Raw genomic sequence first — 461,373 nt, 5'->3', positions numbered from 1 at the left:
GATGAAATGGGCAGTAAAAAAGGCAACGGCAACAAAGAGTGCGTGGCGCAGGGCATCGGCAACACGCTGTGCGGCTTCTTTGGCAGCTTTGCGGGCTGCGCGATGATTGGACAGTCGATCATCAACTTTACCTCCGGCGGGCGTGGACGCATCTCTAACCTGGTCGGCGCAGTATTGCTGATCCTGTTTGTGGTCAGCCTGTCGAAATATATCGCCCTGCTGCCGGTGGCGGCGCTGGCCGGTATTATGTTTGTGGTCTGTATTAATACCTTTGAGTGGAGCTCGCTGCGCCGTCTGAAACGTATGCCAAAGCCCGATGCGGTTATCATGATTGCGGTCACGGTGGTCACCATCTATACCGATCTGGCCATGGCGGTGATTTTTGGTGTGATCATCTCCGCGCTGGTTTTTGCCTGGCAACATGCCCGCATCAGCATTGTGGCACAGGAAGAGCGCGACGAGCAAAAGACCTATCGGCTGGAAGGGCCGCTGTTTTTTGCCTCTGCCGCCAGCTTCCAGGAACTGTTTACGCCAGCCAGGGATCCACAGGAAGTGGTGATCGACTTCGCCCGTACGCGGGTGATGGATTCCAGCGGCGTCGAGGCCATCGATAAATTGACCGCCCGCTATATAGCGGAAGGAAAAAGCGTCAGGCTGCGGCATCTTAGTGAAGATTGCATCAGTCTGTTAAAACAGGCAGGGCCTTTCTGTAGCCACGAGCTGGATGCGCCTGATTATAAAGTTGCGGCCGATAGCGACTAAAAGCGTAAAGCTAAGGCTGGCCCTGCCGATATATATAAAAATCGTTATATTGCCCAGTGGTTTAGATTAAATCACTGGTTTTTGACGATATGACGAATATAATCACTGGCAGGGCGTCCTGAGCTGGCTATAAAGCATGACTAATAATTACTGTTACGTTCCGATTCACTCTCTTAGCGGCGAGCTGATTGCGCTTGAGCTCACCGTTTTACCACACCAGACCGCGCCGCAAACCGGGGACGCCGAGAGCCGATTGTTGGATCAGCTGTTGACGGTAGAACGCTACGCGGACTATTTTCAGCTGCACGGGCTGCTGTGCTGCCTGACCATCGATTTTCCGCTGGCTTGCGCGGTAACCGAATCGCCTTTTATCCAGCAAATCCTCAGCCAGCTGCCTTTTTTGCGGCTGAAGCTTTCTGAAAATTTCCCCAACCTGCACGATGGGCCAAACAATCCTCTGCTGCGGGCGCTGACCGATCGGCTGAACATCTTATGGCTGGATGATTTAGGGGCAGGCGATGCCAATCTGAACGCGTTACAGTCGAAGATGTTTGAAGTGGTTAAGCTGGATCGGCAGTTTTATCTCGATAATATCAGCAAGCCGTTCTTTAACGTGCTGATCGCCCATATTCGCCGCTACACCAACCGCGTGCTGGTGGAGGGCGTAGAGAACGAGGGGCAGCTGGAGAAGCTGGCCGCCAACAAAGTCTGGGGCGTGCAGGGCTACTATGCGCAGACAATGGCGCTGGACGCGCTTGATGGCACGGATGGGGGTTAACGGTTAGCCAGAACCGGAAGCCAATAGCTGTCTGACGTAGGGTTCAATCTATTTTGGGGAAGAATATTCCGATCCCCTTCAGGCCTGGCTGAGAGTTTGAAACAATGGATAGCAGCTCTTTACCTGAACAGAAAAAGTTATTTATAAGCATCGAATAACGTTTCCTTATCTGAAATTAAATGGCTTCCACAGGGAAGTAAGGACAACTCATGGCAATTGAGCAGGTTATAGGAATTGACCTTGGAACCACTAATAGCGCGGTTTGCGTCTGGCAAAAGGGTCAAGCCGTTTTAGTCCCGAATAAATGGGGCGAGGTATTAACGCCCTCGGTTGTAGGCCTTGATGAGCAAGCTAATCTGATTATTGGACGTCCGGCGCGCGAACGGTTGCAAAGCCATCATGCGCTGACCCAGGCGAGTTTTAAGCGTTATATGGGCACGGAGGTTTCGCTGGCACTTGGTTCCAGGCAATTTCGTGCCGAAGAGTTGTCGGCATTATTACTGCGCCAGCTCAAAGAGGATGCGGAAAGCTGGCTTGGGCAAAAATTAACACAGGCCGTTATTACCGTACCCGCTTATTTTAATGACGTTCAGCGTCGGGCGGTGAAAAATGCTGCCCGGCTGGCTGGGCTGGACGCAATACGCTTGCTTAATGAGCCAACCGCCGCGTCACTTGCTTTTGGCCTGCTGGAAAATCGTGAGCAAAAATACCTTACTTTCGATCTTGGCGGCGGGACATTTGACGTATCCGTCATTGATATGTTCGAGGGCGTGGTGGAAGTTCGTGCCAGCAGCGGCGATATCCGGCTTGGCGGCGATGATTTCTCACAGGCGATTGTACAGTGGATGCTGAGCCAGCATCCCGAGCTGAAATCTGCGCAGGCCGGGCTGGCAGCGGCGCTGCTGGCAAAAGCGGAAAGCATGAAGCAAATGCTGAGCCACGCTACCGAGGCTAAGGCTTCGCTGGAATGGGCCGGTCGGCAGTGGAGCTGGACTTTTACGGAGGCTCAGCTGGCCGAGTGCAGCCAGCCGCTGCTGATGCGTTTACAGCGTCCGGTACAGCAGGCGCTGCACGATGCGCGTTTTTCTCTTCAGGATCTCGACCACATATTGCTGGTGGGTGGCGCAACCCGTATGCCGCTGGTTCGACAAACCGTTGCGCGGCTTTTTGGGCGTTTCCCTCGCCACGATCTCAATCCAGACGAAGCCGTTGCGCTTGGCGCAGGCATACAGGCCGGAATGGTGATGGCCGATGCTGCGGTCGAAGACATTATTCTTACCGACGTGATGCCGTTTTCCCTCGGCATTGAGGTGGTTAAGCGCCATGGTAATCAGATTGAACCCGGCTTTTTCCTGCCGCTTATTGAGCGCAATACCTTTTTGCCGGTAAGCAAAACCGAGACGCTGAATACAGTTAGCGACAATCAGACCTGCGTCCTGCTGAAAATATATCAGGGAGAAGGGCGCAGGGTTCAGGATAACGTTTTTCTCGGCGAAATGAGTATTGATGTTCCTCCTCGACCGGCAGGTGAACTGACCGTTGACGTGCGGTTCACCTACACGCTGGACGGCCTGCTGGAAGTGGAGTGTCGCTATGACGGCAGTCCGGTAATAGCACGGCTGGTGATAGAAAAGGTGCCGGGGCAGATGAGCGAAGAGCAAATTGCCGCCAGCCTGCAAAAGCTGGCCGATATTAAACAGCATCCTCGCGATCGACCGGAAAATCGTGAGCTGCTCGCTCGCTGTTCGCGCCTTTATGAACGCTTACTTGGCGATGAGCGAGCATGGATGGATCGGCTGACTACCGCGTTTGAACAGGCGCTGGAGGGTCAGGATCTTCGCCGTATTGCCTCATCAAGAGAAGATGCCGAACACTTTTTACAACAGTACAAAGAGGGCCTCCTGCCATGAGCATCTGGCAGACGCTGGAACTGTCACCCACGCGTGATGAAGGGGAAATCCGCCGTGCGTATGCCCGCCAGTTAAAAAAACATCGACCGGATAGCGATCCGGCAGGCTATCAGCAGCTGCGTGAAGCATTCGATGAGGCAAAGCGACGGGCGCAGGCTGACATTATCGTTGATCACGAGGACAACACTGCCGATATTTTACTGCCGATACAGGAGAAGCACGAACCTGAGCCTCTGATCCAACAGGGTGAAGTCGCCAACGGCTTTACCGTTGGAGAAACAGCCGTCCCTCCTGAAGCAGATTTGCTGTACAGCGAAAAGGAGCTGCATAAACTGGCGTATCAGCTGGTAAACACAGAAATGACAGGCATTATTATGATGAATCGCCTGTCAGAGAGCGTGTTCAAAGCGGGGAGCCTGCAGCAGCAACAGCTTTTCCATCGACAGCTTGCGGCTGCGCTGGCAGAGAGCCCCGGTTTGACCGAAGGCCTGCTTGAACGCGTCAGCGGCCTGTTGGGGTGGGGAATGGACGAGTACGACTACAGCCATATTATTCCGTATCACATTCAGGAGGCGCTGCATGAACAACTACGCGAAACTGAAGTGAACCGGGCATGGAAAGAGATGGAGGCAGAAGAGAAGCACGGCACGATGCTCAACAGGGCAGCGATTCGCCTGCTAAAGAGCGATAGCGAAAAGGTGCCTTTCTGGATACGCCTGATACCGGGTCTGCTCACGCTCCTTGCACAACAGGCAAACAGGTTGGGGTATTATTTTCCTGAAATTGTTCCACGGCTAAATCAGCCTGTGCTGCGGTTCCTGAGTCAACCTCGCGCGGCGCTCAGCTGGCAGGGGATTTTTTTGCTGGTGTTCTGGGCGTTGGTCTTTAATGCGGTTATCCCTCTGTCGGGCATCAATACGACCGTTAGCGCTATCGCTGTTCTGACAGTGATGTTTTACCTGTATATCAATGACGCCGTCATGCTGGGCCTTCAAAGCAGGCCGCAATGGGTGAAGTGGTTTCTCTTTACCGAATTTATTTTCTCGCTGATGGCGATCCAGCTATTTTTTGGCGGACTGTTTTTTGCCGCCATCGTTACTATGCCGGCTTCCGGTCATGGCGGCGTTGCGCTGGTTATGCTGCTTGCGATACTGGTGTTGTCGATGGTGTTTTGGGCGGCATGGCCACAAGGCATCCCTTTTATACGCCGCCCCGGCAAAGTAATGAGCCGAATCTTTGCCAGCCCCTGGAAGTTAATGGAATGGATGGATTTCTCATGGTTTTCGGTTATTTGGGCACTACTCTGCCTGGCCGTATTTGTTCTGACTGGCGTAGCGCTGCTTAAGCTCTTTGCTTAATCCAGACGGCTGGTTGAGCGCTTTTATCAGCAATCAGCCAGCCTTAATTGGCTTAACCTTTAAAACTGTGCAGCCGGTTCATCGCCTTTAGCCTGTCTTCCTTCAGCCACACCTCGGTGCAGCGCGCCGCTTCGTCAATGGCGTTGTCGATCAGCGTCTGTTCCGCCGCCTGCGGCTTGCCCAAGACAAAACCCACGACCTTGTTGCGATCGCCCGGATGGCCGATACCGATGCGCAGACGGTGGAAGTTCAGGTTATTGCCCAGCCTGCTGATAATATCTTTCAGGCCGTTATGGCCGCCGTGGCCGCCGCCCTGTTTGAATTTTGCCACGCCCGGTGGCAGATCCAGCTCGTCATGCGCTACCAGGATCTCTTCCGGCGCGATACGGTAGAAGGTGGCCATTGCCGCAACGGCCTTGCCGCTCAGGTTCATAAAGGTCGTCGGCACCAGCAGCCTGACGTCTTCGCCACCGATATTGAGCCGGGCCGTGTAGCCGTAAAACTTACTCTCTTCTTTTAACGACTGATTGTGTCGTTGAGCCAGTAAATCCACATACCAGGCGCCCGCGTTATGGCGCGTGGCGGCATATTCCGCACCGGGATTGGCAAGGCCGACAATCAGTTTAATGCTGCTCACTTGTCTGTTTTCCTAAAAGGCTGCATCAGGGAAGGGCGCTAGTGTACTAAGAGCGGCGACAGAACTCAAAAGTGCGCGCTATATCACAATAGTTGATCAGGGTGATAATGCGTTTTCTATAGAAAAATCAGCGAAGTGCGCGTAAAGTTTTGTCAAACTTTTAGCAACAAATGTGATCTGGCCCGCAACGCATCCGCCAGCCATTGCATAAACTTATGGCACTAACCGCACAGGAATGCACTGGCATCTGGAGGTGACAAATGAAACGCAGACACGCTAATTTAACCGGCAACGCCCTGATGGTGATCGGCCTGGCCGTCATGGTAACCGGCATAGGCTATGCCGTACTGAATCAACTGCCGCAGCTACAGCTGCCGCAAATGCTGGTTAACGGCTCTATTTTCGCCATCTTTATCGGCGCGCTGATGTGGTTGGTCGGCGCCCGCCTTAGCGGCCGCGAAAAAATCACCGATCATTACTACTGGGTGCGCCACTATGGCGACAAGCGCTGCCGTCGCGCTTCGGGACACGGCCATCACTGATAGCCGGCTACGCCATAAAAAAAGCGGGACAGATAATCTGTCCCGCTTTTCGTTTAGCCGCAGCTATCCGATTAGTGCTCAAACATCGCAGAGATAGACTCTTCGTTGCTGATACGGCGAATAGCCTCCGCCAGCATGCCGGAGAGCGTTAGCGTACGCACGTTCGGCAGGGCTTTGATCTCTTCCGGCAGCGGAATGGTGTCGCAAACCACCACTTCGTCAATTACGGAATGACGCAGGTTTTCAACGGCATTGCCGGAGAAAATAGGGTGAGTGGCGTAAGCGAAGACACGCTTCGCGCCACGCTCCTTCAGCGCCTCGGCGGCTTTACACAGCGTGCCGCCGGTATCAATCATGTCATCAACCAGCACGCAGTCGCGGCCTGCCACGTCACCGATGATGTGCATCACCTGCGAAACGTTGGCGCGCGGACGACGCTTATCGATGATAGCCATATCGGTATCGTTCAGCAGCTTGGCGATTGCGCGGGCGCGCACCACGCCGCCGATGTCCGGCGAAACCACAATAGGGTTTTCCAGACCGATCTGCAGCATGTCTTCCAGCAGGATTGGGCTGCCGAAAACGTTATCAACCGGGACGTCAAAGAAGCCCTGAATCTGTTCAGCATGCAGATCCACAGTCAGAACGCGGTCAACGCCGACGCTGGAAAGGAAATCCGCGACTACTTTAGCCGTGATAGGCACACGAGCAGAACGCACGCGACGGTCCTGACGGGCATAGCCAAAATAGGGGATAACAGCGGTAATACGACCAGCGGAAGCGCGGCGCAGGGCATCCACCATAACAACCAGTTCCATCAGGTTATCGTTGGTAGGTGCACAGGTGGACTGGATGATGAAAATATCACCACCGCGTACATTTTCATTGATTTGTACGCTCACTTCACCATCACTGAAACGACCGACGGCGGCGTCGCCCAGGCTAGTGTAAAGGCGGTTGGCAATACGTTGTGCTAGTTCCGGGGTGGCGTTACCAGCAAAAAGCTTCATATCAGGCACGAGAAGAACCTCAGGCTTTGCGTCCAGAGAATGAACATCTGCGTCAGCGGCACTGGGCGGTATACCGCTGACGGGTCCATACGGGTGTAATCGAGCGCCGCGCCGCTTCAGGAACAGGGTGAAGCGGTCGCCGCGGCTCTTATTGCTCGGAAAGGTAGCGGTGCAGCGGCGAGACGTTAACGCCTCGCGCAACAAAGCCCTGCCACTTTTTCAAAGCAAGCTCAGCCACCTGACGGGCAGCGGGCTCGGTGTCAAATTCAGCGAACACGCAAGCGCCGGTTCCGGTCAGGCGCGACGGCGCGTATTCTAGCAGCCAGGAAACAAGCTGTTCAACCTCGCGAAAACGTTTTCTTACTACTGGCTCACAATCATTGCGGTAATTATCCGCTAATAACTGGCTGATTTCCCTTACCGGCGTGTTGCGGATCAGTTCAGGATCGTTAAACACCACCGGCGTCGAGATGTGAACGCCAGGGTGGATCACCAGATACCATTTTTCTGCCGGGTTAACCGGCGTCAGCGTTTCGCCAACGCCTTCAGCAAAGGCGGCAAAGCCATGCACAAAGACCGGCACGTCCGCGCCCAGCCGCAGGCCCAGCGCCGCCAGCTCGGCAAAACTGAAGCCGGTTCGCCAGTAATGATTCAGCGCCACCAGCACGGTAGCGGCGTCCGAAGAGCCGCCGCCCAGTCCGCCGCCCATCGGCAGCCGTTTTTCTATAGCGATCGATGCGCCTGCGTTTTCCGGCAGGACGCCCTGCTGCCTGGCGCGCGTCTGCAACAGCCTGGCCGCGCGAACGATCAGGTTCTCTTCGTCCGGCACGCCGTCGACCGGCGTCAGCAGCGTAATCTGTCCGCTGCTGTCCGGCTGAATGCTTAACGTATCGCCATAATCCAGAAACTGGAACAGCGTTTGCAGCTCATGATAGCCGTCAGGACGACGGCCGGTAATGTAGAGGAATAAATTAAGTTTAGCGGGCGCGGGCCACTTAGCGACCGCCGACTTAGCGACTGCCATCATTTTACCGTCCAGCCATCCATTTTCAGCTTGATGCGCTGATCGCCTTCGCGCAGCTCCATATTGGCCGGCAGGGCAGGCTGCTGCTTGTTGTCATAGGCCTGATAGGTCACCGTCCACTGCTGGCCGTTACGGCTGTAGTTGACTTCACGCAGGCGATATTTATCGTCCAGCGTATAGTCGGTTGAGTCGCCCGGCAGGCCCATCATCCACTGACGCAGGCTGTTGAGCGGAATATCCATACCGGTCAGCTGCGAAATCATCTTCTCGGCGTCGTTGCTGGTATAGCGCTTGCCTTTATTGTCGACCAGCTGTACCACGCTGCCCTGTGCGTCCAGCTGGAGTTCGGTGCTGCCCAGCGGGTTGGTCAGCAGCAGACGATAGCGATCCGGCGCGGTTTGCTGCCAGTTGAAACGGGCGTAGACCTTTTGCTTGTCGGACAGATAGGCAAAAGCGCCGCGCGTCTGGTACTGGGTGATTTTTTCGACAGCCTGCTGATGCTGCTGCCACTGTGGCGAGGTGACGCTTTGTCCTGGCCCCTGGGGTTTATTAACGCTACAGGCAGCCAGCAGCACGCTGGCAAGCGGAAGAAGCCGCAGCAGGCGGCGATTCGACATAAACATGGGGACTCCTCAGACTCCGTTCAGGCGCTGACGCGCAAAGTAACCGTTCAAACTATCGACCGCCAGGGGCCGCGTCAATACTCAATTTGTCCTGTTTCGTGCTGAATAGCTATATCAATCGCAGCGAACGGCGAATGTGGCTTTTCTTGATCTCGCGCATCTTGTAGAATGCGCCTCACAAAACCCTATCAACAGTGGGATCTCCCAGACCTGACTCATGACGTTGCTGGCACTCGGAATAAATCATAAAACGGCTCCTGTGGCTCTGCGCGAACGCGTGACGTTCTCGCCGGATACGCTGGATCAGGCTCTCGACAGCCTGCTTGCTCAGCCGCTGGTACAGGGCGGCGTCGTGCTGTCTACCTGTAACAGGACCGAGTTATACCTTAGCGTTGAACAACAGGAAAACCTGCAGGAACAGCTGGTGAAATGGCTGTGCGACTATCATCAGCTCAGCGCCGATGAAGTGCGTAAAAGCCTGTACTGGCACCACGATAACGAAGCCGTCAGCCACCTGATGCGTGTCGCCAGCGGGCTGGATTCGCTGGTGCTTGGCGAGCCGCAGATCCTGGGCCAGGTGAAAAAAGCCTACGCCGATTCGCATCGCGGCCACACTATCTCCAGCGAGCTGGAGAGAATGTTCCAGAAATCCTTCTCTGTCGCCAAGCGCGTGCGCACGGAAACCGATATCGGCGCCAGCGCCGTTTCCGTGGCCTTTGCCGCCTGTACGCTGGCGCGGCAGATCTTTGAGTCGCTGTCCACCGTCAACGTGCTGCTGGTCGGCGCGGGCGAAACCATCGAGCTGGCCGCGCGCCATCTGCGCGAGCATAAAGTGCAGAAGCTGATTATCGCTAACCGCACCCGTGAACGCGCCCAGAAGCTGGCCGACGAGGTTGATGCCGAAGTCATCAGCCTGGCGGAGATCGACTCGCGTCTGGCAGAAGCCGACATTATCATCAGTTCTACCGCCAGCCCGCTGCCGATTATCGGTAAAGGAATGGTGGAGCGCGCGCTGAAACAGCGCCGCAATCAGCCGATGCTGCTGGTGGATATCGCCGTGCCGCGCGACGTCGAGCCGGAAGTGGGCAAGCTGCCTAACGCCTATCTCTACAGCGTGGACGATCTCCAGGCGATTATCGAAAGCAACATGGCGCAGCGTAAAGCGGCCGCCGTGCAGGCGGAAACTATCGTTGTGCAGGAAAGCGACGAGTTTATGTCGTGGCTGCGCGCGCAGAGCGCCAGCCAGACCATCCGCGAGTATCGCTCGCAGGCCGAGCAGGTGCGCGCCGAGCTGGAAGAGCGCGCCCTGGCGGCGCTGGCTCAGGGCGCAGATGCGCAGGCCGTGCTGCGTGAGCTGGCCCATAAGCTCACCAACAAATTGATCCACGCCCCAACCAAATCCCTTCAGCAGGCCGCCCGCGACGGCGATGACGAACGCCTGCAGATTTTACGCGACGGCCTGGGGCTGTAGCGTTTTTACCTCTTTATATACAGGGAATATTCATGAAGCCTTCTATTGTTGCCAAACTGGAAGCCTTGCAGGAACGCCACGAGGAAGTCGAGGCGATGCTGGGCGATGCTGGCGTGATTGCCGATCAGGAGCGATTTCGCGCGCTGTCGCGCGAGTATGCGCAGTTGACCGATGTCAGCCAGTGTTTCCGTCGTTGGCAGCAGAATCAGGAAGATATCGCCGCCGCCGAAGAGATGCTTAACGATGCGGAAATGCGCGATATGGCGCAGGAAGAGCTGAAAGAGGCGCGTGAGGCCAGCGAGCAGCTGGAGCAGGAGCTACAGGTGCTGCTGCTGCCGAAAGATCCGGACGACGAGCGCAACTGCTATCTGGAAGTGCGTGCCGGCACCGGCGGCGACGAAGCGGCCATTTTCGCTGGCGATCTCTTCCGCATGTACAGCCGCTATGCGGAATCGCGCCGCTGGAAAGTGGAAGTGATGAGCGCCAACGAGGGCGAGCACGGCGGTTATAAAGAAGTGATCGCCAAAATCGTCGGCGAAGGCGCCTACGGCCGCCTGAAGTTCGAGTCCGGCGGCCATCGCGTGCAGCGCGTGCCGGAAACGGAATCGCAGGGCCGTATCCACACTTCCGCCTGTACCGTTGCGGTGCTGCCGGAAGTGCCGGAAGCCGAGCTGCCGGATATCAACCCGAGCGATCTGAAAATCGATACCTTCCGCTCATCGGGCGCGGGTGGCCAGCACGTTAACACCACCGACTCCGCTATCCGTATTACCCACTTGCCGACCGGCATCGTGGTGGAGTGTCAGGACGAGCGTTCGCAGCACAAAAACAAAGCCAAGGCGCTGGCGGTGCTGGGTTCCCGCATTCGCGCGGCCGAAAGCGCCCGTCGTCAGCAGGAAGAAGCCTCAACGCGCCGCAACCTGCTGGGCAGCGGCGATCGCTCCGACCGCAACCGCACCTATAACTATCCGCAGGGTCGTATTACCGATCACCGCATTAACCTGACCATCTACCGTCTGGACGAAGCGATGCAGGGCAAGCTGGATATGCTGATTGAGCCTGTGGTGCAGGAGTATCAGGCAGACCAGCTGGCCGCCCTGTCCGAGCAGGAGTAATGGAGATTCGCCAGTGGCTGAAAGGAGCCATTACCGAGCTGGCGGGCAGTGAAAGCCCGAAAAGAGACGCGGAGATCCTGCTTGGCTTTGTTACCGGCCGCTCCCGCAGCTGGCTAATCGCCTTTGACGAGACGGCGCTGACCCAAAGCGAGCAGGATCGTCTGGCTGCGCTGCTGGCTCGCCGCGTCAATGGCGAGCCAATTGCTTACCTGATCGGCGAGCGTGAATTCTGGTCGCTGCCGCTCAGCGTTTCCCCCGATACGCTTATCCCCCGGCCGGACACCGAGCTGCTGGTGGAGCAGGCGCTGGCACATCTTCCTGCCGAACCGGCGGCGGTACTGGATCTGGGCACCGGTACCGGCGCGGTCGCGCTGGCTATCGCCAGTGAACGGCCCGACTGTCGCGTCACCGGCGTCGATCGCATCCAGGGCGCCGTTGAGCTGGCGCAGCGCAACGCGCAACGTCTTGGCATCCATAACGCCGCTTTTCGCCTCAGCAACTGGTTCAGCGCGCTGGCGGGCGAACGCTTTGCCGTTATCGTCAGCAATCCTCCCTATATTGATGAAGCCGACGAACATCTGCGGCAGGGCGACGTGCGTTTTGAGCCGCAAAGCGCGCTGGTGGCGGCGGATGGCGGCCTGGCTGATATCCGGATTATCGCCGCTCAGGCGGGAGAGGCGCTGCTGCCCGGCGGCTGGCTGCTGTTAGAGCATGGCTGGCAACAGGCGCAGGCCGTGCAGGCGATCCTGCGGGCGGCCGGTTTTGTTAACGTCGCCACCGCCCGGGATTATGGCGGCAATGACCGCGTAACTTATGCGCAAAAACCCTGAACGAGGGAAAATAAATGGCTGACTGGTACAGTGCTGTAAAAAATTTGCATCTGCTGACGGTAATCCTTACCGCCACGCTGTTTCTGCTGCGTTTCTTTTGGCTTCAGACCGGCTCAGGGATGCTGCAAAAGCGCTGGGTACGCATCGTGCCCCATCTTAACGACACGCTGCTGCTGCTTTCGGGCGCGATGCTGGTGGCGATAACGCACTTTTATCCCTTTACGCCTCAGGGCGCATGGCTGACTGAAAAGCTGTTTGGCGTTATTATCTATATCGCGCTTGGCTTTATTGCCCTTGGGCGCAAACCACGCGCGCAAAAAACGCGCTGGATAGCTTTTATCGTGGCGGCCGCGATGCTGGTAATGATTTACCATCTGGCCACCACAAAAATGCCATTGTTGGGGAATGTATGACGTCGATAGCAACTGAAGAAGACACAGCGACCCCGCTGTGCGAGGCGGTAATTGCGGCCACGCTGGCCATCCGTCCTGAGTTTCCTGCTGAAGACGTGAAGAAGCAGCTGGCGGAGCTGGTTAAAGAAGCGCGCGCCACCATTCCATTACAGCTGGAGCAGGATTTGCAGCTGGAGAAACTGATTGAGCTGTTCTGGCAGCGTTGGGGCTTCGGCGGCGCGAGCGGCGTTTACCGCCTGTCCGACACGCTGTGGCTGGATAACGTGCTGAAAACCCGCCAGGGCACCGCCGTCTCGCTGGGCGTGATCTTTTTGCATATCGCTCACGAACTCTCGCTGCCGCTGATGCCGGTGATTTTTCCCACGCAGCTTATTCTGCGGGCCGACTGGATTGACGAAGAGATGTGGCTGATCAATCCCTTTAACGGCGAAACGCTGGATGAGCACACGCTGGAAGTGTGGCTGAAGGGCAATATCGGCCCGGTCGCTGAACTGTACGACGACGATCTACAGGAGGCCGAGCCGCAGTTGGTGCTGAACAAGATGCTGGATACGCTGAAAGCCGCGCTGATGGAAGAAAAGCAGATGGAGCTGGCGCTGCAGGTCAGCCAGGTGCTGGTCAATATGGACCCGGACGATCCTTATGAAATCCGCGATCGCGGGCTGATTTTCGCGCAGCTGGACTGCGAGCATGTGGCGGTAAGCGATCTGACCTATTTTGTTGAACAGTGCCCGGAAGATCCGGTCAGCGAAATGATTAAATTACAGATCCATTCGATTGAACAGAAACAGATCACGCTGCACTAATCTGTTAAACAAAGAATAAGGCGAAGAGATGAAACAAAAAGTCGTTAGCATTGGTGATGTTAAGGTTGCAAACGATCTGCCGTTCGTGCTGTTTGGCGGTATGAACGTACTGGAATCGCGCGATCTCGCTATGCGTATCTGTGAGCACTACGTCACCGTGACCCAGAAGCTGGGCATCCCTTACGTGTTTAAGGCCTCGTTCGACAAGGCTAACCGTTCTTCGATTCGCTCCTATCGTGGGCCGGGTCTGGAAGAGGGCATGAAGATTTTTCAGGAGCTGAAGCAGACCTTCGGCGTGAAAATTATCACCGACGTGCACGAAGCCAGCCAGGCGCAGCCGGTGGCCGACGTGGTTGACGTGATCCAGCTGCCTGCTTTCCTGGCGCGTCAGACCGATCTGGTGGAAGCGATGGCGAAAACCGGCGCGGTCATCAACGTCAAGAAGCCGCAGTTCGTCAGCCCTGGTCAGATGGGCAACATCGTTGAGAAGTTCGCGGAAGGCGGCAACGAGAAGGTTATCCTGTGCGATCGCGGCGCGAACTTCGGCTACGATAACCTGGTGGTGGACATGCTGGGCTTTAACGTCATGAAGCAGGTTTCCAACGGTAGCCCGGTCATTTTCGACGTGACGCACGCGCTGCAGTGCCGCGACCCGTTTGGTGCCGCTTCCAGCGGTCGCCGTGGTCAGGTTACCGAGCTGGCGCGTGCCGGTATGGCGGTCGGCCTGGCGGGGCTGTTTATCGAAGCGCATCCGGATCCGGCCAATGCGAAATGCGACGGCCCGTCCGCGCTGCCGCTGGACAAGCTGGAGCCTTTCCTGATGCAGATTAAAGCGATTGACGATCTGGTGAAAAACTTCCCGGCGCTGGATACCAGCAGCTGATAAAAATCAGGCCGGCTGCCCCGAGGGCGCCGGCCTGAACAGCTAACCTGTTAATCAATTCGCCTCACATCCTGTCACCGCAGATCTGCGAGTCACGCCGTATCTCATACCTTAACCGCAGAGTCGTTATCCGCCTTTCCCTCAGGCCGCGATATCTTGCGCCGTAACGCCTACAGCATCACCGTCATCAGATAGCCGATAAACAGCGCCAGATGCGCCGCGCCGTTCAGCACGTTGGTTCTGCCGGTCGAAAAAGAGATCTGACACAGCAGCAGCGAGGCCAGCATAATCACCATGTGCGGCGGCTCCAGGCCGAAAATCAGTTCCTGGCCGGTGAGCGTGGCGATAATGGTTACCGTAGGCACGGTCAGCGAGATGGTAGCCAGCACCGAGCCGAAAAAGAGGTTCATCGCACGCTGCACCTGATTCGCCAGCACGGCTTTAATAGCGCCCAGGCCTTCCGGCGAGAGGATCAGCAGCGCCACCAGGAAACCGGTGAACTGCTCAGGCGCGTTCAGTTCGGTCAGCAGCGCGCCCAGCGTATTGGAATCCATTTTGGTGACGGCAATCACGGCCACCAGGTGCACCAGCAGCCAGCAGGTATGCCAGACGCTGGAGTGGGCGGACGGCTTGCCATGATGCGGGTCGTCGCCCTCGTCCTCATGCTCATAAACGAACAGGCTTTGGTGCGTTTTGGTCTGGATCAGCAGAAACACGCCGTACATCGCGGCAGAAATGGCGGAAATCAGCAGCGCCTGGCCAGCGCTGAAATTGCCTTCCGGCAGCGCGTTGGGGAAAACCAGCACCAGCACGGCCAGCGGGAAAATAGCGATCAGATACTGCTTTACGCCCGCCAGATTAACGTACTGGGTGGCAAACTTGCGCCCGCCCAGCAGCAGCGCGAAGCCCACCAGCCCGCCGGTTACGATCATCACGATAGAGTAAAGCGTATCGCGCATCAGCATCGGCGCCGCATCGCCCGTCGCCATCAGCGCGGAAATCAGACTGACTTCCAGGATCACTACGGAGAGGCTGAGGATCAGCGAACCGTAAGGCTCGCCGAGGCGGTGCGCAAGCACGTCCGCGTGTCGCACCACGCTGAACGCGCTGCTAAGGATAGCCACCAGCGCCAGCAAATTAATGCCGATGATGGCCGGTAAAGATTCTGAGGCGCCCCAAAACCACAGGATAACCAGGGCCGCGAGCGGCAGGACCAGGGATGATTCTTTATGACGTGTTCTGACGCTTTCTTGCGCGCTCATAGGCAATATTTCCTTTTCTGACCGTCCAACTGCGAAACAGACGCAACCATTGCTGTGTGCATTGATTATATAACAACCGCCCGCAGTGTAACGGCAGTAAGGTTAACTGATGGTAAACTTTACATGATTTTACCTGAATAACCTGATAATTATCCGGGCTGGGTTTAACTCGGGATTTCCCTGTAATTATATTGATTCAAATAGTATTTTTTATCCCTCTTTGCTTTTTATCATGACTGTTAAAGCGGAGATTCAGCAATTTTACCGAGATAAACGACTGTTACGTAATAGTTATTATATGACCTCACTGAAAAGAGATAAGTGGCATCCGCGGCGAATTTGTTCCAGGCTTAAAACGTCTGATAACAAGGAGATCGATAATGCCATACCGTTCAAGAGAATCCCTGCCTGACAGTGTCAAAAACGTGCTGCCCGCTCACGCGCAGGACATTTATCAGGAGGCGTTTAACAGCGCCTGGGATGAATACAAAGAGAAGAAAGATCGTCGGGGCGATGAGTCGCGCGAAGAAGTAGCGCACAAGGTGGCGTGGGCAGCCGTTAAAAACCAGTATGAAAAGGGCGACGATGATAAGTGGCATAAGAAGCATTGAATGCCGTCGGGCTGCTCGTCGCGGGCAGCCTCGTCTGTCCTCGCCGTCACCCCTGATTTTTCTCCGCCGTCACCCTGAAGTTCCCCGTTATGCCGCCGATGATAAACCTAAGGTAAATTTATTCTTTTGTGACGCGCTTCAAACTTGATCGGCACGCCTGAAATGACTTAAGGTCAGGTAAGCGTAACGACACATTTATGTCACAACAAATGCAGCAGGGAACGGGCAGTAGCGGAGAGGGCGAATGTTAACAAGAGACTTCCTGGCCAAAGCAGATTGTAAAACGGCCTTTGGCGCCATTGAGGAATCGCTGCTGTGGACCTGCGAGCAGCGAGCAGCCTCGCTGGCGGCTACCCTGGCCTGCCGTCCCGATCACAGTCCGGTGTGGATTTTTGGCTACGGTTCGTTGATGTGGAACCCGGTATTCGAGTCCGATGAGGTAGCGGAAGGCACGCTAAACGGCTGGCATCGCGCGTTTTGCCTGCGGCTTACCGCCGGACGCGGCACCGCCCAGCAGCCGGGGCGGATGCTGGCGTTGAAAGAGGGCGGCAGCACCACCGGGCTGGCCTTCCGCCTGCCGGAAGCGAAGCTGGCCGAGGAGCTGGAGCTGCTGTGGAAACGCGAGATGGTTACCGGCTGCTACCTGCCGACCTGGTGCGAGCTGAAGCTGGCCGACGGTCGCAGCGTGACGGCACTGGCCTTTGTTATGGATCCGCGTCACGCGCTGTATGAGGCCGACTCCTGCCCGCAGACTATCGCGCCGCTGATTGCTCAGGCCAGCGGGCCGCTGGGCACCAACGCGCAATATCTTTTTTCGCTGGAGCAGGAGCTGAAAAGGCGCGGGCTTTATGATGACTGCCTGACCGATCTGGTTCAGCGCGTCCGCGATCTTCAGGTCTACCACAACGACCTGGCCGGCTGAGCCGCGTCCTCAGGAGCCGGGATTGATCAGCCAGGTGCCCGGTTTATCAATATCCAGCTGCTGAGTATGCACGGCAGAATCGGCAGCGTGGACCTCAATAGTATAATGTCCCGCAGACAGATTAAGCGCGGCGTAACCGCTGGTATTCGGCTTCGCCTCGACAGGTTTGCCGTTCAGCATTACCGTTTCGCCGCTGGTCAGCTTGAGATAGACCGTGGCGATGGTCGGCTTGTCCGCAGGCGTGACGGCGGTCGATGGCGTCGCGCCTCCGGCATTATCGGCCGCAGCAGACTGTTCCGGCGCGGAAGCGTCATCGCCATGGTTAAGCGCGACGACCAGCCCGATCAGCGCCAGTAGCGCGACGCCAGCGGCAATCATCAGCGGTTTCGCCAGTTTGTGGTGGCGTAGCGAGGCATACTCCGCACTGGCCGAGGCGGGCGCCACGGTAATAGCTGGCGGTTCCGGCTGCACTTCTGGCGTCACGATTGGCGTCACGATCTCTTCAGGCACCCTGGTCACGCTGGTCACCAGCTCTTCTACCGTACTTACCGGCAGCGCAATCAGCGCGGCAAACTCATCGACAGTCTGCGGACGATCCTGCGGTTTCATCGCCAGCGCGCGGTCAATCGCATTCAGCAAAGGCAGCGAAAATCCTTCAGGACGCAGCTGGGTCAGCGGCTGGTAGCGATCCTCGATACAGCGAACCACGCTGACCGGCGGCGGATTGCCGGTCACCAGCGTGTGCAGCACCGCGCCCAGCGCATAAATATCCGTCCACGGCCCCTGATCGCTGTCGCTCTCTTCGCTGTACTGCTCGATAGGCGCATAGCCTGGCTTAAGCATGATTTCCGTCTGGTCGGAAAGGTTGCCGATGGTCTTGCGGGCGGAGCCGAAGTCCAGCAGCACAGGCAGCTGGTTATCCTGGATCTGAATATTGTCCAGCGAGATATCGCGATGCAGATAGCCCGCCTGATGGATGGTGTCGATAGCGCCGAACAGCGGCGGCAGCAGCTGGCGGATCCAGGCATCGGTCAGCGTTTCAGGGCTGCCCAGCTGCCACTCCTTTAGCGTCATGCCGCTGTAGTACAGCGTGCCCATATAGGCGGTGCCGTTTTCTTCCCAGAAGCGCAGCACGTGCAGCAGGCCGGGATGGTTAAACCGGGCCAGCAGGCGGGCTTCCTGGATAAAGCTGTTCAGCCCGGCGGTAAACAGTTTCTGATAGCGTTCGCCGCGCAGCGCGATAGTCAGGTTCTCATCGCGCGAAACCAGCGATACCGGCAGATACTCTTTAATAGCGATGGTGCGTTCCAGCAGATGATCCCAGGCGCGATAAACAATGCCGAAGCCGCCGCCGCCGATAACCTCTTTGATTTCAAATTCGTTAAAACGGTGCCCGGCCGGAAGGGCATTGGGCACGTTTTTCTTATCGTTTGCCGACATAGTAAACACTCTCTAAGCGTTAGCGACTTTTCACCCTGCGGGAAAATGCAGTCAGTTAACGGTGCGCCAGGCGCCAATAGCCGGATCGGCCAGATCTGCATGCAGGTCGTTCACCAGCAGCACATTTATTTTCACTTGCGGATTGGTCAACGCGCCCCACGTTTTGCGCAGCGCCTCAACGCGATTTTTCAGCAGCGCGGCATCGTTCGCCTGGCTTTTGCTCATTTTCACCAGCAGCGCGCCTTCAAAAGACCAGACGTGCAGCTGCGGATTAAACGTCAGCAGCAGCCAGCTGTCCGGCGCGCTCTTTTTGGCCACGACCAGGCGCTGGTTATTCGCGGCGACGATAGTCAGCTCGCCCGGCGACGGGTGCAGGTTACGTAAAGGGAAGCCCTGATAAAACTGTACGGGGATCGCCTGAGTCTTGCCGTTGCTGGCCAGCGTCAGTTCGCTTTTGCCTTCCAGCCAGCCTTCCGTGGAGCAGCTCAGATGGCGGGCATCCGGAATAAACAGCGACTGGCCTCGTTCGTCCCACCAGGTGCGGAAGTGGCAGCCGCCCGGCAGATCGAAATGCTGCAGCGGCGCGCTGTTGGCAGGCTGCGACAAATCCAGCGGTTCCGCGTTGCTGGCGGTGGCCGCAGCGGTGCCGTCGGCAATAACGATCGGCCGCCAGTTTTGCACTTTTGCGGCGGTGCCGGAAGCGAGCACCGAGCCCGCCTCGTTGGTCATCTGCCACGGCAGCTCGCTCAGCTTGCCGCATTGGTTATTCAGCAGCTTGCCTACGCGCGGCAAAAAAGTGTTGAGCACGTTCGACTCTTTGCTTTTGCCCGAGACGATGCGCAGAGGGATATTCTCCTGACACCAGTCCTTCGGCGCATTACTTTCCACGTTATCGATAAAGACTTCCAGCGCCAGGCTGGGAGAATAGACCACGCGGTAGTCTTCCGCCTGAGCGGTAGTTGCAAACAACAGTGTGACAGCCGGCAACCAGAATTTCATAGCGTTCCTTGGTTAATCACGCGACGGAAGAAAGCGAGCGGAATCCGCCATCGATTGTAACAGGGTGGTATCCTGCGGCGAGCCAACCCAGACAGCTACCGCGCTTAAATTATCTTTTTTCTCGCTGCGATTGATCGCTTTATGCATCAGCGCCAGCCATTCATGGGGCGAGCTGACCATGCGCAAAGCCTGCTCCATCTCGCCGGGCTGCAAATTGCACCAGAAGCCGTCGGTGCAGACCAGAAAGACGTCGCCATCCTCCAGCGGCATCACTTCACTGTAGCTGACGGGCTGTGTCCCTTCTGCGCCAAGAGCATTATAAAGTAAGTTACTGTTAATACCGGTATTATCTACACCAGCATCCTTTAGCTGCTGGGCCAGGCTATGGTCGCGCGTCACAGAATGGATAAACCCGCGGCGGAAGTGGTAAACCCGGCTGTCGCCCGCGTGCGCCCACCAGGCCAGCTGCCGATCGCGGTCGATAAACAGGGCCGCCAGCGTGGTGCTCATCCGCTCAAAATTCAGATTTTTCCTCTGCGCTAGGCGGATCGCTTCTTCCGCATCCTCCACCCATGCTTTGCTGTCGCAGGCGGTAAAAGGACGATCGTCAGCGTGCGTCAGCAATACGTCGCGGGCGATGCGGGCAGCCTGTTCGCCGCCAGCCGTGCCGGCAACGCCGTCGCAGACCAGAAAACACGCTGAGTGCTCGCCTACGCGCACGCCGGTTTCATCCTGATTACTCTCACGCGCGCCCGTTTGCGACGTGGAGGCATGATTTATTTTCATTCTTGTTCCGGTCTGATTTGCGAATCTTTGTACTGATTCACTTCCATATCATAGGCCTGTAGGAAAGCGTCGCCAAAAAGGGTATGAAAATCATCCTCAATTTCGCCAGAGGTATTTTGATAGTGACGCAAAAAATAGTCCCACAGGGCGGCTTTTTTTATGGCGCTGAGGCCAATGCGCGGCAGATTGCCGTCGCGGCGGGCATGATCCTCCAGCCGCTGCGGATTAAACGATTGCAGCATGGCGGCGATAATCGCCCGGATCCCGGCAATCATGCCCAGCTGGTGCGCCTGCAAATCGACCAGCGCATCGCGTACCGCCTGTTCAGGCGGCATAAAACCCGGCATCTGGCTCTGATAGATCTGCATCAGCACCGTTTTGCCCGACGGCAGGATCTTGAACGGGTTATTGGCCTCGTTCAGGATCATGGTCATTTCCGCCTTCACGCCGCGCTTAAGGATCGAGCGGGAAGAGAGCAGGGCGACGGTGCCTTGCGAAAACAGGCTCAGCATTCTGCCCGTAGTACGCATCTGTTCTTCGGTAAAAGGCGGTTTTCCCGGCCCGCTTTCCAGCCCCATCCCTTCCATCAGCGCGGCCAGCAGACGCTGCTCGTTGCTTGCGCCGGCGGCGCGTTCGGCCTGGGCAGGCTCGTGAGCGACAGGATCGATACCCAAACGGGCATCGCCGGGACGGTGCTGCTGCCGCACGGGCGAAGGCTCGCGCTCCACCGGGACGACAATCGGCACCTGTTCGTTCAGGATCCCCAGGGGATCTTCCGGCAGCGCCCGATCCTCGGTAAACAGCGTCAGCGGGTCAACGTCGCTGAAGGGCTTTTCTTCAATGCGGGTAGGATCGCTCACCGCAATCTGATAGTCACCGATCCCCAGCAGATCGCCGTGCTGCAGCAGGATCTGCTTACCGCGCGCCAGCGGGACATGGTTATGTAAAATCGCAATCACGCTGCCATGATTGGTCAGCCTGCACTCGCCGTTCCCGGCAACGTGCACCACGGCCTGAAGACGTGAAATCGCGCGTTCGCTGTCTGGCAAAACCAAATCGTTATCTACGCTTCGGCCTATTGTGCCGCCGGGCGGAGCAAAATCACAGACGTTAACGGGCGCCTCGGTTTTGCTCTCAACAAGGGTAAATCGCATGCGCTTTTCCTGAAACCTGGGTCATTCGGTCACCCTATTCAAACATCGGTGGATAGAGTCCATGACGACCCGGCTGCGCTACGGCGGCCGGGTCAAAAAGTTGTGTAAAGAGCCGGGCGGTAAGATTACCGCTGTGTTTATGGCTGGCTAACGGATAGCCGTCGCTTTGGTTAGTCCACCAGTAACTGGTATAGCGCATAGGGTCAAAACGGTTGGCTACCTCATGCCAGGCCAGCGTGCAGGGAAGATCCTGATAGCCGATCACGTCCATAATATCGGAGCGGCTGGTATCGGGCAGCGACAGCGGCGGCAGGCTCAACAGCGCCTGCTCAAGCTGGGCCGGCGTACAGGTTTGCGAAACCGCGTGATGAAGCGCTTCGCCCAGCGCCCGAAACCAGTCGCCGGAAACGGCAAGCTGCGCCGGATGCCAGTGGCTGACCGGCACGCTCTGTAGCGCCAGCAGGGGCCAGCTGCGGCCAACGCGATCGCGCGAAGGTAACAGGCAGCCAATCTGTACCCGCTGTACGCCAAGCGTGGCGGGCAGGGCGAAATTCCAGACGGGCGCGCGGCTAAAGAGTTCGCCTACGGCTTCGCCATGCTGATACCAGTGCGATAAGCCGAGCTGGAACCAGTTTGACCAGCTGGCCACGATGGGTTCAGGCAGACGACGCTGTAAAAAATCGCCGGTGCCCGGCAGCTTGCCGTACCAACCCAGCTCGCTTTTTTCCGTCATGGTTATCCCCTTTCCCGCTAAGGGTTCGTGGCCTGAACCGACGAACCAGAGGTTGCCGCGGTGCCGGCGTCCTGCTTGCCCGCGCTGTCAATACTCACGGCCAGCTTGCGCATAATCAGCGCGTTGTCTCTGACAAACGGCGAGGTCTGGATCTGGCGATCCAACAGCTGGCTTAAATGCCAGTCCAGCTGCTGAAGCTGCCGGGTCGTTACGCTGGCGGGTAGCGTTCGCTGCAAATTCTGCATCACCCAGCCGCGTAAGAACTCGCCATCGTAGCTGCGCGGCTGATAAAGCATCTGGTAAGCGCGCAGGGCGTTGCGGCTGAAATCGCTGTCGTCGCCCTTATCATTACGCAGCGCCTCGGTAATATTCTGCGCCACTCGCGGCAGCAACAGCGTCTTTAGCGCATTTTGATAAAAGCCCAGCGCGGCCGTGCCGATCTGGTCACCACGGTAAAGCCCCGCCCGCATACTCAACGGCGGATCGTCCAGCGAGAAGCTGTCGCTTTGCGGCAGGGCAACCAGGCTATTTAAGAAGGGTAGCAGATCCAGGATATCGCCGGTGTTATTGTTCACCAGCCGCTGCGCCTGCTTATCAACCGGCTCAAGGCGGGCCTCCACCTGCTGCAGATAGCGCTGATTTTTATAATAACTGGTGGTCCAGAACAGCGTAGCGATCAGCAGCGCCAGCGCCAGCGAGGCGTAGCTGGCCCAGTGCAGCAGCCGATTACGGTGTTCCCAGGTGCGATCGCTGCCGGCAAGGCCGCTCTCCTGGAAAATCAGATCCCTGAGCAGGGAATGGATAAAATAGCTTTGCCCTTTATTAGCCGGGATCGGCGCGTTGCGGTGCACCGTATCCCAACTGGCGATAGAGTGGCTGGTGGCCTGCGGCAGCTGTAGCTTGCGCGTCAGCTCGCCCATAATGCGGTCGAAAGGCAGACCCTCCTGCGTGCCGCTGGTGAAAAACAGGCCGCGCGGCGCCCAGGGCAGGCCCTCTTTTTCCGGCGCAAAGACGATCTCCAGATACTCCGCCAGCAGGGGCCGCAGCGAGGCAAACTCCTGCGGAAACAAAAAGCAGTCCGCGCGCTGGGTCAAATCGCTCTCTTTTGCCATCTTTCCGGCCAAATCGGCCTGAAGGCGTGCCGTCAGCTCGCGGAACTGCCGGTCAAACTGGGCGCCAATGGTCGGTTCGCTGAGGCGATCGGGCTCCCACGGGAAGGTAAAGCCCCAGATCCCGTCGCGCTGGCTTTTATCCAGAGAGCCGTTGTAGCTCATAAATCCTTTCAGCAGATCGGTTTTGGTCACCATGACATACACCGGAAAGTGAATGCCGGTCTGCTGGTGCAGCTCTTTCATGCGGCTGCGCAGCGCGGTTGCCTGCACGTAGCGCGCGTCGGCCGAATCGCTAAGCAGATCGGCCACGCTGATGGTCATGATCACGCCGTTAATAGGCTGGCGGGCGCGGTAGCGCTTCAGCAGCGAGATAAAGGTTTGCCATTCGCTGGCGTCTCTGGCGCGCTGACTCTCCTGTAGCGTATAGCGTCCGGCGGTATCCAGCAGCACGGCTTCTTCGGTAAACCACCAGTCGCAGTGGCGGGTGCCGCCTACGCCGCGCAGCGCGCTTCTGCCCAGCGTGTCGCCCAGCGGGAACTCCAGTCCGGAATTCAGCAGCGCCGTGGTCTTACCCGCGCCCGGCGCGCCGACGATGATGTACCAGGGCAGCTGATAGAGATACTGCGCGCTAAACCGTTGCAGCCAGCCGCGATGACGATTGCGGCCGGGAAAATGCTTTTTCTTCAGCAGAGTCGCCGCCTCGCTGAACAGCGCGCTGAGCAGCTCTTCCGCCGCCGCCTGCTCGGCGTGGTCAAGGTTATATTTTTGCAGATTGTTCAGCAGCTTGCTGTTAAACCAGGCGCGATAAAGCTGGGGGATCAGCTGGAAAAGGATCCACAAAAAATAGCACAGGCCAATGGCTATCTGGCGGTTAATGCTGCTTTCCAGCCAGTGAATATCGTTCAGCGACAGCAGCGGCCCGGTCATCCAGATCAGCGCGCAAAGCGCCGTAATGCCGAAAAAGCCCCACAGCAAGCGGCTGGAAAAAAGAGAAAAGAGAAGGGAAGGCATCAGTATTTCTCCGCCTGACTGGATTGGACTTCAGGTGCCGGTAACAGCACGATTTCTACCCGACGATTGCGCGCCCGGTTTTCGCTGCTGTCGTTGGGCAGCAGCGGATTGCTGTCGCCACGGCCTTCGCTGCGGATAAGATGATTCGGCTCCAGCATCTGCTGACGCATCAGCGCGCTGACGGTATGGGCCTGCGCAAGCGAATATTCATAGTTAGAGGCGAAATGGGCAGAGCGCACGGGCTGATTATCGGTATAGACGCTGACCAGCACGGTGCCTTTGATATTGTCCATGGCGGCCGAAACGCGAGTGATCAGCGCGCGGCCTTCAGGCAGCAGATCGCTGCCCGCTGGGCGGAAAAGCTTATCAGAGGCGATAATGACCTTGCTGCCGTTAGTGCCGTCGGCCACGTCGAGCTGCCGTGCCGCAATCAGGTCGTCCAGCCGTTGCCGCAGATCCAGCAGCGCCTGAGCCGAACTGCTACGGGCAATTTCGTTACTGGGCAGCGGCGTTTCCCAAATGGCACGCAGCAGCGGTTCAGCGGCATTGCCCAGCCGCCAGTTAAGCCCCGAGTAGATCAGACCGGCGAGAAAAGCGGCCAGCGCCACGCTGGCCCAAAGCGGAACCGGCGGACGCCACAGCGTATTTTGCCCGACGGGTTGCTGCGGCTGCGGCTGCATGGGCGGCGGCAGCGCGCCGCGCGTGTCGGTAATCAGCTGGGCCAGACGGGTGCGGATAGCGTCGCGCTGCAACCGGCCTTGCTCTACCGCGCGGTAGCGGCCTTCATAGCCCAGCAGCAGGCAATAGTGGATGGTTTCAAGCAGCCACAGGTGCTGCGCCGGCGTCTGCGAGATGCGGGACAGCAGCTGAAACACTTTTTCGCCGCCCCAGCTTTCATTATGAAACGTCACCAGCAGGCCGTTGCCCGACCAGACGCCGCGCGTGCCCCAGGGCGTCTGGGCCGCGGCCTCGTCCAGCGCGCTGCACAGGCAGTAACGGGCGCCGATAATCATATCGAACGGCAGGCCAGCCTGTTTACAGCGCGTCTCAAACTGGCGGATCTCATCCACCAGCTGTTGGCGCAGGCCAGCGGGATCGTCATGGGTTGCCGCCAGGCGGATCTGCACAATTGCGTTCAGCAAAGGCGCGGCGGCGGCGAGTAGCGGGTTTTCCTGGCTGACGGTGGCAGGCGCGTCAGCATGGTGTTCCGGGGTCATCAGGCTTTACTTTCTCATCCAGGTGGCGGGCAAGGCGCCTTTTGCTTTCTCTGAGTGGGCGATCCCTGCGGACCGCGCCTATTCCAGGATCCAGGTGGCCGTGTCGTTATTGCGACAGGCTTTGCTTTGTCCGCCGACGTCAACGCACACTTTTTTGGTTTTGCGCGGGCGTGGCCGATCGCTACGCAGCGTGGCGTCATAAAGTTCGCTTTTCACGCCGGCTTTGAAAGGTACGTAGCCGATCAGCTCCTGTTGGTCCGGTTCGGCGATAGCCAGCCAGTGGTTTTCCACCTCGCCCAGCACGGTGAAAGGCTTGCCGTTTTCCAGGTAGCGAACCAGGCTGCCGCCGAAATCAGGACGGTTCATAACGGAAGCGTTGTACAGCGCCCGATAGGTTTCATTGACTGGCGTAAAGGATTGAGGAGCCTGGATCGCATGACGATGCGTCAGGGTCACGCCGTCGACGCTGGAAGTGACCAGCGTATCGTCCGTGACGGCAGGAGCAGGAGCCTTACAGGCCGACAGGGCGAGCGCTGCCAGCAGAGTTAACGCGATGCTTATTTTCACATTGATCCTCGTGAATATCGTCAGTGGTTACGGCTACAATCCACTCTTCACGGACGGCAGGGCCGCCACGTGAAAATCATTCTGTTTTACAGAAAGATAAATTTGTATTTAGTCTACATGACGCTTTTGAGAATGGGAACAATTGCGAACGGGGGCGTAACATGTTATTGACAGCCGCCCGGCGATATTGGCCCGTTTAGCGGAATAAAGTGCCCGGATATTGCCTGTTCCTCTTTTTCAAACAGGCGAATCGAACGCGCATTAGCGGTGCCTTTATTCCTCTCTCATCGGGCTAAATCCTTCCTGCCTGGTTACCGATCCGCAGGCTATAAGTGACGCTGTCACTTTTGGTCGCCATGGCACAACGGTGGCTGACCATGCCGGCACGCCTGGCGCATCATACTAACCGCGCCGGGGTGCCTGGCTCGTAATGGCAATCCTTACGGGATAAAGCATACCGGAGCGTATGCGCTCAACGCTCCCGGTTAACCGTTGCCGAAACGTCCAATCAGGCCAGCGGCGCCCAGCGTATGGCCCTTCAGTCGGCCAAACAGCGCCTCGCGCGTTAAGCCCTGCTCCAGTCCATTTGCCGGTAAATCGGTGGCGATCAGCGTGAAGTTATAATGATGCTCGCCGCTGCCGACCGGCGGGCACGGGCCGTGATAGCGCAGAGTGCCCGGCGAATTTTTCCCGCCCGTATAGCCTTTGCCGCTGGTCAGCTCGCCCTGGGCAAAGCTGGTGCGCTGAAAAGGAATGTTGTAGGCCACCAGATGATCGACGCCCAGCCCCTTAGCGCCTACAGGATCGGTCACCACCAGCGCAAAGCTTTTGGTGCCTTCAGGCGGGTTATTCCAGCTCAGCGCCGGCGAAATGTTTTCTCCCGTACAGCTGGCGTTGCCTTTGGCGGCGCCGGCGAATTTTTTCGCCATCAGCGCGTTATCGTTAAAGTCGGGGGAGCTGAGCGTAAAAACCGGGGCGGCAGACGCGGACGCGGCCGTCAGCAGCAGCGCTGCGAGCAGACTTTTTTTCATCAGAGGTTTCCGGGTTAAGAGGTTAGCGCAAAGTCTGGTTGATAATTCGCCGCTCTGCCAGCAGGCACGGCGGGTGCCGCTGACAAAATAAAAGTGTTAAGCTAGTTTTTTGTGATCTACATCCAGGTTTCTTATTCAGAAAAAGGCTTAACGACCGCTGATAACGTGATGAAAAAAATAACTGCCTTTCCCATTCCCGCCAGAGCGCTGGTTTCAGCCGGGCTGCTGGCCCTGTCGCCGCTTGCTCAGGCGCTGATGACGGAGACCCGCGTCGCCGACGCGCCTTTTGCCGATCCTGCCCGCTTCGCCCGTGAGCTGCCCGATCTCGGTAGCAGCAGCAGCGGTTCGGATCAGGCGCTGGAAAAGCGTATCGCGCAGGCGATGAAAAGCATCGGCGAAGCCAGTATGAACAGCGATGAAGATAAATCGCTGAGCAGCGAGGCGGGCGCCTGGGCCTTTAATCATTTCCGCGACGAGGCGGCAAAGCGCGTTGAAAACGAAGGGCAACAGCTTCTTTCTCCCTACGGTCAGGCCAACTTATCGCTGCTGGTGGACAGCAACGGCAATTTCGACGGCTCGTCCGCGCAGCTGCTTACGCCGTGGCAGGATAACTATCAGTATCTGACGTTCAGCCAGCTGGGCGTTGAGCAGACGGATGACGGGCTGGTCGGCAACGCGGGGCTTGGCCAGCGCTGGCTGACCGGTAGCTGGCGGCTGGGCTATAACGCCTTTGTCGACGAGCTGTTTACCGAAAACCAGCGGCGCGGATCGCTGGGCGCAGAGGCCTGGAGCCACTATCTGCGCTTTTCCGCCAACTACTATCAGCCGCTTTCCGGCTGGCGGCAGCGTTCGACAACGCAGGAGATGCGGATGGCGCGCGGCTACGACATCACCACGCAGGGCTATTTGCCTTTCTATCAGCAGCTCGGCGTCTCGCTCAGCTACGAACGCTATCTGGGCGACAATGTCGATCTGTTCAACAGCGGCACGCAGAGCAGCAACCCTGCCGCAATTAAAGTGGGCGTTAGCTATACGCCGGTGCCGCTGTTTACGCTGACCGCCTCGCATAAGACGGCGGACAGCGGCGAAACGCAGGATCAGCTCGGGCTAAAAATGAACTATCAGATCGGTGTGGCGCTGAGCAAGCAGCTGTCGGCGGATAACGTGGCCGCCGCGCGTTCGCTCAGCGGCAGCCGCTACGACGCGGTAACGCGCAGTAATCTGCCGGTGATGGAGTTCCGCCAGCGGAAAACGCTGTCGGTGTTTCTGGCAACGCCGCCGTGGCAGGTGCAGCCGGGCGAAACGCTGCCCCTGAAGCTACAGATTCGCCAGGCGAATCCGCTGAAGGCGATTAGCTGGCAGGGCGACACCCAGGCGCTGAGCCTGACGCCGCCTGCCAACAACGTCAGCCCGGACGGCTGGAGCATCATTGTTCCGGCCTGGGACAGCTCGCCGGAAGCGACCAACGAATACCATCTGTCGGTGACCGTCGAGGACAGCAGGCAGCAGCGGGTGACCTCGAACTGGATCACCCTGAAGCTGACGCCGCCGGTAACCTTACAGTCTTCCGGCGCGGACTCGTTCAATTTGATGGCGCCCTGACCAGCGCCTGATGTGACAGTTATCACAGAAATAGCTGGGCAGAGCGGCCGGAATTTGCCACTCTTTCTAAAAAAATTACGGCTGCTTATTATGATCGTCCGTCCTCATCGCCACTGGTTTGTTCGCCTTTTTTCCTGGCACGGCTCCGTGCTGCCCGGCATCCTGTTCCGGCTTGGCCTGAATCTGCTGATGTCGATTATCGCCATTTTCTGCCTGGACTGGTACGAAACCCTGGGCGTAAAGCTGACGCTGGCGCCTTTCAGCCTGCTCGGCGTCTCCATCGCTATCTTTCTGGGTTTTCGCAACAGCGTCTGCTATGCGCGCTTTTCCGAGGCGCGGCAGCTCTGGGGCAGCCTGCTGATTACCTGCCGCGATATTCAGCGCCAGGTGCTGGCGATCTCGCCGGCCGATGCGCCGCGTATCGCCGCTTTGCTGATGGCCTTTTGCTATAGCCTCAAGCACCAGCTCAGGCGCACCGATGCGCGGGAGGATCTCAACCGTTTTCTGGGCGACGAAGCCGAAGACATCCTGCGGCGGCGCGCGCGTACCAATGCGATTGAACTGAAAATATCCCAGTGGCTGGCCGACCAGCGCCGCAGCGGAGCGATCTCGGATATCGTTTACGCGCAGCTGGATAACAGCATCCATCAGCTTTCGCTGGTGCTGGGCGGCTGCGAGCGGCTGGCCAGCGTGCCGGTACCGTTCGCCTATGGCCTGCTGCTGCACCGCACCGTTTACCTGTTCTGTACGCTGCTGCCTTTCGCGCTGGTGCCGGATCTGCACTATATGACGCCGTTGGTGTCGGTTTTTATCGCCTATAGCTTTCTTTCGCTGGATACGCTGGCGGAGGAGCTGGAAATGCCTTTCGGCTACGCCAACAACCATCTGCCAATGGATGCGATGTGCACCAATATAGAAATCAATCTACTGGAGATGAACAACCAGCGCGAACTCCCCGAAGCGCCGGTTCCCGATCGGTATTATCGCCTGACATAGGCACCTGACCCACGCTGTTTTCTGATGCGTGCTGCATGTTTGCTATAGGCACCAGGCCCACGCTATTTTTTGTTACCTGACGCAGGCGTCCAGCCGCGCTATTTTCTGTTACCTGACGCAGGCGTTCAGCCGCGCTGTTTTCTGGTGCGTACTGCACGCCCGAGGTGCGCGCTTTGTGCCGGGCGATTGATAATTGACGTTCGCGATCACAAAAACATTATTTACTGGTTCAGTTGCATAACCGTGCTGTTTTACCGTCTCGCCAGCCCGCACCGCCTGAGCGTTATTCACTTTATATGCAATTAAAGTGAATAGCGACATATCCTATCTCTTTGATTTTTCTTTTTATCACTTTTTTTATTCATTTTTGTACTGGCTGGCATAAAGCCTGCAACATACAGTGTGGTACACCAAATTAACATTATTGAAACTTTTAATTTACCTGCCGCGCGCGAGGAGCGTTATCATGATGGTCATCCGTCCCGTAGAGCACGACGACCTGGCGCAGTTAATGACGCTGGCCGGTAAAACCGGCGGCGGACTGACGTCGCTGCCTGCCGACAGCGCCACGCTGAGCGCAAGGATTGAGCGCTCAATACAAACCTGGCGCGGCCAGCTGCCGCAGGCCGATCAGGGCTATGTCTTTGTGCTGGAAGAGCTGGCGACGCGCCGCGTAATCGGGATTTGCGCCATCGAGGTGGCGGTTGGTATGCAGGATCCCTGGTATAACTTTCGCGTCGGCACGCAGGTGCACGCCTCGCGCGAACTGAACGTCTACAAAGTGCTGCCTACGCTGTCGCTCAGTAACGATCACACCGGCAGCAGCGAACTCTGCACGCTGTTTCTCGATCCCGATTACCGCAGCGGTAAAAACGGCTATCTGCTCTCGAAATCCCGCTTTCTGTTTATGGCCGCCTTCCGCCACCGCTTTATGCAAAAAGTTGTGGCGGAGATGCGCGGCGTCAGCGATGAAAACGGGCATTCGCCTTTCTGGGAGAGCGTAGGCAGCCGCTTTTTTTCCATCTCTTTTACCACCGCCGACTACCTGAGCGGCACCGGCAAAAAAACCTTTATTGCCGAGCTGATGCCCAAGCATCCGCTTTATATCGACTATCTCTCTGCCGAAGCGCAGGCCACCATCGGGCAGACCCATCCGCAAACCGCACCGGCGCGCGCGGTGCTGGAGGCGGAAGGGTTTCGCTATCAAAACTATGTGGACATTTTTGACGGCGGCCCAACGCTGGAATGCGATATCGATCGCGTGCGGGCGATCCGCAAAAGTCGGCAGCTGCGCGCGGCGATCGGGCCGGCAGGGAGCGACAGGCTGCCGCTTTGCCTGGTGGGCAACGAGCGCTACGAAGATTTTCGCGTCGTGTTGCTCAACGCCGACCCGCATGCGGACACGCTGGCGCTGACGCCGGAACAGGCGGCTGTTTTACGTTGCGGGCAGGGCGACAGCCTGCGCGTGGTCACTCTGGGCTGCGAGGAGAAAAAAGCATGACCCATTTTATTAACGGAGCGTGGTTGACCGGCGACGGCGAAGCGCTCAGCAAGCAGGATCCGATCGACGCGCGGCCGCTGTGGCAGGGCCGGGCCGCCAGTCCGGCACAAATAACGACGGCGGTCGAGGCGGCCCGCGCCGCCTTTCCCGGCTGGGCGAAACGTCCCTTTGCGGAACGCGTCGCGCTGGCGGAACGCTTTGCCACGCTGCTTTTGCAACATCAGGCAGAGCTGGCCGCCACTATCGCCCGGGAAACCGGCAAGCCGCGCTGGGAAGCCGCCACAGAAGTGCAGGCGATGATCAATAAAATCGCCATCTCCGTCAGCGCTTATCACGCCCGCACCGGAGAAGCGCAGCAGGGCGACAGCGAGCTGCGGCACCGGCCGCACGGCGTGCTGGCGGTTTTAGGCCCGTATAACTTCCCCGGCCATCTGCCGAACGGGCATATCGTGCCCGCGCTGCTGGCCGGAAATACGCTGGTGTTTAAACCCAGCGAGCTGACGCCGATGACCGCCGAGCAGACGGTCAGGCTTTGGCAGCAGGCGGGGCTGCCGGACGGCGTGCTGAATCTGCTGCAGGGCGGCGGCGACTGTGGCAGGACGCTGACGCAGTCCTCGCTGGACGGCGTGCTTTTTACCGGCAGCGCGGCGACCGGCTATCAGCTGCACAGGCAGTTCGCCGGCCAGCCGGAAAAAATGCTGGCGCTGGAGATGGGCGGCAACAACGCGCTGATCGTCGAGGATCCGCAGTCGATCGACGCCGCTGTTCATCTTACTATTCAGTCGGCCTTTATCACGGCGGGACAGCGCTGCACCTGCGCGCGTCGGCTGTTGGTGAAGCGTGGCGCGCAGGGCGATGCGTTTCTTGCCCGCCTGGCGGCGGTTGCGGCAAAAATCGAGCCGGGACGCTGGGACGCCGATCCGCAGCCTTTTATGGGCAGCGTGATTTCGCCGCAGGCGGCAGAGCACATTTACGGGGAATGGCAATCGCGTGTGGCGGCGGGCGGCGAAGTGCTACTGCCGATGCGCTGGCCGTCGAAAACGAGCGCTATCCTGACGCCGGGCATCATCGACGTGACGGCGCTGACGCTGCCGGACGAAGAAGTGTTCGGGCCGCTGCTGGCGGTGATCCGCTATGACGACTTCAGCCAGGCGATCCGCATTGCCAACGCCACCCGCTACGGTCTTTCCTGCGGGCTGATTTCGCCCCATCGCGAGCTGTTTGATCGGCTGCTAATCGAGGCGCGAGCCGGGATCGTCAACTGGAACAAACCGCTGACCGGCGCGGCCAGCACCGCACCTTTCGGCGGCATCGGCGCGTCCGGCAACCATCGTCCCGGTGCGTTTTACGCGGCGGACTACTGTGCGTGGCCGCTGGCTTCGCTGGCCTCGGCCGATCTTTCGCTGCCCGCCGCGCTGTCGCCCGGCCTGGATTTCAGCCCCACAGGAGAAGCATCATGAGCGCCCGCGAAGTCAATTTTGACGGCCTGCCCGGTTTAACCCACCACTATGCCGGGCTGTCGTTTGGCAACGAGGCCTCCTCCCGGCATCAGCATCAGCTCTCTGACCCCAAACTGGCGGCAAAGCAGGGCCTGTTGAAAATGAAGGCGCTGGCCGACAGGGGCTTTGCGCAGGGCGTGATCCCACCGCACGAAAGGCCGAACATGGCGGCACTGCGCCAGCTGGGCTTCAGCGGCACCGAGCCGCAGGTGCTGGCGAAAGCGGCCGCGCAGGCCCCGATGCTGCTGTCGGCAGTCAGTTCCGCTTCGGCAATGTGGGTCGCTAACGCCGCTACCGTCTCGCCTTCCGCCGACAGCGCCGACAGCCGCGTGCATTTGACCGTGGCGAACCTGAACAACAAATTTCACCGCTCGCTGGAAGCGCCCACCACGGGCGCGATACTGCGCGCGATGTTCCGCGACGTGCGCCACTTCTGCGTCCATGACGCCTTGCCGCAGGTTGCGATGTTTGGCGATGAAGGCGCGGCCAACCATAATCGTTTCAGCGCGGGCTACGGCGAGCCGGGCGTACAGCTGTTCGTTTATGGACGCGAAGAGGGCGGCGGCGGCCTAATCCCGGCACGCTATCCGGCGCGGCAAACGCTGGAGGCAAGCCAGGCGGTGGCGCGGCTGCATCAGCTTGATCCGAACCGGACGCTGTTTGCGCAGCAGAATCCGGCGGTGATTGACCAGGGCGTATTCCACAACGATGTGATCGCCGTCAGCAATCAGCAGGTGCTGTTCTGTCACGAGCTGGCTTTTCTGGAGCAGCAGGCGCTGTTCGATCGGCTGCGTGAAAGGCTGCCGGGCTTTACGCCGGTGGTGGTGCCGGATGCGCGGGTCAGCGTCAGCGACGCCGTCGCCACCTATCTGTTTAACAGCCAGCTGTTAAGCAAGCCGGACGGCAAAATGCTGCTGGCGCTGCCGGAAGAGGCGCGTCGGCACGACGGCGTCTGGCGCTGGCTGAACGAACTCACGGAAGGCGGCGCGATCGACGAGCTGCACGTCTTCGACCTGCGGGAAAGCATGGGCAACGGCGGTGGGCCAGCCTGCCTGCGGCTGCGCGTGGTGATGAACGAGGCGGAGCTGGCGGCGGTCAATCCGGCGGTGATGCTGACCGATACGCTGTTTACCTTGCTCAATGCGTGGGTGGATCGCCACTACCGCGACAGGCTTTGCCAGGCGGATCTGGCTGACCCGCAGCTGCTCACGGAAAACCGCGAAGCGCTGGATGAGCTGACTAAGATGCTAGACTTAGGAAGTATCTACTCTTTCCAACGCTAATCAGGGAGGAACAGGGCGCGTCGGGCTGACCCCGGGCGCGCGCTGGCAGTCGCAGGGAGAACTATAATAAGGAGAACCTATGCAGGACTTTCTTCAGCAGACGTTAAGCACAGAGCCGCCTGCACAAGTTTCCGGCCGCAACGACCAGCTAAGCTGGCAGTGGCTGGACCATGGCATTCTTGAACTTAATCCGCATCAGCCCTGTACGCAGGCGCTGGTGATCTCCGCCGGGATCCACGGCAATGAAACCGCGCCCATTGAAATCCTGAACCAGCTGGTCGGCGAGCTGCTGGCGGGCAAGCGGCCGCTCAAGGCGCGCGTGCTGGTTATTCTGGGCAACCCGGAAGCGATCGCCAGCGGCAAACGCTATCGCCATTGCGATCTCAACCGGCTGTTCGGCGGCCGCTGGCAGCAGTACGATGACCATCCCGAAGCGCGGCGCGCCTGGCGTCTGGAGCAGGCGCTGGAGACGTTCTGGCAGGTGAGCTGCACCGAGGAGAGCCGCTGGCATCTGGATTTGCATACCGCCATTCGCGGCTCCTGGCACAGCCGCTTCGGCGTCATGCCGCTGCGTGAAACGCCCTGGCCGGACGCCTTCCTGCACTGGCTGAGCGCGGCCGGACTTGAGGCGCTGGTGTTCCATCGCTCGCCGGGCGGCACCTTTACGCATTACAGTTCGCAGCACTTTAACGCCGCCAGCTGCACGCTGGAGTTAGGTAAAGCGCTGCCTTTTGGCCGCAACGATTTAACGCTTTTTAGCGCCGCGCGCGACGCGCTGGCCGCTTTGCTCTCCGGTGAACCTTTACCGCCCGTGGGCGAGCCGCCGCAGCGCTATCGGGTTTCGCAGCAGATCACCCGTTTTACCGAGGCTTTCGTGCTGCATATGGGCGCGGAAACGCTGAACTTTACCGCTTTCCCGCAGGGCACGCTGCTGGCGGAGGATGGTGACAAACGCTGCTACGTGCAGCAGGCGCGGGAATATGTTCTTTTCCCCAATCCCGACGTGGCGAAAGGGCAGCGCGCCGGATTGATGCTGGTGGAAGATAACGCCCATAATGAAACCAGCGGCAGCAGCTGATAACGCAACGACGCCGACCGGGACGCTTCATGCCAGCCCGTCGGCGGTCGTCCCGCCTTACTTTTTCCTTTCTCGTTCCTGTCGGCTGTATTACACTCCTCCACAATTTCTGCATTAAACGCGCTAAATACATATCCTTTTGCAATTTCTCACCATAATCTTCGCATTCTCTCCATGATTGCCGCTTTTTTATCTTTTATGCTTTCAAGGCTTTACCCACGTTCTGACTACTTGACGTTCAGCGCAATAAACTGAATCCCGACATTACGACAACGCTGTCGTCACAGAAATGCAAAAGGAAAATAGTATGCGTAAATTAACTTCTCTGGTTGTAGCTATGACACTGGCAATGGGCGCGGCGAATATTGTTCATGCCGCAGCAGATAACATCACGCCAGCACCGGCTGGCGCAGATAAACCAATGATGCACAAGCCGCCTCGCCACGGTGGGCCGCACGAGATGTTCAAAGGCCTCAACCTGACGGACGCGCAGAAAGAGCAGATGCGCAGCATCATGAAAGAGGCGCATAAAGAGATGCCGCGTCCTTCCCTGGAAGAGCGCCGCACGCTGCACAGCATCATCGCGGCTGACAGCTTCGACAAGGCCAAAGCGGAAGCGCAGGCGGAGAAAATGTCGGCTAACGGCAAAGCCCGTGCGCTTTCCATGCTGGAAACACAGAACAAAATGTATAACGTGCTGACGCCGGAGCAGAAAAAACAGTTCAATGCGAACTTCGAAAAACGTCTGACCGAGAAGCCGCACCACGGCGAGCCTGCGCCAGCCGCACCGGCCGCTGAATAAGCCTTAGCCGCCGGGTGCGATCGCCCGGCAGGCCACGCCTGAGACCGCCGACGTTGTTTCCTGAACCAGGGAGCAGCGTCGGCGGTTTCGTTTATCTGGCTGTCGGCGCTGACGTGGCGTCAGCCAAGCGGAACGATCGGGAACTTGCCGCTGACGATGGGCTTGCAGAGGATTTTATAGCCGTCGCTGTCGAAACCCTGTGGCGTGGAGGTCAGCTTGCCCGCCTCGCTGATATCATCCACCGAGCCGAGGTAAAACCAGTTATTGATCACGTGGATCTGCGTTTTCAGCGGGCCTTCCTCCACCACGCCGACCGCGCCCTCCCAGGGCCAGCACTGCACGCGCACGCGTTCCAGCGCGGCCAGCAGCCTCTCGTGATGGGCTTCCGGCGTCTCTTTACCGCAGCAGGCGCCCGCACAGCGGCCCAGGCTGGCGCGAAAACAGGCGCGGCCTTTGCTGACGTTCTCCAGCCCCAGCAGGCCCAGGCAAAGCCGCTGTTCGTCGGCGATTTTCTGTAGCGTTTCCAGCGCCGATCGGCGGCTGGAGTAAAGGCCAAACAGATCGGAAGTATGGGAAAAATCGACTTCTTTGGCGTAAACCACGCTGGGCTTCAGATCGCTTATCAGCAGCGAGCAAAGCTGGCGGTTTTTGCGCAGGCGCTTATTGAACAAAGGCTGCTGCACCTTGATCATCTGCGCTTCCAGTAACAGCGCGCCCAGTTCGCCAGCCGTGGTGATATAGCTGACGTAACGCGCCTGGCGCAGCATTTTCGCCTCGTCCGGCGTACGAAAATGGGACATTACCCGGCTGCGCAAATTGACGCTTTTACCGATATAGAGCGGCAGGGATTCGCTGTCGCCATGAAAGGTATACACGCCGGGCAGGGAAGGCAGACCTTCCAGCGAAGGCCGCAGGTGTTCGGGATACTGATAAATTGCCGCCGGTTCAAAAGACAGGCGATGGCTGGCTTGACGTCTGACCACATTGCACTCCGCTTACTGTTTGCTTATACAGTGTATCAGGCGTTTGCTGGATAAAAAAGAGTCGGATCGCGCTGGTAATCAACACGCCGCTGACGGCAAGCGACGAAAAGAGGGAAAATAACGTAAAAAAGCGGGCGACCGGAAAGCCGCCCGGCGGGTTTATTTTTTCCAGAAGTCATCAAATACGGTAATCGGCGGACGGCGTTTGTGCTCGGTTTTCAGATACCAGCCCTCAATGATCTTCGCCGCGTCGTCGGCAATCTTCTTGCCTTCCAGATACTGGTCGATCATCTCATAGGTCACGCCCAGCGCCACTTCATCCTGCAAACCGGGACGATCGTCCTCCAGATCGGCGGTCGGCTGTTTAAGGTAGAGGTGCTCCGGGCAGCCCAGCGCTTTCAGCAGCTGTTTGCCCTGGCCTTTGTTCAGGCGGAACAGCGGGTTGATATCCGTGCCGCCGTCGCCGTATTTGGTAAAGAAGCCCGTCACCGCTTCCGCGGCGTGATCCGTTCCCACCACTACGCCGGAAGTCATACCGGCGATGCTGTACTGCGCCTTCATCCTTTCACGCGCTTTTTCATTGCCGCGCACGAAATCAGAGAGGTTGATACCCGTATCGCGCAGCGCTTTTTCGCTGGCCAGCACCGCTTCTTTGATGTTAACCGTCAGCACGCGATCGGCCTGAATAAACTGCAGCGCGTCCTGGCAGTCCTGTTCGTCTGTCTGATTGCCATAGGGCAGACGCACGGCGATAAACTGATAGTCCTGATTGCCGGTCTCTTCACGCAGCTCGCTGATGGCGAGCTGACTGAGCTTGCCGGCCAGCGTGGAGTCCTGACCGCCGCTGATACCCAGTACCAGCGACTTAATAAACGGGTAAGCCTTCAGGTACGCTTTCAGAAAGTCGACGCTGGTGCGAATTTCCTGCTGTGCATCAATAGTGGGTTTAACCCCCAGCGCTTCGATAATTTCCTGTTGCAGAGCCATTTACCTCTCCTCAGATTTAGTGTCAGGGCAGTTGCCGAAAACCTCTGTCTTAAAATTAACGTGCCAGGCGCGAAACAACAAGGTTGAACCCGCTATTTACGCGCCTTTTATTGATTAATCAGGCTTTTTCGGTTTTTGCGCCACTAAAACGAACATGGCGATGGCCAGCATATAGCAGCCGAAGATGGTGGCGGTCATGGTCAACACCGAGGTGCCGCCGATACCCGTCACCGGCACGGCGATGCCGCCCAGGGTAAACATCACCACGCCCAGCACGGCGGAAGCGCTGCCGGCGCGATGGCCCTGACTCTGCATCGCCAGCGAGGCGGCAGCCACGCCGACCGCGCCGTTGCTCGCCACGCTGAAGAACAGGGCGACCAGCACGAAAGGCAGCGCCGCGCCGCTCAGACCGGCGAGCAGCAGGCTGGCGGAGGAGACGAAGGCCAGCACCAGCGCGCCTTTCACCACGCGATATTCACCCCACAGCGGGCTGAGGCGCGCGCTGGTTTGCGAAGCGATAATCAGGCCGATACCGTTGGCGGCGAAGCAGAAGCTGAACGCCTGCGGCGAGAGGCCATAAATCTGCTGTAAAACAAAAGGCGAAGCGCCGATATAGGCAAACATCCCGGCCATCATAAAGCCCTGGGTCAGGCAAAAACCCATAAAGGGACGGTGGATAACCACCTGACCCAGCGCGGCCCACGCGGAAAACAGGCTGCCCTGGCTGCGGCGTTCCGGCGTTAAGGTTTCGCGCAGTTTTACGCGCGCCAGAATAAACAGCAGCAGCGCGATAACGGCAATCACCATAAACAGGCCGCGCCAGCTCAGCAGCGTCATCAGCGCGCCGCCCAGCACCGGCGCGGCGACGGGCGCCAGGCCGTTGACCAGCATCAGCAAAGCAAAGAAACGCGTCAGGTCGTGGCCGCTGTACATATCTCTGGCGATAGCGCGGGAAAGCACCGCGCCGCCTGCGCCGGAAAGCCCTTCAAACAGGCGCGCCAGCAGCAGCTGGTGGATAGTCTGTGCCATCGCGCAGCCGACGGAGGCGATCAGCAGCAGCGCCAGCGACAGCAGCAGCGGCTTGATGCGGCCATATTTATCGCTCATCGGGCCGAATATCAGCTGGCCGGCGCCGAGGCCAATCAGGCCGGCGGTCAGACTAAGCTGGGCGGTGGCGGTAGGCGCGGCCAGGTCGCGGGCAAGCGCGGGCAGGGCAGGTAAATACAGGTCGATACAAAGCGGCCCGAGCGCTGCCAGCAGGCCGAGCGTAATGGCATAGCCAAACCGGTTGGGGTGTGCAGATATCATGGATCCTCTGTGGTGAAAAGTAGTGCGTTGATGTGTTGGTAAAGCTGGTAAAGGCGCTCCGCCGACGCTTTCTGCGGCGTCAGGCGTCGCCAGGCCGTGCCTTCCGTCAGGACGGCCATGACCTCTACGCAGGCGCGCACCTGTTCATCGCTCATAGCGGGATGGTCGCGCTTTACGTTAAGGCAGGCCTGGGTAAACATGCGGTGGTCGGCCTCCGCCATCATGCGGGCCACGACCGGATTGCGGGTCGCTTCCGCTGCAACTTCCTTCATCAGCGCCTCGTCGTCTTCGTTAAGCGCGTGACGCCAGGCAAGCAGGCGAGGCAGATCGGCGGTAGCGGTCTCTTTGATATGTTGCAGGCGGGCATCGATAATGCGCCTGACCATCTCCTCGATAATCGCGTCTTTGCTGGCAAAATAGCGATAGATCTGACCTACGCTAAGCCGCGCCTCGGCGGCCAGCTGCGCCATGCTGGCCCCGTGAAAGCCGGACTGGCGGAAGCAGCGACGACCGGCAGCGATAATTTCGTCCTGACGCTGCCGATGGCGGGCGTCGCGGGTTGGATTGGGTTGGCTCATACTCCCTCGCGCTGGGCAATGACAAAAGGCGCAGGCGCCGTTTGAGAATGAACGTTCATTCTCGGGGGCGGCATTATAAGCGTCTTTATCCGGCCGGGGTAAGCGTTTTTTTCTGCCATAAAGTTGATAACTCTGCATTTATGTTCCAGGCTTAAAGCGACATGGACAATAAATGAGGAATAAAAAACATGAACAAGGTAACAGGACTTATCGGTGCGGCAGTGGCGCTTGCTGTATTATCCGGCTGTTCAGCTTATGACCGCGCGGAAAGCTATGTCACTAAGCCTGTGGTACAGGACGTGAAAAAAGGCATGACCCGCCAGCAGGTTCGCGATATCGCCGGTCCGCCTTCAACTGAAATCACCATGGTTCACGCTCGCGGCACCTGCCAGACCTATGTGCTGGGCCAGCGTGACGGCAAGCAGCAGACCTACTTTGTCAGCTACAGCGACACAGGCCGCGTAATGAACTACGGCTTCCAGAGCTGCAAAGAGTACGATACCGATCCGCAGGTTAATCAGTAATCGCCTGACGGAGTAAAGAAAAAACCGGCCTTAGCCGGTTTTTTTATGCCTGTTGCCTACAGGCCTGGCGGTCGCGGCACTTCCAGATAGCGTCCGTCAATATCGCGGCGATAGTAGTGGCCTTCCTGCACGTAGAAGCGTTCGCCGTTGTAATCAAGCGCGCGCATATCGCTGCTGAAGCGCTCTACCGGCGGTTGCACCACTACATAGGTGTTATCGTGCTGGCGCTGGTAGTAGTTGCCGTTGAGCGCGTAATAGGTCAGACCGCCGATAATCACCGCCGCTGCCGCTCCCGGTAAAAAAGAGAGCCTGCCCGGCCCACGGCCGCGATCCCAACCGTGGCCGCGATCCCAGCCGTGACCGCGATCCCAACTCGGACCGCGATCCCAGCCTGGCCCCGGTCCCCAGCCGCCAGGATGCGCTGCCACCAGCGTTGGCGACAACAGCGTTAAGGCGAACAGAGCGCTTATCACCTTTTTCATACAGTTTCTCCTGGTCCTCACTGCCGCTAACATTACTCCGGGCCAGTGAAAACGCAAGCGGCGGCTGCGGCTATTGCGGGTTGCTTACATTGCTTAACGTATTCTTAACTCCGCCTCCATGTTGGCTGCCAGATCGGGACTGACAGGGGGCGTTGCCGTCAGCTTTTTCTCCGGTTGCAACAGCGTCATCGCCAGCATGCTGCCGAAGGCAATGGCCGCCGTCGCGCTGAACATGGCGTTGTAGCCGAAATGCTCCGCCAGCCAGCCGCTCAGCATTGGCGACAGGATCGACGCCAGGTTAGCGATGGCCAGCGTCATCCCGCTATAGGTGCCGACCGTGGATTTCGGCGTGACGTCAATCACCACCGACCAGTAAACGTTATTTACCAGCGCGTTCAGGGCGTTGCCCAGCGTCATCAGCAGGATAATCCCGGCGGCGGAAGCCATCCACGGGATCGCCATAAAGCAGAGTCCGGTGCAAAGCAGCCCGACGGCAGCAAAGAGATTGCGCGCCAGCCGCAGATTACCGGAGCGCTTCAGCAGCGTGTCGGCAATCTTTCCGCCGAGTAGCACGGTAATACAGGCGCCGCTCCACGGGATCATCGCCACATACCAGAGCGAGTGCAGATCGTAGTGAAAGCTGTCCTGCAAATATTTCGGGCCCCAGGTGACCAGGGTAAAGGTGACATACAGGAAAGAAAAATAGCCCAGCGCGTTGCAGACCAGCGTGCGGCTGGTGAAAAAGCGCCACCACGGCAGGCGCGGTCCGGCGGCGCTTTGCTGCTGGCCCTGCATAATCAGCTCGCGCTCCGCCTGGCTCGCGCGCGGCTGCTGCATCGGACTGTCGGTGAAAATCCGCGCGAAAATCACCATAGCGATCAGCGAGAAAACGCCGAGCAGGATAAACATCAGCCGCCAGTCGTTGGTCAACAGCAGCAGGCCCACGGCGATCGGTGCCGTCAGCAGCGCGCCTACCTGGGTGCTGAGTAAGCCGATGCCCAGCGCCATGCCGCGCTCGTTATCGGGCGCCCAGTGCGCGATAGCTTTGTTCATCAGCGCATAGGCCGGGCCTTCGGCAAAGCCGAACAGGATGCGCATTACGGCAAAGCCCATAATGGCCGAGCCGCCAAACAGCGCCACGCCCAGCTCTCCCGCCCAGGCGGTAGCGATCTCCAACAGCGACCAGAGCACGCCCGCCAGCAGCCAGACTTTTTTTGTGCCCAGCCGATCGGCCAGAAACCCGCCGCAGAGCGAGCCGAACAGATAGCCAAAGCCGAAATAGCTCAGCACCACGCCCAGCTCCGTTTTGCTGAAATGAAATTCCGCAGAAATGGCGTTTGCCGCGAAGGAGAGGGCGCCGCGATCGATATAGTTGATCAGCGCGATAAAAAACAGCATGGCGAAAATGCGGTAGCGATAGCGGGTGTCGACTCTCATGGATCTTCTCCTGAACAACGAGTGGTATCAGGAAGAAGCAAGTTCAGTGCCACAGTGTAGAGATCGGATAAGGCGCGGGCGAAAGGCGCTTTATGCGCGCTAATCGGCAGGAGATGCCAAATAAAAAGGCGCAGCCGCTACCGGCTGCACCTTCAGTGAACAAACGAACGGCGGATTAAGCCGGAACGCTTAGCGCCTTCTGGCTGCGCGACCAGACGCGGTGCGCGGCCATCGCGGCCAGGAACTCGCTCATCAGCACGCCTTCGGCTTTATCATCTTCGATGACGCCTTCCTCACGCTCGCTGTCGCCCAGACCGAACTGCGATTTGAAGCGGCGGGCGTCGCCGCTCAGGCCAATCACCTTCAGATGCTTGTAGGCTTCCAGCAGGAAGTAACGGGCGTCGCCGCTGAGCAGCAGCGCGTCGATGTTGCCGTCCGGCACGATCACCGCATCAAAGGTCAGCGACGGCAGGCCGCTAAAAGTAGCGTCGATCGGCAGATTAGAACCGTCGTCGGCACGAACCTGGCCCATATGGCGCGCCAGCAGCTTGGCGTGCACGCCCTGCGCCTTCAGCTCCTGCAAAATTGCCAGCACGTCTGCCGCTACCACGCCGTCGCTGATCAGCAGCGCCACCTGACGGCCTTTGATCGAGCCGCTTGGCACGGCATAAAGGCTCAGGCTGGCATCTTTTTTCAGGCCGTTAACGTCTTTCGGCGGCGCGGTATGCATCTTCTCATCGGACAGCGCGATGCCCAGGTTTTCCGCCACGCCGTTAGCCAGCGACACGTCGATACGCACCAGATGATCCACGACGCGCTCGCGGATATAGGCACGAGCCACCTTGCTCAGCTCAAAAGAGAAGGCGTCAATAATGTGCTGCTGCTCAACAGGCGTCTGGCTGTTCCAGAACAGGCGCGGCTGCGAGTAGTATTCGCCGAAGGAAGGGCTGCGCTCGCGCACCTTATGGCCTTCAATACGCTCCTGATAGCTTTCAAATCCACCGCGATGCGGAGCCGGCGGCGTTTCGCGCGGCCAGTTATCGTTGATGGAATTCGGCTCGTAGTTGGCCGGGTTGGTATCGATATCCGTACGGTGCATCCCCTGACGCTGGAAATTATGGTAAGGGCAGGTCGGACGGTTAATCGGAATTTCATGGAAGTTAGGCCCGCCAAGACGGCTGATCTGCGTATCGGTATAGGAGAACAGACGGCCCTGTAACAGCGGATCGTTGGTGAAATCCAGGCCGGGAACGATGTGGCCGGGATGGAAAGCAACCTGCTCGGTTTCGGCAAAGAAGTTGTCCGGATTGCGGTTCAGCACCATCTTACCGACCAGCTGCACCGGCACCAGCTCTTCCGGGATCAGCTTGGTGGCATCCAGCAGGTCAAAATCGAATTTGAATTCATCTTCTTCCGGGATCAGCTGTACGCCCAGCTCATATTCCGGATAGTCGCCCGCCTCAATGGCTTCCCACAGATCGCGGCGATGGAAATCGGGATCGCGGCCGGTGAGTTTTTGTGATTCGTCCCACAGCAGCGAAGCTTTGCCCGCGACCGGTTTCCAGTGGAAGCGCACAAAGGTCGCTTTGCCCTCGGCGTTAATAAAGCGGAAGGTGTGAATGCCGAAGCCTTCCATCGTGCGGTAGCTGCGCGGAATGCCGCGATCGGACATTGCCCAAATCACGTTATGCAGCGTTTCCGGCTGTAGCGAGACGTAATCCCAGAAGGTATCGTGCGCGCTCTGGCCCTGTGGAATTTCATTGTGCGGCTCGGGTTTTACCGCATGCACGAAGTCCGGGAATTTATGCGCGTCCTGAATAAAGAACACCGGCGTATTGTTGCCGACTAAATCGAAAACGCCCTCATCGGTATAGAACTTGGTGGCCCAGCCGCGAATATCGCGTACGGTATCCGCCGAGCCTGCGCCGCCCTGAACGGTAGAGAAACGCACGAAAACCGGCGTCTGCTTTTCAGGATCGCGCAGGAAATCCGCCTTGGTGATATCGCTCATATCGCGATAGGGCTGGAAATAGCCGTGCGCCGCTGAACCACGGGCATGGACGATACGTTCAGGAATACGCTCGTGGTCAAAATGGGTGATCTTTTCGCGCAGGATAAAATCTTCCAGCAGCGTTGGGCCACGAGTACCGGCGCGCAGCGAGTTCTGGTCGTCAGCGATGCGCGTACCCTGATTGGTCGTCAGCGGGAAGTTCTCGCCGCCTTTACGGAAGGTTTCCAGCGCGTCCAGCTTGGCGTTACTGGTCTCGGGCGCTTTCAGGCTGCCGGGCGCAGTAGGCTGCTTGCCGGGCGGCGTTGGCTCAGAAAGCGGCTTATGCGAGCCATCGGCGGGTGCCAGCGAATCCATTCCCGGCTTTGCGGAATCAGGCCCGGTTAACGGGGCATTATGGGTGATTTCCTTGTTATCGGTTTCTTTCGACATGCTCACTTGCTCCTGTGATGTGTGTTTCTAACCATTAACTATAGAACAGTGCGCGAGGTACGCCCGGAAACCGAAGGGTTATGTTTAGCAGACAATAAAAAGGGCCGCTGAGCGGCCCCTGAACAGGTTGCATAAACAACGTTTTGCTTAACGATGCGCCAGTTCGGCTTCTTTGTCCGCTTCCGCGTCCAGCAGAGATTTATCGGTTTGCTTCAGCCACTGGCTGGTCAGCATTCCTGCCGTCATCGAACCGTTAACGTTAAGCGCGGTGCGGCCCATATCGATCAGCGGTTCGATCGAAATCAGCAGCGCCACCAGCGTGACCGGCAGGCCCAGCGTTGGCAGAACGATCAGCGCGGCAAAGGTCGCGCCGCCGCCCACGCCCGCTACGCCGGCAGAGCTTAGCGTAACGATGCCAACCAGCGTGGCGATCCAGACCGGATCGAACGGGTTAATGCCTACCGTTGGCGCAACCATCACCGCCAGCATGGTGGGGTACAGCCCGGCACAGCCGTTCTGGCCGATAGTGGCGCCGAAAGAGGCTGAGAAGCTGGCGATCGATTCCGGAATGCCAAGGCGGCGGGTTTGCGCTTCCACGCTCAGCGGAATGGTCGCCGCGCTGGAGCGGCTGGTAAAAGCAAAAGTGATAACCGGCCAGACCTTGCGGAAGAAACGCCTGGGATTGACGCCGTTAACGGAAAGCAGCAGCGCGTGCACCGCAAACATAATCGTCAGGCCCAGATAAGATGCAATGACAAAACTGCCCAGCTTAACGATATCCGCCAGGTTAGAGCTGGCGACCACTTTGGTCATCAGCGCCATTACGCCGTAAGGCGTCAGCTTCATAATCAGACGCACCAGCTTCATCACCCATGCCTGAAGCACGTCGATGGCGGCCAGCACACGCTCGCCTTTCGGTTTGTCGTCACGCAGTAAATGCAGGGCGGCGACGCCCAGGAAAGCGGCAAAAATCACCACGCTGATAATAGAGGTCGGATTGGCCCCGGTCAGATCGGCGAAAGGATTTTTCGGCACGAAAGAGAGCAGCAGCTGCGGCGCGGAAAGGTCGGCCACTTTACCGATATAGTTAGACTGTAGCGCAGACAGGCGCGCGGTTTCCTGCACGCCCTGCACCAGGCCGCTGGCGTTGAGCCCAAACAGCCAGGTAACAAAAACGCCCACCAGCGCGGAAATCGCCGTAGTGAACAGCAGCACGCCGATAGTCAGCACGCTGATTTTGCCCAGCGACGACGCGTTATGCAGACGGGCGACGGCGCTGAGAATCGAAGCGAACACCAGCGGCATGACGATCATCTGCAACAGCTGTACGTAGCCGTTGCCGACAACGTTGAACCAGCTAATGGATTCTTTCAACACCGGGTTATCGGCACCGTAAATAGTGTGCAGGATTAGCCCAAACAGCACGCCTACAACCAGGCCTAGCAGCACTTTTTTCGCCAGGCTCCAGCTGGCGTTGCCGCTTTTAGCCAGTAGCCCCAGCAGCAGAATAAACGCCGCCAGGTTTGCAATTAATGGAAAATTCATCCCCAGATCTCCTTTTTTGACGAGGCATCAGCGGCCTCGTCAGTGAGCTATTTTTATTGCGCATCGGATACGCGTTGGGGGCGATGGTAGCAGCTCGCGGAGAGACGCCCATATAATCAAAAGGAATAGTTTATAATTTATTGAACGATATCGGTGACTTATTGCGCTACCTGGTGATTTATAAAACGCGTAACGCTGTTTTGCACCTGATCGATCATCTGCAGGGGCCAGCTTGCCGCACCAAAAGAGGGCGACCCGGTCGGGAACCATAGCGCCAGCGCAACCAGCGTCAGGCAGAGCATTCGCTCCATCTGGTTGCCGTTGCGGCTGTGCAGCAGCGGCAGGCGAAAACGCCAGCGGCAGGGCCACAGCAGCGGCACGCCGGCAGGGGTAAGCATATCGGCGACAATATGGCTGAGGTAGCCCAGCACCATGCCCTGAAAGACATCGGCAGGCAGCACCCATTCCTGCGGCAGTTTTAGCTGAAGCAGCGCCACGCCACCGATTACGGCCAGCAGGCTGTGGGTAAAGCCCCGATGCCCAAAGGCGCGCGCAATGGGCTGCGACAGCCAGCGAAAACGCTGACCAAGGGTAGAGCGCGGGTGATCGATATCCGGCAGCAGGCAGGTAAGCAGCGTGGCGGGAATAACGTGCCACCAGTCGCCATCACCAAGAACGGGCGTCAGGTCGGCGCGCTTGGCAAAAATCGCGCTGGCGATAGCAAAAATAACGTGGCCTTCGGCCGTCATGGAAAACGCTCGGTAACTGAACTGTCAATGCATCCAGTATAGGGGATATATACAGTAGAATAAATATGTGACGCTGTAACGAAAGGTTAATATTTCCTTTACGTCTGCGCGTTGAGCATGGATAAGAAAACGTAGCGGTTCCAGTTAGTATAAGCGGTTAAGCGCCGTAATGGCATCAATACTCTTGATTAAGGGGCTGGACGCGCAAAGGTCTTCCACCGATTACAGATTTCATTGCCGGGTAGAAAATAGCGAAAGGCTGTATCTGCCTGTTAACATTCAGCTGACGGGAAGCAGCAGGGTCAGCATTTCATTCTGCTTAAAGAAGCCGTACCGCCCGGCCAGTTTACGGCAGGGCGGAAAGCGGACACTGATGTTACTTGCCAAGCAGATGCCTGCTGCCCAGCTCGGTGAGCGAGGCCAGTTTGACGTCGGCCAGCGCCCAGCGCGCATCGTCGGCATAAACGGCCGCAGGCACCACGATTGAGCGCATCCTTGCGGCTTTGGTCGCAATCATACCGTTAACGGAGTCTTCCAGCGTAACGCAGTTAAGCGGATCGATGCCGAGACGGGTGGCCGCGTCCAGATAGACCTGCGGATGCGGTTTGCTGTACGGCAGCGATTCTGCCGAGGCCAGCACTTCAAAATAGTGACGCAGGCCGAACATCGCCAGCACCTTTTCCTGCATAAAAAGCGGCGAGGCGGAAGCCAGCCCAATTTTCAGCCCTTCCGCCTGGCACAGTTTCAGCGCCAGCTCCACGCCGGGCAGCAGCGGCCGCGTCTCCTCGATTAACGTCAGCGCGCGGGTAAGAATACGCTGCGTGACTTCCTCCTGCGATGGCCCGATCCAGGGCAGCGTTTCATACCACATGCGCACAACCTGATCGATGCGCAGGCCTACCGTATCCGGCATCTCGCTTCTGCGGGAAAGATCGACATCCAGCGTAGCGAAAACGTCCAGCTCCGCGCGTTCCCATAGCGGCTCGGAATCAATTAGTAATCCATCCATATCAAAAATTGCGGCTAGCACTGGACGTGAATAAGACATAATGCGGCTCCGTTAGCAGTTTTCTGACACCTTAACATGAAGTTAACAGCCAGAGCATTGCGCGCGTTAATTTGCCTTTTCGCTTACGGGCACACTTTTTTCAGGCACATTTTGCCGGGCAAGGGTAAACTTACAGCCCTCACAGCATAAGGACAGGAGAAAGCATGACTTATCAACAGGCTGGAAGAGTCGCGATACTAAAGCGGATCGCCGGCTGGATTATCTTTATTCCGGCGCTGATTTCCACGCTGGTTTCACTGATGCGTTTTTTGGAAGTGAGTCGTGAAAAGCGCGAAGGGATCAATGCGGTAATGCAGGATTTTTCTCACGTGATGATCGATATGATCCGCTTTAATACCGGCTTTTTAAACGCCTTTTGGCATAATTCACCGGTGCCGGATTTTAACCAGGGCGGCAACTGGCTGTTCTGGCTAATCTATATACTGATTTTCGTCGGGCTGGCGCTACAGGCCTCCGGCGCCAGAATGTGGCGACAGTCCCGGCATCTGCGTGAAGGCATTGAGGATCAGATGATCCTGGAAAAAGCGAAAGGTGAAGAAGGGCGCAGCCGCCAGCAGCTGGAAGAAAAAATCGTGGTGCCGCGCCACACCATTTTTCTGCAGTTTTTTCCGCTGTACGTGTTGCCCATCCTGATAGCCGTTGCGGGCTATTTTGTGCTTAAGCTGGCAGGCTTTATCAGCTGACGGCCCTAAGCCGGACGGGCAAATTGTTTGCCCGCCTCCGCCTGGTCCAGCAGGGCGCCGACCGCCCGCTGGGCTTCCTTCAGCGATTCGCCGCCGAAGACGTTTGCCCGATTAAGCAGATAGTAGAGCTGATAAACCGGCTGGCGCTGCTGGTAATCGCGAGGCAGCGGCCATACCGACTCATAGCCTTCCATAATCTCCTGCGGCAGCGCCGGAAACCAGGGAAGCATCGCCAGATCGCACTCTCTGTCCCCCCAGTAACAGGCCGGATCGAACACGCAGGGCCCTTCAGCCGCCGTCGCGCAGTTTGCCGGCCAGAGATCGCCGTGCAGCAGCGAAGGCTGAGGGTGATGCGAGTCGAGCAGCTCCCTGGCGCAGCGCACAATCAGATCGATATCGCCATACTGCACGCCTTTTTCCGCCGCGAGCTGAAGCTGCCAGCCGATACGCTGCTCGGCAAAAAAGACCGACCAGCGCTTGAGCCAGCTGTTAGGCTGCGGCGATGTTTTGATATTGTTATCGAAATCCAGGCCGAACTGCGGCTGATCGCTCCACTGGTGAAGGCGCGCCAGCTGTTGGCCAAGCTGATGGGCGCTTTGCGCATGGAGCGGCGAAAGGGGAAGATACTCCAGCAGTAAAAAGCTGACGTCCCGATCGTAACCTACGCCGTAGACATCCGGCACGCGGATGGTGCCGGTGCGCTTCAAAAGCTGCAGCTGATCGGCTTCCCAGGTAAAAAGATCGAGCATTTCACGGCCGTTACATTTAACAAAAACGTCGCGATCGCCGTAGCGGAGGCGCCACGCCGGATGCACATCGCCTCCTGGCAACGCTGTACGCTGGCTGATTTCAGCATCACCTGACTGCTCACTCAACAGACGACCAATGGCTGACCACATAGCGGTTTCCTCTTTTTCGCTGTGACTTGCTGCGGGACATGCTGATACTAACGCTTAAATAATAGACAAAACCAGTGTTTACGTAATGAACAACACATTTTTACAAAACGTCAGTTTTCGCTTTTCTGCTGAAATGCTTGCCAGCGCTCCACCTTCACCTCCGGCTTTTCGCCCAGCACGATTTCACCCAGGTTGATTGCCTGTTCGCGTATCTGCTCTGCGCTCAGCGCGCTGACGATACCGAAACTGTTTGTGCCCAGCTCGTGCGGGTGGCCTTCCTTGTCGTGCAGCGAGGTGGTAAATCCGCCGTTGGTCAGGGCACTGTTCAGCTCAAGGACATCGCTAAGCCCTTCATCTTTAAAACGGAAAGTGACGACATATTGCTCAATATCAGACGAAACCATGATGAACTCCTTTGTTTACCTTCTTCTTTTTTAGCATAGTTCATCATCGCCTTTTATCAGCCAGCTATCGGGCTTAACGCCTGTGGAAGCCGTTTTAGCGAGGAGGCAAAGCTTCAGGCGGTCGAAAAATCCCGACAGAATTTTATATTCAGAAGTAAATCAGTGAAGTTACATTATTACGTAACAGGCAATGCTTTGACATATTTATGTCTGCCGAAAGCCAGATTGCCGAAGAACATACGAGGAAAAGCAGGCTGCGCCGGGTCGCGCTGATAAGAATAGTCCCATTTAGAGTAGGGTGAGTCTGATTCATAAGCATCCGGAAGCATTTAACAAAATGTTACTATTCTTTCAATAAAAGAGATTGAACGCCCGGTAAAACTCTTCAGACTCACCTCTTTTCAATTCTCAGTGGTATGGATCTTATTTAATGAAAGCGCTTAACAAGTTGTCGGCAGTTCTTTTACTTTCCGGCGGAGTTTTTTGTCACCAGGCACTGGCGGACAATAATGTCTTTACCGTCATGGACGATCCCTCTACGGCCAAAAAGAACTTTGAAGGCAATGCGGCGGCGGGTTACCTGGCTCAGACCGGCAACACCACCAGCTCCTCGCTGACGGCCAGCACCAACATGACCTGGTATCAGAACCAGATGGCCTACAGCCTGTGGGGCAACGCCAGCAACACTTCTTCCAACGATGAGCGTTCTTCTGAAACCTATCAGGTTGGCGGCCGTTCACGTTATAACCTGAACCCTTCCGATTACCTGTTTGGTCAGGCCAGCTGGTTAAGCGATCGTTTCAACGGCTACGACGGCCGCTCTATTCTGGCTGCCGGTTACGGTCGCCAGATCCTGAACGGTCCGGTGCACTCGCTGCGTCTGGAAGCCGGTCCTGGCGTACGCTATGACGATTACCACGATGGCGGTCATGAGACGCAGGCGCTGGCTTACGGCGCGGCCAGCTATCAGTGGCAGCTGACCGACACCACTAAATTTGTCCAGGGCGTTTCCGTGCTGGGTAGCGATGACACCACGGTGAACTCCGAAACCGGTTTACAGGTGGCGATTAACGCCCACTTCTCGCTGAAGATGGCCTATAACGTGACCTGGAACCAGAACCCACCGTCATCCGCGCCGGATAAAACCGATACCAAAACCACTATTCAGCTTTCTTACGCCATGTAAAAAGCCTGCCGGGCCACGTTTCTGTGGCCCGCCTGGTTGTTCCGTCCAGCGCTTCATGCTTGCTTTTCACCATTTTTAAAGCCGCCCCGGCACGATACTCTCGCCACAAGCTTATGGCGCTCCTCAGCGGCGCTGTGGCTATAGGGGAAAACCACCTTACAGCTTGCGGTCAGATATCCCGTTTAACGTAAAGCCATCGGCAGCGGATTTTGCGGCGCGGATTCCTGATTCTGCATCCCGCCGTGCATTTCGGCGCTATGACGTGTAAGATATTACTCCTTCAAAGGTTTTTGCCGACGGCAGGCTTTTGACTCTGTGTATCAGGCGCTGTTCCAAATTGACAACTGTGAGTTGATTTTAAGAGACACCAGCCTGATATATATACTAAACCTGAATTTTGTATGTAGCCTTGCGTATGGGTTACCACTGCAGCTAAGGATGTATCATGCCCGTAATTACACTTCCTGATGGAAGTCAGCGTACCTTCGATCACGCCGTTAGCGTGATGGAGATTGCCCAGGACATCGGTCCGGGCCTGGCGAAAGCCTGTATCGCAGGCCGCGTAAACGGCGAGCTGGTGGATGCGGTCGATCCGATCGCGGAAGACGCGAACGTCGCCATCATTACCGCTAAAGATGAAGCCGGACTGGAAATTATTCGCCACTCCTGCGCGCACCTGTTGGGACACGCGATCAAGCAGCTGTGGCCAGATACCAAAATGGCAATCGGCCCGGTTATCGACAACGGTTTTTACTACGATGTCGATATGGATCATACCCTGACCCAGGAAGATATCGAGCTGCTGGAAAAGCGTATGCACCAGCTGGCCGAAACGAATTATGACGTCGTCAAGAAAAAGGTAAGCTGGCAGGAGGCGCGTGACGCTTTTGCTGCCCGTGGCGAAACCTATAAAATGACTATTCTTGACGAAAATATCAGTCACGACGACCGTCCGGGCCTCTATCATCACGAAGAGTACGTGGATATGTGCCGTGGCCCGCACGTGCCTAACATGCGCTTCTGCCATCACTTTAAGCTGCAGAAAATTTCCGGCGCTTACTGGCGCGGCGACAGCAACAACAAAATGCTGCAGCGTATCTACGGTACCGCCTGGGCGGATAAAAAGCAGCTGTCTGCCTATCTGCAACGCCTGGAAGAAGCGGCCAAGCGTGACCACCGTAAAATCGGTAAACAGCTTGACCTGTATCATATGCAGGAAGAAGCGCCGGGCATGGTGTTCTGGCACAATGACGGCTGGACAATTTTCCGCGAGCTGGAAGTTTTTGTCCGCAGCAAACTAACTGAGTATGACTATCAGGAAGTGAAAGGTCCGCTGATGATGGACCGCGTGCTGTGGGAGAAAACCGGCCACTGGGAAAACTATAAAGAAGCGATGTTCACGACCTCTTCGGAGAACCGTGAATACTGCATCAAGCCAATGAATTGCCCTGGTCACGTGCAAATTTTCAATCAGGGTCTAAAATCTTACCGCGACCTGCCGCTACGTATGGCGGAATTTGGTAGCTGCCATCGCAACGAGCCGTCTGGCGCGCTGCATGGCCTGATGCGCGTACGCGGCTTCACTCAGGACGACGCCCATATCTTCTGTACGGAAGAGCAGGTGCGCGCTGAAGTGAATAGCTGCATCCGTATGGTGTACGACATGTACAGCACCTTCGGTTTTGAAAAAATCGTGGTGAAACTGTCAACCCGTCCGGTTAAGCGCATCGGTAGTGACGAACAGTGGGATCGTGCAGAGGCCGATCTGGCTGCCGCGCTGAAAGAGAACGCTATTCCGTTCGAGTATCAGCCGGGCGAGGGCGCATTTTACGGCCCTAAAATTGAGTTCACCCTGCATGACTGTCTGGATCGCGCATGGCAGTGTGGCACTGTTCAGCTGGACTTCTCGCTGCCGGGCCGCCTGAGCGCCTCCTACGTGGGTGAAAATAATGAACGTCAGGTGCCGGTGATGATCCACCGCGCTATCCTGGGTTCTGTGGAGCGCTTTATCGGTATTTTGACCGAAGAGTACGCCGGTTTCTTCCCGACCTGGCTGGCTCCTGTACAAGTAGTGGTGATGAATATCACCGATGGCCAGTCCGAATATGTTGCAGAATTGACCCAAAAACTTCAGAATGCGGGCATTCGTGTAAAAGCGGACTTGAGAAACGAGAAGATTGGCTTTAAAATCCGCGAGCACACGTTACGTCGTGTCCCCTATATGTTGGTCTGTGGTGATAAAGAGGTGGAAGCAGGCAAGGTTGCCGTTCGCACCCGCCGTGGTAAAGACCTGGGCAGCATGGACGTAAACGAAGCGATCGCGAAGCTGCAGGATGAAATCCGCAGTCGCAATCTTCATCAACTGGAGGAATAAGGTATTAAAGGCGGAAAACGAGTTCAACCGGCGCGTCCTAATCGCATTAACAAAGAAATCCGCGCCACCGAGGTTCGTCTGACTGGCGTCGATGGCGAGCAGATTGGTATTGTCAGTCTGAATGAGGCTTTAGAAAAAGCAGAGGAAGCAGGCGTTGATTTAGTAGAAATCAGCCCTAACGCCGAGCCGCCCGTTTGCCGTATCATGGATTACGGCAAATTCCTTTACGAGAAAAGCAAATCTTCTAAAGAACAGAAGAAAAAGCAAAAGATTATCCAGGTTAAGGAAATTAAATTCCGTCCTGGTACCGATGATGGCGACTATCAGGTAAAACTACGCAACCTGATTCGCTTTCTGGAAGAGGGTGATAAAGCTAAAATCACGCTGCGTTTCCGCGGTCGTGAGATGGCGCACCAGCAGATCGGTATGGAAATGCTTAACCGCGTCCGTAAAGATCTGTGTGAAGACATGGATCTGGCGATTGTCGAATCCTTCCCTTCGAAGATCGAAGGTCGTCAGATGATCATGGTGCTCGCTCCTAAGAAGAAACAGTAGGCCATAAAGTAGCAGCGGTTCGGCGGTTCGCCGCCGATCGCTGTTCGCCTGCCTGTTTTATTTTATTAACAATGCGAAGTGGATGTTTTTAAATGCCAAAGATTAAAACTGTACGTGGCGCGGCTAAGCGCTTCAAGAAGACCGCCTCTGGCGGCTTCAAGCGTAAGCACGCAAACCTGCGTCATATTCTGACCAAAAAATCTACTAAGCGTAAGCGTCACCTGCGTCCGAAAGGCCTGGTGTCTAAAGGCGATCTGGGTCTGGTTATTGCCTGCCTGCCGTACGCATAAGTCTATTTTTTTTAATTCAGAATATTAAACAGGAGAGCTAAATGGCTCGTGTAAAACGTGGTGTAGTTGCTCGCGCACGTCACAAAAAAATCTTAAAACAAGCTAAAGGCTACTACGGTGCACGTTCACGTGTTTACCGCGTTGCTTTCCAGGCTGTTATCAAAGCTGGTCAGTATGCTTACCGTGACCGTCGTCAGCGTAAGCGTCAGTTCCGTCAGCTGTGGATCGCGCGTATCAACGCAGCGGCACGCACTAACGGTATTTCTTACAGCCGTTTCATCAATGGCCTGAAAAAGGCTTCGATTGAAATCGACCGTAAGATCCTGGCTGACATCGCCGTATTCGACAAAGTGGCATTTACTGCCCTGGTCGAAAAAGCGAAATCAGCTCTGGCGTAAGTCATGTGAAAGAGGGAGCTTGCTCCCTCTTTTATTTTGTAACCGCAGCAAAAGATTGACATTTTTGTCCATGCGTTTTTCAATAGAGCCTCTTTTGACGACCAGGCAACGCATTATGACCGCGAATTTCCGTTTCTTTTTTTACTTTAGCACCTGAACATCGGGGGCTTGTGCGCAAAGAAAAGAAACGAAAAATCGCGCTGAAAGCCTCCCTCGTGGAGGCTTTTTTGTTTCTGGCGCGGCAGATCCAGGGCGCCTTGTCGTCCCCATAAAAAAACAGACCGGCCACGGCGGCTGGAAGAAGAGGAAAGCATGTCACATCTCGCAGAACTGGTGGCGAACGCGCAAGCGGCCATTAAGAATGCACACGATGTTGCCGCGTTAGATACGGTACGCGTTGAATATCTGGGCAAAAAAGGGCAGCTGACGCTGCAGATGACCACGCTGCGCGACCTGCCTGCCGAAGATCGTCCGGCAGCGGGCGCGGTGATCAACGAGGCCAAACAGCAGGTGCAGGAAGCGCTGACCGCGCGTAAAAACGAGCTGGAGTCGGCAGAGCTGAACGCTCGCCTGGCGCAGGAAACCATTGATGTTTCGCTACCGGGACGCCGCATCGAAAACGGCGGTCTGCATCCGGTGACCCGCACGATCGATCGTATCGAGACATTCTTTGGCGAGCTGGGTTTTGCCGTGGAAACCGGCCCGGAGATCGAAGATGATTACCATAACTTTGACGCGCTGAATATTCCGGGACACCACCCGGCGCGCGCCGATCACGATACCTTCTGGTTCGACGCCACGCGCCTGCTGCGTACCCAGACTTCCGGCGTGCAGATCCGCACCATGAAAAACCAGCAGCCACCGATCCGCGTTATCGCACCGGGCCGCGTCTACCGTAACGATTACGATCAGACCCATACGCCGATGTTCCACCAGATGGAAGGCCTGATCGTGGATAAAAACATCAGCTTTACCAACCTGAAAGGCACGCTGCACGATTTCCTGCGCAACTTCTTTGAAGAAGATCTCCAGATCCGCTTCCGTCCTTCCTACTTCCCGTTTACCGAGCCTTCTGCGGAAGTGGACGTGATGGGCAAAAACGGCAAGTGGCTGGAAGTGCTGGGCTGCGGCATGGTGCATCCGAACGTATTGCGCAACGTTGGCATCGATCCGGAAATCTATTCCGGCTTCGCCTTCGGGATGGGTATGGAGCGTCTGACCATGTTGCGCTATGGCGTAACCGATCTGCGTGCCTTCTTCGAAAATGATTTACGTTTCCTCAAACAGTTTAAATAAGAGCGGGTAAAACCTATGAAATTCAGCGAACTCTGGTTACGTGAGTGGGTTAACCCAGCCATCGACAGCGCAGCGCTCAGCGAACAGATCACCATGGCCGGTCTGGAAGTGGACGGCGTGGAAGCGGTAGCCGGTGCTTTTCACGGCGTGGTGGTGGGCGAAGTAGTAGAGTGCGGACAGCACCCGAACGCCGACAAACTGCGCGTTACCAAAATTAACGTGGGCGGCGACCGCCTGCTGGATATCGTCTGCGGCGCGCCAAACTGCCGTCAGGGTCTGAAGGTGGCTGTGGCAACGGTGGGCGCGGTGCTGCCGGGCGATTTTAAAATCAAAGCGGCCAAACTGCGCGGCGAGCCGTCGGAAGGGATGCTCTGCTCTTATTCCGAACTGGGAATTTCCGACGATCACAACGGCATTATCGAACTGCCGCTGGACGCGACCGTCGGCACCGATATTCGTGACTACCTCAAGCTTGACGACAACACCATTGAAATCAGCGTGACGCCAAACCGTGCGGACTGCCTGGGCATTATCGGCATTGCGCGCGACGTTGCCGTGCTGAACAAGCTGCCGTTAAACGAGCCAGCTATTGAGCCGGTTGCCGCTACGATTGCAGAAACCTTCCCGATCCGCGTGGATGCGGTTGACGCCTGTCCGCGCTATCTGGGACGCGTGATCAAGGGCATCAACGTCAAAGCCGCCACGCCGCTATGGATGAAAGAAAAGCTGCGTCGCTGCGGCATTCGCTCTATCGATCCGGTGGTGGATATCACCAACTATGTGCTGCTTGAGCTGGGCCAGCCGATGCACGCTTTCGATCTTGACCGCGTGGACGGCGGGATTGTGGTGCGCATGGCGGAAGAGGGCGAAGCGCTGACGCTGCTGGACGGCGCGGAAGTGAAGCTAAGCGCGGATACGTTAGTTATTGCCGATCACCACAAAGCGCTGGCGATGGGCGGTATCTTTGGCGGCGAACACTCCGGCGTGAACGAAGAAACCACTAACGTTCTGTTCGAGTGCGCCTTCTTCAGCCCGCTTTCTGTCACCGGCCGTGCGCGTCGTCATGGACTGCACACCGATGCTTCCCATCGCTACGAGCGCGGCGTCGATCCGCAGCTGCAATATAAAGCGCTGGAGCGCGCAACGCGTCTGCTGCTCGATATTTGCGGCGGCGAGGCCGGGCCGGTTATCGATCAAACCAACGAGGCGACGCTGCCTGCGCGCGCGACTATCACGCTGCGCCGTGAAAAGCTGGATCGCCTGATTGGTCACGTGATTGCCGACAACGAGGTCAGCGATATTCTGCGTCGTTTAGGCTGTGACGTCACGGAAGGCGAAGGCGTCTGGCAGGCCGTGGCGCCGGGCTGGCGTTTCGATATGCAGATTGAGGAAGATCTGGTCGAAGAAGTGGCGCGCGTTTACGGCTACAACAATATTCCTGACGTGCCGGTGCAGGCGGGTCTGGTAATGACCTCGCACCGTGAAGCGAACCTGTCGCTGAAGCGGGTAAAAGCGATGCTGGTGGATAAAGGCTATCAGGAAGCGATTACCTACAGCTTTGTCGATCCTAAAGTGCAGGCGTTGCTGCATCCGGGCGAGGAAAACCTGGTACTGCCAAGCCCGATTTCAGTTGAGATGTCGGCAATGCGGCTCTCGCTGTGGACGGGCTTGCTCTCTGCCGTGGTCTACAACCAGAATCGCCAGCAGAGCCGCGTACGCCTGTTTGAAAGCGGCCTGCGCTTTGTGCCTGATACACAGGCAAACCTGGGGATCCGGCAGGACGTTATGCTGGCGGGCGTTATCAGCGGCGCGCGTTATGAAGAACACTGGGATCTGGCGCGTCAGGCAGTTGACTTCTATGATTTAAAAGGTGATTTGGAGTCCGTCCTCGATTTGACCGGTAAACTGGCCGACATCCAGTTCCGGGCCGAAGCGCATCCGGCCCTGCACCCGGGACAGAGCGCCGGCATTTATTTGCAGGAACAGCGCATCGGTTATCTGGGCGTGGTTCATCCGGAACTTGAGCGGAAACTGGATCTTAACGGCCGTACCGTGGTCTTCGAACTGGAGTGGGATAAGGTGTCAGACCGCGTCCTGCCTGAGGCGAGCGAGATTTCACGTTTCCCGGCAAACCGTCGTGATATCGCCGTTCTGGTGGCGGAAAACGTGCCCGCAGCAGATATTATCGCCGAATGTAAGAAAGTTGGCGTAAATCAGGTAGTTGGCGTAAACTTGTTTGATGTGTACCGCGGTAAGGGTGTTAATGAAGGTTTTAAGAGCCTTGCTATCAGCCTGATTTTGCAAGATACCGGCCGGACACTCGAAGAAGAGGAGATCGCTGCAACCGTCGCCAAATGTGTTGCGGCGTTAAAAGAGCGATTCCAGGCAACCTTGAGGGATTGAACCTATGGCGCTTACAAAAGCTGAGATGTCTGAATACCTGTTTGAAAAGCTGGGGCTTAGCAAACGGGATGCCAAAGAGCTGGTAGAGCTGTTTTTTGAAGAGGTACGTCGCGCTTTAGAAAACGGCGAGCAGGTAAAACTGTCAGGATTTGGTAACTTCGACCTTCGCGACAAAAATCAACGTCCGGGACGTAATCCTAAAACGGGCGAGGATATTCCGATTACGGCGCGTCGCGTGGTGACTTTCCGGCCGGGGCAGAAGCTCAAAAGCCGGGTTGAGAACGCTACGCCGAAAGAAGACTGACCAGTGCTCTGCAAAAGGCCGCTTACGCGGCCTTTTTTATCGCTGAATTTCCGCTAACCCTGCCCGTTTCCATTAGCCAGGCCTGGATTTATGACTCTGCTTTCTCAACGGATCGCGCTGGCCCGTCGGCATCAGCGACGCTGGCTCTGCATCCTGAGCATTTTCTGCGTGTTGGTTTTTCTGCTTAGCCTCTGCGCCGGCGACCGCTGGCTTTTTCCGCAAAGCTGGTTCAGCGGTGAAAACCGACTGTTTGTCTGGCAGCTGCGGCTGCCGCGTTCGCTGGCGGTGCTGCTGGTCGGCGCGGCGCTGGCCGTGTCCGGCGCGGTGATGCAGGCGCTGTTTGAAAATCCGCTGGCGGAGCCGGGCCTGCTTGGCGTCGCCAACGGCTCAGGCCTTGGGCTGGTGCTGGGGATTTTTAGCGGCGTAACCGGGCTGTGGCCGCTAAGCTTTTTCGCCATTGCAGGCGCGCTGTTGATTACCTTTATCCTGCTGCGTTTTTCCCGCCGCTCGCTTTCCACCAGCCGCCTGTTGCTGGCGGGCGTGGCCTTAGGCATTATCTGTAGCGCGGGCATGACGTGGCTGGTCTATTTCAGCGCCAGCCTGGATCTGCGCCAGCTAATGTACTGGATGATGGGCGGCTTTAGCGGCGTGGACTGGCGCTACGGCGGGCTGATGCTGGCGCTGCTGCCGGTGCTGCTGTGGCTATGCCGCCAGTGGCGCGTGCTGAATTTGCTGGCGCTGGGCGAGGTTTCCGCCCGCCAGCTCGGCCTGCCGCTGCTGCTGTGGCGCAATTTGCTGGTGCTGGCGACAGGCTGGCTGATTGGCGTCAGCGTGGCGCTGGCCGGGGCGATCGGCTTTGTCGGCCTGGTCATTCCGCATATTTTGCGGCTGAACAACCTGAGCGATCATCGTATGCTGTTGCCGGCCTGCGCGCTGGCGGGCGGCGGCATACTGCTGGCGGCCGATATCCTGGCCCGTATCGCCATCGCTTCGGCGGAGCTGCCGATCGGCGTGGTGACGGCCACGCTGGGCGCGCCGGTTTTTATCTGGCTGTTGTTACGTAACCGGGCCTGACCTGCGGCCCGCTTTTTTCTCTACTGAAACAGGAAAAACCAATGAGTATTTACGATACAGAACTGGTGACGCTGGATGGCGAACCGACGACGCTGGCGCAGTGGCAGGGCAACGTACTGCTGATCGTTAATGTCGCCTCTAAGTGCGGCCTGACGCCGCAGTATGAGCAGTTGGAAAATATTCACAAAGCCTGGCAGGATCGGGGTTTTGCCGTGCTTGGCTTCCCCTGCAACGCGTTTCTGGAGCAGGAGCCGGGCAGCAACGAAGAGATTAAAACGTTTTGCAGCACCACCTATGGCGTAACCTTCCCGATGTTCAGTAAAATCGAGGTCAACGGCCCGCATCGGCATCCGCTCTATCGCCAGCTGATTGCGGCAAGACCGGAAGCGGTAGCGCCGGAAAATAGCGGTTTCCTGGCGCGTATGAGCAGTAAAGGACGCGCGCCAAAAGAGCCGGGCGACATTTTATGGAACTTCGAAAAGTTCCTGGTTGGTCGCGACGGCACGGTGGTACAGCGCTTCTCGCCGGATATGACGCCGGAAGATCCTATTGTGATGGAAAGTATCAAAGCGGCGCTGGCAAAATAGATGCTGTTGCAGTGTGAGGACGTTGCGGTCGCGCAGCGCCTCGCGCCCTTTACCGCCAGCGTTGATAAGGGCGAGCTGATCCATCTGCTTGGCCCTAACGGGGCAGGTAAAAGCTCCTTACTGGCGGCGCTGGCGGGATTGTTGCCGGCGGAAGGGCGTATCGTTTTCAACGGCACGTCGCTGTCGGCCTGGAACGGCTATGCGCTGGCCCGCCATCGCGCTTATCTGGCCCAGCAGCAGCGACCACCTGGCAGTATGCCGGTCTGGCATTACCTTAAGCAGCATCAGCTGGTGGACGAGGGCGATCGGATACTGATAACCCTTTGCGAAACTTTTCAGCTGGCGGATAAACTGGCTCGCTCGCTTAACCGCCTCTCCGGCGGGGAATGGCAGCGGGTGCGTCTGGTGGCGGTGCTCTGTCAGACTGCGCAGCCGGAAGGGCAGCTGCTGCTGCTGGATGAGCCGTTAACCGGTTTGGATCTGGCACAGCAGGCCGCGTTCGATCGCTGTGTGGCCGCCAGGGTCGCAGAAGGCCTGACGATTATCATGAGCGGACACGACATCAATCATTCATTGCATCACGCCCGGCGCATCTGGCTGCTGCAAGAGGGGGTTTTAGTGAGGCAGGGCGCCACGGAAGAGGTGTTACGGCCGGAAACGCTGTCGGCGGTGTATCACGTGCCTTTCAGAAAAATAGATGTAGAAGGACAATCGCTGTTGACCACGCTGTTTTAAACCAGCGGCAAAGAATAAAGGGAATCTGTTATGCGCTACCTGGTCTTATTACTGGCTATCCTGCTGGCGGGCTGTAGCAGCCATGCGCCGCCGCCGAACGGCCATCTTTCCGATTCCATTATGGTTATCGCCCGGCTAAACGAACAGCTCAGCGAGTGGCGCGGCACGCCCTATCGCTACGGCGGCATGGGACGCAGAGGCGTTGACTGCTCCGGGTTCGTTTATCTGACCTTTCGCGATCGCTTTGATTTGCAGCTGCCGCGTACGACGCTTGCGCAAACGAAAACGGGAACGCGCATCGGTAAAAAGGATCTGTTGCCTGGCGATTTACTGTTTTTTAAAACCGGCGCGGGAGAAAACGGTTTGCACGTCGGCATTTATGATACTGACGACCAGTTTATCCATGCTTCTACCAGCCAGGGCGTAATCCGATCGTCGCTGAATAACGTGTACTGGAAAAAAGTTTTCTGGCAGGCGAGGCGTATTTAATTAATATAGCCTGCTAACGAATTTCAGAAAAGGCTTATCTATCCGCCGGTTAACTTTTGTGGCTATAATAAACCCGGCGGGCCGGTTTAGCAGCTTATTGCATCAGGCTTTAACCAGCCCGTTAAAAGTGATTTCCCGTGTCGGATTTTGTAAAGATAGTTTAAAGAAATGCGCCACGGGGATATCTCAGCACGAAACTATGCTTTAATAGTAAAGCATTTTTTCTTGCTGAATATGTGATAGCTTAACCCGCTATGGGTTTTTATCCTGGTCGGTGTACAACAGGCGTATTAATGCGCCGTACGGCGGCTGCATCATGGCTGAATAAAAATGAATATCCATCTGGAAGCGGATTATAAAAGTCACACAGCTTTTAACCCGATCTACCGTTTCGGCGGGCAGCTTATCGCCGTCGAATTGCTCACGCATTTTTCCCACAGTACCGCTAACGTCGCCATCCCTCAGGAACTTTTACTACCACAACTCAATACAGATCAGCGTATTCTTTTATTACAGAATCAGATCAACTGCATTGAACGACACGCCGATTTTTTTAGTCAGGAAAGAGTGAAGGTCACGCTGAAAATAGACGAACTGCTGGCACAAACCATTCTTGATAGCGAGTTTCTGAGCCGCAAGCTGGACGCGCTGGCGTGGCTGGAGCTGGAAATTAGCGAAAGTTTCACCGACTTAAAGTTGGGGAAAGATCACCCCGGCCTGATGGCGCTCAGTGAAAGGTTTGATTTAAGCCTGGCGAATTACGGCGCAGGAAAAGCGCCGTCAAAAGCAGTATACGACAATCTCTTTTCCCGTATTAAGCTCGATAAAGGCTTTATTCAGCATAATATTAACCGGATCTCTTTTCAGCCGTTTATCAGTACGCTGCTGGAGCATATTAAGCCCCATTGCCAGCAGGTTATTGTCCAGGGCGTGGACGATATTACCGGCCTGGAAAAAGTCAGCCGCTATCAGTTCGACGGTATTCAAAGCGCGCTGTTTTCTCCGGTAACGGGAGAGTCGCTCTCTTCTCTGATTGTGCCGCCGAAAGAGCTGACAGGCGAAGCGATGTAATATCCCTTTACTCTCTCCGTGTTTACCGCAGCGTATGAGGTTTACACTTAAAGCCGGTACCGAAAGCGCATCAGGGCGTCGGTAAACAGTAAGGGGAGCGTATGCATTTTAACAATAGCTGGCATGACGAGCTGGCGGGATTTTATACCGCCCTCAATCCTACGCCGCTGAAAAACCCACGTCTGCTTTATCATAGCGCGCCGCTTGCGCGGGAGCTGGGGCTGGACGAAAGCTGGTTCACCGCCGATAAAACCGCTATCTGGAGCGGCGCGCAGCTGCTACCGGGCATGCAGCCGCTGGCGCAGGTGTATAGCGGACATCAGTTTGGCGTCTGGGCGGGACAGCTGGGCGACGGGCGCGGCATCCTGCTGGGCGAACAGCAGCTGGACGACGGCCGTAAAATGGACTGGCACCTGAAAGGCGCGGGCCTGACGCCCTATTCACGTATGGGCGACGGACGCGCCGTGCTGCGCTCTTCACTGCGCGAATTTCTTGCCTCGGAAGCGATGCATCACCTTGGTATCCCCACATCCCGCGCGCTGACGGTCGTTACCAGCGACGAGCCTGTGCAGCGGGAAACCACCGAGCGCGGCGCCATGCTGCTGCGCGTTGCGGAAAGCCACGCCCGTTTCGGCCACTTCGAGCATTTCTTTTACGCGCAGCAGCCGGAAAAAGTCCGCCAGCTGGCTGACTATCTAATCCGTCATCACTGGCCGCATTTGCAGGAGGAGCAGGATCGCTATCTGCTCTGGTTCCGTGATGTGGTCAGGCGCACGGCCAGGCTAATCGCCCAGTGGCAGAGCGTCGGTTTTGCGCATGGCGTAATGAATACCGATAACATGTCGGTATTAGGGATAACGCTGGATTACGGCCCGTACGGTTTCCTGGACGACTACAAACCGGATTTTATCTGCAATCATTCTGACTATCAGGGGCGCTACAGCTTCGATAATCAACCGGTGGTGGGGCTATGGAACCTGAACAGGCTGGCGCACGCGCTTTCCGGGCTGCTGGATACCGCCCAGCTGAAGCAGGCGCTGGCGGAATACGAGCCGGAGCTGATGCAGTGTTGGGGCGACAGGATGCGCGCGAAGCTGGGGCTGCTGACGCAGGATAAAGACGATAACAACATTCTGACCGGGCTGCTGTCGCTGATGACTAAAGAGGGCAGCGACTATACGCTGACTTTCCGCATGCTGTGCGATACCGAGCAGCAGCAGTTGCGTTCGCCGCTGCGGGATGAGTTTATCGATCGTGAAGCCTTTGACAGCTGGTACAACATTTACCGTCAGCGGTTACTGCAGGAAGAGAGCGACGACGCTACGCGTCAGCAAAAGATGAAGCAGGTCAATCCGGCCGTGGTGTTAAGAAACTATCTGGCACAGCAGGCGATTGAACAGGCCGGGCAGGATGACGTCAGCGTGCTGGCCAGGCTACACCAGGCGCTAATCAGGCCTTTTGATGACGCGCCGGAGTTTGCCGATTTGATGCGGCGTCCGCCAGACTGGGGTAAAAAGCTGGAGGTCAGCTGTTCGAGCTAAAGCGGGCGCGATGCAGGCTTGAACGAGGGTGATTAAACGGACGTGATGCAGGCTTGAACAAGGGTGATTAAACGGACGTGATGCAGGCTTGAACGAGGGTGATTAAACGGGCGTGATGCAGGCTTTAACGAGGGTAATTAAACGGACGTGATGCAGGCTTCAACAAAGATGATAAAGCGGCAGGCAGGGTACGCCAGCGCGTCCATGCGCACGGTGTCCTGCCTGCTTTCAGGCCTGTCTTAGCGCCTCGCTTTAATCGCCTCGGCCAGCTGCGCTAACACCTCTTCGCTGTCACTCCAGCCCAGGCAGGGGTCGGTAATCGACTGGCCGTATACCAGCGGCGTACCGGCCTGCACTTTCTGGGTGCCTTCCTTCAGGAAACTTTCAATCATTACGCCGGCAATCGACGACGAACCGTCGCGGATCTGCTGCGCTACGGACGCGGCGACCTCTTTTTGCAGGCGGTGCTGTTTCAGACAGTTGCCGTGGCTGAAATCAATAACCAGCCTTTCCGGCAGCCTGTGTTCGCGCAGGCTGGCGGCAGCGGCGGCGACGTCTTCCGCATGGTAGTTTGGCCGCTTGCCGCCGCGCATAATGATGTGGCCAGACGGGTTGCCGCTGGTCTGATAAATGGTCATCTGTCCATGCTTGTCCGGCGACAGGAACATGTGGCTGGCGCGGGCAGCGCGTATCGCATCGACCGCAATCTGAATATTACCGTCCGTGCCGTTTTTAAAGCCAACGGGACAGGAAAGCGCGGAAGCCATTTCGCGGTGGATTTGGCTTTCTGTGGTACGGGCGCCGATGGCTCCCCAGCTGATGAGATCTGCCAGGAACTGACCCACCACCATATCCAGGAATTCGGTGGCCGTAGGCATGCCCAACCGGTTGATCTCCAGCAGCAGCTCGCGCGCTACGGCCAGGCCGTGATTCACCCGGAAACTGCCGTCAAGATCGGGATCGGAAATCAGGCCTTTCCAGCCCACCACGGTGCGCGGTTTCTCAAAATAGGCGCGCATCACGATTTCCAGCTCGGCGGCGTGGTGCTGGCGCAGCGCGTTAAGCTTCGCCGCATAGGCCAGCGCGGCGTCGGGATCGTGGAGCGAGCAGGGGCCGATCACCACCAGCAGGCGGCGATCTTCGCCGGACAAAATCCGGGCAATACGCTGGCGGGAAGCGGTCACGTTCGCGGCGATATCAGGCGTGATCGGGAAACGCTGCGCCAGTTCGTCAGGCGTAATCAGGCTCTCGATGCGCGCGGTCCGCAGTTCATCTGTCTTGTTCATAGTTGTCCAAAAATTTTTTTCTTCGCAGCGGCGGAAATACCGGGAAGTGATGGCGATCACAATAAACCCGACACGGCGTGGATTTCAACCCGAAACGCCGGACAGAACGGCGCAACGGGATAAATATCACTTTTTCTGGCGCGGAATCAAAAAACGGCTGCGCCTCAGTACATTCGACGCGTCAGGCCCATGATATCTAAAATTTTCGTGGCGATTTCCTCAACGGAGTAATTGGTACTGTTGAGGTAACGGATCTGATGGGTACGAAACAGGGCTTCCACCTCGCCGACTTCCAGCCGACATTGCCGCATGGACGCGTAGCGGGTATTTTCCGCCCGCTCCTGACGGATCGCGGCCAGCCGCTCGGGATCGATAGTTAAGCCAAACAGCTTGTTCTGGAAAGGCCGCAGCGCGGGCGGCAGCTTCAGGTTATCCATATCGTCGGCGATAAAAGGATAATTGGCGGCGCGAATGCCAAACTGCATGGCCAGATAGAGGCTGGTCGGCGTCTTGCCGCAGCGCGAAACGCCCAGCAGGATCACCTGCGCCTCCTCCAGCCCGCGCAGCGAGATACCGTCGTCGTGTGCCAGGGTGTAGTCGATGGCGGCGATGCGCGCATCGTACTTGCCCAGGTTGTTGGCCGTCAGACCGTGCGTGCGGTTGGCGACCGGTGCGGGCGCTATGCCCAGCTCCTGCTGAAGCGGCGCCACCAGCGACTGGACGATGTCCTGACAGAAGCCTTCGCTTTGCAGAATAATTTCCCGGATTTCCGGCGTGACCACAGAAATAAACACCAGCGGGCGCAGGCCGCTTTTCTGCCAGATAGCGTTAATCTGCGCTTTGACCGCCTGCGCCCGCTGCACGTTTTCCACAAAGGGCAGCGTCACGCTGTTAATGTTGACAGGAAACTGCGAAAGCACCGCGTGGCCGAGCACTTCAGCGGTAATGGCCGTTCCGTCAGAAATATAAAATACGCTGCGTTCGTTGCTGTCCATTTTTCGATCCCTAAGAAACTGAGTGGCAGAGTAAATTAAACTACAGTCTTATAGCAATTAGCGCCAGCTGACGAAATTAAATTAAAATTTCACTTCTCATTGTAATGAACTTTTTGTTTTTATAAAAAGAAAGGCGTGGCTGAAAAAGAGGATTAATGAAATAACGTTCCTGTTTGTCATGCGTAAAAAGCGCTATTTTCCGGAAAAGCATGCTAAAAGGGAATCAAAATAGCTCGCCACATCTCTTCCTTTTTTTAATAGCCCTTTTAATTAAAATAATCTTATATATCATAATCTTAAATATATTTTTATCGCCCGAAATAAGATTGCTGTTCGCGGAATAGTCTTAAAGTTTTCCTTTTAGTCAGCTTGAACGATTCAACAGTTTCTTTCCATACACGGAATGTGCCAGGCTCAAAAACGCACGATGCTATTTCCATTAATTCATTCATAAAAGGATTGCTTCAATGTCCAATCAAGGCGCACTGCCGTTTGTGCTCTGGTATAACCAGCTTGGCATGAACGATGTTGATCGGGTGGGCGGCAAAAATGCCTCTCTGGGTGAAATGATCACTAATTTGTCATCGCTTGGCGTTTCCGTTCCCAACGGTTTTGCCACTACGGCCGATGCATTCAATCAGTTCCTCGATCAGAGCGGCGTCAGTGAACGCATCCATACGCTGTTGGACAAAACCGATATTGATGACGTGGACGAACTGGCAAAAGCGGGTAAACAGATCCGCGAGTGGATTGTAGAGACGCCTTTTCAGCCAGAGCTGGAACAGGCTATCCGTGAAGCCTACCAGCAGCTTTCCGCTGACGACGCCGAGGCTTCGTTCGCCGTGCGCTCGTCCGCTACGGCCGAAGATATGCCGGATGCCTCTTTCGCCGGCCAGCAGGAAACTTTCCTGAACGTACAGGGCTTCGACGCCGTGCTGGTGGCGGTGAAGCATGTTTACGCCTCGCTGTTTAACGACAGGGCGATCTCTTATCGCGTGCATCAGGGCTACGATCATCGCGGCGTCGCCCTGTCGGCTGGCGTACAGCGGATGGTACGCTCCGATGCCGGCGCCGCTGGCGTAATGTTTACCATTGATACCGAATCGGGCTTCGATCAGGTGGTGTTTATTACCTCTGCTTATGGTTTGGGCGAGATGGTGGTTCAGGGCGCGGTTAACCCGGACGAATTTTATGTGCATAAGCCGACGCTGGCGGCGGGTCGTCCCGCTATCGTGCGTCGCAACATGGGCTCGAAAAAAATCCGTATGGTCTACGCCGATTCGCAGGCGCACGGCGAGCAGGTCAAAATCGAAGACGTGCCGGAAGCGGAGCGTGATCGTTTCAGCCTCAGCAGCGAAGAAGTGGAAGCGCTGGCGGCACAGGCAGTGCAGATTGAAAAACATTATCAGCGGCCAATGGATATTGAATGGGCGAAGGATGGCCATACCGGCAAGCTGTTTATCGTGCAGGCGCGTCCGGAAACCGTGCGCTCCAATGGCCAGGTGATGGAGCGTTATACGCTACAGGGGAAAGGTGCCGTAGTGGTGGAGGGGCGCGCTATCGGCCATCGTATCGGTGCGGGCGAGGTCAAAGTGATCCACGATATCAGCGAGATGAACCGCATCGAAAAAGGCGACGTGCTGGTCACTGATATGACCGATCCCGACTGGGAGCCGATTATGAAGAAGGCGTCGGCAATCGTTACCAACCGTGGCGGGCGTACCTGTCATGCCGCCATTATCGCCCGCGAGCTGGGTATTCCTGCCGTGGTCGGCTGCGGTAACGCTACCGAGCTTCTGAAGGATGGCCATAAGGTCACCGTCTCCTGCGCAGAAGGCGATACCGGCTATGTTTACGACGATCTGCTCGACTTTGAGGTAAAAAGCTCACAGGTTGATGAAATGCCCGCGCTGCCGCTGAAAATCATGATGAACGTCGGCAATCCCGATCGCGCCTTCGACTTCGCCTGCCTGCCTAATGAGGGCGTGGGGCTGGCGAGACTGGAATTTATCATTAACCGCATGATCGGCGTGCATCCTAAGGCGCTGCTTGAATTCGACCGTCAGACGCCGGAATTGCAGCAGCAGATCCGCAGCATGATGAAAGGCTTTGACGATCCGGTAGAGTTCTATATTGCCCGCCTGACGGAAGGCATCGCCACGCTGGGCGCCGCTTTCTCGCCGAAAAGGGTGATTGTGCGGCTGTCGGATTTTAAAACCAATGAGTACGCTAACCTGGTCGGCGGCGAGCACTATGAGCCGGAAGAGGAAAACCCGATGCTGGGCTTCCGTGGCGCTGGCCGCTACGTGGCCGACAGCTTCCGCGACTGCTTTGCGCTTGAGTGCGAGGCCGTCAAGCGCGTTCGCAACGAAATGGGGCTGACCAACGTCGAAGTGATGGTGCCGTTCGTGCGTACTGTCGCGCAGGCGAAAGCGGTGGTGGAAGAGCTGGGGCGTCAGGGCCTGAAGCGTGGCGAGAACGGATTAAAAATCATTATGATGTGCGAAATCCCTTCTAACGCGCTGCTGGCGGATGAGTTCCTGCAATACTTCGACGGGTTTTCCATCGGCTCAAATGATATGACGCAGCTGACGCTGGGGCTGGACAGGGATTCCGGCGTGGTATCAGAACTGTTCGATGAGCGTAACGATGCGGTGAAGGCGCTGCTGTCGATGGCGATCCGTTCGGCGAAAAAAGCCGGAAAATACGTGGGCATTTGCGGCCAGGGGCCATCCGATCACGAAGATTTTGCCGCATGGCTGATGGCAGAGGGCATCGACAGCCTGTCGCTCAATCCGGACACGGTAGTTCAGACCTGGTTAAGCCTGGCAGAACTGCCTAAAGCGTAGCGATTCATTACCAGATGCAGTGAAAGGCCGACTTGTTCGGCCTTTTTGCTTTGCTATGGATAAAAAAAAGCCCATCACATGGGATGGGCAAAGACTACACACAGCAATTCTTTAGGGTGTTTGGGGAAAAAGGTTGTTTATAAATCAGCGCGTTGCTGCTAAACATAACCGATATACTATTCCCCCCGCTGAAGTGAGTCTTTAAGAATCCTCTTATTAGTTTAAAGACGATAATATTTAATCACTGAAATTGCAGGCGTAAGGGGCGATATGTGTACTTATATTAATCAATTGCCGGTAAGTGAGACGGGAAGGGCGAAAAACCGGCGGATAATGGTAAAAGTTGCTTAACAAATGCGCCTTTTAAAGTAATAGGTGGTTTTAAAGCATTAAGGCGGTCAGGCATGCTAACCGCCTTAAAGTTATTGCTTAACTGAATTTTCCTGTTCTATTTCAGCAAGTTCTTCAACGACCTCTTCAGGATCGTCTCTGGGCGCGGGTTCTTCATGCATCCAGACCGATACCAGTCGATAAGAGACTGCCAGCACTACCGGGCCAATAAAGAGGCCGATCATGCCGAACGCCACCAGCCCGCCGATCACGCCGGAAAGGATCAAAATCATCGGCAAATCGGCACCCATTCTGATAAGCACTGGCCGCAGCACGTTATCCAGCGTGCCCACCACGCAGCTCCAGATCAGCAGGACGGTGCCCCAGGTGGTGTCGCCGCTCCAGTAGAGCCAGATGATAGCGGGGATCAGCACGACCAACGGCCCCAGCTGCACCAGGCAGGAGAGGATCATCACTACCGTCAGTACCGTAGCGTAAGGAATGCCGGAAATGGCCAGGCCGATACCGCCTAATACGCCCTGCACCAGCGCGGTAACCACCACGCCAAGCGCCACGGCGCGGATGGCCTGACCGGCAAGCAGCACCGCCGCGTCGCCGCGACGATGGGCCAGCCGATAGGCAAAGTGGCGAATGCCGTTACCCACCTGCTCACCGCGCCAGTAAAGCAGCACGCTGAACAGCAGCATCAGTCCCAGATGCAGCATAAAGCGACCAAAGTGTCCGGCCTGCGCGAATAAAAAGATGCTGGTGCGCCCGATATAGGGCTGAACGCTGGCCACCATCGCCGTGCCGCCGCCCGCCACCAGATGACGCCAGGCGGAATAGAGCTTTTTGCCCACCAGCGGAATGTCGTGTAGCCACAGCATCTGCGGCAGCATCACATGCCCCGAGGTCGCCCAGGCGATTACCGGCCCGCTGTTCTCAATCAGGCTGTTAACCAGCAGCGCGACGGGGATAACAAACAGCAGCACCAGCAGCAGCGTCATGGCGATCACCGCCAGTGAACGGCGCCCCCACAGCCAGCCCTGGATTTTCAGCATCAAAGGCCAGGTGGCGATCACCACCATGCTCGCCCAGGCGAATCCGAGCACAAAGGGCTGAACCACCCACAGACAGGCGACGATCAGCAGCGTAATAAACAGGATGGAGAAGATGATTTGCAGCATATCCCATCCGTTTTGCGTGTTCTTCATGTATGACCATTAACCTCAAGTAATAAAGTCGTCAGAAAGGCCGGAAAGCGGGAGCGGACATTCCGCTCCTGATGTATTAAACGCATTTTCCACACAAACGGCACGTTATTCTTTTCGCTGGGGTTTTGAAAGGGCGACAGGTCATAAAAAAATGTGATAAAACCATAAGAAAGAGCAAACGTTACACCTCAAACACAACCTGGTCACACGATAATGATCCCACAGATTTCTCAGGCGCCGGGCCTCGTTCAACTGGTGCTGAATTTTTTGCAGGCGTTAGAGCAGCAGGGTTTTACCGGTGATACCGCTACCAGCTATGCCGACCGTCTTACCCTGTCCACCGATAACAGCATCTATCAGCTGTTGCCCGATGCGGCGCTGTTCCCCCGATCCACAGCTGATGTTGCGCTGATTGCTCGTCTGGCGGGCGAAGAGCGCTATCGAAGCCTGGTCTTTACGCCGCGCGGCGGCGGCACCGGCACCAACGGCCAGGCGCTGAATCAGGGCATTGTGGTCGATATGTCCCGCTACATGAACCGCATTCTGGACATTAATGTGGAGCAGGGATGGGTAAAAGTAGAGGCGGGGGTGATCAAAGACCAGCTCAACGCCGCCCTGAAACCGCTGGGCTACTTCTTCTCGCCGGAACTCTCCACCAGCAACCGCGCCACGCTCGGCGGCATGATTAATACCGATGCGTCAGGGCAAGGCTCGCTGGTTTATGGCAAAACCTCCGATCACGTTTTAGGGCTGCGCGCGGTGCTGCTGGGCGGCGACTTGCTGGATACGCGGGCGATCCCGACAGGCGTGGCGGAGCAGCTGGCGGCGGAGCAAACGCGCGAGGGCGAAATCTATCGCACGGTACTGGAATGCTGCCGCGATCGCCGTGACCTTATTGTTGAGAAGTTTCCAAAGCTCAACCGCTTTTTGACCGGCTACGATCTGCGCCACGCCATCAGCGACGATTTGCAGCAGGTGGATTTAACCCGTCTGCTGTGCGGCGCAGAAGGCACGCTGGCTTTTATTACCGAAGCCCGCCTGAACATCATGCCGATCCCCAAAGTGCGACGGCTGGTCAATATCAAATATGATTCCTTCGACTCGGCGCTGCGCAGCGCACCTTTTATGGTGGAGGCGCAGGCGCTGTCGGTTGAAACGGTTGATTCAAAGGTGCTGAACCTGGCACGGGAAGATATCGTCTGGCATTCGGTCAGCGAGCTGATCGCCGACGTGCCGGACCAGGAAATGCTGGGGCTGAATATTGTTGAGTTCGCCGGAGACGATAAGGCGCTGATCGACGGTCAGGTCGCCTCACTTTGCCAGCGGCTGGAAAGCCTGATGGCGGCTGGCGAGGCGGGCATTATCGGCTATCAGCTGTGCAACGATATTGGCGGTATTGAGCGCATTTACGCCATGCGTAAAAAAGCGGTCGGGCTGCTCGGCAACGCCAAAGGCCGCGCCAAACCGATCCCTTTCGTCGAAGATACCTGCGTGCCGCCGCAGCATCTGGCGGACTATATCGTCGAGTTCCGCCAGCTGCTGGACAGCCACAACCTGAGCTACGGCATGTTTGGCCATGTCGATGCGGGCGTGCTGCACGTGCGCCCCGCGCTGGATATGTGCGATCCACAGCAGGAAATGCTGATGAAGCAGATCTCTGACGAGGTGGTGGCGCTGACGGCACGCTACGGCGGCCTGCTGTGGGGTGAACACGGTAAAGGCTTTCGCGCCGAATACAGCCCGGCGTTTTTTGGCGAAGCGTTATATAACGATCTGCGCCGCATCAAGGCGGCCTTCGATGCCGATAACCGGCTTAATCCAGGTAAAATTTGCGCGCCCCTGGGCGTTGACGAGCCGATGATGAAAGTGGATGCGGTAAAGCGCGGTACCTTCGATCGTCAAATTCCGGTCAACGTGCGCAGCGACTGGCGCGGCGCGATGGAGTGCAACGGCAACGGTCTGTGTTTTAATTTTGACGTGCGCAGCCCGATGTGTCCGTCGATGAAAATCACCGGCAATCGTATTCACTCGCCGAAAGGCCGCGCCACGCTGACCCGCGAATGGCTGCGGCTGCTGGCGGAGCAGGGCGTCGATCCGCTGGCGCTGGAACGCTCGCTGCCCCAGGCGAAAGTCAGCCTGCGCGGCATGATCGAGCGCACCCGTAACAGCTGGCACGCGAAGCGCGGCGAATATGATTTCTCGCACGAGGTGAAAGAGGCGATGTCGGGCTGTCTGGCCTGTAAAGCCTGTTCCACCCAGTGTCCGATAAAAATCGACGTGCCCGGCTTCCGTTCCCGTTTCCTGCAGCTTTACCACACCCGCTATCTGCGTCCGGTCAGCGATCACCTGGTCGCCGGCGTGGAAAGCTACGCGCCGCTGATGGCAAAAGCGCCCACGTTCTTTAACTTCTTTTTACGCCAGCCGCTGGTGCGCAAGCTGAGTAAGGATCATATCGGCATGGTCGATCTGCCGCTGCTTTCCTCGCCCAATCTGAAGCAGCAGCTGGCCGGGCAGCGGGCGGTGACCACCACCCTGGAGCAGCTTGAGGCAATGAGCGAAACGCAGCGCGCGCAGCATGTGCTGATCGTGCAGGATCCGTTTACCAGCTATTACGAAGCCAGGCTGGTCAGCGATTTTGTGACGCTGGTGGAGAAGCTTGGCTATCGGCCGGTGGTGCTGCCTTTCTCGCCCAACGGCAAGGCGCAACATATCAAAGGCTTTTTACAGCGCTTCGCCAGAACCGCGCAGAAAACGGCGGATTTTCTTAATCGCGTGGCGAAACTCCAGCTGCCGATGGTCGGCGTCGATCCGGCGCTGGTGCTTTGCTACCGCGACGAATACAAAGAGATCCTTGGCGAAAAACGCGGCGACTTCCACGTGCAGCTGGTGCATGAATGGCTGCAAAATGCGCTGCCGGCGCGCCAGCCCGTCCCGCAAAGCGGCGAAGCCTGGTATCTGTTCGGCCACTGTACGGAAGTCACTGCGCTACCCGCATCCAGCCAGCAGTGGGCAGGGATATTCGCGCGCTTTGGCGCAAAACTGGAAAACGTCAGCGTAGGCTGCTGCGGTATGGCGGGCACGTACGGGCATGAAACAAAAAATCTGGCTAACTCGCTGGGTATTTATGAGCTGTCATGGCATCAGGCGCTGCAAAAACTGCCGCGCCAGCGCTGCCTGGCGACCGGCTATTCATGCCGCAGCCAGGTGAAACGCCTTGAGGGTAACGGCATGCGGCATCCTTTACAGGCGCTGCTGGAGCTGCTGTAAGCAGCGTTCGGTGATGCCAGAGCAGATATCTTCACGCCGCCAGGGTATAATGGTCTGTTCTGGCGGCGAGCTACATAATTCGCGAGGCTTTGCGCACAAACTCATTTTGCAGCGCGGTCGCCTTATCCCATTCGCCGCTCAGCGCGAGCTGATGGCACAGACGGGTAAGCGAGTGGCGCGCCAGCTGCCAGGCTTGCATACGGAAGAGGCGTTCCCGCTCGGGATTGCCCAATTCCTGCAACAGACGTTGATGCAGCCTGCCGAGCGCGTGCAGATAGCTCTGGTCATCGCCGTTTAGCTGGCAGAGTTCGGCCATATCAAGACAGGTATCGTTAAACTTACGCAGCTGTTCCAGGGTGCATTCAGGCCGATTCACTTTGGCCTGCGCCATAGTGTAATCAACGGTGATATCCCGGATGGAAAACTTGTATTCATCAATTTTATGTTGCAGCCAGGCACTCATCGTCAGATTCATTCCGGGACCCATTCACGCTAATGATAATCATTATCATATTATAACTGGCGCATTATTCAACGCTGGCGCAAAAAATTTTTATCGATTTATGCTGCCTCTCAGATAAATTGGTAATAACAATACGCGTTAAGGATGAAAGGGGTAAAATAACCATTATTCCTGCTTAGCGCAGCGCGGCTGATATTTACTGGCTGCTTTTCAATGTGTTACCATTTCGTTAAATCACTGCGTGACACACATCGCAAACCTCTTCACAGGGTCTAAACTGAATAAAGAGGCCCAAAAAAGCCCGGTTGGCCTTAATCCCTGCAAAACAAGAGGTTGAAGAGACAATCATTATCACTAACATAGGGGTATCAGCCCGCAGGGCTACCGACTCGCGAGGTAATGTTATGCCATCAGCAACGACCGCTTCTTTTTCGCCGGACGATTTCGTCTGGAAAGGACTGACGCTTACCGACAGCGCCGCACAGCAAATCATCGCGCTGTCCGCCAGCGACCCGCACGTTAAGGGTTTAAAGCTGGGCGTTAAGACGTCCGGCTGCGCCGGATTCGGCTACACCATGGATTTAATTAAAGAGCCTGCGTCAGATGATTTAGTGTTTACCCATAACGGCGCGAATCTTTATGTGCCGCTGCAGGCTATGCCTTTTATCGACGGAACCGAAGTCGATTTCGTTCGTGAAGGCCTGAACCAGATTTTCAAATTTAATAATCCTAAAGCTCAACACGCCTGTGGCTGTGGTGAGAGCTTTGGCGTTGAGTAAATTTTATGTCCCGAAATACTGATACATCAGACGACGTGCAGGTCTGGGAAGGAAGCCGCCAGAAGTACAAGGAAGGATTCTTCACTCAGCTGCAAACCGAGGAGTTCGCCAACGGCATCAACGAGGATGTGGTACGTGCGATCTCTGCTAAACGCAATGAGCCGGAGTGGATGCTTGATTTCCGCCTGAAAGCCTACGCGGCCTGGCTGGAGATGGAAGAGCCACACTGGCTGAAAGCTAACTATAAGTCACTGAACTATCAGGATTACAGCTACTATTCCGCACCGTCCTGCGGCAGCTGCGATGACAGCTGCGCCTCAGAGCCTGGCGCACAGCAGACTTCCGGCGCCGCGGCGCCGAACTACCTGACGGAAGAAGTGGAAAACGCCTTTAAACAGCTGGGCGTGCCGGTACGCGAAGGGCAGGAAGTGGCCGTAGACGCCATTTTCGACTCCGTGTCGGTGTCAACCACCTATCGCGGCAAGCTGGCGGAGCAGGGCATTATTTTCTGTTCCTTTGGCGAAGCGATCCACGATCACCCTGAGCTGGTAAAACAGTATCTGGGCACCGTGGTGCCGGCCAACGATAACTTCTTCGCGGCGCTGAACTCGGCGGTAGCGTCAGACGGCACCTTCGTTTACATCCCGAAAGGGGTACGCTGCCCAATGGAGCTGTCCACCTATTTCCGCATCAACGCGGCGAAAACCGGCCAGTTCGAGCGCACCATTCTGATTGCCGATGAAGGCAGCTACGTCAGCTATATCGAAGGCTGCTCCGCGCCGGTGCGCGACAGCTATCAGCTGCACGCGGCGGTGGTGGAAGTCATCATCCATAAAGATGCGGAAGTAAAATATTCTACCGTGCAGAACTGGTTCGCCGGCGGCGAAGCGGAAGGCGGCATCCTGAACTTCGTGACCAAGCGCGCGCTGTGCGAAGGCGAAAACAGCAAGATGTCCTGGACGCAGTCGGAAACCGGCTCGGCGATCACCTGGAAATATCCAAGCGTGATCCTGCGCGGCGATAACTCCGTGGGCGAGTTCTTCTCGGTGGCGCTGACCAGCGGACATCAGCAGGCCGATACCGGCACCAAGATGATCCATATCGGCAAAAACACCAAATCCACCATTATCTCCAAGGGGATTTCGGCGGGTAAAAGCCAGAACACCTATCGTGGCCTGGTAAAAATAATGCCGACGGCGACCAATGCCCGTAACTTTACGCAGTGCGACTCCATGCTGATTGGCGCAGAGTGCGGTGCGCACACCTTCCCATATGTGGAAGCGCGCAACAACACCGCGCAGCTGGAACACGAGGCGACGACCTCGCGCATTGGCGAAGATCAGCTGTTCTACTGCCTGCAGCGCGGCATCAGCGAAGACGATGCGATCTCCATGATCGTCAACGGCTTCTGCAAGGACGTTTTCTCCGAGCTGCCGCTGGAATTTGCGGTGGAAGCGCAAAAACTGCTGGCGATCAGCCTCGAACACAGCGTGGGCTGATCCCCGCTGCTTATTCATTTTGCGCAATGCCGAGAGGTATTGCCCAGGAAAGATTATGTTAAGCATTAAAGATTTACAGGTAAGTATCGAAGACAAAGAGATCCTGCGCGGCCTGAACCTTGAGGTGAAGCCGGGCGAAGTCCACGCGATTATGGGGCCGAACGGCTCAGGGAAAAGTACGCTTTCCGCGACGCTGGCGGGCCGCGAAGAGTATGAAATCACCGGCGGCTCTATTGAGTTCAAAGGCAAAGATCTGCTGGAGCTGTCGCCGGAAGAACGCGCGGGCGAAGGCATCTTTATGGCTTTCCAGTACCCTGTGGAAATCCCTGGCGTCAGCAACCAGTTTTTCCTGCAAACGGCAGTCAACGCCGTGCGTAAATATCGCGACCAGGAATCGCTGGATCGTTTCGACTTCCAGGACTTTATCGAAGACAAAATTCACCTGCTGAAAATGCCGGAAGATCTGCTGACCCGTTCAGTCAACGTCGGCTTCTCCGGCGGCGAGAAAAAACGCAACGACATTCTGCAAATGGCGGCGCTGGAGCCGGAGCTTTGCATCCTTGACGAAACCGACTCCGGTCTGGATATCGATGCGCTGAAAATCGTTTCAAACGGCGTGAACACGCTGCGTGACGGCAAGCGCGCTTTTATTATCGTCACGCACTACCAGCGTATCCTGGACTACATCAAGCCTGACTTTGTGCACGTGCTCTATCAGGGAAAAATCGTGAAATCAGGCGATTTCTCGCTGGTGAAACAACTGGAGGAGCAAGGCTATGGCTGGCTTACCGAACAGGAATAGTGAAAACGCCCTGCAGCAGTGGCATCACCTGTTCGAGACCCAGGGCGAGCAGCGTTCTTTGCAGGCTCAACAGCACTGGCAGCAGGTGCTGCGTTTAGGGCTGCCGACGCGCAAGCATGAGAACTGGAAATATACGCCGCTGGATGGCCTGCTGGCGCACAACTTCGTGCTGCCGACGGCCGCCGAGCTGAGCGCAGCGGACGTTGCCGCGCTGGCGCTGAATATTGACGCGATTAAACTGGTTTTCGTCGATGGCCGGTTCAACGCGCAGCTGAGCGACAGCAGCTGGGATCAGTTTGATATTCAGATTGCCGCAGGCCGCCGCGAGTTGAGCGCACCGATCCAGCCTGAAGTTTTCCTGCATCTGACGGAAAGCCTGGCGGAAGAGGTGACCACTATCCATCTGCCGCGCGGCAAATCGGCAGAACGTGCCGTTTACCTGCTGCATATCAGCAGCGGCAGCGCGCAGGACGAGATGAACACCTCGCACTATCGTCACCATCTGCAGCTGGACGACGGCGCAGAGGCGACGATTATCGAGCATTACGTCAGCCTGAATGAAAGCACGCACTTTACCGGCGCTCGCTTTACCGCGACCGTAGGCAATAATGCGCGACTGACGCACTACAAGCTGGCTTTCGAGCACGCAAGCAGCAACCATTTTGCGCATAACGATCTGCTGATCGAACGTGATGCGCGCGTGCAGAGCCACAGCTTCCTGCTGGGCAGCGGGCTGGCCCGTCACAATACCAGCACGCAGCTGAACGGCGAGGGCACCGAGCTGTCGATCAACAGTCTGATGCTGCCGGTAGAGAAAGAAGTGTGCGACAGCCGAACCTATCTGGAGCACAACAAAGGCTACTGCCAGAGCCGTCAGCTGCATAAAACCATCGTGCGTGACAAAGCCCGTGCGGTGTTCAACGGCAAGATCGAAGTGGCGAAGCACGCGCTGAAAACCGATGGCCAGATGACCAACAACAACCTGCTGTTGGGACGCCTGGCGGAAGTGGACACCAAGCCGCAGCTGGAAATCTATGCTGACGACGTGAAGTGCAGCCACGGCGCGACCATTGGCCGTATCGACGACGAACAGATGTTCTATCTGCGCGCTCGCGGCATCAGCGAAGAATCTGCTCAGCGCATGATTATCTACGCCTTTGCCGCCGAGCTTACCGAAGCCATCACGGACGAGATACTCAAGGAGGCGGTGATGCAGCGTATCGCACAGCGCTTCCCCGGAGGCATCAAATGAGTTTTGACCTGACACGCGTCAGGGCCGATTTTCCTGTTCTGGCGCGAGAAGTGAATGGCCAGCCGCTGGCCTACCTTGACAGCGCCGCCAGCGCGCAGAAACCGCAGGCGGTGATCGATGCGGAAAGCCATTTCTACGAGCACGGCTATGCGGCGGTGCATCGGGGTATTCACACCCTGAGCGCCGAAGCGACCACGGAGATGGAAGAGGTTCGCGCGCACGCCGCGCGTTTCCTTAACGCCGCTTCGCCAGAGGAAATCGTGTTTGTTAAGGGCACGACCGAGGGGATTAACCTCGTTGCCAGCAGCTGGGGCGGCAGCCAGCTGCAGCCCGGCGACAACATCATCATTACCGAGATGGAACACCACGCCAATATCGTGCCGTGGCAGATGGTGGCCGAGCGCACCGGCGCGGAAGTGCGCTTTATCCCTCTGACGGCCGACGGCGAGCTGGATTTGGCCGCGCTGCCAAATCTGATGGATAGCCGCACCCGTATGCTGGCCGTCACGCACGTTTCCAACGTGCTGGGCACCATTAATCCGGTCAAAGAACTGGTGGCGCAGGCGAAAGCCGCAGGCGTCGCTACGCTGATTGACGGCGCACAGGCCGTGATGCATGCAAAAGTCGACGTGCAGGATCTGGACTGCGACTTTTATCTGTTCTCCGGCCATAAAATATACGGGCCTTCCGGCATCGGCATCCTGTACGGGCGTAAAGCCATGCTGGATCAAATGCCGCCGTGGGAAGGGGGCGGATCGATGATCGCCACCGTCAGCCTGACCGCCGGCACCACCTACGCCGCCGCGCCGTGGCGCTTTGAGGCAGGCTCGCCGAATACCGGCGGCATCATGGGCCTTGGCGCGGCGCTGAAATGGGTGGAAGCGCTGGGGCTGGATAACATTGCGCAGCGCGAGCAGGCGCTGATGCGCTACGCGATGGACAAGCTGGCCTCCGTGCCGGATCTGGTCATTTACGGCCCGCAGTATCGCGCAGGCGTGATCGCCTTTAATCTGGGCAAGCATCACGCCTATGACGTGGGCAGCTTCCTGGATCGCTACGGTATCGCCATTCGTACCGGTCACCACTGCGCCATGCCGCTGATGCATCACTACGACGTCCCGGCGATGTGTCGTGCTTCCTTTGTTTTGTATAATAGCGAGGAAGAGGTCGACCGCCTGGCGGCAGGCCTGACACGTATACATATGCTGCTGGGCGGTTAAACCGCCCAGGCAAAGGAGAACTGCATGGCAACACTGCCCGATAAAGAGAGACTGGTTCGCAACTTTTCCCGCTGCGCCAACTGGGAAGAGAAGTATCTCTATGTGATTGAACTGGGCGCGAAACTGCCTGCGCTGCCGGACTCGCTGCACCAGCCGGAGAATACCATTTCCGGCTGCCAGAGCCAGGTCTGGATCGTGATGGAACTGGACGAGCAGGGCCGCGTGCTGCTGCAGGGCGACAGCGACGCCGCTATCGTTAAAGGGTTGATTGCCCTGGTGTTTGTGCTTTACCAGCAGATGACCCCGGCGGAAATTCTCGATTTTGACGTGCGGCCGTGGTTCAGCGAGCTGGCGCTTACCCAGCACCTGACGCCGTCGCGCTCGCAGGGTCTGGAAGCGATGATCCGTGCTATTCGCCAGAAAGCGCAGGACAGTATCAGCCGCTAAGTTGCTACACTTCTCGACAGGCTTCCCGTCATGATGACGGGAAGTGTTGTTTACCTGGCGAGAAATAAAAATGAAAACTCTACTCCTCTCTTCGTTATTTTTTTTCCTCTCTCTGGCGCGTGCGGCCGATTATCCGCTTCCCGCCGCCGACAGCCGTTTAATTGGCGAAAACCAGCTTTATACCGTGCCGGATGACGGGCGCTCGCTGGAAAGCATTGCCGCGCACTTTCAGACGGGCCTGTTAGGGATGCTGGAAGCCAACCCCGGCACCGATCCCTGGCTGCCGAAAGCGGGATCGAAACTGGTTATCCCTACGCAGATGCTGCTGCCCGATACCAAAAGGGAAGGGATCGTGGTCAACGTGGCCGAGCTACGGCTCTACTATTATCCAAAAGATGAAAATAAGGTGGTCGTTTACCCGATAGGCATTGGCCAGCTTGGCGCCAACACGCCTGCGATGGTGACGCGCATCAGTCAGAAGATCCCTAACCCCAGCTGGACGCCCACACCGAATATCCGCAAGCGCTACGCGGCGGAAGGCAAAACCTTGCCAACGACCATACCCGCCGGGCCGGATAACCCAATGGGGCTGTATGCGCTGCGCCTGGCTTACGGCAAAGGCCACTATCTGATCCACGGCACCAACGCGGATTTCGGCATTGGGATGCGGGTCAGCTCCGGCTGTATCCGCCTGCGGCCTGACGATATCGAAAACCTGTTTAACAGCGTGCCTGAAGGCACCCGCGTGCAGATTATCAATCAGCCCGTTAAGTACGCCACAGAGCCGGACGGCAAGCGCTATATCGAAGTCCATCAGCCGCTGTCCCACAGCGAGAAGGACGATCCACAAACGATGCCGATTGCGCTGACCGCGCAAACCAAAAAATTTGTAGGCAGCGCGCTGAGCGATAGTCAGGTTATTAAGGAAGCATTAAAAAGACGTGCGGGATTGCCGGTGCTGGTGAATAAGGGCGAAACGTCGGCGTCTGAGAGCGTCCCAGAAGCGCTTTAAGCGATTATCTTTGTGAAGCGAGGGCGGAAGTGGGCAGAAAGCCATAAAAGGGCTGGAACGCTTTCTGAAGCCTTCGCGCTTTCAGCGCTAACGCAAAGCGATGGCCAGAGCTGGGGGCAGGGCCCGTAACGCACTCTGCAGCCGCAAAGCGGGGCTGGAATGGGGGGCAGTTAAAAATGGGCGGGAACGTGTTCTGCAGCCGCGAAGCGAGGCTGGACGGGGAACAGTTATAAACGGCCCGGAACGCTTTCTGCAGCCGTGAAGGCGACAGGCAAAAAAAATGGCGCACAATGTGCGCCATTTTTAAACCAGAACTCTTACTTACGGTAAGAGTGAGCCTGGTTGTCCAGACGCTGGTTAGCGCGTGCTGCGTCGTCTTTAGCAGCCTGAACGTCAGAACGGATTGCGTTCACGTCGTTGCTCAGCTGGTCAACTTTAGCGTTCAGAGTCTGAACGTCGGTAGACAGCTGGTCGATTTTAGCGTTGCTTGAGCAACCGGCCAGCAGAGTAGAACCCAGGATTACCGCGCCCAGTACCAGTTTAGTACGATTCATTATTTATACCCTCTAGATTGAGTTAATCTCCATGTAGCGTTACAAGTATTACACAAAGTTTTTTCCAATGAGAATAAATTTTTGGTTAGAACGTGCTTAAATTTGATCGTTCGCTCAAAGAAGCACCGTCTTTACGAAAAAGCCCAAAAAATTTAGCGAAAACAGACGATTTCAATCGGACTTATCTCGCCTTACAGCGCAATTGAATAGTTAATCTCGATTGGAATTTTTAGAAAAACCTTTGAGCTAAGCTGTAAAAAAAGCGCCACTCAGGGCGCTTTTTCACTACAAGGCGTAATCTTTGATTACAGAACGTGCACAGACGCGGTATTCGTGGTTCCGCTTGGCACCAGTGCGCCAGAAACCATCACCACGACATCGCCTTTACGACCGTAGCCGCTGGCGATAGCCGCTTCTTTACCGATACGGTAAAAATCATCGGTAGAAGCGATTTCTTTTACCACGGACGCCACAATGCCTTTGCTCAGGATCAGCTGACGCGCGGTCTGTTCGTTGGTGGTTAACGCCAGGATAGTCGCGTTCGGGAAATATTTGCGTACGGACTTGGCTGACTTACCGCCTTCGGTTGCCACCACAATCAGCGGCGCTTCCAGCTTCTCGGCAGTTTCTACTGCGCCACGGCACACGGCTTCCGTGATGCGCATTTTGCGGCTGTCATGCTGAGAGTCGATACGGCTTTTCATCACGCGATCGGTACGTTCGCAGATGGTAGCCATAATGGTGACGGATTCCAGCGGGTATTTACCCTTGGCGCTTTCGCCAGAGAGCATAACCGCATCGGTGCCGTCCAGGATGGCGTTAGCCACGTCGCCCGCTTCTGCACGGGTAGGGCGTGGGTTTTTGATCATCGAGTCCAGCATCTGCGTAGCGGTAATTACCACTTTGCGTGCGCGGTTACATTTCTTGATCATCATCTTCTGCGCGAAAATCACCTCTTCAACCGGGATTTCCACACCCAGGTCGCCGCGCGCCACCATGATGCCGTCGGAAGCGTCCAGGATCTCATCAAAATTGTTCAGGCCTTCCTGATTTTCAATTTTAGAGATGATCTGAATATGCTCGCCGCCGTTCTGCTTCAGGTGCTCGCGAATTTCCAGCACGTCAGAACGCTTGCGGATAAAGGAGGCGGCAACAAAATCCACGCCCTGTTCGCAACCAAAAATCAGGTCACGCTTGTCTTTTTCGGCCAGCGCTGGCAGCTGGATAGAAACGCCAGGCAGGTTAACGCCTTTGTTTTCGCCCAGATCGCCGTTGTTCAGTACCTTACAAACCACGTGGTTTTCGGTCACTTCGGTGACTTCCATGCCGATCAGGCCATCGTCCACCAGGACGGTGTTGCCGATAGAGAGATCGGAAGTGAAGCCAGAATAGGTCACCGCCACGCGCTCGCTGTTGCCGATAACGGACTGGTCGGTGGTGAAGGTAAAGGTCTGACCGGCTTTCAACGACACGTCCGCGCCGCCTTCCAGCTTCATGGTACGAATTTCTGGCCCTTTGGTGTCCAGCAGAATAGCGGCCTGCTTGCCGGTTTTGCTCATCACCGCGCGCAGGTTAGCGATACGCTTACCGTGCTCATCGTAATCGCCGTGAGAGAAATTCAGACGCATAACGTTCATGCCCGCGTCCAGCAGGTTGGTCAACATTTCTTCCGATTCGGTTTTTGGACCGATAGTACAAACAATCTTGGTCTTTTTCATGACGAGTCATCTGTTAAGTTGTGATGGATGAAATAAAGCGTAATCCCGGTGATTGGGGGTGCGACCGCCCGAGCGGCGAACTGCGATACAGCTTAAGGATAGGTGACAGAAAAAAAGCGTGCAGAGGAAGTTTAAACGCGGTTTTGGCGCAGGCGCAAAGATCGGTTGCGCAACCAGCTATCGTTTTTGCTAAAGGGCCAACCATACGCTGAAACCATTCAAGTGAAACAACGTTTCGTATTATAGCTACTCAGCCCATTGAAAACCAATTAAAAAGTAGGCCGGAACGGGGGAAAGCTTGCACCAGATCAGATTGTTGCGCAAAAAAAGGCGGTGGCCGGGCGCAGAAAGAGCCATTCGGGCGCGAGAAAGGGCAGCGCGGTGAAGCAAAGCGTTACGGGAAAAAGCAGCAGACCGAAGCGAAAGATTATGGGAGATAAATAGCGCGTTGAAACAAGTGATTACACAAAACAGCGGCGTGGAAAGACGTGACGGGAGAAAGCAGAAGATGGTGCGTTCTAGAGGACTCGAACCTCCGACCCCCACCATGTCAAGGTGGTGCTCTAACCAACTGAGCTAAGAACGCAAGATGGTGCGTCCGAGTGGACTCGAACCACCGACCCCCACCATGTCAAGGTGGTGCTCTAACCAACTGAGCTACGGACGCACTGTGGTGCGTTCTAGAGGACTCGAACCTCCGACCCCCACCATGTCAAGGTGGTGCTCTAACCAACTGAGCTAAGAACGCATCATGCTGTCTGAGTGACAGCGGGGACGAATATTAACGACAGCCCTGGCGGCTTGCAAGCAGAAATCGCTATTTTCGGTGCGACTGCTGCGCAACTGTGCGAAGCGCAGCATTTTTAAACATCCGGTTTAAATGAAGATGTTAGCGGGCCGCGCGTGCCAGCAGCTGCGCTTCAGGCTGCCGCTGCAACCGCAGAATACGCCAGACCATCATAATCGCGCTGGAGGTCAGGCCAATAATAAAGCCTGTCCAGAAGCCCGCCGGGCCCATCGGCGCCACCACCCAGTCCGTTAATGCCAGAATGTAACCGCTGGGCAGGCCCAGCACCCAGTAAGCGATAAAAGTGATAAAAAAGATGGCGCGCGTATCTTTATAGCCGCGCAGAATGCCGCTGCCGATAACCTGAATCGAATCGGAAAACTGATAAATTGCGGCCAGCAGCATCAGCTGAGCCGCCAGCGCCACCACGGCCGGATTCTGATTATAAAGCAGCGCGATTTGCTCGCGAAACACCACCGTGAACAGCGCCGTCAGCAGCGACAGCGACATGCCCACGCCCTGCGCCGTCCATGCCGCTACGCGAGCGCCTTCGGTCGAGCCCTGACCAAGCCGGAAACCCACGCGGATAGTGGTGGCTGCGCCAAGAGAAAGCGGCAGTACAAACATCAGCGAGCTGAAGTTCAGCGCTATCTGGTGACCCGCCACCTCGACGATGCCCATCGGCGACACCAGCAGCGCGACGACGGCGAACAGCGTCACCTCAAAGAACAGCGCCAGCGCGACGGGAAGGCCGAGTTTAAAGAGGCGGGAAAGCGCCTTCGCATCGGGCGGACTGAACCGATCCGCCAGGCGGATATCGCGCATGGAAGAGGCACGCGAAACCCATATTTTCATCGCGATAAACATTACCCAGTACACGGACGCCGTCGCCACGCCGCAGCCGACGCCGCCAAGCGCGGGCATCCCGAAATGGCCGTAGATAAAAATATAGTTAACCGGAATATTCACCAGCAGCCCGAGAAAGCCCATCACCATGCCCGGCTTGGTTTTGGCGAGGCCTTCGCACTGGTTGCGCGCGGTCTGGAAAAACAGATAACCCGGCGCTCCCCACAGCAGCGCATGAAGATAGCCTACGGCTTTATCCGCCATCACGGGATCGATATTTTGCATAGAACGGATAACATAGCCGGCGTTATACAGCACAACCATAACCAGCAGGGAAGCGAAGGCGGCCAGCCAGTACCCCTGACGAACCTGGAAAGCGATACGATCGCGGCGGCCCGAGCCGTTGTACTGCGCCACAACCGGCGTGAGCGAAAGCAGCAAACCGTGGCCGAACAGAATGGCGGGCAGCCAGATAGATGTGCCGACCGCAACGGCAGCCATATCCGTTGCGCTGACGTCGCCGGCCATCACCGTATCCACAAAGCCCATAGCGGTTTGCGCAACCTGCGCAAAAATTACCGGAATTGCCAGCGCCAGCAATTGACGCGCCTCGGTCAGATACTTCTGCACATATACACCTGTTTTTTAACTGAAGGGAGAAAGACTATTTGGTATAGTTTTAAGATCAGACAAGAATAGCGAAAAATCCACCGAGGTCATAATTATGTTTACCGGTATTGTGCAGGGCACCGCAGAGGTGTTGGCAATTGAAGAGAAACCGAATTTTCGCACGCATATTGTCCGCCTGCCGGACGAGCTGCTGCCGGGACTGGAGCTGGGCGCTTCCGTATCTCACAATGGCTGTTGCCTGACGGTGACCGGGGTTGACGGCAACCGCGTCAGTTTTGACCTGGTAAAAGAGACGCTGCGTATTACCAACCTGGGGGATTTAAAGCCCGGTGATATTGTTAACGTAGAGCGCGCGGCGAAATTCAGCGATGAAATCGGCGGCCATTTAATGTCCGGTCATATTATGACTACCGCCGAAATCTGCAAAATCCTGACGTCTGAAAATAACCGCGAAATATGGTTTAAGCCGCAGGACAGCGAGCAGATGAAATATATTCTGCATAAAGGCTTTATTGGGATTGACGGCATCAGCCTGACGGTTGGCGAAGTCACCAAAAGCAAATTCTGCGTGCATCTGATCCCGGAAACGCTGGCAAGAACCACGCTGGGCGGCAAGCGGCTGGGCGACAGGGTGAATATTGAAATCGATCCGCACACCCAGGCGATTGTGGAAACCGTTGAGCGCGTGCTGGCGCAGCGTGAAGCAGCGCTGCTGGCGGCGGCCGCTGCGGAAATTCAGCCGGAAGAGTAATAAACAAGGTCGGCTTAGTGGCCGACCTTGTCCGCTAGTGCGGTACGCGCAATCCGCCCTCTTTACCGTGGGTAAAGACCACCTGCCAGAGCTGAATATCCCGCGCGCGGAAAGCGCCCGCACAGGCGTTAAGATAGTAGCTGAACATGCGCTTAAAGCGTTCGCCATATTTATCCGCCAGCTGCGGCCACGCCGCTAAAAAGCGCTGGTGCCAGGCCATCAGCGTCAGATCGTAATCCGCCCCAAAGTTGTGCCAGTCTTCCATCACAAAATGCGGTTCGTGCGCCTCGGCAATATGGCGTACGGAAGGCAGGCAGCCGTTAGGGAAAATATATTTATCGATCCACGGATCGACATTATCGTCCGTTTTGTTCGCACCAATGGTATGCAGCAAAAAGATGCCGTCCGGCTTCAGATTGCGATCGACCACGTTAAAATAAGTGGCGTAATTTTTTGGCCCGACGTGCTCAAACATACCAACGGAAACGATGCGGTCAAACTGCTGATCGAGGTCACGGTAATCCTGTAGCAGGATGGTGACGTCCAGCCCTTCACCACGTTGCTGCGCCAGCTTCTGCTGCTCGGCGGAGATCGTCACGCCTGTCACCTTGACGTTGTAATGCCGCGCCGCATAAGCCGCCAGCCCGCCCCAGCCGCAGCCGATATCAAGCAGCGACATCCCGGGTTCCAGCTGAAGTTTCTCGCAGATCATTTTTAATTTAGCCTGCTGCGCCTGCTCCAGCGTTTCCGCCTCTTTCCAGTAGCCGCAGGAGTATTGCATGTAGGGGTCAAGCATCAGCGTAAAAAGGTCATTACCAAGGTCATAATGCTCTTTGCCGACAATCCAGGCGCGCTTGCGGGATTGCAGATTAGTGAGGCGCGCGGCGGCGATGCGCAGCGTATCTTTAAAATGGCGAGGAAGCTGCTGATCCAGCTTAGCCAGCAGCACGCGGTGAAAAAACATATCCAGCTGCTCGCACTCCCACCAGCCGTCCATATAGCTTTCGCCCAGGCCCAGCGATCCTTCCTGCATCACGCGTTTAAAAAAATCGGGATGGGTCACCTGAATATCCCAGGGACGGGTGCCGTTAATTTCGATATCCGCGTTGCGTAACATTTCCTGGGCGATTCGATACCACTGATTTTCTTCCAGGCTCACTTCTTCTATACACGATGAACTCATAGCTTCTCCATCACCCTTCGTGATTGAAACCTGAGAAAAAGAATCATCAATTTCCACAGGGTTTGAGAAAACGCACGCTTAGCCGTGCGCCTGATATCCGGCGTTACAGAGGATTGAACTGAAACCTACAGAATGAGGGTGACGCCTGCCACAAAAGAGAACACCCGGACAACCCTGTCAGGAATCAAAAAAATGATACAAAGTTGTTATGAATTATTGCCTGAAATTGAGTATATGCTCACCTCAGGCAATATTCAACGCCTTATCGTTAGGACGCTAACTAAATAGATTCAGCCAGTTAACGACGGCTCTGAGCGTGGGTCAGGGGAGCGTTGGCTAACGTCGTCCTTTGTAAAATATAGCCAATAATTGTCAAAAACACAGTACTGAGCATGACCAGCGACGTGGTGGCGAGCGGGTTAGCAATAAAACCGGAAACAATCATGCTGGCGACGAAGCAGAGACCAAGCTGCAGCGTGTTTTGCAGCGCGGCTGCTTTACCGCTGGCCTGCGGAAAAGGCAGCAGCGCATTCGCCACCACAATCGGATAGATAGCGCCGTTGGCCAGCGCCATACCGCAAAACGGCAGCAGCAGCGCCCAGGTCGAAGGCGTTTCCACCTGTGCGGCGATGAAAAACGCGCCCACGCTGAGGGCATACAGCGTCAGCAGCCAGGGCAGCAGCGAAGCGCCTTCGGTCTGCTTCAGCAGTGCCCGACAGCCGTAGCCGCCGGCGAGAAAGGCCAGCGTCTGCGGCACGTAGCTAAGGCCGATATCGCCCGGCGACATGCCCAGTTCGGCCAGAATAAATGGCGAACCGGTCAGCCAGGCGAAAAAGCTGGCGGAGCAGGCGGCGTAAATCAGCACGTTGCCGCTCCAGATCGGCGACTTCAGCAGCGTGAAGAAACCCACTTTCGCCTCTTCCTTATGCTCTTTTGGAGCAGGCGTCGACAGAAAAAGCGTGGCGACCAGCAGGATCAGGGCCAGCAGCAGCAGCGCCAGGAAAATCGACCGCCAGGCAAAGTGGTTCAGCAGCCAGGCACCCAGCAGCGGGGCCAGCGCCGGCGACAGCGCCACCAGCGGCATAATAGTGGCAAACACGCGGTTGGCCTGCGCGCCGGAATAGCGATCGATCACCAGCGCCTGCCAGCTGACGGCGGCGGCGCAAATGCCTACCGCCTGTAAAAAGCGCAGCGTCAGCAGCATGGTGGTGGATTCCGCCCACCACATTGCGCCGCAGCTGACGGCAAACAGCCCCAGCCCCATCAACAGCACCGGCTTGCGGCCAATGCGGTCGGAAAGCGGCCCCCAGAACAGCTGCGCGCTGGCAAACCCGGCCAGGAACAGGCTGAGGCTGGCGCTGATGACGCCCGCTTCGGTTTGCAAATCCTGCTGCATCGCCGTAAAGGCGGGCAGATACATATCGGTGGCAAGAAAACCCGCAACGCTGAGCAGCGCGAGGTAAAGTAAAAATCCTTTCGACGGCATGAGATTTTGCTCTTTTTTATCAGGTGAATAGCGGACGGCAGTGTAAAAGAGTGCGATAGCGGTTGTGAAACGGTAATATTTGCGTCTTGCGTTCAAAAATTTTGCAGGAAGAATATGTGGTCAGAACACTCGCTTGAGGTGATTGATGCGGTCGCCCGAACCGGCAGCTTTACCGCCGCAGCGGCGGAGCTGCATCGCGTTCCGTCCGCCATCAGCTATACCGTGCGCCAGCTGGAAGAGTGGCTGGCGGTGCCGCTGTTCGAGCGGCGTCACCGGGACGTGGTCTTAACGGCGGCGGGCGAGGTCTTTATTCAGGAAGGGCGGAGTGTTATCAAAAAAATGCTTGCCACGCGACGCCAGTGTCAGCAGGTCGCCAACGGCTGGCGCGGCCAGCTGAATATTGCCGTCGATCGCATTGTTAAAACCGCGCGTACGCGCCAGCTGGTGGTGGATTTTTACCGACATTTTCCCGATATGGAACTGCATCTTTCACCGGAGGTATTCAACGGCGTATGGGATGCGCTGGCCGACGGCCGGGTTGACGTGGCGATAGGCGCGACGCAGGCCATTCCGGTCGGCGGACGCTTCGCCTTTCGCAATATGGGAATGCTCAACTGGCGCTGCGTGGTGAAGGCGGATCATCCGCTTGCGCAACACCGGGAGAAGGTTAGCGAGGAGGCGATCCGGGAGTGGCCTTCGCTGGTGCTGGAAGATACCTCGCGCGCGCTGCCGAAAAGAACCACCTGGACGCTGGATAATCAGCGACGGCTGGTCGCGCCGGACTGGGAGAGCGCGTTTGATTGCCTGCTGGCCGGGCTGTGTGTCGGCATGGTGCCGGGGCATCTTGCGCAACCGCTGCTGCAAAACGGCTCGCTGTGCGAACTGAGGCTGGATCCGCCTTTTCCGGATAGCCCCTGCTGCGTCAGCTGGTCGGAACAGCAGGCGTCGCCAGCGCTGCGCTGGCTGCTGGATTATTTAGGCGAAACGGAAACGCTGAACAGCGAATGGCTGCGGGAGGCGTAAAAGACGGGCGGCGGATGGCCGCCCGTGCGCTTAGCGACGGTAGTCGAGGAAAGGGCCGTCCGCTACGGAGCGACGTTCAATCAGCGTCGGATGCACTTCAATCGTCTGCGGCTCTTCGCGTTTGCTGGTAATACGATCGAGCAGCATATTGAAGGCCGTTGCGCCCAGACGCTCTTTCGGCTGGTGGACGGTGGTCAGCGCGGGGGTAAAGTAGCGCGAGTTGCGCACGTTATCATACCCGATCACCGAAATATCCTGCGGTACGCGCAGGCCCATCTCGTCTGCGGCGCAAATCGCGCCCATCGCCATCACGTCGCCGCCGCAGAATACCGCGGTAGGACGCTGTTTTTGCGCCAGCAGCTGCTGCATGGCGCGATAGCCCGATTCCGGCTCAAAATCGCCCTGAACCAGCCACTCTTCGCGCAGCGTAATCCCCGCTTCGTTCAGCGCCTTGAGGAAGCCGGCATGACGACCGCCGCCGGTATTGCGCTCCATATGGCCCGGGATCACGCCGATATCGCGGTGGCCGCGATCGATCAGATAGCGGCCTGCCAGATAACCGCCTTCAAAAGCGTTATCGAGAATAGTGTCGGTAAAATCGCCGCGCGACTCGCCCCAGTCCATGACGACCATCGGGATGTTGCGGTGATCTTCCAGCATCTTAATCAGCTCATCCGGGTACTCGGCGCACATGACCAGCAGGCCATCGACGCGTTTTTGCGCCATCATCGACAGATAGGCCTGCTGCTTTTCCAGTTCGTTATGCGCGTTGCCCAAAATCAGCGTATAGCCTTTGGCAAAACAGCTGTGTTCAACCGCCTCAATAATTTCGGCGAAATAGGGCGCCTCGCTGGAGGTCGCCAGCAGGCCAATGGTTTTGGTGTTATTGACCTTCAGGCTGCGGGCCACGGCGCTGGGCGAATAGTGCAGCGCTTTGATCGCTGCCCAGACGGCTTCCCGCGTGTCTTCAGCGACAAAGCGGGTTTTATTAATGACGTGGGACACCGTGGTGGTTGAGACACCGGCGCGTTTGGCCACATCTTTTATGGTTGCCATGGAAAAAGACTCCTGCGCTGTTCAGTAAGTCACTGAAAAGCGGTTTGTTAAACGATTGCCTGGAATGATGATAATCCTGATATAAGTTGCGCATAATTTGTTGCGGAATGGTTATAACAGGAGGGAGTTCAGGGTGGCGAAACAGACTTGAGCAGAACATCATGTCGGCTAAATGCCTGTTGCGCAACAAACCGTGGATTCTAACAAGAGCAGGCGCAGAACACGAGGGTTTTAGGGCAACAGGCGAAAATTTTGCGCAAATAAGAGTAAACCGGCCCGGATCGTTTGCGCGATCCGGGCCTCCAGCCTACTGAGTGGGCTAGCGGATAGTTTTCGGCGTCATGACGCGGCGAGCGCCGACGTAGTGCTGCTCCCAGTAATCTTCGCTGAGCATACTCACCTGGATATCCTTGCCGGTACGCGGCGACTGGATAAACTTGCCGTTGCCCAGGTAAACGCCAACGTGATCCGCCGAGGCGCGGCCGTTGATGCTGAAAAATACCAGATCGCCTTTTTCCAGCTCGTTGCGCTTGATCGAAGCCGCATCCCGCAGATGGTACATTTCGTTAGCGGTGCGAGGGATCTTAAACTTCACCAGATCTTTATAGGCATACCAGACCAGACCGCTACAGTCGAAACCGGTCTTGGGCGAGGTGCCGCCCCAGAGATAGGGCTTGCCCAGCTGGTTCATCAGCTTGCTCATCGCCGTTTCGCGGGCTTTCTGATAGCGGGCGCGATGCGCTTTGCTGAGCTTAAGCGGGGCCGAGGCCGAGCCGCTGGTTAAGGCTTCCGTCTCTTCGTTGCGCAAGCGATGACGACCATAGCGTTTCTTGGGCGGCAGCGCAGCGGCGACGGTCTGCGTTTTTTTGCGCAGCTTAAACTTTTTAGCAAGGGGCGAACGGCTTTTGGTTGGGCTGGCTTCTTTTACTTTACGTGTAGAGGTTTTCACCGGGCGGCGCTTGCGGCGATCGTCTTCACGAGCAGGCGTGGCGCTGTCTGCTTTGTGGTGGTCCGCTTTAACGGCAGCGTGTGGCGATGCGTGCGCCACAGACATAAACAGCTGGGCAAAGGCCAGCATCAGCAACGTGATGAGTAAACGCATCTTTACCATTAACAGTTTGTGCTCCCGCCAGTGGCAAGAGCATGGCTAAATAAGGAGATCTGCGCCTGGGCAGTCAGTCAGGACGATTCTAATCGAACTCTTTACTAAAAAGTAAGGCCTTTTTTGTTTCAATCGTCGCAAAGCGGTAAAAGCTGTAAAATTTAGCCTGTTCAAACATTTATCTGCGCAAATTTGCCGCTGATATTTACAGTTAACGCAGCGCCGCCGGACCGAAAATGGTATTTTAACATTTTGTTTTCCGACCGTAGCGTCAGTGGGCGACTGAAAATGACATTTTCATCACGCTCGCAGACTCGCTACACTATACAGACACGAAGTAGCCGATTGAGGAAGGCATTTATGAGCACCATTGAGAAGATTGAGCGCCAGATCGCAGAAAACCCGATTCTGCTGTATATGAAAGGTTCCCCAAAACTGCCAAGCTGCGGCTTTTCCGCGCAGGCCGTACAGGCGCTGTCCGCCTGCGGCGAGCGTTTCGCCTATGTCGATATCCTGCAGAATCCGGAAATTCGTGCTGAGCTGCCTAAATACGCCAACTGGCCGACTTTTCCACAGCTGTGGGTAGACGGCGAGCTGGTCGGCGGCTGCGACATCATTATTCAGATGTTTCAGGCGGGCGAACTGCAGCAGCTGATCAAAGAGACGGCGCAGAAATATCCTTCCGACGCGGCAGAATAAAACGTTGCGCTAAGCGAAGAGACTATCGGACAGGCCTGACAATGCGTCAGGCCTGTTTTTTTTAGTCGAGGTTCGCCGTTTCCGCCAGCGGCCAGCCGCCCAGACGTTTCCAGCGATTAACCAGCTCACAGAACAGATCGGCCGTCTGCACGGTATCATACAGCGCGGAATGCGCCTGCGAACTGTCGAAAGGCATTCCGGCGGCCGTACAGGCTTTCGCCAGCACCGTTTGCCCCAGCACCAGGCCGCTCAGCGCGGCGGTATCAAAGGTGACAAACGGGTGGAAAGGATTACGCTTCAGCCCGGCTCTTTCCGCCGCGGCATTCATAAAATTCAGATCGAAAGTGGCGTTATGAGCCACCATGACGGCACGATTGCAGCCCTGATCTTTGATACCTTTGCGCACGGCTTTAAAGATGGCGTGCAGCGCTTCGTACTCGCTGACCGCGCCGCGCAGCGGATTGGCAGGATCGATGCCGTTAAAGGCCAGCGCTTCGGGTTGCAGAACAGACCCTTCGAACGGCTCAACGTGAAAATGGAGCGTTTCGTCTTTCTCCAGCCAGCCATCGTCGTTCATTTTCAGCGTGACGGCGGCCACTTCCAGTAAGGCGTTGGTTTTGGCGTCGAAACCGGCGGTTTCAACATCGATCACTACCGGATAAAAACCGCGAAAACGGCTGCTGAGGGCGTTAAGTTCGTTCGATTCGGACATCAGGATCTCACAGGCGAAAATTGAGCGCGTATTATGGCAAATTTCGGCATGGGTTGCAGCAGGGGAAGGGGAAAGAAGGGTGCCGGGAAGGCACCCCGACGCGTTACGCGCCCAGGCCGTGGCCCGCGTGTTTGTTTTCGATCAGTTCGATTTTATAGCCGTCCGGATCTTCCACAAAGGCGATAATGGTGGTGCCGCCTTTAACCGGGCCGGCTTCACGAGTTACGTTGCCGCCTTCGTTGCGGATACGGTCGCAGGTAGCCGCCACGTCGTCCACGCCCAGCGCGATATGGCCGTAGGCATCGCCCAGGTCATATTTATCCACGCCCCAGTTATAGGTCAGCTCAATCACCGCGCCTTCGCTCTCTTCGGTATAGCCTACGAAAGCCAGCGTGTATTTATATTCGGTGTTTTCACTGGTGCGCAGCAGGCGCATGCCCAGAACTTTAGTATAGAAATCAACGGAGCGTTGCAGATCGCCAACGCGCAGCATGGTGTGAAGTAAGCGCATAACATCCTCTTTGAACAAACGTTATCATCCGATAACAAGCATAGCCTGAATTCCTGCCGTTACGGGAACCAGCAGGCATTCCCGGCGGTAAAACGTCCTTCAGGTCGTTTTACCCGCGTGAGAGAATAGCAGCTATAGCCTGGCGGAAACCAGGAAATGCGTGCTTTCTCGCGCCGTCAGACGTCGGACGGCGATAAAACCCGCAGGCGCTTACAGGAACGGATAGTCCGTGTAGCCTTCTGCGCCGCCGCCGTAAAAGAGTTCCGGGCGTTGCTCGTTCAGCGGCGCGTTCTGCCGCAGGCGCTCGACCAGATCCGGATTGGCTATGTAGTCGCGGCCAAAGGCTACGGCGTCGATCAGGCCTTGTTCAATCAGCGCTTCCGCTTTCTCAGCGCTGTAGCCGCCTGCGCCCACAATCACGCCGGGATAAGCGGCGCGGATCGCCTCGCGGAAGGCATCGCTGTAAGGCTTGCCGCCCGCCCAGTCCGGTTCTGAAATATGCAGATAGGCCAGATTGCGCTTCGCCAGCTCGCCGATGTAGTAAAGCGCGGCGGCTTCCTGATCTTCGCCGTTATCCAGACCGTTAAACGGCCCGAGCGGCGAAATACGAATGCCGATCCGGTCGGCGCGCCAGCCGTCAATGGCCGCATCCACCACTTCCAGCGCAAAGCGCGTGCGATTTTCCACGCTGCCGCCGTAGGCATCCGTGCGCTGGTTAGACGCGGGCGAAATAAACTGATGCATCAGGTAACCATGCGCGGAATGCAGCTCCACCAGGTCAAAATCCGCTTCGCGCGCGTTGATCGTGGCCTGACGGAAATCGTTGATCACGTCGTCGATCTCATCCAGACGCAGCTCGCGCGGCGTGGAGGTCGCTTCACGGATCGTCCGGCCCTGGTCATCGCGCAGAGAGGTGCGGGTTTCGGCATTAATGGCGGAAGCCGAAACGGGCGCTTTACCTTCCGGTTGCAGGCTGCTGTGGGAGATGCGTCCGGTATGCCAAAGCTGTACCGAACTGTGGCCGCCTTCCTGATGGATACCGGCATTAATCGCTTTCCACGCGGCGATCTGCTCGGCGGTATGCAGGCCTGGCGCGCCGGCGTAGCCTTTTGCCTGGAAGGAGATCTGCGTGGCTTCGGTGATGACCAGTCCGGCGCTGGCGCGCTGGCGATAGTATTCACCCATCAGCGGCGTAGGAATATCGCCCGGTTCGATGCTGCGCAGGCGCGTCAGCGGCGCCATAAAGATGCGGTTGGGCACCACAATCGCGCCAAGTTTTAAAGGGGTAAAAAGTTTTTTCAGCTGCATTTATCGCTCCTGGGAAACCGGCTGCCAACCGCCGATACGGCGGTGGCAAAGCCAAAATTTTCAGTGACTATTGAGCGTAGTAGAGAAATTGCCGCTACCTGCAACGGTACGGCACGATCGGATCATATCCAGCGCGGGCTGGTACTCTTTGGTTTCAATATTCATCATTCCCAGCAGCGTATGGAAAACGTTGTCCTGCGACACCGCCGCGCCGGAAGCCTGCCGCAGGCAGGTACTATTGATGCCAAAGGCGCTGGCGTAGCCGTCAGAAAGCCACAGCAGAAAGGGAATATGCGTCTGCTGAGTGGGCGCAATCAGATAAGGCGCGCCGTGCAGATACATCCCGCGTTCGCCCAGCGATTCACCGTGATCGGAAAGATAAATCAGCGCGACGTTGTAGCGGCTGCTGTAGGTCTTCAGCAGGCCGATGGTGTCATCCAGCATTGAATCGGTATAGACGAGCGTATTGTCATAGGTATTGACCAGCGCCTGGCTGTCACAGTCCTGGATCTGGTTACTGTCGCAGGTCGGAGTAAAGGGCCTCTTGTCGGCCGGATAGCGCCGGTAGTAAGCCGGGCCGTGGCTGCCCATCTGATGCAGCACAACTACCGTGTCGTTTTTCATGCTGTCCAGATAGCGATCCAGCCGCCACAACAGCACGTCGTCAAGGCAGTAATCGTCACGGCAAAAGTTCTTCAGCTGCCAGCGCGTCATGTCGGTATGCGGCACGCGGTCACAGGCGCCCTTACAGCCGCCGTCGTTTTCCCGCCACAGCACGCTGACGCCCGCATGGGCCATTACGTCCAGTAGCCCTTCCTGATGGCGCGCCAGGCTGGCATCGTAATGCTCGCGCGGCATATTGGAAAACATACAGGGTACGGAAATGGCCGTTTCCGTCCCGCACGAAGTGGCGTTGGGATAATAGATGACGTTATCTTTTGCCAGCTTCGGATTAGTGTTGCGCGCATAGCCGCCGAGTGAAAAATTTTCCGCCCGCGCCGTTTCGCCCAGCACAAACACCACCAGCGTTTTTTTCTGCTGCGCTAAAATCTGCGGGCCTTTACGTGCATCCTGGCCGATTTTAATCAGCGTGCGATCGCCGTCAAACCAGCGATTATCAATATAGTGGCCAATGCCGCTGACGATATTGACCGGCGTAATCATTTTCACCAGGCCTTTATTGTTACGGATAAGCGAGGCGTAATCTTTATAAAACAGCGCGGCGACCAGCAGGATCGCCAGCAGCGCCGCCAGGGCCGTGCCGGTGCGAAAAGCGATATTCATCCACCATGGACGCCGCGTCACAATCCTGACCCGCCAGATAAGCAGCGCGGGTAGCAGGCCCAGCAGAAGCAGCCAGAGGATATAGCGCAGGCTGAACAGGGCGGTCGCTTCCTGCAGATCCGTTTCAAACACGTTCTGGATCATATTGGTGTCGATAACGGTGCCAAAGCTGTAAATAAAATAGTTGGCCGCCGCGCTGACGATAGCCAGAAAAATTAACAGGGGTTTTCTGATCCACGGCAGGGCGGCCACGCTAAAAATAAACAGAAATCCGCAGAACAGCACCAGCGGCATGGTGGCAGCGAAAAAATAATCCTTCAGCTCGCTGTAAGGGATACGCTCCCACGCGTGAAAAAAGAACAGCGCATTCGGGATAAGCGTAAAAAACAAGGCAGCATAAAAGTTAAAACTGATTTCATTGCAGCGTAAAGCAGTCAGCTTCATAAAGGTTCATCAGCAGTAAGCGGTGAATGAGCATAGCTTTGTTAGCACAATTAAACATTAACTGAGGCTAAACGATGTTAAAAGACTAACATTAATATTACATTTGAATTTTCCCTGCATAAGGAGCGACGTTGGCCGAACAACTGGAGTTTTTCCCCGTTCCCAGCCCGTGCCGGGGGATCTGTCAGAGCGACGATCGCGGCTACTGCCGTGGCTGCCTGCGTAGCCGCGAGGAGCGCTTTAACTGGATGAAGTTCAGCGATGCGCAAAAACGCGAGGTGCTGCGGCTTTGTCGTCTGCGCTGGCAACGACTGTATCGTGTCGGCAAACCGGCCGAGCCGGACGAACCGGAACAGCCTTCTTTGTTTTAGTAGACAGATTCTTATGCAGTTCTGCAAATAGCGGCCAGGCTTATAGCTTCCACAGCAAAATGTGAGGAAGTGTAATGAGACGTATAAACCTGCTTATGGTATCGCTGGCCTTTTGCGGCCTGGCCCAGGCCGCCAGCGAAAAAGTCGATATCAGGCTTGCCACCCCTGAAGGCGCGGGCGACAGTATTGGCCAGGTAACGATAGCAGAAACGGCCTATGGCCTGAGCTTTACGCCGCAGCTGAAAGATTTACCTGCGGGTATTCACGGCTTTCACGTACACGCCAACGGCAGCTGCGATCCAAAAACCACCGACGGGAAAGCGGTTGCCGCAGGCGCGGCGGGCGGCCATCTCGATCCGCAAAAAACCGGCAAGCATCTGGGACCGTGGCAGGATGGTCATCTGGGCGATTTACCGGCCCTTTATGTGAGCGCCGACGGCACGGCGACCTATCCGGTGCTGGCGCCGCGCATTAAAAAACTGTCGGATATTAAAGGCAAAGCGCTGATGGTGCATGCCGGCGGCGATAACCATGCCGATCATCCTGCGCCGTTGGGCGGCGGAGGCGGCCGTTTCGCCTGCGGGGTGATCTAACCAAACCGCCGCCGCTCGTCGCGGCGGCAGGTTTATTGCTTAACGCACCACGCTAATATGATCGACTTCGATTTCGGTATGCCCGCCATTTTTATCCACGTCGCCGACCACGCGCACGGTTTTGCCAATCGCTACGTGATTGTCTTCCCACTCGTCATCATCAATGTCGATGCGGATTTTCCCGGTGCTGTCCTGCAGCCAGTAAAGATCGTCGTCGCCTGCATGTCCGGTGATTTTGCCTGTCAGCACCACGCGAGTATCATCGCGCAGCGTTTTCGCCTCTTTAACCGTGACGGTTTTTGCCGCGTGAGCATAAGCCGGCAGAGAACAGGCGAGCAGAAGAACGGTAGCCAGAATTTTTTTCATCATGATCCCTCATTCGTTAAACTCCATGTAAGCGTGGCCCAGTATAAATGAAAAATTCGGTGTTATGTCAATGTCGAAGCCTGCTGCAGCTGTGAGAGCGAGCAGTAAAGCCGCCAGGCAATACCCGCCAGTTCCGTTTCGCTTTTTGTTTTGCCCGCCGCCAGCAGATCCAGATTTTCCTGCAGTTCCTTTAACGTCTCTTCCAGCGCGTGCTGCTGTACGCCTTTACCGCTGATAATACGATGCAGATTGCTCAGCATGGCGTCCCGCACCGCCAGCAGTGCGGGCGAATCACACTGCCAGTCGCGCAGCTGCCAGACAATGTGCGAACAGTTCAGCAACACCACGCCCCAGCGCAGCAGCCACAGCCTGGCCGGCTCGTCACGGCTGGCGTTCAGCTGGTTGACCCGATAGTAAATCAGCGACTCAAAGCGGCTCTGGCTAAGGTGCGGCCTGCGGCTGAGCTGATCGAGAAACTCGCGGCGCAGCGCCCGGATATGGCGGCGGCTGCGCCGCTTGTCGGAACTGGGCCGCAAAATAAGAAAAGCCAGCCACGCAAGCAGCACGCCGCACACCTTGGCGATATTATTGTTAATAAAGCTTTGATAGTCATAGGTGGGCGGATTGGTAACGGCAAGAAACGAGCCGCCAAACACAATCAGCTGGCCCCACAGCGCGGCGCGCTTTTTCTGCTGCACCTTGAAAAGCTGTAGCGTGACCAGCAGCGGAAACAGCAGCAGCAAAAACTGCCACAGCACGCTGATTTGCACCATCAGGCCGAACTTGATGATAAAGCTGAACACGGAAAGCAGCAGCAGCGTTTTCAGCAGCAGCGACACGCTGCTGACGGGCGAAGGCACGGAGGAGTAGAGCACGCAGCTGATGGCGGCCAGCGTTAACGCTGCCGAGCCCGCATCCCACTGGGTGGCGATGGTAAAAGCGCAGCCCAGCACGATCACGCTAAAGGTGCGCAGGGCGCTCCAGCTGGCTTCCGCGCTGTCGCTGTGCCTGGCGAGCGCCGGGGCGGCGGGCGGTGCGAGGCGGGTATCGTTGTCGGCCTGTTCAAACAGCCGCAGCCAGCGGCGGATATTCAGCCACAGCCAGCAGAAATAGCGCAGACGATGCCAGAAAGCCTGATAGCGATAGTCGCTTTGATCCTGCGGCGCGGCGCTGGCGAGCAGTCGCGCCAGACGATATTTATCGCAGTCGGCGCTCGCCAGCTCATCCAGCAGCTGCTGTACAACGGTATAGAGGCCTTCCGGCGCGTCGGGCCAGTTCAGCAGCATTCGGCGCAGGCTGGAGATCACGCTGGTGAGGCGCAGCTGCTGATGCAGGATATAGTTCAGCACGTTGTTTTGCCGACGAAAGCGATAATGGCTCCAGAACGCCTGAATACGCAGCAGATTAAGCGTGAGGATCTGCCCAATAACGTTTTCATGCGCGCTACGCACATTATCGGTGCTTTCGCGTTGCAGCAGCAGTCGTCCATGATCCAGCAGGCGAAGATGCATCTCTTTCAGCGAGTTAATCAACGTCTCGCCGTCCGAGGTGCTGGGCAGGATCATCATCATCAGGCCGCCGCACAGGATGCCGGTAATCACTTCGCAAACGCGCGCCTGGGTAATCTCCCACAGATCGCCGATTTCCGTAATATTAACCGTGGTAAACACAATAATGGCGGCGGTGTAGCCCGCCAGGGAAAACGCATAGGCAACGTTATTTTGATAATGGTTCTGGATCCAGGTGCAGAGCGCCAGCCAGCCCGCGATAGCCAGCGCAAACAGCCAGGGTTCGTTCAGCGTATAGCCCGCGATCAGCAGCGCCGCGCCCGCGCCCAGCAGGCTGCCCGCAATCCTGCCCAAACTTTTGCTGATTACGCCGCCGACGGTCGGAAAACTCACCACAGCGGCGGAAGTCATCGCCCAGTAAGGCTCGTCCAGCGCCAGCGCATAGGCGATGCTCAGCGCCAGACACATCGCGAGGGCATTGCGCAACGCGTAGCGCCACTGGCCTCGGGTCGCTTTGATCCACGGCAGGTTTTGCCACTCCAGCCACTGCCAGTTCATGGCGCAACGGTGATGGTGCAGGTGGTGCCCGCTACCAGCGGCAAATCTTTTGGCCACGCGGCCAGGCGAATACGCACCGGCACGCGCTGCGCAAGGCGCACCCAGGGCACGTTCGGTTTGATATCGGGAATGAGTGAGCTGTCGCTTTCCACGCTTTGATCGTAAATAGCGCGGCCAATGCTTTCGACCTCGCCGTGCAGCACGCGGTTATCGCTGTAAAGCCGCACGGTCGCGCGATAGCCGGGACGAATATGGCGCAGCTTGGTCTCTTCAAAATAGCCCATCACATAAAAAGAGTGGCTGTCGACCAGCGCGAAGACCGGCGTTCCGCTGGTGGCATAGTTACCGGGCCGCACCACCAGATTGCTGATCCAGCCGTCGGTTGGCGCGGCGATTTGCGTCTGGGTCAGGTTCCAGCGCGCCTGTTCCAGCTGCGCCTGAGCGGCCTTTGCCGCCGCCGCCAGCGACTTCGCGTTCAGCTCGGCCGCATCCAAATCTTCTGCGGAAATTACGTTGCGTGGCAGACTCTGACGCCGCCGCGACTCATGCTGAGCCTTCAGCAGATCGGCCTGTGCCTTCGTCAGCTGCGCCTCGGCGTTCAGCACCGCGATGCGATAAGGCTCGGCGTCCAGCGTCAGCAGCGGCGTGCCTTTGGTCACGAACTGGTTATCTTTTACCAGCAGCGTTTCAATGCGCCCGGAAACCTGCGGCGTGATATTAACCAGCTCGGCGCGCACCTTACCGTCCCGCGTCCACGGTGACTGCATATAAAAATTCCATAGCCACCAGCCTGCGCAAAGCGCGGCGGCGAAGAAGATCAGCGTTGAAAAATATTTTAGCGAGTTGAATTTCATACGAATGCCATCAGTAGCCACAGCGAAGCGCTGACGCAGAGAATAAACAGGGAAAGGTCGAGCAGGGTGGGATGCCAAATCTCGCCGGAATAGATCCAGCTGCGCAACACGGGGTGGATCAGCAGCCAGAGGAAAAACCCGGCCAGCACGGCTTTAAACAGCGGCGGAAAATAGAGCGACGCGCCGAAAACCAGGTCGGTTAGCGGCGAAACAGCCGCCGTAAAAGCATTGTTCACTTAAAGCACTCCTTGTTACCCAGGTCACAGCATAGCTGTAGATTGGCATTACGCTTAATGTGAATGATATTTGTATTCTGTCCTGTAAACTCGCAGAATAGCCTGGAATGAGGCTTGATAGCTAGCAAGCTAATTATAAGGAGAGGAAATTGGATACCCCATTAGGAACGGATCTCGCAAGACTGGTGCGCATCTGGCGATCGCTAATCGACCAGCGCCTGAAACCCCTGGAGCTGACGCAGACGCACTGGGTCACGCTGCACAATATTCATCAGCTGCCGCCGGAGCAGTCGCAGATCCAGCTGGCCAAAGCCATCGGCATTGAACAGCCTTCGCTGGTGCGCACGCTGGATCAGCTGGAAGAAAAAGGGCTGATTACCCGCACCACCTGCGCCAGCGATCGTCGCGCCAAGCGCATCAAGCTGACCGAGGAAGCGGCGCCGATCATTAGCGAAGTCGAGCATGTTATCGACGCCACGCGGGATGATATTTTGGCTGGTATTTCCCAGCAGGAGATCGACCAGCTGGTGACGCTAATCGCCAGGCTGGAAAAGAATATTCTGGATCTGCAAAACCGCGAATAAAAGAACCGGCGAGCGCCGGTTCCTTTTTTAGCGTGGCGAAACGGTAATCTGACTGCCGTTGGAAGCCAGCGCGACGCGCTGCCCTACAGCGAAACGGCTGTTGCCCTGTTTCTGCACCACCATAATGGTATTACCGTCATCCTTACGGATCTCCAGCTCCACGCCCTGGATTTTGTTCATGGATCCCTGCACGCCCTGACCGCGCGTACAGTCTGTCGGAAAGGCACGTGATGGCGCTATTGATACGATGCTGGATAAAGTATTTACACGGCTGTCGCCGGGTGATACGCCCGTGCTGCACACTGACCAAGGCTGGCAGTACCAGATGACGGCTTATCAGGACAGGCTCCGGGCGGCAGGCGTGGTGCAAAGCATGTCGTGAAAGGGCAACTGCCTCGATAACGCAATAGCTGAAAGCTTTTTCGGCATGCTTAAATCCTGATGCTTCTAGCTGGAAGAATTCAGCAGCATCCCTGCTCTGAAAGAGGCCATTGACGCCTGTATCCACTACTACAACCATGAACGCATCAGTTTGCGCCTCAATGGCCTCAGCCCGGTTGAGTTCCGCTTACTTCAACATTCAACAGGTGGCAGCCTGATCGCAGAGAACACGAGACGAAGGCTGAATGTAGTCGGGGAAATGCATGTTTTATTGACTTGTCTCAATAAAATATCAAACAACATTCCATCATGAAAGATTGGACAGAGGATAATCGCCCATTCAACTAATAAGGGAATTTATTCAATGGCTATTCCGGTTTACCTATGGCTCGAAGATGACAGTGGATCTTCAATAAAGGGCAGTGTCGATGTGAATGGTCGGGAAGGAAGCATAGAAGTTAGTGAACTAATGCACTCTGTAGAACAGCCTACTGATTTTCTGACTGGGAAAGCGACTGCAAAGCGTTTACATAGCTCATATGCTTTCATGAAAGGCATCGATAGCTCATCATCTTATCTTTACAAAGCATTGTCTACAGGTCAGCCCCTAAAAAGGGCTGTATTTAAGTTCTATCGCATCAACCACAACGGATTCGAGGAAGAGTACTTCAGGACCACGCTGGAGAGCGTGAAAGTAACAGAAATAGAACCGCTCATGATGGATATAAACAATCCTCAATGGGAAAGGCATGACCATCTTGAATACGTTGATTTAGCTTATGAGAAGATCACATGGCATTATCTTGATGGCAATATTATTCATTCTGACTTATGGAAAGGACGGGCTGCATAATGGCGTGGATATATGATGTAAAAACACACACTTTTACCCGTAACGGTGAAACTTATACCGCTGACTATGCCGGAGCGACTGGATATAAAAATGATAGCTCTCAAGAATGTGTGAGCGGGAAAGGCCCTCTTCCCAGAGGGACTTATACAATCGGCTTCCCCCACAATTCCCCTCATACGGGGAAATATACGCTAAACCTTACCCCTAACCTGAGTAATGCAATGTGCGGACGCTCAGCCTTTCGCATACATGGCGCGAGCAAGAGGCATCCACTGGACTCATCCGAAGGATGTATTATCGCCCCCATCAGCGTCAGAAAGAGCATTTGGGCAAGTGGTGACAGGGAGTTAAAGGTGAAATGAAAAATATTGCCCTTGCCCTTGCTGTAATGGCTTCTCCTGCTGCTATGTCTATGCAAATGGAGGGGTTTGGTGCTAACTATTACCAGGATGATGCATCCGTTCCTGAATACAATACTAACAAGGATTTATCGCCTCACGTTATTGTTGGCGACAACGTGTTTGTTATGGAATACAGCCCCCTTGCAGACATAGCGAAAACTACTGACGTAACCATCAACAAAGGAGATCAAGCCTCATGGCTTTGCCTGAACTCAAAAGGCGTGAACTATTGGTTTATTTCTGATAACGAGATGGGGCAAGGCAATTTAACATCTATAGCAGTAGCCAGAAATGAGAGGACGAAAGGATGTTATTCTTATTCAGATGATTTAAGCGTAACAATCAAGGGGATTCCTTTATTGAATATGACATTGAAAAACATTTCATCATCATTTTCTGACACTTCAGATGCAAAAGTGTTTAGATATTGCAATGACACCAAGATTTATGGTGATTTCACACAGATGAACTGCCTTCAGTACAATCTTAAAGACAAGAATGTAGAGGGTGTAATAATTAGTCAAATTACGACTAACTGAACTTGCATAGGATTATTAAGTCCAAAACTGCCTGTGCGCAACTTTGTAGAGGATTACTGGAACATGTAAGCGATGTGGTTCTGGTTGTTCTATGAAGTCCCCTGAACATCTGCTTATGGTCAGGGGACTGCTCATAAAAAACTGTGTCTAACATTACGGGGGTGCAGTCCACTGAATGGGCTTTATCCGCACTCTGATGATCCGGCGCGAGCCGGTTCCTCGGTTAGCGTGGCGAAACGGTGATCTGGCTGCCGTTGGAAGCCAGCGCGACGCGCTGCCCTACAGCGAAACGGCTGTTACCCTGTTTCTGCACCACCATAATGGTATTGCCGTCATCCTTACGGATCTCCAGCTCCACGCCCTGAGTTTTGTTTATGGATCCCTGTACGCCCTGACCGGCCACGCCGCCGGCAATTGCGCCTGCCGCCGTCGCCAGGCTGCGGCCCGTGCCGCCGCCAACGGTATTACCCAGGAAGCCGCCGAGCACCGCGCCGCCGAGCGCGCCGATCACATTGCTGTCGTCGCCGCCCTGGATCTGGACGGGACGGACGCCAACCAGCGTGCCGTAAGTGACGCTCTGCACCTGTTTCGCTTCCGAGGCGGTGTAAACGTCGCCGGAAAGCGAGCTGTCATTGGCGCAGCCTGCTAAAGTCACACCGGTCAGTGCTACGATCATCATGCGCTTCAACATCATCAAACTCCTTTCTTTTCCATGTGCTGCAGTCAATTGCGCAGCGATCAATAACCTAATTATATGGTACAGGCAATGCCTGCTGTGTGGTTACGTCAAAAAATTGCTTTAAGCATAGCGCAGTGCGGGTAAACCTGAAATCAATGCCGGCGCGGAAAGCGCAGTAAAAGTCTGTCATCATGTAAAAATGCACAGTTAATCATAGAATTGCTGCACCGTTTTTGCGACGCTGTACCCAGGTTTGATATTCCCACAGCGGGTAAGGGACTTTGATGAGATCGGGACGTTATATAGGCGTAATGTCAGGAACCAGTCTGGACGGCGTGGACGTGGTGCTGGCCGCAATTGACCCGCAGATGGTGGCGCAGCAGGCCAGCTACTGCCATCCCATGCCGCTGGCGCTGCGCCAGGAGATCCTGGCGGTCAGCCAGGGGCAGTCGCTGACGCTTTCCCGGCTGGGGCAGCTGGATACGCGGCTGGGCCGGCTGTTTGCCGAAGCGGTACAGGCATTGATCGAGCGCGAAGGGCTGGAGAAAGAGGATATCGCCGCCATCGGCTGCCACGGGCAGACCGTCTGGCACGAGCCGCTGGGCGACGCGCCTAATACGCTGCAAATCGGCGACAATAACCAGATAGCCGCGCTGACCGGCATTACGGTGGTGGGGGATTTTCGCCGCCGGGATATGGTGTTAGGCGGACAGGGCGCGCCGCTGGTGCCCGCTTTTCATCAGGCAGTGTTGATGCATCCTGAAGAGCGGCGGATGGTGCTGAATATCGGCGGCATTGCCAACCTCTCGCTGCTGCTCCCCGGCCAGCCGGTGGGCGGCTACGATACCGGGCCGGGCAATATGCTGCTGGACGCGTGGATCTGGCGTCACCAGGGTCAGCCCTACGATCGGGACGGCGCCTGGGGCAGCAGCGGCCAGGTAGTGTATCCTTTATTGCAGCAAATGCTGGCGGATCCCTGGTTTGCGCTGGCCGCGCCCAAGTCTACCGGCAGAGAATATTTCAATCCGGCCTGGATCGACCGGCAGCTGGTTAACTTCCCCGGTCTGCCGCCGCAGGACGTGCAGGCCACGCTGGTGGAGCTGACCGCATCCACTATTGCGCAGCAGGTGATGCTGAGCGGCGGCTGCGAGCGGCTGCTGGTGTGCGGTGGCGGCGGAAAAAACCCGCTGCTGATGGCGCGGTTGAAAGCACTGCTGCCGGGCATTGAAGTCAACGCCACCGATGAGGTCGGCATTCGCGGTGACGATATGGAAGCGCTGGCTTTCGCCTGGCTGGCCTGCCGTACGCTCTCATCGCAGCCGGGCAATCTGCCTTCCGTGACCGGCGCGCGCGAAGCCTCCGTGATCGGTGCAATCTTTCCCGCTAATGTTCAGCGCTGCCGCTGAGTTATCTGAATGGAGCAAAGATGAAAAAATGTTTATTGCTGATGGCCGCGCTGCTGCTGAGCGGGTGTCTACATCAGACGCCTGAAAAAATCAGCCGGCTGCACTATCGCTGCGGCACGCTGCCGCTGTCGGTGCTGCTGGATAACGATCGTGAGGAAGTGAATCTGATTCTGGACGGCAATCCGCTGACGCTGAAGCAGCAGCCCGCCGCTTCCGGCACGCGCTATGCCGATGAAAACTACGTTTTCTGGTCAAAAGGCGACGGCGCTTTTGTGGAGCGCAACGGCAAAATCATCATTGACGACTGCCGGCTCGAAAACCGTTAACTCGTTGAAATTGATTGTGATGAGGCGCACAATGCCTCAACTCTGATAGCGGAAAATCCCATGAATGACGACAGCCTACAGCAGATTGCTCATCTGCGCCGTGAATATACTCGTGGCGGCCTGCGCCGCAAGGATCTGCCTGACGACCCGCTGGTGCTGTTTGAACAGTGGCTGAGCCAGGCGGTTGCCGCGCAGCTGCCGGATCCTACTGCCATGAGCGTGGCGACCGTGGACGAGCACGGGCAGCCTTACCAGCGCATCGTGCTGCTGAAGCATTTTGATTCGCGCGGCATGGTGTTTTACACCAATCTGGGCAGCCGCAAAGCACAGCATCTGGAAAAAAATCCGCGCATCAGCCTGCTGTTTCCGTGGCATATGCTGGAGCGCCAGGTGATGGTGCTGGGCCGCGTTGAAAAACTGTCAATGATCGACGTGATAAAGTACTTCCACAGCCGCCCGCGCGAAAGCCAGATAGGCGCATGGGTATCGAAACAGTCGAGCCGCATTTCCGCGCGCGGCGTGCTGGAAGGCAAGTTTCTGGAACTGAAGCAGAAATTTCAGCAGGGCGAGGTGCCGCTGCCGAGCTTTTGGGGCGGCTATCGCATTACCATAGACTCAATGGAGTTCTGGCAGGGCGGCGAACATCGTCTGCATGACCGCTTTTTCTACCAGCGCGACAACGAGGCGTGGAAAATCGATCGTCTGGCGCCCTGATTGCGCGAAATAATCCGTTAAGCGCTGGCACAGAGCCCGTCGGCGCTTTATTCTATACCCCTTTTTTTCATCCGCTAGCCAGCGGAGAGCTGTGTACCAGCAAAGGTGCAGACTTTTTTTACACGGAGTCACAGATGGGCAGCAGTAACCTGATTAAACAATTGCAAGAGCGTGGCCTGGTCGCCCAGGTAACGGATGAGGAAGCGTTAGCAGAGCGGCTGGCGCAAGGGCCAATCGCGCTCTATTGCGGCTTCGATCCGACCGCGGACAGCTTGCATTTGGGCCATCTGGTCCCGCTTCTCTGCCTGAAGCGCTTCCAGGATGCCGGTCACCGTCCGGTGGCGCTGGTGGGCGGCGCCACCGGTCTGATCGGCGATCCGAGCTTTAAGGCGGCCGAGCGCAAGCTGAACACCGCGGATACCGTTAACGAGTGGGTGGAAAAGATCCGCGGCCAGGTCGCGCCTTTCCTGAACTTCGACTGCGGCGACAACAGCGCCGTAGCGGCCAATAACTACGACTGGTTCGGCAGCATGAACGTGCTGACTTTCCTGCGCGATATCGGTAAGCACTTCTCCGTTAATCAGATGATTAATAAAGAAGCGGTGAAGCAGCGCCTGAACCGTGACGACCAGGGCATCTCCTTTACCGAGTTCTCCTACAATCTGCTACAGGGCTACGACTTCGCCTGCCTGAACGAGCGCTACGGCGTGGCGTTGCAGATTGGCGGCTCCGATCAGTGGGGCAACATCACCTCCGGTATCGATCTGACTCGTCGTCTGCATCAGAACCAGGTGTTTGGCCTGACCGTTCCGCTGATCACTAAATCCGACGGCACCAAGTTCGGTAAAACCGAAGGTGGCGCGGTGTGGCTGGACGCGAAGAAAACCAGCCCGTACAAATTCTACCAGTTCTGGATCAATACCGCGGACGCCGACGTTTACCGCTTCCTGAAGTTCTTTACCTTTATGAGCATTGAAGAGATCAATGCGCTGGAAGAAGAAGACAAAAACAGCGGTAAAGCGCCTCGCGCCCAGTATGTGCTGGCGGAGCAGGTCACGAAGCTGGTGCACGGCGAAGAAGGCCTGACCGCCGCGCAGCGCATTACCAAAAGCCTCTTTTCCGGCAGCCTGGCGGAAATGACCGAAGCGGACTTTGAGCAGCTGGCGCAGGACGGGATGCCGTTTGTTGAGCTGGAAGCCGGTCAGGATCTGCAACAGGCGATGGTCGACGGCGATTTAGCGCCGTCTCGCGGCCAGGCGCGTAAGCTGATCGAATCGAAAGCGGTAAGTATCAACGGTGACGTGCAGCTCAGCGCGGAATACGCGTTTGCACCGACAGATCGCCTGTTTAATCGCTTTACGCTGCTGCGCCGTGGTAAAAAGAACTACTGTCTGATCGTCTGGAAATAATGCTTCAGGCGTGAACAGACAAAGGCGCGTCCTGAAGCAGGGGCGCGCCAGCCCGCTTTTAAGCATCCCGTCCCTTTTTTCCGGCAAGGTTTCCATGAAAAACATTCTCTCCGTCCAGTCGCACACCGTTTTCGGCCATGCCGGCAACAGCGCCTCGGAATTCCCGATGCGCCGCATGGGCGCAAACGTTTGGCCCCTGAATACCGTACAGTTTTCTAATCATACCCAGTACGGCCAGTGGACCGGCGTGGTCATGCCTGCCAGCCACCTGACCGATATCGTCAGCGGCATTGCGGCTATCGACCGGCTGAAAACCTGTGATGCCGTGCTCAGCGGCTATCTTGGCTCCGCAGAGCAGGGCGAGCAGATCCTCGAAATCGTTCGTCAGGTGAAAGCGGCTAATCCCGACGCCTGGTACTTCTGCGATCCGGTAATGGGTCATCCTGAAAAGGGCTGCATCGTTGCGCCCGGCGTGGCGGAGTTTCATGCCCGCAGCGCGCTGCCCGCCAGCGATATTATTGCGCCGAACCTGCTGGAGCTGGAGCTGCTCAGCGGTCATGAGGTCAACAGCGTGGAGCAGGCTATCGCCACCGCGCGCGAGCTGATCGCCAAAGGGCCGAAAATCGTGCTGGTGAAGCATCTGGCGCGGGCAGGCCAGCGCAGCGATCGCTTTGAGATGCTGCTGGTCACGGCGGATGAGGCCTGGCATATCAGCCGTCCGCTGGTGGATTTTGGCGTGCGTCAGCCGGTAGGCGTCGGCGATCTGACCAGCGGGCTGCTGCTGGTGGATCTGCTGCACGGTCTGGGGCTGAAAGAGGCGTTAGAGCACATTACGGCGGCGGTCTATGAAGTGATGCTGAAAACCCATGAGATGGGAGAGTATGAGCTTCAGCTGGTGGCGGCTCAGGACAGTATCGCCAATCCCCAGCAGCATTTTGATGCGGTAAAACTCTGATATTGCCGGGCTGAAAGCAGCCCGGCAACCTCATTATTTCTCGTTGCCGAAGCCCTGCTTAAGCAGCGCGGACAGCACGTGCGGGAAATAGATATTTTGATAGTAGCCGGAAACGCTCTCGCTCCAGCTTTCGCCGTCCTGGCGGCCGATATTCTGCCAGTGCTGCACCATCTCCTGATTATAAGCCGCGATATTTTCCTTCAGGCCTTCGGTGCTGTAGCGCTCTTCGTGACGGAAAGTGCTCAGCGGCAGGCGCGGTTTCTGATGCGCCGGCTCATCCACATAGCCAAGCGCCAGCCCGACCACGGGGAAAGTCAGCTCGGGAAGATGCAGCAGCTCAATCATCGCCTGCGGATCGCGACGGATGCCGCCAATCGGCACAATGCCCAGGCCTTCAGCCCGCGCGGCCGTCATCACGGCGCCCAGCGCAATGCCGATGTCGGTCGCGCCGGAGACCACGCTTTCAATACTCTGCTGGGCAATCTGCTCTTTATCGATGGCCGCCATCGCCTGCTGGCTTTTATGCATATCCAGCACAAAGGTGATAAACAGCGGCGCTTTGGCAATCCACGGCTGGCCGCCGGCAATAGCGGAAATCTTGCCGCGAGCTTCGGCATTGCGCGTAATAACCAGCGACACCTGCTGTGAGTTCACCGAGGTTGGCGCACGGTAGGCGGACGCAACAAGACGATCGAGGATAGCGTCATCAATCGGACGATCGGTAAAGCTGCGCTCGCTTTTATGGGCGGTAAGGATATCAATTACGGAACTCATAGTACCTCCAGATGTAATAGCCGCAGAGTATAAGGCATTGCCGCTACGCGGTTTAACACCTTATGCGCTGGCTCATCCGCAGGCCTTCAGTTCAGTCCTTCCGCCTCTAAGGCCTCAATTACGGATGGTCGTGCCGCAACGCGCTGAAACCAGCCTTCCAGCGCCGACAGGCTGGCTATATTCAGCTTCAGCAATTTCGCCCAGCGCATTACGGTAAACAGATAGGCATCAGCGGCGCTGAAATGCAGGCCCGACAGCCACTGTTTGTCTTTCAGCTCGCCGTCGATCCAGGCGAACTTTTCCTCCAGCTGCTGGCGCAACACGGTTTTATAGTCGTCCGGCGCGGCATCGCTGAACAGCGGCGAAAAGCCTTTATGCAGCTCCGATGAGATAAAGCTCAGCCATTCCAGCGTCTGATAGCGCGCCAGCGTGCCGGTCGGCGCCAGCAGCTGACGGTCGGGCTTCAGATCCGCCAGATACTGGACAATCGCTACGCCTTCGGTCAGCACGGTGCCGTCGTCAAACTGTAGCGCGGGGACTTTTCCTTTTGGGTTTATCCGGCGGTAATCTTCCTGTTGCTCGGTGATCCCGGCGGCGGTATCGACCCTGACCAGCGTGAAATCCAGGCCCGTTTCCAACATCACGATATGCGGCGAAAGCGAACAGGCACCGGGCTTAAAGAACAGTTTCATGGCGTACTCCCTGACTCAGAGGAAAAGATGTTCTTAGCTTAGTGCCGTCTGCTCAAAAAGTCAGCGGCTTTGCGTACGCGGCTGGCTTAATCGATCTCTTTTTCGGGCTGGCCCGGCTTATTGGTCTGAAAACAGGCAAGCTCGGGCAGCGCGGCGCGAGCCAGCTCCCAGAATGCCCGCACGCGGGCGGGCATATATTTGACGTTCTGCGTCACCAGCTGCACCGGAACGGCGGCGCAACGAAACGCGGGCAGCACTTCGCACAGCGTTCCCGCCTGTAGATCCTCGTAAACCTGATAGGAGAGCAGGCGGGCGATGCCTTTTCCCGCGCGGGCGGCAATCAGCTGGGTTTCCACCTCGTTAACGGTTAGCCTGGGCGTGATGCGAACGCGCTCCTGCAAGCCAGCGGCGGTAAAGCGCCACGTTTTACTGGCTGTCACACCGGCAATCAGATGGTGATCCGCCAGCGCGGCAGGCGATAAAGGCTCGCCCATGCGGGCCAGATAGTCCGGGCTTGCGACCAGCAGGCGCCGCACGCGGCCGACCTCGACGGCAACCAGCGAAGAGTCGCGCAGCTGCCCAATGCGCACCGCCATATCCAGCCCTTGCTCAATCAGATCCTGATAGCCGTCGTTGAGCTGTAAATCGATTTGGATATCCGGATAGCGCTCCAGAAACGTCAGCACCAGCGGGGCGACATGCCTGCGGCCAAACTGCACCGGCGCGGTCAGGCTAAGCTGGCCGCTGAGCGGATTGCCGTCGCTGGCGGAAAGCGCCTGTTGATAAGCGTCCAGCACGCCTTTTGCCCGTTCAAACAGCGCAACGCCTGCGGGCGTCGGCGCCAGGCGACGCGTGGTACGCTCTATCAGCGTACAGGCCAGGCGCTGCTCCAGCGCGGCCAGCGTGCGGGTTATCGCCGCCGGAGAACGCCGCAGCATACGGGCCGCCGCCGCCAGGCTTCCCTGCTGCACCACGGCGACAAAGACCGCCAGCTCGTCGAGTTTATCCATCACCGTTTCACTTTATGAAATTATGAATTGCTATCTTTGCCGGTTTACGCCGTTTTCAGCAAGAGTATGCTGGAAAAAACAGAGGAGAAACGTCATGACTACCTTAACGCTTTATGGAACGGAACTTTCGGGGCACGTGCATCGCGTCCGGCTGCTGCTGGCTATGCTGAACCTGCCGACCACCCTGAAAGAGGCTGGTGCCGATGTCAGAAAAAGCGCCGCTTTTCTGGCGCTGAATCCGCTGGGACAGGTGCCGGTGCTGGTGGATGGCGAGCACGTCATTACCGACAGCAACGCGATACTGATCTGGCTGGTAAAACGCTATGCGCCGGACAGCCAGTGGCTGCCGCAGGATCTGCATCAGCAAGCCCAGGTGCAGCAATGGCTGGGCAAGGCCGCAGGCGAAATTCGCTACGGGGTTGCCTCGGCGCGGCTGATTAAACAGTTCGGCACGCCAGAGAATTATGACTCGGCAGTGGCGACAGCGCGTAAATTTTTACCGCAGATGGAGGCGCATTTAGGCGGCAAAAGCTGGCTGGTGGGCGACAGCGCGACGCTTGCCGATTTGGCCTGCTATGCCTACGTCGCCTGCGCGCCGGAAGGCGGCATTTCGCTGCGCGACTATCCGGCTATTCGCCAATGGCTGCAAAACGTTGAGGCGCTGCCGGGATTTATTGCGCTGCCGCCGCTGCCGCATCCACAGGAAGCGTAACTATGTTCCACTCCGGCGAACGTCTGGCGCAGCAAAAGGCGGGCTTTAGCCCCGAAAGCGCCGCCATCTATACGGCAATGCCGCAACAGCACCAGCTGTTTTACGCCGGGCTGAGCCAGTTTTATTTCAGCACGATCGATGCCGCTGGCTATCCGGTTGCGGCCGTTTTGCAGGGCGAGCCGGGATTTGTGCAGGCAACGGATGAGAACCATCTGCGCATAGCCACCGCTTCCTTAAGGACTTTTCCCGGCCTGCCGGCTTTAAGACCCGGCATGACGGCGGGCGGCCTGGGCCTCAATTTTTCCAACCGGCGGCGCAATCGGGTCAACGGCACGATCGCCAGCGTTACGCCAGATTTTGTGACGCTCGCCGTGCAGGAAAGCTTTGGCAACTGCCCAAAATATATTCAGCGGCGGATCTTGCCTGAGCACCAGCCGCTGCGACAGCCGGAGCGGGAGCCGCTGGCCGCGCTGGATGCCGATGCGCGCTACCTGATCGCCGCCGCGGATACCTGCTTTATCGCCAGCCGCGCGCCGCAGCAGGGCGCGGATATTTCCCATCGCGGCGGGCCGCCGGGTTTTATCGGGATGACGCAGGGGAAGCTGGCGATCGTTGACTACGCGGGCAACCGTTATATGAATACGCTGGGGAATCTGCTGCTGGCGCCTCGCTGCGCGCTGCTGATTATGGATTTTCATCAGGGCGCGGCGCTGCATATTCAGGGAACGGCGGAGCTTGTCTGGCCACAAAAGGAGGGGGAAGAACGTTGCCTGCTGATCGCGCCGGAAAAAATAGTACGTTTTCGCCAGCTGCTGCCCGCCGCCGGGCTGGCGGTGGAGTTTGCCGCCTCAACGTTGGCCGTCAATAAAAAAGGGTGACGTGGCGTCACCCTTTTCAGCACTAAGTCGATATCAGTTCTGCGTCATGCGGTTCAGTTTAGGCGCGGTCAGCATCATCAGAACAGCAATAACGCCGGTCACGATACCGATCTGCAAAAAGACGTCGCCATAAACGTGCAGCGACTGCAGCGGATCGGTGATGTTTTCCGGCACCGCCATCATGTTGGCAACTTTACCGGCCACCATGGCAGCGCCTGCCGTGGTCAGGAACCAGGAGCCCATAATAAAGCCCATCAGACGCTGCGGCACCAGCTGGGCGACCATCGCCAGGCCCAGCCCGGAGATCATCAGCTCGCCCACGCTTTGCAGCGCATAGCTCAGGATCAGCCAGCCCACCGACACGATACCCAGATCGTTGGCGAATTTCGCGCCCAGCGGCAGCACGAGGAAAGCGATGGAGCAAAGCACCATGCCCAGCGCAAACTTGTGCGGCATCGGCAGGCGGTCGCCCATCTTGTTATAGATTGCCGCCAGCAGCGGGCTGAAAATCATGATCCAGAAAGGATTCAGCGCCTGGTACTGCTCGGGCTGGAAGGTCAGGCCCAGGATGCTGTGCTCGACGTTGCGGATGGCGAAGAAGTTCAGCGAGGTAGGCATCTGCATATAGAGCACGAAGAACACGATGGCTTCCACCATCAGCAGAAACGCGACGATCATCTTGCGGCGCGGCGCGCCCTGTAAGGCAAAAGTTTCTTTAGCGAACAGCAGCACGATGCCGATAGCGACCACTGCCAGCAGCAGACGCGCGACGCCCTGATTGTGCAGCATCCAGGTTGCAATGACGATCAGCACCGCGATACCGACTATCGTTGCCAGCAGCTTGCCTACCTGCAACGGCTGGAAGTCAGGCTTAGAACCATGATCTTTCACCCAGCGGCGGCAAATCATAAAGTTCACCAGGGTGATCAGCATGCCGACAAAAGAGAGTGAGAAGGCGACGTTCCAGCCATAGTGCGCGGCCAGCCAGGGCGTGGCCAGCATGGAGAAAAAGGAGCCGATATTGATCGCCATGTAATACATGGTGAAGGCGCCGTCCAGGCGGGGATCGTCTTTTTCATAACAGGTAGAGAGTAGCGAAGAGGGGTTCGCTTTAAACAGGCCGTTACCGACGGCAATCGTCGCCATGCCGATATAGACCATGCTGACGTCATGGCCTGACCAGGCCACCAGCGCATAGCCCAGCGCCAGCACCAGCGTGCCCAGCACGATAACGCGTTTGGTGCCGAGCACCTTATCGCCCAGCCAGCCGCCAACGGCTATCAGGCCGTAGACCAGCGCGCTGAAAGAGGCGAACAGCGTAATAGACTGCTCTTCGGACATGCCCAGCATCTTGACGAGATAAACCGCCATGATGCCCTGTAGGCCGTAGTAACCAAATCGTTCCCAGAGCTCAATCGAAAAAATTAAATAAAAGGATCGGGGCTGTTTAAACGCGTTGAGACTGGTGTTCTCAGGATGTTTGTTTGCAGTTGACACGGATACCTCTGGAGTCAATCGCCTGATTTGAAGCGAAAATTAAGTCGGTTTTCATCAGGACGGGCTTTAGCCGCATAGTTATAAATTCGGAAAATCGGCGGTTAATTTCGCCGATTGCGTGCTGTCAGGCAAGCCTTTTTTCAAATAAGGTCAAGCGCAGTTTTATTAGTGTTTATTACATTTGAAAAGCCCGTGTCTGCTATAAACTGTTTTTTTTACATAAATGTTAAACATATTGCTCTGTATCAAGGTTAAGGGTTGCGCAAAAAGCCCTATTAATAACCTGTCTGTAACAGCTGGATATTTCTCTTACCGCAGCAAACTTAAGCAATATTATGCGTGGTTTATGCACGCCATTTCACAAAAAATAGAGGATTATCACGTTTCTGCCGTCATCTGGCGCGACTCAACGAGCTAAAACGGCGCAGTTAAGTGCATCATAAGTTATTAATGAGTGAAAAATAACTTATCCAATCGTGCGCCATGTTGGCCTCTGGCGCGGAAAGGCGGGATTTATTTGGGTTGTGTAAAGATTAATCGTGCCGTCTAAAGCCGTCCTGGCCGCAGCCGATAACTTCACTACCTCAATAATTGTGCAGAGTGATAATGTTAACGATTTACAACAATGAAACTGCGCTGGCCACGGGCAATGCCCGAGCGGCGAACAGCTCGCTGCTGGCGCAATCTATTGAGCGGCTTTCCTCTGGTTTGCGCATTAATGGCGCGCGCGACGACGCGGCGGGGCAGGCTATCGCCAACCGTATGCAGGCGAACGTCAACGCCGACAGCGCGGTAACACGCGGCCTTAACGACGCTATCAGCTACGCGCAGACGGCGGAAAGCGCGCTGGGCAACATCGGCGATATGCTGATCAAGGCAAAAAGCCTTGCGGTACGCGCGGCCAACGGCACTATGTCAGTGTCCGACCGCCAGAGCTATAACGCGGAATATCAACAGCTGCTGGCAAGCATCAACGGCATCGCCAGCGGCACGGAAATTTTTGGGCAGTTTCCTCTGGCGACCGATAAGCCAGAGCTGCCGCCGGTGCTGTTGGGCAACGTTGCGCCTATCGGCACTAAATTCCCGATAGCCGGACAGAACTACTCCTTTAACTCCGGCGTGATTTCGCTGGCGTATATTCCGGCCGGCACCACGAATATTTCTATTACCGTTGATTCCTTGAGCATGGATGACGATGTGCAGCTGTTCACGCGCGACGGCAAGCATCTGGCCGGCACGCCGATCGAAGGCGGCACGCCCGACTTTACGTGGGCCAGTAAAGGCGTCACCGATGCCGCCTCCGCGACCAGCAAGCTGATGAGCGTCAGCAACGGTTTCAGCAGCGGCGCCAGCTACGACGCTTCAGGTCTGAATGAAGGCGGCCCGGCGTGGGCGTTGAACGGCAGCGAAACCTCCAGCTATAACGGGATGAGCATCACCTATAGCGGCGACGGCGATCGCTATGAAGATGCGGCCACGGGCGCGGCGAACGACGGCACGGTAACCAGCAATACCCTGGAACGGGTCAGCATTGATAACGTCAGCGAAGATCTTATCGTGGTGGTGGTGGGCAACGGTTCGTTTAACAGCAACCTGACGTGGGGCTCGTTGCCGCAGCCGACCGCCACGCCAGCGGTGCCGCCGAAACAGAGCCAGCCTTTAGAGGTGATCACCAGCGCCAACTATGGTCAGCCGATCCAGTCGGATACCCTGGGGCCGACGCCGTCCGATACCAAAACGCTGGGTCTGGACAACACCAGCCTGCTGACCGATGGTGCCATTCGTACGGCGATGGGCGCGCTGGATGCGGCATTGAACAAAGTCAGCAGCTACCGTTCCGATTATGGCTCGAAGATCAACCGTTACGAGTCCAACAAATCGGTGCTGTCACAGCAGAGTATCGCGACGCAGGCGGCACAGAGCCGCATTCAGGACGCCGACTACGCGCAGGAAGCCAGCAAGCTGGCTATGGCGCAGATCAAAGAGCAGGGGCAAAATGCGGTCACGAAGATGGCCAACCAGCAGGCGCAAAACGTGCTGACGCTGCTGCGCGATTAATTCTTCGTAACAGAAAGCAGCGGATGCTTCCGCCTCCTTAAAGCCTGCAACAACCCGAAAGGCCAGGCGGCTCATCGCAAGGTTACCCAACGTTTCGCTGATTCAGCAAAGTTTTTCCGCATGTTTAGCGTCATATATCAACTGAGCCTGTGCCATTTCAGGGCCATATTTTAGCGCCCATTCGTACAGCGCATTAAAAGGGTCCTGGAGCGACTGCGCGAGTGCGGTAAGACTGTACTCCACGCTCACCGGCGAACCAGACAGTACCTTTCGATGAACCAGTCCATTGCGCTCAAGCCGCTTAAGCGCATCAGCCAAAGCCTTGTGCGTAATGCCGTCCAGTCGGCGGCGCAGTTCATTAAAGCGCACGGGTTCACTACAAAGCACGGTAAGAATTAAAATCGACCATTTATTGGTTATATTCTCAAGAACCGGGCGGGTTTTTCCTATTTCTTTCAGGTCATTACAGTCAGTCTGATTCATAGCGATATACTCCGGAATACCTGGTATAAACAAAGTGCGTAATTGTTATTAAGTATAAAAATTATATCATCTGTTTTCCATCCTGACAGGAGTGAGCAGATGAGTAGGTTAAATAATAAAGTTGCCCTGATACTCGGCGGTGCCAAAGGCATTGGTCTTGCTATCAGCCAGCGATTTGCCAGTGAAGGGGCAACAACCTGGTTCACCTCGCGCCGCAACGAGGAATTAGCAGCAGCCAGCCACACCATAGCCGGCGATGGCAGGCCGCTACGTGCCGATGTCAGTCAGATAAGCGAACTAACGCGTATAGCTGAGCTGATTAAGACGGAGTCCGGCCAGATAGATGTGCTGGTGATCAATGCCGGCATGTCGACATATTCGACCCTTGATGAAGTCACCCCAGCGCATTTTGATACTACTTTCGGTTTGAACGTGCGCTCACCGCTGTTTGCTCTCCAGGCCGCACTTCCCCTGATGAAAGCGGGCGCCAGCGTGGTATTGATAGGTTCTGTCGCCGATGTCCTTGGCACACAGGGATATGGCGTATACGGCGCCAGTAAGGCGGCGCTTCGTTCTTTTGCCCGCACATGGACACGTGAACTCTCCGAGCGGGGCATTCGCATTAATGTTGTCGCCCCCGGCCCTGTTGATACGGAGATGATGCAGGCAGCCTCTGAAGAGCTACGCAACGGGATAATCAGCGCCATTCCTTTAGCAAGAATGGGCAGGCCTGAAGAAGTTGCCAATGCAGCATTATTCCTCGCGAGTGACGAAAGCAGCTATATAGCCGGAGCGGAAATTTGTGTGGATGGTGGGCTGACACAAGTTTGAGCGAGGTAGTTTAAGTTTCACGCACCCTGAGAACCTGTGTCCGCTTCTCACATTGAACCTCCGGCAGGACAACCGGCGGCCAGGCGTGAGAAGGGGGCCTGCATCCGATCTCATAAAGCGTTTTTTAAGAAAGTACAACCAGGGATCCCTTCAGGATGGAGCATTAATCAATACCGGTTTCATGACATCTGCTTTAAAATTCGGGTGACATTTGCAGCCAGATATTCCTCGTCTACAGGCTCTTGAGTAATCAAAATTCTGAACCATACAGGTGCAATAAGCGTTTCAAGTATGGCTCTGCGTTGCCCCTCAAAGCCAGCCTCACCGCGCCGGATTGCCCGTTCGAACATCATCTCTGCCTGCTGAAACCTCTGCTCCCATACGTCCCGAATTGCAGATCCAACCAATTCGTCGCCTGACGAAGTGGCATCGATCGCGCCTTGTATCATTTTCCTGCCCTCTGATGAAGAAAGCATACTGGTTATCATCTTTAAGAATTCGTACAAATCAAGATGCAGGCTGCCGCTGTCTGGAATGGAGACCATGCTTTCAGCTGTACTTCTGAACACATCGGCAATCAACCTTGTTCTGTCAGGCCATCGGCGATAGACCGTGGAGGCGTTTACTCCGGCAATATGTGCCACTTTACGGTGCGTTAAGGCATTCGCCCCTTCTTGCATGAGTATCTGTCGGGCAGCCTGTAATACAGCCTCTCTGACTTTCGCACTGCGCCCACCCGTTCTCTCTTTTACTGCGTCGAGTGAACCTTTTTCCTCAGGTATTGCTCTCATCATGATTAAAGCCTAAGATTTATTGCAACACTTGTTGCTTTAAGAGGGTGACATGAAAATACATTGCCTGCAAACCGGAGATGTCCAGATTAAAAGCCGGCATCAACTGGCACGTTACGAGGCTCGTCCTGCCCGTGTAGTCGATGTCCTGACAGACAAAGACTGGAGTCCTCGTCTTCCGATCGGATGCTGGCTGATTGAACATCCGGAAGGGCTTATCTTAGTAGATACGGGCGAAAGCTCACACGCAAACGATCCCGGATATCAACCCTGGTGGCACCCATTTATGCAGAGGTGCGAGAGAAGATGGGTCAAACCTGAAGAAGAAGTGAATACAGGAATTCAGGCACTTGGATTCAATCTGCGGGAGATAAGATGGGTGATAATGACGCATATGCACGGCGATCACGCAGGAGGAATCGGGCACTTTCCTGACAGTGAGATAATCCTGAGCAAAAAAGAGGCGCATGACGCCCTTGCATGGAGTGGGCCAGTGCAGGGTTTCCTTAACATGCATTATCCCAAATGGCTTAAACCGACCATCACTACACATGATGACGGGCCGTTCGAGAGTTTTGACAGAAGCATGGTAGTAACGAAAGACGGCGCAGTAAGAATTGTTCCAACCCCGGGACATACTCTTGGGCACCAGTCAGTCGTGGTAGATACAGGCACTCACTATGTGTTGATCGCAGGGGATGCTGCGTATCAGGAAAGCTATATGCTGGAAGGCCGCATTGATGGTGTTGCAGTTAATGCAAAGTTACATCACGACTCAACCCGCAGAATGCGTGAACTCTGTAAACGTAAACCAACCATTACTCAGTTCGCCCATGATTGTGATAGTGCAAAACGCCTTGAACAGAAAATATTCACTATTGTCAGCGACTAGTTGATGTCTCGTGTGGCTCAGTATCAAAAATGCAGATGTCTCATGAGCACGTCCGCTTCTGGCACAAAGCGGATTAACTTCAGATTAATGTCTGCTATGAGCGAACAGCAGACGTTGACTGATGACTACTCAGTGAATTCATCGTTATTGAACATACCCTCCCGGCAACGAACTCAATCTCAATCGTTCTCAGACAGCTAGCGCTAGTTGTTGATGACGCTCTATAAATTTCGCTTTGAGGGCGCTATAGCGATGAGCATCGTTCCTGCTGAGTAATACAGCTGCGTGTTTTATCTCAGCATACTCTTCTGCAATGTCGTTGTTTCTTCGAAGATAATCACGGAAAGCAAGATGTCTCAATACCTGCATATCTCCGACTGCAAACGCATGGACTTGATGACTACGCTGATCACCACCTTTAATGAAATATCTGCGCCCCGCAATCCCGTTCTCACCGCGAGCAACATACCCGGCGTGGGCCATTGCTGAATGGTACTTATCCAGTTCATTGATGTCGGAAACTTCAAGTAGCATATCAATTACGGGCTTTGCTGAGAGACCAGGAACTGACGTGCTTCCAATATGATGGATATCCTTAGCCATTCCACCGAGCAATGTTTTTATCAGTAAACTTTCAGCTTCAAACATCTCAGGCCATCTATCATCGTATGGCACAACAATAATCTTCCGCATAAACACATTCTCTCTGTCCTAAGTGTGCAACTCAACCCTGAACCCCGGCATTGCCTGCAGCTGGCGTTCCCTGGTGAAAAAACAGGGTCCACTGGCCCTCATCCGAACAAATCCAGCAAGAGGAACGTAATGCATGATGGCTGCCATCAGCGTAAAACGTCCGATAGCGAAGCAGAGCGTAACCGCAGCCCATCTCCGTAAGACGGAAATCGCTGCTGAGAATATACGGTGCAGCCTTTTCACTTAGAAGCGACGCAATGGTCTCTGACCGGTCGACCGTCACACCTGACCGGGTGATTTCACGGAATTCAGGATGAAGAATCAGTTCCAGCCACTCCGGATCATTGCGCCTGTCGCCGTGAAGGCTGCACTCAAGCAATCTGAGCTTCTCCAGAAGCATTCTGCTTATCCTCAAGTGATTAAGCCGGACGTTCAAATTTACCATAACAGTTCATGCGCTACTTCCGCTTCTGGCACAGAGCAGTCAATCCAGTTGGCTGTCAGATCCGCTACAAGCAAAGAGCGGACGCATCCCGTTCACATCCCGACGATGCACCTTACTTGCTGACAATCTGCAAAACCACCGGATTGAACATAACATCCGGCTTGCGAACCTGTTGTTGCGTTGATTTTTCATACAGAACTGCAGGAAAGGATAAAAAAGCACCCCGTATGGGGTGCTGAAAAGAACTTTCTTATGAACTGCCGTAACGCGCCTGGTGTTGTTGATCCTGTTATCGGCCTGATATCAGAAACCAACAGAGCGCCCCGGCTTTTACTGCAATCAGCCTATCCACGCTTTACTTTTTTAACTGCCGCTTTTACCAGCCAGTACATGGCCAGAGCGTAAAACGCGATAACAGTCATAAGAGAAAAAAACGTCACCGGATCCGTACCGGCTTCATATACGTCATCCTGGTAACCGCTGAAAATTTGGTAAGAATGTTCAACGAGCCACGCCGTCAGCGGATAGAGCGGCATCCCGTAACGTGACACCATAAAGGCCACAATAAAACAGACGAAAAACCCCGCTGTTTTTTTAACGAATTTTGCAGTTTGCAAAGTTACTTTCTCCCTGAACCTCAACGTAGCCGTATGCCATCAAGCCGTTTCGCGAACCCGGCACGCGAACTTTTTTTCTCCGGAGCAGCGCATGCCTTACCGTGTAGAAATCAGCGCGCCGCACGAAGGTGATGCACCCTTCACTTTCTCCGGAGCCGTCCGGCCGAAGGGGATGCAGGCGAAAGCCGCCGCGGGCAACGCCGTTGATCAGGATGGAATCATTCATCGTTTCCGAATTAAAGAGCGCAAACCACTCTGAATGATTTGAACTGTTCCAGGTGTCGACGGCCCATCCTCTGATCCGGTTCGCGATACTGCCTTCAGGGCGCGGAACGATCCAGTAGCGCCCGACCGGAATGGCGCTGTTAGGCCTGTACGTACAGTTTGGATCGTTGGTATAAGGCTTCTGGCCGGAAAAGACTGGAAAGGTCCCCACGCCGTAAACGTGCAGCTTTGCCTCGCCGCCGCCCTTGGTCAGATCGTCGTAGGTCATTCTCATTAATTGCATTAAACGCTCCCTGTAAGTTATCAGGCATGCCAGTAAACCGGGCGATGCTATCACTCCTGCAGAGTGAAGTTAACGGGTAGGCTGGCGCCCGACGGTCAAATCTCTTCCATACCTGCCGGTCACCTGAATTTACCATAACATCTGGGTGATGCACTTGATGAAAAAGCGTGTTCCGTTATGCTGGAACCTCTGATAACCCTCAATCAAGGATGACGCTGTGCCTCATCAGGATCAGATACAGAAATCCATTCAGGAAGCCAATGAAAAGGAACGTCACCTCTGGCGTCGTACCCGTTGGCTGCTCAAAGGGCTGCAAGTCGTCGTCATTCTTTACCTGTTGTATCCCATTACAGTGTGGATATTCCGGGCTCTCTGAGTAATGCAGTAATCCGATGCACCTTCTTCAGACACCCTGTATTTACCATAACATCTGATCACGAATCCCACCTCTTTCCATCCCATGTTATGGTTAAACCCTTCCACAACATGAGGATAGACACATGATTGTCAGAACATGGCACGGATGCGTACCGTTTAAGTATGCAGAAGGCTTTGCAAGCCATCTGCAAAAGACCGGTGTTGAACATTCAGAGAGGACACCAGGAAATCTGGGAGCATATGTACGCAGAGAGACACAGGGTGAATGGGAACATTTCTTCCTGGCAACTTACTGGAAAGATCTTGAGGCAGTGAAAGCATTTGCAGGCGAACAGTACCAGATTGCAGTCACCTATCCAGACGACGAGCAATTTGAGCTGCTATCTGATCCTTACGTCTTCCAGCACAATGTTCAAGCTGTATCCCCTTTGTAGTAATTTGCTGGCCGCAGCCATGAGGCGGCCTCCTCCTCATCTGAATCTGCTACCAGGTCGAATTGAACATACCATCCCGGCCACGAACCCCGCACAAGCCATCTGGTGTATGCTGCGTCAGTCAAAAAAGGATGAAAAAAATGACTGACATGAAAGAACCCTACTGGAACCGCATGGTTCCCGAGCTGACCGTAACAGATCTTCCCGCTTCCCTTAGCTTCTATACCGATGTGCTTGGCTTCAGCGTCATGATCAGGCGCACAGAGCCGGAGTTTGCCTATATCAACCTTGGCGAAGCGCAACTGATGCTTGAGCAGTATCATCCAGGAGGGTGGAATACGGCAGAACTCACCAGACCGCTGGGACGCGGCGTAAATTTCCAGATAGAAGTGGACGATATTGAACAGATATTCGCCCGTATAAATGCGCATAGCGTAACGCTGTATCGGGGTCTCAGCGATAACCATTACTGAATCGCCACGGATAATCTAGACACTTCCGAGCCGTTGATAATACTGGTTTTCATATTCTATCGGTGACATTTGATCGCTAGAACCATGCCGACGCTTACTGTTATAAAACATTTCGATGTAATCAAAAATATCGCTGCGGGCTTCTTCCCGCGTTCCGTAGATCTTTTTCTTTATCCGTTCGCGTTTCAACAACTGGAAAAAGCTTTCTGCAACCGCATTATCATGGCAGTTACCGCGACGGCTCATGCTGCCCTCCAGGCCGTGTGATTTCAGGAACGACTGCCACTCATGGCTTGTGTACTGACTGCCCTGATCCGAATGAACCAGCACCTGTTTTTGGGGATTACGCCGCCATACAGCCATCAGCAGTGCGTTCAGGACAATGTCCTTTGTCATCCGGGATTGCATGGACCAGCCGATAATTTTGCGTGAGAACAGATCAACAACCACGGCAAGATACAGCCAGCCTTCGTGGGTCCTGATGTAGGTTATGTCCGTTACCCAACGCTCATCCGGAGCATCCGGATTGAACTGTCGCTGGAGCCTGTTGGGCGACACGATACTGGCCTCGCCTTTACGTGCCCGCGGGCTCCGGTATCCGACCTGAGCCTTTATCCCGACACGTTTCATCAGTCGCCAGACTCTGTTCACTCCGCACTGTTGCCCGCTGTCCCGCAGATCCAAATGGATCTTGCGATAACCATAGACGCATCCCGATTCCAGCCAGAACTGTTTAATCTGTCCTGTCAGTCCCAGGTCTGCCTGATGGCGTTGTGAATGCGGCTGCTGAAGCCAGGCGTAAAAACCACTGGGATGAACATCCAGCACCCGACAGAGCAGGCGAACAGGCCAGCAACAGGTGTTGTCACGGATAAAGGCGTACCTCAGTCAGACAGCTTTGCGAAGTACGCCGCGGCTTTTTTTAATATGTCCCGTTCGTCGGTAACCCGCTTCAGCTCTTTCTGGAGACGGCGGATCTCGGCCTGAGCATCTGACTGTTCTTTATTAGTGGAAGAATCCGGACCGTACTTCTTTATCCATGCGTAAAGGCTGTGGGTAGTGATATCGAGACGTGTTGCAACGCTGGAAACAGAATGGCCACGATCGACAACCTGTTTGACTGCTTCAATTTTAAACTCTTCTGGATAACGCTTACCGCTCATGGGCACCTCTCTTTCAGCCATCTTAAATGACTCTGAGGTGTCTGTTAAACCCGTGGCGATTCAGTACCACCCTACAGAATGGCTTCAGACTATGCTTTTGTCGGCGTGCATAAGATGTATGGTTGCTGAGAATGCGGTTGTGAAGAACAACAGCATTCACAAAGTATTGAGTGACGCAAACCAGCAGGCTAATCCGAAATGTGTTTCTGAGCTGCTTAATGCACATAAAACAGAGTGAATAACGTTTGTGGACATATATAGTCAAAGCAACGGGGCCGGGTTATGGCTGAGGCGCACCGCAGCAGGGTGAGGAGCGAACAGCCAAAACCTGGCCCCGGTATATGAAGCCAGGCGGGCTTATGGCAGCCCCGGCATTAGATGCGTTTATGAACAACTGAAAGATTGATTACCCGATCGGCAGAGGCGATGGTGGAAGGCCGATGAGCGATGATGACACGGGTAATATTCAGGCCACGTATAGCCATATTGATCAGCGCTTCATTATGCTCGTCCAGATGACTTGTTGCCTCATCCATAAACAGTATGCCGGGCCGTCGATATAAAGCCCGGGCAATAAATATGCGCTGCCGTTGTCCGCCTGATAATCCTTCGCCAAGCTCCCCGGTTAGCGTATCGTAGCCCATAGGCAATGCCATAATGTCATCGTGAATGTGGCTGAGACGGGCGCACGCTTCAAGCCAGGCCTCATCAGGCATGTCACCGAACCCGGTAATATTTTCCCGCATTGACCCTGCGAACAACCGATCCTCCTGGAGAATGCAGGATACAGCCCGACGATAGCTTTCCACACCGCCTGCATAGATATCTTTACCATCAGCCAGAACGTTTCCTCCGGAAGGTGGCACAAGTCCACATAATATTTTCATAAGCGTGGTCTTACCACAACCTGAAGGTCCGGTAATAGCAACACTTTCTCCTGCACAAAGAGTAAGATTTAAATCCTGTAGCACAGGCGAAGACTGGGCATCATGACGGAACAAAAGTTCTTTCGCTTCCAGCACGATAGCTTTTCCAGGTTTAAATTGTTCCGTTAAGGGTGATATGGGTTCGGGCGTAGTATGCGCAATATCTGCGATCCGCTCGCCATGTAATGAAAGCATTCCTAATCGCAGGAACATCTCAGTGAGGGAAAGCGCCCGTCCCGTAAACATTTCTCTGAAGACGCCAAACGCTACAAATGCGCCTAATGAAAGACTGTGCGTCATCACGGCGCTGATACCCAGCCAGAGGATGACAATATTATCCAGGGCTCCGGTCAGCCCGCTAACTGCATTAAATAAAATATCAAAGCGGCGTCGGTTAACGCCGGCATTTGCAGCTTCAACTTCCAGCGTCAGCCAGTTGCGCCCACGCTGCGACGCCAGACCCTGTGCCCGGAGTGTGGCGATGCCCCAAAGCGACTCGCTAAAATGCGAAGCAGCCGTTGCATTTTTTATCAGTTGTTCCTCAGCCAGCTGGCGATAGCGGGGAAAAGTTATTAAACGCATTAAAACCGCTATCAGCACAAAGCCAACCACCACGCAACAAAGCAGAGGCCCCCCGTAAACCGCCAGCAAGATCAGTGAGCCAATCAACATAATGCCGTCAATGATGCTACCGGTAATATCGTGAACAAAGCTGTCCCGCAGAATGCCAAGTGAGGCAAAACGGGACTGTATATCCCCCATTCTCCTTTTTGAAAACCAGGGCAGGGGAAGCGACAATAAATGTCTTAATAATCCTTCTTTCCACTGTATGTCTGTCAAAGTGTCCGTAATCATCACAGTCCAGGAACGAAGCAAATTAAGACCTGTTTGCAGCAGAATTAGCATCCCTAAAGACAAACAAACCAGCTCCAGGAGCCCGCGATCGGAAGAGGGAACAACATGGTCGAGGGCAATCTGGGTACCTACCGGTAACAGCAGACTGATACATTCAGTCATAACAGACAGACAAAATACTTTAATCAACGCCGGGCCAAAACCGGTAATACCACGTATCAACTCTGTAGGTCTGACACGTGATGACTTTTTCTGGCGGCTAAAATTACGATCGGGCCATAACTCCAGCGCAGCACCAGTAAAGCTTTGCGACAGTGTCTGACTACTGACCGTTCGTCGGCCATATGCAGGATCATGGATAACAGCCTTGTCACCTTTGAGACTGACCAACACGATGAAATGACTGAAATCCCAGTGGAGCACACACGGCAATCGCAGTGCTGAAAGTTCTTCCAGATCCAGTGACAGTGCCCGCCCGGCCAGTCCAAGGTTGCCAGCAATGGCATGCAGGGTGCCCAGCGTTGCCCCACGTGAAGAGAGGCCGCTTTCACTGCGCAATGTAAACAAATCTGTATGATGACCATGCCAGCCTGCGATCATGGCCATACAGGCAAGTCCACACTCCGCAGCCTCGGTCTGAAGGATGAGGGGCACCCGACGACGAGGAGAAAAATTTAGACGTCTTTGAAGCCAGGCAAGTTTTTCGTTATCCATTAATTGCTCCGCGCGTGCTGTCCCGCATTTCATAAAGCGGCGACAGAACCCACTGCCATAGCCGGCGCTTTTCCAAAAAAAGCGTGCAGTCTGCCCGAAGCCCGTTGCCCGCTTTAAGACGTTGCCCCTGCCATACAAAATGTGTCACGTCAGGTGTGATGGTTAGTCTGTACCAGGTTTGTGGTATACCTGTATCAGCGCCGGGTGCGCTGGCCCAGTGCGAACGTTCCTGCATACCGGCAGGTGTGACCGAGACCTCTGCAATGCGGCCGGGAAATAACCCGAATTTTTCCGATGGAAAAGCGCTATAGCGAATATTGACCGGCGCGTCGGTTTTTATAAAGGGCAGGGCACTGTCCGGGATCCACATCACCAGTTCCCAGTGTGGTTTAACATCCGGAATAATTTGTGCCAGCGTATCGCCCGAACGGGTGCTTTGCCCCAATGTAAGACTGACCGTATCTACCCGACCATTAACCGGAGAGGTAATTAAAAGCGTGCCGGAAGCATCATCTTCTGTATTCTGACGAGCCAGTACACTCCGCTGCATTTCCATGCGAAATATTTCATTGTCAAAATCAGCTGCACGTGTGCGTATATCACCCTCAAGCGCAAGAACCTGTAATGCATTCTGCTCACGTTGACCGCTCAAAGTGAGATGATCATTTTGCTGCTGATAAAAAAGAGAGGTCTGCTGAGAAAGTTGATCGCGATTTATTAATCCTGCCTGCTGATAGCGCCGATAGCTTTCCATGTTTTGTTTCATCTCTTTCAGGCCTGAAGCTGCCTGTTTAAGAATTTTAGTGGAATGTTCAAATGCCGCAGCATAACTTGCCTTTTCCTGTTCAAGCGTGGCAAGAGTAATACGCCGGTTTTCACGAAGGCGCCCTATAATATCATCGACGATTCTAAGTTGTTCTTGTGTACTTTGTCTGTGTTGCACGCTGACCACACCCGAACGTGTTGTACGACTAATATTAATCTCATACAGCGGCTGTCCTTTTTTGACATTATCGCCTGGGCTAACAAATTTGTTTATAACAAAGCCCTGATCCGGAGACGCGACAGTAACAGGGCGAGGTACGGATGCAAGCTCACCACTTACGGTTACACGATGTGTATAACTACCAAAAGTAAGAAGGAGAGTAAGTGAGATAAGAAAAATGGCGGTAATAAGCAGATGTACCCATACTGGAAGTCCACGCACCAGCAGGGCTTTTCCTTTCCATACGTTAGTTCTGTGTGTAATAGCCGACTGCCGATAGAGAGATGAGTTCATGTTACCCTGCATGCCCCGAAAATCAGAGGGGTTTCCTGTCAGTAACAAACCGTATTATGCGGCAACCGGTACCTGAAGCCGCATTAAACTGAGGCTAAGAATTAATGCTTGCCGCCACGGTCGCTTTTGCTATTGCCGTTGCGGCCAGAGTGTGATTTGCCGGAGTTACCGCTGTTACCTCTGCCTGCATCCGGTGCGTTAATGCCGCAGCCTGCATGAACGCTCACTGATGTTGAAGAGCCACCGTGACCGTCATGCGTGGAAGAGTAGGAACCGCCAATTGAGCAGCTACCAATTGAAAAACCACCAGCAACCACATCCATTTCATTCAAAGAAAGTTCACGCATTGTTACTTCTCCTGATTACAATAATGGGCAAAGATGACGTGTTTTTTTCTCATTGACATAAGCCATTGAGAAGATGTAGTGGCAAAAGAGATATTCTTTATGCCAAATCTGTTCATATCTTCCGGAGAATATGAAAACCATTTTTCCGGGAAAGTATCGTGATAGTTATTTTTTAGCTGTGGGCAATAACATATCTCATTTCTTACCCCTGCCTCCTTGTAAAAGAGTGCTTCCTTTTTCTTTATCTGTTGAACGGATTCAAGCCTGAAAAATTCTGCGCGGGTTATATCCCCAGAAATTTCAACTTCTTGCTCTGGTCCGTTGGCGCCACCGTGCCACAGGATGTATGAATCATTATTAATTAATTTACGGTTACCTGCCACAAATAGATAGTTAGCACACGCAGAGGCACAGACGCTGCGAACTTCTATATCCATATTATTTTTTTTAATGTAACTGGCTATGGATAAAGCATTTTCCACATCTCCACCAATGCTGTTAACAGAGACGGTTTTGATTCTGGAGTTGCCGATTTCTTTTAAGAATAATACATAGGCCTCATTTGTTATTTGGCCGTCAAAGTAAAGAACATCCCCTTTCTTAACTATTTCAGGAGGATTATTCAAAACCCGTTCATCCTGGATGTCTATCTTTTGACTGGCCGGTAAAACGCCCGAACTTATAAAAATGCTACTAACGGAAATAAAAATTTTTATTACTTTTTTAAGGTTTTTTTTCTGCAAAAGAAAAGGGTTAATCATTTTCTCTCTGATATATAATTAATTTTCCGGAAAAGCGGCGGTCATCAATGCTTTGTAAGGTATGTCATTATTAAGTTTATTTTAAGTCAATAAAAGTAACATAATGTAAATTATTGGTCTTTTTGTTCAATTTTACTGAATGAAAAGATATGGAGTTGGTGAATTTATTACAAAAAACTGACCAGGCACCAGCTTTCATCACTTGCAGTGTGTCCACCTTAAGATTAAGGCCAAACAGATAGCTGAAAAAAAATGAATAAATAATGAATCGTCCCTACTAAAAATAGTGCTTGTCATCATGAAAAAACGCTATGATCTTACCCAGCAATAGTGGACACGCGACTAAGTGAGTAAACTCTCAAGCAAGAGGTGACTCACATGACAAAATCAGTATCAACCACCAAAAAGCCACGCAAGCAACATACACCTGAATTCCGCAACGAAGCCATGAAACTGGCCGAGCGCATTGGTGTGGCCGCAGCCGCCCGCGAACTCAGCCTTTATGAGTCGCAAATTTACACCTGGCGTAGCAAGCGGCAGCAACAGGCAACGTCCTCTGAACGTGAGAGCGAACTCGCCGCTGAGAATGCCCGCCTCAAACGCCAACTGGCTGAACGGGACGAGGAGCTGGCCATTCTCCAAAAGGCCGCGACATACTTCGCCAGACGCCTGAAATGAAGTATGTCTTTATCGAAAAGCATCAGGCTGAGTTCAGTATTAAAGCCATGTGCCGGGTACTGCAGGTCGCCCGCAGTGGCTGGTATGCCTGGCGTCAGCGTCGTCACCAGATAAACCGACGTCAACAGTTCCGACTTGTCTGCGATGATGCGGTTCGACAGACCTTTGCCAGGGCAAAACAGCGTTATGGAGCACCTCGTCTTGCTGATGAACTGCCGGAGTACAACATCAAGACTATCGCCGCCAGTCTGCGTCGTCAGGGGCTGCGGGCGAAAGCCTCGCGCCGGTTCAGCCCGGTCAGTTACCGTGAGCATGGTCTGCCAGTATCCGAGAATCTGTTGAATCAGGACTTTTACGCCAGCGGCCCGAATCAGAAGTGGGTGGGTGACATCACGTATCTGCGCACCGGTGAAGGCTGGCTGTATCTGGCGGTGGTGATTGACCTGTGGTCGCGGTCAGTCATTGGCTGGTCGATGTCCTCACGGATGACGGCACAGCTTGCCTGCGATGCACTGCAGATGGCGTTATGGCGGCGTAAACGCCCGGAAAATGTCATCGTGCACACAGACCGGGGTGGTCAGTACTGTTCAACGAATTACCAGAGCTTACTGAAACGGCATAATCTGCAGGGCAGTATGAGCGCTAAAGGCTGTTGTTACGACAATGCCTGTGCGGAAAGCTTCTTTCACTCACTGAAGGTGGAATGTATCCACGGAGAGAACTTTGCCAGCCGGGAAATAATGCGAACGGCAGTGTTTAATTATATCGAGTGCGATTACAATCGCTGGCGTCGTCACAGTGCCTGTGGCGGTCTTAGCCCGGAACAGTTTGAAAACCAAAACCTCGCTTAGGGCCGTGTCCACATTACGTGGGTAGGATCAGGCTTTTGTAGATGCTCTGCCTGCAGCTGAAACCGACTGTAATTAGAAAAAAGAAAAGTATCCTTCTGGACTCCTCCGGCTCGCCAAATTCTGATGGTGCAAGGCAAGGTCAACTCCTGCAGCTGGCTTAAAGTCTGCTATGAGCGAGGAGCGGACATCATTGGATTAATTTTAACTGCTTTCCTGAATCCTTTTGACTATCAGTTATGAACCAGCCCGCCATCTACAGCATACTGGCTGCCGGTAACATAAGATGCGTCATCGGAAAGGAGGAAGAGTGCAACTGCAGCCGCCTCTTCAGCTGTTCCTGCACGGCCCAAAGGAACCTGGCTTACAACAAAATCTTCAAACTGCTGACGCGACGCCTCTGGCATAAAGTGCCTGAAGTTGGTTTCAATCGGGCCCGGCACCAATGTATTAGCGCGGATACCGCGTACGGCCAGCGCAGATGCCCAACTTTTGACCATAGCGATAACGGCACCTTTAGTCGCTGCATACAGGCTTGTCATCGCCGCACCTTCATATACAGAGGAAGAAGAAGTAACCAGAACGGACGCGCCTGAAGTAAGTGATTCCGAGAGGGCTGCCAGCTGCAGCATCGGGCCGCGCACATTAGCGTTCATCATACGATTGAAAGACTCCGCCGTTACAGATTCCGGAGAGCCTACTTCAGCAAAGCCGGCATTTAGCCATAATCCATCAAGTGAACCCCAGCCGTTAATAGCCTCTCCCAGTTCATGTATGTCAGTCTCGCTTGCAGCATCGCTTTTCAGAATAAGCGAAGCTGCAGGAAGCAGGCTGCGTGCACGCTCCAGCCTTTCTTCATTAAGCCCGGTAATGGCTACATGGCCACCTTCATTGACAATACGCTTAGCGCCTGCGAGCCCCATGCCACTGGTGCCGCCCGTAATTAGTATCCGTTTCCCCTGAAATCTGCCCACGCTTACTCCCTTTATTTGGCTGTGAAATCAGCATTTACCTTACGAAAAAAACACACGATTCGTCATCTGTTTCATTACGCAACGATGGGCACAGCTGGATTGCTGCGTGAATGTCCGCTTTTGGCACAAAGCGGACATCGTCTTATGCAGCAGTCAGCTCTGTGCCGGTAGCGCATTTACCAGCGATAAATATGCGAACAGAATCGGCAATAATGAAAGACAGGTCTCAATAAGTGGGGACAAATCTTCCCAGCGCCGGACAGCATGCCCTTACCCGGAAAACCATTTTAACTCATGTCATGAATGCGGTTACGGTCGTTGCTTTTCGCCTTATAAAGCGCCCTGTCAGCCTGCTGCTTAAGACGGTCAGCCTGGTCTGCCTGGCCGTCAGAAAGTTCAAGCTGGTTTCTGACGTTAGCCTTTACCTGCCGGAGCACAAACATACCCATGCCGGTAATCATTACAAGCAACACGAGGTTCAGCACAACGTCGGCAGCGTTGGCAGAGAACCACGCCGTCCTGATTGCATCACGGTCATATCCCGCCGTGACTATCAGGGGATACTGCTCAAGACGGGCGTAGCCATATACCCGCTCGACGCCGTCCAGTGCTGAACGCCACGTAGCGCTGCCACTGGCTGACGTTTTCAGGACCGTTGTGAACAGCGGGCTGGAGGAAAGGCTGCGGTTAATGGCCGTGTCCGGAAAAGGGCGTATATACAACACGGAGGTGTCAACCAGTATCAGCGCCAGGACGTCGCGTTCATGCAGCGTATAGTAACTGTAGAACTGCCGGAAGTAGTCAACCCTTACCATAGCCAGCGCGATGCCGGCGAAACGACCTGCCTCATCATTCAGGCGCACCGCATCAGATAACCTCATTTAATATATGAGGCGCTACCAGTCAACAGTTCCATCTTCATTTGTTATAAAAATGTCACATAAAAGTGTAAAGTTAACAAATCACTTTTTTAGCAGATTTCTATCTGTCATGTGGTTAAAAACCGATCACGATTTTATCATCTATCGTTATTGCTGGGTTTGCGGTGAATGATTCTTAATTCTTTCCTTTCAGTAGCACTATCTGTGTAATCATTATTTTACAAATAGATTTCTAACCGGAATTAAATTGTTTTTTTCGTGAACAGAATACCTTAAAGAGTTGATCATTAATCGTACAGTTAATCAATATGTTATTGATTTTAATATTATTTTTATTTAAAGGAGGTTTTTTTTAGCTGAACGCTGTATAGCACTATGATTACATAAGATAAATTGATATTTATAAGTTGTTTTGATAGCTTGGTTGCTCTTTAGAGCTTAAGCTAATTTTGATTATGAACCGAGTGTATTTATATCTTGTAATGGCTGCATCTGTGTCAGCTCTGGCTACCGACATGATTGTTCCGGCTCTGCCAGATCTGCAAAAAGTTTTTCAGGTTGATTATTCGCTTATTCAGCTTTCGGTCAGCGGGTTTCTTATCATTTATGCTATCAGCCAGTTATGTGTAGGCTTTGTAAGTGAAAGGTTAGGAAAAATAAAAACGATAACGGCAGGTTTTATCGTTTTTTCAGCAGGTAGCCTGCTGTGCTATATGGCTGAAAATATCTATTTACTTATGGCAGGAAGATTTATACAGGCCGTGGGTGCTGGCGCAGGACCGGTATTATCCAGAGCTATCGCAAAAGATAGTTTTCCAGCAGAAAGCTTAAAAAAAGCCCTATCTGACATTTCCTCTGCCAGTGCTATAGTTCCTCTGCTCGCACCGCTCGCGGGCGGAGCAATGCTGGGTTATGTAAGCTGGAACTACATATTTTTAACGATGTTCATTTTTGGAATAATCACGGTCATTCTTGCTCCGAAAAGTTTACCTGGTTCAGGAGAGAAGCCTGAAGAATATAACGGCAGCTTTATGACAACCGAATTTTTTTCGGGGACAGCTTTGGTTTCCTTGATTCTGAGTTCGCTTTTTTGTTTTATTACGTTGACGCCTGTAATTTTTATTGAAAATTTAAAGTTTACGCCTTTTCAATACTCACTGGTCTTTTCACTTTCTGTTCTTTTTTTCATAGCAGGAAATCAGGCTTCAAAGCTTAACGCATTCACAAATCCATTTTTACTTTTTGGAATCAATGCACTGTCATTAGTTCCTTTGATTATCGGAAATCCTGATCCAGTTTTATATTTACTCTCTGCCATTGTGTTCAATTTTACATTAGGTGCATATTACCCAGTCGCTCATTTCACCGCATTGCAGATTAAAGGTAATAAAACGGGAGTAGCTTCATCATTGACCGGATTTACGCAAACTGTCTGTGCAGGTGTTATTAGTTATTGTGTAACAAAATCTACTTCTTTAGGGATTGGATTTGAAAAAGTGATGGGGTTAAGTGGATTATCCCTGGCGATTTTGTCATTACTGGTAGTTAGCTATTTAAGGAGAGCGAAGTGCAGAACTGGCAAAGAAACAAAATTGAGAAATCTGTAAAATATCAAACACGTGTTTTTTCGGAAAACATCAATGAGTTGATTGTCACTGAAAGAGAGGGAAAAAAAATCAGACTCGATGATGGAAGGGAAATGATCGAGTTTGTGTCCTGCTCTTATCTTGGTATCGAAACGCACAAAAAACTTAAAGTGGCTGTATATGAAGCAATGGAGCGTTTTGGCGTACAACTTTCGGTGGCAAGAACGCGAATTAAGCCAGACATTTTTAGGGATATTGAAAGTAAACTAAGCGCCATCATGAAAGGTGCATGCACCCTTACTTTCAATGCGGTGACGCCATGTCATATCGCGGTTTTGCCATTACTGGCATCAGGGGCATTGCCAAAATACACTTTTAGCAATAAACCTTATTTCATACTTGAAAAAACAGCGCACGCTACCTTGCAAATTAATCGGGGGCTGTTGCAGCAATTTGGCGATGTGGCGCGTATAGATTTCCAGGATCACAAAAAAATTGAAGAGGCATTTAAGTTTGCCTATGATAATGGCCTTACGCCGATATCTATCTCTGACAGTGTAGGCTCTATGGGCGGCGTGGCGCCGGTTAAGTTTCTGACGAAGTTAATTAGTCAGTATAATGGTTATGCTTATATTGATGACGCTCATGGAACCTCTATCTTCGGTGAAAACGGCTCCGGTTATGTAATGGAATGCCTCGACAATAAGCTGGACGACAGGATTATTATTACGGGATCGCTGTCTAAAGCTTTTGGTTCGCATGGAGGATTTATTGCATGCAACTTCGAGGAAACGATTAAATTCATTAAAACCTACGGGACCACGTACGCATTTGGCGGTCCTCCTAGCTTGCCGGGAATGGCGGCATGCCTGGCCGCTGCTGACCTACACCTTGATGGCACCGTTGCCAGGAGACAGGTGCAGTTGCAGGACGTTATCGCATATTTTGATGAAAAATTTGCTGATACTGACGTCATCAACAGAGGGACAAGAATGCCGATACGAGGTATTCTCATCGGTAATGAAGATACCGCAATCACGATGTGTAAGAAGATGCACCAACATGGATTCGCTACTACTGTGGCGATGTTCCCTACGGTCGCAGAGGGGAATGCCATACTGAGGTGTGCTATTTCAGCATTACATGAAAAAGAACATATCGATCGTTTTCACAACTGTTTTAAACTAGCCTATAACGAAGTAATGTAGTCTGTCTTTTGCCCGGCCTTTGCCGGGCATTATGAGAAATGGAATATGATGAAAAATATTGCCGGGCTCAGCCATGGAACAACCTTAGTGGTTGCAACGATAGTGGGTGGAGGCATGTTTGCGCTTCCTCTGGCTCTTGAAAATGTATGGTTTACAAAAGGGGTAATCACGTTATCGATCTCAGCATTTTTCATGCTTCTAACCGGATTAATGCTGGTTGATGTAAATTTGCGATTTCCTTCCGGGACAAGCTTTCATACTTTTACAAAGGATCTTCTGGGCCACAGGATCAGCGTGATCGTTAATGCAAGCTTTCTGTTTGTTCTCTATGTAATCACTTATGCTTATATCTCTGGCGCATCGTCTGCCTTTTCCGGGGTGCTTAATAAATTATTTGGCATTAATGGAGCGACATGGTCTGTTTTGTTAATCACTTTTCTGGTTTCATCTCTGATTTACATGGGTGGGTCGACAGCAAATTACGTTATTTCATTTTTCGTTGCAGCAAAATTTATAACTTTTTTCCTAGCCACCGGTAGTTTGCTTGAAAGTGTCAAACTTCAATATTTAACTGACAACCCCGAATTAAATGGCGTCTCTTCGTTTATTTTAATCATTCCAGTCTGCATTATATCCTTTGGGTTTCATGGAAGTATTCCCTCGCTCATCAAAATTTATGGTCGGACTAATTATAAAAAGGTTGTTGGAAGCTTATGTGCAGGCGTATTTATTTCGGCATTCATCTACTATTACTGGTTAACCCTATCTATGGGTGTGGTTGATAAGGCCACCTTTGCAGAAATCAAGCGTTCCGGCGGTAATATAGGTCCTTTCATCAGAATGATTGAAGGCGCGAAAGCGGTAGCATCAATGGAAGTGATACTGGTTTTTTTCGCAATGTTTGCCATATTATCTTCTTTGCTCTCAGCTTCGTTAGGTTTGTGTGATTACTTTCGTGACTTATTGAAAAACCGGATGGTAAAGAAAAATGAAATGTTACCTGTTCTTTTGACGTATTTACCTCCGGCTCTGTTTTGTATTATCAAGCCTGATGGTTTTCTGCTTGCCATTTCCTATGCTGGCATAGCACTTGTTATATGGGCAGTGTTACTCCCGCCGGTTTTACTTCTTGTCGCCCGAAAAAAAGGCGTGGCTGCGACCTATCATTTTCCTTTGAGCGATAATACATTAAAGTTATTTTTGATGGTGGGTACTTTGATGTGGATTTTCATGGTGGCAGAAGTTTTTATCAACTGACAGCATACGCTGCCATTAACACTGGTTAGCTGTCCCCGGAATTAAACACAACATCTATCACACCATCTCGATTCACAAACGTCCGCTTTTGGCACAAAGCGGACATGTGTGCGGGACAAGGTGCGCTATGAGCGAAAAGCGGACTTCGCATAACAACATATCTTTTGCACACGGCTACCAACTTAACGTTGCAGTGTGTCATCCACACCTGTTATTTCTACTTTATGCTCATCGCCTCCTTTTCTTATTGCTGAATAATATCAATCCTGTGGTTTTGTCTGTCATCAATTAAAAGAATTCTGTCGTCCGGCAACTGAATACCATCCATTGTGACCTGATACGGACTTTCACCACGTGCAATACTGATGCAATACTGACTCTGCCCGTGTTGATAGGTCATGCTAAAGGAAGGCCAGTCATCAGGTAATTGTGTGCGAATAACCAGCGTTTCACCGTAACGTTTTATCCCGAGTAACTCTTCAGTGACCAGACGGTAGGCCCAGCCAGCGGACCCGGTGTACCAGCTCCACCCGGCGCGTCCGGTATGGGGCGTAACGCTGTACACATCTGCACTCATGACATAAGGCTCCGCTTTGTAGGTATTAACGCCCTCAGGCTGAAGCGCGTGGTTTACCGGATTGATCATTGACCACAGTTGCCACGCTCGTGCTTTCTGCCCCATCCTGGCAAACGCCATTACCGCCCAGATGGCACCATGCGTGTACTGGCCCCCGTTTTCCCGCACGCCTGGTAGATAACCCTGTATGTAACCCGGGTTAGTACCGTGACCATTAAACGGGGGCGTTAGCAGCTTGATCAGTCCCGCATCGTTATCCACCAGATAGCTGTCCAGTGACTGCATCGCCTGGGCACTGCGCACAGGATCAGCTGCGCCGGACAGAACGGACCAGCTTTGTGCAATCGCATCGATCCTGCACTCCTGCGATGCCTCTGAACCCAGCGGCGTACCATCGTCAAAATAGCCGCGCAGGTACCACGCACCATCCCAGGCCGAAGAGGCAAGATTTTCTTTCAGGCGCAGCGCTTCTGACTGACATAATGTCGCCACGCATGTATCCTGGCGCTGTTCAGCCAGCGCTGCGAAACGCTGCAAAATATCGTAGAGGAAAAAACCGAGCCAGACGCTTTCACCCTTGCCTTTAATGCCGACCAGATTCATCCCGTCATTCCAGTCGCCAGCCCCCATCAGCGGCAGGCCATGCTGGCCGAAGTGTAGTCCCCGCTTAATAGCTTTTACACAGTGCTGCCACAGCGTCTCTTCAATGTGGCTGATAACCGGCGTATCGTAGACAGATTCTTCGCCGGGCATAAGCGGACGTCCTTCAAGATAGGGAATATGCTGCTCGAGCACCCCGGTATCCCCCGTTGTGTCCACATAGTGACAGACCGCAAGCGGGAGCCACAGGTAGTCATCCGAACAGCGGGTGCGCACGCCATTTCCATGTGGAGGATGCCACCAGTGCTGAACATCCCCTTCAATAAACTGTCGTGAGGCACACAGCACAATCTGACTGCGCAGCCGCTCCGGTGCAACGTTGCTCAGCGCCAGCGTATCCTGCAGCTGGTCTCGGAAACCAAATGCCCCGCCAGACTGGTAATACCCGCTGCGCGCCATAATACGGCATGCTAATGTCTGGTACAGCAGCCAGCCGTTCACCAGCAAATCAACGCTGCTGTCAGGTGTCCGCACCACGACTTTATCGAGAACGTTGTGCCAGAAATGATGAACCTGGTCCAGCGCCTGGCGCGCGTTATGCTCACTCAGAAAACGGGCAACCCTCTCCTGAGCCAGTGTCGGGTTACCCGCCACGCCGAGGACAAAAACAAAGGTTTTCTCGTCACCGTCAATAATGGAGGTTATCGACTGTAGTGCGGCACAGGGATCAAGTCCGGCCCCCGTTTTGCCCGAGAGTCTACGAAGCTTCATGGCGGCCGGGGCGCGCAGTGAGCCATTACGCCCTATAAACTCGCGGCGGTCGCCCGTTACCGTACTCTGAGGATCGTTAACGGCAAAAAAGGCAGTGCGTTCACCGCCGTTAGAACCGTAAAAGTTATTTGCCATTACCGCACTACCATCAGGAAGGCTGGGCGAATGCGTGATGATATGCGCGGCAGAGTGAGTGCGCGTTGCCCCTAGTGTCCATTCCACATAGGCGGTGACAGATAATTTACGTGTACGGCCTGAGTGGTTAGTAAGCTTCAGGATTGTCAGCTTAACCGGAGCCTGTCCGTCCACCAGTACCGTCATTTCACTGTCCAGGCCATATTCACGGTGGGCAAACACGCTGTAACCAAAACCATGGCGGGTGAGATAATCCCCGTGACCGCGCATGGGCAAGGCCATGGGTGACCAGCATGCGCCACTTTCTTCATCGCGCAGATAGAAAGCTTCACCGCTTCGGTCACTCACCGGATCATTTTCCCAGGGCGTTAAACGGTATTCGTGTGCATTTTCAAACCAGCTGTAAGCCTGACCCGCTTCAGAAATCACGCTGCCAAACTCCTCGTTTGCCAGCACATTTGACCAGGGTGCCGGCGTCGGTGCATTTTCTCTTAAGAGGATCTGATATTCACGGCCATCCTGAGAAAATCCGCCGTACCCGTTGAAATGGCTTAACAGGTCAGTATCCGGTATCCAGTCGGTATGGTTACTTTCCTCAGCTGTCACCGACGGCACAAAAGGCCTGACAATTTTTTTTGTTGTATGAAGACGCTGGTTAAGCTGTTCGTTGATGCCGTCAGCGCGATCGTCCAGGCTCAGGCAAGCCACGCTTATCAGCAACTGCTTGTCTTCGGCGGACAAATGATCGCCGTTACGGACAAAAATCCCGCCAGGTTCATCTAACAGGCTGGCTTCTGAACCCGCATAGATTAAATCCATAATCTGCGTCTGCAGCACATGCTGATAGCCACCGGGGCTGTTATTCAGAATAACCAGATCCACCTCCAGCCCTTTCAGTCGCCAGTATCGATGTGCCTGAATCAGTGTGGTCACAGAGGCGATTCTCTCCTCACTGGTGATGCTGATCAGCACAAGCGGCAAATCACCTGAAATACCCCAGCCCCACAGGCCAGACTGACCGCGCCGGTTACGGCTGATGGCCTGTTCGTCACCGCGTAATTCCTGGCAGGGATAAAGTATGGTGCTGGCGAGACGGTTAAACAGCGTCGCGTCGTCTTCACTGGCGTTCATCTGCCGTAACACCACCAGACTGTGGGACCAGGCAAGTTCAAAAACGCGATCGGCGATAGGATGATCGCGGTATTTTTCCATCAGTTTGAGGCTTTGCTGACGGTTTTCGCTGATGCCATAAACGATATCAATGGTGACCGGCTGTCCGGGCTGGAGTGTAATAGCGTGACGTATTGACAGTATCGGATCCAGCACGGCGCCGGAGGTGTTGCTAAGCGGCCCGTCCGTGTTGGCCGCCTGGGCGTCAGCCGGGCTTTTTCCGCGGCCAATAAACCTGGCTCTGTCGGTTTCGAATGAAACGTTCTCTGAATAATCACCATGAACTACCATCATATGAAACAGGTACGGGCTCTGCTCATCCGGCGAGCGTGAACGCCGGTGGCACAGGATGGCATCTCGCGTGGGATCGGTTTCAGTCTGGATAAACAGGTTGCTGAACGCCGGATGTGACTGGTCGCTCGCATCCGGGGCAAGCACCACTTCGGCATAGGTCATCAGCGATAACGCCCGCGGTGTTCGGCCGTGATGCGTCAGGGTGACACGACGTAGTTCGATGTCATCTTCCGGGGAGACCACGACCTGGGTTTTAACGCTGAGCGAGCCGAGCACGCGTCTGAATTCGGCACCCGCATCAGTAAAGATGATTTCGTCGCTGATGTCCGCGCTGCCGCCACCCGTAGGTTGCCAGGTATTACTCCACACTTCGTCAGTGAGCGGATCGCGGATATAACAGAATGTTCCCCAGTTATCCCGGGTGGTATCGCTGCGCCAGCGTGTCAGCGCGATGTTTTTCCAGCGACTGTAACCCCCGCCGCCGGGCGTTATCATCAGATGGTAATGTCCGTTGGACAATAACTGTATTTCGGGCGTTGGACTATCCGCATGGGTGAAAATTCGCGGTTCATAGCGCACAGGCTTCACTCTGCCTTCGTGGGACTCAAAATGGCGGCGCGGGCTGTAGAGATCGACCGCATCGGGAACGCGCTCCTGTAAAAGCAGGCTGGCTGACCTGAATGCGGGGCTCGACATGAACCGCCCGGTCATAGGTGCATCAAGCAGCAGATGTCCCAGCGCCTGGAACCCCATGCCCTGATGGTGCGCCATCCAGGATTGCACCACCAAAAAAAGCTGCCCGGTTGCCAGCCGCGATGGCGTATAGTCCAGCGCTTCATAAAAACCATACTCGCCGTGCGCGCCATTCTTCTCCAGCCTGAGCAGATTTTCGCAGGCCTTTTGCGGTGAAACCAGCAGCGCCAGGAGCGTGGCATACGGGGCTACCACCATATCGTCGGCAAGCCCGCGCCGCAGACCCAGACCGGGTACGCCAAAAGCCTGGTACTGATAATTGTTTTGAACATCAAAAGCATAATAGCCAGACTCGGACACGCCCCATGGCACACCACGCTCTTTGCCCCAGTGTATCTGTCTTATTACCGCGGATTTGCTCATTTCATCCAGCAGACTGCCGCGCCAGGTCGGCATCACCAAATTCGGCATCAGATATTCAAACATTGAACCGCTCCAGGACATCAGGGCGGTTTCACGATTTATAGTGGTAAACAGTCGGCCAAGTGCATACCAGCTTTTAAGCGGTAGCTGATTCATTGCAATAGCGACAAAGCTGGTCAGACGGATTTCAGAGGGAAGCAGATCGTAGTGGCTTTTGTCCAGGGTGTTGGTATCGCAGTTGTAACCCACACTCAGCATGCTGGTGGCATCATTGTAGAGAAACGCAAAATCCATTCGCGCATTATCAGCCAGCCGTTGTTCGAGTTCACTGATAATGGCCAGCCGCAGACGGGCCTGGGCTATCACGGCTGGCGGAGGGATAACTTCCTCAATGCATTGCGCGCCTGCGATCTCACTCAGGGTAGGCAGCAGCTGGGCATTATGCTGCACGGGTAACCAGCCAAGCAGCGTCGACCATTCATCGTTGAGCTGCTGCAGCTGACTGTCCAGACGTGCTGTCCAGCACGCTACAATACTGCTTTGATCTTTAGATCGCTGGATCAGATCGTTGCAGTATGCCTGCATTTTTTGGAGGGCATCCGGCATTTGTCCTGAGGGTAACGACGCTGCACTGATAAACTGCATACGCAGCAGATACAGACTGGCTGGCGCGTTATAACCCCAGTGTTTCTCCAGGGCATGCAGGGTATCGTTCAGCCCCTCCAGTACGTGCGCAACGTTGATGACGGGCTGATGACGCATGGCTGACAGTCCTTCGCGTAGCGTCAGTAAATGACCAGCCATGTTGCCGCTGTCGACGCTGGAAACATAACGCGGGCTAAGCGGAGCAAGCGTGCGGGTGTCATACCAGTTATATAAATGTCCACGGTAGTGCTCCATCTTATCCAGCGTATCGAGCGTTTGTGTGATGCGCTGCAATACTGACCCGGCAGGAAGGTAGCCAAAATCCCATGCCGTAAGGTTAGCCAGCAGGGAAAGGCCGATGTTAGTGGGTGACGTGCGGTGAGCTATTTTCGGTTCAGGGATTTCCTGATAATTGTCGGGGGGAAGCCAGTTTTCCTGGGCTGTAACAAATGTCTCAAAAAAAGCCCAGATTTCTCTGCTGGTCTGACGCAGTAGTTGTTTCTGTTGTGGGCTGGGCAGGAAAGTCTTGCTCGCTGGCGGGCGGCTCAACCAACTCAGCAACAGCGGTGCCAGGCACCACGCCAGGCTAATGATCAGAGCTATCGCCAGCCATTGTGGTGCCAGTAGCAGAGTCAGCGCGGTGAAGGCCACACCACAAGCTACATTCAGCCACATCGCCCGATAAAAACGAAACACAGAAGCGCTGGTCTGAAGATTGTCCGGAATGTGGCTGGTCCATTGGGTGAGATTGCGCTGGCTGATGCCAAGGCGCCAGAGCGTAACGGCGATCGCATACAGTGAATAGCTCGCCTCATGCGGCAATAAAACAAAGTTGAGTCCGGTTCGCGAAATTCGCTTCAGCGCACCGGCCGTAACCAGCGCCAGGTGTTGCCTCAGAGGGCGGCGAAGCGGTTTGTTGACCAGATCGAGAGTGATACAGAACGCGGCAGGCAGCAACCAGATGAGGATTAGCACGCCCAGCCAGTACCCTGGATTAGGCACCAACAACAGTGAGCTAAATAGCAGCACCAGTAAGGCGGGGGCGACCAGACTGCGGCGCAGGTTATCAAACAGTTTCCAGCGAGAGAGAGCCGATAACGGGTTTTTATCCTGTCTGCCATCCGCTTTTCTGACGCGGAACTTAAGCCAGTTAAGCAGTTGCCAGTCGCCACGGATCCAGCGCGTACGGCGCGCGACGTCGGACAGGTAGTTGTTCGGGTACTGCTCGTAGAGTAAGACCTCGCTCAGCAGCCCGGCGCGTGCATAGCATCCTTCAAGAAGGTCATGACTGAGAACCAGATTTTCCGGGCAGGTGTTGGCGGTGGCCTGCACAAAAATATCAACGTCATAAATTCCCTTTCCGACAAAGGATCCCTCTTCAAAAAGATCCTGATAGATATCTGAAGACATCATTGAATAAGGGTTATTACCCGGTACGCTGCTGCGCATGGCCGCATAACGCCCCTGACCGTCTCGGGGCATCTCTTCAGCCAGCCCCGGCTGTAAAATACCGTAGCCTTTGACTACCCTCTGACGCAGCGGATCGTATTCAGGTCTGTTAAGTGGATGTGCCATTGTTGCGACCAGTTTGTGCGCGGTATCACGCGGCAGGAGCGTGTCACTGTCCAGCGTGATGACATACCTGATGTCTGCAGGTAAGCAATTGGCGGGTATGTCTGCAACGCTGGAAAACTGCGTTTCTGGATGACGTAACCAACTGTTCAGTAGCGCCAGCTTGCCTCGTTTACGTTCATAACCCATCCAGATCCCCTGAGAAGCGTTCCATTCAGGCGACCGGTGAAGCAAATAAAAGCGCTGACGGCGACAGGGATAGCGCTGGTTAAGCACGTGCATTGCCGACATTGCCTGACTTAACAGCGTACGTTGTTCTTCCGTACTTTCCGTCGCTGCGTCAGCAAAATCGGTAATCAGCGCGAAACAGAGGTTATCATCTTGATTGCCAAGCCAGCACACTTCAAGACTGGTAAGGAGTTTGCTGAAGCTTTCGCAACTTGTCAGCATGCAGGGGATTGCAACCAGGGTTGAAGAAGCAACCGGAATACCGTCAGAAAAATCCATTCTTGGCAGCGGCCGGGGAGAACGAAAGCGGGTCGTCGCTTCACTCAACATATCGCTGACCAGCTGACTCACCGCCACAATCAGGGGCAGGGCCAGCGGTATCAACCACCAGGCCATTACCGGATTCGCTGTGTCATATAATATTGCAGCCGTTGTCGCCGTGGTTAGCAGGCTCATGCTCCCCAGCCAGGACAACAGGGGAAACCTGTTGAAATTGTGTCGCAGACGTTTGAGGCCGGAGATATTCACTGACAGATGGCGTTCCAGCTGACGACGTCCTTCTCCCATCAGATAGTAACCAATGTGACGATGTGGCATGCCGGGTGCTGTTGTTTCCGCAAGCGCCAGTATGCGGTTCGCCACTTCCGGCTCACTGAGCTGACTTTCCCGGGCCAGAATCTCAATCACATGGCGATAATGATCGCGGGTATCAAAATGCATGCAGGAATATATTCCTGCCGGATCGCGACGTAACGTTTGCTCAACCACGCTGATATCCTCAGCGAAATCGGGCCAGTTGGTTTCATTAAGCAAACGTAATCCGGCAATGCTGTTGCTGACGGAAAGTTGACTGGTCGCAAGCTGCTGGTTAAAGCGATGTATTAGCACCTGGGTAGTGAGGCCTTGTTCGGCAAGGCGTTGTTCTACCCAGCTCAGGGGTAATGCCAGCGCATTACCATGTCCTTGCAGCCGACGAACCATTTCTGCGACAAAAGCACTGCTTAATGGCGGCCGGGAGCGCGCCATGTCGGCGATAACCATGATTAGGTCAGCTGGCGCATTTTCTGCGCATTCAGTCATCCGTGTTATCCATATATCAGCAAGGTCACGTTCATGCTGAGCCTCTACCACCTCAATACTGACCTGACGGAGATTTTCAATCAGCGCCAGGCGTAACATGCCGGGCAATGCCCAGACTTCGCCTAACGTCAGCGGCGTAACCTGCTGATAGGCAGTAATAAAGCTGGTAAGACTGGCGATATCCCAACGCCCGTCGCCATGCACAACGACCTCCGTGGCAATATCATAGATACGCGGACAAAGGTGCGGCGAGGTGAGTGAGGGAAGGCCCTTACCAAAGCTTGGGGGTAAATGCTGACGTACGTTGCGAATTTGCTCTTCAATCAGGTAGTAGTTGTCCAGCAGCCACTCGCCTGCAGGCATGATGCTCGACTTCTTATACTCGTTAAGCGCGTAACAGTTTTGGGTAATTACGGCCTCGTTGTCACCGAGTCGTCTGAGCAGATAGTACGGCATTTTATCCGCAGACAATTTATGAGCGTGAGCCAGGGTTTGACCGTAACGCTCAAGCTGAGAGGCCGAGAACAGCTCCAGGCGCGGACTGTTTTCCGCTGCCGGGTCATTCGAAGAAAACGCAGCGTACCCGGGCGCCTTTGTCAGGGGACGGGAGCGGCGAAACCATGCCATAGGATTCATATTCATAATATTGCTCTGGTGCGACGTTAACGCGCAGGAGCAGTCGAGAAATCAGTTCAGAAACGTTCTCTCAGGATGTGCATAAGGCATCAGGGATTTTTCAGCTGCTGGTCAAGGTATTCACTGCAGCATACTGCAGCGTCAGGATCCAAAGTCAGGGGCTGGCGTGGTGAGACAAACAGGGCTTTACACCCAGGACAAAGCATCGCCTGTTTCAGACGCACTTTTGAGGCTGGCTGGTCTGAACTCAAATCACAGGCAGGACAGACGACCCTGGGCGTGCTCCTTATCAACTTCCTTGCATAGCCAGGAAGAGACAGGGTGATTAACCTTGCAAGGAATGCGCTTCACGCCAGCATTAATGGCTAAATTATAGACGTTTTTTTCCATGGTGACTGGCCGGACTGTGGCCTGATGAGGAATCGTTAACTTTTCCGTGAACTGAAGCCTGCATGCTGATTAATTAACGCTACGAAGGAATTGATAACGTTCTGTATTTCGTAAACGCAGCGCAAAGTAAACGGATGCCGATGCCGGGCGTAAATTAACATCCTCACAGACGTCTCAGCTGGCGTCACAAGTCTTCAGACAAATCAGGTTTACTCTGAAGAGGTTTCTAACCCATATAATCACAATAAGCTGCCGCCAGGAGCTTATTAATCGGCTCAGGCAGTGTTAACAAGCCACCTGGCTTAATTCTTTATCATCAGGTTAATCAGTCAGGGTTTACAAATATCGATTTGCAGTGTGGGCAGAGCAATGTTTGCTTTTTGCCTATTTTTTTAATCGACTGCTGGGACTTTCTTTGACATACAGGACATGTAGACGAAGACGTTATTTCGGTGATTTGGTCCATAATTCGATTGAAGTAGGACATGATGTTTGGCCTTAAAAATGAATGAGATGTACTCTACCATCTCTGGTGGTTTTTTTATACATCTAATAAAGGTTTATGGGTTTGTAGTAAAATATTTTCGGAACGGATTGACCGGTTGACACACAATAATATGAGTAACGTCCACTTTTGGCACAGAGCAGAAAATTGCGCGGAGAGATGACAGCTTTGAAAGAGGGCAGACTTACCTTAAAACAGAACATCCACGCTGAATTCATCTCCTGATTGTGATGTTATCTGGCTAAGCATTACTAACTTTGGTGAGGCAGGTTAAATCCCTATCTTAACGTGCTGACTTCTGGTTAATGGCAGGCAGGTTATTGATATTTATAGTGAACTTGCCCGTAAAACTCCTGTAGCCGTTAGGTTTTTTAGCTGCAATTGGTGGTTTTTCTGGAGGGGTGTTAAAAACAAAGCAGGCTATATGATGAGGAAAAATAAAAGTAAAAGCAGTAATGCCTGAGGTAGCAGTAGTAAATAAATAAACTTCCCTGGCGAAAGATTTGCGATTATATTAACAATATTCAAGCAGTTGCCTGACAGACTCCTTTTCTTCGAGGTATTCGAAAGAGAGTAGACGGATTTTTTCATGGTTGTAAAGCCATTCGGAATCGTTTCGTTGAATATTTTCTCCAGGCCTGAAGCACACACCAGATGCAGCCCGAACTATCGCATACTTCCCATTAGTAAACACAACCCTGTGGATGAAGAAAGGCTGATTTTCCCCACCTAACTTCCGGTTATCGATAATGTTGCCTTCAAAAAAAACATTTTTTCTGGGTTTCATAAAGTTACCTTTATAACAGGGGTAAAGTCAGTGTGTTTCCGTCTTTATTTTTCCTTCCTTATCAAGCGCGAGAGTCAGCCTGGTACCAATCCATCTGCATTCTAAACTGTACAGTAACACCTCGCGAGCAAAACGTCCCAGCGGCCTCGCTCCTGATTTTTCCTGCTTTCGCAGCTGTCCAGCGAGCATATGCAAGACGGGTAACATGCACACTTATTCCCTCGAAATGGCTGAGTCATTTTTTCATGAGTTAGTGCTCTTTTAAATGCATTGTTAATTATAAGTCATTATTTAATAATTTTTTCTATTATATTATGTTCATTTACTTTTGACAGATATGTGCGCTTATCAGGAAACAACGTGAGAATTTACTGTTCTACTTTTCCATAGAGAATTTATAAGGAAATCAGAAGGAATTCTACTTACTGAGGAGCGCCCGGCAGCTAAAAGCACAGGCAGGCGGAGCAATTTATAAGGGTTCACGACTACGGCACTCGGGTAGGCTGGCGTCTTGCTGTCGCGCATCCGGGGCGCGTGGCCGCCATCATTTCCCAAAACGGCAAACCTGATGAGGCAGGACAGGGCGAGAACCGGGCACCTGTCCAGAGATACTGGCATGAACCCGGACAGCAGAACCGGAATGCGCTGCATGATGTTCCGAGACCGGCCGGTGTTCGCTACAGACGAAAAGCTGATATCCTGGCCTGTTATCTGCGCAGACCTTCAGCTTTCGCCCGTCTGTATGAGTCCGCCAATCAGCGAGGCGAAGGCTGTAACCGCTTCCGTTTCCTTCAGTCGCCCACGGGTAAGGGCCACGGACAGCGCTTCTCCCGCGCCGACCAGGCCGATGCAGCATTGCTGTAGTGATTGGGGCGTCATATTGACATGGGGTGTCAGAATTGACGCAAACATGGCGACACAATTGTCCAGAAGTTCCTGGAAAACGACCGCCTTTTCTTCACTCCCCGCCAGCGCCGCTCCCACTGCGTGAAACTCGTCCGTTTTGTCTGCGGCGCAGTGTATATAGGCGCTCGCCAGCATCTGTACCGTTTCCTGCTGGCTTCGGGGAGTCGCGCTCATGGCCTCAGTAAACGTCCTTACCCGTTCCATATCTATCCACCTGTACAGCTGGATCAGTAACGTCGAACGAGTCGCGAAATGATCGTAAACCACAGGTTTCGAGACGCCTGCACGCACGGCCAGATGGCCCAGCGTGAGGCGATCCGCATTTTCCTCGCGCACGATCAGAAGCGCGGTATCGAGAAGCTGTTGTCGCCGTTCTGCCTTCGACAGGCGCCGGGCAGGCGACCCGGTAGCCGGAGCCTTGTGTTCTTTCATTCTCTCTTTCTCATTAAACCTACTAAAAGTAGCTTATGTTGCTGTGGAGTGCTATCTTTCCTACCAATAGTAGCTTATCACACACAAGGAACCTCGCTTATGTCATTTGCTCCTGTCTTACTGCTGGGCGGCTCCGGATCTATTGGTGGTCAGACTGCCCGGGCAATACGCGCTGCTTATCCCGATCTTCCCTTGCTGATAGGGGGGCGCGACCTTGCCAGGGCGCAGCACGCCGCCGCAAAAATGGGAGGTGCGGAAGGTATAGCGATTGACACCGCCCGTGCAGACCTTGGCCTCGGCGAGCGAAAAATCAGTGCGGTGGTCGTCCTCTATAAAGACCATACGCTTGCTGCACTCCGCTTTGCTCAGTCACGAGGCGTACCCCATTTGAGTATTTCTTCTGGCGTGTTCGAGATTGCTCCGGAAATCGCAAGCTTTATGCACGCTCCGGGCGCGTCGGCAGTGGTGCTCGGCTATGAGTGGCTGGTCGGTGCCACGACGGTGCCTGCGCTTCATCTGAGCAAAGCGTTTGGCCAGGTACATGAAATCCGCATTGGGGCGTTAGTCGATGAACAGGATGTTGGCGGGCCTGCGGTCGCCGCTGATTTCGACCATCTGCACCACCTGTTGCCCGCAGCGCTCACGCGCCGGGCCGGCGTCTATCTGTGGCGCGAGGGCGATGAGGCTAAGGGCACCTTCTCAGCGCTCGACGGCACCAAAATCCCCGCCACGGGCTTTTCTTCGATTGACGTGGTTGGGCTGGCAACTGCTACGGGTGCGCACAGCGTCCTGTTCGATCTCGGCATGGGTATCAGCTCAAGCCGGCGCAAAGGAGGAGCATTCTCCACCGAAATCATTATTGAGATTTCAGGCCTGGATCAGGCCGGGCAGGCTCTTCGTACCCGCAATGCGGTCGTTCATCCGGGGGGAGCCGCACCGTTGACAGGCATGAGCATTGCCCTGCTTCTTGAACGACTGATCGGGCTGGATGGCAAACCGCCGGTGGCGCCGGGTCTCTACTTTCCTTATCAGATTCTGGAAGCGTCGCACTATTTAACGCGGCTTGCGGAAGAGGGAGGGCGGCTTCTGGAACTGCCGCTGTTATAACTGTCGGGTGGCGTACTAAAAGTGCGCCACTTTCCCCTTAATATCGGGCAGGCTCCGGGCGAAAAGGCCTGAGCCTTAAAAAGGATGCCGGGAAAGGCGCTCGCTGGCAGACCTGCATGATTATTTGCCACAGGCCCGGGCGACATACATTTTCAGGTAAGTATGCTATTGCTTTACTGCGTTTTGGTATCACCCGGATTACGGCTTAAATAAAATAAGGATCCCAAGGCTATGGCAGTAAAAAAAATTCTCCTGACGGGTGCCAGCGGTCGTATCGGACGAACCTGGTTTAAGGCGATGTGCAATACCTATGACTTTATCCTTACCGATCTGCATATGCCGGATTATGAGATTGGTTCTCCGCACCAATTTTTTCAGGCAGACCTTGCAAAGCAGGGTGCGGCAGAGAAGCTGCTGACCGCGGCGAAGCCTGATGCGGTAGTGCACCTGGCAGGGATCCCCGACGCCGGGGCCGCCTTCGAACAGCTGTTGCCGGCTAACATTCTGTCCACCACATGGCTGCTTGAAGCCGTGGCTGCCACATCCTGCTCGCGCTTTGTCTTTGCCAGCAGCGCCCAGACGATTGAGGGTTATCCGGTTGATGTGCAGATACATCCGGGGCTGGCCGTCGCGCCTGCCAATCTTTACGGCGTCACGAAATGCTATGGCGAGGCGCTGTGTTCCTTTTATGCCACTCAGCGTGGCCTGTCCTGCGTGGCGCTCAGGATAGGCGCTTTTGAACCTAAAAACGCGGCTGCGCTTAAAACTGCCCGGGATTACAGTGCCTGGCTCAGTCCGGAGGATGCAGTAAGGCTGCTGACCAGCGCTACAGAAGCTGAAAATATTACCTTTTTTATCGGCTATGGCATTTCCGATAACCGGTTTAAGCGATTTGATCTGTCACGTACCAGGGAGGTGCTGGGCTACCAGCCAGTCGATGATGCCTTTCAGGAGTTCAAGCCAGGGCCGGCTCTGTTTGAATAAGCTATCCTGTTCGAAAATACTTTCTTGTTGCGAGAAAAGCTGCGCCTGTAACAATATTAGTCACGCACCGTCCGCTTCTGGCACAAATCAGCGTGCTAAACGGTGGGCTGGTGTTCCCAGGCCTGCTTTAGTTCCAAAGCAGATACCAACTGGCGTACGTCGCCGCTATCAGCGATAAGCTGGAGTAACCACCCTGAACAGATAACAAAATTTAAGGAAACGCAATGCAAACGATTGGGATCCTGGGAGGGATGTCAGCAGCCTCAACACAAATTTATTATCGGAAAATGTGTGAGTTGGTTCGTCAGCGTCTGGGCGGTTTACACTCGCCCGAGCTGCTCATCCGTTCGCTGGATTTTGCCAACATTGAACATTTGCAGGCCAGCGGAAAATGGGACGACGCCGCAACCCTTTTAAATAAGGAGGCGCTGGCGCTGGCGCGCGGCGGGGCCGACTTTATCGTACTGGCGACAAATACCATGCATAAACTGGCGGACCAAATGATGAGCGGCGTTTCCATTCCGCTGCTGCACATTGCTGATGCAACGGCGGCTCGGATCCTTGCAGCGGGCCTTAAAGCGCCAGGCCTGATGGCAACCGCATTTACGATGGAACAAGCTTTTTATCTTGATCGGCTCAGGGCGGTAAAACTTCAGCCCGTTATACCGAATGATGCCGATCGGGCTGAGGTTCATCGCATCATTTATCAGGAGCTGTGCCAGGACGTTATAAACCCGGCCAGTCGCGCTGTTTATGAAAATATCGCACAGCGTTTAGCTGACAACGGCGCTGACTGTGTGATCCTTGGCTGTACCGAAGTCGGCATGTTGCTTAACAGGGATAACGTTTCCGTCCCTGTCTTCGATACCACGCTGATCCACTGCGAAGCTGCCGTTGATAAAGCGCTGGGTGCGAGTGTCTGAAGCGGGAAGTTTGCTTCAATATCACCTCTGGGCTGCAGGAGAAATTATCGCTTTGCTCCTGCGGCTATCTTTCTGCATGCAAAAGCCTGAACCGGCGGTAGCGTTCTAATCAGACTCCTCTTTACCCGAGCGGGTGAGTAAGCTGCTTGCCAGTAGTCTGAATACCTCAATAACTTTTGGCAGCGCCTGCTGCGGATCGTCGCTGGCTGCTATCCACAAGGCCGCATTGAGCGCGGCCCCATTTAAAAGATGTGCGGCGGCATCGGCATCGACGGGTTTTATGACGCCGCTTGCGCTCATTTTTATAATGCTCTGGCGAGTGGATTCCAGGCAGCTATTTTGACCAGGCCACTGAGAAGGGTTGCCAAGAAAGGCCGGACCATCAAGCAGCACGATGCGCCGTACTTCTGCGTCCATCGCCATTTCGATATAGGCGATGCCCTCAGCTATTAACTTTTCCCAGTCATTGCCAGCCGTAGCCGCCGCAGCTTTAGCACGTTGCGCCATTTCACCATCTAACTGTTCGACAACCGCCGCAAGCAGCCCCTTTTTATCGCCAAAATTGGGGTAAAGCGCGCCACGCGTCAGGCCCACGCTGGCAGTAAGCTCATCCATTGATGCGCCTGCGAACCCTTTTTCAGCAAATGCTTTTCGTGCCGCCGCAATCAGTTTTATGCGGTTTTCTTTCATCAGTTCGGCGCGGCTCTTGGTGGCCATACGATATCCTTATGCCATACGCGGCGTATGTTATTTGACATACGCCGCGTATGTGTGATTAATAGTACATACGCAGCGTATATTAAATCATTCCTGTGCGCTGCGCATCCCGCATTCCAACCCGACCTAATCAAAGGAAATCGTATGGCCATCGCCCATCGTGAACCGGTTTTCCCTGCTAATCGACATGCTCTTTATGAGGAACATGGTTATTCTGCCGCAATCCGTTCTGGTGATATGCTGTTTGTTTCCGGCCAGGTCGGCAGCCGCGCCGACGGTACGCCGGAGCCTGATTTCGCCGCGCAGGTGCAGCTTGCGTTTGATAATTTGGCAGCCACGCTTGCCGCAGCGGGGTGTACTTTTGACGATCTGATTGATGTCACAACTTATCATACCGATCCGGAAAATCAGTTTTCGACAATTATGCAGGTGAAGAAATCGATTTTTCCCCATCCCCCTTATCCAAACTGGACTGCCGTTGGCGTGACATGGCTTGCGGGATTCGACTTTGAAATTAAAGTCATTGCCCGCATTCCAGCTCATCAGATATGAAAAATCATATCTGAACAGGCGAAAAATATTTCCCTGAATTCACGGGCCAGAGGCATAAATTAAGGTGGTTCTACCGACTGTTAAATGAGTAATTCGATTACTCAACCCACCTTTCTTATTCTCTGGCCCGTGCCTGGCCTCTTTTCTGAATAAAATAAATCGATTAGGCTATGCCCGGTCGCGCATAACGGCTTTTACCGTGTCGATAAACAGGCGTAATGCGACAGACATATGGCGATGTTGCGGAAAGTAGAGCGCGATGCCCTGTGACGCAATGGTCCAGTCGTCCAACAACGTCACCAGCCGCTGCGTGTCCAGCCACTGTCGGGCGTAGCGCTCCGGGACATAGGCCACACCCAGCCCGGCGACAGCCGCTTCCACCATTAAAGCGCTGCTGTCGAGGGTCAGGCTGCCCGGCACATCCAGCGCAAACTGCTGCTCATGCTGCTGATATTCCCAGTGATACCGTTTACCGCCCGGCAAGCGCTGGCGCAAACAGGTATGCTGCATCAGATCCTGCGGATGCATGATTTTGGGCCGCCCGGCTAAGTAACCGGGCGAGGCCACGGTAATAAAGCGCAGCGGCCCGCTCAGAGCAATGGCAACCATGTCTTTAGGCACATCTTCAATCAGCCGAATGCCCGCATCAAACCCTTGCGCCACGATGTCTATGAGTTGCCCCTGCGCCACTAAATCAATTTCAATCCCCGGCTTTTGCTGGATAAATGTCGGCAGCACCTTTTCCAGCAGAAGGCTAATCGCTGCATCGCTGGCACTGATGCGCAGCGTGCCATAAGGCTGCTGACCGCTGGCGGTAACGTCGTTCAGCAGGTCATCCATTTCCGCCAGTAACGGCGCCAGGCGCGCGATCAGTATTTCACCCGCTTCGGTCAGCGCAACGCTGCGCGTTGTGCGATGGAACAGCTGCACGCCAAGTGTTGCCTCCAGTCCTTTGACAGTATGGCTAAGCGTCGAGCGTTTAAGTCCCAGCACCTCAGCAGCGCGACGAAAACTGCGCTGCCCGGCAATGGTTTTCACCGCCTGCAATTCATTCCAGGAAGGTCGTTTCATTGTTGAATATTTCCCACCACCTCATGCTGATTTGCGGAGATTATGCCACCAATTATTCGGTTTATGCTGTCCTTCGGTTCACTGAATGGAGAAGACCCTAATGAAAACCTGGCTAATAACCGGTGCATCCAGCGGCCTGGGCCGCCTGATGTGTGAAACGCTGCTGGCCCGAGGCGACAGAGTATTTGCCAGCGTCCGCGATCGAGCAGTATTAGACGGTCTGTCAGCAATATACGGCGATCGTTTGCAGGTAACGGTGCTTGATCTCAGTATGGCAGCGACGATAAAACCCACCGTTGAGGCGGCGTTCGCTCAGGCGGGAAGCATTGATATTGTGGTCAGCAACGCGGCTTACGGCCTGTTTGGCGCAGCGGAAGAGCTAAGCGATAGGCAAATTGAGCGTCAGATTGCCACCAATCTTACCGGGTCGATTCAGCTTATCCGCGCGGCAATTCCCTTTTTGCGGCAGCAGGGTGGCGGGCGCATTATGCAGGTGTCGTCGGAAGGCGGCCAGGTCGCCTATCCTGATTTCAGTTTGTATCATGCCACTAAATGGGGAATTGAAGGTTTTGTCGAAGCGGTGCGGCAGGAAGTAGCGGCGTTTGGCATTGACTTTTTGCTGGTCGAGCCGGGGCCGACGGCGACGCGGTTTGGTGCGGGGCTGGATATTGCTGATGCCTTACCGGCCTACCGTGATACGGCAGCGGGGAAACTGCGGGCGGCACTGATGTCCGGAGAGTTTGTGATTAAAGGCGATGCTGAAAAATGCGTGACGGCTATGATCGCGGCGGCAGATGCTGCCAGCCCTCCATTACGTCTGCCGCTGGGCAGCACAGCCTACGACAATATTGAAGCCGCGTTAAAAATGCGTCTGCACGCGCTGCAAGCAATGAAAGCCGTGGCATATGGCGCAGATCGCCAGGAAGGGTAGGCAGCCAGGCCCGATGAGGTGGAAGGCCAAACAGCTATGAGGCGTTCCACTTCGGTTCTAACCTAAAGCACCGATAGCTGCTTTTGGCACGAGGCGGACATGATTTATCCCTGATAAGGGCGGGGAGATCGCCGTTCCAGACCACGCTTTTCGTCCTGCGTCCCCGGCGGGGTCGTTATTCAACGACGATGAGTTCTTCGGTCACGAGCCGGACTACGGAGCTCAGGTCGATAAAGTTTACGTGGTCCGGATCCACCCTGGTTGCAAAGTTGTCTGACAGAAAGAGTTTATCCATCTCTTCAGCGTTGTCGAACCATGCCTCCACCATGGCGTCAAACCGGGGTAGCTCTGAAGACGCATAATCCATGGGGTATGAAATAACAAAGCGGCGGATCTTCTTTGCTTCAGGAATGGCAAAAAGCAGTGGAGCATGAACGTCGCGACGATAATTCCTGAATTCCTCTATGCTCATACCTTGCCGACGCCTGAAAGCGATAACGACTTTGATCATGAAAATATCCTTTGACGGGGAGCAGCCGGTGCGTCTGCTTCGAAATAAGGATAACCATGGAAGTCGAAACAAACTATGTTTGAATATCCCTATTACTTTCGAGATTGTCCCCATGATTGCTGATCCTTTATCCGATATCATCTCGCTATTGACGCCGAAAACCTACATCGCGGGTGGATTTGACTTCGGGGGGGAATGGGCGCTTCAGTTTGGGAAGCATTCTGGCCTCAAGTATTTTGCGCTGGTATCGGGTAGCGCCTGGCTGGCCATCGATGATGGGCAGGATCCGATAAAGCTTAAGGCGGGTGATTGCGTCCTGCTGCCCAACGGACGTCGGTTCCTGATTGCCCGAGACCTCGCCTTCGAGCCGATCGGCATTGCCACCATACCTGAAGAAGACTGGAACGGCGGGATCGCAACGGTGAACGGCGGGGGAGAAACGACAATGCTCGGCGGCCATTTCGGCTTTGCCGGCGACCATGTCGATATGCTTCTCGGCTCAATGCCAGCCATCATTCGGCTCCGCGATGAAGACGACAAGACAGGTCTGCGATGGGCCCTCGATCGTATGCGCCAGGAACTGTTCGGATCACAGCCGGGTGCCAGGCTTATCGTGCAGCATCTCGCGCATCTGATGCTGGTCCAGGCGCTGCGGCTTTATCTGGATCACGGCTTGGGAAAAGACGTCGGCTGGCTGTTTGCACTTGGTGATAAGCGGATCGCGGCTGCCATTGGCGCAATTCATGCCAGCCCGGGCAGACGATGGACCTTGCCGGCACTTGCGCAGGAGGCCGGGATGTCTCGATCCAAATTCGCTCTCAGGTTTAAAAGTCTATCCGGCGCGTCGCCAATCGAATATCTGACACGATGGCGGATGATGATTGCATGCCACCGGCTCACCAGTGGCACTGAATCTGTCTCTGCAATCGCGCACTCACTAGGTTATGAATCAGAAGCTGCGTTCAGTACGGCGTTTCGACGACTCAATGGATGTTCGCCACGACGGTACTCGTTGAAAAATCCGTCACTAACCGAAACTGATAATTAGTATTTTTCCGGCTGATGAAGTGACCTGGCTCTATTAACTGGCATAAGCCAACGTCCGCTTATGGCACGCAGCAGACCTGCGCTCTGGAAAGTCCGCTATGAGCGATAAGCAGACATTTAATTCATGTGCGACATTTAGGGGAAACAGCAGGGATACGAATCAATTACTCTAAATATCTTTTAAATTCATTTGATTATATAATTTTAGAGCGACAGAAGAAACATCATAATCTTCGATGTTTGATAATACCGCAAGAGTAAAACCTTGACATTGCGAGCGTATGAAATAACTTTCTCTGCCAAAAGTAGAACCGAGGTGGTAATAAACTCGCCCGAAAGCACCTTCTTCCAGTTCAATACCAAAGCAGTATGGATTATGATCTTCAATCATAATCCCTTCATCAGTAAAACCAGGAAGAGGGGTAAGCATTTTCTGTATTAATTCATCTCCTCCTACTGAAGCAGAAGAAAAATTCAGACCCCATTTCATCAGGTCATTAGCAGATGAATGGATAAGGCCTGCTCCGATTACATCCCATGGACTGTAGACAGGAGAAAAAAAGTCATCTTGTTTTTTTTGATAGCCACTTACCGCTAACTCACTCTGCATCAATCCATTATAAACAAAAGAGTTTTTCATCTCTAGAGGGTCGAATATCTCTCTTTTTACAAAATCTGCAAAGCTTGTCCCGGAAACATTTTCAATCAATTGAGAAAGAAGTATATATCCGGTATTACTATACTCATGCTTTGTGCCTGGAATGAAGCTAAGATGTTCTTTTTCAAAAATCCCTTTAATTATATCTGTTTTTTTAAAGTCTGAAAAATAGTCTATTTCTTTACTTTCAGCTATGTCAAACAGGCATGGGAGCCCTGAAGTGTGGTAAATTAAATTTTCAATAGTTATATCATTATTAAATATTGCTGCTTCGGGGATGTATTCAGCAAGAAGGCTGTTTAATTTCAGTAATCCACGCTCCTCAAGAAGCAGAACACAAAATGCTGTAAATTGTTTTGATACGGATGCAATGTCAAATATGCTATTACTATTTATGGGCGTGTTAAAATGTATATCTTCAACCCCCATTCTGTATTCTAAAGTTCTGCCATCATCGTATTGCATGATGGCGATGACGCCAGGTGTATTGACTAATGGTTTTTCCATGGTTATCAATCAAAGCTGTTCTGTTAAATCATGAGAAGGATTTTAACATAAATTCTCATCATATTGAAATTATTGGTAATTTTTACATGAATGTTTTTGGTTCGTAACGTCTCATAAGAGTGCCGGCTTTTACAATGCGCGACTTGAACCGCTAAAATTACAGTGCCGAATCATTACCCCTTTTGTATGAGCCAGTCATTTACGAACCGAGTCTGACTTAGACATTACAGTATGAGGTACAAACGTCTCACTGTGACACAGCAAAGTGGACTAATGTCAGGCTAATGTCCGATATTAGCGAAGTAAACCATGGAATTGGTGTTTCTTCCAAACCATAAATCTGTATAAAATTAATGCGATAAACGCATAATTCAAAAGGAAACTGACATGAAAAAAACGATTATTCTCTCTTTAGTACTTTTTCCGCTTGCACAGGCAGTGGCGTCCAACTGTGGCGATGCTCAGACTCAGTCTGCAATGAATCAATGCTTTTCTGCAGACTACAAAGAAGCAGACAAAGCTCTCAACAGCACATACCAAAAGACCCTGAAACTCACATCAGGTGAACAACGGAATCTGCTGCAATCATCGCAGAAAAAATGGATCAGCTATCGCGATGCGGATTGTAAATTCCAGACTTATAAATCAAGTGATGGGTCAGTAAGCCCAATGAATACAGCCATTTGTCTTCAGACCAAAACTGAACAGAGAACTAAAGAGCTTGAGAGCATGCTGAAATGTCCTGAAGGTGACGTGAGCTGCCCGCTATAAAACTCCCTAAACCTCAATCATATTTTAAGCATAAGCATATTAAGCAACCGTCGTGCCCTTATTCTAAAATAACTGCCTGAGGGCAGTTATTTCTAATCTATCCCCTCCAGCTGACATGCTCTTTAACAATTAATAAAAAGTAGATTTTATAATGTCCGCTTCTGGCACAGAGCGGACACGGCATCAACATCCTGCAGATTTCCTCTGCCTTCCTGGCAAGCCAAATCAGTACGATAGCTTAACCAGTACAGCCGCCAGGTTCTGCCGAACTGTCGGAAGCCAGTTTACGCAGGAGTTCACCATGAAGATAATAATTCACAATACCATCATTTATTGTGCCCCCTAAAGACTGATAAAAACGATTTGCTCCGGCGTTTGATTTCTCGGCATTCCAGCTGAGGCTACGACACTCATGTTCAAGAGCGAGTTTCGCCATAAAGCGCATTATGGATTCCCCTGTGCCTTTTCCTCTCTCACTCTTGGAGACATAAAGCTCTTTGATATGCAGCTGGCCACTGTACCGGGGAGAAGGGTAGAGAATACTGCAACACGCCAGCCCAACGATATGAGCGTCGCAGCGAGCCCTGAGCACCAGAGTACCGGAGAGCTGACTGAACAGTCGATTGCGGAGGTAATTCTTCAACAGTGGTTCCTGAATGATGCCCTTACCATAATAGTGTTCTTCCATTTCGGTAAAAATTTTCACCATGGATTCCCATTCATCTGGCGGACACAGTTCTACCCTTACTTCCATGTTTACTCCTTTTAGCTAACAAAACGCCACAGCTGAGGTAGGGTTTAGTATCATTGCAGCCATTAACAATTCAGCCCGGTTCTTGGATTAAATCTGCCGACACACCAGAAGCGTCGTTTCAATCGTGTCTTATAGCGTACAACTTGGTCAATCCTGCGCTTTTCAGATGTTAACACGCTCAATTAAGCAATTCAGATATGTACGCTATGAGCGAAAAGCGGACATTAAGATTTGAAGATTTACCCGCCAGAGCTAACTGGTCATATTGATCGTTGCGGTTAGACAGCGAACCACTACTCCTGGAGTTTTATAGACATTTCCATGCAGCGCAGTTCAGCCTGCGCAAAGGCAGATGGATACATACTTTCACGCACAAGTGTGAAACCATGCCTCTCATAAAAAGATTGCGCATTTGGAGTCGAGGACAATGTTAATTCCCTATATCCACGTTCACGAGCTTCACTTTTGATGGCTTCAATAATCTGACTACCTAACCCTTTCCCTGTATATTGAGGTAACGTAAATACAGCCTCAACACTGCCTGAAGAGAGATCAAGAAAGCCTGTCGCTACCAGCTTGTTATCAGAGGCATCAACAACGAAGAAAGGGTTTGCTGCAATGACATTTCTGTAGCTTTCAGGCATTTCTTCCGGTGTCCAGGCTACAATAACCGCATCGTCGTAGCTGTTCTGACATCCGTAGCGTATAGCCTGGTTGCGTATATTCCAGCATTCTTCTGCTTCCACAGGCACTGCAAGTCTGATCTTCATAGCTGCTCCTTGTGCGTTTTCTTCTGCAAACCCCTCACTCTTACCATAAGAGCTCTAAAGCATACTCATCGATTTTGTATAAGATGACAACGTCTGTTTCTGGCACAAAGAGGACTGATTTGGACGCAAATTCCGGTATGAGCGAAAAGCGGACATAACAACCCCCTTTACAGGGGGGCTGAATTAGTCATATTCGTGGTTAACGGAAACCCGTAAGCGTCATAAAGTGAGTCATCCAGGATTATCGGGTTGAAACAGGCTTCTCGTCGATTTTCACGCGCATGAGGGCATACGGCTTGATGCGCATATCTTTACCACTATGGAAGCCCGGCTGCCGGTGCAGCTGGTTGACGGTAAAGTAAAGATATCCGTCATGGGCAACAGAAAGTGTGTCCGGCCAGAGAATTTCCGGCCCGTGAACAAGCGTGGACCAGGTTCCCCGCTTATCCATTTTTCGGACAGCATTGCGCTCGTAATCTCCTGCGTAAATATTGCCTGCAGCATCAGATTCAAGACCGTCAGAGGCCCCTTTTTCGCCCAAGTCCCGTACAGCGGCAGAGAGGCTGTGCTCACTGATGTGGCTGTCTCTCAGCTTCGCAGTTTCAACTGAATAAAGATGACGGCCTGACAGCGGGCTGTAGTAGAGAGTTTTTCCATCGGCCGATAAGGCGATTCCATCAGACGCAACGCTGAAGGGGGCGGTTGATCCGTCTTCATGGCGCTGCAACAGGGTTTCGCCCTCGACAACCGGTACAAAGCCTTTTTCAGGCGAGGTGGAATGGTCGCCGGTCAGGCGGCGCATTGCATCACCTGACGCCAGATCGACAACAATGATACCGCCTGTTCCGGAAAGCGAAGAATCTGTGATGTAGGCGATCCCCGCTTTACCTTCACGATAATCAATACGCAGATCATTTACATAAGTGGCGGGCAGGATTACCTTTGCCGGTAACACAATCGTTTTTACTACCCTGTTACTGCGGAGATCAATCGCAACCAGTTTAGCCCCACCCGCTGCCGGCTGGCTAAAGCCTGGCGATGCGGTATCGAGTACCCAGAGTTTTCCCTGACCATCTGCCACCACACTCTGCACGCTCAGAAAACGTTCAGCTGGACGTGTATTGTCTGCAACATTAATAGCCGCATCTGGATAAGGAACCACTTTCCCCTGCCTGATCTCACCGACGGTAAAAGGCACATCGTCACCCCAGCGCGGGAAATTCACGAATATGCGTCCGTTTTCTGTCACCGTAACCCCGGTCGGCATGGCGTGCCAGAAAGTTGCGACCACTTCCGCTTTTCCTGATGACTGATCACTGGCCAGCTGAACAGGGGCCGCAGAATGATCAGATGGTGCAGCAAATATTGCCGCAGACAGGACGCTCAGTAATAAACCGGCAGCCGTCATCGTATATTTTTTCAGCATTGTTATTTACTCTTTTTAATTTTTCTGCGGTGCCAGGAATATGTCCCGGAGCCATAACTACCCGTAACGGTTGTATATGAGAGCTTACCGGCCAGGCCGGTCTGATCATCAGAAATGGCCCCGAAAGGGGGCCATCTCATTACGCTACTGGCTCGTAATAGGCGACGCTGGCGTCATCGAGATAATCCAGAATCGCAGCGGGCAGTCGCTCGGTTGGCCTGGCCTCACCAAACAGGGTATATAACGTTTCGAAATGGGCATGCAGATCCTCAACACTTTCCCACTGCTCGTTCAGCATAAAACAGCGGGGGTCATGGATATTTTTATTCCACTGATAGACCAGCGGCTTATCCTGGCTCAGCGTCGCCTGCTGGCTGACCCGGGCAACATTTTTATAAAAATCATCTACTTTCCCTTCTTTGATTTTTCCACTAAAAACCAGATATAACATTGTTTTCTCTCTTTTTTGCATGTAAAGCCCGGCTTCTTCCGTAATGGAGAAGCTCAGCCGGGCGGTATAGTTTTCAAAAAGGTGCCGGGTTGAAAATGCCTGCAGAGTTTTAAAATCCTGCCAGCACAATTTTTCCTTTTGCTTTACCGGATTCAATCACGGCATGCGCGCGGCGAATATTTTCAGCCGTTATGGTTCCAAAATGTTCACCCAGTGTTGTACGGATTACCTTTTTATCAATGAGCTCACTGAGGTCCGTCAGGATCTGATGCTGGCTTTGCATATCAGGAGTGGTAAACATCGATCGGGTAAACATCAGTTCCCAGTGAAGCGAAATTGATTTGGTCTTAAGCGGAATAGCGTCAAGCGTCTCGGGATCGTCAATTACCGCAAGCCTTCCCTGCGGTGCCATAACTTCAACAATCTGCTGATAGTGTTTGTCGGTATGCGTCAGGCTGGCAACGTAGCGTACACCGCTGATTCCCAGCTCATTAAGCTGAGGCGCAAAAGGCTGTGTGTGGTCAATAATATGGTGAGCGCCAAGCGATTTGACCCATTCAGCGGTTTCAGGGCGTGAACAGGTGCCTACAATAGTCAGGTTTGTCAGGCTGGCGGCAAACTGAGTCAGGATAGAGCCAACACCACCACCGGCACCGATAATAAGCAATACGTCGTTATTACCCTCATTCACCTCAAGGCGGTCAAACAGCAGCTCCCAGGCAGTGAGAGAGGTGAGCGGCAGCGCAGCGGCTTCTGACATGGAAAGTGACGCGGGTTTACGGCCAGCTATTCTCTCATCAACCAGTGCATACTCCGCATAGGAGCCTGCCCGCATAAGAGAGCCTGCATAGTAAACTTCGTCACCCGGTTTAAACAGGCTGACATCTTCGCCCACTGCCTCAACGATGCCTGCGGCATCCCATCCGAGTACCCGTGGTTCAGCCACGTCAGCATTACGGCGCACTTTAGTGTCGACCGGATTAACCGCGATAGCCGCAATTCTGACCAGCAGATCATGCCTGCCCGGTTGTGGTTTAGGGAGGATGGTCTCATAAAGTGAATTCGCATCCGTAACGGGTAACTTATTATCTTTATAAACAATGGCTTTCATACTGTGATCCTTTGGATATCGTTAAGTAACTGCTTATCTGTTGTAAGAACTTTAAAGCACTCTTTCCGATACAAAAACCAACAAATCAGAGTAAGATTTACACGTTTAAAGTGTAAATGACGCATGCTCCCGTTCTTATTCCCCCGTGTATGTTTCTCTGCTGAAGGTAGAATGCAGAATGCTCAGAATTGAAGATGTCAGAATGTTTGTGCGGGCTACTCAGCTGGGAAGCTTTTCCAGCGTAGCCAGAGAGTCAGGCATAATGCCTGCACAGGTAAGTGCTGCGATATTGCGGCTGGAGAAAACGCTCGGCGTCAGGCTTTTTGTGCGTACAACCCGCAGCCTAAGAATGACGCGAGAGGGAGCAACCTATCTTCCCTATGCTCATGAGATGCTGGAAGTTATCAGGGCGGGAAGTGAAAGTCTGGAGAATCAGACTGGGGAACTTAAGGATGAGCTACGTATTTCAATGCCGTCAGACGTCGGCAGAAGTACTCTGCTGCCGCTGATAACGGCCTTTTGTAAGAAACACCCCGGGGTGGCGGTAAACCTGATGTTTACAGATACCGTCAGCGACGTACATCAGCACCCTGTTGATATCGCCGTGCGTTACGGGATTCTGCCGGATAAAAGCTACGTTGCTCTGCCACTTGCGGAATACAATAAACGTATCCTTGTCGCATCTCCCGCTTACCTTGAACATCACGGTGCGCCGCACTCACTGGAGGAGATTGCTGACCGGGATTGTATTCTTTTTACGCTGAATGGTCATCCCTATGCCAGCTGGTCCTTTTACAATAACCAGCAAAAGCATACGCTTTCCGTGAAAAGTCGCTTTGTCTGTAATGACTCTGAAACTTCACGCAGACTTGCTCTTGAGGGCGTCGGTATCGCCTATAAGTCCTGGTTAGATGTGCATCAGGATATTGCTGAAAACCGGCTGGTGCCCGTACTACCTCATCTGACAGGCGTAAAAAATCCGCTTAGTTTTATCTCTCCTCATCGGAGTCAGATAACCCCCACGGCCAGAGCATTATATGCGGAATTCAAGTCGCATTTTGATCGTCTGAGTATGCAGTTTCCTTTTACGGATTAGATTAGGTCAGTGGTAACCAGAAACGCGATGAACTGATTATTTTTTAGTGGCCAGTGTCCGCTTCTGGCACAAAGCGGACATGTGCAGGCTAAAGTCTACTGTGAGCGAACAGCGGACCACAATACCAGAGGGAAAGCCTCACTGTTAATGTCCGGACAGTTCATGCTAAAACCCTGTATGACATTTTTCATCGACGATTAAAAAGGGCTGTAAATGGCTACAGTTGAGGTATTAAAAGCGAAGTATCCAGGCGCAGATGCCTGGCAAATGGGCGACAGTCCGGAACTGGCCAGCCAGCTTGCTGACCTGATTAAAAAAGGGATCAAAACGGCCTCCTGCGGATCTCTTACCTCTTATCAGCAGGAAGAGCCTGCCCCTAAGATTGGGAGCTATAACATCATCCTTGATGGTCAGAACGTCCCGGTCTGCGTGACCAGACTGGTTTCAATGCGGCTGGTGCGTTTTTGTGATGTTACGGAGACGTTTGCCCGCAAAGAAGGTGAAGGCGATTTAAGCCTTGAATACTGGCAGAAAGAGCATCAGCGATTTTTCACCCGCGAAGGGCATTTTTCTGACGATATGGAGCTGATCGCAGAAGAATTTGAAGTGATTGAGGTGCTGTAAGATAAACGTTCTGGCGTTTAATTCCTTGCCCTTCGCATAGGCCCGCTTCTGTCAAAAGCGGGCCTGCCTCCTTAATTGTTTATTCATATTGCACAGGCAGAAAGCGGTCAGTGCAGATTAATGACCGGCCCAGACGGCGGGTTTGCGATCGCGCCAGGGACAGGCCCGCTCCAGCTGGCCCGCCAGCTGCAACAATACCGGCTCCTGATTAAATCCTGCTAAAAACTGCATACCAATCGGCAGATGGTTCGCCGGGCTGAACCCCAGCGGCACCGACATGGCCGGGGTGCCGCAAACGTTAGCCAGGGCGGTAAAAGGAGACTGGTTAAAAACGTGATGCATCCAGCCGCGCCCGTCCAGATTACCCTGATGAAGATTGTAGCGGCCCAGTTCTACGGGCAAAGCGGGCAGGGCAGGCGTCAGCAACATATCGTACTGCTGATAAAACAGACCCATTTTTTGGGTCACGGCGTTGCGCATATGCATTGCGCCAATCATATCCACGGCGGTCAGCTCGTGCCCAAGCCGCCACAGCGCCAGATTTGCAGGCTCAAGCGTGTCGGCGTTAATCGGCCTGTTCATCATGGCGGCCAGCGCGTCGATCCAGGCCGCGGTATTCGATGCCCAGAACCGCGTATTCATTTCTACAAAAGCGTCCCAGCTGCCGATATCGGGCGCGGCTTCCTCTACCTGATGTCCCAGCGCAATAAGCTGTCCAATAGTCTGTTCCAGCGCGGCAACCACTTCCGGTTCGCTGCGCTGGCCATTTAAAGGATGCGTCATCACGCCGATTTTGAGCTTGCCCGGCTCCTGCGCGGCGCACTCCCTCAGCGTCTGATGCGCAGCGGCAATGATAAAAGGATCGCCGGGCGTATTGCCCTGCACGGCATCCAGCAGAGCCGCGCTGTCGCGCACCGTACGGCTGACGAAGCCATGCACGGCAAGGCCCGACCAGACTTCATCCACTTCCGGGCCCATACTGATGCGGCCACGGCTGGGCTTCAGGCCGAACAGCCCGTTGACTGCAGCCGGTACGCGGATCGAGCCGCCGCCGTCGGTGGCATGGGCGGCGGGCACCATTCCTGACGCCACCGCCGCCGCAGAGCCGCCGCTCGATCCCCCGGCGCTGTAGCGCTTATTCCAGGGATTACGGGTGCCGCCGTTAAAGCTGGGTTCCGTGGTGGTGCTGGTGGCCAGCTCCGGCGTGGTGGTTCGGCCCAGCAGTACCAGCCCGGCCTGGCGCATTTTTTGCGTGAGGACAGAATCCTGCGCGGACACGTACCCCGCCGCCAGCCTACTCCCCAGCTCATTACGGCGGCCGCTAACGGACACGCCGAGATCCTTCACCAGCATCGGCACGCCGTATAACGGGCCTTGCAGATTGCTGTGCTCATCCTGCCAGAGTTCAATCACGGCGCTGACCTCGCCGTTCACTTTTTCTATGGCTTTATTGGCTGCCTCTTTGACTTCTTCAGGCCTGACTTCGCCCTGGGTAATCAGCGCTGCGAGGCCCACAGCGTCGCAAGATGTATAGTCTGAAAGATTCATAAAAATCCGATTCGTGGCTGAGAAGACGACAACACCCTGAAGGTGTATACTGGTTAGTATCTTATGATACCGATTGGTATCGTATAATACTATCCAGTATCGTTGCAATGAGGAAATATGCCCAGACTCTCACAGCCACGCCTTCCCCCGCGCGATCGCCTGCTCCAGGCGGCGGAAACGCTTTTTTATCAGGACGGCATCACTCGCGTGACCGTGGACGCTATTGCCGAAAAAGCGCAGTCCACCAAGATGACGCTTTATCGACATTTTGCTTCCAAAGAAGCGCTGGTTCTGGAATGGATACAGCTACTGGTTGAGGATTACAGTCAGGTATTCGATCGGCTTGCCGAACGGTTTCCGGACGACTCCGCCGCCCAGATTATGGGGTTCGGGCGGTTCCTGGCAGATAATCTTACCGGCACGCTGCAGCGGGGCTGCCCGTTTACCAATACCCTGGCGGAAACCACCGGGCAATTCGCGGAGGTCAGAGCGCTTATTTTTGCCCACAAGCAGCGACAGTTTCAGCGGCTGGCGGCCTTGTGTCGCCAGGCAGGTGCGGGCGAGCCAGAGGCGCTGGCAAAAGAGATTACGCTGCTGCTGGAAGGTTTGCAGGTGGTCGCCCAGAACGGCGGATTTGAGGATCCGGCGGGCTTTGTGCTTGAACAATTAGCTATAAAGCTGGATGGCCTGACGGCCAAAAATCCGCGCTGACAGCTCGTCCCCGGTAAAGCCGGGGCTCGGGCGACCAGCTCCGTCGGCATGTTTACCGACGCTGGTTCGCCAGCACAGGCCGCCCGATTGCTTTTGGCAGGCGTTAAGCCGGTACGCCAGCCTGCCAGACCGCGCTTAAATCCTGGCCAGACCGTTGCATAAGGTCATCAGAAAGGCTTCTTTACAACGCATTTGCGCCCGTTGTTGCTCGCTTATTTATTAACACGCCATCCGCAAATAAATAGCATAAATACAGAAGGTTAACCTGATTCCACGCGTTGCTGTTTCGTTAACTTTTTTCATGCCTCCACGCCTGTCATTTTTTTCTTGATTGAACGTTCAATATAAAAAGTCTATAATCTCTCTTATTCAATAGCTGAAACCGATTAAGCGATGCCAAAAGTTGGAATGAAAGCCATCCGCCAGGCGCAGTTAATTCATGCGACGCTGACGGTGATTGACCGGGTCGGCCTGGCCGATGCCAGCCTGGCGCTGATAGCCAGAGAGGCGGGCGTCTCCACGGGGATCGTCAGCCACTACTTCGGCGATAAAAATGGCCTGCTGGATGCCTGTATGCGTCAGATCCTGCTGGATCTCTACAGGGCGGTGGAGCATCACCGCAGCGTCGCGGCCGACGATCCGCAGGCGCAGATCCGCGCGATTATCGATGGCAACTTCGACGATTCGCAGATTGCCGGGCCGGTGCTGAAAACCTGGCTGGCGTTCTGGAGCAGCAGCCTGCATCAGCCCGATTTGCAGCGTTTGCAGCGAATCAACGACCGGCGACTGCACTCCAATCTGACGGCGCAGTTCGCCAGAGCGCTGCCGATAGATGCGGCGCGGGCGGCGGGCGCCAGCATGGCGGCGCTGATCGACGGCCTGTGGCTGCGCATGACGCTGGCGCCCCAGCCGATGGCGCAGGGCCTGCTCGATGCGCGTCAGCTTTGCTATCAAAATCTTGCGCTGTGGCTTTCCGGCCCGGCAACCTAACCCTTAAAGGAGGAGACATGGCCGATATGCAACGCCGTGGACTTTACATCAATGGCCGCGAAGAAGCGGGTCAAGGCGAAACATTCACCACCATCAACCCCGCTAATGGCGAAGTGCTGGCGGAAATCACCTCGGCCAGCCAGCAGGATATCGATCGCGCGGTCGCCTCCGCCGAAGCCGGTCAGCGTATCTGGCGTAGCTATACGCCGGTTGAACGTAGCCGCGTACTGTTAAAAGCCGTGGCGCTCTTGCGCGAGCGCAACGATGAGCTGGCCGCGCTGGAAACCGCCGACACCGGTAAACCGCTGAGCGAAACGGAAGCGGTGGACATCGTAACCGGCGCGGACGTGCTGGAATACTACGCGGGCCTGGCCGTAGCGGTCGAAGGCGAATCCATCCCGCTGCGCGACAGCGCGCTGGTCTACACACGCCGCGAGCCGCTGGGCGTTTGCGCCGGTATCGGCGCCTGGAACTATCCGATCCAGATCGCCATGTGGAAAAGCGCGCCCGCGCTGGCTACCGGCAACGCCATGATTTTCAAACCCAGCGAAGTCACGCCGCTTACCGCGCTGGAACTGGCAAAAATCTTCACCGAGGCTGGTCTGCCGGACGGCGTCTTTAACGTGGTGCAGGGCGCCGGAAGCGTCGGCCAGGGCCTGAGCCAGCATCCGAAAATTGCCAAAGTCTCCTTTACCGGCGAAGTCAACACCGGCAAACGCGTAATGGCGGATGCGGCGCTGGCTAACCTCAAGTCGGTCACGATGGAGCTGGGCGGTAAATCGCCGCTGATTATCTTTGAAGACGCCGAGCTGGAACGTGCCGTAGACGGCGCCATGATGGCCAACTTCTACAGCACCGGCCAGGTCTGCACCAACGGCACGCGCGTGTTTATTCATCGCTCTTTAAAAGCGGAGTTTGAAAAGCGTCTGCTGGAAAAAATGCGCGGCATCAAGTGCGGCGATCCGACTAAGCCGGAAACCAACTTCGGCCCGCTGGTCAGCGAAGAGCACTGCCAGAAAGTGGTTAGCTATATGGAAATCGGCAAGCAGGAAGGCGCGCGGGTGCTGGCAGGCGGTTCCCGTATCACCGAAGGCGACATGGCGAAAGGCTGTTACGTGGAGCCTACCGTCTTCACCGACTGCACCGACGAAATGCGTATCGTGCAGGAAGAGATCTTCGGGCCGGTTATGAGCGTGCTGGTCTTTGATGACGAGCAGGAAGTTATCGATCGCGCCAACAACACCGAATACGGCCTGGCCGCAGGCGTGTTCACCACCTCGTTGAATCGCGCGCACCGCGTTATTCATCAGCTGGAAGCGGGCATCTGCTGGGTGAACAGCTGGGGCGAATCGCCTGCGCCAATGCCGGTCGGCGGCTATAAGCAGTCCGGCGTGGGGCGTGAGAACGGTCTGGAAACGCTCCATCACTATACCCGCACCAAATCCGTACTGATTGAAATGGGCGACTATCCGTCCGCGTTTTGATGGCGGTTTTGCGCTTATAACACTTTTTTGCTGCGGCGCAGGCCGCAGCGTTTTGGAGGTTTAATGCAGAAATTTGACTATATCATTATCGGCGCCGGCTCGGCTGGCAACGTCCTGGCCACGCGACTGACTGAGGATGCTGACGTATCGGTACTTTTACTGGAAGCAGGCGGCAAGGATCACCGCTGGGATTTCCGTACCCAAATGCCAGCCGCTTTGGCTTATCCGCTGCAGGGAAAACGCTATAACTGGGCTTATGAAACCGATCCTGAGCCGAAAATGAATAACCGCCGCATGGAGTGTGGACGCGGGAAAGGGCTTGGCGGCTCCTCACTGATCAACGGCATGTGCTATGTGCGCGGCAACGCGATGGATTATGACAACTGGGCCAGCAAAAAGGGCCTGGAGAACTGGTCATATCTGAACTGCCTGCCTTATTTCCGCAAGGCGGAGAAGCGCGATATCGGTGAAAACGATTACCACGGCGGTGACGGCTACCTGAGCGTCACCACGCCGAAAAAAGGCAATAATCCGCTGTTCCGCGCCTTTATCGATGCGGCGGTGCAGGCCGGTCATCATGAAACCGACGATATGAACGGCTACCGTCAGGACGGCTTCGGCCCGATGGATCGCACCGTTACGCCGCAGGGCCGTCGCTCCAGCACCGCGCGCGGCTATCTGGACGTGGCGAAGCAGCGTTCAAACCTGACGATTGTCACCCACGCGCAGACCGACCGTATTCTGTTTGAGGGCAAAACCGCCGTCGGCGTTTGCTGGCTGCGCAACGGCAAACAAGAGCAGGCTACCGCCACGCGTGAAGTGCTGCTGTGCGCGGGCGCTATCGCCTCGCCACAGATCCTGCAGCGTTCCGGCGTCGGTCCGGAAGAGTGGCTGCGCGAGCTGGATATCCCGGTTGTTCACGCGCTGCCGGGCGTAGGCCGCAACCTGCAGGATCATCTGGAAGTTTATATGCAGTTCCGCTGCAAAAAGCCGGTCAGCCTCTATCCGTCGCTGCACTGGTGGAACCAGCCGGCAATTGGCGCGGAATGGCTGTTCAGCGGCACGGGTATCGGCGCCAGCAACCAGTTTGAAGCGGGCGGCTTTATCCGCAGCGACGACAAGCCGGACTGGCCGGATCTGCAGTATCACTTCCTGCCGGTCGCCATTAACTACAACGGCAGCAGCCCGGTGAAAGAGCACGGCTTCCAGGCGCACGTTGGCCCGATGCGCTCGATGAGCCGTGGTCGCGTCAGGCTGACCTCAAAACACCCTTACGCCGCGCCGTCGATCTTCTTTAACTACATGTCGGAAGATCGCGACTGGGAAGAGTTCCGCAGCGCGGTGCGCCACACGCGTGAAATCATGCGTCAGCCCGCGCTGGCTGAATACTGCGGCGAAGAGATCCAGCCGGGCGCGTCGGTGCAGACCGACGAGCAGATTGACGCCTTTATCCGCGATCATGCCGAAACGGCCTATCACCCTTGCGGCAGCTGCGCAATGGGCAATGACGAGATGGCGGTAGTGGATGCGGAAGGCCGCGTGCACGGGATGCAGAAGCTGCGCGTGGTGGATGCTTCGATTATGCCGCAGATCACCACCGGCAACCTGAATGCGCCCACCGTGATGATCGCCGAGAAAATGGCCGATCTGATCCGGGGCCGTACCCCGCTGGCCGCTTCCAAAGCGGATTACTATCGCCTGGCGCGCGAAAAAGCCGAGGCTGAGCAGGCACAGGAAGAAGGCGTGGCCTGATAGCTGCCGCGTCCCGAAAGCTGGCAAACCAGCCTGCGGGGCGCTGTCTGCCGTACCTTAATAAAAAATGCACGTAACGGCTATGCAGCCCGTTGCGTGCATTTTTGTATCAGCCAGCCTTCCGCAAAATTGCCTGAGTACCTGACTGCCTGATTGCCTGAACGCCTGAACGCCTGAACGCCTGACGGCCCTGAACACGTAGCTGTTTGCACGGCCTTACTCTCCGCTTTTCATCATAGAACCAGACGACCGCCGCGCCGCGTGCTTTCTGGTCGTGGTTGGTTATCCTGTCTATAGTGTGCTCCATGCAGGCCTTTTCTTCTTATATCGGCAACGTTCTCCTGTACTGGCGGACAGAGCCGTAACGTTAGCGAAGGCAGCCCCTGAAACTTCTTTGACCGGGACAGCGCATGGCTGAGCGACATATTGTAATTATTGGCGGCGGCTTTACCGGCACAACGCTGGCTATCCATCTTGCCCGCCTGGGCGAGGCAGGCTTAGCGGTAACGGTGATTGAACCGCGCGCGCAGCCGGGACAGGGCGTCGCCTACAGCACCCCGGATCCGGCGCACCGTATTAATGTCCCCGCCGCCCGAATGCAGCTCTCCGCAGCGGAAGAAGGGGATTTTGCGCGCTGGTATCAGCAGTGCAGCGCTGACCGACAGGATCCTGCCGCTCACTGGCATGACGGCAAAGTCTATCCGCAGCGTGGCTGGTTCGGCGCTTACGTGGCGGAACAGTTTCGCCTGGCGGCCCAATCCTGCGTCAGGCTGACGCACTGTCAGGACCGAGCCGTGGCGCTGCGTGACGGGCTGGTTACTACGGCTTCCGGCAAAACATTTCGGGCGGATGAGGTGGTGCTGGCCATCAGCCATCCGCCGCCCGCCGTGCCGCAAAGCGTACAGCAGGCGCTGGGCGGGCATCCGGGGCTGATCGCCAATCCCTGGCATCCGCAGGCGCTGACAGCGGTCGGCGTAAACGAGCGGGTGGTCATTATGGGCACGGGCCTGACCATGGCCGATATGGTCGCTTCGCTTGCCGCGCGGGGGCACCGTGGCCCGGTCACGGCCTTTTCAAGGCGGGCCCAGCTGCCGCGCGACAACGTCAGCGGCGACTATGCGCCCCGATTGCTTGATTATCGGCAGGCGCCCGCCACCGCGCGCGGCTGGCTGCGGCGGGTGCGTCAGGAAGTGGCTCAGGCTGCGGCAGAAGGCCAGCCCTGGCAGCTGGTGCTGGACGACATTCGCGCGCACGCGCAGCAGATCTGGCAGCAATTGCCGCTAAGGGAGCAGCGCCGCTTTCTGCGTCATTTACGATCCTGGTGGGATGTGCATCGCTACCGCATTGCGCCGCAGGTCAGCCAGGCCTTGCAAACCTGGCAACGCAGCGGCCAGCTGCGCGTGCTGGCAGCAAGGCTGGCCGGGGTTGGGGCGCAGGGAGAACAAATCGCGCTGAGGTTGGGGCCGCGCAAAGGCGCGGAAGTCTGTCTTATCGCAGACAAACTGATCGTCACCACCGGCCCGGCACATAATGCGCTGCTGACCAGCGACAGGCTGCTTAGCCAGCTGGCGGAAGAGGGCATAATCCAGGCCGATCCGCTGGCGCTGGGCATCCTGGTCGACGCGCAGTCGCGCACCCTGAATCGTCAGGGCATGGCCAATGCGCACCTGCACGTGGTCGGGCCAGCGGCGCGCGGACGCTTTGGCGAACTGATGGGCCTGCCGCAGGTGGCGGAACATGCCGAAGCGGTGGCCCGTCAGCTGGTTGGTGCCGCGCCGTTAACGCCGTGACGGGGCTGCGTTTCGCCGTCGCGGGCTGAACGGAAGGCACCGTTAACGCTGTTCCACTCGCGGCTGCGCTTTACCGTCACGGGCTTAGCGAGAGGCACCGACCGCATGGCTGCTACATGCGCACGCGGCGGGAAAGCGCCACCACCAGCAGCAGCAGCACCGTAACCATGATAAAGGCTATCGGCAGCGAGCTAAGGTGAGCGACAAAGCCAATGGTGGCAGGCCCGGCCAGCACGCCGATATAGCCCAGCGTGGTGACGGCCGGGACGGCGGCGGCCTGCGGCATGCTTTTTTGCCTGCCGATAGCGGTGAACATCACCGGCACGATATTGGCGCAGCCGATGCCGATCAGCATATAGCCCACCAGCGCAACGTGCCAGGAGGGGACGATCACCGGCAGCGCCAGCCCGACGGCGGCGGTCAGCGCGCCCAGGATCACCACTTTTTCGCGGCCGAAACGCGCCACGATGCGGTCGCCGGTCAGCCTGCCCACGGTCATCGCGGTAGCAAAGCAGGCAAAGCCTAAGCCGCCCAGCGTGTCCGGCATATCGCGGTGTTCGGTCAGGAATACCGCACTCCAGTCCAGCACCGTGCCTTCTGCCAGGAACACGGCAAAACAGATCGCGCCAATGGTCAGCACGGCGCCGTGCGGCAGGGCGAAGGCCGGGCCTTCCGGCGGGTTAGCGTAGGTCAGCAGGCCGCGAAAGCTGTAACCCAGCAGCAGCAGCGAAACCACGGCGGCCGCCAGGCTGGCGGCAAAGGGCGACAGTCCACTCGCCATCAGGCCGCTGACCGCACCCGCGCCCGCAATGCCGCCCAGGCTGTAAAAGCCGTGGAAGCCGGACATCATCGGCTTAGGCGCCGCTTTTTCCACCAGGATCGCCTGCACGTTCATCGCGCAGTCGGTGGTGCCCACGCCCATGCCGAACACCAGCAGCGCCAGCGCCAGCAGTACAGGGCTGGGGATCACCGAGAGCAAGGGCAGCATCAGGCAGAAGGCCAGCGTGGCAACGGTCATCACCGCCCGGCAGCCAAAACGCGTAGTGAGATGGCCTGTCAGCGGCATCGCCACCAGCGCCCCCACGCCCAGGCAGAGCAGCAGCATTCCCAGCGTGCCGTCGTTGACGCCGGTATTCATTTTGGCGAAGGGCACCAGCGCGGACCAGCCAGCGGTGGCGAAACCCGCCACAAAAAACATGGCTCGCGTGGCGTTCTGCTCGCGTCTTGCGGGCGTTTCTGCGGCGGACTGGCGCAGCGTGTCGACATGGTCAGGCATGAGCGGTGATACTCCGGGTTAAATTAAGCGTCAGTTTAAGATAGACAAAATTTGCGAGTGCAGGCGAGGGCAGCCGCTGGCGATAACCTGGCCGCCCTGTTCAGGCCGTCCGCCATCCGGGGTAGTCACTACGCCGCCTGCCAGCTCAATCAGCGGGATCAGCGCCACAATGTCATAAGGCTGAAGGGCGAACTCAACGCAAACATCGATTTTACCGGCGGCCAGCATCGCCATGGCATAACATTCGCCGCCGTAACGGGTCATCAGCACGGCCTTATCCAGCGCGTCAAACTTCAGCGACGTCTGCCCCAGCGATTCCGGTGAGGTGGTATGTAAAATAGCCTGATCCAGCGGGACATCCCGGCGGGTTTGCAGGCGAACTTTGCCATAAGGGCCTTCAACCCATGACTGCGAGCCGTCGGCATAAAAGCGTTCGCCGGTAAAGGGCTGGCTCATCATTCCCATCACCGCGCGGTCGTGATGCAGCAGGCCGATTAACGTGCCCCATACCGGCAGACCACAAAGAAAAGGCCGCGTGCCGTCTATGGGATCCAGCACCCAACAAGGCGCGCGCTCGTCGCCCGCTTTGAGGCCAAATTCTTCACCCATCACGGCATGCGTGGGATAGCGCTGCGCGATAAGATCCCGCATGGCTTTTTCCGCCTCGCGATCGGCAAGGGTAACCGGGTCGAAACGAAAACCCTCTTTAGGTTTAGTGCTGATGGCAAGGTTTTCACTGCTGCGAAAGCGCGGCAGCGTTTGCTGGTCGGCTGCGTCGGCCAGTTCATGCAGAAAAGCGATATCAGGAAGCTTCATGCGGCGACTCCTTCGGGACGAGGGAAAGTTGACAACCTCTGAACGGATGATAGTGTATGCCGTATTGTGCGTTTTTTAAAGCTCGTTTAAGAGGTTTTATGCTCGATTATGCAGCTTTCCCGCAACAGCGGCAGTCCCTGATCCGCCAGGAGTTGCAAGAGAAGGGACGGGTAGTCTGCGCGACGCTGGCCGAACAGCTGGGCGTTTCCGAACATACCGTACGCCGGGATCTGCAAGAGCTGGCGCGCGAAGGGATTTGCAAAAAGGTGTATGGCGGCGCGGTCAGCGTGCTTGCCTCGCAGGGCGATCTGCTGGCGAGGACGGAAAAAAACGGTGCGGAAAAAGCGCGTCTGGGGCTGGCGTGTAGCCGTCTGGTTAAGCCGCAAAGCGTGATATTTATCGACGCAGGCTCTACCAACCTGACTTTTGCCCGCGCGCTGCCGCCGGAAATGGCGCTGACAGTGGTCACCCATTCGCCCATTATCGCGGTGGAGCTGATGAAGCTGCCGCGCTGCGAGACGATCGTTATCGGCGGTCGGCTGCACACGGCAACGGGCGGTAGCCTGGGCATCACCGCCTTCTCCCAGATCCGCGACATTCGTTTCGACCAGCTTTTTTTGGGCGGCTGTGCGCTGGACAGCGAAGAGGGCTTAACGGGATTTGATTATGAAGACGTGGAGTTTAAAAAAGCGCTAACGGGCCGCAGCGATGAGATTATCGTCGCCATGACCAGGGAAAAAATTCCCGGCGTAGCGCGTTATACCGTGGTGGCCTGCGAGGCGCTTACGCAGCTGGTGGTCGAGGCGGATCTGCCGGCGGATACGCTGGCGGCCTTCAGGGAAAAAAATATCGCACTGGTGCATCCGTAGCTTGCCTGAGCATCCGAAGCAGCCCCTATGGCGTTCGCCTTCTTACCCGCGCGGGCAGATAAATGTGCGGCGTTTCCGTCAGCTTGCCGTCAATCAGGCCGGTCAGCGTTTCAAAACAGTGCCAGGCCAGCTGGCGGTTATCCTGCATCACGGTATCGATTTTTACCGACAGCGCGTCGTAAAGGTAGTGATCGTCAAAGCTGCACAGCCTGACGGGCGCCGACAGTAAATGATGCTGGCTCAGGTAGCGCAGCACCCCTTCCTGCAGCCCGCAGGCGGCGCAGAACAGCGCCTGCGGCACGCGGCCCAGCCGCATAACCAGCTCGGCAAACATCTCGTAGCCCGAGCTGGCGTTGTAATGGCCGTGCAGGATCCATTCCGGTTGCACCGCCAGACCGGCCTGTTCCAGCCCCTGACGAAAACCGGCCAGGCGATCGCGCGTCGGCGAAATGCGCGGCTGGCCGCCAAAAAAGTAAAATTCCTCAACTTCCCTGGCGATCGGCTCGACCAGCGTCGCCGTAGAGATAATCGACTCAGAGATCACCAGCGGTAGCGTGGAGTCGCCCAGATGACGGTCAAACAGCAGCACCGGCAGCTGGCGGCTGAGCTGCTGATACTCGCTGTCGTTCAGCTGGCTGGAGGCGACGATCAGCCCGTCGACCTGACGCTGGATCAGATTATTGACCGCCAGCGTTTCCTGGCTGCTGTTTTCGTCGGTGCAGGCGATTAAGAGCTGTAAACCGGCGTCGCGGCACAGCGTTTCCAGCGCGTGAGAAAAGGTGGCGAAGCCGTGGTTGGTCATTTCCGGCACCACCAGCCCGATGGTATGGCTGCGCGAGTTGTTCAGCGCCCGCGCGTGAATACTGGGCTGATAGTGCGTCATCTGCGCGATCTCCATCACCCGCTGGCGGGTCGCTTCGGCCACGCGCAGCTCTTTGCCACGGCCGTTCAGCACCAGGCTGGCGGTGGATTTGGACACGCCAGCCAGGCTGGCGATATCGTTGATGGTCACGCGTTTCGGCTTATTCACAGGCATTCGTATCAGGGGAGTCAGCGCATTATACTACCATGCCTGAACGGAGTTGCCAGTAATCGACGGTCAGGCTGGCTTCGCCTTGCCACACCACTTCCGGCACGGCATTCGGGAAATAGCGCGCCGACATCACACCTTCGCCGTCGTTGATAAAAATCTCAATGCTGGAGCGATCGCAGAGAATTTGCAGGTGAGAAACCGCGCCCGTCCAGTAGCGATGTTCTGTCTCGCCGCTGCGCAGATTGCGGCGGCTCAGCGTCAGGCCGTCCTCGTTGCAGACCAGCGTCAGCGCCTCGCCGAAGCAGGCCGACCAGCTACCCCTCGAACCAATAACCAGCTCGGCGCGTTCAACCGGCAGCGTCGGCAAAGAGGCGGCCCGCTGCTGATAGCGCGACCGCTGCTGGCGCAGCTGCTGTAGCTCGCGCGCCGGACGCTGCATCAGCCGATCCTGCTCCAGCGTCAGCTCGCGCGGGCAGGTCATAATATGTATCCAGCCGCGGGCTACGGTCGGCTGCAACAGTTCTTCGGCGTCCGGCACGCCCATCCAGCCGATAAGCACTCTGCGTCCGTCATCGCTGAGCGTGGTTTGCGGCGCATAAAATTCAAAGCCATGGTCCAGCTCGCAGAACTCGCCGTGCGGGAAGCGGGCCGCCGCGTAATCCAGCCTGCCGATAAAATAGCCGCTCTGGTGGGCGTTGAGCCATTTTCTCTGCTGTGCGGGCAGGCCCTGCGGGCAAACCAGCAGCACATCGCGATCGCCCAGCGCGAACAGGTCAGGGCATTCCCACATATAGCCAAAGTCGCCCAGACCATTAAGCTGCGATCCGGCAATTTCACCCAGCAGCGTCCATTCATGCAGCGATTCGCTGCGATAAAGCAGCACTTTCCCTTTTTCTTTCAGATCCTGTGCGCCGAGCACCATATACCAGCTATCCTGATGGTGCCAGACTTTCGGGTCGCGCACGTGGCCGGTGTAGCCCGGCGGCAGCCCGATAACCGGGCCGGTTTTGGTCACATCGCCCGCATCGTTCACCGTCGCCATGCACTGCCAGGCGGTGCGGCCCCCGGCAAATTTCACGTTGCCGGTATAAAACAGGGTCAGCGTGCCGTCGTGATCGACAGCCGAACCGGAATAGCAGCCGTGGCTTTCATACGTTTCGACCGGGGCCAGTGCCAGCGGCTCATGCTGCCAGTCCAGCAGGTTAGCCGAGCGCCAGTGGCCCCAATATTTGGCGCCGTGCGCGCAGGCCAGCGGATTCCACTGATAAAAAAGATGCCATTCACCCTGAAACTGAATAAAGCCGTTGGGATCGTTCATCAGGCCGGTCTGCGGCGAAAGGTGCCAGGCGGGACGATGCGGATCTTCGCTGGCGTTCCTGTTCATCACCGCCTTAAGCGCGCGATTGATCAGCTGTGCTTCGCTCATGCTTTGTCCTCAACGTTGTATTTCAGCAGCAGGGAAAGAATAAAAGCGGTGCCGAAGGCCAGCGCCATGCCGATGATATAAGAAACCAGCGAGCTGGCCTGCACGATAGCCATGCCAGGCAGCGCGGTCAGGCCGACGGCGGTCATGCCCACGTGCATCAGCACCACAAAAGCGCCGCCGACCGCGCCGCCGACGATCCCGGCGATAAAGGGCTTCATAAAGCGCAGGTTCACGCCAAAAATAGCCGCTTCCGTAATGCCTAACAGCCCGGAGAGCGCGGAGGGAAGCACGATGCTGCGGATCTTCACGTCGCGGGTTTTAAACCATACGGCCAGACAGGCACCCGCCTGCGCGATGTTAGCCATCGACCAGATCGGCAGCAAAAAGTTGACGCCGATGGCGGGATTGCCCAACAGGCCCGCTTCGATAGCGTGGAAGCTGTGATGCACGCCGGAAATAACAATCACTGAGTAAAGCCCGCCGAACAGCAGCCCGGCCAGCCAGCCCGCGTGGGCGATCAGCGTGCTCAGCACCAGCGAAATGCCGTCGCCCAGCGCGCGGCCTGCCGGGCCAATCACCAGCATGGCGACGAAACCGGCGATAATTACCGTTAAAAACGGCGTCAGGATAATATCCAGCGCGTTGGGAATGATTTTCCGCAGCCGCTTCTCAACCAGGCTCATAAACCATACCGCCAGCAGCACCGGGAACACCGTGCCCTGATAACCGACCATCGCGATATCCAGGCCAAAGAAGTTCATGGTCTGTACGCCGCCCGCCACGCCCCAGGCGTTGGTCAGCGCCGGATGGGTGAGGATGCCGCCGAGCGTCGCGCCCAGGTAAGGGTTGCCGCCGAATTCGCGGGCGGCGGTAAAGCCAATCAGGATCGGCAAAATAATAAACGCGGCGGAGCTGAACATATCCAGCATAATGAACAGTGCGCTGCCTGCATCGACCCAGCCGTAGGTTTTCATCATGCCCAGCAGGCCCATCAGCACGCCGGAGGCGACGATGGCCGGGATAATCGGCACAAAAATATTGGAAAGCAGCCGCGCGATGCGCTGGGCGGGATTGAGCTTGCGGGCCGCGACGGAAGCCGCCTCGCTTTTGCTTGATTCGCCAATCCCGGCGGTCTGGATAAAGGCGGCGTGTACCTTATTCACAATGCCGCTGCCGAAAATCACCTGCATCTGTCCGGCGTTCTGGAAGCAGCCTTTTACGCCTTCCAGCTCGCCGATCGCTTTTTTATCCGCCAGGCTGTCGTCTACCAGCACCAGCCTTAAGCGGGTGGCGCAGTGGGCGGCAGAAGCGATGTTTTCCCGGCCGCCGAGCAGCGGCAGCAGCTGGCGGGCAATCTGTTCAAAATTCATGTGTTTCCCCTGAAAGTGGTCGATCAGAACCAGGTTTCCATCTGGACGCCGAAGTTCCATTCACCGCCGGCGGTAAAGCCGCTGGTACCAAAAGCGTCGTCGCTGGCGTAGCGATCTAACGCGTTATCCCAGTCCATCCAGCTGGCAAAGAAGCGAATTTCCGGACGGCTGAGGAAGTTGCCGATATCGCCAGGCTTAAAGGTGGGCGCAAAAGTCAGCTTGTAGAAGCCGCCGCTGACGTTCTGACGGCTTTTGAATCCCTGAGGATCGAGATCCATGTACTGATAGCTGCCCTCGTAAGCCAGCATAAAGTTTTCGTTGATGCTCTGAAGCAGGCGGGCGTTAGCGGTCACCCAGCGGTAGCTGTCGCCGGCAACGTAGCGATCTTTGCTCTGCTGCGCGAGCAGGGCCGGGGCCAGGCTCCAGGTTTGGTTTAGCGGGGTCATGCCGTAAGAGGCCAGACGCCAGGTGCTGGCGCTGTCGGTCAGGTTGCCGTCGGAGCCGATGCCTTTTACCTCGGCGCCTAAGCCGTGCCCGTAAAGCAGCGCCGTTTTCGACTGGCCGTCGCGCAGGCCGTAAAAGCTGTCGCCGTGCCAGGCGAGCATGGCGTGAACGCCGCTGTCGCCTGCGTTATCGCTACGCACGGCGGTGTTGACGCGCTCATCGTTATCTTTGGCGCGCAGGCCGCTGAGCATAAACTGCAGCGGCCCGCTGAAAGTGTTGGCGGTCACAATGTAGTTCTGAATGGTGTTATCGATAGTTTCGATATCGCCAAAGTTGCGGCCGTAGACGGAAAGGTTGCTTTTCACGCCGTCCGCCCAGCGCACGTCATAAATCCCGCCGCCCGTTCCGGCCAGAAACACCACGTCAGAATCCAGCCAGTGAATATCGAAATTGTCGCGATCGAAGCGTTTCCCGGCCCACAGCGTGCTGTCAGCAAACATGCCTTTAAAGGTCGGCAGGCTGCCCAGTTCAACAAAGGCCTGGCGGATATTGAGATCGCTGCTGTCCGCCGTCCAGTCGTTATAGTCGCTCTGGCCGTCCGCCAGCATGACCTTAAAGCGGGTGGTCGCGCCGTTAGCCAGCTGCGTTTTGTGCTCCATGTTAATTTCAACATAGGTATTGTTTTCGTTGCCCAGACGGCCGACCGCGCCGCCGGTTTCGCCTGCTGGCGTCAGGTAAGGGCCGCTTTTGGTCGAAGAAGCTGAATCGTTCATAATCAGGCCGGAGCGGGCATAGGCATGAAACTCGAAGCCGTCCGCCAGCGTTTTCTCCGCCGGTCTGACCGCCTGGGGCTGGTCGGCAGGCGACGGCGCAACCGGCGGCTGCGGGCCAGCTACGACGGCAGGCGCCTGCGCCGAGCCTTGACGAATAGCGGGTGGGGTCTGAGGCGTGTGCGCATCGGATGCCGTCGCGGGAATGGCGGCTGCCGGAGCGGTCTGCGCCAGACGCTGTTCGGCCAGGCGGGCGCGGCGTTCAGCCTCATCGGCACGCCGCTCCGCTTTTTGCAGCCTCGCCTCTAGCTGGTTAAGGCGTCGTTCAACGGCGCTGAGATCGCTGTCGGCCTGGCTTGTTTGAGGAAGAAACAGCGCTGCCGTGACCGCCAGCGCAACAGGGTTTATTTTTAACATCCGCCATTCTCCAGAGAATTTACCGTTTAGCTAAACCGGTTCGATAAGGAGAGTAGAGAACAGCGACGAGCGTGACAAAGGATTTTGTTGTTACGATTTCGTTATTGTGACGGGTCTGGCATTTTGCAGCTGGCTCGCATAGGGCAGCGCGGTCATTGCCCCTTTAGCGGTGGTGGCCAGCGCGCCGCACTGCTGAGCCAGCCCGACGGCCGCCTCAAGATCGCGAGGGCGTAAAGGATCCGCTTCGCGCATCAGTCCTGCCAGCAAACCTGCAACAAAAGCGTCGCCTGCGCCCGTGGTATCAACAGGCTGTACCTTCGAGGCGCTAAACCGACGCTGTTCGCCTTCATGCCAGACGATAACGCCTTCTTCACCCAGGGTAATCAGCAGCAGGGCGGGACGGAAGCGGGCGGTGAACAAGGCCAGCGCGGCCTCGGTTTCCTGCTCGCCGGTCAGCAGCTGTAGCTCATCCAGCGACAGTTTAACCACATCCGCCAGCGCGAAAGCCCGATCGACCACCTGACACATTTCCTGATGGTCGTGCCAGAAATCTTCCCGCAGATTGGGATCGAAGCTGACCCAGCCTCCGGCGGCGTGAATACGCTCAACGGCGGCGAACACCGCGCTGCGTGACGGTTCGGCGCTGAGGGCTATTGAGCAGAAGTGTAACGCCTGGCCTGCCGCAAAATCGGGCAGGTCGTCCGGCGTTAAGAAAAGATCGGCCGCCGGGCGCACCATAAAAGTGAAGGTTCGTTCGCCCTGATTATCCAGACCCACCACCACGGTAGAGGTACGCTGTTGCGGCAGCTGACGCATAAATTCCGTGTTAACCTTTTCCTGACGCAGGACGTCCTGCAAAAATGCGCCAAAAGGATCGTCGCCTACGCGGCCGATAAAGCCGCTGTCGCCGCCCAGACGAGCCACGCCTACCGCCACGTTGGCGGGCGCGCCGCCAGGGCACTGTTGCAAATGATTATTTTCCTCCGGCAGCAGATCGACTACCGCATCGCCTAAAACCCAGACTCTGTTCATTACGCCTCCTGTGAATGTAAACTTAAAGCTAAACCGCTTTAGCGATAATAACAACTGCCGAACCGTCAGAGAGCGGAAATTGGGCAAACGAGGAGAAGCGCTAAAGCAGGCGGCAAGAAGATGGCCGGAGACGAAATCACGTTGTTGGCGGTCGTCTTATTCGTCTGGCAGCAGAATGCTGATGCCTGGTTATGTAGGACGTTTGCGGTCGTGCAGGCCGACAGGCGCCAGGGGATTATGAGCGGGGCGTTGGCGGTCGTCTTCCCTGACGACGCGAGATGATTAGCTGTCGTCATCCCGAATGGAGGACGGATGGCGGCACAGCGGCTCAATAGCCATGGTCATATAAGGGTAGAGCGGCAGGCCGGTAAGCAGCTCGTGCAGCTCGTCATGGCTTTCCACATCGAAAATGCTGACGTTTTTGAACTGGCCGGCCACGCGCCAGACGTGACGCCATTTACCGGAGCGCTGCAGCTGCTGCGCATAGGCTTTTTCCTGCGCTTTGATTTCCGTAACGCGCTCGGCCGGCAGCGAGTCGGGGATAGCAATGGTCATTTCCACTTTAAACAGCATACCTTTTTCTCCTTAATCTCAGTAAATTGCCGGGTATTTTATCCGGCAAAAGGATCAGATATCGGTTTTCTCGCCGTACTCGCAAAGATCCTCAATCAGGCAGGAGCCGCAGCGCGGTTTGCGGGCAATGCAGGTGTAGCGGCCGTGCAGGATCAGCCAGTGGTGACAGTCTACTTTGAACTCTTTTGGCACCACTTTTAGCAGCTTTTCTTCTACCTGCTCAACGTTCTTCCCCGGCGCGAATTTCGTGCGGTTGCAGACGCGAAAGATATGGGTATCCACGGCAATGGTCGGCCAGCCGAAAGCGGTATTCAGCACCACGTTCGCCGTTTTGCGGCCCACGCCCGGCAGCGCTTCCAGCGCCTCGCGGCTTTCCGGCACTTCGCCGCCGTGCTGCTCCAGCAAAATACGGCAGGTTTTAATGACGTTCTCCGCCTTGCTGTTAAACAGGCCGATGGTCTTGATATAGGCTTTGACGCCGTCGACGCCCAGCTCCAGCATGGCGGCGGGCGTATTGGCAACCGGATAGAGCTTTGCGGTTGCCTTGTTAACGCTGACATCGGTAGCCTGCGCCGAGAGCAGAACGGCAATCAACAGTTCAAAAGGCGTATTGAAAACCAGTTCCGTAGTGGGATGCGGATTGTTATCACGCAGCCGCACTAAAATTTGCTGACGTTTATCCTTGTTCACAGCGTGCTCGGTGCTCCTTTCGGCAGGCTGGCTTCTGCCGCCCTGCGGGCCGCACGGGCCTTCATCTTGTTATCAATCAGGTATTTCGCGGCCAGCAGCATCCCCAGGCCGATAAACGCGCCCGGCGGCAGCATCGCCAGCAGCATTGGCGAATCAAAATGCACAACCTGCACGCGCAGCACTTTCGCCCACGGGCCAAGCAGCTGATCGGCGCCGTTGAAAATGGTGCCGTTACCGATGATTTCACGCAGCGAGCCCAGCACGAACATCACGCTGGTGGCGCCCAGGCCAATGGCCATGCCGTCCAGCGCGGCCAGCGGCACGCTGCTGCGCGAGGCGACCGCTTCGGCGCGGCCCACTACGATACAGTTGGTGACGATCAGCGGAATAAAGATGCCTAACGACTGATAAAGCCCGTAGGCATAGGCGTTGATCAGCATCTGCACGCAGCTCACCACGGCAGCGATAATCATCACGTAAATCGGAATGCGGATATCGGACGGCACCCAGCGGCGCGAGGCGGAAATCGCGCTGTTGGTGCAGGTCAGCACCAGCGTGGTGGCCAGGCCGAGGCCCAGCGCATTGGTGGCGGTAGAGGTGACCGCCAGCAGCGGACACAGGCCCAGCAGCTGAACCAGCGCCGAGTTATTTTTCCACAGCCCGCCGATCAGCAGGGTTTTGGCTTCACTCATTGGAGTCTCCACAGGTTGGCAGCGAGGCAAGCTGCCCCGGCAACGTTTCAACAAATAGCGTAGTGCGTTTTGTCGCATTCACTACCGCGCGCGGTGTGATGGTGGCGCCGGTAAACTGATCGAAATCGCCGCCGTCTTTTTTCACCGCAAAATGCTTATCATCTTTACCACTCAGCCTGACGCCGCTGAAGCTTTCAATCCAGTTGGAGATGCGCAGCTCTATTTTATCCCCCAGGCCCGGCGTTTCATGGTGTTCCACCACGCGCACGCCCAGTACTTTTCCGTTGAAGTCCGCGCCGACCAGCATCTGAATGGCACCAGAATAACCGTCGGGCGCGGTAGTCTCAACCGCTGCCGCCACCGGCCGGTCATCTTTGCGCGCCAGGTACAGGCGGTGTACACCGCTGCCCAGCGCCGGATTAGTGACGCTGTAACACTCCTGCTGAATCGGATTATTATACAGCTCCGGCGGCACCACCTGATCCAGCAGGCTTTTTTGCTGTAGCGTGGTCTGGTGGTCAATAGTCGGTTTGGTCACGCTGTTGATCACTGCGGTCAGACCGGTAGTGACAGCGGCGAACAGCGCCAGCGTCACGCCATTTTTACGAATCGCATCCAGCATTACTTTTCCTTACGATGGCCGTAAACGCGCGGCTGCGTGTAGTAGTCGATCAGCGGCACGGTGATATTCGCCAGCAGCACGGCAAACGCCACGCCGTCAGGATAGCCGCCAAAGCTGCGGATAAGCCACACCAGCAGGCCAATCAGCACGCCGTAAAGCAGGCGGCCTTTATTGGTGGTCGAGGCCGTGACCGGGTCGGTGGCGATAAAAAAGGCGCCGAGCATGGTTGCACCGGAGAAAAGGTGGATCGCAGGCGATACCAGGCTTTCAGGCGAAAAGAACCAGCCGAGCGTGGAGAAGAGCGCCAGCGACAGCAGCATACTGGCCGGGATATGCCAGCGAATGCTGTTGGTGAGCAGCAGAAACAGACCGCCGACCAGATAGCCGATATTTACCCACTGCCAGCCCAGGCCGGCAATAACGCCGCTGTAAATGGGCAGGGCATGCAGCTGCTCCGCGCTGTGCCCGGCGCGCAGGCCGGTTTTAAAGGTATCCAGCGGCGTCGCCTGGCTGACGCCGTCTACGCCGATTTGCAGCTGCTGCATAGTGTGGCCATCAAGCGTCGACCCGTGAAAAATCATCTGCAGCGTGTCCCAGAAGGTGGGCGTGACGGACTGCAAAGCGTCCGGCGGCAGCCAGCTGGTCATTTGCACCGGAAAGGAGATCAGCAGCACCACATAGCCCACCATGGCGGGGTTGAAAGGATTCTGTCCCAGGCCGCCATACAGCTGTTTAGAGATCACCACGGCGAAGAGGGTGCCGATAATTATCACCCACCATGGTGCCAGCGGCGGAATACTGATCGCCAGCAGCAGCGCGGTCAGCAGTGCGGAATTATCGCCCAGCGTTTTGCCTAACGGCTGCTTGCGCAGCTTAAGGATGGCGGCTTCGGCACCGATGCCCGCCGCCGCGGCAATCGCGATTTGAATGAGGGTGCCCCAGCCGAAAAACCAGCACTGAGCCGCGATGCCGGGCAGGGTAGCCACCAGCACCAGCAGCATAATGGTGCTGGTGCTGCGGCGATTATGGGTGTAAGGCGAACTAGCGATGCGAAAAGCCATTTAATCCTCTTGCGTAGAATGCTGCGCCTTACGCGCTTTAACGCGAGCGATGGCCGCCGCCACTGCCGCTTTGCGGGGATCGTCATGTTCTGACGAAGGGATAGTCGTCGCCTGCGCGACCTGTTCCGCCGTTGTGGCCGCCTGGTGCTCTTCGACTCTCTGCTCGATATCGTCCGCAGCGGCTGCTTTCGCGGCCGCCGCTTTCTTCGCTTTGGCGCGGGCAATTGCGGCCTCAACGGCTGCCTTGCGCGGATCGACCTGTGCGGCTTCCGGCTGTTCGCTTACCTGTACGGATTGCTGTTCAGCTGCCTGCACGGGCTGGCTTTCGGTTATCTGCACGGCGTCGTCAGCAGACGCTTTCGCGGCCGCCGCTTTCTTCGCTTTAGCGCGGGCGATAGCGGCCTCAACGGCTGCCTTGCGCGGATCGACCTGTGCGGCTTCCGGCTGTTCGCTTACCTGTACGGATTGCTGTTCAGCTGCCTGCACGGGCTGGCTTTCGGTCGTCTGCACGGCGTCCGCAGCAGACGCTTTCGCGGCCGCTGCTTTCTTCGCTTTGGCGCGGGCAATTGCGGCCTCAACGGCTGCCTTGCGCGGATCGACCTGTGCGGCTTCCGGCTGTTCGTTTACCTGTACGGATTGCTGTTCAGCTGCCTGCACGGGCTGGCTTTCGGTCGTCTGCACGGCGTCGTCAGCAGAGGCTTTCGCGGCCGCTGCTTTCTTCGCTTTGGCACGAGCAACTGCCGCCTCAACCGCTGCCTTGCGCGGATCGACCGACGCGGCGGCTGCCTGCACGGGTTGCGCCTGGGCTGCCGCTTCGCCTTCCGTCGTCGCTTTTTTCGCTTTGGCACGCGCGATAGCCGCTTCGACCGCTGCCTTACGCGGATCGCCTGTCTGACGCGTTGCCGGCTCGGTCTCGGACTGCTTTTCAGCCTGCTGCGCGCGCGCCTGCGCTTTCCGCGCTTCACGCTGCGCTACGGCCGCCGCAGTTTCCGCAGCCAATGCGTCTTCGCTGGTTGTCGTCTGCTTCGCTTTCACCCGCTCCAGCGCCGCTTCGACCTCGCCGCGATCCCGCTGGCTGACGGTGCGTTTTGCCTGCTGATGACGGTTTTCACGCGCCAGCTTTTCACGTTCCAGACGGGCCTGGCGTGCTTCAAAGCGCGCTTTTGCCTGCGCGGTGCGCTCCGCTTCCAGATCGATAGCGCGGATCTCCGCTTTTTCCTGGCGGTAATACTGCACCAGCGGAATATTGCTGGGGCAGACATAGGCGCAGGCGCCGCACTCAATGCAGTCGTCAATATTGTGCTCGCGCGCCTTATCGTGGTCGCCGCCCCGGCTGTACCAGTAAAGCTGCTGCGGCAGCAGGGCCGCCGGGCAGGCGTCCGCACAGGCGCTACAGCGAATGCAGGATTTTTCCTCTTCGCTATCGCCCATCTCGCTGGCGGAAGGGGCCAGGATGCAGTTGGTGACTTTCACCACCGGCACGTCCAGCGTCGGCAGCGTAAAGCCCATCAGCGGGCCGCCCATCACCACCATCTGGCCGGGGCCTGGCGTAAAGTCGGCCTGCTGTAACAGATGACTGATGGGCGTGCCGATGCGTCCCCAGACGTTGCCTGGGCGCTTAACTGCTTCACCGGTCAGGGTCACCACGCGCTCGGTTAGCGATTCGCCGTCGATAATGGCGCGTTTAACCGCCCAGGCGGTGCCAACGTTCTGCATCAGCACGCCGATATCGGTGGAGCGGCCGCCGTGCGGCACCTCCAGCCCGGTCAGAATTTTAGTGAGCTGCTTAGCGCCACCGGAAGGATATTTGGTCGGGATAACCCGGATCTGCATATCCGTCGCGCCGCCCAGCGCTTTTTTCAGCGCGGCGATCGCTTCCGGCTTATTGTCTTCGATGCCGATCAGCACGCGCTCGGCCTGCAAGACCCAGCCCAGGATGCGGCTGCCTTCGATGACCTCGTCCGCGCAGTCCTGCATCAGACGGTCATCGGCGGTGATGTAGGGTTCGCACTCGGCCGCATTGATAATCAACGTTTTTACGCCGCGCAGCCCGCCTCTCAGCTTGGTAGCGGTAGGAAAGCCCGCGCCGCCAAGCCCGGCCACGCCGGCCTGATGAATACGCTCGACTATCGCCGCGCGCTCATGCTGGCGATAGTCGGCCAGCGGATTTTTTTCAATCCAGCGATCTTCGCCGTCCGGCGTGATAAAAATGCACATTTCCGCCAGCGCGGAAGGGTGCGCCGTCATATGAGGCGCAATATCGTCTACGGTGCCCGAAGTCGGCGCGTGTACCGGCAGCATCCGACCACGGCCAAACGTCAACGGCTGACCGCGCAGCACTTTATCACCCGGCTTCACCAGCATTTCGCCCTCGTGGCCGATATGCTGCTTAAGAGGAATAATAAAGTGGGAAGGCAGCGGCAGCTGGCGCAGCGGCGTGCGGCTGGACTGGGTTTTCATTTCTGGCGGATGAATACCGCCCTGAAAATCCCACAGCTTCTCTTTTTTAAACAGCTTGAACAGGTTACGCATGGCTTTCCACAGAAATGACTTTGACCGGGATAGTTTGCAGATCCCACTTCCAGTTTGCCGTTGTGGTGGCGACCGGACGCATCTCGATGCAGTCAGTCGGGCAGGGCGCGACGCAGAGATCGCAGCCCGTGCAGACATCGCTCAGCACGGTATGCATGGCGCGCGTGGCGCCGACGATGGCATCGACAGGGCAGGCCTGGATGCATTTGGTGCAGCCGATACAGTTTGCTTCGTCAATCCACGCGACTTTGCGCTCCGGTTCCCGCGCCGCTTCGTCGCCCAGCGGCTGTGGCTCGACGTTCAGCAGCGCGGCCAGCTTGAGCATGGTCTGTTCGCCGCCGGGCGCGCACTTGTTGATCTGCTCGCCGTTGTTGCCCACCGCATCCGCATAGGGGCGACAGCCGGGATAGCCGCACTGTCCGCACTGGCTTTGCGGCAAAATAGCGTCGATCTGCTCGACGATAGGATCTTCTTCAACTTTAAATCGGCGCGAGGCATAGCCCAGCAGGCCGCCGAAAATCAGGCCCAGCACGCTTAATACCGCCACCGCAATCCATACTGCACTCATCAGAATTTCACCAGACCGCTAAAGCCCATAAATGCCAGCGCCATCAGACCTGCGGTCACCAGCGCGATAGAGGAGCCTTTAAAAGGCGCAGGCACGTCGGCCAGCACCAGCCGCTCGCGGATACCGGCAAACAGCACCATCACCAGCGAAAAGCCGATCGAGGCGCTGAAGCCGTACAGCGCGGCCTGTAAAAAGGTATGGTTCAGGTTGACGCTCAGCAGCGGCACGCCAAGCACCGCGCAGTTAGTGGTAATCAGCGGCAGAAAAATGCCCAGCAGCCTGTAGAGATCCGGGCTGGTTTTACGCACCACCATTTCGGTGAACTGCACCACTACCGCGATCACCAGGATATAGGCCATGGTGCGCAGATAAACCAGATCCAGCGGCAGCAGGATCAGATGATTCACCAGCCATGCGCAGATCGAGGCCAGGGTGATCACAAAAGTCGTGGCGAGTCCCATGCCAATCGCCGTTTCCAGTTTTTTGGAAACGCCCATAAAGGGACAGAGGCCGAGAAACTTCACCAGGACGAAGTTATTCACCAGCACTGTGCCAATAAAAAGAAGCAGGTAGTCGGTCATTTTTACGCCTGAGAAAAAATAAAAGCGGCTTATTATCGGTCATTCGCGGCCGGACAACAACATCAGCGCGCCGTAGAGCAGCAACGACCGCACGGAGGATTAAATTATTGCCTGTTTTTTCGACACCGAATGCGCCAGAAAGCGTGATTAAAGCGTGCAGTATAGCGGAAGGTGGCAGGCCGACCGTCAACGTAGCCTGTCAGAGGTAAAAAAAACCGGGCGTTGCTCAGGCGAGCGGCAACGGCAGCCCGCCTTGATACAGGTTCAGGTTATAAAAACGCTGAGGATGGTACAGCGCGCCCGCGAGGGGAAGAGCTGCAGACTGGAGCAGGTAACAGGATCAGAACGGAAAACCTAAACGACATAATGCCAGACGGATTTGGGTACGCAGCCGAGATCGAACAGACGTCCACCCGAAGCCAGTTCAGCACGACGATGATCGGCGGCGCGATACATATCCATAATCTCTTTATTATCGGTCAGAGAATAGTTGAGATGATCAAACAGCTTCTCCAGGGTATCCGGAGAGCTTACTTTACGAAATTTTAACAGATAGTCTTGAACTGTCATGGTTGCCGTTATGATAAGAAATGAGGAGTTTTAAGTATATGACCAGGCAAGGGGCTGTCTATAGTAGAAAATGCACATTCACGGTAAATTCAGAATAAAGAGTAAGGCATTTCCGCATCCTGCCGCCGTGATTGTCGACTTTAATTAGCATTTGCCCGACTCTTGTTAATAAATGTTATCAGTGTTAATAACTGGATCCAACAGGATGTGGTATTGCTCACAAAATAACGTTTTGCTCTTGCTACAGGCTATTAATGTAAGTCGGCAGATACGGTGCTTCTCTTTGTAATCGCTTTCATGAAGCAGACGGATAAGCGCTTATCTTTATTACACTTATTTAACAATGACTTTTCCGCCTTGACGTATATTTTATCCATATTCCTTTCTTCACTGAAAATCCCTGCCGTTTTGCCCCGCCTTAATTGCTGAATTTTGTGAGCATTGTCGTAAATGTTTTTTTCTGGCTGAGCCACCCTTAAGCGGCAATCACACCCGGATAATGACCCCCGTCAGAGGAACAGACCTATGTGGAAACGTTTACTTTTAACCACGCTGATTGGCGCGGCGCTGAGCGGTAACGCGCTGGCAGAAAACCTAACGGTTGGCTTTTCTCAGGTTGGCTCCGAATCGGGCTGGCGAGCGGCGGAAACCAGCATGGCCAAAAGCGAAGCGCAAAAACGCGGCATCACGCTGAAAATTGCCGACGGACAGCAAAAGCAGGAGAACCAAATCAAAGCGGTGCGCTCGTTTATCGCGCAGGGCGTGGACGCCATCTTTATCGCGCCCGTGGTACAAACAGGGTGGGAACCGGTGCTTGAGGAAGCTAAAGACGCCAAAATCCCCGTGTTCCTGCTGGATCGCGCCATCGTGGTAAAAGATAAATCGCTCTATATGTCCGTCGTCACGGCGGATAACGTGCTGGAAGGCAAGCTGATTGGCGACTGGCTGGTCAAAGAGCTGGCCGGTAAACCCTGTAATGTTGTGGAGCTACAGGGCACCGTCGGCGCCAGCGTGGCGATAGATCGCAAAAAAGGCTTTGCCGAAGCCATTGCTAACGCGCCCGGCATTAAAATTGTGCGCTCGCAGTCCGGAGACTTTACCCGCAGCAAAGGTAAAGAAGTCATGGAGAGCTTTATTAAAGCGGAAAACAACGGCAAGAACATCTGCATGGTTTACGCCCACAATGACGATATGGCGATTGGTGCCATTCAGGCCATTAAAGAAGCCGGCCTTAAGCCGGGCAAAGATATTCTGACCGGCTCGATTGATGGCGTGCCGGATATTTACAAGGCGATGCTGGCAGGCGAGGCTAACGCTAACGTCGAGCTGACGCCTGATATGGCCGGCCCGGCATTCGACGCGCTGGAGAAATTCCGCAAGAACGGCGCCCAGCCGCCAAAAATTATCAAAACCGAATCGAGGCTCTTTTTGCCAGCCGACGCCCAGGCCCAGCTGGATAAGAAAAAAGGAATGGGTTACTGACACCTTTGCCGTCCGCTCGTCGGACGGCGCTGCTTTCGAGGCCAGCCATGACCAGCTCATCGCAAACATTGCCGCTGCTCAGCATCAGCGGACTGAGTAAAAGTTTTCCCGGCGTCAAAGCGCTGGCAGGCGTTTCTTTCGATCTACAGGGCGGTGAAATCATGGCGCTGCTGGGCGAGAACGGCGCGGGTAAATCCACCCTGATTAAAGTGTTGACCGGCGTTTACCGGCGCGATGCGGGCACCGTTACGCTGGCGGGCCAGGCTATCGATCCGCGCAGCACGGCGGAGGCCCAGCAGGCGGGGATAGGTACCGTCTATCAGGAGGTCAATCTGTTGCCCAACATGTCGGTCGCGGACAACCTGTTTATCGGGCGCGAACCGCGTCGGCTGGGGATGATCGATCGCCGCCGCATGAATAAAGAGGCGCGAACGCTGCTGCACCATTACGGCTTTGAGCTGGACGTGACGCGCCCGCTTGGCCACTATTCGGTTGCGATGCAGCAGATTATCGCTATCTGCCGCGCGGTCGATCTCTCCGCACAGGTGCTGATCCTGGATGAGCCAACGGCCAGCCTGGACGCCAGCGAAGTGACGATGCTGTTTACGCTGATGAACCAGCTGCGCGCGCGCGGCATGGGGCTGATTTTCGTTACCCATTTTCTGGACCAGGTATACAAAATTTGCGATCGCATCACCGTGCTGCGCAACGGCCAGTTTGTTGCTACGCGAGAAACGCACGCGCTGCCGCAAATCGAGCTGATTAAGCTGATGCTGGGGCGCGAACTGCTGGAAACCGCCCTTCAACGCGCGGGCAGCACCTTAAAAAGCCATCAGCCGGTGGTGGAGTTCAAAGATTACGGCAGGAAAGGGACGATAGAGCCCTTCAGCCTTAGCGTTCGTCCCGGCGAGGCCGTTGGCCTTGCCGGTCTGCTGGGCTCCGGACGCACGGAAACCGCAGAGCTGCTGTTCGGCATTAAAAGCGCCGACAGCGGCAGCGCCTTCATCAGAGGAAAACCTCGCTCTATCCGCACGCCCGCGCAGGCCTCGCGCGCGGGGATCGGCTTCTGTCCCGAAGATCGCAAAACCGACGGCATTATCGGCGCGGCCTCCGTGCGGGAAAATATCATTCTGGCGCTACAGGCCCAACGCGGCTGGCTCAGACCTATCGCCAGGCGCGAGCAGCAGCAGATAGCCGAACGCTATATCAAAAGCTTAGGCATTCGGACGCCGCATGCCGAACAGCCGGTGGAGCTGCTGTCCGGCGGCAATCAGCAAAAGGTGCTGCTCTCCCGCTGGCTGGTGACCAAACCGCAGTTTCTGATCCTGGACGAGCCGACGCGCGGCATTGACGTTGGCGCGCACGCGGAGATTATCCGGCTAATCGAAACGCTTTGCGCGGATGGCCTGGCGCTGCTGGTTATCTCTTCCGAACTGGAGGAACTGGTCGGCTATGCGGACAGGGTGATTATCCTGCGGGATCGCCGACAGGTTGCGGAGATCCCGCTGGAGGATCTCTCCGTCACCGCTGTGGTTAAGGCGATAGCCGCCGGAGGAACCCATGCTTGAGACAAGGCTGATGAAAAAAACCGCTTCGGGACGGAAACTTCCGCCGGGCATGCCGCAGCTCGCCGCGCTGATCCTGGTGCTGCTGGCGGACAGCCTGGTGGCAAACAACTTCTTTGCCGTGCATCTTCAGGACGGGCGGCTGTTCGGCAGCCCGATTGATATTCTTAATCGGGCCGCGCCGGTGGCGCTGCTTTCAATCGGCATGACGCTGGTGATTGCCACCGGCGGCATCGACCTGTCGGTAGGCGCGGTGATGGCGATTGCCGGTGCCACGGCGGCCACGCTGACCGTTTCCGGACACAGCCTGCCGGTCATCGTGCTCGCCTCGCTGGGCAGCGGGCTGCTGTGCGGCTTGTGGAACGGCGTGCTGGTGGCGCTGTTAAAAATCCAGCCTTTTGTGGCGACGCTGATTTTAATGGTGGCCGGGCGCGGCGTCGCCCAGCTGATTACCCAGGGGCAAATCGTCACCTTTAACAGCGACTCGCTGGCGCAGCTGGGCAGCGGCACGCTGTTGCTGCTGCCGGTGCCGGTATGGATAACCCTGGTCGTGGCCCTGCTGGTCTGGCTGCTGGCAAGAAAAACCGCGCTGGGCATGTTTATCGAAGCTGTGGGGATTAACCTGCGCGCCGCGCGCAACGCCGGGGTCAACGGCTGGGCGGTGGTGATGACAACCTATATCATCAGCGGACTGTGTGCCGCCGTGGCGGGGCTGATTGTCGCGGCGGATATTCGCGGCGCGGACGCCAACAATGCCGGGCTGTGGCTGGAGCTGGACGCTATCCTCGCCGTGGTTATCGGCGGCGCTTCGCTGCTGGGCGGCCGGTTTAACCTGCTGCTGTCGCTGCTGGGCGCGCTGACTATTCAGGCCATGAATACCGGTATTCTGCTTTCCGGCTTTCCGCCGGAGCTGAACCAGGTGGTCAAGGCCGTGGTGGTGATGGCAGTGCTGCTGCTGCAATCGCCCGCCTTTCTGCAACTGTTTAAGCGAGGTCGCCGTGATTAAACGCTATTTGCCGTTAATGATTACGCTGCTGGTGTTTGTGGCGGGCTACCTGTTCTGCCTGGCGCAGTATCCCGGCTTCGCCTCCACCCGCGTGATCGCCAATATCCTGACCGATAACGCCTTTTTAGGGATTATTGCCGTTGGCATGACCTTTGTGATCCTCTCCGGCGGCATCGATCTGTCGCCGGGCGCGGTGATCGCTTTTACCGGCGTTTTTCTGGCGCGGGCCATTGGCGATTTTCATCTCGATCCCTGGCTGGCGTTTGCGCTGGTGATGGTGCTTGGCTCGGCATTCGGCGCGCTGATGGGCTGGCTGATCGACGCGCTGAAAATGCCTGCTTTTATTATCACGCTGGCTGGCATGTTTTTTCTGCGCGGCAGCAGCTATCTGGTGTCGGAAAGCTCTATCCCCATCGATCATCCGCTGTACGGCACGCTCTCTTCGCTGGCCTGGAAAATTCCCGGCGGCGGGCGGCTCAGCCTGCTGGCGCTGATTATGCTGGTGGTGGTCGCGGCGGGGATCCTGCTGGCGCACCGTACGCGCTTTGGTAACGAAGTCTATGCTATTGGCGGGAATATCACCTCCGCGCGCCTGATGGGCATCGGCACGCGCAGCGCTACCGTACGTATCTATATGCTCTCTTCTGCGCTGGCGACGCTGGCGGGCATCGTGTTTTCGATCTATACCTCGGCCGGTTACGCGCTGGCGGGCATGGGCGTAGAACTGGACGCCATCGCGTCGGTGGTGATCGGCGGCACGCTGCTCTCCGGCGGCGTCGGCACGGTGCTCGGCACGCTCTTTGGCGTGCTGATCCAGGGGTTAATCCAGACCTGGATTAACTTTGACGGTACGCTCAGCTCATGGTGGACCAAAATCGCCATTGGCATCCTGCTGTTTGCTTTTATCGCGCTGCAAAGGCTGCTGACGGCAGTCTGGGATCGCCAGCAGAATGCGCCGGTGAAGCGTCTGAGCTGACTCGACTATTTTTTGCCGAAGAGGTAAACCGCACTGATTTATCGTGATTGTAATCACAGTATGCCCCGTCGGCAGTTGTGGGAACGGCCGTCGCGGGCTTAGTGTCATCCACGGCAGGGCGTAACCGCAGGGCGGGCGAAACCTGAAAAAAGAGCGTGAAATATTCCGCTTTTTTTTCAGGTTTTTTTTCGCCTGTTAGTCAGGGAAGGCATCGCAGCAGCACGCGTGATAACGCACCAGGAGGGGGTATGCACAACCGAATTTCAGCAGCGTTATGCCCGGGGCAGGCACATCAATAATTTTTTCCAGACCAACGGCGTCAATCTTAACGACGACTGGGCGCGCTTTTTCAAACGGCACCGCTTTCTGGTGGGGCTTTCGCTGGATGGCGACAGCATCACGCACGACCGTTACCGGCGTTCGCGTGCGGGCAAAGGCACCTTTAACGAGGTGATGGCCGGGCTGGCCTGCCTGAAACGTCACCATGTCGACTTTAACACGCTAACGGTAGTCAACGCCGATAACGTCGACAGACCAAAGGAGATTTACCATTTTTTGCGCTGCGCAGGCAGCCGCTATATGCAGTTTATTCCGCTGGTGGAGCGACGAGCGTCCGAGCCAGACGCCAGCGGCCTGACGCTGGTCACGCCGGATTTCAAAGGTGACTGCCGGGTCGCGCCCTGGTCCGTACCCGCGCTGGCTTACGGCCGCTTTCTTAACGCGATTTTCGACCACTGGGCGCAGCACGATATCGGCGCAATTTTTGTGATGAACTTTGAACAGACGCTGGCGAAGCTGGTCGGCCAGCCCGGCATCTGCGTACAGAGCGAAACCAGTATTATTCCCTACAACGAGCGCACCAGTCAGGGCGTGGTGTTCCGTTATCGGGAAGGCGGAAAGAAAATGGCCGATTTTCCGGCGGAGTGGCTGCGTGGTGACAATCCCCGGGACAAATACGACGGCGTGCTGCCGGACCAGTATCAGAAAGAGAAAGCAGACGAGCAGGTGTTCGCCTCTTTTGAAAAAACGGAGGCGCTGATCCACCAAATGCTCCAGCAGCCAGCCCGATAGCGGCGGGGAGCCCGTCCGGCGACAGATAAAATAAAAGCCCCGACGTCTCCGTTGGGGCTTTATATGCTTGCCAGATCGGCAGGCTTAACGCTGATTCAGCCGATAGTACGCCTCGTTCCAGCGCAGCGCGTCCTTAAAGCCGTGCAGCGTGGTTTCTTCGTCAATCACCAGCACCTCGATACCGTGCATTTCGCCGTACTGACGCATATCCTCCACCGTCAGCGCCTGGCTGAACACGGTATGGTGCGCGCCGCCGCCGAGGATCCAGGTTTCCGAGGCCGTTGCCAGCGAAGGCTGTGCGCGCCACAGGGCGCGGGCTACCGGCAGTTTCGGCAGCGGCTTGGGCTGTTCCACGGCGTCGACGACGTTCACCAGCAGGCGGAAGCGGTCGCCCATATCGATCACGCTGGCGTTCACCGCGCGTCCGGCTGGCGTGGAGAAAATCATGCGCGCCGGATCGGCCTTGCCGCCAATGCCCAGATACTGCACGTCAATCAGCGGACGGCTTTCTTTGGCGATGGAAGGGCAGACTTCCAGCATATGCGAACCCAGCACCAGCTCGTTGCCCGGCGAGAAGTGATAGGTGTAATCCTCCATAAAGGAGGTGCCGCCCGGCAGACCTGTCGCCATCACTTTAAAGATGTGCAGCAGCGCGGCGGTTTTCCAGTCGCCTTCGCCGGCAAAACCGTAGCCCTGGCCCATCAGTCGCTGTACCGCCAGGCCCGGCAGCTGGGTCATGCCGTGCAGGGTCTGGAAGTTGGTGGTGAACGCCATGCAGCCTTCGGCCTGCAAAAAGCTTTTGATCCCCAGCTCGATGCGGGCCGCATCCAGCACGTTCTGTCGCTTCTCGCCGTTGGCTGCCGCCGCTGGGGTAAAGTCATACAGGCTCTCGTATTCGTCAATCAGCGCGTTGACGTCGCCATCGCTGACGCCGTTAATCACCTCCACCAGGTCGCCCACGCCCCAGCCGTTAACCGAGTAGCCGAACTGGATCTGCGCCGCCACCTTATCGCCTTCCGTTACCGCTACTTCGCGCATATTGTCGCCAAAGCGAGCGACCTTAAGCTGCGAGCTGGCCTGCTTAGCGGCAGCGGCGCGCATCCACTTGCCGATGCGCTCCTGGGCGGTTTTATCCTGCCAGTGGCCGGTGATCACGCTGTGCGGCAACCGCATCCGCGCGCCGATAAAGCCGAACTCGCGGCCGCCGTGCGCGGTCTGGTTCAGGTTCATAAAGTCCATATCCATGCTGTCCCACGGGATCTCCGCGTTGAACTGAGTATGGAACTGCAACAGCGGCTTGTTCAGCACCGACAGGCCGCCAATCCACATTTTGGCGGGCGAAAAGGTATGCAGCCAGGTGATGATGCCTAAACACTCGTCGGCATAGTTCGCCTCGCGGCAGAGCGCCAGCGCCTCGTCAGGGCTTTTCACCAGCGGCTTGAGCTGAAGACGAAACGGCAGATTGCCGTCGCGGTTAAGCCCGTCCACCACCTGCTGAGCATGATGCTCCACCTGACGCAGCGTCTCACTGCCGTAAAGGTGCTGTGTACCGATAACAAACCAGACGCTGAGCGCATTGAGCTGAGCCATACTTTCTCCTTAACTGTTGAGCTGGCGCGGGGCGAACAGGGGTTCGGCCACGTCGCACCATTGAAGGTAACGCTGATAAAGCTGCTGATAGCGATCGACGCGGCTGGCGTCGGGCTGCAGCGTGGTAGCAATTGGGCTGGCCATTTTCTGCTGGGCGGCAGGCACGTCGGGATAGACGCCGGCGGCCACGGCGGCAAAAATCGCCGCGCCCAGCGCACAGCATTCGTCCGACGCGACGATATCCAGCGGTCGGTTCATCACATCGCAGCAGACCTGCATAATGGCCGGGGATTTACGGGCGATACCGCCCAGGGTCAGGATGTTTTCTACCGGAATATCCTGACGCTCGAAACATTCCATAATGGCGCGTGCGCCAAAGGCGGTGGCGGCGATAAAACCGCCGAACAGCGTGGCCGCGTCGGTGCCCAGGTTAAGATCGGTAATGACGCCTTTCAGGCGCTGATTGGCAAAAGGCGTGCGGCGGCCGTTAAACCAGTCCAGCACCACCGGCAGATGATCCAGCTGTGGATCGGCAGCCCAGGCCTGAGTTAATTCGTTAAGCAGATTTTTCTGTATCTCCGCCAGCTCCGCCTGAAGATGCGGGTGTTTTTCGGCGGCCTGAATTAACGGCCAGCTGAGCAGGCGGCTGAACCAGGCGTACATATCGCCAAACGCCGACTGGCCCGCTTCCAGGCCGATCATATTCGGCACCACGCTGCCGTTAACCTGGCCGCAGATGCCGTCAATGGCGCGCTCACCGACGCGATCCACATCAGCGATCAGGATGTCGCAAGTTGAGGTGCCAATCACTTTTACCAGCGTGTAAGGCGTGGCGCCTGCGCCAACGGCGCCCATATGGCAGTCGAACTCGCCGCCGGAAATCATCACGCCAGACGGCACGCCAAGCCGCGTCGCCCATTCCGCCGTAATCTGCCCAACGGGCTGTTCGGCCGTCCAGGTTTCGCTGAACATCGGCGTATCCAGATGCTCCGTCAGCAGCGGATCCAACGCGTTAAAGAAATCCGCGCCCGGCAGGCCGCCCCAGGCAGGATGCCAAAGCGATTTATGCCCGGCGGCGCAGCGTCCACGGCGGATCGCTTCCGGCGCGGTAGTGCCGCTGAGCAGGGCGGGCACCCAGTCGCACAGCTCCACCCAGGCGACCGCCGCCTCGCGCACCGCTTTATCCTCACGGCTGACGTGCAGGATTTTTGCCCAGAACCACTCTGAGGAGTAGGTGCCGCCAATAAAGCGCGCGTAGTCCTCGAAACGCCCGCTGTGGCACAGCGCGGTAATTTCTTCCGCTTCTTTAATGGCCGTGTGATCTTTCCACAGCACAAACATGGCGTTGGGGTTTTCGGCGAATTCCGGGCGCAGCGCCAGCACGTTGCCATCGCGATCGATAGGCGCAGGCGTGGAGCCGGTGGAGTCGACACCGATCCCCACAATGTTCTGGCGTTGAGCGGGCGTTAATTGAGTGACAACGTCATGTATGGCCTGCTCAAAGGCGTCGATATAGTCCTGCGGATGATGACGGAACTGATTGATGCGGCTCTGGCTGTACAGACCCGCCTGCCAGCGCGGATAGGCGACGACTCCGGTTTGCAGCTCTTTACCGCTTGCGCACTCTACTGCCAGCGCGCGTACGGAATCACTGCCAAAGTCCAGACCGATTGTGATGGCGTCCAACTGCATTTTTCTCTCCGGGCGGTCAATGAATACGATATGACTACCCTAAGAAATCGCGCGCCAGGCGGTTAGTCTAAAGGGCGCTGCAAATATGCACTTTTCTGTCGTCGCGCAGCGTTTTGTGACCGACTTCAAATGTTTGATTTGTGTTAATTTTGCTAAATATATGGATTAAACAGCTAAAAGCTCAGGGTGTGATAGCGCTCTCCCTTTCTACGCATCTTTACCATTACAACTAGCGCTTATCGGCGTCTGCGCTAATGCCGAATATGCTGGCGTTACAGCGTGCCAGGACCGAATGATACCGTTTACATTAAACCGCCAAAAGCGGGCACTGAGCCGGAGAGCCTCATGCACAAATTTACTCAGGCGTTAGCCATCGCTGGCCTCGCCGCCGTTATGTCACATTCAGCTATCGCTGACACCATGAAGCTGGGTTTTTTAGTCAAGCAGCCGGAAGAACCCTGGTTTCAGACCGAATGGAAGTTCGCCGATAAGGCGGGCAAAGATTTAGGCTTTGAGGTAATTAAAATCGCCGTGCCCGATGGTGAAAAAACGCTGAACGCTATCGACAGCCTGGCCGCAAGCGGCGCGAAGGGCTTTGTGATCTGCACGCCCGATCCCAAACTCGGTTCCGCCATCGTGGCGAAGGCCCGCAGTTACGATCTGAAAGTGATTGCCGTGGACGATCAGTTTGTTACAGCCAAAGGCAAACCGATGGATACGGTGCCGCTGGTGATGATGGCGGCAACCAAAATTGGCGAGCGTCAGGGGCAGGAACTCTATAAGGAGATGAAAAAGCGCGGCTGGGACGCGAAAGAAACGGGCGTCATGGCGATTACGGCGGACGAGCTGGATACGGCACGTCGCCGCACCAGTGGGTCAGTGGACGCGCTGAAGGCGGAAGGCTTCCCGGAAGCACAGATTTATAAAGTACCGACCAAATCCAACGATATCCCCGGCGCTTTCGACGCGGGCAACTCGCTGCTGGTGCAGCATCCGGAAGTGAAACACTGGCTGATTGTCGGCATGAACGACAACACCGTCCTCGGCGGCGTGCGCGCAACCGAAGGCCAGGGCTTTAAGGCGCCGGACGTGATCGGCATCGGCATTAACGGCGTGGACGCCATCAGCGAACTCTCCAAAGGCAAGGCGACGGGTTTCTTCGGTTCGCTGCTGCCAAGCCCGGACGTACACGGTTATAAAAGCATTCAGATGCTCCACGACTGGGTGACCAAAGACGCCGAGCCGCCGAAGTTTACCGAAGTCACCGACGTGGTGCTGATTACCCGCGACAACTTTAAAACCGAGCTGGCTAAAAAAGGCCTGATGTAATCGGACGGGGGCCGCACTGCGGCTCCCGGCGCACCTTATAGCGAGGAATGACCATGGCATCCCCGTATCTGAGCTTTCACAATATCGGCAAAACCTTTCCCGGCGTTAAGGCGCTGACGGATATCAGCTTCGACTGTGCGGCGGGCCAGGTGCACGCCCTGATGGGCGAAAACGGCGCGGGCAAATCGACGCTGCTGAAGATCCTGAGCGGCAGCTATCAGCCGTCCAGCGGCGAAATCCGCCTGAAAGGCCAGCCGGTTAATTTTGCCAACACGCTCGACGCGCTGAACGCGGGCGTGGCGATTATCTATCAGGAACTGCACCTGGTGCCGGAAATGTCGGTAGCGGAGAACATCTATCTGGGCCAGCTGCCGCAGCGCGCGGGCTTTGTTAACCGCTCGCTGCTGCGCTACGAGGCGGGATTACAGCTAAAAAACTTAGGGATGGATATCGATCCCGATACGCCGCTGAAGTCGCTGTCGCTTGGCCAGTGGCAGATGGTGGAAATCGCCAAGGCGCTGGCGAGGAATGCCAAAGTCATCGCTTTTGACGAGCCGACCAGCTCGCTCTCCGCCCGTGAAATCGAGCAGCTGTTCCGCGTGATCCGCCAGCTGCGCGACGAGGGCAAAGTGGTGCTGTATGTTTCGCACCGCATGGAAGAAATCTTCGCGCTCAGCGACGCCATTACCGTCTTTAAAGACGGCCGCTACGTGCGGACCTTTCAGGATGTCGGCGCCACCAGCCATGATGAACTGGTGCAGGCAATGGTTGGCCGCGAAATTGGCGATATTTACGGCTACGCGCCGCGTAAAACCGGCGAGGTGCGCCTGAAGCTGGATAACGTGCAGGCCAAAGGCGTGCGGACGCCGATCTCGCTGGAGGTGCGCGCGGGAGAAATCGTCGGCCTGTTTGGCCTGGTGGGCGCGGGCCGCAGCGAACTGCTGAAAGGGCTGTTCGGCGGCACGCGCATCAGCGGCGGCGAAGTGCAGCTTGACGGCAAAGCGTTAACCATTCGTGAGCCGTCCGACGCTATCCGCGCCGGGATCCTGCTCTGTCCGGAGGATCGCAAGGCGGACGGCATCATCGCGGTGCATTCCGTGCGCGACAACATCAATATCAGCGCGCGGCGCAATAACCTCACCGCAGGCTGCCTGATCGACAACCAGTGGGAAAGTAAAAACGCCGCCAGCCATATTCGCTCGCTGAATATTAAAACGCCCGGCGCCGACCAGCTAATCATGAATCTTTCCGGCGGTAATCAGCAGAAGGCGATCCTGGGACGCTGGCTGTCGGAAGAGATGAAAGTGATCCTGCTGGACGAGCCAACGCGAGGCATTGACGTCGGCGCCAAGAATGAAATTTACCGTTTGATTTACGCGCTGGCGGAAGAGGGCATCGCCGTGCTCTTCGCCTCCAGCGATTTACCGGAAGTGATGGGGCTGGCCGATCGCATTCTCGTGATGCGCGAGGGCGCCATCGCGGGCGAGCTGAGCCATCAGGAAGCCACCGAAGCCCTGACGCTGGCGCTTGCCATGCCGAAAACCACGCAGCGCGTAGCCTGACTTAAGGAGTCAATCATGTCTTTAACTACCTCTTCCGCCACGCCGCCAACGCAGCGCGTCAATCTGAGCCGCATCTGGGATAATTTCGGGATGCTGGTGGTGTTTGCCGTGCTGTTTATCGGCTGCACGATCTTCGTGCCCAACTTCGGCACGTTGATCAATATGAAAGGGCTGGGCCTGGCGATGTCGATGTCCGGCATGGTGGCCTGCGGCATGTTATTCTGCCTGGCATCCGGCGACTTCGATCTCTCGGTCGCCTCGGTGATTGCCTGCGCCGGCGTCACCGCCGCCGTAGTGATCAATATGACGGAAAGCCTGTGGATCGGCATTGCGGCGGGCCTGCTGTTGGGCGTGCTCTGCGGGTTCGTCAACGGCTTCGTGATCGCCAAACTGAAAATCAACGCGCTGATCACCACGCTGGCGACGATGCAAATCGTGCGCGGCCTGGCCTATATTTTCTCTGACGGCAAGGCCGTGGGCATTGAAGACGAACGTTTCTTCGCGCTGGGCTACGCCAGCTGGCTGGGCGTTCCGGCACCGGTCTGGCTGACCATCGGCACGCTGATTGTCTTTGGCTTTCTGCTGAACAAAACCACCTTTGGCCGCAACACGCTTGCTATCGGCGGCAACGAAGAAGCGGCTCGCCTGGCTGGCGTACCGGTAGTGCGTACGCGTATCATCATTTTCATTCTTTCCGGGCTGGTTTCCGCCGCGGCGGGCATTATCCTCGCCTCGCGGATGACCAGCGGCCAGCCGATGACCTCGCTGGGCTATGAGCTGATCGTTATCTCCGCCTGCGTGCTGGGCGGCGTCTCGCTGAAGGGCGGCATCGGCAAAATCTCCTACGTGGTGGCGGGCGTGCTGATCCTGGGCACGGTGGAAAACGCGATGAACCTGCTGAATATCTCGCCGTTTTCGCAGTATGTGGTGCGCGGCCTGATCCTGCTGGCGGCGGTGATTTTCGACCGCTACAAACAAAAAGCCAAAACGGCCTGAGGAGGCGTTATGTATCATCGTCTGGCGCCGGTGGCGCAATCCAATCCGCTGCTGCCCGGCTATCCCTTTAACGCCTGGCTGGTGGCGGGCCTGACGCCAATCGGCGCGGGCGATCCGCTCGACTTCTTTATCGATCGGCCCTCCGGGATGAAAGGCTATATCATCAACCTGACCATCAAGGGCCGTGGCCAGGTCTTCAGCGGCGAAGAGGCGTTTGAGTGCGAGCCGGGCGATCTGCTGCTGTTTCAGCCTAAAACCTCGCACTACTACGGCCGCTCGCCGGAGAGCGACTGCTGGCACCATCGCTGGATCTACTTCCGCCCGCGCGCCTACTGGAGCAGCTGGCTGGTGTGGCAGGATGAGAAGCGCGGCGTCGGCAGGCTGCGGCTGCCCGAACGGCTGTGGGGCGAGTTCGAACGGCTGTTTACCACCATTGAGCAGACGCACACCTCCGGCAAACGCTTTGCGGAAGAGCTGGCGATGAACCTGCTGGAAAGGCTGCTGCTGCGCGCGGTGGAGGAAGATCCGCGCAGCCATCAGCAGATCCGCGATCCGCGTATCATCGAAGCCTGCCAGTACGTGACCAACAACCTGGCGGGCGAGCTGAAGATTGACGAGGTCGCCAATCACGTGTGCCTGTCGCCGTCGCGGCTGGCGCACCTGTTCCGCGAGCAGATGGGCATCAATCTGCTGCGCTGGCGAGAGGATCAGCGCATCATTCGCGCCAGGCTGCTGTTGCAGACCACTCAGGAGCCTATCGCCACCGTAGGGCGCATTGTGGGCTATGACGATCAGCTCTATTTTTCCCGCGTGTTTCGCAAGCGCGTAGGCGTCAGCCCCAGCGATTTCCGTCGTCGCTCGCTGGACGCCGACACGCTGGTGACGCGCGAAAGCTGGGATCTGCTGAGCGCCAGTCAGTAACTTTCTTATAACATTCAGCCTAATCCGTCTTGTCCTTGCCCGAACGATAGTCTTAAATCATTCGGGTAAGCGACAAGAGGAATTGACATGAACGACACTATTCGCGTTGGCCTGGTGGGCTACGGCTTTGCCAGCAAGACGTTTCACGCGCCCCTAATCAGCGGCACTTCCGGCATGGAACTGGCCGCCGTATCCAGCAGCGACGCTGCTAAAGTACATGCCGACTGGCCCACCGCCACGGTCGTGGCCGAACCGCAGGCGCTGTTCGATGACCCATCCATTAAGCTGATTGTTATTCCCACCCCTAACGACACCCATTTCCCGCTGGCCAAAGCCGCGCTTAACGCAGGCAAGCACGTGGTGGTGGACAAGCCCTTTACCGTGACACTGTCACAGGCGCGCGAGCTGGAAGCGCTGGCGGCCGCCAAAGGCCTGCTGCTGTCGGTCTTTCATAACCGCCGCTGGGACAGCGATTTCCTGACCCTGAAAACGCTGCTGGCAGAAGGCACGCTGGGCGAAGTGCGCTACTTTGAATCCCATTTTGACCGTTTCCGGCCGGAAGTGCGCAACCGCTGGCGCGAGCAGAAGGGCGCAGGCAGCGGCATCTGGTACGATTTAGGGCCGCACCTGATCGACCAGGCGCTCCAGCTGTTCGGTTCGCCGGTGGCGATTAATGTGGATCTGGCGGAGCTACGCACGGGCGCGCAGACTACCGACTATTTCCACGCCGTACTGACCTATCCAAAGCGTCGGGTGGTGCTGCATGCCAGCATGCTGGCGGCGGCGGAATCGCCACGCTATCAGGTACACGGCACGCGCGGCAGCTATGTAAAATATGGTCTGGATCCGCAGGAAGACAGCCTGAGAGCGGGCGCGCGTCCGCCGCAGGAAGAGTGGGGCTACGATATGCGCGACGGCGTGGTCACGCTGGCTAACGGCGAAATGATGGCGGAAGAGACGCTGCTGACCACGCCGGGCAACTATCCGGCCTATTACGCCGGCATTCGCGACGCCATCAACGGCGACGGCGCGAATCCGGTAACGGCGCAGGAAGCGATTCAGGTGATGGAGCTGATCGAACTGGGCCTGCAATCCGCCGAGAAGCGTCAGACCCTGTCGCTGAAGTAGTCTTATGGCACTGCAGCAGGCTTAGCGAAAACTGCCCCGGCGCGCTGCCGGGCAGTTTTAGCGATCAGGCCGCTACGCTGGCGCGGATCGCCTCTTTTTCCGCTTCGCTTAAGAAAGCGATTTTCAGGCCGTTTTCCTGGGCGGTACGGATCTGCTGCTGGCTCAGGCCTGCCTGCGGCGCGGCGATTTTGTATTCGTGCCCAATCTCAATACCCTGCACGGCAGGATCGTCAGTATTGATGGTCGCCAGAATGCCGTGATCCAGGAACGTCGCCAGCGGATGGTGCAGCAGCGAAGAGACGGTGCTGGTCTGGATATTGGAGGTCAGACAGGACTCAATGCCGATCCCTTTTTCCGCCAGGTAATCCATCAGTTTTGCATCTTCTACCGCTTTCACGCCGTGACCAATACGCTCGGCGCCCAGCTCGTGGATCGCCTGCCAGATGCTTTCCGGCCCTGCTGCTTCACCGGCATGAACGGTAATACGCAGGCCAGCGTCGCGCGCGCGGGTAAAGTGGCTTAAAAACTGGCTGCCGGGGAAGCCCAGCTCGTCGCCAGCCAGATCCAGCGCGGTGATGGCGTCACGGTGCGCCAGCAGCGCCTCCAGCTCCAGCAGACAGGCTTCTTCGCCAAAGGTGCGGCTCATAATGCCGATCAGGCGTACGGTAATGTTGTGCTTTTCGCAGCCCGCGCGTACGCCGTCAATAACGGCTTCCACCACGCCCGCGATCGGCAGGTTGTGGGTCATCGCCATATAGCCGGGAGAAAAACGCAGTTCCGCATAGTGGATACCGGCGCGGGCGGCGTCTTCAACGTTCTCCATCGCGATACGGCGGCAGGCTTCCAGCGAGCCAAGCACCTTGACGCCCCAGTCCAGCTTTTGCAGAAAGCTGACCAGATCCGGCTCGTTTTTCATTACCTGCACGTGCGGGCGCAGCGTTTCCAGCGTGGTGGCGGGCAGCGTAAGGTTAAATTCACGGCCTAAATCAAGAATGGTTTGTGCACGGATATTGCCGTCAAGATGGCGATGGATATCGGTAAGGGGAATACGGGAATCAATCATGGCGGTGCACTCTGTAGTGATAAAAGTGCATAACAGTATAAAAACATTCCGCGCTGCTGTACCAGCGAATTGCGCGATTGTCGGGCCAACTGCCGATTAATTGCCCGCTGGCGCAATAAAAAACCGTACCGGCCTTGCGCACGGTACGGTTGGTAGCTTAACGATGAGGTTACTGCTGCGGCATTGCCGCCGGTTCGCCGCCCAGCATATAGCGGGCAAAGAACTGGTCGAGCGTCATTTTCTCGCCGTTCATCGTAACCTGGCCGCTCGCATACTGCAGGCTGGTGACGATATTGTTGTCCTGCTGTTTGGTCAGACGGAACATCTGGCCCATTGCGGCCACGCCTTTCACCTGCTGATCGGCCAGCTTAGCGGCTTCTTCCTGCTTATAGCCTTCCGCCATAGCAACCTGCGTCATCATCTCCGTGGCCATATCCATAGAGATAGTCAGCTTGCCGTCCAGCGTTTTCAGCACGTTATCCAGCGCCTGGCTCAGGGTTTGCGGCTGCGGCGCACCGGCAACGCGATCTTTAAAGTGCACGGAAAGGTTAAAGTTGCTTTCGCCTTTGTCGTTTTTCCAGCTCAGCGGCGCAATAGTGATGACCGGGTTACCTTTCAGCAGCAGCGGCAGGTTGGCGTTGAGGATTTCGCCGATACGCTGCTGATAAAGCGCAAAGTTATCGCTCACGCCCGGTTCGTTCATCAGCGCCTGCACCTGGCTTTGATAGTTATCGCTGAAGGCTTTAAGACCGTCGGCGTCAAACTGGGAAAGCTTGAGCGACAGTTTGACCTGACCGAAGTCCCTATCGCGGATTTTCATCGCGTCCAGCGCAAGGTCGGTGGTGCCGGAAACCTGATTGTTCACGCTATCGTAAGCGGAGTTCAGCTTAATGCCGTGCAGTTCGAAAGAGGGCTGGCCGTTTACGGTCGAGCTGAGCTTATCCAGGCTGCTTTTCTGATCGCCAATGCGCAGGCCCTGGGCGTTAAGGTGCGTTTTGCCGTCCAGGGTCAGGCCGTTCAGGGTAAACATAACCGGCATATTAAGCTGATTGCGCATGGTCAGCACCAGGCTTTCCAGCTTGCCGTCGTAATCGACCTTATCGCCTTTTTTATCGGCGCTGAGGTTGATGGTGCCGCCGTTAGAGGCAAAGCGCTCACCGGTTTGGGCATTGGTATAGTCCAGCGGCAGCAGCTTAATAACGGAAGCGGTCGCGCCGCCGTAGCCTACGCGGGTTTCCGCCTGCAACGCCGACTTGCCTTTAGCCATCTCAAACAGCTTTTTCACCGCGTCGGTATTTTCGAGCTGGGTATGTACCGAAGCCATGCTGGGGATCAGATTGAATTTTTTCAGCTGGGCGAAAGGGAAAGGGCCGTGATCGATTTTTTCGTCAAACACCACGCTCTGGCCCGGCTTCAGCGGCGAAGTATCTTCGGTCTGTGAGTCAGACTGGACCACCAGGCGCAGCGAGCTGCTGAAAACGCCGCGCTGCCAGTCCTGATAGCTTACCTTCAGGCGGCTGTTCGGTGCCAGCACATTCAGGCGAGCGTTGGCCTCCTGCACCAGTTCATCCCTGTTCTTTTCCAGCTGTTTACCGGTAAACCACGCCGTACCGGTCCAAATCACGCCAAGAGCGACAATCACGCCCACCGCTACTTTTGTTTTTTTCATCTGTAAAATCGTCCTTTTTTAAGTCACCGATGCCGACAATCGCATCCGGCGCAATCCGGCAAGAAAAACGTTTCTGTATAACAGGTTAATTATGATAGCAACTGTGGCTCGCGGCGTCAGCCGCAATCTGGCTTCCGTGCGTAATGTAAAAAGAATGCGGCAGGTTGCCAGAATAAATGCGGGCCAGGCAGAAAGAAAAAAAAGTATTAACTCTGTGTTATATGAAAGAAATTTTCGGCAGCGGCGAAATGCGATAAGGACGACCGGCTCGCAAAATGTTAAATTATTGTATGTCATACTATGGCCCGCGCAAAACGCCCGGACGGGCAAGTTGGGTTTCATCATAACCAGTAAAGGAGAGAGACATGGCCGCCAACCGCATTGAAAAAGATTCAATGGGTTCCATCGAAGTGCCGGCAGATAAACTTTGGGGCGCGCAAACGCAGCGTTCTCTGGAGCATTTTCGCATCTCCAGCGAAAAGATGCCTGTTGAACTGGTGCACGCGCTGGCGTTAACCAAACGCGCAGCGGCGAAGGTGAACAGCGATCTGGGCCTGCTGCCCGCAGAACGCTCGCAGGCGATAGTGCAGGCTGCCGACGAGGTTCTGGCCAACCAGCACGCAACCGAGTTTCCGCTGGCTATCTGGCAGACCGGTTCCGGTACCCAGACCAATATGAATATGAATGAAGTCCTGGCCAACCGCGCCAGCGAGATCCTGGGCGGCGAGCGCGGCATGTCGCGTCTGGTGCACCCAAACGACGACGTAAACAAGAGCCAAAGCTCTAACGACGTTTTTCCTACCGCCATGCATGTTGCTGCCGTTATCGCGCTGAAAGAGCACCTGATCCCTCAGCTGAAAGTGCTGCAAAAAACGCTGGATGAAAAAGCACAGGCCTATAAGGACATCGTAAAGATCGGCCGTACCCATCTTCAGGACGCCACGCCGCTGACGCTGGGCCAGGAGATTTCCGGCTGGGTGGCCATGCTGAAGCACAATCTGACGCATATTGAGCAGAGCATTCCGCACGTGGCGGAGCTGGCGCTGGGCGGCACGGCGGTTGGTACCGGGCTGAACACGCACCCGGAATATGCGGTACGCGTAGCCAAAGAGCTGGCGGAGCTGACTAAGCAGCCTTTCGTCACCGCGCCAAACAAATTTGAAGCGCTGGCAACCTGCGACGCGCTGGTGCACGCGCACGGTTCGCTGAAAGGACTGGCGGCCTCGTTAATGAAGATCGCTAACGACGTGCGCTGGCTCTCTTCCGGCCCTCGCTGCGGTATCGGCGAGATCGCCATCCCGGAAAACGAACCGGGCAGCTCTATCATGCCAGGTAAAGTGAATCCGACGCAGTGTGAAGCGATGACCATGCTTTGCTGTCAGGTGATGGGCAACGACGTTGCGGTCAATATGGGCGGCGCGTCCGGTAATTTTGAGCTTAACGTTTATCGTCCAATGATTATTCATAATTTCCTGCAGTCGGTGCGGATGCTGGCGGACGGTATGGACAGCTTTAATCACCATTGCGCCGTAGGCATTGAGCCGAACCGCGATCGTATTTCACAACTGCTGAATGAATCGCTGATGCTGGTAACGGCGTTGAATACCCATATCGGTTACGACAAAGCGGCGGAAATTGCCAAAAAAGCGCACAAAGAAGGCCTGACGCTGAAAGCGTCCGCGCTGAAGCTGGGCTACCTGACGGAAGAAGAGTTTGACCTTTGGGTCAGGCCGGAAGAGATGGTCGGCAGCATGAAAGCGTAATAGCTGAATAAGAGCGGAAATGTTTCCGCTCTTTTTTTATGCAAGGCGGTCACTGTAAAGGTGTAAACGAGGGATCAGCGAAAAGAGCTTTTTTGCTTCCGGTTTAAATCGATGCACGATCTTACCGGCATCGTAATTTAATAATTCGCCCAGCTTAGGGACAGATAAGGCATCGGGGCAGAGCACCAGCAAGGGAGAAGGGCAGGCGAGCTGCGTTTGTTTTTGCTGTTCCTTATTCCATACGCGGGCAATCGGCTGCACCTTGACCGGCCTTTTTATCTTCAGCTTTGCCGTAGCGGGCAGCGAATTAAGCATGGCGATCTCATCCTGTAATTTTTCCCCCCACTGTTCGCGCGTCCAGGGCGCCATAGCGCGACCGGAGCGCAGGCTTTTTTTCAGTTTTTCTACTATCTCTTCGCGGCTAACGTTTTTAATTATATGTTTATTTGCCCAGCCGAAACGCACGGAATCGGGCGCGTCGAGTAAAGAGATAGAGCGATAAGCGTTAAGCGTTATTAGCCCCCGCAAATGGCTGTGCACAAATTCAAAACGCTCTTCGCTGGGCACGCCCGACTCTACCGTAATAATTTCCTCCAGCCGCTTTTTTAGTTTATTAACGGTCTCTACCTGCTGCCGTAAAGCATCGGCCTGTTCCGGTGAAGCCTCAAGGCAAATGGCGCCGGGCAGGCGAACGGCGGCCTTGGTGCTGACCGTTTCCGACTGGTGCTGCATATAAAGGCGGCCGTAGTGGGCGAGGGCCATGGCGAAGGCGGGCTGCGCCAGATGCTGCACGACGGCGATTTCCGTGACGGGATCGTGTTCCTGACCTTTTTGAACAGGCGGCAGTTCAAACACGCGGGCGGCCAGCAGGCGCTGCCCGGAAAGCCGCTGCGTAAGCTCGCCTAAAGCGGCCTGCAAATCCGTGGCGCAGCGGTGCAGATTTTCAACGGCGTCGTATCGACTCATCATATGTCCTTAGTTACAACATACTTATAAGAGGGTAGAGAGTAAAGATTAACTACGCAAGCGAGGGAATAAAGGAACCGGTCAGAAAGGGAATAAAAGCTGCCACGCTGAATGACCAGCGTGGCTGAAGATTTAAATCAGGAAATCTTCCAGCTTTTTACCCTGATCCAGCGCCTGCTTAATCACCGCTGGCGTACGGCCCTGGCCGGTCCATGATTTGGTTTCGCCATTTTCATCGGTATATTGATATTTAGCAGGACGTGGCGCGCGCTTGGCACGAGATTTACCTGAATTAGTTTCAGCTGCGGTCAGCTCGCTTAAATCGATACCGTCGTCCAGAAGCATCTGACGATATTTCGCCAGCTTCTCTTCTTTTTCTTTGATTTCAGAAGCGATAGCCGCTTCTGCATCACGACGTTCGTTAACGACTGCTTCGAGTTTTTCCAGCATCTCTTCCAGTTCAGATAAAGAAACTTCACGAGCCTGTGCACGAAGAGTTCGAATGTTATTTAGTACTTTCAGAGTTTCGCTCATAAAGGAATCCGTAGCGTTAAGTTAGTTAAAAAACATAATCAGTGTATGTATCGTAGGACAGTGTACATAGAATTGCCGCAGTTAAAAACACTAAATCTCAAAAAAATCCTTAATTACGCGACTTTTTCATATTTTTTGCAAAATAGCGCCGGCAGAATGACGCTATATTTTTTTATGAATGGGAAAATTCTTAACGCCATACTGAAGTGTGACAATAAAAAGGCACGTCAGGCTTATCAAACACCTCTACAATTACAGCGCCGAAGCGCACGGGTAAAGAGAGCTGATTTAATCTGCTGTAACGGCATCGTAAGAAATTTTTGCAAGCTGCCAGCAGGATTGTTTATCGGCCTGTTATGCTGCACGGCTTTAAACTCTGCCGCCAGGTAAAATCAGTAAAGCCGCCGCTTATAATGAAAGCGGCAAAGATAAAAATATCAGGATACAAAGTTGCCCTGCTTCGCCTTGCCCGTTTCACTAATTATCGTCAAATTCATCCGTTCGGCTTATCTTTGTAGTTACAACATACTTTTAGTCAGGTTTTTAAAGGTGGGGTTAAGTCCGCTATTACATGCAGCTCCTCTGTGGCTTTAAAACAGAGAACTAAAGCTTTATAGCTCGGGCAGGTAATAACCAGCGATACTGGTACGGTTTGTTTTGATGTGCCAGGATAAACTTATCTGTTTCAGCAGGATAAATTAATGCACGCCTCTTTTTTACGCTGGCCCGTTCTCATTCTGTTGTCTGCGCTTGTAGTAAGCCTTCTTGAACAGCTACGGCTGCCCGCCGCGCTGCTGCTTGGCCCCATGCTGGTGGCGATTGTCTTTGCCGCTCGCGATAAGCCGGTGATCATTGCCAGACCGCTCTTTTATTTAGCGCAGGGCGCGGTGGGGTGCATGATCGCCCGCGCCATGCCGCCCTCGATATTTACAGAAATAGCCGCAAACTGGCCGCTGTTCGGCGCGGCTATTTTCTCCGTTATTATCGCCAGCGCGCTGTCGGGATGGTTGTTAACCCGCTGGCAGGTGTTGCCAGGCTCAACGGCAATATGGGGATCGTCGCCCGGTGCCGCTGCAGCAATGACGCTGATGGCGGAAAATTATGATGCCGACGTGCGGCTGGTCGCCTTTATGCAATATCTGCGTGTGGTTATTGTCGCGGTGCTGGCTACCTTCATCGCACGTATCTGGGCGCCTTCGCCAACAGCCTCGTCAGCTTCGGCGTTTGCCATTATTCAGCCGGTGGCATGGCCCGCGTTCGGCGCCACTTTATTAGTAATTGTGGCCTGCGTGGGAATTAGCCGCCTGTTAAGGCTGCCTGCGGGCGCTTTATTAATTTCGCTGGCTGGCGGACTACTGGTGCAAAATACCCACTGGGTAAAACTGGAATTACCGCCTGTTTTACTGATGACGGCCTATGCTTTGATTGGCTGGAGCATTGGGCTGCGCTTCAATCGCGCTATCCTTATCTATGCGGCAAAGGCGCTGCCGCGTTTGCTGCTGGCGATATTTAGCCTGGTGGCCGTTTGCTGCGGGCTGGCTTTTTTACTGGTACGTTTCGCCGGTATCGATCCTTTAACCGCTTACCTGGCAACCAGCCCCGGCGGCGCCGACTCCGTAGCCATTATTGCCGCGTCCAGCCATGTCGATCTTTCCTTTGTTATGGCCATGCAAACCGGGCGTTTTATGGTGGTGCTGCTTACCGGGCCGCTTTTAGCTAAATGGTTAGCGAAGCGGGCAGGCGCGCGGCAGCTGACAGGCAATAAAAAGCCGGACTAAAAGTCCGGCCCTTGTTTTTTTATCAGGCTTCCGGGAAAGGCATGGTGCTGCCCGGCGCTTCCCGATGAATATGCAGGAAGGTCAGATGACGCTCGTACTGATCGAGAATGTCATTGATGATCTGCTCTTTGGTATAGTCCATCAGATCGTTGCCCTGGGTACCCTCAAGCAGGAAGGTTTCCAGACGGAAATAGTCCGACTTGCCGCTGCGGGCGCGATAGGTAAACGCCGGTACGGAGTAGCGCTGCGGCCAGATCTGATACAGGAAGCTCTGCTCGTCGCCCAGGTTGACCACCATTTCCAGATGGTTGAGGCGTTCATCCTCCAGCGGCGGCAGCTCGCTGACCTGCACCTTAGCACCGCGTCGCTCCAGCTCCAGCGCGACTTCTTCCATCGCTGGTCGACAAACGTTATCCAGCATCTTTTTCGTATGCGTGCTGCCGGGATAGTTCATCACGCGGGAGATACGCTGTTTCCAGTTCAGGCGATCCTCGCGGGAAACCGGCGCTGGCGGCGTGCTGACGATGGTACTGGCGCGGCGGTGATCTTCCACGCGCAGCGACTTATAGAGACCGGCCATCACAAAGAAAATCACAAAGCTGAAGGGCAGACCCATAATCACCGTGGTTTTCTGTAGTGCAGTCACGCCGTTAACCATCAGCATACCCAGCGTCAACAGGCCAATCGCCAGCGACCAGAAAATACGCAGCCAGTTAGGCGCATCGTTATTGATGTCGCTCAGCTTCGAGGTAAAGTTGCCCAGCACCAGCGAGCCGGAATCCGCCGAGGTGACGTAAAAGAGCAGGCCGGTGATAGTGGCTACAGAGGCGCTGAAGGTAAAGGCAGGATACTGCGCCAGCAGGCTGTAGAAGCCGCGTTCCGGGTGAGCCAGCGTTTCCTGCGCCAGCGCGGTGTTGCCGTGAATAATTTCATACAGCGCGCTGTTGCCGAAAATCGACAGCCACAGCAGGGTAAAGATAAACGGAATGGTCAGCGTGCCCACCACAAACTGGCGGATGGTGCGGCCGCGTGAAATTCGCGCCAGGAACAGGCCGACAAACGGCGACCAGGCAACCCACCACGCCCAGAAGAACAGCGTCCAGTTGTTCATCCATTCGGTAGGGCGGTCGAAGGCAAAACTGTTCAGCGTCATGCCCATAAAGCGGTTGATATAGTCGCCAACGTTCAGCACCAGCGCATTAAGCAGGAAGCTGGTGTTACCCATGCACAGCACGAACAGGATCAGACCCAGCGCCAGCAGCACGTTAAGTTCCGACAGCAGACGGATCCCTTTATTCACGCCGGAAGTCACCGAAATAGTCGCCATAATTACCGACAGCGCAATCAGCGCTGCCTGGGCCGTCAGCCCTTCCGGCACGTCAAACAGCACCTTCAGACCGTAGTTCAGCTGCACCACGCCAATCCCCAGCGTGGTGGCGATACCGAAAATAGTCCCGATAACCGCCGCGATATCCACTGAATGGCCGATAGGGCCGTTGATCCGCTTGCCGAAGATAGGGTAGAGCGCAGAGCGGATAGTCAGCGGCAGGCCGTAACGATAGCTGAAGTAGCCCAGCGCGATGCCCATCAGTGCGTACATCGCCCAGCCGGTTAAACCGTAGTGGAACAGCGTCCAGACCATCGCCTGTCGCGCTGCCTCCAGCGTCTGCCCCTGGCCTTCCGGTGGCATCATATATTGCGTGACGGGTTCCGCTACGGAGAAAAACATCAGATCGATGCCGATGCCAGCGGCAAACAGCATCGCCGCCCAGCTCATCAGGCTAAACTCCGGCTTGGACTGCTCCGGGCCGAGCTTGATAGAACCAAAACGGGAAGCGGCAATCAGCACCACAAAGACGATATAAACGGTGGCCGCCAGCAGGTAATACCAGCCGAACGTATTGGAGACCCATTGCAGGGTATTATTTATCCAGCGATCGGATAAATCGGTAAAAAAGATAGTGGCAAGCGAGAACAGCAGAATTAACGCTGCTGAGGTATAAAAGACCACGGGATTAATGCGGTCTTGCTGATCTTTCCTGGGTATTTCAGTCGTCGGCATAGATTCTCCGAAAAAATGCTCAAGAATAAACCCGGTTTTCACAAAGCGTGCCTTAGCGCATACTGGGAAACATCCGCCGCATATCCGCTAACTACACTGGGGAACCGCTCGGGCAGGTAGTTTATGAGGTTGATCTTTGTCGATTATTTAGCTGTTTGCTCTGTCTCCTTCCTTCAATTGTTAAAAAATAAGCTCCACATGATAGTTTTTATTGATTGAGCATTCAATTAAAAATAACAAAGCGGTAAATTCATTGCATCAGACCTTATAGTTTCTGTGCGTTATTGGTTTTGGCTTTTACTCTAATAACCAGCACCGCATGGAAGGGCGTAGCAATAATTAAAAACTTATGCTGCAATGATTAACGAGGCTTGCAAAAGCAAATAAGGAATTATGATGACTGAATATGCAATTATCGCGGGTGGCTGCTTCTGGTGTACCGAAGCCGTGTTTAAACAGATTAACGGCGTGGAATCGGTAGAGAGCGGCTACATTGGCGGCCACGTTGCCAACCCGACTTACAAGCAGGTCTGCACGGGCGAAACCGGCCATGCGGAAGCTATCCGCCTGGGCTTCGATCCGGAAAAAATCAGCTACGGCGAGCTGCTGGATATCAGCTTCGCTACCCATGATCCAACCCAGCTAAACCGTCAGGGTAACGATATCGGTACCCAATACCGCTCGGCGATTTTCCCGCTGAATGAAACGCAGGCGGTGGAAGCCAAAGCGGCTATCGCGCGCGCGCAGGCGGAGCTGGCGGAGCCGGTGGTAACGACCATCGAAAGCGCCAGCGAATGGTATCCGGCGGAAGATTATCATCAGAACTATTGGGAAGGCGAAGGGCAGGAAAACCGTTATTGCCTGGCCGTGATCCCGCCAAAACTGCAGAAGCTGCGCAAGCACTACGCCAGCCAGAATAAATAAGGCATTACTTCTGAAAGCGGGCAGCCAGCCCGCTTTTTTTACAGCTTTTTACTGCGCAGGCGGAAACCGGTCATCAGCGCCAGCAGCAGCAGCAGCGTAATAAAACCGGCAATGCCCGGCCAGCCGAAATGATGCCAGAACACGCCGCCAAGCGTACCCGCCAGGCTCGATCCCAGATAGTAGCTAAAAAGATAAAGCGAAGAGGCCTGTCCTTTGGCACGTCTGGCGCGCGGGCCTATCCAGCCGCTGGTAACGGAATGCGCCGCAAAAAAGCCGGCCGTAAACAGCATCATGCCCGGAAAAATCAGCCATAACGTATTCGCCAGCGTGATCAGCACGCCAGCCAGCATCAGGGTCACCGACGCCAGCAGCACCGCCGCCCGGCCGTATTTAGCGGTCATCGCGCCCGCTTTCGGCGAGCTCCAGGAGCCGGTGAGATAGACCACGGAAAGCAATCCTACCACCGCCTGGCTCAGCGACCACGGCGGTGACAGCAGCCGGTAGCCAATATAGTTAAACAGCGTGACGAACGCGCCCATCAGCAAAAAACCTTCTGCAAACAGCAGCGGCAGGCCGCTGTCGCGCCAGTGCAGCCGAAAATTGATCAGCAGGCTGCGCGGCCTTAGCGAGGCGGGGCGGAAATGGCGCGAGGGCGGCAGAATTTTCCAGAACATCAGCGCGCCCGCCAGCGCAAAGCAGCCAATAACCGCGACCGCGACTCGCCAGCTGGTAAAATCGGCGATCACGCCGCTTAACAGACGGCCGCTCATGCCGCCGATGGAGTTGCCGCTAATATACAGGCCCATCGAAAAGGCGATGGCGCTGGGGTGGATCTCTTCGCTCAAATAAGTCATTCCCACCGCCGCCACGCCGCTTAGCGCCAGGCCGGTCAGTGCCCGCATCAGCAGAATGCCGTGCCAGCTGGACATGCCTGCCGACAGCAGCGTAAACAGCGCGGCCAGCATCAGCGCCGTCACTATAACGTTTTTACGGCCGACCGCATCGGAAAGCGGGCCGGTTACCAGCAGGCCCAGCGCCAGCAGACCGGTAGAGATAGACAAAGAAAGGCTGCTGGCGGCAGGCGAAACGCCGAATGCCTGCGACAGAATGGGCAAAATGGGCTGTACGCAATACAGCAGCGCAAAGGTGGCTAAACCCGCAGAAAACAGTGCCAGCGTCACGCGCATAAACTGCGGCGTGCCGCGCTTAATGTAGATTTCGGCGGGTGGGGTAACGCTTTCTTCTGCGGTAACGAGTCGGGTCGTAACGTTCACTGCCTGTCCTTAAACGTAGAAAAGTTGATGTTAATTTTATGTAACATTGAGCAGGTTGTATAATCTATTAATCCTCTCGATTGAGATTTTTAAGATATGAATATTGAGCTTCGTCATCTGCGCTATTTTATTGCCGTCGCGGAGGAGCTGCACTTTGGTCGCGCCGCTCAGCGTCTTGCCCTTTCCCAGCCGCCGCTCAGCCAGCAGATCCAGCAGCTGGAGCAGCAAATTGGCGCTAGGCTGCTGGCCCGCACCAACCGTAGCGTACGGCTCACGCCCGCTGGCGCCCAGTTTCTGGTCAGCGCCCGGCAAATCCTGCAAAACGTGGCCGTAGCGGCCGATAAGGCCGCCAGGCTGCATCGCGGGGAAGAGGGCACGCTGCGGATCGGCTTTACCTCCTCCGCGCCGTTTATTTCTGCGGTTTCCGACGCGCTGTTCAGCTTTCGCCAGCGCTACCCGGACGTGCATTTACAGATGCAGGAGATTAATACACGCCAGCAGCTGGCTCCGCTGCATGAAGGACGGCTGGATCTGGGCGTGATGCGCAATACGCCGCTGCCGGACACGCTGGAGCACCGGCTGCTGCTGCGAGAACCGCTTTGCGCCGTGGTTCATCGCGCGCATCGTCTGGCCGGGCGCGGCTCTGTCTCGCTGCGCGAGCTGGCGGCTGAACCCTTTGTTTTTTTCGATCCCCAGGTAGGCACGGCGCTCTACAGCGAAACCCTGACGCTGCTGGAGCGCTATGCCGTCCGGCCCAATATTGCCCAGGAAGTGGGCGAGGCGATGACCATCCTCGGGCTGGTCGCCACCGGGCTGGGCGTTTCGATCCTGCCCGCGTCGTTTCGTCGGGCGCGGCTGGAGCAGCTCAGCTGGCTGACGCTGCAGGAAGAAGATGCGCTGTCGGAAGTCTGGCTGGTATGGCAAAAGCAGGGCGAAATCAGCGCCGCTACCCAGCATATGCTGAGCCTGATGTTAAGAAACGATGATTTGTAATGATCAAGTAGCTAAGCGTTATTCTGTGCTGTTAATCACAATAAAAATCAAAGCGTTGACGAGCCAGCGGAACTGTTTCACCATGAGTAGAGATTTATTTTGAGGCGCGAAAATAAAGTGATAGCCGATAGTCAGCCTGGCCATATCGATCAGATCAAACAGACCAATGCGGGCGTGGTGTATCGCCTGATCGACCGCTACGGCCCGATATCGCGCATTGCCCTGTCGAAAAAAGCACAGCTGGCCCCGGCAAGCATCACAAAAATCGTGCGCGAGATGCTGGAAGCGCATCTGGTGCAGGAAACGGAGTTTCAGGAAGCGGGCAGCCGCGGCCGCCCGGCTGTCGGCCTGGTGGTGGATACGCCGGCCTGGCACTATCTTTCCGCCCGCATCGGCAACGGCGAGTTCACGCTGGCGCTGCGGGATTTAAGCAGCCTGCTGGTGGTGGAAGAGGTGCGGCCGCTGCCCGTTGACGATCCGCAGCCGCTGCTGTCGCGCATTATTAATGAAATCGACGCCTTCTTTATTCGCCACCAGCAGAAACTGGAAAGGCTAACCGCTATTGCCATCACGCTGCCGGGCATTCTCAATGCGCAAAAAGGCATCGTGCATCGCATGCCTTTTTACCGCGTCAGCGATATGCCGCTGGGCGAGGCGCTGTCGGCGCGTACCGGCCTGCCGGTTTATATCCAGCACGATATCTGCGCCTGGACCATGGCGGAAGCGCTGTTTGGCGCCTCGCGCGATCTTAGTAACGTTATCCAGGTCGTTATCGATCACAACGTCGGCGCGGGCGTGATTACCGGTGGCCGCCTGCTGCACAGCGGCAGCAGCACGCTGGTAGAGATAGGCCATACGCAGGTCGAGCCATGGGGCAAACAGTGTTACTGCGGCAATCATGGCTGCCTGGAGACGGTCGCAAGCCTGGAAAGCGTGCTGGAGCTGGCCGCGCAAAAAATGCAGGCCGCGCCGGACTGCCTGCTGCATCAGCAGCCGCTTACCGCCGCGTCGCTTTGCGATGCCGCGCTGGCGGGCGATCCGCTGGCGAAAGGGATTGTCACCGGCGTCGGGCATCACGTGGGTCGTATCCTGGCAATTATGGTTAACCTCTTTAACCCTGAAAAAATAGTTATAGGATCGCCGCTTAATCGCGCCAGCGAAATCCTCTATCCCGCCATCGCCGATTGCGTGCGCCGTCAGTCCCTGCCGGTTTACGGCCAGCATATCGCCATCGAACCTACCCAGTTTTATAATCAGGGCACCATGCCAGGGGCCGCGCTGGTCAAGGATGCGCTCTATAACGGCACGCTGCTGGTGAAACTTCTCCAGGGCTGACGCCACGCCCTTTATTACGCAAAAGATTGCGCTAACGCAAGCCTCACTCCTGTTCGCTACCCTAAGATGTTGCGTCTTAATTGTTAATTATTGTTTATAAATTATCGACAGAATCGGAGCGTAGAGAGAGTATGTTAAAGCGTTTATTTGTCACTGGCACCGATACAGAAGTGGGTAAAACAGTGGTCAGCCGCGCACTCTTGCAGACGCTGTCCGAAGGGGGGCGGCGGGTGGCTGGCTATAAGCCCGTCGCCAAAAGCAGCCAGCAAACCGATGAGGGGCCGCGCAACAAGGACGCGCTCGTGCTACAGGCTTCTTCTTCCGTTACGCTTCCTTATTCCGCCATTAATCCGCTGACCCTGCTGGATGATGAGATCAGCACCAGCCGCGATGCCGTTATCAACTACCAGAAGCTGAGCGAGAGCCTGCACGCGCTGTCAGCCCAGGTTGATTCCGTAGTCGTGGAAGGCACCGGCGGCTGGCACAGCCTGATGAACGATCTGCGTCCGCTTTCCGCCTGGGCGGTTGATGAGCGGCTGCCGGTAGTGATGGTGGTCGGCATCAAGCTGGGCTGCATCAGTCATGCGCTGCTGACGGCGCAGGCGATAGCCAACGACGGCCTGCCGCTGTTGGGCTGGGTCGCCAACCGCATTAATCCCGGTCTGGCGCATTATGCGGAAATTATCGACGTGCTGAGCCAAAAAATTCAGGCACCGCTGCTGGGCGAGCTGCCTTACCTGCCGAAACCGGAACAGCGTGAGCTGGCCCGCTATCTGGATTTGAGCGTGCTGCGTCAGCCATAGCAACTGCCGCCGTTCCCCTTACGTTTTCTTTTCTGCCTGCCGCTGCAGCACCTGCTGTAGCGGTTTTTTTATCGCGCCAGCGCACAAACAGGAAACATCCGGCGCCAATCCAGGCCAGAATAAGAACGGACAACACTAAGGAGCGGTATGACTGAAACAGCACACACCGGGGTGAGCCATCGCCACTGGATACTGATCGCCGCGATGCTGGCGATGTTTATGGCGGCCATTGAGGTGACCATCGTCGCCACGGCCATGCCCACCATCGTGGCGGAGCTGGGCGGATTTTCACAATTTGGCTGGGTTTTTTCCGTTTATCTGCTGACTCAGGCGGTCAGCGTGCCCCTTTACGGCAGGCTTGCCGATCTGTGGGGAAGGAAACGCGTTTTCTTTATCGGCACGTCGTTGTTCCTTCTTGGCTCGGTACTGTGCGGTTTCGCGCCCGCCATGAGCTGGCTGATCCTGTTTCGCGCCGTCCAGGGGCTGGGCGCGGGCGCAATTATGCCGCTGACCGCGACTATTATCGCCGACGTCTACTCGCCAAAAGAGCGGGCGGGTATCCAGGGCTGGCTCTCCAGCGTCTGGGGCGTGGCGGCGGTGGTCGGGCCGCTGACCGGCGCCTGGATAGTGGCGCACTTCAGTTGGTCGCTGGTGTTCTGGGTTAACGTGCCGGTAGGGATCGTTTCGATGCTGATGCTGGCGCGCTGGTTTCCGGAATCGCGAGGTGAAACGCGACAGAGGCTTAACCTGGCGGGCAGCGGCTGGCTGATGCTGACGGTCAGCGCGCTGCTGACGGCGCTGCTGCAGGCACAGCTGCTCGGTAACTGGGCATTTGTGCTGTCTGGCGTCGCCATACTGTCGGCTTTTATGCTGGTACGGCATGAAAAAAGGGCGCCCGCGCCGCTGTTCCCGTTGGTGATATGGCGTAGCCGGACAATCGTGGCGGGCAACCTCGGCAACCTGATTATCGGCGCGGCAATGATGGGCATCAGCGCATTTTTGCCCACGTGGATCCAGGGCGTTAACGGCGGCACGCCGCTCCAGGCAGGCAGCGCGCTGGCGATGATGTCGATCGGCTGGCCGCTGGCCAGTACGCTCAGCGGCAGGCTGATGCTGCGCACCTCTTACCGTTTCACCGCCCAGCTTGGCTCGCTGCTGCTGATTGCCGGTACGGCGCTGCTGCTGACGCTGCACGTGGACAGCGGCATTAGCTACGCGGGGTTCGCCGCGTTCGTTATTGGCACCGGTATGGGCATGACCAGCACCACGTTCCTGATCGCCGTGCAAAACAGCGCGGAGTTTTCAGTACGCGGCATTTGTACCGCCTCGGTGATGTTCAGTCGCCTGCTGGGATCGGCGGCAGGCACGGCGGTCATGGGCGCGGTGCTCAACTATAACCTGGCGCAGCGGCTGCCGCAGCACGACGATCCGGTGCAGCAGATTATGGCGCAGGCGCAGAGAGAAGCTTTATCGCAAAGGAGTTTGCAGCATGTGATTGGCGAGGTGGCCAGCTCGCTGCACTGGGTGTTTGCCGTTTCATTGGTCATCGCCTTCGCCAGCCTGGCGGTGGCGCGGTTTATCCCGGCGAAGAAACCGGAATAAAGAAAGGGCCGCGCAGGCGGCCCTTATCCATCAGGAAGAGGGGGCATCCTGAGAGGTCCCGGCGCTGGCCGGTACGGCTGCGTCGCTATCGCCGTTGCGTTCACGCTTGTAGACTATTTTTTGCGAATCGTTTTCACAATGGCCTACCACCTGACCGCCAGCCTGATCGGCCTGGTCGCTGGGCACCACGTCCAGCGTAAAGCCGGAAGCAGGCACGCCGTTATTGATAATTTTCTGATTAATGTCCGCTTTAACCGTCTCGCAGGAAGCCTGTACAGCCAGCGGAGCGGCGACCATCAACGCCGGTAACAGCCATTTTATCGCTTTCATCGTCCTTTCCTTTTGCCTGAAAATTACGCTAACTATAGCAGCTATCCGCTATCAGGGCGCGACGGGACGTCCGCTGCGGCGATCCAGGCAGCGCAATGTGCTCGGCTCCCAGTAGGCATTAACGTTCAGGCTCTGCTCACAGGCGTCGCGAGTATCAATGGCGCGGTCAGCCTTATCAAAATTCTTTTCCACGCGCTGATTCACTTTGCTGCGCAGACGATGGGTTTCATCCCACTGCTCTTTCTCCTGGCGGGCCTGCTCTTTAGTCAGCGAGCTGTCGCCGTCCTGAATGATCAGCCTGTCCGTTCTTGCTTCGGCGGTCTGCTGAAAAGAGGCCAGCGCGCCAAACAGAACCAGCGGCAGCGCAGCCCTGACCAGCGTAGATTGCCAGAAAGTCATCTTTTTCATCATCAATTCCTTATTCCTGTTTTACAGCCGCGCGGCTGCATCGAACGCCGCGAATAGTATATCATCTGCGCGCGCGGGCTAACCAGCCGACTTGCGCATCCGTTTAGCCTGTAGTGAGGAAACATGCTGCTGAAAACCGTCCTGCTTTTTTTTCTGACCGCGCTGGCCGAGATCGTCGGCTGTTTTCTGCCCTGGCTGTGGCTACGCAAGGGTGGCTCCGCCTGGCTGTTGCTGCCCGCGGCGGCCAGCCTGGGGCTGTTTGTCTGGCTGCTGACGCTGCATCCGGCGGCGAGCGGGCGCGTCTATGCGGCCTACGGCGGCGTATATGTGGCGACGGCGCTGCTGTGGCTGCGTTTTGTGGATGGCGTAAAGCTAAGTCATTACGACTGGGCGGGCGCGGCAATCGCCCTGGGCGGGATGCTGATTATCGTGGCCGGTTGGGGAAGAGGGTAGCAAATCAGAACAGGCCCGGCAGAAGGTAGCCGCCGGGCCAGATAGCGCATTACGCCTTATGGACTTTCAGCCCGGCCAGGGTTTGCGCGACCGGCATCATTTCCAGCGTGTTGATATTGACATGCTTCGGCAGCGTGGCAACCCACCAGACTGCTTCGGTCACGTCTTCGGCAGTCAGCGGCTCGGTGCCGTCGTAGACGCTATCGGCCTTAGCGTTATCGCCTTTAAAGCGCACGTTGGAAAACTCCGTGCCGCCCACCAGTCCCGGCTCGATATCGGTCACGCGCAGGGCGGTGCCGTGCAGATCGGTGCGCAGATTCAGGCTGAACTGCCGCACGAAGGCTTTAGTCGCGCCATAAACGTTGCCGCCCGCGTAAGGCCAACTGCCGGCAATCGATCCCAGATTGATAATATGGCCCACGTTGCGCTCAACCATCGCCGGCAGCACGGCGCGGGTCATATAGACCAGCCCTTTATTATTGGTGTCGATCATCGCTTCCCAATCGTCCAGGCTCGCTTTATGCGCGGGTTCGATGCCTAACGCCAGCCCGGCATTATTGACCAGCACGTCGATATTGCGCCATTCGGCGGGAAGCTGCTCCAGCGCCTCTTCAATGGCCGCACGGTTGCGGACGTCAAGCTGTAGCGTATAAAGGTTGTCGCCCAGCTCCTGTTTCAACGTTTGCAGACGCTCCTGACGACGGCCGGTGGCGATTACCTTGTGTCCTTCACGGATAAAGCGTCGGGTAATGCTTTCGCCGAATCCGGCAGTGGCACCCGTAACAAATACGATCATCTCACTGTTCCTCAACGCATTTTGGATTCTCAACACGATAACACTTCAGATCGATTCTGATAAGAAGGATTGGTTATGGTTGATAATACAGGCTGCACGATCGAGGTGCGTTCTGCGTAAAAACGCCAGAAAACGGTGCAATGGCACAGGAAAAAACTGCTCGCTGCGCAAGAAAAAAAGGCAGGCAATCGTTTGCTGATTGCTGCAATCGGTTGCGCATACGATTGCCTCGATTCATTTAGGGTTTCTTAATGCATCCATATTTAAGTAACTGATAAATAGCATATAAATTCCGATTATTAATGTGGCACAGCAATTGCAACTCTGAACGCAGGCCGTTCACTGATTGCCGAAGACTTGTTCAGAAGGAAGCGCTATGCCATCCATCACCGCCATTCGCGGCAGTTTTTTTGATATCACCGCACCGGTCAGCCAGCCTGAAGAACTGCCGGCCCACGCCCGCTACATTGAAGACGGCCTGCTGCTGCTGCGCGAAGGCGAAATTCTTTCGCTTCAGACGTGGGAAGCGGGGCAGCATCAGCTCGCCGCCGGGCAGCCGATAACCGACTACCGAGGCAAGCTTATTGTGCCGGGTTTTGTCGACAGCCATATTCACTATCCGCAAACGGAGATGATCGGCGCTTTCGGCGAGCAGCTGCTGGAGTGGCTGCAACAGTACACTTTCCCGGTAGAGAGCCAGTATCACTGTCCGCAGCACGCGGCAAAGATGTCGGCCTTTTTTCTGCACCAGCTGCTGAGTAACGGCACCACCACGGCGCTGGTTTTCGGCACCGTGCATCCGGAATCGGTGGATGCGCTGTTCAGCGCGGCCGAAGGGTTGGGAATGCGTCTGATCGCCGGGAAAGTCATGATGGATCGCCATGCGCCGGACTACCTGACCGAGACGCCCGAACAGAGCTACCGGCAAACCCGCGAGCTGATTGAGCGCTGGCATAATCGCGGGCGCCTGAGCTATGCGCTGACGCCGCGCTTTGCGCCAACCTCTTCGCCAGCGCTGCTGGAAAAGGTCAGGCAGCTGAAGGAAGCCTATCCGGATATCTGGCTGCACACCCACCTGAGCGAAAACCCGCAGGAAGTTGCCTGGGTCAACGCGCTTTTCCCCGAGCGCGACGGCTATCTGGACGTGTATCACCATTATCAGCTGACGGGCCGCCGCAGCGTCTTCGCGCACTGCATCCACCTGGAGGATAGCGAGTGGGACTGCCTGCATCAGACTGATTCGGCAGTCGCATTCTGTCCTACTTCTAACCTGTTTCTCGGCAGCGGCCTGTTTAAGCTACAAACCTGCTGGCAAAAAAACGTCAGGCTGGGCATCGGTACGGATGTCGGCGCGGGCACCACTTTTAATATGCTGCAAACGCTGGGCGAAGCCTACAAGGTCGGGCAGCTACAGCAGTATAAAATGGCCGCCTGTGAGGCGTTCTACCACGCCACGCTCGGCGGCGCGCAGGCGCTGGATCTGCATCATAAGATCGGTAACTTCCAGCCCGGCAAAGAGGCGGACTTCGTGGTGCTCGATCCGGCCGTCTCGGCGCTGCAAAAGCTGCGCTGCGCCAACAGCCGCGATATCTGGGAGAAACTTTTTGTGCTGATGACGCTGGGCGACGATCGCAATATCGCCTGTACCTGGGTCAACGGCAAACTGGTCTGGCAGCCGCAGAGCGAGGAGAAAGCCGCATGATCCAGTTTTTACTGAACCAGACGCTGGTCACCGAGCAAAGTCTCGATCCTGAAACCACCGTACTGAACTATTTACGCCAGAACCAGCGCCGCTGCGGCACCAAAGAGGGCTGCGCTTCGGGCGACTGCGGTGCCTGTACGGTCACGTTGGGGCGCGTCGAGGCGGGCAAAATGGTGTATGAAACCGTCAACAGCTGCATCACCTTCGTCAGCAGCCTTCAGGGCAAACAGCTGATCGCCGTTGAGGATCTCCGCCAGGGCGACGAGCTGCACGAGGTGCAAAAAGCGCTGGCGACGTGCCACGCCTCGCAGTGCGGCTTTTGCACGCCGGGTTTTGCGATGTCGCTGTTTACGCTGCAAAAAAACAGTGAAGGCTGGCGGCGGCAAGAGGCGGAGCAGGCGCTGGCGGGCAACCTGTGCCGCTGCACCGGCTATCGGCCGATTATTGATGCGGCGCGTCAGGTCTGCGAACGGCCGCAGCCGGACAGCTTTGCGCAGCGCGAGGCGCAGACGGTGGCAAAACTGATGGCGATCCACAACGGCGAAGAGCAGGAGCTGGCGTTCAACGGCAACCGCTGCCTGCTGCCGAAAAGCCTCGATCGCCTGGCGGAACTGCTGCTGGCGCATCCGGAGGCGAAGCTGCTGGCGGGCGGCACGGATTTAGCGCTGCAGGTGACGCAAAGCTATAAACCGCTGCCTTTGGTTATCGCCCTGGATCAGATAGCAGCGCTGAAAGCCTGTCGGGAAGAGGAGCAGGCGATTGTGCTGGGGGCGGGCGCTTCCCTTCAAGCCTGCGCCACGCTGTTGCGGCCCCATATTCCTGCCTTCGCGCAGGTGCTGGAGCGTTTCGCTTCGTTGCAGATCCGCAATCGCGGCACGCTGGGTGGCAATATCGCCAACGGCTCGCCCATCGGCGATACCCCGCCGATGCTGCTGGCGCTCAACGCAACGCTGACGCTTCAGCGCGGCTCGCAAATCCGCACGCTGCCGCTGGATGAATTTTTCGTGGACTATCGCAAAACTGCGCTACGGCCCGGCGAATTTATCCTGTCAATCAGCGTGCCAAAAGTGACCGCGTCACAACATTTCCGCGCGTGGAAGGTGTCCAAGCGGCTGGAAGATGATATTTCCGCCGTTTTCGGTGCATTTATGCTGGAGCGCGACGCCGACGGCCGGGTAACCGCCGCGCGTATCGCCTTCGGCGGCATGGCGGCAACGCCAAAACGTGCCGTCCATTGCGAAAGCGCGCTGGTGGGCAAACCGCTGACGCAGCAGTCGCTGGCGCTGGCCTGCCGTGCGCTGGAGCAGGACTTTACGCCGCTGAGCGACTTCCGCGCCAGCGCGGCCTACCGGTTACAGGTAGCGAAGAACCTGCTGCGTCGCTATCACGCTTCGCTTACGGAAGAGCTAACCCTGCTGGAGGTAACAGACTATGTCCAATAATCGTCCCTTAGTGGCGGCTGACGTTATCGCCCGGCAGTATCAGGCAGGCATTCAGAGCGGCGTCGGTAAAAGCAATAAGCACGAGAGCGCGGATAAGCACGTCTCCGGCGAGGCGATCTACATCGACGACAGGCTGGAGCTGCCGGGCATGCTGCATCTCTGTCCCCGCCTTAGCGAGCATGCGCACGCCCGCATCCTCAGCATAGATACCGATCCCTGCTACGCCATTCCCGGCGTGGTCAGCGTGCTGACCTGGCAAAGCGTGCCGGGCGAAGGGGATATCGGGCCGCTGGAGCCGGGCGATCCGCTGCTGGCAAAAGACGTCGTAGAGTATGCCGGACAGATCGTGCTGGCGGTGGCGGCGTCAAGCCCGCAGGCGGCCCGCCGGGCGGCGGAAGCGGCCATTATTGAGTACGAGCCGCTGACGCCGGTGCTGGACGTCAAAGAGGCGCTGGCGAAAGCGCATTTTGTGCAGCAGCCGCATGTGCACCAGCGGGGCGACGCGGAAGCCGCGCTCGCTCGCGCCAGCCATCGGCTTCAGGGCGAGTTCCACATCGGCGGCCAGGAGCATTTTTACCTGGAAACGCAGATTGCGCTGGTGGTGCCGGGCGAAGACCAGTCGCTCCAGGTTTTTTCCTCCACGCAAAATCCGACGGAAGTGCAGAAGCTGGTAGCGTCGGTGATGGGGATCACCATGAACAAGGTGACGATAGATATGCGGCGGATGGGCGGCGGCTTTGGCGGTAAAGAGACGCAGGCCGCCGGCGTCGCCTGCCTGTGCGCGGTAGCGGCGCGGCAGACGGGCAGACCGGTGAAAATGCGGCTGGCGCGACGTGACGATATGCATATAACCGGCAAGCGGCATCCCTTCTACGTGCGCTATGACGTAGGGGTGGATAACGATGGGCGCTTCTGCGGCGTAAAAATCGATCTGGCCGGCAACTGCGGCTATTCGCTGGATCTCTCTGGTTCGATCGTCGATCGCGCCATGTTTCATGCCGACAACGCCTACTATCTTGGCGACGCGCTGATCACCGGCTATCGCTGCCGTACCAATACGGCGTCCAACACGGCCTATCGCGGCTTTGGCGGCCCGCAGGGCATGGTGGCGATTGAGCAGATCATGGATCATATCGCCCGCGAGCTGAACCTCGATCCGCTTGAGGTACGCAAACGCAATTATTACGGCAAAGAAACGCGTAACGTCACGCACTACCACCAGCAGGTGGAAGGCAATTTGCTGGAGGAGATGACCGCGCAGCTGGAGGCCAGCGCGGACTATGCGGCCCGCCGCCGCGAAATCACCGCCTTTAATCACGGCAGCGCTTATCTGAAACGTGGCCTGGCGCTGACGCCGGTGAAGTTCGGCATCTCTTTTACCTCCAGCTTCCTTAATCAGGCGGGCGCGCTGATCCTGATCTACACCGACGGCACCGTACAGCTTAACCACGGCGGCACGGAAATGGGCCAGGGCCTTAATACCAAAGTTGCGCAGATCGTGGCGGAAGTGCTGCAAATCGACGTCGATCGCATCCAGATCACCGCAACGGATACCGGCAAAGTGCCTAATACCTCGCCGACGGCCGCCTCAAGCGGCACCGATCTTAACGGTAAGGCCGCCCAGAACGCGGCGCAGATCCTGCGCGACCGATTAACGGCTATGCTGTGCAGCCTGCATAACTGTAGCGCTGAGCAGGTCAGCTTCAGCAACGGCATCGTCAGGGCAGGCGAAAAACATTTCACCTTTGCGGACGTGGCGCAGCTGGCCTGGCTGAACCAGGTGCCGCTTGCCGCGACCGGCTACTACAAAGTGCCCGGCATTCATTACGATCGTGAAGCAGGGCGCGGCACGCCTTTTTACTACTACGCCTTTGGCGCGGCCTGCGTGGAGGTCATTGTCGATACGCTGACCGGCGAATATCGGCTGCTGCGGGCGGATATTCTGCATGACGTCGGCGCCTCGCTGAACCCGGCGATCGATATTGGCCAGGTTGAGGGCGGCTTCGTGCAGGGCGTGGGCTGGCTGACCAGCGAGGAGCTGGTGTGGAACGAGCAGGGCCGCCTGATGACCGACGGCCCCGCCAGCTACAAAATTCCGGCGATTGGCGACGTGCCTGCGGATCTGCGGGTTACGCTGGTGGAAAACCGTAAAAACCCCAAAGACACGGTGTTTCATTCCAAAGCGGTGGGCGAGCCGCCGTTTATGCTGGGGATTGCCGCCTGGTGCGCGCTCCAGGATGCCGTAGCCAGCGTTGGCGACTACCGTCAGCACCCGCTGCTGGATGCGCCCGCCACGCCGGAAAGGGTCTTCTGGGGGGCAGAAAAAATGAGGGAACATAATGCGACCTGACGACTGGATTAAAATACTGGCCTCGCTACACGAAAAGCGTGAGCCCTGCGTACTGCTGACGGTGCTGGAGGAAAAAGGCTCGGTGCCGCGCGACAGCGGCAGCAAAATGATTGTCACCGCCGGGCAATCTTTTCTGACCATCGGCGGCGGCCATCTGGAATATCAGTGCATCGCCCTTGCCAGAGAGATGCTGACGACGCGCAGCAGCGAACCGCGCAGCGAGCATTTTAACCTGGGCGCCCGGCTTGGGCAGTGCTGCGGCGGCATGACCTCCGTGCTGTTTGAGCCGCTGATCCAGCCGCAGCCGCAGATAGCGGTGTTTGGCGCAGGCCACGTAGGCCGGGCGCTGGTCACCATTCTGGCGACGCTGCCCTGTCATGTCTGTTGGGTAGACGAGCGTAAAGAGCAGTTCGTTCAGGTGCCGGAAGGGGTGACGATCTGCTGCCCGGAAGATCCGCGCGACGCGGTGAAACAGATGCCGCCGGAAAGCTATTACGTGGTGATGACCCACCATCATCCCACCGATCTGGCGCTCTGCGAGGCGATCCTGACGCGCGGCGACTATCGCTACTTTGGGGTGATTGGCTCGGCGACCAAACGTCAGCGGTTCGATTACCGGCTGGAGGGCAAGGGCTTCAGTCGCCAGCAGCTGGATACCCTGCGCTGCCCGATTGGCCTGCCTGACGTGAAAGGCAAGCTGCCCGCTGAGATTGCGGTAGCGGTAGCGGGTGAGATTATTGCCTGCTATGGGCAATAAAACGGCCAGCATGGCTGGCCGGGATAAAGGAGAGGCGCGTCAGGTCACGCGATAAAATCTGATTGACTGATTATTTGAGGTTATCAGGAAAATTCGCAGGCAGCTCGCTGGCCGCACAGTCAATCACGCTGTCGTTATCGGGTCCGCAGTCGCGGATAAACGTGATCGTCGCGAACTCATCGATAATTTCCGTTGGATAAGCCGGGCCGGCTTCGCGATAGCGTTCCATTTCCGCAATATGCTCGTTCTGGAAACAAACGGTTTTTTGCGGGTCATTCATTACCCAGCGCGGGAAGAAGATGGTGCCGTGAAACAGGCGGTCGCCCAGGTTAGCTATCAGGCTGACGTCGGTGCCGGTCGGCTCCGTCCAGGAAATTTTATAGCTCTCCTCGCCGACACGCACGATATAAGCCCGCTGATCTTTCACCCAGCGGTTGCCGACCATGCCGCTGTGAATACGATAATCCAGCGTCTGCTCGTTCTTGACGTAAATTTCGTAATTCCAGCCGTTGTCGTAGGTATAAACCAGGTGTTTACCGATAAAGCCGCTCAGGTCATTTCGATCGAATTTCATCTTATCCTCCTGTGTTTTTTTGACACTTTATCGGTTTATTTTCTGAATTAATAACGCTAATTTTAAGTCAAATTCATCTGATAATTAAATCAATCATGCATAAAACGACGCTGGAACAGTGGGCGCTGCTGGAGAAAGTGGTGGAGTCGGGCAGCTTTGCGAAAGCAGCGGAGGCGACCTGCCGCAGCCAGTCTTCGGTCAGCTACAACCTCGCGCTGCTGCAGGAAAGGCTGGGCGTGGCGCTGCTGCGGCCTGAAGGGCGGCGGACCGTACTGACGGCGGCGGGCGAGCAGCTGCTGGCGCGGGTCAGACCCTTGCTGAAAGCGTTCTGGTATGTGGAAGCCCATGCCGCTCTGTTGACCACGGGCGTGCGGACGCGCCTGGATTTAGTGGTGGATGCCATTTTCCCGCGCGGGCGCCTGTTTACCATTCTGCGGCAGTTTCAGCAGCAGCATCCGCATACGCAGGTAAACCTTACCGAAGTGCTGGAAAGCAATGCGGCAGAAAGGCCGGAAGCGGACGTGATGGTGCTGACGCGTCGTCAGGATCTGACCGGTCGGGGAGAATGGCTGATGAATATTGATTTTGTCGCGGTGGCGCATCGCGATCATCCGTTGCACCAGCAGGCGGCACCGCTGAGCGGCGAGGATCTGGCGGCTTACCCGCTTATCCGCATCGCAGAGCGGGAATCCGACGGCCAGGACGACAGCCTCGATGCGGCCGAATGCTGGACTTTCTCCACCATTGATGCCGCGGCGGAGGCCGTGATCGCGCAGGTCGGCTACGGCTGGCTGCCGGAAGAGCGTATCGCCTCGCAGCTGGCTGCCGGCACGCTGAAAATTCTTCCCATGACGCACGGCGGCAGACGTGCTACACCCTTACATCTGATTGTTAAAGATTTATCATCGGACGATCGGCAAATCCAGACGCTGACCAGGCTGTTCAGCATGCCTGCCTGATGCCGCCCGTTTCGCCTATTCGGAGAGTCGATAAGGAGTCATGCCATGCCCACTAATCCGTTCAGCCAGCCCAGCCCGCTGCCGTTTCAGGCGCCGCCTTTCGATCGCATTACCGAAGCCGACTATCGTCCGGCGCTGGAAGAGGGAATGCGGCAAAAACGGGAAGAGGTAGAGCGCATCGCCAACAGCGCCGAGCCGCCGACCTTCGCCAATACTTATCAGGCGCTGGAGCAGTGCGGACTGATGCTCCGGCGCGTGGAGAGCGTGTTTAACGCCATGACGTCAGCCAACACCAGCGATCTGCTCCAGCAGCTTGACGAGGAGATGTCGCCACGGCTGACGGCGCTGGAGGATGATATCCGGCTAAACAGCCAGCTGTTTGCACGTCTCGACAGCGTTTACCAGCAGCGCCAGAGCCTGGGGCTGGACGACGAATCGCTGCGCCTGGTGGAAGTAACCTGGCAGGCGTTTCAGCTCGCCGGGGCCAGCCTCAGTGACGACACAAAAGCGCAGCTGAAGGTGCTGAATCAGCAGGCGGCCACGCTGACCACGCAGTTCACCAATAAGCTGCTGGCGGCGACCAAAGCGGGCGGGCTTGCCGTCAACGATGCGGCAGCGCTGGCAGGGTTAAGCGAGGCCGAACTGAGCGCGGCCGCCGCAGCGGCGCAGGAGAAAGGCCTGCAGCCGCAGTGGCTGCTGGTGCTGCAAAACACCACGCAGCAGCCGGCTCTGCAAAGCCTCAGCAATCGCGACACGCGGGAGGCGCTGTTTTCGGCTGCCTGGCAACGGGCTGAAAAGGGCGACGGCAACGATACCCGCGCGCCGATCGCTAATCTGGCCAGCATCCGCGCGCGTCAGGCGCAGCTGTTGGGGTTTGCCAGCTATGCCGACTGGAAGCTTCAGGATCAGACGGCCTCAACTCCCCAGGCCGCACTCGATTTTATGCGTGCCATCGTGCCTGCCGCCACCGCGCGTGCTAACCGCGAGGCGGCGGATATTCAGGCGGTGATTGACCAGCAGCAGGGCGGTTTCCGCCTTCAGCCCTGGGACTGGCTGTTCTACGCCGAACAGGTGCGCAAGGCGAATTACGATCTGGATGAAAACCAGATCAAACCTTACCTTGAGCTGAATAACGTACTGGAAAACGGTGTATTTTGGGCAGCCACCCAACTTTATGGCATTACCTTTAAGGCGCGCAGCGATATCCCGGTTTACCATCCCGACGTGCGCGTCTATGAAATTCTGGACGTCAATGGCGAACCGATGGCGCTGTTCTATACCGACTATTTCAAGCGCGACAACAAGGGCGGCGGCGCGTGGATGGGTAATTTTGTCGAACAGTCCACGCTGCTCGGCACTAAGCCCGTTATTTATAACGTCTGCAACTATCCCAAACCGCCTGAAGGGCAGCCCGCGCTGCTCGCCTGGGACGACGTGATTACGCTGTTCCACGAGTTCGGCCACACGCTGCACGGTCTGTTCGCCGAACAGCGTTATCCCTCGCTTTCCGGCACCGCCACGCCCAGGGATTTCGTTGAGTTCCCCTCTCAGCTTAACGAACACTGGGCCAGCGATCCGCAGGTATTCAGCCATTTCGCCCGCCACTATCAAACCGGCGAGCCGATGCCCACGGCGCTGCATAAGAAAATCATCAACGCCAGCAAGTTCAATAAAGGCTACGACATGACCGAGCTGCTGGCCGCGGCGCTGCTGGATATGCACTGGCACAGCCTGGCCGCTGACCAGCAGGAGCAGGACGTCGCCACTTTTGAACAGCAGGCGCTGGAGGCCGAGCAAATCGCGCTCGCCGCCGTGCCGCCACGCTATCGCTCCAGCTATTTTCAGCATATCTGGGGCGGCGGCTATGCGGCAGGCTACTACGCCTATCTGTGGACGCAGATGCTGGCCGACGACGGTTTTGTCTGGTTCAGCGAGCACGGCGGCCTGACGCGGGAAAACGGCCAGCGGTTCCGCGACGCCGTTCTGTCGCGCGGCAACAGCGGGGATCTGAAAGCGCTGTATGCACAGTGGCGCGGCAGAGAGCCGGAAATCGAAGCCATGCTGATTAACCGGGGATTAAAAGAGGAAGGCTGACGGCGTCTTCATCGCGACGGCAGCCACCGTCGCGCTGGCGTGAGTCAGGCGAAAGGCCCGCCCTGAATGGTGTCGCACATGCCCTGAAGAATGCGCTCGCCGGTTTCGCTTTGCAGTTCCCGATACCACTGCTCCGTGACGGCCATATCCTTGCCGTGCGTAACGTCGCAGCGTTTGCGGGCTTTCAATACCAGATCCTTCACGCGTCCGGCGCGCCGGGCCTGATAGCGCAGCAGCGCGTCTTCAATACCCATCGAATGCGTTTGCAGGCAGTTTGCCAGCACTACCGCATCTTCCATTGCCGCGCAGCCGCCCTGACCAATATCGGGCGTGGTGCTGTGCGCCGCATCGCCCAGCAATGCCACGCGGCCTTTTACCAGCTGAGGAAACGGTTCGATATCATGGATTTCCACACGGTTGGTGGTGGCCGGATCGATCTGCGCAATCAGCTTCTGCACCGGTGCGGCCCAGCCTTGAAAATAGCGTTGCAAATCGGCGCGCAGCGTGCTGCGATCTTCCGCCAGCCCCGGCGGCAGCGGCACGTCAAAGAAAAAGTAAAAGCGGTTGTTCGCCACCGGCATCAGCGAAACGCGCTTGCCTTCGCCGACAAAGGTCGTCCACTGCCGGGCTGGCGCGATGCTTTCGTCCAGCGCCACCAGCCCGTTCCAGTTAACATAGCCCGCGTAGCGCCGCGGCACGGTTTGTCCCAGCACGTAAGGACGGACGGCGGAGTGCGCGCCGTCGCAGGCAATCAGCAAATCGCCCTGCGCCTCGCTGCCGTCGGTAAAAAAGGCCGTCACGCCCCGATCGTGCTGTTCCACGCTCGCCACGCGTTTGCCGAACCGTACCCGGTCAAAGCCATAGTGTCCCAGCAGCATGGACTGTAATTCCGCGCGCGCGACCGGGTAAGGGCGCTCGCCGGACTCGGCAATCAGCGGGGCCAGGCTGAACTGCGTCAGAGGATTGCCCGTCCGCGCATCATGATAGGCCATGGTCTGCATCATGCCGCCCAGCGCCCGCAGCTGCTCTTTCATGCCCAGATAATTCAGGCACTTCACGCCGTTGGGCCAGATGGAGATGGCCGCGCCGACGGGCTTAATTTCTTTTACCGCTTCAAATACTGCGGTTTCGATACCAAAACGCTGCAGCGCAATGGCGGTGCACATGCCGCCGATCCCCGCGCCCATAATCAATGCTTTCATCTGTTTCTCCTTCAGGCTTTGCCACTGACGTTGCAACTTTTGTACCAGGCGTGTCATCCAGTCCGCGCGCCGGGTGAAACGATCGTTTCGTTAAATTCCTGCCTCAGGCTGGCGCATTGCACCAGCATGGTGATCCATCAGTGAAACAAAAGTGACGGAAAGGGCCGAAGTGTTGGCAAAGCGCTACAGAATTTGCCACAGTGGCAAAAGACCTTTTTCAGGAGAAAGCAAGATGGCAACCATAGCCTGTCTGCATGCGGCAAGAAGCAACATAGTGCTGTTTGAAGAGGCGCTGCAAGCGCTGGATTATGATGAGGTTCAGCTGCTGCACTGCGTGCAAAGCGAGCTGTTAACTCAGGCGGCAGAAGCGGGCGAAGTGACTCCCGACATTGAGGCGGCCGTCAGCCATATCCTCGACGAGCTGTGCCAGCAGGCCGATGCGGTGATCGTCACCTGTACCACGCTGGGCGTGGTGGCACTGGATCCTAAACGTTTCAGCAAGCCTGTTATTCGCGTGGACGCGGCGCTGGCGAAGGCGGCCTCGCACTATCACGGCGCGGTGCTGGTGCTCTGCACCGCCCATTCTACGCTTGCGGCCACCACGCGGCTGTTCGAGGCGTTTATTCCCGGCAGCCGTCTGGCCGTAGAACTGATCCCGCGCGCCTGGGCCTTTTTCAACCAGGGGGATATGGATGGCTACCATCGTGAGATCGCGCACTATATTCGCGATCGCCACGAGTGTGCGCTGGGCTGTATCGTGCTGGCGCAAAGTTCGATGGCGGGCGCGGCAAAGCAGATCAATACCACGCTGGCGGTGCTGACCGGCCCGGAAACCAGCCTGCAGGCCGCGCTCGAAGCTATTCTTTAATTTTTAAGGCGTTAAAAAGAGCTAGAGCGCAGCGGCAAAGCGTTTTAAGGTGTAGCCCCACGCTTTGACAGGAAACCACTATGTTCGATTTAACGCTGTTTATTCTGCTGTTTCTGGCGGGGCTCAGCTACTTCAGCCACAACCTGACCGTCGCTATCGCTTTGCTGGTGCTGATCGTGGTGCGCATGACGCCGCTGAACGCGCTGTTCCCGTGGATTGAAAAGCAGGGCGTCACCGTCGGGATTGTGATCCTGACCATTGGCGTCATGGCGCCCATTGCCAGCGGCGCGCTGCCGACCAGCACGCTGATGCACTCCTTTCTGAACTGGAAATCCCTGCTGGCGATCGCGGTAGGCATTTTCGTCTCCTGGGTAGGCGGGCGCGGCGTCAGCCTGATGGGATCGCAGCCTACTATCGTCGGCGGCCTGCTGATCGGCACGATTATCGGCGTGTCGCTGTTTCGCGGCGTGCCGGTCGGGCCGCTGATCGCCGCCGGGCTGGTGTCGCTGTTTATCGGTAAAATGTAGCCGTCCGCAGAGAGCGTTCTCTGCTATGATGACGCTCTTTTTTTTCGCCAGGAGAAACCGGTGAGCAAGCAGGACAAGCGCAGCAAGCGCGCCAAACTCAAAGCCAAACAGGCCAACAACGCCCGCGCGCGTGGCAAACAGCTGGATGCGGTCGGCCGCAGCAGCTACGTCGCCACACCCGAAATGATCGAGCTGTTCGCCAGCCTGCCGCCGCTGGACGAGCAGGGCGATATGCCTTTTGTCGGCGACGTTTACCGCTGGTGTGACGAGGAATATGGCTTTGACGGCGATAGTGCGGAAAACGAGATGTTGCAGGTTGCCGCGCTTTGCGTGCTCTATATCCACTGGCGCACCAGCGAAGGCGCGACCTCGCTGAACCAGAACGAGATGATTGAAGCGGCTATCCGCCTGAGCGAAGAAAACGAAGCCTTTAAAACGCATTATCAGGCGGCGCGCACGCTTATAGTAAAATAGCGCTAACGGGCGTTCCGGATGAGGAAACCCGCATAACTGTCCGCGCTTTCCAATGCATTTCCGCCCGGTCGATATCAGCGGCAACGCCGACGCAAAGACGGAAACCATTGCTTTAGCGCTGGTGGAGAAATATCTGACGCCATAACCAGGGAGCAGGCAAGATGTTAATAAAAAGGGGTTCAGGCTGGCTTGGGGCGATGCTGGTGCTGCTTATGGCAGGCTGTAGCCATAAGTCTGAGGTCAAATCGCTGGTCACGCCTTATGTGCCGCCCACGCCCGTAATAAAGCCTCAGCCTGTGCGCGGCGTCTGGCTGGCAACGGTGAACCACCTCGACTGGCCGCCGCCTGCTTCTCTAACGCTTGCCGATCCCGAACTGCGCATCGCGCGACAGCAGCAGGCGCTCGTTCAGCGGCTGGATAAGTATGTGGCGTTGGGCATCAATACGGTCTTTTTCCAGGTGAAGCCTGACGGCACCGCGCTTTATCGCTCCGCGATTTTGCCCTGGTCTGCCGAGCTGACCGGGGCAATCGGCCAGCATCCCGGTTACGATCCGCTGCAGTTTTTGCTCACCGAGGCGCATAAAAGAGGCCTCAAGGTACACGCGTGGCTTAATCCTTACCGGATCACGATGAACACTTCGCCAGCCACGGTCAGTGCGCTGCAAAAAACGCTGCGTCAGTCACCGGCCAGCGTTTTCGTGCTGCATCGCGACTGGGTGCGCGTCGCCAGCGATCGCTACGTGCTGGATCCGGGACTGCCGCAGGTTCGCCAGTGGATCAACAGCGTGGTCGCCGAGCTGGTAAAAAACTATGCGATCGATGGCGTGCAGTTCGATGACTATTTCTATTATGAAACGCCCTCGTCGCCGCTGGATGACAGCCGCAGCTGGCAGCAATACGGCGCAGGCTTTGCTGATAAGGCCAGCTGGCGGCGCAACAATACGCTGCTGCTGGTTAAAGAGGTGGCGGCGACGATCAAGTCCCTGAAGCCGGAGGTGGCGTTCGGCATCAGTCCGGCAGGCGTCTGGCGCAATGCGGACAAAGACGAGCGCGGTTCCGATACGCGCGGCGGCGAGGCTTACGATCAGGCCTTTGCCGATACCCGACTGTGGGTTAAAGAAGGGCTGCTGGATTATATTGCGCCCCAGCTTTACTGGCCGTTCGAGCGGAAAATCGTGCGTTATCCCACGCTGGCGAAATGGTGGGCTGACGTGGTCGGCAGCGGCCCCGTCAAACTCTATATCGGCGTGGCGCTGTATAAAGTGGGCAAGCCTACGGCTACCGAGCCGCAGTGGGGCGAAGAGCAGGGCGTGGCCGAGCTGAAAAGGCAGATTGAGCTCAACGAGACGCAGCCCGGCGTGGCCGGAACCATTCTGTTTCGCGACGCTTTTCTTGACGAGCCGCAAACGCAGCAGGCGGTGAACTACCTGCGCAGCCGCTGGGGTAAGCAGTAAAAAGAAACGCCGCCCATAAGAGGCGGCGTTCTGTTTTTGCAGGCTGCCTAGCCCGGATAAATGCCGCGATCTTTCCTTGCCATCAAAATACGCTCACAGGCAACGATATAGGCAGCGGTACGCAGGCTGCACTCTTTTTCCCGCGCTTTGTCCCAGATATGGATCATCGCTTCGGACATAATTTTGTCCATTCGCTCATTGATCTCGCTCTCGCTCCAGAAGAAGCTGGCCATATCCTGCACCCACTCGAAGTAGCTGACCGTTACGCCGCCCGCGTTACAGATAACGTCCGGCACTACGGTAATGCCGCGCGACGCCAGCATATCGTCTGCGTCCGGGTAGGTTGGGCCGTTAGCGCCTTCCAGGATCAGCTTGCAGCTCAGTTTTTCCGCGCGTTCACGGGTGATTTGTCCTTCCAGCGCCGCCGGGATCAGAATATCCATCGGCAGCTGCCAGAACGCTTCCGCGTCAATCGTCTGCGCGCCGCTGAACCCGGCGATATTTTTATGCGTCGCCTGCCAGTCGGTCAGCGCGGTCAGATCGATGCCTTCGGCATTGTAAAGCGTGGCGGAGTGATCCTGAACGACCACCACCCGCGCGCCAGCGGCGACAAACAGTCGAGCCGCTTCGCTGCCGACGTTGCCGAAGCCCTGAACGGCAAGGCGCGCGCCGTCCGTTTCGATATTCAGGCGACGGGCGACTTCACGACCGGTAACAAATACGCCCCGACCGGTGGCTTTTTCACGGCCCAGCGATCCGCCGAGATGCACCGGCTTGCCGGTCACCACGCCGGTAATGGTGGTGCCCTGATTCATGGAATAGGTATCCATCATCCAGGCCATCACTTTGGCATTGGTGCCCACGTCCGGCGCCGGAATATCCTTTTGCGGGCCGATCACCAGGCCGATTTCGCTGGTGTAGCGACGGGTCAGTCGCTCCAGTTCGCCTTCGGAAAGCTTAAAGGGATCGACGCGGATGCCGCCTTTGGCACCGCCGTAAGGCAGGTTCACCGCGGCGCACTTGATGGTCATCCAGGCGGAAAGCGCCATGACCTCATTTAAGTCGACGTTGGGATGATAGCGAACACCGCCCTTGCCCGGCCCGCGCGACAGATTGTGCTGCACGCGAAAGCCTTCAAAGTGACGAATGGAGCCATCGTCCATCTGAAGAGGAATATCCACGATCAGCGCGCGTTTAGGATGGCGTAGCGTATCGACCCAGCGACTCAGCTCGCCCAGGTAGGGCGCGACGCGATCGATCTGCTGCAGGTAGGTGGACCAGGCGGTGTTGGGGCTTTCTGACGCGTAAGATAGCTTATCCATAACAATGCTTTCCTGACAGTTATAAATGCTACGAAATGATGAGGGAGCCAGTGCTTCTGACCTGAACGCGGCATAATCTAACATTAATGAGTTGTTTTTAATTCATTAAATTAATGTTAATAAGAGCACGGAAAGGTGGATCGGCTGAGGGCAGGCGAATAATTAATTACCGCATTGACCCGTAGCCAGCCTTTGTATCAGGCTTTGGGAATAATTATGCATATCCACTGCATGTAGTTCGGTACGCCTTTATTTATCAGAACTTTGAGCCGGTTCAAACTTTGCCGAAAGCCTGCCAGGCGCGCGCGCTGCACGAAAAGGTTAACGTCTGCCACATCTTTTGTTACATTATAACACTCACTTTTTCAGTACCAACGGTAAACTCACCTGCGTTTACCTTGTCTTACGCCGTATCGTTAGAATAATAACGTTTTCAATACCAAAGCCGCTTTGGTCATGCCATTCACTGCCATAACAATGACGGGACAGATGAAAAGATTGCTTTTTTTGACGCAGTATCGGGTCTGCTGCTTTATTGCCTTTTACACGGGCATTTTATTAAACCTGCCGATTTTTCTCCGCCGCTTTCATCAGCTTCATTACGACGCCCTGCTGTCGATCGCCATTGAAGTGGTCGCGGCTTTTGCGCTGGTGCTGTTTACCACGCTGCTGGCCTCGCTGGCCGGCCGGCTGCTGTTCCGTATTCTGACTTCGCTGCTGGTGGTGTTTTCCGTGGCCGCCAGCTATTACATGATCTTTTTCAACGTCGATATCGGCTACGGCATTATCGCGGCGGTGATGACCACCGACAGTTTCGATCTGTCCAGGGAGTCGGTCGGCTGGGATTTTGGCGTCTGGCTGGGCCTGGTGAGCCTGCTGCCGCTGCTGATCCTGTGGCTCGCGCCGCTGCCGGAAGCGGCCCTGCGGCGGCGTAACGGTGGCGCTATCGCCCGGCGCATCGGCGTCATGCTGGCCGCAGGCCTCTGCTGCTGGCTGCCGCTGAAGGTGATGGGCGAGCACCAGGATAATCTGGATCGCCAGCATAACCGCATGATGGCCAGCTACGGCGGCGTGGTCGCCGGCACCTATTCGCCATCAAACTGGCTGTCGGGCATGGGGCTGCTGGCCTACAGCAGCTGGAGCCAGGCAGAAGACAGTCGTAAACTGTTCGATCCCGCCGCGCACTTTACCTACACGCCGCCAAAAGATGCGGACAGCCTCTATATCGTGTTTGTGATTGGCGAAAGTGCGCGGCGCGATCATATGGGGGTTTACGGTTACCAGCGCGACAATACGCCTTACCTGGATAAAGAGCCTAATCTGGCTGCGCTCCAGGGTTACTCCTGCGACACCTCAACCAAACTCTCGCTGCGCTGCATGTTTGTGCGCGAGGGCGGCGCGTCGGAAGCGCCAGAGCGCACGCTGAAAGAGATGAACGTGTTTTCCGTGCTGAAAAAGCAGGGCTTCTCCTCCGAGCTGTTTGCCATGCAGAGCGAGGCCTGGTTTTATAACAAAGCGCTGGCGGACGACTATGCGCTGCGGGAAACCATTCAGTCCGAAAAGCGCAACGTCGGCAAGCCTATCGACGATATGGCGCTGGTCAGCGAGCTGAAGGATTCTGTCGAGCGTCATCCGCAGGGCAAACACCTGGTTATTCTGCATACCAAAGGGTCGCACTATCTCTATACCGAGCGTTATCCGCGTAGCTTTGCGCGCTATCAGCCGGAATGCCTGGGCATTGACGACGACTGCACCACGCAGCAGATGGTTAACTCTTACGATAACAGCCTGCTTTATACCGATTACGTGCTGGAGCAGGTCTTTAACCAACTGCGCGATCGTAACGCTATTGTGTTTTATGCTTCCGATCACGGCGAGTCGATTTCGCAAAATATGCATTTCCACGGCACGCCGCGCAACCAGGCACCGATGGCGCAGCGCAGCGTGCCGATCATGGTCTGGGCATCCGACAAATTTTTACAGCACCCCGATCACGCGGCGGCCTTTAATCAGCTGAAAAAAATGGCGCAGGATAAAACGCCGGTATTCCACGAAAAGCTGTACGACAGCCTGTTAGGCTGCGCGGGCTTTACCTCGCCGGACGGCGGTATTAATCAGTTGCGTAACTGGTGTCACGTGCCCTGAGTCAGACTGTTAACAGGCAGACTCAGGACTGCCGTAAGATTGATGACAAACGCAATGGCCTGGCGGTGCACTGCCGTTTTTGGCAGCAATACCACCGCTTCATTACGGCAAAGGGCGAGCGGAAAGCAAACGCGCATGGACGCGCGCAACGAGCCGCCACGGATGGGTTCACGGCGTTTTCGTATTCCGCTGCCGCTTTTCACCCGCTCAGGCGCGAGCGGTTGTATAAAGACTGAATAAATAATATGCAAAGCGCTCGTGTTAAAAGCGTCTGTAGACGATAAGCTACTGTCAACTTTGCCTGAAACGCCACAAGCAGGTATTCTACGGGCCATATTTACTGAGACGGTTATTGAGGTCGACATGATTATTAAACCACGCATTCGTGGCTTCATCTGTGTTACCGCCCATCCGGCGGGTTGCAAAGCTAACGTTGAAAAACAAATTGATTACGTGACCCGCCAGGGCAAAATTGCCAACGGCCCTAAAAAGGTGCTGGTGATTGGCGCTTCTACGGGTTACGGCCTTGCTGCCCGCATCTCTGCCGCCTTTGGCTGCGAAGCCGATACGCTGGGCGTGTTCTTCGAGCGTCCGGGCGAAGAAAACAAACCGGCTACCGCTGGCTGGTATAACTCTGCGGCTTTTGAAGAGCTGGCGGAAGCGAAGGGCCTGTATGCAAAAAGCATCAACGGCGACGCTTACTCAGACGAAGTAAAGCAAAAGACCATTGAGCTGATTAAACAGGATCTGGGTCAGGTCGATCTGGTGGTATACAGCCTGGCTGCGCCGCGTCGTACCCATCCAAAAACCGGCGAAGTCTTTAACTCTACGCTGAAACCGGTTGGCAAAACGCTGCACACGCGCGGCTTGAACACCGATAAAGAAACCATTACCGATATCACGCTGGAACCCGCTTCTCAGGAAGAGATCGACGGCACCGTAGCGGTGATGGGCGGCGAAGACTGGCAGATGTGGATTGACGATCTGAACGCGGCCGGCGTGCTGGCTGAAGGCGCGAAAACCACCGCCTTTACCTATCTTGGCGAGCAGATCACCCACGATATCTACTGGAACGGTTCTATCGGCGAAGCCAAGAAAGACCTGGACAAGCGCGTCCTGACTATTCGCGACACGCTGGCGGAAAAGGGCGGCGACGCGCGTGTTTCCGTACTGAAAGCCGTGGTTACCCAGGCCAGCTCTGCTATTCCGGTGATGCCGCTTTACCTGTCGCTGCTGTTTAAAGTGATGAAGGAAAAGGGCACTCACGAAGGCTGCATCGAGCAGGTTTACGGCCTGTTCAAAGACAGCCTGTATAACGCCTCACCAATTCTTGACGATGTTGGCCGCCTGCGTGCCGACTACAAAGAGCTGCAGCCAGAAGTGCAGGATGAAGTGGTGAAGCTGTGGCCGACCGTCACTAACGAAAATCTGAACGAGCTGACCGACTTCGTTGGCTACAAAACAGAGTTTATGCACCTGTTCGGCTTTGGCCTGGACGGCGTGGATTACGACGCCGACGTCAACCCGGATGTGAAAATCAAAAATCTGGTGCAGATGTAAGCGTAAAGGCGTCCTGCGGGACGCCTTTTTCTTGTTTATCGCTTTTTCAAAAAACAGACTCAGCTTCGCCAGGCCTTTATCCCGTACTGTTTACGGCTTCTGTCTCACGTATTGTTTCCCCGCCCACCTCAATGTAGTGAATAAAATGCATTAATTACGCTGGTAATTAACACGTTCGTCTTATCACTTTTGCTATTAAAAAATCATCAACCCCCTGTAAATAATATGTATTTAATCCTCTGAAAAAATCATCCATCATAACTTACTAATTTATATGGCAATAAATATAGGTGATCTTGCCGAACACGATAATTCGGCAGAAATAAAAAAACATTTTTTCGCAGAAAAATTAGCAGCGAAGCGGCAAGTAACTACTAAAACTTAAAAATAACTAATGAAAGATCCCGGAAGATCAGCGTCTTATTGCAAATAATCGGCGAGATTTTTGGTTAAATTATGCTCACTGGCTAAATAATGAGCAGAATCGATCGTCAGGATCGAAAAAGCTACGTGTACAAAATTTAACCGTGGTGGGTAATGTGTCATGGCAGGAGGAAAATAATTTAATAAGCGGTTATTTTCTTCTGCGCTTTTCAGATGAGCCTGAACCCGATCAGAAAAGTTTATTTTTCTGGACGTGATTTTTCGAAGTAAATAAGCGTTTATAACGATTTTACTTTCATTTAAATTAATGGAAGGAACGTTAATCTCTGTTCGACAAGAACAGATAACTCAATGATAATTTTCGGAGGATTTATGTCTGAACTCATTACTATTACCCTAATCAATAATTCCGGTACACCCAGAGACTTTTATTTTTTTCAGGAACCGGCAAAATACACTGGCGGGGCGGAAATTTATTCTAATAGTCTGCTGCACTGTCAAATAGCATCTTATTCATCTCAGGGCACAAGCTATCAGTTTCAGCTTGAATTACAATATCATGCTGGCGTGCAGTCTTTTAAAAATACGCCGGAAGTAGGTAAGCCTTCTGGATACTACTCGGCTATTCAACAAATTGATTTAACGCCAGCAGATGGGGTTGCTGCCAGCGTTGCCACCATGACCGCACAACCGCTGGGGCTGTCACTCCCGGTCATACCGGATGCCAGTCAAAATGTTCAGCCGGGGGCTTTCAGGATTGTAGTGCCTCAGTTTGATTCTTCACTGGAAACTTATTACGGTGGTTCCGCTGTCTCGTTAAGTGACGGTACCGTGGTGCTTTCTAACTTTTCAACGCTAACGCCTAACAGCTATCTTGATTGCCAGCCCGTACTGACTTTTTATGTGGCTCTGGGTAGTTATGAGTCTGGTCAGGTAATGAATTTCACCACCTCATCTTCTGCGGCCAGCGTCGGCGTTTGCGATGCTACAAAAGGCGATACTGATTTTTATATTGAATATACATCTTCCGGCAATTTTGTCAGCAGCATTAAACGACGTCCTCATTAAAAATGACGGGCGATAAAATCTTTTGTGGTTTTATATTCCTTAATTTTCATCAATACAATGCCGGCACCCGGACAACTGGGAAGAACACTGAATGATGGTTTTTTTAATAAACAGCCTCAACGTGAGGCTGTTTGCCGCTCCGCCTGCCAATAGATTATTTCCCTGTAGTGCAAAATTACCAGATCGATATTATTCAGGCTAATAAGAGGCGTTATGAACGAACTGACTGCAATCAATGTTCTCCCGGCCCTGGTTCTTTGCGGCGTGGCTGGCATGGTCGGACAGGGCATAAGGGCCGTCGTTGGGCTAAACAAGGCTGGCGATTTTCAGGCAGATAAATTTGAACATTTTCATTTTAACGCCCCATACCTTCTGGTTACATTAATGATTGGTTTTATTGCAGGCTGTATGAGCGGATTGATCATCGGTATTGAAGACTTTATCCATCAGCTGCAGATAGATAAATTATTTGCTGTCATTTCAGCAGGCTATGCAGGGGTGGATTTTATCGAAGGTAGCCTCAACCTGCTGATAAATAAAGTAGCTCCTGACAGGCAGTCCTCGTCCGTGAATGCCGGGAAAGAAGCCGAAACCAATCCGGCAATTCCTCCCTCAACAGGAAGCGCAGGCTCGTTATCTAATGAGCAGATACCTGCAAAAAAAGCTAAAGATAATGCAGACATCGATAAGTTAAGCCATGCACTTCATCAACTCAATAGCGGTATCGACGTCCAACTCTGGGCACCCATCCTGGTGCAATATTTTGCCGAGTATGATTTTACTACCAGTCGCCGTAAGGCGGCGGCGATCGGGCAGTTTATGGTTGAGGCGGGATGCGACCTCAGTCAGCTGGAAGAAAATCTGGATTACGCTTCCGCTCAACATATTATGCTGATATACGGCAAGCATTTTAAAAACGAGCAGGAAGCAAAACTCTTTTGCCACCAGCCGGAAAAGCTGGCAAACCGCGTTTACGCCAACCGGATGGGAAATGGATCAGAAGCTTCCGGAGAGGGATATCGTTATCGTGGCCGCGGATTGATTCAACTAACAGGCAAAAACCTGTATCAAAAATTCGCGCAGGAAAAAAATATCACGCTTGATAGCGTCACGACATATTGTTCCACTCAGCAGGGCGCAGCAGACTCAGCCTGCTGGTATCTGAAAAACAATGACTGTTTGTCGCTGGCGGATCGCTGGGATTTGATCGGCATTACGAGGCGGGTAAACGGTTGGGAAGCGACAGGCGAAGATAAAAGATTTGAACTAACCGAAAAGCTGTTAAATATCCTTAATGCGGACTGAGAACGGCCCTGATTTAATAACAGATTTATCAATCATACTGTAACAGGAGGTGAAAAATTTAGCCTGCGTTTGAAACGCTGGTACTTTTATTATTTACCCTTTAGCTATTTATTCTGAATACCGATATGCGGAAATAACCGCTTTATCGGCCAGACACAGAACCCCTGTCTTCTTATTGGAGAATTGCATCATGAAATTATTTAACGGTAAAAATAGCTTTGGTTTGCTTATGCTTATAAGCTTACTGGTCGTCAATAATTCCGCCTTTGCTGCCGAAACGCTTTCTTTAACTAATGGTTGTCATGAGGTTATGCCAGGTAAAAGTGATACGGGTGTGCTCTTTAAAAAATCACCAGACAATGAAAAAACAAAAATATTAAGCGCGGTAATAAAAGATGATACCAGTAAAAAACAAATTACAATTTCCAGTGCAAAATCTTCCTGCTTTTATGCAGTAAAAACAAAGCATTCCTACTGCTTAACAAGTACCGGTGACCCGAACGTTTTATCAATGGTAACCGCTGAGCCGTCAAGTAGTTCTTCTGTCAGTGCTTGTAAATAACATGATCAGATAGCTATAAAAAAGCCGGTAACGGGCGTTACCGGCTTTGATCCGTACCAGGATAACTATGCGAGAGAAGCTGCCGTGCGCTCTACCAGCGCCAGCAGAAGCTTGATGTCTTCCAGCGTCACGGTTGGGTTCAGCAGCGTCATCTTCAGGCAGGTTACGCCGTTGTGTTCGGTCACGCCTACGTTGGCGCGCCCGGAATCCAGCAGCGCATCGCCGATCTTCTGGTTAAGCAGGGCGATTGCCGCATCGTCGCCCTGTTGCGGACGGAAGCGGAACAGCACGCTTGCCAGCTGTGGCTCCATCACCAGCTCCAGCGCAGGCTGTTCGGCAACCCAGGCCGCAACCTGCTGCGCCAGCGTTACGCCGTGATCGATGATTTCGGCATACTGCTTCTGGCCCAGCGCTTCCAGACCCATCCACATTTTCAGCGCGTCGAAACGGCGCGTGGTTTGCAGGGATTTGGAAACCAGATTCGGCACGCCCTGAGCTTCATCGAACTCAGAGTTCAGGTAGGCCGCCTGGTAACGCATCAACTCGTAGTGACGCGCTTCTTTCAGCAGAAACGCGCCGCAGCTGATGGTCTGGAAGAACTGCTTGTGGAAGTCCAGGGTGATGGAATCCACCAGCTCGATGCCGTCCAGATAATGACGATACTTATCAGAAAGCAGCAGCGCGCCGCCCCATGCCGCATCAACGTGCAGCCAGGTCTCGTTTTCTGCTGCGATCTGCGCGATTTCACGCAAAGGATCGATAGCGCCCGCGTCGGTAGTGCCCGCCGTTGCGACGATAGCCAGCACCTTTTCGCCGTTGGCTTTTGCCAGCGCCAGTTTGTCAGCCAGATCCGCCGTATCCATACGCGCAAAGCGATCGGTTTTCACCAGCGTCACGGAGCGGTAGCCCAGACCCATCAGCGCCATATTCTTCTGCACGGAGAAGTGGGCGTTTTCAGAGCAGAACACTTTAATCTTGCTGAGATCGCCCGGCAGACCATCCTGCTGGACAGAGTGGCCCTGACGCGCAAAGAACGCATCGCGCGCCAGCATCAGCCCCATCAGATTGCTCTGGGTGCCGCCGCTGGTAAAGACGCCCGCGTCGCCGGCCTGATAGCCGACCTGAGCGCGCAGCCATTCGATCAGCTTCATCTCAATGATGGTGGCTGAAGGGCTTTGATCCCAGGAGTCCATGCTCTGGTTGGTGGCGTTGATCAGCACTTCCGCCGCCTGGCTAATCACCAGGCTAGGGCAGTGCAGGTGCGCCACGCACTGCGGATGATGCACAGACAGACTGTCTTTCAGGAAGTACTCGATCGCACGCTCAATGGCGGCCTGGTTGCCCAGGCCCTCCGTGGTGAAATCCAGCGCGATACGCTCACGCAGCTCGGCTACGCTTTTGCCCTGATACATCTCAGGCTGTTGCAGCCACTGCACGACGGCCTGGCTGGTCTGGGCAATAGCCTGCTGGTAGGCTTCGGTGCTCTGCGCCGAAGCTGCCAGAATAGGGTTGGACCGGGACATCAACTTCACTCCGCAGAAACAGGTTTAACGCCGGCAGCAACCAGGGCGACTTCAAATTTATCCAGGAAAATACCCAGCTCTTCATTGCTGATCAGCAGCGAAGGCAGCAGGCGCAGCACGCAGCCGTGACGGCCGCCGCGCTCCAGGATCAGGCCAGCTTCAAAGCATTTCTTCTGCAACAGCGCGGAAAGCTCACCATCGGCTGGGTAGCAACCCATATGATCCTGCGGCTCGTTCGGCTTGACGATCTCAATGCCCAGCATCAGGCCCAGGCCGCGCACGTGGCCGATGACCGGATAGCGCTTCTGCATCTCTGCCAGTTTCGCTTTCAGCCATTCGCCCTGTTCGGCAACTTTATCGGCGATATTGTTGTCTTTCAGGTGACGCAGGGTGGTCAGGCCGGTTGCCATCGCCAGCTGGTTGCCGCGGAAGGTGCCGGTGTGGTGGCCAGGCGCCCAGGCGTCGAACTGCTTTTTGATGCCCAGCACGGCCAGTGGCAGACCGCCGCCTACGGCTTTGGACATCACAATGATGTCCGGCTCGATGCCCGCGTGCTCGAAGGCGAAGAACTTACCGGTACGCGCGAAGCCAGCCTGCACTTCGTCCAGGATCAGCAGAATGCCGTGTTCTTGGGTCACTTTACGGATGCGCTGCAGCCACTCGACCGGAGCCGGGTTCACGCCGCCTTCGCCCTGAACCGCTTCCAAAATCACCGCCGCAGGTTTGCGCACGCCGCTTTCCACGTCGTTGATCAGGTTTTCAAAGTAGTAAGCCAGCGCCTGCTCGCCCGCCTTGCCGCCGATACCCAGCGGGCAGCGGTACAGATGCGGATAAGGCATAAACTGCACTTCCGGCATCATGCCGTTAACGGCTTCTTTCGGCGACAGGTTGCCCGTTACCGCCAGCGCGCCGTGGGTCATGCCGTGGTAGCCGCCGGAGAAGCTAATCACGCCGGTACGGCCGGTGTATTTTTTCGCCAGCTTCAGCGCGGCTTCAACGGCGTCAGCGCCGGAAGGGCCGGTAAACTGCAGGCAGTATTCTTTGCCCTGGCCCGGCAGTAAAGAGAGCAGGTAGGCAGAAAATTCATCTTTCAACGGCGTCGTCAAATCGAGCGTATGTAACGGCAAGCCACTGGTAATGACATTTTGGATGCTCTGCAGCATATCAGGATGGTTGTGGCCAAGCGCCAGCGTACCTGCACCGGCAAGACAATCAAGATATTGATTATTCTCAACATCTGTAATCCAGACTCCCTGTGCTTTAGCAATGGCGAACGGCAGCTTGCGCGGGTAGCTCCGCACGTTCGATTCATATTCAGCCTGACGGGCTAAAAACGCTTCATTGTTTCCTGATGAATTCGCACCAAAATTATCAATACGGACTTTATCCGTCATCATATCTCTCCTACAACCAGGGTTATAAATAACGCCGTAGTTGAAAAATAAATTAAAAGTGTGAGCGCTGTAAAAAAGCGCGGCCAATATAGGACTTTTCAGCCCCCGACTCAATCATTAATTTTGTTAAGATTACTTTAAGTTTTTCCTATAGTAATCAATATGTTGTTGGTTTTCTGACCCATTATCAGCCCGATGCTTTATTAACATCTCTACAACAAAGCACAAAAAAGGCCTTTTTGAACGCTTTGTGGCGCGCAAAAGGCGAGCAAGGCGTTGCTCTACCGGGGCAAAAACCGCTTTAACGGCCAACGAGCTGACATTTACCCGCGTGCTTAATAAGCGCAGCGGCAATAAAACCCCGCTTACCCCTGGGCTTATTAAGCGCAGCGGCCGTAACGCGCCGCTTCGTTTATAAATGCCCTGAGGAAAATCTTAAACAAAATAAAAGCAGACGGCTTAACCTGCTGTTTTTAATTATAGAGCAAGCAAAGCCTGCGCGATAATGAAACAATTTTCTCGCTCTGAGCTAAATCATAGGCTGTACTCAAATTAAATAACGCGGGCTTACAATTTGAAACGGGAGTGCGGAAATGAGCAATCTTTTAAATATCAACGCTGAGGAGATCCTTACCCTTTTCCGCAAACATTTTCCGCATCTGCCGGAGGATATGGAGAGCAGCGTTAACGCAATTTTAGTTACCGATCCGCCTCAGGAGGTCAATGCCGAAGTCACGCTTTCAGGGCAGGGTGAAGAGCATCTTATTCACTGTCAGATCATTGAAGGCTATAGCAACACCTGCACCGGCAAGGCCGCTCCGGCTATTTTCCCCCTGCAGCTTGCCAGCACCGGCACGCTCAGCAGCGCGGACTATGCCTTGCTGTTCCGGGATACGGCCCATTTTTACCTGGCCGCCAGCCTGGCGCTCACCGGAATTTTGTTTTATGACGCCGAAAAACAGCAGCTGCTGGGACTTTATACGGGATCGGCCATCGCTTCTGACGACAGCGTATCGTTTCTGCTGGCAGGCGGCTGGCACTCGAAAACGATGGACTGACGAACGGGGCCGTGACGGCCGGATTGTGGAAGGAGACTGTCGTACATCTGCTTACAGGTAATTACGCAAATCTGACAAAATGCTGTAGCGCCGTGTCAATTTCTGTTAATTTGTGGCACTGCTTTTTACGATACAGGCATTATTACCGTGATTTACGACTGCTTTTTATACTATGACGAAGATATGCTGCTGGAAATCCGGCTTAATACGCTCCATAAACACGTAGATAAGTTTGTCGTCGTTGAGTCGCTTTATACGTTTACGGGCAAGAAACGTGAACGTCTGCATTTTGATATCGAAAAATTTGCGGCCTTCAGGGATCAAATTATTTATGTTATTAACGATCGCGTGCCGGTTATTTATCAGCAGGCTTTTTATTCCAACAGTTCTCTGGTCAACGCAGGGGAGACCGATCCCTGGCAAAACGAAAGCCATGCGCGTAACGCAATTATGCAAGGCCTGACGGACGCGCGGGATGACGATATCATTATCATATCCGATGTGGATGAGATTCCCCATCCTCAGGCGCTGGCACAATTCAGCCACAGGCACCTTTGCACCACGCTCTATCAGCATTTCTATAATTTTAAATTTAATTTGCAGGTCATGAACGAAGACGGGACGCCGCGCCTGTGCAAGCTGCCTAAAATGGTGACCTATAAAAACCTGAAAGGCTTTTTTCACGGCCAGCCCGAGCTGCTGCGCAACGTGAAGCGTAAAGGTACGCCGATTAGGGACAGCTGGCTACGCTGGAACCTGCTGAAATTTCGCACCAAAATCGTTCAGCGGGGTGGCTGGCATTTCTCCTGGGTGATGACGGATGAACGCATCAGCGAAAAGATGTCGACTATTTCTCATATTGAGCACGATCGGCCGGAATTTAATAATCCCGACCATATTCGCCGCTGCGTCGAGAACAATATCGACATCTGGAACCGCCCGCGCAAAATGAAGATAGTGCCGGTCGATAACGAGCATTTGCCGGGCTGGCTGGTGGCTAACAAAGCGCGCTTTCAGGCGTTTTTGAAAGAGTAGCGCGCTCCGTGACCACCGGCGCTCTGCCTATGCTTCGCCGCCATATTGCTCATCGGTGACTTTTTCGAGCCACTCCACAACTTTGCCATCCTGCGCTTCCTGGATCGCGATATGGGTCAGCGCGGTTTTGGCGCTGGCGCCATGCCAGTGCTTCTCAAACGGTGGGATCCATACCACGTCGCCGGGACGGATTTCACGCGCCGGTTCGCCCCAGGTCTGCACATAGCCAAAGCCTGCGGTTACGATCAGCGTCTGGCCCAGCGGGTGCGTATGCCAGGCGGTACGGGCGCCTGGTTCAAAGGTGACGCTGCCGCCGCTGGCGCGTGCGGGTTCGTTGGCAGGAAAAAGCGGATCGACGCGCACGGTGCCGGTAAACCAATCTTCAGGGCCTGCATAAGAAGCCTGAGAACCGCATTGATAGATATCAGTCATTATTTTTTCCTTGCAGATGAAAGGCCGACTGCGCCGCAGAACAAGCGAAGAGGGCGGACGAAAAGAGATTAACGATAAGCGTAGCGCAAAACGAAGGCGAGAATAAGCTGACTGAACCGAATAAGCTAATGAGTGGCGCTCATGAATAGAAGTAATTAATTATTAAGACTTTATTTTTGTCCTGATCTTTATCGTAAAACCAGATGCCGATCTTTGCATTTATTTGCCACGAGAAGTTAAAGGTAACTATGGTTTCCAACCTGAATATTATTTTTTAAAAACGCTGACGGGTGGGATAAATAAATGCTCTGAATAATCAAAATCGGTGGGTAAAGTGTTCAGCGCTACGCAGCAAATAACCTGCTACAGCGCAAGAAATGTTCCATCAGCTGAACCATTAAGAGGCTTTTTTAGTACGTTACAGCGATCTGGCCTATAGCGTTTTGTCATTACTATAGTCTGTAGGGTAAAACGTAAATTGGGATGCCATATAATCCTTTATTATGAGAGGTTTATAAGGTAACAGTACCTCGCTTAAAATAAGCCAAAGCAGAAAGGCTCTTCTTAAAACAGTGCGGCATCAAGGGCGGAACAGCCTGCGCCATGCCGCCCAACAAGAAACGCCGTTTAGCTATGCATCGCAAGGCCTTTAATCGCTTTATCGACCGCTTTCTTAGGGTCGCGAATCGCCAGCCCCACTAAATTAAGATTGTCCGGGTCTTCTGCCTGAAAAGCTTGTCGGTTGGCCTCGTCGTGACCGGTCGAAAACATCGCCTGGACGTAAGGGATCAGCGTCAGCTCGCGCGCCAGTCCTTTGCAATGCGCAGCCTGTAAACCGGCGAGATCGGCGGCAAACACCAGCATCGGCTGCCCGGCCATACAACCGTAGCGCTGGCCTTTAGCGTCTATATAAGGTTCGCCCCGAATTTCCGGCGCGGCGTAAGCGATACCGCTGGCTAAAAAGGCCGTTACGTTCAGTCGCTGCCAGATGGCAAGATCCTCGCGCACAATCAGTGCGATTTTACTGTCAAACATGCTGCTCTCCGCTGAGTAAGTCAGCTTTTATCTTCAGCGGAGAGAGGACTGGCGGTATAAATAATTCAGGCGAGTAAACCAGCATCCACGCCAGCCGCGGCGCAAGGTGGCCTCAATAAGACGCAATCCTTATCGAAGCCGTTGCCGGGTGGCCGCAGAAAAAGTAAAACCGCACAAAAGGCGATAATTGATCTGGCGTAAATTTCGCCATTTTCCCGTTTTTTTCAGGTAATTTAAGCCGTTTTTGAACAGGTTTACCTGCTAAATCATTTAGTTAAGTCATTAATAATTTGTAGTACTAATTGACGGGCAGCGGCATCCGCCTTCTGGCAGGATACGCATCCACGCAATGTGCATCCGGTTCAATAATTTCCATGAAGTGGTTTACCCAAAACGCGGTACTCTTCTCCGCTAAAACCTGTCTGGCCGCCTTTCTGGCACTTTATATTTCGCTTGAACTTAATTTTGAAAAACCAGCCTGGTCGTTAACGACGGTCTTTGTGGCTTCACAGCTCTATTCCGCTGCCACCATCTCCAAGTCGATCTTTCGCCTGCTGGGCACGCTGCTGGGCGGGCTGTTTATTTTCCTGATTTACCCGGAAACCGTGCAGTATCCGCTGCTGTTCAGCCTGTGCGTCTCGCTGTGGGTCGCCGTCTGCCTCTATCTCTCGCTGCACGACCGCACGCCAAAAAGCTATATCTTTATGCTGGCAGGCTACAGCGCCGCCATTATGGGCTTTCCCGGCGTGGTGTCGCCGCTCTCCATCAGCGATATCGTTATTTCGCGCATTGAGGAGATCACGCTGGCGATTATCTGTAGCAGCCTGGTGCACCAGCTGATCCTTCCGGTTTCCATGCGCAGCCTGCTGGAGCAGAGCGTCAGCGTCTGGTATCTGAACGCGCAGAAGCTGTGCCACGAGCTGATTACGGTCAGGCCAAAAGATAAGTCGCTGGAGCGGGAGGATATTCTGATCCAGATGGCAAACTATCCGACCAATGTGGAAACGCTGATTGTACATTGCGTCTATGAAGGCGATGCGGCGCGCAAGCTGATCCGGCTGGTCAGCGTGCAGTACCAGCACCTGTCGTACCTGATCCCTACGCTGACCGCTATCGAAGCGCGGCTGAGCATTCTGGCCGAACAGCAAATCCGCTTTCCGCAGGAGGTCACGGACGTCTTTGCCGATTTTGTCGGCTGGCTTAATCGTGGCGAGATTGCAGAGACGGCGCAAATGCAGCAGCAGCTTGCCGCGACCCAGACGGCGCTGAAACAGCAGTGGCGGAGCGGGGCGCTCGCCACGGAGGAGAGCATTTTGCTGATGGGCCTGCTGGAACGGCTGGCGGATTTTGTACGCATCGCAGGCGCCTATCAGAGCGTCAGCGTGCTGGTCAGCGATCTCTCCGGCGACACCAGCCTGGCGAAGGAGACGCGAGCGGAGCGCCATATTGATAACGGCCTGCTGCTGCTTTCGGCCGCCACGGCTTTTCTGGCGACCTTTATTTCCAGCCTGTTCTGGATCGGCAGCGGCTGGGCCGACGGCGCGACGGCACCGATGATGGCGGCGATTGTGGCGTCGTTCTTCGCCAGCATGGATACGCCGCTGGTGCCGATGAAAAGGTTTATCAAAGGCGTGTTTATCGCGCTGGCGATCAGCCTGTTCTACGTGGCCTTTTTGATCCCGCAGGCGACCACCTTCGAGGCGCTGCTGCTGATCCTGACGCCAGGGCTGCTGCTGCTGGGGCTGGTTATTGCCCGTCCCTCGACCAATCTGATCGGCATCAGCGTGGCGACGCAGATCCCGGCGTTTTTGGGCATGACTCACCACTTCACGCCAAATCTCACCGGCCTGATCAATACGGCCATCTCATCGATGGTCGGCATTATCGTGGCGGTGACCATTACGGCGCTGATCCGCAACAAGCGCCCTTCATGGACCGCCAAACGCACGCTGCGCAAAGGGCTGAGCGATTTGCTGCGGCTGGTGAAAGAGATTGAGCGCAACGGATCTTCGCTGCTGGCGCGGCAGCACTTTGTGGTGCGGATGCTGGATCGGGTCAATATTATCCTGCCGCGTATGCGTCTGGATCCGCATCCCGATCTGGTTTCTGGCGGCAATCTGCTGACGGAAGCCTGGCTGGGCGCTAACTGCTATGACTACTATGCCCGCCATCGCGAGCTGCTGGAAAGCTATCGCATTGACAGCGGCCAGATGTTTCACGAGCTGGCGCTGTTTTTAAAGCGGCGCATGAAATCGTTACAGACGCAGCCGCACCAGCATTTGCTGGAGGAGCTGGATCTGCTGTTGCTGAAGCTGGAAGCGTTGGCGGGCAAAGACGAGGCCGTGTTTGCGCCGCTGTTTTATCTGTTTAACGTTCGCCTGTCGCTTTTTCCGGGTCAGCGCTGGCCCGATATCGCCTTATTGAAAACTATCCGGCGCTGAGCGCGCGCTGGCCCGCCGCCAGATAAGCCTGCATCTCTTCTTCCGGCACCATGCCGCCGCCCGTGGCCCAGACCAGATGCGTGGCGCGAGCCATCGTCTCTGCATTAAGGCGATGCTGTGCCAGATAGTGGGCGCTCAGGCGTTGCGGCCCGGCCATTCCGGCCAGCGCGGAAGGTTCAAGGCGAAGATTTTCCGTGGCGGCCAGCGCGGCCAGCAGCTGGTACATCCTCTTATCGCTGAGCGTATAGCAGCCGTCGATCAGCTGCGCCATCGCCCGGCCGACAAAACCAGAAGGACGGCCGACCGCCAGGCCATCCGCCGCCGTTTTATTATCAAGCCCGATATCCGCGACGGCGACGGCCTCGTGCAGCCCGGTGCTCATCCCCAGCAGCATGCAGGGCGAATGCGTCGGTTCGGCAAAGAAGCAGTGCACGTCATCGCCAAAGGCAAGCTTCAGGCCAAAGGCCACGCCGCCCGGCCCGCCGCCCACGCCGCAGGGCAGATAAACAAACAGCGGGTGCGCGGCATCCACCGTTCTGCCTGCTGCCTCAAGCTGCGCGCGCAGGCGCAACCCCGCCACGGCGTAGCCCAGAAACAGCGTGCGGGAATTTTCATCATCGATAAAAAAACAGTGCGGATCCTGTTCCGCCTCGCGACGTCCCTGCGCCACGGCCACGCCGTAGTCTTCCGCGTATTCCACCACTTTTACGCCGTGCGAGCGCAACTTCTCTTTTTTCCACGCGCGGGCGTCGGCAGACATATGCACCGTGACGTCAAAACCCAGCGCGGCGCTGATAATGCCGATAGAAAGGCCGAGGTTGCCGGTTGAGCCTACGGCAATACGCTGCTGGCTGAAGAATGCCCGCAGGCGCGGCGACAGCAGGATGCGGTAATCCGCCTCGGTCGTCAGCAGGCCTGCGGTTATCGCCAGCCGTTCCGCGTGGGCAAGCACTTCATAAATACCGCCGCGCGCCTTAATCGAGCCGGAAACGGGCAGGTGGCTGTCTTTTTTCAGCCACAGTGCGCCAGGGATAGCGCCGTTTTCGGCCGCCAGCCATTGCTGCATGGCGGGGATAGCGATGACCGGCGATTCGATAATGCCGCCCGCCGTAGCGGTTTCCGGAAAGGCCTGCGCTAAAAGCGGCGCAAAGCGCTGGAGCCTGGCTTCGGCCTCTTGCGCATCCTGCCTGGTCAGGCCGACCTGCTTCAGGCCTTCTTCCACGCGGGCAAGATGGGGATTAAACCAGGTGGTGGCTTCCAGCGTCTGCAGCTGGCGGACAACGGGGTGTTGCAGAAGGCTATCTGACATGGCGGCTTGTCGCTCGGCAAAAAAAGAGGGCGCGCGACAGGCCGGACTCACCGACGCGCAGGGTGTCGGTGAGTGTAGCTTTCTCTTTCCTGATGGGAAAGGGCGACCGTTAGTATTCGTCTTCCTTGATATTGGCGACGGGCGCCAGAACCGTTTCCGCCAGCGGCCGCAGCGCCTGGCCCTGCTGGACGCGCTGCGGCCAGTCGTGGTTAGCCAGCGCGGCCTTGCCAATGGCGACAAAATCCGCATTAGCGAGCAGCTGCTCTTCAGCCCGTTCGCCGTCGTCCAGCCCGCCGTTGGCGATAATGACCGTATCCGGTGCGCCGACGCGTGCCAGCTCAACCAGCGAGCGATCGTTATTTTCAAATGCCGGCAGCCAGGCTTTGTATTCGGTGATATGGATATAATCGACGCCAGCTTCCTGCAACAGGGCAAATACTTTTAGCGCGCCCGCTTCGCCTTCCTGCCATTTGTGCTGGAAGTCGTTGACCTTACCCTGAGAAATACGCACGCCCAGCATCGCCTCGCGGCCAATTTTGTTGCGTACCGCGCGGATAACTTCCAGCGTCAGGCGCAGGCGATTTTCGATCGAACCGCCCCAGGCATCTTCACGCTGATTCTGATAGTCGGTAAAAAACTGATCGAGCAGGTAGCCGTTAGCGGCATGAATTTCCACGCCGTCGAAGCCGGCCCGCGTGATGGCACGTTCCGCGCTGTTGGCAAAGCTGGCGATGACCTCCTCAATTTGCTGTGCGGTCATCGCTTCCGGTACGGCGTAATCGCCTTTGCCGTGATAAAAAGCCAGCTGCTGGCCGCGCGGTTTGATAGCGGAAGGGCCGATAGTGGTGGTGCGGTGAATATTCGCCTGGGAAAGCGCGCCGCCGTGGATCAGCTGAGCGATAACTACCGAACCCGCTGCTTTTACCGCATCCGTAACCTTGCGCCATCCGGCTACCTGCTCGTCGCTGACGATGCCGGGCTGGTAAGCATAGGTCTGCGACCAGGCGCTATCGATATAGAGGCCTTCGGTGATGACGCCGCCGAAGCCGCCCTGCGCGAAGCTGGCGTAGTAGCGTTGTACAATCTCGCCGGGCACACCCGTTTCAGAAGCGGAGATACGCGTCATCGGCGCGACGAGCGCCCGGTTTTTAAAATCGATGCGGCCGATCTGACCCGCTTTAAACAGTAAAGGATGCATAATAGTTCCTGAAGATAAATGAATACAGGATCCAGTATAATGAACGCGATGCAACGGCAGAACCGCCGCAAACTGACTAGATGAATAACGGAAACCGTTATAATGAACCTGAAAGACGTTGAGGTTTTCTGCGCGATCGTAGCCGTGGGCAACCTGACCAGGGCCGCCCGAACGCTGGGATCGACCGCCATGACCGTTTCCCGCCGTCTGGCGCTGCTGGAAAGCGAGCTGGGCGTCAGGCTGCTGCAACGCACCACGCGCGCCGTCTCGTTGACCAGCGAGGGCGAAGAGTTTTTGCCCTATGCGCGGGCAATGGTTGAAGCAGAGCAGACGGCGAAAAATATGTTCAGCGCCGGGGCGACGGGCGCTTTCGGGCTGCTGCGCGTGACCGCGCCGTCCGGCTTTGGCAGGCGCAACGTCTTGCCACTGCTGCCTGAACTGATGGCCGCTAATCCGCAAATGAAGGTCGAGCTGAATTTAAGCGAAGATGCCGTCGATATCGTGGCGCAGGGCTATGACATCGCCATCCGCATCGCGCCGCTGCGGGATTCCCGGCTGGTGGCGCACAGGCTGGCGGATAACCCCAGAGTCCTTTGCGCCTCTCCGGCCTATTTGCAGCGTAACGGTACGCCAAAGCTGCTGGCGGATCTGAAAAACCACGCCTGCCTGCGGCTGTCCGCGCTGCCGTGGTGGCTGTTTGAAAATCAGGGCGGCGCGGTCAGCTACACGCCGGATGCCCGTTTCAGCTGTAGTAGCGTGGAAGGCGTGAGGGAAATGTGCGTGGCCGGGGCGGGCATTGCGCAGCTGACCGCGCTGGACATTCGGGAAGAAGCGGCGCGAGGCGAGCTGGTGCCGCTGATGCTTGAGGATATGACGATGCCCGCGCTGGCCGTCTGGGCGCTGCTGCCGACGCGGCGCTATACGCCGCGCAGAGTGACCGCCTTTCTGGCGGTGTTAAAACAATCGCTTGGCTGAGAACGGACTATGGTTAAGGTTCCGGATCGCAGGTCACAGAACGTAGGTGCAGGCCGTGCCGATCTGTCCCTTTATACGCTTTTTTGCGGAGAAAAAATGAAGCCAGTTCTGTTTGCTCTTTTGACGATCGTCACCGCCAGCGCATCGGCCAGCAACATAGTGATCAATCAGCGCGTTCCCGCTGCCGGCGTGGCCGTACAGGGTGAGCTAATCTGGCAGCAGCAGCAAATTTCTGCACGGCCCTGGAACAGCGCCCAGCTTGGTGGCAAAGTACGGGTGCTGCTGCATATGGCCGGAAGAATTTCGGCTAAAGATCAGAACGCCGCATTGATTGACGCGTTGAGCAAGGCGAACCTGCCGCACGATCGCTACCAGACCACCACCATTGTTAACACCGACGACGCCATTCCGGGCAGCGCGGTATTTGTCCGTGCCAGCCTGAAATCCGCAAAGGAGGCGTCGCCCTGGTCGCAGTTTATTATTGATGCTAACGGCGCGGTCAGGCGAGCCTGGCAGCTAAAAGCGGGCGGCTCGGCAGTCATGGTGCTGGACAGCGAAGGGCGGGTGCGTTTTGCCCGCGAGGGCGCACTGACGCCCGCCGAAAACCAGCAGGTGTTAGCGCTGCTGAAAAGTTTGCTGGAGCCGCAGACTTCCTGAGCCTTCTTGCCCGCTTTTGAGAGCGTTCGCGCAGAGTGAAAAACGGCCGCAACAGACAGCTTGAAGTAGCCTGTTAAGCGCGGTAGCCTGCCTGCATCGAATATAAATCTCTTTTTATGACAGGTAACATCGGCAATGGCTTTGATCCCCAAAAACTACGCGCGGCTGGAAAGCGGCTACCGCGAGAAAGCATTAAAAATCTACCCGTGGGTATGTGGACGCTGCTCGCGAGAGTTTGTTTACTCAAACCTGCGTGAACTCACCGTCCATCATATCGATCATGACCATACCAATAATCCGGCAGACGGCAGCAACTGGGAATTATTGTGCCTGTATTGTCACGATCACGAACACTCAAAATACACTGAGGCTGACCAGTACGGTACCAGCGTTGTGGCGGGGGAAGACGCGCAAGACGATGTGGGCGCCGCCACCTATAGCCCTTTCGCCGATTTAAAATCGCTGCTTAACAAGAAGAAATAGCGCCAGAAATAGCCGCTTCCTGCTCAGGGCAGCCGCTATGCGAGACGCCGGTCTGCTTTGCGCAATAAACGGATGTTGCAGTGCAGTTAAGCAGGGCAGGCCCGGCGCGCGGCCACCCGCAAGTCATCATAGCCAGCAACCACGGAAGACAGCACTTTTCCCCCGCCGTTGCTGGCTGCTCGCGCTTTACTTTATTTTTGCTGTTCGCTTTCGCCAATGACTTTGTTAATGGCTTCGGTTCCACACCGATCGTCGGACTCGGCGCCGCCGGTTCCCGCCATGCCGATAGCGCCAATCCACTGACCGCGATATTTAATCGGTACGCCGCCGCCCAGCAGCAATAGCTCGTTAACAGTATTCAGGTTAACGGTATCCGGCGAGGATTGAGCTTTACGGGTAAACTCTTTCGTTGGCGTTTTGGTAGACAGCGCCGTGAAGGCTTTGCGCCAGGCGGCCTGCGTATTATGCGGCCCCACGTTATCATCTCTCATCAGCGAAACCAGGTTTCCGCCACGATCCACGACGGCCACCACGCCCTGGCGATTCATACCGTGACATACGGACAGCGCTTCCGTGGCCAGCTTACTGCTGAGTTCCTGCGTCATGTCATAGACGGCTGCTGGCCCGGTAGCCAGAGCCATGCCTGGCGTCGTAGCGAGCGCAAGGGCAATCATAAAATGTTTCATTTGTGCTCAGCTCCCCCGATACCGCTTAACGGTTTTTTACTGGCAGCGAGAGGCAGGGCAGTGACAAACCTTTTCATGTTAATTCTCCTGTATTAATCACCCTGCTGTTATACCCGCGTGGCTGTCGTCATTACCTGTCAGAAAGATGACCATATTGTCATCTGGCGCACCGCGGCCGCCTGGTGCTGGCGCAGGCGTAAGCCCCGGCAGAAGAGAGCGCAGGGTACGCGGACACCGGCAACGCCCGCAGTTTGCCGTTAACTGAAGACGCCGTTTTAACCATTAAAAATGGGTTTGCGCATAATGCGTATATAAGTCAATCAGTTGCAGAATAAAATATCCGCGCTACAGTTGATCTTTCCCGGTTTTGCCCTTATCGCACGCTGAGCGGTGCTGATAAGCCAGATGAACTCACGTTTAAGATGAAACCATCCACCTGAATGGAGAGAACAGATGAAGAAAAAATTGATGCTCACGGCTTTGCTTGCCGCACTAAGCAGCGGCGTCGCGGCCGCTGAAGGCGGATTTAAGGCGGGAGAAAAGGCTCCGCCGCCTGAAAAGGAAGATGCGGCGCAGAAAGGCACAGAGGACACGCGCGCCACGAAAGCAAACCTGATCCGTGATTTCAGACAGGGCGGCTACACAACGCTTGAGGGATATATTGTCAAGGAGCAAAGACCGGGCAGCTATCTTTTTCGTGATGCCAGCGACGAGGTTCGGCTACAGGCTTCTGCCGATGCTTTTCTCGGCAAAACCTATCAGGCTGATGACAAGGTTCGCGTCAGCGGTCGCGTTTATGGCAGAGCGGATAACGCCTTTATGAAAGTGACCCGGATCGAAAAACCCTGAACGGCGCAACAGAGCCGGCGCCCCCGTTTCTTTATAGCGTCGGCATCATTTTCCTTTATAAAAGCGGGAATGTATCAAGCCAGTTATGACGCCTGCTTTTTGAGCAGGGTGCAGTCATAACGTACGAGGAGCTGCATAACCGGCAGGCACAGGGCATAACGCGCTTTTTCAGGGCTGATCGCCACGCAAGCCTGCTACGCCCTGACGCGGGCGTCTGCTTCTGGCGCAAAACAGAAGTAGCGCGCGGCCGCAGGCGGCTTTCTACTTAAGTTGGGCTTTAACGGCGGCCGTCTTGACGTTTAAGGCATAGCGGGCGTCGGCGTCTTCTACCGCTTTGATGCGGGTAGAGATATCGTTCAGCACGATCCTGGCAGCACTCAGAGCGATCGCGCCGCTCCGGTAGTCCTGCAACAGCTTGTCCAGCTCGACGTCAAGCTGTTGAGCCAGGTCAGGCTGCGCCGCATCAGGCGCTTCGCCTACATAGAACTCATAGATGCGCAGTGCGGAGCGGTCGCCGGCAGGTTCTGTGTCAGCGCCCTGGTCGATCTGATTGTACACGCCAACATGCGGAACGTGTGGGCGAGCTAATCGTCCGGCAGTGAGCGTAAACTCTTTACGGCTGGCAGATTCGCCATGTCCACAAACCACGGTGAGCTTGTTCCCTCTGATGCGGTATTCCAGCTCCAGAAGCGCCGGGGTTGCGCCGACGTTGACGAGTTTGACTTTGTCGGGGTCTTTGGTTTCGTCATAGTCCCGCACGCCTACCTTGATCTCGCCATTGTCGTAGAAGCCCTTGATGGTAGGGTCATTGCCGTCGTCACAGTGTAGTTGCAGCACTACTACGTCACCGTCGTAGTTTACGGCCAGCAGCTCGCCCTTCAGGCGGATGAGCAGTTCGGTGTAGTCCTTCAGGAAGATCGGCGCCGGGAACTTGAACTCGGTGCGAGTGCGCTTCACGGAGCCGGTAGTGGCGCCAGTTGTAGGTGCGATCACGTCGAAGTAATCCGCACCGCGTCGGATCAGACCTTTGGCTTCCAGATCGGCCAGCACCGATTCGACAAGCTCAGCGGACTTGAAAGTCCGGGCGGTACTGGCGCCGGGCTTTTTCAAAGGGGTAGTCAGATCCAGTTTGAGCAGGGTATCCAGTGGTTCAGTCATGCTTACTCCGTGTTAACAAAATGCGTGAGGGATAAAAACGCTGTTTCTTATTTGGATAAATGAAATAGGTTAATTAAGCGCTTATCGGAATATAGCACCCTTTCTTCTTTTGCTCTGAGGGCAGGGATGTTTTGAGCGCAATCACCCATCGCTCGCGCCTGGGATCACGCCGTGTAAATTATTTTTTACGGGGGTTAAGCGTCTATCATTCGTCAGGAGGTGACAGTAAAGACTGGTCTTTAATAGAATGGCAGTAGTTAATGCTATTAAATTAATTTATGGTAATGAATTAATCTGGATTAAATACTACTAAGGACTTATAGAATGATCAGAACCCCTACGCTGGCTGTATGTTTGCTGATAACCGCCGGTTGCCTTTCAGCCAGCACTTTTGCTCAGCAACAGTCTTCAGATAATCTTGCCCCTTATCCCAAAGCGGAAAAAGGCATCAGCCGACAAATAATACAGCTGCCAGAACGTAAACATGAAGAGTTATATAAAGTGGAATTGATGATTGGTCAGACACTGGAAGTTGACTGTAACCAGCATCTTCTCCTCGGCCAGCTGCACAGCAAGACAGTTGATGGTTGGGGCTATGATTATTATGTCTATGAGGCAGCGAAATCGCCAGACTCCGGCGCAATGCACATCTCGACCAGAATGGCCTGCCCGGCAGGTAAAAAGGAAAAGAAATTTGTGCCCGCCAACCTCGGGGCGGATGGCATGTTGAGGTATAACAGTAAACTCCCCGTCGTGGTTTATACGCCAGAGAATATTGAGGTTAAATATCGTATCTGGAAAGCCGATGATAAAATCAACGCTGCCGAAGTGAGATAATTGATTTACGGGTAAACTCTCTTGCTTGTATCTGACATTATGTGGTGATTAGCTACCACCACCGAAGCAGAGTGAGCCCGTCCTCGTCCTTCAGTGCATTACAACACTGAACCTTGATTTGCAGCACATGACCCTCCGCTTCACCTTCCACGCCAGCACATCAGGTGAGAGCTGGCAACCCGGCCGCGCAAGGGAACCGGAGGGCGCCTTGAGGATGTTGGCGTCTTTGATCTTCAGGAAGAGTAAAACAGTGTTGCACCAGCCGGATAGCTGAAGGAAACAGAGAGGATGTAAATCGCCATTTTACTGCTTCTTACTACTGTATTAACAATGAAAATTACCCTATGCAAAAAGGGCCTCATCTCCACACAGACGGGCCCTTTGCTTAATCATCGTTGGGGCTGATAATTACTTAGCCGCGTGCGGTCAGCCAGGCATATTCACTGCCAATCCAGGTGTAACCCTCTGCGTCCTGGCGCAGACGACCAATTCCCGGAAATGCCTGGTGCGCCGCGCCGATCCAGATACCCGTTGACGACGTTTCTTTCAGAGCCCACTCTCGTGAACTCACTGCTTTTTCCGGAATAATGTCCAGATTAATAGTCGCTTCAGCATGAGACAACTGCACTGCTGGTAAGTGAGTGATGTCACCCCAGAACAAAATAGTTTCACCAGCAGATTCAATACGGAAGCCGGAATGCCCCGGCGTGTGACCCGGCAGGCCAATCACTTTCACCAGACCATTTAGCAGGTCGTCTCCATTTTCAAAAGTCTGGAAACGGCCAGCTTTGATATAGGGCGCGGTAGCGTTTTGTGCAACATCGATGAACCAGTGCTGCATTTCCGGAATTTTTGCAGTCGTTGCTGAATCCAGCCAAAATTCAGCATCAGCTTCAGGCACCCAGACAGTTGCGTTTGGATAGGTTGCATTACCATTATCATCAGAAATGCCGCCAACGTGATCCGGATGCAGATGGGTAATCAGAACCGCATCAATGTCTTCAGGAGAATAACCAGAGGCTCTGATGCTACTTTCAAGACGGCCCATGGTCGGCCCGAATTTATTACCTGAGCCCGCGTCAATCAGAACGATTTTTGAACCGGTATCAACGATAAATGCATTAACCGAAGTATCAATTTCACCGGTTACAGGGTGCAACTGACGCTGCAGGGCGGCCTGGCGTTTATCATCAGTAACGCCTGCGAATGCTTCAGGATTAATTGCTACAATGCCGTCATAAACTGCGGTAATAGTGTAATCACCCAGAATACGACGCTGAAATCCAGCCGACTGCTCAAGGGAAGAAAAATCACGCGCAGGTTTTTTAATGATACTCATAATGTCTCTCTTATTTAGGGTCGGAATGATTTCCGTGGTGAGAAATATATCCGCTTGTCCTGAATGTCAGAAGACAGGATTTTGATTATACTAAGTTATTAAATTTAATACCAATCAACCTCTGAATGGGGTTGTGCATATCTTTTTGATTTAATTGGTTTTTTTCAGGCGAGGTTGGTTGGTTCCTGCCTGAGGTAAAGCTTAAAAAGCATTAGTGCTCTACGAATATTTGTCAAATAAAGGGAAGGGCCGATAAATAATAATGTTTAAGTGGTGATATTACTTTCATATCCCTTACCACATGTCATGTCGTTTATTAACTGGCGTGAATTTTTCATTTTCCTCTTGTATGATTTTTGAAGCGATTTTTCCCACAAGTGCTGAAAGAAGTTAAAAACCTGTAGAATCGTTATGTTTTCATACTCTGAGGTTCTCCTGTTAAATAATGGCTTTTCAAGCGTTGCTTTGGGGCTGCAATCAGTCATAATTTTACAGTCAGGAATTTGCAGGATCTCTGTCATCTGAGAGTATGCGGCGTCAGCCCGAAAAGAGAGTTAATCAGCATGCTGTTATTAGTCATTTTTAAAGTGAGGCAGCACATATTCAGCCAGTTCCTGAAGCACTTCTTCTGCTGGCCGCTGTAATGTTTTTAGGTTAAGTGCAACGTGGTTAACACCCGCTGACTCATGCTTTTTCCACATGGCAATTAACGCATTTCTGCCCGCACGGATCCCACCCCAGTTCTGGCGAACCGGCTCATTTGCATCTTCGGCCAGATCAAAAAAAGTACCATATCCATAGGGCCGGAAATATTCATCCGGACGGTTCTGATGCCATGTATTTACAATTTCAGGTAACTGGTTAAAGCTTCCGCGATGCCATATCCATCCATCGCTATTCGCCGCCAGCCAGTCTATATCCTGCTGTGCACGACCAACAATCAGTGTAGGAATTCTTCCTGCCCGTGGGGAGGGAACAAGATTAAGCATGCCCTTTAATTTGCCGTAATGCTTCGTATCGATATGAGGGAAGCTTTCAGTCGTGACCCGATGTATGAGATTAACAGCCTCTCTGAACCTTTCAGCTCTGTTGTCAAAATCAGCGCCGAACGCCGGATATTCAGCGGGACGATCGCCGCTGGATAGCCCCAGGATTAGCCTGCCATGGCTCAATTGGTCTACTGACACTGCCTGCTTCGCTACAATCAGAGGCTCGCGCAACGGAAGGACTATGCCAGCAGTTCCCAACGCAATATTACGTGTGACAGCGGCAAGAAATCCAAGGTATACCATTGGGTCAAAAACCTGCCCGGTATCGCCGAAAGACGGATCATAGAAAGGAATATCTCGTATCCATAGCGCTGAAAATCCCAGTTTATCTGCCAGTTGAGCCATTTTCTGATGATCTTCCAGCAGCGGAAAGGGTGAGTCAGGATATCCCACAAGAGGCATGATAAAACCAAACGTGAGCTTGCCTGGCTGAAAGACCCGGCTAAACCCGGGATGTGTCTGGAGCTCAGGTTTCAATTTAAGACCGGAGACGTAATGCATTTTCATTTCCTTATCTGACAGGCTTTAAACGGAAGGTTTCCGGAGGTCAGCACCTGTTTCAGGTTTTTGAGTACCGCAGCATGGCGGCAGGAATGGCATTTTAATTCAGCAAATGAAGAGGAAAAATTACTCAAAGAGTACTTCACTTTTTCCTTAAAAATAACAATGCTGACTATGTTAAGGCCTGACAGCTTGTCGTATTAAAGCACAGGAGATCATGCCGTCTCTGACGCATGCCTTACACTACGCTCATGGAATAATCAGGTTTAAAATTCCGTGGATCAGTGAATATGACTGACGCAAGAACAACAATTTCAGGCGGTAATATGCGTTCAAAGATGATTGAATATATTAATATTTTTATGCAAGTCGTTGAGCAAGGGAGCTTCACCAAAGCGGCTGAATTTCTACAATTACATCGCCCTGCGGTGAGCAAAGCCATTCAACATCTTGAAGACGATCTTGGTGTTAAGTTAATCCACCGCACCACTCGAAAACTCAGCGTTACCGCAGAAGGCGAAGAATTCTACCATCGTTCAAAAACTATCCTTTCTGAAGTGAATGACATGATGGCCAGTTTTTCAACGACGCTGCCTCCTCGTGGGCGTCTGAGGCTGGACGTGCCACTCTCATTAGCGCATGCCATCCTGATTCCGCATCTGATAAAGTTCAAAGAAAAATACCCGGATATTGAAGTCGTTTTGCTTTCCTCCGACAAGAAAACGGACCTCATTACCGAAGGGGTGGATTGTGTGGTACGGCTGGGCGAGTTACAGGATTCGAGCTTTATCTCGAAACGACTCGGAGAGATCCGCATGGTGACCTGTGCTTCTCCGGCTTACCTTGAGGCCCATGGCAACCCTGAGTCATTAGACGATCTGCAAAACCATAAGGCAGTAAATTTCTTCAGTGACCATAGCCGTGAGGTTATGGAGTGGAAATTCATCGATAAAAATATCGTCGTTTCGCAACGTTCTGCCAGCAGTATGCTTGTAGACAACTCAGACATATTACTGAGCTGTGGCCTGTCCGGCCTGGGTATCATTCAGGCGACTTATCCTGCGCTTAAACCTCATATCGATGCGGGTGAGTTGGTCGAAATACTGACTCAGTATCCACCCGTCTCCAAGCCTGTCTCAGTCATGTATCCGGACAGGGAATATCTCTCTCCGAAGGTCAGGGTCTTCATCGATTGGTTCAGCGAACTGTTTTCTCAACAGGCCAGGTCAATGGTTGATTGTTACTGATTGGATAATACTGAAGTTCCTGAATACCTATTTTTATACGTTTTATAAGCGCGTAAATTATCGGCAGATGAAACGGGCGTGCTTTACCACACACGCCTGAAGCCGCCCCCCACTCACGAGGCCTGATTATGTCAAAAGTAGTAACGTTTAACCGTACAGGTGGACCGGAAGTTCTGGAAGTTGTCGATGTTCAGGTTCCGGCTCCGTCAGCCAATGAAGTCCAGATCCGCGTTAATGCTATTGGCCTGAACCGGGCTGAGATCATGTATCGCAATGGTCAGTATGTTATCGAACCCGTGTTTCCAGCACGACTCGGTTATGAAGCAGCTGGTACCGTTGAGGCCGTAGGTGAAAATGTGAAAGACTTTGCCAAAGGCGATCCTGTCAGCGTGATCCCATCCTTTATGTTTAACGAATACGGTATGTATGGCGAGATCGTAAATGCGCCTGTTCATGCGGTTGTTAAGCACCCAGAAAATTTGTCATTTGAACAAGCCGCTGCAAGCTGGATGATGTATGTCACAGCGTTTGGCGCGCTGGTAGAATATGGCAACCTTCAGGCTGGTCAAAACGTGATCATTCGTGCTGCTTCCAGCAGCGTTGGCCTTGCAGCCATTCAGATTGCCAATATGTTGGGCGCTAAACCCATTGCACTGACCCGCACCAGCGAAAAACGCGATCTGCTTCTTAAGGCGGGCGCTGCAGCCGTCATTGCGACGGCTGAACAGGATATGGTCGCTGAGATTAATCGTGAGACAAATAACGTTGGTGCTCACATCGTCTTCGACCCCGTTGGTGGCCCGGACGTCGCTAAGCTGACCCAGGTGATGGCACCATTGGGGATGTTCTTCCAGTATGGCGCACTTGATAGCCGTGACATGCTTGTACCTGTTTTCGATATTCTGGGCAAACATCTCACCCTCCGTGGTTACGAACTCTTTGAGATCACCACAAACCCTGAAAAAATGGCTCGTGCTAAAGCATTTGTCACTGAAGGTTTGCGCTCAGGCAAACTTAAACCTGTCATCGATAAAACTTTTACTCTTGAAGATATTGCCGATGCACAGCGTTATATGGAAGCAAATGGTCAGGTAGGCAAAATTGTAGTAACTGTTAATTAACTTCCTCCATCCTGCATAAAAAAGAAGCGTATTATAACAAGTAAAGCAAGCGATAAATTGCCCGGAGACAGAAGGTCTCACGGGCTTTTTTTTAATATTAAAATCGATCAAAATTCGCGCCAGAAATCATTCAAATTAACACCAGGATATAAATAACACAATCCGTAAGAATTTTAAAATCCTATAAATGCCGTTATCCTCATTCATTGTTTCTGAAACCCATAACTATGAATTTCTTTTTTACTTGTTTATCTCATATGCATTACCTCATAAAATTATAACAACAAAAATAATTGAGGTAATACCATGAAACTCCGTAATTCAGTACTTGTATCACTGCTGGTCTCATCTGCATTTGCTACTGCTAATGCAGCAGAAAACATTAAAACTTCACCTGCTGGTCATGTATCTGCATGGGGTACCACCCTTGATGAAATGACTGGCGCCCTTGAAACGGCAGCGACGAAAGCAGGCGCTAAGGGTCTTAAAGTCACTTCTGCATACGGCGGAAATCGTTATTATGGAACGGCGATAATTTACAAATAGCATCTCCGGCCCGGCACAACTGCCGGGCTTTTTAATAATGTAAGCGCTTTACATAATTCCGCTATATTTAGCTGGGCGAAAGTTAATGCTCCTTAACCTGCTCTTGGCAGAGTACGGGTATTTTATTAAAGTTTTATTTTATTAATCCCTCAGTAAACCACCGCAATGACTTTTTCGCAGGGCTGGTTTCCCCTGGCACGGACTTTCTGAATATCTGATGATTTATCCGCAGGATAAAAGGCTGGTAAGGGAATACCCTCAGTTGTCAATCAAAAGCAACTGACATTGCCAGGTAAAAATTAACAGGCAAAGGGACGAGTAATGGATATAAAGTCGCGCGCAGAGGGATCAGGACTGAGTAGTACAGAGGGAGTCTTTGCGACTCCCTGTTAAAATTTATTGTAAGCCCCGGAGCTTCAGTGCATCCAGGTCGCTTTTGATTTCTTCAGTACAGTGATGTGCATTAGCGCGGTTCCTCAGCTCTGTTGGCGTCATACCAAATGCCGAACGTATAACACGAGACATAGCCTGCTGACTGGTATATCCATAGTCACAGGCAATATCCATTAAGCGCCCAGCGGTATACATAATAGCCTCAGCGGCCCGGACCAAACGACGGATCCTGACATGCTCTGATATAGAGCGTCCTGTTATCTCTTTAAACTGACGCTGAAAATGCCAGCGGGTGTAGCCCGAGCGATCGGCCAGCTGAACTATATGAAGGTCATTATCAAGATTGGCTTCAATCCAGTTCAGCGTATCGCAGACAACACCGCGCATTATGGCAGAGGAACGAAGGGAGTGAGGATTGGCGGTGGGCTTTAAGCCCTCTCTGCCACCCGTGGTACAAAATGCGTCAGGGTCACAATACAGAAGGTCAGAACCTATGCAGGATGAGTAGTTAACAGAATGAGCTGCAGTATGTAAGGACATTTAATCACCGTCTGAAATTAGCAGTAAATCAGGTTTACCTGCCACTGTGCCTTTCTGAGCAACGGGCAGTTTGATTTTTATTCTATTGATTCAGGCGGGACAGAAATATGCCTTTAAAGGAACCACTTTATTATCATTCTGGTACCAATAAACGCCAGGGCAGGCGTACAGGTTTTCCGCCCCGGCAACAGACTTTAACTGATGCTTACATGGATCACACCACGGATCATGATGCCAATCAGTGCGCCTGGCAAGGCGTAGCGGAATAACCGCACAAACCGGCTGGCAATCCCCAGGAAAATACCGATACCCGGTAAATCAAATGTCTGGATAAGAAATCCGGCAGAAGCATTAATTTGCTGTGTGGTCATCAGCCCCTTATGGATAATGTCAGTCATTACACCGTAATACGCCGTTCCGCCAGCAAGGAATTTCGTTAGCACAGGCATAACATAAATGTCAGATATGTTGAAAAGTGCCAGTACCGGCGCTACCAGCGTAGTTAACCCTTCAATAGCACCACTTGCTTTCAGTATGCCGACGACAGTCAAAGACAGAATAAGCATAGGTACAGAGCCCAGTGCCAATCTGATAGCATCTGATCCTGCGCTGTTAATCACGCCAATCAAACCCTGAGATGATTTTCTATGCTGAGTTTCAGCATCTTCACGTTTCACCTCCTTATCTGATAGCCTGCGGGCAGTCAGATGCCAGGTAAAGGCAGCAGCAGCAAGGCCCCCGACTACCGAAATAATCAGTGCTTGACCCCAGTGTAATCCTGCCGGGATAAGAGGATAAAATACGTTGCCCTGTCCCATAGCAAAAAGCATAGCCAGCGTGGCAGCAAGATGCCTGTCGGAAGTACCGCGTTTTTCCATGATAGCCAGGGCGGCCAGAGGGGCAGCGAAACTCACAAAGTTAAGCTGAATAAGCGCAAAGATTGCCAGCCCTGTTACACCAAATGGCTTAAGTATGGGAGTCATCAGGCGAACAATTGCGTCCAGTACTCCCTTCTGCTCCAGATACTTCATGATGATAAGCATCACCACCATGACAGGTATTAACGTATATAAAGCGACGTCAACGGAAGTTCTTCCCGCTGACATGATGATTCCGATGATGTCCATAACTGGCTCCGATAAAATAATAAAGGAACCTTACCTCAACTTACAGTGATGCATATTTCATAGTGTGCTGCGCTTTTAAAAACACCTCGATATTTTTACGTAAAATAATTATCTGGTGATTTTTATTATTAAAGGCAGGGGACTTGTCTTTTATTCATTTGTTAATAATCCCCTGAACCGATCAATGAGTAAAGAGATGAGCATTCAGAGCCTTTATCCGGCTAATAACTCTGTTAAACGCGGATGGTTCAAAAGGAGGTTGTTCTGCGTGAAGTGAATGCCCTCAGGCATGCTCCAGGCCTCCCCGTATGGAAACCAACGATAGCCTGCTTTTCGAAAGCATAATTTCAGCTTGTCATAATACTGGTTCCGGGCTCCACCTCGTGCAGGAAGCACTTTAGCTCACGTCAAAGACTACCTGATATCAACAGGCGTGAAACTTGCGCTTGTTCCTGAATCAACCCGGCCCCTCACTTCCCGCTGCCAATAGCGGCACCAGCACGTCGCTGATGGGCGTAGGAATACCATGGGTGCGGCCATAGCGCATTATCACGCCGTTGCGGATTTCCCATTCCAGCGGGCGGTTAGCCTGTCGGTCCGCAAGGATTGAGGTGCCTAAATCCGCAGGAGCATGATGAAAACCGTCCACAATTTCCTGGGGAACGCTGTCGTTCAGAATAGCTCCTTCCGCACGAGCTACCTTCAGACATTCACGCAGATAAGCGAGCGCCAGCTCGGTGATATCTTTGCGCGAGAACATCCCGGCACGACGATTAGCAAGCACCATCAGACCGGCTACCGCGTTCTGTAGCAGCTTACGCCAGGCGATGGAAATAAAATCGCTCGACAGATCAACGACGCAGCGGGTTGCGCTCAGGCTGGCCGCTACTCTTTTTGCCTGTGGGCTATCCGGCAGCGTCAGGCGCGGTTTGGCTCGCAGCCAGACGGAGAAATCCGGCTCTCGCTGGGCCGGGAACCATACTACCGCAGGCACTACAGTGGCACCGTTGACCCAGGGCTCCAGAAGGGTTTTCTGTTCCACGCCGTTTTGCAATGCGCACACCACCGTGTTTTCATCACAGAGTGCGGCCAGCCAGTCCGCACAGTCGGCTACCTGGGTAGTTTTTACCGCCACGAACACCAAATCGAACGGCTGATGGACGGAGGCGCTATCAGTTAATACCGGCCCCGGTACGACAGTTTCTCTTTCATCATCACGAAGAATTAATTGCGCATGCGCGCTGCGCCCGCAAAGTACTGGCGTGCGGTTTGCCTCATGTAGTACCGCTGCGAGGGTCGTACCGATAGCGCCAGGGCCAAGCAGGGCAATGCCAGGACGGTCAGCCATTTTATCTTCTCCCTTGTTCGTCAACGATCGGCGCGCCGATTACCATCGCTACGCACGCCAGGGTTTTCTCAGCATACGCGCTTTGTCGGAAAATGGATCGCCCGAGCCAGCGCCAAACCAATAAAAGCCCGTTAAACAACACGGGCGCTTATTATCAGGCGGCGCTGTTATAGCTGGTGGAGGGGAGCAGGGTTTTACTTCCTTTTAGCGTAAACAGGGAAAGGACGGTAAAGCTTAAGGTGATTACCCCATGACTTAACCGTTATGGTTGAGTACGCAATATGAGCAGTCGCGATAAACTAAGCTTTATTTGAAATAACTTACCTGTGACTTCAATTCGGGGTGGCCGAATATTATTTCAGTCGGCAAGATTATTATCACATAGTATATCCTGGGCATTTAGTACGGTCTCCCGCTTATCGTTTAGCCTGGTTGCAGCATAAATATCGATGTTCAGTTTCTGCGATTCATAGTCTGTTAGCGCCCGGTAGCAAAGCCCTTCCTGATTAAAGGTGCATTTGGACTGCGGCATCAGAGCAAACCCTTTTCCCCTTGCGATGTGAGTGAGCATAACGAGTGAATCGTCCGGCTCTTTCACTCTTTTTAATGGAGTTTTCAGTAGATCAAAATAACTTTCACATTTGTCGTAAAATGATGGGTTCGCGCTTCTTGCAAACCAGAAGAGCGGTAAATCACTGACGTCTTCGAGTGATACTTTTTGTTTCATACTGGCTGGGTGCATGGCTGGCATAGCTATCAGCAGGGGTTCACGGCAAACCCAGAGATACTGGACGGTATCTTCATGACCGATACCTTTTTCGCCCGTAAGCACGAGGTCAAGCGTATTTTTCGACAGGCACTGAAGCAGCTGCGCAGATGTCAGATTAGGCGTTTCAACATCGTCTTTAGCATGCAGTTTAATAAGCTGCTTGCTGACGGGATCAATTAATTCAAAATTGAGCGTTCGGGTAAGGCCAATGCGCAGGCTTTCCTTCGAAGAAGGTGAATGTGTTTTCAGTTCATTAAGTTCCTGAAGGATCCTTTCTGCTTTTATTACCAATGCACGGCCAGCTTCCGTCAGGCTGACATCATGTGTACTGCGGCTGAATAGCTGCCTGTCCAGTACAGCTTCAAGGCGCTTAATCTGTCGGGTTAACGGCGGCTGGGTCATTTTGAGCCGTTCGGCAGCCCTGCGAAAGTTCAGCTCATGAGCAACAGCAAGAAAGCACTGGAGCTGTTTAACGCTGGGGAGGTTGTTGTTGATTAGGTGTCCTGCAGTGGCCATAGATTCCATCCTGTCAGTCAAAAAATTATTCTACACCCTTTTGATACAGCCAGATATAAAACGAAATTCATATCACAAAAACGCGCCTTACAGCAATACAAAAACTATATTACACATTTAACAATTCCATTTGTGTCAAAGGCTGTTAGATTCCTCTCTAAATTAATCAAAATCATCAGGGAGATAAGAATGTCATCTAACTATGTGCTGGTGTCGCGCTTCCCGTTAAAAAATAATATTTATGCTGATTTTTTTCTCATCATTAAAAAGCACTAAAAGTACGCGCTATTTTCTTTGTGAAGAGCAGGGTGTGAATGAACTATTGGAACTCCGTTCGTTTAACGATATTAAAGAAATATCATGGACAGAAGAAGAAATGGAGTCAATGTTTTATCGCTTTGCTGACGTTCTTTCTGCAGATATTCGTAGGGAGCTTCTCAAGTTTGTTGAATCTCCTTTCGATAATAAAAAAGACCTCCCCGAAACAAAATATATTCAGCTGCGCCATGTTGAAGTTCCTGCGCATAATTATCAAAAATATCGGCAGTGGCGTGATGAAACCATTTTTAATGTCGTAAGGGATAATAAAGATAATTTACGTATCATTTTTCAATATCGCCATTGGTGTCGGAGCGTCTGCCAGTGCCTGGATGGTATCCGCTTTTTCAATCCAGCTACTTTGTATCGTAGCAGGTGCAGCTATCGGGCTTTCTGTTTTGCTCGTAGCCGCAATCCCAACGCGCGCTACGTCAGCACTAACCATCATGGAGAAACCTTATGAGTCAAATAAGTAATCTGACACATTATGGCAGAGATATTATGAACCGCCTTGAGCCCGGTCTTGCCGATAAAGTCACCGGACGACTGAATGAACTTGACGCCACCTTACCGGCTTTGATCACCGATTACGCTTTTGGCGCTGTGGTTGGCCGCCCCGGTCTGGAACTTAGAACAAGGGAAATGCTGACCGTTGCATCGCTTGTGACGCTGGGTAACGCTATGCCGCAGCTTGAGTTACACATGAGAGCCGCGCTTAACACTGGCGTCAGCCCTGAAGAGCTACTTGAAATTGTGATACAGATGGCCGTCTATGCCGGCGTACCGGCCTGTATGAACGGTTTGACGGCCTACCGCGCTGCTATGGCGGCGACAGGCCATACTTTGCCCGGCCTGAAAGAGGAAAACTCATAAGCGAAGTAGTCATTGTTTCTGCAAAACGCACGGCAACGGGCACGTTCCTGGGCTCCCTGTCGGATCATTCCGCCGCCGAGCCTGGAAGCCGCATCATTCGTGCGCTTCTTGAAGACCTGGACGTGAAAATTGGTGAAATTTCTCAGGTCATTATGGGGCAGGCCCTGACGGCTGGCTGCGGCCAGAATCCAGCACGTCAGGCCGCACTGAATGCCGGACTGCCTGTTACAACGCAATGCCTGACCATTAATAAAGAAGGTCTGTGGATCTACTGCTACGGCAAGAGGACTGCCGGTTCTGGCCTCACAGGGCGTGTTTGCTAACTCAGAAATTAAAACGGCATTTATGGTGGTGAAGGCATAGCGCTGAGCGTTTATCGCTAAAAATATCAGCTCTACAGCAGCTGCGCTGGTTAAGAACAAAAAACCGGCATGATCCGGTTTTTTGATTATAAGGGCTGATTTCAGGCGTTAACGCCTTTCATGCCTTCCTCTGAATACCGTTCGCCTTTGATCTCAATACGCTGGTGAATATTGTTCAGCAAGGCAATATCTGAGTTGTCCAGAACGATGTCGGCCGCGAGCGCATTTTCGCTCAGATAATTGATGTGCCTGGTACCGGGAATCGGTACCAGCTTATCGTACTGCGCGAGCAGCCAGGCTAGCGCAATCTGACCTGTGGTGCAGCTGTATTTTTCAGCAAGCGGCTGCATAACGTCAAGAAGCTGGGCGTTATGATCGAGGCTGGACTGAATAAATCGCGCATTATTTTTACGGAAATCACCTTCCGCAAAATCGCTGTTTTTACGGTATTTCCCGGTCAGAAAGCCTCTGCCCAGCGGAGAATAAGGAACCAGACCAATACCCAGCTCTTTCACTGTCGGGAGAATTTCATCTTCAATATCGCGTGTCCACAATGAATATTCCGTCTGCAGGGCTGTGAGAGGATGTACAGCATGGGCGCGGCGCAGGGTTAAAGCGGAAACCTCGCAGAGTCCAATATGGTTGATCTTACCTTCTTTGACGAGACGGCTCAGGCATTCCATGCTCTCTTCAACAGGTGTAGCCTGACTGACCCTGTGAAGATAAAACAGATCGATCCGCTCAATGCCAAGTCTTTTAAGGGATTCATTACAGCAGCGGGTAATATAATTGGGTTGATTGTTAATGGTGCGGGCATAAGATTCGTCAGGGGAGCGATCGATCCCGCACTTTGTGGCAATTTTAAACTGCTGGCGTGTGGCCTTATCGAGCCCGGCAAGAAAGTGACCAATAAGTCGTTCATTGTGGCCTCGCCCGTACAGGTTAGCGGTATCAATTAACGTAATATTCAGGTCAATAAGGTTATAGAGCAGCTGTAGAGAAGCCTTGTCATCTGTCTGACCATAAAATTCGCTCAGGCCCATGGCCCCATAGCCGACAGCGCTGACTGTAAAATCCTGGGATAAATTTCGGGTATACATAATCTCTCCTTTTTCTGAATTTTTTAATTGTTCCACCTTGATTGCGGTTAATGAATTGTTATTTTGGTTATACAAAAAAAGTATCAGGTCAGAAGAACCACATGGCGGGTTAGCCACTGCAGTTAAATTCTCATAATCTGATTCTGTCTTTATTCGGATCGACAAGTTAAAAGCCCGTTAAACAACACGGGCGCTTATTATCAGGCGGCGCTGTTATAGCTGGTGGAGGGGAGCAGGGTTTTACTTCCTTTTAGCGTAAACAGGGAAAGGACGGTAAAGCTTAAGGTGAGACAGCCCAGCACAAGGTAAGCCTGATGGAAACCAACGGTGTCATACATCCGGCCTACCCATGCCGACAGCACCACGCCCGAGAGCTGTTTCGATAAATTAAAGCCTATCAGGAACAACGTTGCCGAAAGCTTTGGGTTAAATGCGGAGGAAATATATTTAAAAGTGCCCACCAGCAGGAACGGCAGTTCAAACATATGCAGCATTTTTAAGATAACAACTTCCACGGCCGATGAAGCAAAAGACGACCCCAGAATACGTGCCGACATAATAACGCCTGCGATCAGCAGGGCATTCTTCGCGCCAATGCGGTTCACAATGGCTGGGGCGAAGAACATAATCAAGGCGTTGAGCAATTCTCCACCGGTAGTCACGAAGCCAAACACTTCGGTGCCGCGTTGTGGGCTGGAGAAAAAGCCTTTGAAAAAATTGGCGAACTGCTGGTCGAAAACGTCATAGACGCTGGCGACGCCAACCACGTAAACAATAAAACCCCAGAAGCGCGGCATCCGCAGCAGCTCGGCGGCGGTGCGCAGCGAGAAGGCCTGGCGGTTGGCGCCCAGTGCCTCGATAACCCGCTCGCTGTTACTGCCTTCCGGGCGTGACACCCAGAGCAGTACGCCAAGCACCAGGGCAAAACCGGAGGCGATCCAGAAAGTAATATTAGGATCTATGCCAAAAAGAATGCCGGTGATGGAGGCACACAGCGCCCAGCCGATACAGCCGGAAACGCGAACTTTGCCATACTCGAAACGGTTAGCGCGGCTGACGCGTTCAATATAGGCTTCTACCGCCCCGGAGCCACTGGAGAAAACAGCCCCCAAATAGATACCGCCAGCGAGCGCGCCGACGAAAATATTCATTTGCAGCAGAGGCGACAAAACAAAAATAAAGAAGGGCGCAAACAACACCAGTAAGACCGTGATTGTCCACAACAGGTGTTTACGTAACCCCAGCTTATCGGAAATCAGCCCAAATACCGGTTGGAAGACAATCGAAAACAGTGAAATAGAGGAAAAAACAATCCCCGTTTCTGTTTTGGTCAGATGGTTAACTTCCGCCAGCCAGACCGGAAAAAACGGGAAATACGCGGACATAATGAAATAGTAAAAGAAAAAGAACAGCATAAAGTAAATAAAATTATGGCGTTCTCTTGGGGCGAGTGCAGAGAGTTTCATGGCGACTTTTCCATCTGGTTATGCCGATAAGCCGGGGGCCTGCGCCCCCGATTATTATTGGAAATGCATCGTTAACTGGTAGTGCCATTTCGTTTCAAGCAACAGCCACTGCTGCAATACGCTGGGCGTCCAGGAGTCATCGCCGCCAACGCCCATATGCCGGCCGTCAAGGGTTATCCAGACGCCGTTTTCCGGCTGCATCCGGTGCCAGTGATCGGTCTTCATTAATTGCGCGGTGCTGTAGGGCTGTACGGAGAAGTGAAAATCGCCCGCCACATGCCAGCGCCCCCAGTCCAGGGCTTGGGTGTCGCAGCGCAGTCCGTTTTCGGTCGGGAAAATGTATGGCGTGCTCATCTCCTCCAGCGGCAGTTCCCAGCCAGAGAAGCAGGCGCTGGTACGCCGATCCGGGTAGTTCTCATGCGGGCCGAATCCCAGCCATGAAACCGGTTTATTCTGATCCGGCACCTGAAAAGTCAGCCCGACGCGCGGTAGCGGCGGCAGGGTGGCGGCACGTTCGCCGTCAATGGCCAGATGCAGCTTGCCCTGCGCGTCGAAGGTTATCCGCCAGTGGCTGATAATCACCACCTCTTCCCCGCTCAGGTAGTGCCAGCAGCTGTCGATCACCACCTCATGGGCCAGACGCTGCGCGTCACACTGTATGCAGCGAGCGGTGAGGTCGTACAGGCCAGCGCTCTTCCAGCGTTCAACCCAGGCGTTGGGATCGATACGCTCCACTTCGCTTACGCCAATATCGTTATCCAACGGCGCGCGCACGAACTGGTCACGCAGCGGGGTCAATAGCTGCTCCACGCCATCCATCTGCCAGTGCGTCAACAGTCCGCTTTGACGGTCAATCACCCACTGCTGTAAGCCGCTGCGCACCGTCCAGGCGCTGTCGCTGCGTTCAAGCTCTGGCGCATCGCCTGCTGGCTGAGGCGCATGCAACACCAATGGGGCGGCGAGCGCAAACTGCTGCCAGGCAACGCGATGCCCGGCAGCGGACCAGGCGGTGGCCTGCGGCTGGATAACCTCCAGCGTCAGCCAGACCTCTTCGGCCCCGGCGGGCAACGTCAGTTCCTCCAGCAGCGTCAGCTCGCTCTGGCCTTCAGGCCGCAGTGCAAGCGTTGTGCTGCCTTTGCTAATGGTTTCACCGGCTGCCTGAACCTGCCAGTGCAGCTCCTCGTTATCCGTCGGACGGAACAGATACTCGCTGACAATGCTGATGCGCAGCGGATGTTGCGACAGCAGGGCAAACTGGAAGTATTGCTGCGCGTGTTTGGCCTCAATTAATGACGGGTGAGGGCGGCGGTCAGGGAACACCAGCCCGTTCATGCAGAACTGGCGATCGTTGGGCTTATCGCCAAAATCACCGCCGTAGGCCCAGCCGATGCTGCCGTCGTCAAAGGTTTTGCTAATCGCCTGATCGGCCCAGTCCCAGACAAAGCCGCCCTGCAGGCGTGGGTAATCACGAAACGCCTGCCAGTAGTCGGCATAGTTGCCCAGGCTGTTGCCCATGGCATGAGCGTATTCACAAAGGATTAGCGGGCGCTGCTCGCCGGGCAGACCGATCCACTTTTTAATGCCCCATTTCGGCACCGCTGGAATGAGCTGATCGTTTTCCACGCGGGCGTACATCGGGCAGATAATATCGGTGGTCGTGCTGTCCGCGCCGCCGCCTTCATACTGCACCGGGCGTGACGGATCGTTACGCTTGAGCCAGTGATACATGGCTTCGTGATTGCTGCCGCCGCCGGATTCATTGCCCAGCGACCAGATAACGATCGACGGGTGGTGGCGATTGCTTTGCACCATCCGCGTGACGCGGGCGCTCCAGGCCGGCAGCCAGGCCGGATCGTCGGAAAGACGATTCATCGGCACCATGCCGTGGGTTTCGATATTGGCCTCGTCGACCACATACAGGCCATAGCGGTTACAGAGTTCATACCAGCGCGGCGCGTTGGGATAGTGCGAGCAGCGAACGGCGTTAAAATTGTTCTGCTTCATCAGCAGAATGTCCTGCACCATATCCTCTTCTGTAACGACCTGGCCGCGCTGAGGGTGATGCTCGTGACGGTTAACGCCACGGATCAACAGCGGTTTACCGTTCAGCTTCAGCAGGCCATTGTCGATTTCAACCCGGCGAAAACCAATATCCCAGGCCTCGGCCTCGATCAGCTCATCGTCGTGCCACAGCGAGACGACGGCCCGATAGCAGTTCGGCGTTTCCGCGCTCCACAGGGCCGGACGCTCCACGGGAACGCGCATCATGGCGCGTTCCGCATAGTTGCCTCGCTCGTCAATGGCTGGCGAGCCGGGCTGCTGCTGCTGGCTGGCGACCCGCTGCGCGTCATGCCACAGCTCCACGTTGACCGTCAGTTTTTCAAGCAGCCGTTCCGGAGCAGCAACGGTGACATTCACCTCCAGCTCAGCGTCGCGATAAAGCGCATCAAGCTGCGGCGTAAGCTGAACATCGCTCAGGTGCAGCGACGGCTTATTCAGCAACCATACTGAACGGAAGATGCCGCTCATCCGCCACATATCCTGATCTTCAAGCCAGGTGCCCGCGCTCCAGCGCATCACCATAACGCAAAGGCGGTTCTCGCCCGGCTGAAGCGCGGCGCTGAGATCGAAGGCCGCAGGCAGGCGACTGTCCTGCGAGTAACCGATCCATTTGCCATTGCACCAAAGATGGAAGGCAGAATTTACACCGTCGAAGATAATCTGCGTTTCACCTTCGTCCCGCCAGCTCTCCTCCACTATAAACGTCAGCGAGTAGCAGCCGGTCGGGTTCTCTTCCGGCACGCGCGGCGGCGTGGTGTCGATGGGATAGCGCACGTTGGTATAGATTGGCGCGTCGTAACCCTCCATTTGCCAGTTCGAAGGCACGGGCGTAGGACGGCTCTCCGCCAGATCGCTTTCCAGCCAGCCGGCGTCCACCTCAAACGGGCTGCGCGCATAAGTGAATTGCCACTGGCCATCCAGCTGACGGCGGTGTGATGAGGTCTGATTTTCCCTTGCCGCGCGAAGATCGCGCCAGCTGGAGAAAGGCGCATGGGCCGGTAAACGGTTCAGGTGCGTAATGGTCTGGTTTTGCCAGTCTTCACGTGCAAGCACGTCATGAAACGAAACGCTGTGGGGGGCATGGCCGTCGTGATTGCGCATAGGTCTACCTGATAGCTAAAAGTAAATGTCATTCGCCAGACAAGATGGAGTGTGTTATCAGATATTTTGTTAGTAGCCGCAATATTGCTGAGATTGAAACTCATTGGCGATCACGAAACAGAACAGAAACAGCCATTTTTTGTCGTATTTTAGACAATAAATGTTAGCGTAAGACATTGGCGAGAGAGACCAAAGGAGAAGAAGATGCAGCGGCGTATGGCAACTCTGGAAGATGTGGCTCGTGAGGCCGGTGTATCACAACAGACGGTTTCGCGCGTGCTGAACAGGCCTGATGTGGTTTCTGAACGAACCCGTGACAAAGTCATCCACGCCATGCAGGCGTTGCACTACGTGCCTAACCGTTCGGCACAGTTGCTGGCGGGGAAATCGGCGCTGTCGATTGGGTTGATTACCGCGTCGTTAACGCTGCATGCTCCTTCGCAAATCGCCGCCGCGATAAAGAGTCACGCGGGCGCGCATCAGCTGGAGGTTGCTATCGCGATGCCGGTAACGGCCGATTACGCTTCTCTTCAGGCACGTTTGCATGAGTTTCGCGCGCAGAATATCCGTGGCGCCATCATCAATCTTCCCCTGGAAAGCAGCCTGGCGGAAAAGTTGGTCAGTGAGAACCCGGATATTAGCTGTCTGTTTTTAGATATTTCGCCGGAAACCGATGTCTGCTCGGTGCGGTTTAATCATCTGGACGGCTGCGGCGCCTGCGTCAACCATCTCTGGACGCTGGGGCATCGGGAGTTCGGTCTGCTTGCCGGGCCAGAGAGTTCCGTCTCGGCGCGAATGCGGTTGAGCAGCTGGCGCGAAGCCTTGCACCGGCTTGGGGTGAGCAACGCGGTAACGGTTTTTGGCGACTGGAGTGCGGCCAGTGGCTGGCACAAAGCCTTTGAGCTGTTGCATCAGCAGCCGCGCATTAGCGCGATCGTTGTCGCGAACGATCAAATGGCGCTCGGGGTGCTGAGCGCGCTGGCACAGCTTAATCGCACCGGCAGCAGGGCGGTTTCCGTTACCGGCTATGACGATACGGCGGACAGCCTCTATTTCCAGCCGCCGTTAACAACCGTTGCGCAGGATTTCGATAAGTTAGGGAAAAAAGCCGTTGAGCTGTTAGTTCAGAAGATGGCCGCACCGCAGATGCGCATCCGTGAGCTGCTGCCGACGCGTTTGATTGTCCGGCAGTCAACCTGGCCCTGCGGCGGAGAAAACGAGGATGAGAAGGGGGCAGTGATTGCCCAATTAAAAACGCTGGTGGAAAGGTTGTGAATTTTCCGCGTCTATTTAGCCTTGCAGCAGAAAGGCGTATTGGCCGGTTGCGGCAGTAACAAGCGCCTGCTCAGGTTACTACCTCATATAGCGTCGTGAGTAATGTCGTGATTTTATAGATTAACGTTGCACGGCGTAAACAATGCCCGCTGCCAGGCATTATTGCATAATGCTTAGTGCGCGAGGAGAGGACGTTGAAGTGATCAACTACACGGTGAATTTACGAGTCGATCTTAACTCTCGCACAACAGAATGCGGCAAGCAACGTCCATAAATTAGGGATTCGTAATCATGACCAGTATCATCAGTTATCTGACAGGTGCATTGGAAAAGTTCGCCTGAGGTGGTGTATTCATATAACTTTGCCTGTTCGGCATTAGCTATAAAGTCGATCTTTATGACAGCCTTACTTACCCAAAAGCCGGGTATTTTCTGTTTGGTTAGTAGGTTTTTGAGCATGTTGGCGTAGCGATGCACAATGTAACTTTGCAGATTATATGTGGGGGTAGTTTTAGACAGAATAAGAGGAAAAATCATTGAGGAAAGGCAATTATCCAGAGCTAACGATTTAAGCTGGCCTATAGACCAGTATCCTTTAAAGTCGTTGTTTCTGCTAACAAAGCTCCCATTAAGCGCATTCACTATACCTTTTAATTCACTTCGACGTGCCATAAGTTAATTCCTGGTTGCTGCCCATAAACATTATGTGCAACTTTAACTTTCATTAATATCTGTGCGCAAATTTTTAGGCTGATATCTCCGGGCTCTGGGGGGCTATCAGTCATTATTACCCAACGGATTTTTGTATATCCGCTTCTGCCACAAAGTGCACATCCATCATCAAACGTACAGTCAACAGTCAATTAATCCAGTCTGTTGGCACCTGCCCAAACCTTCCCATCAAGCGCAGCACACAAGTCAATAACGCAGTGCTCTCATCATTTCTATTATCGCTACGCTACCTTATAAAGGCTGCCGCACAGCCTTTATAATTTAACTGAAGCGCTTATTCCAGTGCAGCAAGGATCGCGGCTTCCATTTTCTCTGGGGTAGAGATCGGTGCAAAACGCTTAAGTGGTTTGCCGTCGCGTCCGATCAGGAACTTAGTAAAGTTCCATTTGATTCGCCCACCCAGCACGCCGGGCAATTCGGCTTTCAGGTAACGAAACACCGGGTGCGCCAGGGCGCCGTTGACCGCCACTTTCTCAAACATCGGAAAGCTCACGCCATAGTTGATGTGGCAGGTCTGCGCGATGTCGTCAGCACTGCCGGGTTCCTGCTTACCAAACTGATTGCAGGGAAAACCCAGCACCACCAGCCCTTGGGCGGCGTACCGCTTATAGAGCGATTCAAGGCCCGCGTACTGTGGCGTAAAGCCACAATGGCTGGCGGTATTGACCACGAGCACCAGCTTGCCAGCGTAGTCGGCCATAGGGATCGGCTGGCCACTCAGGCTGGTGGCGGTAAGTTGGTAAAACATGGTCATATCGACATCCTCAGAATACTCATATTGCAGATGGCTTGTGTAAGACAGGATAGTTGCCCGTCGAGCAGAATGGCATATTTTTCACATCAGCTGCTGACGCAAAGCTGCCTGTGTCAGCAGCAAGGGCAGCGATGAGCGAGACGCGGGCATAGCTGCTCTACGTCAAGGCTGCCTTACATAACGTAACGATGCCGGGAAAAGTCGAAAATCCCTACGCGTTGTATAATTCAGGCATAACGCGACAGTTGCAGGCTGTACAGCCGTTTAATCAAGCAATATTCATTAAAGGTTATGGGCGAATTAGCCGATAAACGCAGTCTACTACTTCTGACCTTGAGTTTTGCCATAGATAATTTCCCGCTCCGGCAGGTGAAATGGCACCGTAGAAACTGCGGCATCAGCCAACAACGGACCCGACCACCATGAACACTGTGATCAAACCTACTCTTTCCGCCGTTTGGTCCACAGACGCTCAGGGCATTTGCATCACCAGTCAGGAAAGCCCTGCTGGCCTTATACCCACACTGGAAGGCGTAACGCTAAGTGCATGGCTGAGGCTCGCACAGGCTGATGATGATGCGCAGATCGCGCTGCAACTGACTGCGGCGTTGGAATGCGTCACGCCTTTTCATATCGAAGTGCCAATCCGTTGTCTGGATGGCACGACACGCTGTGTGATAGTTTCAGGCCTGCCTGACTGTCCACCCAATGTTCCTTGCCTGCAATATAGCGGCTTCATTTTTGATATAACCGGGCAGCGCAAAGCCCTGGAGGAAGCGCTGCGCACGGCGGCGGAATACCGTCTGTTAATTGAAAACAGCACTGACCTGATCGCCCATTGCGACGCAGACGGCAGGTACGTTTCAATCTCGCCTTCTTACAGCAAAATGATCGGTTGGTCAGCCGATGAGATGAAAGGTCAACCGGTGGTGGATTTCCTGCACCCCGATGACCGGGCATCCGCTACGGATGCACTGGTATTCCTTTTCAACGGTGGCGTGCGGTCGGATGTGGTCGAGGTGCGTAAGCGGCATCGCGACGGTCACTACATTACGCTTGGCACCAAGGCCTGCGGCGTCAGCGACCCTTCCACCGGCAAGAACATCGGTGCCGTGCTGGTTTCGCGGGATATTACTCATGATAAAGAGCGGATCCGCAAGCTCGAAAAACTGGCCACCCGCGACACGTTAACTGGGTTGCCTAATCGGGCCTGGATCAACGACCGGGTGAGCCACATGCTTGCGCAGGAAAAAGATCTGGCCTATACCACCGTCCTGTTTATCGATTTGAACGGGTTCAAGGCGGTCAATGATTCGATGGGGCATGCAGTAGGGGATGTTTTGCTACAGCTGGTAAGCGAGCGGCTACGACGCTGTATGCGCCCTGGCGATGCGGTGGCGCGTCTGGGCGGAGATGAGTTTGTGGTAGCCGCGAAGTGTACCAACCGCAAGGCGGCATCTGCCATCGCCCGGCGCATTATTAACAGCCTGAAAGAGCCATTTGCTATCAATAGCACAGAAGTACGCATTGGGGCGTCTGTTGGCATTAGCCTCGCACGGTTCGGGGCGGCATCGGCCAACATGCTGTTTGAAAATGCCGATAAAGCGATGTACCAGGCGAAAGCACGACAGGATGGGTCATATCAGTTTTTCGAGCCTGCGGCGCAGCCGTTACGTCATTAGCATAGCGTTGGCTCTGTTCTGCGATCTCTTGTGGTGTCTGCCTGGCATAAAGCCGGCGCCTGAAAGCGAGAAGCGGAAGCACAGCTGCCCGAATGCTTGTGCCGCGCCCTGACGGGCACTGTACGTCCAACTCTCTGTTTTCAGAAAAAAACGCGATTAGTTATCGACTTCCCGGGCCGTCAAGCAGCGGATCGGCCAGTGTAGCCCTGGTTTTAGGCAGGCACTGCGGATAGTTTTGCTGAATAAACTCAATCATCTTTTCCCGCACGTGGCAGCGTAAATCAAAGGCCATGGGGGAGTTTTGTGCCGTCATCAATAATCTGATGGTCATGGTTCTGTCATCAGTATCCGTTACCTGCAGCACCTGAGTTTCCTGATCCCAGAGCTTTGTTTCACTGAGGATTTTTTCGAAATGCTGACGCAGAGGTTCTAACGGCATGGAGTAGTCAAGGTAAAGGAAAACGGTGCCTAATATTTGGGCGTTATTACGCGTCCAGTTCTGGAAGGCGTTTTCTGTAAAGTAGGTGATGGGCAGAACCAGCCGGCGCAGATCCCAGATACGCACCACCACATACGTCAGGTTTATCTCCTCAATCCAGCCCCATTCTTTTTCAACCACTACAGCATCATCAATTTTAATCGGTTGGGTGAAGGCTATCTGAATACCGGCAAACAGGTTAACGAGCGACTTTTGCAGGGCAAAGCCAATTATTATTCCGGCCACCCCGGCACCGGCCAGAATTGTGGTGCCGAATTTTCGCACGCCGGGGAAGCTGAGCAGGATCAGTGAAACACACAGCGTCACGAGCAGGACGATAGCGACCTTTTTTACATATATTATCTGCGTACGGATTTTACGGGCACGAAGATTATTAGAAAGATTAATGTCATAGCGGATAAAAAGCATATCCTGCACGACATTAGTCAAACGAATCAGGATAGAACAAAGCGAAAGTATAATGAAGGTATTAATAATCGTTGTAATAAGATCAAGATAGTGCGGGTGAATATTAATATAATTAAGCCCGACGTTGATTAACATCAGCGGGATGAAAAGAAAAATTGATCCGCGAAGATGCTTTTCAAGGGATTTAAATAATTTCCTGTCACGATTCTGCCAGTAGCGGATGAACCTGAGAATGATGAATCGCGCAACGGCCCCCGCAGCGAAAGAGAGCGTGACGAGCAATAAAGCAGGCACCCACGATGGCGCGCCAGATAACTCATCGAATAGTAATGGCATTCTTTTCCCTTATATCCAGCAACAACCACAGGCTGTCAGCGAAGTCATAAACATCCAGTAACCGCTGTCTTCACGGTTATCTGCAGCGTAAATGGTTTACGCAGATGAGTTTATGAAAAATTCTGTTAACTGACGCAGTAAACGTAAAAAAATCGGACAAAACCGATAATTCAGATGAGTTTTTTATTTAATTAATTGAAATTTATAATAATTTTTATTTATCAGCCAGTAAGCCGGGCGACCATGCCTGTATCGTATAGATCTTGAGCGGTGGCCTGACGGAAGGAGGCTCACCAGAAGCATAGCGTCAGATCGCCGCCGGATTCGATAAGCAAAACCAGCCTTCGCGATAATTCAGACGAGCGTGGCAGCCGTAGAGAAGGAAGAGCAGGTATGTCCGGGCAATACTGAAAGCGATGAAAGGGAATGATAATCAGCCGCTAGCATGTTCGGGCGTGAGCGTTCTCTGAATGTTCAGGCTTCGCTTTGCGCATAACCTGCCTGAACGCGCCGGGCGGCATACCGTACTGTCGGCTGAATGCCCGCGTAAACGTCTGCTGCGACTCAAAATCATAGCGCAGGGCGATAGTTATAATTCGCTGGTCGCCGCTGATAAGCTCATCAGCGGCGGCCTTCATCCTTTCCAGACGAATAAAAGCACCCAGGCTGATACCGGCGTAGCGCACAAAGCACCGGTTCAGATACCACTTTGAATAACCGTAGCGGGCCGCCACCTCCTGAACGGTGACTTTTCTGGTTAAGTTTTCTCTTATCCAACATACCAGCCCCGTAAAAAATACGTCGTCCGACAGCATATTGTTATTCCCGCTGGCTGCCCAGGTTTGATAAATATCGATACGAGCCTGCACGGGCAGGTACGCAATGAGGCACGGCCTGGAAACGCTTATGCGCAGAAAGCATCAGAATGTATAGGTAAAGCCGACCGTGCCCGTTGCTTCATTGCGCCGGGAAACAACAGGGCTGTCGGCTACGCGATCGCCAAGCCAGGTATAGCCCGCGCTGATAAGCGTTCCCCAGTGAGGATCAAACTGGTGGCTCCAGATCAGAGAGGTTGCAATACCGTAAAAACCGCCCGGCGCGCGGTAGCGCGTAAACCTGCTGCGCTGGCTCTGCGCCTGACTGACGCCGTACCAGGTATTCATATAGCGGGCATCGCCAAATAATGCCGCGGTTTGCAGCGCGACGGTATCGCTTTCACTCTGCACCGGCAGAAGGGTCAGGGATGCCTGATAATTGATGCCCTGATCGTCACTGAACGGCAGAACCGCTTTGCCCTCGGCGCTGAGCCATGGCGTGACCTGCCAGCCGATGGCCAGCGCTGTATTGACCGTGGGATCGATTTTGCCCATGCCCTTCAGCCTCTTACCGCCGTCACGCCAGTCTGAATTTTTGTCATCTCGTCCGAGGTTGTAGCCCAGCGTATGTTCCAGGTAGAGTCCACTGTTGCTTTGTAAATCGTAGCCAATGCCTTTTTGAGCATCCGCAAAGAAGGCACCGTGTCGGGCCTGGAAAACCGGAACCGGCTGAAGGCGGGTTTGATCCGAGCCGCTGTAGCGGGGCGCAGACTGTGCGCCGACGCCGACGGTCACGCTATTTTGGGCATCACCGCTGTCCGCGCGGGCCGTCGCTGAAGTTGTCAGGGCCAGACCGGCGATATACAGCAGTGCTTTTCTGGTTATCATCACCTTACCTCTTATGGGTTCATTCCACTTTGCCGATACACCCGTATCGACAACCCGGAGTATCCTGTGGGTGTGTCAATAAACGGCCAGGGAATTGTGAAGAAAGTGTCAAGGTGAACCATGCAAAACAAAAAAATTCTTATTATTGAGGACGACGCAGATGCGGTTGAGGTGCTTGAAGCCTATTTACGCCGCGAAAACTACGAAGTTCGCGCGGCCGGGGACGGGGTGTCGGGCCTGGAAATAGCCGGGCGCTGGCACCCTGATCTGATCCTGCTGGACGTGATGCTGCCGGGTCTTAACGGTACGGAGGTATTGGCAAAAATCAGGCGCAGCAGTGACGTTCCTGTGATTATGGTAACGGCCATCGGCGACATGCCCGATCGCATCGGCGCGCTGCGCTACGGTGCCGACGACTACGTGGTCAAGCCCTACCATCCCGGAGAGGTTGTGGCGCGCGTGCAGGCCGTGCTGCGGCGAAGTCAGCCAGCGGTTCAGCAAGAGGAGGTGCTGCGCTGGCAGGCGCTGGAGGTTCATACTTCGGCCATGACCGTAACCGTTACGCGCGGTATTGATGATCTAATCAACGTGGACGTGACCCCAACCGAGTTTTTATTACTGGTGACGATGATGCGCGCCCCGGTTCGTGCGCTCAGCCGTCAGTTTTTACTGGAGCGGTGCCTGCCTGAAAGCGACGCGCTTGAACGCGTGGTCGATACACATATCTACAACTTGCGCAAAAAACTTGAGGCGGCCGGCATGAAAGAGGTTCTTCTTAACGTACGCGGCGTCGGCTACAGGTTCCGGCAGCCATGAAAAATCCACAGCTGCAAACCCTGTGGCGTTGGATCTGCGTTCGCATTCTGACGCTTGCCATCGGTACCGTTGTCCTGATAGCGCTGTGCATGTGGCTGCGCTTTACGCTTCAGTATCTCTGGATCACCTGGCATATGCCCCACGCGATACTGCAGGAATTCCTGGTTCTGCGTGAAAACCCTAATCTTAATCCGGCGCGTTTTCATCAGATCATTGATAGCTGGTGGGGTATCGGCTATTCCGATCCCTCCATCGCCTCTTCGGACTGGATCACCGTCGGCGTCCTGGTGCTGGTGACGATTCCATTCATTGCCTGGTTCGGGCTGCGCCATGCCCGCCCGTTGTCGGCTCAGTTCAGCCAGCTCAGAGGCGCAGCTGAACAGGTAACGGAAGGTGACTTCGGTGCGCAGGCTGCGCTGACGCCGTCGGCACCAGCAGAACTGGTGCAGTTCGCACAAAACTTCAACGCCATGACGCGCCAGCTTGCGCGTTATGAAAAAGAGCTTCGCGCCTCACATGTCGCTATGGCGCATGAGCTGCGCTCCCCGCTGACCGCAGCCATGGTTCGGCTACAGGCGCTGCTTGACGGCGTGTTCAGCGCGGATGGGCGACAGCTTGCCATGATCATGGGCCAGCTGAACTGCCTGCGTAGGCTGATTGATGAACTGCAGCTGCTTTCACTGGCGGACGCCGGGCAGCTTAGCCTGGAAAGGGTTCGCTGCTGTCCGTCCGAGATCCTGCGCTATCGCCTGCAGTGGATAAAATCCCAGCTTGATGAAGCAGGCATTTATCCGGTTGCCGAACTGGCTGAAAAAACGCTGCTTAACGTCGATCCGTTTCGTCTGGGGCAGGTTTTTACCGTCCTGCTGGAAAATGCGCTGCGCTATGCGGGTTCCGGCACCAGCCTGTATCTGAGCAGCCGCAGCACAGACGGGCATTATGAGATTATTTTTCAGGACAAAGGGCCCGGCGTGCCGCCGGCGTTTCTTGAAGTCATGTTTGAGCGCTTTACGCGCGGAGAGGCCTCACGGGCACGGCATTCTGGCGGGAGCGGGCTGGGCCTTTCAATTGCACGCGCTATCTGTCAGGCGCACGGCGGAACGCTGGACGCCACGCTGCCGCCTGAGGGCGGATTAAGAATGCGGATCGTGCTGCCTCACGATGCATAACGGTTGCTGAGGGTCTTGACACTCCCTTGATGGAATGTGGCCGGGTTCTTGATAATGGCGAGGTTTAATGGCGCAAAACTCAATTGAGGAACTGCGCCATGTCAGACAACCTTCCAGGCCTGATAAAACAGGGGGCCTGGCAACTGCTGGATCTGCGACATCATAGTGTCTTACTGCTGCTCGGCCTTGTGCTGATGGCTGTTATGCTGACCGGCTGCGATCGGCAAAAACAACAAAATCCACCCGCACCGCGTCCGGTTGAATGGATGACGATCGGCCCGCGCACGGCTCCTGCTCAGCAGACGCTGACCGGTGAAGTCCGCGCGCATGATGAAACCTCCCTGAGTTTCAGGCTGGAGGGCCGCATACTGACGCGCAGTGCCGACGTCGGGAGCCGGTTCAGCCAGGGCGACACGCTAGCCGTGCTGGACAGTCCGGCGGCGCTGAACCAGGTTATCAGCGCGCAGGCTGATGTCAGCAGCAGCCGGGCCGCAGAAAAAGTGGCGCTGCTTAATCTGCATCGAATGCGTCTTCTGATGCCGTCCGGTGCTATCGCTCGTGCTCAGCTGGATACGGCCACGGCTGACTGGCAGGCGGCGCTTTCGCGCACGCAGAGCAGCGAGGCGGCGCTGAAAAATGCGAAGGAAAACCTGCGCTGGACGGCCCTTACCGCGCCTGCCAGCGGCGTGGTAACGGGCGTCAGCGCATCAGCAGGGCAGGTTGTCAGCGCCGGGGAAACGGTATTTACCGTTGCCGCTGGCAATGGCCGCGACGTCGTGTTTGACGTTGCCAGTCCTGCAATGGTATCCCGCCAGCCCGGTGCCGTTTTTCACCTTGCACTGCTGCGGGATCCGACCGTAAGCGCGCTGGGACATCTGCGCGATATCAGTCCGCAGGCCGATCCGCAAACGCGAAGCTGGCGAGTGCGGGTCACGCTGGATAATCCACCGCCCGATATGGCGATGGGCGCCAGCGTCACGGTCACGCTGCCGGCCGCAGAAACGGCAGCTGAGGCGGTTATGGTGCTTCCGGCGTCGGCCCTGACGCGCCAGGCAGGCGATCCCGCCGTATTTGTACTGGATGCGGTTAACAACCGGGTCCGTCGGAGAGCCGTGCATATCGCAGGCTATTCGGCAGATTCCGTATTTATACGCGCCGGGATCGCGCCCGGGGAGCGGGTCGTTACGGCGGGGGTCAGAAGCCTGCGTGACGGCGAGCGCGTGGCCTGGAGCAAGGAGGATCAGGATGAAGCAGAGCTTTAACCTTTCCGCCTGGGCGCTGAAGCAGCAGCAGTTAATTGCCTTCCTGATGCTGCTCATTATGGCTGCGGGCATCATAAGCTATGAGCAGCTTTCGCGGACTGAAGATCCCGCATTTACCATCAAAACGGCGGTGGTTTCTGCCCAATGGCCGGGCGCGAACCTCAGCGATACGGTCAGGCTGGTGACCGACACGCTGGAGAAAAAACTGCAGGAGATCCCCCGGCTTGACTACGTCCAGAGCGAGACGCACGCCGGGCGCAGCGTTATCTTTATAAACCTTCGCGATGATACGCCCCCTGCGCAGGTTGCCGACATCTGGTATCAGGTACGTAAAAAAATGCAGGATGCCGCCCCTTCTTTACCGCAGGGCGTGCAGGGGCCTGCCGTCAACGATGATTTTGAAGACACCTTCGGCACTATTTACGGGTTTACCGCAGAGGGTTTTTCCATGCGGGAATTAAGAGATCGGGTGGACAACATTCGCCGGGATCTGATGAGCCTGCCGGACGTGGGTAAAATTCAGCTGCTGGGCGAGCAGGAAGAGCAGCTGGTGGTGGCCTTTTCACCGCGTAAGCTGTCATCGATGGGGCTGGATTTACAGCAGGTCGCTGAGGCGCTTCGCGCGCAGAACGTGGTAGAGCCAGCGGGTACCGTGCGTACGGCCGATGACACTATAGCGCTGCGAGTCAGCGGGGCTTTCAAAAACGAAGAGAGCCTGCGCACGGTGACGCTGCGGGTAAACGGACGCTATATCCCTCTTACAGCGATTGCCGCCGTCGTGCGCAGACCTACAGAGCCGCCTGCGCCGCTTTATCGCGTCAACGGACAGCCTGCGATCGGGCTCGCCGTCTCGATGGCGCAGACCGGGAATATGCTTGCTTTCGGCCAGGCGCTGCGCGCGCGCATGGCAGGCGAGGCCGAACGGCTGCCGCATGGTATTGAGATGACGCGTATTGCCGATCAGTCCGCCGTGGTGGATGAGGCCGTCAGCGGATTTATGCACGTGCTCGTAGAGGCAGTGATCATCGTGCTGGCCGTGTCTTTTGTTTCACTGGGCCTGCGTGCCGGCCTGGTGGTGGCGGCAGCAATCCCGCTGGTGCTGGCTATGACATTTATCTGTATGCACCTTGCCGGTATTGGGCTACAGCGGATCTCGCTCGGCGCGCTGATTATCGCCCTGGGGCTGCTGGTTGACGATGCAATGATAACGGTGGAAACCATGGTGGCCAGGCTTGAAGCCGGCGATTCACGCGCCAGCGCGGCAACCTATGCGTTCACCTCTACGGCGTTTCCGATGCTGACCGGTACGCTGGTCATGATTGCCGGTTTTATTCCGGTCGGCTTTGCCGCCTCAAGCGCGGGAGAATACTGCTATACCCTGTTTGCCGTGGTGCTGATTGCGCTTATCAGCTCATGGATAGTGGCCGTGCTGTTTTCACCGTTGACCGGCAGCTGGCTGCTGCCGGGCACCCTGCAGAAACACGCCGCCGGTCCTGGTCGCCTTGGCGGGCTTTATCGCCGCCTGCTCGCCCGCGTTCTGCGATACCGGCTTCTGACGCTTGGCCTCGCGCTACTGGCGCTGCTGCTGGCAGGTGCGGGTATGACCCGGATGCAGGGCGAGTTTTTCCCGGCCTCGGATCGGCCCGAGCTTCTGGTCAGCCTGTCTTTGCCAGCGAATGCCTCTCAGGAGGCGACCCTACGTCAGACAGAGCGGCTGGAACAAGCCGTATCAGCCAGCCGCGACGTTGACCACTACTCGTCTTACGTCGGCACCGGAGCAGTGCGCTTTTATCTGCCGATGGACGTTTTACTTGATGATGAAAATACCGCTCAGCTGGTGGTGGTGGCCAAAAGCCTGGCGGCCAGAGAAAGACTGCGGCGCTATCTTGATGGCGTGCTTGCGCGGGATTTTAGCGACATCACCACGCGGGTTGCTCCTCTTGAGCTGGGGCCGCCCGTAGGCTGGCCCGTTCGCTACCGCGTCAGCGGGCCTGACTACCAGCAGGTCAGGGCGCAGGCAGAGCGACTGGCAGCAACGCTTGGCGCCTCTCCGCTGACGCGTGAGGTCAACCAGACGGCGGGCGAGCCTGAACGGGTTGTCACGCTGAAGGTGGATCAGTCGGCCGCGCGGGCAGCGGGCCTCTCTTCCGAGCTGATTGCCCGTTATCTGAACACGCTGTGGTCGGGAATGCTGATTACCACCGTGCGTGACGGGAACAGGCTGGTTGATGTCGTTCTCAAGGGCAACGATGAAGGGCGCCGTCTTGACAGCCTGTCCGGGCTGCTTCTGACAGCGCAAACGGGCGCGAAAATCCCGCTGGCGCAGGTGGCCACGCCGCAGTGGGGGCTTGAGGATCCCGTAATCTGGCGGCGTCAGCGCCTGCCGTTTATCACCGTGCAGACGGATCTTGCACCTGGCCTGCGCGCCGAAAGGGTATCGGCCGGGCTGAAGCCCGTTATTGACCGCTTCAGGGCCGGACTGCCGCTGGGTTACAGCCTCAGCGAGGACGGAGCCGTAGCCGAGTCCGACAAGGGCAACAGCTCTGTATTTGCTATTCTGCCAGTCACGCTGCTCTGTATGCTGGTGCTGCTGATGGTTCAGCTACAGCGCGTTTCCCGTATGCTTCTGGCGCTGCTGATGGCACCTTTTGGCCTGCCCGGAATCGTGCTGGCTATGCTGCCGACAGGCACGCCGATGGGCTTTGTGGCGCTGCTGGGCATCATTGCGCTTGCGGGCATGATTATCCGCAATGCGGTCATACTCATCACTGAGGCGGACAATAACCGACGCTCAGGTATGCACTATAACGCCGCCATTCAGGCCGCTGCCTCTCACCGCGCCCGCCCAATCCTTCTGACGGCCAGCGCAGCCATCCTGGGCATGATCCCCATTTCCCGCCAGATTTTTTGGGGGCCAATGGCGCTGGCGATTATCGGCGGGCTGATCGTGGCGACGCTGGTGACGCTCACCGTTTTGCCGGCGGCCCTGAGTCTGGTGATGCAGACGGAAGCGCGCCGGGCCAGCCGGAAAAATCTTCTGGCGCTGAAGCAGGATAGATAAAAGCTGGCCCTGTCCGGGCTTCTCTTTACGGACGGAGGCCAGCTTTCAGAACGGCGCTTTCCGGGAAACAGCGCTCTTCAGGGTCTGCAACTGACATCGGGTAATGCCCGAAACCCGATGGCGAATTTGGCTTATCGCAGCCTGTGCATGACGTACGCGCCACCGTTCAGGATCCTGATGCAGCTGAAGCCGGGCTTTTTGCCCGTTCGCTGTTCTTACCACTATGGCCGGGAGAAACGTCGACGACGGCATTCGCAGCGTTAGCGGGAAAGCGCAGCGTAAACCGATTGACGCCGTGCTCGCTGTTTACCTCACAGCTTCCCTGATGTAATCGCATAATGCTGCGCACGATAGACAATCCCAGCCCGCTGCTGCCCTGATGACGTGAGGTGTCAGCGCGCCAGAAACGGTCAAAAATGCGCGACTGGTACTCGGCGCTCAGCACCGGGCCATTGTTTTCCACTACCAGTTCGATGGCGTGCGGCTGCGCCTTGCTATAGACGTGGATTGTGGTGTTACGCTCGCCATAGCTCAGCGCATTCGCTATCAGATTCGCCAGCGCGCGTTGCACCAGCAGCGGGTCGGCAGACAGTTCGCCATCCAGCCTTATCTCAAGCCGCATCGCCTTTTCTTCCGCCATATTGTCAAAATAGCTCTGCAATTTCTCACCAGGCTGCGCCAGATCGATGCGCTGAATAGCTATCGACTGGCTGGCATCCTCCGCCCTGGCAAGAAACAGCATGTTGTCGATCATCCTGGCGAGACGCTCCAGCTCTTCATAATTGGAGCCTAATAACGCCTGATAATCGCTGAGGCTGCGCGTCTGGCTCAGCGCCACTTCGGTCTGGCCGATCAGCGTACCGATCGGCGTGCGCAGCTCGTGCGCCATATCCGCAGCAACCTGGCTCAGCTGTTGGTAGCCGCCTTCAAGGCGACCGAGCATTTGGTTAAAAGCAGCGATAAGCGGCTGCAGTTCAGCCTGAGCCTGATCGGGCATGCGGCGTGATAAATGACGCACATCGATCGCGTTCGCCTCGGTTGTCAGGCGGCGGAGTGGGGATAAACCGCGCCGCACCAGCCAGACGCTTATGGCTGCCACCAGTAAGGCAGCCAGGGAAGTCGCCAGGATAATTTGATTACGGTAGCCGTGCAGCGTTTGCGTGCGATTGCTCATCAGGCGACCGGTGACGATCTCAATCTGTCCGCTGCCGTCGCGCGTGGGCGTGAGTGCCGACGCCGCGATAAAAGGCGTGCCGTCGTCGCTGGCAAAGTGATGAACGGACGACAGCGTCAGCGGCTGGTCAGCGGCGACAGGCGTAATAAAGGGAAGAGGGCGCCGGCCGGGATTGACCGCAATCAGCGGTGGCTGGCCGGGAAAACGCAGCACCAGTAAAGACTCGGTGTTACCCAGCATATTGGCAAACAAACGCGGCTTCTGCTGGATAAGCGTAATGGCATCTTCATCGCGTAACAGCGTGCGGATCTGATCGATACGCGTCAGCAATGCGCCATCGTCGCGTAGCCCAATTTGTATGGCCAGCGAGTGATAAAGCGCAAGGCCGATGAACGCAAAAATGACTATCACCGTGGCGCTTAACATAAGCGACAGACGCGTCGCGAGAGAGTATTTTTTCACGGTTCTGCTTCGCAGCGATAGCCCACGCCGTGCACGGTATGGATCAACGGTTGGGCAAAGGGGCCATCAATTTTCTGCCGGAGGCGTTTAACCGCCACGTCCACCACGTTGGTGTCGCTGTCAAAATTCATATCCCACACGCGGGAAGCAATCAGGGTGCGGGTCAGCACTTCGCCAGGATGCAGCAGAAACAGATGCAGCAGGTTGAACTCTTTGTTGGTCAGGTCGATTCGCTGACCGTCGCGCTCGACGCGGCGTTTAACAATATCGAGCTGCAAATCGGCCAGCGTCAGCACATCCGGCAGCTTTTGCAGGCTGCCGCGTCGCAGCTGCGTGCGGACGCGCGCCAGCAGCTCGGCGAACGAAAAGGGCTTGACCAGATAATCATCCGCGCCCAGCTCCAGTCCTTTAATACGGTCTTCCAACGTGCCTTTGGCCGTCAGGAAGATCACCGGCGTGTGGATCTGTTTATCGAGCGCCGTCATCACCTGCCAGCCATCCATACAGGGCATCATTACGTCGAGTAAAATCAAATCGTAATGATGCTCCTGCGCGTAAAACAGGCCGTCCTGGCCGTTTTCCGCCACGTCGACGATAAACCCCGCTTCCGTCAATCCTTTGCGCATGTATTCGCGTGCCTTGACTTCATCTTCAATCACTAAAATTTTCATGCGCTTCTCCCTGTGAACCCTGTTAAGGCAGTGCGTGCTGCGCGGCTTGCTCGATCAACCGCGCAACCTCATCAGGATGCGACTGATACACCGAGTGGCTGGCACCGGCAATTTCCACCGTATGGCTGTGTGCGCGTTTGGCGTACAGACGTTCCAGATCGGGGCTGATAATTTTGTCAGCTTTCGCCACCATGTACCAGCTGGGTCGCGTTTTCCATGCCGGATGGGGAATGTTGGCGGTGAACACTGCTGCGTTGGTCGGCATCTGCGCATGGGCTTCGAAATCGGCCTGGGCGGCAGGCAGGTCGGCAGCGAAATCGCCATGATAATATTCCGGGGCAATAGAGAGGTAGCCATCGCTCGATTTTACAAACGGATGCGCGCTATTGGGGATTTTTTTGCCGTTATCGGCTTCGGTTTCGCCATTTTCCGGCACGTGCGCGGCAATATACACAAGACCAGCCACTTTATTGTCGTTGCCCACTTCACTGATAATCGCGCCGCCGTAGCTGTGGCCCACTAAAATCACCGGGCCGTTTTGCCGATCGAGAACGCGACGCGTCGCCGCCACGTCTTGCGCAAAGCTGGTCAGCGGTTCCTGCACCAGCGTCACGTTATAACCATCATGCGTCAGCCGATCGTACACCGCACGCCAGCCCGCGCCGCCGACGAAAGCGCCGTGAACCAGCACAATATTCTTGACCGGCTGCGCCTGAGCCTGCGCCGTGCCGCCTGCGATTGCCACCAGCATACTCACTGCAAGAACAACTTTTTTCAGTTTCATGATCGTGCTCCTGATTAGGAAAGTTCGTCTACAGGATAGGAAACCGGCGCTGACATCAGGGTGAGGGAGTGATGACAAAAAAATGACGCCGGAGGGAAGGGGATGTAGGTGATCTGGTACTGATTAACGGCGGAGGCAGATTCGCGCAAGGCTGAAATAGTGGTGACTTCTGACAGGCGTATGTCGCCGAAAGCCGTTGCGCTTATATAGCCTCGCGGGAAGCCGCATTTGCGGTGCGGCTCCCGTTAGCCTGCGGATAAAGACATAACGAGGTTTCTTTGTCTGCCTCCATGCGACCCTTGGCCAGGTGAGGGCGACTATCACTCAAAGCAGCCCCTTGACTTGCACACCAACGACCATCCTATAGAATTATTAATGATTCCTTTTAAAGTATATCCGTCTGATTAATTTTCATTGAAATATTTTCCGTATAACAATTACTTATTCAATACTTATCAATCACTTACATCTCATCAGAGGATAGCCAGTCATGACTGAGCCAACCGCATCCGATCAATTGAAAGATCAGGACTTTGATACTTTCAGGGCAACCGTATTACCCCATCTCGATCAACTTCTTGCAGATAATCCGCCTCCCCCAGGGCAGACTTTTGACAGGGATAAAGCGGTGCATGACATGTACGATCTGGTAAATGGCCGCTATGACATTGAATCAGCAGAACCCGCCGCCGCCGCAGAGTTGGAACTTGACTCTGCACCAAATAAGACGGGCGTTAGTGAATGCACTATGTGGGAAATTACCGTCATCTGTGACGTCCTGTCTGTTGGGCTACAGTATTGCGGCATAGCGGGAGCACCGGCTCAACGGGCGGCGGCACAGATTGCCGGTCAGTTGAATGCAGCGCAGCTAAATGGCTTGCAGCTGTTACTTCAGGCGTTCCGTAATGCGCAGGGCGCGCGCGCGACAGGTCAGGCGGTTTTCAACCTGCTCAGCGCTATCTGGAAATTGACGGGTATTCGACAATTTCTCGGCGCGCTTGAAACAAATTTCGCCTGGTATAACTGGGTCATTATGGGCACTGTTATTTCAGCGCAGCTGGCCGCGCTTTTCTTAAGCGATGGGTTAGCATTTGTGGCAGAAATAGTCATCATGGGGGCATTTCTTACGCAGCTGGGACTGGATGTGGATCATATGTGTGAAGCTTGCGCCTGGGATTGATATAAAGCTGACGATGACATGCGCGCTTTAATCAGGTGGTGATGGCCACTAAAGCGGCTTATACAGCCAATAAAACGACCGCCAGTATTAACCGGCGGTTCATCCCATTTATAGCCCGCAGGTTCAAGCCCACGATCCATACCGCTATGCACTTAACAGCACTTTACGGCTCGGCCGCCGCTAAACCTGTACGTACAGCACATATAACAAGCTCCGTGCCGATGGATTTTCCGCCAGCCCTGAGCACGGGGTTCCAATTTTTACCCATAAAGAACAATAGCCTTCGCTATCTTGTTAATTGAACTACACTAAAAAAGCCCGCCAGGCGGGTTTTTTTATGTCAACAGGCAGTAAAGAAGCTGTCTGTTTAGCTATTTTGTAGACATAAAAGCCAAAAACAGCGGGCCTTGCTGATTAATTACTTGTTTTTATAAGTATTAATGCAATGTTTTTGTTTTTTCGCTAAGCATCATCCAGGCTTAACGGAAATAGCGTTAGCTCTTATGAGCATGACCGTCGTCGCCCCGACGACGAAAAAAGGGCGAGCGGGCCACGACGGTCTCTTAATTCACTCGTTATGACGGGAAAACCAGTGACGGCAACTATAACCAACGCGAAAGAATCACTGAGTCAGGAAAGCGAGCTGCGGGCGCTGCGCGACGCGCTGCATCAGCGTCTTGACCAGCTCCTGCCCGCGGGTGGCGAACGCGACCGGGTTGGCGCGGCGATGCGTGAAGGCGCACTGGCGCCAGGCAAACGTATTCGTCCTTTGCTGCTGCTGTTGGCGGCATACGACCTGGGCTGCGACAAAAATCATCCGGGACTGCTCGATCTCGCCTGTGCGGTGGAGATGGTTCATGCCGCTTCGCTGATGCTGGACGATATTCCCTGTATGGATAACGCGGCGCTGCGGCGCGGACGGCCCACTATCCATCGTCAGTTCGGCCAGGACGTGGCGATCCTCGCGGCAGTTGCGCTGCTCAGCAACGCTTTTGGCGTGGTGGCTGGCGCCGAAGGGCTGTCGGATGCCTGTCGTGCCCAGGCCGTGGCGGAGCTTTCCGCCGCCGTGGGTCTGCAAGGGCTGGTGCAGGGACAGTTCCGCGATCTTAACGAAGGCGCGACGGCGCGCAGCGAAGAAGCGATAGCCGATACCAACGACCTGAAAACCAGCATGCTATTTAGCGCCACACTGCAAATAGCGGCGCTGGCGGCGGATGCAACGCCAGCCGTGCGCCAGAAGCTGGGCTGTTTCGCACGCGATCTGGGCCAGGCTTTTCAGCTGCTCGACGATCTGGCGGACGGCTGTAGCGGCACGGGAAAAGATATTAACAAGGACGCCGGAAAATCGACGCTGGTGGCGCTGCTGGGCGCCGAGGCGGTGCGCTCACGCCTGCACGAGCATCTGCACAGCGCCGATCAGCATCTCTCCGTCTGCCAGCACGGTCTGGCGACGCGGCGTTTTATGCATAGCTGGTTCAGCCAGCAGCTGGCGACCTTTAGCTAAGTATTCACAAACGGAGCGTGAATGAAGGACGCGAACCTTATACAGCGTAAGAACGATCATCTTGATATCGTACTCAACCCGGCTGCCGATGCCCGTAAAAGCCGCACCGGATTTGAACACTGGCACTTTGAGCACTGCGCGCTGCCCGAGCTGGATCTGGACAACATCGATCTCAGCACTACGCTGTTTGGCCGTCAGCTGCGCGCGCCGCTGCTGATCAGCTCGATGACCGGCGGCGCGGCCCGCGCCCGCGACATCAATCTTAATCTGGCTCGTACCGCGCAGACGCTGGGCCTGGCGATGGGCGTCGGCTCGCAGCGCGTGGCGCTGGAAAGCGACGTCAGCTTTGGCCTGACCAGCGAGCTGCGTGCGATAGCGCCGGATGTGCCGCTGTTGGCTAATCTTGGCGCGGCGCAGATCCACGGCCAGCGCGGGCTGGACTATGCCCGTCGCGCGGTGGATATGATCCAGGCGGATGCGCTGATCGTGCATCTTAACCCCTTGCAGGAAGCCCTACAGGAAGGCGGCGACCGCGACTGGCGCGGCGTGCTGGACGCCATCGCGCTGCTGGTGAAGCAGCTTGAGGTGCCGGTCGTGGTGAAAGAGGTCGGTGCAGGTATTTCACCCGCGGTGGCGCGCCGTCTGAGCGAGGCGGGCGTCGCGATGATTGACGTCGCGGGCGCTGGCGGCACCAGCTGGGCAGCGGTAGAGGCGGAAAGAGCGTCGCGCCCTGAAATGCGCGCCATGGCGATGGCGTTTGCCGACTGGGGCATTCCAACGGCCGACGCGCTGTGCAGCGTTCACGCCGCGCTGCCGACCCTGCCGCTGATCGCCTCCGGCGGTATCGCCAACGGTATCGACGTCGCAAAAGCGCTGGCGCTGGGCGCCGATCTGGTGGGGCAGGCGGCGGCGGTGCTCGCCAGCGCCAATGCCTCTTATGAGGCGACCGTTACGCACTTCCAGACCGTTATCGCCCAGCTCAGGATCGCCTGCTTCTGTACCGGCAGCGCCAGCCTGAGCGAACTGCGCCAGGCAAAGCTTTCCCGCAACAGGAGCGAAGCATGAGTCATTACGCCGTGGTTGCGCCGCCGCTGTACAGCCACTGGCAGGCTTTACAGGCGCTGGCGCAGGCGCTGATTGACCGGGGTCATCAGGTTACGTTTATTCATCAGGCGGAGGCGGGCGCGCTGCTCAACGATCCGCGCATCGCTTTTCAGCCCGTCGGTGAAGATTCCCATCCGCCCGGCAGCCTGGCCCGCACGCTCAGGCTGGCCGCTTCGCCTGCCGGCATGTCGCTGTTCGCGCTGATTAAAGATATGTCCCGCGCCACGGATATGCTGTGCCGCGAGCTGCCGCGCGTATTAAAGCAGCTGCGGGTCGACGGGCTGATCGTCGATCAGATGGAGGCGGCTGGCGGACTGGTAGCGGAAGGCATGGCGCTGCCTTTTGTTTCCGTCGCCTGCGCGCTGCCGGTCAACCGCGAACCGGGCATTCCGCTGCCGGTAATGTCGTTTGGCTACGGCACCGACCAGCGGGCGCAAAAGCTGTTTCGCACCAGCCAGCGCATCTATGACTGGATGATGCGCAGCCACGGCCGCGTGATTGCGCGCCACGCCGAGCGCTTTGGCCTGGTGCCGCGCACGGGGCTGCATGAATGTCTGTCGCCGCTGGCGCAGATCAGCCAGACCGTGCCCGCGCTGGATTTTCCGCGCCACGCGCTGCCGGCGCATTTTTACCAGGTCGGGCCGCTGCGTCCGACCACCACGGAACGGCGCTTCTGGCCGTTGCTCTCTTCGCGCCCCTTTGTTTTCGCCTCGCTGGGCACGTTACAGGGGCACCGCTTCCGCCTGTTCAAGACCATCGCTCGCGCCTGCCGTCGTCTGCATGTCCAGCTGCTGATCGCCCACTGCGGCGGCCTGACGCCCGGCCAGGAGGCGGAGCTGGAAGCCTGCGGCGCCTACTGGGTAACGGATTTTGCCGATCAGCTGAGCGTGTTGCAGCAGGCGCAGGCGGTGATCACTCACGGCGGCCTGAATACCGTGGCGGACGCCGTCAGCAGCTCGACGCCGATCCTGGCGGTGCCTATCGCTTTCGATCAGCCCGGCGTCGCCTCGCGCGTTGTCTGGAATGGCCTGGGCCGTCGCGTTTCCCGTTTCGCCAGCAGCAAAACGATGGCGAAACAGCTGGCCGCGCTGCTGCAGGACAAAGGCTGTCACAGCAGGATGAAAGAGGCGCAGCGCCAGCTAAGTCAGGCAGGCGGCGCGCAAAGGGCGGCGGATATCGTAGAACAGGCGCTGGGTTCGCGTTCGGAAAGGATTAAGGCGACAGGATGACGAAATGGGATGTAATTCTGGTGGGCGGCGGGCTGGCCAACGGGCTGATAGCCTTGCGGCTGCGCCAGCGGCAGCCAGGGCTGAAGGTGCTGATGCTGGAGGCGCGCGCGCGCGCGGGCGGCAATCACACCTGGTCTTTTCATCAAGATGACTTAACGCCCGCGCAGCATGAATGGCTGCGTCCGCTGGTGGCGCACCGCTGGCAGGGCTACGAGGTGCGTTTTCCTCGCTACACGCGCACGCTGCCGGGCGACTACCTTAGCGTGACGGCGGAAAGCTTTGCGCAGGCGCTGGAAACGGCGCTGGGCGAAAATCTCTTAACGTTGTGCGAGGTAAGCGACATCACGCCGCACGGCGTCACGCTGGCGGACGGCAGCACGCTGCACGCCGCCGCGGTGATTGACGGGCGCGGCTATCAGCCCAGCCCCTGGCTGACGGTAGGGCTACAGGCCTTTCTGGGACAGGAATGGCGGCTGGCGGCGCCGCACGGGCTGACGCGGCCTGTGCTGATGGATGCCACCGTGGATCAGCAGCAGAGCTACCGTTTCGTCTATACGCTGCCGCTGTCGGCAGACACGCTGCTGATCGAGGACACACACTATCAGGACAGTACGGCGCTGGACGCCAACGAGGCGCGGCAGCGGATCGCCGACTATGCGCAGGATCAGGGCTGGACGCTGCAACATCTCCAGCGCGAAGAGCAGGGCGTTCTGCCGATCACGCTCCAGGGGCAGCCACGGGCTTTCCGTCAGGAACGGGAACAGCTTTGCAGCGGTCTGCGCGCGGGCCTCTTTCATGCTACTACCGGCTACTCGCTGCCGCTGGCGGCGACGCTGGCCGACCTGATTGCCGACAATGGCAGGCCGACGCACGAGCGGCTGCATCCGCTAATCGGGCAGTTTATGGCCCGGCAGTGGCGGCGTCAGCGCTTTTTTCGCATCCTCAACCGGATGCTGTTTCTGGCCGGACGGCCGGAGCGGCGTTGGCAGGTTATGCAGCGCTTCTATCAGTTAGACGATGGGCTGATCGCCAGATTTTACGCCGGTCGTCTCAAACCTTTAGATATGGCACGGATCCTTACAGGCAAGCCCCCGGTACCGGTCGGCGAGGCGTTGCTGGCCGTGTTAAAAAAATCTCCCCGGCTGCGAGCTTTCTGATGAAAAAAACACTTGTAATTGGCGCCGGTATTGGCGGCCTGGCTTTGGCTATCCGTTTACAGGCGGCGGGCGTGCCCGTGCTGCTGCTGGAAGCGCGTGATAAGCCCGGCGGCCGCGCTTATGTTTACGAAGATCAAGGATTTACTTTTGACGCCGGGCCAACGGTGATCACCGATCCTTCGGCCATTGAGGAGCTGTTTACGCTGGCCGGACGGCGCACCGCAGACTTTATCGATATGCTGCCGGTTAAGCCTTTTTACCGCCTCTGCTGGGAGTCGGGCGAGGTGATGGATTACGACAACGATCAGCAGCAGCTGGAAGAGGCGATCGCACGGTTCAATCCTGACGATGTAGAAGGCTATCGCCGCTTTCATGCCTACTCGCGCGAGGTCTTCAAAGAAGGCTACCTTAAGCTCGGCAGCGTGCCTTTTCTCTCGGTCGGCGACATGGTTAAAGTCTCGCCACAGCTGATCCGGCTACAGGCGTGGCGCAGCGTTTACAGCATGGTGTCGAAGTTTATTAAAAACGAACATCTGCGCCAGGCGTTCTCTTTTCACTCGCTGCTGGTGGGCGGCAATCCTTTTGCGGCCTCGTCCATTTATACGCTGATCCACGCGCTGGAGCGCGAATGGGGCGTCTGGTTTGCGCGCGGCGGCACCGGCGCGATGATCCAGGGCCTGACCCGACTTTTTTGCGAGCTGGGCGGTCAACTTGAACTGAACACGCCGGTTAAAAAGCTGGAAACGGAAGGCGACCATATTACGGCGGCGATCACCGCCGACGGTCGACGGATTGAAGTCGCGGCCGTCGCTTCCAATGCCGATGTGGTGCAAACCTACGCCAAACTGCTTGGTCATCATCCTCACGGCGCTGCGCAGGCCGCCGCGCTGAAGAAAAAAAGCATGAGCAACTCGCTGTTTGTGATCTATTTTGGCCTGAACAATCCGCACAGCCAGCTGGCGCACCATACGGTCTGCTTCGGGCCGCGCTACAAAGAGCTGATTGAGGAGATTTTCCATCATGACAAGCTGGCGGATGACTTCTCTCTTTACCTGCACTCGCCGTGCGTAACCGATCCCTCGCTGGCGCCGCCGGGCTGCGGCAGCTTCTATGTGCTGGCGCCGGTGCCTAACTTAGGAACGGCGAACCTGGACTGGGACGTGGAGGGGCCGCGCCTGCGCGATCGCATCTTCGCCTATCTGGAGGAGCACTACATGCCAGGCCTGCGCGAGCAGCTGGTGACGCAGCGCATCTTCACACCGTTTGATTTCCGCGACCAGCTGGACGCGCATCTGGGCTCCGCCTTCTCCGTAGAGCCGCTGCTGACGCAGAGCGCCTGGTTCCGGCCGCACAATCGCGACAGCAAAATCGATAACCTCTATGTGGTCGGCGCGGGCACCCATCCCGGCGCGGGCATTCCCGGCGTGATCGCTTCTGCGAAAGTGACCGCCAGCCTGATGCTGGAGGACAGGGCACGATGAATGAGGCGCTACTCAGCCATGCCACGGAAACCATGGCGGCGGGATCGAAAAGCTTCGACACCGCCGCCAAACTGTTCGATCCGGCCACCCGGCGCAGCGCGCTGATGCTTTACGCGTGGTGCCGCCACTGCGACGACGTGATCGACGATCAGCAGCTGGGCTTTCAGGCCACCGCCGCGCAAAGCACGCCGCTGCAAAGGCTGGAAACGCTGAAGGCGTTAACGCTGCGCGCCTGCGCGGGCGAGCCGATGAGCGATCCCGCTTTCGCCGCGTTTCAGGAGGTGGCGCTGGCCCATGCCATTCCGCAGCAGCAGGCGTTCGATCATCTGGAAGGCTACGCCATGGACGTGCGTGGCGATCTTTACCCCACGCTGGACGATACGCTGCGCTACTGCTATCACGTAGCGGGCGTGGTCGGCCTGATGATGGCGCGAGTGATGGGCGTGCGTGATGAAGCGGTGCTGGATCGGGCCTGCGATCTGGGGCTGGCTTTTCAGCTGACCAATATCGCCCGCGATATCGTTGAGGACGCCGGAAACGGCCGCTGCTATCTGCCAATTAACTGGCTGGCTGAAGAAGGACTCACGCTGGAAAACTATGCGCAACCGGCCAGTCGCGACCGGCTGGCGAAAGTGGCGCAGCGGCTGGTGGCGGCGGCTGAACCTTACTATGCGTCGGCCGAGGCGGGCCTGGCCGGTTTGCCGCTGCGCTCCGCCTGGGCTATCGCCACCGCGCGCGGCGTCTATCGGGAAATTGGCGTGAAGGTCGATCGCGCCGGCAGCAAAGCCTGGGATCGCCGCCAGGGCACCAGCAAGGCGGAAAAGCTGGGCCTGCTGGCGGGCGGGGCGGTCAGGGCGCTGGCTTCTCGCGGGAAGCAGGCTGCGCCGCCTCGTTCTGCGGCCCTGTGGCAGCGTCCCGGCGGCGGCGGCGACCGTGCCGCTGGCGCAGCGTAGCCTGAAGTTTCTCTACCGACGGCGCATAGAGAAAACCGAAAGAGACGCAGCCTTCCCGGCCGCGCACCGCGTGATGCAGACGATGCGCCATATACAGGCGTTTCAGATAGCCACGGCGGGGCACGTAGCGGAAAGGCCAGCGCTGGTGCACCAGACCGTCGTGCACCATAAAATAGAGCAGGCCATAGGCGGTCATGCCTGCGCCGATCCATTGCAGCGGCCAGTAGCCGATGCTGCCCAGATAGATCAGCACGATAGAGAGCACGGCGAACACCACGGCGTACAGATCGTTTACTTCAAACCAGCCCTTGCGCGGCTCGTGGTGGGAAAGGTGCCAGCCCCAGCCCCAGCCATGCATAATATATTTGTGCGCCAGCGCCGCGATAATCTCCATCGCGGCGATAGTCGCCAGCACAATCAATGTGTTGTACAGCCACAACATAGTTTTTTCCATCCGGTATCAGGTGGGTTAAGCGTAGTTCAGCGCTATTACTCCTGCACGGCTTCTAACATCTTCACCATCGCCCGCAGATTGGCGGAGCCGCTGCCTTTGCGCCATACCAGCCAGATCGCCAGCTCGCCCATGCCGTCGCTCAGCGGCCAGGCGCTGACGCTGTCTCTGCCGGGCATACTCTCCAGCATACTTTTCGGGATCAGCGCCAGCCCGGCGCCCGCGCTGACGCAGGCCAGAATGCCGTGATAGGACTCCATCTCGAAAATCTTGCCGGGCGACGCGTTTTCACGGGCGAACCAGTTCTCGAACAGACGGCGATAGGAGCAGTTGGCGCGGAAAGCGTAAATAGTGGCGCCTGAAATTTCCCTGGCGCAGGTGACCGGCGGATGGTTCAGCGAAGAGATCAGCACCATCTCCTCGTTAAAAACCGGGATGCCTTCCAGCTGCGGATGCTTCGGCGGCCCGTCGATAAACACCGCGCTGAACTCGCCCGCCAGCAGCCCGTCGGTCATCGCGCCGGACGGCCCGGTAGAGAGATCCAGCTCTACCTCCGGCCAGGCCTGATGATAGCGGGCAATCAGCGGCGGCAGCCGCACCGCGGCGGTGCTCTCAATCGCGCCAAGGGTAAAGACGCCGGCAGGATGCTGGCTGGAAACCTGAAGGCGCGCCTCCTCAGTCAGTGCCAGGATGCGGTTGGCGTAATCCAGCAGCGTGCGGCCCGCGTCGGTAATATGCAGGCGCAGCTTTTCGCGGCTGAACAGCGTCGTGCCCAGCTCGTCCTCCAGCTGGCGCAGGCGGGTAGAAATATTAGAAGGAACGCGGTGCAGTTTACCCGCTGCCGCCGTCACGCTGCCTTCTTCCGCGATGGCGCGGAACACTTCCAGCTGGGTCAGATCCATAAACATTCTCATTTTGAGCAGGATATTTTCATTATTATTCATTTTTCAGGAAGGATGCGCAAGGCTAAGATAGCGTCACTATCACCAACCGGCCTGAGAGGCCGACGGAGGATCTTATGACGACTTCATCAGCAGTTCAGGCGGGCGCCGTATCCCGTAACCCTTTTACCGGCGACATCATTCGCCAGACGCCTTTCGCTACCGCCGCCGAGGTGGAAACCGCGCTGGCGCAGGCCCACGGCGCGTTTCAGCACTGGCGTCACAGCGAGGTGGCGGAACGCAGCCAGCTGTTGCTGAACATGGCGGCCAGCCTGCGTAAACATGCTCGCGCGCTGGCGGAAATGATGACCGACGAAATGGGCAAGCCGATTACCCAGAGCCTGGCCGAAGTGGAAAAATGCGCGCGCCTGTGTGAATGGTATGCGGAACAGGGGCCAACAATCCTGGCGCCGGAAGCCACACTGGTTGAAAACGAAAAAGCGCACGTCAACTATCTGCCGATTGGCCCGATCCTGGCCGTGATGCCGTGGAACTTCCCGGTATGGCAGGTGCTGCGCGGCGCGGTGCCGATTATTATGGCGGGCAACAGCTATCTGCTGAAACCGGCCCCAAGCATTATGGGCAGCGCGCTGCTGCTGCAATCCGTGCTGGCGGAAGCGGGCGTGCAGCAGGGACTGTTTAGCGTCCTGAATGCCGATAACGACGCCGTCGCTACTATTATCAAAGACTCACGCATCGCGGCCGTGACCCTGACCGGCAGCGTGCGCGCAGGCGCGGCTATTGCGGCGCTGGCGGGCGCGGCGGTGAAGAAAAGCGTGCTGGAGCTGGGCGGTTCCGATGCCTTTATCGTGCTGGCCGACGCCGATATCGATGCGGCGGTGAAAGGCGCGGTGGCGGGTCGCTTTATGAACGGCGGCCAGGTCTGTATGGCTGCTAAGCGGATTATCGTGGAGGAGGCCGTTTTTGCCGAGTTCCGCGACAAATTCGTGGCGGCGGTAAAAGAGCTGGTGGTGGGCGATCCGCGTGACGAGGCGACCTATATCGGCCCGATGGCCCGTTTCGATCTGCGCGACGAGCTGGATTCTCAGGTTCAGGCTACCATCGCCGAAGGCGCGGAGTGCCTGCTGGGTGGCCACGTGATGCAGGGCAAGGCGAACTTCTATGCGCCTACCGTACTGAGCAACGTCAAACCCGGCATGACCAGCTTTAAGCAGGAGCTGTTTGGCCCGGTTGCTTCGCTGATTGTGGCGAAGGACGCGGACGACGCGATTGCGCTGGCTAACGACTCCGAGTTCGGCCTGGGCGGCAGCCTGTGGAGCCGCGACGTCGCAAAAGCCCGCAAGCTTGCCGCGAAGGTGGAAACCGGCGGCATGTTTATCAATACGCCGAGCTTCTCCGACCCGCGCGTGCCGATTGGCGGCGTTAAGCACAGCGGCTACGGTCGCGAGCTGTCCCACTTTGGTATTCGGGAATTTACCAACGCGCAGACCGTCTGGGCAGAATCCTGATTGGATCCTTTGAGCAGGATGCTGAGCTGACCGTCTGCGCAGGCTCCTGATTTGACCCTTTGGGCTGCATCCTGAGCCGATCGTCTGCGCAGGCGCCTGATCTAAGGCGTTTTCCCGCTCTTAAGCCATTGCTCAACCCCTTCCGCCGGAAGGGGTTTACTGCAAAAGTAGCCCTGAATTTCATCACAGCCGAATCCGCGCAGCATCAGCAGCGTTTCCTCATCCTCCACGCCCTCCGCCAGCACAATATAGTTCAGCTCCTTAAGCATGGTTATCACGTGGCGCGCCACGATCTGGCTGCCGCCGTCGGCAGCAAGCGGCGCGATCAGCGAGCGATCCAGCTTGATGACGTCCATTGGAATGCGCTTCAGATAGTTAATATTGCTGTAGCCGCTGCCGAAATCGTCCAGTGCCAGCGTGAAGCCGCGCAGCTTGAGCTGATTCAGGCCGCGCATCGCATCCGGGCTTTCCAGCAGCTTTTCCGTTTCCAGGCACTCGATACTCAGCAAATCGCTGGAGAGGCCCGCCCGCAGCAGCATCCTTTCCAGCCAGTCGGCAAAGCCTTCACGGGCCAGATCGCTGACGCTGACGTTGACCGACACGGGCAGGTTAATGCCTTTTGCCCGCCAGAGCTTAAGCTGCGCCAGCACGCTGACGATCACCCAGTCGGTGACGCCAGCCATCAGGTTGGTTTGCTCCGCCAGCGGCAGAAACTGTAACGGCGGCAGGTTGCCGAGGCGGGGATGCTGCCAGCGCAGCAGCGCCTCCATGCCTACCGGCAGGCCGCTGTGCAACGAGATCTGCGGCTGATAAACCAGATAAAGCCCGCCTTCGCTGCGCAGCGCTTCCGCCAGATCGTGCAGCAGCAGAAAATCCAGCTTGCGGCGGTTATCGCTCTCCAGATCGAAAGCGGCGTAGGGCAGGCCCTGGCCGATAGCCTCATGCAGCGCGCTGACGCCGCGCCGCAGCGCTTCAACCGGCGGGCAGAGCGCAGGCGCAAAAGAGACTTCGCCCAGGTGAAGAGTCAGATCGATAGCAATCTCTTCGCCTATACGCGCGCGTACCTGACCCAGCTTTTCGCTTAGCTGTTTTGGCCAGCCGGACGTTTTACCGGCGGAAAGCAGCGCAAACCGGCCTTTCGACACGGTATAAAGCCGGTCATCGTCTCTGAGCTGCAGACGCGTGCGCAGCAGGGCGGCGATGTTTTGCAGCAGAGCTTCCAGCGCATACATCCCCAACGCGCGGGCGATGTCGTAGGCGCGTGCCATATCAATGCAGTCAATCAGTACCAGGCTGTAGGGCTGAATAATGCCGCCATCCTCCAGCTGCTCCAAATCACGCAGCAGGCTCTGACGATTGGGCAAAAGAGTGACAACGTCACGCAGGCTGGTGTGATACCAGGCGTCCAGCCAGGCGGTCATGATCTCCGCCAGCAGCTCCAGCAGCTTCACCTGTTCCTCAGTGAAAATATGCGGCAGCACGTCCGTAACACACAGGGTGCCGACAATGGCGCCGTCGCGCATTTTCAGCGGCGCGCCCGCGTAAAAACGGATATAGGGCGAGTCCTTGATCAGCGGGTGCGCCTTAAACCGTTCGTCCAGATGGGTGTCGGGACAGACCATGACCTCGCCGCTGGCGAGCGTGTGCCGACAGAGCGCGTCTTCAAGCGAGCTTTGCTGTAGCGAGAAATTCCGCGCCGCCTTAATGTATTGCTGGTGCTCGTTCATAATCGACACGAAGCTACCGGGAATATTCAGCAGCTCGCTGGTGAGCCGGGTGAACTTGCTGAGAATTTCATCCCGTCCCGCGTCGTCTGCTGTCAGCATCTCTAACGCCAGCTGGTAGCGGGTTTCGCCTTGAGGAGTCGGCATTCTGGTGTTCCTGAAACGATTCAAAATGGATGTATGCCGCTTTTCAGGCCAGGCTTAAGGTCTGGTCGCATACAAGCGGCTTTTTATTTTTATCTGACTTTGGTGATGCTATGTCCGATACTGCTGAAACTCTGCCGTCGCAGGAGCGCATTGTGCTCTATGACGGCGTGTGCAAACTCTGTAACGGCTGGGTCAATTTTTTGCTGCGCTATGACAGGCGCCGCACCGTACGCCTGGCCGCGGTTCAGACTGAAAAAGGCAAATCCCTGCTGAAAGCCGCCGGTATGTCGCCTGACGAAATCAATACCATTGTGCTGCTTGAACGGGGGCAGGTTTATCTGCGCGCCGACGCTATTTTCCGCGTTATGCTTGGGCTGCCGTGGCCGTGGCGAGCGCTTTCGGTACTGCGCTTCTGTCCAAAGTTCATCAGCGACCGCTGCTACAATCTGATCGCACAAAACCGTTATCGGCTGTTTGGCCGATTTAATGAGCGACAAAAACCGCCGGCGGACTATCCGGGCCGGTTTATCGACAGGTAACAAACACTACTGGCTTTCGTTGTGCGGCAGGTTATGCTGGAAAATCAACGTAGTTATTGCCTGAGGTGAAAATTGTCCGTGCGATTAAATGAATTTCAACAGCCGGTTGGTGAACCGCTTCCCGAATGGACGCCGCGCCCTTTGCCTGAACGTATGGCGCTGGCGGGGCGCTTCTGCGTGCTGGAGCCGCTGGAAAGCGCCCGTCACTATGAGGATCTGCTGGCCGCGTGGCGCAGCGCCGAAGACGATCGGGACTGGACTTATTTGCCTGCCGGCCCTTTTAACGCGGAGGAGCTTCGCGACTATCTTGCCCGGGCCGAAGCCAGCCGCGATCCGCTGCATTTCGCCGTAATCGATCGACAAAGCGGCCGCGCGGTCGGCACGCTGGCGCTGATGAGAATTGAGCCAGCGCACGGCGTGATGGAGGTGGGATACGTGACCTTTTCGCCCGCGTTGAAGCGCACGCCGCTCTCTACCGAAAGCCATTTTCTGCTGATGCGTTACGCCTTCGATCGGCTGGGCTATCGTCGATACGAATGGAAGTGCGACAGCCTCAACGCGCCTTCGCGGCGGGCAGCGGAGCGCCTCGGCTTTCGCTATGAAGGGCTGTTCCGTCAGGCCATCGTCTATAAGGGTCGCAGCCGCGATACCGCCTGGTTTTCCATTATTGATAAAGAATGGCCCGCGCTGCGCGAAGCCTTTGAGCGTTGGCTGGACGTCAGCAATTTTGACGCGGCAGGCGTGCAGCGGCATTCGCTGGCCGATTTACGCCAGCAGCGGGCATAATCCTAATTTTCTTCATATTATTAAACAAGAAGTCATTAACTTTACTAACCTTTTACAGTCTGCGCTGCCGCATTGCTTTCGGGCCGCGCGCATTTTCCCTGTTTAAGGAGCCGGTAAATGACTTCCCAGGTAACATCCCGCCATTCGACTTTTGCGGTGGCCGTCTATTCGCTGTTTCATCCTGTCCCGCTCGGCTTTTTTGTGGCGGGCTGGATCTTCGACATTATTTATCTCTACAGTACCGAAATCTTCTGGACGCAGGCGGCGAGCTGGCTGATCGCTATCGGGTTGATAATCGCGATTATTCCTCGCCTGATTAACCTTGTGCAGGTTTGGGTGGGCGTCTCTTATCCGCAGGGATCGGCGATAAAAGTGCATTTTTGGGCTTATCTTCTGGCTATTATCCTGGAAATCTTTAACGCCTTTATACACAGCCGCGACGCGTGGGCCGTGGTGCCTGCCGGCGTTATTCTCTCCACCCTGGCGGTGGTTCTGATGCTGTTCGCCAACGTGCAGCTCGCCGTGCGCGATCGCACCGCTTAAGGAGGAGTTATGAAAACGTCAACCACACTCTCACTGCTGGCCGTATCGGTTTCGCTGCTGCTCGCCGGCTGTGACGACGGCGCTAAAATCGATCCTGCAAAGCAAACCGGTGCAAATCCGGAGCTGCCGGCGGCAAAAAACTTCCTTGTCCCACCCATGAAGGTTCCGAACGGTACGCCATGGAAAGAGGGTGAAAAGCCCAAAGTCGCGGATGGCCTGAAGATAGAGAAAGTTGCGGACGGTTTTCAGCATCCGCGCCAGCTCTACACGTTGCCAAACGGCGATATCCTGGTGGTGGAAGGCAGCGCTCCGGCAGCGCCGACCAGCCAGCCGAAGCAGCTGGTGACCGGTCTGGTTCAAAAGGCCTCCGGCAAGGGCGGCGCCGGCGGCAATCGCATTACGCTGCTGCGCAGCAGCGACGGCAAAAGCTGGCAAAAATATCCTTTCCTGGAAAACCTGCGTTCGCCGTTTGGCGTGCAGCTGATCGGCGACACGCTGTATGTGGCGAATGCCGACTCGCTGATGAAATATCGGTATGAGAGCGGCGCGACGAAGATTACCGATCCCGGCACCGAGCTGACCGAGCTGCCGGGCGGGCCTATTAACCATCACTGGACCAAGTCGCTGCTGGCCAGCCCGGACGGCAGCAAACTCTATGTTGGCGTCGGCTCCAACAGTAATATCACTGAAAACGGCATCGGCGCGGAGTATCGTCGGGCCGACATCCTGGAAGTCGATGCGGCTAGCGGCGCCAGCCGGATCTACGCCAGCGGGCTGCGCAACCCCACCGGGATGCAGTGGGAGCCGCAAACCGGCAAGCTGTGGGCCATCGTTAACGAGCGCGATGAAATCGGTGCCGATCTGGTGCCGGACTACCTGACTTCGGTACAGGAAGGTGGCTTTTACGGCTGGCCTTACAGCTATTTCGGCCAGCACGTGGACGAACGCGTGCAGCCGCCGCGCCCGGATCTGGTGAAAAAAGCGATTAAGCCTGACTATGCGCTCAGCTCGCACGTGGCGCCGCTGGGACTGTGGTTCTATACCGGCACCAACCTGCCGGAGAAATACCGTGGCGGCGCTTTTGTCAGCGAGCACGGCAGCTGGAACCGCAAGCCGCTGAACGGCTATCAGGTGGTGTGGGTCGCCTTCCGCAACGGTATGCCGCAGGGTCAGCCAGAGCCGGTGGTTACCGGCTTCCTCACTGACGATCAAAAATCGGTTCGCGGCCTGCCGGTAGGCCTGACCATGGATAAACAGGGCGGCCTGATGATTGCCGACGATGCCGGAAACGTGGTCTGGCGCGTCACCGGCGCGACTGCGCCTTAACTTTATTATCAACCTCTGCCGCCGTGGTGGCGCTGTAAAAACGGCGGCGCGTCCTTTTAAATTTGTCATCACTATCAAGCCGCCCGGCATTCTGCCCGGCGGCTTTTTTTGCGCGGTTTTCCAGGGACTATTTGTGCGGGTGGTCAGACGCTGAGCAAATATCCGCTTGCGGTTAAGATATATCATAGATATATTTTCCTCCGCTATTGAGAATAATTACGGTTTACTATTACGGGCCAGCCCCCGTCAGGAGAATTATTTTGACCGAAAAAACAGGTCGCGCTCCCCGTCGCGTAAGAAATGAACTGCGTTTTCGTCCGGTAGAAGTGATTGCGAAAACTTTCGTCGCCAACAGCTTCTACCGCATTGAGTTCGGCGGCGAAGCGCTGGCCGGTTTTAATTCGGCGGGCTTCGACGATCACGTTAAGGTCTTTTTCCCGGATCCCGCCACCGGCGAGCTTTATCTGCCGCAGGTCACGGAAGAGGGCATCGTCTGGAAAGACGGCATTCGTCCGCTGGCGCGCGACTACACGCCGCTGTACTTTAACGCGCAGAAAAACAGGCTGACGCTGGATTTTTATCTGCACGAGTCGGGCGTAGCCAGCGACTGGGCCGTTACGGCGCACCCTGGCGACAGGCTGGCCATCGGCGGCCCGCGCGGCTCGCTGATCGTGCCGGAGGATTACGCTTTCCAGCTTTACGTCTGCGATGAAACGGGGCTGCCCGCGTTCAAACGACGGCTGACCTCGCTTGGCGACAGGCCGGTAAGGCTTTATGCCTTTGTCGACGCAGCGCAGGGCAAAGCCTATCTTGGCGATCCGCCAAACGTGGAAATCGTCTGGCTGGGTAGCGGCAAAATGCAGGCTGGCGTCGGATCGCTTATCGCCGACCTGGATAAGGTTGCCTTACCGACGGACGACTACTTTATCTGGCTGACGGGCGAAGGCGCGGCGGTGAAGCAGCTCAGCGACTACTTTATCGGCAAGCGCGAGCGCGACGCCGATTTCGTCCGTGCGGTGGCTTACTGGCACGATAAGTAGGGTTGTTGTATTTTTCAGGGGGCTAACTTACTATCAATCCCCTTCAAACAGGCTCGGGCAGGCGATGAAATCACAGCGCAGTTCTCAATATGACTTATCCGGCGGCCCGGCCAGCGCCGCACGGAGAAAACGGCGTGAAAAGATGCTGGACGCCAGCGACGTTCGCCTGCTGCTGCTGCACTTTATCGCGCAGGGCGCCGCACACGGCTATGAGCTAATCAAGACGATTGAAGAGCTATCCAAAGGCGAATACAGCCCCAGCCCCGGCATTATTTATCCCAACCTGACGCTGCTGGAGGAAATGGAATGCATCGAATCCCGCGATCCGCAGGCGGCGCGCAAGGCCTATAGCCTGACCCGGGAAGGAGAGCGCCAGCTGGCAGAAGGGCAGGAAACGCTGCATGATATCATTAACCGACTCAGCTCGATGGCGATCCTCGTCAATAACCGCAGCATTCCGGAAGTGGAGCGGGCCATCAACAATATGCGTATGGCGCTGAATATGCGCCTTTCCCAGTCGGCGTTGCCGCAGCAGACGCTGCACGACATCATTGATGCGCTGGATGAAGCCGCGCGTAAAATCGAGCGCAGCTGATACAGGGCCGTTTGGCTATCAACATAAATAATCACGTTTTTTTTCTAATGTTACCGGTAACTTTGCCGATATAAGTCGCTTCTGAAACAATAATCAGGTGTGGCTATGTCCGTTTTTTCCCGAATCAAAACCTCCTCGTTCTTGCTCAGCACGATCATTGCCTTCGGCACCCTACAGCTTGTCGCTGGCATCCTCTTCCTCAGCGCGTTGGATCACAATAAAGAGAGCTTCGAAACCGCCTCGACGGCCAGCGATCAGGTGACCGCGCTGACCAATGCCTGGTATGAACTTAACGCGGCGCGTGCGGACGTTAACCGCGTGGTGATCTGGCTGCAAAAAGAGGGGCCGACCAGCAGCGTAGTGGGCGGTATGGTCGCGCACGGCAAAGCGCAGCTGGCGCTGGCCGATCGCGATTTTAAAAACTACCAGAACGGGCCGGTTATTCCCGGACTCGATGCCACGCTTAACAGCAGGCTGGCGCAAAGCTACCAGGCGTACGCCGGACAGCTTAATCAGCTGATGGAAATCGCTTCACGCCGCGATTTAACCGGCCTGTTCAGCATTAACGTTGCGGGCAACCAGAAGATTATGCAGGGCGATTACGATCGCTGGCGCGCCGCCGTTGGCCAGCTGTCAAAGACCACCTCCGCTGAAAGCAAGCAGGTATTCACGCAGATGCTGTGGCTGATGGGCGCTATTTTGCTGGTGGTGCTGAGCGCTGTGATCGTGAGCTGGTCGGTGATCAAACGCGTGCTGATCCAGCCGCTGGCGCGCGCGCTGGGGCATATCAACGCTATTGAACAGGGCGATCTGACGGAGCAGATAGCGGTCGATCCGCGCGCCCGTAACGAGATGGGCCATCTGCTTTCCGGCCTGGCGGTAATGCAACAGTCGCTGGTGAAAACCGTGGGTAACGTGCGCAACGGCGCGGATACGATTTTAACCGGCGTCAGCGAAATTGCGGCGGGCAACAACGATCTCTCATCCCGTACGGAAGAGCAGGCAGCCTCGCTGGAGCAAACCGCCGCCAGCATGGAACAGATCACCGCCACGGTGAAGCAGAACGCGGACAATTCGCATCAGGCGGCGAAGCTGGCGCTTTCTGCCGCGCAAACGGCGGAGAAGGGCGGCGCTATCGTGGACGGTGTGATAAAAAGCATCTTTGGGCTGCAGGAAAGCTCTAAAAAAATCGCGGAAATCACCGGCGTAATTGAAAGCATCGCTTTCCAGACCAATATTCTGGCGCTGAACGCGGCGGTAGAAGCCGCCCGCGCTGGCGAAAACGGCCGTGGCTTTGCGGTGGTGGCGGGAGAAGTGCGCAACCTGGCGCAGCGCAGCGCCGTAGCGGCGAAAGATATCAACGCGCTGATCGCTGAATCCTCGGCCCGCGTTGACAACGGTTCCCGGCTGGCCGGACAGGCGGAAGAGTCAATGAGCGGTATCCTTAGCTCGGTACAGCAGGTACGCGATATCATGGATGAAATTTCCTCCGCCTCTGAGGAGCAGAGCCGCGGCATCAGTCAGGTCGGCATCGCGGTGTCGGAACTCGATCAGGTGACGCAGCAGAACGCCGCGCTGGTAGAGCAATCTTCTTCAGCCGCCGCCTCGCTGGAAGAGCAGGCCGCTCGCCTGAACGAAGCGGTAGCCGTGTTTCGCCTGGCCGGCAGGAAAGAGGTAGCCCGTCGTTCTGGCGTGACAGCGCTGAAATCGCCGGTGCTGGCGACCGCCTCAACGGATAACTGGGAAGCCTTCTGACCGGCGTTTAAACGTTATTAATCAAAGGCCCGATCTGTCTTCGGGCCTTTGCGTTTGCCGTCAGATCTCGCTGTAGCGAACCGCCTCAACAAACTTCGCAAAGGCGGAGGTATGCTGGCGGCGGCTGGGGTAGTACAGGTAATAGCCCGGAAAAGGCGCGCACCACTCTTCCAGCACCTTTTCCAGCTGGCCTGCCTTAACCGCTTCCTCAACGGTATCCTCAGGCACCATCGCCAGGCCAATCCCTGCCACGGCAGCTTTAATTCGGGTTTGCAGATTATTCAGCGTCAGCTGGCCGTCCACCTTCACGCGGATTTCGCGCTGCGCTTTGGCAAACTCCCAGGCATAGATACTGCCCATGGTCGGCAGGCGCATATTGATGCAGTTGTGCTGCTGCAGATCCTGTGGCGTAGCGGGCCTGCCGTAGCGAGCGAAATAAGCGGGCGAGCCCACTACAACCATCCGCCAGTCCGGCCCGATCCTGACGGCAATCATATCCTTTGCAACCTGTTCGCCCAGCCGTACGCCCGCGTCAAAACGGCCGCTGACGATATCCGTCAGGGAATTATCGGACATAATTTCGATATTCACTTCCGGCCACGCCTGTAAAAACTGTTCTACTGCGGGCCACAGGGCGAAGGTAAGGGCGTGCTCGCCCACGTTAAGGCGAATATTGCCTGACGGCCTGTCGCGCAGTTCATGCAGGGCAGCCAGCTCGTTTTCAATCTCTTCAAGGTGCGGGCCAATGGTTTTTATCAGGCGTTCGCCCGCTTCGGTAGGGGCGACGCTGCGCGTGGTTCGGGTTAACAGACGCAGCTGCAGCCGCTCCTCCAGCCCGCGTATGGCATGGCTTAAAGCGGACTGGGAAACGCCCAGCCTGGCCGCCGCGCGGGTAAAGCTTCTCTCGCGAGCGATCACCATCAGCGAGATAAGGTCGTTAAAATTTTCTTTCAGCATGGCTATCTCAGAGGTGAACAAGGCAGGGAACCAAGTGTAACCTGGCTGGGGCCGGGGTGCGACGGCTTCCTGCCATTCACCTGAGTAATTCTAAATTAAATCAAAGCACTGCAAAAAAGGCAGGCTTATCTTTACGGCAAAAGCGGGCCAGGTTTTTGAATCCGTCGCGCGTGCGGCATTTTCGCTTTATTCTGGTCATTATTGGTACTTTTCAGGCGCTTTTTTCCGCTAATCTGAATGTTGCCCCGGCGTTTTTTAATCAGAAATTTCTTATTCAGTTACCCTGTTTTTTACCTCTCTTTTTGCCCGGGAAATTCGGCGCAATCCAGAAAGTGCTCTCGATGAAAACAGAACTATCTTAATTACAAAATCGCTACAAGCTATCTCAGGTGAGCAAATAAAAGCGGCAGTGGCGCAGATATTAACCGGACATCATTTTTACAAATACTAATACTTTAAATGTAGGGCAGAAGAAAAGTCCTGGTCCGGTTCGGGTCGACCAAATCTTATATAAGCGGCTGTTATATTTTTATTGATCCCACTCAATTTTGTTAACCTTTTGTTTACTTTTTTCTGATTAAGGCTGGCCTCTATTTTACGTGTCGGATAGAGTTGTTGTGTCAGAGAAGGAGGCCGCAATGCGCCAACAGGCCCGTGATGCCTGGCTTCTTACTTTTCAGAAAAAAATATGAGACGGTAAATGTAATATTTTATTTCATCTGGTGTCTTTCTGTGTATATTGTTGCAGCCAGTATTAACCGGGGTGCTTCGCCAGATTGACGACAAATTTTAACTAAATATTAACTATTGCCTGCGTAAGCATCACCGCTTTTAGCAGCAACTATTTTGCCAGTTTTGATATTAAGAATATGCCTGTATTTACTTGCGACGGCCGATGTGATGGAGTACCGGGGCGTCATGGAATGAATACCAGGGCAAATTTGAATTCTAATAACATTACTCAGTGCGGTTAGCATTATTTTCTATGAGGTGGCGGTATGAGAGTCGGCGTATCTAACGATAACTACCCGGAGAAACGGACGATAATTGTTGATGCTGACGTGGAATATGTGAACTTCAAAAACAAGAATATTTATTCTTATATAAATCTTCTGAACATGAAGTTTCTTAAAAAAGACAAAATTTTCCTGTTTCGACCGCTGGTCGGTTCGCAGAAAAAAAACATTGATGTCTTTCACGTTTTCAACGAGATAGCAATAACCGACCGTAAATGGGTGGCGACGTTTGAAACCGAGCTGCCACGCATCCTGCCGCCTAAAAACGGCAGCAAAGAGGACAATCGCGCAAAGCTGCAACGGCTCTCTTCAGCGCTGACAGCCAATAATTGTTTAGCGCTGATCGCGCTTTCCGGCGCGGCCTATAAGATGGAAATGAAGCTGTTCAACGACAGCCCGGAGCTGTCGCGCGTGCTGCGCGACAAGATGGTGGTTATGCATCCGCCGCAAAAGCTCTATATGACCGAGCGACCGGCGCGTAATGCCGCCGACCCGGTTCATTTTGTTTTTATTGGCAAAGACTTTTATCGCAAAGGCGGCGGCGAAATCGTGCAGGCCTTCGGCGAACTGCTGGCCACCAACGCTATCCAGCCGGAACAAATCAAAGTTACGCTGATAGGCGATCTTGAGAAAACGAACAACTACGCGTTCGGCCCTTATCAGGACGATCCGGCGTTTGCCCGTGAGACGGAAGCGACCATTGCCCGCTACGATCTTTTCGAGCATCACAGCGCCATGCCGAATGATAAAGTGATGCAGCTGTTGCAAAAAGCGGATGTCGGCCTGCTGCCAACCTGGGCTGAAACCTATGGGTTTTCCGTGCTGGAGATGCAGTCCTGCGGCTGTCCGGTGATCACCACTAACGTGCGTGCGCTGCCGGAAATCAATCCGCAAGAGGCGGGTTGGTTGATTAGTCATCCGCTGAACGACGATTGCGACTATGCCATTACTTCTCGGCAAGACCGCGATGCCCTGCGTCGTAAAACGGTCGACCGCATGAAAAACATTATTGAGGATATTATTCGCCATCCTGAACAGATCCACGATAAAGCCAATGCGGCTATCGCCAGGATCCAGTCTGAGCATAACGTAGAAGCGTATCAGGCCAGGCTGAAGAAGCTTTACAGCAAATAACCTCACCACGCTTAAACAACGCCGGGAGCATGCTCAGTCTCCCGGTCTGTACAACGCCGCCTTATCCCTTTTCAGCATGCGCAATAAACAAACGCTGACGATTTCCGCGCTTTAAATGCCTGCTTTATGCACTCAGTAATGCGTATCCGGAATGCCTGCTTTATGCACTCAGTGATGCGTACCCGGAATGCCTGCTTTATGCACTCAGTTATGCCTACCTTAAATGCCTGCTTTATGCACTCAGCAACGCATACCTGAAATGCCTGCTTTATGCACTGAGTAATGCGTACCCGTTATGCCCGCTTTATGCACTCAACAACGCATAACTGAACTACCCGCTTTATGCAGACAGCAATGCGTACGCGACATAATCCTTCCGCTCCTGAATTATCACCTAAAATACATTAATTAAATGGTATTTTCTTTTTGACTGAATTTGGTTAATTTTACGTTGCGTAATTGTAATTTGAAATCAACTATCCCTGTGGTTAATTCGAGAGACGAAAATGATAAAGCTAACGAGTATTGTTATAGCAATCGTCGGTATTGCTATGCTTTACATGGGTGGGAAATTGCTGCTGTTGGGCGGGTCGCCATTCTATGTGGTGATAGCGATTGGCCTGTTGCTGACGGCTATTGCGCTGTTCAAAAATAAAAAAATTGCGCTGTCGATTTATGCAATTTTAATGTGGCTGGTGGTCGCCTGGACCATTTATGAGGTTGGTTTTGATAAGTGGCAGTGGATCCCGCGCGGCGACATTATTGGCCTGCTCGGCGTCTGGCTGGCTTTACCCTGGATTGTACGCCCGTTGTCAAAAGCGCAGGGCGCAGCTAAACCTGCCGGCTTCCATCCTTTTCTCGGCACGACAGTTATCGTTATTATCGCTCTCGTTATCGGTCTGGCTTTCTATGACCCTTATCCGCAGGCAGGCAAGCTGACCAACAAACGCACCCCGGTTGATACCGCCGTGGCGAGCAATGACTGGACGGCCTACGGCGGCACCAGCAACGGCCTGCGCTTCTCCGATCTGAAGCAGATCACTAAGGATAACGTCAGTAATCTGGAAGTGGCCTGGACCTATCACACCGGCGATCTGCGCACCGAAAAGGATGCGACGGAGTACACTTTTGAAGCCACGCCGCTGAAGGTGAACAACACCGTTTATTTCTGTACGCCGCATAATGAAGTTCACGCGCTGAATCCGGAAACCGGCGAGCTAAAGTGGAAATATCAGCCTGCGAAAGATCGTTCTTATCTGCAGCAGCACCAGACCTGTCGCGGCGTCAGCTATTATGCGCCAGAAGCGCAGCCAGCGTCAGCAGCAGAAGCGCCGGCCATGTGCCGCAAGCGCATTTTTAACGCGACGACCGACGCTAAGCTGATCGCGCTGGATGCGGACAGCGGCAAGCCATGCGCTGACTTTGGCGAAAACGGCATCGTTGATTTGCGTGCGAATATGGGCAACATTCGTCCACACGCGCTGATGCAGACCGCTGCACCGCTGGTTGCAGGTAACCTGGTGATCGTTGGTGGCTCGGTGATGGATAACGGCTTTAACAGCGGTAACCCATCCGGCGTTATTCGTGCTTATGACGTCACCAGTGGTCGCCTGGTCTGGAACTTCGATCCGGCTAATCCGCAGCAGACGCAGCCGCTGCCGGCAGGCCAGACCTATCCTCAGGACACGCCGGTTGCGTGGGCTACGCTGAGCGCCGATTTGAAAAATGGCCTGGTGTACGTGCCGTTCGGCAACGCATCGCCAGACGAGCTGGGCAATCGCCGCGACGCTAACAGCAATACAGAGAAGTTCCGCGATACCCTGGTAGCGCTGGATTTAAAAACCGGTGCCTTTAAATGGCGCTTCCAGTCATCCAAAAACGACCTGTGGGATCGTGATAATCCTTCCCAGCCTTCGCTGCTGGATATCGACTATCAGGGCAGCCGTCAGCCAGTGGTGATCCTGCCAACCAAAACCGGCAACCTGTTTGTACTGAACCGGTTGACCGGTCAGGCCGTCTATCCTGTTAATCAGGTAGATGTTTCTACTACAGGCGGCGTGCAGGGCGAGAAGTTTTCGCCGACTCAGCCCGTTTCGGCGCTGAACTTTATCCCGGATCCGCTGAAAGAGAAGTCGATGTGGGGGCTGACGCCGTTCGATCAGATGGCCTGCCGCATCGAATTTAAATCTATGCGCTATGACGGCAACCCGTGGACGCCTTCTACCGAAGCGGGCACCATTGTCTTCCCCGGCAATATCGGCGTATTTAACTGGGGCTCGGTGGCCATCGATCCGGAACGTCAAATTCTGATCGCTTCGCCGGTACGTCTGGCTTACAAGTACAACCTGATCAAGCGTACCCCGGAAACGGAAAACAAACGTCTGTTTACTAAAGACGGCACGCCATACTGGAACGAGAACTTTGAAGGGGATTACGCGATCCATATTCAGCAGTTCGCCTCCAGCCTGGGGATCCCGTGCATTGCTCCGCCTTGGGGCCGTATGGTCGGTGTCGATCTGACTACCGGTAAAACCGAATGGCTGCGCCGCGTGGGCACTACCAAAAACCTGAAAACCACCTTCCTGCCGGGCCGCTTCCCGATTGGCTTCCCGATGGGCATGGTGGCGCACGGCGGGCCGCTGACTACGGCGGGCGATCTGGTGTTCCATGGCGCAACGGCGGATAACTTCTTCCGCGCTTACGACATCAATACGGGCGAGCTGCTGTGGCAAACCGAGCTGCCGGCAGGTGGTCAGGCGACGCCAGCCACCTATATGGGCGCGGATAACAAGCAGTATGTGATTATCGCCGCAGGCGGTCACGGTTCGCTGGGCACCAAAGCAGGGGACAGCGTTGTCGCCTGGCGCCTGAAGCAATAGTGGCGTAATAAAAACACGGACGGCAGGATGCCGTCCGTTATTCATTTGTTCATAACGATGTCGACATCACCGTCACACCAGCAAAAAACCGCAGCTTTACGTCCGCTATGCCAGCAAAAAACCGCAGCTTTACGTCCGCTCCGTCAGACAAAAATCAGCTTTGCAGCAGTCAGGCTAAGGATCGCTACCATAAACATGCAGGCCGTCAGCCACTTAGTCTGTCCGGTTAGCGCTTTATACATCTCGACCCGCAACAGGTTCAGATCGTTCCTGACCTCAGCCAGCACTTCACGCGTAGCCAGTCCGAGGATATCGCTTTTGGTGGCAAAGGTCTCCATACGTTCAGCCATCACCTGCAGAGCGCTTTTGGTGGCGAAGGTGTCGGCGCGTTCAGCCAGCACCTGCAGATCGCTTTTAGTGGCAAAGGTGTCGGCGCGTTCAGTCAGCACCTGCAGATCGCTTTTAGTGGCGAAGGTATCAGCACGCGAGGCCAGCGCGTTAAAATCGTTTTTAGTAACGAAAGTTTCGGCCCGCTCGGTTAATATCGCTAAATTGAGCTTTATCTGATGCGTATCCTGTTCCAGCCGGTCAAAACGGTTAACCTGCCTGCTCATCGGCTCTCCTCCCTGTGATTTTGCCCTTGCGCGCTCGTTTTTCCTTCCCGGACACGAGCGGCGATTTCCTTAACGCAACGCGATCGTAAAACATAGCAGAACTCCTTTTTCTGTCCCGCCGCTATATTATTGCGGCGAGAGAAGAATGAAAAAGGAATTTACTGCTGCCAGGGAGTTTAACACTGGATATTCGAGATGGCTTCAGCTTTTTGCAACACTGCCATGAGATTTACATTTTTTCTGAAGCAGCTTCATATTAATGCCCAAATGCCCAAATGCCCAAATGCCCAAATGCCCAAATGCCCAAATGCCCAAACGCCCAAATGCTCAAACGCCCAAATGCTCAAATGGGCCGCACAGGAAATAACGGGCAGTCGGTATTAATGCTGCCCGTATAATAACGCTAACCCGTTAATTTAAACCTTAACGGTATTCAGCATATAGTCGGCCAGGCGCAGACTCAGCGCGGCGCCGGTCAGCGTCGGGTTCATGCAGGAGGCAGAGGGCATCACGCTGGTGCCGGCGATAAACAGGTTAGGGTGGTCGTGGCTCTGGCACTGTCTGTTAACCACGGAGTCAGCCGGATTATCGCCCATAATTGTGGTGCCCATAATATGCTGGCGATCCTGATAACCCGTATCAATTTTTGATATATCCGCATTTAGTAGCTGAGCAAATTTATCAAAATCCTTCAGGCCCTGTTCTTTTCCTGCGTGCCAGTAGTCGGTGACGCTGTAATATATTTCTGGTACAGGTATCCCTATTGCGTCCTTTTTGGTTTTGCTGGGGACGATACGATTTTCCGCCAGCGGCAGCGTTTCAAAGTCGATAGCGAAATTAAGCGAACGCGCCGACATCCTTTTTAATTCCTCATCCAGCTTTGAGCCGAGCACGCCTTTCTTAATCAGCGAGGCCGCATAGTCCGCCGTTGGCACCGTATTACGCACTTTTATTTTATAGCTGGGGAAATCCTTGCGGAAATCACCGTCGCGATTGTTGAGGTAAACCAGCAGTTCCGTTGGCCCCTGGCCCGGCCAGACATCCTCATTCATCATTACGTTCATGCTGATGCCGGTATGGCCCATCAGATTGCGACCCACCTGGTCGGAGCTGTTGGCAATGCCGTGCGGATAGCGTTCGGAAGCGGACATCAGCAGCAGCTTGGGCGACTCAATCCCGTAGGCGGCCAGCACAAAGTAGTTAGCGGTCAGGTGATGGTTGCTGCCATCGGGACGGCGATACCAGATGCCGCTGATGTTACCTTGCTCATCGGCTTCTATTTTATAAACGACCGAGTTATCCAGCAGCTTCGCGCCGTGACGCTCCGCCTCATCAATATGCATTGAGCCGTCATATTTTGCCGCGATTGGGCAAACCGGATTGCAGTTATTGTTGCCCGCGCAGGCCGGGCGCTGACCATAAGGCCGCGTGGCGCGACCGTTCGGCTCCATCACCGGATGATAGCCGCCTTTGCCCAGCAGGACGGAAAGCCGTTTAAAAAGATAGCTGGGCTCCAGCCCCTTCATCGGAAAAGGCGTGGAGCGCGGCGGCCAGGCTTCGCCGCCGTGTCCGCTCTCATCCTGGCCGTCCATGCCCGACACGCCCAGCTCTCGTTCGGCCTCGCCGTACCAGGGCTCCAGATCCTGATAGGCGATGGGCCAGTCGCGACCGCGGCCATACAGGCTTTGCAGTTTGAAATCGTTCGGGATCATGCGCCACAGCGCGGAGCCAAAATGCCAGGTGGTGCCGCCAACCACGCGCAGGTATTTGGTCGGGTATTTTACCGGGCCGGCCTGCTGTAAGTAGTCGCCATAGGTTGAAGGGACGTGGGGCAAATCGGGATAGGGTGAACCCACGCCCTGGAGTTTCATATTGGTGAGGGACATCTTAAAAGGCGAATTGCGAAAGCGCTCGACGATTTCCTGACGCTTAACGCGCGGGCCGGCTTCGACGATAATCACCGATTTTCCCGCCTTTGCCAGTTGGGTCGCGACCAGACCGCCCATGACGCCGGAGCCAATGACGATCACATCGGCATCGATATTTTTCATTGCTGACCTTCCATTTTAACCGTTTCGGGATTGCTGCCCCAGGAATCCGGGCCGCTGCCATAGGTCGGCACCACCAGAATGCCCTGCGTTGGCTGATACATCATGGCGTCGGCGTAGGCGATAAGTTCGCTTTTCGCACCTTCGCCGACCACGCCGGTGTACCAGCTGCCAATAATCAGCGAGGCGGTGCGGAAAAGCGGCGTATCGCTGGCCGTGGCCTGCAAAAAGTCATCAACGTGGGCAAAGCGCCGTTCGGCGAGATAATCCGCCAGCGCGGCGAAGCGGGACGGGAAATCCGCATAGTGACGCTCCAACGCGGCATAATAACGCTGGCTGAGAATGGCGCTGACCGGGCGGCTGACCAGAAAAGCGGACAGCGCGTTAAAATCGGCGGCAGCGGGCTGCGCGGCAAGCTGACGCGGAAAAAGAGTGGCGCAGCAGGCGCTGAGGGAGAGCGCGGCCATGCCTTTCAGCAGCCGGCGGCGGCCGGGATTAGTGGGCTGCATGTTGCCTCCTGTTTCGACGACGTAATACAAGGCCCGCGACGATAAGTACCACCACAAGCAGTAACCCCAGTAACGCGGCGGGACGGGTTAATTTGACCAGTAAAGGCGTATCGCCGCCTTCACGCAGCTGCTTCACCCGTTCAGGCGTAACGACTACCGCCGGATTGCCGAAGTTTTTCAGTACGTAGTTGCTGACGTCAGCAATCTGCCGATCGCTGAGGCGATTGGTAAATTCGGCATCAGGGCCGAAAGCGGGCATAGCGATATCATCCCGCCGAACGCCAAACAGGATGGCGGAAACCAGATTATCGGGCTGAGGCGCGCCGGTGGCCGTGTTGTGAAACAGGGAAGGGTAGCGATCGTTACCCTGACCCTGGGCCTGATGACAGTTGGCACAGCTGCCGCTGAAAACCTGCCAGCCGGCATCACTTTGCCCGCTCTGGCCGCGCAGCCGCTGTTCGGCATCCGAAGCCTGACCATAGCTGTCGCGCGCGCGGCCGGTGCCGCTGTTGACCGCCGGAACCTGGCGCAACCAGGCGGTAATCGCCTGGATGTCCCCATCGCTAAGATGCGCCAGACCGTGCTCAACCGCTTCCGCCATTGGCCCGGCGGCCTGGGCTTTGGCGATATGGCCGGTTTTCAGGTAGCGCGCCAGCTCGTCGTGGCTCCAGCTGCCGATGCCGGACTGCGCATCAGGCGTGATATTGGGCGCATACCAGCTACCCAGGCTGCTGCCGGAAAAGGCGCGATCGTTGTCCTGCGCCAGCAAAAAATTACGCGGCGTATGGCAGGTATCGCAGTGGGCCAGCGCGTTGACCAGATAGTCGCCGCGATTGATCTCCGGCGACTTATCCGGCTGCGGCACAAAGCGTTGGTTCTCCGCAAACAGCCAGTTCCAGACCAGCATTGACGCGCGGATGCTGAAGGGAAAAGGCAGGTGCGTCTGCTGCGCGGCGCGATCTACCGGCGCAACGCCGTGCATAAAATAGTGATACAGCGCGTGGATATCCTCGTCGCTGATTTTGTTGTAGGCGGTATAAGGCATAGCGGGATAGAGATGGCGCCCCTGTTTATCGATGCCTTCACGCACTGCCCGCGCAAACTCCGCCTCGCTGTATTCGCCGATGCCGTAACGGGTTGAAGGCGTAATATTACTGGCATAGATATCACCCAGCGGTGAGTGGATCGCATAGCCGCCCGCCATCGGCGCGCCCTGCTGTGGCGACGTGTGGCAGGCGCCGCAGTCGGCGGCCAGCGCAAGATATTTTCCCTTAGCGATAAGATCTTGATCACCCGAAGGCTGCACGGCGGCAGACGTTATCCCGGTGAAAAGGATCAGGCTCATCGCCAAAGGCAGACTTAATCGTCTCACCTGACATGCTCCTGTAAAAAGAAAAATGCTGCCGCCCTGTAGCCGGGCGGTTCGTCATCATGGACAGGGGCAAACGGCCGTGCCGCATGCCCTCAATCGGGTTAAAGCAGCTCGTAATCGTTAAAGATCAGCGGCGTTTCTCCGCCGTTGATCAGTTCTACCTGGCCTGGCTGGGTCAGGATGGCGTCGCCGCGATGCAGCCAGACTTCTTTATTGTGGTTAGGCTGACCGGGCACCGACTCCAGCAGGCGGCCTTCGGTAAAAAAGACGCGGACGCCCGGCCCGTGTTGGCTATAGAGCGTGGTGCTTTCGCCCGGTTGCAGAGTGACTTTCCAGCCCTTGACCGTTTTTTTATCCAGCACCTGCTGGAATTCGGGCAGCTCAGGCCGGGTCGCGCCGCCAAAGTTTTGCGGGCCGTTCTGTTTAATCTCAAAAGCCACCTGATGGTTCAGCGTGGTGCCGGTGTTGGTGACCTTATCGGTATCGGATTTGCCCTGATGCGCGCCGAACTTCACATTGCCGGTTTTCATCTCGGTATCTTTAGCCGGCTCGTTGGGATAGGAAATATGCACCAGGCTGCCGTTGATATGGGTGTTCACATAATCCAGGTGCTGTTCATGAAACAGCGTGGACTGGCCGGGGCGGATCATGACGCGCATCACGGTGACGTACTGATTTTCCAGGATCACGTGATGCAGCGGCTCCAGATCGGTGGCGACCACTTTTTCCGCGGCGTGTCCGGCTGGTACCGTCAGGGCGAACAGGCCCGTAGCGCACAGGGCGGAAAGGAAGGGATGTCTGCGTTTCATACTCTCTCCTGTTATGACTGCCATTCAGGCCCGTCCGGGCCCGTAGTAATTACTCTTCGACCAGCGATACCCAGTTGGCGCCTTTGCCCGTGGCATAACGGCCGTTCAGCGTCAGCGCGCCGGAGGTCGGATCGATAGAGTAGAGCGAAAGCTGGGTCGATTTTTGTCCGGACTCGATCAGAAAGCGCCCGCTGCTGTCGATAGCGAAGCCGCGCGGCTGCTGCTCGGTTTTAATGCTGGTGAGGTAAGTCAGATGCCCGTCATGGGGATCGACGGAAAAAGAGGACAGGGTGCTGCTGGTGCGCTCGGTGGAATAAAGAAAGCGACCGTCCGGCGTGATATGGATATCCGCCTGCCAGATGCGTGGCTTATGCGAAGGCGGCAGATCGTCGTCACCCGTTAGCGGTCGCGCTTCACCGCGCTGCATATCTTCTTTGGGCGAGACGGAATTTACCGTTGCAACCGGCGTCGTGGTGCCGTCGGCGTTCAGCGTCAGCTGGCTGATATTGCCCGCCATTTCGGTCAGCACGTAGAGGCTGCGCTTGCCCTGTTTGTCCACGTTGGGCGCAATAACAAAATGCCTTGGGCCGGTTGCCGCCTCGCTCTGAATATTGACGAAGGGCGGATCGTTGGGCGTTACCTTGCCGCTGGCGGCGTCAAAGTGGTATTGCAACAGCTGATCGGCACCCAGCAGCGTGACGAACAGGAAATGGTTGCCGGGATCGACCTGAATAGCGTGCGCGCGCTTGCCGGTGTGCACGACCTGTACCGGCTGCGCCTGCACCTGACCGTTGCTGTCGATGCGATTAATGCTGAACAAGTCGCCGCCGTAAGAGGCGCTCAGCAAAAAGCGCCCCTGCTTATCCAGCGAGATATAGGCCATGCTCTCCGGCAGCGGCGACTGGCTGGCCTTAACCAGCTGGCCATCGGGCTGGATATGATAAGCCACCACGCTGTAAGGCTTGCTGCGTACCGAGACATAAAGCATTTTCTTATCGGGTGAGACAACGGAAGACATCGCCTTCGCGCCCGCCGGGAAACTGCCGATCGGCACCAGCGCTTTTTTCGCTTTATCCAGCTGGTAGCCGGTAACGGTGCCGCTTTCGGCATTGGAAACATACACCAGGCTTTGCGCCTGAGCCGCGCCCGTCAGGGCTGCCAGAGAAAGCAGCACGCCTGCGTAAATTTTTTTCATTATTATTTCCTTGTAGGGTAAAAAGCCTTACCAGCGCGCGGCGAAAACTTCGCACAGTTCCGCGACGTCGCTGTCGCCGAGCGGCTGGGGTTTCACCGCTGCCTGCCGCCACAGGCGGGCGGTTTCTTCCAGCTCTTCCAGCGCGAAACAGGCGGAGAGCACCGAACGGCCCCAGACGACCGGGCCAAGCCGTTCCAGCATCACGCCGCGCACTTCGCAGGCGAGTTGAGCCACCTGTTCCGCCACCTGCGGCGCGCCGGGACGGCAGTAGCGGATCAGCGGAATGCGGCCGACCTTCATCACCTGGTAAGGCGTGATCGGCGGCAGAATGCATTCCGGCTGCCAGACCCCTTCCAGCGTCAGCCCGACCAGGTTAGTGGAATGCGTATGCACCACGCCCTGCACCTCCGGGTTACGGTCGTAAACCTGACGGTGCAGCAGCAGCGTTTTCGAAGGCTTATCGCCCGACAGCCATTCGCCTTCACGACTGACCTTAGCGATCTGCTGCGGCACCAGGCGACCCAGGCAGGCATCGGTAGGGGTGATCAGCCAGCCATCTTCCAGACGAGCGCTAATATTTCCTGCGGTGCCGACGGTATAGCCGCGCTCGTAAAGGCTTCTGCCTGCCTGGCAGATCTCTTCGCGCAGCTGCTGTTCAGTAGTCATTGCTTCTCTCCGCATCCGGGTTAAATTTTGTGATCGGCCGTCATTACCTTACCGGCCGTTTCGTCTTTTTTTATCGCCAGCGGCTCCACTTTGCCCATGATGAACATAAAGTTAAGCGCGCCGAACAGGCAGATACCGCCCGCCACCAGCAGCGGCACCACGAAAGAGCCGTGGCTGAGGGTCAGCATCAGTCCGGTAAAGGAGGCGGTGACGATCCCGGCCAGATTGCCGGCAAAGTTTTGAATGCCGCCCAGGGTGCCGACATAGCCCGCGCTGGGCGCGACGTCGGCGGGCAGGGTCCAGATATTGGCGGCGGTAAAGGCCAGGCCTGCGTAGGTCAGTGAGAACAGCGTCAGGATCACCGGGATACTGTTGGTGAAAGCGGCGAAGGCGATCACCGAAGAAAGCAGCATGCCGCCAATCAGGCAGGATTTACGGGCGGTGGTCAGCGAAAAGCCCCGGCGATAGAGCCAGTCAGAGGTCAGGCCGCCCAGCAGGCTGCCGGGGATGCCCATCAGCGCCGGGATCGCGCCCAGCGTGCCCAGCTCCTTCAGCGAAAAGCCATGCGCCATGGTCAGGTAGGTCGGAAACCAGGTGACGAAGAAGTAGGTAGCAAAGTTCATGCAGAAGAAACCGATCATCATTCCCCAGACGGTGCGGTAGCGGAACAGACCGGCGATATGCACTTTTTCGTTTTTCCCCAGCGTCTGTACGCTGCGGTCGGCCAGCAGATTCTGGCGCTCCTGCTCCTTCAGGCCTTTCATCTCCTCCGGTTCACGGTAGAAAACCAGCCAGATAGCTACCCAGATCAGCCCCAGCGCGCCGGTGACGATAAACGAGGTTTCCCAGTCCCAGGTGCTGATCAGCCAGGCGACCAGCGGCAGGGCGATGGCGCTGCCCGCGCGCGGGCCAGCATCGAAGATACCGCTGGCGGTGGCGCGCTCCTTTTTGGCGAACCAGGAGTAAACCACCTTGGCGCAGCCCGGATAGCCGCCCGATTCGCCCAGGCCCAGCATCAGACGCGAGGCGAAAATGGAGGTAAAGCCGCGGCCAAAAGCGGTAAACACGGTAAACAGCGACCACCAGCCTACGGCGATAGCCAGGCCGGTGCGCGCGCCCAGGCGGTCAATCAGTCGACCAGCCGGGATCTGCATCAGCGCATAGGTCCAGAAAAAAGCGCCAAGGATCAGCCCCATGCTGGTGTCGTCCAGCCCGAGATCTTTTTTGATATGTGGGGCGGCGATGGCTAAATTAATGCGATCTATGTAGTTGATGGCGATGGCGAAAAAGCAGAACGCGATCATCAGCCAGCGGATCCGCGGGTATCTACGCATGGTGAATTCCTTTATGATTTCGGGGCCGTAATGAACGAGCGCGCCCGCCTGAATGTTATGGTTAAGTAAAGTTCTTTCAGTATTTGATAATATGATGTTAAAAGTAAGCGATTACAAAATTCAGTCAAGCAAAAAGTAAGCGCTTTCAAATAGAGGTATTGGTTGTCTGTAAATTTTGTGGGCAACGTCACTAATTTCGCTCTGGAGTCTGAAGATGTCCGATAAGCCATCGCCATCCGCCCGCGTTTCGCTGGACGATGTCGCCCTGCGTGCGGGGGTATCCACCGCTACCGTTTCACGAGTGCTGAACGGCAGCGCCTCCGTCCGTCCGTCGCGCCGGGAGGCGGTTGAGCGCGCCTGCGAAGAGCTGGGCTATGTCATTAACCGCGCCGCCCGCACGCTGGCTTCTCGCCGCAGCATGACCATTGGTGCGGTAGTGCCGACGCTGGCGACGGAAACCTTTTCCCGGCCGCTGGCGGCTTTCCAGCAGCAGATCCACCAGTCCGGCTATACCATGTTGCTGGCCAGCTCCGATTTCGATCCCGATACCGAGCTGAAAGAGGTCAACAAGCTGGTGGAATACGGCATCGATGCGCTGATGCTGGTGGGCAACAGCCACCACCCGCGCCTGTGGGAGCGCATCGCTCAACAGAATATTCCCTGTATCCAGACCTTTTCCGTGGACGCGCGCTATCCCAGCGTGGGCTACGACAACGAGCTGGCGGCAGGCGAGCTGACCGCGCACCTGCTGGCGCTGGGGCATAAAGTCTTTGCCGTGATCGTCGGGACGCCGCCGTCCAACGATCGCGTTTCCGATCGTATTACCGGCACGCGGCAGGCGCTGGCAGCGGCGGGGCTGACGCTGGACGAGGCCAATCTGATCAACAGTGCCTTTACCATGAACGAAGCGCGCGAGGCGATGTTCCGCCTGCTGGACGGGCCAAATCCGCCGACGGCGGTGATCTGCGGTAACGATCTGCTGGCCTTTGGCGCGATGCGGGCGGCCAGCGAGCGCTATCTGCGCATCCCGAACGATATTTCGATTACCGGCTTCAATGACTATGAATATGCCGAGCATCTGGAGCATCCGCTGACCACCATGCGCGTGGAGCTGGATCGCATCGGTGAGGTCGCGGCAGACTATCTGCTCGCCACGCTGAATGGCGAAACCGCGCCCGTGCAGACCCTGCTTAAACCCGAGCTGATCGTGCGCGGCAGCACCGGCTCCGCACCGCGCGCCGCCAAAGGCTAAACCGTGCGCCGCTTAGTTCCGCGCCGTCGGTGCGCAGGCCGAAAAAGTCTGCCAGGCGCCGCTCAGCCTCGTGCCGTTAGTGCGTAGACCGCTAAAGACTGCCAGGCGCCGCTTAGTTCCGCGCCGTCAGCCCGTAGTCCGCAAAGGCCTGCATTGCCTCTTTTTCTCGTAAAAAATTGAGCAGGGCGGCGGCGGCCTCTGGCCTGGCCGCCCGGTTAAAAACGCCGCCGGAAAAGGAGAGCACCTTCTGCGCACCCGGCGGCAGCGGGCCAATGACCTTGATCCCTTTCACCATCAGCAGCTCGCTGATTTGCTGAACGGCGATATCCGCCGTGCCCTCCAGCAGCTGCGCGGCGGTAAAACCTTCTGCGATAGTGGTGGCGCGCGCGTTGATCGCCTCTTCAATCCCTAATTGTTTTAACAGCGCCTGAAAATAGATGCCGCTTGCGCCGCCCAGCGAATAAGCCACCGATTTCGCCGCCAGCAGCGCCCGGGTAAACGACGCCACGCTGCTGATATCGGGCGCAACGGCATCGGGCAGCATCGCCAGGCCAAGCGGCGAATCCACCAGCTCCACCCGGCTGTCGGCCGCCACCACGCGCTGGTCGATAAGCCTGTCCATCGCCTCTTTGGTCACGATGACCGCGTCCGCCGTTGCGCCGTCGGCAATATTTTTTTCAATAACCGAGGTTGGCTTCCAGTCAATAGTCAGCGGGTCGCCGTGGCTACGCAGCCAGGCCTGTTCCACGGCGGCGAAGGGCGCGCGAATAGCCAGCACGCTGAAAAGACGAAGTGTTCCGTTGCTCATAACCTGTTCCTTAGCCTGTTTTACGCAGATAGCTGCTGTCCAGCTCGCCGGGCGTGCGAACGCCGATCAGCGCCAGATCGCGATCAATTTCATCACGCAGAATATGCATGGCGTGCTCCACGCCCGCCTGGCCGCCGATGACGGCGCCGTAAAGGAACGGTCTGCCCAGGAAGACAAAATCCGCGCCCAGCGCCATCGCTTTCATTACGTCGGTGCCGCGCCGGATCCCGCTGTCGATAATGACCTTCATCGCGCCTTTTTTCGCCGCAATCTCCGGCAGAGTCAGCAGCGGCGGCACGGTATGATCCAGCTGGCGACCGCCGTGATTGGACAGGATCACCGCATCCGCGCCCAGATCGCGGGCGATAAAGGCGTCTTCCGGCGACATCAAACCTTTGATTACCAGGTTGCCGCGCCATTTTTTGCGTATTGCCTCGACGTTTTTCCAGTTGAGTTTGTCGCGGGCGTGTGTATTGCGTACCTTGCTGGACATCATCGGCGGCCCGCGCTCGGCATCGGTATTTTCAAAATGCGGCGCGCCGTGGCGCAGAAAGGTTTGCGCAACCGTGCCCAGCAGCCAGCGTGGGTTCATGGCGCTTTGCAGCGCGACCTTCGGCGTAATTTTAATCGGCATACTGAAGCCGCTGCGCGTGTTGTGCTCGCGATTGCCCAGCATCGGCGTATCGCCGGTGACCACCAGTGTCTGGTAGCCCGCCGCGGCCACGCGATCCAGCAGCCTGTCGATACGCGGCTGATCGCCCGCCAGATAGGCCTGAAACCAGGCGTCCGGATTGGCGGCGTGGACATCCTCCAGTTTGATTAGCGACGAGGCGCTAAGGATCATCGGCACGTTCATTGCCCTGGCCGCTTTCGCCAGCGCAATATCCGCCTGGTAAGCGACAAAAGAGGCGCCGCCAAGGGGCGCAACGCCGAAAGGATGGTGGTAGGTGTGGCCAAACAGGGTGGTGCGCTGATCGCGGCCGGAGACATCACGGAACATGCGCGGCACAAAAGTGTATTGACGGTAGGCCTCGAAATTACCGGCAATGCCACGGCCCGTTTCGACACCGCCCGCCACGTATTGATAAATCATATCCGGCAGGCGGCGCCGGGCGTGTCGTTCAAAATCATCCAGCGCCAGCAAATCGCGAAAATGACGGGGCACCTTCTTCAGCGCCGGATTGCCGACGGTAGGCGCCGCACCTGGCGGGACGATGGCGGCAGAAGGAGTATTAGCAGATGAAGTCATAAGCGTTCTCGGCTCCAGGGGTTAGACGCACAGCGTCATAAACGGATAAAGACAATTTATTTTGTAAGCGCTTTCAATTCTGGCTAATCATCTCTAACATTTCAATAACAGTCTGGCTGCATCATCGCCGATTTATGTGACGGAGTTCACTTTACAGCGACATTTGTAAGCCCTTACATTAAGTCATCGCCGTGCGCTCGGCCGACGCCTTCCAGGAGAAGCTCATGAACAGAATTGTTTTACTGCACGCCACGCCGGTAGCGATGGCGCCTATTCATACCGCATTCAGCGAGGTCTGGCCGGAGGCGGAAACGGTCAACCTGCTTGATGACGGGCTTTCTCTCGATCGCGCCAGAGAAAGTGAGCTTTCCGTCGGGATGATCGACCGCTTTGTGCAGCTGGGAAAATATGGCTTTGCCCAGCAGGCGCAGGGCATTTTAATTACCTGTTCCGCGTTTGGCCCGGCCATCGACCGTTTAAGCGAAGAACTGCCGGTGCCGGTGCATAAACCGAATGAAGCAATGTTTATGGAGGCGGTGGCGCAGGGTAACCATATCGGCATGCTGGCGACTTTTGGCCCGGCGGTGAAAACCATGACCGAGGAATTCGATGACTACGTGGCGCAGCAGGGCTCGAAAGCGAAGCTGACCACGGTGCTGGTGGAGGACGCCATCGATCTGCTGAAAAGAGGCGATGCGGAGAGTCATAACCGCCTGGTGGCGGCGCGGGCGAAAGAGCTGGCGCACTGCGACGTGATTATGCTGGCGCATTTTTCTACTTCCCGCGCGGCCGAGAGCGTGCGTCAGCAGGTCACGATCCCGGTGCTGACCGCACCGCACGCCGCCGTTAAACGCATGAAGGCCAGCGTACTTGCTGCGGCTAAGGGGTAAAGGATGCTAATTGGCGTAATTGCAGATGATTTTACCGGCGCCAGCGATATCGCGGTGACGCTGGCGAAAGGCCTGGTCGGCGAGGGCGGACTTAACACCACGCAGTATTCCGGCGTACCGACGATGCCCGCCGACGCGGATGTAGAAGCGGGCGTGGTGGCGTTAAAAAGCCGCTCCGTTGCCGCCAGCGAGGCCGTGGAGCAGTCGCTGGCGGCCTGCCGCTGGCTGCTGGATCAGGGCTGCGAACAGATCGTTTTCAAATATTGCTCTACTTTCGATTCTACGGATAGCGGCAACATCGGGCCGGTAACGGACGCGCTGGCGGCGCTGCTGGAAGTCCGCAGCGTGATAATGTGCCCGGCTTTCCCGGCGCTGGGACGTACGGTTTATCAGGGGCATCTTTTTGTACAGGATAAGCTGCTGAACGAGTCCGGCATGGAGCATCATCCGCTGACGCCGATGACGGATGCGGATCTGCGGCGCGTGCTGCGGCGGCAAAGCGCCAACCCGGTTGCACATATTGCGTGGCAGACCGTAGTGCAGGGCAGCCAGGTTTTACAGCAGGCCATCAACGAGTCGCAGACGCGCACCCTACTGATTGTGGACGCGATTAGCGAGCACGATCTGACTACCCTCGGCCGCGCCTGCCAGGGCGCGAAACTCGTTACGGGCGGATCGGGGATTGCGCTGGCCTTGCCGCATAATTTCATCGCTCAGGGGCGGGCAAAAGGGAAACAGGCGCAGGCTCCCCTTATCGACGGGCCGGAAGCTATCCTGGTCGGCAGCTGTTCCGGCGCGACGCGTTTACAGATAGCCGAACATCAGAAAAACCATCCTGTAATGATGATTGAGGTCAAAGACGTGCTGAGCGGCGAAACGGGACCGGCGCAGCTGGTGGCCTTTATCACCGAGCATCAGGGCCGCGCGCCGTTGGTCTATTCCTCCGGCGATCCCGAGGCCGTAAAACGCGTGCAGGAGCAGTATGGTCGCGAGCGGGTAGCGGCCGCGCTGGACAGCCTGTTCGGCGAAACCGCGCAGCAGCTGGTGGCGGCCGGCACGCGACGGATTGTGGTCGGCGGCGGCGAGACGTCCGGGGCGGTGGTCAGTGCATTAGGGCTGGGCGCGCTGACTATCGGCGCAGAAATAGATACCGGCGTTCCGTCGATGGTGTCGCGCGGCAGGCAGCCTGTAGCGCTGGCGCTGAAGTCGGGTAATTTTGGCGGCAGAGACTTCTTTGCCCGAGCCGTCGATGCGCTGCGGGGCGATGATTAGAGACAGATTTGCTATGTAAATATTGGCAGATGATTCTGGCGCTGGCGAAGAGGCCGATGGCGATATCTGTACGGGGGCCGTAGCTGGCCTAATCAGCGGTCGCCACGCACAAAAAAGCCGCCCGCAGGCGGCCATTATATCAGCTGTGACTATTACAGCGTGCCGGTACCGCCGTCGGAGCACCAGACCTGGCCGGACGTATAGCTGGTTTCCGTTGAGGCCAGCGTCACGTAAAGCGGGGCGATCTCCGCAGGCTGTCCCGGACGGCCCAGCGGCGCGCTGCCGCCAAACTGCTTCACTTTTTCCTGCGGCTGACCGCCGCTGGACTGCAACGGCGTCCAGTATGGACCAGGCGCAACCGCATTAACGCGGATGCCTTCTTCGCCCAGCTGCTGCGCCAGCGCTTTGGTAAAGGCGGCGATAGAAGCTTTGGTCTGCGCATAGTCCAGCAGGATAGCGCTTGGGCTATAGGCCTGCACGGAAGAGGTGTTAATAATGGCGCCACCGCGTGGAATATGATCCACCGCCGCTTTGGTGATCCAGAACATGGCGTAGACGTTGGTTTTGAACGTCGCATCAAAATCTTCGGTGCTCAGCGTGCGGATAGACTCGTTATACTGCTGGCGTCCGGCATTGTTCACCAGAATATCCAGGCCGCCCAGCTGGCTTACCGCGTCGCTGACCAGCTTTTTACAAAACTCTTCGGAACGAATATCGCCCGGCAGTGCAACCGCTTTACGGCCTTCCGCCTCGATAAGCTTAATCACTTCCGCCGCGTCGGATTCTTCTTCCGGCAGGTAACCGATGGCCACGTCTGCGCCTTCACGGGCATAGGCAATAGCAACGGCACGACCGATACCGGAATCACCGCCGGTAATAAGCGCTTTACGTCCCTGCAAACGGCCAGAGCCGCGATAGGTTTTTTCACCGTGATCGGGTTGTGGGATCATTTTGCTGGCAAGGCCTGGCGCCTGCTGAGGCTGTTCCGGGAATGGCGGGGTCGGATAGTCAACGGTCAGCAAGGACTTTTTAGTTTGTTCGCTCATGATGTACTCCTTCATCGGTGTTGATTCGAAAACATAAGCCTGGCACAAACGTGATGGTTGTCACGTTCAGCTGCAAAAATAATGGTAAAGGCGCGCGATTTTCGGGTTTGATTAAGAGGGTTTACGACAGTAAGTCATCTTTTTTGGTAAGGCATGATGTTGTATGAATTAAAAACAAAATTTTATTTTTAATTGCATTGAAATCTGCGCGGATGGGTTGTCAGGCCCGTTGTCAGAAGTACGCCTGCTGTCAAATGAGAGGATTATCCTTTAATAAAATTTATCATTGTATGTTTAATTTTACTTCATCTCCTCAGCTGAATATTGGAGTAAAGTAGGTGAATTCAGGTGCGTTTATTTTTCCTTTGATTTTTACAAATATCGCAGGGAAACCGAATGCTTTATCCTGCCATTTGCCATCATTAAGATTACGGTCGCTGTTGCGCTAATGCGGCTGGTATTTTTTCTGACCAATCTACAGCGGCCGGTAAAGCTACGGAGGATTATCCTTGCAGCTACGCCTTCCGTGCTGGTGGTTACTATTTTTATTTTATTACACGCCAGGGGTCAATCTAATATTATATTTTACTGAACAATGTTAGCTGTGGCGGGTGAGTTTTTTTGTAGGATGGTAATTTTTTAATTTGATGTGCATATATATTATTTCATCGTGCTGAATATAAAATTACCGATAGCGTCGCTGGATATTCGGAATCATTGGCTATAGTTGTGCTGAGTTTTCAAAATTAAAGTATTTACATGCAGGCAAGAGCAGGGTGCAATATGTAACGCCAACGGTGAATGGCCCATCCAACGCCAGCCATCGGGCCAGCGTCAATAACCCGTGCAACGAAAACGAATAAGCCACTGGCAGCAGTCTGCCCAATAAAAACGCACAGGCCAATGAAAATACTCCGCTCAGCGTCAGTCTGTTCAATGGTAACAGGCAAGCCAGCGACGCTGCGGCCAGTGTCCCTGAAATGCTCTGACGACCTGTGGCGCAGCGTAAGCTGATGACCTGCCCAAAAATGAAATTGCCGATATAAGCGCCAAAAAGCGAGCAAAACCAGCACGACCTGTGCTTCTTTTGCTGCTAAAAACCATGCCTGTTTTTTTGACTACGGGGTACAACCGGGCCGGGTGCTTCACGCCAGTCCGGGTTTTCACCCGACATAATCGCGCCACGCTGTTGTTTAGTCGGTTTCGCCAGTGGTGAAGGCATAGTCGGTGCAGACGAGGGGTTTACCCCGTCAGGATTTAAGTTTTCGATGGCGCAGCCAGAAATAAAAAGAGTAACCAGTGTCAACGATATTAATAGCTTTCTCATTTACCATTCCCTGTTTAATTTTACGCTTTGTCATCAGTGACGATTACAGAAATATCGGCCTGAGCCAGTCCTTCGCTTATGCCTTCCGCCATTTTGCGCTCGATCGCCTGGCCGGCATTCAGTAGCAGCCTTGTAGATTCACTGGCCAGCAAAGAAGCGATTTCATCGTCGTTTAAATTGGTACATTGACGATAAATTTGCTCAAAAATAACATTGCCCTTGTTGCTTAACTGTTTTAACGATGCCAGCTCGTCAGGCTTGATATACTGGCGATTCAGGTTTTCTACCGCAGCCGGATGTAACAGGAAAGTCGCTAAAGGCATAGCCAGCCTTTTTTTTGCTGCGCAATACATCATCGTAGCCGAAGAAGCGGTCATCGAAATATTAACGGCCGTAATGGGAATGGCCGCATTTTTTATCGCCTGATAAAGCAGGTAGCCGCTGTCCATATCACCGCCATAGCTGTTGATATATAGTGTAATCTCTTTCAGCCCTGGCGAGGCGTAATGCAGCTTGTCCAGAGCGTCGATAAACTCCAGCGATTTATTTGCCGTAATATCGCCGTTGAAAATAATGCGGGCGGATTTAAATTTTACGGGCCTGATATCGGTACGCTGGGTCACAGAAAGTGCCGCGTCAGCCGGAAGCATAAAAGCAGCCAGCCATCCGGCGAGGGTAACCGCCGTAGTAAATATCTTTTTCATCATTATCCTTAACAATGCATAACATCATTTAAGCGAATTGCTTTTGCAGGCTAACCTTCCTACGGATAATAAACTGTGAGGCAGGACGGATATTAATTTTCCGCCGCATAAAGGAATGTAACAAATTATGCTCAGAGCATAAATCGGTAGCCGACGCCGGTTTCCGTGCGCAGATGGCGAGGCCGGGCCGGATCTTCTTCCAGCTTCTGCCGAAGGTGGCCCATATAGATGCGCAGATAGTGACTGTGCTCCGAGGCGTTAGGCCCCCAAACCTGTACCAGCAGCTGCCGCTGCGTCATCACCTTGCCGTGATTGTTAAGCAGTACGGCAAGTAGCCTGAATTCGGTTGGCGTCAGATGGAGTTCCTCGCCCGCACGCGTAATGCGCCTTGCTGCCAGGTCGACCTGCACATCGGAAAAGGCGAAAACCGGATCGCTTTGCGTATCGTGCGTCGTGCGTCGCAGCGCTACCCGCAGGCGCGCCTCCAGCTCGCCGATGCCGAAAGGCTTGGTAAGATAGTCATCGGCTCCCGCATCCAGCGCGGCAATTTTATCTTCCTCTTCGCTGCGGGCGGAGAGCACAATTACCGGCTTCTGACTCCACTGGCGGAACTCTTTAAGAAAGGTCAGGCCGTCGCCGTCCGGCAGCCCTAAATCCAGGATCACCAGATCCGGTTTGCGGGTAGCGGCCTCCAGCAGGCCGCGCTGTAGCGTGCCGGCATCGAAGACGCGCAGGGCGCTGCCTTCCAGCGCGATGCGCAGAAAGCGGCTTATCTCTTTTTCATCTTCAATAATCAGTACGGTTGTCACAGCGCTTCACCTGTTTCTGCTATGTCCGGCAGCGGCGCCTGCGGCAGGCTAATTCTGAAGCTCGCGCCGCCCTGCGGACGTTGATGGGCGGTAATCACGCCGTTATGCACCTCGACGATCGCCTGACAGATTGCCAGACCCAGCCCCACGCCGGGAATGGCCGATTCCCGATCGCCACGAGTGAATTTAGCAAAAAGCGCCTGCTCCTGACCAGCGGGCAAGCCGGGGCCGCTGTCCCAGACTTCGATCGTCAGCTCGCCCGGACGCGTCTGCGCCCTGATGCCGATTTGCGCCGCTGCGCCTGCATATTTCATGGCGTTTTCCAGCAGGTTGATCAGCACCCGTTCAAACAGCGGGCCGTCAACGTGAACCAGTGCCAGCGGATCGGCCATCTCCAGCGTAACGGGCTGCCTGCCGCCCGGATCCAGCGTCGCCAGCGCGCTGCCGATTACCTCTTCCAGCGTCAGCCATTCACGCTTCAGATGAAAGCCGCCGGTCTGTAGACGGGCCATATCCAGCAGATTATTCACCAGCCGCGTCAGCCGCAGCACATGCTGGCGGATTTCGCTTGCCTGGCGAGCCTGAGGCAGCCTGGCCGAGGCCAGATCCAGCGTCAGGATCTCCACCTGGCCGAAAAGCACGGTAAGCGGCGTGCGCAGATCGTGAGAAAGGGCGGCCAGCAGCGAATGGCGCAGCTGCTCACGCTCGCCGATTACGCGCGCCTGCTCTTCGCTGGCCGTCAGCTGTAAACGCTCCAGCGCGCTGGCGGTCAGTAGCAGCACCGTTTCCAGCAGCTGCTGCTGTTCAGGCAGCGCGGGCGGCGTTTGCTGCGCGATTACCATCACGCCAAGACTTTTCTCTGCGGCGCGCAGCGGCAGGATCTGATAAGGCACGCCGGGCAGCGTATCGGTTCCGGCGCCCGCCGGTTCACCCTGCACGAAACTCCAGCGGGCAATGCCTTCGTCCCAGCTCATTACGTTTGGTGCGGGCAGCTGCCGCACCAGCCTGTCGTTTTCGTCAGGCAGCAGCAGCGCGCTGTCGGCATGAAAAATAGTATAAACGGCGTGCTGGCTTGCCGCCGCTACTTCCTGCGCGCTGCGGGCCTTCGCCAGCGTGCTGGAAAGGGCGTAAAGCTGGCCGGTGCGTCTTTCACGATAGCGAGCAATGCGCGCCTGATAGCGCACGCCCGCCGTCAGGTTGCCAACCAGCAGCCCGACACTGAGCATCACGCCAAAGGTTAACAGATATTGCGCGTCAGAAACCGCCAGCGTACCGCGCGGCGCGACAAAAAAGAGATCGAAGCTGACAACGTTGATTATTGTGGCGAACACCGAGGGCCAGCGTCCGGCCTGGAGCGCCACTACCACTACCCCCAGCAGATAGAGCATCACCAGGTTGGCGGGATCGAAAGCCAGCAGCCAGTGGCTGGCGATAAAAGTGATCAGCGCGCACAGCGCCGTGGCGAGCATACAGCCGCGTATGCCCTGACGCCAGCGTCGAGCCTGTCTTTGCGGCGGCGCGGCGGCGGCTGGCCTGTCGCCGGGCGCAACGATCACCAGGTCGAGTTCTGGCGCGCGGGCGGCAAGGCGATCGGCCAGCGAAGACGAGCGGAACAGATGACGACCCCTGCCGCGTCCCAGCACCACTTTGCCCAGATCGTGATCGCGAGCGTAGCGCGCAATCGCCTTATCCGCAGAGGCGTCGGCCAATACGGCGCTTTCCGCACCGAGCTGACGCGCCAGACGCAGTGAAGCCAGCGCGGTGCGGCGCTGCTGCTGCGTCAGCCGCAGCCAGCCAGGCGTTTCCACGCAGACCGCGTGCCATTCGCTGCCCAGCCTGGCCGCCAGCCGCGCGGCGGTGCGCACCAGCTTTTCGCTGCCTTCGTCGTAGCCCACGCAAAGCAGCACCGCATCCCGCGTGTGCCACACTTTGTCCCGCCCGCGCCCGTCCCGCCAGGCCTGCATCTGGTTATCTACCCGATCGGCGGTGCGCCGCAGCGCCAGCTCGCGTAAAGCAATCAGGTTGCCCTTGCGGAAAAAGTGCTCGGCCGCCCGGTCAGCGCGGTCGCCGGTATACACCTTGCCCTGTTTAAGGCGCAGCAGCAGATCGTCCGGCGGCAAATCCACCAGGATTATCTCATCGGCGGCGTCGAAAAACGGGTCGGGCAGCGTCTCGCGCACCTGAATGCCGGTAACGCCGTTGACCACGTCGTTCAGGCTTTCCAGATGCTGCACGTTGACGGTGGTCAGCACGTCGATCCCGGCCGCCAGCAGCTCTTTCACATCCTGCCAGCGTTTGGGATGACGGGAGCCGGGCGCGTTACTGTGCGCCAGCTCGTCAATCAAAATCACGGCGGGATGACGCGCAAGCGCGGCGTCCAGATCGAACTCTTCAACCTGACGGCCCCGATGCTGGCGCTGCTGCGGCGGCAGGCGCGGCAGGCCCTGCAGCAGCGCCGCCGTCTCCTGCCTGCCGTGCGTTTCCACCACGCCTATCAGCACGTCCAGCTGGCGCGCATGCAGCCGCCGCGCCTCCTGAAGCATCGCCCAGGTTTTGCCTACCCCCGCGCAGGCGCCGAAGAAAATTTTCAGTTTCCCGCGCGGCCGCTCGCGGGTCTGTTGCAGTAAGCGATCGGGATCGGGGCGAAGCATATCGGCCATGCCGGTTCCTTATTTTGTGCGGAGCGCATCCAGAGCAAGATTCAGTTCGGGCACGTTAACATACGGCTGGCCGCTGAAACTGAACAGCGGATAGCGGGTGTGCGCGGCGATAAGGCGGCTAATCGTTTCGGGCGACAGCTGGCGCGCTTTCGCCACGCGCGGCGTCTGCCAGCGCGCCGCCTCCGGTGAGATGCCGTTATCCAGTCCGCTGGCGGAGGCGGTCAGCAGATCGACCGGCACCCGACCGCTGGCGTCCGGGTTTTCTGCGCGGGCGGCCGCCAGCCGATCGGCAAACAGCTTATCCAGCGCGGGATTGCCGGGCGCGAGGTTGCTGCCGCCGCTCGCCAGCGGATTATAAGGGGTTTCCGCCGTCGCCGACGGTCGTCCCTGAAAATATTTTGCCTGGCTGAACGCCTGGCCCAGCAGCCGTGAGCCGCGAACCTCGCCGTCAAGCAACAGCAGCGAGCCGCCCGCCTGCTGCGGAAAGAGCCACTGGCCCAGCAGGGTGGTGACCATCGGGTAAACGCCGCCGGTCAGCAGCAGTAAAAAAGCCATCATAAAAAGCGCGGGACGCAGTTGCGACACGGTAAACCTCCTACAGCTGAAGAAGCAGATCGATAAGTTTGATGCCGATAAACGGCAGAGCCAGCCCGCCCAGGCCATACAGCCCCAGGTTGCGGCGCAGCAGCGCGGCGGCGCTGAGCGGCTTATAGCTGACGCCGCGCAGGGCCAGGGGGATCAGGAAGATAATGATCAGCGCGTTAAAGATCACCGCGCTTAAAATGGCCGACGAAGGCGAATGCAGATGCATCACGTTCAGCGCGCCGAACTGCGGGTAGCTGGCCGCAAACGCCGCCGGGATAATGGCAAAGTATTTCGCCACGTCGTTGGCGAGGCTGAAGGTAGTCAGCGAGCCGCGCGTCATCAGCATCTGTTTGCCGATATGTACGACCTCAATCAGCTTGGTCGGGCTGGAATCCAGATCCACCATGTTGCCCGCCTCTTTCGCCGCCTGGGTGCCGGAGTTCATCGCCACCGCCACGTCGGCCTGCGCCAGCGCGGGCGCGTCGTTGGTGCCGTCGCCGGTCATCGCCACCAGTCTGCCCTCGGCCTGATACTGGCGGATCAGCGCCAGCTTCGCTTCCGGCGTCGCTTCGGCAAGAAAGTCGTCCACGCCCGCCTCGGCGGCGATAGCGGCGGCGGTCAGCGGGTTATCGCCGGTGATCATCACGGTGCGGATGCCCATTTTGCGTAACTCGCCGAAGCGCTCTTTGATGCCGCCTTTAACGATATCCCGCAGCGCGATCACGCCCAGCACCTCAAGGTTTTCCGCCACCACCAGCGGCGTGCCGCCCTGGCGCGCGACTTCGTTGACCTTTTCATCCATCTCCGCCGGGAACTGACCGCCGCTGGCGACCACGTGGCGACGGATTGCGTCGGCCGAGCCTTTGCGAATGCTGCGCTCCGGCAGGTTAATACCGCTCATTCGCGTCTGGGCGGTAAAGGGGATAAACGTCGCCTGTAGCTGCTGCAAATCGCGTTCACGCAGGTTAAAGCGCTGCTTGGCGAGCACCACGATGCTGCGGCCTTCCGGCGTTTCATCGGCCAGCGAAGCCAGCTGCGCCGCATCCGCCAGCCGCTGCTCCGCAATGCCGCTGGCGGGCAGAAAGTCGGAAGCCTGACGGTTGCCGAGCGTAATGGTGCCGGTTTTGTCCAGCAGCAGGATATCGACGTCGCCCGCTGCCTCTACGGCGCGGCCGCTGGTGGCGATCACGTTGGCCGCCAGCATTCGGCTCATCCCGGCAACGCCAATGGCGGAGAGCAGGCCGCCGATGGTGGTGGGGATCAGGCAGACCAGCAGCGCAATCAGCACGGTCACGCTGACCGGCGTGCCGCTCCAGGCCGAGAAGGGCCAAAGGGTAGCGGTCGCCAGCAGAAAGACCAGCGTCAGCGCAATCAGCAGAATGGTCAGCGCGACCTCGTTAGGCGTTTTGCGGCGGCTGGCGCCTTCGACCATGGCGATCATGCTGTCGAGAAAGGTTTCGCCGGGATTGGCGGTACAGCGGATCACCAGCCAGTCGGAAAGCAGACGGGTGCCGCCGGTGACCGAAGCGAAATCGCCGCCCGACTCACGGATAACCGGCGCCGACTCGCCGGTAATGGCGCTTTCATCCACCGACGCGCCGCCCTCGATAACTTCGCCATCGCAGGGGATGATATCGCCTGCGATGGCCAGCACGATGTCGCCTTTGCGCAGTTCGCTGGCGGCGATTTTTTCCGTTGGCGCATCGTGGCGGGCCTCTTTCAGCCGCAGAGCAAAAGCGGTTTTCTGCACGCTTTTCAGGCTGCTGGCCTGCGCCTTGCTGCGGCCTTCCGCCAGCGCCTCGGCAAAACAGGCGAACAGCACGGTAAACCAGAGCCACAGGCTGACGGCGGCGGTAAATCTGGCGTCGCCCGCCAGGCCGCAGGCCATCGCTATCGCCAGCAGCGTGGTCAGCACGCTGCCGATCCAGACCACAAACATCACCGGATTGCGCCACTGAGCCTGCGGCGACAGCTTTTTCACCGCGTCAACCAGCGCCTGGCGCAGCAGTGAAGGCTCAAACAGAGCCAATTGTTTACGGTTCATCGGGTACGCTCCATGTGCATCAGGTGGTCCGCTATCGGGCCGGAAGCCAGAGCGGGGATAAAGGTAAGCGCGCCGGTCAGCAGCACGGTGCCGATCAGCAGGCCGACAAACAGCGGGCCGTGCGTGGGCAGGGTGCCGCTGCTGACCGGCTGGATTTTTTTAGCTACCAGCGATCCGGCAATGGCCATGACCGGCACAATCACCAGAAAGCGGCCCGCCAACATGCAGAAGGCCAGCAGCAGGTTCCAGAACGGCGTATTGGCTGACAGACCGGCAAAGGCGCTGCCGTTGTTGTTGGCGGCGGACGAAAGGGCGTAAAGCACTTCGCTGAAGCCGTGCGCGCCGGGGTTCAGCATCGCCGCGCGTCCGGCGTCGCTCATCATCGCCAGCGCGCTGCCGAGCAGTACCAGCGCGGGCGTTACCAGGATCGCCAGCGCCGTCATTTTCATTTCGCGCACGTCGATCTTTTTGCCCAGGTATTCCGGCGTGCGGCCAATCATCAGCCCGGCGATAAACACCGCCAGCAGCACGAACAGCAGCATGCCGTAAAGCCCCGAACCCACGCCGCCGAAGATTACTTCGCCAATCTGCATCAGCCACATCGGGATCATGCCGCCCAGCGCGGTGAAAGAGTCGTGCATGGCGTTGACCGCGCCGCATGAGGCCGCCGTGGTGACCACCGCATACAGGCCGCTTGCCAACACGCCGAAACGGCTCTCTTTACCTTCCAGGTTGGTTCCGTCAACGCCCAGCGCCCGCAGCGTCGGGTTGCCCTGTAGCTCCGCCCAGAACATCGCGCTGGCGCAGAGCACAAAAATCAGCGTCATCGCCGCCAGGATCACCCGTCCCTGACGGGCGTCGCCGACCGCTTCGCCAAAGGCGAAACAGAGCGCCGCCGGGATCAGGAAAATAGCCAGCATCTGCGCAAAATTGCTGATATCGGTAGGGTTTTCAAACGGATGTGCCGAGTTGGCGTTAAAGAAACCGCCGCCGTTGGTGCCCAGCAGCTTGATCGCTTCCTGCGAGGCGACCGGTCCCATCGGCAGCAGCTGCTTCGCGCCTTCAAGGCTGGTGAAAGGCAGATAGGCGGAGAAGCTTTGCACCACGCCCTGTTGGATCAGCAGCAGCGCAAACAGCAGCGAAAGCGGCAGCAGCAGCCAGAGGACAATACGGCCGAGATCCTGCCAGGCGTTGCCCAACGTGGCCGAGGAGCGACGTGCAAACGCACGGATTAGAGCGAAAGCGACGGCCAGGCCGCTGGCGGCCGAGAGAAAGTTTTGCACCGTCAGCCCGGCCATCTGGCTGAAATAGCTCAGCGACGATTCGCCGGCATAGGCCTGCCAGTCGGTATTGGTGACAAAAGAGACGGCGGTGTTTAACGCCAAATCCCAGCTCAGGCCGGGAAAATGCTGCGGATTTAAAGGCAGCGAGCCTTGTAACAGCAGGATCGCCAGCAGCAGGGCAAAGCCCATCGCATTAAACAGCAATATAGCCAGCAGATAGGTTTGCCAGCGCATTTCACCGCGCAGACCGGCCAGGCGCCAGAGGGCGGTTTCAACACCGCCGACAAAAGGTAAGGGACGGGGATCGATCAGGCGGGCTATCAGCCGACCCAGCGGCCAGGCCAGCAGCAGCAGCGCCGCCAGATAGCTCGCTATTAACAATGCGGAAGCCGCCATCAGAAGGCCTCCGCGTTAATCAGGGCATAAATCAGATAGCCCAGCAACAAAGCTACCAGCAGCACGCCGGTTATTACTGCAACACTCACGGTTCACCTCATTAAGAGAGTCATTTCGCCATGAGTGTAAAAAGTGGGCCGCAAAGATTTTGCAAAAATGCGGCGGGAAAATATAAAAAAAGTATAAAAATGCGCGAGGCCGCAGCGGGCCTCGCGCACAGGATCAGGAACGCACCAGTTCCTGGAGCACCGTCAGCTGCGCCACCGCTTTATGCATGGCGTCCAGACCGTCGGCAGCGTTTTTCAGCCGGTCGATATTCTCGACCATCCCGCTGCGCTCGGCGCTGTTTTGCTCGCTGAGGCTGGCGATCTGCCCACGTGCCGCGTGGCTTTTTTGCGCCATATCTTCCGTGGTGGCAACGGTTTTAGAAGCCGTCTTTTTAATCCGCGCGATGGTCGCTACCGTCTCGTTGATGCTTTCACGCGTGGCGTCGGCCTGTTCTTTAGAAGAGCGGGCCAGGCGGCGTACCTCTTCTGCTACCACGGCAAAGCCGCGACCGGCCGATCCGGCGCGGGCGGCTTCCACCGCGGCATTCAGCGCCAGCAGGTTGGTCTGGTCGGCAATGGTGCTGATGCCGCTGGTGATTTGCGTAATGCCCTGCGAAATTCTTTCCAGCTCGCCGATTTCAAGGCCCAGCTCATCCTGCGCCTGCAGCGTGACGGTTGCCGCCTCGCCGATCTCGCCGATATTCACGCCAGCCACATCCAGCGCTGCGCTCTGGCGGCTGGTGGCTTTTTCCAGCAGCGGGAAAGTTTGTACTACCGGCCCGATCTGCTGCTGATAGTCGATCACTTTATCAATAACGTCCGTTTGCAGCGTGTGCAGCGCTTCCCAACGACGCAGCGAGCGCTGGGCATAGTGGCCAGCGTAGTCGGCATATTCAATCGGGAAGCGGCTCATGGCTTTGACGTCGCGATCGAAAAAGGCGAGGGCGGACAGCGTCTGGTTGATCGGCACGCCGAATATTTCGCCAAAGCTGGAGAAGCCAGCGGCCGGCACGCCGTCGAACAGCTCCGCCGCAGGCAGGCTTTCCGGGTTGTTAAGGCGGCGCAGCAGGCAGTCGTTCAGCAGCAGCCCGGCCGGTTTGCCATGCGTGGCGACGAATCTGTCCCAGTCCTTACGCGTGGCGGAAACGAAATCGCCCGCCTCCAGCAGATAAAGACGGTCGCCAAACTCCAGATCGCAGAAGAACGTCAGGCTTTCCGCGTCGATTTTGGCTACGGAGCGAATAAAGTACTCATCCGCCACCTTCACGCCGAACGTTTTGCCCTTCAGCTTTTGCTCCAGCTGCTCAGGCTTACAGTGCAGCGCGTCGGCCAGCACTTTTACCGCAGGCTGCTGGCGACCCGTTGCGTCAAACAGCGAACTTATGGTGCGCGCGACGGGATCGGCTTCCGCCACCAGCCAGCTTTTCTGCGTGGGCTGGAAGTTCTGGCTTTTAAACGGCGCAAAGGATTTCCCTTTCGCCATGCGGCAGAACACGATCACCGCTTTGTTTTGCAGCAGCTGGCCGCTGGTGGCCATCCAGGTGTTCTGAAAATCGGTGCGGCCGCCCGCCGAGCCGCCGATAGCCAGGCAGGGGAAGCGTCCGCTGTCATACCAGGCCTGCATCATAAAGCCTTCTGCAGAGGAGAGGCCGTCGCAGTAGATCATCGCGAAGGTTTCTTCGGCAGAGAGCGACATATTGACCTGAAGGCGATCAAGCTGGGCGCGAATGCTGTCGATACGATCGGCAACGGTAGCGCCGCGTGGCACCTGCAGATCGATAGTGTGCACCTCATGACGGGCGACCGTCTGCTCGGGCAGCCACAGCCAGCTGCCCTGAGGGCCGTTGGTGGCACAGTAGGCGGAGCGGCCTTTCTGCGCGCACAGCGCGCCGGTAGAGGAGATAGCGAAGACGGTACGGCCCGGCGCGCTCATCTTTTGCCACGCGTCGTTCACGCGGGCGAAATCAGCTTCCGGCGGGACAAAAACCATCAGCAGGCCTTTGCCGCCGCCGGTACCCAGGCTGCCGAAAGCGGTCGGCAGGGCGCGACAGTCATAAGTGTTGCTGACCGGACGACCGGCCAGCGGATTAAGTTTTTTTGGAATCAGTGCGTTCCAGAATGCAGATAATTTTGCCATGGTGTTCTCATAAAAGTAGAGCGCCTGCGTGGGCGCATTAATGCTTATTGTTATAGTGAAACCCCGGCGGGATGCCGGGGGTAAGAAAATTACGCGTCGGACAGGCGGAAGGTAGAAACGGAGTGGTTAAGGAAGTGCACCTGCTCTTCCAGCGAGGCGGAAGCCGCTGCCGACTCCTGCACCAGCGCGGAGTTCTGCTGGGTCACGCTGTCCATCTCGGTTACCGCCTGTTCAATCTGGCTGATGCCGCGGCTCTGCTCGTCAGACGCGGTCGAGATATGATCCATCAGTACATCGACCTGGCTGACCGAGGCGATAATCGCGCCGATAGCGTCGCCGGTACGGCTGACCTGATCGGAACCGGCTTTGATATTGGCGACCGATTCGGCAATCAGGCTTTCAATCTCTTTTGCCGCTACCGCGCTGCGCTGCGCCAGGTTGCGAACTTCGCCCGCCACGACCGCGAAGCCGCGTCCCTGTTCACCCGCGCGCGCCGCTTCCACCGCGGCGTTCAGCGCCAGGATATTGGTCTGGAAAGCGATGCTGTTAATCACGCCGGTAATGTCTTCAATCTTCTTCGAGCTGCTGTTGATTTTGCCCATGGTGACGATGACTTCCTGCGAGACTTTTTCGCCGGTTTTCGCGTTCTTCACCGCTTCGCTGGTCAGACGGCTGGCTTCAAAGACGTTTTCGGTATTCTGTTTCACCGTGGCGCCCAGCTCTTCCATGCTGGCGGCAGTCTGCGTCAGCGCGGCGGCCTGCTGTTCGGTACGCGAAGCCAGGTCGACGTTACCGGCGGCAATTTCCTGCGAGGCGTGCGACACGGTTTGCGTGGAGTTACGCACCTGGCTGATGATATCGGTCAGCGAGCGGCGCATCTGCTCCATGGTGCCCATCAGATCCTGTATTTCGCTGCGGGAAGAGGCCATCACCGGCACCGGCGTATCCAGAATACCCTGAGCAATCTGGCTGCAATGCGCTTTGGCGCTGTCCAGCGGGCTAAGCACGTAGCGCTTCAGGAACATCAACACGCCTGCGATAACAACCAGGAACAGCACGCCGAAGGCGACAATCAGGCCGATACCAAAGGTGAAGTGATCCTGCGCGTCGCTGTTCAGGCGTTTCGCGTACTGCTCGTGCAGCGCAAGCACTTTGTCCAGCACCACTTCGTACTGGTGATCCAGACTGATGACGGTCGGCAGCTGCGCCTTAAAGCGCGCCTGGTCATTGGTTTTAGCCGCGTCCAGCAGCGGGTCGATACCCTGACGGCGGTAAGTTTCATAGGTGGTGCGATACTCATCGGCCAGGCTGGCTTCGCCATCCAGCTTCGGCGCGGCCAGATAGGCCTGGAAAGCCTTGTCCGCTTTGCCCAGCACTTCATTCAGCCCGCTAATCGTCTGCTCAGACTGCAGGCTGCCGCTGTTTTCCATCGTTTTCATATATTCCATCAGGCGCACGCGCAGGGTACGGCTGTGGTTAATAGGATCGATAATAGACAGCACTACACGGATCTCTCTATTCACCGCATCCAGCGACGTATTGCTGCGGGTCAGCAGCCAGACGTTAGCGATCATGCTGGTGAAAAAAATAATAAACAGGAACAGCAGAACCAAAAGCGACGATCTTTTCAGGGACATCTGATTAGCCTTAAAGGAAATAGGATGCTTTCTGTATCGGCAAATTGCGGTAAAGATTTAGTTTTATGGCCGGTGGGGTAGAGGAATATGTCGGCTATTATGCAAATCAAGGATTTATCTATGCGTGACGCTGTAACGCGAGGCTTTCGTATTCGTAGAGGGGCATCCATAGCCTTCAAAAAGCAGGGTTATTACAGGACAACATTAAAAATTAGTGCTAATGCTGTTCGTTACGTTGTCACCTTTCAGGTTTGGATGCAATGCTATATTCACAGCCATCTGTTACGTTGTCACAAAAAAGGAACAGGCATCCAGGCGCTACGCAACACCAACGGTTTACCCTTTCTTCTCTTCCACTCTTTCAGGGCCACGGTTAGTTTGATCGCAATCACAATAACCCGTTTTCACGGCCGGTAAAGCCGATCGCCGTCACTCTTCTTTGTTAAAAAAATGATGATTTTTTATTACATATTATTATCAATATTCGGGTGGTACAGCCATAAAACAATAGCTTAACGCGACAGGCGGAAACGCCCGTCTTACTTTTTATACCCGCCCGGACCTGAACGATAACTTTTGCTGATGGCCGTCGTGCCGCAGCCTGCGATATGCATCCGAAAGAGGGGAAGTAATGTGCTGACCATACTGGGTTTTTCGATGGTGACCTGTTTCATGTACCTGATTATGACCAAAAGGATGTCGGCGCTGATCGCGCTGATTATCGTGCCGACGGTCTTTGCGCTGGCGGCGGGTTATTATCATGGGCTTGGCGAAATGATGTTGAATGGCGTAAAAGCGCTGGCGCCGACGGGCGTAATGCTGACCTTTTCCATTCTCTATTTTGGCCTGATGATCGACGCCGGGCTGTTTGACCCGCTGGTACGCTTTATCCTGAAAATCGTGCGCGGCGACCCGCTTAAGGTGCTGGTAGGCACGGCGGTACTGACGCTGCTGGTTTCACTGGACGGCGACAGCTCCACCACCTATATGATTGCCGTGGCGGCGTTTTTGCCGCTCTACCGCAAGCTGGGCATGAACGTGCTGGCAATGACCTGTCTGGTCAACCTTGCCAGCGGTATTATGAATCTGTCGCCGTGGGGCGGCCCAACGGCGCGCGCGGCGGCGGCCTTACATATCGATGCGCTGGACATCTTTATTCCTATGCTGCCCGCCATGTTTCTGGGTTGCGTCACGCTCGTTGGTATGGCGGTGCTGTTCGGCATCCGCGAGCGCAGAAGGCTGGGCGTGATGAAGCTCGATAACGATCATCTGGATAATATCGAGCTGGGTCTGGGCGACGCGCAGGAGTGCGCAGCGAACCGGCGGCCAAAAATGTTCTGGCCTAACTTTATTCTGACCACCGTGCTGCTGGTGCTGCTGGTGACCGGGCTGATGCCTATCCAGATCCTGTTTATGCTGGCTTTTGCCATTGCGGTAATGCTGAATTACCCTTCGCTGGAACAGCAAAAAGCGCGTATCAATACCCATGCAGGCAACGTGCTGGCGGTCACCTCGCTGATTTTCGCCGCCGGGGTGTTTACCGGCATTCTGTCCGGCACCGGCATGGTCGATGCAATGGCGAAAAGCCTGCTGGCGGTGATCCCGCATAGCTTTGGGCCTTATCTGGCGATCTTTACCGCGCTGGTCAGCCTGCCATTCACTTTCTTTATGTCTAACGATGCGTTCTATTTCGGCATCCTGCCGGTGATTGCCCAGACGGCCCTGAACTATGGTATCAGCGCAGAAGAAATCGCCAGGGCGTCAATCATCGGCCAGCCTTTCCATCTGCTCAGCCCGTTGGTGCCTTCGGTGTATCTGCTGGTTGGACTGGCGAAAGTAGATATCGGCGACCATCAGCGCTTTGCCATTAAGTGGGGGATCCTGGTCAGTATGGCGCTGCTGGTAGGCGGCCTGCTGTTTGGCGCCTTCCCGTTCTACAGCCGCTAACCCTCCGGGCACGTCGGCGATTTATTGTGATCGGCATCACAATAAGTCGCCCGCGCCAGGCGGCCCAATGGCGATACAACGTTTCAGGATTAATACTTTTGGTCGGCTTTTCCTTCAAGCCGGTTTAAAAAGTGAGGTCTTATGAAACGTGATGTATTGAGCGAAGAATATTATGACGAAGTCTGTCGGGTGATTGGCGACGCGGCCATTGTGCTGGCTGAAAGCGGACATAATACCAGCCGGGATATCCTGGCAAACCTGCTGGTCAGAACGCGCCATGAACGAACGGATGCGGATCGGGACGAGCAGAAGGTGCTGGAACACGCGATTCGTCTGATAAAACCTGATTAATTCAGGTTTTTTTACACTTTGTACCTGAAAAGTAGCGGCTTTCTGCCAGGCTTAAGTTATGCAGAACCAAGATCGGACTTTTTAAACGAAAGGAGTGTTTATGAAAAAAGTGCTTACGCTGGCCGCGCTGCTTGCCCTTAGCCTGAACGTGATGGCCGAGGACAAAGGGGGATTTAAAGCGGGAGAAACGCCGCCACCGCCGCACAAGCAGGATGCAGGCTACAAAGGCTCGGAAGATACCAACGAGAGCCAGGTGAAGTCGGTCCGTACGCTGAAGGAAGGTTCCTGGGTGACGATGGAAGGGAATATCATCAAAAAGGTTTCTGGCAATATTTATACCTTCCAGGATAAATCAGGCAATATTAATCTGGTTATTCCCGAATCTGCCTGGGGCGGAGAGAAGTACGATGCCAAAGATCTGGTACGGGTGAGCGGTTTTGTAAAACATAAAAATAAGCAAACGGAAATCGCAGTAAAACAGATTGGCGATCCGTAACACTCTAAGGGCGAACGCTAAGGTTCGCCCAATGCCGTTCAGCGTTGGCTTTGCAGCAGTTCAGTAAGGTGTTGCAGAGCAAACAGGGCGGCTTTTCTTACTACCTCTTCGCAATCCCCTGAAAAATGCTGCTTCAGCGCGCGTACCTCGCCATTTGGCAGGCCCCAGCCAAACCACACCGTACCCGCAGGCGTGCCATCTTCGCCGCCGTCCGGCCCGGCATAGCCGGTAACCGCAATGCTGGCTTTTTCGCCCGATACTTCTTTCGCGCCGGCTGCCATTTCGCGCGCGGTCGCCTCGCTTACCGCCGTGTGTTCCTGGAGCGTTTTTTCACTGACGTGCAGAATGCGTTGTTTGGCGCTGTCGGTATAGGTTACAAACCCGCTGGTGAAATAGCTGCTGCTGTCGCTTGCCGCGCCCAGTGCAGAGCTGACCAGACCTGACGTGCAGGATTCGGCGGCAGCCACTTTGACCCCGGCCTGTAGTAAAACTTTGCCGAGTCTTTCGGCGGTATTAAGTAATTCCTTATCCATTGTGAGACTCCAGTTGCTGGTGGCCCCGCCGCGATGACGGGGCAGAGTTGTCAGCTTTGTGGCACGAGTTCGGTTTTAATCCAGCCTGGCTGGCGCTTGTCGAAGACTTTATAAGCGTCAAGTACGTCGCTAAGCGGCTCTACTTTCGTTAATACCTTGACCGGCTCGATGGCGCCGGTGCGTACCAGTTCCAGCAAGCCCGGAATAATAGTGTGATGGTTGCAGTTGCCCATCTTAAGGGTCAGATTCTTATTCATCGCCTTGCCGATAGGGAAAGTTTCCGCTTCCGGCGGATAAACGCCGATAATGCTTAAACGACCGGCCTTTTTCAGCGTGGCGATAGCCCATTCCAGCGCCTGAGTGGGCGCGTCGCCCGGCACCCAGTTGCCTGCCTGCGGATGCGTTTCCGGTGCCACCTGATCCACTTCCGCCGCAAATTTTTCTGCTTTTTGCTGCGCCTCTTCCGCTGCCGGGCCGTGGTGCGCATGTTGGCTGTCTACGCCGACTGCATCAATAGCGCAGTCCGCGCCGACGCCGCCCGTCAGGCGATTAAGGGTTTCTACCGGATCTTCTTCTTCAAAATTTACCGTGAATGCACCCTGACGACGCGCCATAGCCAGGCGATCGACATGGCCGTCCACCGCAATCACGCGGGCGGCGCCCTTGAGGAAAGCGCTGGCGATAGCGAACTGGCCGACCGGCCCGCAGCCGAAGACCGCCACAACGTCGCCTTTTTTGATTTCGCCCGCTTCCGCGCCAAACCAGGCGGTGGGGAAAATATCGCTAACCATCAGCGCCTGCTCGTCGCTGACGTTATCGGGAATTTTTACCAGCGTATTGGCGGCATAGGGAATGCGCGCTTTTTCCGCCTGAAGCCCGTTTACCGGGCCGGTTGCGGCCGGGCCGCCGAAAAAGCAGGTGCCGGCGGCAGGCCCGTTGGGGTTGGCGTTGTCGCACTGGGCGGTATTGCCTTCCCGACAGGGCGGACAGGTGCCGCAGGAAACGGTCGAGCAAACCACCACGCGGTCGCCGACAGCGAAATTGCGAACATCGTCGCCGAGCGCTTCAATCACGCCGACGCCTTCGTGTCCCAGAATGGTGCCGGGCTGCATTTTACTGAAGGTGCCGCGAACAAAATGCAGATCGGTGCCGCAGATAGCGGAAGCCGTCAGGCGGATCACCGCATCGGTTGGTTTTTCTATCGCTGGCTCCGGGACGTCATCAAGACGAATGTCGCCGACAGCATGCCAGACTAGTGCTTTCATAGGCTCTCCCTTTTTTATCTACCGGGCCTGAGCGTCAGGCGTCCGCTGAAAAGTATAGATAAATTTTTACGGGAAGAAGGCGGCCACAGGCGTTTAACGTTCGGCGATAAGCGATGGCCGTAATGCAGCGCTATGCGGCGCGTCCGAAATTTCCGCTGGCAGCTCGTTCTCAAAAGCCCTGTCAAAGGGCGGCGGCAAACAGAAATCGGTACCACGCTGTTGATGAAATTCCGCCAGCCATTGGCTGTAAATGGTCAGTAAGCCGTCATGGTTCTCGCTGCCGCCAAGGCGGCGGATAAACAGCCAGCGTGGTGGATCGGCGCGGTCACGCACGTAGAGTTCAGGCTGGATGCTGCCGCCGCAGGCGGTGATACACACTTCGGAAAACTGGATCTTCGGCCATTGTCCCAAACGGGTCAGAAAATGTTGTTTTTCCATGCTCCACCGTACTATGCACAGTTAAGGGGCTGATTGTGCGGCAGTCGTGCTGCGCGCTGAACCAGAATCGCTATTCCCTGAAGCCGTCCGGCCGTGGCCGAAGAAAAAAATGGTGTCCGCTCTTTACTGGCGCGGAGCCACTGGCGGTTCAACCGATTTTGTAAAAATTCGTTAATTAAGTCCAGCTCTTTGTGTGGTTATTGGCATTATCAGGAATGCGCCTGGTCAGTATCCAGGCAGAAGCATCAGCAAAGCTGTTACGCAGAAGAAAGTAAAAAAAGAACGAAGCGGCAGTGGCTTATAACGAAGCGGCAGAAATTGATGAACGATTAATATTTATTTATTTGCTCAGTGGGTAAGCTAATAATTCCTGAGGCGGGATAAGTATTTTTTAAATATAAAATTAAAATTGATTAAGATTTTTCCTGATTATTGTTATTAATCAATGAGATAACTAGCCATAATTTTTACTTATTTTTATGCCGCCGTTTCCTTGCAATTATAAGCGTGGCTGCTAGATTTAACTACGTAGCACCTTCACTGATTTTTAATTCCCCCCGGGATTAAATAATTGAGAAAAAACCATTGAGTATTATTTAACACGAAGAGGACATTTGTATGACTCAGCATCGTGGTAATTCAAATTCGGGTAATTTCGCAGAAGATCGTGAAAAGGCGTCAGAAGCAGGCAAAAAAGGCGGACAGAGCAGTAGCGGCAGCGGCAGCTTTAAAAACGACCGTGAAAAAGCCTCTGAAGCCGGTAAAAAAGGTGGCGAGAAGAGCCGCCGCAGCTAAAAAGTAATGCGCCTGCCGCGCGCAGGCTCGCCGCCATCGGCCCTCCGGGCGGTGGCGGTTGTGCTTCCCCTCTGTTTCACTCCCTCTGATACTTCCGTCTCCTGATAACTCAGCCCTGAATATTCCTCTATACTGGTTTAAGAAGAAGAATAACCGCTATCGGCAGTAAAGCTTGCAATAAGCGCTATCTGCAAATGCCCGCTCAGAAAAGGAGAGCCCGTGTTAAAAATGATCGCCAGCGTATTTACCAGCCCGGAAAGGTTGCTTAACGCCATGTCCCGCAATGATATGCAGGAAGCTAAAGATGACGGCGAACGTATTTTGATCGATGAAGACGGTGCGGCGTCGGTGAATTTACAAAGCAAAGAGGTTCATGAGGATTTCGCCCGCCACGTTGCCATGCTCAAACACACGCGCAAAACGCCGCCGGACGAGGAAGAACGCAAGAAAAAGCAAAGACATGTGCTGCTTCCGGAAGAGATATCCTGACCGCTAAAGCGCCTGGATGCAGGGACGAACTGAAAGAAACCCCACGATGCCGTGGGGTTTTTTATGCTTACTCTTTCGGTAGCGCGTACGCGACCAGCGCATCGCCGGAAGTGGTACCCAGTCCGCCGTGACCGCCTGCCGCAATCACCACATACTGACGACCGTCCTTACCGGTATAGGTCATTGGCGTCGCCTGGCCGCCCGCTGGCAGTTTGGCTTTCCACAGCTCGTGGCCCGTGGCTTCGTCAAAAGCGCGCAGGTAGTTATCCGCCGTAGCGCCCATAAATATCAGCCCGCTGCGGGTAATGATGTTACCGCCCATCATAAAAATGCCGGTCGGCAACGGCGCGTTGGTATGGGTGCCGAAAATATTCATATTACGTGTGGTGCCCGCCGGTCTTTCCCAGGCGATTTTACGGGTGTTAAGATCGATGGCGATCAGCTTGCCCCACGGCGGCGCGCTACAAGGTGCGCCCAGCGCCGTCAGCCAGGGTTTCACCACGGCCGCCCAGCCGGTGCCATACTGCGGCCCTACGGCGAACTCTTTCGGTTTCGGATAGGATTGCCCGCTGGCCCAGCCTGCCCACGGCTTCATCAGGCCCTGTTTGATCGCCTCGTCATGCTTCATCAGCTCCATGGTGAAAGGGATGTAGCTGGTGTTGGCAATCAGTAAATGCCGCTGCGGATCCACCGAAGCGCCGTACCAGTCCATCACGCCGTCAAACGCAGGATAGGCGATAGAGGTGCCTTCCGCAGGCGGCGTATATTGGCCCTGATAGCGATAGCGGTGGAACTGAATGCGGCAGATCAGCTGATCGATCGGCGTCGCGCCCCACATATCGGTTTCTTTCAGATTTGGCGGTGCAAGGCTCGGCATGCCGACCGGATCCGGCTGCGTAGGCGACAGATGCTCGCCCGGCAGCGAGGGCGAGGTCGGCACCGGTTTCTCATCCACCTGCGCCAGCGGTTTGCCGTTGCGGCGATCCAGCAGGAACAGCTTGCCCATTTTGGTGGTCTGCACCAGCGCAGGCACGGTTTCGCCATTTTTGCCCGGCAGGTCAACCAGCGTTGGGCCAACCGGCACGTCGAAATCCCAGACGTCATGATGCACGGTCTGGAAATGCCAGCGCTCTTCACCCGTATGAATATCCAGTGCCACCAGCGCGCTGGAATACTTCTCGTCAAAAGGTCGCCGTTTGCCGCCGTAATAATCCGGCGTCGCGTTGCCCAGCGGAATATAAATCAGGCCCAGCTTTTCGTCCGCCGTATAGGTTCCCCAGCCGTTAGGCGTGCCGTGCGTATACTCTTCGCCAGGCTTCAGCGGCGCGTTCTGCGGCGTTCTGCCCAGGTCCCAGGCCCAGGAGAGCTGGCCGGTTTTTACGTCATAAGCGCGTACCACGCCGGAAGGTTCGCCGGTGGTCTGGTTATCGTATATCCAGCCGCCCAGCACGATGCGGCCTTCCATCACCATCGGCTGCGAGGTAATAAAATGGAAGCCCGGCGGCACCTGGCCCATATGGTCGGTCAGGCTGACATAGCCCTTGTTGCCAAACGAGGCGCAAGGTTCGCCGGTTTGCGCATTCAGCGCCACCATGCGGGCATCGCTGGTGGTGGTGATGATTTTTTCCGGGCAGGTGCTGTCATCCACCGCCTTGCTGTAAGCCACGCCGCGGCAGGCCAGATATTCATTGGCCGAGGTGTCTACTTTGGGATCAAACTTCCAGCGCTGTTTGCCGCTGGTGGCGTCAAGCGCAATCACCTGGCGATGCGGCGTACAGATAAAGAGCGTGTTGCCAACCTTAATCGGCGTCACTTCAAAGCTGAACTCGCGTCCCGCTTTATCTTCCCCTTTACGCAGGGTATCGCCGGTATGGAACTGCCAGGCGGGCTGCAGCTGGCTGACATTGGCGGGCGTAATCTGCGTCAGTGGCGAAAAGCGCTGGCCATCGCGCGTACGGCCATAATGCTGCCAGTCATTATCGTTATCGGTTGCGATCGCGGCCTGAGCTGCCGGCACGGGCTGATGATGCACAAAGCGCGTTGCCGTTACGTGCCAGCCTGACCAGAAGACCAGCACGATAGCGGCCAGATAGACCACGCCAACCAGCGTGCCCGCGCGGCGCTGCGTGTGCATCACCGGTCGGACGATCCACGGCAGGCTGCACCAGACGCCCAGTACGGCCAGCGCGAAAAGGCGCGGCATCAGCTTCCAGCCGTCCAGACCGACTTCATACAGCGACCAGGCTACGCAAATCAGAAAGGAGAGCAGGTAAAGCCAAAGACCGGCCGGACGGCGTTTAACGATAAAAATGCCGCTAAGGAAGAAACCGGCGCCGAAAATCAGGTACCAGGGCGTGCCGCCCAGCGTTGCCAGCCAGCCGCCGAGCACCAGGAAAGCCAGGCCGAACAGGCTAACGACGATCCCAGTGATGGCAGGTAGGGTGAACCAAAATTTTTTCTGCATAAGGTCTTGATAAGTGAGTAACAGGTAAGGCAAGCATAGAGGATGCAAAGTTTTGCAAAGATAGCGGGTGGAGAGAGCGGCGTGCTTGTCTTTAATAGTTCTATTTTTCAATTGATTAGCATGTAAAGATTATTGTCTCAAAATCTTACCGTTGGCTATTGGCAGCCAGGGAGGCTGCTTTTTGATCTGCGTTTCCCTCAAGAGGTGGTTGTTTATTGCGCGGTTGATAGCCATCCAGACGGCAATACCGGCAAATTGCATTAATAGCTGGTAACATTACGCTCCAGTTAATACTGTTAATAACCGGCTCGTTTGTTGAATAAAACCGCTGGAAAACGCCCTGACGGTAAAGTAGCTGTAACAATGATGATGAAACGGGCAGGCCGCCACGTTATGCCTTTTGGCTATATATCATGGTATTTGGGTCTTTGCTGACCCGCGACCGGCCTGACGCTATCCCGTATCATAAGCATCACCAATAACATATTAAAAATAGTCAGTTTATTGACCAGCCTGCGGGCTGCACAACACGGGATAAAACAGGCGACAAATGATAGTTTTGCGTAATGTTTCCAAAACCTTTCACGCCGCGGCTGGCCCGGTGACGGCGGTTGATGATGTGAATCTCAACGTCGAACAGGGGCAGATTTACGGCATTATCGGCTACAGCGGCGCGGGGAAAAGTACGCTGATCCGCCTGCTGAACGGACTGGAAAAACCGACTTCCGGCAGCGTCACTATTGCAGGTAAAGATATCGCGCAGGCGAAGGGCGAGGCGCTGCGTCAGGCGCGTCTGAAAATCAGCATGGTGTTTCAGCACTTCAACCTGCTCTGGTCGCGTACCGTCAGCGAAAATATTGCCTTTTCGCTGCAAATCGCCGGCGCGCCCAAAGCCGCCATCAAAACGCGCGTGCAGGAGCTGATCGAACTGGTCGGCCTGAAGGGTAAAGAGCACGCCTATCCTGCTCAGCTGAGCGGCGGGCAGAAGCAGCGCGTAGGTATCGCTCGCGCACTGGCCAATAATCCGGAAGTGTTGCTGTGCGATGAGGCGACTTCGGCGCTGGATCCACAGACAACCGACGCCATTCTCGATCTGCTGCTGGATATCAACCGCAAGCTAAAGCTGACTATCGTGCTGATTACGCATGAAATGCACGTAGTGCGTAAAATCTGTCACCGCGTGGCGGTGATGGAAGCGGGCAGAATCGTGGAAGAAGGCGAAGTGCTGTCGGTATTTACTCATCCGCAGCAGCCGATTACCCGACAGTTCGTCAAGCAAACGGCAGAGTACAGCAGCGCCGAGACGCCGTTTAACCCTGAACTGATTGACCGCACGGCGGGCAGCGTGCTGAAGCTGACCTTTGTCGGCCAGAACACGCAGCAGCCGATCGTAGGCGAACTGACGCTGAAATACGGCACGCCTTTTAATATTTTGCACGGCAAGATGACGCAAACCACCAACGGCACTTTCGGCGAGCTGTGGTTACAGGTTGCCGCCACCGGCAGCGCGCTGGAAAACATCCTGGCCGATTTACACGCCTACGCCATTACGACCGAGGTGGTTCATGACTGAGACTCTTTTCCCCCATCTGAAGCTTGATCAGCTTTGGGCGGCAACCTGTGAAACCCTGTATATGACCTCGCTGTCCGGTCTGGCGACCTTTGTGCTGGGCATTTTATTCGGTCTGGCGCTGTTTCTGACCGCGCGCGGCGGCCTGTTTCAGAACCGCGCCGTTTATTCGGTGATTTCGGTACTGGTTAACGTCTTCCGCTCCATTCCTTTTATTATCCTGATTGTTTTGCTGATCCCGTTCACCAAAACGTTAATCGGCACCATTCTGGGCGCGGATGCGGCTTTGCCCGCGCTGATTGTCGGCGCGGCACCGTTCTATGCCCGACTGGTCGAAATTGGCCTGCGCGAAGTGGATAAAGGCGTGATTGAGGCTTCCCGCTCAATGGGCGCGCGGCTGAGCACGCTGATCTTTCGCGTACTGCTGCCGGAATCTTCACCGGCGCTGGTTTCCGGTATGACGGTAACGCTGATTGCGCTGGTCAGCTACAGCGCGATGGCCGGGGTGATCGGCGCGGGCGGTTTAGGTAACCTGGCCTATCTGGAGGGCTTCCAGCGCAACCACAGCGATGTCACGCTGGTGGCGACGGTTATGATCCTGATTATCGTTTTTATTATTCAGTTTATTGGCGATTTCATCACAACACGGCTCGACAAACGCTAACTCACGAAGGAAGTAATAATGAAAAAGACACTGACGCTGCTGGCTGCGGCAACCCTGGGGGCGCTGAGCCTGAGCGCATGGGCAGACACCCTGACCATCGGCGCATCCAACGTGCCGCACGCGGAAATCCTGGAGCAGGCTAAGCCGATTCTGGCGAAGCAGGGCATCGATCTGGAAATCAAACCTTTCCAGGACTACATCCTGCCGAACACCGCGCTGGCCAGCCGCGATATCGATGCGAACTATTTCCAGCACGTACCTTATCTGAACAGCGTGCTGAAAGATCATGCCGACGACAAGAGCTATGATTTTGTCAGCGCGGGCGCAATCCATATCGAGCCGATTGGCATCTACTCTAAAAAGTACAAATCGCTGAAAGACCTGCCGCAGAACGGCAAAGTTATTATGCGCGACGCGGTATCGGAAGAAGGGCGTATCCTTTCTATCTTTGAGAAAGAAGGCGTCATCAAACTGAAGCCGGGCGTGAGCAAAGTTGACGCGCGCATCAGCGATATCGTGGAAAACCCGAAACATCTGAAGTTCCTGGCTAACGTGGAAGGCGCACTGCTGCCGCAAATGTATAATAACGACGAAGGCGATGCGGTAGTAATTAACGCTAACTACGCTATCGACGCAGGCCTGGATCCGGTAAAAGATCCGATTGCAGTTGAGAGCGGCGAAAATAACCCTTACGCCAATATTATTACCGTGCATCGCGGCGACGAAAACAAGCCGGATATTAAAGCGCTGGTGACGGTGCTGCATTCTAAGCAAATCCAGGACTGGATCCGCACCAAATATAAAGGCGCGGTTATTCCTGTTAATAACTGATTGCTGTTTAATAAAAAAGGCCGGGAAACCGGCCTTTTTTTGGCGCTCGCACACTTACAGAATCTCCATCAGTCAGCACAGAAAACGGGCAGTGCCTTTGTTGTATATGGCTAAAGGAACGACGATATTATAAATCAGGCTGCCGGATCTCCTGCAGCATAAAATTGCCTGCTTTATCTTTTTGCAGTCGGATAGTCTTGCTTAACCTGTATCTTTCAGCATCGTTATTCGTGGATATTCCCATAAGTATGGCGTAATCGCCCTCCTGCCAGTTAATGTCAGGATAAGAAACGCATTCGCCTGCCGGAATCACAGGCAAGGTAGACTGAGGTTCAGATTGCCAGAAGATTTGCCCTTTTTTTCCGGTGATTTTTGTTACGGATACGCCTCTGTTTTGGAGCAGGCGGCTTTTTTTTTGAATATTATAAGGCGCGGAAAAGCAAGGCATGTTTTCTTTTAGCACGACATCCAGCGGGTAAAAGTAAGGCTTTTCAAGGTGACAGCCGCTTACCAGCAGCACGCAGGCTAGCGTTATTTTTATCATGGTAAATTCCTTTTAGCTGAAGGATCGCTCAGAAATCCCCGCATTACCCATTCATACTTAGCAAGAAGATCGGGCCCGATAAGACCCTCGAAGTTAGCTACCGCTTCAAAATTCGATCGGCCAAATGTTATTAGCCAGAAATAGTCGGCAATGATGCAGGCCTGAGCTTCTAACCTGAACTCAAGAGTATTGGCGGTGGCGAGGCAAGAATAAAGGAACAGCATAAAAACACCGTTTCAGGCAAAATACTCGCAACCTGGGGCGAGCAGTTTTGTGGTCTGTATTGATTTTTTGCATGTCACTGCTTTTTCTTTTATCTCCTTTTTTCTGATGGGGTTATAGCGTTTGCGACTACACCAGATCCGGCAAACGACGGGATTTATTTTATGATTTTATTAAAAAATACATCACATATTATATTTGAGGTGATGAAGAAAATAATTATTTTAATTAGTTCATAACCATCCCAAAAATTAAAAACGATAAATGAAAATATAAAAGTCAAAAGTAACGGTAAGCGAAAGCAGAAAATATCCCATAAAATATCCTTCCATAGGAATTTAAATGCCTTTTTCATTTTATGAGCCTCACTATATCCGATGCGATTTGTTCGTCAGTTAATGCGTGCCGAAATTTATGATCTATTTTTGTGACAACGGGCTCTATCAGAAAATAGAGCATTTCTACTTCAGCATTATAAAATTTTGTGTACAGGATAGGGTTGATTAATTTTAGCCGGTCTGCAGCGTCAATAGCAATTTTTACGTAACCATAACCACCTAAAACGGTGATGCTTTTCCTGGATATGCTGGTCAATGTGCTTTCCAGCGTTGCCCTTAGTCCTGCGCTCATATAAATTGCAGACGCAATAGAGTAAGCAATAGAGCGATTTGTGAAATTCACAGTTGCATAATCGGCGCTAAGCTTTGTCAGGATTCTGTTTAAATTTAATCTCCTCTCATAATGAATCTCGCTAAATACGTCTTCAGTAAATATTTTTAGCATATATTTTATAACATTATCTTTGACCTGTACGTCGGAGTAATTATTTTTCTTTTCTCCGAATTCAAAGCCAATATGCGGTAATTTAAAATGAAAGGTCGGAATAATTTTCAAGATGGACCTAATAAACCTTACATCTTCTTTTCTGATTTTCTCACAAACATCCTGATAATTTTCTGTTAAACATGATGAATACCAACTTAGACGTTCGACTCCGTTGTATATCAATTCGCCTTGTTTTAACGCTTCTCTACCTACTTCCTTGACTCCTTTTTCCAGAACTAAAGCCAGATAGTTCTCGGCTTCCAGTTTATTTATTATTGCTGCGTTATAACTCATGCTCACTCCTGTGCGTTATCTCCTTTGAATGCCTCAGTTACTATGTGGTTTTTTGGTCATTATGTAAACATGGAACTCAGCGGCATTACTGTTTTGCTTGTCAGATTGCGATGGCAAAACTGCTGTGTATAAAAACAGTTCTTACAAGGGTGCAGCGTGGGCGGCAAAGAGAGCAATTAAGAAACCGGCGGCGGGTTCTGGCTCGGCCGAACTCGGACGGCTTCTGGCCGGAATTTGATGCGCCAGTGTCACTGTCGATGGGGATCCAGTATCTGATATAAGCTGAAGAACTCTATCATTCCCTGCTTTTACAGCAAAAGCAGAATCTTTCTTTTCGGGAGGGCGATCTCTCTTTTTTATGCACTGGTTTACGACTTATTTTTTGATAATTATGAAAAGTATCGTCGGCGGCTTTTATATGAAAGCGCAGCGCCATAATAATCTGGCGCTGCCGGCAACAAAATCAGATGCCGCTATTTAAACAGCCCGACCCAATCGTTTTTACCTCCGTCTGCACGCCCGGCATCATCAGCGTCAGGCCGCGGATCAGCTCATCACCCGCTTCCAGCAGCGCCTCATACGGCATTGACGGCAGGCTTTCCAGTACAAACCACATTTGCGTGGCCTGGGCATTCAGCCGGGTACGCACGCCCTGACGCCAGTTCCAGCGGCGACAGGTCACGCCCTGGTCGTCACGCCAGATAACTTCACCGACCTCCGGTGATTCCACGGCCGCGCTGCCTTCTTTAACTGTATCAAACAGCTCGCTGCCGTCGGCTATTACCAGGCGCGGCTGGCCCACATAGGCGGCAATATTCTCGCCGCCGACCGGAATGGCGTAGCGAAGGCTGATAGCGTTATACAGATCGACCACCGGATCGATGCCCGGCAGCGTGCCGTCGCGCTGCACGCGTTTCCTCAGCGCTTCCGCCGAACAGGGCGTGCGCTTGGGTTTGGCGCCGAACTTTTTAAACGTTTCCGCCCAGTCGGCCAGGTGCGCTGCCGCCCAGGCAGGCGAATCGGCAAGCACCGCCTCGCAGGCCTGGGTAAGAAACGCTTGTGCGATCGAGGGATCGGCCAGCGGCGCGGCTTTTACGGTGATACTCAGGGCGCGAAAGCCCGGTGCAAGGTCGGCAATAGCCGGGGCGATTGACGGGGTGACTGAAATCATTCCATAATCCTTCGGTGACTAATTTATCCTATAGTAATGACCGATGACCAAAAAAGTCAATAAAACGACCGAGGCAGGGGCCGATATCGACAGCGTCAGCGCTGCCGTCTCGCGCAGTATTAAAACCCATCGCAAGGCGCAAAAGCTTTCGCTGGACGAGCTCGCCCGCCGCGCGGGGGTCAGTAAAGGGATGCTGGTGGAAACCGAAAAGGGCACGGCGAACCCCAGTATCGGTATTTTATGTAAAATCGCCGCCGCGCTTGGCTTGTCGGTGGCGGATATCGTCAACGTTACCGATTCGCCTTCTGCATGGCTTATCACTCGCGAGGAGATCCCTACGCTATGGCAAGGTGAAAAGGGCGGTTCCGCGCGACTGCTGGCCGGCACGCGTGGGCCGGATATGATTGAGCTGTGGCGCTGGGAAATGCATCCGGGCGAAAGCTTTTCCTCTACGGGGCATCCGGCGGGCACGCTGGAGCTGCTGCATGTCGAAGAAGGCACGCTAAACCTGCAAACCGAAAGCGCCGCGCTGACGGTTAACGCGGGCTGCTCGGCCGTCGCCAGAACGGATATGGCGCACCGCTATGCCAACGAGACTCAGAACCTGCTGATCTTTACGATGACCGTGGCCGAGCTGCATCGGGGCTAAAAGAAAAAGGATATTTGCCTTTCGCCTACAGTACTTTTTCCAGAAAGCGGCGGGTACGCTGATGAACAGGGCGATTCAGCACCCGCTCGGCGCTGCCGCTTTCGACAATTTTGCCGTCCACCATAAACACCACGCGATCGGCGACCTGCCGCGCAAAGCCTATCTCATGCGTTACCACTACCAGGGTAACGCCCGAGCGTGCCAGCCTGTTAATCACTTCCAGCACTTCGCCCACCAGCTCAGGATCCAGCGCGGAAGTCGGCTCGTCAAACAGCATCACCTTTGGGTTCAGCGCCAGCGCGCGGGCAATGGCGATGCGCTGCTGCTGGCCGCCGGAAAGCTGTCGGGGCCAGGCGTGCGCCTTTTCGCGCAGGCCGACCGTATCCAGCAGCTCGTAAGCCCGCTCAATTGCCTCGCGGCGCTTCAGCAAACCATGCACGATGGGCGCTTCAATAATGTTGTCCAGCACGGTCATATGCGGAAACAGGTTAAAGTTCTGGAATACGTAACCGACCTGAATGCGTTGTTTCAGAATCGCTTTTTCCTTCAGCTCGTACAGCTTATCGCCCCTGCGGCGATAGCCTACGTAGTCGCCGTCGATCTGAATAAAGCCTTTATCGACGCGTTCCAGATGGTTAATGGTGCGCAAAAGCGTCGACTTACCGGAGCCGGATGGCCCGAGGATCACGGTGACGGTGCCGGGTTCGATAGTCAGGCTGACATCATCCAACGCTTTAAAGGCGCCGTAGCTTTTACTGATATTGGCGATCTCAATTTTTCCGGCCTGGGTTTGCGGGCGATCGCGCCAGCTGGCGGCGTTCTCGTCGCGATTTAGTTCAAGCGCTTCTGACATCAGAACTCTCCTTAAGCGTTGCCGAACGACGGAACAGCGTTAAGCGGGCGGGGCGCCTCTGCCGCACCACGCCGCGCGCAAAATAGTTTTCGACAAAGTGTTGCAGCACCGACAGGACGGTGGTGATGCACAGATACCAGACGCTCGCCACCATTAGCAGCGGGATGACCTGCTGCGTGCGGTTATAAATAACCTGCACGGTATAAAACAGTTCCGGCATCGACAGCACGTAAACGATAGAGGTGCCTTTCGCCAGGCTAATCACCTCGTTGAAGCCGGTTGGCAGAATAGCGCGCAGCGCCTGTGGCAAAATAATACGAAAGGTGCGGCGATACGGCGGCAGGCCCAGCGCGGCGGCGGCTTCGTGCTGGCCCTGATCGACGCCGACGATGCCGCCGCGAATGATCTCGGCGGTATAGGCGGCCTGCACCAGCGACAGCCCCAGCACCGCTACCGAAAACTGATCCAGCAGATCGGTGGTGGCGTGGGTAAAGAAGGTGATGGAGGTGAAAGGCACGCCCAGCGACAGGCTGTCATACAAATAAGCGAAGTTATAAAGAATAATCAGCACCAGCAGCAGGGGCAGCGAGCGGAACAGCCAGATATAGCTCCACGCCAGCGCGTTCAGCAGCCAGGACCTGGCGAGCCGCGCCAGCGCCAGGCCGGTGCCGAGAATCGAGCCGAACAGCGTGCCCAGCAGGGTCAGCAGCAGCGTTTTCCCCAGCCCGTTTAAAATGGCCGGATCGAAAAACCACTGCGCAAATACTCCCCACTCCCAGCGCGGATTGGTGGCAATGGACTGCACCACGCCGGTAATAATAAAGAGCGCGAACGCTGCGCCCGCCATGCGCCACGGGTAGCGGGCAGGCACAACTTTCAGGACGACATCGTTCGGCGCGTCGGCGTTGTCACGCCAGCCAGCATCCGGGTTTTTCATGGTAACTCCTCAGGCGCTGCGTCGGACAGGCTGGCTGAGCAGCGTTTTGGTAAAGGGCAGGCGGCCGTCAAAGGGCGGCAGCGCATAGCGTTCGGGATCGACCGCCGGATCGAACTGCGGCTGATAACCCTGCGACAGATAGAGCCTTACCGCTTCCGGCTGGCGAAAGCCGGTGGTCAGATACAGCGCGTCATATCCCTGCAGCGCCGCCAGCCGCTCCAGCTCCAGCAGAACCTTCTGCGCCAGGCCCTGACGCCGCATACTGCTGTGCGTCCAGATACGCTTCAGCTCTGCAGTCGTGACGTTGTAACGCTTGAAGGCCCCCATCGCTATCGGCGTTTCATGGCGCAGCAGTACGATAAACGCCCCGTCGGGCGGTGCATAAATTCCCGGCGGCTCTTCTTCCTGCTCGCCAAAATAGTCGCCGTAGCGGGCGCGGTATTCGGCGAACAGCCCGTCGATAATCGGCTCAATTCGCGGATCGTCCGGCGTGGTATGGATAAAGGTTTCTTCAATCATGGCGTGCTCCCGTACTCAGTCGCCTAAACCCGGCGGGTTAATCTCGGAATGGTCGATTTTTTCGATGCTCTCGCCCCAGCGATCCAGCACCTGTAAATAGCTGCCGCTGGCGATGGCGCCGTTGAGTGAAGCCTGTACGGCTTCCACCAGCCCGCTGCCTTTTTTCAGCGTCACGGCGATATTGGCGGTTTTAGGCCAGCCGCCGGCCACCACGCCGACCAGCCTGGTGGTGCCGGTCAGTTTGGCTTTATAGGCGCCGGTAACGTTAGGGCCGAAAGTGGCGTCGGCGCGGCCGGACTGGATCGCCAGCGTGGCGGCGGCATCGTCGGTCACGTAAAGCGGCTGCATAGCGGGCAAGCCTTTCGCCTGATTTTCTTTATCCCACTGCAGCAGGATGGCTTCCTGATTGGTGCCGGAGCCCACGATAATACGTTTGCCGGCAATATCCGGCGCGGCGTCAATTTTGCTGATTTTACTGCTGCTTTTGACGTAGAAGCCCAGCGTGTCCTGACGATAGGTCGCGAAGTCAAACCGCGCTTTGCGTTCTTTAGTCACGGTTATATTGTAAATCGCCGCGTCATATTTCCCGGAGGCGACGCCCAGCGGCCAGTCTTCCCAGGAAGCCGGAACGATTTTTAATTTTAATCCCAGCCCATCGGCAACCAGACGTGCTATATCCGCTTCGCTGCCGATAACCGTTTTATTATCGCGGGCAAACAGGCCGAACGGCGGCGCGCTGCCCAACACTGCCGTAGCCACCGTCAATGTGCCGGGCGTAACAAATTTATAATTAGCCGGGATCAGCGAAGCCGCCTGAGGGTTTAACGGCGTATGCACCGGCTTTTCATTAGCGATTAAATCTATTCCCGGCGCGGCCTGGGCGCTCAGGCTCAGGCCCAGCAGCAGCGCCAGCGCGCTTAAGCGGTTGCTATTCATCATTTTATCCCTGCGTTTTGTTTTTCTGCACTATTCAGGATGCGGCAGGGCAAGTAAAACAACAAAAACAAATAAAGATAGCGGGAAATAATCTTTTCCCGTGAGCCGTAATAATTTCATTGTTATGCAAAAGCTAAGCTGTAATTAATATTTAGCGTCGCCGTTTTTATATGGAATTCTCGCTGAAAGTATTAAGAGAGAATAAATTATGTCTTATCAGTTAAGTCTTTTAGATCAAAGCCCGGTGGACGAAGGGCAAACGCCGCAGGCCGCGCTGGCGGCGACGCTTGCCTTTGCCCGCACGGCGGAGCGGCTGGGCTACCACCGGCTGTGGGTGTCTGAACATCACGACAACGAGCGCCTGGCGGGCAGCTCGCCGGAAGTGCTGATAGCCTGGCTTCTGGCCCACACCAGCCGGTTACGCATCGGCTCCGGCGGCGTGATGCTGCAACACTACAGTCCTTACAAGGTGGCGGAAAATTTTCATTTGCTGGCTTCGCTGGCAACCGGGCGCGTCGATTTAGGCGTTGGCAAAGCGCCGGGCGGGTTGCCGCTTTCCACCAAAGCTTTGCAGGGTGAACTGGCAGGGCAAAAGGATTTTCCCGCGCTGCTGGCGCAGTTAACCCGCTATCTTGACGCCGTGACCGAACCGGCCAGCGGTGAAGCCGCCAGAGCGCTGCCGGCGCCATCACACTCGCCGTCGCGCTTTCTGCTGGGTGCCAGTGCGGAAAGCGCCCGGCTGGCCGCGCATCTGGGATGGAACTTTGTCTATGCCGGTTTTATTAACGCCTCTGAGCAGGCGATGCGGGAAGCGGTGCTGACCTTTCACGAGTACGCGCAGCAGGGTAAGGCGCTGATCAGCCTGGCGGCGCTGGCGGCCGACACCACTGAGGAAGCGGCTTCGCTACTGGCCGAACAGCATAACTATCGCGTCACGCTTGGCGAACGGCACGTGACCGTCGGCAGCGAAGCGCAGGCGCTGGCTTTTGTCCAGCAGGCGGGCGCGGCGGACTACCGTATTGAAAAGCAGGCGCTGAACGTGCTGCACGGCACCGCCGACGTTATCCACCAGCGGCTGGCCGCGTTACAGCAAAGCCTTAAGGTCGACGAATTTATTCTGCATACGCCGCTAAGCAATCCCGCGCGGCGTCTGCGTTCCATTACTCTGCTGGCGGGCCAGCATTAAGGAGATTGTATGAGCACCCACATCAAATTCGGCCTGATGCTGCATGGCGCGGGCGGCCATATGAATGCATGGCGTCATGCCAGCGCGCCGGCCGATGCCAGCGTAAACTTCCGCTACTTTACCGATCTGGCACAGCAGGCGGAGGCGGCAGGGTTCGATTTCCTTTTCGTCGCCGACGGGCTGCACATCAACGAGAAGTCGCTGCCGCATTTCCTTAATCGCTTCGAGCCCGTGGCGCTGCTGTCGGCGCTGGCCGCGGTCACGCAGCGGATTGGGCTGGCGGGCACGATTTCTACTTCGTACAGCGATCCTTTCACCGTTGCCCGTCAGCTGGCGACGCTGGATAATATCAGCGGCGGCCGGGCCGGCTGGAACGTGGTGACCTCGCCGCTGGAAGGCTCGGCGCAGAACTTCGGTAAGGCGCATCCGGCGCACTCGCTGCGCTACGAGATTGCCGAGGAATATATTAACGTGGTGCAGGGATTATGGGATTCCTGGGAGGACGACGCCTTCGTGCGCGATCGCGACAGCGGCGTTTTTTTTGACGCGGCCAAACTGCACAGGCTGAATCACCAGGGCAAATTTTTCTCGGTAGCCGGGCCGCTGAATATTCAGCGTTCGCCGCAGGGGCAGCCGGTGATTTTCCAGGCGGGCGCGTCCGATACCGGCATCGGCCTGGCCGGAAAATCCGCCGATGCGGTATTCACCAACGCGCGCACGCTTGCGGAAGCGCAGAGCTATTCGCGGAAGCTACAGGCCAGCGTTGCCGCTAACGGGCGCGATCCGGTAGCTATCTTTCCCGGCATCAGCCCCATTATTGGCAAAACGCCGGAAGAGGCCGAAGCGAAATATCAGCATTTGCTGTCGCTGCTTTCCCTCGACGATGCGCTGGCCTATCTGGGTCGCTTCTTTGAGCATCATGATTTCAGCCAGTACGATCCGGACGGGCCTTTCCCGGACGTTGGCGAGCTGGGGCAGAACAGCTTCCGTTCCACTACCGACAGCATCAAGCATCGGGCACGGGAAGAGCAACTGACGCTGCGTCAGGTAGCTTATGAAACCACGCTGCCGCGCGGCGAATTCTTCGGTACGCCGCAGCAGGTGGCCGACGCGCTGATTGCATGGGTAGAAAAGGGCGGCGCGAGCGGTTTTATCCTCAGCGGCCCGGTGCTGGTGGAGTCGCTACGCGATATCACGCGTGATGTGCTGCCGATACTGGCGGCGCGCGGCTACTGGCAGCCTTCTGACGAAACCACGCTGCGCGGCAGGCTGGGGCTGCCGTTTAAAGTCAATCGTTACGCTGAGCCGGTGCCGGAGCTGGTTGAAAACCAATAAGATTGATGACGGGCGGCGTCGTGCCGCCCGTGTCCGGGCCTACTGTGGTTTCTTATCCAGCGTCCAGGTGGCGCTGCTGACTTCCACCTTCACCGGCAGCAGGCCAATCTGCGTGAATTTATCGGCCAGCGCCTGCTGCTGGCTGAACACTTCCGGCGTCATCCTTTGCGCGCCAAAAGGCATTCTGGCGAGGGCTTTTTGCCAGATCGGCTGCGGCAGGCCGGTTGAGGATGAGAGGATCTTCGCCGTTTCTTCGGGATGGCCGTTAGCCCAGTCGCTGAGCTTGCCCAATTCGCCCAGCACTTTTTCCGCCGTTTGCGGGTGCGCTTCCGCAAATTTACGGCTGGCCAGATAGAAGGTGTAATGCGGCACCAGTCCTTCCGCGTTTTGCACTATTCTGGCTCTGGCGTTAGTCTCTACTTCCGCCAGGTAAGGATCCCAGATAACCCAGGCGTCCACTGCGCCACGCTGGAAGGCGGCGCGGGCATCGGCAGGCGGCAGGTAAACCGGCTTGATATCCTTATAGCTCAGCCCGGCTTTTTCCAGCGCGGTAATCAGCAGATAGTTAACGTCCGAGCCCTTGTTCAGCGCCACGCGTTTGCCTTTCAGATCGGCGACATTTTTAATGGAAGAAGCCTGCGGCACCACAATGGCTTCGGTTTTAGGGTTAGCGAGCGAGTGGCCCAGATAGACCAGTTCGGCCTGTGCGGCCTGAGCAAAGGCGGGCGGCGCGTCGCCCGTTGCGGCCAGATCGATGCTGCCGACGTTCAGTCCTTCCAGCATTTGCGGCCCGGCCGGAAATTCCACCCAGCGTACCTGAATGCCCTGTTTTTTAAATTCGTCGTCCAGCGTGCCGCGATATTTCAGCAGCGCGAAAATATTCGCTTTCTGATAGCCGATATTGACCGTTTCCGGCTGGCTTGCCGCCAGCGCCTGCTGTGAAGTGGCCGCCAGAACCAGCGCGGCAAGGCTGCTAACAAGATAATTTTTCATGGTTTTCCCCGTAAAAGTCATCAGCGCACCATAGCAAATTGGTTACGCAGCGCTTAGCGAGTAAATCTGCTGTCCTTAGCATGAAAAAACATATTGGCATTGAAGGCGGCTGGGGTAAAAAATGGAAACAGGTCACAGCTTTCGATCGTGATGGCTTGCATGCCAGACACGGATTGTGCAAAATTTACCCGGCAATATTCAGGGAAATAGCAATCAGTTAAAACAGGGATGAAAAAGATGAAAAGATTAGTCAGCGCGCTGGCGCTGCTGCTTTGTGCCTGCGCGCCTCAGGGCAGCGTAGAACGCCATACCACCCATGCCGTCCATCAAATTGCGGACGCCAATTTCGATCCTAATACGCGTATGCTGCTGGCCGACTCCATCCGCGTGATGCGGCCCGGCTTTCAGGCTGTTTATCAGGCAGGCGTAAAGGACAGGGCTGCCGGCTTAAGTAAAGCGCAAATGGAAGAAAAAGCCGCCTGTCTGCTCAAGCCTGAAAACCTGCCGGATGAGGCCGTTACCCATACTTTTCTTGGTCAGACGTACCTGGCCGATCGGCCAGAAAAAGAGCGTAAGATCCTGGCCGATGCGCTGACAGCGACCTATCGGGATGGCTATGAAGGGAGGCCTTAGCGCTGCGTCAATCAGGTAAGCCAGCGCATGGCGGCAAGGATGACCACGGGCGAGCCATCCTTGCCTTAACCTTTTTTTATTCGCCTTTAGCTTCGGTTAATGCCTGGGCCGCACAGACCAGCGCCAGATGGCTCAGCCCCTGCGGCAGGTTGCCGCGCCAGCTGGCGGTTCTGACGTCAAACATCTCGTTAAAGATTTCTACGTTGCCTCTGTCGCACAGGCTTTCCAGAATTTCATGCATGGACGCCTCCGCGCGTTTTGTATCCCCCATTGAAGCGCAGGCTTCCACCAGCCAGAAAGAGCAGGCCACAAAGGTGCTTTCTTCCTGCTCCACGCCGCTGTAGCGATACAGCATGGCGCTGTTGTGGCCCAGCTCACGGCGGATGGCGTCATAAGTTTTCAGCATGCGTTCGGGATTGACGCTGTTGCCATAATGGTGCATCAGCGCCAGCGAGGCGTCCAGCCTGTCTTCGCAGCCGACATAGAACAGATAGGCCTGGCGGCTCTCCGACCAGCAGTGCTCTTCGATCCAGTCGCGAATACGATCGCGCTCGCGCTCCCAGCGGCCGACCCAGGTAGGTTCGATATGTTTGCCTTCGGCCATCGCGACGGCCTGATCCAGCGCCAGCCAGCAGGCCATTTTGGAGTGGGTGTAGTGCTGTTCGTCGGGCAGCTCCCAGATCCCCGAATCCTTTTGCCGCCAGCTGTCGGCACAGCAGTTGGCCAGTTCGCCAAGCATTCGTGAGGTAGCAATATCCAGCACGTGGCCCGCCTGGATAAACAGCCGGGCGGTAGAGAGCATATCGCCATACATGCTGAGCTGTACCTGATCGCGGGCATTATTACCCACGCGCACGGGTTGTGAATCTTCATAGCCCCTGAGCGGCAGGTAACGCTCTTCCGGCACCAGACTACCGTCCAGGGTATAGCAGGCGCGCAGCTTCACGCCGTGGCGGATAATGGTGTGCGTCAGCCAGGAAAAAGCGGCCTTACAATCTTCCAGCGCCCCCAGGTAGACGAAGGATTTAATGATCAGGCAGGCGTCGCGCACCCAGGCGTAGCGATAGTCGTAGTTCTTCTCGCCGCCAAAGCCTTCGGGTAAGGATGACGTCGCCGCAGCCGCCAGCGCGCCAGTTGGCGAGTACCAGAGAAATTTTAGCGACAGCGCGGAACGCTTAACGTGCGGTGAGAACAGCCCCTGATAAGAAAGGTGGTTGACCCAGTCGCGCCAGGCGGTATGACTGGTTTCAATCCTGTCGTCGATCGCCGCGAGATCCGGCACGGCTAACGGCTCTTTTTCACTCGCCAGCAGCGCTATCAGCGAATGCGAACCGGGAGAGGTGACCAGGCGTCCTTCGACCGCTTCATCGCACAGCCAGCTAATCGTTACGTCTTCGCTGGTGCGCAGCATGGTCATCAGATCGCCGATATGAAAAACCGCGCCGTGATGGGTATCCGCTACCCACGGCGAGCGGCTTTCCGCCATCGTGCCCAGCTTAAGGCGCAGGTTCAGCACGACTTCGCCTTCAACGCCTTCCACACGTCGCGCCAGCTCGCTCCACGGCAGACGGCCCGCCAGCGAGCTGTTCAGCGATTCGGTAAGGCGAACCGATCCGCTTTCTGTGCTGTATAGCGTTTCAAGGACGTTGCTCTCCTCGCGATAGCGCCGCTCGACGCGGTAGCTGCCTTCAGGCTCCAGCTGGAAAAAACCGCCGATACCGGGATCGAGGATGCGATCGAACAGCGGCGGCGAGTCCAGATTGGGCGCGCACCACCAGTCGATGGCGCCATCGGGCGCGATCAGCGCCACGGAGCGCCCCTCGCCGATAGCCGCATAGTCGCCGAGACCGGCAAAACCCTCTTTACGCACGGGAGAGCGGTAGGTTTTATTTTTCACTCGACGTCCCTTGTTCAGAATATATAGACGGCCTGAGCCATAAAACGATGATGGCTCACCGAATGACATCAGGCTCTGGATTGAAAAGTATAGATAAGTTTTCAGCTTGCGCAGGCAAAGCGCCCGGCATGACGGCGCCCGGGCGGCAACATTGGGGAAAATAGCGTAATAAGCGCGGCCGCAAATAGCATGGCGCAGGCGTGTTGGTTATTAAAGCGTCACTGGCGGGCGAGAAACCAGCATTTCAATCGGCACATCGAGCGCCAGAGCCAGGTTATTCAGGGTAAGCAAACTGATATTACGCTTGCCGTTTTCAATATCGCTAAGATAAGTACGATCGATGCCGCTACGCTCGCTCAGGGCAATCTGACTTAGCTGCTTGCGTTTGCGGAACAGACGTACCCGTTCGCCGACGCTAATTAACAGACCGTCATGCAAAGTGTTTTCTCCGGCAAATTCAGGCTGGGATCCATCCTGAATCTATATAACAACATTCTGATTTAACAGCATTAAATTTCATTTAAGACTATTCCTGGTGTTCGCCATCTGCCTGGCCGGGCCGCTACTATTGCCTGTTCTCAGCCGTGATATTTTTTAATGCTGCTTGCCATTGCGGTCGAGATCCGGCTGAAAGTCGGTTTCAGAATGCCGTAACAGTTAATCAGACGGCAGGTTGGGCAGCGACTTGCTTATTAATGCTCCTTCTGGCGTTTCTGCTTTCCCAATATTGTTGAAAAACCGCGCGGCTGGCAGCCTGCCGCCCCACAATTCTTCCTGAGTTGTTACACTCAGTTCTGGTGTCTCAACAGGAGTAATCATGAAACTGGGCTTTGCTTGTAAATATTTTAATGCTGAGGCAAAACAGCCTTTTCCATTAAGAGCCACCACGCGCACCCGATTTTTGAGCCTGGATAAAGCAGCGCGGCTGGCGCTAATCAGCGAAATATCGCAGCATAATCTCAGCAATCTTTACCTGACGCTGGAAGCGCTGGCGAAAGAGCCGGAAGCGCTACGTATGATGCGGCTGGGAAGCGATCTGCTGCCTCTGTTTACGGTGCCGGAAGCGAACGAGCTGTATCAGGACTATTTACCGGAACTGCATTCGGCGCTGGCGAAATGCGGCGATTTCGCCCGGGCCCATCATATCCGCCTCTCTTTTCATCCGGGACAATATTCCGTGCTGGCGTCAGATAATCCACTGGTGGTGGAACGCGCCATTGAAGACGTGGAATATCACACGCTGTGCGCGAAGCTGATGGGCTATGGCAAAACCTTCCAGGATTTTAAAATCAATATCCATATGAACGGCAAGGGCGGTTTTGAGGGATTTCAAACCGCGTTTCACCGCCTCAGCCCGGAAGCGAAAAACATGCTGACGGTGGAAAACGATGAGATTTCCTGTTCGCTGGATGACGTGCTTCAGGCGAAAGAGCTCTGTCCCATCGTGCTGGATATTCATCACCATTGGGTAAAAGAGAACGAATTTATCCAGCCCGACGATCCGCGTATCGCGCAGATTGAAGCCTCCTGGCGCGGCGTCAGGCCGGTGCTGCACTATTCGATTTCGCAGGAAGGTATCATTCCGCCACACGGCTGGCCAAATCAGGAAGAGTTAGGCGTGGCAAGAACTAAGCTGCGGGCGCACTCCGACTATTATTTTAACGATACGCTGAACGACTGGGCTTTATCGTTCAAAGAGTTCGATATCATGTGCGAAGTAAAAATGAAGAACCTGGCGAGGGATCGGCTGTTTAACTACGCAGGGCAGGACAAAGAACAGGATTAGCGAGCGCGGAACATGCGCGATGGCGCACATGTTCCGTTTCCCGCCTTGCCTAGAGCTTGCCGCTGCGGGTCTGCTCTGAGGTGGTAAAATGGGTTTCGCCATGAGCAATATCGCCGCCGCCCTTGACGCTTTTCAGCTGGACGGTATCGCCATGTTCCCAGGCGTTGGCGCCTGCCGCTGCCGGATGCGCAATGATATCTTTGCGTGACTCTCTGATTTTCTTCGTGTCCACGTCGAATCTTTTGTCGCGATCGATCAGCAAACGCGGATCCATCTGGCCGTCGGCGGTAAAGCCCATCATCAGCGCCGGAATGCCCAACGGCAGCGTTTTATCACGATCGGTATGCCAGGTATGCCAGGTTTTGCCGTAGGTATTAACGATACGCGACATCAGCGCTTTTTCCGCCAGCGGCGGCAGGCCAGGCGCGATCAGCGTGCCGGATTTCACCTCATACTGATGGCTGTGCCAATACTTTTTCTCTTCCGGCGGCAGCGTTTTAAACAGTCTTTCGCTGATAATATATTCCACGCCCATCAGCTTGGCGTCGCGCGTGTTGCCATCGTAAATTACCGCCTGCATCACGTCGTCGTTGAGAATGGTGACGTAATGGTGCGCCTCCATCTGTCCATTGTGGTCGCCGTTATAGAAATGAAAGCCGTCCAGATAAGCGTTAATAGCGTCAATGGGCGGGCGGGACTGCATCGCTGCCGCGCCGGTATCCAGCAGCTTTTTTTCCGTCGAGGTCGGGGCGCCAGGGCTGGTAACTTGCGAGGGCGAATTGTGCGCGCCGCAGCCGCACAGCAGCAGGGCGATCAGAGGCAGGGTTCCTTTCATTTTGTCTCCGTAACTTGAAAGTGTCTGAAATTGTTTAATGCTGATACAAAATGTCAGTAAAAGCCTGGCAGGTAACGGTCATTTCGCAACGTCGTTGTTCCGGCAATGTTTCTTCACCAGCGTGAGGCCCGGCGTCCTTTACCCGCCACTTTTCTGCCTGAAATCAGCGCGCGGCATCTCCTTTGTGACACGGCGGCCGATCTTCTACTAAGTTAAACAGGAGGACGCTATTTTATAAAGGAGGCCACCTTGACTGACCAAAAGAATGATTCAGCAACGATCCAGACGACCGAACTGCTTCAAACCAGCGAAGCCTGGAACGGTACGCCCTATACCGCTTATCCCGCCGGTAAACCCCAGCTTACGGTAATGAAGATGACTATTCCGCCGCATACGTCGCTGCCCTGGCATTCGCATCCGATGCCAAATATGGCTTATTTGCTCTCTGGCCAGCTGACCATTGAAGATAAAGAGAGCGGCAGAACGCATCAGGTAAAGGCTGGCGAAGCGCTGAATGAGGCAACGGGCGATATTCATCGCGGCTATACCACCGACGAAGCCGCTGAGCTGGTGATCTTCTACGCGGGCGCAGAGGGACAGCCGCTGTCGGAGCCGTTGCCCGGCGAGCCTGCGGAGTTTTAACCGGTTGACGGCAGACAAGCCCAGGCTTCAGCGTTAGTATGACGGTTTCAACGCGCCAGATGCGCGCCGCTAAAGGTCATTATGCTATGAAAAAAATTGGGTTTCTCTCTTTCGGTCACTGGACGCCCTCTGCACAGTCGGCCACCCGATCGGCGGCAGATGCGCTGCTGCAATCTATCGATCTGGCGGTAGCCGCAGAAGAGCTGGGCGCCGACGGCGCCTATTTTCGCGTGCACCACTTTGCCCGCCAGCTTAGCGCGCCGTTTCCGCTGCTGGCGGCCGTTGCGGCCCGTACCAATAAAATTGAAATTGGTACCGGCGTTATTGATATGCGCTACGAGAACCCGCTTTATATGGCGGAAGACGCCGGCGTGGCCGATTTAATCAGCGGCGGGCGTTTGCAGTTGGGCCTCAGCCGCGGCTCACCGGAACAGGTCATTGAAGGCTGGCGCTACTTTGGCTATGGCCCGCAGGAGGGCGAAAGCGATGCTGATATGGGGCGGCGCCATACCGAGGCGCTGCTGGAAGTGTTGAAGGGCGAAGGGTTTGCAAAACCTAATCCGCAGCCGATGTTTCCTAATCCGCCGGGACTGCTGCGGCCTGAACCTTTTTCCTCCGGGCTGCGTGAACGGATCTGGTGGGGGTCGGGTTCGGACGCCACGGCGGTTTGGGCCGCGAAGCTGGGGATGAACCTGCAAAGCTCGACGCTAAAAGATGACGAAACCGGCGAGCCTTTCCATATTCAGCAGGCAAAACAGATCCGTGCCTATCGCGCCGCCTGGCGGGAAGCGGGTCATCAGCGCGAACCGCGCGTTTCGGTCAGCCGCAGTATTTTTGCGTTGGTCAGCGAACAGGATCGTGCCTGGTTTGGCAGCAGCGGGCAGGGTGGCGATCAGATTGGCTACCTGGATGAAAAAACGCGTGCCATCTTCGGGCGCAGCTATGCCGCCGAACCGGAGAAGCTGATTGCCCAGCTGGCGAAGGATGAAGCGATTGCCGAGGCGGATACGTTGCTGCTGACCATCCCTAATCAGCTTGGCGTGGCATATTGCACGCATATGCTGGAAGCAATCCTTAAATATGTCGCCCCGGAGCTGGGTTGGCGGTAGCAATGAGCCAGGGCAACCTGGCCGGTTAAAGGCAGCGCTGTCAGCGACGGAAAAGTAATCCTGTTAAGCGCAGAAAAGGTGCTGGCTGTGGCGAAGGTCAGCACCTCCATTTAAACGTATTTCAGCTATGCCAATGGCTGTATCACAAAATTTTTTCGCTTAAACCTGGCAGGGAAGGTAATAGTTAAAGACAGATATCCAAAGAATAATAAATAGCCGGTGGCACATGAGCCGGGCAAAATAAAATCAACCCAATGCCGAACTTTCTCAGTAAACGATGGGCCATAACGTTTTCCCTTCTGTCTCGCCTGTATGGCACTTCTCTACCGTATTACGCGCAATACAACCTTGTTGCTAAGTGCTGTGCCACATCCTTTTCGCTCTCATCCTTTCAAAGGCGCGCTTTTTCCATCGAAAACCGGCAATTCCGGCGTACGGCTTTTAGCCGCTACAGAGCGTGCCTTTCTGCTTTGCCGGTTCATCTTATGGTTTGTAAGCTGCCTGAGTTACCTAAAATAGTTACAACATACATTTATTTTCAATATCAATAACCTCAAATAGACACCGAGCAGCTGGCGCTTAGCAGAGGCTTAATGCGCTTCTTTTGCTTACCCATAAGCCTTCCTGGCAGACAAGCCTGAAGGATCCTTAAGGACAGGGCAGGGGAGAGAACGCGCGCGACAGCGAGATGTTAACCAGGTTTAGGTAGGTGATCGGAGGGGATGCCATCCAGCAAAAGAGGCTGTCTGACAGGGGATCGTAAATCATCGGAAAAATCATTTAGCGTCATTCACGGGAAATAATTTCTATAAGAAAGAGAGCGGCTACCGTAAAAGAAAACTATCTTAGCGGAGTATTTTAATTATGAGAAAAATTTTCGTAGTGAAAAACATATCACCTCATGCATAAACCATGCTGATTGATAAAGCGGTGGAATTTAAAGACGCTGCAATGAAGATCGCCACGTAGGTGGTAAATAAGAAACAGCGTTGCATTTTATTAAAATCAAAAGAATTTTCCTGCTGCGCTTATTTTATCTGGGTTTATAAGAGACTTTTCAAATTTTATTTTCATTAGCCTTTCTCAGTAAAATAAAATATTAACACCTTTTATTTAAAGATAATTCTTGCTGTAACATAGTCCGTAAAAAAACGGAATGATCATTTATTGGTAAGTAATGGTAGTTTTACAGCCTGCGGCCGGTTGGCTAATAAAACAAAGGGGGCCATTTTTAGCCGTATGCTGCGTTTTTATCAGGCTGAGCCAGGGACAACTTCAAGACGAACTACTGGATGGCCGCTGGCTACAGCGTTTTTTATTGCTGTAGATAAATCGCCCGAGCGTCAGGCACAGCGCCTGCATGGCCGCTTTCTCTTTCTCCCTGAACTTTTGCTGCCTGGCGATGCTCATTTTTTACGCCTGAGGCGGCGTTTCGCAAAAATTATCAACAGAATTAGGGCGTTTCACCGCAACGGTAGCGCTTTTCAGAGCGATTTATACTTTTTTATGCACAGGTAATCCCCATTTTCTGTGGATAAAAGTGGCCAGCAAGCGTATGGTGTGGTCGAAAATTCGACCAGTTGATAAGTATGGCCAGGCTTATAGTATCTTTTTGAATTTAATGGCTAAATACGCTTAAAGCCTTCTTGAGAAAGCTTTACTACTCCAAAACACCCCGTATATGGATAAAATAGCTATGGCTGACTTTTTACGATTTGTGCATACGCCCAGGATGAGCCTGGGGAGCGGCACCTTATCGTAGGTAAATTTTGATAAAAGTTATTATTCAGTAATGTAATGGAAGTATTGTTATAAGTTTCGGTCGGATTTATCAGGCAAAAAACAATAAGATGCTTTCATCTGAATCTGGCAGTGAGAATAAGATTTTTTGCGCGGCGTATCGGTACTCTGCGGGATTAATCTTATTTTGGCTTAGGTAAATACTTAGAACAATTTCTGACAGGGAAAAAGGCGAGATGAAAAATTTAATAGTATTGCTGGCATTGGCCGTAAGCGGGTCGGTTTATGCTGATGGCGTGACTACATTAAGAATTGCCGATCAGAAAGGCAATATGCGCGCGCAGCTTGAGGCCTCCGGCTTGCTTAAAAACCTGCCTTTCCATATTGAATGGGCGGAATTCCCGGCCGCCGCGCCGCTGGCGGAAGCGCTTAATGCCGGCGCGGTAGATGCAGGTATTATCGGCGACGCGCCGCTGTTATTTTCCATAGCGGCTGGCTCGCAGGTCAAGGCTATCGCCGTAGATAAATCTGACCCAATTGGAACAGCTATCGTGGTTAATAAGGATTCTACGCTGCACAGCGCGGCCGATCTTAAAGGAAAAAGTATCGGAACGGGGCGAGGCTCTATTGGCCATTTCGTGGCGTTGAAAGCGCTGGCACAGGCAGGGATTAAGGCAGAAGACGTGCGCTTTCGTTATCTTACGCCTGGCGACGCGAAAATCGCCCTGGCCAGCGGCGCGATAGATGCCTGGGCAACGTGGGATCCTTATACCGCGCTGGCGGAAACCTCCGGCATCGGCCGCGTACTGGTTAATGGCCAGGGATTGATCGCAGGTAACAGTTTTCTGGCTGCTACCGACAGCGCGCTCGGCAATGCGGAAAAACGCCAGGCATTACAGCAGTATGTGAATCTTCTGGCCCATGCTGAGCAGCTGGCCTACAACAATATTGACGGCTATTCGGCAACGCTGGCCCATATTATCGGTTTTCCTCAGCAGGCGGTAAAACTCTCATTCAGCCGCAGGAAAGCACACTGGCAGGCTATCGATCCCCAAACGGTGGCTCAGCAGCAGGCAACGGCCGATTTTTATCAGCAGCAGGGGCTGATCGCCAGGCCGCTACGGGTTGAGCCGACCTTTTATCGGGGCATAACCGTAGAGGCCGGTCAGCGTTAAGCTTGCCGATATTTTTCGGCCGGTGCTTACTTCTGCCGTGGCATGGCGCGGAGCAGTAAACAGCGTAATAATCATAGTGCCTGAACGGGCGCTTTAATGGTTTCACGCTTATACTGATAAATTCCTGTCATCCGCGGTAACTCATCCTCCCTGATGCACATTGTGTCGGCTGCCAGCCCGCTGAGTACGCGATATTCTCCGGCGTTATGCCTTTTGACATGGTTTAACTGTCTGTTTCAGTAAAACGGTGCTAATAAGAAATCATTCCTTTCGGAAACTGTTACACTCAAATAACAATAAAAATTCCAGGGATTTATTATGAAAAGCTCCCCGATTTTCGATGGAAAAAAAAGGCGTGCCTTTGCAATGATGAGGGCGAAAGGGATGTGGCACAGCACTTACGCTCCGCCGTGCCATCGTCTTTTGTGGAACCTTGGCTTCGAGGTGGCGCCGCCGCCTTTATCGCCTTTCATGACTAATCTATTCAGCTTTACGATTGTCTATACGCCATTCTGGGGGATCGTGATGTGGTTTGTGTTCTGGAAAGCACAGTATGTGGATTTACTCTCTGCTTCTATAACCATACTGAGCGCAGGCCTGTTGTTTAGCCTTGTGATGTCCGTTTTTCAGCTGTGGCGAAAGAAAGCTAATCACCTGCCTGAATGGGAACAGATATAGCGGCGTGGGTGAGGGAAGCGTGATTGCGCCTTTCCGCCAAATCCAGGCGACAGGGCGCATCGCGTTCCCCCAGCATTTTTGCCCGGCTGAGCCTCATTTATTTTCCTCTGTCAGGCCGTACTCGCGAACGGCTCATCAAAAATCGCCTTCCTGAAAATGCTTTCCCAGCCGTCCTGTTCAAACGACACCGGCGGGGAAGCTTTGTTGCCCTGATTAAATTATCGGCGTTTCGATGACGGATCTGTCCTGAACCGTACATTTTTCCGGCAACTCTAATCTGGTTGCGCTACGTGAATTCTGTGGGATGTGCAGGGGTAATATGCTGCAGAATTTACATAGCGCGATCGTTTTTATCGATCCTGATGTTTATAAAATAGCCCGATCCCGATCGCCCTGGATCCCATTGTTCTTCTTCAGGCGGATCGCCTGCTTTTTCTGGATTCATATAATGCCCATTATATGAATTTAGTAAGAAAGGATCGCAGCTGTATGTGTTCAGAATGACGCCGTTAACGAATATCGCACGCTTTGGCTACACGTGAAAAGCGATTTTATTTTATGCGGCGATGCCCAGTCGATCGGCACTTTGCTCTGGTCGATCCCGAACAAAGCGCCGATCGATTCGTCCTGGCAACCGGCGGGAAGGTTGAGAAAGCCGCGCCGTTGCCGGTATTTATTACGGGCGAACCACCGACTGTCGACGCTGATTTTCGCGGAGAAATGCCAGTACCAGCCCCAGCCACAGCAGGCCGCAGGTAAGGTTTACCAGACTGAATCCTCGGCTGCCGACGCTGAAGTAAGAGGCCTTTGCGGCTTCAATTCCCAGAGCAAAAACCAGGATAGTGACCATGCCAACCATTGCCGCCACGCTTCCTTTTCCGGCGCTGCTGGAAAACAGCGTCATGCGGTAAAGCCCGGCGCTGACCAGACCAGTCCCGAAACCGTAAATGCTTAGCCCGGCCGTCAGCCACAGGTAGCTGTGCTCGTTAAGGGTGGTGGCGACCGCCGCCATGGCTAACCCGCTGACGACAGGCCAGGCACCCAGGCGCAGCGGCTGCGCAATAGATACACGGCTGGCAAGTCGGCTTAGCGTGAAATTGCCGGCAATCATGGCCATAAAGACCGGCAGTTGCAGCAGCGCATACCCCATGCGGCTAAGCCCGCTATCATGAATAAGGATCACTGGTGATAAAGCCACCCACGAAAGACAAGGGATAGTCACTAACCCTATTGCCAGGGATCCGCTCATCACCTGACGATCTTGCAGAAGCGCAAAATAGCCTTTACCAATCGACTTCAGCGAGAGCGGTGTTCCTTTGTCGCCAGCGGTTTCAGGCATAGCCTGCCACAGTCCGACCAGCGCAATCGCCGACAGGCCGCCAAACAGCCAGAACATAGTGCGCCAGTCGCCCACCGAGAGAAAAGCAGCGCCTGCCAGCGGCCCGGCTAACGGCGCCAGTAAAGCGACGTTTGCCATCAATGCCATTATCTTCACGCTGAGTGATTCATTAAACGCTTCCTGTACGGCGGCGTAGCCGACCGAGCCGATAAAACACAGGCTAATTCCCTGCAGAAAGCGCAGTAACACAAATTGTTCAATGCTTTGTACCCAATGCGTAGCCACACAGGTGAGCATAAAAAAAGCCACGCCGGAGAGTAATACCGGACGGCGCCCAACCCGATCGGAAAGCGGCCCGAGCAGCCATTGCAGCATCAGGCCTCCGATAAGATAGGCAGTCAGTGAGGTGGAGACCCACTCAGGGCCGACGGCAAATTCCTGGGTGACCAGCAGCATGCCGGGCTGGATCATGTCGTGGGCTATATAGGTTGCAAACTCAAATAACACCAGCGACAGCGGGAAAATCAGGTGTCGGCGAGTCAACTGCGATAGGGGGTGATAAAGAGCCATCTGTATACTGTCCCGGAATAAAAAAAGGAAAACGCGGCCGCCAGAGCTGTCGCGTCAGTAAAGCTTTTGTTAAGGCAAACAATGGGGTCGTTAACGCCAGCGCGCTATCGGGTTGATCAGCGTTCCGGCAAATTTAAGATTTTCAGCCGGATCGGAGAGATTGATCATCTGTTGATTATTTGCCAACTGCAGACGATTCAGACAGGAGCGGGTAAACTCCGGCGCAAACATGTCGTAGCGAGAAAATTTCTCTGCGAATTGAGGATGTGCCTGTTGATAGTCTTTAACGCACTGTGCCACTGCCTGCCAGAATTCTTCCTCCGGCAAGGTGCCCGATTCATGCAGGATCGCACTGATAAAGCGGAAGATGCAGTCAAAAACATCCGTAAAGATCGATAACAGTTTGAGGTTTTCCGGCACGTCCACCGCCAGTCGCTGTACCTTGTCAGGGAGAACCGCATCGGGATCCATTACGGCAATTTCTTCGCCGATATCTTTCATACAGGCGCTAACCGGAACATTGTTTTCTAACAGCATAATCAGGTTTTCGCCGTGCGGCATAAATACCAAATCGTACTGATAAAAGCAGTGCAGAAGGGGGCTGAGATAGCAGGTCAGATAGCGTGATACCCACTCTTTAGCCGGTAAACCGGAATCGGCTATCAGTGCCGGCAGCAGGGCTTGCTGATGATGGTCTCTGTGCAGGAAAGACGCCATAGTCATCAGACGCTGGCCGGGCTTCAGGCTGGCGGCCGGGTTATCCCTCCACAGCGCGGCAAACATCTTTTTATAAGCGGAATCGCCCTTGATAGCCTGCTCGTAATAGCGGTTGTGATAACCCACTGCCGCCACTTCACGCAGGATGCGAAAATCGCAGCGTTGCAGCCATGCATCACCGACAACCAGCTTTTCCAGCCACTCGTTAATCGCTGGCGTGGTAGCCATATAGTAAGGCGACAGGCCGCGCATAAAACCCATATTAAGCACGGACAAAGCCGTTTTAACATAACGTTTGCCGGGCTGGCTGCGATTAAAGAAAGTGCGAATAGACTGCTGGGCCTGATAGCTATCGTCGCCGCTGCCCAGATAGACAATATCGTTATTCGCAATATCTGCCGCAAAAACGGTCAGCAACTTGTTTTGCCACTGCCATGGATGAACGGGCATGAAAATGTATTCATCAGCCGACAGCCCTTTTTTAATCAGTTGCTGGGTAAAGTGCTCCACGGTTTTTTCCCCCAGCTCATCGCGCATCAGCTGCTCGTAGCTCAGGTTGCTCAGGCTGGAGAAATGGGCATTGCGTTGGTGAACCGCTACCCAGATGAGCCTGACAGGCGTAGCGGCCTCTGGCGCAAAAGCAAGATAGTCACGGGCATCAAAGCCAATACGGCCATTGTTGGCAACAAAGCAGGGATGACCTTCGGTCATGGAGGCTTCAACAGTCTGGAAATCCGCTTTTACCAGCGCCTGACTGTCAGGCTGGTTTTTTTGTAGCTTGAAAACGCTGCTGCACAGCGTGCTGCTAATCTCTTCCATATATGTTGCCAGCAGCGCCTGTGGGATGCCAATCTGTTGGTTAAACTCAACGATAAACTGCAGCGCATCCAGCGGCAGAGCACGACCATTCTCCTGTTTGCTCAGCGACTCAACCTCAATTTCCCAATGATCCAGCGCAAGGCGCATCGCCCGGAAATGATAAGTTAATTCGCTTCCCGGTACGGACAACATATAGCGGCAATCACCCGTTTCAACAGGCGTTACGATTTTTTCATGAGCAAATTCGGCAATAGCTTTGCGGATCAGCAAACGGTTAGCCTGGGTCCAGTTATCGCACGTCAGATGAGCGCCGTTCAGCAGTGAGGTCGTTTCAGTGGTCATATTCAGCTGTTCCTGCAGTAGAGCGTGTTGGTAATCTTCCCGCTGGCAAAAGGCCAGCCAGGCCGTTTTGTGTCCCATATCAATGGTTTGCTGATAACGAAAACCCGCACGCTTGTTTAGCACATGAATTTTGTCGTTACGTACGTCTGGCTCAACCACTACGCGGTTCACTTCCGGTCGGCTGAACATGTAATCCATCACCAGGGTGAAAACCTGCCAGCTGAAATCCCTGACCGGCTGGCTGGCAGGGGCGATCAAAATATGCATGCCATAGTCGTCCGGCGCGGCAGGATAAAACTTACCTACCTCATCGTCGCTGGCGCGGTAGCATTCGATCAGGAACACAGGCCGATCGTCGCAACAGCCGATCAGCGCTGCGTGCGGATCGGAGGACGTTAAATCCTGGTAAAAAGCGGCAACCTGCTCAGGGCTATGTGTCTGCATCCCCCAGAAGCGCGCATATTCACGCGTAACCCAGCTATGGATCAACACAGCGTCTTCTGCGCGCATAGGCCGGAGGCTGAACGTGCCGGCCGGACGGTCGGCGCTAAAAATTGTAGGCGATGACATGTTATCGCTCCGTTTGTGCAGGAAAGGTCTGGAAGGCAATTTGCCGTTCGATCGGATAGACTTCTCGCCCGGTCAGCTCACGCAGCAAAACCGAGTTGCGATAGCAGGCCATACCCAGATCGGGCGTTACGAACCCATGGGTATGAAGCTCGGCGTTCTGCACAAAGATCTGGTTATGCTTATCGATACTGTAGTTGCGCTGAACATCATAACGACCCTTTTCATCCCAGCGCAGACGCTGAGTCACGCCTTCAAGAAACGCCGGCGGACGATACTGATAGCCGGTAGCCACAACCAACCCTTCGGTGCGCCGGGTAAATGTGCAATCCTGCTCCTGCTGATGCAGCGATAGTTCGAATTCTCCCTGCGGCAGCCAGCGCATATCCGTCAGCGCCGAGTGGGTAAACAGATTCACGTCCAGTTCGCCGTCAAGCTGCTTGATGTACAGCAGATCGTAAATGTCGTTGATAAGACTGCTGTTGATACCTTTATAGAGGTTCTTATGGCGGGCATTCAGTTCGTCGCGCTTGCCCGGCGGCAAATCATGGAAATAGTCCACCCATTCAGGCGAGGTCATCTCCAGCGTCAGTTTGGTATATTCCAGCGGATAAAAACGCGGCGCGCGGGTGATCCAGTTGAGCTGGTAACCAAAGCGATCGATTTCAGTGAGCAGATCGTAATAAATTTCTGCGGCGCTCTGTCCGCTGCCCAACACGGTTATCGAACGTTTTTTCTGCAGCTCTGCTTTGTTCAGCAGATATTCGCTGGAATGCGTAAGGCGCTGGCGGTGCGGAATACTACATTCGGGTAACCAGGCGGTAGGGCCCGTGCCAAGGATCAGACGGCGCGCGAACCATTCATGCCGTGTGCCGCTGCGGGTATCGGTGGCGGAAATACGGTAGGCGCCCGTTTCTTCGTCGTAGCTGACATAATCAACATGCGTATTCCAGCGCAGATTGCTGAGTCGCGAACAGGCCCACTGGCAGTACTGATTATACTCTTTGCGCATCAGGAAGAAGTCTTCCCGAATATAGAATGAGTATATCTTTCCTTTTTCCTTCATGTAGTTAAGCAAACTGTAAGGGCTGGTAGGATCGGCCAGGGTCACCAGATCGGCCATAAAGGGCGTTTGCAAATGCGCGTTTTCCAGCATCATGCCGGTGTGCCAGTCAAATCCCGGATTCCGATCGAGGAAGAAGCCGTTCAGGCCTTCAACCGGTTCACTAAGACAGGCCAGCCCCAGGTTGAAAGGGCCAATACCAATACCGATAAAATCGTAAACAGTCTTATTCATTTTAACGCTCTCACTGGTTTGCCGGGGTCAATAGAGAAAGCCGCATCTGCTCCCGCCCGTAATACGCAATCAGGCTGACCACGTCTTCGAGGTCAGCAGGGGTGGTGGTGGGATTTAACAGGGTAAATTTCAGATACTGACGTCCTTCTACTTTGGTACCGGCAACGACGGCATTTCCGGAACGGAACAGCGCCTTACGAATCGCTACATTAATGTCATCAATTTGTGCCTCGCTCATCGCTGACTCGGGAACGTAGCGGAAAATCTGCGTGGTCAACTCGGGCGCATGGAGCACCTCGATAGCGGGATGTTGGTTCAGCAGCTGATGGGCGATTTGCGTCAGGTTGATAATGCTGTCGAAAGCTTCGCCCAGCATGCGCGGCCCCATGATGCGCAGCGTCAGCCACATCTTCAGGGCATCGAAACGACGCGTAGTCTGAATGCTTTTATTGACCAGGTTTGGCGTGCCTTCCTGCTGGGCGCTTAACGGATTAAGGTAGTCAGCATGGTGGGTAACGTGCTTCAGATGTTTGCGGTTACGCACGAAGAAAGCGCCGCAGCTGACGCTTTGAAAGAACGATTTGTGATAGTCGACGGTCACCGAGTCGGCCTGTTCAATACCGTTCAGGCGGTGGCGATGATTTTCTGATACCAGCAGGCCGCAGCCATAGGCAGCGTCAACATGCATCCATAAGCCGTGATGTTGGCAAAGGCCCGCTATCTGCTGAAGCGGATCGATACTGCCAAAATCGGTGGTGCCGCTGGTGGCAACAACGGCGATCGGGATTAATCCCTGTTCATGGCAGCGCAGGATCTCCTGTTCAAGCTGTTTCGCGTCCATGCGGTAATGTGCATCGTAATCAACGGGGATAACGGCGTCATAACCCAATCCAAGGATCGCCATCGACTTTTGAATGCTGAAATGGCTGAGTTTTGAAGTGAATACTCGCCACTTAGCAGCATCTTCAGGCAGCCCCCGCTGTTTAATAAGGTGGCCGGGATGATGGGCTTCACACCAGCTGTCTCGTGCCAGAAGCATGGCCATCAAATTAGACTGGGTACCGCCGCTGGTAAAAATCCCATCCGATTCAGCAGGCAGGCCAATACGGCCCAGGGTCCAGTCAATAACTTTTTGCTCAATCAGCGTGCCGCCTGCGCTTTGATCCCAGGTATCTACCGAGCTGTTTACGGCGGCCATGATCTGCTCAGCCATAAGAGAAGGCATGACCAGCGGACAGTTGAGATGCGCCAGGTATTTAGGATGATGGAACCAGACAGCGTCACGGAGGTAGAGCTGGCTAAGCTCTGCCAGCGCCTCTTCGTTACTGCCCAGCGGGCGATCCAAATCGACCTCGCTGAACGCTGTGGCCAGCTCATGGGGAAGGATGCCGCTAAATGGCTTCTCAACGGCCTCCAGTGTTCTGGACATTAGCGCCAGCACGTCCTGGGTTTGCTGATTCCAGGCAGGCAGCTGCTGGTTATTGAAAATGTATTTTTCAGGGCTGCTAACATCACCGACAGCAGAAGAGGGGACTGATTGAGCGAATGAGCGTAAGACCATATTTAGTTCCTGTACTTTAAGACGCAAAGACTCTGCCTACGTTAACCAGGCAGGATTACCAGCTCGAAAATTCCAATAAAAATCAAGAGATGCAAAAAGGAGAAACACCTTAAAAAACAGGGAGTCATGCTTACTCGTTGTAAAGACAATATCCCGCGTGCAACCCATAGGTTAAATTACTGTTAACAGCTTTTGTTTGAATGCGATTATAAATAACAATCATTATCATTCAACATTTTTGGCGGTACAAATCACCCGTCTCACTATCTGATGCTAAAAGTGTGATGCAAATCACATTAAGCGGCGGCAAAAGACGAATTTTCTTAGGAATAATCTGAAGGGAAAGGGCCGGAAGGACGGTGAAGGATAAGGCCGTTTTGAACAATTCGGGCATAAGTGCACAGAGCATGCGACAAACGCAGCCTGGTACTGTCGAAATACACCTGGCAAAGCGGCGTGTTAAACGATCGGGCGAAAACGGAAAAAACCAGCGGGTGATACGAAGTCGGTCAGCGCGGCCACAGCCGCTGTAATGAACAGAAAAAACCAGCGTGTGTTACGAAGTCGGTCAGCGCGTTCGCAGCCGCTGAGCTGAGTTCAGGAATGTTCATCTTTGCGGGAGAGGGGGCGCTTCGCGTGTTGGCGGCAGCGTTCAGAACAATATTGCACCTCGTCCCAGCACTTCTCCCATTTTTTACGCCATGTCATTGGCTTATTACAATATTTGCAGAAACGCACCGGCAACGTTTTTTTATTGCCTTTAAATACTTTCATTTTTTCATCCGCTTTTACCGGTTAAGACGACTTGCCCAGATCGCGTAGCCGCCATTCCAGCCACTGATCCAGCTCTGCCTCTGGCAACGGCCTGGCATAAAAATAGTCCTGTTCCTGGTTACTGCCATATTCTGTTAACGCCGTATCCGCCTCCCCATTCTCCACCAGTACGGTGTAATCCAGCTCCTTCAGCATGGTTACAATACTGCGGGAAATGATCCGTGAAGAGGTATCCGAGGAAATATTTCGGATCAAAGATCGATCGATTTTTATTGCATCACGTGGCATACGTCGCAGATAGCTGATATTGCGGTAGCCTGTGACAAAATCATCCAGTGAAATACCAAACCCCCTGAGTTTTAACATTTCCATCCCACTCAGTGCCGCCGGGTTCTCAAGCATACGTTCGGTCTCGAGGCATTCAATGCCGAGCAGGGCATTAGGCAGTTTCTCTTTCAGCATTTTATTTTCCAGCATGGTAGCAAAGCCTTTATGCGAGAAGTCGCGTGCGCTGACATTAATGATTATCGGTAACTGAATATGGCTGTTTTTCAGTCTTGCCAGCCGGCTAATCACGCGATCTGTCATCCAGTTCGTCAGGACGGATAATAACTGCCCCTGTTCAGCCTGTGGGACAAAAAAAGCAGGAGAGAGCTCGCCCCGAGTGGGGTGGCGCCAGCGGATAAGCGCCTCCAGCCCGACAGGCTTACCGCTGTGCAGACAAATTCTGGGCTGCCAGGCCAGCCATAGCCCCTGGCCTTCCCGCAGCGCAGAAGCCAGATCGCTGATCAGCGCAGGATCCTGCGTATGCCGTTCATTGACCACCTCAACAAAATGGAGCGATGACAAACCGCGTGCGATAGCTTCATGCAGCGCGCTGACTGCGCGGCGGAGTATCTCCTGGGCAGCGACCTCCCCTGGAATAAAGTCCGTCTCGCCCGTAAAAATTGTTAGCGCGATAGCAAGACCGTCGCCCAGATCGACGCTAATTCCCTCCAGCTTTTCGACGACCCGCTCAGCGCTGAGGTGGCTGCCCTGACGTGTCAACAGGGCAATACGGCCGGTGGCAACCGTATAAAGCCTGTCACCTGCTGCCAGCCTCAGACGGAGTGGCAGCAGCGTCGCCACATCTTTAAGCAGATTTTCTACCGGCCCCATGCCCATTGAGCGTGCAAGTTCGCAGGCGCGAGGCATATCAATACAGTCAATAATGATTAACCGACGCGACGTCTGATTCTCTGCTGCGGTCAGGTTTTGCAGATCCTGGATAAGGCGCTGACGATTAGGCAGAGCGGTAACCGGATCGGTAAAACTGGCGGAATTTAATGCTTCAAGGAAAGAGATCACCAGGGCAGCCAGCATTCTGAGCGTGGTAATTTGGCTGGCGCTAAAAGGATGGGGCTTCGTGTCGGTTACGCACAGCGTGCCGACCACAATCCCTTCGCTATTTTTTAGCGGCACGCCAGCGTAAAAGCGGATATACGGCGCCCCGATGACCAGAGAATGAGTGGCAAACCGAATATCGAGCAGGGTATCAGGCACCACAACCGGATTATCGCTGTCTACCACGTGACGACACAGCGACTCTTCGCGAGAAGAGTGTGACAGGGAAAAATTGTGGGAAGCGCGAACGTACTGAGTATCATCATCCAGTACGGAGATAAAGCTACCCGGAATGCCCAGCGTCTGGCTGGAAAGCTGAACAAATTTCCTGAGCACCTCATCCCTGCTTTCATCAGCGCTAAGGAGAGCCTGTAATGCACGGAGACGAGGGCCGTTATTGCTGTCACTGTTTATAATCATTGGGGCCTCAGCGCCAGCCTGACTCTGGTGCAAATTAAGCATTAAAATAAAGCGGGGAAAATATAACGACTTAGAAGTATATTGCCGCAAAAAAATAGATCTACTTTAAATCATAGCCCTGACAGGGGGTGTGTGTCACTTTTAATTTCTTTAATGAAAAAATCACGCCTTATCGATATAACAATTGAATCACAGGTGTCTTTTCCTTTTTTTCTCGGGCAATTGAAAAAAAAGAGATGCCGTTTGATTTAAAATCTGAGGCAGGCGCTTTTGCTCTGGGAAATGCCAGAATTACCGTGGTTTTAACATTACCGGCAATAAAATTCATTTTTAACACCGCGACTCCGGCTGGGTAATTTTTCTATTTTTTGTGGGTACATCCGGCAGGCCTTAGGGCACGCTAAGTCAGGCATAGCAGATGCGTACAATAACCAAGGAAAAAGGGAATTTTATCAATCAGGCTAATCAATAACCGGCCAGGCTGGGAGTATAAGGCCAAATTCTGATTACATCGTTATCGTTTTGGGACCAGTGTCGATCCCAGCGACGCCTACGCTGCGGCCAGCAAGGGCCCTGAACGCCAGAGGATTGGCAAAAGATCGGGCATTGTGTTTCGCCGTAAATTCAGAGACTATTCGCGCGCCGTTTTTATCAGATAAGATATCGCCTGCATGATAACTATTTCTCAAATAAAGCATTTTATAAAAAGATTCTGGCCGCGCCCGGTGGTAGTGGCACCCCGCCAGATAATCCTTTCCAGCCTGGGGGCTTTCACCGGTTTGCTGTTCGCCAGCCTGTTCAGCCACTGGACGCTGGGCGAAGTTAACGTCTGGTTTATTGCGCCAATGGGTGCCTCCGCCGTTCTGCTGTTTGCTGCATCTAACAGCCCGCTGGCTCAGCCATGGTCAGTAATAGGTGGTAATTTTGTATCAGCATTAACCGGCCTGACCGTCGCGCACTATATTGAACAGCCCGTGATTGGGGCTGCACTCGCTGCTGGCCTGTCCGTGGTGCTGATGTTTAAGCTGCGCTGTCTTCATCCCCCGGGCGGCGCAATAGCGTTGACTGCAGTGATGGGCAGCCACGCGGCAGGAATGAGTGGCTACCATTTCGCTTTTGTCCCGGTGCTGCTTAATTCAGTCTCGCTGACGTTTGTGGCCATCCTTTTCAATAATCTGATCGGTCGTCGTTACCCGCATACGCTTTCTGCCGCTGAAACCTTGCCAAAACCCGTACAGATGGATGTGGCCATTTCACGGCAGGATCTGCACGAAGCGTTAATGAAAGGGGAGTTCCTTGATATAGATGAAGAGGATCTACAGCAGGTGTTACAACAGGCCGAAAACATTGCGTTAGCTCGCCAGGCAGGAAAAATGGTGATCCACCAGGCTGCTTCAGAAAGAAAAAGCTAAGCATCGGCCATCCTCTTTGTTTGACAGGCTGAGCTGAATTCTCAGGCTGTCACTCCCGCTTCTGCCGCCAGCGTTTTGCCGGCCGTAAACGCCAGCCTGGCCAGATAACGAGCCGCCGGAAAGAGGGCGTTATCATCAACGCGAAATTCAGGATGATGCAGTGGCCAGGGGCCGCCGGAGCCGACCATCACAAAGGCGCCAGGGATCCGCTGCTGATAGAAAGCAAAATCTTCGCCTATCGGGCTGGCCGCAACGGTACGCGCTTCCAGCCCGCTGGCGCTGGCCTGTTCAAGCGCGAAAGCCGCCCAGCGCGCGTCGTTGCTAACCGAAGGCGGCCCCGGCTGCCAGTCCAGGCTGAGTTCTGCATTAAACGAGACGGCCAGGCCGCTAAGCAGCTGGCGCAAGCGGCGTTCGAGCAGGGCGCGGCTTTCGGCGTTAAAGGTGCGCACCGTGCCCTCCAGCCATGCCTCTGCCGGGATCACGTTCCAGGTCGTGCCGCTGTGGATCTGCGTTACGGAAACCACGGCGTTTTGCTCGGAGGGGAGATTGCGGGCGATCAGCGTTTGCAGAGCGGTAATCAGCTGGCCGGCAATCACGATCGGATCGTTGCCTTCATGCGGGCGCGCGGCGTGGCTGCCCGTGCCGGTAATGCGGATGGCGAAACGGTCAACGCCTGCGGTCAGCGCGCCCGCTTTGCAACCCACCACGCCGACCGGCAGGCCTGGGTCGTTGTGCAGGCCGAAAATGACGCTGGCTTTATCCAGCGCGCCGCTCGCCAGTACGGCTGGCGCGCCCTGGCCGGTTTCCTCGGCGGGCTGAAACAGAATACGCACGCTTCCTGCCAGCTGGCCGCGCTGTTGCTGCAGCAGGATCGCCGCGCCCAGCACTGCCGAGGCGTGGAAATCATGGCCGCAGGCATGCATCACGCCCGGCGTTTGCGAGCGGAAAGCCAGGTCGGTCTGTTCCTCAATCGGCAAAGCATCGATATCGCCGCGTACCACCACCAGCGGGCCTGGCCGATCGCCGCGAATTTCCGCAACCAGGCCTGTCGCCAGCGGCAGATCCAGCACGGTAATATCGTGGTTAGCCAGCTGCTCGCGCAGATAAGCCGTGGTGGCGACTTCCTGACCCGAAAGTTCAGGGAATCGATGCAGATGGTGGCGTACCTGGTGCAGATAATTTACAAGTTGCGTCATAATGCTCTCCCGGTTAGCCAGCGACTCTGTAGGACGGGACTTCATTTATGGCGTTGCCCCTGGCGCGCCAGGCTGCGGCGCCGCTTATTTAGCGGCTAAAAATGCGCCGCGCCGGCTGAGATAACAGCCGCCCCGTCAGGCTGGCCAGAAAGCCTACCAGCCTTCAGGAGATTGCCATAGTTGGATTCCGGTAAAGCACACTCGCTATTCAGAAAATGCAGACCTCGGCACGATCCGTTTAAAGCGCCGCGTTATCAACGATCTGTCTGTCGCTGATGTTATACAGCGTGGCGGTGGCAGCCAGCACCGACTGCGTCTCCTGGCCCGGCTTATGGGATTCCACATGGGTAATATGGTAACCGACCGCGCCTGCGGCCAGCGCCTTTTGCACCAGCGCGTCGTGGAGATCTTCCAGCGAGGTTGCCCAGCTGACTTCCGTTACGCCGAAAGGCGCGATCGAGGCTTTTTCCCGCTGAGACAGGCCTGAGCGAACCAGCACCGGCTCGATCGATTTCGCTGAAAAAATAGAGAGCACATCGTGAACTAACGCTTTCATAACTTCACTCCTCATTAAGGTCGCCCGTGGCGCACAGTGTTACGCATTTGGATTTATTGTTAATAAAAAGTAAACCTCAGGAGCTATACAACGCCTTTCCGCCACGTTGTATTTAGCTATTGCTGCTAATCAGGCGTGGAGAAATCTTCGTTCACATTTAAAGGCGATCCGCAGGAAGTTATTTGCATTCCATTACATGTGCCAGGGCGGAGAAGGGCTGACGCTGCCGGGGAAGGGGCTGCGCTAACCCTGAGGCGACCTGCTGGCAGGTCTACGCTTTCGGCTTACCCGAAGTGCATCGACTACCAGAGAGAAGGCGGGTGAAGGCTGTTTCCGGCTGGGATAATAGAGGTAGTAGCCGGGAAAAGGCCTGCACCACTGCTCCAGCACACGGATCAACCGTCCCTCTTCAATATGATTGCCGAACTCTTCTTCGGGTAAAAAAGCGATGCCAAGTCCTGCCAGCGCTGCGGCAACAATGTGTTCAGAAGTATTGAAAATAAGCTGGCCGCTGACGCGTACGTTCAAATCGCCGCCGTCCTGATCGAAGTCCCAGACGTATAGCCCGCCAGAGCGAACCATACGCTGGTTAATGCAGGCGTGCTGCGTGAGATCATGAGGCGTTTCGGGAAGAGGGTAACGTGTAAAATACTCCGGCGTTGCCACTGCGGCCATGCGTAGCTCAGGGCCGATGGGTACCGCGATCATATCTTTATCTATGGTATCGCCAAGCCGCACGCCCGCATCGAACCGATCTGTGACAATGTCACGAAATCCGTGATTGGCATCAAATTCGAGGGTGATGTCAGGATACTGGCGCAGCAGCGGCGTCAGCTTTGGCAGTAGCGTACTGTGCAAAACGTTGGGACCGCAGGTAATGCGAACCGTGCCTGCTGGCTTATCGCGCATCTCGGTAAGCATATCCAGTTCGGCTTCGATTTCATCGATACGGTTACCTATGGTCAGCAGTAAACGCTCGCCGGCCACCGTTGGCGAGACGCTACGGGTCGTACGCGTAAGCAGGCGAATTTGCATACGCTCCTCAAGTGCGGAAATCGCCTGGCTGAGAGCAGGCTGAGTCACGCCCAGTCTCGCGGCGGCGCGGGTAAAGCTCTTTTCACGCGCGACGGTAACAAAATAGAGTAGGTCGTTCAGGTTGCGTTTCATCAGGTGCAGATCTCAATCATTGATAAGCTGTAGTTATAAACCTATTAAGCATTCATTAGCTAGTAATGCTGTGCGCCACCTGTAAAATTTCCTCAGGCCAGCATTGAGAATGAATCAACGCCGCGTTTTTCTGTGCTATTCCCGCGAGTCGTTTTTAATCCTGATGACTATAAAGCGTTTTGGCGATAGCGGCTTGCTTCATGTAAATATTAATAAAAGCTATTGAGGACTCTCCAGTGAGAATATTAACCTTGTTATTAGGGCTGGCAATCAGCTCGTTTGCTGCAACCGGAGCCGATATGTCTGACGGCGCAGATAACTTTTATAAAAGCGATAAGGTTACCCGTCAAAAGGTGATTTTTAAAAATCAGTATCAAATGAACGTGGTCGGTAATTTATTTATGCCGAAAGGGATGAAGCAGGCAAGTAAAAATCCGGCTATCGTTATTGGTCATCCTATGGGCGCGGTAAAAGAACAAAGCTCAACTCTTTACGCCCAAAAACTGGCGGAGCAGGGATTCGTCACGCTGGCGATAGACCTCTCTTTTTGGGGCGAAAGCGAGGGGAAACCCGGCCATCTGATTTCTCCGGAAATCTATTCGGATGATTTTAGCGCCGCCGTCGATTATTTAAGTACGCAACCCTATATTAATGCAGAAAAAATTGGCGTGCTGGGGATTTGCGGCAGCGGCAGCTTTGTTATCAACGCGGCCAAAATAGACCCGCGTATGAAGGCCATCGCGACGGTCAGCATGTATGACATGGGGGCCGCTTTCCGTAATGGATTGCAGCATGCCGTAACGCCTGAACAGCGCCAGGCATTTATCAAAACGGCAACGGAACAGCGTCTTGCTGAATTTAAAGGCGGAGAAACGGTCTATATTCCAGGTACGGTGAACAAGCTTGACGATACAACGTCTGCTATTCAACGGGAATTCTTCGATTTCTACCGCACATCACGCGGTGGTTATACGCCGGAGGGCGAGAAAGAAGCGCTGACGACAAAACCGATGCTGAGCAGCATCGGAAAGTTTATGAACTTCTATCCGTTCAATGATATTGACACCATTTCGCCACGTCCGATGCTGTTTATTACCGGCGATAAAGCGCATTCCAAAGAATTTAGCGAAGATGCCTACCAGCGTGCCGGACAACCGAAAGAATTATATATCGTACCGGGCGCGGGCCATGTCGATCTGTATGACCGTACCGATCTTATCCCATTTGCTAAGCTGACCTCATTCTTTAAAAATGCCTTAAAATAATATCTGAAGCCGCATCCTGAAGGGTGCGGCCAGGCATCCCGCTATGGTTAACCGCTAATTCAGCGCTAAAATCCGTAACACGCTATCGTAACACATTGAAAATTATAATAAAAATATCTTTATTTTGTTTTTATCCTGTGCCAGCATTTGCCTGAATTTTCATCATAACGGCACAGGATGGCCCCAATGCAAAACAGTACGCCTACACCGCACGACGCAATCTTTAAAACGTTTCTGTCCAACACGCTCCACGCTCAGGATTTTCTGGAGCTGCATCTGCCTGAGGAACTGCGTGAAATCTGCGATCTGGACACGCTCAGGCTGGAGTCGGGCAGCTTTGTTGAAGACGATCTGCGAGCCTGCTACAGCGATATCCTTTACTCACTTAAAACCACCCGTGGCGACGGCTACGCCTATATATTAATCGAACATCAAAGCTCGCCAGACAGAATGATGCCTTTTCGTCTGCTTCGCTACGCTATTGCGGCCATGCAGCGGCATATGGACGCCGGTCATAAAATGTTGCCGCTGGTAATACCGGTGCTGTTTTACCAGGGCGGCCGCTCGCCTTATCCTTACAGCATGAGCTGGCTGGATCTCTTTAGTGAACCCAGGCTGGCAGCAAAACTCTACGGCGGCCGTTTTCCGCTGGTGGATATTACCGTTATCCCGGATGATGAAATTTTAAAGCACCGCCGGGTGGCGCTGCTGACGCTGCTGCAAAAACATATTCGCATTCGCGACCTGCATGATTTGTTTAATGAAATAACCCAGCTGATGCAGAGCGACGAACTGAGCGGACAACAGCAGGCCGCACTGATAAACTATATGATTCAGGCAGGAGAGACGCCCGATGTAAAAGGATTTCTCCACGAACTGGCACAGGCACTGCCGCAGCATAAGGATGAACTGATGACCATAGCAAAAAGACTTGAAGAGATGGGCAGGGAACAGGGATTACAGGTGGGACTCGAACAGGGACTTGAACAAGGCCGCAGTCTGGGACATCAGGACGGCGAGCGCGAAGCCAGCCTGAAAATCGCCCGCACCATGCTGGAAAAAGGATTCGATCGCGCAGCCGTGATGGAAGTGACCGGACTGTCAGAGGACGATCTTCGGCAAATTAAGCACTAACTTTCCTGCTTCCAGCTCCGCCGCCGGCAGCTTACCGGCAGCGTTGTGCTGTTCAGACAATAATAAACTCGCGATAGCCCGAAATAATCACGTAAACCGCGAAATAGCTGAAGATTATGGCAGAGGCCATATAGGAATATTTCAGCAGACGAGCACCCAGCAGCCTGCCGCCGAAGCTGCCTACCAGACATAAAACGCAGGTCCAGAAGACGCCCGCCAGGAAAAAACCGCTCAGAAACCAGCCCGAATCCGTTGTGCTGTGCTGCCCCATACGCGAAATCAGCGCGCCGCCGACGGTTGCGAACCACAGGATTGCCGTGGGGGAGGACATAGCAAGCAGCACACCGCGGCCAAACTCGTTGCGTAGCGGCCTGGCCTGCTGCGGCTCGTCAGTACGCAGTTCACCCTGACGACGAAACGCGGCCAGCGCCATTTTCAGCGCGAACCACAGCAGCATCGCGCCGCCGCCAATCCACAGTACCCAGCGCACCGCGGCAAACTGTAACAGCACCGTCATACCGGCCAGCGCCAGCAGCGCGTACGCCAGGTCGCCCACACAGGTGCCGATCCCAAGCCAGAAGCCATGAAAATAGCCGCGCTGCATGGCCAGCGTGATCATAGCGATATTGGCGATGCCGATATCCAGGCAGAGCGACAGGCTGAGAAAAAAACCGCTGGAAAATTGCATCACGAAAGCGTTCCTTATAGCCGATCCGCGGCCGTCATCAGACGGTGTAAAGCATGATTGCTCAACAGAAACAAAGTATCCTGGTTATTCATAGCGTTAAAAGGAAAAGTTGCGCCGCGAAGGAAAGTCAATCAACCCTGCTTAAGCGCACGTTTCAGCGCGGAGAAGATGGCAGGATCATTACACTGTGAGACATTAAAGCGCAAAAAATCCGCTGCCGAACCGGATTGGCTGAACGCGTTACCGGGCGCCAGCACGACGCCTTCTTTTAAGCAGGCGCGTGACGCCCGTGCGGCATCGGCACCTTCAGGTAGACGGCACCAGAGGAACATACCGGCCTGTGGCGTATGCCAGGGCAGGATATCCAGCGCCGCCAGCTTTTCCAGCGTGGTTTGCATCGCTACCGCCAGCCGTAACCGTACCAATTCCATATGGCGTCGATAGCCGCTGCCTGTCAGCGCGCTGTGCAGCAGCATTGAGGCAAGCTGACCGCCGCCGAAGCTGGTAGCAATTTTCAAATCGACAAGGCTGTCCGTCCAGTCTCGCCGGGCGACAATATAGCCGCAGCGCACCGCCGCCGAAACCGTTTTGGAAAAGCTGCCGATTTGAATAACGTTATGTAAACCGTCATACGCCGCCAGTCTTGGCGCGGGATGGGTTTCAAAATCGGCAAAGATATCATCTTCCACAATAATCAGCCCGGCCGCTTCCGCAAGCTTAAGCATCTGATGGGCAACCACTGGCGTAAGCGATACGCCAGTAGGATTATGGATACCTGCATTAGTGATATAAAGCCGGGGAGCGTGGTTTTGCAGGATTTGGGCAAACGCCGTCAGATCTGGCCCCTGCGGCGTGAACGGCACGCCGACGATCTTTACCGGGTGAGCGCGAAGCAGCGCGTGAAAATTGAAATAGCAGGGATCGTCAACCAGCACGCAGTCTCCCGGCTGGAGTAAAAAACGGCAGATCAAATCTACGGCCTGGGTGCCTGATTCGGTCAGCATGATCTGATCTGCCGTCGCGGTAATCCCCGTTTTCGCCAGCTTGCGGCCTAAAAACTGGCGTAGCTCTGCGTGCCCATAGGGCGAGGCGTAGTCGGTCAGTAGCGCGCTCTGCGCTCGTGCCGCCATGCGCATCGCTTTGCGTACGCCTTCTTCGTACAGCCATGAGGGTGGCAGCCAGCCGCAGCCGGGCTTAAGCAGCTGTGGATCCGCCTCCAGCGCCTGGCGCGATATCCATAAAGGATCGATATCGCGCTCTTTATCGGCCGTCAGCTGCGTTAAATCAAGCGGAGCCGCCGGGCCTGATACAAAAAAACCGGCGCCGGGCCGGGCCGCAATGAGGTTTTCAGCGGCCAGCCGTTCATAAGCTTCCACTACGGTAGAAACCGACACGCCAGAAAGGCGCGCCTGCTGGCGCACGGAGGGCAAGCGCGCGCCGGGAAGATAAGCGCGGGCGGCTATCTGTTTGCGCACCTGCTCCATTACCGAAGCGATACGTGTCTGGCTACGCGGCATGGCGTTCCTCACGCCTGTACTGCATTCACAGCCAGTACAGTTCAGATTAATTGTACTGGATTGTATCTGGCGTAAGCGATCCTGCCAATGCTTAACTGAGCGAAGTCCAACGGGAGAAAGCATGAAAAATAAAGCGAACGGCTGGCTTAGCGGGCTGGCGGGTGTGGTGATTTTTGCCGGATCGCTACCGGCAACGCGGCTGGCGGTGGCGGACTTCACGCCGCTGTTTTTAACTTCTGCGCGCGCCAGCCTTGCGGCGGTGGCGGCACTGCTGCTGCTGGCGCTCGGTCGTCAACGAATGCCGCAGCGTGCGGATCTGTTTTCGCTTATGGTGGTTGCTATGGGCGTAGTGATAGGTTTTCCGCTGCTGACGGCTTTTGCGCTGCAGGACGTTTCCGCCGCTCATTCGCTTATGTACCTTGGGCTGTTGCCGCTCTGTACTGCCGCCTTTGGCGTGGTTCGCGGCGAGCGCAGGCCGCAGCCCGCTTTCTGGCTATTTTCGCTGGCTGGCGGCGCTGTTGTGGCGAGCTACGCGCTGGCCGCTAAAGAAAGTCATGCTTCATGGCAGGATTTACTGACCATAGCGGCCGTGATCGTCTGCGGCGCGGGCTATGCGGAAGGCGCTCGTGTGGCGCGCGGACTGGGCGGTTGGCAAACTATTGCCTGGGCGTTAGCACTGGCTCTTCCGGTAGCGCTGCCCATTGCTGCGCTGACCTGGCCAGCTTCGTTCCAGGCGGTGACGTTTTCCGCATGGATGGGATTAGGCTACGTCTCGCTGTTCAGCATGCTGATCGGCTTTATTTTTTGGTATCACGGCCTGGCGAAGGGCGGCACGGCGGCGATAGGGCAGCTGCAGCTGCTGCAACCTTTTATCGGCTTTGGTTTTGCGGCACTGTTTCTGCACGAAAGCATCAGCGGCGTAATGCTGGCATGCGCTTTGGCCGCGCTGGGCTGCGTGGCGGGCGCAAAAAAATTTGCCTGAGGGTGAACGAACCGGCGGCATGGGCTGCCGGTTCGCAGGCCGAAGGTTAATCGTTTTCGAGTTTTTCCGGCCAGGCCACGACAGGGAAAGCGTTCAGCGTGGACGGCGCGAACAGCGCGCCCTGGAAGTTGCAAATGCCTGCCGACTCCAACCACATCCACTCTTCGGGCTTGTTAACGCCTTCGGCAATCACAGCGATCTGCAAAGAGGAGCAAAATTTCAAAATCGCCTGCACGATAGCCTGTTTCGGGCCGCTTTTATGCACGTCGGCAATGATGTTGCGATCGATTTTGATTTTGTCAGGCTGAAACTGGGTCAGCAGCACCAGCCCGGCAGAACCGGCGCCAAAGCCATCAATCGCCAGGCTGATACCGGAAGCCTTGAGTTTTTTAATCGCCGCCTCGAATTCGTCCGCGCGGAATACCGTGCCGTTCTCCGTGACCTCAACAACGATTTGCTCAGGCACCAGCCCGTTAGCATGGATCGCCTCCAGCAGGAAATCGACCGCATCCGGCACAATCGCCAGCGACATCGGCAGCAGGTTGATCGACAGCGTCAGGCCATTAATGCCCAGCTGCTTCGCCATCGCAAAAACGTGCTGTTTGGATTTAAGATCGACGCTATACCTTTCACTGCGCGGCAGCCCGGCGAGATAATCGGCCGCCGACATACCCGACGTTGGGCGCATAACGGCCTCAAGCGACACGATCTGGCGGGAAAGCGGATCGATAATCGGCTGAAAAGCGAAGCTGTAGTCGGCCGTGGCCGAGGGAACGGCCTCGCGGGGCAGCGCTTCCTCGCGATCGACAACGAACTCCCAGGAGTCGCCCGGCGGGATCTCAAAATAGTTTTCCCGTTCGGTGGCGTCGACAAACACGCGCAGGAACTGCAATGCGCGATCGTCGTAAGTCAGCTGATACTTAGAGGTGCCTTTATCGAGCACGGCCTGCAGCACGTTTTCCGGGTCGTATTCACGCAGGTCGAACAGTTCCATGCCGACATTGCCAAAACGTCTGGCGGGCGCGTAATCGCGCATCAGTTCTACCAGATTATGGTGCCGGGGATCGTTGCAGATCTCCTCATAGATAGCGGACACAGCGTCCTCCGGGCCCTCCAGCACCTGGAAAAAGTGGGTGCCGTTGAACAATAAAATGCCCGTCACACTGTGTGATTCGTTGACCTGATTGGCTTGTTCGGCCAGTTTCCCCAACGTCTTATACGCGACGTCATCGGAAATATGGCTACGATAGATGATGGTTGACAGCATGGGGGCTTCCAGATTTTTCGCTATTTTATGCATACCTTACCAGATGCCTTTGCGGTGTTGTCCAGCGCAATTTGAAATCGATTAAAATTCAGCTTGTGGCGTCAGCCCGCGAGCTTACTGGATTTCGACGACGTAGTCGTTAACCGGCGTAATTTTTTTAATCAGCCCATGGTTAAAAAGAAAAGTTTCATACTGCCGATAGCGCTGGCGATCCAGGCGGGCCGGGTCGCGGGCAAACAGCGGCAGCGTTTTTACCCATGCCTGTCTGTTCAGCCCGGTGTTCAGCTCAGGATGCAATTTAGCGAATGCCCGCCAGCTTTCTTCAGGATGGGCCTGCAAGTAGTCGTTGCCCTGCTTGAGCGCTATCAGGAACTTTTTGATAGCGGGTTTGTTCAGGCTATCGCGATTCGCCACCAGAATTAGCTCATCATAGGCCGGCACGCCGTAGTCCTCGACGTTGAACACCACGGGATCTTTGCCCTGAAGCTTCACTTCCAGCGCTTCAATATTACGGTAGCCGCCGATGACCGCATCAACTTTGCCGGTCAGCAACGCGCTGGTCAGCTGAAAATTGACGTTAACCAGCTTAACGTCGCTGAGTTGCCGCTGGTCGTGCTGCAGCATAGCGGCGAGCGTGGCCTGTTCGATGCCGCTGACGGAATACCCCACCGTTTTCCCTTGCAGGTCTGCCGGAGAATGCACGCTTTTATCAAGCGTAATCAGCGTGTTGAGCGGGGAATCAATCAGCGTGCCGACGCGTACCAGCGGTAAGCCCTGGTCGGCAAAAAAGTGCAGCTGTGGCTGATAGGTCACCGCCAGATCCACCTTACCGGCCGCGACCAGACGTGGCGGCAACGCCGGATCGGAAGGCGGAATAATCGTCACATCCAGCCCCTGAGCCTTAAACGCGCCAGTCTGCTGCGCCACCATAATCGGCGCGTGATCGGGATTAACATACCAGTCCAGCATCAGCGTCAGCTTTTGCGCCGCGCTGGTGAAAGGAGATAACGTTGCTACCACCAGCCCACAAACTAAAGCTTTTTTCATTATCTTGTCCTTACGGTGATTAACGCTCCGGCGACCAGCGGATCAGGCGGCGCAGCAGGATATCGGTACTCAGCCAGAGCGCAATCGTCATGGCTACCAGCACAAACAGGGCGGCGAAGCAGAGATCGCTCTGCATTCGCGCGTTAGCATTCAGCATTACAAACCCCAATCCTTCGGCGGAGCCCACCCATTCGCCGACAATCGCACCAATGGGCGCGACGGCGACCGCCATCCGCAGCCCTGAGCCAAAGGCCGGCAGCGCCGCCATCAGCCGCACATGCCGCAGCTGCGAAGCGGAAGAGGCACCCATCGTGCGCGCCAGATCCAGATAGTCCTGTTCGACCCGCCGTAAGCCATCAAAAAAAGCGGAGGCAACCGGGAAAAAAATCACCAGGATCGCCATCACAATTTTGGCGCTGATGCCGAAGCCAAACCAGAGCACCAGCAGCGGCGCCAGCGCAAACACGGGGATCGCCTGGCTGGTCAATACCAGCGGCATCAGCCAGCGTTGCAGGCCGGGCGAAAAGGTCATCAGCAGCGCCAGCAGGGCGCCGAGCAGCACGCCCGCGATAAGCCCGCCGGCGATTTCAGTAGCGGTAATAAGCGTGTGGTAAGCGAGATAGCCAGCGTTATCCCGCATAGCCGCAGCCACGGCGATGGGCGAGGGCAACAGAAAAGCCGGGATGCTGCCAGGCGTGGCCAGCTGCCACAGCGCCATCAGCCCGACAAATACCGTGACGCCACGGCGTATCGTTGCTGCATTCATGCCATGTCCTCTGTCAGCTGGCGCATAAGCTGCGCCTGGCTACGCAATAAATTGGGATCGTCGGGCGCTCGCGGCGGCTGACCAGCCAGCTCAGGAAGCTCGCTAAGCCCGGCAGCAGAAAGGATCAGCAGGCGATGACTGAGGCGACAGGCTTCTACTGGATCGTGCGTAATCAGCAGCACGGTGCAGTCGGCCAGCAGCTCTGCGGCCAGCGCCTGAATTTGGGCGCGGGTAATGGCATCAAGAGCGGAAAAGGGTTCATCCATTAGCACAATGGGCCGTCGCTCGTACAAGGTCCGGGCGAGCGCGACACGCTGACGCATCCCGCCCGACAGCGTGGCGGGCAGCGCGCCGGCATTGCCAGCCAGGCCCACGCGTTCAAGCAGATGTTCTGCCCATTGTCTGTCAGCTTTCTCGCCGCGTAAACGCGCACCCAGCGCGACATTGTCGATCGCGCTAAGCCACGGATAGAGCAGATCCCGCTGTCCCATCCAGGCGATGCGTCCGGCAACCGGCAGCCCATCGCTACCCAGCACCGATCCTGTCGAGGGTGCAAGCAGCCCCGCAATGATCTTCAGCAGGCTGCTTTTACCGACGCCGCTGGGGCCAAGCAGAGAAGTAAAGCGGCCACCTGCCAGCGTAAAGCTCAGCTGCTTAAATAACGTACGATCGCTAAAATGCAGGCTGACCGCCTTCACCTCTATACCCGGCGTCATCGCGCTTCCGGCGTAGCGCAGGCAGCATCAAGCCCCATCTGCCAGAATGCCGTTTCCAGCCGTGTCGCGGTGGCGAATATTCCCGCCAGCGCCTCAAAGCGGCTCGCGCCGCCGCGCTGGGCGGCCAGGTTTTCAAACAGCGTCAGCGAAGCCTGCACGCCGCTCAGGTAAAGCGGAGCGCCATAGTTTTCAATCCACGGCGCGTAGGGATTGCCGGTCAATACGGTTTGCGTATCGTTCAGCAAGCCGACGCCGATCTCGGCATAGCCAGCCACGCAGGGCATTAGGGCGGTCAACAGATCGAGCGCGTCGCCCGCGTGACCAATATCCAGCACATAGCGGGTATAATTTAGCGTTTCTGGCGCCTCGGTTTCCGTCGCCATCGCCTTCCCGGTCAGGCCCCACTGCGCGCAGTAGCGCACGTGGAGCGGCAGTTCGTCGACGATGGCGTTCAGCGAGCGGATTGCCGCACGCATCTCCGGCAGCGTTTGAAATTTGCTGACCAGCAGCGCGTAGGCGCGGGCAAAATGGATAAGGAACAGATAGTCCTGGATAAGGTAACGGCGAAAAGCCGACGCAGGCAGGGTGCCGTCAGCCAGCTGGCGAACAAAAGGGTGATGGATATAGTGCAGCCAGCGATCGCCGGTCTGTTGACGCAGCCGTCCGTAGAAACCGTCAAACACGGAACCTCCTCAATACTTGAGATCCGGTCAGGCGCGGGAACGTGCGTTATCTGGCTCAGCCGTCCCTTCGCTGGCATGACCCAGATCAGGTTCAAAGGGTTCGGCTTGCGCCATCTCAGCCCGTAACAGGACACCCCTCGGTGCGTATTGTTATACGGTATTTACTTTCTGTTTACAATGCGCAGGCTCAGCACCATTGTGGATTCAGGTCGCTGGCCGCTATGGGTTATTAATAGCGCCATTCGGTAACATTCTGAAAGCAAAAAACCGGTCGGAAGCCGCATGCTGTTCTAAGCTAAAAACTGGTTTGTAATGTGATGCGGAGTCGTATGAAACAACAAAATAAGACTATTGGAATAGCGCCTTACGGTGGTTCAGCGGGGGGTTGGGGAGCGTTAAAGGCCGTTGCCGACGCGATCCGCGGCCAGATGTCGGTCAAACAGGACGTGATCGCGTTGTTTAAAGTCAACCAGCCGCAGGGCTTCGATTGTCCCGGCTGCGCGTGGCCCGATCCTCAGCACGGTTCCTCCTTTGAATTTTGCGAAAATGGCGCCAAGGCCGTTTCCTGGGAAGCCACCAGCAAGCGCACCACGCCGGAATTTTTCTCTGCCCATACCGTCAGTGAGCTTTGGCAACGCAACGCTTTTGAGCTGGAAGGCGAAGGCCGTCTGACTCACCCGATGAAATACGATGCGGCCACCGATACCTATCAGCCTATAGAATGGGAAACTGCCTTCCGTGAAATCGGCGAAAAGCTGCAAAGCTACGAAGATCCGGATAGCGTGGAGTTCTATACCTCAGGCCGCGCTTCTAACGAAGCAGCGTTTCTCTGGCAGCTGTTCGCGCGCGAATACGGCACTAATAATTTCCCGGATTGCTCCAATATGTGCCATGAGCCGACCAGCGTCGGCCTGCCGCAGTCCATCGGCATAGGCAAAGGCACCATCGAACTGGAAGATTTCGATCACTGCGATCTGGTGCTGTGTATCGGCCATAACCCCGGCACTAATCATCCACGCATGCTGGGTACGCTACGTGAAGTCTCCAAACGCGGCGCAACCATCGTGGCGATCAATCCGCTGCGGGAAAGAGGGCTTGAACGCTTTACCTCTCCGCAAAGCCCGGTAGAAATGCTGTCGCTCAGCTCCACCACGCTCGCTTCTACCTATTACAAAGTGCGCGTTGGCGGCGATGCCGCCATGCTGAAAGGCGTGATGAAGTGTCTGCTGGTGATGCACGAGCGGGCGCTGGCGGCCGGAGAGCCCGGCGTGCTGGACGAAAGCTTTATCAGCGAACATACCGAAGGTTTTGACGCCCTGAAGGCGGACCTGGATGCCACCGACTGGCCGCATATTCTGAAAGTCTCCGGTATGACGTTTGAAGAGATCCAGAATATTGCCCACCTGTATGCCAAAGCAGAAAGAACCATTATCTGTTACGGCATGGGTATCACCCAGCACCAGTACGGCACGCAAAATGTACAGCAAATCGCTAACCTGCTGTTGATGCGTGGCAATATCGGCAAGAAAGGCGCGGGCATCTGCCCACTGCGCGGCCACTCTAACGTACAGGGCGATCGTACCGTCGGCATTACTGAAATCCCGCCGCAGTCGCTGCTGGACAACCTGGAAAAAGTGTTTGGCTTTAAGCCGCCGCAGAAACATGGACACGGTGCGGTGCAGGCTATTCAGGCGATCCGCGACGGCCACTCCAAAGCACTGCTTTGCCTGGGCGGCAACCTGGCGGAGGCGATCTCCGATCCGCAGCAAACCTTCGAGGCGATGCGCAAGCTGGATCTGGTGGTGCATATGGCGACCAAGCTGAACCGCTCGCATCTGCTGTTGGGCAAACATAACTATCTGCTGCCGGTGCTTGGCCGAACCGAAATCGACAGGCAGGCATCGGGCGAGCAGAGCGTGACCGTGGAAGATTCCATGTCGATGGTGCACGCCTCGCGCGGCTCGCTGAAGCCCGCTTCGGAATGGCTGAAGTCGGAGCCGGCCATCGTAGCGGGTCTGGCGAAAGCCACGCTGCCCAACACTAAGGTGAACTGGGACAGAATGATCGGCGACTACAGCTTTATCCGCCAGGCTATCGAAGCCGTTTTCCCGGCCTTTGAGGATTTTAACCGCAAGATCCTACAGCCGGGCGGCTTCCGTCTTTACAACGCCGCGTCGGAACGCAAATGGCTGACGCCGTCGGGTAAAGCGCAGTTTAAGAGCATGCAGGGCATTAACGAGGATCCTCGTTCGCTGAAGTGCCACGATTTGGTGCTGACGACGCTGCGCAGTCACGATCAGTACAACACCACGCTGTACGGGCTGAACGATCGCTATCGCGGCGTGACGGGAAGGCGGGACGTGCTGTTTATCTCGGCAGATGAGGCAGAAAAACGCCGCCTGCGGGTCGGCGACAAGGTGCATATGGTGGCGCTCGATCCGGACGGCAAGCAGACCTCGCGACGCCTGGATAATCTGACGATAGTGGTTTACGACATGGCGCCTGGCTCGGTCGCGGCCTACTATCCGGAAGCCAACGTGCTGGTGCCGCTGGACAGCTTCGATACCGAAAGCGGTATTCCGGCTTATAAAAGCATTCCTGTCGCGCTGGAGCACGCAGAAGCGACCGAAACGTCGGGCACGCTGCGCTAAAAATGGGAAGGAGGGGGCGACCTCTCCTTTTCTTCCTGACCCCGCAAAAATAAACGTAATGGCTTTAAAATTGCTTCAGCTGAGCGTACCCTGAGCACGCAATCCTTTCTCCTGCGAGGTTACTGAGCTTCCCGAATATCCGCAGTAATAAAACGAGTAATCAGCACAGAGTAATAAAGAACATAACTCGGATAAAATCGCATAGATATCAAAACGGGAAATTACGGATAGCCTTTCGGAAAACTGACCTAAGTTGAGGTCAATAACATGTTAAAACCTCCTGATACTTTAATGGATAAATAGCGATATTAAGGAAATAAAATGCGGCAGAGGATAATCGTATGTCCTGTGATTCAAAACGAAGGTGAGTATTTGCTTTGTAAAATGGCTGCGGATCGTGGTGTTTTTCCGGGGCAGTGGGCCTTGCCTGGTGGAGGGATGGAGGCGGGCGAAACACTGGAAGAAGCCCTGAGGCGCGAAATAAATGAAGAGTTAGGCGAGGAGCTATGCATCACAGATATTCAGCCCTGGACTTTTCGTGATGACATCCGAACCAAAACGTACCCGGATGGCAAAACTGAAGAAATTTATATGATTTATCTTATATTTGACTGCATCAGTACTAATCGAAATATTACTTTTAACGAGGAGTTTCAGGAAATCGCATGGGTCCCCCCTGAAACCTTAAAAGCTATGGATCTGAATGAAGCGACTCGTATCACATTTGCCCACAAGGGGCTTATTTAGCGGCCTGCCCGGCCGCTAGCCCGGTTTATTAGGATGTGAGCCCCCTTATTTTTGATTAAAATCAAAATTATCTGTTAAATATTTCCTTAACTAAAATTTTTACTTTCGCTTGCTTCACAAACTGATTTTTCACCACTACTTTTTCTTTCAACAGGCTTTCTTAATTTCCCGATAGCCTGTGCTACAGGCGCTTTTGCGCGCAGACGCAGGGATAGTGTCTCTTTCGAACATTATACCTGCTGGTTGCCATCAGCCTGAAGGATACTTCTATGAGAGAACTTGATGCTTCAGAGTTAATTTACGTAAACGGAGGAAGCGATAGCATTACCAGTGGCCTGACTGAAACCGAAACAACGCTAACAACCCGCGGCGGAATTAAAGATTATGATGGCTGGCAAAGCGGTGCGATAGGCGCAGCGTTAGGAAACGCGCTGTACGTTTTGGGAAAATCATTAGGCTGGTGGAGTTAAAAGAGAAAATCCAGGTGTTTAATCGATACTATTGAAAATGGGATTCAGGGACGTTCGGCAAAATAATCAGAATAGTTTAAGGAGGCGATCAATCAGCATTTTTGTTAAACACATCATTGAAAAGATCCCCGCGCCATCCGGCGCGGGAAACAGGATTTACAGCGCCATATCGTGCTGGGCTGGCGTTTTCTCAGCCTGGCCAGTAATGGTGGACTGCGCAGGCTCCTGAGCAGGCATCTTGATAACCGGTGGCTTGGTCAGCTGCAGCGTGGCCGCGGTGTCATCCCAGACATGCTGCGTCAGCTCGGTGTTACCGTTCAGCGTCTGGCCGTAGGTTGGCACCACTTTATGGATCTTTTCCTGCCATTCCGGCGAGTTGAACTGCTCCGGGAACAGCTTCTTCATCACGTTGATAGCGATAGGTGCCGCAGTCGAAGCGCCTGGCGATGCGCCCAGCAGGGCCGCCACGGTTTTCTGCTGATCGGTCACAATTTCTGTACCCAGCTTCAGCACGCCGCCTTTATCCGCATCTTTCTTGATGATCTGCACGCGTTGACCCGCCTGGATCAGTTTCCAGTCTTCTTTCTTCGCGTCCGGATAGTACTCTTTCAGCGCGGCAAAACGGTCGTCGTCGCTCAGCATGACCTGACCAATCAGGTATTTCACCAGGTCAAAGTTATCCATGCCCACGTGGGTCATCGGCATAAAGTTGCTGGTGGTGGTGGTGCTCAGCAGATCGAACAGCGAACCGTTTTTCAGGAACTTGGTAGAGAAGGTCGCGAACGGCCCAAACAGTACCACACGCTTACCGTCCAGGTTACGCGCATCGATATGCGGAACGGACATTGGCGGTGCGCCTACGGAAGCCTGACCGTACACTTTTTGCAGGTGACGGCTGGTAATGGCCGGATTCTCGGTGACCAGGAAAGAGCCGCCAACCGGGAAGCCTGCATAGTTGTCCGCTTCCGGAATGCCGGTTTTTTGCAGCAGCTTCAGCGCGCCGCCGCCAGCACCGATAAAGACATATTTCGCGTCAATCGCGCGTTCGCCGCCGTTTTTCACGTCTTTGATGGTCACGTGCCAGGAGTTGTCGCTGTTACGCTTAAAGTCGGTCACTTCTGAAGAGGTTTCCAGCTTAAAGTTGCTGTTTTTCTTCAGGCTGGCGGTCAGCTGACGAGTGATCTCACCGTAGTTAACGTCGGTGCCTACCGGCGTCCAGGTGGCCGCGACTTTCTGCTTAGGATCGCGGCCTTCAATAACCAGCGGCGCCCACTGTTTGATCTGATCCTGATCGGTAGAGAACTTCATGCCCTGGAACAGGGTGGTTTTCTGCAGCGCAGCATAGCGCTTGCTCAGGAACTCAACGTTGTCGTCGCCCCAGACAAAGCTCATGTGCGGCGTAGAGTTGATAAAGGAGTGCGGGTTGTTCAGCACGCCGTTTTTCACCTGAGAAGTCCAGAACTGGCGAGAGATCATAAAGGCTTCGTTGATCTCCAGCGCCTTGCTGACGTCGATGGTGCCGTCGGCACGCTCAGGCGTATAGTTCAGCTCCATATTGGCGGAGTGGCCGGTACCGGCGTTGTTCCAGCCGTTGGAAGACTCAAGGGCGACGCCGTCGAGCTTCTCAACCATAATCTGTTTCCAGTCTGGCTGAACGTCTTCCAGCATCGTGCCCAGCGAGGCGCTCATGATGCCGCCGCCGATCAGCAGAACGTCGGTTTTCTCTGGTGCAGTTTCAGCATGGATCGCTGTAGAAATCAGTAACGCAGACAGCGAAACTGAGGTAATCAGTTTTTTTGATTTAATCATGGCAGGTGTCGATAGTCGGGATTTGACATTAGTTAAAAAGTGTCCATAAATATTAAAATATTGTTATGGCAGATTGTATGTGTTTTTAGTTACAAAACTAAAAAATGTCATATTTTAGTTAATTTAGTTACAAATGGGCAGGAAAAAGCGGAGCATCTGTTACGAGATGGTTCAGACATGCCGCTTTCGGCAAGCGTTAATGCAAATTAGCGGCAGCTTCCGTAATACCAGCGTTAACTATAGGGATAAGTTACAGCAGCACGTCCTTGTGCTGTAGAGTCAGCTTTACCGGCTAAGCAGAATAACCGGCATCCGCCGATCGCCTCCCGCCAGGCTAAAGCTTGTCTCCAGCGCAGATTCTGCGCCACTGATCAGATTGATATAGCGTCGGCCAGCCAGCGCCTCCGGCAGGGCGATTTCCGCCGGCGCCCAGTGCGCCTCCTGCAATCGGTTAAACACAAGGCGGGGCAGGATCACAATCAGCGCCGCCTCGTCGTTGGCTCGACCAAAAGCCAGCACGTTCTCCGCCTGCTGACCCGTGGCGCTCAGCGGCAGATAGTCGCCTTTACGAAACAGATCCGGCAGCTGCTGACGCAGGGGCAGCACTTTAGCAATCAGCTGCTGCTTCAGGCGACCGTCCAGCCAGTGCGCTTCATTAGCGGGATCGACCTGCTCAACCTGATTTAACAGCTGCTCCAGCGCGGCGAAATCCGGCTCGCGACGGTTGTCGGGATCCACCAGGCTCAGATCCAGCGTTTCGCTGCCCTGATAAATATCCGGCACGCCCGGTGCGGTCAGCTTGATGGCCGTCTGGGTCAGGCTGTTAACAAGGCCTGCGTGGATAAAGGGCTGGAGCGACGCGGTGAAGTCCTGCAAAAAAGCCTGATTATCGGGCGACAGCAGATGACGCACATAGTCGAGCACGGCATTTTCATAGGTTTCGTTGCTGTCGGCCCAGTCGGTGCGCAGCTTCGCCTCACGCAGCGCTTTTTCTACAAAGCCGGTAAAGCGCTCCTCCAGCGCCTTGAGGCCTTCAGCATCATCAGGCGCCAGATCGGTGGGCCATGCGCCCGCCAGCGACTGGTACAGCATCCACTCCACGGCGGGTTTTGGCGCAGGGCCGTCCTTAAGCTGCACCACCTGAGACTGGTTGCCTTGCCGCCAGCGAGAGACGCACTCCGCCCAGCGCTCCGGCGCTTCGCTCAGCGTATAGAGGCGCGCTCGCGCATCTTCGCCACGCTTGGTGTCGTGGGTAGAGGTGCCGGAAAGGGCGTCCGGCTGACGGGCCAGCCGCTCCTGCATCTCCTGGTGGAAACGTTCCGGCGAGAAGTCATCCGGCATCGGCTCCGCGCCGACCTCATTCAGCGCCAGCGCCATATGCAGGCGGAAAAACAGCGTGTCCTCGACCGATTTTGCCATCAGCGGCCCGGTCAGCTGCTGGAAGCGGGTGCGGAAGCTGGCGGCGTCGTCACTGGCGGCAGCGGAAACTTCGCCCGCCATAATCCGCGTTAAAAAGCCCAGCGCCTCGGGATCCGGTGCCTTAACGCCCTGGCGCACCTCGTCCGCTACTTTCAGCAGCAGGTCGGCATCTTCGGGCGGCAGCCCCTCTGTTGTGCCGTAAGTGCGGTAAACGGGGAAGGCGACCAGCAGCTCCCGCAGCGCCGTCAACAGCGCTTTCTCTTCCAGCGGCTCGTTATCGGCGGCGGCGATAGTGGTGGCAAGCTGCAAAAGCCTGGTCGCTTCACCGGCGAAGTTGCGGGTCGCCATCAGCATTTTGGCCGCGCGCAGCTCCGCCTGCACGTCAACCGGCTTGCCCAGCAGCGTTTCATAGGCCTGCCGCAGCTGACGAATATGTTTGCCGTCCACCAGCGCTTCGGACAGGGAAGCAATAAATTCATACCCAGTGGTGCCGGAGACAGGCCAGTCGGCAGGCAGATGCTCGCCCTTAGCCAGGATCTTTTCTACCGTGATATAGCAATCCGGTCCGGCTTCCTGACGCAGCCGTTCCAGATAGCTTTTAGGATCGGCCAGCCCGTCGACGTGGTCAACGCGCAGGCCCTGCACCGCGCCGCTGCGCACCAGCTCGAGGATCAGCTGGTGCGCATCATCGAACACCGCCTTATCCTCCACCCGCACGCCGGCCAGCCCCGTGATTTCAAAAAAGCGGCGGAAGGAGAGGTCGCGCGGCGCGTCCCGCCAGGACATCAGCCTGTAGGGCTGGCTGTCGTGCAGCGCAGCGATATCGGCTTTGTCGGTGAGTTGCAGCACCGCCTCCGCCCGATCCTGCCAGCTTGCAGGCGTCAGCGGATAGAAATGTTCGTAGTAAGCCAGCGCCGGTTTCCCGGTTTGCGGATCGGGTTTAACCGCGATAGCGCCGTTTTCAAGCTCCACCTCAAAATCATCGCCAAGGAAAGGCAGCGTCAGACGACGTGACCAGTCGATATCAAAATGGTGGGCGTAGCGGCTGTTTTCGCCGTGCTCTACCACGTCGCGCCACCAGGCGTTTTCCAGCGATGAGGCCATATGGTTCGGCACGATATCGATGATCAGCCCCAGGCCAGCCTGTTGCAGCGTTTTCACCAGACGATCGAAGCCCTCACGGCCGCCAATCGCCGGATCGATTTCATTGGCGTTGATAACATCGTAACCGTGGGTAGAGCCGGAAAGCGCGGTAAAAATGGGCGACGCGTAGAGATGACTAATGCCCAGCTGTTTCAGATAGGGAACAAGCGCGGCGGCCCGATCGAAAGTCATGCCGCTGCGGAACTGGATACGGTAGGTCGAGGCTGGAATAGTCACGCGGTTTCTCCCGGAGCAAGGCGAACAAGGATGGCATGCTGGGGCAGCTCGGTGATGGCCTGCGGCCAGCTAAAAATCGTCTCGCCCGGCATGTCCGGCACGGGCTGGGTTTTCTCGCCGATATTCAGCGCGATCGACAGCATGCCCTGAGGGAACGTCCAGCTGACAGCGACGAAACCGGCGGCGGTTTGCAGCACTTTGCCGCTGTTGCCGCCTGCAGTGGTGAGCAGCGGCACGATATAGCGCTGCCGCACGGCCAGCAGCTCTTTGGTCAATGCCAGCCACGCCTGTCCCTGCGGGCTTTGCGTTTTTTGCCAGTCCAGCTTTGAGGCGTCAAACGTGCTTTTGGCATTAGGATCGGGCACGCTTTCGTCTTCATGTCCGGCATGGCCCTGGAATTCACGCGCGCGCCCTTCGCGCACCGCTTTAGCCAGATCGCCGTGGAAATCGGTAAAGAACAGGAAAGGCCGGGTTTCGCCGTACTCTTCGCCCATAAACAGCAGGGGAATATGCGGCGAGCAGAGCAGCGTGGCCAGCAGCACTTTGGTGCGATCGGCGCCCGCCAGCTGGATCAGCCTGTCGCCCTGGGCGCGGTTGCCCGTCTGGTCATGGTTCTGAATAAAATCGACAAAAGCGACCGGCGGCTGACCTGAACTTTTCACGCCGCGTTTTTCACCCGACTGCGCCGAGACTTCGCCCTGATAAGCGAAGCCTTCCGTCAGAATGCGCGCAATAAGCTTTTCCGGCTCGTTAGCGAAGTCGCGATAGTAGGCGTGGGTTTCGCCGGTGGCGAAAACGTGAATGGCGTTATGGAAATCATCGTTCCACTCGCCGGTAAACAGCGGCACGCTGCCGTCCTCTTCACGCGGGTGCAGGAAAATGACGTTACGGCTGTCCTCGGTGGTGAGGTGAACCGGCCGGTCGGTGATTTCTGCACGAATACGTTCGGCGATAGCGATCAGCGCATGTTTTTCCGATGTGTCTTCAATCTGATCGATGGCGTCAAAACGCAGCCCGTCCAGATTGTACTCCTGTAGCCAGTACAGCGGCGCTTCCACCATATAGTCGCGAGCCGCCGCGACGTCATAAGCGATTCCGGCTCCCCAGGGAGTCATGCGCTCTTTATGAAAGAAGTCAGGCGCCAGCAGCGGCAGGTAGTTGCCTTCCGGGCCAAAATGGTTCAGGACGATATCAAGCACCACCGACAGGCCATGACCGTGCGCGGCGTCGATAAAGGCTTTGAAATCGTCCGGCGTGCCGTAAGCGGAGTGCGGCGCGTAAAGCAGCACGCCGTCGTAGCCCCAGCCGCGATTGCCGCCAAACTGCGAAACGGGCAGCACTTCCAGCATGGTGATACCCAGCTCCGCCAGGTGAGGCAGTTTCTCTATGGCGGCCCGAAAGGTGCCTTCCGGGGTAAAGGTGCCGATATGCATTTCGTACACCACCGTTTCAATCCACGGACGACCGCGCCATTCATGCTGCCAGCTATAGCTTGCGGGATCGATAACCACAGAGGGGCCGTTAACGTCCGCCTTTTGCGCACGCGATGCCGGATCCGGCACCACCATGCCGTCGGCAAGCACAAAGTTGTATTCCGCGCCGGGCGCTACCTCGCTAACCTCCGCCTCAAACCAGCCGTCGCCGCTGGCGGACATGGCCATATCTTTTCCGGCCAGCCTGAGCGTGACGCTTTTTTGCCCGGTAGCCCAAAGGCGAAAACGAATCTTACCGTCGGCCACATACTCGGCCCCCCAGCTCTTACTAAATGTTCCGGATCCCATTCAATAGCCTCTTTAAGCACAGCGGTGAGCGATAGACGACATCGCAAGGAGTGCGATGTAAGCTTTGAAGAAATCATAGACTATTGCGTAGAAAGTGAAGGGTATGCGGCAGGGCGCAAAAAGCAGGATGAGGTTGGGTTTTGCCGGGCCTGGCGACGGCCCGGACGTGCTTATTACAGGCCTGGTGGAAAAATCACGGGTAAAGCTGCGCCAGTTCAACCTTGCTCAGCCCGGTTAGCGTTGCCACGGCCTGAAGGTCAAATCCCTGCCGCAGCATCGCCCGGGCGATATTGCGCGCCTCCGCTTTTCGACCGAGCCGCATTCCTTTACGCATTCCTTTTTCGACGCCCATTTTCATCCCTTCCTGAACGCCTGTTTGCTTGAGCTGCTGTGCGATAGTCATCAGTTTCTCCTCGTGTTGCGGCACGCGCTGTGCCAGCTGCTGTACAAATACCTTTGCGTCTGAAGCTTCACCTGCAAGCAATAAATAGTTTACCAGTGAAATCAAATGCTGTTCTGTGAGATCTCCCGCTAAAATCAACGCGGTCAGCCTGTCCAACAGGTCCGTCATATCGCGCTGGTGAATATGCTTTTGTACCAGCGTCAGCGCCGCCATCTTCCGGTGATGCACAATCTCGTCATCGGGGATCGCCGTGACGTCGACAAGGGGGAAATGGGTGCCATAGATCCTGCCCGCCATATCGGGATCGGTAAAGCCATGAAGCCAGTGGGTCGAAAAAGGATAGGGCGACCGTTTGCCGTTATAAAACAGCACCGGGATCACCAGCGGCAGCTTAGTGTGACCGGCGTCCAGATGGCGCTGCATCACGGCAACCGCGTAGCGCAGCAGCCGGAAGGCCATATGACGATCGGGCGTCGACTGGTGTTCAATCAGCACATAAATATAGCCGTCGCCGCCGGCGGTTTTCAGGCTATAAAGCACATCGCTGAAGCAGGCGCGCAGGCTCTCTTCAACAAAGCTGCCGGACGCCAGCCGCAGAGTCGAAAAATCGCAGGCGGCCCGCACCGACTCGGACAGATGCTGCGCCATAAAATCTTTCGCGACAGCGGGATCGGTCAGAAATTGCTTAAAAACCGCATCGTGCGGCGTGCGGGTGATTTTTTTCCTTTTTCTGGCGGGCATACCAGCCTCCACTGCTGTCCGGCTTTCCTTTGGCCGCACTATAGCGGAACAACCGCCGCCTGACCGCCACGCAGGTTAATCCGCGAGAGCCAGCTTCCAGTTTCCTTCGCCCAGCGCTTCGCGCGCCTGAGCACTCAGGCGGCTATCGGTGACGATGGTGTCGAAGATCTCCAGCGGCAGCGCCATAAACGTGGCGATTTTATTGTATTTGGAGCTGTCGCTGAGCAGTACGCGCTTGCTGCTGACGTCGCACACCGCCTGCTTTACCGTGACCTTGTCCTCGTCCGGGGTAAAGAGGCCTCGCGGCCCCCAGCAGGATGCAGAGATAAAAGCGATATCAATAGCGAGATGGCGCAGACTGCGCGCCGCGCTTTCCCCGACGCAAGAACGGTTTTCGCGGCATACCGTGCCGCCGGTGTGGATCAGCCGACAGCGGCTTTTCTCCATCAGCAAGGCCGCCACCATAAAGTCGTTGGTCACCACCAGCAGGTCGTCGCGATCCAGCAGCTCGCCGGCCAGCGCCAGCGTGGTGGTGCCCGCATCAATATAAATACAGCTGTTGCGGGGAATATGCTGCGCGGCGCGGCGGCCAATCGCATTTTTCTCCGCATTATAGAGCGAGGTTTTGGTCTGGTGCGACGGTTCCGCCGCCAGCCGTTCCGCCGAACGCACGCCGCCGGATACCGCCAGCAGCGCGCCTTGTTCCTCCAGCTTCTGCACGTCGCGTCGAATGGTCATATGCGATACGCCCAGCCGTTCGCTCAGTTCCGAAAAGCTCACCACGCCGCGTTCGGCCACCATCGCCAGGATCTGCTGATGTCGTTCAACCGGGATCACGTCTGCTCCTGTGAAATTATCAATTTTTCACATTGTAATGGAAAGGGATGGCCGCGCGAATAGAAAATTTGCCGGTTCTGCGGTGTGGTTCCGCCTTTTCGCCTCAAGATTCAGTGCTGACAGCGCTTGTGAAGAAATGTTCTTTTTTGTTCGCCGCCTTCAATTTGTGATGCGCGGCACATTTATTCATCCGATAAGCTGGCACGATTAACAACATTGAACAAATAATCACTTAATTTAACAACGGAGGCCACGGTGCCAATTCAAAACGTTTGCGTAATCGGTTTAGGGTCGATGGGGATGGGTGCAGCCGCCTCCTGCATTCGTGCGGGGCTGAACACCTGGGGCGTCGATCTTAATCCAGCGGCGCTGGAAACGCTGCGCCAGGCGGGCGCCCGCGATGCGCAAACCGCCGCCGACGGGTTCGTCGATCAGCTTGAGGCCGTGCTGCTGCTGGTGGTCAACGCTAAACAGGTTAACGCTATTTTATTCGGCGATAACGGCCTGGCCGCCAGGCTGAAGCCGGGCACGGTGGTGATGGTGTCGTCCACTATCTCTGCGCAGGACGCGCAGCAGATTGAACAGCGGCTGGCGCAGCATCAGCTGCTGATGCTGGACGCGCCCGTTTCCGGCGGCGCGGCCAAAGCGGCAACCGGTGAGATGACGGTGATGGCCTCCGGCAGCGATGCCGCGTTTGAACGTTTGCAGCCGGTGCTGGAGGCGGTGGCGGCAAAAGTCTACCGCGTCGGCAGCGAAATTGGCCTGGGATCCACCGTAAAAATTATTCATCAGCTGCTGGCTGGCGTGCATATCGCGGTGGGAGCGGAAGCGATGGCGATGGCCGCCCGCGCCGGTATCCCACTGGATACCATGTATGAGGTCGTCACCAATGCGGCGGGCAACTCATGGATGTTTGAGAACCGGATGCGCCACGTGGTCGACGGCGACTACAGCCCGAAATCCGCAGTCGATATCTTTGTGAAAGATCTCAACCTGGTGGCCGAGACGGCAAAAGCGCTGCAGTTTCCGCTGCCGCTGGCCTCTACCGCGCTGAACATGTTTACCGAAGCCAGCAACGCCGGCTATGGCCGTGAAGACGACAGCGCGGTGATCAAGATTTTCAGCGGTATCACGCTGCCTCAGGGCAAGGAGCAGGCATGACGCGTTTAGGAGTGATTGCCGACGACTTTACCGGCGCGACCGATATCGCCAGCTTTCTGACGCAGAACGGCCTGGCCACCATCCAGTTTAACGGCGTGCCTGAACAGCAGGAAAGCCTTGCCGCACAGGCGATCGTTATCAGCCTGAAGTCGCGCTCCTGCCCGGTTGAGCAGGCGGTTGACCAGTCGCTGGCCGCGCTGCGCTGGCTCCGGGAGCAGGGCTGCGATCGTTTCTATTTTAAATACTGCTCCACCTTCGACAGTACGGAGAAAGGCAATATCGGCCCGGTCACCGACGCGCTGCTATATGAGCTTGGCGAAACGCAGACGGCTATCTGTCCGGCGCTGCCGGTGAACGGCCGCACCGTCTATCAGGGCCATCTGTTTGTCGGCGAACAGCTGCTGTCGGAGTCGGGGATGCGTCATCATCCGGTCACGCCGATGACGGACAGCAATCTGCTGCGCCTGATGGCGCGTCAGGCTAAGGGCAAAGCGGGCCTGATTGCCGCCGCCACGCTGGACCTCGGTGCCGAAGCGGTGCGCGAAAAACTAAGCGAGCTGAAGGCCGCCGGGGTGAATTATGTGGTGCTGGATGCGCTCAGCGAACAGCATTTACTGACCCAGGGCGAGGCGCTGCGCGAGATGCGCCTGGTCACCGGCGGCTCCGGCCTGGCTATCGGGCTGGCGCGCCAGTGGGCTACTACGCAAAACCTTGGTAACGAGGCCGAAACGGCAGGGCGTCCACGCGGCGAGCGCGCGGTGGTGATTTCCGGCTCCTGCTCGCAGATGACCAACCGGCAGGTCAACGCCTATCGTCAGCAGGCGCCCGCGCGTGAAGTAGAGGTCAGCCGCTGTCTGGACAATGTAGACGACTATGCCCGCGAGCTTGCCGACTGGGTTGCCGATCAAAACGCTCGGCCGCTGGCGCCGATGCTTTACGCCACGGCGGATGCGCAACAGCTACAGCTTATTCAGCAGCAATACGGTGCACAGCGCAGCAGCGAGGCGGTAGAAACCCTGTTCGCCGCCGTGACCCGCAACCTGAAGGCGCGCGGCTGGCAACGCTTTATCGTAGCGGGCGGCGAAACTTCCGGCGTGGTGGCGCAGAGCCTGGACGTGACCGCTTTCCATATCGGCCCGACCATTTCCCCCGGCGTGCCCTGGGTAAGGGATATTCATCAGCCGCTGTCGCTGGCGTTGAAGTCAGGCAATTTTGGCGACGAGCAGTTTTTCCGCCGCGCGCAAACGGAGTTTTCATCATGACAGAACAACAGGCCCGCCAGGAGATGGTGAAGCTGGGCGCCTCTTTTTTCCAGCGCGGCTACGCTACCGGCTCTGCCGGCAACCTTTCTGTGCTGCTGGAGGACGGTAATCTGCTGGCGACGCCGACCGGCTCCTGTCTGGGCGAACTGGACGGCGATCGCCTGTCTAAAGTGACGCCGCAGGGCGAATGGATCGCCGGCGACAAGCCCTCCAAAGAGATCGCCTTTCACCGGGCGCTTTATCTGAACGATCCCGACTGCAAAGCGGTGGTGCACCTGCACAGCCACTATCTGACCGCGCTCTCCTGTCTGGAAGATCTGGATCGGCAGAACTGTATCCGACCGTTTACGCCTTATGTGGTGATGCGCGTCGGCGATGTGCCTGTCGTGCCTTATTACCGGCCGGGCGATACGCGGCTGGCAGACGATCTCGCCGCGCTGGCGGGGCGCTATCGCGGCTTTCTACTGGCGAACCACGGCTCGGTAGTGGTAGGCAGCTCGCTGCGCGAGGCGGCGGATAATACGGAAGAGCTGGAAGAGACGGCGCGCCTGATTTTCACGCTGGGCGACCGCGCGATCCGCTACCTCAGCGAGGCCGAAGTTGACGAGTTAAGGAGCCGATAATGCCGAAGTTTGCAGCCAATATTTCCACCCAGTTTACCGAAGTGCCTTTCCTGGATCGCTTTGCCGCGGCGGCCGACGCCGGTTTCGAGGCCGTGGAATTTCTGTTTCCCTATGACTACCCGGCGCAACAGCTAAAAGCGCGGCTGGATGAACATAACCTTAAGCTGGTGCTGTTTAACACCGCGCCGCGCGACGTGCAGTCAGGAGAATGGGGCGTAACGGCGATCCCGGGGCGCGAAGCCGATGCCCGCGCCGATATCGACAGCGCGCTGGAGTATGCGCTGGCGCTGAACGTCTCGCAGGTGCATATCATGGCTGGCGTGGTGCAGGAAGGCATGGATCGCGCGGCCTGCGAGCAGACGTTTATCAGCAATATTCACTATGCGGCCGACCGTTTTGCGCCGCACGGCATCACCATCCTGCTGGAGGCGCTCGGCCCCAAAATCAAGCCCAACTATCTCTATGCCAGCCAGTATCAGACGCTGGCGATGATGGCGCGTATCGATCGGCCAAACGTCTTCACCCAGCTCGACCTGTTTCACGCGCAGATGGTGGACGGCAACCTGAGCCACCTGATCCGGGAAAACGCTGGGCGCTATCGTCACGTGCAGATCGCCTCTGCACCGGATCGCCACGAGCCGGACGAGGGCGAAATCAACTACCCGTGGCTGTTTACCCTGCTGGATGAAGTGGGCTACGACGGCTGGGTAGGCTGCGAATATATTCCACGCAACGGCACGCTCGCCGGGCTTGGCTGGTTTAAACCCTGGGCGAAAAAACGCTAAGCCTGTGTTACCCGGCGCCTTCGCGCCGGTTTACCTCACCCTTTACCTGCACCGGGTCTGTTAAAACGATAAGAATAGAAGGATTACCATGTCCACCGCTATGCTGTTAGCCATCGCGACCGCCAGCGTCGTTGTTCTGCTGCTGCTGGTCATTAAAGCCAAAGTCCATCCCTTCGTTGCGCTGTTGATTGTGAGCCTGCTGGTCGCTATCGCCACCGGCATTCCGTCTGAAAAAATCATGGAAATCATTATGAGCGGCATGGGCGGGCTGCTCGGTCATATCGCTATTATCATCGTACTGGGCGCGATGCTCGGCGCGATTATTGAGGCATCGGGCGGCGCAGAGTCGCTTGCGCAGCGTTTCAGCAAGACGCTGGGCATCCGGCGCACCGTAGCGGCGCTGACCATGGCGGCGTTTATCCTGGGGATCCCGGTGTTTTTTGAAGTCGGCTTTATTATCGTGATCCCGCTGATCTACGGCTTCAGCAAAGTTGCGCGCGTCTCACCGATCAAGTTCGGTTTGCCGATGGCGGGCGTCATGCTGACGGTGCACGTGGCGCTGCCTACGCATCCTGGCCCGGCGGCGGCGGCCGGGATCCTGCACACTGATATGGGCTGGCTGATGCTGCTGGGCCTGGTAATTTCGATCCCGGTGGGCATTGTCGGCTACCTGGTGGCGAAGGCGATGAATCGCCAGCGCTTCCAGCTGTCGGTGGAGGTACTGGAAAGCCTGCAAATGGCGAAGCCGGAAGGCGCAGAGAAAAAGAGCGAGACGCCGGGCGCGCTGATGATTTCTGGCCTGATCGTGGTGCCTATCGCGCTGATCGTGCTGGGTACGCTGGCGCATTCGCTGCTGGCGGAAGAGAGCCTGCTGCGTAAGGTGATGACGGTGATCGGCACGCCGCCGATAGCGTTACTTATCGCGCTGGCGCTGGCCGCGTGGCTGCTGGGATTGCGTCGCGGCTGGAGCAAAGACAAGCTGGAAGATCTGACCGGCCGCGCCATTCCGGGATCGGCCAGCGTAATTCTGGTAGCGGGCGCCGGCGGCGCATTTGGCAAAGTGCTGGTAGAGTCGGGCGTAGGTAAAGCGCTGGCGTTAACGCTGGAAACGCTGCATCTGCCGCTGGTGCCGGCGGCGTTTATCCTGTCGCTGGCGCTGCGCGCCTCGCAGGGATCGGCCACGGTAGCGATCCTGACCACCAGCGGCTTGCTGACGTCGGCGGTGGGCGGCGCAAACGAGATGGACAGGGTGCTGGTGACGCTGGCCGCCTGCTTTGGCGGGCTGGGCCTGTCGCACGTGAACGATGCGGGCTTCTGGGTGGTAACGCGCTATCTGGGGCTGTCCGTGGTCGACGGTCTGAAAACCTGGACGGTGTTAACCACGGTGATGGGCCTGAGCGGCTTTGCGCTGACGTGGCTGGTGTGGGCGCTGGTCTGACCGGAGTGATAAAGGAGGAAGGGGTACTTTCCTTCCTCCTTTAAGGCTTACTGCGGATCGGCGGTTCTTTTTTCCAGCTTGCTGGCCAGATAAGGCGCGGTCAGGCTCTCAGCCGCCTGGCTGACCGTTTCAGGTGTTCCAGCCGCCACGACGCGGCCGCCGTTACTCCCGGAACCCGGCCCTAAATCGATCACCCAGTCCGCCTCGGCGGCGATGCGCATATCATGTTCGGCCATGATAACGGTATCGCCACGCTGCACCAGCCGATCCAGCACGCCCAGCAGTTTATCCGTATCGGAAGGATGGAGGCCCGAAGATGGCTCGTCCAGCAGATAAAGCGTTTTCCCCCGCTGCGCGCGCTGAAGCTCCCAGGCCAGCTTGATGCGCTGGCATTCGCCGCCGGATAATTCCGTGGCCGGCTGGCCTAATTTCAGGTATCCCAGCCCCAGGGCGGTAAGCGCCGTTAAAGAACGCTGAATGGTGTCATTGCCTTCAAAAACGGTAACGGCCTCATCCACGGTCAGATCGAGGACGTCAGCAACTGTTCGGTTTTGCCACCGTATCTTCAGCGTTTCCTCGTTGTAGCGGGCGCCGCCGCAGGCGGAACAGGGCGCGCTTACGCCCGGCATAAACATCAGTTCAATGGTGATTTGCCCCTGGCCTTCGCAGACCGGACAGCGCCCCTCGGGCAGATTGAAAGAGAACCGGCTCGCGGTAAAGCCTCGCCGTTTTGCCTCGTCGGTTTCTGCAAACAGCTTACGCACAGTGTCAAAAAAGCCGGTGTACGTTGCCAGGTTGGAACGAGGCGTGCGTCCGATAGGGCGCTGATCGATGCGGATCAGCCTTTTAAGGCTGTCGCCTCCGGCAACAATGTTCCCCTGCACATCTGACGTCTCGTCTTCTTCCCCGGCCTCTTCATCCCCCGGCGTGTTATCCAGCCGTGCCAGCAAGCCCGGCAGGACGCGGGTCAGCAACGTTGATTTCCCCGAACCCGATACGCCGGTGATCACGGTCATGCTTTCAAGGGGAATGGCCACATCAAGCGCGGAAATATTGTTGCAGCTAACCTGTTCCAGCCTGAGCCAGCTGGCCGGGGTGTTACGCTGGCGTAAACCCGGCTGCTGCTCGCTGAACAAATAAGGCGCCGTACGTGACGCTGTCACTTTCTCCAGCCCGTCCGGCACACCGTTATAGACGATTTCGCCTCCCTGGCGGCCCGGCCCTGGCCCCACCTCAATCAGCCAGTCGGCTTCGGCAATCACATCAAGATTGTGTTCTACAATCGCCAGCGAGTTGCCGGCCTCCAGCAGCGAACGCAGGGAATGCAGCAGCGCCTGCACATCGTCCGGATGCAGCCCGGCGGAAGGCTCATCCAGCACGTACAGCACCCCGAAAAGCTGTGAAATAAGCTGGGTCGCCAGCCGTATCCGCTGAAGCTCTCCGGAAGAGAGCATGGTGGTCTGCCGTCCCAGAGCAAGGTGGCCCAGCCCCAGCTTCTCAAGCTGATCAAGACGGCCGCAGATGTCCGACGCCATTCTTGTGGTGGCTTCCCGCAGCGCCGTTTCCTTTGGCAAAGAAGCAGCCTCGCCCTCGGCAAACGGCAGCAACAGCGTTTTCAGCTGTGTCAGGGTCAGCTCGCCCATCCCGGCGATATCGTAGCCGGCAAAGGTGACGGCCAGGGCGTTTGGGTTAAGCTTTTTCCCCTGACAGGCGGGACAAGGCGCCGTGGCGATAAAGGGGGAAAGCCGCTTTTTAACGGACTCTTTTCCGCCGGCATAGCTTTGCAGCAGATATCTTTTGGCGCTGGTGTAGGTGCCGGTATAGTCAGGTTTCATCCCGGCCGCGATCGCCGCTTTTTGCTGCTTAGCATTCATATCCGGAAACACGGGCACGGAGGGTTGCTCATCGGTAAACAGTATCCACTGCCGGTCCTTTGCCGATAAGGTTTTCCACGGCGCATCCACGTCGTAGTCGAGCATTTCAAGAATGGTGCGCAGGTTTTTTGCTCCCCAGCCGTTTGGCCACGCGGCTATCGCGCCTTCGCGAATACTTAACGACTCATCAGGCACCAGCGCATCGGCTTTCACTTCATGCGTCCTGCCCGTGCCCTGACACAGCGTACAGGCACCCTGCGGATTATTGGGCGAGAACGCCTCGGCAGGCATAAACGGGATCCCCTCAGGGTAATGCCCGGCACGGGAAAAAAGCAGGCGGAGCGTGACCGAAATACGGGTCAGGCTGCCTACCGTGGAGCGCTCCTGAGCGCCTGCGCGACTCTGCTGGAGCGCGACGGCCGGCGGCAACCCGTCGATGTTGTCCACGTCCGGCACCGGAGCCTGCTCAATCAGGTGGCGCACGTGTGGCGCGACGGATTCCAGATACCTTCGCTGCGCTTCCGCATAGAGCGTATCGAAAGCCAGTGAGGATTTGCCCGAGCCGGAGACGCCAGTAAAGATGACGATGGCATCGCGAGGGAAAGAGAGTGAGACATCTTTCAGATTGTGTGTTCTCGCTCCGTGTACGCTTACGTCAGTGCTGTCGACTTTCTGTTGAGCGGCGCGTTCAGTTCTGGTCGGCGTCATAGTATCCCTGTAAAAATTGATGTGGCTGACAGTATCGGGGCGTTCAAAGCAGGCCCGATCCTGAATGGCGTGCAGGAAAGGGTAGTTCTGTTAAGGCGATCACACAATTCGCCTCAGTCAGGCGAATTGCTAAAATTTTTTTTATCTCAGCGAAACTTTTCCCTGTTGTTCGACGAACCTCTGGTTAAGGAGATGGTTTCCTTTCACCTGTCGAATAATGGAGAGATGTTTATGCGTATGAACCTGAAAGCCCTGACCGCCGCCACGCTGCTGGCGCTTACCTTACCCATGACCAGCGCCTTTGCCGCCCTGCAGGTCGGTGAAAAAGCGCCGGACTTTAAGCTTGATGCCGCGCTGGCCGGTAAATCGACCACGTTCTCGCTGCAGCAGGCGCTGCAAAAAGGCCCGGTGGTGCTCTATTTCTTCCCGGCCGCGTTTAGCGCAGGCTGTACCCTGGAAGCGCATGACTTTGCCGAAGCGACCGATGAGTTTAACAAGCAGGGCGCGACGGTGATTGGCGTGACGGCAGGCAATACCGATCAGATTGCTAAATTTTCCCAGCTGGAATGCCGCGATAAATTTACCGTAGCCGCCGATCCGGGTGCGAAAGTCGCGACGGAATATAAAAATACGCTGGAGATGAAAGGGAAAACCTATTCCGACCGCACTTCCTATGTGATTGCGCCGGACGGCAAGATCCTGCTCAGCTATACCGACAAAAATCCGGACGCGCATATTCAAAAAGCGATGGACGCGGTGAAAAAATATCGCCAGGCCAACCCGGCATAACGGAGTAGGTTTATCATGCTGACTGCTATCGCTGCCGCCTTCCTGGGCGGCCTTATCCTGAATTTAATGCCGTGCGTGTTTCCGTTGATTTCGCTGAAGGCGCTGAGCCTGCTGCGCCATCATGACAGGCCTGCACAGGCTCGTGCCGAAGGCCTGGCGTTTCTGCTCGGCGTGGTGGTGACCATGGTGGCGCTGGTGGGCGTGCTGCTGCTGGCGCGGGCGGGCGGATCGTCGGTCGGCTGGGGATTTCAGCTTCAGTCGCCGCTGGTGATCGCGCTACTGATCCTGGTGATGCTTGGCTCGGCCCTCAATCTTTTTGGGCTTTTTGAGGTCGGGCTTTCGGTGCAGCGGGTAGGGGGAATAGGCGGCGATCGTGGCGGTCTGACCGGCTCTGCGCTGACCGGCGCGCTGGCAATTATTGTGGCGACGCCCTGTAGCGCGCCCTTTATGGCCAGCGCGGTTGGCTATGCACTGACTCAGCCACCGGTGGTCAGCCTGATTATCTTTATCTCGCTGGCGCTGGGATTTGCTGCACCTTTTACGCTGATTTCTTTTTTTCCGGTGCTGGCGAAAGTGCTGCCTGCGCCCGGCGCCTGGATGTCGACGCTGAAACAGGGGCTGGCGTTTCCGATGCTGGGCGCGGTCGGCTGGCTGATTTGGGTGCTGGAGCGGCAGGCCGGCTCGGCGGCGCTGGCGGCTATCCTGGCCTGCTGTCTGCTGCTGAGCTTTGCCGCCTGGCTGTATGGCATGGCGCAAAAACGTCAGATGATGGGCAGGCGTCACTGGGCGCTGCATAGCGCAACCGTGGTATTTCTGCTGCTGGTGGCGGTGCCGCTGCTTAACCTTAACGCCACCGCCACGCCGCAAAACAGCGCCGAAACCGCACAGGCTGCGGCAGCCGTTGCCTGGACGCCGCAGAATGTCGAGGCGATTAAAGGGCAGGGCAAACCGATTCTGGTAAACTTTACGGCGTCCTGGTGTATTACCTGCCAGGTAAACGATCGCACGTCGCTTTCTACCCAGGCTGTTAAAGCAGCAATGGCGCGTACCGATACCATCTATATGGTTGCGGATTCCACTAAGTACAATCCGGATGTGGAACAGGCGCTGAGCGATTTCGGTCGGGGCGGACTGCCGCTTTATGTGGTTTATCCGGCAGACGGTGGCAAACCGGTCGTGCTGCCGCAGGTGCTGACGCCCAATATTGTTATCTCGGCGCTGGATCGCGCCACTGAACACGGGAAAAAATCGTGAGCAAGCGTAGTGACTACAAGCCCGGCAGATAACGTTTTGCAGGCGGGCAATGCCCATCACTGAGACGCAGCACTGGCCTGCGCTGATGGCGCGCGCGCAGGCCGGCGACCGCGAAGCCTATAACCGGCTGCTGAAAGCGATGGTACCTGCCATCCGCGCCTTTGCGCGTCAAAAAATCAGTGATGAAGCGCTGCTTGAAGATGTTATTCAGGAAACGCTGCTGGCGATCCATCGCGTCCGCCATACCTACGATCCGCAGCGTCCCGTTCTGCCCTGGGTAGCGGCGATTACCTCGGCCAGGGCGATTGACGCTCTGCGGCAGCGCGGCAGAAGTCAGGAAGTTCAGGACGAGGAGGCGGTAAACCGCCAGGCTGCTGTCCTGCCGGAAACGGATACCGATGGTCATGAACTGAATGGCTATCTGGACAGCCTGCCGGTAAGGCAGCGGGAAATTGTGGAATCCGTTCATCTGCGCGAACAGAGCCTTGCTCAGGCCGCGGCGGAAAGCAATCTGTCGATAGCCGCCGTAAAGTCGCTTTTGCATCGCGCAATGCTTAACCTTCGCAAATCAGGAAAAAGCAATCATGAGAAATCATGATCGGTTTATCGATCAACTTAGCGACTCGGCGCGGCCGGTTAAACGCCTCTGGCCTACGGGCTGGCGCGTGGCTGCCTGGATAGCGCTGGCCTTGCCCTGCGGCATGGTAAGCAGCTGGGCGCTGCACAGCAGATTCACCGACTGGTCACGGCCCGATGCGCTGCCTGCGCTGCTAAGCCTGCTGCTGTCTTTTATTCTTGGCAGCGGCGCTATGGCGGGCGCGTTTACGCTCAGCCTGGCCGGGCGACCACCTGTTCGTCTGAAATGGCTGGGCCTGCTGGCGCTCATCTGGCTGGCGCTTAATTTAGGTAATATGACGGCCACCTTACCGCCGGGCGGCAGACAGTTTGGCGAGGGCGTACACTGTTATCTGTTTATGCTGTCGGCCAGCCTGCCGATGATGGTGATTGCCGTGGCGGCGCTACATCGTTCCCGCTCGCTTTATCCGGGCAAAAGCCTGGCGCTGGCGGGCGGCGGCATCGCCTTTATGTCATCCATGCTGCTGTCGCTGTGCCATCAAACGCATCTGCATATGCTGGATTTCATTATGCACCTGGCCGCGGGCATCACGATTATCGCCGTGACCGTGCTGGCGGGAAGGCGCTGGATCCGGCTGGATTAATGACAGGACACCATAGAGACAGGGAATGGATTCAATTTATATAGATAATTTTTTCCTGTACTCACTGAAGCTGCATTTATAAAATATTTGGTAACCAGCGGTATCTGTTAAATATGACGGCTTTACATAAATCATCAGCCCAGTGCACGGTTCCTGATCGGGGCCGGCACTCCCCTTAGTGTAAAAAAATTGAGTAATGATCTTCGGCCAAACTCTTAACGTCATGCGCAATAAGTGGTAATCGTCTCGCTTATATCTGTTGACAAAGATTGCGCCATCGCTTATATCATAAGCAATATTCAGCTTTATGTTTCTGCTGAAGATAAAATTTAGCATTTTTAAAATTTTTTAGTCAAAAACGCCATTTATATTTAATTAACATCAAACCATATCTCAATACAGTATCAGCCGGGGCTGGGTCCAGGCTTAAAACGCTAATGGTGATGAATGGAAATTTTAGATGAATTGAACGCACTCGCAGCAAAAATAAAGCAGCAATCACTTTTAATCCAAACAGAAGAGGCAACCAAAAGTGCATTAGTTATGCCCTTTATAAGCAAGATATTAGGGTATGACGTGTTTAATCCAACAGAGGTCATTCCAGAATTTATTTGCGATGTAGGCACAAAAAAAGGGGAGAAAATTGACTATGCAATTGTCAGGGATGATGAAATTCAGATGCTTGTTGAGTGTAAGAAAATAGGCGACTCGCTTAACATTAAACATGCTTCCCAACTTTTTAGATATTTCCATGTTACTACTGCAAGGATATCCATCCTCACCAATGGGCAAGTCTACAAGTTTTTTACTGACCTGGATGCGCCTAATAAGATGGATGAGAAACCTTTCCTTGAGTTGGATCTCCTTAACATTGACGAACATGTTGTTCCCGAGCTATTAAAGCTAACCAGAAGCGCTTTCGATGTCGAATCTATAGTGAATGCCGCTGGGGAACTTAAGTATGTAAGCCAAATCAAAAAGATAATCTCAGCCCAGTTTCAAAATCCTGAAGACGATTTTGTTAAACTTGTAGGATCTCGCGTGTACGAGGGCGTTTTTACGCAAAAGGTTAAAGAACTTTTCTTTGTCTTGACAAAAAAAGCGGCAAGCCAATGGCTGAATGACCAGGTTAATGAGAGACTTAAATCTGCCATTAGCGGTAGTGTAACAACGAAGTCTGAAAAGGATTCTAATGGTCTACTTAATGAAGGCGATACTCCTCAGCCTGAAGATGATGACGGTATTATCACAACAGCGGAGGAAATTGAGGGGTTCCATATAGTTAAATCTATTATCAGAAAACATATCTCTTCAGAAAGGATATCTTACAGGGATACACGAAGCTATTTTGGCATTCTGATAGATGATAATAACAGAAAGCCGATATGTCGTTTGCACCTGAATCGCAGCCAAAAATATCTTAGCCTGTTTGACGCAAACAAAGTTGAAACCCGACATCCGATTACTACGCTTGATGAAATTTATGATTTTACTGAAACGCTTGTTGAAACTGCGTTGCGATATAAATAGCACAGGGGGAGCCTCATCGCTCCCCTGAACTATACAAGAATAGCCAAAAACTATACCCAGTCCTTCTTACGGAATTCACGCAGCTTATCGGCGACCCACTGCATTTCTTCCGGTGTGCCAAGCGAAATCCGGCACCAGCTGTCGGCTGGTGGAAAAGCGCGGCCGACCAGTACGCCAGACTCTGCCATCCGCTTTTGATACGTTTGCAGCGGCGTTCTGAGCTGGTGGAAAACAAAGTTTCCCTCAGACGGCAGGTAAGGGAGCTGTAGCTCGTCCAGCGCTTTCACTAAAATCTGACGGGAAAGATCGTTGCTCTTTTTGCTGTATGCGATAAACGCATGGTCATCCATAGAAGCCAACGCCGCATCAACGCCGCAGAAATTTATCTTTTCTCCGGCAACATGCTTTTCGAGCCGCGCAATTGCATCCGGGTGCGCCACCGCATAGCCGACGCGCATTCCGGCCATAGCGTGAATTTTAGAAAAGGTCTTCAGCAGAATAATATTATCCATGCCTTGCGCAATCAGCGGCGAGACGGAGCGGAAACGTTGGTCGTTAACAAACTCGGCGTAGGCTTCATCAACAATAAACATCGTATCGGCAGGCTTGCTGGTTATCCATGGTTCAATCAAGTCGGCAGGGGTAATAGTCGCCGTCGGATTATTAGGGTTTACCAGATAAACCAGCGACGGGCCACGATGATTGGCTACGACCGCCTTCATTGCCGCAATATCAAATGCCCAGTTATCAAGCATCTTAACTTTAGCGATCTTCATACCGGCAATCTTTGCGAAATGTTCGCCATCGCCATAGGTCAATTCCGGGATAACCAGCTGCGATCCCTGTGGTGACCAGGCTTCCACCGCCGCCCGAATCCCTTCTGATGAGCCGGCGGTAAGCAATATGGCTGACGGGGAAACGTGGTGATGTTCAGCAACTTTTTGACGCAGCCCGATAATTTCCGCTTTAGCGTAGCGATTTGCTTTTAAGACGGCATCACGTGCGGCAGCCTGCGCTTTGGGCGACATGCCAAGCGGGTTTTCGTTGAAATTAATGCGGACAGGACGATCCGGCGTGGGCGGGGTAAAGGCTGATTTGCTGAGCGGTGCGGCGGCAAAGGTCGCAGCATTAAATCCGGCGGTTAGCGCCGCGCCGCCCGCCATGATGCCGGAAAGCTTCAGTAAGGATCTGCGTTTTGCATCCACGGCCTCGTGATCATTCACTATTACATTCATCATACATTCTCCTTTTTAATCGATGACGAAAAGGAGAATGCAGTAATTATGCCAGTTTCAGCGGCAGATGACCGAGCGCCGTTTGTTAACATCATGTAATAGCTACGGAAGCCTGTTTTCCGGCGCAGGAGGAAGTTTGCTAAGCCCGAAGCCTTAAGATTGCAATCATAAGGCGGGTTTATTTATCACGCCCGTTAGCGCTTTGATGGTGCGCTTACGCACCAAAGGTTATCACTGCCCGTGAAAGCAGCAGGATAAGAAGAGCAGGGAGCCGCCTTGCTCCCTTTTCCTGGGCCTACACATCCAGCCGATGAATAACGCTGACAAACTGGTGCACGCCGCTGTTGATCTCCCGCAGGCTGCGCGAAAGCTCGCTGATTTTATCCTGCTCGGTGACCATAAACTGTTTGACCGAATCCAGCTCCTGATACATCTGCTTAATCAGCTGCGTATTAACGTCCACCACGGCGGTAATTTTTTGCGTGGCGCTGGCGGTTGAAGCGGCAAGACGGCGAACTTCCGCCGCTACCACGCTAAACCCGCGGCCAGCTTCACCGGCACGAGCGGATTCTATCGCGGCGTTCAGCGCGAGGATATTGGTCTGCGAGGCGATAACGTTAATCGTATCGACCACTTCGCTGATGCTTTTTGCCGATGCGTTCAGCTGGGTGCCAATTTCCGTGGCGGCGCTTACCTGCAACGCGACCTGGCCGGAGTTCCGCACGGTTTCGTCCAGCACTTCATTAGCGTTATGGGTGATTTGCGAGGTTTGTTCCGACGTGGTGACCGCTATATCTGCCACGCGCTTCGCCGCCTCAACGCGGGCCGTAATATCTGAAGCCAGCTTGATAACCTTGCAGACTTTGCCGTCGGCGTCATAGATGGGGTTGTAGCTTGCCTCAAGCCAGATACGTTCGCCGCTGGCGGTTTTACGCTCAAAGCGGCCGACAAAATGCTGGCCTTTGCTGATTTTTTGCCAGAAATCGGGGTTTTCCCGGTAAAAGCTGTCATAACAAAAAATACGATGGTGCTGGTCAACGATGTCCGACAGCGCATAGCCCATATGGGTAAGGAAATTGCTGTTAGCGGTGATTATCTTGCCGTCAGTGGTAAATTCTATCACCGCCATAGAACGATCCAGCGCGGTGATCACCGCTTCTTTCTGCTCCAGCTCCTGATGGCGAGCGGTAATATCAGAGGCTATCTTGATGACCTTATAAACCTCACCCTTATCATCACAAACGGGGAAATAGGTGGCGCTAAGGTAAAAGCGCTGATGCTGTTTACTGAAACGTTCAAAGATACCCGTGACCGACTCGCCTGATGCCAGCGTTTGCCAGAAATGATGATATTCCGATGAGCGGACATAGTCCGTATCGCAAAAAATACGGTGATGCTTGCCCTGGATTTCGCTTAGCGAATAGCCGGTCATCTCCAGAAACTGCTGATTGGCGCTGAGAATTTCTCCATCGGGCAAAAACTCAATCCACGCCACATGCTGCTTAATCGCGTTAATGTCCTTAACAACGGCGCTGCCTTTAGATAAAGACAGGGAAAAACTCGATTTTTTTACACCAAACATAGACAACCCCAGGAAGTTTTCATGATCTCAATGATCCATTGCGGGCCTTTTATCCTCGCCAATGAATACTGTGCGCCGACCGCCAGCGCGGTGACGCATGATTTTCCCGGGTGGAACGTTTTATCCTTTGACTCTACAGAGCAAAGAACCGTGTCTCTTCTCGCACTTCGGTGCGGAGGCCGGGATTCTGTCTTGGTAAATTTCCTGATGTGTAATAACGGGCCAATAAGCCTGTCTATAAACCACTATCGGCAGGCTGGTGAAAAATTTGAGTAAGATGTTTCAAAATGTGCGCTTTGAGCAAGGTTTTGCATAAAGCAGCGCCGCGTAATAAACACGCCCGGTTTGCACCTGACTATGACAGTCAGTATGGTAGCGGCATTATTTTCGCTGAGAGAACGCTATGACTAACCACACTTCAAAAGATCCGCTGCATGGCATGACGCTGGAAGCCATTATCAATGCGCTTGTCGCACGCTACGGTTGGGACGAAATGGGCAAACGCGTTAATATCAACTGCTTTAAAAGCGACCCCAGCGTTAAATCCAGCCTGAAGTTTCTGCGTCGTACGCCGTGGGCGCGGGCAGAGGTTGAGGCGTTATATATTGAATCGCTAAGCGATTCTGCCGAACCTGAACCACCTGCCGACAGCCCGTGGGCCAACTGGAAAAGCAAAAAAGAAGAGTAGGCAGCGGCTGCCTTGTTTTGCCTTCCGCATTATCCTGCCGCCGGTCGTATCTGAAAATGTGACCGGTAACGCATCGACACCCCGCTTATTTACATAAAGTTAACATTCTTGATGTAAATTGACTTAAGCGAGGAGATACGGCATGAAGGCCAGTAAAGTTTCAGGGAATCGGTTTACCTGGTTTGTCTGTATGATGGCAGCGCTATCGGGCCTGCTGTTCGGGCTTGATATCGGCGTTATTGCAGGCGCGCTGCCTTTTTTAGCGAAAGATCTGCATATCAGCAATCACGAGCAGGAATGGGTGGTCAGCTCGATGATGTTTGGCGCAGCCATTGGCGCGCTGGCCGCCGGCTGGATGTCCTCGAAGCTGGGACGCAAAAAAAGCATGCTGGCCGGGGCCACGCTGTTTATTATCGGCTCGCTATGGTCGGCGCTTTCGCCGGATGTGGAATCGCTGATATTTTCCCGCGTTCTGCTTGGGCTGGCAGTGGGCGTGGCATCTTATACCGCGCCTCTGTATCTGGCCGAAATTGCGCCGGAACGCATTCGCGGCTCTATGATCTCCATGTATCAACTAATGCTGACCACCGGCATCGTGGTGGCTTATCTTTCCGATACCGCCTTTAGCTATAGCGGCAGCTGGCGCTGGATGCTGGGCGTTATCGCTATCCCGGCGGTGATCCTGTTTATCGGTGTGCTGTTTCTGCCTAACAGCCCACGCTGGCTGGCTTCGCACGGGCGTTTTAACGAGGCGCAGCGCGTGCTGGATCGTCTGCGTAATACCAGCGAGCAGGCGAAGCAGGAGCTGGACGACATCCGGGAAAGCCTGAAGGTTAAACAGCACGGCTGGTCGTTGTTCAGAAACAACGGCAATTTTCGCCGTGCAGTATGGCTGGGGATGTTGTTGCAGCTGATGCAGCAATTTACCGGCATGAACGTGGTGATGTACTACGCGCCGAAAATTTTCGGCATCGCCGGTTTTTCCAGCACCGGCGAGCAAATGTGGGGAACGGTGATCGTCGGCATGGTCAACGTGCTGGCAACCTTAATCGCTATTGGTCTGGTCGACCGTTGGGGACGTAAGCCGATGCTTACGACCAGCTTCCTGGTGATGGCCATTGGTATGGGCGTGCTGGGCACGCTGCTGCATCTGGGCGTTGAAACCGATTTTCGTAAGTACTTTGCAATTGCGATGCTGCTGATCTTTATCGTCGGCTTTGCGATGGCAGCCGGCCCGGTGGTGTGGCTGCTGTGTTCGGAAATCCAGCCGCTGAAAGGCCGCGACTTTGGCATTACCGCCTCCACGACCACTAACTGGGTAGGTAATATGATCGTCGGCGCGACGTTTCTGACCATGCTGGAGAAGTTTGGTAATGCCAATACGTTCTGGTTCTACGCCGCGCTTAACCTGGCGTTTATCCTGCTGACGATATGGCTGGTGCCGGAAACCAAACACGTCACGCTGGAGCATATTGAGCGTAACCTGATGAAAGGCAAAGCGCTGCGGGATATCGGCGCCTGAAAAAGACGGTATCAAAGCCAGCTACGTGAATTCTGCAAGGCTCTGGCCCTGTAGATTTTACGTAGCGCGAGCGATTCAATGGGCAAATAAGCGTTTTTATGGATAAATAATGAGATATCAAGCCCGCTTTATGGAGCAAGCGATAACGGCCGGTGAAGTTAACATAGTTCATATCAATCCGTTTGCCGGACAGGGAAAAAAAGACAGAAGGGTGCTTATTAGTGATAATGGCGCGTCAGTCCTGGTTTTACAGCTTTATATCCGCGCTGATGAAGAAGGTTTTTTGATTTCCAGCGCGTTCTGCGACTTTCTGTGTAATGACCACTCTATAGCGATAATCTGCGGCGACCATCTACACATTATCCCAGGCCATTTCCGTAGTTTCCCGCTTGATGACTACGTTGGACACATTTATGCTGTTCCTGATATTAATTCTGTCAGGCTGCATGAGCATTTCCTTGTCGCTACCTACAGCTATGTTTTTCTGGTTCACCTGACTGAAGGCATTCTCTGGCAATCCGCACGATGCGCAATTGATGGCGTGACGCTGTCAGCAATTGAAAATGATGTGATTGAAGGCGAGGGCGACTGGGATCCGCCGGGAGGCTGGCAGCCGTTCCGGCTTTCACTTAAAACCGGTGAGCCGGTTTGCATGGACTAATAGCAAGGAGCGTACATTGAGAATTCATCACGACAATAAAGCCCAAAGACTTTACCGCCGGGTCAACACGACCACGCGGCATCGCTCGAACCACCCAGGCGCCGAGTATCGCCACGAAAGGAATAAAAAAAAGCTGCCTGCTGAAATGCTGCCGCAGCGCGAATCTATGCACGGCAGGCATCAGCGCGGGCTGGATTATTCCCCGTTGTTTTACTTTCTGCTCAGCAAGCTTGGGCAATGCTGGGATGAGGTGTACAGCGAGGCAAAAAGCCGGTTAGATAAACCCGAGCCCATATTCTGGATGGTGGCGCAGCATGAGCACCAGCAGCGCGAGTATGTTTGCTGCGGCGAGTTTAGCTTTTTCCCTGGCTTGTTTATTGATGAACAGGGAATGCTCCAACAGGTTAATCCGCAAATTTCAGCAGAGGATATCCCGGTAACGTGCCGTTGCTGCACGCATACTTTTCTTGGGGAAGTCGTGCCGTGGCGAGAAGAGTGAGCATTGAATTAAAACGGGTCAGCGTGAAGCGCCTTGCCCGGTAACGTAGCCCGTGTTGCCCCATGATGAAACGCTGCATACGGGCGGCGGATTTGCTCAAAGCCGCGCGGGAACGTCAACTGGGGAACAGGGTACAAAGAGCCGCCTTACGGCGACGATCCACATGACCAGTTTTGGATAAAGCAGGGAATTGATTACGCGAGGAAAGGTAGCCGGACTGTCTGGTACGTCGTTAATTTAACATAATATACATTATGCGTACCAAAATAAAGCTACGTGAAAACTATGACTTACCGGCGGTTCATCCAATACGTTTTGGAAAAATACGATGAAAATCAGCTTGTCGCAAAGCTTAGCTCGCTGCATCAGCCCTGGCGGCTGAAGTCTATCAAATCGTTGCCGATAACCTCTACAGTGCTGTTTAACCCTTGATGGTGTTTGCATGAATAAAATTCTTCCACTGTTCGCTTTAGGCTTTTCCTTTTGCAGTTCCGCTGCTGTAGATTCCGGACCGGGAACATATGTGTGTGATATCCGCATAACCAGTTCCCGAACTGAAACGCTGGTATTACCGGAAGCGGCGCTTGTTCAGGATTATGGCAGCGACTATCAGGTGAAAATGCTTGGTAACGAAGTGGCGTCGCCAGAACTGGCAAGCGTGATGGGCGGAGTCAAACAGCAGGCCACCGTTAACGGGGTGACATTTTTCAGGCGAGCTAAATATGACGATCGCTTTATCATTGAAAACACCAACACGGGCTTCTTTTATCGCCTGAGGCACTGCAAAAAAATGTAGGGCGCCGCCAAAAACAGATAGCGGCGCCCTTTTCTTTCATTAATATCACCCCGTTCATGCCGGTAAACTGCTAGCCGCAACAACATTCCCGGCCATACCGCACGGCGAATGTTCAGGGAGCGAAAATCGCTCTGACGCAGCCGTCTTCCTTGTGCTTGAACATTTCATAGCCGCGCGGCGCGTCTTCCAGCGAGAAACGGTGCGTCGCCATAAACGCCGGATTCAGCTCGTTTTTCGCCACGTGATCCAGCAGCCGATGCATATAGCGCTGGCCATGCTGCTGCGCGGTGCGGATAGTCAGGCTTTTATTGATCATCAGCCCCAGCGGAAATTTATCCATCACGCCATATACGCCAAGAATGGCGATATTGCCGCCTTTGCGACAGGCATAGAGCGCCTGACGCAGCGCCGCGCCGACGTCCGTTTCCAGATGCAGCAGCTGTTTGGTTTTGTCGTATACCTGGCTTAAACCTTCACCTCGCGCCTCCATACCGACCGCATCGATGCAGCTGTCCGGGCCGCGTCCGCCGGTAAGTTCCAGCAGCGCCTCGTGGATATCCACCTGGGTATAATCCAGCGTGATGCTGCCGGCATAGTCGCGCGCCATCGCCAGCCGCTCCGGATAGCGATCGATGCCGATAACCTGATGCGCACCCATCAGCCATGCGCTCTGCTGCGCCATCAGGCCAACGCCGCCACAGCCCCAGACCACCACGGTGTCGCCAGGATGGATATTGCAGAAATCCGCGCCCATATAGCCCGTGGGCGCGGCGTCGGACAGAAACAGCGCCTGCTCATCGGTTACGCCATCCGGGATCACAAAGCAGTCGTTATCGGCAAAAGGTACGCGAACGTATTCGGCATGGGAACCTGCGTAGCCGCCAAAAGCGTGGCTGTAGGCATAAATGCCGCCGGTCGGATGGCCCAGCACCGTCTCGCCTTTTTCCCATTGGGGATGGGTGTTATCGCAGCAGGAAGGCAGCTCATGCTGGCAATACCAGCAGGAACCGCAGGAAATAAAGGAAGGAACCACCACCCGATCGCCACGGCGGATATTTTTCACCGCGCTGCCTACTTCAACCACCTCGCCCATAAATTCATGACCAAGGATATCGCCCTCGCGCATGCTGGGGATCAGCCCGTCGATAACATGCAAATCGGAGCCGCAGGTGGTGGTCAGGATAACGCGAATAATGGCATCGTGAGGATTAAGCAGACCGGGATCCGCCACTGTTTCAACGCTGAGATCGTTAACGCCATTCCAGCAGAGTGCGCGCATTTATTTCTCCTTATCCTGACGTTCGGCATGGCGGCCAGCGGGCTGACCGTTAATCGTAGGGATCTCTCCGGTTTCGGCGAGGCTTTTAAAGCGATGCAGCGCGATGCTGGCAATCTCTTTAGGCAGCAGATCGAAAAAGGTGGTCACTTTTTTACCCAGGGTGCCGCCAGGCGGCGTGAAAGTCAGAGTTAATGCCAGCTCGGTTCCCCATTCGCCGGGCGCCGGCGTCAGCACCAGCTTGCCCTCGTTAGGGATATCAGCGCCTTCCAGCGACTGCCAGGCAATAATCTCACCCGGCTGCGCCTCTACGATACGGCTTTCCCAGGCATATTTTTTCCCGAGCGGGCCATCGATCTGCCAGTGCACATCGCTTTTATTGATCGGCGTGACCTTTGCGAAATGGCTCATAATGCGCGGCAAGGTATCCGGCGCCAGCCAGAGAGCGAAAAGATCGGTGGCGGGAAGTCCTATGGATATCCAGCGGCGGAGCGTCAGTTCTTTAGCGGATTCAGGTAGCGGTTTTCTGGCCAAATGTTCCCCCTGTAAGGTACAAAAAGCGGTGTTCGATGTAGTTGAGTTAAGTTCAGAAAGGCGAATACTGCGAGCGAAATTGCGCTGTGCAGACGCAACAGGCGCCGGGCTATCCCCGGCAGGATTTATTGCTGGCTATTTTGCCAGTGCTGCTCGCAGTGCTCCCTGGCTTCGGCAGGCAGATCGCGCAGGTCCGGCAGGCTGTCGCCAGAGCCGTAACCCATCGCTTCGGTGGCTTCTTTCTGTTCATCCTCTGCGGCAAAGCTGAGCGTCTCATCCAGCTTTTGCCAGCCGCCGTCGTCTTTGCGGTAAATTACCGCATGGGTTGGCGTGCTCTCGTCATCGCCATAAATTTCATATTTCTGCACCGGCGCGTCTTCCGGGCCAAACTGTAGCGTGTCGATCAGAACTGAATCAGCCATCTTGCTTCTCCTCTGTAATTGAAAAGTAAGGGTAGTCTAAAGATTCAGGTGCTGTCAGGCGGATAGCGAAGCGAGGATGGTGGCCAGGCCCTGAGGATAGATAATCTCAGCGGTGGTCTGTAACTCAGCCATGTGCCACCAGCGGTGGTCGCTGATAACACGCTTTTCATTACGACTCCAGCCGTGAGTGCTGATAGCGTGGCTTTGTACCCACACCACGTAAAATTTTTCCAGCGCCCTGACCTTCTCGCCATCCGGCAGCGTCATGACAAAACTTTGTTGCGCGATGCTGCTGCCAATATCGGCACAAACAATCCCGGTTTCTTCCCTCAGTTCTCTGATAGCGGCCTGAGCAAATGATTCGCCCTGCTCAACGCCGCCGCCGGGCGTTGCCCAATAGGTCTGTCCCGCCAGCGCATCCGTTGTATGGCGATATCTGAACAGCAATATCCGTTGGCCTTCATCAAGGATCAAAAGCCGGGCTGCCGGACGAACACGCATTTTTATTTCCTTTCAGATTGGTAAGTCAGGCCGTGGCTGTCCGCAAGTAATTCAAAGACTTCTGATGATGATAAAGGGCCGGCAAGGATCACGCTGATCCAGTGTCCTTTATTCATATGATAAGCGGGCAGAATGCCCTCTTTGAGACGCAGCGAACCGATGTGCTCCGGCCTGACTTTTACATTAAGGATATCTACCCTCTCTTCATGCTCCAGCCCCAGTTTTGTACCGGGCACATTCATAACGATAGCGAACCATTTCTTGCCATTGGCATGACGAAGTACGGCATAACCCGGCTGGTTGCGCCAAAGGTATTCCGGTTCTGACTGAAAGTTTTCCCGAACGTAGCTGAATAATGTCTCTCTTTCCATGACGTCTCCTGCCGCAAGAAAAATCGCCTTTGGATTATGCCCCTGCTGCGGCGGAATGGCGAAGAACTTTGCCATACAAAAGGCCGCTTTCGACACGACCTTGTCACTGATTTATGCAGTATTTTTAATGCCGAGCAGCACCAGGATGCCACCGGCAACAAGCCCTGCCGCAGCCAGCAACAGCGCCGGTTCCAGCGAATGAAACAGCGTCACGCTTAACGACGAAATCAGCGGGCCAATCAGCTGCCCCGTTGCGTAACCGGAAGTCAGTACCGCTACCGTCCGCGCCACGGCACCCTGCGTAACTTCACGCGCCAGCCGCATCGAAAGCTGCATGATGGAAAGAAAACCCAGCCCGGTTAACAGCGTGGCGATAAGCAGCCCTTTCGCGTCATGGAAAAAAACCACGCTGGCGACGCCCGCGCCCTGCACTATCATGGCCGTAGCCAGCGCAGGCTGCGTACGGATACGCGCGGCAAAGGCAATAACCAGCAGCACACCCGCTACCGCCGCCAGCCCGAACAGCGGCCAGAAAAAGGCGGCCTGGTTGCCGACCGTAAAAATAGCGTGCGCCATCTGCGATAAAAACGTTGCCGGCAGAATATAGCCGAAGCCCGCCAGGCTATAGGCCGCCAGCAAAAGCTTCAGGTTGCGGTTTAGCGGCTCGGGTTTTATTTTGCCGTTGGTGGTCGCCAGCGTCTTTGGCAGCCGGGTAAAAATCATCAGGGCGGCAATAGTCGCCACCACGCCGTAAACCAGCCAGGCCTGTGAGGCATGAAAGCCCAGACAGGCCATCGCCCAGGCCAGCACGCCGGTTAAGGTAATCCCCACGCCGGGGCCGGTAAATACCGCCGCCGACAGTTTTGGCGCCTGCTTGCCCGCCAGCACCAGCTGTGTCCAGGAAGTCACGATAATCAGCGCCCACGCGCCGCCCACGCCAGAAACAAAGCGGAACAGGCATTGCAGCATAAAGCTGGAGGTAGCGGCGGAGAGCAGCGTAACCAGCACCGTCGCCATCAGGCCCGTTTTTAAATAAAAGGTATGATGGCGTTTTAATTTACTGACGTGGATGGCGCCCAGCAAATAGCCGATGTAGTTCATCGCCGCCAGGATCCCCGCGCTGGAAAGCGTAAGAAAGCCATCCTTAATCATTAAAGGGATTTGTGGCGTTAAAGAAAAACGACCAATGCCCATCACGGCGACAAGGGTAATGATCCCCGTAAGCATGACGCCGGGCGCGCCGGTATATTGCGAGGCCTGAGTAGACATAATTTTTGCTTTGCTCCTGCGAAATATCTTAATCTGGCGGCCATACTATTTCGCAATCGCTGAATGAAAAATGGGGCGAATTATCCTATGACAGGCAGTCATACCCGGGAACGCAACGAGGATATTAAAAACTTCCTGACGCATCACCGTTCACGGCTTAATCCTGAAGACTATGGTTTTACGCTGCAACAGCGGCGGGTAAAAGGCCTGCGACGAGAAGAAGTGGCGCAGCTCGCCGCCGTCAGCGTCAGCTGGTATACCTGGCTTGAGCAGGGACGCGATATCAGTATTTCGCCCGCCGCGCTGAAGCGGATCGGCAACGTACTGCAGCTTTCCACCACCGAACAGGATTATCTGGACAGGCTGATTTTCGGCGCGAAAAATGCACCGAAACCGGGCGCAATACCGCATGAGGTTAAAGTGATGGCGGACGCGCTGGCGCCGCATCCCGCGTTTATCCGGCGCGCCAATATGGATATTCTCTACTGGAACGAAGCGGCCAGAAGCCAGATTTTTGACTGGTCGACTATCCCCGAAGACGATCGTAACTCGCTGAAGCTGATGTTTATCAGCGACGACTATAAGCAAAAAATCCATCACTGGGAGCTGGCCGCGCAGCATACTATTGCCGCCTTTCGCACCTATTACGCTGCCAGCAACTATGCAGAAGATTTCGGGCGGGTGATTGACGATCTTACCGCCCGCAGCGAGGCGTTCCGGGAGATGTGGCATCGTCAGGACGTCAGCAAGTTCGGCACGGGCAACAAGGCTATTATCGATAGCCAGGGAAAAATCAGTCATTACACCTATAGCGCGCTGGAAGTGGAAAGCGCGCCGGGTATCTTTCTTATCTTTTATCTTTGCCGCGCTTCAGAACAGCCATAACCCTTATTTACAGGGCGTACGCGCCCTCTTCTCTTTCAGTTTTATTGATTAAGAATGGCAAAACTATCGGCTTTCAAACCCGCACCAACGCGCTTATCATTCCTTACATCAAGGCGACATGCCTTTAAATCTGATAATTAAAGTAAGGAACCTTCCATGAAAGCCATCAAAAAATTAGTTGTTTTTACCGCCCTTTCACTGATCTCTTCCGTGAGCTTCGCCCAAAGCGTCACCGCCTGTGCTTCCACCCTGGACGCCGCCGAAGCGCAGATTTCAGCTCAGGCAAAAGCGGCCAACGCCTCTTACCGCATTACCGAAGCCAATTATAACAACGGCGTTCATATGACCGCGGTTCTTTCTGCTAAAGAGTAATAGCCAGCTATGGCCTCCGTTACTGGCGGCGCAACTTCATTGCTGTCCGCCCAAATGTTATGTTATAACATTTAAAAATTACGGGACGGAGGATGGTATGTTGGCGGCAAAAGTAAAAAACGTGGGCCTGGCGCTAGGCGCCCTGCTGATGTGCGGACAGGTTTTTGCACATGGTGCCCACTCGCACGGTAAGCCATTGAGCGAAACCGAACAGAAAGCGGCGGAAGGCGTTTTTAATAACCAGGACGTTAAGGAAAGAAGCCTGACGGACTGGGACGGCGTCTGGCAGTCGGTCTACCCTCTGCTGGACAGCGGCGAGCTTGATCCCGTGCTGCAAAAGAAAGCCGAAAAAGATAAAAGCAAAACCGTTGAGCAGCTTAAAGCGTATTACCGCAAGGGCTATGCCACCGATATCGATACGCTGGCGATTGAAAACGATGTTATCGAGTTTCGTCGCGGCGACCAGGCCAGCAGCTGTCACTATCACTACAAGGGTCATCAGATCCTGACGTATGCTTCGGGAAAAAAAGGCGTTCGCTATCTGTTTGAATGCCGCGACGCCAACAGCAAGGCACCAAAATACGTGCAGTTCAGCGATCACACCATTGCGCCCCGCCAATCGGCTCACTTCCATATTTTTATGGGCAACACCTCTCAGGAAGCGTTGCTGAAGGAAATGGACAACTGGCCTACTTTTTATCCGTGGCAGCTGACCAACGCTCAGGTGGTTGATGAGATGCTGCATCACTAAAAAAACGGCCCGGTTAATACCGGGCCGGATAAATAGTTAGCCGCGAAAAACAGGCAGCCAGCCAAGCCAGCTCAGTGTCCACGCCAGCACGTTCAGCCCGCCAAACAGCATTACAACGACAATGGCTACATTTTGCCTGCCGGCGTGCGTGGTCGCTTCCGGAAACTTCTGCTGCGCTTTTCGCGCCAGCAGCGCAGGCACAATCACCGCCCACAGCGTGGCGAACAGACCGGCAAAGCCAATCGCGGCGATAAAGCCGTTCGGAAACCACAGGGAAGCGCACAGCGCCGGTAAAAACGTCAGACAGGCCGTTTTTAATCGGCCCAGCCGCGTATCCGCCATCTGCAATCGGTCGGCAATAAAATCAAACAGCCCTGCCGTCACGCCAAGAAACGAGCAGATCACCGCGAAGTGCGAGAAGACATCCATCAGCAGCGCCAGCGCGCTGACGTGCAGATAGCGCCGTAAGGCCGCCATCAGCGCCTCGATATCCCCGCCCGCATCGATAATGGCAGGGAAAGAGGCGCGCGGAAGATTGCCCATCGTGCCGGTCAGCCAGAACAGATAGATCACCAGCGACATAAAAGTCCCCAGCATCAGCGCTCGATTTACCTGTTTTTTATCGCCCGCATAGTAGCCGATCAGGCCGCTGATATTGCCGTGATAGCCGAAGGAGGCAAGGCAGAATGGCAGCACCGCCAGCGTATAAGGCCAGTAGGCCTGCCCGGAGGCGCCGCTGTTAGCCAGCGTGGCAATATCCAGCTGCGTCAACAGCCCGCCAAACAGCGTCACCAGCAGCAGGATTTTCGCCAGCACGCAGAAGGTCATCAGTCGGCTGACGCCTTTGGTGCCCAGCCAGACCACTGCCGCCACGCACAGCGTGAGCATGATTTTGGCGTCCGCCACGGAAAGATGCAGACCCGCGCGATTTAAAGAGCTCTGGTAGACCGGCCCGCTGGCGGAGATATAGGCATAGGTAAGAATGCCCAGCACAAACAGAATGCTCAGCCCGTTTACGGCCGCCCAGCCGCGTCCGAGCAAGTCGCGCGTGATGGTATCAAAACCGGCGCCCAGCGGATAATGCTGGCTGGCCTGCACAAACAGTAATCCTGTCAACAACATGCAGACCCAGCTGACCATCAGGATCAGCAATGACCAGCCGTACCAGGCGCCGGCCATGACCACGGGAAGCGTAAACATACCGGCGCCAACCACGGTTCCGCAGATGATCATCGCGCCCCACCATACCGAAGGCCGATGGCGGGCTAACGAACTCTCCCTCATAAGTTTCCTGCTAAATAAATGACGTTAAGCCCGCAATTCTACTGCAAATGCCCCGCTATAACTGTACATAATTCCGCCCGACGGCGAAAAACCGCACGCGGCTGAATTGAGGGGACGATTTTGCCGAGTTTCAGGAACGTTTTGCAAAGGGAGTTGTTATACTGCGGCGCACTATTTGCTTGTGGAAACGGGTTATGAAACGGAAAGAAACAAAGCGGTTTATCGCCGCGCTGGCTGTTGTGCTGGTTATCGCGCTTACCGTGATGTCGAAAGTGATGATCGGCGGCGCGATTGACGAATACCATATTCCTTTACACGACTGGTCAGCGGGCATGCTGGCGCCACAGCTGTTTATGATCGCCGTCTATTCGCTGGTCTTTACCGGCCTGCTGGCTATTCCGCTCTGGTACTGGTTTTTGGGCGAAAATGTTGACTCAACGCGTCATTGAATCGCATTCAACCAAAATAAGATGTTGATTTAAAATATTTTATTTGAGAAGCCAGCGACAACGCGCCATTGAACGTGCGCAGGCTGCCCGCGTCCCGCTTTTTTGCTGCTACGGTTAAAAGACCGCTAACGCAGAATATAAAAAGAGGATCGGGCATGAATAAAATTGCATTGATTACCGGGGCTTCCAACGGGATCGGGCTGGAACTGGCCAGAATTTTTGCGAAAAATGGTTATGACATTGTGGCCGTAGCGCGCAATGAGGAAAAACTGCACAAGGCCTGCGAGGATCTGCGCGGCTACGGCACAAAGATCCACGCACTAAGCGTGGATTTAAGCCGCTATGATGAGATCGAAAAGCTGAAGCAGCGCGTCGATAACGACGGGCTGGCGCTGGATGCGCTGGTTATTAATGCCGGTCAGGGGCTGGGCGGCCGCTTTATTGGCGGCACGGCGCTGGAAAAAGAGCTACAGCTAATCCGCCTTAACGTCGATTCTTACGTTCATATGGCTAAAATTTTCCTGCCTGCGATGATCGAACGTCAAAGCGGCCACGTCCTGATGACCTCTTCCATCTCCGGCACCTCGCCCATCCCTTTTGAGGCGATTTATGGCGCGAGCAAAGCCTTCGTCAATTCCTTCTTCTGGGCCATTCGCAACGAGCTGAAAGGCTCGGGCCTGAATATGACGCTGCTGATGCCCGGCGCGACGGAAACCAACTTCTTTAAGAACGCGGGCCAGGCCAATACTAAAGTCGGTGCCAGTCAGCCGACCAAACCGGCGGAAGTGGCCGAACGCGCCTGGTATGCACTGATGAGTGGTCATGAATATGTTTACGGCAGCGATGAGGCCGAACATGAGGGCGACGTGCTGAACCGCATTCAGAGCGAATCGCAAAAGGCGCAGCGCCACCGCATTATTTCAGAGCCGGATTCGGCGTCACGCTAATCCTTCTGCCTGCCGGTAAAATCGGCAGGCGATGCTTATTTAATAAGCTATACCTTTGTCTTTGTTGAATAAAATTAAATTATGCCGTTATATATCCCCGGTAATTTTCTGACCAAGGGCTTTATCGTTTAATCCGTCTCAACATCAGTATTTCATTCACTTCCCACATTGATACGAGCCGGAAACGTCTCTGTTAACCAGTCGATAAAAACGCGCAGGCGGTGCGTGACGTGGCGATTTTGCGGGTAAACCACATGAAAAGGATAAGGCGCTGGCCGCCACGCCTGCAGGATTTCCTGGAGCTGGCCGGTTCTCAACGCTTCGCAGGCCGCGTAGGTAAACGTCTGTACGATACCCAAGCCGGCCAGCGCTGCCGCCAGATGCGCGTTGCTTTCGTTTACGCCGAGCCGGTACGGCGCTTTGATTTCCATTTTTTCTCCCTGCCGTGCGAAGCGAAACGGAAAAGCCCTGCCGCTGTCCGACGAGAGATAGCTAACCAGCCGATGGCCATTGTTCAGCTCCTGCGGGCTGGCAGGCACGCCGTAGCGCTTCAGATAGCCCGGCGTGGCGCAGGTAATCAGCGTGGCAAAACCAATCTGCCTGGCAACCAGCGATGAATCCGCAAGCGGGCCGCCGCGAATAACGCAGTCCACGCTGTCGCCGATGAGATCGACTGCGCGATCCGATACCCCCAGATCGATACGGATATCCGGATAGCGGGCCATAAATTCAGGCAGCGCCGGGATCAGCACGTCACGGGCCGTAGAGCCGCCAATATCAATACGCAACTGCCCGTGCGGCTGGCCGCGAATAGCGGTAAAAGCGCCGTCAATATCTTCCAAATCCTTCAGGATCCGGGCGGTTTTTTCATAATACTCGCGTCCTTCGGGCGTGACGGTAACGCGACGGGTGGTGCGCTGTAACAGCCTGATACCCAGATGCGCCTCCAGCTGCTGCACCAGTTTACTTAGCGTCGCGTTGGGCATCGAAAGCGAATCCGCCGCGCGGGTAAAATTTCCCGTTTCCACTACGCGGGCAAAAGCCCGTATCGCCATAAGCTGATCCATCTCTTTTGTCCTGATTATTTCCGTACAGGGATAGTTATTTTCATTTTACAGGATTTATCAACAAAAGGCGGAAGGCTACAGTGCCTTCTCACCCGGACAAGCCGGGCCATTATCTGTCCACAGCGGAGAAGAAGATGAATGCACTGAATGGCAAGATCGCATTAGTTACCGGCGGCACATCGGGAATTGGCCTGGCGGCCGCGCATGAACTGGCAGCTCAGGGTGCACGCGTGTTTATTACCGGAAGGCGTCAACCCGAGCTGGACGCGGCCGTCGCCGCCATCGGTACGGCGGCAACGGGCATTCGCGCCGATGCCGCCGTGCTGGCCGATCTGGATAGGGTTTACGCCACTATCGCGGAAAAAGCGGGCCGTCTGGATATTCTGTTCGCCAATGCGGGCGGCGGCGATATGCTGCCGCTGGGCGCCATCACCGAGGCGCATTTTGATCGGATATTTGGCACCAACGTGCGCGGCGTGCTGTTTACCGTGCAAAAAGCGCTGCCGCTGCTGAGCGATGGCGCTTCGGTGATCCTGACCTCCTCCACCACTTCCGTTCAGGGGACGGCCGGCTTCAGCGTCTACAGCGCCAGCAAAGCGGCGGTACGCAACTTTGCACGATCCTGGTCGCTGGATCTGAAAGAACGCGGTATTCGGGTTAACGCCATCAGCCCCGGCCCGGTAAAAACGCCTGGCCTGGGTGGATTAGTCAGTGAAGAGGAGCGCCAGGGATTGTTTGATTATCTGGCGGCTCAGGTGCCGCTGGGGCGCCTGGGCGAAGCGGAAGAGATTGCTAAAGCGGTCGCTTTTCTGGCTTCCGATGCGGCCAGCTTTATCAACGCGAGCGAACTGTTTGTCGATGGCGGTATGGCGCAGGTGTGATAATCAGGCGGCCCGCAGGCCGCCTCTTTCTTATTTCAGCGCGATACGCACTACGCTGTCCTTGCCTTTAGTCGAATCATCTTTGTTGAAATCCTGCTTGAGCGTGACGTAAAGCGTCTGCCCGTCCGGCGAAACCAGCAGGCTGTTCGGGCTGCTGTCGAACGACCAGCTGTTTTTCACCGCATAGCTGGTGGCGTCCAGCTGCAACACCTTTCTGGATTCGCGCTGGCTGATATACAGCTCGTTGCGCTTCGCGTTGAACTTGATGCCCAGCGCGTCGCCTTCGATGCGTTTGATCACTTTGCCGCTGCGCTCGTCGAACACCAGCGTGGTTTTCGCCTTTGAGTTGTCGGTGACGAACAGGCGGCCGGTGGCCGGATCTTCCGCCAGGTTCAGCAGCAGATAAGCTTTGCCATCACCCGCCGTCCAGCGTTTTTCAATTTTCTGCGTGCGCGGGTTGATCACCAGCACTTCGCCGCCGCCGTTAGCCGCATAAAGACGATCGGTCACCGGCGAATAAATAATGCCCGTCACCCACTTGCCGGCGTTCCTGATGGTCTTGCTTAGCTTCAGCGTTTTGGCATCCACCACCCAAATGACGCCCGGATCGCCCACGCCGCCCACGTAAAGCTTCCCTTCGTGCCAGAAAATTTCACGCGCACCGTAAGGCGAACCGTCTTTGCCCTTCTCGCTGAATGCCAGACGTTTCAGCACTTTGCCGCTCTCTGCATCCACCTTAGAAATAGTACCGTCGAGCGAGTTAGTGGTGTAGAACACGCTGCCGTCCGGCTCGACCGCCATACCAAAGTTTTTCAGATCGGTGTGGGTTTCACCGGTGGTTGCCAGCGTGGCGGGATCCAGACGATACAGAATGCCGCCGTTAACGTTTTTAAAAGATTGCGCGCTGGCGACGTAAAGCGCTTTCGGCGTCCAGGCCATTTCATACAGTCCATCGCCCAGCGCGCGCTCGACAGGCTGCGCTTGCGCTTTGGCCGTTGCGGCAGAATTAACGGGCGCTTCTGGTTTTTTTGCCGGGGTCTGACAGGCGGCCAGGCTGAATGCAGCAACGACCGCAAGGGCTGCTTTACGCGGGCTAAAAGATTTCATGCAGGACTCCATCAATGGATAAACGGCCTGATAGCCGATAAAAAGAATGAGAAGCATACGCATTAGCAAAGGAGATGTAAATCTGCGCCATGCGTCAGACGGGATGAAGCGGCACGGCTAATGAGTTTTTCCTGTAAAAATAACAAGTTGTTACACTTTGCCGACAGGTTGTTTAGAGACTACTTAAAAGCAAATACTTATCATTAACATTCTCACTGCGATCTCCCCGCTGCGTGGCGCAGCCGGAGCGCCGTGAACGCACGTCCCACCGGACAATAAAAAGCAGTGGCCTATTGTGAGAATTTTATGTCTTTAAACCTCAGGGGAAACGGTGCGCGAGCGCCGGTATTTATCGTCTCGTTGCTGGCGCTGGCTATCCACGCCCTGCTCACTCCGGCCCTGGCCGAAGAGTCTGCTATGGTCGTTAACGCGGCTTCTGACGACGGCAGCGCCAGCGAACAGCAGGATTACAGCGTTAAAACCACGCGCGCCGGCACAAAAATGCTGATGACGCCGCGCGACGTGCCGCAGTCGCTCAGCGTGGTAACGAAGCAGCGTATGGCGGATCAAAATTTGCAGTCGGTCGGCGACGTACTGGATAACACCACCGGCATCGCCAGCGAGGTTATCGATAGCGAACGCTCCGCTTATTTTTCACGCGGCTTCCAGATCACTAATTTTACCTACGACGATATTCCGACCTCCGTCAGCGATACCTGGAACTTTGGCGATGCGGCGGAAGATACCGCCATCTATGAGCGTATTGAAGTGGTGCGCGGCGCGACTGGCCTGATGACGGGCGCAGGCAGCCCTGCCGCTTCGGTTAATATGGTGCGCAAACATGCCGACAGCAAAACCTTTACCGGCAACGTGTCGGCCAGCTACGGCAGCTGGAACAAGCAGCGCTACGTGGTTGACGCTTCCGGCCCGCTGAGCGAATCCGGCAACGTGCGTGGCCGCGTGGTGGCGGGCTATCAGGATGGCGACAGCTGGCTGGATCGCTACCATAAAACTAAAAAATTTATCTACGGGGTTATCGATGCCGATGTGACCGACAGCACCACGGTTTCGCTCGGCTATGACTATCAGCAGACCCATACCGGCAATCCAACCTGGGGCGGCCTGCCGACCTGGTATAGCAACGGCACGCGCACGCATTACGATCGCAGCACCAGTACGGCGGCGGACTGGACGCGCTATAGCGTAGACTCGCGCAAAGTGTTCGCTAATCTCAGCCATCAGTTCGACAACGGCTGGATCTTCCGCGCCGACGGCACCCATGCGGAAGAAACCTTTAACGACAAGCTGCTTTATTTGCAGCAGTGGCCGGATGAACAAACGGGCGAAGGCACGACTGGCTTCGGCAGCAAGGACAGAGGCAAGCGCAAGCTGGATGCTTTCGATACCTATGCCAGCGGCCCGTTCAGGCTGTTTGGCCGCCAGCACGAGCTGGTGGTGGGCGGAAGCTACAGCCGTCAGCATAATGCGACCTACAGCGCCGACGGCCCTTACGACGAAGGCCAGATCGGCAGCTTCCACGACGGCTGGAACGGCGATGCGGACGAGCCTGCCTGGGGCGACTGGTATCAGAACGCGGACGATATGGTCAGGCAGAAAGCGCTGTACAGCGCCGCCCGCTTCTCGCTGGCCGATCCGCTGTCGCTGATTGTCGGCGCGCGCTATACCCAGTGGAGCACCACCGGCAGCAGCGGCGATGTGAAAAAGAACAACATCACGCCGTACGGCGGGCTGGTGTATGACATTAATGATACCTGGTCAGCCTATGCCAGCTATACCTCGATCTTCCAGCCGCAAACGTATCGCAGCAAAGACGGCGGCTATCTTTCGCCTGTGACCGGTAAAAATTACGAAGCGGGCCTGAAATCCGCCTGGGACGATGGTCGCCTGACCGCCACTTTTGCCCTGTTCCGTATTGAACAGGAGAACGCTGCCGAAGCGGATGGCGACAATTATGTGAACGGCTCCAGCGAACAGGCTTATGTTGCGACCAAAGGCGCAGTGAGCAGAGGCGCGGAATTCGAGCTGAACGGCGCGGTAACGGATAATCTGCAAATGACGTTCGGCGCGACGCGCTTTGTCGCGACGGACTCCACCGGGCGCTACAACAGCCAGATGCCGCAAACCCAGCTGAAGCTGTTTACCCGCTACCGTTTGCCGATGCTGCAGCAGCTGACCGTCGGCGGCGGCGTAAACTGGCAGAACCGCACTTTCCAGGACGTAACCGGCCCGGACGGCGAAACCAAACGGCTTTATCAGGGCAGCTATCCGCTGGCTAACCTGTTTGCCCGCTACCAGGTAACGAAGCAGCTGGCCGTGCAGGCCAACGTCAATAATCTGTTTGATCGCACCGAGTATACCTGGCTAAGCGACTCCGCCGTTTACGGCCAGCCGCGCAACTATGAGGTTAATCTCTCTTATACGTTCTGATTTTTTGGCATATACCCGGCGCGAAGCCGGGTTTTAAATTGGGATTATGACGAATTTCAATCACCGTCAGTTATTTGGTTTTTCCGGTAGACCCATTTCGACGGTTTCAAGGGATTTGAGCATGTAGGGGGTAAAATCGACTTCTTTCCCGTTGACGAGGTTGATCATTGAGCCTGAACCACAGAAAGCAAAATAGCTCTGGTTTTGTATCAGGCAGAACGAGAGATTTTTTTTCACCCCTTTCTTTTTTTCCTGCTGGGGAATATTACGGTTTATTACCGCATAGCCACGGGCATTGACGGACTGGATATTATACAGCTCCACAGGCTGTAATTCGCTCAGGCTTTTAATGCCATAGACTTCAAGAGATCGCTGAGTGCCTTCCTTGCTCAAAATGTACTTTTTCTTTTTCCAAAGCCCTGTTTTTTTTATCAAAATAGACTTTTTCAGCAAGTGATCTGTTTGGCCCGTATCCGTCATGGATTACATCTACAGCATACAGGCAAAGCCAGGCATCCGATTGTGGATATTCTTTGCGTTCAGGAGGATGAAACATTTTTAATGAAATTACTTTGCATCCTGATGTGTCCGCCAAATAATTACTTGATGTGATTTGGTTAAATAAATTTTCATTGAATTTATCCGGATTAACGATCTCCGGGGTGATTTTTCCTGAGGAAAAAAACGGGATTGCCATCAGCAGTAATAATTTTTTCATCAGCCTCTCCTTAGCTGGTCTGATTCGGGTTTTTCGTTGACCGGGTTATTATGGCTGTTCGGGAATTTCTGCTCGGTGAGGACGGCTATCGCGCTGCCGTAGACGCAGCAGCGGGTATCAAAACCATGCAGTTCCTGATATCGTCCGTTATTGATCTGACCGGGCAAATTAACGGCGGCACTGGCCTGCCAGAAGGCCTGGTACGCTCCACGACATCAATTACGGGGATTATCACGTTGTTCTGCCGGAGATAGATCAGTAACTCTTCGGCCAGGAGAATACCTTTATCGGTACGCGTCGACATCGACAGCAGGTGTGTAATACAGTCCTGCTGTATTTTGCCGGTGAACGCCTCTACGCCAAGATAGCGGTACAGTTCGGTTAAATGCTCACGCCGGGTCGTATCCCTGCCGGAAAGATAAGCTGGCCAGAGATCCCCGGTGAGTTTTAGCCTGCTGGCTATATGCTTCAGCAGCACATCAGAGGGTGGGATTTTTTTATCCGGCGCAAAGCCCACATTTTTCAGATAGCAAAGAAGGACGGCAAAACCAAAACGGCTGGCGGGTTTACGGTGAGCACTGATAAGTGCCAGATCATGCTCACTAAAATACGCCATTCGGGTCAGCGTTAACTCATCGTCCGGTAATGCCAGTAATGATTCTCTTTCAGAAAGAGAAAGAATCTGCCTCCTTGCCATATAGTTTTCCTCATAAATTATTCGATACGGTATTTTTAACAAAAATGGTTATCGCATAAGGGTACACCCTGACGCCATAACCAAAACGTGACGGCACACAATGAATGACATAACCTATATGCGATAGATTAAATGCAATAACCTAAATGCGATAATGTGGTGAAAAAAATGTTCATCAGAGCTTATTTAAGGGCATCGACGGAAGATCTGTTTGCCGATAGGGCAAAAGAGATGCTGGAGCAGTTCATTCAGGAACGAGGGCATAAAATAGCCAGTTACTACCGGGAGAACATCAGCGGAACAAAACTTGACCGCCCTGAACTGGGCTGCTTACTGATAGACAGTCACCGCAATGATATTTTACTGGTCGAGCAGATAGACCGCCTGACCCGTCTGAGTAACAGCGACTGGATGACGCTGAAAAAGCAGATAGAACAACACGAGCTGCGGATTGTCAGCCTGGATGTGCCCACCTCATGGCAGGCGCTGTCAGATAAAGACCCTTCGCAGGCTGACCCAATCACCCGCGCCGTGATAGCCGCCATCAATAATATGCTTATCGATCTGATGGCCGCGATGTCGCATAAGGACTGGCTGAGTCGCCGCCAGCGCCAAAAACAGGGAATTGAACGCGCACATACGCTGGGTAAATATCGGGGCAAACAGGCCGATCAGGAGCGTCATCAGAAAGTCCTGTACTACCGGCAGGTCAAGAAACTCAGTATCAGGGAAACAGCGGATGCAACGGGGTACAGTCCTTCGCAAATCTGCCGTATCCAGGCATTGTACCGGCAATCAGAAGCCGAAGATTTTGGTTAAGTCATGATTAAGGTATGATGCGCTGATTTTATAACCATTTTATTCATGAGGGATTATGGCAACGGGATTTTTTCTGTATCACCTGGATAAAACCACCTGCGGGGGGCGGATCCTTTCTGGTGCGTCTGACGACACCTACGAAATCGGTGGCATTGAGCGGCAGCAGGTGCGGGAGGGTGACCCGGTAACCTGCGGGAAGCACGAGGGGCGCTTCCGCGTGTGCGGTGGCATGGGGGACACCTATGAGGTGGGCGGGGAGCTGAAAGAGTGGGCGGGTTCGCTGGACAGCTACAGTTCCTGCCCGTGCCGCGCCCGTTTTATTCCGTCAGTCCAGACGCACACCTACGAGAGCGACTGCAACGCCGGACGGGTAGCCGAACGGGCCGAGACCGCGAGGAAAAAAGCGCAGGAGTCAGAGCCTGAACAGCGAGCGCAGGCCGCGAAGAAGAAACGGGAAATCACGCTGACCATCGGCGTGTTCTTTGATGGCACTGGCAACAATGCGAATAACAGCGGTGATCGTCAGGCCGCCTGTTCCGGTGAACATTACGGGATGAATGATGCAGAATCTACGTCTGCGTTAGAGCAGTGTGTCCGGCTGAATCGCGGGGTCAGCGGCACCGCAGCTGGCAGCTATATCGGCTACTACAGTAACGTGCACTGGCTCCATACGCTTTATAACCCGGAAATAAAAACCGATACAGGGGCAGGCCAGTACGCCATTTATATTGAAGGTATCGGTACGGAAGACGAGGCTGGCGACAGCACTTATGGAATGGGTACTGGCCGGGGCGATACCGGCGTGGTGAGAAAAACCGATAAAGCAGTCGCGGCACTGGCTGCCGGTATTCAGGGCTATTTAGACAGGCACACTGATGCCCGGTCCTGCAAAATCAAAGAGCTGCAATTTGATATTTTCGGCTTCAGCCGGGGAGCGGCGGCGGCGCGCCACTTTGCCAACCGGGTATTCAGCCAGGACCGAGCCATTGTATCGGCGATTAAGGCCGGGCTGGATGGTACTGAATTTTCCGGGACGCCCGGAGGAAAAACCCGCTTTCTGGGGATATTTGATACCGTAGCCGCCATCGGGACACCGGTTAATGGCCTCAATCCGCACAGCGCCGATACCGGAGAAGTGAATCTGGTGCT

Annotated in this window: 417 protein-coding genes, 3 tRNA genes, 6 pseudogenes, 1 riboswitch and 1 other annotated feature (2 of these 428 running past the window's edge); of the genes and pseudogenes, 207 read left to right on the top strand and 219 right to left on the bottom strand. The window is 55.6% G+C overall.

Annotated features, from left to right (window positions below):
- The 4 genes from QZH36_RS03935 to QZH36_RS03920 all read left to right on the top strand — a co-directional run.
- Positions 1–762, top strand: the 3' portion of a protein-coding gene (locus QZH36_RS03935) for a SulP family inorganic anion transporter (protein WP_301729684.1). Its footprint begins 720 nt before the window's first position; 762 of the gene's 1,482 nt are visible here — the last part of the coding sequence; the start codon falls outside the window, past its left edge; its stop codon occupies positions 760–762.
- Positions 763–898: 136 nt separating this feature from the next.
- On the top strand, positions 899–1,540 hold the full coding sequence (locus QZH36_RS03930; RefSeq protein WP_253454504.1) for an EAL domain-containing protein: 642 nt from the start codon (positions 899–901) through the stop codon (positions 1,538–1,540).
- 209 nt (positions 1,541–1,749) lie between these two features.
- A complete protein-coding gene (locus tag QZH36_RS03925; RefSeq protein ID WP_301729683.1) occupies positions 1,750–3,450 on the top strand; it encodes an Hsp70 family protein in 1,701 nt (566 codons plus the stop codon).
- A 302-nt stretch (positions 3,451–3,752) separates the two neighbouring features.
- Positions 3,753–4,808: a J domain-containing protein gene (locus tag QZH36_RS03920; RefSeq protein ID WP_301729682.1), complete on the top strand. Its 1,056-nt coding sequence runs from the start codon at positions 3,753–3,755 to the stop codon at positions 4,806–4,808.
- A 52-nt stretch (positions 4,809–4,860) separates the two neighbouring features.
- Here QZH36_RS03920 and pth read toward each other — a convergent pair whose 3' ends face one another.
- Positions 4,861–5,445, bottom strand: coding sequence for an aminoacyl-tRNA hydrolase (gene pth, locus QZH36_RS03915; protein WP_125289707.1), 585 nt, complete (start codon positions 5,443–5,445; stop codon positions 4,861–4,863).
- 260 nt (positions 5,446–5,705) lie between these two features.
- On the opposite strand from pth, the gene ychH reads away from it, so the two are divergent.
- Positions 5,706–5,987, top strand: coding sequence for a stress-induced protein YchH (ychH, locus tag QZH36_RS03910; protein ID WP_125289708.1), 282 nt, complete (start codon positions 5,706–5,708; stop codon positions 5,985–5,987).
- 71 nt (positions 5,988–6,058) lie between these two features.
- Here the strand turns inward: ychH and prs are convergent, their stop codons facing one another.
- The 3 genes from prs to lolB all read right to left on the bottom strand — a co-directional run bounded on the left by prs (position 6,059) and on the right by lolB (position 8,644).
- The gene (prs, locus tag QZH36_RS03905; RefSeq protein WP_124232585.1) at positions 6,059–7,006 is read right to left on the bottom strand and encodes a ribose-phosphate diphosphokinase; all 948 of its coding nucleotides are present in this window, start codon (positions 7,004–7,006) and stop codon (positions 6,059–6,061) included.
- A 139-nt stretch (positions 7,007–7,145) separates the two neighbouring features.
- Complete coding sequence (gene ispE / locus QZH36_RS03900; protein ID WP_301729727.1) at positions 7,146–8,021, bottom strand: 4-(cytidine 5'-diphospho)-2-C-methyl-D-erythritol kinase; 876 nt, start codon at positions 8,019–8,021, stop codon at positions 7,146–7,148.
- Complete coding sequence (gene lolB, locus QZH36_RS03895; protein ID WP_253454501.1) at positions 8,021–8,644, bottom strand: lipoprotein insertase outer membrane protein LolB; 624 nt, start codon at positions 8,642–8,644, stop codon at positions 8,021–8,023. Before lolB ends, ispE begins: the two co-directional genes overlap by 1 nt.
- 217 nt (positions 8,645–8,861) lie before the next feature.
- On the opposite strand from lolB, the gene hemA reads away from it, so the two are divergent.
- The 6 genes from hemA to kdsA are packed head-to-tail and all read left to right on the top strand — an operon-like array spanning position 8,862 to position 14,162.
- Positions 8,862–10,115 carry a glutamyl-tRNA reductase gene (gene hemA / locus QZH36_RS03890; protein ID WP_253454500.1) on the top strand — a complete coding sequence of 418 codons (1,254 nt, stop codon included), beginning with the start codon at positions 8,862–8,864 and terminating at the stop codon, positions 10,113–10,115.
- A 32-nt stretch (positions 10,116–10,147) separates the two neighbouring features.
- Complete coding sequence (gene prfA, locus QZH36_RS03885; RefSeq protein ID WP_253454499.1) at positions 10,148–11,230, top strand: peptide chain release factor 1; 1,083 nt, start codon at positions 10,148–10,150, stop codon at positions 11,228–11,230.
- Positions 11,230–12,060 carry a peptide chain release factor N(5)-glutamine methyltransferase gene (gene prmC / locus QZH36_RS03880; RefSeq protein WP_301251768.1) on the top strand — a complete coding sequence of 277 codons (831 nt, stop codon included), beginning with the start codon at positions 11,230–11,232 and terminating at the stop codon, positions 12,058–12,060. Before prfA ends, prmC begins: the two co-directional genes overlap by 1 nt.
- A 14-nt stretch (positions 12,061–12,074) precedes the next feature.
- The gene (locus QZH36_RS03875) at positions 12,075–12,473 is read left to right on the top strand and encodes a SirB2 family protein (RefSeq protein WP_125289714.1); all 399 of its coding nucleotides are present in this window, start codon (positions 12,075–12,077) and stop codon (positions 12,471–12,473) included.
- A complete protein-coding gene (gene sirB1, locus QZH36_RS03870; protein WP_253454497.1) occupies positions 12,470–13,279 on the top strand; it encodes an invasion regulator SirB1 in 810 nt (269 codons plus the stop codon). The genes QZH36_RS03875 and sirB1 overlap by 4 nt, the downstream gene beginning before the upstream one ends.
- A 28-nt stretch (positions 13,280–13,307) precedes the next feature.
- A complete protein-coding gene (kdsA, locus tag QZH36_RS03865; RefSeq protein ID WP_125289716.1) occupies positions 13,308–14,162 on the top strand; it encodes a 3-deoxy-8-phosphooctulonate synthase in 855 nt (284 codons plus the stop codon).
- 170 nt (positions 14,163–14,332) lie between these two features.
- On the opposite strand, the gene chaA is transcribed toward kdsA, so the two are convergent.
- A complete protein-coding gene (gene chaA / locus QZH36_RS03860; RefSeq protein ID WP_125289717.1) occupies positions 14,333–15,424 on the bottom strand; it encodes a sodium-potassium/proton antiporter ChaA in 1,092 nt (363 codons plus the stop codon).
- A gap of 380 nt (positions 15,425–15,804) precedes the next feature.
- Here chaA and chaB point away from each other — a divergent pair, with 380 nt between their 5' ends.
- Together chaB and QZH36_RS03850 are read left to right on the top strand one after the other, a co-directional pair.
- Positions 15,805–16,035 (top strand): putative cation transport regulator ChaB, encoded by a 231-nt coding sequence (gene chaB / locus QZH36_RS03855; RefSeq protein ID WP_253454495.1) that lies wholly within the window; start codon positions 15,805–15,807, stop codon positions 16,033–16,035.
- 244 nt (positions 16,036–16,279) lie between these two features.
- Entirely contained in the window at positions 16,280–16,957 is a 678-nt protein-coding gene (locus tag QZH36_RS03850) for a gamma-glutamylcyclotransferase (RefSeq protein ID WP_125289719.1), read from the top strand.
- Positions 16,958–16,966: 9 nt separating this feature from the next.
- Here the strand turns inward: QZH36_RS03850 and QZH36_RS03845 are convergent, their stop codons facing one another.
- From QZH36_RS03845 to QZH36_RS03805, 9 genes are all read right to left on the bottom strand, one after another.
- Entirely contained in the window at positions 16,967–18,397 is a 1,431-nt protein-coding gene (locus tag QZH36_RS03845; protein WP_301729681.1) for a serine/threonine protein kinase, read from the bottom strand.
- Positions 18,398–18,448: 51 nt separating this feature from the next.
- Positions 18,449–19,396, bottom strand: a complete 948-nt coding sequence (locus QZH36_RS03840) for a hypothetical protein (RefSeq protein WP_253454492.1) — start codon at positions 19,394–19,396, stop codon at positions 18,449–18,451.
- 12 nt (positions 19,397–19,408) lie between these two features.
- Complete coding sequence (locus QZH36_RS03835; RefSeq protein WP_301729680.1) at positions 19,409–20,182, bottom strand: PP2C family protein-serine/threonine phosphatase; 774 nt, start codon at positions 20,180–20,182, stop codon at positions 19,409–19,411.
- Positions 20,179–21,336 carry a type VI secretion system-associated FHA domain protein TagH gene (gene tagH / locus QZH36_RS03830; protein WP_253454490.1) on the bottom strand — a complete coding sequence of 386 codons (1,158 nt, stop codon included), beginning with the start codon at positions 21,334–21,336 and terminating at the stop codon, positions 20,179–20,181. Before tagH ends, QZH36_RS03835 begins: the two co-directional genes overlap by 4 nt.
- Before the next feature lie 34 nt (positions 21,337–21,370).
- Positions 21,371–22,069 (bottom strand): type VI secretion system-associated protein TagF, encoded by a 699-nt coding sequence (gene tagF, locus QZH36_RS03825; protein ID WP_253454489.1) that lies wholly within the window; start codon positions 22,067–22,069, stop codon positions 21,371–21,373.
- A gap of 17 nt (positions 22,070–22,086) precedes the next feature.
- Complete coding sequence (gene tssM / locus QZH36_RS03820; RefSeq protein ID WP_301251771.1) at positions 22,087–24,192, bottom strand: type VI secretion system membrane subunit TssM; 2,106 nt, start codon at positions 24,190–24,192, stop codon at positions 22,087–22,089.
- Entirely contained in the window at positions 24,192–25,409 is a 1,218-nt protein-coding gene (gene icmH, locus QZH36_RS03815; RefSeq protein WP_253454487.1) for a type IVB secretion system protein IcmH/DotU, read from the bottom strand. Before icmH ends, tssM begins: the two co-directional genes overlap by 1 nt.
- Positions 25,410–25,487: 78 nt before the next feature.
- The gene (locus tag QZH36_RS03810) at positions 25,488–25,976 is read right to left on the bottom strand and encodes an SH3 domain-containing protein (protein ID WP_125289727.1); all 489 of its coding nucleotides are present in this window, start codon (positions 25,974–25,976) and stop codon (positions 25,488–25,490) included.
- Positions 25,977–26,461: 485 nt separating this feature from the next.
- Positions 26,462–27,007, bottom strand: a complete 546-nt coding sequence (locus QZH36_RS03805) for a YbhB/YbcL family Raf kinase inhibitor-like protein (protein WP_301251773.1) — start codon at positions 27,005–27,007, stop codon at positions 26,462–26,464.
- A gap of 168 nt (positions 27,008–27,175) precedes the next feature.
- On the opposite strand from QZH36_RS03805, the gene QZH36_RS03800 reads away from it, so the two are divergent.
- Complete coding sequence (locus QZH36_RS03800) at positions 27,176–28,609, top strand: YchO/YchP family invasin (protein WP_253454485.1); 1,434 nt, start codon at positions 27,176–27,178, stop codon at positions 28,607–28,609.
- A gap of 90 nt (positions 28,610–28,699) precedes the next feature.
- Positions 28,700–29,605: a bestrophin family protein gene (locus QZH36_RS03795; RefSeq protein ID WP_253454484.1), complete on the top strand. Its 906-nt coding sequence runs from the start codon at positions 28,700–28,702 to the stop codon at positions 29,603–29,605.
- Positions 29,606–29,713: 108 nt separating this feature from the next.
- Here QZH36_RS03795 and QZH36_RS03790 read toward each other — a convergent pair whose 3' ends face one another.
- Complete coding sequence (locus QZH36_RS03790) at positions 29,714–29,926, bottom strand: hypothetical protein (RefSeq protein WP_301729679.1); 213 nt, start codon at positions 29,924–29,926, stop codon at positions 29,714–29,716.
- Positions 29,927–30,071: 145 nt separating this feature from the next.
- On the opposite strand from QZH36_RS03790, the gene astA reads away from it, so the two are divergent.
- The 5 genes from astA (at position 30,072) to spy (ending at position 35,768) form a co-directional block, all read left to right on the top strand.
- Positions 30,072–31,106, top strand: a complete 1,035-nt coding sequence (gene astA / locus QZH36_RS03785) for an arginine N-succinyltransferase (RefSeq protein ID WP_253454482.1) — start codon at positions 30,072–30,074, stop codon at positions 31,104–31,106.
- Entirely contained in the window at positions 31,103–32,566 is a 1,464-nt protein-coding gene (gene astD / locus QZH36_RS03780; protein ID WP_301729678.1) for a succinylglutamate-semialdehyde dehydrogenase, read from the top strand. Before astA ends, astD begins: the two co-directional genes overlap by 4 nt.
- Positions 32,563–33,888, top strand: coding sequence for an N-succinylarginine dihydrolase (gene astB, locus QZH36_RS03775; RefSeq protein ID WP_253454480.1), 1,326 nt, complete (start codon positions 32,563–32,565; stop codon positions 33,886–33,888). The genes astD and astB overlap by 4 nt, the downstream gene beginning before the upstream one ends.
- A gap of 79 nt (positions 33,889–33,967) precedes the next feature.
- On the top strand, positions 33,968–34,966 hold the full coding sequence (gene astE, locus QZH36_RS03770; protein WP_301251779.1) for a succinylglutamate desuccinylase: 999 nt from the start codon (positions 33,968–33,970) through the stop codon (positions 34,964–34,966).
- A gap of 307 nt (positions 34,967–35,273) precedes the next feature.
- A complete protein-coding gene (gene spy / locus QZH36_RS03765) occupies positions 35,274–35,768 on the top strand; it encodes an ATP-independent periplasmic protein-refolding chaperone Spy (RefSeq protein ID WP_253454478.1) in 495 nt (164 codons plus the stop codon).
- Positions 35,769–35,887: 119 nt separating this feature from the next.
- Here spy and cho read toward each other — a convergent pair whose 3' ends face one another.
- The 4 genes from cho to QZH36_RS03745 all read right to left on the bottom strand — a co-directional run bounded on the left by cho (position 35,888) and on the right by QZH36_RS03745 (position 39,624).
- Entirely contained in the window at positions 35,888–36,751 is an 864-nt protein-coding gene (gene cho / locus QZH36_RS03760) for an excinuclease Cho (RefSeq protein ID WP_253454477.1), read from the bottom strand.
- Positions 36,752–36,910: 159 nt separating this feature from the next.
- Positions 36,911–37,738, bottom strand: coding sequence for an NAD(+) synthase (gene nadE / locus QZH36_RS03755; RefSeq protein WP_301251781.1), 828 nt, complete (start codon positions 37,736–37,738; stop codon positions 36,911–36,913).
- Between the two features lie 114 nt (positions 37,739–37,852).
- Positions 37,853–39,046: a multidrug effflux MFS transporter gene (locus tag QZH36_RS03750; RefSeq protein ID WP_301729677.1), complete on the bottom strand. Its 1,194-nt coding sequence runs from the start codon at positions 39,044–39,046 to the stop codon at positions 37,853–37,855.
- Positions 39,043–39,624: a TetR/AcrR family transcriptional regulator gene (locus QZH36_RS03745; protein WP_253454474.1), complete on the bottom strand. Its 582-nt coding sequence runs from the start codon at positions 39,622–39,624 to the stop codon at positions 39,043–39,045. Before QZH36_RS03745 ends, QZH36_RS03750 begins: the two co-directional genes overlap by 4 nt.
- 188 nt (positions 39,625–39,812) lie before the next feature.
- Between QZH36_RS03745 and osmE the strand changes: the two genes are divergently transcribed.
- Entirely contained in the window at positions 39,813–40,148 is a 336-nt protein-coding gene (gene osmE, locus QZH36_RS03740) for an osmotically-inducible lipoprotein OsmE (protein WP_125289739.1), read from the top strand.
- Between the two features lie 56 nt (positions 40,149–40,204).
- Here the strand turns inward: osmE and QZH36_RS03735 are convergent, their stop codons facing one another.
- The 6 genes from QZH36_RS03735 to hxpB all read right to left on the bottom strand — a co-directional run bounded on the left by QZH36_RS03735 (position 40,205) and on the right by hxpB (position 47,849).
- On the bottom strand, positions 40,205–40,630 hold the full coding sequence (locus QZH36_RS03735) for a DUF6515 family protein (protein WP_301729676.1): 426 nt from the start codon (positions 40,628–40,630) through the stop codon (positions 40,205–40,207).
- Positions 40,631–40,723: 93 nt separating this feature from the next.
- On the bottom strand, positions 40,724–42,067 hold the full coding sequence (locus tag QZH36_RS03730) for an MFS transporter (RefSeq protein ID WP_301729675.1): 1,344 nt from the start codon (positions 42,065–42,067) through the stop codon (positions 40,724–40,726).
- A gap of 175 nt (positions 42,068–42,242) precedes the next feature.
- Positions 42,243–44,507 (bottom strand): catalase HPII, encoded by a 2,265-nt coding sequence (gene katE / locus QZH36_RS03725; protein ID WP_253454471.1) that lies wholly within the window; start codon positions 44,505–44,507, stop codon positions 42,243–42,245.
- 147 nt (positions 44,508–44,654) lie between these two features.
- A complete protein-coding gene (locus QZH36_RS03720; protein ID WP_301729674.1) occupies positions 44,655–46,052 on the bottom strand; it encodes an L-cystine transporter in 1,398 nt (465 codons plus the stop codon).
- Positions 46,053–46,210: 158 nt separating this feature from the next.
- Entirely contained in the window at positions 46,211–46,801 is a 591-nt protein-coding gene (locus tag QZH36_RS03715; RefSeq protein WP_253454469.1) for a metal-dependent hydrolase, read from the bottom strand.
- A gap of 376 nt (positions 46,802–47,177) precedes the next feature.
- Positions 47,178–47,849: a hexitol phosphatase HxpB gene (gene hxpB / locus QZH36_RS03710; RefSeq protein ID WP_253454468.1), complete on the bottom strand. Its 672-nt coding sequence runs from the start codon at positions 47,847–47,849 to the stop codon at positions 47,178–47,180.
- A 164-nt stretch (positions 47,850–48,013) separates the two neighbouring features.
- Between hxpB and QZH36_RS03705 the strand changes: the two genes are divergently transcribed.
- Positions 48,014–48,553 (top strand): YniB family protein, encoded by a 540-nt coding sequence (locus QZH36_RS03705; protein WP_253454467.1) that lies wholly within the window; start codon positions 48,014–48,016, stop codon positions 48,551–48,553.
- A gap of 5 nt (positions 48,554–48,558) precedes the next feature.
- On the opposite strand, the gene QZH36_RS03700 is transcribed toward QZH36_RS03705, so the two are convergent.
- Positions 48,559–49,452, bottom strand: a complete 894-nt coding sequence (locus QZH36_RS03700; protein ID WP_301729673.1) for a fructosamine kinase family protein — start codon at positions 49,450–49,452, stop codon at positions 48,559–48,561.
- 110 nt (positions 49,453–49,562) lie between these two features.
- Positions 49,563–49,856: a type V toxin-antitoxin system endoribonuclease antitoxin GhoS gene (gene ghoS, locus QZH36_RS03695; RefSeq protein WP_301729672.1), complete on the bottom strand. Its 294-nt coding sequence runs from the start codon at positions 49,854–49,856 to the stop codon at positions 49,563–49,565.
- Positions 49,857–50,286: 430 nt separating this feature from the next.
- Between ghoS and QZH36_RS03690 the strand changes: the two genes are divergently transcribed.
- The 14 genes from QZH36_RS03690 (at position 50,287) to QZH36_RS03625 (ending at position 64,159) form a co-directional block, all read left to right on the top strand.
- Positions 50,287–51,042 carry a DUF481 domain-containing protein gene (locus tag QZH36_RS03690; protein ID WP_253454464.1) on the top strand — a complete coding sequence of 252 codons (756 nt, stop codon included), beginning with the start codon at positions 50,287–50,289 and terminating at the stop codon, positions 51,040–51,042.
- Between the two features lie 445 nt (positions 51,043–51,487).
- Entirely contained in the window at positions 51,488–53,416 is a 1,929-nt protein-coding gene (gene thrS / locus QZH36_RS03685) for a threonine--tRNA ligase (protein ID WP_301251790.1), read from the top strand.
- 3 nt (positions 53,417–53,419) lie between these two features.
- On the top strand, positions 53,420–53,971 hold the full coding sequence (gene infC / locus QZH36_RS03680; RefSeq protein ID WP_125289758.1) for a translation initiation factor IF-3: 552 nt from the start codon (positions 53,420–53,422) through the stop codon (positions 53,969–53,971).
- A 92-nt stretch (positions 53,972–54,063) separates the two neighbouring features.
- Complete coding sequence (rpmI, locus tag QZH36_RS03675) at positions 54,064–54,261, top strand: 50S ribosomal protein L35 (RefSeq protein ID WP_010275699.1); 198 nt, start codon at positions 54,064–54,066, stop codon at positions 54,259–54,261.
- A 41-nt stretch (positions 54,262–54,302) separates the two neighbouring features.
- Positions 54,303–54,659: a 50S ribosomal protein L20 gene (gene rplT, locus QZH36_RS03670; RefSeq protein ID WP_016169860.1), complete on the top strand. Its 357-nt coding sequence runs from the start codon at positions 54,303–54,305 to the stop codon at positions 54,657–54,659.
- A gap of 106 nt (positions 54,660–54,765) precedes the next feature.
- Positions 54,766–54,891: a sequence feature (Phe leader region), on the top strand.
- Positions 54,892–54,971: 80 nt separating this feature from the next.
- Positions 54,972–55,955 carry a phenylalanine--tRNA ligase subunit alpha gene (gene pheS, locus QZH36_RS03665; RefSeq protein ID WP_301729671.1) on the top strand — a complete coding sequence of 328 codons (984 nt, stop codon included), beginning with the start codon at positions 54,972–54,974 and terminating at the stop codon, positions 55,953–55,955.
- Between the two features lie 15 nt (positions 55,956–55,970).
- A complete protein-coding gene (gene pheT / locus QZH36_RS03660; RefSeq protein ID WP_253454461.1) occupies positions 55,971–58,358 on the top strand; it encodes a phenylalanine--tRNA ligase subunit beta in 2,388 nt (795 codons plus the stop codon).
- A 4-nt stretch (positions 58,359–58,362) separates the two neighbouring features.
- A complete protein-coding gene (gene ihfA, locus QZH36_RS03655) occupies positions 58,363–58,662 on the top strand; it encodes an integration host factor subunit alpha (RefSeq protein ID WP_004157378.1) in 300 nt (99 codons plus the stop codon).
- A gap of 90 nt (positions 58,663–58,752) precedes the next feature.
- A complete protein-coding gene (btuC, locus tag QZH36_RS03650) occupies positions 58,753–59,736 on the top strand; it encodes a vitamin B12 ABC transporter permease BtuC (RefSeq protein ID WP_301729670.1) in 984 nt (327 codons plus the stop codon).
- Between the two features lie 41 nt (positions 59,737–59,777).
- Positions 59,778–60,323: a glutathione peroxidase gene (locus QZH36_RS03645; protein WP_253454459.1), complete on the top strand. Its 546-nt coding sequence runs from the start codon at positions 59,778–59,780 to the stop codon at positions 60,321–60,323.
- Positions 60,324–61,058 carry a vitamin B12 ABC transporter ATP-binding protein BtuD gene (gene btuD, locus QZH36_RS03640; RefSeq protein ID WP_301729669.1) on the top strand — a complete coding sequence of 245 codons (735 nt, stop codon included), beginning with the start codon at positions 60,324–60,326 and terminating at the stop codon, positions 61,056–61,058.
- A gap of 30 nt (positions 61,059–61,088) precedes the next feature.
- The gene (locus QZH36_RS03635) at positions 61,089–61,547 is read left to right on the top strand and encodes an NlpC/P60 family protein (protein ID WP_301729668.1); all 459 of its coding nucleotides are present in this window, start codon (positions 61,089–61,091) and stop codon (positions 61,545–61,547) included.
- A 330-nt stretch (positions 61,548–61,877) separates the two neighbouring features.
- The gene (locus tag QZH36_RS03630; protein WP_253454456.1) at positions 61,878–62,618 is read left to right on the top strand and encodes an EAL domain-containing protein; all 741 of its coding nucleotides are present in this window, start codon (positions 61,878–61,880) and stop codon (positions 62,616–62,618) included.
- 101 nt (positions 62,619–62,719) lie between these two features.
- Positions 62,720–64,159 carry a protein adenylyltransferase SelO gene (locus QZH36_RS03625; RefSeq protein ID WP_301729667.1) on the top strand — a complete coding sequence of 480 codons (1,440 nt, stop codon included), beginning with the start codon at positions 62,720–62,722 and terminating at the stop codon, positions 64,157–64,159.
- 239 nt (positions 64,160–64,398) lie between these two features.
- Here the strand turns inward: QZH36_RS03625 and QZH36_RS03620 are convergent, their stop codons facing one another.
- On the bottom strand, positions 64,399–65,445 hold the full coding sequence (locus QZH36_RS03620) for a 3-deoxy-7-phosphoheptulonate synthase (RefSeq protein ID WP_301729666.1): 1,047 nt from the start codon (positions 65,443–65,445) through the stop codon (positions 64,399–64,401).
- 164 nt (positions 65,446–65,609) lie between these two features.
- Positions 65,610–66,440, bottom strand: a complete 831-nt coding sequence (gene ppsR, locus QZH36_RS03615; protein WP_125289768.1) for a posphoenolpyruvate synthetase regulatory kinase/phosphorylase PpsR — start codon at positions 66,438–66,440, stop codon at positions 65,610–65,612.
- 467 nt (positions 66,441–66,907) lie between these two features.
- On the opposite strand from ppsR, the gene ppsA reads away from it, so the two are divergent.
- The gene (ppsA, locus tag QZH36_RS03610; protein WP_301251801.1) at positions 66,908–69,289 is read left to right on the top strand and encodes a phosphoenolpyruvate synthase; all 2,382 of its coding nucleotides are present in this window, start codon (positions 66,908–66,910) and stop codon (positions 69,287–69,289) included.
- A 422-nt stretch (positions 69,290–69,711) separates the two neighbouring features.
- Here the strand turns inward: ppsA and ydiK are convergent, their stop codons facing one another.
- Positions 69,712–70,833 (bottom strand): AI-2E family transporter YdiK, encoded by a 1,122-nt coding sequence (gene ydiK, locus QZH36_RS03605; RefSeq protein ID WP_253454452.1) that lies wholly within the window; start codon positions 70,831–70,833, stop codon positions 69,712–69,714.
- A gap of 213 nt (positions 70,834–71,046) precedes the next feature.
- Here ydiK and ydiJ point away from each other — a divergent pair, with 213 nt between their 5' ends.
- On the top strand, positions 71,047–74,100 hold the full coding sequence (gene ydiJ / locus QZH36_RS03600; RefSeq protein ID WP_301729665.1) for a D-2-hydroxyglutarate dehydrogenase YdiJ: 3,054 nt from the start codon (positions 71,047–71,049) through the stop codon (positions 74,098–74,100).
- A gap of 70 nt (positions 74,101–74,170) precedes the next feature.
- Here ydiJ and QZH36_RS03595 read toward each other — a convergent pair whose 3' ends face one another.
- A complete protein-coding gene (locus QZH36_RS03595; protein WP_253454450.1) occupies positions 74,171–74,575 on the bottom strand; it encodes a hypothetical protein in 405 nt (134 codons plus the stop codon).
- A gap of 392 nt (positions 74,576–74,967) precedes the next feature.
- Here QZH36_RS03595 and sufA point away from each other — a divergent pair, with 392 nt between their 5' ends.
- The 7 genes from sufA (at position 74,968) to QZH36_RS03560 (ending at position 81,574) form a co-directional block, all read left to right on the top strand.
- Positions 74,968–75,342: a Fe-S cluster assembly scaffold SufA gene (gene sufA, locus QZH36_RS03590; RefSeq protein WP_125289773.1), complete on the top strand. Its 375-nt coding sequence runs from the start codon at positions 74,968–74,970 to the stop codon at positions 75,340–75,342.
- Between the two features lie 5 nt (positions 75,343–75,347).
- Positions 75,348–76,841, top strand: a complete 1,494-nt coding sequence (sufB, locus tag QZH36_RS03585; RefSeq protein WP_125289774.1) for a Fe-S cluster assembly protein SufB — start codon at positions 75,348–75,350, stop codon at positions 76,839–76,841.
- A gap of 55 nt (positions 76,842–76,896) precedes the next feature.
- Entirely contained in the window at positions 76,897–77,643 is a 747-nt protein-coding gene (sufC, locus tag QZH36_RS03580; protein ID WP_301729664.1) for a Fe-S cluster assembly ATPase SufC, read from the top strand.
- The gene (sufD, locus tag QZH36_RS03575) at positions 77,618–78,895 is read left to right on the top strand and encodes a Fe-S cluster assembly protein SufD (RefSeq protein ID WP_301729663.1); all 1,278 of its coding nucleotides are present in this window, start codon (positions 77,618–77,620) and stop codon (positions 78,893–78,895) included. The genes sufC and sufD overlap by 26 nt, the downstream gene beginning before the upstream one ends.
- Complete coding sequence (sufS, locus tag QZH36_RS03570; RefSeq protein WP_301729662.1) at positions 78,892–80,115, top strand: cysteine desulfurase SufS; 1,224 nt, start codon at positions 78,892–78,894, stop codon at positions 80,113–80,115. Before sufD ends, sufS begins: the two co-directional genes overlap by 4 nt.
- Before the next feature lie 24 nt (positions 80,116–80,139).
- On the top strand, positions 80,140–80,562 hold the full coding sequence (gene sufE / locus QZH36_RS03565; RefSeq protein WP_253454447.1) for a cysteine desulfuration protein SufE: 423 nt from the start codon (positions 80,140–80,142) through the stop codon (positions 80,560–80,562).
- Positions 80,563–80,632: 70 nt separating this feature from the next.
- Positions 80,633–81,574: a L,D-transpeptidase family protein gene (locus QZH36_RS03560; protein WP_301729661.1), complete on the top strand. Its 942-nt coding sequence runs from the start codon at positions 80,633–80,635 to the stop codon at positions 81,572–81,574.
- Between the two features lie 317 nt (positions 81,575–81,891).
- Here the strand turns inward: QZH36_RS03560 and QZH36_RS03555 are convergent, their stop codons facing one another.
- From QZH36_RS03555 to QZH36_RS03530, 6 genes are all read right to left on the bottom strand, one after another.
- Positions 81,892–82,128, bottom strand: a complete 237-nt coding sequence (locus tag QZH36_RS03555) for a major outer membrane lipoprotein (protein WP_016169824.1) — start codon at positions 82,126–82,128, stop codon at positions 81,892–81,894.
- A 305-nt stretch (positions 82,129–82,433) separates the two neighbouring features.
- A complete protein-coding gene (gene pykF / locus QZH36_RS03550; RefSeq protein ID WP_125289780.1) occupies positions 82,434–83,846 on the bottom strand; it encodes a pyruvate kinase PykF in 1,413 nt (470 codons plus the stop codon).
- Between the two features lie 509 nt (positions 83,847–84,355).
- A tRNA-Val gene (locus tag QZH36_RS03545) sits at positions 84,356–84,432 on the bottom strand.
- A 4-nt stretch (positions 84,433–84,436) separates the two neighbouring features.
- Positions 84,437–84,513: transfer RNA gene (locus QZH36_RS03540), tRNA-Val, on the bottom strand.
- A 4-nt stretch (positions 84,514–84,517) separates the two neighbouring features.
- Positions 84,518–84,594 (bottom strand) — tRNA-Val (locus tag QZH36_RS03535).
- A gap of 141 nt (positions 84,595–84,735) precedes the next feature.
- Entirely contained in the window at positions 84,736–86,109 is a 1,374-nt protein-coding gene (locus tag QZH36_RS03530) for an MATE family efflux transporter (RefSeq protein WP_253454445.1), read from the bottom strand.
- A 94-nt stretch (positions 86,110–86,203) separates the two neighbouring features.
- On the opposite strand from QZH36_RS03530, the gene QZH36_RS03525 reads away from it, so the two are divergent.
- A complete protein-coding gene (locus QZH36_RS03525) occupies positions 86,204–86,860 on the top strand; it encodes a riboflavin synthase subunit alpha (RefSeq protein ID WP_301253218.1) in 657 nt (218 codons plus the stop codon).
- A 34-nt stretch (positions 86,861–86,894) separates the two neighbouring features.
- Here the strand turns inward: QZH36_RS03525 and cfa are convergent, their stop codons facing one another.
- Together cfa and punC are read right to left on the bottom strand one after the other, a co-directional pair.
- Positions 86,895–88,043: a cyclopropane fatty acyl phospholipid synthase gene (gene cfa, locus QZH36_RS03520; RefSeq protein ID WP_301253219.1), complete on the bottom strand. Its 1,149-nt coding sequence runs from the start codon at positions 88,041–88,043 to the stop codon at positions 86,895–86,897.
- A 298-nt stretch (positions 88,044–88,341) separates the two neighbouring features.
- Positions 88,342–89,529: a purine nucleoside transporter PunC gene (gene punC / locus QZH36_RS03515; RefSeq protein WP_253454442.1), complete on the bottom strand. Its 1,188-nt coding sequence runs from the start codon at positions 89,527–89,529 to the stop codon at positions 88,342–88,344.
- A gap of 114 nt (positions 89,530–89,643) precedes the next feature.
- On the opposite strand from punC, the gene punR reads away from it, so the two are divergent.
- A complete protein-coding gene (punR, locus tag QZH36_RS03510) occupies positions 89,644–90,552 on the top strand; it encodes a DNA-binding transcriptional activator PunR (protein WP_253454441.1) in 909 nt (302 codons plus the stop codon).
- A gap of 30 nt (positions 90,553–90,582) precedes the next feature.
- Here punR and purR read toward each other — a convergent pair whose 3' ends face one another.
- Complete coding sequence (gene purR, locus QZH36_RS03505) at positions 90,583–91,608, bottom strand: HTH-type transcriptional repressor PurR (RefSeq protein ID WP_253454440.1); 1,026 nt, start codon at positions 91,606–91,608, stop codon at positions 90,583–90,585.
- 319 nt (positions 91,609–91,927) lie between these two features.
- Positions 91,928–92,710 (bottom strand): C40 family peptidase, encoded by a 783-nt coding sequence (locus QZH36_RS03500; RefSeq protein ID WP_301253223.1) that lies wholly within the window; start codon positions 92,708–92,710, stop codon positions 91,928–91,930.
- Positions 92,711–93,070: 360 nt separating this feature from the next.
- Between QZH36_RS03500 and QZH36_RS03495 the strand changes: the two genes are divergently transcribed.
- Positions 93,071–93,409 (top strand): Grx4 family monothiol glutaredoxin, encoded by a 339-nt coding sequence (locus QZH36_RS03495; RefSeq protein WP_125289787.1) that lies wholly within the window; start codon positions 93,071–93,073, stop codon positions 93,407–93,409.
- A 61-nt stretch (positions 93,410–93,470) separates the two neighbouring features.
- On the opposite strand, the gene rnt is transcribed toward QZH36_RS03495, so the two are convergent.
- From rnt to eptA, 4 genes are all read right to left on the bottom strand, one after another.
- The gene (gene rnt, locus QZH36_RS03490) at positions 93,471–94,121 is read right to left on the bottom strand and encodes a ribonuclease T (protein WP_253454437.1); all 651 of its coding nucleotides are present in this window, start codon (positions 94,119–94,121) and stop codon (positions 93,471–93,473) included.
- Positions 94,122–94,224: 103 nt separating this feature from the next.
- The gene (gloA, locus tag QZH36_RS03485; protein ID WP_253454436.1) at positions 94,225–94,632 is read right to left on the bottom strand and encodes a lactoylglutathione lyase; all 408 of its coding nucleotides are present in this window, start codon (positions 94,630–94,632) and stop codon (positions 94,225–94,227) included.
- Positions 94,633–94,842: 210 nt separating this feature from the next.
- The gene (locus QZH36_RS03480; protein WP_253454435.1) at positions 94,843–95,940 is read right to left on the bottom strand and encodes an alkene reductase; all 1,098 of its coding nucleotides are present in this window, start codon (positions 95,938–95,940) and stop codon (positions 94,843–94,845) included.
- Between the two features lie 60 nt (positions 95,941–96,000).
- A complete protein-coding gene (gene eptA, locus QZH36_RS03475) occupies positions 96,001–97,668 on the bottom strand; it encodes a phosphoethanolamine transferase EptA (protein WP_301729660.1) in 1,668 nt (555 codons plus the stop codon).
- 131 nt (positions 97,669–97,799) lie between these two features.
- Between eptA and QZH36_RS03470 the strand changes: the two genes are divergently transcribed.
- Positions 97,800–98,039, top strand: coding sequence for a DUF1289 domain-containing protein (locus tag QZH36_RS03470; protein WP_253454433.1), 240 nt, complete (start codon positions 97,800–97,802; stop codon positions 98,037–98,039).
- A gap of 74 nt (positions 98,040–98,113) precedes the next feature.
- The gene (sodC, locus tag QZH36_RS03465) at positions 98,114–98,632 is read left to right on the top strand and encodes a superoxide dismutase [Cu-Zn] SodC (RefSeq protein WP_253454432.1); all 519 of its coding nucleotides are present in this window, start codon (positions 98,114–98,116) and stop codon (positions 98,630–98,632) included.
- Positions 98,633–98,671: 39 nt separating this feature from the next.
- Here the strand turns inward: sodC and QZH36_RS03460 are convergent, their stop codons facing one another.
- The 4 genes from QZH36_RS03460 to QZH36_RS03445 are packed head-to-tail and all read right to left on the bottom strand — an operon-like array spanning position 98,672 to position 102,154.
- A complete protein-coding gene (locus tag QZH36_RS03460; RefSeq protein ID WP_301729659.1) occupies positions 98,672–99,001 on the bottom strand; it encodes a NirD/YgiW/YdeI family stress tolerance protein in 330 nt (109 codons plus the stop codon).
- A 59-nt stretch (positions 99,002–99,060) separates the two neighbouring features.
- Positions 99,061–101,064: an FUSC family protein gene (locus tag QZH36_RS03455; RefSeq protein WP_301729658.1), complete on the bottom strand. Its 2,004-nt coding sequence runs from the start codon at positions 101,062–101,064 to the stop codon at positions 99,061–99,063.
- Positions 101,061–101,918, bottom strand: a complete 858-nt coding sequence (locus QZH36_RS03450; RefSeq protein ID WP_253454429.1) for an efflux RND transporter periplasmic adaptor subunit — start codon at positions 101,916–101,918, stop codon at positions 101,061–101,063. Before QZH36_RS03450 ends, QZH36_RS03455 begins: the two co-directional genes overlap by 4 nt.
- Positions 101,915–102,154 (bottom strand): DUF1656 domain-containing protein, encoded by a 240-nt coding sequence (locus QZH36_RS03445; RefSeq protein ID WP_253454428.1) that lies wholly within the window; start codon positions 102,152–102,154, stop codon positions 101,915–101,917. Before QZH36_RS03445 ends, QZH36_RS03450 begins: the two co-directional genes overlap by 4 nt.
- Before the next feature lie 149 nt (positions 102,155–102,303).
- On the opposite strand from QZH36_RS03445, the gene slyA reads away from it, so the two are divergent.
- Entirely contained in the window at positions 102,304–102,738 is a 435-nt protein-coding gene (slyA, locus tag QZH36_RS03440; RefSeq protein ID WP_253454427.1) for a transcriptional regulator SlyA, read from the top strand.
- Between the two features lie 27 nt (positions 102,739–102,765).
- On the opposite strand, the pseudogene slyB (QZH36_RS03435) reads toward slyA, so the two are convergent.
- Positions 102,766–102,939, bottom strand: a pseudogene (gene slyB, locus QZH36_RS03435) (outer membrane lipoprotein SlyB); the annotation flags it as partial.
- 2 nt (positions 102,940–102,941) lie between these two features.
- On the opposite strand from slyB (QZH36_RS03435), the pseudogene QZH36_RS03430 reads away from it, so the two are divergent.
- From QZH36_RS03430 to QZH36_RS03415, 4 genes and pseudogenes are all read left to right on the top strand, one after another.
- A pseudogene (locus QZH36_RS03430) lies at positions 102,942–103,306 on the top strand (transposase); the annotation flags it as partial.
- Positions 103,307–103,483: 177 nt separating this feature from the next.
- Positions 103,484–103,972 (top strand): type VI secretion system tube protein TssD, encoded by a 489-nt coding sequence (tssD, locus tag QZH36_RS03425; protein ID WP_301253231.1) that lies wholly within the window; start codon positions 103,484–103,486, stop codon positions 103,970–103,972.
- Positions 103,951–104,334 (top strand): tlde1 domain-containing protein, encoded by a 384-nt coding sequence (locus tag QZH36_RS03420; RefSeq protein ID WP_367652761.1) that lies wholly within the window; start codon positions 103,951–103,953, stop codon positions 104,332–104,334. Before tssD ends, QZH36_RS03420 begins: the two co-directional genes overlap by 22 nt.
- Entirely contained in the window at positions 104,331–104,912 is a 582-nt protein-coding gene (locus QZH36_RS03415; RefSeq protein WP_301729656.1) for a hypothetical protein, read from the top strand. Before QZH36_RS03420 ends, QZH36_RS03415 begins: the two co-directional genes overlap by 4 nt.
- Positions 104,913–105,135: 223 nt before the next feature.
- Here the strand turns inward: QZH36_RS03415 and slyB (QZH36_RS03410) are convergent, their stop codons facing one another.
- Positions 105,136–105,603: an outer membrane lipoprotein SlyB gene (slyB, locus tag QZH36_RS03410; protein WP_253461006.1), complete on the bottom strand. Its 468-nt coding sequence runs from the start codon at positions 105,601–105,603 to the stop codon at positions 105,136–105,138.
- 272 nt (positions 105,604–105,875) lie between these two features.
- Here slyB (QZH36_RS03410) and anmK point away from each other — a divergent pair, with 272 nt between their 5' ends.
- The 5 genes from anmK (at position 105,876) to pdxY (ending at position 110,401) form a co-directional block, all read left to right on the top strand.
- Positions 105,876–106,997, top strand: a complete 1,122-nt coding sequence (anmK, locus tag QZH36_RS03405; RefSeq protein ID WP_301729655.1) for an anhydro-N-acetylmuramic acid kinase — start codon at positions 105,876–105,878, stop codon at positions 106,995–106,997.
- Positions 106,998–107,017: 20 nt separating this feature from the next.
- Complete coding sequence (locus QZH36_RS03400; RefSeq protein ID WP_253454425.1) at positions 107,018–107,323, top strand: MliC family protein; 306 nt, start codon at positions 107,018–107,020, stop codon at positions 107,321–107,323.
- A 60-nt stretch (positions 107,324–107,383) separates the two neighbouring features.
- Complete coding sequence (pdxH, locus tag QZH36_RS03395; protein WP_253454424.1) at positions 107,384–108,037, top strand: pyridoxamine 5'-phosphate oxidase; 654 nt, start codon at positions 107,384–107,386, stop codon at positions 108,035–108,037.
- A 134-nt stretch (positions 108,038–108,171) separates the two neighbouring features.
- Complete coding sequence (gene tyrS / locus QZH36_RS03390; RefSeq protein WP_301729654.1) at positions 108,172–109,446, top strand: tyrosine--tRNA ligase; 1,275 nt, start codon at positions 108,172–108,174, stop codon at positions 109,444–109,446.
- 94 nt (positions 109,447–109,540) lie between these two features.
- Positions 109,541–110,401: a pyridoxal kinase PdxY gene (pdxY, locus tag QZH36_RS03385; RefSeq protein ID WP_125289802.1), complete on the top strand. Its 861-nt coding sequence runs from the start codon at positions 109,541–109,543 to the stop codon at positions 110,399–110,401.
- A gap of 33 nt (positions 110,402–110,434) precedes the next feature.
- Here the strand turns inward: pdxY and QZH36_RS03380 are convergent, their stop codons facing one another.
- The 3 genes from QZH36_RS03380 to QZH36_RS03370 all read right to left on the bottom strand — a co-directional run bounded on the left by QZH36_RS03380 (position 110,435) and on the right by QZH36_RS03370 (position 112,877).
- Positions 110,435–111,175, bottom strand: a complete 741-nt coding sequence (locus QZH36_RS03380; RefSeq protein WP_301729653.1) for an NADPH-dependent oxidoreductase — start codon at positions 111,173–111,175, stop codon at positions 110,435–110,437.
- A gap of 86 nt (positions 111,176–111,261) precedes the next feature.
- Entirely contained in the window at positions 111,262–111,867 is a 606-nt protein-coding gene (gene gstA, locus QZH36_RS03375; protein ID WP_301729652.1) for a glutathione transferase GstA, read from the bottom strand.
- Between the two features lie 86 nt (positions 111,868–111,953).
- The gene (locus tag QZH36_RS03370) at positions 111,954–112,877 is read right to left on the bottom strand and encodes a LysR family transcriptional regulator (RefSeq protein ID WP_301253240.1); all 924 of its coding nucleotides are present in this window, start codon (positions 112,875–112,877) and stop codon (positions 111,954–111,956) included.
- 94 nt (positions 112,878–112,971) lie between these two features.
- Here QZH36_RS03370 and QZH36_RS03365 point away from each other — a divergent pair, with 94 nt between their 5' ends.
- Entirely contained in the window at positions 112,972–113,589 is a 618-nt protein-coding gene (locus QZH36_RS03365; protein ID WP_253454419.1) for a glutathione S-transferase family protein, read from the top strand.
- 2 nt (positions 113,590–113,591) lie between these two features.
- Positions 113,592–114,467 (top strand): pyridoxamine 5'-phosphate oxidase family protein, encoded by an 876-nt coding sequence (locus QZH36_RS03360; protein WP_301729651.1) that lies wholly within the window; start codon positions 113,592–113,594, stop codon positions 114,465–114,467.
- A gap of 33 nt (positions 114,468–114,500) precedes the next feature.
- Here the strand turns inward: QZH36_RS03360 and dtpA are convergent, their stop codons facing one another.
- Positions 114,501–115,964 carry a dipeptide/tripeptide permease DtpA gene (dtpA, locus tag QZH36_RS03355; RefSeq protein WP_253454417.1) on the bottom strand — a complete coding sequence of 488 codons (1,464 nt, stop codon included), beginning with the start codon at positions 115,962–115,964 and terminating at the stop codon, positions 114,501–114,503.
- Positions 115,965–116,570: 606 nt separating this feature from the next.
- Between dtpA and QZH36_RS03350 the strand changes: the two genes are divergently transcribed.
- Positions 116,571–118,022, top strand: coding sequence for a flagellin N-terminal helical domain-containing protein (locus tag QZH36_RS03350; protein WP_301253243.1), 1,452 nt, complete (start codon positions 116,571–116,573; stop codon positions 118,020–118,022).
- A gap of 102 nt (positions 118,023–118,124) precedes the next feature.
- Here the strand turns inward: QZH36_RS03350 and QZH36_RS03345 are convergent, their stop codons facing one another.
- A complete protein-coding gene (locus tag QZH36_RS03345) occupies positions 118,125–118,505 on the bottom strand; it encodes a winged helix-turn-helix transcriptional regulator (RefSeq protein WP_301253244.1) in 381 nt (126 codons plus the stop codon).
- 99 nt (positions 118,506–118,604) lie between these two features.
- Between QZH36_RS03345 and QZH36_RS03340 the strand changes: the two genes are divergently transcribed.
- Positions 118,605–119,336 (top strand): SDR family NAD(P)-dependent oxidoreductase, encoded by a 732-nt coding sequence (locus tag QZH36_RS03340; protein WP_301253246.1) that lies wholly within the window; start codon positions 118,605–118,607, stop codon positions 119,334–119,336.
- Between the two features lie 179 nt (positions 119,337–119,515).
- On the opposite strand, the gene QZH36_RS03335 is transcribed toward QZH36_RS03340, so the two are convergent.
- Positions 119,516–120,130: a TetR/AcrR family transcriptional regulator gene (locus QZH36_RS03335; RefSeq protein WP_253454413.1), complete on the bottom strand. Its 615-nt coding sequence runs from the start codon at positions 120,128–120,130 to the stop codon at positions 119,516–119,518.
- A 49-nt stretch (positions 120,131–120,179) separates the two neighbouring features.
- Between QZH36_RS03335 and QZH36_RS03330 the strand changes: the two genes are divergently transcribed.
- Positions 120,180–121,019, top strand: a complete 840-nt coding sequence (locus QZH36_RS03330; protein ID WP_301729650.1) for an N-acyl homoserine lactonase family protein — start codon at positions 120,180–120,182, stop codon at positions 121,017–121,019.
- Positions 121,020–121,208: 189 nt separating this feature from the next.
- On the opposite strand, the gene QZH36_RS03325 is transcribed toward QZH36_RS03330, so the two are convergent.
- The 4 genes from QZH36_RS03325 to QZH36_RS03310 form a co-directional block, all read right to left on the bottom strand.
- On the bottom strand, positions 121,209–121,712 hold the full coding sequence (locus QZH36_RS03325) for a GrpB family protein (protein WP_301729649.1): 504 nt from the start codon (positions 121,710–121,712) through the stop codon (positions 121,209–121,211).
- Positions 121,713–121,743: 31 nt separating this feature from the next.
- On the bottom strand, positions 121,744–122,112 hold the full coding sequence (locus QZH36_RS03320; RefSeq protein ID WP_253454393.1) for a nuclear transport factor 2 family protein: 369 nt from the start codon (positions 122,110–122,112) through the stop codon (positions 121,744–121,746).
- A gap of 389 nt (positions 122,113–122,501) precedes the next feature.
- The gene (locus QZH36_RS03315; RefSeq protein WP_301729648.1) at positions 122,502–122,774 is read right to left on the bottom strand and encodes a hypothetical protein; all 273 of its coding nucleotides are present in this window, start codon (positions 122,772–122,774) and stop codon (positions 122,502–122,504) included.
- Positions 122,752–123,282, bottom strand: coding sequence for a DUF2778 domain-containing protein (locus QZH36_RS03310; protein WP_301729647.1), 531 nt, complete (start codon positions 123,280–123,282; stop codon positions 122,752–122,754). Before QZH36_RS03310 ends, QZH36_RS03315 begins: the two co-directional genes overlap by 23 nt.
- A 500-nt stretch (positions 123,283–123,782) precedes the next feature.
- Between QZH36_RS03310 and QZH36_RS03305 the strand changes: the two genes are divergently transcribed.
- Together QZH36_RS03305 and QZH36_RS03300 are read left to right on the top strand one after the other, a co-directional pair.
- The gene (locus tag QZH36_RS03305; RefSeq protein WP_024966939.1) at positions 123,783–124,094 is read left to right on the top strand and encodes a hypothetical protein; all 312 of its coding nucleotides are present in this window, start codon (positions 123,783–123,785) and stop codon (positions 124,092–124,094) included.
- A 140-nt stretch (positions 124,095–124,234) separates the two neighbouring features.
- A complete protein-coding gene (locus QZH36_RS03300) occupies positions 124,235–124,567 on the top strand; it encodes a VOC family protein (protein WP_445235114.1) in 333 nt (110 codons plus the stop codon).
- A gap of 15 nt (positions 124,568–124,582) precedes the next feature.
- On the opposite strand, the gene QZH36_RS03295 is transcribed toward QZH36_RS03300, so the two are convergent.
- The 5 genes from QZH36_RS03295 to QZH36_RS03275 all read right to left on the bottom strand — a co-directional run bounded on the left by QZH36_RS03295 (position 124,583) and on the right by QZH36_RS03275 (position 130,612).
- Positions 124,583–125,730, bottom strand: a protein-coding gene (locus QZH36_RS03295; protein ID WP_445235113.1) for an IS3 family transposase whose coding sequence is annotated in 2 segments (ribosomal slippage) — positions 124,583–125,457 and positions 125,457–125,730 — 1,149 coding nt in all. Because the reading frame shifts where the segments join, the coding sequence is not laid out codon by codon here.
- Between the two features lie 374 nt (positions 125,731–126,104).
- Positions 126,105–128,225, bottom strand: coding sequence for a peptidase domain-containing ABC transporter (locus QZH36_RS03290; RefSeq protein WP_253454401.1), 2,121 nt, complete (start codon positions 128,223–128,225; stop codon positions 126,105–126,107).
- Complete coding sequence (locus QZH36_RS03285) at positions 128,218–129,504, bottom strand: HlyD family secretion protein (RefSeq protein ID WP_301729646.1); 1,287 nt, start codon at positions 129,502–129,504, stop codon at positions 128,218–128,220. The genes QZH36_RS03290 and QZH36_RS03285 overlap by 8 nt, the downstream gene beginning before the upstream one ends.
- A gap of 101 nt (positions 129,505–129,605) precedes the next feature.
- A complete protein-coding gene (locus tag QZH36_RS03280) occupies positions 129,606–129,851 on the bottom strand; it encodes a hypothetical protein (protein WP_253454399.1) in 246 nt (81 codons plus the stop codon).
- A 2-nt stretch (positions 129,852–129,853) separates the two neighbouring features.
- Complete coding sequence (locus QZH36_RS03275; protein ID WP_301729645.1) at positions 129,854–130,612, bottom strand: hypothetical protein; 759 nt, start codon at positions 130,610–130,612, stop codon at positions 129,854–129,856.
- Positions 130,613–130,990: 378 nt separating this feature from the next.
- Here QZH36_RS03275 and QZH36_RS03270 point away from each other — a divergent pair.
- Positions 130,991–132,141 (top strand): IS3 family transposase gene (locus tag QZH36_RS03270; protein ID WP_253459590.1). Its coding sequence is split into 2 segments (ribosomal slippage): positions 130,991–131,249 and positions 131,249–132,141, totalling 1,152 coding nucleotides; the frame shifts between segments, so codons are not numbered across the junction.
- A 230-nt stretch (positions 132,142–132,371) separates the two neighbouring features.
- Here QZH36_RS03270 and QZH36_RS03265 read toward each other — a convergent pair.
- On the bottom strand, positions 132,372–133,112 hold the full coding sequence (locus QZH36_RS03265; protein ID WP_301253446.1) for an SDR family oxidoreductase: 741 nt from the start codon (positions 133,110–133,112) through the stop codon (positions 132,372–132,374).
- Positions 133,113–133,399: 287 nt separating this feature from the next.
- Positions 133,400–133,993 carry a PDC sensor domain-containing protein gene (locus tag QZH36_RS03260; protein WP_301729644.1) on the bottom strand — a complete coding sequence of 198 codons (594 nt, stop codon included), beginning with the start codon at positions 133,991–133,993 and terminating at the stop codon, positions 133,400–133,402.
- Between the two features lie 455 nt (positions 133,994–134,448).
- Between QZH36_RS03260 and QZH36_RS03255 the strand changes: the two genes are divergently transcribed.
- From QZH36_RS03255 to QZH36_RS03245, 3 genes are read left to right on the top strand one after another with little or no spacing between them, the layout of a single operon-like run.
- The gene (locus tag QZH36_RS03255; RefSeq protein WP_301253448.1) at positions 134,449–135,600 is read left to right on the top strand and encodes an MFS transporter; all 1,152 of its coding nucleotides are present in this window, start codon (positions 134,449–134,451) and stop codon (positions 135,598–135,600) included.
- The gene (locus QZH36_RS03250) at positions 135,561–136,787 is read left to right on the top strand and encodes an aminotransferase class I/II-fold pyridoxal phosphate-dependent enzyme (protein WP_301729643.1); all 1,227 of its coding nucleotides are present in this window, start codon (positions 135,561–135,563) and stop codon (positions 136,785–136,787) included. The genes QZH36_RS03255 and QZH36_RS03250 overlap by 40 nt, the downstream gene beginning before the upstream one ends.
- Before the next feature lie 45 nt (positions 136,788–136,832).
- A complete protein-coding gene (locus QZH36_RS03245) occupies positions 136,833–138,044 on the top strand; it encodes an aromatic amino acid transport family protein (protein WP_253454406.1) in 1,212 nt (403 codons plus the stop codon).
- A 244-nt stretch (positions 138,045–138,288) separates the two neighbouring features.
- On the opposite strand, the gene QZH36_RS03240 is transcribed toward QZH36_RS03245, so the two are convergent.
- The 5 genes from QZH36_RS03240 to QZH36_RS03220 form a co-directional block, all read right to left on the bottom strand.
- Positions 138,289–146,874: a glycoside hydrolase family 94 protein gene (locus QZH36_RS03240; protein ID WP_301729642.1), complete on the bottom strand. Its 8,586-nt coding sequence runs from the start codon at positions 146,872–146,874 to the stop codon at positions 138,289–138,291.
- Between the two features lie 83 nt (positions 146,875–146,957).
- Positions 146,958–147,161, bottom strand: coding sequence for a YnfU family zinc-binding protein (locus tag QZH36_RS03235; RefSeq protein ID WP_301729641.1), 204 nt, complete (start codon positions 147,159–147,161; stop codon positions 146,958–146,960).
- Between the two features lie 422 nt (positions 147,162–147,583).
- The gene (locus QZH36_RS03230; RefSeq protein ID WP_301289502.1) at positions 147,584–147,745 is read right to left on the bottom strand and encodes a YnfU family zinc-binding protein; all 162 of its coding nucleotides are present in this window, start codon (positions 147,743–147,745) and stop codon (positions 147,584–147,586) included.
- A 532-nt stretch (positions 147,746–148,277) separates the two neighbouring features.
- Positions 148,278–148,550, bottom strand: a complete 273-nt coding sequence (locus tag QZH36_RS03225) for a hypothetical protein (protein WP_301729640.1) — start codon at positions 148,548–148,550, stop codon at positions 148,278–148,280.
- Positions 148,551–149,273: 723 nt separating this feature from the next.
- Positions 149,274–149,888 carry a TetR/AcrR family transcriptional regulator gene (locus tag QZH36_RS03220; RefSeq protein WP_301729639.1) on the bottom strand — a complete coding sequence of 205 codons (615 nt, stop codon included), beginning with the start codon at positions 149,886–149,888 and terminating at the stop codon, positions 149,274–149,276.
- 99 nt (positions 149,889–149,987) lie between these two features.
- Here QZH36_RS03220 and QZH36_RS03215 point away from each other — a divergent pair, with 99 nt between their 5' ends.
- The 3 genes from QZH36_RS03215 (at position 149,988) to QZH36_RS03205 (ending at position 152,902) form a co-directional block, all read left to right on the top strand.
- Complete coding sequence (locus QZH36_RS03215) at positions 149,988–150,995, top strand: NAD(P)-dependent oxidoreductase (protein WP_301729638.1); 1,008 nt, start codon at positions 149,988–149,990, stop codon at positions 150,993–150,995.
- Between the two features lie 231 nt (positions 150,996–151,226).
- Positions 151,227–151,979, top strand: a complete 753-nt coding sequence (locus tag QZH36_RS03210; protein ID WP_301729637.1) for an NAD-dependent epimerase/dehydratase family protein — start codon at positions 151,227–151,229, stop codon at positions 151,977–151,979.
- Positions 151,980–152,203: 224 nt separating this feature from the next.
- On the top strand, positions 152,204–152,902 hold the full coding sequence (locus tag QZH36_RS03205; RefSeq protein WP_301729636.1) for an aspartate/glutamate racemase family protein: 699 nt from the start codon (positions 152,204–152,206) through the stop codon (positions 152,900–152,902).
- A gap of 105 nt (positions 152,903–153,007) precedes the next feature.
- Here the strand turns inward: QZH36_RS03205 and QZH36_RS03200 are convergent, their stop codons facing one another.
- On the bottom strand, positions 153,008–153,619 hold the full coding sequence (locus QZH36_RS03200; protein ID WP_253454385.1) for a TetR/AcrR family transcriptional regulator: 612 nt from the start codon (positions 153,617–153,619) through the stop codon (positions 153,008–153,010).
- Positions 153,620–153,769: 150 nt separating this feature from the next.
- Between QZH36_RS03200 and QZH36_RS03195 the strand changes: the two genes are divergently transcribed.
- Positions 153,770–154,171 carry a RidA family protein gene (locus QZH36_RS03195; protein WP_301729726.1) on the top strand — a complete coding sequence of 134 codons (402 nt, stop codon included), beginning with the start codon at positions 153,770–153,772 and terminating at the stop codon, positions 154,169–154,171.
- 168 nt (positions 154,172–154,339) lie between these two features.
- Here QZH36_RS03195 and QZH36_RS03190 read toward each other — a convergent pair whose 3' ends face one another.
- Positions 154,340–155,242 (bottom strand): LysR family transcriptional regulator, encoded by a 903-nt coding sequence (locus QZH36_RS03190; RefSeq protein WP_253454384.1) that lies wholly within the window; start codon positions 155,240–155,242, stop codon positions 154,340–154,342.
- A 100-nt stretch (positions 155,243–155,342) separates the two neighbouring features.
- On the opposite strand from QZH36_RS03190, the gene QZH36_RS03185 reads away from it, so the two are divergent.
- Entirely contained in the window at positions 155,343–156,173 is an 831-nt protein-coding gene (locus tag QZH36_RS03185) for an SDR family oxidoreductase (RefSeq protein ID WP_301729635.1), read from the top strand.
- 175 nt (positions 156,174–156,348) lie between these two features.
- Here QZH36_RS03185 and QZH36_RS03180 read toward each other — a convergent pair whose 3' ends face one another.
- Complete coding sequence (locus QZH36_RS03180) at positions 156,349–156,684, bottom strand: EthD domain-containing protein (RefSeq protein WP_301729634.1); 336 nt, start codon at positions 156,682–156,684, stop codon at positions 156,349–156,351.
- On the opposite strand from QZH36_RS03180, the gene QZH36_RS03175 reads away from it, so the two are divergent.
- Positions 156,683–157,732: an AraC family transcriptional regulator gene (locus tag QZH36_RS03175; RefSeq protein ID WP_301729633.1), complete on the top strand. Its 1,050-nt coding sequence runs from the start codon at positions 156,683–156,685 to the stop codon at positions 157,730–157,732. The two genes, QZH36_RS03180 and QZH36_RS03175, sit on opposite strands and share 2 nt — an antisense overlap.
- 168 nt (positions 157,733–157,900) lie before the next feature.
- On the opposite strand, the gene QZH36_RS03170 is transcribed toward QZH36_RS03175, so the two are convergent.
- Complete coding sequence (locus QZH36_RS03170; protein ID WP_301729632.1) at positions 157,901–158,896, bottom strand: serine hydrolase domain-containing protein; 996 nt, start codon at positions 158,894–158,896, stop codon at positions 157,901–157,903.
- Between the two features lie 387 nt (positions 158,897–159,283).
- Between QZH36_RS03170 and QZH36_RS03165 the strand changes: the two genes are divergently transcribed.
- The gene (locus QZH36_RS03165) at positions 159,284–159,667 is read left to right on the top strand and encodes a lysozyme inhibitor LprI family protein (RefSeq protein WP_301729631.1); all 384 of its coding nucleotides are present in this window, start codon (positions 159,284–159,286) and stop codon (positions 159,665–159,667) included.
- 238 nt (positions 159,668–159,905) lie between these two features.
- On the opposite strand, the gene QZH36_RS03160 is transcribed toward QZH36_RS03165, so the two are convergent.
- From QZH36_RS03160 to QZH36_RS03140, 5 genes are all read right to left on the bottom strand, one after another.
- A complete protein-coding gene (locus QZH36_RS03160; protein WP_445235117.1) occupies positions 159,906–160,310 on the bottom strand; it encodes a GNAT family N-acetyltransferase in 405 nt (134 codons plus the stop codon).
- Between the two features lie 404 nt (positions 160,311–160,714).
- Positions 160,715–161,191 carry a GNAT family N-acetyltransferase gene (locus QZH36_RS03155; RefSeq protein WP_301729629.1) on the bottom strand — a complete coding sequence of 159 codons (477 nt, stop codon included), beginning with the start codon at positions 161,189–161,191 and terminating at the stop codon, positions 160,715–160,717.
- A 241-nt stretch (positions 161,192–161,432) separates the two neighbouring features.
- Positions 161,433–162,617 carry an L-dopachrome tautomerase-related protein gene (locus tag QZH36_RS03150; RefSeq protein WP_301729628.1) on the bottom strand — a complete coding sequence of 395 codons (1,185 nt, stop codon included), beginning with the start codon at positions 162,615–162,617 and terminating at the stop codon, positions 161,433–161,435.
- Between the two features lie 139 nt (positions 162,618–162,756).
- Positions 162,757–163,068, bottom strand: a complete 312-nt coding sequence (locus QZH36_RS03145; protein WP_301729627.1) for a putative quinol monooxygenase — start codon at positions 163,066–163,068, stop codon at positions 162,757–162,759.
- 109 nt (positions 163,069–163,177) lie between these two features.
- Positions 163,178–164,179: a zinc-binding alcohol dehydrogenase family protein gene (locus QZH36_RS03140; protein WP_301729626.1), complete on the bottom strand. Its 1,002-nt coding sequence runs from the start codon at positions 164,177–164,179 to the stop codon at positions 163,178–163,180.
- Between the two features lie 178 nt (positions 164,180–164,357).
- On the opposite strand from QZH36_RS03140, the gene QZH36_RS03135 reads away from it, so the two are divergent.
- Positions 164,358–165,275: a LysR family transcriptional regulator gene (locus tag QZH36_RS03135; RefSeq protein ID WP_301729625.1), complete on the top strand. Its 918-nt coding sequence runs from the start codon at positions 164,358–164,360 to the stop codon at positions 165,273–165,275.
- Between the two features lie 213 nt (positions 165,276–165,488).
- Positions 165,489–165,899 (top strand): ASCH domain-containing protein, encoded by a 411-nt coding sequence (locus tag QZH36_RS03130; RefSeq protein ID WP_301729624.1) that lies wholly within the window; start codon positions 165,489–165,491, stop codon positions 165,897–165,899.
- Between the two features lie 117 nt (positions 165,900–166,016).
- Here QZH36_RS03130 and QZH36_RS03125 read toward each other — a convergent pair whose 3' ends face one another.
- A complete protein-coding gene (locus QZH36_RS03125) occupies positions 166,017–167,414 on the bottom strand; it encodes an amidase (protein WP_301729623.1) in 1,398 nt (465 codons plus the stop codon).
- A 150-nt stretch (positions 167,415–167,564) separates the two neighbouring features.
- On the opposite strand from QZH36_RS03125, the gene QZH36_RS03120 reads away from it, so the two are divergent.
- The 5 genes from QZH36_RS03120 (at position 167,565) to QZH36_RS03100 (ending at position 174,174) form a co-directional block, all read left to right on the top strand.
- The gene (locus QZH36_RS03120; protein ID WP_253454377.1) at positions 167,565–168,158 is read left to right on the top strand and encodes a TetR/AcrR family transcriptional regulator; all 594 of its coding nucleotides are present in this window, start codon (positions 167,565–167,567) and stop codon (positions 168,156–168,158) included.
- Positions 168,159–168,551: 393 nt separating this feature from the next.
- The gene (gene betI, locus QZH36_RS03115; RefSeq protein WP_253454376.1) at positions 168,552–169,148 is read left to right on the top strand and encodes a transcriptional regulator BetI; all 597 of its coding nucleotides are present in this window, start codon (positions 168,552–168,554) and stop codon (positions 169,146–169,148) included.
- Positions 169,149–169,174: 26 nt separating this feature from the next.
- Positions 169,175–170,632: a betaine-aldehyde dehydrogenase gene (gene betB / locus QZH36_RS03110; protein ID WP_253460990.1), complete on the top strand. Its 1,458-nt coding sequence runs from the start codon at positions 169,175–169,177 to the stop codon at positions 170,630–170,632.
- A 63-nt stretch (positions 170,633–170,695) separates the two neighbouring features.
- The gene (gene betA, locus QZH36_RS03105; RefSeq protein ID WP_301253443.1) at positions 170,696–172,384 is read left to right on the top strand and encodes a choline dehydrogenase; all 1,689 of its coding nucleotides are present in this window, start codon (positions 170,696–170,698) and stop codon (positions 172,382–172,384) included.
- A 410-nt stretch (positions 172,385–172,794) separates the two neighbouring features.
- Entirely contained in the window at positions 172,795–174,174 is a 1,380-nt protein-coding gene (locus QZH36_RS03100) for an FAD/NAD(P)-binding protein (RefSeq protein ID WP_301729622.1), read from the top strand.
- 112 nt (positions 174,175–174,286) lie between these two features.
- Here the strand turns inward: QZH36_RS03100 and QZH36_RS03095 are convergent, their stop codons facing one another.
- Positions 174,287–175,450 carry an MFS transporter gene (locus QZH36_RS03095; RefSeq protein ID WP_301729621.1) on the bottom strand — a complete coding sequence of 388 codons (1,164 nt, stop codon included), beginning with the start codon at positions 175,448–175,450 and terminating at the stop codon, positions 174,287–174,289.
- A 30-nt stretch (positions 175,451–175,480) separates the two neighbouring features.
- A complete protein-coding gene (locus QZH36_RS03090; protein WP_301729620.1) occupies positions 175,481–176,266 on the bottom strand; it encodes an inositol monophosphatase family protein in 786 nt (261 codons plus the stop codon).
- A 98-nt stretch (positions 176,267–176,364) separates the two neighbouring features.
- On the opposite strand from QZH36_RS03090, the gene QZH36_RS03085 reads away from it, so the two are divergent.
- On the top strand, positions 176,365–177,135 hold the full coding sequence (locus QZH36_RS03085) for a DeoR/GlpR family DNA-binding transcription regulator (RefSeq protein ID WP_301729619.1): 771 nt from the start codon (positions 176,365–176,367) through the stop codon (positions 177,133–177,135).
- On the opposite strand, the pseudogene QZH36_RS21370 reads toward QZH36_RS03085, so the two are convergent.
- The 15 genes and pseudogenes from QZH36_RS21370 to ydgT form a co-directional block, all read right to left on the bottom strand.
- Positions 177,117–177,164: pseudogene (locus tag QZH36_RS21370) on the bottom strand (hypothetical protein); the annotation flags it as partial. The gene QZH36_RS03085 and the pseudogene QZH36_RS21370 sit on opposite strands and share 19 nt — an antisense overlap.
- Positions 177,161–178,165: a LacI family DNA-binding transcriptional regulator gene (locus QZH36_RS03080; protein ID WP_301729618.1), complete on the bottom strand. Its 1,005-nt coding sequence runs from the start codon at positions 178,163–178,165 to the stop codon at positions 177,161–177,163. The gene QZH36_RS03080 and the pseudogene QZH36_RS21370, both read right to left, overlap by 4 nt.
- 28 nt (positions 178,166–178,193) lie before the next feature.
- Positions 178,194–179,594: a sucrose-6-phosphate hydrolase gene (locus QZH36_RS03075; RefSeq protein ID WP_301729617.1), complete on the bottom strand. Its 1,401-nt coding sequence runs from the start codon at positions 179,592–179,594 to the stop codon at positions 178,194–178,196.
- The gene (locus QZH36_RS03070; RefSeq protein WP_253454368.1) at positions 179,591–180,964 is read right to left on the bottom strand and encodes a sucrose-specific PTS transporter subunit IIBC; all 1,374 of its coding nucleotides are present in this window, start codon (positions 180,962–180,964) and stop codon (positions 179,591–179,593) included. The genes QZH36_RS03075 and QZH36_RS03070 overlap by 4 nt, the downstream gene beginning before the upstream one ends.
- A 23-nt stretch (positions 180,965–180,987) precedes the next feature.
- Positions 180,988–182,595 carry a carbohydrate porin gene (locus tag QZH36_RS03065; protein WP_253454367.1) on the bottom strand — a complete coding sequence of 536 codons (1,608 nt, stop codon included), beginning with the start codon at positions 182,593–182,595 and terminating at the stop codon, positions 180,988–180,990.
- A gap of 90 nt (positions 182,596–182,685) precedes the next feature.
- Positions 182,686–183,627 carry a fructokinase gene (cscK, locus tag QZH36_RS03060; protein WP_253454366.1) on the bottom strand — a complete coding sequence of 314 codons (942 nt, stop codon included), beginning with the start codon at positions 183,625–183,627 and terminating at the stop codon, positions 182,686–182,688.
- Positions 183,628–183,909: 282 nt separating this feature from the next.
- Positions 183,910–184,200 carry a muconolactone Delta-isomerase gene (catC, locus tag QZH36_RS03055; protein WP_253454365.1) on the bottom strand — a complete coding sequence of 97 codons (291 nt, stop codon included), beginning with the start codon at positions 184,198–184,200 and terminating at the stop codon, positions 183,910–183,912.
- Between the two features lie 54 nt (positions 184,201–184,254).
- The gene (nth, locus tag QZH36_RS03050; RefSeq protein ID WP_301729616.1) at positions 184,255–184,890 is read right to left on the bottom strand and encodes an endonuclease III; all 636 of its coding nucleotides are present in this window, start codon (positions 184,888–184,890) and stop codon (positions 184,255–184,257) included.
- The gene (locus QZH36_RS03045; protein WP_253454363.1) at positions 184,887–185,582 is read right to left on the bottom strand and encodes an electron transport complex subunit E; all 696 of its coding nucleotides are present in this window, start codon (positions 185,580–185,582) and stop codon (positions 184,887–184,889) included. Before QZH36_RS03045 ends, nth begins: the two co-directional genes overlap by 4 nt.
- Positions 185,575–186,204, bottom strand: a complete 630-nt coding sequence (rsxG, locus tag QZH36_RS03040; protein ID WP_301253434.1) for an electron transport complex subunit RsxG — start codon at positions 186,202–186,204, stop codon at positions 185,575–185,577. Before rsxG ends, QZH36_RS03045 begins: the two co-directional genes overlap by 8 nt.
- On the bottom strand, positions 186,204–187,265 hold the full coding sequence (gene rsxD / locus QZH36_RS03035; protein WP_253454361.1) for an electron transport complex subunit RsxD: 1,062 nt from the start codon (positions 187,263–187,265) through the stop codon (positions 186,204–186,206). The genes rsxG and rsxD overlap by 1 nt, the downstream gene beginning before the upstream one ends.
- Positions 187,266–189,797 (bottom strand): electron transport complex subunit RsxC, encoded by a 2,532-nt coding sequence (rsxC, locus tag QZH36_RS03030; protein WP_301729615.1) that lies wholly within the window; start codon positions 189,795–189,797, stop codon positions 187,266–187,268.
- Positions 189,790–190,365: an electron transport complex subunit RsxB gene (rsxB, locus tag QZH36_RS03025; RefSeq protein WP_125290113.1), complete on the bottom strand. Its 576-nt coding sequence runs from the start codon at positions 190,363–190,365 to the stop codon at positions 189,790–189,792. Before rsxB ends, rsxC begins: the two co-directional genes overlap by 8 nt.
- Complete coding sequence (gene rsxA, locus QZH36_RS03020) at positions 190,365–190,946, bottom strand: electron transport complex subunit RsxA (RefSeq protein ID WP_034914646.1); 582 nt, start codon at positions 190,944–190,946, stop codon at positions 190,365–190,367. Before rsxA ends, rsxB begins: the two co-directional genes overlap by 1 nt.
- A gap of 354 nt (positions 190,947–191,300) precedes the next feature.
- On the bottom strand, positions 191,301–191,516 hold the full coding sequence (gene ydgT, locus QZH36_RS03015; RefSeq protein WP_125290112.1) for a transcription modulator YdgT: 216 nt from the start codon (positions 191,514–191,516) through the stop codon (positions 191,301–191,303).
- Between the two features lie 525 nt (positions 191,517–192,041).
- Between ydgT and ytfQ the strand changes: the two genes are divergently transcribed.
- The 5 genes from ytfQ to QZH36_RS02990 all read left to right on the top strand — a co-directional run bounded on the left by ytfQ (position 192,042) and on the right by QZH36_RS02990 (position 197,616).
- Positions 192,042–192,998, top strand: a complete 957-nt coding sequence (gene ytfQ, locus QZH36_RS03010; protein ID WP_253454359.1) for a galactofuranose ABC transporter, galactofuranose-binding protein YtfQ — start codon at positions 192,042–192,044, stop codon at positions 192,996–192,998.
- A 47-nt stretch (positions 192,999–193,045) separates the two neighbouring features.
- Positions 193,046–194,566 (top strand): galactofuranose ABC transporter, ATP-binding protein YtfR, encoded by a 1,521-nt coding sequence (ytfR, locus tag QZH36_RS03005; RefSeq protein WP_301729614.1) that lies wholly within the window; start codon positions 193,046–193,048, stop codon positions 194,564–194,566.
- Positions 194,559–195,569 (top strand): galactofuranose ABC transporter, ATP-binding protein YtfT, encoded by a 1,011-nt coding sequence (gene ytfT / locus QZH36_RS03000; RefSeq protein ID WP_253454357.1) that lies wholly within the window; start codon positions 194,559–194,561, stop codon positions 195,567–195,569. Before ytfR ends, ytfT begins: the two co-directional genes overlap by 8 nt.
- Positions 195,562–196,545 (top strand): galactofuranose ABC transporter, permease protein YjfF, encoded by a 984-nt coding sequence (yjfF, locus tag QZH36_RS02995; protein WP_253454356.1) that lies wholly within the window; start codon positions 195,562–195,564, stop codon positions 196,543–196,545. The genes ytfT and yjfF overlap by 8 nt, the downstream gene beginning before the upstream one ends.
- Positions 196,546–196,770: 225 nt before the next feature.
- Positions 196,771–197,616 (top strand): radical SAM protein, encoded by an 846-nt coding sequence (locus QZH36_RS02990; protein ID WP_301729613.1) that lies wholly within the window; start codon positions 196,771–196,773, stop codon positions 197,614–197,616.
- Positions 197,617–197,700: 84 nt separating this feature from the next.
- Here the strand turns inward: QZH36_RS02990 and araA are convergent, their stop codons facing one another.
- A complete protein-coding gene (gene araA / locus QZH36_RS02985) occupies positions 197,701–199,206 on the bottom strand; it encodes an L-arabinose isomerase (protein ID WP_301250963.1) in 1,506 nt (501 codons plus the stop codon).
- A gap of 9 nt (positions 199,207–199,215) precedes the next feature.
- Entirely contained in the window at positions 199,216–200,898 is a 1,683-nt protein-coding gene (locus QZH36_RS02980; protein WP_301729612.1) for a ribulokinase, read from the bottom strand.
- A gap of 345 nt (positions 200,899–201,243) precedes the next feature.
- On the opposite strand from QZH36_RS02980, the gene QZH36_RS02975 reads away from it, so the two are divergent.
- From QZH36_RS02975 to QZH36_RS02955, 5 genes are all read left to right on the top strand, one after another.
- The gene (locus QZH36_RS02975; protein ID WP_125290104.1) at positions 201,244–202,227 is read left to right on the top strand and encodes an arabinose ABC transporter substrate-binding protein; all 984 of its coding nucleotides are present in this window, start codon (positions 201,244–201,246) and stop codon (positions 202,225–202,227) included.
- Positions 202,228–202,274: 47 nt separating this feature from the next.
- Positions 202,275–203,789 (top strand): L-arabinose ABC transporter ATP-binding protein AraG, encoded by a 1,515-nt coding sequence (araG, locus tag QZH36_RS02970; RefSeq protein WP_125290103.1) that lies wholly within the window; start codon positions 202,275–202,277, stop codon positions 203,787–203,789.
- A 15-nt stretch (positions 203,790–203,804) separates the two neighbouring features.
- A complete protein-coding gene (gene araH / locus QZH36_RS02965; RefSeq protein ID WP_253454351.1) occupies positions 203,805–204,785 on the top strand; it encodes an L-arabinose ABC transporter permease AraH in 981 nt (326 codons plus the stop codon).
- Positions 204,786–204,794: 9 nt separating this feature from the next.
- Positions 204,795–205,706, top strand: coding sequence for an arabinose operon transcriptional regulator AraC (gene araC, locus QZH36_RS02960; RefSeq protein ID WP_125290101.1), 912 nt, complete (start codon positions 204,795–204,797; stop codon positions 205,704–205,706).
- A gap of 87 nt (positions 205,707–205,793) precedes the next feature.
- Entirely contained in the window at positions 205,794–206,834 is a 1,041-nt protein-coding gene (locus QZH36_RS02955) for an oxidoreductase (RefSeq protein ID WP_125290100.1), read from the top strand.
- A 64-nt stretch (positions 206,835–206,898) separates the two neighbouring features.
- Here QZH36_RS02955 and add read toward each other — a convergent pair whose 3' ends face one another.
- On the bottom strand, positions 206,899–207,897 hold the full coding sequence (gene add / locus QZH36_RS02950) for an adenosine deaminase (RefSeq protein ID WP_301250959.1): 999 nt from the start codon (positions 207,895–207,897) through the stop codon (positions 206,899–206,901).
- 169 nt (positions 207,898–208,066) lie between these two features.
- Complete coding sequence (locus QZH36_RS02945; RefSeq protein WP_253454348.1) at positions 208,067–209,566, bottom strand: YdgA family protein; 1,500 nt, start codon at positions 209,564–209,566, stop codon at positions 208,067–208,069.
- A 365-nt stretch (positions 209,567–209,931) separates the two neighbouring features.
- Here QZH36_RS02945 and fumC point away from each other — a divergent pair, with 365 nt between their 5' ends.
- A complete protein-coding gene (gene fumC / locus QZH36_RS02940; RefSeq protein WP_253454347.1) occupies positions 209,932–211,329 on the top strand; it encodes a class II fumarate hydratase in 1,398 nt (465 codons plus the stop codon).
- A gap of 36 nt (positions 211,330–211,365) precedes the next feature.
- Here the strand turns inward: fumC and tus are convergent, their stop codons facing one another.
- Together tus and QZH36_RS02930 are read right to left on the bottom strand one after the other, a co-directional pair.
- A complete protein-coding gene (tus, locus tag QZH36_RS02935; protein ID WP_253454346.1) occupies positions 211,366–212,295 on the bottom strand; it encodes a DNA replication terminus site-binding protein in 930 nt (309 codons plus the stop codon).
- Positions 212,296–212,427: 132 nt separating this feature from the next.
- On the bottom strand, positions 212,428–212,829 hold the full coding sequence (locus tag QZH36_RS02930) for an H-NS family histone-like protein (protein ID WP_125290095.1): 402 nt from the start codon (positions 212,827–212,829) through the stop codon (positions 212,428–212,430).
- Positions 212,830–213,530: 701 nt separating this feature from the next.
- Between QZH36_RS02930 and QZH36_RS02925 the strand changes: the two genes are divergently transcribed.
- Entirely contained in the window at positions 213,531–214,607 is a 1,077-nt protein-coding gene (locus tag QZH36_RS02925; protein WP_301729611.1) for an AbrB family protein, read from the top strand.
- Between the two features lie 22 nt (positions 214,608–214,629).
- Here the strand turns inward: QZH36_RS02925 and QZH36_RS02920 are convergent, their stop codons facing one another.
- Entirely contained in the window at positions 214,630–216,669 is a 2,040-nt protein-coding gene (locus QZH36_RS02920; protein ID WP_253454344.1) for a choline transporter, read from the bottom strand.
- A gap of 393 nt (positions 216,670–217,062) precedes the next feature.
- On the opposite strand from QZH36_RS02920, the gene msrA reads away from it, so the two are divergent.
- The gene (msrA, locus tag QZH36_RS02915) at positions 217,063–217,593 is read left to right on the top strand and encodes a peptide-methionine (S)-S-oxide reductase MsrA (protein ID WP_253454343.1); all 531 of its coding nucleotides are present in this window, start codon (positions 217,063–217,065) and stop codon (positions 217,591–217,593) included.
- A 38-nt stretch (positions 217,594–217,631) separates the two neighbouring features.
- Here the strand turns inward: msrA and QZH36_RS02910 are convergent, their stop codons facing one another.
- Positions 217,632–218,867: an MFS transporter gene (locus QZH36_RS02910; protein WP_301729610.1), complete on the bottom strand. Its 1,236-nt coding sequence runs from the start codon at positions 218,865–218,867 to the stop codon at positions 217,632–217,634.
- 96 nt (positions 218,868–218,963) lie between these two features.
- Here QZH36_RS02910 and QZH36_RS02905 point away from each other — a divergent pair, with 96 nt between their 5' ends.
- The 4 genes from QZH36_RS02905 to QZH36_RS02890 all read left to right on the top strand — a co-directional run bounded on the left by QZH36_RS02905 (position 218,964) and on the right by QZH36_RS02890 (position 223,600).
- Positions 218,964–219,860 carry a LysR family transcriptional regulator gene (locus QZH36_RS02905; RefSeq protein WP_253454341.1) on the top strand — a complete coding sequence of 299 codons (897 nt, stop codon included), beginning with the start codon at positions 218,964–218,966 and terminating at the stop codon, positions 219,858–219,860.
- Positions 219,861–219,977: 117 nt separating this feature from the next.
- On the top strand, positions 219,978–221,195 hold the full coding sequence (gene mlc / locus QZH36_RS02900) for a sugar metabolism global transcriptional regulator Mlc (RefSeq protein ID WP_301729609.1): 1,218 nt from the start codon (positions 219,978–219,980) through the stop codon (positions 221,193–221,195).
- Positions 221,196–221,326: 131 nt separating this feature from the next.
- On the top strand, positions 221,327–221,998 hold the full coding sequence (bioD, locus tag QZH36_RS02895) for a dethiobiotin synthase (RefSeq protein ID WP_253454340.1): 672 nt from the start codon (positions 221,327–221,329) through the stop codon (positions 221,996–221,998).
- A 147-nt stretch (positions 221,999–222,145) separates the two neighbouring features.
- Complete coding sequence (locus tag QZH36_RS02890; RefSeq protein WP_301729608.1) at positions 222,146–223,600, top strand: MDR family MFS transporter; 1,455 nt, start codon at positions 222,146–222,148, stop codon at positions 223,598–223,600.
- Between the two features lie 30 nt (positions 223,601–223,630).
- Here QZH36_RS02890 and QZH36_RS02885 read toward each other — a convergent pair whose 3' ends face one another.
- Together QZH36_RS02885 and QZH36_RS02880 are read right to left on the bottom strand one after the other, a co-directional pair.
- Positions 223,631–223,930: a DUF1161 domain-containing protein gene (locus QZH36_RS02885; protein ID WP_253454338.1), complete on the bottom strand. Its 300-nt coding sequence runs from the start codon at positions 223,928–223,930 to the stop codon at positions 223,631–223,633.
- A 51-nt stretch (positions 223,931–223,981) separates the two neighbouring features.
- Positions 223,982–224,329, bottom strand: coding sequence for a DUF1283 family protein (locus QZH36_RS02880; RefSeq protein ID WP_253460987.1), 348 nt, complete (start codon positions 224,327–224,329; stop codon positions 223,982–223,984).
- A 132-nt stretch (positions 224,330–224,461) separates the two neighbouring features.
- Here QZH36_RS02880 and QZH36_RS02875 point away from each other — a divergent pair, with 132 nt between their 5' ends.
- A complete protein-coding gene (locus QZH36_RS02875; protein WP_301250949.1) occupies positions 224,462–224,791 on the top strand; it encodes a YnfA family protein in 330 nt (109 codons plus the stop codon).
- Positions 224,792–224,840: 49 nt separating this feature from the next.
- Here the strand turns inward: QZH36_RS02875 and ydfG are convergent, their stop codons facing one another.
- Complete coding sequence (gene ydfG, locus QZH36_RS02870) at positions 224,841–225,587, bottom strand: bifunctional NADP-dependent 3-hydroxy acid dehydrogenase/3-hydroxypropionate dehydrogenase YdfG (protein WP_253454336.1); 747 nt, start codon at positions 225,585–225,587, stop codon at positions 224,841–224,843.
- Between the two features lie 376 nt (positions 225,588–225,963).
- Here ydfG and guaD point away from each other — a divergent pair, with 376 nt between their 5' ends.
- From guaD to xdhC, 4 genes are read left to right on the top strand one after another with little or no spacing between them, the layout of a single operon-like run.
- On the top strand, positions 225,964–227,289 hold the full coding sequence (guaD, locus tag QZH36_RS02865) for a guanine deaminase (RefSeq protein ID WP_301250947.1): 1,326 nt from the start codon (positions 225,964–225,966) through the stop codon (positions 227,287–227,289).
- Positions 227,286–228,731 carry a xanthine dehydrogenase small subunit gene (gene xdhA / locus QZH36_RS02860; protein ID WP_301729607.1) on the top strand — a complete coding sequence of 482 codons (1,446 nt, stop codon included), beginning with the start codon at positions 227,286–227,288 and terminating at the stop codon, positions 228,729–228,731. The genes guaD and xdhA overlap by 4 nt, the downstream gene beginning before the upstream one ends.
- Positions 228,721–231,081 carry a xanthine dehydrogenase molybdopterin binding subunit gene (gene xdhB / locus QZH36_RS02855; RefSeq protein WP_253454333.1) on the top strand — a complete coding sequence of 787 codons (2,361 nt, stop codon included), beginning with the start codon at positions 228,721–228,723 and terminating at the stop codon, positions 231,079–231,081. Before xdhA ends, xdhB begins: the two co-directional genes overlap by 11 nt.
- Entirely contained in the window at positions 231,071–231,838 is a 768-nt protein-coding gene (xdhC, locus tag QZH36_RS02850) for a xanthine dehydrogenase accessory protein XdhC (protein ID WP_125290082.1), read from the top strand. Before xdhB ends, xdhC begins: the two co-directional genes overlap by 11 nt.
- Before the next feature lie 70 nt (positions 231,839–231,908).
- Here xdhC and QZH36_RS02845 read toward each other — a convergent pair whose 3' ends face one another.
- On the bottom strand, positions 231,909–232,412 hold the full coding sequence (locus QZH36_RS02845; protein WP_125290081.1) for a phenolic acid decarboxylase: 504 nt from the start codon (positions 232,410–232,412) through the stop codon (positions 231,909–231,911).
- 95 nt (positions 232,413–232,507) lie between these two features.
- Between QZH36_RS02845 and QZH36_RS02840 the strand changes: the two genes are divergently transcribed.
- Together QZH36_RS02840 and dcp are read left to right on the top strand one after the other, a co-directional pair.
- Entirely contained in the window at positions 232,508–233,371 is an 864-nt protein-coding gene (locus tag QZH36_RS02840; RefSeq protein ID WP_301729606.1) for a LysR family transcriptional regulator, read from the top strand.
- A 45-nt stretch (positions 233,372–233,416) separates the two neighbouring features.
- Entirely contained in the window at positions 233,417–235,465 is a 2,049-nt protein-coding gene (gene dcp, locus QZH36_RS02835) for a peptidyl-dipeptidase Dcp (RefSeq protein WP_301729605.1), read from the top strand.
- 44 nt (positions 235,466–235,509) lie between these two features.
- Here the strand turns inward: dcp and hpxO are convergent, their stop codons facing one another.
- Entirely contained in the window at positions 235,510–236,667 is a 1,158-nt protein-coding gene (hpxO, locus tag QZH36_RS02830; RefSeq protein ID WP_253454331.1) for an FAD-dependent urate hydroxylase HpxO, read from the bottom strand.
- Positions 236,668–236,899: 232 nt separating this feature from the next.
- Between hpxO and QZH36_RS02825 the strand changes: the two genes are divergently transcribed.
- The 4 genes from QZH36_RS02825 to QZH36_RS02810 all read left to right on the top strand — a co-directional run bounded on the left by QZH36_RS02825 (position 236,900) and on the right by QZH36_RS02810 (position 239,990).
- A complete protein-coding gene (locus QZH36_RS02825; protein ID WP_301250941.1) occupies positions 236,900–237,535 on the top strand; it encodes an aspartate/glutamate racemase family protein in 636 nt (211 codons plus the stop codon).
- 80 nt (positions 237,536–237,615) lie between these two features.
- The gene (locus QZH36_RS02820) at positions 237,616–238,062 is read left to right on the top strand and encodes a DUF441 domain-containing protein (protein ID WP_125290076.1); all 447 of its coding nucleotides are present in this window, start codon (positions 237,616–237,618) and stop codon (positions 238,060–238,062) included.
- 60 nt (positions 238,063–238,122) lie between these two features.
- Positions 238,123–238,536, top strand: a complete 414-nt coding sequence (locus QZH36_RS02815; protein WP_301729604.1) for a hypothetical protein — start codon at positions 238,123–238,125, stop codon at positions 238,534–238,536.
- A gap of 161 nt (positions 238,537–238,697) precedes the next feature.
- A complete protein-coding gene (locus QZH36_RS02810) occupies positions 238,698–239,990 on the top strand; it encodes a glycoside hydrolase family 10-like protein (protein ID WP_253454328.1) in 1,293 nt (430 codons plus the stop codon).
- Between the two features lie 47 nt (positions 239,991–240,037).
- Here QZH36_RS02810 and QZH36_RS02805 read toward each other — a convergent pair whose 3' ends face one another.
- Positions 240,038–241,312: a Glu/Leu/Phe/Val family dehydrogenase gene (locus QZH36_RS02805; protein WP_301729603.1), complete on the bottom strand. Its 1,275-nt coding sequence runs from the start codon at positions 241,310–241,312 to the stop codon at positions 240,038–240,040.
- Positions 241,313–241,801: 489 nt separating this feature from the next.
- On the opposite strand from QZH36_RS02805, the gene eptB reads away from it, so the two are divergent.
- From eptB to QZH36_RS02780, 5 genes are all read left to right on the top strand, one after another.
- The gene (eptB, locus tag QZH36_RS02800; RefSeq protein ID WP_301729602.1) at positions 241,802–243,457 is read left to right on the top strand and encodes a kdo(2)-lipid A phosphoethanolamine 7''-transferase; all 1,656 of its coding nucleotides are present in this window, start codon (positions 241,802–241,804) and stop codon (positions 243,455–243,457) included.
- A gap of 363 nt (positions 243,458–243,820) precedes the next feature.
- Positions 243,821–245,017: an enoyl-ACP reductase FabV gene (gene fabV, locus QZH36_RS02795; RefSeq protein WP_253454325.1), complete on the top strand. Its 1,197-nt coding sequence runs from the start codon at positions 243,821–243,823 to the stop codon at positions 245,015–245,017.
- Positions 245,018–245,773: 756 nt separating this feature from the next.
- The gene (locus tag QZH36_RS02790; protein ID WP_253454324.1) at positions 245,774–246,469 is read left to right on the top strand and encodes a hypothetical protein; all 696 of its coding nucleotides are present in this window, start codon (positions 245,774–245,776) and stop codon (positions 246,467–246,469) included.
- Between the two features lie 213 nt (positions 246,470–246,682).
- Complete coding sequence (locus QZH36_RS02785) at positions 246,683–247,774, top strand: glycoside hydrolase family 19 protein (protein WP_253454323.1); 1,092 nt, start codon at positions 246,683–246,685, stop codon at positions 247,772–247,774.
- A 190-nt stretch (positions 247,775–247,964) separates the two neighbouring features.
- Complete coding sequence (locus QZH36_RS02780; RefSeq protein ID WP_253454322.1) at positions 247,965–248,336, top strand: hypothetical protein; 372 nt, start codon at positions 247,965–247,967, stop codon at positions 248,334–248,336.
- A gap of 65 nt (positions 248,337–248,401) precedes the next feature.
- Here the strand turns inward: QZH36_RS02780 and QZH36_RS02775 are convergent, their stop codons facing one another.
- The gene (locus tag QZH36_RS02775) at positions 248,402–249,859 is read right to left on the bottom strand and encodes a pyridoxal phosphate-dependent decarboxylase family protein (RefSeq protein ID WP_253454321.1); all 1,458 of its coding nucleotides are present in this window, start codon (positions 249,857–249,859) and stop codon (positions 248,402–248,404) included.
- A gap of 5 nt (positions 249,860–249,864) precedes the next feature.
- Positions 249,865–251,256 carry a diaminobutyrate--2-oxoglutarate transaminase gene (locus QZH36_RS02770; RefSeq protein WP_253454320.1) on the bottom strand — a complete coding sequence of 464 codons (1,392 nt, stop codon included), beginning with the start codon at positions 251,254–251,256 and terminating at the stop codon, positions 249,865–249,867.
- A gap of 590 nt (positions 251,257–251,846) precedes the next feature.
- Here QZH36_RS02770 and QZH36_RS02765 point away from each other — a divergent pair.
- Both QZH36_RS02765 and QZH36_RS02760 read left to right on the top strand, forming a co-directional pair.
- Positions 251,847–252,311 carry a VapA/VapB family virulence-associated protein gene (locus QZH36_RS02765; protein ID WP_301729601.1) on the top strand — a complete coding sequence of 155 codons (465 nt, stop codon included), beginning with the start codon at positions 251,847–251,849 and terminating at the stop codon, positions 252,309–252,311.
- Between the two features lie 147 nt (positions 252,312–252,458).
- Positions 252,459–253,346, top strand: a complete 888-nt coding sequence (locus tag QZH36_RS02760; RefSeq protein ID WP_301729600.1) for a glycosyltransferase family 17 protein — start codon at positions 252,459–252,461, stop codon at positions 253,344–253,346.
- 27 nt (positions 253,347–253,373) lie between these two features.
- Here QZH36_RS02760 and QZH36_RS02755 read toward each other — a convergent pair whose 3' ends face one another.
- A complete protein-coding gene (locus QZH36_RS02755) occupies positions 253,374–253,778 on the bottom strand; it encodes a (R)-mandelonitrile lyase (protein WP_253454317.1) in 405 nt (134 codons plus the stop codon).
- A 627-nt stretch (positions 253,779–254,405) separates the two neighbouring features.
- Positions 254,406–254,813 (bottom strand): DUF2000 family protein, encoded by a 408-nt coding sequence (locus QZH36_RS02750; protein WP_301729599.1) that lies wholly within the window; start codon positions 254,811–254,813, stop codon positions 254,406–254,408.
- Positions 254,814–255,187: 374 nt separating this feature from the next.
- On the opposite strand from QZH36_RS02750, the gene QZH36_RS02745 reads away from it, so the two are divergent.
- Positions 255,188–257,254: an FUSC family protein gene (locus QZH36_RS02745; protein WP_253454316.1), complete on the top strand. Its 2,067-nt coding sequence runs from the start codon at positions 255,188–255,190 to the stop codon at positions 257,252–257,254.
- Here QZH36_RS02745 and dsdA read toward each other — a convergent pair.
- Entirely contained in the window at positions 257,241–258,563 is a 1,323-nt protein-coding gene (dsdA, locus tag QZH36_RS02740; protein WP_301729598.1) for a D-serine ammonia-lyase, read from the bottom strand. The two genes, QZH36_RS02745 and dsdA, sit on opposite strands and share 14 nt — an antisense overlap.
- Positions 258,564–258,672: 109 nt before the next feature.
- Positions 258,673–259,761 carry an oxidoreductase gene (locus QZH36_RS02735; RefSeq protein WP_301729597.1) on the bottom strand — a complete coding sequence of 363 codons (1,089 nt, stop codon included), beginning with the start codon at positions 259,759–259,761 and terminating at the stop codon, positions 258,673–258,675.
- Positions 259,762–259,863: 102 nt separating this feature from the next.
- Here QZH36_RS02735 and QZH36_RS02730 point away from each other — a divergent pair, with 102 nt between their 5' ends.
- From QZH36_RS02730 to yajD, 3 genes are all read left to right on the top strand, one after another.
- The gene (locus QZH36_RS02730) at positions 259,864–260,736 is read left to right on the top strand and encodes a LysR family transcriptional regulator (RefSeq protein WP_301729596.1); all 873 of its coding nucleotides are present in this window, start codon (positions 259,864–259,866) and stop codon (positions 260,734–260,736) included.
- Positions 260,737–260,832: 96 nt separating this feature from the next.
- A complete protein-coding gene (locus QZH36_RS02725) occupies positions 260,833–261,393 on the top strand; it encodes a YtfJ family protein (RefSeq protein ID WP_253454312.1) in 561 nt (186 codons plus the stop codon).
- Between the two features lie 135 nt (positions 261,394–261,528).
- A complete protein-coding gene (gene yajD / locus QZH36_RS02720) occupies positions 261,529–261,876 on the top strand; it encodes an HNH nuclease YajD (RefSeq protein ID WP_253454311.1) in 348 nt (115 codons plus the stop codon).
- A 191-nt stretch (positions 261,877–262,067) separates the two neighbouring features.
- On the opposite strand, the gene QZH36_RS02715 is transcribed toward yajD, so the two are convergent.
- Positions 262,068–262,562 (bottom strand): GlcG/HbpS family heme-binding protein, encoded by a 495-nt coding sequence (locus tag QZH36_RS02715; protein WP_253454310.1) that lies wholly within the window; start codon positions 262,560–262,562, stop codon positions 262,068–262,070.
- Between the two features lie 453 nt (positions 262,563–263,015).
- Here QZH36_RS02715 and QZH36_RS02710 point away from each other — a divergent pair, with 453 nt between their 5' ends.
- Positions 263,016–263,411: a YgiW/YdeI family stress tolerance OB fold protein gene (locus QZH36_RS02710; protein ID WP_301250928.1), complete on the top strand. Its 396-nt coding sequence runs from the start codon at positions 263,016–263,018 to the stop codon at positions 263,409–263,411.
- Between the two features lie 261 nt (positions 263,412–263,672).
- Here QZH36_RS02710 and QZH36_RS02705 read toward each other — a convergent pair whose 3' ends face one another.
- Complete coding sequence (locus tag QZH36_RS02705; RefSeq protein ID WP_253454308.1) at positions 263,673–264,569, bottom strand: polysaccharide lyase family 7 protein; 897 nt, start codon at positions 264,567–264,569, stop codon at positions 263,673–263,675.
- Between the two features lie 324 nt (positions 264,570–264,893).
- Between QZH36_RS02705 and eco the strand changes: the two genes are divergently transcribed.
- Positions 264,894–265,406, top strand: coding sequence for a serine protease inhibitor ecotin (gene eco / locus QZH36_RS02700; protein ID WP_301729595.1), 513 nt, complete (start codon positions 264,894–264,896; stop codon positions 265,404–265,406).
- 412 nt (positions 265,407–265,818) lie between these two features.
- On the opposite strand, the gene QZH36_RS02695 is transcribed toward eco, so the two are convergent.
- Positions 265,819–266,745: an MBL fold metallo-hydrolase gene (locus tag QZH36_RS02695; protein WP_301250923.1), complete on the bottom strand. Its 927-nt coding sequence runs from the start codon at positions 266,743–266,745 to the stop codon at positions 265,819–265,821.
- A gap of 572 nt (positions 266,746–267,317) precedes the next feature.
- On the bottom strand, positions 267,318–268,295 hold the full coding sequence (locus tag QZH36_RS02690) for an LLM class oxidoreductase (RefSeq protein WP_301729594.1): 978 nt from the start codon (positions 268,293–268,295) through the stop codon (positions 267,318–267,320).
- 326 nt (positions 268,296–268,621) lie between these two features.
- On the opposite strand from QZH36_RS02690, the gene QZH36_RS02685 reads away from it, so the two are divergent.
- From QZH36_RS02685 to QZH36_RS02675, 3 genes are all read left to right on the top strand, one after another.
- Positions 268,622–269,542 carry a LysR family transcriptional regulator gene (locus QZH36_RS02685; protein ID WP_301250972.1) on the top strand — a complete coding sequence of 307 codons (921 nt, stop codon included), beginning with the start codon at positions 268,622–268,624 and terminating at the stop codon, positions 269,540–269,542.
- Positions 269,543–269,670: 128 nt separating this feature from the next.
- Positions 269,671–270,663: a zinc-dependent alcohol dehydrogenase family protein gene (locus QZH36_RS02680; protein WP_301729593.1), complete on the top strand. Its 993-nt coding sequence runs from the start codon at positions 269,671–269,673 to the stop codon at positions 270,661–270,663.
- Between the two features lie 306 nt (positions 270,664–270,969).
- Positions 270,970–271,209, top strand: coding sequence for a YdgH/BhsA/McbA-like domain containing protein (locus QZH36_RS02675; protein ID WP_301729592.1), 240 nt, complete (start codon positions 270,970–270,972; stop codon positions 271,207–271,209).
- Positions 271,210–271,605: 396 nt separating this feature from the next.
- Here QZH36_RS02675 and QZH36_RS02670 read toward each other — a convergent pair whose 3' ends face one another.
- From QZH36_RS02670 to QZH36_RS02655, 4 genes are all read right to left on the bottom strand, one after another.
- A complete protein-coding gene (locus QZH36_RS02670; protein WP_301250915.1) occupies positions 271,606–272,142 on the bottom strand; it encodes a helix-turn-helix domain-containing protein in 537 nt (178 codons plus the stop codon).
- A 194-nt stretch (positions 272,143–272,336) separates the two neighbouring features.
- The gene (locus tag QZH36_RS02665) at positions 272,337–273,269 is read right to left on the bottom strand and encodes a nucleoside recognition domain-containing protein (protein ID WP_301250914.1); all 933 of its coding nucleotides are present in this window, start codon (positions 273,267–273,269) and stop codon (positions 272,337–272,339) included.
- A gap of 457 nt (positions 273,270–273,726) precedes the next feature.
- On the bottom strand, positions 273,727–274,617 hold the full coding sequence (locus QZH36_RS02660; protein ID WP_301729591.1) for an oxidoreductase: 891 nt from the start codon (positions 274,615–274,617) through the stop codon (positions 273,727–273,729).
- 358 nt (positions 274,618–274,975) lie between these two features.
- Positions 274,976–275,902, bottom strand: a complete 927-nt coding sequence (locus tag QZH36_RS02655; protein ID WP_301250911.1) for a LysR family transcriptional regulator — start codon at positions 275,900–275,902, stop codon at positions 274,976–274,978.
- Between the two features lie 241 nt (positions 275,903–276,143).
- Here QZH36_RS02655 and QZH36_RS21455 point away from each other — a divergent pair, with 241 nt between their 5' ends.
- From QZH36_RS21455 to QZH36_RS21450, 3 genes and pseudogenes are all read left to right on the top strand, one after another.
- Positions 276,144–276,683 carry a hypothetical protein gene (locus tag QZH36_RS21455; protein WP_369894773.1) on the top strand — a complete coding sequence of 180 codons (540 nt, stop codon included), beginning with the start codon at positions 276,144–276,146 and terminating at the stop codon, positions 276,681–276,683.
- Positions 276,680–277,093, top strand: coding sequence for a carboxymuconolactone decarboxylase family protein (locus tag QZH36_RS02645; RefSeq protein ID WP_253454298.1), 414 nt, complete (start codon positions 276,680–276,682; stop codon positions 277,091–277,093). Before QZH36_RS21455 ends, QZH36_RS02645 begins: the two co-directional genes overlap by 4 nt.
- Positions 277,090–277,347, top strand: a pseudogene (locus tag QZH36_RS21450) (thiolase family protein); the annotation flags it as partial. The gene QZH36_RS02645 and the pseudogene QZH36_RS21450, both read left to right, overlap by 4 nt.
- Before the next feature lie 209 nt (positions 277,348–277,556).
- Here the strand turns inward: QZH36_RS21450 and QZH36_RS02635 are convergent.
- The 3 genes from QZH36_RS02635 to QZH36_RS02625 all read right to left on the bottom strand — a co-directional run bounded on the left by QZH36_RS02635 (position 277,557) and on the right by QZH36_RS02625 (position 283,183).
- Positions 277,557–278,555, bottom strand: coding sequence for an aldo/keto reductase (locus QZH36_RS02635; RefSeq protein WP_301250969.1), 999 nt, complete (start codon positions 278,553–278,555; stop codon positions 277,557–277,559).
- A 200-nt stretch (positions 278,556–278,755) separates the two neighbouring features.
- Positions 278,756–280,021, bottom strand: a complete 1,266-nt coding sequence (locus tag QZH36_RS02630; protein ID WP_253454295.1) for an MFS transporter — start codon at positions 280,019–280,021, stop codon at positions 278,756–278,758.
- Positions 280,022–280,075: 54 nt separating this feature from the next.
- A complete protein-coding gene (locus tag QZH36_RS02625; RefSeq protein ID WP_301729590.1) occupies positions 280,076–283,183 on the bottom strand; it encodes a beta-galactosidase in 3,108 nt (1,035 codons plus the stop codon).
- Positions 283,184–283,387: 204 nt separating this feature from the next.
- On the opposite strand from QZH36_RS02625, the gene QZH36_RS02620 reads away from it, so the two are divergent.
- Complete coding sequence (locus QZH36_RS02620; RefSeq protein ID WP_301729589.1) at positions 283,388–284,458, top strand: LacI family DNA-binding transcriptional regulator; 1,071 nt, start codon at positions 283,388–283,390, stop codon at positions 284,456–284,458.
- 207 nt (positions 284,459–284,665) lie between these two features.
- Here QZH36_RS02620 and QZH36_RS02615 read toward each other — a convergent pair whose 3' ends face one another.
- Entirely contained in the window at positions 284,666–285,130 is a 465-nt protein-coding gene (locus QZH36_RS02615) for a hypothetical protein (RefSeq protein ID WP_301729588.1), read from the bottom strand.
- A 334-nt stretch (positions 285,131–285,464) separates the two neighbouring features.
- A complete protein-coding gene (locus tag QZH36_RS02610) occupies positions 285,465–285,944 on the bottom strand; it encodes a glutathione peroxidase (RefSeq protein WP_301729587.1) in 480 nt (159 codons plus the stop codon).
- Between the two features lie 422 nt (positions 285,945–286,366).
- Between QZH36_RS02610 and QZH36_RS02605 the strand changes: the two genes are divergently transcribed.
- Positions 286,367–287,626 (top strand): sensor domain-containing diguanylate cyclase, encoded by a 1,260-nt coding sequence (locus QZH36_RS02605; protein WP_301729586.1) that lies wholly within the window; start codon positions 286,367–286,369, stop codon positions 287,624–287,626.
- A gap of 160 nt (positions 287,627–287,786) precedes the next feature.
- On the opposite strand, the gene QZH36_RS02600 is transcribed toward QZH36_RS02605, so the two are convergent.
- From QZH36_RS02600 to QZH36_RS02590, 3 genes are all read right to left on the bottom strand, one after another.
- Positions 287,787–288,869 carry a mechanosensitive ion channel family protein gene (locus QZH36_RS02600; protein WP_253454289.1) on the bottom strand — a complete coding sequence of 361 codons (1,083 nt, stop codon included), beginning with the start codon at positions 288,867–288,869 and terminating at the stop codon, positions 287,787–287,789.
- A 440-nt stretch (positions 288,870–289,309) separates the two neighbouring features.
- Complete coding sequence (locus QZH36_RS02595) at positions 289,310–289,684, bottom strand: helix-turn-helix domain-containing protein (protein ID WP_125290027.1); 375 nt, start codon at positions 289,682–289,684, stop codon at positions 289,310–289,312.
- A gap of 105 nt (positions 289,685–289,789) precedes the next feature.
- Entirely contained in the window at positions 289,790–290,572 is a 783-nt protein-coding gene (locus tag QZH36_RS02590; RefSeq protein ID WP_301729585.1) for a MipA/OmpV family protein, read from the bottom strand.
- Between the two features lie 120 nt (positions 290,573–290,692).
- Between QZH36_RS02590 and QZH36_RS02585 the strand changes: the two genes are divergently transcribed.
- The 4 genes from QZH36_RS02585 (at position 290,693) to QZH36_RS02570 (ending at position 296,880) form a co-directional block, all read left to right on the top strand.
- On the top strand, positions 290,693–291,388 hold the full coding sequence (locus QZH36_RS02585; protein WP_125290025.1) for a response regulator: 696 nt from the start codon (positions 290,693–290,695) through the stop codon (positions 291,386–291,388).
- Positions 291,385–292,557, top strand: coding sequence for a sensor histidine kinase (locus tag QZH36_RS02580; RefSeq protein ID WP_253454287.1), 1,173 nt, complete (start codon positions 291,385–291,387; stop codon positions 292,555–292,557). The genes QZH36_RS02585 and QZH36_RS02580 overlap by 4 nt, the downstream gene beginning before the upstream one ends.
- A gap of 98 nt (positions 292,558–292,655) precedes the next feature.
- Positions 292,656–293,819, top strand: a complete 1,164-nt coding sequence (locus tag QZH36_RS02575; RefSeq protein WP_301729584.1) for an efflux RND transporter periplasmic adaptor subunit — start codon at positions 292,656–292,658, stop codon at positions 293,817–293,819.
- Positions 293,803–296,880 (top strand): efflux RND transporter permease subunit, encoded by a 3,078-nt coding sequence (locus QZH36_RS02570; protein WP_301729583.1) that lies wholly within the window; start codon positions 293,803–293,805, stop codon positions 296,878–296,880. Before QZH36_RS02575 ends, QZH36_RS02570 begins: the two co-directional genes overlap by 17 nt.
- Positions 296,881–297,046: 166 nt before the next feature.
- Here the strand turns inward: QZH36_RS02570 and QZH36_RS02565 are convergent, their stop codons facing one another.
- The 3 genes from QZH36_RS02565 to QZH36_RS02555 are packed head-to-tail and all read right to left on the bottom strand — an operon-like array spanning position 297,047 to position 299,971.
- A complete protein-coding gene (locus QZH36_RS02565) occupies positions 297,047–298,516 on the bottom strand; it encodes a heavy metal sensor histidine kinase (RefSeq protein WP_301729582.1) in 1,470 nt (489 codons plus the stop codon).
- The gene (locus QZH36_RS02560; protein ID WP_125290020.1) at positions 298,513–299,187 is read right to left on the bottom strand and encodes a heavy metal response regulator transcription factor; all 675 of its coding nucleotides are present in this window, start codon (positions 299,185–299,187) and stop codon (positions 298,513–298,515) included. The genes QZH36_RS02565 and QZH36_RS02560 overlap by 4 nt, the downstream gene beginning before the upstream one ends.
- Before the next feature lie 22 nt (positions 299,188–299,209).
- Positions 299,210–299,971 (bottom strand): alpha/beta fold hydrolase, encoded by a 762-nt coding sequence (locus QZH36_RS02555; protein ID WP_301250888.1) that lies wholly within the window; start codon positions 299,969–299,971, stop codon positions 299,210–299,212.
- 490 nt (positions 299,972–300,461) lie between these two features.
- On the opposite strand from QZH36_RS02555, the gene QZH36_RS02550 reads away from it, so the two are divergent.
- The 7 genes from QZH36_RS02550 (at position 300,462) to crtB (ending at position 308,579) form a co-directional block, all read left to right on the top strand.
- A complete protein-coding gene (locus tag QZH36_RS02550) occupies positions 300,462–301,151 on the top strand; it encodes a hypothetical protein (RefSeq protein WP_301729581.1) in 690 nt (229 codons plus the stop codon).
- A gap of 592 nt (positions 301,152–301,743) precedes the next feature.
- Entirely contained in the window at positions 301,744–302,655 is a 912-nt protein-coding gene (locus tag QZH36_RS02545) for a polyprenyl synthetase family protein (RefSeq protein ID WP_253454280.1), read from the top strand.
- A 21-nt stretch (positions 302,656–302,676) separates the two neighbouring features.
- Positions 302,677–303,720 (top strand): type 2 isopentenyl-diphosphate Delta-isomerase, encoded by a 1,044-nt coding sequence (gene fni, locus QZH36_RS02540; protein ID WP_301250884.1) that lies wholly within the window; start codon positions 302,677–302,679, stop codon positions 303,718–303,720.
- The gene (locus QZH36_RS02535; RefSeq protein ID WP_301729580.1) at positions 303,717–304,988 is read left to right on the top strand and encodes a glycosyltransferase; all 1,272 of its coding nucleotides are present in this window, start codon (positions 303,717–303,719) and stop codon (positions 304,986–304,988) included. The genes fni and QZH36_RS02535 overlap by 4 nt, the downstream gene beginning before the upstream one ends.
- Positions 304,985–306,145 carry a lycopene beta-cyclase CrtY gene (gene crtY, locus QZH36_RS02530; RefSeq protein ID WP_301729579.1) on the top strand — a complete coding sequence of 387 codons (1,161 nt, stop codon included), beginning with the start codon at positions 304,985–304,987 and terminating at the stop codon, positions 306,143–306,145. The genes QZH36_RS02535 and crtY overlap by 4 nt, the downstream gene beginning before the upstream one ends.
- Positions 306,145–307,626, top strand: a complete 1,482-nt coding sequence (locus QZH36_RS02525) for a phytoene desaturase (protein WP_301250880.1) — start codon at positions 306,145–306,147, stop codon at positions 307,624–307,626. Before crtY ends, QZH36_RS02525 begins: the two co-directional genes overlap by 1 nt.
- Positions 307,623–308,579 (top strand): 15-cis-phytoene synthase CrtB, encoded by a 957-nt coding sequence (gene crtB / locus QZH36_RS02520; protein WP_301729578.1) that lies wholly within the window; start codon positions 307,623–307,625, stop codon positions 308,577–308,579. Before QZH36_RS02525 ends, crtB begins: the two co-directional genes overlap by 4 nt.
- On the opposite strand, the gene QZH36_RS02515 is transcribed toward crtB, so the two are convergent.
- Entirely contained in the window at positions 308,476–309,021 is a 546-nt protein-coding gene (locus QZH36_RS02515) for a sterol desaturase family protein (RefSeq protein WP_301729577.1), read from the bottom strand. The two genes, crtB and QZH36_RS02515, sit on opposite strands and share 104 nt — an antisense overlap.
- A gap of 47 nt (positions 309,022–309,068) precedes the next feature.
- Positions 309,069–309,932: a putrescine utilization regulator PtrR gene (gene ptrR / locus QZH36_RS02510; protein WP_125290010.1), complete on the bottom strand. Its 864-nt coding sequence runs from the start codon at positions 309,930–309,932 to the stop codon at positions 309,069–309,071.
- Between the two features lie 116 nt (positions 309,933–310,048).
- Here ptrR and QZH36_RS02505 point away from each other — a divergent pair, with 116 nt between their 5' ends.
- Positions 310,049–311,440, top strand: coding sequence for an NAD-dependent succinate-semialdehyde dehydrogenase (locus tag QZH36_RS02505; protein WP_301729576.1), 1,392 nt, complete (start codon positions 310,049–310,051; stop codon positions 311,438–311,440).
- Positions 311,441–311,541: 101 nt separating this feature from the next.
- Here QZH36_RS02505 and QZH36_RS02500 read toward each other — a convergent pair whose 3' ends face one another.
- Positions 311,542–313,311 (bottom strand): sensor domain-containing diguanylate cyclase, encoded by a 1,770-nt coding sequence (locus QZH36_RS02500; protein WP_253454271.1) that lies wholly within the window; start codon positions 313,309–313,311, stop codon positions 311,542–311,544.
- A gap of 110 nt (positions 313,312–313,421) precedes the next feature.
- Between QZH36_RS02500 and QZH36_RS02495 the strand changes: the two genes are divergently transcribed.
- The 7 genes from QZH36_RS02495 (at position 313,422) to QZH36_RS02465 (ending at position 319,895) form a co-directional block, all read left to right on the top strand.
- Entirely contained in the window at positions 313,422–313,850 is a 429-nt protein-coding gene (locus QZH36_RS02495; protein WP_253454270.1) for a thiol-disulfide oxidoreductase DCC family protein, read from the top strand.
- Between the two features lie 72 nt (positions 313,851–313,922).
- Complete coding sequence (locus tag QZH36_RS02490) at positions 313,923–314,636, top strand: GNAT family N-acetyltransferase (protein ID WP_301729575.1); 714 nt, start codon at positions 313,923–313,925, stop codon at positions 314,634–314,636.
- A 117-nt stretch (positions 314,637–314,753) separates the two neighbouring features.
- Entirely contained in the window at positions 314,754–315,179 is a 426-nt protein-coding gene (locus tag QZH36_RS02485) for a DUF2231 domain-containing protein (protein WP_253454268.1), read from the top strand.
- 9 nt (positions 315,180–315,188) lie between these two features.
- Positions 315,189–316,505 (top strand): PQQ-dependent sugar dehydrogenase, encoded by a 1,317-nt coding sequence (locus tag QZH36_RS02480; protein WP_301250874.1) that lies wholly within the window; start codon positions 315,189–315,191, stop codon positions 316,503–316,505.
- A 257-nt stretch (positions 316,506–316,762) separates the two neighbouring features.
- Complete coding sequence (locus QZH36_RS02475; RefSeq protein ID WP_253460984.1) at positions 316,763–317,545, top strand: siderophore-interacting protein; 783 nt, start codon at positions 316,763–316,765, stop codon at positions 317,543–317,545.
- A gap of 64 nt (positions 317,546–317,609) precedes the next feature.
- Positions 317,610–318,140, top strand: coding sequence for a PadR family transcriptional regulator (locus QZH36_RS02470; RefSeq protein ID WP_301250873.1), 531 nt, complete (start codon positions 317,610–317,612; stop codon positions 318,138–318,140).
- 105 nt (positions 318,141–318,245) lie between these two features.
- The gene (locus QZH36_RS02465; protein ID WP_253454265.1) at positions 318,246–319,895 is read left to right on the top strand and encodes a methyl-accepting chemotaxis protein; all 1,650 of its coding nucleotides are present in this window, start codon (positions 318,246–318,248) and stop codon (positions 319,893–319,895) included.
- Positions 319,896–319,955: 60 nt separating this feature from the next.
- Here QZH36_RS02465 and QZH36_RS02460 read toward each other — a convergent pair whose 3' ends face one another.
- Positions 319,956–320,852 (bottom strand): LysR family transcriptional regulator, encoded by an 897-nt coding sequence (locus QZH36_RS02460; protein WP_253454264.1) that lies wholly within the window; start codon positions 320,850–320,852, stop codon positions 319,956–319,958.
- Positions 320,853–321,850: 998 nt separating this feature from the next.
- Here QZH36_RS02460 and QZH36_RS02455 point away from each other — a divergent pair.
- Both QZH36_RS02455 and QZH36_RS02450 read left to right on the top strand, forming a co-directional pair.
- Positions 321,851–323,002: a glycosyltransferase family 4 protein gene (locus QZH36_RS02455; protein WP_301729574.1), complete on the top strand. Its 1,152-nt coding sequence runs from the start codon at positions 321,851–321,853 to the stop codon at positions 323,000–323,002.
- A gap of 506 nt (positions 323,003–323,508) precedes the next feature.
- A complete protein-coding gene (locus QZH36_RS02450; RefSeq protein WP_301250871.1) occupies positions 323,509–325,881 on the top strand; it encodes a membrane-bound PQQ-dependent dehydrogenase, glucose/quinate/shikimate family in 2,373 nt (790 codons plus the stop codon).
- Between the two features lie 143 nt (positions 325,882–326,024).
- Here the strand turns inward: QZH36_RS02450 and QZH36_RS02445 are convergent, their stop codons facing one another.
- The 8 genes from QZH36_RS02445 to QZH36_RS02410 all read right to left on the bottom strand — a co-directional run bounded on the left by QZH36_RS02445 (position 326,025) and on the right by QZH36_RS02410 (position 334,428).
- Positions 326,025–326,495, bottom strand: coding sequence for a DUF3158 family protein (locus QZH36_RS02445; RefSeq protein ID WP_301729573.1), 471 nt, complete (start codon positions 326,493–326,495; stop codon positions 326,025–326,027).
- Between the two features lie 416 nt (positions 326,496–326,911).
- Positions 326,912–328,546 (bottom strand): GMC family oxidoreductase, encoded by a 1,635-nt coding sequence (locus QZH36_RS02440; RefSeq protein WP_301729572.1) that lies wholly within the window; start codon positions 328,544–328,546, stop codon positions 326,912–326,914.
- Positions 328,543–329,052: a sugar dehydrogenase complex small subunit gene (locus QZH36_RS02435; RefSeq protein WP_253454258.1), complete on the bottom strand. Its 510-nt coding sequence runs from the start codon at positions 329,050–329,052 to the stop codon at positions 328,543–328,545. Before QZH36_RS02435 ends, QZH36_RS02440 begins: the two co-directional genes overlap by 4 nt.
- Positions 329,039–330,397: a c-type cytochrome gene (locus tag QZH36_RS02430; RefSeq protein ID WP_445235116.1), complete on the bottom strand. Its 1,359-nt coding sequence runs from the start codon at positions 330,395–330,397 to the stop codon at positions 329,039–329,041. The genes QZH36_RS02435 and QZH36_RS02430 overlap by 14 nt, the downstream gene beginning before the upstream one ends.
- Before the next feature lie 128 nt (positions 330,398–330,525).
- Positions 330,526–331,233 carry a hypothetical protein gene (locus tag QZH36_RS02425; RefSeq protein ID WP_253454255.1) on the bottom strand — a complete coding sequence of 236 codons (708 nt, stop codon included), beginning with the start codon at positions 331,231–331,233 and terminating at the stop codon, positions 330,526–330,528.
- Between the two features lie 49 nt (positions 331,234–331,282).
- Entirely contained in the window at positions 331,283–332,428 is a 1,146-nt protein-coding gene (locus QZH36_RS02420; RefSeq protein ID WP_301729570.1) for a lactonase family protein, read from the bottom strand.
- 27 nt (positions 332,429–332,455) lie between these two features.
- Positions 332,456–333,094, bottom strand: coding sequence for a 3-oxo-tetronate 4-phosphate decarboxylase (gene otnC / locus QZH36_RS02415; RefSeq protein WP_253454251.1), 639 nt, complete (start codon positions 333,092–333,094; stop codon positions 332,456–332,458).
- A 20-nt stretch (positions 333,095–333,114) separates the two neighbouring features.
- Entirely contained in the window at positions 333,115–334,428 is a 1,314-nt protein-coding gene (locus QZH36_RS02410; protein WP_301729569.1) for an MFS transporter, read from the bottom strand.
- Positions 334,429–334,642: 214 nt separating this feature from the next.
- Here QZH36_RS02410 and QZH36_RS02405 point away from each other — a divergent pair, with 214 nt between their 5' ends.
- Complete coding sequence (locus QZH36_RS02405) at positions 334,643–335,680, top strand: LacI family DNA-binding transcriptional regulator (RefSeq protein WP_301250864.1); 1,038 nt, start codon at positions 334,643–334,645, stop codon at positions 335,678–335,680.
- A 112-nt stretch (positions 335,681–335,792) separates the two neighbouring features.
- Here the strand turns inward: QZH36_RS02405 and QZH36_RS02400 are convergent, their stop codons facing one another.
- Together QZH36_RS02400 and QZH36_RS02395 are read right to left on the bottom strand one after the other, a co-directional pair.
- Positions 335,793–336,488 (bottom strand): substrate-binding domain-containing protein, encoded by a 696-nt coding sequence (locus QZH36_RS02400; RefSeq protein WP_301729568.1) that lies wholly within the window; start codon positions 336,486–336,488, stop codon positions 335,793–335,795.
- A gap of 10 nt (positions 336,489–336,498) precedes the next feature.
- Positions 336,499–337,737 carry an alpha-hydroxy acid oxidase gene (locus QZH36_RS02395; protein ID WP_253454243.1) on the bottom strand — a complete coding sequence of 413 codons (1,239 nt, stop codon included), beginning with the start codon at positions 337,735–337,737 and terminating at the stop codon, positions 336,499–336,501.
- Positions 337,738–337,961: 224 nt separating this feature from the next.
- Between QZH36_RS02395 and QZH36_RS02390 the strand changes: the two genes are divergently transcribed.
- Both QZH36_RS02390 and otnK (QZH36_RS02385) read left to right on the top strand, forming a co-directional pair.
- Positions 337,962–338,627 carry an aspartate/glutamate racemase family protein gene (locus tag QZH36_RS02390; RefSeq protein WP_253454241.1) on the top strand — a complete coding sequence of 222 codons (666 nt, stop codon included), beginning with the start codon at positions 337,962–337,964 and terminating at the stop codon, positions 338,625–338,627.
- Between the two features lie 3 nt (positions 338,628–338,630).
- Positions 338,631–339,899: a 3-oxo-tetronate kinase gene (gene otnK, locus QZH36_RS02385; protein WP_301729567.1), complete on the top strand. Its 1,269-nt coding sequence runs from the start codon at positions 338,631–338,633 to the stop codon at positions 339,897–339,899.
- A gap of 152 nt (positions 339,900–340,051) precedes the next feature.
- On the opposite strand, the gene QZH36_RS02380 is transcribed toward otnK (QZH36_RS02385), so the two are convergent.
- The 11 genes from QZH36_RS02380 to QZH36_RS02330 form a co-directional block, all read right to left on the bottom strand.
- Entirely contained in the window at positions 340,052–340,945 is an 894-nt protein-coding gene (locus QZH36_RS02380) for an SDR family oxidoreductase (protein WP_253454237.1), read from the bottom strand.
- Positions 340,946–342,038: 1,093 nt separating this feature from the next.
- Entirely contained in the window at positions 342,039–342,272 is a 234-nt protein-coding gene (locus QZH36_RS02375; RefSeq protein WP_253454235.1) for a hypothetical protein, read from the bottom strand.
- A gap of 20 nt (positions 342,273–342,292) precedes the next feature.
- On the bottom strand, positions 342,293–342,976 hold the full coding sequence (locus tag QZH36_RS02370) for an ATP-dependent Clp protease proteolytic subunit (protein WP_301729566.1): 684 nt from the start codon (positions 342,974–342,976) through the stop codon (positions 342,293–342,295).
- Between the two features lie 131 nt (positions 342,977–343,107).
- Positions 343,108–343,785, bottom strand: a complete 678-nt coding sequence (kdpE, locus tag QZH36_RS02365; protein WP_253454232.1) for a two-component system response regulator KdpE — start codon at positions 343,783–343,785, stop codon at positions 343,108–343,110.
- A complete protein-coding gene (kdpD, locus tag QZH36_RS02360; protein ID WP_301729565.1) occupies positions 343,782–346,445 on the bottom strand; it encodes a two-component system sensor histidine kinase KdpD in 2,664 nt (887 codons plus the stop codon). Before kdpD ends, kdpE begins: the two co-directional genes overlap by 4 nt.
- A gap of 9 nt (positions 346,446–346,454) precedes the next feature.
- Entirely contained in the window at positions 346,455–347,030 is a 576-nt protein-coding gene (kdpC, locus tag QZH36_RS02355) for a potassium-transporting ATPase subunit KdpC (RefSeq protein ID WP_301250849.1), read from the bottom strand.
- A gap of 10 nt (positions 347,031–347,040) precedes the next feature.
- Positions 347,041–349,074, bottom strand: a complete 2,034-nt coding sequence (gene kdpB, locus QZH36_RS02350) for a potassium-transporting ATPase subunit KdpB (RefSeq protein ID WP_301729564.1) — start codon at positions 349,072–349,074, stop codon at positions 347,041–347,043.
- Positions 349,071–350,753: a potassium-transporting ATPase subunit KdpA gene (kdpA, locus tag QZH36_RS02345; protein WP_301729563.1), complete on the bottom strand. Its 1,683-nt coding sequence runs from the start codon at positions 350,751–350,753 to the stop codon at positions 349,071–349,073. The genes kdpB and kdpA overlap by 4 nt, the downstream gene beginning before the upstream one ends.
- A complete protein-coding gene (gene kdpF, locus QZH36_RS02340; protein WP_125287524.1) occupies positions 350,753–350,842 on the bottom strand; it encodes a K(+)-transporting ATPase subunit F in 90 nt (29 codons plus the stop codon). Before kdpF ends, kdpA begins: the two co-directional genes overlap by 1 nt.
- Positions 350,843–350,975: 133 nt before the next feature.
- Complete coding sequence (locus QZH36_RS02335; RefSeq protein WP_445235112.1) at positions 350,976–352,937, bottom strand: methyl-accepting chemotaxis protein; 1,962 nt, start codon at positions 352,935–352,937, stop codon at positions 350,976–350,978.
- Between the two features lie 89 nt (positions 352,938–353,026).
- A complete protein-coding gene (locus QZH36_RS02330; RefSeq protein WP_301729562.1) occupies positions 353,027–354,574 on the bottom strand; it encodes a methyl-accepting chemotaxis protein in 1,548 nt (515 codons plus the stop codon).
- 633 nt (positions 354,575–355,207) lie between these two features.
- Between QZH36_RS02330 and QZH36_RS02325 the strand changes: the two genes are divergently transcribed.
- From QZH36_RS02325 to QZH36_RS02315, 3 genes are all read left to right on the top strand, one after another.
- Complete coding sequence (locus QZH36_RS02325; protein ID WP_253454220.1) at positions 355,208–356,521, top strand: CitMHS family transporter; 1,314 nt, start codon at positions 355,208–355,210, stop codon at positions 356,519–356,521.
- Between the two features lie 141 nt (positions 356,522–356,662).
- Entirely contained in the window at positions 356,663–356,872 is a 210-nt protein-coding gene (locus QZH36_RS02320; RefSeq protein WP_125287527.1) for a DUF2767 family protein, read from the top strand.
- A 100-nt stretch (positions 356,873–356,972) separates the two neighbouring features.
- Entirely contained in the window at positions 356,973–357,368 is a 396-nt protein-coding gene (locus tag QZH36_RS02315; RefSeq protein ID WP_253454219.1) for a YgiW/YdeI family stress tolerance OB fold protein, read from the top strand.
- A 38-nt stretch (positions 357,369–357,406) separates the two neighbouring features.
- Here QZH36_RS02315 and QZH36_RS02310 read toward each other — a convergent pair whose 3' ends face one another.
- The 3 genes from QZH36_RS02310 to QZH36_RS02300 form a co-directional block, all read right to left on the bottom strand.
- Positions 357,407–357,901, bottom strand: a complete 495-nt coding sequence (locus QZH36_RS02310; protein ID WP_301729561.1) for a CinA family protein — start codon at positions 357,899–357,901, stop codon at positions 357,407–357,409.
- 50 nt (positions 357,902–357,951) lie between these two features.
- Positions 357,952–359,166, bottom strand: coding sequence for a zinc-dependent alcohol dehydrogenase (locus tag QZH36_RS02305; RefSeq protein WP_301729560.1), 1,215 nt, complete (start codon positions 359,164–359,166; stop codon positions 357,952–357,954).
- 93 nt (positions 359,167–359,259) lie between these two features.
- Complete coding sequence (locus tag QZH36_RS02300; RefSeq protein WP_253454213.1) at positions 359,260–359,604, bottom strand: hypothetical protein; 345 nt, start codon at positions 359,602–359,604, stop codon at positions 359,260–359,262.
- Between the two features lie 618 nt (positions 359,605–360,222).
- On the opposite strand from QZH36_RS02300, the gene QZH36_RS02295 reads away from it, so the two are divergent.
- Positions 360,223–360,399 (top strand): con-10 family general stress protein, encoded by a 177-nt coding sequence (locus tag QZH36_RS02295; protein WP_125287532.1) that lies wholly within the window; start codon positions 360,223–360,225, stop codon positions 360,397–360,399.
- 219 nt (positions 360,400–360,618) lie between these two features.
- Positions 360,619–360,807, top strand: a pseudogene (locus tag QZH36_RS02290) (hypothetical protein); the annotation flags it as partial.
- Between the two features lie 148 nt (positions 360,808–360,955).
- Here QZH36_RS02290 and QZH36_RS02285 read toward each other — a convergent pair.
- Entirely contained in the window at positions 360,956–363,352 is a 2,397-nt protein-coding gene (locus tag QZH36_RS02285; RefSeq protein WP_301729559.1) for a membrane-bound PQQ-dependent dehydrogenase, glucose/quinate/shikimate family, read from the bottom strand.
- Positions 363,353–363,902: 550 nt separating this feature from the next.
- Here QZH36_RS02285 and QZH36_RS02280 point away from each other — a divergent pair.
- From QZH36_RS02280 to QZH36_RS02270, 3 genes are read left to right on the top strand one after another with little or no spacing between them, the layout of a single operon-like run.
- Positions 363,903–364,925 carry a methionine ABC transporter ATP-binding protein gene (locus tag QZH36_RS02280; RefSeq protein ID WP_301729558.1) on the top strand — a complete coding sequence of 341 codons (1,023 nt, stop codon included), beginning with the start codon at positions 363,903–363,905 and terminating at the stop codon, positions 364,923–364,925.
- Entirely contained in the window at positions 364,918–365,586 is a 669-nt protein-coding gene (locus QZH36_RS02275) for a methionine ABC transporter permease (protein ID WP_301250841.1), read from the top strand. The genes QZH36_RS02280 and QZH36_RS02275 overlap by 8 nt, the downstream gene beginning before the upstream one ends.
- An 18-nt stretch (positions 365,587–365,604) precedes the next feature.
- Positions 365,605–366,417 carry a MetQ/NlpA family ABC transporter substrate-binding protein gene (locus QZH36_RS02270; RefSeq protein ID WP_253454205.1) on the top strand — a complete coding sequence of 271 codons (813 nt, stop codon included), beginning with the start codon at positions 365,605–365,607 and terminating at the stop codon, positions 366,415–366,417.
- Between the two features lie 127 nt (positions 366,418–366,544).
- Here QZH36_RS02270 and QZH36_RS02265 read toward each other — a convergent pair whose 3' ends face one another.
- The 4 genes from QZH36_RS02265 to QZH36_RS02250 form a co-directional block, all read right to left on the bottom strand.
- The gene (locus QZH36_RS02265) at positions 366,545–366,961 is read right to left on the bottom strand and encodes a putative T6SS immunity periplasmic lipoprotein (RefSeq protein ID WP_301729557.1); all 417 of its coding nucleotides are present in this window, start codon (positions 366,959–366,961) and stop codon (positions 366,545–366,547) included.
- Positions 366,958–367,185 carry a hypothetical protein gene (locus tag QZH36_RS02260; RefSeq protein WP_253454201.1) on the bottom strand — a complete coding sequence of 76 codons (228 nt, stop codon included), beginning with the start codon at positions 367,183–367,185 and terminating at the stop codon, positions 366,958–366,960. The genes QZH36_RS02265 and QZH36_RS02260 overlap by 4 nt, the downstream gene beginning before the upstream one ends.
- A 349-nt stretch (positions 367,186–367,534) precedes the next feature.
- The gene (locus QZH36_RS02255; RefSeq protein ID WP_301729556.1) at positions 367,535–368,302 is read right to left on the bottom strand and encodes a hypothetical protein; all 768 of its coding nucleotides are present in this window, start codon (positions 368,300–368,302) and stop codon (positions 367,535–367,537) included.
- A gap of 463 nt (positions 368,303–368,765) precedes the next feature.
- Positions 368,766–369,473, bottom strand: a complete 708-nt coding sequence (locus tag QZH36_RS02250; RefSeq protein WP_301729555.1) for a B3/B4 domain-containing protein — start codon at positions 369,471–369,473, stop codon at positions 368,766–368,768.
- A gap of 43 nt (positions 369,474–369,516) precedes the next feature.
- Here QZH36_RS02250 and QZH36_RS02245 point away from each other — a divergent pair, with 43 nt between their 5' ends.
- A complete protein-coding gene (locus QZH36_RS02245) occupies positions 369,517–370,122 on the top strand; it encodes a helix-turn-helix domain-containing protein (RefSeq protein WP_301729554.1) in 606 nt (201 codons plus the stop codon).
- A gap of 25 nt (positions 370,123–370,147) precedes the next feature.
- On the opposite strand, the gene QZH36_RS02240 is transcribed toward QZH36_RS02245, so the two are convergent.
- From QZH36_RS02240 to QZH36_RS02225, 4 genes are read right to left on the bottom strand one after another with little or no spacing between them, the layout of a single operon-like run.
- A complete protein-coding gene (locus tag QZH36_RS02240; RefSeq protein WP_253454190.1) occupies positions 370,148–370,975 on the bottom strand; it encodes an amino acid ABC transporter ATP-binding protein in 828 nt (275 codons plus the stop codon).
- Positions 370,959–371,912, bottom strand: coding sequence for an amino acid ABC transporter permease (locus tag QZH36_RS02235; protein WP_253454189.1), 954 nt, complete (start codon positions 371,910–371,912; stop codon positions 370,959–370,961). Before QZH36_RS02235 ends, QZH36_RS02240 begins: the two co-directional genes overlap by 17 nt.
- Before the next feature lie 9 nt (positions 371,913–371,921).
- Positions 371,922–372,431: a GNAT family N-acetyltransferase gene (locus QZH36_RS02230; protein ID WP_301250834.1), complete on the bottom strand. Its 510-nt coding sequence runs from the start codon at positions 372,429–372,431 to the stop codon at positions 371,922–371,924.
- Between the two features lie 15 nt (positions 372,432–372,446).
- The gene (locus QZH36_RS02225) at positions 372,447–373,370 is read right to left on the bottom strand and encodes an ABC transporter substrate-binding protein (RefSeq protein ID WP_301250832.1); all 924 of its coding nucleotides are present in this window, start codon (positions 373,368–373,370) and stop codon (positions 372,447–372,449) included.
- A gap of 205 nt (positions 373,371–373,575) precedes the next feature.
- Between QZH36_RS02225 and QZH36_RS02220 the strand changes: the two genes are divergently transcribed.
- Both QZH36_RS02220 and QZH36_RS02215 read left to right on the top strand, forming a co-directional pair.
- Positions 373,576–374,553 (top strand): MsnO8 family LLM class oxidoreductase, encoded by a 978-nt coding sequence (locus QZH36_RS02220; protein ID WP_301250830.1) that lies wholly within the window; start codon positions 373,576–373,578, stop codon positions 374,551–374,553.
- Between the two features lie 9 nt (positions 374,554–374,562).
- Positions 374,563–375,888: an LLM class flavin-dependent oxidoreductase gene (locus tag QZH36_RS02215; RefSeq protein WP_301250828.1), complete on the top strand. Its 1,326-nt coding sequence runs from the start codon at positions 374,563–374,565 to the stop codon at positions 375,886–375,888.
- A 39-nt stretch (positions 375,889–375,927) separates the two neighbouring features.
- Here QZH36_RS02215 and QZH36_RS02210 read toward each other — a convergent pair whose 3' ends face one another.
- Positions 375,928–376,881, bottom strand: a complete 954-nt coding sequence (locus QZH36_RS02210; RefSeq protein WP_301729553.1) for an aliphatic sulfonate ABC transporter substrate-binding protein — start codon at positions 376,879–376,881, stop codon at positions 375,928–375,930.
- A gap of 237 nt (positions 376,882–377,118) precedes the next feature.
- Between QZH36_RS02210 and QZH36_RS02205 the strand changes: the two genes are divergently transcribed.
- Positions 377,119–377,514, top strand: coding sequence for an Exc2 family lipoprotein (locus QZH36_RS02205; protein ID WP_253454177.1), 396 nt, complete (start codon positions 377,119–377,121; stop codon positions 377,512–377,514).
- Positions 377,515–377,590: 76 nt separating this feature from the next.
- Here the strand turns inward: QZH36_RS02205 and QZH36_RS02200 are convergent, their stop codons facing one another.
- From QZH36_RS02200 to QZH36_RS02190, 3 genes are all read right to left on the bottom strand, one after another.
- On the bottom strand, positions 377,591–379,411 hold the full coding sequence (locus QZH36_RS02200; RefSeq protein WP_253454175.1) for a glycoside hydrolase family 15 protein: 1,821 nt from the start codon (positions 379,409–379,411) through the stop codon (positions 377,591–377,593).
- A gap of 210 nt (positions 379,412–379,621) precedes the next feature.
- A complete protein-coding gene (locus QZH36_RS02195; RefSeq protein WP_253454173.1) occupies positions 379,622–379,849 on the bottom strand; it encodes a helix-turn-helix domain-containing protein in 228 nt (75 codons plus the stop codon).
- A gap of 219 nt (positions 379,850–380,068) precedes the next feature.
- On the bottom strand, positions 380,069–380,296 hold the full coding sequence (locus QZH36_RS02190) for a hypothetical protein (RefSeq protein ID WP_301729728.1): 228 nt from the start codon (positions 380,294–380,296) through the stop codon (positions 380,069–380,071).
- Here QZH36_RS02190 and QZH36_RS02185 point away from each other — a divergent pair.
- Positions 380,229–381,197 (top strand): apurinic/apyrimidinic endonuclease family protein, encoded by a 969-nt coding sequence (locus QZH36_RS02185; RefSeq protein ID WP_301729552.1) that lies wholly within the window; start codon positions 380,229–380,231, stop codon positions 381,195–381,197. The two genes, QZH36_RS02190 and QZH36_RS02185, sit on opposite strands and share 68 nt — an antisense overlap.
- Positions 381,198–381,246: 49 nt before the next feature.
- Here QZH36_RS02185 and QZH36_RS02180 read toward each other — a convergent pair whose 3' ends face one another.
- Positions 381,247–382,032 (bottom strand): OBAP family protein, encoded by a 786-nt coding sequence (locus QZH36_RS02180; protein ID WP_301250824.1) that lies wholly within the window; start codon positions 382,030–382,032, stop codon positions 381,247–381,249.
- Positions 382,033–382,281: 249 nt separating this feature from the next.
- On the opposite strand from QZH36_RS02180, the gene QZH36_RS02175 reads away from it, so the two are divergent.
- Entirely contained in the window at positions 382,282–382,674 is a 393-nt protein-coding gene (locus QZH36_RS02175) for a cupin domain-containing protein (RefSeq protein WP_253454168.1), read from the top strand.
- A gap of 86 nt (positions 382,675–382,760) precedes the next feature.
- Positions 382,761–383,783, top strand: coding sequence for an LLM class flavin-dependent oxidoreductase (locus tag QZH36_RS02170; protein WP_253454166.1), 1,023 nt, complete (start codon positions 382,761–382,763; stop codon positions 383,781–383,783).
- A 1,275-nt stretch (positions 383,784–385,058) separates the two neighbouring features.
- Here QZH36_RS02170 and QZH36_RS02165 read toward each other — a convergent pair.
- Positions 385,059–385,193: a hypothetical protein gene (locus tag QZH36_RS02165; protein ID WP_301250822.1), complete on the bottom strand. Its 135-nt coding sequence runs from the start codon at positions 385,191–385,193 to the stop codon at positions 385,059–385,061.
- A 566-nt stretch (positions 385,194–385,759) separates the two neighbouring features.
- On the opposite strand from QZH36_RS02165, the gene QZH36_RS02160 reads away from it, so the two are divergent.
- Together QZH36_RS02160 and QZH36_RS02155 are read left to right on the top strand one after the other, a co-directional pair.
- On the top strand, positions 385,760–386,698 hold the full coding sequence (locus QZH36_RS02160) for an ABC transporter substrate-binding protein (RefSeq protein ID WP_253454164.1): 939 nt from the start codon (positions 385,760–385,762) through the stop codon (positions 386,696–386,698).
- Positions 386,699–387,016: 318 nt separating this feature from the next.
- The gene (locus QZH36_RS02155; protein WP_253454162.1) at positions 387,017–387,376 is read left to right on the top strand and encodes a DUF6404 family protein; all 360 of its coding nucleotides are present in this window, start codon (positions 387,017–387,019) and stop codon (positions 387,374–387,376) included.
- Between the two features lie 676 nt (positions 387,377–388,052).
- Here the strand turns inward: QZH36_RS02155 and QZH36_RS02150 are convergent.
- From QZH36_RS02150 to QZH36_RS02120, 7 genes are all read right to left on the bottom strand, one after another.
- Positions 388,053–389,285 (bottom strand): MFS transporter, encoded by a 1,233-nt coding sequence (locus QZH36_RS02150; RefSeq protein ID WP_253454161.1) that lies wholly within the window; start codon positions 389,283–389,285, stop codon positions 388,053–388,055.
- 90 nt (positions 389,286–389,375) lie between these two features.
- Positions 389,376–391,733, bottom strand: coding sequence for a GNAT family N-acetyltransferase (locus tag QZH36_RS02145; protein WP_301729551.1), 2,358 nt, complete (start codon positions 391,731–391,733; stop codon positions 389,376–389,378).
- A gap of 1 nt (position 391,734) precedes the next feature.
- Entirely contained in the window at positions 391,735–393,027 is a 1,293-nt protein-coding gene (locus QZH36_RS02140) for a lysine N(6)-hydroxylase/L-ornithine N(5)-oxygenase family protein (RefSeq protein WP_253454157.1), read from the bottom strand.
- 10 nt (positions 393,028–393,037) lie between these two features.
- Positions 393,038–394,588: a pyridoxal phosphate-dependent decarboxylase family protein gene (locus tag QZH36_RS02135; RefSeq protein WP_301250819.1), complete on the bottom strand. Its 1,551-nt coding sequence runs from the start codon at positions 394,586–394,588 to the stop codon at positions 393,038–393,040.
- A 597-nt stretch (positions 394,589–395,185) separates the two neighbouring features.
- Positions 395,186–395,362 carry a DUF2256 domain-containing protein gene (locus tag QZH36_RS02130; RefSeq protein WP_253454153.1) on the bottom strand — a complete coding sequence of 59 codons (177 nt, stop codon included), beginning with the start codon at positions 395,360–395,362 and terminating at the stop codon, positions 395,186–395,188.
- Between the two features lie 21 nt (positions 395,363–395,383).
- Positions 395,384–397,165: an EAL domain-containing protein gene (locus tag QZH36_RS02125; protein ID WP_301250818.1), complete on the bottom strand. Its 1,782-nt coding sequence runs from the start codon at positions 397,163–397,165 to the stop codon at positions 395,384–395,386.
- Positions 397,166–397,334: 169 nt separating this feature from the next.
- Entirely contained in the window at positions 397,335–397,502 is a 168-nt protein-coding gene (locus tag QZH36_RS02120) for a hypothetical protein (RefSeq protein WP_301250817.1), read from the bottom strand.
- 334 nt (positions 397,503–397,836) lie between these two features.
- On the opposite strand from QZH36_RS02120, the gene QZH36_RS02115 reads away from it, so the two are divergent.
- On the top strand, positions 397,837–398,577 hold the full coding sequence (locus QZH36_RS02115; protein WP_253454148.1) for an HPP family protein: 741 nt from the start codon (positions 397,837–397,839) through the stop codon (positions 398,575–398,577).
- A 41-nt stretch (positions 398,578–398,618) separates the two neighbouring features.
- On the opposite strand, the gene QZH36_RS02110 is transcribed toward QZH36_RS02115, so the two are convergent.
- The 3 genes from QZH36_RS02110 to QZH36_RS02100 form a co-directional block, all read right to left on the bottom strand.
- On the bottom strand, positions 398,619–399,773 hold the full coding sequence (locus tag QZH36_RS02110; RefSeq protein ID WP_301729550.1) for an amidohydrolase: 1,155 nt from the start codon (positions 399,771–399,773) through the stop codon (positions 398,619–398,621).
- A 238-nt stretch (positions 399,774–400,011) separates the two neighbouring features.
- Positions 400,012–400,329 carry a YdgH/BhsA/McbA family protein gene (locus tag QZH36_RS02105; protein ID WP_301729549.1) on the bottom strand — a complete coding sequence of 106 codons (318 nt, stop codon included), beginning with the start codon at positions 400,327–400,329 and terminating at the stop codon, positions 400,012–400,014.
- Between the two features lie 243 nt (positions 400,330–400,572).
- Positions 400,573–401,496: a LysR family transcriptional regulator gene (locus tag QZH36_RS02100; protein ID WP_301729548.1), complete on the bottom strand. Its 924-nt coding sequence runs from the start codon at positions 401,494–401,496 to the stop codon at positions 400,573–400,575.
- A 299-nt stretch (positions 401,497–401,795) separates the two neighbouring features.
- On the opposite strand from QZH36_RS02100, the gene QZH36_RS02095 reads away from it, so the two are divergent.
- Entirely contained in the window at positions 401,796–402,761 is a 966-nt protein-coding gene (locus tag QZH36_RS02095) for an alpha/beta hydrolase (protein WP_394148673.1), read from the top strand.
- Positions 402,762–402,947: 186 nt separating this feature from the next.
- Positions 402,948–403,895, top strand: a complete 948-nt coding sequence (locus tag QZH36_RS02090) for an Rpn family recombination-promoting nuclease/putative transposase (RefSeq protein WP_253454138.1) — start codon at positions 402,948–402,950, stop codon at positions 403,893–403,895.
- 52 nt (positions 403,896–403,947) lie between these two features.
- Here the strand turns inward: QZH36_RS02090 and QZH36_RS02085 are convergent, their stop codons facing one another.
- Both QZH36_RS02085 and QZH36_RS02080 read right to left on the bottom strand, forming a co-directional pair.
- Positions 403,948–404,586: a LysE family transporter gene (locus QZH36_RS02085; protein ID WP_253454136.1), complete on the bottom strand. Its 639-nt coding sequence runs from the start codon at positions 404,584–404,586 to the stop codon at positions 403,948–403,950.
- 128 nt (positions 404,587–404,714) lie between these two features.
- Entirely contained in the window at positions 404,715–406,100 is a 1,386-nt protein-coding gene (locus tag QZH36_RS02080; RefSeq protein ID WP_301729546.1) for an aminotransferase-like domain-containing protein, read from the bottom strand.
- 121 nt (positions 406,101–406,221) lie between these two features.
- Here QZH36_RS02080 and QZH36_RS02075 point away from each other — a divergent pair, with 121 nt between their 5' ends.
- Positions 406,222–407,082: a DMT family transporter gene (locus QZH36_RS02075; RefSeq protein ID WP_253454132.1), complete on the top strand. Its 861-nt coding sequence runs from the start codon at positions 406,222–406,224 to the stop codon at positions 407,080–407,082.
- 46 nt (positions 407,083–407,128) lie between these two features.
- Here QZH36_RS02075 and QZH36_RS02070 read toward each other — a convergent pair whose 3' ends face one another.
- From QZH36_RS02070 to QZH36_RS02050, 5 genes are all read right to left on the bottom strand, one after another.
- On the bottom strand, positions 407,129–408,349 hold the full coding sequence (locus QZH36_RS02070) for a diguanylate phosphodiesterase (RefSeq protein WP_301729545.1): 1,221 nt from the start codon (positions 408,347–408,349) through the stop codon (positions 407,129–407,131).
- Positions 408,350–408,463: 114 nt separating this feature from the next.
- On the bottom strand, positions 408,464–409,396 hold the full coding sequence (locus QZH36_RS02065; protein ID WP_253454128.1) for an ABC transporter substrate-binding protein: 933 nt from the start codon (positions 409,394–409,396) through the stop codon (positions 408,464–408,466).
- Between the two features lie 19 nt (positions 409,397–409,415).
- Positions 409,416–410,162, bottom strand: a complete 747-nt coding sequence (locus tag QZH36_RS02060; protein ID WP_253454127.1) for an ABC transporter permease — start codon at positions 410,160–410,162, stop codon at positions 409,416–409,418.
- Positions 410,159–410,878, bottom strand: coding sequence for an ABC transporter ATP-binding protein (locus tag QZH36_RS02055; protein WP_301250808.1), 720 nt, complete (start codon positions 410,876–410,878; stop codon positions 410,159–410,161). Before QZH36_RS02055 ends, QZH36_RS02060 begins: the two co-directional genes overlap by 4 nt.
- Positions 410,875–411,561 (bottom strand): TenA family protein, encoded by a 687-nt coding sequence (locus tag QZH36_RS02050; RefSeq protein WP_301729544.1) that lies wholly within the window; start codon positions 411,559–411,561, stop codon positions 410,875–410,877. Before QZH36_RS02050 ends, QZH36_RS02055 begins: the two co-directional genes overlap by 4 nt.
- A 45-nt stretch (positions 411,562–411,606) precedes the next feature.
- Positions 411,607–411,709: riboswitch (TPP riboswitch) on the bottom strand.
- Positions 411,710–411,890: 181 nt separating this feature from the next.
- On the opposite strand from QZH36_RS02050, the gene QZH36_RS02045 reads away from it, so the two are divergent.
- From QZH36_RS02045 to QZH36_RS02035, 3 genes are all read left to right on the top strand, one after another.
- Positions 411,891–414,212: an FdhF/YdeP family oxidoreductase gene (locus tag QZH36_RS02045; protein ID WP_301729543.1), complete on the top strand. Its 2,322-nt coding sequence runs from the start codon at positions 411,891–411,893 to the stop codon at positions 414,210–414,212.
- Between the two features lie 321 nt (positions 414,213–414,533).
- The gene (gene nudI / locus QZH36_RS02040; RefSeq protein ID WP_253454119.1) at positions 414,534–414,959 is read left to right on the top strand and encodes a nucleoside triphosphatase NudI; all 426 of its coding nucleotides are present in this window, start codon (positions 414,534–414,536) and stop codon (positions 414,957–414,959) included.
- Between the two features lie 269 nt (positions 414,960–415,228).
- Positions 415,229–415,429 (top strand): hypothetical protein, encoded by a 201-nt coding sequence (locus QZH36_RS02035; RefSeq protein ID WP_253454117.1) that lies wholly within the window; start codon positions 415,229–415,231, stop codon positions 415,427–415,429.
- A gap of 156 nt (positions 415,430–415,585) precedes the next feature.
- Here the strand turns inward: QZH36_RS02035 and mqo are convergent, their stop codons facing one another.
- From mqo to ygbI, 5 genes are all read right to left on the bottom strand, one after another.
- Positions 415,586–417,238 (bottom strand): malate dehydrogenase (quinone), encoded by a 1,653-nt coding sequence (mqo, locus tag QZH36_RS02030; protein WP_253454115.1) that lies wholly within the window; start codon positions 417,236–417,238, stop codon positions 415,586–415,588.
- 285 nt (positions 417,239–417,523) lie between these two features.
- On the bottom strand, positions 417,524–420,037 hold the full coding sequence (treY, locus tag QZH36_RS02025) for a malto-oligosyltrehalose synthase (RefSeq protein WP_301729542.1): 2,514 nt from the start codon (positions 420,035–420,037) through the stop codon (positions 417,524–417,526).
- Positions 420,034–421,818: a malto-oligosyltrehalose trehalohydrolase gene (gene treZ, locus QZH36_RS02020; RefSeq protein ID WP_301729541.1), complete on the bottom strand. Its 1,785-nt coding sequence runs from the start codon at positions 421,816–421,818 to the stop codon at positions 420,034–420,036. Before treZ ends, treY begins: the two co-directional genes overlap by 4 nt.
- 193 nt (positions 421,819–422,011) lie before the next feature.
- Complete coding sequence (locus QZH36_RS02015; RefSeq protein WP_301729540.1) at positions 422,012–422,962, bottom strand: Rpn family recombination-promoting nuclease/putative transposase; 951 nt, start codon at positions 422,960–422,962, stop codon at positions 422,012–422,014.
- Positions 422,963–423,037: 75 nt separating this feature from the next.
- On the bottom strand, positions 423,038–423,799 hold the full coding sequence (gene ygbI / locus QZH36_RS02010; protein ID WP_301250800.1) for a DNA-binding transcriptional repressor YgbI: 762 nt from the start codon (positions 423,797–423,799) through the stop codon (positions 423,038–423,040).
- Positions 423,800–424,054: 255 nt separating this feature from the next.
- Between ygbI and ltnD the strand changes: the two genes are divergently transcribed.
- The 5 genes from ltnD (at position 424,055) to QZH36_RS01985 (ending at position 429,068) form a co-directional block, all read left to right on the top strand.
- Positions 424,055–424,960, top strand: coding sequence for an L-threonate dehydrogenase (gene ltnD / locus QZH36_RS02005; protein ID WP_253454105.1), 906 nt, complete (start codon positions 424,055–424,057; stop codon positions 424,958–424,960).
- Positions 424,957–426,222 (top strand): 3-oxo-tetronate kinase, encoded by a 1,266-nt coding sequence (otnK, locus tag QZH36_RS02000; protein WP_253454103.1) that lies wholly within the window; start codon positions 424,957–424,959, stop codon positions 426,220–426,222. Before ltnD ends, otnK (QZH36_RS02000) begins: the two co-directional genes overlap by 4 nt.
- Positions 426,219–426,845 (top strand): 3-oxo-tetronate 4-phosphate decarboxylase, encoded by a 627-nt coding sequence (gene otnC, locus QZH36_RS01995; RefSeq protein WP_253454101.1) that lies wholly within the window; start codon positions 426,219–426,221, stop codon positions 426,843–426,845. Before otnK (QZH36_RS02000) ends, otnC (QZH36_RS01995) begins: the two co-directional genes overlap by 4 nt.
- Positions 426,845–427,630, top strand: a complete 786-nt coding sequence (locus QZH36_RS01990) for an HPr family phosphocarrier protein (protein WP_301729539.1) — start codon at positions 426,845–426,847, stop codon at positions 427,628–427,630. The genes otnC (QZH36_RS01995) and QZH36_RS01990 overlap by 1 nt, the downstream gene beginning before the upstream one ends.
- An 88-nt stretch (positions 427,631–427,718) precedes the next feature.
- On the top strand, positions 427,719–429,068 hold the full coding sequence (locus QZH36_RS01985) for a GntP family transporter (protein ID WP_253454097.1): 1,350 nt from the start codon (positions 427,719–427,721) through the stop codon (positions 429,066–429,068).
- Between the two features lie 47 nt (positions 429,069–429,115).
- On the opposite strand, the gene QZH36_RS01980 is transcribed toward QZH36_RS01985, so the two are convergent.
- Positions 429,116–431,650, bottom strand: coding sequence for an excinuclease ABC subunit UvrA (locus QZH36_RS01980; protein ID WP_301729538.1), 2,535 nt, complete (start codon positions 431,648–431,650; stop codon positions 429,116–429,118).
- A 225-nt stretch (positions 431,651–431,875) separates the two neighbouring features.
- On the opposite strand from QZH36_RS01980, the gene QZH36_RS01975 reads away from it, so the two are divergent.
- The 5 genes from QZH36_RS01975 (at position 431,876) to QZH36_RS01955 (ending at position 436,443) form a co-directional block, all read left to right on the top strand.
- On the top strand, positions 431,876–432,439 hold the full coding sequence (locus QZH36_RS01975) for a peroxiredoxin (protein WP_253460979.1): 564 nt from the start codon (positions 431,876–431,878) through the stop codon (positions 432,437–432,439).
- 15 nt (positions 432,440–432,454) lie between these two features.
- Positions 432,455–433,693: a protein-disulfide reductase DsbD family protein gene (locus QZH36_RS01970; protein ID WP_301729537.1), complete on the top strand. Its 1,239-nt coding sequence runs from the start codon at positions 432,455–432,457 to the stop codon at positions 433,691–433,693.
- Between the two features lie 49 nt (positions 433,694–433,742).
- The gene (locus QZH36_RS01965) at positions 433,743–434,291 is read left to right on the top strand and encodes a sigma-70 family RNA polymerase sigma factor (RefSeq protein WP_125287580.1); all 549 of its coding nucleotides are present in this window, start codon (positions 433,743–433,745) and stop codon (positions 434,289–434,291) included.
- Positions 434,278–434,913 (top strand): DUF1109 domain-containing protein, encoded by a 636-nt coding sequence (locus tag QZH36_RS01960; RefSeq protein ID WP_301729536.1) that lies wholly within the window; start codon positions 434,278–434,280, stop codon positions 434,911–434,913. Before QZH36_RS01965 ends, QZH36_RS01960 begins: the two co-directional genes overlap by 14 nt.
- 447 nt (positions 434,914–435,360) lie before the next feature.
- A complete protein-coding gene (locus QZH36_RS01955; RefSeq protein ID WP_125287582.1) occupies positions 435,361–436,443 on the top strand; it encodes a type I restriction endonuclease in 1,083 nt (360 codons plus the stop codon).
- Between the two features lie 50 nt (positions 436,444–436,493).
- Here QZH36_RS01955 and QZH36_RS01950 read toward each other — a convergent pair whose 3' ends face one another.
- Both QZH36_RS01950 and QZH36_RS01945 read right to left on the bottom strand, forming a co-directional pair.
- Positions 436,494–437,681 carry a pyridoxal phosphate-dependent aminotransferase gene (locus QZH36_RS01950; RefSeq protein WP_301729535.1) on the bottom strand — a complete coding sequence of 396 codons (1,188 nt, stop codon included), beginning with the start codon at positions 437,679–437,681 and terminating at the stop codon, positions 436,494–436,496.
- Between the two features lie 292 nt (positions 437,682–437,973).
- Entirely contained in the window at positions 437,974–439,260 is a 1,287-nt protein-coding gene (locus tag QZH36_RS01945) for a methyl-accepting chemotaxis protein (RefSeq protein ID WP_301250786.1), read from the bottom strand.
- A gap of 403 nt (positions 439,261–439,663) precedes the next feature.
- Here QZH36_RS01945 and QZH36_RS01940 point away from each other — a divergent pair, with 403 nt between their 5' ends.
- From QZH36_RS01940 to QZH36_RS01920, 5 genes are all read left to right on the top strand, one after another.
- A complete protein-coding gene (locus QZH36_RS01940; protein ID WP_253454085.1) occupies positions 439,664–439,948 on the top strand; it encodes a VF530 family protein in 285 nt (94 codons plus the stop codon).
- Positions 439,949–440,090: 142 nt separating this feature from the next.
- Complete coding sequence (locus tag QZH36_RS01935; protein WP_253454083.1) at positions 440,091–441,470, top strand: sugar porter family MFS transporter; 1,380 nt, start codon at positions 440,091–440,093, stop codon at positions 441,468–441,470.
- A gap of 109 nt (positions 441,471–441,579) precedes the next feature.
- Complete coding sequence (locus QZH36_RS01930) at positions 441,580–442,131, top strand: hypothetical protein (protein ID WP_301729534.1); 552 nt, start codon at positions 441,580–441,582, stop codon at positions 442,129–442,131.
- 16 nt (positions 442,132–442,147) lie between these two features.
- Positions 442,148–442,630 carry a hypothetical protein gene (locus QZH36_RS01925; RefSeq protein ID WP_253460976.1) on the top strand — a complete coding sequence of 161 codons (483 nt, stop codon included), beginning with the start codon at positions 442,148–442,150 and terminating at the stop codon, positions 442,628–442,630.
- A gap of 442 nt (positions 442,631–443,072) precedes the next feature.
- A complete protein-coding gene (locus QZH36_RS01920; protein WP_301729533.1) occupies positions 443,073–443,426 on the top strand; it encodes a hypothetical protein in 354 nt (117 codons plus the stop codon).
- 112 nt (positions 443,427–443,538) lie between these two features.
- Here QZH36_RS01920 and QZH36_RS01915 read toward each other — a convergent pair whose 3' ends face one another.
- The 6 genes from QZH36_RS01915 to QZH36_RS01890 form a co-directional block, all read right to left on the bottom strand.
- Positions 443,539–444,705: a zinc-dependent alcohol dehydrogenase gene (locus tag QZH36_RS01915; protein WP_301729532.1), complete on the bottom strand. Its 1,167-nt coding sequence runs from the start codon at positions 444,703–444,705 to the stop codon at positions 443,539–443,541.
- Positions 444,706–445,236: an SRPBCC family protein gene (locus QZH36_RS01910; RefSeq protein WP_301729531.1), complete on the bottom strand. Its 531-nt coding sequence runs from the start codon at positions 445,234–445,236 to the stop codon at positions 444,706–444,708. It lies immediately after the preceding gene.
- Positions 445,237–445,361: 125 nt separating this feature from the next.
- A complete protein-coding gene (locus tag QZH36_RS01905) occupies positions 445,362–445,658 on the bottom strand; it encodes a hypothetical protein (protein WP_253454074.1) in 297 nt (98 codons plus the stop codon).
- 54 nt (positions 445,659–445,712) lie between these two features.
- The gene (locus QZH36_RS01900) at positions 445,713–446,159 is read right to left on the bottom strand and encodes an NUDIX hydrolase (RefSeq protein ID WP_301729530.1); all 447 of its coding nucleotides are present in this window, start codon (positions 446,157–446,159) and stop codon (positions 445,713–445,715) included.
- Positions 446,160–446,161: 2 nt separating this feature from the next.
- Positions 446,162–446,530: an MmcQ/YjbR family DNA-binding protein gene (locus QZH36_RS01895; RefSeq protein ID WP_301729724.1), complete on the bottom strand. Its 369-nt coding sequence runs from the start codon at positions 446,528–446,530 to the stop codon at positions 446,162–446,164.
- A gap of 111 nt (positions 446,531–446,641) precedes the next feature.
- Positions 446,642–447,799 (bottom strand): YbfB/YjiJ family MFS transporter, encoded by a 1,158-nt coding sequence (locus QZH36_RS01890; protein WP_301729529.1) that lies wholly within the window; start codon positions 447,797–447,799, stop codon positions 446,642–446,644.
- 87 nt (positions 447,800–447,886) lie between these two features.
- Between QZH36_RS01890 and QZH36_RS01885 the strand changes: the two genes are divergently transcribed.
- From QZH36_RS01885 to zinT, 3 genes are all read left to right on the top strand, one after another.
- The gene (locus tag QZH36_RS01885) at positions 447,887–448,684 is read left to right on the top strand and encodes a helix-turn-helix transcriptional regulator (protein ID WP_301729528.1); all 798 of its coding nucleotides are present in this window, start codon (positions 447,887–447,889) and stop codon (positions 448,682–448,684) included.
- A 156-nt stretch (positions 448,685–448,840) separates the two neighbouring features.
- Complete coding sequence (locus tag QZH36_RS01880) at positions 448,841–449,056, top strand: YdgH/BhsA/McbA family protein (protein WP_253454060.1); 216 nt, start codon at positions 448,841–448,843, stop codon at positions 449,054–449,056.
- A gap of 97 nt (positions 449,057–449,153) precedes the next feature.
- Positions 449,154–449,807 carry a metal-binding protein ZinT gene (gene zinT, locus QZH36_RS01875; protein WP_370734059.1) on the top strand — a complete coding sequence of 218 codons (654 nt, stop codon included), beginning with the start codon at positions 449,154–449,156 and terminating at the stop codon, positions 449,805–449,807.
- A gap of 36 nt (positions 449,808–449,843) precedes the next feature.
- Here zinT and QZH36_RS01870 read toward each other — a convergent pair whose 3' ends face one another.
- Positions 449,844–451,091, bottom strand: a complete 1,248-nt coding sequence (locus QZH36_RS01870) for an aromatic amino acid transporter (RefSeq protein ID WP_253454058.1) — start codon at positions 451,089–451,091, stop codon at positions 449,844–449,846.
- Positions 451,092–451,285: 194 nt separating this feature from the next.
- On the opposite strand from QZH36_RS01870, the gene QZH36_RS01865 reads away from it, so the two are divergent.
- Positions 451,286–451,540, top strand: coding sequence for a DUF2534 family protein (locus QZH36_RS01865; protein ID WP_301250770.1), 255 nt, complete (start codon positions 451,286–451,288; stop codon positions 451,538–451,540).
- A 155-nt stretch (positions 451,541–451,695) separates the two neighbouring features.
- On the top strand, positions 451,696–452,487 hold the full coding sequence (locus QZH36_RS01860) for an SDR family NAD(P)-dependent oxidoreductase (protein WP_301729527.1): 792 nt from the start codon (positions 451,696–451,698) through the stop codon (positions 452,485–452,487).
- 152 nt (positions 452,488–452,639) lie between these two features.
- Here QZH36_RS01860 and QZH36_RS01855 read toward each other — a convergent pair whose 3' ends face one another.
- The gene (locus QZH36_RS01855) at positions 452,640–453,554 is read right to left on the bottom strand and encodes a LysR family transcriptional regulator (protein ID WP_301250768.1); all 915 of its coding nucleotides are present in this window, start codon (positions 453,552–453,554) and stop codon (positions 452,640–452,642) included.
- A gap of 134 nt (positions 453,555–453,688) precedes the next feature.
- Between QZH36_RS01855 and QZH36_RS01850 the strand changes: the two genes are divergently transcribed.
- Positions 453,689–454,435, top strand: coding sequence for an SDR family oxidoreductase (locus tag QZH36_RS01850; RefSeq protein WP_301729526.1), 747 nt, complete (start codon positions 453,689–453,691; stop codon positions 454,433–454,435).
- Positions 454,436–454,465: 30 nt separating this feature from the next.
- Here the strand turns inward: QZH36_RS01850 and QZH36_RS01845 are convergent, their stop codons facing one another.
- Positions 454,466–455,542, bottom strand: coding sequence for a YncE family protein (locus QZH36_RS01845; protein WP_301729525.1), 1,077 nt, complete (start codon positions 455,540–455,542; stop codon positions 454,466–454,468).
- Between the two features lie 306 nt (positions 455,543–455,848).
- Between QZH36_RS01845 and fhuE the strand changes: the two genes are divergently transcribed.
- Positions 455,849–457,990, top strand: a complete 2,142-nt coding sequence (gene fhuE / locus QZH36_RS01840) for a ferric-rhodotorulic acid/ferric-coprogen receptor FhuE (RefSeq protein ID WP_301729524.1) — start codon at positions 455,849–455,851, stop codon at positions 457,988–457,990.
- Between the two features lie 66 nt (positions 457,991–458,056).
- On the opposite strand, the gene QZH36_RS01835 is transcribed toward fhuE, so the two are convergent.
- From QZH36_RS01835 to QZH36_RS01825, 3 genes and pseudogenes are all read right to left on the bottom strand, one after another.
- Positions 458,057–458,383 carry a hypothetical protein gene (locus tag QZH36_RS01835; protein WP_301729523.1) on the bottom strand — a complete coding sequence of 109 codons (327 nt, stop codon included), beginning with the start codon at positions 458,381–458,383 and terminating at the stop codon, positions 458,057–458,059.
- Positions 458,352–458,708, bottom strand: coding sequence for a hypothetical protein (locus QZH36_RS01830; protein WP_301729522.1), 357 nt, complete (start codon positions 458,706–458,708; stop codon positions 458,352–458,354). The genes QZH36_RS01835 and QZH36_RS01830 overlap by 32 nt, the downstream gene beginning before the upstream one ends.
- A 199-nt stretch (positions 458,709–458,907) precedes the next feature.
- Positions 458,908–459,405: pseudogene (locus QZH36_RS01825) on the bottom strand (DUF4158 domain-containing protein); the annotation flags it as partial.
- A 168-nt stretch (positions 459,406–459,573) separates the two neighbouring features.
- On the opposite strand from QZH36_RS01825, the gene QZH36_RS01820 reads away from it, so the two are divergent.
- Positions 459,574–460,224, top strand: coding sequence for a recombinase family protein (locus QZH36_RS01820; protein WP_301729723.1), 651 nt, complete (start codon positions 459,574–459,576; stop codon positions 460,222–460,224).
- 55 nt (positions 460,225–460,279) lie between these two features.
- Positions 460,280–461,373 carry the 5' portion of a type VI secretion system family protein gene (locus QZH36_RS01815; protein WP_301729521.1) on the top strand. Its footprint extends 781 nt past the window's final position, so 1,094 of the gene's 1,875 nt are visible here — the first part of the coding sequence; the start codon lies at positions 460,280–460,282; the stop codon falls past the right edge of the window.

The organism is Erwinia wuhanensis, assembly GCF_030484085.1.
GTDB classification, from domain to species: Bacteria; Pseudomonadota; Gammaproteobacteria; order Enterobacterales; family Enterobacteriaceae; genus Erwinia; species Erwinia aeris.
This window is presented reverse-complemented; position numbering and strand designations above follow the sequence as displayed.

Coding starts and splice junctions, on each gene's coding strand:
- tssM (WP_301251771.1), bottom strand. CDS start 24,192: ATGCCTTCCCTTCTCTTTTCTCTTTTTTCCAGCCGCTTGCTGTGGGGC.
- QZH36_RS01965 (WP_125287580.1), top strand. CDS start 433,743: ATGCCCATCACTGAGACGCAGCACTGGCCTGCGCTGATGGCGCGCGCG.
- kdpD (WP_301729565.1), bottom strand. CDS start 346,445: ATGGCCGATATGCTTCGCCCCGATCCCGATCGCTTACTGCAACAGACC.
- QZH36_RS02625 (WP_301729590.1), bottom strand. CDS start 283,183: ATGCGCAATCACGACGGCCATGCCCCCCACAGCGTTTCGTTTCATGAC.
- QZH36_RS02845 (WP_125290081.1), bottom strand. CDS start 232,412: ATGAAATTCGATCGAAATGACCTGAGCGGCTTTATCGGTAAACACCTG.
- QZH36_RS01915 (WP_301729532.1), bottom strand. CDS start 444,705: ATGCGCGCACTCTGCTGGAATGGCGTTAACGATCTCAGCGTTGAAACA.
- QZH36_RS03730 (WP_301729675.1), bottom strand. CDS start 42,067: ATGAGAGTCGACACCCGCTATCGCTACCGCATTTTCGCCATGCTGTTT.
- QZH36_RS02065 (WP_253454128.1), bottom strand. CDS start 409,396: ATGAAAAAAGCTTTAGTTTGTGGGCTGGTGGTAGCAACGTTATCTCCT.
- pdxH (WP_253454424.1), top strand. CDS start 107,384: ATGAATGACGACAGCCTACAGCAGATTGCTCATCTGCGCCGTGAATAT.
- tagH (WP_253454490.1), bottom strand. CDS start 21,336: ATGCGATTTACCCTTGTTGAGAGCAAAACCGAGGCGCCCGTTAACGTC.
- QZH36_RS02400 (WP_301729568.1), bottom strand. CDS start 336,488: ATGAGCAACGGAACACTTCGTCTTTTCAGCGTGCTGGCTATTCGCGCG.
- rplT (WP_016169860.1), top strand. CDS start 54,303: ATGGCTCGTGTAAAACGTGGTGTAGTTGCTCGCGCACGTCACAAAAAA.
- QZH36_RS02305 (WP_301729560.1), bottom strand. CDS start 359,166: ATGAAAGCACTAGTCTGGCATGCTGTCGGCGACATTCGTCTTGATGAC.
- araH (WP_253454351.1), top strand. CDS start 203,805: ATGTCTTTAACTACCTCTTCCGCCACGCCGCCAACGCAGCGCGTCAAT.
- QZH36_RS03135 (WP_301729625.1), top strand. CDS start 164,358: ATGCTCAGAATTGAAGATGTCAGAATGTTTGTGCGGGCTACTCAGCTG.
- QZH36_RS03165 (WP_301729631.1), top strand. CDS start 159,284: ATGAAAAAAACGATTATTCTCTCTTTAGTACTTTTTCCGCTTGCACAG.
- QZH36_RS02885 (WP_253454338.1), bottom strand. CDS start 223,930: ATGAAAGCGATAAAATGGCTGTTACCGGCGTTGATGGTCGCCGCTCCG.
- QZH36_RS03560 (WP_301729661.1), top strand. CDS start 80,633: ATGAAAACTCTACTCCTCTCTTCGTTATTTTTTTTCCTCTCTCTGGCG.
- QZH36_RS02110 (WP_301729550.1), bottom strand. CDS start 399,773: ATGACGCAACTTGTAAATTATCTGCACCAGGTACGCCACCATCTGCAT.
- QZH36_RS02555 (WP_301250888.1), bottom strand. CDS start 299,971: ATGAAACTGAAAAAAGTTGTTCTTGCAGTGAGTATGCTGGTGGCAATC.
- QZH36_RS02575 (WP_301729584.1), top strand. CDS start 292,656: ATGTCAGACAACCTTCCAGGCCTGATAAAACAGGGGGCCTGGCAACTG.
- QZH36_RS01845 (WP_301729525.1), bottom strand. CDS start 455,542: ATGAAATCTTTTAGCCCGCGTAAAGCAGCCCTTGCGGTCGTTGCTGCA.
- QZH36_RS02450 (WP_301250871.1), top strand. CDS start 323,509: ATGATAAAGCTAACGAGTATTGTTATAGCAATCGTCGGTATTGCTATG.
- astD (WP_301729678.1), top strand. CDS start 31,103: ATGACCCATTTTATTAACGGAGCGTGGTTGACCGGCGACGGCGAAGCG.
- QZH36_RS02015 (WP_301729540.1), bottom strand. CDS start 422,962: ATGCCCGCCAGAAAAAGGAAAAAAATCACCCGCACGCCGCACGATGCG.
- QZH36_RS03045 (WP_253454363.1), bottom strand. CDS start 185,582: ATGAGTGAAGCCAAAACCCTGCTGATCGGCGGGCTGTGGAAAAATAAC.
- QZH36_RS02410 (WP_301729569.1), bottom strand. CDS start 334,428: ATGCGTAGATACCCGCGGATCCGCTGGCTGATGATCGCGTTCTGCTTT.
- kdsA (WP_125289716.1), top strand. CDS start 13,308: ATGAAACAAAAAGTCGTTAGCATTGGTGATGTTAAGGTTGCAAACGAT.
- crtB (WP_301729578.1), top strand. CDS start 307,623: ATGAATGAGGCGCTACTCAGCCATGCCACGGAAACCATGGCGGCGGGA.
- sufE (WP_253454447.1), top strand. CDS start 80,140: ATGGCAACACTGCCCGATAAAGAGAGACTGGTTCGCAACTTTTCCCGC.
- ppsA (WP_301251801.1), top strand. CDS start 66,908: ATGTCCAATCAAGGCGCACTGCCGTTTGTGCTCTGGTATAACCAGCTT.
- QZH36_RS03200 (WP_253454385.1), bottom strand. CDS start 153,619: ATGGCCACCAAGAGCCGCGCCGAACTGATGAAAGAAAACCGCATAAAA.
- guaD (WP_301250947.1), top strand. CDS start 225,964: ATGCCATCCATCACCGCCATTCGCGGCAGTTTTTTTGATATCACCGCA.
- QZH36_RS02695 (WP_301250923.1), bottom strand. CDS start 266,745: ATGAGTATCATTAAAAAACCTGCGCGTGATTTTTCTTCCCTTGAGCAG.
- ispE (WP_301729727.1), bottom strand. CDS start 8,021: ATGGCAGTCGCTAAGTCGGCGGTCGCTAAGTGGCCCGCGCCCGCTAAA.
- QZH36_RS02715 (WP_253454310.1), bottom strand. CDS start 262,562: ATGAAACATTTTATGATTGCCCTTGCGCTCGCTACGACGCCAGGCATG.
- QZH36_RS02170 (WP_253454166.1), top strand. CDS start 382,761: ATGAAAAAAATTGGGTTTCTCTCTTTCGGTCACTGGACGCCCTCTGCA.
- QZH36_RS01970 (WP_301729537.1), top strand. CDS start 432,455: ATGCTGACTGCTATCGCTGCCGCCTTCCTGGGCGGCCTTATCCTGAAT.
- QZH36_RS02630 (WP_253454295.1), bottom strand. CDS start 280,021: ATGAAACTCTCTGCACTCGCCCCAAGAGAACGCCATAATTTTATTTAC.
- QZH36_RS02880 (WP_253460987.1), bottom strand. CDS start 224,329: ATGACTTTCTGGCAATCTACGCTGGTCAGGGCTGCGCTGCCGCTGGTT.
- araA (WP_301250963.1), bottom strand. CDS start 199,206: ATGGCTCAGCTCAATGCGCTCAGCGTCTGGTTTGTTATCGGTACACAG.
- QZH36_RS03420 (WP_367652761.1), top strand. CDS start 103,951: ATGGAAAGGACGGGCTGCATAATGGCGTGGATATATGATGTAAAAACA.
- QZH36_RS01975 (WP_253460979.1), top strand. CDS start 431,876: ATGTTTATGCGTATGAACCTGAAAGCCCTGACCGCCGCCACGCTGCTG.
- cscK (WP_253454366.1), bottom strand. CDS start 183,627: ATGAACAGAGTCTGGGTTTTAGGCGATGCGGTAGTCGATCTGCTGCCG.
- QZH36_RS03790 (WP_301729679.1), bottom strand. CDS start 29,926: ATGTCGCTATTCACTTTAATTGCATATAAAGTGAATAACGCTCAGGCG.
- QZH36_RS01985 (WP_253454097.1), top strand. CDS start 427,719: ATGTCCACCGCTATGCTGTTAGCCATCGCGACCGCCAGCGTCGTTGTT.
- QZH36_RS02620 (WP_301729589.1), top strand. CDS start 283,388: ATGCAGCGGCGTATGGCAACTCTGGAAGATGTGGCTCGTGAGGCCGGT.
- QZH36_RS01830 (WP_301729522.1), bottom strand. CDS start 458,708: ATGAAAAAATTATTACTGCTGATGGCAATCCCGTTTTTTTCCTCAGGA.
- QZH36_RS02605 (WP_301729586.1), top strand. CDS start 286,367: ATGAACACTGTGATCAAACCTACTCTTTCCGCCGTTTGGTCCACAGAC.
- QZH36_RS02690 (WP_301729594.1), bottom strand. CDS start 268,295: ATGCATTACGTCTCCGGTCTTAAATTGAAACCTGAGCTCCAGACACAT.
- QZH36_RS02455 (WP_301729574.1), top strand. CDS start 321,851: ATGAGAGTCGGCGTATCTAACGATAACTACCCGGAGAAACGGACGATA.
- QZH36_RS02560 (WP_125290020.1), bottom strand. CDS start 299,187: ATGAAAATTTTAGTGATTGAAGATGAAGTCAAGGCACGCGAATACATG.
- QZH36_RS03305 (WP_024966939.1), top strand. CDS start 123,783: ATGATTGTCAGAACATGGCACGGATGCGTACCGTTTAAGTATGCAGAA.
- fhuE (WP_301729524.1), top strand. CDS start 455,849: ATGTCTTTAAACCTCAGGGGAAACGGTGCGCGAGCGCCGGTATTTATC.
- QZH36_RS03300 (WP_445235114.1), top strand. CDS start 124,235: ATGACTGACATGAAAGAACCCTACTGGAACCGCATGGTTCCCGAGCTG.
- rsxA (WP_034914646.1), bottom strand. CDS start 190,946: ATGACCGACTACCTGCTTCTTTTTATTGGCACAGTGCTGGTGAATAAC.
- QZH36_RS01855 (WP_301250768.1), bottom strand. CDS start 453,554: ATGGATCAGCTTATGGCGATACGGGCTTTTGCCCGCGTAGTGGAAACG.
- QZH36_RS02125 (WP_301250818.1), bottom strand. CDS start 397,165: ATGATTATAAACAGTGACAGCAATAACGGCCCTCGTCTCCGTGCATTA.
- QZH36_RS02930 (WP_125290095.1), bottom strand. CDS start 212,829: ATGAGCGAAACTCTGAAAGTACTAAATAACATTCGAACTCTTCGTGCA.
- QZH36_RS03800 (WP_253454485.1), top strand. CDS start 27,176: ATGAAAAAAATAACTGCCTTTCCCATTCCCGCCAGAGCGCTGGTTTCA.
- QZH36_RS03320 (WP_253454393.1), bottom strand. CDS start 122,112: ATGCTTCTGGAGAAGCTCAGATTGCTTGAGTGCAGCCTTCACGGCGAC.
- sirB1 (WP_253454497.1), top strand. CDS start 12,470: ATGACGTCGATAGCAACTGAAGAAGACACAGCGACCCCGCTGTGCGAG.
- bioD (WP_253454340.1), top strand. CDS start 221,327: ATGTTAAAGCGTTTATTTGTCACTGGCACCGATACAGAAGTGGGTAAA.
- QZH36_RS02725 (WP_253454312.1), top strand. CDS start 260,833: ATGAAGCCAGTTCTGTTTGCTCTTTTGACGATCGTCACCGCCAGCGCA.
- QZH36_RS02390 (WP_253454241.1), top strand. CDS start 337,962: ATGAACAGAATTGTTTTACTGCACGCCACGCCGGTAGCGATGGCGCCT.
- QZH36_RS03595 (WP_253454450.1), bottom strand. CDS start 74,575: ATGAATCTGACGATGAGTGCCTGGCTGCAACATAAAATTGATGAATAC.
- QZH36_RS01890 (WP_301729529.1), bottom strand. CDS start 447,799: ATGTCTACTCAGGCCTCGCAATATACCGGCGCGCCCGGCGTCATGCTT.
- nadE (WP_301251781.1), bottom strand. CDS start 37,738: ATGGCTCTGCAACAGGAAATTATCGAAGCGCTGGGGGTTAAACCCACT.
- QZH36_RS02205 (WP_253454177.1), top strand. CDS start 377,119: ATGAAAAGATTAGTCAGCGCGCTGGCGCTGCTGCTTTGTGCCTGCGCG.
- QZH36_RS02230 (WP_301250834.1), bottom strand. CDS start 372,431: ATGATTGAAGAAACCTTTATCCATACCACGCCGGACGATCCGCGAATT.
- QZH36_RS02615 (WP_301729588.1), bottom strand. CDS start 285,130: ATGGCACGTCGAAGTGAATTAAAAGGTATAGTGAATGCGCTTAATGGG.
- QZH36_RS03065 (WP_253454367.1), bottom strand. CDS start 182,595: ATGTTAAAAATAAACCCTGTTGCGCTGGCGGTCACGGCAGCGCTGTTT.
- QZH36_RS03280 (WP_253454399.1), bottom strand. CDS start 129,851: ATGCGTGAACTTTCTTTGAATGAAATGGATGTGGTTGCTGGTGGTTTT.
- rsxC (WP_301729615.1), bottom strand. CDS start 189,797: ATGCGTAACCTGTTCAAGCTGTTTAAAAAAGAGAAGCTGTGGGATTTT.
- QZH36_RS03705 (WP_253454467.1), top strand. CDS start 48,014: ATGACTTATCAACAGGCTGGAAGAGTCGCGATACTAAAGCGGATCGCC.
- QZH36_RS02840 (WP_301729606.1), top strand. CDS start 232,508: ATGCATAAAACGACGCTGGAACAGTGGGCGCTGCTGGAGAAAGTGGTG.
- thrS (WP_301251790.1), top strand. CDS start 51,488: ATGCCCGTAATTACACTTCCTGATGGAAGTCAGCGTACCTTCGATCAC.
- QZH36_RS02375 (WP_253454235.1), bottom strand. CDS start 342,272: ATGAGAAAGCTATTAATATCGTTGACACTGGTTACTCTTTTTATTTCT.
- QZH36_RS02570 (WP_301729583.1), top strand. CDS start 293,803: ATGAAGCAGAGCTTTAACCTTTCCGCCTGGGCGCTGAAGCAGCAGCAG.
- QZH36_RS02070 (WP_301729545.1), bottom strand. CDS start 408,349: ATGCTGTCAACCATCATCTATCGTAGCCATATTTCCGATGACGTCGCG.
- QZH36_RS03750 (WP_301729677.1), bottom strand. CDS start 39,046: ATGATATCTGCACACCCCAACCGGTTTGGCTATGCCATTACGCTCGGC.
- kdpB (WP_301729564.1), bottom strand. CDS start 349,074: ATGAACCGTAAACAATTGGCTCTGTTTGAGCCTTCACTGCTGCGCCAG.
- QZH36_RS02185 (WP_301729552.1), top strand. CDS start 380,229: ATGAAACTGGGCTTTGCTTGTAAATATTTTAATGCTGAGGCAAAACAG.
- add (WP_301250959.1), bottom strand. CDS start 207,897: ATGATTGATTCCCGTATTCCCCTTACCGATATCCATCGCCATCTTGAC.
- QZH36_RS03480 (WP_253454435.1), bottom strand. CDS start 95,940: ATGCAGCTGAAAAAACTTTTTACCCCTTTAAAACTTGGCGCGATTGTG.
- QZH36_RS02250 (WP_301729555.1), bottom strand. CDS start 369,473: ATGATTTCAGTCACCCCGTCAATCGCCCCGGCTATTGCCGACCTTGCA.
- QZH36_RS02675 (WP_301729592.1), top strand. CDS start 270,970: ATGAAACTCCGTAATTCAGTACTTGTATCACTGCTGGTCTCATCTGCA.
- tagF (WP_253454489.1), bottom strand. CDS start 22,069: ATGACGGAAAAAAGCGAGCTGGGTTGGTACGGCAAGCTGCCGGGCACC.
- QZH36_RS02295 (WP_125287532.1), top strand. CDS start 360,223: ATGACTCAGCATCGTGGTAATTCAAATTCGGGTAATTTCGCAGAAGAT.
- gstA (WP_301729652.1), bottom strand. CDS start 111,867: ATGAAACTGTTCTTTAAGCCCGGTGCCTGTTCGCTTTCGCCGCATATC.
- araC (WP_125290101.1), top strand. CDS start 204,795: ATGTATCATCGTCTGGCGCCGGTGGCGCAATCCAATCCGCTGCTGCCC.
- QZH36_RS03085 (WP_301729619.1), top strand. CDS start 176,365: ATGCTCGATTATGCAGCTTTCCCGCAACAGCGGCAGTCCCTGATCCGC.
- QZH36_RS02810 (WP_253454328.1), top strand. CDS start 238,698: ATGTTAATAAAAAGGGGTTCAGGCTGGCTTGGGGCGATGCTGGTGCTG.
- ptrR (WP_125290010.1), bottom strand. CDS start 309,932: ATGGATCTGACCCAGCTGGAAGTGTTCCGCGCCATCGCGGAAGAAGGC.
- QZH36_RS02500 (WP_253454271.1), bottom strand. CDS start 313,311: ATGCCGACTCCTCAAGGCGAAACCCGCTACCAGCTGGCGTTAGAGATG.
- QZH36_RS01980 (WP_301729538.1), bottom strand. CDS start 431,650: ATGACGCCGACCAGAACTGAACGCGCCGCTCAACAGAAAGTCGACAGC.
- treZ (WP_301729541.1), bottom strand. CDS start 421,818: ATGGGATCCGGAACATTTAGTAAGAGCTGGGGGGCCGAGTATGTGGCC.
- QZH36_RS02665 (WP_301250914.1), bottom strand. CDS start 273,269: ATGGACATCATCGGAATCATCATGTCAGCGGGAAGAACTTCCGTTGAC.
- QZH36_RS02655 (WP_301250911.1), bottom strand. CDS start 275,902: ATGGCCACTGCAGGACACCTAATCAACAACAACCTCCCCAGCGTTAAA.
- zinT (WP_370734059.1), top strand. CDS start 449,154: ATGTTGGCGGCAAAAGTAAAAAACGTGGGCCTGGCGCTAGGCGCCCTG.
- QZH36_RS02535 (WP_301729580.1), top strand. CDS start 303,717: ATGAGTCATTACGCCGTGGTTGCGCCGCCGCTGTACAGCCACTGGCAG.
- QZH36_RS03345 (WP_301253244.1), bottom strand. CDS start 118,505: ATGAATCAGACTGACTGTAATGACCTGAAAGAAATAGGAAAAACCCGC.
- chaA (WP_125289717.1), bottom strand. CDS start 15,424: ATGAGCGCGCAAGAAAGCGTCAGAACACGTCATAAAGAATCATCCCTG.
- QZH36_RS03095 (WP_301729621.1), bottom strand. CDS start 175,450: ATGCCTGACCATGTCGACACGCTGCGCCAGTCCGCCGCAGAAACGCCC.
- QZH36_RS01870 (WP_253454058.1), bottom strand. CDS start 451,091: ATGAGGGAGAGTTCGTTAGCCCGCCATCGGCCTTCGGTATGGTGGGGC.
- QZH36_RS02435 (WP_253454258.1), bottom strand. CDS start 329,052: ATGCAGCCCACTAATCCCGGCCGCCGCCGGCTGCTGAAAGGCATGGCC.
- QZH36_RS02280 (WP_301729558.1), top strand. CDS start 363,903: ATGATAGTTTTGCGTAATGTTTCCAAAACCTTTCACGCCGCGGCTGGC.
- btuC (WP_301729670.1), top strand. CDS start 58,753: ATGACTCTGCTTTCTCAACGGATCGCGCTGGCCCGTCGGCATCAGCGA.
- fumC (WP_253454347.1), top strand. CDS start 209,932: ATGGCCGCCAACCGCATTGAAAAAGATTCAATGGGTTCCATCGAAGTG.
- QZH36_RS02905 (WP_253454341.1), top strand. CDS start 218,964: ATGAATATTGAGCTTCGTCATCTGCGCTATTTTATTGCCGTCGCGGAG.
- ytfT (WP_253454357.1), top strand. CDS start 194,559: ATGCTTGAGACAAGGCTGATGAAAAAAACCGCTTCGGGACGGAAACTT.
- QZH36_RS03745 (WP_253454474.1), bottom strand. CDS start 39,624: ATGAGCCAACCCAATCCAACCCGCGACGCCCGCCATCGGCAGCGTCAG.
- QZH36_RS03875 (WP_125289714.1), top strand. CDS start 12,075: ATGGCTGACTGGTACAGTGCTGTAAAAAATTTGCATCTGCTGACGGTA.
- QZH36_RS02515 (WP_301729577.1), bottom strand. CDS start 309,021: ATGTTGTGGCTGTACAACACATTGATTGTGCTGGCGACTATCGCCGCG.
- QZH36_RS01880 (WP_253454060.1), top strand. CDS start 448,841: ATGAAAGCCATCAAAAAATTAGTTGTTTTTACCGCCCTTTCACTGATC.
- QZH36_RS02075 (WP_253454132.1), top strand. CDS start 406,222: ATGAAAAATAAAGCGAACGGCTGGCTTAGCGGGCTGGCGGGTGTGGTG.
- QZH36_RS03185 (WP_301729635.1), top strand. CDS start 155,343: ATGAAAACCTGGCTAATAACCGGTGCATCCAGCGGCCTGGGCCGCCTG.
- xdhC (WP_125290082.1), top strand. CDS start 231,071: ATGCGACCTGACGACTGGATTAAAATACTGGCCTCGCTACACGAAAAG.
- QZH36_RS02645 (WP_253454298.1), top strand. CDS start 276,680: ATGAGTCAAATAAGTAATCTGACACATTATGGCAGAGATATTATGAAC.
- ychH (WP_125289708.1), top strand. CDS start 5,706: ATGAAACGCAGACACGCTAATTTAACCGGCAACGCCCTGATGGTGATC.
- QZH36_RS03930 (WP_253454504.1), top strand. CDS start 899: ATGACTAATAATTACTGTTACGTTCCGATTCACTCTCTTAGCGGCGAG.
- astB (WP_253454480.1), top strand. CDS start 32,563: ATGAGCGCCCGCGAAGTCAATTTTGACGGCCTGCCCGGTTTAACCCAC.
- QZH36_RS02790 (WP_253454324.1), top strand. CDS start 245,774: ATGTCTGAACTCATTACTATTACCCTAATCAATAATTCCGGTACACCC.
- QZH36_RS02825 (WP_301250941.1), top strand. CDS start 236,900: ATGGCAACCATAGCCTGTCTGCATGCGGCAAGAAGCAACATAGTGCTG.
- QZH36_RS02055 (WP_301250808.1), bottom strand. CDS start 410,878: ATGACGCCGGGTATAGAGGTGAAGGCGGTCAGCCTGCATTTTAGCGAT.
- QZH36_RS03415 (WP_301729656.1), top strand. CDS start 104,331: ATGAAAAATATTGCCCTTGCCCTTGCTGTAATGGCTTCTCCTGCTGCT.
- mqo (WP_253454115.1), bottom strand. CDS start 417,238: ATGATTAAATCAAAAAAACTGATTACCTCAGTTTCGCTGTCTGCGTTA.
- QZH36_RS03360 (WP_301729651.1), top strand. CDS start 113,592: ATGTTCCACTCCGGCGAACGTCTGGCGCAGCAAAAGGCGGGCTTTAGC.
- fni (WP_301250884.1), top strand. CDS start 302,677: ATGAAGGACGCGAACCTTATACAGCGTAAGAACGATCATCTTGATATC.
- QZH36_RS02240 (WP_253454190.1), bottom strand. CDS start 370,975: ATGTCAGAAGCGCTTGAACTAAATCGCGACGAGAACGCCGCCAGCTGG.
- sufC (WP_301729664.1), top strand. CDS start 76,897: ATGTTAAGCATTAAAGATTTACAGGTAAGTATCGAAGACAAAGAGATC.
- hpxO (WP_253454331.1), bottom strand. CDS start 236,667: ATGAAAGCATTGATTATGGGCGCGGGGATCGGCGGCATGTGCACCGCC.
- QZH36_RS02485 (WP_253454268.1), top strand. CDS start 314,754: ATGACTTCCCAGGTAACATCCCGCCATTCGACTTTTGCGGTGGCCGTC.
- QZH36_RS03215 (WP_301729638.1), top strand. CDS start 149,988: ATGTCATTTGCTCCTGTCTTACTGCTGGGCGGCTCCGGATCTATTGGT.
- QZH36_RS02060 (WP_253454127.1), bottom strand. CDS start 410,162: ATGAATGCAGCAACGATACGCCGTGGCGTCACGGTATTTGTCGGGCTG.
- QZH36_RS02140 (WP_253454157.1), bottom strand. CDS start 393,027: ATGAATAAGACTGTTTACGATTTTATCGGTATTGGTATTGGCCCTTTC.
- QZH36_RS01920 (WP_301729533.1), top strand. CDS start 443,073: ATGAATAAAATTCTTCCACTGTTCGCTTTAGGCTTTTCCTTTTGCAGT.
- QZH36_RS02465 (WP_253454265.1), top strand. CDS start 318,246: ATGTCCGTTTTTTCCCGAATCAAAACCTCCTCGTTCTTGCTCAGCACG.
- QZH36_RS02945 (WP_253454348.1), bottom strand. CDS start 209,566: ATGAAAAAAACAAAAGTAGCGGTGGGCGTGATTGTCGCTCTTGGCGTG.
- QZH36_RS02705 (WP_253454308.1), bottom strand. CDS start 264,569: ATGACTGAACCACTGGATACCCTGCTCAAACTGGATCTGACTACCCCT.
- icmH (WP_253454487.1), bottom strand. CDS start 25,409: ATGACCCCGGAACACCATGCTGACGCGCCTGCCACCGTCAGCCAGGAA.
- QZH36_RS02095 (WP_394148673.1), top strand. CDS start 401,796: ATGTCTGACGGCGCAGATAACTTTTATAAAAGCGATAAGGTTACCCGT.
- QZH36_RS02180 (WP_301250824.1), bottom strand. CDS start 382,032: ATGAAAGGAACCCTGCCTCTGATCGCCCTGCTGCTGTGCGGCTGCGGC.
- QZH36_RS02225 (WP_301250832.1), bottom strand. CDS start 373,370: ATGATGAATAGCAACCGCTTAAGCGCGCTGGCGCTGCTGCTGGGCCTG.
- QZH36_RS02160 (WP_253454164.1), top strand. CDS start 385,760: ATGAAAAATTTAATAGTATTGCTGGCATTGGCCGTAAGCGGGTCGGTT.
- QZH36_RS02590 (WP_301729585.1), bottom strand. CDS start 290,572: ATGATAACCAGAAAAGCACTGCTGTATATCGCCGGTCTGGCCCTGACA.
- QZH36_RS03400 (WP_253454425.1), top strand. CDS start 107,018: ATGAAAAAATGTTTATTGCTGATGGCCGCGCTGCTGCTGAGCGGGTGT.
- QZH36_RS02890 (WP_301729608.1), top strand. CDS start 222,146: ATGACTGAAACAGCACACACCGGGGTGAGCCATCGCCACTGGATACTG.
- QZH36_RS02310 (WP_301729561.1), bottom strand. CDS start 357,901: ATGGATAAGGAATTACTTAATACCGCCGAAAGACTCGGCAAAGTTTTA.
- QZH36_RS03130 (WP_301729624.1), top strand. CDS start 165,489: ATGGCTACAGTTGAGGTATTAAAAGCGAAGTATCCAGGCGCAGATGCC.
- QZH36_RS03380 (WP_301729653.1), bottom strand. CDS start 111,175: ATGAGTTCCGTAATTGATATCCTTACCGCCCATAAAAGCGAGCGCAGC.
- QZH36_RS03290 (WP_253454401.1), bottom strand. CDS start 128,225: ATGGATAACGAAAAACTTGCCTGGCTTCAAAGACGTCTAAATTTTTCT.
- QZH36_RS02505 (WP_301729576.1), top strand. CDS start 310,049: ATGACGACTTCATCAGCAGTTCAGGCGGGCGCCGTATCCCGTAACCCT.
- QZH36_RS02745 (WP_253454316.1), top strand. CDS start 255,188: ATGAAGTGGTTTACCCAAAACGCGGTACTCTTCTCCGCTAAAACCTGT.
- ghoS (WP_301729672.1), bottom strand. CDS start 49,856: ATGGTTTCGTCTGATATTGAGCAATATGTCGTCACTTTCCGTTTTAAA.
- sodC (WP_253454432.1), top strand. CDS start 98,114: ATGAGACGTATAAACCTGCTTATGGTATCGCTGGCCTTTTGCGGCCTG.
- ydiK (WP_253454452.1), bottom strand. CDS start 70,833: ATGAAGAACACGCAAAACGGATGGGATATGCTGCAAATCATCTTCTCC.
- QZH36_RS03335 (WP_253454413.1), bottom strand. CDS start 120,130: ATGATGAGAGCAATACCTGAGGAAAAAGGTTCACTCGACGCAGTAAAA.
- QZH36_RS01935 (WP_253454083.1), top strand. CDS start 440,091: ATGAAGGCCAGTAAAGTTTCAGGGAATCGGTTTACCTGGTTTGTCTGT.
- pheT (WP_253454461.1), top strand. CDS start 55,971: ATGAAATTCAGCGAACTCTGGTTACGTGAGTGGGTTAACCCAGCCATC.
- QZH36_RS03720 (WP_301729674.1), bottom strand. CDS start 46,052: ATGAATTTTCCATTAATTGCAAACCTGGCGGCGTTTATTCTGCTGCTG.
- QZH36_RS03310 (WP_301729647.1), bottom strand. CDS start 123,282: ATGCAATTAATGAGAATGACCTACGACGATCTGACCAAGGGCGGCGGC.
- catC (WP_253454365.1), bottom strand. CDS start 184,200: ATGCTGTTTAAAGTGGAAATGACCATTGCTATCCCCGACTCGCTGCCG.
- QZH36_RS01930 (WP_301729534.1), top strand. CDS start 441,580: ATGAGATATCAAGCCCGCTTTATGGAGCAAGCGATAACGGCCGGTGAA.
- otnC (WP_253454101.1), top strand. CDS start 426,219: ATGACAGAACAACAGGCCCGCCAGGAGATGGTGAAGCTGGGCGCCTCT.
- QZH36_RS02220 (WP_301250830.1), top strand. CDS start 373,576: ATGTCTTATCAGTTAAGTCTTTTAGATCAAAGCCCGGTGGACGAAGGG.
- QZH36_RS02265 (WP_301729557.1), bottom strand. CDS start 366,961: ATGATAAAAATAACGCTAGCCTGCGTGCTGCTGGTAAGCGGCTGTCAC.
- hemA (WP_253454500.1), top strand. CDS start 8,862: ATGACGTTGCTGGCACTCGGAATAAATCATAAAACGGCTCCTGTGGCT.
- QZH36_RS02080 (WP_301729546.1), bottom strand. CDS start 406,100: ATGCCGCGTAGCCAGACACGTATCGCTTCGGTAATGGAGCAGGTGCGC.
- QZH36_RS02150 (WP_253454161.1), bottom strand. CDS start 389,285: ATGGCTCTTTATCACCCCCTATCGCAGTTGACTCGCCGACACCTGATT.
- QZH36_RS03500 (WP_301253223.1), bottom strand. CDS start 92,710: ATGCGTTTACTCATCACGTTGCTGATGCTGGCCTTTGCCCAGCTGTTT.
- QZH36_RS02445 (WP_301729573.1), bottom strand. CDS start 326,495: ATGAGCAGGCAGGTTAACCGTTTTGACCGGCTGGAACAGGATACGCAT.
- QZH36_RS02685 (WP_301250972.1), top strand. CDS start 268,622: ATGCGTTCAAAGATGATTGAATATATTAATATTTTTATGCAAGTCGTT.
- QZH36_RS02580 (WP_253454287.1), top strand. CDS start 291,385: ATGAAAAATCCACAGCTGCAAACCCTGTGGCGTTGGATCTGCGTTCGC.
- pheS (WP_301729671.1), top strand. CDS start 54,972: ATGTCACATCTCGCAGAACTGGTGGCGAACGCGCAAGCGGCCATTAAG.
- QZH36_RS03140 (WP_301729626.1), bottom strand. CDS start 164,179: ATGAAAGCCATTGTTTATAAAGATAATAAGTTACCCGTTACGGATGCG.
- QZH36_RS03150 (WP_301729628.1), bottom strand. CDS start 162,617: ATGCTGAAAAAATATACGATGACGGCTGCCGGTTTATTACTGAGCGTC.
- QZH36_RS03555 (WP_016169824.1), bottom strand. CDS start 82,128: ATGAATCGTACTAAACTGGTACTGGGCGCGGTAATCCTGGGTTCTACT.
- QZH36_RS03835 (WP_301729680.1), bottom strand. CDS start 20,182: ATGAAAATAAATCATGCCTCCACGTCGCAAACGGGCGCGCGTGAGAGT.
- xdhB (WP_253454333.1), top strand. CDS start 228,721: ATGTCCAATAATCGTCCCTTAGTGGCGGCTGACGTTATCGCCCGGCAG.
- QZH36_RS03170 (WP_301729632.1), bottom strand. CDS start 158,896: ATGGAAAAACCATTAGTCAATACACCTGGCGTCATCGCCATCATGCAA.
- ydiJ (WP_301729665.1), top strand. CDS start 71,047: ATGATCCCACAGATTTCTCAGGCGCCGGGCCTCGTTCAACTGGTGCTG.
- QZH36_RS03260 (WP_301729644.1), bottom strand. CDS start 133,993: ATGAGGTTATCTGATGCGGTGCGCCTGAATGATGAGGCAGGTCGTTTC.
- QZH36_RS02100 (WP_301729548.1), bottom strand. CDS start 401,496: ATGAAACGCAACCTGAACGACCTACTCTATTTTGTTACCGTCGCGCGT.
- QZH36_RS02275 (WP_301250841.1), top strand. CDS start 364,918: ATGACTGAGACTCTTTTCCCCCATCTGAAGCTTGATCAGCTTTGGGCG.
- sufS (WP_301729662.1), top strand. CDS start 78,892: ATGAGTTTTGACCTGACACGCGTCAGGGCCGATTTTCCTGTTCTGGCG.
- QZH36_RS02285 (WP_301729559.1), bottom strand. CDS start 363,352: ATGCAGAAAAAATTTTGGTTCACCCTACCTGCCATCACTGGGATCGTC.
- QZH36_RS03455 (WP_301729658.1), bottom strand. CDS start 101,064: ATGAACTGGCAGTGGCTGGAGTGGCAAAACCTGCCGTGGATCAAAGCG.
- QZH36_RS02130 (WP_253454153.1), bottom strand. CDS start 395,362: ATGAAAGTATTTAAAGGCAATAAAAAAACGTTGCCGGTGCGTTTCTGC.
- QZH36_RS03805 (WP_301251773.1), bottom strand. CDS start 27,007: ATGAAAAAAAGTCTGCTCGCAGCGCTGCTGCTGACGGCCGCGTCCGCG.
- dcp (WP_301729605.1), top strand. CDS start 233,417: ATGCCCACTAATCCGTTCAGCCAGCCCAGCCCGCTGCCGTTTCAGGCG.
- kdpA (WP_301729563.1), bottom strand. CDS start 350,753: ATGGCGGCTTCCGCATTGTTAATAGCGAGCTATCTGGCGGCGCTGCTG.
- btuD (WP_301729669.1), top strand. CDS start 60,324: ATGCTGTTGCAGTGTGAGGACGTTGCGGTCGCGCAGCGCCTCGCGCCC.
- QZH36_RS01900 (WP_301729530.1), bottom strand. CDS start 446,159: ATGCGTGTTCGTCCGGCAGCCCGGCTTTTGATCCTTGATGAAGGCCAA.
- QZH36_RS03180 (WP_301729634.1), bottom strand. CDS start 156,684: ATGATCAAAGTCGTTATCGCTTTCAGGCGTCGGCAAGGTATGAGCATA.
- QZH36_RS02595 (WP_125290027.1), bottom strand. CDS start 289,684: ATGCTGTCGGACGACGTATTTTTTACGGGGCTGGTATGTTGGATAAGA.
- punR (WP_253454441.1), top strand. CDS start 89,644: ATGTGGTCAGAACACTCGCTTGAGGTGATTGATGCGGTCGCCCGAACC.
- prmC (WP_301251768.1), top strand. CDS start 11,230: ATGGAGATTCGCCAGTGGCTGAAAGGAGCCATTACCGAGCTGGCGGGC.
- eptB (WP_301729602.1), top strand. CDS start 241,802: ATGAAAAGATTGCTTTTTTTGACGCAGTATCGGGTCTGCTGCTTTATT.
- QZH36_RS01885 (WP_301729528.1), top strand. CDS start 447,887: ATGACAGGCAGTCATACCCGGGAACGCAACGAGGATATTAAAAACTTC.
- hxpB (WP_253454468.1), bottom strand. CDS start 47,849: ATGTCTTATTCACGTCCAGTGCTAGCCGCAATTTTTGATATGGATGGA.
- QZH36_RS03340 (WP_301253246.1), top strand. CDS start 118,605: ATGAGTAGGTTAAATAATAAAGTTGCCCTGATACTCGGCGGTGCCAAA.
- ydfG (WP_253454336.1), bottom strand. CDS start 225,587: ATGATCGTATTTGTTACGGGTGCCACTGCCGGATTCGGCGAAAGCATT.
- QZH36_RS03075 (WP_301729617.1), bottom strand. CDS start 179,594: ATGAGCGAAGCACAGCTGATCAATCGCGCGCTTAAGGCGGTGATGAAC.
- lolB (WP_253454501.1), bottom strand. CDS start 8,644: ATGTTTATGTCGAATCGCCGCCTGCTGCGGCTTCTTCCGCTTGCCAGC.
- xdhA (WP_301729607.1), top strand. CDS start 227,286: ATGATCCAGTTTTTACTGAACCAGACGCTGGTCACCGAGCAAAGTCTC.
- astE (WP_301251779.1), top strand. CDS start 33,968: ATGCAGGACTTTCTTCAGCAGACGTTAAGCACAGAGCCGCCTGCACAA.
- QZH36_RS02820 (WP_125290076.1), top strand. CDS start 237,616: ATGTTCGATTTAACGCTGTTTATTCTGCTGTTTCTGGCGGGGCTCAGC.
- QZH36_RS02735 (WP_301729597.1), bottom strand. CDS start 259,761: ATGCATCCTTTACTGTTTAAAGCGGGTCAGATCGGCCGCATCGATTTT.
- QZH36_RS02035 (WP_253454117.1), top strand. CDS start 415,229: ATGAGAGAACTTGATGCTTCAGAGTTAATTTACGTAAACGGAGGAAGC.
- QZH36_RS02610 (WP_301729587.1), bottom strand. CDS start 285,944: ATGACCATGTTTTACCAACTTACCGCCACCAGCCTGAGTGGCCAGCCG.
- rpmI (WP_010275699.1), top strand. CDS start 54,064: ATGCCAAAGATTAAAACTGTACGTGGCGCGGCTAAGCGCTTCAAGAAG.
- QZH36_RS02730 (WP_301729596.1), top strand. CDS start 259,864: ATGAACCTGAAAGACGTTGAGGTTTTCTGCGCGATCGTAGCCGTGGGC.
- QZH36_RS02955 (WP_125290100.1), top strand. CDS start 205,794: ATGAACGACACTATTCGCGTTGGCCTGGTGGGCTACGGCTTTGCCAGC.
- QZH36_RS03450 (WP_253454429.1), bottom strand. CDS start 101,918: ATGAAATTCAACTCGCTAAAATATTTTTCAACGCTGATCTTCTTCGCC.
- QZH36_RS01945 (WP_301250786.1), bottom strand. CDS start 439,260: ATGTTTGGTGTAAAAAAATCGAGTTTTTCCCTGTCTTTATCTAAAGGC.
- QZH36_RS02115 (WP_253454148.1), top strand. CDS start 397,837: ATGATAACTATTTCTCAAATAAAGCATTTTATAAAAAGATTCTGGCCG.
- sufB (WP_125289774.1), top strand. CDS start 75,348: ATGTCCCGAAATACTGATACATCAGACGACGTGCAGGTCTGGGAAGGA.
- tssD (WP_301253231.1), top strand. CDS start 103,484: ATGGCTATTCCGGTTTACCTATGGCTCGAAGATGACAGTGGATCTTCA.
- pykF (WP_125289780.1), bottom strand. CDS start 83,846: ATGAAAAAGACCAAGATTGTTTGTACTATCGGTCCAAAAACCGAATCG.
- QZH36_RS02380 (WP_253454237.1), bottom strand. CDS start 340,945: ATGAGCGAACAAACTAAAAAGTCCTTGCTGACCGTTGACTATCCGACC.
- QZH36_RS02875 (WP_301250949.1), top strand. CDS start 224,462: ATGCTGCTGAAAACCGTCCTGCTTTTTTTTCTGACCGCGCTGGCCGAG.
- QZH36_RS03155 (WP_301729629.1), bottom strand. CDS start 161,191: ATGAAGATCAGACTTGCAGTGCCTGTGGAAGCAGAAGAATGCTGGAAT.
- gloA (WP_253454436.1), bottom strand. CDS start 94,632: ATGCGCTTACTTCACACCATGCTGCGCGTTGGCGATCTGCAACGCTCC.
- ytfR (WP_301729614.1), top strand. CDS start 193,046: ATGACCAGCTCATCGCAAACATTGCCGCTGCTCAGCATCAGCGGACTG.
- QZH36_RS02600 (WP_253454289.1), bottom strand. CDS start 288,869: ATGCCATTACTATTCGATGAGTTATCTGGCGCGCCATCGTGGGTGCCT.
- ydgT (WP_125290112.1), bottom strand. CDS start 191,516: ATGACAGTTCAAGACTATCTGTTAAAATTTCGTAAAGTAAGCTCTCCG.
- QZH36_RS03330 (WP_301729650.1), top strand. CDS start 120,180: ATGAAAATACATTGCCTGCAAACCGGAGATGTCCAGATTAAAAGCCGG.
- QZH36_RS03845 (WP_301729681.1), bottom strand. CDS start 18,397: ATGTCGGCAAACGATAAGAAAAACGTGCCCAATGCCCTTCCGGCCGGG.
- QZH36_RS03840 (WP_253454492.1), bottom strand. CDS start 19,396: ATGAAATTCTGGTTGCCGGCTGTCACACTGTTGTTTGCAACTACCGCT.
- eco (WP_301729595.1), top strand. CDS start 264,894: ATGATCAGAACCCCTACGCTGGCTGTATGTTTGCTGATAACCGCCGGT.
- msrA (WP_253454343.1), top strand. CDS start 217,063: ATGATGACTGAATATGCAATTATCGCGGGTGGCTGCTTCTGGTGTACC.
- QZH36_RS02370 (WP_301729566.1), bottom strand. CDS start 342,976: ATGAAAAAGATATTTACTACGGCGGTTACCCTCGCCGGATGGCTGGCT.
- QZH36_RS02260 (WP_253454201.1), bottom strand. CDS start 367,185: ATGCTGTTCCTTTATTCTTGCCTCGCCACCGCCAATACTCTTGAGTTC.
- QZH36_RS02660 (WP_301729591.1), bottom strand. CDS start 274,617: ATGGCTGACCGTCCTGGCATTGCCCTGCTTGGCCCTGGCGCTATCGGT.
- QZH36_RS01960 (WP_301729536.1), top strand. CDS start 434,278: ATGAGAAATCATGATCGGTTTATCGATCAACTTAGCGACTCGGCGCGG.
- QZH36_RS01940 (WP_253454085.1), top strand. CDS start 439,664: ATGACTAACCACACTTCAAAAGATCCGCTGCATGGCATGACGCTGGAA.
- QZH36_RS02320 (WP_125287527.1), top strand. CDS start 356,663: ATGAAACGTGATGTATTGAGCGAAGAATATTATGACGAAGTCTGTCGG.
- ytfQ (WP_253454359.1), top strand. CDS start 192,042: ATGTGGAAACGTTTACTTTTAACCACGCTGATTGGCGCGGCGCTGAGC.
- pdxY (WP_125289802.1), top strand. CDS start 109,541: ATGAAAAACATTCTCTCCGTCCAGTCGCACACCGTTTTCGGCCATGCC.
- QZH36_RS03620 (WP_301729666.1), bottom strand. CDS start 65,445: ATGAACAAGACAGATGAACTGCGGACCGCGCGCATCGAGAGCCTGATT.
- QZH36_RS02440 (WP_301729572.1), bottom strand. CDS start 328,546: ATGAAAAATATCGATGCCGATGTGATCGTCATTGGCTCCGGCGTCATG.
- QZH36_RS02925 (WP_301729611.1), top strand. CDS start 213,531: ATGCACGCCTCTTTTTTACGCTGGCCCGTTCTCATTCTGTTGTCTGCG.
- nudI (WP_253454119.1), top strand. CDS start 414,534: ATGCGGCAGAGGATAATCGTATGTCCTGTGATTCAAAACGAAGGTGAG.
- QZH36_RS02405 (WP_301250864.1), top strand. CDS start 334,643: ATGTCCGATAAGCCATCGCCATCCGCCCGCGTTTCGCTGGACGATGTC.
- prfA (WP_253454499.1), top strand. CDS start 10,148: ATGAAGCCTTCTATTGTTGCCAAACTGGAAGCCTTGCAGGAACGCCAC.
- QZH36_RS02235 (WP_253454189.1), bottom strand. CDS start 371,912: ATGAAAAACCCGGATGCTGGCTGGCGTGACAACGCCGACGCGCCGAAC.
- QZH36_RS03145 (WP_301729627.1), bottom strand. CDS start 163,068: ATGTTATATCTGGTTTTTAGTGGAAAAATCAAAGAAGGGAAAGTAGAT.
- QZH36_RS01820 (WP_301729723.1), top strand. CDS start 459,574: ATGTTCATCAGAGCTTATTTAAGGGCATCGACGGAAGATCTGTTTGCC.
- astA (WP_253454482.1), top strand. CDS start 30,072: ATGATGGTCATCCGTCCCGTAGAGCACGACGACCTGGCGCAGTTAATG.
- QZH36_RS02425 (WP_253454255.1), bottom strand. CDS start 331,233: ATGAAACGCAGACATCCCTTCCTTTCCGCCCTGTGCGCTACGGGCCTG.
- osmE (WP_125289739.1), top strand. CDS start 39,813: ATGAACAAGGTAACAGGACTTATCGGTGCGGCAGTGGCGCTTGCTGTA.
- QZH36_RS03070 (WP_253454368.1), bottom strand. CDS start 180,964: ATGAATTTTGAACAGATTGCCCGCCAGCTGCTGCCGCTGCTCGGCGGC.
- otnK (WP_253454103.1), top strand. CDS start 424,957: ATGACGCGTTTAGGAGTGATTGCCGACGACTTTACCGGCGCGACCGAT.
- QZH36_RS02780 (WP_253454322.1), top strand. CDS start 247,965: ATGAAATTATTTAACGGTAAAAATAGCTTTGGTTTGCTTATGCTTATA.
- dsdA (WP_301729598.1), bottom strand. CDS start 258,563: ATGTCAGATAGCCTTCTGCAACACCCCGTTGTCCGCCAGCTGCAGACG.
- QZH36_RS03275 (WP_301729645.1), bottom strand. CDS start 130,612: ATGATTAACCCTTTTCTTTTGCAGAAAAAAAACCTTAAAAAAGTAATA.
- punC (WP_253454442.1), bottom strand. CDS start 89,529: ATGCCGTCGAAAGGATTTTTACTTTACCTCGCGCTGCTCAGCGTTGCG.
- QZH36_RS02525 (WP_301250880.1), top strand. CDS start 306,145: ATGAAAAAAACACTTGTAATTGGCGCCGGTATTGGCGGCCTGGCTTTG.
- rsxD (WP_253454361.1), bottom strand. CDS start 187,265: ATGGCTTTTCGCATCGCTAGTTCGCCTTACACCCATAATCGCCGCAGC.
- QZH36_RS03090 (WP_301729620.1), bottom strand. CDS start 176,266: ATGAAGCTTCCTGATATCGCTTTTCTGCATGAACTGGCCGACGCAGCC.
- QZH36_RS03205 (WP_301729636.1), top strand. CDS start 152,204: ATGCAAACGATTGGGATCCTGGGAGGGATGTCAGCAGCCTCAACACAA.
- katE (WP_253454471.1), bottom strand. CDS start 44,507: ATGTCGAAAGAAACCGATAACAAGGAAATCACCCATAATGCCCCGTTA.
- QZH36_RS02585 (WP_125290025.1), top strand. CDS start 290,693: ATGCAAAACAAAAAAATTCTTATTATTGAGGACGACGCAGATGCGGTT.
- QZH36_RS03240 (WP_301729642.1), bottom strand. CDS start 146,874: ATGAATATGAATCCTATGGCATGGTTTCGCCGCTCCCGTCCCCTGACA.
- cfa (WP_301253219.1), bottom strand. CDS start 88,043: ATGAGTTCATCGTGTATAGAAGAAGTGAGCCTGGAAGAAAATCAGTGG.
- QZH36_RS02430 (WP_445235116.1), bottom strand. CDS start 330,397: ATGAGCCTGATCCTTTTCACCGGGATAACGTCTGCCGCCGTGCAGCCT.
- QZH36_RS02215 (WP_301250828.1), top strand. CDS start 374,563: ATGAGCACCCACATCAAATTCGGCCTGATGCTGCATGGCGCGGGCGGC.
- QZH36_RS03370 (WP_301253240.1), bottom strand. CDS start 112,877: ATGGATAAACTCGACGAGCTGGCGGTCTTTGTCGCCGTGGTGCAGCAG.
- QZH36_RS02090 (WP_253454138.1), top strand. CDS start 402,948: ATGCAAAACAGTACGCCTACACCGCACGACGCAATCTTTAAAACGTTT.
- QZH36_RS02670 (WP_301250915.1), bottom strand. CDS start 272,142: ATGTCCTTACATACTGCAGCTCATTCTGTTAACTACTCATCCTGCATA.
- QZH36_RS02635 (WP_301250969.1), bottom strand. CDS start 278,555: ATGTATACCCGAAATTTATCCCAGGATTTTACAGTCAGCGCTGTCGGC.
- QZH36_RS03365 (WP_253454419.1), top strand. CDS start 112,972: ATGACTACCTTAACGCTTTATGGAACGGAACTTTCGGGGCACGTGCAT.
- QZH36_RS02145 (WP_301729551.1), bottom strand. CDS start 391,733: ATGTCATCGCCTACAATTTTTAGCGCCGACCGTCCGGCCGGCACGTTC.
- QZH36_RS03635 (WP_301729668.1), top strand. CDS start 61,089: ATGCGCTACCTGGTCTTATTACTGGCTATCCTGCTGGCGGGCTGTAGC.
- QZH36_RS03645 (WP_253454459.1), top strand. CDS start 59,778: ATGAGTATTTACGATACAGAACTGGTGACGCTGGATGGCGAACCGACG.
- tus (WP_253454346.1), bottom strand. CDS start 212,295: ATGAGTCGATACGACGCCGTTGAAAATCTGCACCGCTGCGCCACGGAT.
- QZH36_RS03220 (WP_301729639.1), bottom strand. CDS start 149,888: ATGAAAGAACACAAGGCTCCGGCTACCGGGTCGCCTGCCCGGCGCCTG.
- betB (WP_253460990.1), top strand. CDS start 169,175: ATGCAACGCCGTGGACTTTACATCAATGGCCGCGAAGAAGCGGGTCAA.
- QZH36_RS02335 (WP_445235112.1), bottom strand. CDS start 352,937: ATGGCAAAATTATCTGCATTCTGGAACGCACTGATTCCAAAAAAACTT.
- QZH36_RS03245 (WP_253454406.1), top strand. CDS start 136,833: ATGATGAAAAATATTGCCGGGCTCAGCCATGGAACAACCTTAGTGGTT.
- QZH36_RS03100 (WP_301729622.1), top strand. CDS start 172,795: ATGGCTGAGCGACATATTGTAATTATTGGCGGCGGCTTTACCGGCACA.
- QZH36_RS03225 (WP_301729640.1), bottom strand. CDS start 148,550: ATGAAACCCAGAAAAAATGTTTTTTTTGAAGGCAACATTATCGATAAC.
- QZH36_RS03495 (WP_125289787.1), top strand. CDS start 93,071: ATGAGCACCATTGAGAAGATTGAGCGCCAGATCGCAGAAAACCCGATT.
- QZH36_RS03850 (WP_125289719.1), top strand. CDS start 16,280: ATGTTAACAAGAGACTTCCTGGCCAAAGCAGATTGTAAAACGGCCTTT.
- QZH36_RS01905 (WP_253454074.1), bottom strand. CDS start 445,658: ATGGCTGATTCAGTTCTGATCGACACGCTACAGTTTGGCCCGGAAGAC.
- QZH36_RS21455 (WP_369894773.1), top strand. CDS start 276,144: ATGCTGATTTTTTTCTCATCATTAAAAAGCACTAAAAGTACGCGCTAT.
- QZH36_RS02805 (WP_301729603.1), bottom strand. CDS start 241,312: ATGGATAAGCTATCTTACGCGTCAGAAAGCCCCAACACCGCCTGGTCC.
- purR (WP_253454440.1), bottom strand. CDS start 91,608: ATGGCAACCATAAAAGATGTGGCCAAACGCGCCGGTGTCTCAACCACC.
- betI (WP_253454376.1), top strand. CDS start 168,552: ATGCCAAAAGTTGGAATGAAAGCCATCCGCCAGGCGCAGTTAATTCAT.
- QZH36_RS03625 (WP_301729667.1), top strand. CDS start 62,720: ATGCATTTTAACAATAGCTGGCATGACGAGCTGGCGGGATTTTATACC.
- QZH36_RS03795 (WP_253454484.1), top strand. CDS start 28,700: ATGATCGTCCGTCCTCATCGCCACTGGTTTGTTCGCCTTTTTTCCTGG.
- QZH36_RS02210 (WP_301729553.1), bottom strand. CDS start 376,881: ATGAAAAATTATCTTGTTAGCAGCCTTGCCGCGCTGGTTCTGGCGGCC.
- spy (WP_253454478.1), top strand. CDS start 35,274: ATGCGTAAATTAACTTCTCTGGTTGTAGCTATGACACTGGCAATGGGC.
- rsxB (WP_125290113.1), bottom strand. CDS start 190,365: ATGAGTGCAGTATGGATTGCGGTGGCGGTATTAAGCGTGCTGGGCCTG.
- QZH36_RS02270 (WP_253454205.1), top strand. CDS start 365,605: ATGAAAAAGACACTGACGCTGCTGGCTGCGGCAACCCTGGGGGCGCTG.
- QZH36_RS01990 (WP_301729539.1), top strand. CDS start 426,845: ATGCCGAAGTTTGCAGCCAATATTTCCACCCAGTTTACCGAAGTGCCT.
- QZH36_RS01895 (WP_301729724.1), bottom strand. CDS start 446,530: ATGGAAAGAGAGACATTATTCAGCTACGTTCGGGAAAACTTTCAGTCA.
- betA (WP_301253443.1), top strand. CDS start 170,696: ATGCAGAAATTTGACTATATCATTATCGGCGCCGGCTCGGCTGGCAAC.
- QZH36_RS01865 (WP_301250770.1), top strand. CDS start 451,286: ATGAAACGGAAAGAAACAAAGCGGTTTATCGCCGCGCTGGCTGTTGTG.
- QZH36_RS02975 (WP_125290104.1), top strand. CDS start 201,244: ATGCACAAATTTACTCAGGCGTTAGCCATCGCTGGCCTCGCCGCCGTT.
- ihfA (WP_004157378.1), top strand. CDS start 58,363: ATGGCGCTTACAAAAGCTGAGATGTCTGAATACCTGTTTGAAAAGCTG.
- QZH36_RS02770 (WP_253454320.1), bottom strand. CDS start 251,256: ATGATGACGGATAAAGTCCGTATTGATAATTTTGGTGCGAATTCATCA.
- QZH36_RS02330 (WP_301729562.1), bottom strand. CDS start 354,574: ATGTCCCTGAAAAGATCGTCGCTTTTGGTTCTGCTGTTCCTGTTTATT.
- QZH36_RS03350 (WP_301253243.1), top strand. CDS start 116,571: ATGTTAACGATTTACAACAATGAAACTGCGCTGGCCACGGGCAATGCC.
- QZH36_RS03690 (WP_253454464.1), top strand. CDS start 50,287: ATGAAAGCGCTTAACAAGTTGTCGGCAGTTCTTTTACTTTCCGGCGGA.
- QZH36_RS01950 (WP_301729535.1), bottom strand. CDS start 437,681: ATGATGAATGTAATAGTGAATGATCACGAGGCCGTGGATGCAAAACGC.
- QZH36_RS02245 (WP_301729554.1), top strand. CDS start 369,517: ATGACCAAAAAAGTCAATAAAACGACCGAGGCAGGGGCCGATATCGAC.
- QZH36_RS02750 (WP_301729599.1), bottom strand. CDS start 254,813: ATGTTTGACAGTAAAATCGCACTGATTGTGCGCGAGGATCTTGCCATC.
- QZH36_RS02920 (WP_253454344.1), bottom strand. CDS start 216,669: ATGCCGACGACTGAAATACCCAGGAAAGATCAGCAAGACCGCATTAAT.
- QZH36_RS01955 (WP_125287582.1), top strand. CDS start 435,361: ATGGAAATTTTAGATGAATTGAACGCACTCGCAGCAAAAATAAAGCAG.
- QZH36_RS02470 (WP_301250873.1), top strand. CDS start 317,610: ATGAAATCACAGCGCAGTTCTCAATATGACTTATCCGGCGGCCCGGCC.
- QZH36_RS02495 (WP_253454270.1), top strand. CDS start 313,422: ATGTCCGATACTGCTGAAACTCTGCCGTCGCAGGAGCGCATTGTGCTC.
- QZH36_RS03255 (WP_301253448.1), top strand. CDS start 134,449: ATGAACCGAGTGTATTTATATCTTGTAATGGCTGCATCTGTGTCAGCT.
- QZH36_RS01850 (WP_301729526.1), top strand. CDS start 453,689: ATGAATGCACTGAATGGCAAGATCGCATTAGTTACCGGCGGCACATCG.
- sufA (WP_125289773.1), top strand. CDS start 74,968: ATGCCATCAGCAACGACCGCTTCTTTTTCGCCGGACGATTTCGTCTGG.
- QZH36_RS02395 (WP_253454243.1), bottom strand. CDS start 337,737: ATGACTTCATCTGCTAATACTCCTTCTGCCGCCATCGTCCCGCCAGGT.
- crtY (WP_301729579.1), top strand. CDS start 304,985: ATGACGAAATGGGATGTAATTCTGGTGGGCGGCGGGCTGGCCAACGGG.
- slyB (WP_253461006.1), bottom strand. CDS start 105,603: ATGTTGAAGCGCATGATGATCGTAGCACTGACCGGTGTGACTTTAGCA.
- QZH36_RS02460 (WP_253454264.1), bottom strand. CDS start 320,852: ATGCTGAAAGAAAATTTTAACGACCTTATCTCGCTGATGGTGATCGCT.
- eptA (WP_301729660.1), bottom strand. CDS start 97,668: ATGAAGCTGACTGCTTTACGCTGCAATGAAATCAGTTTTAACTTTTAT.
- QZH36_RS03925 (WP_301729683.1), top strand. CDS start 1,750: ATGGCAATTGAGCAGGTTATAGGAATTGACCTTGGAACCACTAATAGC.
- QZH36_RS02775 (WP_253454321.1), bottom strand. CDS start 249,859: ATGTCCCGGTCCAACCCTATTCTGGCAGCTTCGGCGCAGAGCACCGAA.
- QZH36_RS03285 (WP_301729646.1), bottom strand. CDS start 129,504: ATGAACTCATCTCTCTATCGGCAGTCGGCTATTACACACAGAACTAAC.
- QZH36_RS02710 (WP_301250928.1), top strand. CDS start 263,016: ATGAAGAAAAAATTGATGCTCACGGCTTTGCTTGCCGCACTAAGCAGC.
- QZH36_RS02980 (WP_301729612.1), bottom strand. CDS start 200,898: ATGCAGTTGGACGCCATCACAATCGGTCTGGACTTTGGCAGTGATTCC.
- QZH36_RS03715 (WP_253454469.1), bottom strand. CDS start 46,801: ATGACGGCCGAAGGCCACGTTATTTTTGCTATCGCCAGCGCGATTTTT.
- QZH36_RS03325 (WP_301729649.1), bottom strand. CDS start 121,712: ATGCGGAAGATTATTGTTGTGCCATACGATGATAGATGGCCTGAGATG.
- QZH36_RS02550 (WP_301729581.1), top strand. CDS start 300,462: ATGACTGAGCCAACCGCATCCGATCAATTGAAAGATCAGGACTTTGAT.
- QZH36_RS02135 (WP_301250819.1), bottom strand. CDS start 394,588: ATGGTCTTACGCTCATTCGCTCAATCAGTCCCCTCTTCTGCTGTCGGT.
- QZH36_RS02420 (WP_301729570.1), bottom strand. CDS start 332,428: ATGAAAAAAATTTACGCAGGCGTGCTGCTTTCTCTGGCAGCCCTGACG.
- QZH36_RS02755 (WP_253454317.1), bottom strand. CDS start 253,778: ATGACTGATATCTATCAATGCGGTTCTCAGGCTTCTTATGCAGGCCCT.
- QZH36_RS03210 (WP_301729637.1), top strand. CDS start 151,227: ATGGCAGTAAAAAAAATTCTCCTGACGGGTGCCAGCGGTCGTATCGGA.
- QZH36_RS03460 (WP_301729659.1), bottom strand. CDS start 99,001: ATGATGAAAAAAATTCTGGCTACCGTTCTTCTGCTCGCCTGTTCTCTG.
- QZH36_RS03735 (WP_301729676.1), bottom strand. CDS start 40,630: ATGAAAAAGGTGATAAGCGCTCTGTTCGCCTTAACGCTGTTGTCGCCA.
- QZH36_RS03525 (WP_301253218.1), top strand. CDS start 86,204: ATGTTTACCGGTATTGTGCAGGGCACCGCAGAGGTGTTGGCAATTGAA.
- anmK (WP_301729655.1), top strand. CDS start 105,876: ATGAGATCGGGACGTTATATAGGCGTAATGTCAGGAACCAGTCTGGAC.
- QZH36_RS01860 (WP_301729527.1), top strand. CDS start 451,696: ATGAATAAAATTGCATTGATTACCGGGGCTTCCAACGGGATCGGGCTG.
- QZH36_RS02315 (WP_253454219.1), top strand. CDS start 356,973: ATGAAAAAAGTGCTTACGCTGGCCGCGCTGCTTGCCCTTAGCCTGAAC.
- QZH36_RS02165 (WP_301250822.1), bottom strand. CDS start 385,193: ATGAGCATCGCCAGGCAGCAAAAGTTCAGGGAGAAAGAGAAAGCGGCC.
- ppsR (WP_125289768.1), bottom strand. CDS start 66,440: ATGGACAGCAACGAACGCAGCGTATTTTATATTTCTGACGGAACGGCC.
- otnK (WP_301729567.1), top strand. CDS start 338,631: ATGCTAATTGGCGTAATTGCAGATGATTTTACCGGCGCCAGCGATATC.
- chaB (WP_253454495.1), top strand. CDS start 15,805: ATGCCATACCGTTCAAGAGAATCCCTGCCTGACAGTGTCAAAAACGTG.
- QZH36_RS03120 (WP_253454377.1), top strand. CDS start 167,565: ATGCCCAGACTCTCACAGCCACGCCTTCCCCCGCGCGATCGCCTGCTC.
- rsxG (WP_301253434.1), bottom strand. CDS start 186,204: ATGCTGGATGCGATTCGTAAAAATGGCGTGACGCTGGCGCTGTTCGCC.
- QZH36_RS02155 (WP_253454162.1), top strand. CDS start 387,017: ATGAAAAGCTCCCCGATTTTCGATGGAAAAAAAAGGCGTGCCTTTGCA.
- QZH36_RS03175 (WP_301729633.1), top strand. CDS start 156,683: ATGAAAATATCCTTTGACGGGGAGCAGCCGGTGCGTCTGCTTCGAAAT.
- QZH36_RS03700 (WP_301729673.1), bottom strand. CDS start 49,452: ATGTGGTCAGCCATTGGTCGTCTGTTGAGTGAGCAGTCAGGTGATGCT.
- QZH36_RS02680 (WP_301729593.1), top strand. CDS start 269,671: ATGTCAAAAGTAGTAACGTTTAACCGTACAGGTGGACCGGAAGTTCTG.
- QZH36_RS02480 (WP_301250874.1), top strand. CDS start 315,189: ATGAAAACGTCAACCACACTCTCACTGCTGGCCGTATCGGTTTCGCTG.
- QZH36_RS02105 (WP_301729549.1), bottom strand. CDS start 400,329: ATGAAAGCGTTAGTTCACGATGTGCTCTCTATTTTTTCAGCGAAATCG.
- tyrS (WP_301729654.1), top strand. CDS start 108,172: ATGGGCAGCAGTAACCTGATTAAACAATTGCAAGAGCGTGGCCTGGTC.
- rnt (WP_253454437.1), bottom strand. CDS start 94,121: ATGTCCGAATCGAACGAACTTAACGCCCTCAGCAGCCGTTTTCGCGGT.
- araG (WP_125290103.1), top strand. CDS start 202,275: ATGACCATGGCATCCCCGTATCTGAGCTTTCACAATATCGGCAAAACC.
- QZH36_RS02300 (WP_253454213.1), bottom strand. CDS start 359,604: ATGGAAAAACAACATTTTCTGACCCGTTTGGGACAATGGCCGAAGATC.
- yajD (WP_253454311.1), top strand. CDS start 261,529: ATGGCTTTGATCCCCAAAAACTACGCGCGGCTGGAAAGCGGCTACCGC.
- QZH36_RS02765 (WP_301729601.1), top strand. CDS start 251,847: ATGAGCAATCTTTTAAATATCAACGCTGAGGAGATCCTTACCCTTTTC.
- QZH36_RS03190 (WP_253454384.1), bottom strand. CDS start 155,242: ATGAAACGACCTTCCTGGAATGAATTGCAGGCGGTGAAAACCATTGCC.
- QZH36_RS03230 (WP_301289502.1), bottom strand. CDS start 147,745: ATGTCCTACTTCAATCGAATTATGGACCAAATCACCGAAATAACGTCT.
- QZH36_RS02785 (WP_253454323.1), top strand. CDS start 246,683: ATGAACGAACTGACTGCAATCAATGTTCTCCCGGCCCTGGTTCTTTGC.
- QZH36_RS03630 (WP_253454456.1), top strand. CDS start 61,878: ATGAATATCCATCTGGAAGCGGATTATAAAAGTCACACAGCTTTTAAC.
- sufD (WP_301729663.1), top strand. CDS start 77,618: ATGGCTGGCTTACCGAACAGGAATAGTGAAAACGCCCTGCAGCAGTGG.
- QZH36_RS02045 (WP_301729543.1), top strand. CDS start 411,891: ATGAAACAACAAAATAAGACTATTGGAATAGCGCCTTACGGTGGTTCA.
- fabV (WP_253454325.1), top strand. CDS start 243,821: ATGATTATTAAACCACGCATTCGTGGCTTCATCTGTGTTACCGCCCAT.
- QZH36_RS02255 (WP_301729556.1), bottom strand. CDS start 368,302: ATGAGTTATAACGCAGCAATAATAAATAAACTGGAAGCCGAGAACTAT.
- otnC (WP_253454251.1), bottom strand. CDS start 333,094: ATGACTACTGAACAGCAGCTGCGCGAAGAGATCTGCCAGGCAGGCAGA.